This window comes from Paenibacillus sp. BR1-192 (assembly GCF_029542445.1).
Taxonomy (GTDB): domain Bacteria; phylum Bacillota; class Bacilli; order Paenibacillales; family Paenibacillaceae; genus Paenibacillus_AQ; species Paenibacillus_AQ lautus_A.
Map to the genome: position 1 here is coordinate 5650975 of NZ_CP120718.1, position 461373 is coordinate 6112347.

The 461373-nt window shown below is 50.9% G+C and carries 484 protein-coding genes, 8 tRNA genes, 10 pseudogenes, 4 riboswitches and 1 other annotated feature (2 of these 507 cut by a window edge); of the genes and pseudogenes, 97 read left to right on the top strand and 405 right to left on the bottom strand.

The window, feature by feature from the left end; all coding sequences use genetic code 11:
• Window positions 1-476, top strand: the final stretch of a protein-coding gene (locus P0X86_RS25500) for a cation diffusion facilitator family transporter (protein ID WP_015737096.1). 508 nt of this gene lie to the left of the window's left edge; 476 of the gene's 984 nt are visible here — the last part of the coding sequence; its start codon lies beyond the left edge, outside the window; its stop codon occupies window positions 474-476.
• A 61-nt stretch (window positions 477-537) separates the two neighbouring features.
• Here the strand turns inward: P0X86_RS25500 and P0X86_RS25505 are convergent, their stop codons facing one another.
• The gene (locus P0X86_RS25505) at window positions 538-2334 is read right to left on the bottom strand and encodes a S9 family peptidase (RefSeq protein WP_096776396.1); all 1797 of its coding nucleotides are present in this window, start codon (window positions 2332-2334) and stop codon (window positions 538-540) included.
• A gap of 273 nt (window positions 2335-2607) precedes the next feature.
• Between P0X86_RS25505 and P0X86_RS25510 the strand changes: the two genes are divergently transcribed.
• On the top strand, window positions 2608-3999 hold the full coding sequence (locus P0X86_RS25510) for a SpoVR family protein (RefSeq protein ID WP_277746778.1): 1392 nt from the start codon (window positions 2608-2610) through the stop codon (window positions 3997-3999).
• A 127-nt stretch (window positions 4000-4126) separates the two neighbouring features.
• Here the strand turns inward: P0X86_RS25510 and P0X86_RS25515 are convergent, their stop codons facing one another.
• A complete protein-coding gene (locus tag P0X86_RS25515; protein WP_192570769.1) occupies window positions 4127-5188 on the bottom strand; it encodes a globin-coupled sensor protein in 1062 nt (353 codons plus the stop codon).
• Between the two features lie 217 nt (window positions 5189-5405).
• Window positions 5406-7301: a PrkA family serine protein kinase gene (locus tag P0X86_RS25520; protein WP_096776399.1), complete on the bottom strand. Its 1896-nt coding sequence runs from the start codon at window positions 7299-7301 to the stop codon at window positions 5406-5408.
• A 264-nt stretch (window positions 7302-7565) separates the two neighbouring features.
• On the opposite strand from P0X86_RS25520, the gene P0X86_RS25525 reads away from it, so the two are divergent.
• On the top strand, window positions 7566-8345 hold the full coding sequence (locus tag P0X86_RS25525; protein ID WP_277746779.1) for a DUF2161 family putative PD-(D/E)XK-type phosphodiesterase: 780 nt from the start codon (window positions 7566-7568) through the stop codon (window positions 8343-8345).
• Between the two features lie 135 nt (window positions 8346-8480).
• Here the strand turns inward: P0X86_RS25525 and P0X86_RS25530 are convergent, their stop codons facing one another.
• Window positions 8481-9695 (bottom strand): aminotransferase-like domain-containing protein, encoded by a 1215-nt coding sequence (locus P0X86_RS25530; RefSeq protein WP_277746780.1) that lies wholly within the window; start codon window positions 9693-9695, stop codon window positions 8481-8483.
• Between the two features lie 111 nt (window positions 9696-9806).
• A complete protein-coding gene (locus tag P0X86_RS25535) occupies window positions 9807-10463 on the bottom strand; it encodes a DNA-binding response regulator (protein WP_009595829.1) in 657 nt (218 codons plus the stop codon).
• A gap of 380 nt (window positions 10464-10843) precedes the next feature.
• Here P0X86_RS25535 and P0X86_RS25540 point away from each other — a divergent pair, with 380 nt between their 5' ends.
• A complete protein-coding gene (locus P0X86_RS25540) occupies window positions 10844-11251 on the top strand; it encodes a hypothetical protein (RefSeq protein ID WP_009595774.1) in 408 nt (135 codons plus the stop codon).
• Complete coding sequence (locus P0X86_RS25545) at window positions 11248-12333, top strand: phosphodiester glycosidase family protein (RefSeq protein WP_277746781.1); 1086 nt, start codon at window positions 11248-11250, stop codon at window positions 12331-12333. Before P0X86_RS25540 ends, P0X86_RS25545 begins: the two co-directional genes overlap by 4 nt.
• 288 nt (window positions 12334-12621) lie before the next feature.
• On the opposite strand, the gene P0X86_RS25550 is transcribed toward P0X86_RS25545, so the two are convergent.
• From P0X86_RS25550 to P0X86_RS25585, 8 genes are all read right to left on the bottom strand, one after another.
• Window positions 12622-12876: an AbrB/MazE/SpoVT family DNA-binding domain-containing protein gene (locus P0X86_RS25550; RefSeq protein ID WP_009595823.1), complete on the bottom strand. Its 255-nt coding sequence runs from the start codon at window positions 12874-12876 to the stop codon at window positions 12622-12624.
• Between the two features lie 198 nt (window positions 12877-13074).
• Window positions 13075-13539 carry a tRNA (uridine(34)/cytosine(34)/5-carboxymethylaminomethyluridine(34)-2'-O)-methyltransferase TrmL gene (gene trmL, locus P0X86_RS25555; RefSeq protein ID WP_036659940.1) on the bottom strand — a complete coding sequence of 155 codons (465 nt, stop codon included), beginning with the start codon at window positions 13537-13539 and terminating at the stop codon, window positions 13075-13077.
• Between the two features lie 132 nt (window positions 13540-13671).
• On the bottom strand, window positions 13672-14760 hold the full coding sequence (gene serC / locus P0X86_RS25560; RefSeq protein WP_277746782.1) for a 3-phosphoserine/phosphohydroxythreonine transaminase: 1089 nt from the start codon (window positions 14758-14760) through the stop codon (window positions 13672-13674).
• Window positions 14761-14862: 102 nt separating this feature from the next.
• Window positions 14863-15747: a hypothetical protein gene (locus P0X86_RS25565; RefSeq protein ID WP_277746783.1), complete on the bottom strand. Its 885-nt coding sequence runs from the start codon at window positions 15745-15747 to the stop codon at window positions 14863-14865.
• Window positions 15748-15825: 78 nt separating this feature from the next.
• The gene (locus tag P0X86_RS25570; RefSeq protein ID WP_277746784.1) at window positions 15826-18552 is read right to left on the bottom strand and encodes a GH36-type glycosyl hydrolase domain-containing protein; all 2727 of its coding nucleotides are present in this window, start codon (window positions 18550-18552) and stop codon (window positions 15826-15828) included.
• Between the two features lie 25 nt (window positions 18553-18577).
• Complete coding sequence (locus tag P0X86_RS25575) at window positions 18578-19414, bottom strand: carbohydrate ABC transporter permease (protein WP_009595751.1); 837 nt, start codon at window positions 19412-19414, stop codon at window positions 18578-18580.
• Window positions 19414-20307: a carbohydrate ABC transporter permease gene (locus tag P0X86_RS25580; RefSeq protein WP_277746785.1), complete on the bottom strand. Its 894-nt coding sequence runs from the start codon at window positions 20305-20307 to the stop codon at window positions 19414-19416. Before P0X86_RS25580 ends, P0X86_RS25575 begins: the two co-directional genes overlap by 1 nt.
• A 106-nt stretch (window positions 20308-20413) precedes the next feature.
• Window positions 20414-21754, bottom strand: a complete 1341-nt coding sequence (locus P0X86_RS25585; protein WP_009595768.1) for an ABC transporter substrate-binding protein — start codon at window positions 21752-21754, stop codon at window positions 20414-20416.
• Window positions 21755-22333: 579 nt separating this feature from the next.
• On the opposite strand from P0X86_RS25585, the gene P0X86_RS25590 reads away from it, so the two are divergent.
• On the top strand, window positions 22334-23374 hold the full coding sequence (locus P0X86_RS25590) for a LacI family DNA-binding transcriptional regulator (protein ID WP_009595772.1): 1041 nt from the start codon (window positions 22334-22336) through the stop codon (window positions 23372-23374).
• 149 nt (window positions 23375-23523) lie between these two features.
• Here the strand turns inward: P0X86_RS25590 and glnA are convergent, their stop codons facing one another.
• The 22 genes and pseudogenes from glnA to metA form a co-directional block, all read right to left on the bottom strand.
• On the bottom strand, window positions 23524-24948 hold the full coding sequence (gene glnA, locus P0X86_RS25595) for a type I glutamate--ammonia ligase (RefSeq protein WP_009595727.1): 1425 nt from the start codon (window positions 24946-24948) through the stop codon (window positions 23524-23526).
• 297 nt (window positions 24949-25245) lie between these two features.
• On the bottom strand, window positions 25246-26301 hold the full coding sequence (gene aroF / locus P0X86_RS25600) for a 3-deoxy-7-phosphoheptulonate synthase (RefSeq protein WP_213579613.1): 1056 nt from the start codon (window positions 26299-26301) through the stop codon (window positions 25246-25248).
• Window positions 26302-26486: 185 nt separating this feature from the next.
• A complete protein-coding gene (locus P0X86_RS25605) occupies window positions 26487-28277 on the bottom strand; it encodes a sensor histidine kinase (RefSeq protein ID WP_096776406.1) in 1791 nt (596 codons plus the stop codon).
• A gap of 38 nt (window positions 28278-28315) precedes the next feature.
• A complete protein-coding gene (locus P0X86_RS25610) occupies window positions 28316-29890 on the bottom strand; it encodes a helix-turn-helix domain-containing protein (protein WP_277746786.1) in 1575 nt (524 codons plus the stop codon).
• 79 nt (window positions 29891-29969) lie between these two features.
• Window positions 29970-31641, bottom strand: a pseudogene (locus tag P0X86_RS25615) (extracellular solute-binding protein).
• A gap of 79 nt (window positions 31642-31720) precedes the next feature.
• Window positions 31721-32617: a carbohydrate ABC transporter permease gene (locus tag P0X86_RS25620; RefSeq protein ID WP_009594306.1), complete on the bottom strand. Its 897-nt coding sequence runs from the start codon at window positions 32615-32617 to the stop codon at window positions 31721-31723.
• A gap of 31 nt (window positions 32618-32648) precedes the next feature.
• Window positions 32649-33605 carry an ABC transporter permease gene (locus tag P0X86_RS25625; RefSeq protein WP_009594311.1) on the bottom strand — a complete coding sequence of 319 codons (957 nt, stop codon included), beginning with the start codon at window positions 33603-33605 and terminating at the stop codon, window positions 32649-32651.
• 249 nt (window positions 33606-33854) lie between these two features.
• A complete protein-coding gene (locus P0X86_RS25630; RefSeq protein WP_096776699.1) occupies window positions 33855-34805 on the bottom strand; it encodes a 4-hydroxy-3-methylbut-2-enyl diphosphate reductase in 951 nt (316 codons plus the stop codon).
• A gap of 52 nt (window positions 34806-34857) precedes the next feature.
• Window positions 34858-36315: a sensor histidine kinase gene (locus tag P0X86_RS25635; RefSeq protein ID WP_096776408.1), complete on the bottom strand. Its 1458-nt coding sequence runs from the start codon at window positions 36313-36315 to the stop codon at window positions 34858-34860.
• 1 nt (window position 36316) lies between these two features.
• Window positions 36317-37003, bottom strand: coding sequence for a response regulator transcription factor (locus P0X86_RS25640; RefSeq protein ID WP_009594308.1), 687 nt, complete (start codon window positions 37001-37003; stop codon window positions 36317-36319).
• Between the two features lie 130 nt (window positions 37004-37133).
• Entirely contained in the window at window positions 37134-38792 is a 1659-nt protein-coding gene (locus tag P0X86_RS25645) for a S1C family serine protease (protein WP_277746787.1), read from the bottom strand.
• Window positions 38793-38954: 162 nt separating this feature from the next.
• Complete coding sequence (locus P0X86_RS25650) at window positions 38955-39608, bottom strand: response regulator (RefSeq protein ID WP_009594299.1); 654 nt, start codon at window positions 39606-39608, stop codon at window positions 38955-38957.
• A 19-nt stretch (window positions 39609-39627) separates the two neighbouring features.
• Window positions 39628-40710, bottom strand: coding sequence for a sensor histidine kinase (locus P0X86_RS25655; RefSeq protein WP_009594296.1), 1083 nt, complete (start codon window positions 40708-40710; stop codon window positions 39628-39630).
• A 5-nt stretch (window positions 40711-40715) separates the two neighbouring features.
• A complete protein-coding gene (gene liaF, locus P0X86_RS25660) occupies window positions 40716-41822 on the bottom strand; it encodes a cell wall-active antibiotics response protein LiaF (protein WP_096776410.1) in 1107 nt (368 codons plus the stop codon).
• A gap of 199 nt (window positions 41823-42021) precedes the next feature.
• Window positions 42022-42222 (bottom strand): hypothetical protein, encoded by a 201-nt coding sequence (locus P0X86_RS25665; protein ID WP_009594314.1) that lies wholly within the window; start codon window positions 42220-42222, stop codon window positions 42022-42024.
• A 132-nt stretch (window positions 42223-42354) separates the two neighbouring features.
• A complete protein-coding gene (locus P0X86_RS25670; RefSeq protein ID WP_009594309.1) occupies window positions 42355-43101 on the bottom strand; it encodes a 3D domain-containing protein in 747 nt (248 codons plus the stop codon).
• A gap of 105 nt (window positions 43102-43206) precedes the next feature.
• Complete coding sequence (gene thrS, locus P0X86_RS25675) at window positions 43207-45144, bottom strand: threonine--tRNA ligase (RefSeq protein ID WP_036659961.1); 1938 nt, start codon at window positions 45142-45144, stop codon at window positions 43207-43209.
• Between the two features lie 463 nt (window positions 45145-45607).
• A complete protein-coding gene (locus tag P0X86_RS25680; RefSeq protein ID WP_096776413.1) occupies window positions 45608-46513 on the bottom strand; it encodes a putative sporulation protein YtxC in 906 nt (301 codons plus the stop codon).
• 264 nt (window positions 46514-46777) lie between these two features.
• Window positions 46778-47911 (bottom strand): cyclic dehypoxanthinyl futalosine synthase, encoded by a 1134-nt coding sequence (gene mqnC / locus P0X86_RS25685; protein ID WP_015737124.1) that lies wholly within the window; start codon window positions 47909-47911, stop codon window positions 46778-46780.
• Between the two features lie 165 nt (window positions 47912-48076).
• Complete coding sequence (locus P0X86_RS25690) at window positions 48077-49297, bottom strand: aminotransferase class I/II-fold pyridoxal phosphate-dependent enzyme (protein WP_255250641.1); 1221 nt, start codon at window positions 49295-49297, stop codon at window positions 48077-48079.
• Window positions 49294-50478 carry a PLP-dependent transferase gene (locus tag P0X86_RS25695; protein ID WP_277746788.1) on the bottom strand — a complete coding sequence of 395 codons (1185 nt, stop codon included), beginning with the start codon at window positions 50476-50478 and terminating at the stop codon, window positions 49294-49296. The genes P0X86_RS25690 and P0X86_RS25695 overlap by 4 nt, the downstream gene beginning before the upstream one ends.
• Before the next feature lie 24 nt (window positions 50479-50502).
• Window positions 50503-51420 carry a homoserine O-acetyltransferase MetA gene (gene metA / locus P0X86_RS25700; protein WP_015737127.1) on the bottom strand — a complete coding sequence of 306 codons (918 nt, stop codon included), beginning with the start codon at window positions 51418-51420 and terminating at the stop codon, window positions 50503-50505.
• A 131-nt stretch (window positions 51421-51551) separates the two neighbouring features.
• A riboswitch (SAM riboswitch) is annotated at window positions 51552-51680 on the bottom strand.
• 442 nt (window positions 51681-52122) lie between these two features.
• Here metA and corA point away from each other — a divergent pair.
• Window positions 52123-53058 (top strand): magnesium/cobalt transporter CorA, encoded by a 936-nt coding sequence (corA, locus tag P0X86_RS25705; protein ID WP_009594304.1) that lies wholly within the window; start codon window positions 52123-52125, stop codon window positions 53056-53058.
• A gap of 152 nt (window positions 53059-53210) precedes the next feature.
• Here corA and P0X86_RS25710 read toward each other — a convergent pair whose 3' ends face one another.
• The 13 genes and pseudogenes from P0X86_RS25710 to P0X86_RS25770 form a co-directional block, all read right to left on the bottom strand.
• Window positions 53211-54236: an HRDC domain-containing protein gene (locus P0X86_RS25710; RefSeq protein WP_277746789.1), complete on the bottom strand. Its 1026-nt coding sequence runs from the start codon at window positions 54234-54236 to the stop codon at window positions 53211-53213.
• 185 nt (window positions 54237-54421) lie between these two features.
• Window positions 54422-55318: an ROK family protein gene (locus tag P0X86_RS25715; RefSeq protein WP_096776417.1), complete on the bottom strand. Its 897-nt coding sequence runs from the start codon at window positions 55316-55318 to the stop codon at window positions 54422-54424.
• Between the two features lie 177 nt (window positions 55319-55495).
• Window positions 55496-55625 (bottom strand): annotated as a pseudogene (locus P0X86_RS25720) (molybdate ABC transporter permease subunit); the annotation flags it as partial.
• On the bottom strand, window positions 55613-56011 hold the full coding sequence (locus P0X86_RS25725) for a hypothetical protein (protein ID WP_277746790.1): 399 nt from the start codon (window positions 56009-56011) through the stop codon (window positions 55613-55615). The pseudogene P0X86_RS25720 and the gene P0X86_RS25725, both read right to left, overlap by 13 nt.
• 15 nt (window positions 56012-56026) lie before the next feature.
• On the bottom strand, window positions 56027-56923 hold the full coding sequence (locus tag P0X86_RS25730; protein WP_015737130.1) for a 5'-3' exonuclease: 897 nt from the start codon (window positions 56921-56923) through the stop codon (window positions 56027-56029).
• 298 nt (window positions 56924-57221) lie between these two features.
• Window positions 57222-57584 (bottom strand): arsenate reductase family protein, encoded by a 363-nt coding sequence (locus P0X86_RS25735; protein WP_213579622.1) that lies wholly within the window; start codon window positions 57582-57584, stop codon window positions 57222-57224.
• Window positions 57581-58645 (bottom strand): RluA family pseudouridine synthase, encoded by a 1065-nt coding sequence (locus P0X86_RS25740; RefSeq protein WP_277746791.1) that lies wholly within the window; start codon window positions 58643-58645, stop codon window positions 57581-57583. Before P0X86_RS25740 ends, P0X86_RS25735 begins: the two co-directional genes overlap by 4 nt.
• Window positions 58646-58648: 3 nt before the next feature.
• Window positions 58649-59209 (bottom strand): cob(I)yrinic acid a,c-diamide adenosyltransferase, encoded by a 561-nt coding sequence (locus tag P0X86_RS25745; protein WP_015737133.1) that lies wholly within the window; start codon window positions 59207-59209, stop codon window positions 58649-58651.
• 225 nt (window positions 59210-59434) lie between these two features.
• A complete protein-coding gene (locus tag P0X86_RS25750) occupies window positions 59435-59698 on the bottom strand; it encodes an aspartyl-phosphate phosphatase Spo0E family protein (RefSeq protein ID WP_009590300.1) in 264 nt (87 codons plus the stop codon).
• A 118-nt stretch (window positions 59699-59816) separates the two neighbouring features.
• On the bottom strand, window positions 59817-61022 hold the full coding sequence (locus P0X86_RS25755) for an aminotransferase class I/II-fold pyridoxal phosphate-dependent enzyme (protein ID WP_015737134.1): 1206 nt from the start codon (window positions 61020-61022) through the stop codon (window positions 59817-59819).
• A 14-nt stretch (window positions 61023-61036) separates the two neighbouring features.
• A complete protein-coding gene (locus tag P0X86_RS25760; RefSeq protein ID WP_009590307.1) occupies window positions 61037-61537 on the bottom strand; it encodes an Lrp/AsnC family transcriptional regulator in 501 nt (166 codons plus the stop codon).
• Window positions 61538-61727: 190 nt separating this feature from the next.
• Window positions 61728-62114, bottom strand: a complete 387-nt coding sequence (locus P0X86_RS25765) for a spore coat protein (RefSeq protein ID WP_015737135.1) — start codon at window positions 62112-62114, stop codon at window positions 61728-61730.
• Window positions 62115-62154: 40 nt separating this feature from the next.
• Entirely contained in the window at window positions 62155-62391 is a 237-nt protein-coding gene (locus P0X86_RS25770) for a hypothetical protein (protein ID WP_009590298.1), read from the bottom strand.
• A 139-nt stretch (window positions 62392-62530) separates the two neighbouring features.
• On the opposite strand from P0X86_RS25770, the gene P0X86_RS25775 reads away from it, so the two are divergent.
• Both P0X86_RS25775 and P0X86_RS25780 read left to right on the top strand, forming a co-directional pair.
• Entirely contained in the window at window positions 62531-62788 is a 258-nt protein-coding gene (locus P0X86_RS25775) for an FAD-dependent oxidoreductase (RefSeq protein ID WP_277746792.1), read from the top strand.
• A 38-nt stretch (window positions 62789-62826) separates the two neighbouring features.
• The gene (locus P0X86_RS25780; RefSeq protein WP_277746793.1) at window positions 62827-63756 is read left to right on the top strand and encodes an NAD(P)/FAD-dependent oxidoreductase; all 930 of its coding nucleotides are present in this window, start codon (window positions 62827-62829) and stop codon (window positions 63754-63756) included.
• A gap of 171 nt (window positions 63757-63927) precedes the next feature.
• Here P0X86_RS25780 and P0X86_RS25785 read toward each other — a convergent pair whose 3' ends face one another.
• The 4 genes from P0X86_RS25785 to P0X86_RS25800 form a co-directional block, all read right to left on the bottom strand.
• Window positions 63928-65136 carry an MFS transporter gene (locus P0X86_RS25785; RefSeq protein WP_347177563.1) on the bottom strand — a complete coding sequence of 403 codons (1209 nt, stop codon included), beginning with the start codon at window positions 65134-65136 and terminating at the stop codon, window positions 63928-63930.
• 138 nt (window positions 65137-65274) lie between these two features.
• Window positions 65275-65838, bottom strand: coding sequence for a hypothetical protein (locus tag P0X86_RS25790; protein WP_192570751.1), 564 nt, complete (start codon window positions 65836-65838; stop codon window positions 65275-65277).
• 161 nt (window positions 65839-65999) lie between these two features.
• A complete protein-coding gene (locus P0X86_RS25795) occupies window positions 66000-66419 on the bottom strand; it encodes a DUF350 domain-containing protein (protein ID WP_009590305.1) in 420 nt (139 codons plus the stop codon).
• A 110-nt stretch (window positions 66420-66529) separates the two neighbouring features.
• Window positions 66530-68899, bottom strand: coding sequence for an endonuclease MutS2 (locus tag P0X86_RS25800; protein WP_096776424.1), 2370 nt, complete (start codon window positions 68897-68899; stop codon window positions 66530-66532).
• 156 nt (window positions 68900-69055) lie between these two features.
• Here P0X86_RS25800 and P0X86_RS25805 point away from each other — a divergent pair, with 156 nt between their 5' ends.
• Together P0X86_RS25805 and P0X86_RS25810 are read left to right on the top strand one after the other, a co-directional pair.
• Entirely contained in the window at window positions 69056-69415 is a 360-nt protein-coding gene (locus P0X86_RS25805) for a phage holin family protein (protein ID WP_015737141.1), read from the top strand.
• 320 nt (window positions 69416-69735) lie between these two features.
• Window positions 69736-70122, top strand: coding sequence for a cupredoxin domain-containing protein (locus P0X86_RS25810; RefSeq protein WP_009593061.1), 387 nt, complete (start codon window positions 69736-69738; stop codon window positions 70120-70122).
• Window positions 70123-70215: 93 nt separating this feature from the next.
• Here P0X86_RS25810 and zapA read toward each other — a convergent pair whose 3' ends face one another.
• The 12 genes from zapA to leuB all read right to left on the bottom strand — a co-directional run bounded on the left by zapA (window position 70216) and on the right by leuB (window position 85912).
• Window positions 70216-72246, bottom strand: a complete 2031-nt coding sequence (gene zapA, locus P0X86_RS25815) for a cell division protein ZapA (protein WP_277746794.1) — start codon at window positions 72244-72246, stop codon at window positions 70216-70218.
• Window positions 72247-72505: 259 nt separating this feature from the next.
• Window positions 72506-74956: a phenylalanine--tRNA ligase subunit beta gene (pheT, locus tag P0X86_RS25820; RefSeq protein WP_277746795.1), complete on the bottom strand. Its 2451-nt coding sequence runs from the start codon at window positions 74954-74956 to the stop codon at window positions 72506-72508.
• 29 nt (window positions 74957-74985) lie between these two features.
• On the bottom strand, window positions 74986-76020 hold the full coding sequence (pheS, locus tag P0X86_RS25825; protein WP_009593059.1) for a phenylalanine--tRNA ligase subunit alpha: 1035 nt from the start codon (window positions 76018-76020) through the stop codon (window positions 74986-74988).
• 451 nt (window positions 76021-76471) lie between these two features.
• Entirely contained in the window at window positions 76472-78340 is a 1869-nt protein-coding gene (gene abc-f / locus P0X86_RS25830; protein ID WP_277746796.1) for a ribosomal protection-like ABC-F family protein, read from the bottom strand.
• A gap of 603 nt (window positions 78341-78943) precedes the next feature.
• A tRNA-Gly gene (locus P0X86_RS25835) sits at window positions 78944-79014 on the bottom strand.
• 78 nt (window positions 79015-79092) lie between these two features.
• A tRNA-Pro gene (locus P0X86_RS25840) sits at window positions 79093-79166 on the bottom strand.
• Between the two features lie 181 nt (window positions 79167-79347).
• Entirely contained in the window at window positions 79348-80313 is a 966-nt protein-coding gene (locus P0X86_RS25845) for an aldolase catalytic domain-containing protein (RefSeq protein ID WP_009593056.1), read from the bottom strand.
• Between the two features lie 78 nt (window positions 80314-80391).
• Complete coding sequence (locus P0X86_RS25850; protein ID WP_277746797.1) at window positions 80392-81909, bottom strand: leucyl aminopeptidase; 1518 nt, start codon at window positions 81907-81909, stop codon at window positions 80392-80394.
• A gap of 78 nt (window positions 81910-81987) precedes the next feature.
• Window positions 81988-83112 (bottom strand): ATP-binding protein, encoded by a 1125-nt coding sequence (locus P0X86_RS25855; protein ID WP_192570746.1) that lies wholly within the window; start codon window positions 83110-83112, stop codon window positions 81988-81990.
• A gap of 326 nt (window positions 83113-83438) precedes the next feature.
• A complete protein-coding gene (locus P0X86_RS25860; RefSeq protein ID WP_015737147.1) occupies window positions 83439-83846 on the bottom strand; it encodes a hypothetical protein in 408 nt (135 codons plus the stop codon).
• A gap of 276 nt (window positions 83847-84122) precedes the next feature.
• On the bottom strand, window positions 84123-84662 hold the full coding sequence (locus tag P0X86_RS25865; protein WP_009593058.1) for a peroxiredoxin: 540 nt from the start codon (window positions 84660-84662) through the stop codon (window positions 84123-84125).
• A gap of 173 nt (window positions 84663-84835) precedes the next feature.
• Window positions 84836-85912, bottom strand: a complete 1077-nt coding sequence (leuB, locus tag P0X86_RS25870; RefSeq protein WP_015737148.1) for a 3-isopropylmalate dehydrogenase — start codon at window positions 85910-85912, stop codon at window positions 84836-84838.
• A gap of 203 nt (window positions 85913-86115) precedes the next feature.
• Here leuB and P0X86_RS25875 point away from each other — a divergent pair, with 203 nt between their 5' ends.
• Window positions 86116-86379, top strand: a complete 264-nt coding sequence (locus tag P0X86_RS25875) for a hypothetical protein (RefSeq protein ID WP_277746798.1) — start codon at window positions 86116-86118, stop codon at window positions 86377-86379.
• Window positions 86380-86597: 218 nt separating this feature from the next.
• On the opposite strand, the gene P0X86_RS25880 is transcribed toward P0X86_RS25875, so the two are convergent.
• Window positions 86598-86879 carry a hypothetical protein gene (locus tag P0X86_RS25880; protein WP_277746799.1) on the bottom strand — a complete coding sequence of 94 codons (282 nt, stop codon included), beginning with the start codon at window positions 86877-86879 and terminating at the stop codon, window positions 86598-86600.
• 246 nt (window positions 86880-87125) lie between these two features.
• On the opposite strand from P0X86_RS25880, the gene P0X86_RS25885 reads away from it, so the two are divergent.
• The gene (locus tag P0X86_RS25885) at window positions 87126-88106 is read left to right on the top strand and encodes an aldo/keto reductase (RefSeq protein ID WP_009589355.1); all 981 of its coding nucleotides are present in this window, start codon (window positions 87126-87128) and stop codon (window positions 88104-88106) included.
• A 257-nt stretch (window positions 88107-88363) separates the two neighbouring features.
• Here the strand turns inward: P0X86_RS25885 and P0X86_RS25890 are convergent, their stop codons facing one another.
• The 4 genes from P0X86_RS25890 to ilvB all read right to left on the bottom strand — a co-directional run bounded on the left by P0X86_RS25890 (window position 88364) and on the right by ilvB (window position 93454).
• The gene (locus P0X86_RS25890) at window positions 88364-89902 is read right to left on the bottom strand and encodes a 2-isopropylmalate synthase (protein ID WP_009589363.1); all 1539 of its coding nucleotides are present in this window, start codon (window positions 89900-89902) and stop codon (window positions 88364-88366) included.
• A gap of 164 nt (window positions 89903-90066) precedes the next feature.
• Complete coding sequence (ilvC, locus tag P0X86_RS25895) at window positions 90067-91059, bottom strand: ketol-acid reductoisomerase (protein ID WP_009589347.1); 993 nt, start codon at window positions 91057-91059, stop codon at window positions 90067-90069.
• A gap of 165 nt (window positions 91060-91224) precedes the next feature.
• Entirely contained in the window at window positions 91225-91710 is a 486-nt protein-coding gene (gene ilvN / locus P0X86_RS25900; RefSeq protein WP_009589349.1) for an acetolactate synthase small subunit, read from the bottom strand.
• Window position 91711: 1 nt separating this feature from the next.
• Window positions 91712-93454 carry a biosynthetic-type acetolactate synthase large subunit gene (gene ilvB, locus P0X86_RS25905; protein ID WP_096776434.1) on the bottom strand — a complete coding sequence of 581 codons (1743 nt, stop codon included), beginning with the start codon at window positions 93452-93454 and terminating at the stop codon, window positions 91712-91714.
• A gap of 609 nt (window positions 93455-94063) precedes the next feature.
• Between ilvB and P0X86_RS25910 the strand changes: the two genes are divergently transcribed.
• A complete protein-coding gene (locus P0X86_RS25910) occupies window positions 94064-94513 on the top strand; it encodes a GNAT family N-acetyltransferase (RefSeq protein ID WP_015737151.1) in 450 nt (149 codons plus the stop codon).
• On the opposite strand, the gene P0X86_RS25915 is transcribed toward P0X86_RS25910, so the two are convergent.
• The 6 genes from P0X86_RS25915 to P0X86_RS25940 all read right to left on the bottom strand — a co-directional run bounded on the left by P0X86_RS25915 (window position 94514) and on the right by P0X86_RS25940 (window position 98127).
• Window positions 94514-94858, bottom strand: a complete 345-nt coding sequence (locus P0X86_RS25915) for a hypothetical protein (protein ID WP_096776435.1) — start codon at window positions 94856-94858, stop codon at window positions 94514-94516.
• Window positions 94859-95062: 204 nt separating this feature from the next.
• Window positions 95063-95422, bottom strand: a complete 360-nt coding sequence (gene rplT / locus P0X86_RS25920) for a 50S ribosomal protein L20 (protein ID WP_006212255.1) — start codon at window positions 95420-95422, stop codon at window positions 95063-95065.
• A gap of 30 nt (window positions 95423-95452) precedes the next feature.
• A complete protein-coding gene (gene rpmI / locus P0X86_RS25925) occupies window positions 95453-95653 on the bottom strand; it encodes a 50S ribosomal protein L35 (protein WP_007127239.1) in 201 nt (66 codons plus the stop codon).
• Window positions 95654-95679: 26 nt separating this feature from the next.
• Complete coding sequence (gene infC, locus P0X86_RS25930; RefSeq protein ID WP_009589332.1) at window positions 95680-96174, bottom strand: translation initiation factor IF-3; 495 nt, start codon at window positions 96172-96174, stop codon at window positions 95680-95682.
• Between the two features lie 278 nt (window positions 96175-96452).
• Window positions 96453-97691: a glycosyltransferase family 2 protein gene (locus tag P0X86_RS25935; protein ID WP_009589322.1), complete on the bottom strand. Its 1239-nt coding sequence runs from the start codon at window positions 97689-97691 to the stop codon at window positions 96453-96455.
• Between the two features lie 304 nt (window positions 97692-97995).
• Window positions 97996-98127, bottom strand: coding sequence for a hypothetical protein (locus P0X86_RS25940; RefSeq protein ID WP_277746800.1), 132 nt, complete (start codon window positions 98125-98127; stop codon window positions 97996-97998).
• Between the two features lie 230 nt (window positions 98128-98357).
• On the opposite strand from P0X86_RS25940, the gene P0X86_RS25945 reads away from it, so the two are divergent.
• Complete coding sequence (locus P0X86_RS25945) at window positions 98358-99485, top strand: MGDG synthase family glycosyltransferase (RefSeq protein WP_277746801.1); 1128 nt, start codon at window positions 98358-98360, stop codon at window positions 99483-99485.
• 118 nt (window positions 99486-99603) lie between these two features.
• Here the strand turns inward: P0X86_RS25945 and trmB are convergent, their stop codons facing one another.
• Both trmB and P0X86_RS25955 read right to left on the bottom strand, forming a co-directional pair.
• Window positions 99604-100317: a tRNA (guanosine(46)-N7)-methyltransferase TrmB gene (gene trmB / locus P0X86_RS25950; RefSeq protein ID WP_009589338.1), complete on the bottom strand. Its 714-nt coding sequence runs from the start codon at window positions 100315-100317 to the stop codon at window positions 99604-99606.
• A 191-nt stretch (window positions 100318-100508) separates the two neighbouring features.
• A complete protein-coding gene (locus tag P0X86_RS25955) occupies window positions 100509-100691 on the bottom strand; it encodes a hypothetical protein (RefSeq protein ID WP_015737155.1) in 183 nt (60 codons plus the stop codon).
• Window positions 100692-101001: 310 nt separating this feature from the next.
• On the opposite strand from P0X86_RS25955, the gene mnmL reads away from it, so the two are divergent.
• From mnmL to P0X86_RS25975, 4 genes are all read left to right on the top strand, one after another.
• The gene (mnmL, locus tag P0X86_RS25960; RefSeq protein ID WP_009589327.1) at window positions 101002-101955 is read left to right on the top strand and encodes a tRNA modification radical SAM protein MnmL/YtqA; all 954 of its coding nucleotides are present in this window, start codon (window positions 101002-101004) and stop codon (window positions 101953-101955) included.
• Entirely contained in the window at window positions 101955-102545 is a 591-nt protein-coding gene (mnmM, locus tag P0X86_RS25965) for a tRNA 5-(aminomethyl)-2-thiouridylate-methyltransferase MnmM (protein WP_192572561.1), read from the top strand. Before mnmL ends, mnmM begins: the two co-directional genes overlap by 1 nt.
• A gap of 74 nt (window positions 102546-102619) precedes the next feature.
• The gene (locus P0X86_RS25970) at window positions 102620-103588 is read left to right on the top strand and encodes a type I phosphomannose isomerase catalytic subunit (RefSeq protein ID WP_192570743.1); all 969 of its coding nucleotides are present in this window, start codon (window positions 102620-102622) and stop codon (window positions 103586-103588) included.
• A 55-nt stretch (window positions 103589-103643) separates the two neighbouring features.
• The gene (locus tag P0X86_RS25975; protein ID WP_192570742.1) at window positions 103644-104609 is read left to right on the top strand and encodes an alpha/beta hydrolase; all 966 of its coding nucleotides are present in this window, start codon (window positions 103644-103646) and stop codon (window positions 104607-104609) included.
• 142 nt (window positions 104610-104751) lie between these two features.
• Here the strand turns inward: P0X86_RS25975 and P0X86_RS25980 are convergent, their stop codons facing one another.
• The 3 genes from P0X86_RS25980 to recQ form a co-directional block, all read right to left on the bottom strand.
• Window positions 104752-104928 carry a hypothetical protein gene (locus P0X86_RS25980; protein ID WP_192570741.1) on the bottom strand — a complete coding sequence of 59 codons (177 nt, stop codon included), beginning with the start codon at window positions 104926-104928 and terminating at the stop codon, window positions 104752-104754.
• 215 nt (window positions 104929-105143) lie between these two features.
• Window positions 105144-106916, bottom strand: a complete 1773-nt coding sequence (locus P0X86_RS25985) for a B12-binding domain-containing radical SAM protein (protein WP_192570740.1) — start codon at window positions 106914-106916, stop codon at window positions 105144-105146.
• A gap of 104 nt (window positions 106917-107020) precedes the next feature.
• Complete coding sequence (recQ, locus tag P0X86_RS25990; protein WP_192570739.1) at window positions 107021-108904, bottom strand: DNA helicase RecQ; 1884 nt, start codon at window positions 108902-108904, stop codon at window positions 107021-107023.
• Between the two features lie 188 nt (window positions 108905-109092).
• Between recQ and P0X86_RS25995 the strand changes: the two genes are divergently transcribed.
• From P0X86_RS25995 to P0X86_RS26015, 5 genes are all read left to right on the top strand, one after another.
• Window positions 109093-109878 (top strand): AraC family transcriptional regulator, encoded by a 786-nt coding sequence (locus tag P0X86_RS25995; protein ID WP_015737161.1) that lies wholly within the window; start codon window positions 109093-109095, stop codon window positions 109876-109878.
• Window positions 109879-109966: 88 nt separating this feature from the next.
• Window positions 109967-110425 (top strand): SRPBCC family protein, encoded by a 459-nt coding sequence (locus tag P0X86_RS26000; RefSeq protein WP_096776442.1) that lies wholly within the window; start codon window positions 109967-109969, stop codon window positions 110423-110425.
• A 30-nt stretch (window positions 110426-110455) separates the two neighbouring features.
• On the top strand, window positions 110456-110818 hold the full coding sequence (locus tag P0X86_RS26005) for a VOC family protein (protein WP_090909045.1): 363 nt from the start codon (window positions 110456-110458) through the stop codon (window positions 110816-110818).
• 318 nt (window positions 110819-111136) lie between these two features.
• On the top strand, window positions 111137-111952 hold the full coding sequence (gene speD / locus P0X86_RS26010) for an adenosylmethionine decarboxylase (protein WP_009589344.1): 816 nt from the start codon (window positions 111137-111139) through the stop codon (window positions 111950-111952).
• A gap of 327 nt (window positions 111953-112279) precedes the next feature.
• Window positions 112280-114856: a rhamnogalacturonan lyase gene (locus P0X86_RS26015; protein WP_277746802.1), complete on the top strand. Its 2577-nt coding sequence runs from the start codon at window positions 112280-112282 to the stop codon at window positions 114854-114856.
• An 89-nt stretch (window positions 114857-114945) separates the two neighbouring features.
• On the opposite strand, the gene P0X86_RS26020 is transcribed toward P0X86_RS26015, so the two are convergent.
• Together P0X86_RS26020 and P0X86_RS26025 are read right to left on the bottom strand one after the other, a co-directional pair.
• A complete protein-coding gene (locus P0X86_RS26020; protein WP_277746803.1) occupies window positions 114946-115752 on the bottom strand; it encodes an MBL fold metallo-hydrolase in 807 nt (268 codons plus the stop codon).
• 23 nt (window positions 115753-115775) lie between these two features.
• Entirely contained in the window at window positions 115776-116381 is a 606-nt protein-coding gene (locus P0X86_RS26025; RefSeq protein ID WP_277749094.1) for a winged helix-turn-helix domain-containing protein, read from the bottom strand.
• A gap of 206 nt (window positions 116382-116587) precedes the next feature.
• Here P0X86_RS26025 and P0X86_RS26030 point away from each other — a divergent pair.
• A pseudogene (locus P0X86_RS26030) lies at window positions 116588-117104 on the top strand (hypothetical protein).
• A 99-nt stretch (window positions 117105-117203) separates the two neighbouring features.
• Here P0X86_RS26030 and P0X86_RS26035 read toward each other — a convergent pair.
• From P0X86_RS26035 to P0X86_RS26065, 7 genes are all read right to left on the bottom strand, one after another.
• A complete protein-coding gene (locus P0X86_RS26035) occupies window positions 117204-118058 on the bottom strand; it encodes a VOC family protein (RefSeq protein ID WP_277746804.1) in 855 nt (284 codons plus the stop codon).
• 236 nt (window positions 118059-118294) lie between these two features.
• Entirely contained in the window at window positions 118295-118738 is a 444-nt protein-coding gene (locus P0X86_RS26040) for an Rrf2 family transcriptional regulator (protein ID WP_096776447.1), read from the bottom strand.
• A 222-nt stretch (window positions 118739-118960) separates the two neighbouring features.
• Window positions 118961-119125, bottom strand: a complete 165-nt coding sequence (locus tag P0X86_RS26045; protein ID WP_009589346.1) for a hypothetical protein — start codon at window positions 119123-119125, stop codon at window positions 118961-118963.
• Between the two features lie 111 nt (window positions 119126-119236).
• The gene (locus P0X86_RS26050) at window positions 119237-120160 is read right to left on the bottom strand and encodes an AEC family transporter (RefSeq protein ID WP_277746805.1); all 924 of its coding nucleotides are present in this window, start codon (window positions 120158-120160) and stop codon (window positions 119237-119239) included.
• Between the two features lie 111 nt (window positions 120161-120271).
• Window positions 120272-123421 carry an ATP-binding protein gene (locus tag P0X86_RS26055; protein WP_277746806.1) on the bottom strand — a complete coding sequence of 1050 codons (3150 nt, stop codon included), beginning with the start codon at window positions 123419-123421 and terminating at the stop codon, window positions 120272-120274.
• A 135-nt stretch (window positions 123422-123556) separates the two neighbouring features.
• A complete protein-coding gene (locus tag P0X86_RS26060) occupies window positions 123557-124048 on the bottom strand; it encodes a hypothetical protein (protein WP_015737173.1) in 492 nt (163 codons plus the stop codon).
• Between the two features lie 174 nt (window positions 124049-124222).
• Window positions 124223-125380 (bottom strand): response regulator, encoded by a 1158-nt coding sequence (locus tag P0X86_RS26065; protein WP_036662794.1) that lies wholly within the window; start codon window positions 125378-125380, stop codon window positions 124223-124225.
• Window positions 125381-125566: 186 nt separating this feature from the next.
• Here P0X86_RS26065 and P0X86_RS26070 point away from each other — a divergent pair, with 186 nt between their 5' ends.
• The gene (locus P0X86_RS26070) at window positions 125567-125911 is read left to right on the top strand and encodes a hypothetical protein (RefSeq protein WP_277746807.1); all 345 of its coding nucleotides are present in this window, start codon (window positions 125567-125569) and stop codon (window positions 125909-125911) included.
• Between the two features lie 60 nt (window positions 125912-125971).
• Here the strand turns inward: P0X86_RS26070 and P0X86_RS26075 are convergent, their stop codons facing one another.
• Window positions 125972-126448, bottom strand: a complete 477-nt coding sequence (locus tag P0X86_RS26075; protein ID WP_277746808.1) for a GNAT family N-acetyltransferase — start codon at window positions 126446-126448, stop codon at window positions 125972-125974.
• Between the two features lie 150 nt (window positions 126449-126598).
• A complete protein-coding gene (locus P0X86_RS26080) occupies window positions 126599-127099 on the bottom strand; it encodes a GNAT family N-acetyltransferase (RefSeq protein WP_009589361.1) in 501 nt (166 codons plus the stop codon).
• A gap of 184 nt (window positions 127100-127283) precedes the next feature.
• Here P0X86_RS26080 and P0X86_RS26085 point away from each other — a divergent pair, with 184 nt between their 5' ends.
• Complete coding sequence (locus P0X86_RS26085) at window positions 127284-128372, top strand: M24 family metallopeptidase (RefSeq protein ID WP_277746809.1); 1089 nt, start codon at window positions 127284-127286, stop codon at window positions 128370-128372.
• Window positions 128373-128504: 132 nt separating this feature from the next.
• On the opposite strand, the gene P0X86_RS26090 is transcribed toward P0X86_RS26085, so the two are convergent.
• From P0X86_RS26090 to cobD, 11 genes are all read right to left on the bottom strand, one after another.
• Window positions 128505-129899: an L-cystine transporter gene (locus P0X86_RS26090; protein ID WP_096776453.1), complete on the bottom strand. Its 1395-nt coding sequence runs from the start codon at window positions 129897-129899 to the stop codon at window positions 128505-128507.
• A 212-nt stretch (window positions 129900-130111) separates the two neighbouring features.
• Window positions 130112-130933 carry an adenosylcobinamide-GDP ribazoletransferase gene (gene cobS, locus P0X86_RS26095; RefSeq protein WP_277746810.1) on the bottom strand — a complete coding sequence of 274 codons (822 nt, stop codon included), beginning with the start codon at window positions 130931-130933 and terminating at the stop codon, window positions 130112-130114.
• The gene (gene cobU / locus P0X86_RS26100; RefSeq protein ID WP_277746811.1) at window positions 130930-131508 is read right to left on the bottom strand and encodes a bifunctional adenosylcobinamide kinase/adenosylcobinamide-phosphate guanylyltransferase; all 579 of its coding nucleotides are present in this window, start codon (window positions 131506-131508) and stop codon (window positions 130930-130932) included. The genes cobS and cobU overlap by 4 nt, the downstream gene beginning before the upstream one ends.
• Window positions 131505-132575, bottom strand: coding sequence for a nicotinate-nucleotide--dimethylbenzimidazole phosphoribosyltransferase (gene cobT / locus P0X86_RS26105; RefSeq protein WP_277746812.1), 1071 nt, complete (start codon window positions 132573-132575; stop codon window positions 131505-131507). Before cobT ends, cobU begins: the two co-directional genes overlap by 4 nt.
• A gap of 65 nt (window positions 132576-132640) precedes the next feature.
• Complete coding sequence (locus P0X86_RS26110) at window positions 132641-133426, bottom strand: ABC transporter ATP-binding protein (RefSeq protein WP_277746813.1); 786 nt, start codon at window positions 133424-133426, stop codon at window positions 132641-132643.
• Window positions 133423-134469: a FecCD family ABC transporter permease gene (locus P0X86_RS26115; protein WP_096776458.1), complete on the bottom strand. Its 1047-nt coding sequence runs from the start codon at window positions 134467-134469 to the stop codon at window positions 133423-133425. The genes P0X86_RS26110 and P0X86_RS26115 overlap by 4 nt, the downstream gene beginning before the upstream one ends.
• The gene (locus tag P0X86_RS26120) at window positions 134466-135470 is read right to left on the bottom strand and encodes an ABC transporter substrate-binding protein (RefSeq protein WP_277746814.1); all 1005 of its coding nucleotides are present in this window, start codon (window positions 135468-135470) and stop codon (window positions 134466-134468) included. Before P0X86_RS26120 ends, P0X86_RS26115 begins: the two co-directional genes overlap by 4 nt.
• Window positions 135471-135726: 256 nt before the next feature.
• Window positions 135727-135928: riboswitch (cobalamin riboswitch) on the bottom strand.
• 152 nt (window positions 135929-136080) lie between these two features.
• Window positions 136081-136815 carry a histidine phosphatase family protein gene (locus P0X86_RS26125; protein WP_277746815.1) on the bottom strand — a complete coding sequence of 245 codons (735 nt, stop codon included), beginning with the start codon at window positions 136813-136815 and terminating at the stop codon, window positions 136081-136083.
• Entirely contained in the window at window positions 136806-137783 is a 978-nt protein-coding gene (gene cbiB / locus P0X86_RS26130; RefSeq protein ID WP_277746816.1) for an adenosylcobinamide-phosphate synthase CbiB, read from the bottom strand. The genes P0X86_RS26125 and cbiB overlap by 10 nt, the downstream gene beginning before the upstream one ends.
• Window positions 137780-138514, bottom strand: a complete 735-nt coding sequence (locus P0X86_RS26135; RefSeq protein ID WP_277746817.1) for an adenosylcobinamide amidohydrolase — start codon at window positions 138512-138514, stop codon at window positions 137780-137782. The genes cbiB and P0X86_RS26135 overlap by 4 nt, the downstream gene beginning before the upstream one ends.
• A gap of 82 nt (window positions 138515-138596) precedes the next feature.
• Window positions 138597-139721: a threonine-phosphate decarboxylase CobD gene (gene cobD / locus P0X86_RS26140; protein WP_213579648.1), complete on the bottom strand. Its 1125-nt coding sequence runs from the start codon at window positions 139719-139721 to the stop codon at window positions 138597-138599.
• Window positions 139722-139896: 175 nt separating this feature from the next.
• On the opposite strand from cobD, the gene lplA reads away from it, so the two are divergent.
• On the top strand, window positions 139897-140898 hold the full coding sequence (lplA, locus tag P0X86_RS26145; RefSeq protein ID WP_015737189.1) for a lipoate--protein ligase: 1002 nt from the start codon (window positions 139897-139899) through the stop codon (window positions 140896-140898).
• A gap of 89 nt (window positions 140899-140987) precedes the next feature.
• Here lplA and P0X86_RS26150 read toward each other — a convergent pair whose 3' ends face one another.
• A complete protein-coding gene (locus P0X86_RS26150; protein WP_015737190.1) occupies window positions 140988-141698 on the bottom strand; it encodes a metal-dependent hydrolase in 711 nt (236 codons plus the stop codon).
• Between the two features lie 287 nt (window positions 141699-141985).
• On the opposite strand from P0X86_RS26150, the gene P0X86_RS26155 reads away from it, so the two are divergent.
• Together P0X86_RS26155 and P0X86_RS26160 are read left to right on the top strand one after the other, a co-directional pair.
• Entirely contained in the window at window positions 141986-142888 is a 903-nt protein-coding gene (locus P0X86_RS26155; RefSeq protein WP_277746818.1) for a DMT family transporter, read from the top strand.
• 39 nt (window positions 142889-142927) lie between these two features.
• Window positions 142928-143734, top strand: a complete 807-nt coding sequence (locus P0X86_RS26160) for a Cof-type HAD-IIB family hydrolase (RefSeq protein WP_009589265.1) — start codon at window positions 142928-142930, stop codon at window positions 143732-143734.
• 130 nt (window positions 143735-143864) lie between these two features.
• On the opposite strand, the gene P0X86_RS26165 is transcribed toward P0X86_RS26160, so the two are convergent.
• Window positions 143865-144626, bottom strand: coding sequence for a TioE family transcriptional regulator (locus tag P0X86_RS26165; RefSeq protein ID WP_277746819.1), 762 nt, complete (start codon window positions 144624-144626; stop codon window positions 143865-143867).
• 221 nt (window positions 144627-144847) lie between these two features.
• Between P0X86_RS26165 and P0X86_RS26170 the strand changes: the two genes are divergently transcribed.
• Window positions 144848-145258, top strand: a complete 411-nt coding sequence (locus P0X86_RS26170) for a GNAT family protein (protein WP_277746820.1) — start codon at window positions 144848-144850, stop codon at window positions 145256-145258.
• Window positions 145259-145371: 113 nt separating this feature from the next.
• Here the strand turns inward: P0X86_RS26170 and P0X86_RS26175 are convergent, their stop codons facing one another.
• The 4 genes from P0X86_RS26175 to P0X86_RS26190 all read right to left on the bottom strand — a co-directional run bounded on the left by P0X86_RS26175 (window position 145372) and on the right by P0X86_RS26190 (window position 148927).
• Window positions 145372-146157, bottom strand: coding sequence for an MBL fold metallo-hydrolase (locus P0X86_RS26175; RefSeq protein ID WP_277746821.1), 786 nt, complete (start codon window positions 146155-146157; stop codon window positions 145372-145374).
• A gap of 151 nt (window positions 146158-146308) precedes the next feature.
• The gene (locus tag P0X86_RS26180) at window positions 146309-146545 is read right to left on the bottom strand and encodes a hypothetical protein (RefSeq protein WP_009589256.1); all 237 of its coding nucleotides are present in this window, start codon (window positions 146543-146545) and stop codon (window positions 146309-146311) included.
• Complete coding sequence (locus P0X86_RS26185; protein ID WP_015737196.1) at window positions 146542-147570, bottom strand: TIR domain-containing protein; 1029 nt, start codon at window positions 147568-147570, stop codon at window positions 146542-146544. Before P0X86_RS26185 ends, P0X86_RS26180 begins: the two co-directional genes overlap by 4 nt.
• Before the next feature lie 112 nt (window positions 147571-147682).
• Window positions 147683-148927, bottom strand: coding sequence for a serpin family protein (locus P0X86_RS26190; protein ID WP_277746822.1), 1245 nt, complete (start codon window positions 148925-148927; stop codon window positions 147683-147685).
• Window positions 148928-149149: 222 nt separating this feature from the next.
• On the opposite strand from P0X86_RS26190, the gene P0X86_RS26195 reads away from it, so the two are divergent.
• Window positions 149150-149716, top strand: coding sequence for a GNAT family N-acetyltransferase (locus tag P0X86_RS26195; protein WP_192570719.1), 567 nt, complete (start codon window positions 149150-149152; stop codon window positions 149714-149716).
• A gap of 229 nt (window positions 149717-149945) precedes the next feature.
• Here the strand turns inward: P0X86_RS26195 and P0X86_RS26200 are convergent, their stop codons facing one another.
• From P0X86_RS26200 to cysT, 4 genes are read right to left on the bottom strand one after another with little or no spacing between them, the layout of a single operon-like run.
• Window positions 149946-151004 (bottom strand): sulfate ABC transporter substrate-binding protein, encoded by a 1059-nt coding sequence (locus tag P0X86_RS26200; protein WP_096776469.1) that lies wholly within the window; start codon window positions 151002-151004, stop codon window positions 149946-149948.
• A gap of 30 nt (window positions 151005-151034) precedes the next feature.
• Entirely contained in the window at window positions 151035-152099 is a 1065-nt protein-coding gene (locus P0X86_RS26205; RefSeq protein WP_015737200.1) for a sulfate/molybdate ABC transporter ATP-binding protein, read from the bottom strand.
• A 1-nt stretch (window position 152100) separates the two neighbouring features.
• Window positions 152101-152898: a sulfate ABC transporter permease subunit gene (locus tag P0X86_RS26210; RefSeq protein WP_096776470.1), complete on the bottom strand. Its 798-nt coding sequence runs from the start codon at window positions 152896-152898 to the stop codon at window positions 152101-152103.
• Entirely contained in the window at window positions 152895-153710 is an 816-nt protein-coding gene (gene cysT, locus P0X86_RS26215) for a sulfate ABC transporter permease subunit CysT (RefSeq protein ID WP_036662786.1), read from the bottom strand. Before cysT ends, P0X86_RS26210 begins: the two co-directional genes overlap by 4 nt.
• Window positions 153711-153899: 189 nt before the next feature.
• Between cysT and P0X86_RS26220 the strand changes: the two genes are divergently transcribed.
• Window positions 153900-154301, top strand: coding sequence for a secondary thiamine-phosphate synthase enzyme YjbQ (locus tag P0X86_RS26220; protein WP_015737203.1), 402 nt, complete (start codon window positions 153900-153902; stop codon window positions 154299-154301).
• Window positions 154302-154479: 178 nt separating this feature from the next.
• On the opposite strand, the gene P0X86_RS26225 is transcribed toward P0X86_RS26220, so the two are convergent.
• From P0X86_RS26225 to P0X86_RS26235, 3 genes are all read right to left on the bottom strand, one after another.
• Window positions 154480-155073 carry a TetR/AcrR family transcriptional regulator gene (locus P0X86_RS26225; RefSeq protein ID WP_015737204.1) on the bottom strand — a complete coding sequence of 198 codons (594 nt, stop codon included), beginning with the start codon at window positions 155071-155073 and terminating at the stop codon, window positions 154480-154482.
• A 6-nt stretch (window positions 155074-155079) separates the two neighbouring features.
• Entirely contained in the window at window positions 155080-155712 is a 633-nt protein-coding gene (locus P0X86_RS26230) for a YigZ family protein (RefSeq protein WP_009589243.1), read from the bottom strand.
• Window positions 155713-155818: 106 nt separating this feature from the next.
• Window positions 155819-157174 (bottom strand): glucose-6-phosphate isomerase, encoded by a 1356-nt coding sequence (locus P0X86_RS26235; RefSeq protein ID WP_009589268.1) that lies wholly within the window; start codon window positions 157172-157174, stop codon window positions 155819-155821.
• 197 nt (window positions 157175-157371) lie between these two features.
• Here P0X86_RS26235 and P0X86_RS26240 point away from each other — a divergent pair, with 197 nt between their 5' ends.
• Together P0X86_RS26240 and P0X86_RS26245 are read left to right on the top strand one after the other, a co-directional pair.
• Window positions 157372-158268, top strand: a complete 897-nt coding sequence (locus P0X86_RS26240; RefSeq protein WP_277746823.1) for an NAD(P)-dependent oxidoreductase — start codon at window positions 157372-157374, stop codon at window positions 158266-158268.
• Window positions 158269-158431: 163 nt separating this feature from the next.
• Complete coding sequence (locus P0X86_RS26245; protein ID WP_277746824.1) at window positions 158432-159358, top strand: copper amine oxidase N-terminal domain-containing protein; 927 nt, start codon at window positions 158432-158434, stop codon at window positions 159356-159358.
• Window positions 159359-159479: 121 nt separating this feature from the next.
• On the opposite strand, the gene ppnP is transcribed toward P0X86_RS26245, so the two are convergent.
• The 12 genes from ppnP to P0X86_RS26305 form a co-directional block, all read right to left on the bottom strand.
• A complete protein-coding gene (gene ppnP / locus P0X86_RS26250) occupies window positions 159480-159797 on the bottom strand; it encodes a pyrimidine/purine nucleoside phosphorylase (protein ID WP_015737208.1) in 318 nt (105 codons plus the stop codon).
• 101 nt (window positions 159798-159898) lie between these two features.
• Entirely contained in the window at window positions 159899-161920 is a 2022-nt protein-coding gene (gene tkt, locus P0X86_RS26255; protein WP_090909014.1) for a transketolase, read from the bottom strand.
• A 365-nt stretch (window positions 161921-162285) separates the two neighbouring features.
• Window positions 162286-165309, bottom strand: a complete 3024-nt coding sequence (locus P0X86_RS26260; protein ID WP_277746825.1) for a VWA domain-containing protein — start codon at window positions 165307-165309, stop codon at window positions 162286-162288.
• The gene (locus tag P0X86_RS26265; RefSeq protein ID WP_277746826.1) at window positions 165293-167299 is read right to left on the bottom strand and encodes a vWA domain-containing protein; all 2007 of its coding nucleotides are present in this window, start codon (window positions 167297-167299) and stop codon (window positions 165293-165295) included. Before P0X86_RS26265 ends, P0X86_RS26260 begins: the two co-directional genes overlap by 17 nt.
• Window positions 167300-167559: 260 nt before the next feature.
• Entirely contained in the window at window positions 167560-168507 is a 948-nt protein-coding gene (locus P0X86_RS26270) for a DUF58 domain-containing protein (RefSeq protein ID WP_277746827.1), read from the bottom strand.
• Window positions 168504-169493 (bottom strand): AAA family ATPase, encoded by a 990-nt coding sequence (locus P0X86_RS26275; protein WP_090909010.1) that lies wholly within the window; start codon window positions 169491-169493, stop codon window positions 168504-168506. Before P0X86_RS26275 ends, P0X86_RS26270 begins: the two co-directional genes overlap by 4 nt.
• Window positions 169494-169564: 71 nt before the next feature.
• A complete protein-coding gene (locus P0X86_RS26280) occupies window positions 169565-171250 on the bottom strand; it encodes a phage tail tape measure protein (protein ID WP_277746828.1) in 1686 nt (561 codons plus the stop codon).
• Window positions 171251-171284: 34 nt separating this feature from the next.
• Window positions 171285-172232 carry an ABC transporter permease gene (locus tag P0X86_RS26285; RefSeq protein ID WP_277746829.1) on the bottom strand — a complete coding sequence of 316 codons (948 nt, stop codon included), beginning with the start codon at window positions 172230-172232 and terminating at the stop codon, window positions 171285-171287.
• On the bottom strand, window positions 172229-173158 hold the full coding sequence (locus P0X86_RS26290) for an ABC transporter ATP-binding protein (RefSeq protein WP_015737216.1): 930 nt from the start codon (window positions 173156-173158) through the stop codon (window positions 172229-172231). The genes P0X86_RS26285 and P0X86_RS26290 overlap by 4 nt, the downstream gene beginning before the upstream one ends.
• Window positions 173155-175512, bottom strand: coding sequence for a DUF7408 domain-containing protein (locus tag P0X86_RS26295; protein ID WP_277746830.1), 2358 nt, complete (start codon window positions 175510-175512; stop codon window positions 173155-173157). The genes P0X86_RS26290 and P0X86_RS26295 overlap by 4 nt, the downstream gene beginning before the upstream one ends.
• A gap of 326 nt (window positions 175513-175838) precedes the next feature.
• Window positions 175839-176738: a formyltetrahydrofolate deformylase gene (gene purU, locus P0X86_RS26300; RefSeq protein WP_090909006.1), complete on the bottom strand. Its 900-nt coding sequence runs from the start codon at window positions 176736-176738 to the stop codon at window positions 175839-175841.
• A 132-nt stretch (window positions 176739-176870) separates the two neighbouring features.
• Window positions 176871-177992, bottom strand: coding sequence for a deoxyribonuclease IV (locus P0X86_RS26305; RefSeq protein WP_192570709.1), 1122 nt, complete (start codon window positions 177990-177992; stop codon window positions 176871-176873).
• Between the two features lie 125 nt (window positions 177993-178117).
• Here P0X86_RS26305 and P0X86_RS26310 point away from each other — a divergent pair, with 125 nt between their 5' ends.
• Window positions 178118-178591 (top strand): DUF2621 domain-containing protein, encoded by a 474-nt coding sequence (locus P0X86_RS26310; protein WP_009594427.1) that lies wholly within the window; start codon window positions 178118-178120, stop codon window positions 178589-178591.
• 87 nt (window positions 178592-178678) lie between these two features.
• Here the strand turns inward: P0X86_RS26310 and P0X86_RS26315 are convergent, their stop codons facing one another.
• The 14 genes and pseudogenes from P0X86_RS26315 to P0X86_RS33345 all read right to left on the bottom strand — a co-directional run bounded on the left by P0X86_RS26315 (window position 178679) and on the right by P0X86_RS33345 (window position 190858).
• Window positions 178679-179854: a copper amine oxidase N-terminal domain-containing protein gene (locus P0X86_RS26315; protein WP_277746831.1), complete on the bottom strand. Its 1176-nt coding sequence runs from the start codon at window positions 179852-179854 to the stop codon at window positions 178679-178681.
• An 86-nt stretch (window positions 179855-179940) separates the two neighbouring features.
• A complete protein-coding gene (locus P0X86_RS26320; protein WP_192570707.1) occupies window positions 179941-180384 on the bottom strand; it encodes an AAA family ATPase in 444 nt (147 codons plus the stop codon).
• Complete coding sequence (locus P0X86_RS26325; RefSeq protein WP_192570706.1) at window positions 180384-181124, bottom strand: tRNA(His) guanylyltransferase Thg1 family protein; 741 nt, start codon at window positions 181122-181124, stop codon at window positions 180384-180386. The genes P0X86_RS26320 and P0X86_RS26325 overlap by 1 nt, the downstream gene beginning before the upstream one ends.
• Window positions 181125-181168: 44 nt before the next feature.
• Entirely contained in the window at window positions 181169-181573 is a 405-nt protein-coding gene (locus P0X86_RS26330; RefSeq protein ID WP_277746832.1) for a hypothetical protein, read from the bottom strand.
• A gap of 236 nt (window positions 181574-181809) precedes the next feature.
• Window positions 181810-183669: a DUF6382 domain-containing protein gene (locus P0X86_RS26335; protein ID WP_277746833.1), complete on the bottom strand. Its 1860-nt coding sequence runs from the start codon at window positions 183667-183669 to the stop codon at window positions 181810-181812.
• Between the two features lie 12 nt (window positions 183670-183681).
• Window positions 183682-184194, bottom strand: coding sequence for an A24 family peptidase (locus tag P0X86_RS26340; protein WP_277746834.1), 513 nt, complete (start codon window positions 184192-184194; stop codon window positions 183682-183684).
• 148 nt (window positions 184195-184342) lie between these two features.
• Entirely contained in the window at window positions 184343-185266 is a 924-nt protein-coding gene (locus P0X86_RS26345; protein WP_213579881.1) for a TadE/TadG family type IV pilus assembly protein, read from the bottom strand.
• Between the two features lie 83 nt (window positions 185267-185349).
• Window positions 185350-187536, bottom strand: a complete 2187-nt coding sequence (locus P0X86_RS26350; RefSeq protein ID WP_249732779.1) for an SNF7 family protein — start codon at window positions 187534-187536, stop codon at window positions 185350-185352.
• Window positions 187537-187583: 47 nt separating this feature from the next.
• The gene (locus P0X86_RS26355; protein WP_213579666.1) at window positions 187584-188261 is read right to left on the bottom strand and encodes a TadE family protein; all 678 of its coding nucleotides are present in this window, start codon (window positions 188259-188261) and stop codon (window positions 187584-187586) included.
• Complete coding sequence (locus tag P0X86_RS26360; RefSeq protein WP_015737227.1) at window positions 188254-188445, bottom strand: Flp1 family type IVb pilin; 192 nt, start codon at window positions 188443-188445, stop codon at window positions 188254-188256. The genes P0X86_RS26355 and P0X86_RS26360 overlap by 8 nt, the downstream gene beginning before the upstream one ends.
• Before the next feature lie 20 nt (window positions 188446-188465).
• A complete protein-coding gene (locus tag P0X86_RS26365; RefSeq protein WP_277746835.1) occupies window positions 188466-189338 on the bottom strand; it encodes a type II secretion system F family protein in 873 nt (290 codons plus the stop codon).
• A 15-nt stretch (window positions 189339-189353) separates the two neighbouring features.
• Window positions 189354-190211: a type II secretion system F family protein gene (locus P0X86_RS26370; protein ID WP_277746836.1), complete on the bottom strand. Its 858-nt coding sequence runs from the start codon at window positions 190209-190211 to the stop codon at window positions 189354-189356.
• Window positions 190212-190589: pseudogene (locus tag P0X86_RS26375) on the bottom strand (CpaF family protein); the annotation flags it as partial.
• Window positions 190590-190627: 38 nt separating this feature from the next.
• The gene (locus tag P0X86_RS33345) at window positions 190628-190858 is read right to left on the bottom strand and encodes a helix-turn-helix domain-containing protein (RefSeq protein WP_481858178.1); all 231 of its coding nucleotides are present in this window, start codon (window positions 190856-190858) and stop codon (window positions 190628-190630) included.
• 103 nt (window positions 190859-190961) lie between these two features.
• Here P0X86_RS33345 and P0X86_RS26380 point away from each other — a divergent pair, with 103 nt between their 5' ends.
• Both P0X86_RS26380 and P0X86_RS26385 read left to right on the top strand, forming a co-directional pair.
• Window positions 190962-191153 (top strand): helix-turn-helix domain-containing protein, encoded by a 192-nt coding sequence (locus P0X86_RS26380; RefSeq protein WP_256719806.1) that lies wholly within the window; start codon window positions 190962-190964, stop codon window positions 191151-191153.
• Window positions 191154-191735: 582 nt separating this feature from the next.
• Entirely contained in the window at window positions 191736-192299 is a 564-nt protein-coding gene (locus P0X86_RS26385) for a hypothetical protein (RefSeq protein WP_277746837.1), read from the top strand.
• Window positions 192300-192341: 42 nt separating this feature from the next.
• On the opposite strand, the gene P0X86_RS26390 is transcribed toward P0X86_RS26385, so the two are convergent.
• The 54 genes from P0X86_RS26390 to P0X86_RS26655 form a co-directional block, all read right to left on the bottom strand.
• Window positions 192342-192584 carry a phage holin gene (locus P0X86_RS26390; RefSeq protein ID WP_277746838.1) on the bottom strand — a complete coding sequence of 81 codons (243 nt, stop codon included), beginning with the start codon at window positions 192582-192584 and terminating at the stop codon, window positions 192342-192344.
• Window position 192585: 1 nt separating this feature from the next.
• Complete coding sequence (locus P0X86_RS26395) at window positions 192586-193329, bottom strand: M15 family metallopeptidase (RefSeq protein ID WP_277746839.1); 744 nt, start codon at window positions 193327-193329, stop codon at window positions 192586-192588.
• Complete coding sequence (locus P0X86_RS26400; RefSeq protein WP_277746840.1) at window positions 193283-193744, bottom strand: phage holin family protein; 462 nt, start codon at window positions 193742-193744, stop codon at window positions 193283-193285. The genes P0X86_RS26395 and P0X86_RS26400 overlap by 47 nt, the downstream gene beginning before the upstream one ends.
• A 42-nt stretch (window positions 193745-193786) precedes the next feature.
• Window positions 193787-193966, bottom strand: a complete 180-nt coding sequence (locus tag P0X86_RS26405) for a hypothetical protein (RefSeq protein ID WP_277746841.1) — start codon at window positions 193964-193966, stop codon at window positions 193787-193789.
• A gap of 55 nt (window positions 193967-194021) precedes the next feature.
• Window positions 194022-194555, bottom strand: coding sequence for a stalk domain-containing protein (locus P0X86_RS26410; protein ID WP_277746842.1), 534 nt, complete (start codon window positions 194553-194555; stop codon window positions 194022-194024).
• 68 nt (window positions 194556-194623) lie between these two features.
• The gene (locus P0X86_RS26415) at window positions 194624-196129 is read right to left on the bottom strand and encodes a phage tail protein (protein ID WP_277746843.1); all 1506 of its coding nucleotides are present in this window, start codon (window positions 196127-196129) and stop codon (window positions 194624-194626) included.
• Window positions 196130-196154: 25 nt separating this feature from the next.
• The gene (locus tag P0X86_RS26420) at window positions 196155-197741 is read right to left on the bottom strand and encodes an SGNH/GDSL hydrolase family protein (RefSeq protein WP_277746844.1); all 1587 of its coding nucleotides are present in this window, start codon (window positions 197739-197741) and stop codon (window positions 196155-196157) included.
• A 12-nt stretch (window positions 197742-197753) separates the two neighbouring features.
• Entirely contained in the window at window positions 197754-198560 is an 807-nt protein-coding gene (locus tag P0X86_RS26425; protein WP_277746845.1) for a distal tail protein Dit, read from the bottom strand.
• Entirely contained in the window at window positions 198557-201532 is a 2976-nt protein-coding gene (locus P0X86_RS26430; protein WP_277746846.1) for a phage tail tape measure protein, read from the bottom strand. Before P0X86_RS26430 ends, P0X86_RS26425 begins: the two co-directional genes overlap by 4 nt.
• Before the next feature lie 203 nt (window positions 201533-201735).
• Window positions 201736-202077 carry a hypothetical protein gene (locus P0X86_RS26435; protein WP_277746847.1) on the bottom strand — a complete coding sequence of 114 codons (342 nt, stop codon included), beginning with the start codon at window positions 202075-202077 and terminating at the stop codon, window positions 201736-201738.
• 10 nt (window positions 202078-202087) lie between these two features.
• Window positions 202088-202675: a major tail protein gene (locus P0X86_RS26440; protein ID WP_277746848.1), complete on the bottom strand. Its 588-nt coding sequence runs from the start codon at window positions 202673-202675 to the stop codon at window positions 202088-202090.
• 327 nt (window positions 202676-203002) lie between these two features.
• Complete coding sequence (locus tag P0X86_RS26445; protein ID WP_213577655.1) at window positions 203003-203383, bottom strand: HK97 gp10 family phage protein; 381 nt, start codon at window positions 203381-203383, stop codon at window positions 203003-203005.
• Window positions 203376-203687, bottom strand: a complete 312-nt coding sequence (locus P0X86_RS26450; RefSeq protein ID WP_277746849.1) for a phage head closure protein — start codon at window positions 203685-203687, stop codon at window positions 203376-203378. The genes P0X86_RS26445 and P0X86_RS26450 overlap by 8 nt, the downstream gene beginning before the upstream one ends.
• 298 nt (window positions 203688-203985) lie before the next feature.
• Window positions 203986-204231: a Rho termination factor N-terminal domain-containing protein gene (locus P0X86_RS26455; RefSeq protein ID WP_277746850.1), complete on the bottom strand. Its 246-nt coding sequence runs from the start codon at window positions 204229-204231 to the stop codon at window positions 203986-203988.
• Window positions 204232-204277: 46 nt separating this feature from the next.
• Entirely contained in the window at window positions 204278-205585 is a 1308-nt protein-coding gene (locus P0X86_RS26460) for a phage major capsid protein (RefSeq protein ID WP_277746851.1), read from the bottom strand.
• Entirely contained in the window at window positions 205585-206157 is a 573-nt protein-coding gene (locus P0X86_RS26465) for an HK97 family phage prohead protease (protein ID WP_277746852.1), read from the bottom strand. Before P0X86_RS26465 ends, P0X86_RS26460 begins: the two co-directional genes overlap by 1 nt.
• Window positions 206150-207364: a phage portal protein gene (locus tag P0X86_RS26470; RefSeq protein ID WP_277746853.1), complete on the bottom strand. Its 1215-nt coding sequence runs from the start codon at window positions 207362-207364 to the stop codon at window positions 206150-206152. Before P0X86_RS26470 ends, P0X86_RS26465 begins: the two co-directional genes overlap by 8 nt.
• Complete coding sequence (locus P0X86_RS26475; protein ID WP_277746854.1) at window positions 207364-209085, bottom strand: terminase large subunit; 1722 nt, start codon at window positions 209083-209085, stop codon at window positions 207364-207366. Before P0X86_RS26475 ends, P0X86_RS26470 begins: the two co-directional genes overlap by 1 nt.
• A complete protein-coding gene (locus P0X86_RS26480; protein ID WP_277746855.1) occupies window positions 209082-209438 on the bottom strand; it encodes a P27 family phage terminase small subunit in 357 nt (118 codons plus the stop codon). Before P0X86_RS26480 ends, P0X86_RS26475 begins: the two co-directional genes overlap by 4 nt.
• An 81-nt stretch (window positions 209439-209519) precedes the next feature.
• Entirely contained in the window at window positions 209520-209888 is a 369-nt protein-coding gene (locus P0X86_RS26485; protein ID WP_277746856.1) for a hypothetical protein, read from the bottom strand.
• Window positions 209889-210084: 196 nt separating this feature from the next.
• Window positions 210085-210258 carry a hypothetical protein gene (locus tag P0X86_RS26490; RefSeq protein WP_162939190.1) on the bottom strand — a complete coding sequence of 58 codons (174 nt, stop codon included), beginning with the start codon at window positions 210256-210258 and terminating at the stop codon, window positions 210085-210087.
• A 297-nt stretch (window positions 210259-210555) separates the two neighbouring features.
• Window positions 210556-210834, bottom strand: a complete 279-nt coding sequence (locus P0X86_RS26495; RefSeq protein WP_277746857.1) for a hypothetical protein — start codon at window positions 210832-210834, stop codon at window positions 210556-210558.
• Between the two features lie 254 nt (window positions 210835-211088).
• Complete coding sequence (locus P0X86_RS26500) at window positions 211089-211247, bottom strand: hypothetical protein (RefSeq protein WP_277746858.1); 159 nt, start codon at window positions 211245-211247, stop codon at window positions 211089-211091.
• 248 nt (window positions 211248-211495) lie between these two features.
• Entirely contained in the window at window positions 211496-211972 is a 477-nt protein-coding gene (locus P0X86_RS26505; RefSeq protein ID WP_119850631.1) for a sigma-70 family RNA polymerase sigma factor, read from the bottom strand.
• Between the two features lie 233 nt (window positions 211973-212205).
• The gene (locus tag P0X86_RS26510; RefSeq protein ID WP_277746859.1) at window positions 212206-212403 is read right to left on the bottom strand and encodes a hypothetical protein; all 198 of its coding nucleotides are present in this window, start codon (window positions 212401-212403) and stop codon (window positions 212206-212208) included.
• Complete coding sequence (locus P0X86_RS26515; protein ID WP_277746860.1) at window positions 212400-212666, bottom strand: hypothetical protein; 267 nt, start codon at window positions 212664-212666, stop codon at window positions 212400-212402. Before P0X86_RS26515 ends, P0X86_RS26510 begins: the two co-directional genes overlap by 4 nt.
• The gene (locus P0X86_RS26520; RefSeq protein ID WP_277746861.1) at window positions 212663-212986 is read right to left on the bottom strand and encodes a BC1872 family protein; all 324 of its coding nucleotides are present in this window, start codon (window positions 212984-212986) and stop codon (window positions 212663-212665) included. The genes P0X86_RS26515 and P0X86_RS26520 overlap by 4 nt, the downstream gene beginning before the upstream one ends.
• Complete coding sequence (locus P0X86_RS26525) at window positions 212983-213348, bottom strand: hypothetical protein (protein ID WP_277746862.1); 366 nt, start codon at window positions 213346-213348, stop codon at window positions 212983-212985. The genes P0X86_RS26520 and P0X86_RS26525 overlap by 4 nt, the downstream gene beginning before the upstream one ends.
• The gene (locus tag P0X86_RS26530) at window positions 213345-213509 is read right to left on the bottom strand and encodes a hypothetical protein (RefSeq protein ID WP_277746863.1); all 165 of its coding nucleotides are present in this window, start codon (window positions 213507-213509) and stop codon (window positions 213345-213347) included. The genes P0X86_RS26525 and P0X86_RS26530 overlap by 4 nt, the downstream gene beginning before the upstream one ends.
• Window positions 213506-213862: a hypothetical protein gene (locus P0X86_RS26535; protein WP_277746864.1), complete on the bottom strand. Its 357-nt coding sequence runs from the start codon at window positions 213860-213862 to the stop codon at window positions 213506-213508. Before P0X86_RS26535 ends, P0X86_RS26530 begins: the two co-directional genes overlap by 4 nt.
• Window positions 213859-214188, bottom strand: a complete 330-nt coding sequence (locus P0X86_RS26540) for a hypothetical protein (protein WP_277746865.1) — start codon at window positions 214186-214188, stop codon at window positions 213859-213861. The genes P0X86_RS26535 and P0X86_RS26540 overlap by 4 nt, the downstream gene beginning before the upstream one ends.
• Window positions 214189-214193: 5 nt before the next feature.
• Window positions 214194-214637, bottom strand: a complete 444-nt coding sequence (locus P0X86_RS26545) for a YopX family protein (RefSeq protein WP_277746866.1) — start codon at window positions 214635-214637, stop codon at window positions 214194-214196.
• Between the two features lie 97 nt (window positions 214638-214734).
• The gene (locus P0X86_RS26550; protein WP_277746867.1) at window positions 214735-214857 is read right to left on the bottom strand and encodes a hypothetical protein; all 123 of its coding nucleotides are present in this window, start codon (window positions 214855-214857) and stop codon (window positions 214735-214737) included.
• An 82-nt stretch (window positions 214858-214939) separates the two neighbouring features.
• The gene (locus tag P0X86_RS26555) at window positions 214940-215179 is read right to left on the bottom strand and encodes a hypothetical protein (RefSeq protein ID WP_277746868.1); all 240 of its coding nucleotides are present in this window, start codon (window positions 215177-215179) and stop codon (window positions 214940-214942) included.
• A gap of 22 nt (window positions 215180-215201) precedes the next feature.
• Window positions 215202-215837, bottom strand: a complete 636-nt coding sequence (locus tag P0X86_RS26560; RefSeq protein ID WP_277746869.1) for a hypothetical protein — start codon at window positions 215835-215837, stop codon at window positions 215202-215204.
• 98 nt (window positions 215838-215935) lie between these two features.
• On the bottom strand, window positions 215936-216613 hold the full coding sequence (locus P0X86_RS26565; RefSeq protein ID WP_277746870.1) for a DNA-methyltransferase: 678 nt from the start codon (window positions 216611-216613) through the stop codon (window positions 215936-215938).
• Window positions 216614-216646: 33 nt separating this feature from the next.
• A complete protein-coding gene (locus tag P0X86_RS26570) occupies window positions 216647-216802 on the bottom strand; it encodes a hypothetical protein (protein WP_277746871.1) in 156 nt (51 codons plus the stop codon).
• A gap of 15 nt (window positions 216803-216817) precedes the next feature.
• A complete protein-coding gene (locus P0X86_RS26575) occupies window positions 216818-216985 on the bottom strand; it encodes a hypothetical protein (RefSeq protein WP_277746872.1) in 168 nt (55 codons plus the stop codon).
• A 21-nt stretch (window positions 216986-217006) separates the two neighbouring features.
• A complete protein-coding gene (locus tag P0X86_RS26580; RefSeq protein WP_277746873.1) occupies window positions 217007-217585 on the bottom strand; it encodes a dUTP diphosphatase in 579 nt (192 codons plus the stop codon).
• A gap of 86 nt (window positions 217586-217671) precedes the next feature.
• Window positions 217672-218187 (bottom strand): crossover junction endodeoxyribonuclease RuvC, encoded by a 516-nt coding sequence (locus P0X86_RS26585; RefSeq protein WP_277746874.1) that lies wholly within the window; start codon window positions 218185-218187, stop codon window positions 217672-217674.
• Between the two features lies 1 nt (window position 218188).
• Window positions 218189-218926, bottom strand: a complete 738-nt coding sequence (locus P0X86_RS26590) for a sigma-70 family RNA polymerase sigma factor (RefSeq protein WP_277746875.1) — start codon at window positions 218924-218926, stop codon at window positions 218189-218191.
• Entirely contained in the window at window positions 218899-219051 is a 153-nt protein-coding gene (locus P0X86_RS26595; protein ID WP_277746876.1) for a hypothetical protein, read from the bottom strand. The genes P0X86_RS26590 and P0X86_RS26595 overlap by 28 nt, the downstream gene beginning before the upstream one ends.
• A 13-nt stretch (window positions 219052-219064) precedes the next feature.
• Entirely contained in the window at window positions 219065-220357 is a 1293-nt protein-coding gene (dnaB, locus tag P0X86_RS26600) for a replicative DNA helicase (RefSeq protein WP_277746877.1), read from the bottom strand.
• Window positions 220354-220716: a hypothetical protein gene (locus tag P0X86_RS26605; protein WP_277746878.1), complete on the bottom strand. Its 363-nt coding sequence runs from the start codon at window positions 220714-220716 to the stop codon at window positions 220354-220356. Before P0X86_RS26605 ends, dnaB (P0X86_RS26600) begins: the two co-directional genes overlap by 4 nt.
• Before the next feature lie 14 nt (window positions 220717-220730).
• Window positions 220731-221474 carry a hypothetical protein gene (locus P0X86_RS26610; protein WP_277746879.1) on the bottom strand — a complete coding sequence of 248 codons (744 nt, stop codon included), beginning with the start codon at window positions 221472-221474 and terminating at the stop codon, window positions 220731-220733.
• A 12-nt stretch (window positions 221475-221486) separates the two neighbouring features.
• Window positions 221487-221888, bottom strand: a complete 402-nt coding sequence (locus P0X86_RS26615) for a hypothetical protein (protein ID WP_277746880.1) — start codon at window positions 221886-221888, stop codon at window positions 221487-221489.
• An 11-nt stretch (window positions 221889-221899) separates the two neighbouring features.
• Window positions 221900-222292 carry a single-stranded DNA-binding protein gene (locus P0X86_RS26620; protein WP_277746881.1) on the bottom strand — a complete coding sequence of 131 codons (393 nt, stop codon included), beginning with the start codon at window positions 222290-222292 and terminating at the stop codon, window positions 221900-221902.
• 11 nt (window positions 222293-222303) lie between these two features.
• Entirely contained in the window at window positions 222304-223119 is an 816-nt protein-coding gene (locus P0X86_RS26625) for a PD-(D/E)XK nuclease-like domain-containing protein (protein ID WP_277746882.1), read from the bottom strand.
• A complete protein-coding gene (locus tag P0X86_RS26630; RefSeq protein ID WP_277746883.1) occupies window positions 223100-223870 on the bottom strand; it encodes a RecT family recombinase in 771 nt (256 codons plus the stop codon). Before P0X86_RS26630 ends, P0X86_RS26625 begins: the two co-directional genes overlap by 20 nt.
• A 59-nt stretch (window positions 223871-223929) precedes the next feature.
• On the bottom strand, window positions 223930-224286 hold the full coding sequence (locus P0X86_RS26635) for a hypothetical protein (RefSeq protein ID WP_277746884.1): 357 nt from the start codon (window positions 224284-224286) through the stop codon (window positions 223930-223932).
• 500 nt (window positions 224287-224786) lie between these two features.
• On the bottom strand, window positions 224787-225062 hold the full coding sequence (locus P0X86_RS26640; protein WP_277746885.1) for a DUF7667 family protein: 276 nt from the start codon (window positions 225060-225062) through the stop codon (window positions 224787-224789).
• 24 nt (window positions 225063-225086) lie between these two features.
• A complete protein-coding gene (locus tag P0X86_RS26645) occupies window positions 225087-225866 on the bottom strand; it encodes an ORF6N domain-containing protein (protein WP_277746886.1) in 780 nt (259 codons plus the stop codon).
• A 19-nt stretch (window positions 225867-225885) separates the two neighbouring features.
• Window positions 225886-226053 carry a hypothetical protein gene (locus tag P0X86_RS26650; RefSeq protein ID WP_277746887.1) on the bottom strand — a complete coding sequence of 56 codons (168 nt, stop codon included), beginning with the start codon at window positions 226051-226053 and terminating at the stop codon, window positions 225886-225888.
• A gap of 20 nt (window positions 226054-226073) precedes the next feature.
• Window positions 226074-226292, bottom strand: coding sequence for a helix-turn-helix domain-containing protein (locus P0X86_RS26655; protein WP_277746888.1), 219 nt, complete (start codon window positions 226290-226292; stop codon window positions 226074-226076).
• 172 nt (window positions 226293-226464) lie between these two features.
• Here P0X86_RS26655 and P0X86_RS26660 point away from each other — a divergent pair, with 172 nt between their 5' ends.
• Both P0X86_RS26660 and P0X86_RS26665 read left to right on the top strand, forming a co-directional pair.
• Window positions 226465-227103, top strand: a complete 639-nt coding sequence (locus P0X86_RS26660) for a LexA family protein (protein ID WP_277746889.1) — start codon at window positions 226465-226467, stop codon at window positions 227101-227103.
• Between the two features lie 12 nt (window positions 227104-227115).
• Window positions 227116-228594, top strand: coding sequence for a recombinase family protein (locus tag P0X86_RS26665; RefSeq protein WP_277746890.1), 1479 nt, complete (start codon window positions 227116-227118; stop codon window positions 228592-228594).
• A gap of 41 nt (window positions 228595-228635) precedes the next feature.
• Here the strand turns inward: P0X86_RS26665 and P0X86_RS26670 are convergent.
• Both P0X86_RS26670 and P0X86_RS26675 read right to left on the bottom strand, forming a co-directional pair.
• Window positions 228636-229518: pseudogene (locus tag P0X86_RS26670) on the bottom strand (TadA family conjugal transfer-associated ATPase); the annotation flags it as partial.
• Entirely contained in the window at window positions 229518-230675 is a 1158-nt protein-coding gene (locus tag P0X86_RS26675) for a P-loop NTPase family protein (protein ID WP_277746891.1), read from the bottom strand. The gene P0X86_RS26675 and the pseudogene P0X86_RS26670, both read right to left, overlap by 1 nt.
• Window positions 230676-230983: 308 nt before the next feature.
• Between P0X86_RS26675 and P0X86_RS26680 the strand changes: the two genes are divergently transcribed.
• The 3 genes from P0X86_RS26680 to P0X86_RS26690 all read left to right on the top strand — a co-directional run bounded on the left by P0X86_RS26680 (window position 230984) and on the right by P0X86_RS26690 (window position 233857).
• The gene (locus P0X86_RS26680; protein WP_277746892.1) at window positions 230984-231844 is read left to right on the top strand and encodes a thermonuclease family protein; all 861 of its coding nucleotides are present in this window, start codon (window positions 230984-230986) and stop codon (window positions 231842-231844) included.
• 83 nt (window positions 231845-231927) lie between these two features.
• On the top strand, window positions 231928-233340 hold the full coding sequence (locus P0X86_RS26685; protein ID WP_277746893.1) for a PepSY-associated TM helix domain-containing protein: 1413 nt from the start codon (window positions 231928-231930) through the stop codon (window positions 233338-233340).
• A 40-nt stretch (window positions 233341-233380) separates the two neighbouring features.
• Window positions 233381-233857: a FixH family protein gene (locus P0X86_RS26690; protein ID WP_009594424.1), complete on the top strand. Its 477-nt coding sequence runs from the start codon at window positions 233381-233383 to the stop codon at window positions 233855-233857.
• 11 nt (window positions 233858-233868) lie between these two features.
• Here the strand turns inward: P0X86_RS26690 and P0X86_RS26695 are convergent, their stop codons facing one another.
• The 6 genes from P0X86_RS26695 to P0X86_RS26720 all read right to left on the bottom strand — a co-directional run bounded on the left by P0X86_RS26695 (window position 233869) and on the right by P0X86_RS26720 (window position 236276).
• Window positions 233869-234294 carry a thiol-disulfide oxidoreductase DCC family protein gene (locus P0X86_RS26695; protein WP_277746894.1) on the bottom strand — a complete coding sequence of 142 codons (426 nt, stop codon included), beginning with the start codon at window positions 234292-234294 and terminating at the stop codon, window positions 233869-233871.
• 85 nt (window positions 234295-234379) lie between these two features.
• Window positions 234380-234655 (bottom strand): hypothetical protein, encoded by a 276-nt coding sequence (locus P0X86_RS26700; protein WP_009594434.1) that lies wholly within the window; start codon window positions 234653-234655, stop codon window positions 234380-234382.
• Between the two features lie 89 nt (window positions 234656-234744).
• The gene (locus tag P0X86_RS26705) at window positions 234745-234987 is read right to left on the bottom strand and encodes a zinc ribbon domain-containing protein (protein WP_006212369.1); all 243 of its coding nucleotides are present in this window, start codon (window positions 234985-234987) and stop codon (window positions 234745-234747) included.
• Window positions 234988-235118: 131 nt separating this feature from the next.
• Window positions 235119-235538 (bottom strand): organic hydroperoxide resistance protein, encoded by a 420-nt coding sequence (locus P0X86_RS26710; RefSeq protein WP_277746895.1) that lies wholly within the window; start codon window positions 235536-235538, stop codon window positions 235119-235121.
• A 186-nt stretch (window positions 235539-235724) separates the two neighbouring features.
• Window positions 235725-235807, bottom strand: a tRNA-Leu gene (locus tag P0X86_RS26715).
• 103 nt (window positions 235808-235910) lie between these two features.
• Complete coding sequence (locus tag P0X86_RS26720) at window positions 235911-236276, bottom strand: helix-turn-helix domain-containing protein (RefSeq protein WP_015737237.1); 366 nt, start codon at window positions 236274-236276, stop codon at window positions 235911-235913.
• A gap of 178 nt (window positions 236277-236454) precedes the next feature.
• Between P0X86_RS26720 and P0X86_RS26725 the strand changes: the two genes are divergently transcribed.
• Entirely contained in the window at window positions 236455-237096 is a 642-nt protein-coding gene (locus tag P0X86_RS26725) for a PAS domain-containing protein (protein ID WP_096776505.1), read from the top strand.
• A gap of 98 nt (window positions 237097-237194) precedes the next feature.
• Here the strand turns inward: P0X86_RS26725 and P0X86_RS26730 are convergent, their stop codons facing one another.
• From P0X86_RS26730 to P0X86_RS26790, 13 genes are all read right to left on the bottom strand, one after another.
• Window positions 237195-238811, bottom strand: coding sequence for an alpha/beta hydrolase (locus P0X86_RS26730; RefSeq protein WP_277746896.1), 1617 nt, complete (start codon window positions 238809-238811; stop codon window positions 237195-237197).
• Window positions 238812-238833: 22 nt separating this feature from the next.
• Window positions 238834-239826 (bottom strand): FecCD family ABC transporter permease, encoded by a 993-nt coding sequence (locus P0X86_RS26735; protein ID WP_277749095.1) that lies wholly within the window; start codon window positions 239824-239826, stop codon window positions 238834-238836.
• A gap of 19 nt (window positions 239827-239845) precedes the next feature.
• Window positions 239846-240853 carry a FecCD family ABC transporter permease gene (locus P0X86_RS26740; protein WP_009594414.1) on the bottom strand — a complete coding sequence of 336 codons (1008 nt, stop codon included), beginning with the start codon at window positions 240851-240853 and terminating at the stop codon, window positions 239846-239848.
• Between the two features lie 40 nt (window positions 240854-240893).
• On the bottom strand, window positions 240894-241910 hold the full coding sequence (locus P0X86_RS26745) for an ABC transporter substrate-binding protein (protein WP_277746897.1): 1017 nt from the start codon (window positions 241908-241910) through the stop codon (window positions 240894-240896).
• A gap of 117 nt (window positions 241911-242027) precedes the next feature.
• A complete protein-coding gene (locus tag P0X86_RS26750) occupies window positions 242028-243695 on the bottom strand; it encodes an AraC family transcriptional regulator (RefSeq protein WP_277746898.1) in 1668 nt (555 codons plus the stop codon).
• Window positions 243696-243949: 254 nt separating this feature from the next.
• Window positions 243950-244414, bottom strand: coding sequence for a KGG domain-containing protein (locus tag P0X86_RS26755; RefSeq protein WP_015737244.1), 465 nt, complete (start codon window positions 244412-244414; stop codon window positions 243950-243952).
• 199 nt (window positions 244415-244613) lie between these two features.
• A tRNA-Leu gene (locus tag P0X86_RS26760) sits at window positions 244614-244696 on the bottom strand.
• A 38-nt stretch (window positions 244697-244734) separates the two neighbouring features.
• Window positions 244735-244810, bottom strand: a tRNA-Lys gene (locus P0X86_RS26765).
• 367 nt (window positions 244811-245177) lie between these two features.
• Window positions 245178-245252: transfer RNA gene (locus P0X86_RS26770), tRNA-Glu, on the bottom strand.
• A gap of 117 nt (window positions 245253-245369) precedes the next feature.
• Complete coding sequence (locus tag P0X86_RS26775; protein WP_277746899.1) at window positions 245370-246065, bottom strand: Type 1 glutamine amidotransferase-like domain-containing protein; 696 nt, start codon at window positions 246063-246065, stop codon at window positions 245370-245372.
• 462 nt (window positions 246066-246527) lie between these two features.
• Window positions 246528-246616: transfer RNA gene (locus tag P0X86_RS26780), tRNA-Ser, on the bottom strand.
• Window positions 246617-246619: 3 nt separating this feature from the next.
• Window positions 246620-246695 (bottom strand) — tRNA-Asn (locus tag P0X86_RS26785).
• Window positions 246696-246721: 26 nt separating this feature from the next.
• Window positions 246722-247228, bottom strand: a complete 507-nt coding sequence (locus tag P0X86_RS26790) for a SprT family protein (RefSeq protein ID WP_277746900.1) — start codon at window positions 247226-247228, stop codon at window positions 246722-246724.
• Window positions 247229-247326: 98 nt separating this feature from the next.
• Between P0X86_RS26790 and P0X86_RS26795 the strand changes: the two genes are divergently transcribed.
• Window positions 247327-247677 carry a hypothetical protein gene (locus P0X86_RS26795; protein WP_009594449.1) on the top strand — a complete coding sequence of 117 codons (351 nt, stop codon included), beginning with the start codon at window positions 247327-247329 and terminating at the stop codon, window positions 247675-247677.
• Window positions 247678-247757: 80 nt separating this feature from the next.
• Window positions 247758-247889: a cortex morphogenetic protein CmpA gene (gene cmpA, locus P0X86_RS26800; protein WP_015737250.1), complete on the top strand. Its 132-nt coding sequence runs from the start codon at window positions 247758-247760 to the stop codon at window positions 247887-247889.
• Window positions 247890-247986: 97 nt separating this feature from the next.
• On the opposite strand, the gene P0X86_RS26805 is transcribed toward cmpA, so the two are convergent.
• Complete coding sequence (locus tag P0X86_RS26805; protein ID WP_213579677.1) at window positions 247987-248457, bottom strand: DinB family protein; 471 nt, start codon at window positions 248455-248457, stop codon at window positions 247987-247989.
• 144 nt (window positions 248458-248601) lie between these two features.
• Here P0X86_RS26805 and P0X86_RS26810 point away from each other — a divergent pair, with 144 nt between their 5' ends.
• Window positions 248602-249162 carry a CGNR zinc finger domain-containing protein gene (locus tag P0X86_RS26810; protein WP_277746901.1) on the top strand — a complete coding sequence of 187 codons (561 nt, stop codon included), beginning with the start codon at window positions 248602-248604 and terminating at the stop codon, window positions 249160-249162.
• Between the two features lie 204 nt (window positions 249163-249366).
• On the opposite strand, the gene P0X86_RS26815 is transcribed toward P0X86_RS26810, so the two are convergent.
• The 10 genes from P0X86_RS26815 to P0X86_RS26860 form a co-directional block, all read right to left on the bottom strand.
• Entirely contained in the window at window positions 249367-251583 is a 2217-nt protein-coding gene (locus tag P0X86_RS26815) for a Tex family protein (RefSeq protein ID WP_277746902.1), read from the bottom strand.
• Between the two features lie 422 nt (window positions 251584-252005).
• Window positions 252006-252356, bottom strand: a complete 351-nt coding sequence (locus P0X86_RS26820) for a type II toxin-antitoxin system PemK/MazF family toxin (RefSeq protein WP_006212388.1) — start codon at window positions 252354-252356, stop codon at window positions 252006-252008.
• Window positions 252357-252359: 3 nt separating this feature from the next.
• Entirely contained in the window at window positions 252360-252641 is a 282-nt protein-coding gene (locus P0X86_RS26825; protein WP_028406492.1) for a CopG family ribbon-helix-helix protein, read from the bottom strand.
• Window positions 252642-252867: 226 nt separating this feature from the next.
• Window positions 252868-254055, bottom strand: a complete 1188-nt coding sequence (alr, locus tag P0X86_RS26830) for an alanine racemase (RefSeq protein ID WP_213579679.1) — start codon at window positions 254053-254055, stop codon at window positions 252868-252870.
• A 272-nt stretch (window positions 254056-254327) separates the two neighbouring features.
• Window positions 254328-255440, bottom strand: a complete 1113-nt coding sequence (locus tag P0X86_RS26835; RefSeq protein WP_096776514.1) for an outer membrane lipoprotein-sorting protein — start codon at window positions 255438-255440, stop codon at window positions 254328-254330.
• Between the two features lie 263 nt (window positions 255441-255703).
• Window positions 255704-257032, bottom strand: coding sequence for an MFS transporter (locus tag P0X86_RS26840; protein WP_192570688.1), 1329 nt, complete (start codon window positions 257030-257032; stop codon window positions 255704-255706).
• A 62-nt stretch (window positions 257033-257094) separates the two neighbouring features.
• Window positions 257095-257595: a winged helix-turn-helix domain-containing protein gene (locus P0X86_RS26845; protein ID WP_277746903.1), complete on the bottom strand. Its 501-nt coding sequence runs from the start codon at window positions 257593-257595 to the stop codon at window positions 257095-257097.
• Window positions 257596-257764: 169 nt separating this feature from the next.
• A complete protein-coding gene (locus P0X86_RS26850) occupies window positions 257765-258325 on the bottom strand; it encodes a GNAT family N-acetyltransferase (RefSeq protein ID WP_213579681.1) in 561 nt (186 codons plus the stop codon).
• Between the two features lie 32 nt (window positions 258326-258357).
• Window positions 258358-259686, bottom strand: a complete 1329-nt coding sequence (locus P0X86_RS26855; protein ID WP_213579682.1) for an alpha/beta hydrolase — start codon at window positions 259684-259686, stop codon at window positions 258358-258360.
• A gap of 172 nt (window positions 259687-259858) precedes the next feature.
• Window positions 259859-260428, bottom strand: a complete 570-nt coding sequence (locus P0X86_RS26860; RefSeq protein WP_015737261.1) for a GbsR/MarR family transcriptional regulator — start codon at window positions 260426-260428, stop codon at window positions 259859-259861.
• Between the two features lie 370 nt (window positions 260429-260798).
• Between P0X86_RS26860 and P0X86_RS26865 the strand changes: the two genes are divergently transcribed.
• Genes P0X86_RS26865 through P0X86_RS26875 form a run of 3 tightly spaced genes read left to right on the top strand, consistent with a single transcriptional unit; the run spans window position 260799 to window position 263749 of the window.
• Window positions 260799-262001 carry a quaternary amine ABC transporter ATP-binding protein gene (locus P0X86_RS26865; protein ID WP_096776518.1) on the top strand — a complete coding sequence of 401 codons (1203 nt, stop codon included), beginning with the start codon at window positions 260799-260801 and terminating at the stop codon, window positions 261999-262001.
• Complete coding sequence (locus P0X86_RS26870; RefSeq protein WP_015737263.1) at window positions 261994-262827, top strand: ABC transporter permease; 834 nt, start codon at window positions 261994-261996, stop codon at window positions 262825-262827. The genes P0X86_RS26865 and P0X86_RS26870 overlap by 8 nt, the downstream gene beginning before the upstream one ends.
• A 1-nt stretch (window position 262828) precedes the next feature.
• The gene (locus P0X86_RS26875; protein ID WP_009594437.1) at window positions 262829-263749 is read left to right on the top strand and encodes a glycine betaine ABC transporter substrate-binding protein; all 921 of its coding nucleotides are present in this window, start codon (window positions 262829-262831) and stop codon (window positions 263747-263749) included.
• Between the two features lie 37 nt (window positions 263750-263786).
• On the opposite strand, the gene P0X86_RS26880 is transcribed toward P0X86_RS26875, so the two are convergent.
• The 4 genes from P0X86_RS26880 to P0X86_RS26895 form a co-directional block, all read right to left on the bottom strand.
• The gene (locus P0X86_RS26880; protein WP_277746904.1) at window positions 263787-264077 is read right to left on the bottom strand and encodes a hypothetical protein; all 291 of its coding nucleotides are present in this window, start codon (window positions 264075-264077) and stop codon (window positions 263787-263789) included.
• A gap of 142 nt (window positions 264078-264219) precedes the next feature.
• On the bottom strand, window positions 264220-264951 hold the full coding sequence (locus P0X86_RS26885) for a DUF6081 family protein (RefSeq protein WP_096776521.1): 732 nt from the start codon (window positions 264949-264951) through the stop codon (window positions 264220-264222).
• A gap of 17 nt (window positions 264952-264968) precedes the next feature.
• On the bottom strand, window positions 264969-265895 hold the full coding sequence (locus P0X86_RS26890) for a prenyltransferase (RefSeq protein ID WP_119846568.1): 927 nt from the start codon (window positions 265893-265895) through the stop codon (window positions 264969-264971).
• Between the two features lie 155 nt (window positions 265896-266050).
• Complete coding sequence (locus P0X86_RS26895; RefSeq protein ID WP_096776708.1) at window positions 266051-267028, bottom strand: LacI family DNA-binding transcriptional regulator; 978 nt, start codon at window positions 267026-267028, stop codon at window positions 266051-266053.
• Between the two features lie 171 nt (window positions 267029-267199).
• Between P0X86_RS26895 and P0X86_RS26900 the strand changes: the two genes are divergently transcribed.
• Window positions 267200-267517 (top strand): hypothetical protein, encoded by a 318-nt coding sequence (locus P0X86_RS26900; protein ID WP_009593992.1) that lies wholly within the window; start codon window positions 267200-267202, stop codon window positions 267515-267517.
• 183 nt (window positions 267518-267700) lie between these two features.
• Entirely contained in the window at window positions 267701-267877 is a 177-nt protein-coding gene (locus P0X86_RS26905; RefSeq protein WP_009593964.1) for a hypothetical protein, read from the top strand.
• Window positions 267878-268059: 182 nt separating this feature from the next.
• On the opposite strand, the gene P0X86_RS26910 is transcribed toward P0X86_RS26905, so the two are convergent.
• From P0X86_RS26910 to P0X86_RS26935, 6 genes are all read right to left on the bottom strand, one after another.
• A complete protein-coding gene (locus P0X86_RS26910; RefSeq protein ID WP_096776523.1) occupies window positions 268060-268890 on the bottom strand; it encodes a phosphoenolpyruvate hydrolase family protein in 831 nt (276 codons plus the stop codon).
• A gap of 49 nt (window positions 268891-268939) precedes the next feature.
• The gene (locus P0X86_RS26915) at window positions 268940-270151 is read right to left on the bottom strand and encodes a Tm-1-like ATP-binding domain-containing protein (RefSeq protein ID WP_277746905.1); all 1212 of its coding nucleotides are present in this window, start codon (window positions 270149-270151) and stop codon (window positions 268940-268942) included.
• A 129-nt stretch (window positions 270152-270280) separates the two neighbouring features.
• Window positions 270281-271486 carry a phosphoenolpyruvate hydrolase family protein gene (locus P0X86_RS26920; RefSeq protein ID WP_277746906.1) on the bottom strand — a complete coding sequence of 402 codons (1206 nt, stop codon included), beginning with the start codon at window positions 271484-271486 and terminating at the stop codon, window positions 270281-270283.
• Between the two features lie 80 nt (window positions 271487-271566).
• Window positions 271567-272202, bottom strand: coding sequence for a pyridoxamine 5'-phosphate oxidase family protein (locus P0X86_RS26925; protein WP_277746907.1), 636 nt, complete (start codon window positions 272200-272202; stop codon window positions 271567-271569).
• A gap of 139 nt (window positions 272203-272341) precedes the next feature.
• Window positions 272342-273154, bottom strand: a complete 813-nt coding sequence (locus P0X86_RS26930; RefSeq protein ID WP_015737273.1) for an undecaprenyl-diphosphate phosphatase — start codon at window positions 273152-273154, stop codon at window positions 272342-272344.
• Window positions 273155-273568: 414 nt separating this feature from the next.
• A complete protein-coding gene (locus P0X86_RS26935; RefSeq protein ID WP_009593971.1) occupies window positions 273569-273733 on the bottom strand; it encodes a sporulation protein Cse60 in 165 nt (54 codons plus the stop codon).
• Window positions 273734-273943: 210 nt separating this feature from the next.
• On the opposite strand from P0X86_RS26935, the gene P0X86_RS26940 reads away from it, so the two are divergent.
• The 3 genes from P0X86_RS26940 (at window position 273944) to P0X86_RS26950 (ending at window position 275662) form a co-directional block, all read left to right on the top strand.
• Window positions 273944-274636 carry a hypothetical protein gene (locus P0X86_RS26940; RefSeq protein ID WP_277746908.1) on the top strand — a complete coding sequence of 231 codons (693 nt, stop codon included), beginning with the start codon at window positions 273944-273946 and terminating at the stop codon, window positions 274634-274636.
• A gap of 161 nt (window positions 274637-274797) precedes the next feature.
• Window positions 274798-275037, top strand: a complete 240-nt coding sequence (locus tag P0X86_RS26945; protein WP_015737275.1) for a WGxxGxxG family protein — start codon at window positions 274798-274800, stop codon at window positions 275035-275037.
• A gap of 175 nt (window positions 275038-275212) precedes the next feature.
• On the top strand, window positions 275213-275662 hold the full coding sequence (locus tag P0X86_RS26950; protein ID WP_096776528.1) for a DUF6199 family natural product biosynthesis protein: 450 nt from the start codon (window positions 275213-275215) through the stop codon (window positions 275660-275662).
• Between the two features lie 120 nt (window positions 275663-275782).
• Here P0X86_RS26950 and P0X86_RS26955 read toward each other — a convergent pair whose 3' ends face one another.
• The 8 genes from P0X86_RS26955 to P0X86_RS26990 all read right to left on the bottom strand — a co-directional run bounded on the left by P0X86_RS26955 (window position 275783) and on the right by P0X86_RS26990 (window position 281419).
• A complete protein-coding gene (locus P0X86_RS26955) occupies window positions 275783-276172 on the bottom strand; it encodes a YmaF family protein (protein ID WP_096776529.1) in 390 nt (129 codons plus the stop codon).
• A gap of 20 nt (window positions 276173-276192) precedes the next feature.
• A complete protein-coding gene (locus P0X86_RS26960; RefSeq protein WP_277749096.1) occupies window positions 276193-276954 on the bottom strand; it encodes a DUF2935 domain-containing protein in 762 nt (253 codons plus the stop codon).
• A 588-nt stretch (window positions 276955-277542) separates the two neighbouring features.
• Window positions 277543-277983 (bottom strand): NucA/NucB deoxyribonuclease domain-containing protein, encoded by a 441-nt coding sequence (locus P0X86_RS26965; RefSeq protein ID WP_192570673.1) that lies wholly within the window; start codon window positions 277981-277983, stop codon window positions 277543-277545.
• 411 nt (window positions 277984-278394) lie between these two features.
• Complete coding sequence (locus tag P0X86_RS26970) at window positions 278395-278649, bottom strand: hypothetical protein (protein ID WP_277746909.1); 255 nt, start codon at window positions 278647-278649, stop codon at window positions 278395-278397.
• Between the two features lie 607 nt (window positions 278650-279256).
• Window positions 279257-279802 (bottom strand): dihydrofolate reductase family protein, encoded by a 546-nt coding sequence (locus P0X86_RS26975; protein WP_127589995.1) that lies wholly within the window; start codon window positions 279800-279802, stop codon window positions 279257-279259.
• A gap of 24 nt (window positions 279803-279826) precedes the next feature.
• The gene (locus tag P0X86_RS26980) at window positions 279827-279958 is read right to left on the bottom strand and encodes a hypothetical protein (protein ID WP_277746910.1); all 132 of its coding nucleotides are present in this window, start codon (window positions 279956-279958) and stop codon (window positions 279827-279829) included.
• Window positions 279959-280896: 938 nt separating this feature from the next.
• A complete protein-coding gene (locus P0X86_RS26985) occupies window positions 280897-281112 on the bottom strand; it encodes a hypothetical protein (protein ID WP_277746911.1) in 216 nt (71 codons plus the stop codon).
• 85 nt (window positions 281113-281197) lie between these two features.
• Window positions 281198-281419 carry a helix-turn-helix domain-containing protein gene (locus P0X86_RS26990; protein WP_277746912.1) on the bottom strand — a complete coding sequence of 74 codons (222 nt, stop codon included), beginning with the start codon at window positions 281417-281419 and terminating at the stop codon, window positions 281198-281200.
• Window positions 281420-282542: 1123 nt separating this feature from the next.
• On the opposite strand from P0X86_RS26990, the gene P0X86_RS26995 reads away from it, so the two are divergent.
• Window positions 282543-283660, top strand: a protein-coding gene (locus P0X86_RS26995; protein ID WP_277745861.1) for an IS3 family transposase whose coding sequence is annotated in 2 segments (ribosomal slippage) — window positions 282543-282789 and window positions 282789-283660 — 1119 coding nt in all. Because the reading frame shifts where the segments join, the coding sequence is not laid out codon by codon here.
• On the opposite strand, the gene P0X86_RS27000 is transcribed toward P0X86_RS26995, so the two are convergent.
• The 4 genes from P0X86_RS27000 to P0X86_RS27015 form a co-directional block, all read right to left on the bottom strand.
• Window positions 283624-284136 carry a hypothetical protein gene (locus tag P0X86_RS27000; protein WP_277746913.1) on the bottom strand — a complete coding sequence of 171 codons (513 nt, stop codon included), beginning with the start codon at window positions 284134-284136 and terminating at the stop codon, window positions 283624-283626. The genes P0X86_RS26995 and P0X86_RS27000 overlap by 37 nt on opposite strands.
• 191 nt (window positions 284137-284327) lie before the next feature.
• Window positions 284328-284615 carry a hypothetical protein gene (locus P0X86_RS27005; protein WP_277746914.1) on the bottom strand — a complete coding sequence of 96 codons (288 nt, stop codon included), beginning with the start codon at window positions 284613-284615 and terminating at the stop codon, window positions 284328-284330.
• A 277-nt stretch (window positions 284616-284892) separates the two neighbouring features.
• Entirely contained in the window at window positions 284893-285420 is a 528-nt protein-coding gene (locus tag P0X86_RS27010) for a hypothetical protein (RefSeq protein ID WP_277746915.1), read from the bottom strand.
• Between the two features lie 166 nt (window positions 285421-285586).
• Window positions 285587-285874, bottom strand: a complete 288-nt coding sequence (locus P0X86_RS27015) for a hypothetical protein (protein ID WP_277746916.1) — start codon at window positions 285872-285874, stop codon at window positions 285587-285589.
• A gap of 182 nt (window positions 285875-286056) precedes the next feature.
• On the opposite strand from P0X86_RS27015, the gene P0X86_RS27020 reads away from it, so the two are divergent.
• Window positions 286057-286266: a hypothetical protein gene (locus P0X86_RS27020; protein WP_277746917.1), complete on the top strand. Its 210-nt coding sequence runs from the start codon at window positions 286057-286059 to the stop codon at window positions 286264-286266.
• 19 nt (window positions 286267-286285) lie between these two features.
• Here the strand turns inward: P0X86_RS27020 and P0X86_RS27025 are convergent, their stop codons facing one another.
• The 70 genes and pseudogenes from P0X86_RS27025 to P0X86_RS27365 form a co-directional block, all read right to left on the bottom strand.
• A complete protein-coding gene (locus P0X86_RS27025; RefSeq protein WP_277746918.1) occupies window positions 286286-286741 on the bottom strand; it encodes a hypothetical protein in 456 nt (151 codons plus the stop codon).
• Between the two features lie 2 nt (window positions 286742-286743).
• Window positions 286744-287328 (bottom strand): hypothetical protein, encoded by a 585-nt coding sequence (locus P0X86_RS27030; protein WP_277746919.1) that lies wholly within the window; start codon window positions 287326-287328, stop codon window positions 286744-286746.
• Between the two features lie 360 nt (window positions 287329-287688).
• Window positions 287689-287934, bottom strand: a complete 246-nt coding sequence (locus P0X86_RS27035; RefSeq protein ID WP_277746920.1) for a phage holin — start codon at window positions 287932-287934, stop codon at window positions 287689-287691.
• Window positions 287935-287936: 2 nt separating this feature from the next.
• Entirely contained in the window at window positions 287937-288737 is an 801-nt protein-coding gene (locus tag P0X86_RS27040; RefSeq protein ID WP_277746921.1) for a peptidoglycan recognition protein family protein, read from the bottom strand.
• The gene (locus P0X86_RS27045; RefSeq protein WP_277746922.1) at window positions 288682-289149 is read right to left on the bottom strand and encodes a phage holin family protein; all 468 of its coding nucleotides are present in this window, start codon (window positions 289147-289149) and stop codon (window positions 288682-288684) included. Before P0X86_RS27045 ends, P0X86_RS27040 begins: the two co-directional genes overlap by 56 nt.
• A gap of 81 nt (window positions 289150-289230) precedes the next feature.
• A complete protein-coding gene (locus P0X86_RS27050) occupies window positions 289231-289371 on the bottom strand; it encodes an XkdX family protein (RefSeq protein ID WP_277746923.1) in 141 nt (46 codons plus the stop codon).
• Window positions 289372-289824: a hypothetical protein gene (locus P0X86_RS27055; RefSeq protein WP_277746924.1), complete on the bottom strand. Its 453-nt coding sequence runs from the start codon at window positions 289822-289824 to the stop codon at window positions 289372-289374.
• A 15-nt stretch (window positions 289825-289839) separates the two neighbouring features.
• Window positions 289840-291258: a phage tail protein gene (locus tag P0X86_RS27060; protein WP_277746925.1), complete on the bottom strand. Its 1419-nt coding sequence runs from the start codon at window positions 291256-291258 to the stop codon at window positions 289840-289842.
• The gene (locus P0X86_RS27065) at window positions 291251-291571 is read right to left on the bottom strand and encodes a hypothetical protein (RefSeq protein ID WP_277746926.1); all 321 of its coding nucleotides are present in this window, start codon (window positions 291569-291571) and stop codon (window positions 291251-291253) included. Before P0X86_RS27065 ends, P0X86_RS27060 begins: the two co-directional genes overlap by 8 nt.
• Window positions 291571-292224, bottom strand: coding sequence for a putative phage tail protein (locus P0X86_RS27070; RefSeq protein WP_277746927.1), 654 nt, complete (start codon window positions 292222-292224; stop codon window positions 291571-291573). Before P0X86_RS27070 ends, P0X86_RS27065 begins: the two co-directional genes overlap by 1 nt.
• A complete protein-coding gene (locus P0X86_RS27075) occupies window positions 292221-293045 on the bottom strand; it encodes a baseplate J/gp47 family protein (protein ID WP_277746928.1) in 825 nt (274 codons plus the stop codon). Before P0X86_RS27075 ends, P0X86_RS27070 begins: the two co-directional genes overlap by 4 nt.
• Window positions 293042-293485, bottom strand: coding sequence for a DUF2634 domain-containing protein (locus P0X86_RS27080; protein ID WP_277746929.1), 444 nt, complete (start codon window positions 293483-293485; stop codon window positions 293042-293044). Before P0X86_RS27080 ends, P0X86_RS27075 begins: the two co-directional genes overlap by 4 nt.
• 6 nt (window positions 293486-293491) lie before the next feature.
• Window positions 293492-293812 carry a DUF2577 family protein gene (locus tag P0X86_RS27085; protein ID WP_277746930.1) on the bottom strand — a complete coding sequence of 107 codons (321 nt, stop codon included), beginning with the start codon at window positions 293810-293812 and terminating at the stop codon, window positions 293492-293494.
• Window positions 293812-294792: an XkdQ/YqbQ family protein gene (locus P0X86_RS27090; protein WP_277746931.1), complete on the bottom strand. Its 981-nt coding sequence runs from the start codon at window positions 294790-294792 to the stop codon at window positions 293812-293814. The genes P0X86_RS27085 and P0X86_RS27090 overlap by 1 nt, the downstream gene beginning before the upstream one ends.
• 11 nt (window positions 294793-294803) lie before the next feature.
• Complete coding sequence (locus tag P0X86_RS27095) at window positions 294804-295454, bottom strand: hypothetical protein (protein ID WP_277746932.1); 651 nt, start codon at window positions 295452-295454, stop codon at window positions 294804-294806.
• A gap of 3 nt (window positions 295455-295457) precedes the next feature.
• A complete protein-coding gene (locus P0X86_RS27100; RefSeq protein ID WP_277746933.1) occupies window positions 295458-298745 on the bottom strand; it encodes a tail tape measure protein in 3288 nt (1095 codons plus the stop codon).
• Window positions 298746-298899: 154 nt separating this feature from the next.
• The gene (locus P0X86_RS27105; protein WP_277746934.1) at window positions 298900-299310 is read right to left on the bottom strand and encodes a hypothetical protein; all 411 of its coding nucleotides are present in this window, start codon (window positions 299308-299310) and stop codon (window positions 298900-298902) included.
• Window positions 299311-299375: 65 nt separating this feature from the next.
• Window positions 299376-299819: a phage tail tube protein gene (locus P0X86_RS27110; protein ID WP_277746935.1), complete on the bottom strand. Its 444-nt coding sequence runs from the start codon at window positions 299817-299819 to the stop codon at window positions 299376-299378.
• 3 nt (window positions 299820-299822) lie between these two features.
• Window positions 299823-301175: a phage tail sheath subtilisin-like domain-containing protein gene (locus tag P0X86_RS27115; protein ID WP_277746936.1), complete on the bottom strand. Its 1353-nt coding sequence runs from the start codon at window positions 301173-301175 to the stop codon at window positions 299823-299825.
• Window positions 301156-301407, bottom strand: a complete 252-nt coding sequence (locus tag P0X86_RS27120) for a hypothetical protein (RefSeq protein ID WP_277746937.1) — start codon at window positions 301405-301407, stop codon at window positions 301156-301158. The genes P0X86_RS27115 and P0X86_RS27120 overlap by 20 nt, the downstream gene beginning before the upstream one ends.
• Complete coding sequence (locus tag P0X86_RS27125) at window positions 301404-301871, bottom strand: hypothetical protein (RefSeq protein WP_277746938.1); 468 nt, start codon at window positions 301869-301871, stop codon at window positions 301404-301406. The genes P0X86_RS27120 and P0X86_RS27125 overlap by 4 nt, the downstream gene beginning before the upstream one ends.
• Window positions 301871-302395 (bottom strand): HK97 gp10 family phage protein, encoded by a 525-nt coding sequence (locus tag P0X86_RS27130; RefSeq protein WP_277746939.1) that lies wholly within the window; start codon window positions 302393-302395, stop codon window positions 301871-301873. Before P0X86_RS27130 ends, P0X86_RS27125 begins: the two co-directional genes overlap by 1 nt.
• Entirely contained in the window at window positions 302385-302708 is a 324-nt protein-coding gene (locus tag P0X86_RS27135; protein ID WP_277746940.1) for a hypothetical protein, read from the bottom strand. Before P0X86_RS27135 ends, P0X86_RS27130 begins: the two co-directional genes overlap by 11 nt.
• The gene (locus tag P0X86_RS27140; RefSeq protein ID WP_277746941.1) at window positions 302705-303091 is read right to left on the bottom strand and encodes a head-tail connector protein; all 387 of its coding nucleotides are present in this window, start codon (window positions 303089-303091) and stop codon (window positions 302705-302707) included. The genes P0X86_RS27135 and P0X86_RS27140 overlap by 4 nt, the downstream gene beginning before the upstream one ends.
• Window positions 303060-303422, bottom strand: a complete 363-nt coding sequence (locus P0X86_RS27145) for a Rho termination factor N-terminal domain-containing protein (RefSeq protein ID WP_277746942.1) — start codon at window positions 303420-303422, stop codon at window positions 303060-303062. The genes P0X86_RS27140 and P0X86_RS27145 overlap by 32 nt, the downstream gene beginning before the upstream one ends.
• Window positions 303422-304357: a phage major capsid family protein gene (locus P0X86_RS27150; RefSeq protein WP_277746943.1), complete on the bottom strand. Its 936-nt coding sequence runs from the start codon at window positions 304355-304357 to the stop codon at window positions 303422-303424. The genes P0X86_RS27145 and P0X86_RS27150 overlap by 1 nt, the downstream gene beginning before the upstream one ends.
• 34 nt (window positions 304358-304391) lie before the next feature.
• Window positions 304392-305606: an XkdF-like putative serine protease domain-containing protein gene (locus tag P0X86_RS27155; RefSeq protein ID WP_277746944.1), complete on the bottom strand. Its 1215-nt coding sequence runs from the start codon at window positions 305604-305606 to the stop codon at window positions 304392-304394.
• Between the two features lie 107 nt (window positions 305607-305713).
• Window positions 305714-306544 carry a phage head morphogenesis protein gene (locus tag P0X86_RS27160; protein ID WP_277746945.1) on the bottom strand — a complete coding sequence of 277 codons (831 nt, stop codon included), beginning with the start codon at window positions 306542-306544 and terminating at the stop codon, window positions 305714-305716.
• Window positions 306537-308021: a phage portal protein gene (locus P0X86_RS27165; protein ID WP_277746946.1), complete on the bottom strand. Its 1485-nt coding sequence runs from the start codon at window positions 308019-308021 to the stop codon at window positions 306537-306539. Before P0X86_RS27165 ends, P0X86_RS27160 begins: the two co-directional genes overlap by 8 nt.
• Window positions 308022-309707: a terminase large subunit gene (locus tag P0X86_RS27170; protein WP_277746947.1), complete on the bottom strand. Its 1686-nt coding sequence runs from the start codon at window positions 309705-309707 to the stop codon at window positions 308022-308024.
• On the bottom strand, window positions 309701-310585 hold the full coding sequence (locus tag P0X86_RS27175) for a phage terminase small subunit-related protein (protein ID WP_277746948.1): 885 nt from the start codon (window positions 310583-310585) through the stop codon (window positions 309701-309703). The genes P0X86_RS27170 and P0X86_RS27175 overlap by 7 nt, the downstream gene beginning before the upstream one ends.
• A 39-nt stretch (window positions 310586-310624) precedes the next feature.
• The gene (locus P0X86_RS27180; protein ID WP_277746949.1) at window positions 310625-310840 is read right to left on the bottom strand and encodes a hypothetical protein; all 216 of its coding nucleotides are present in this window, start codon (window positions 310838-310840) and stop codon (window positions 310625-310627) included.
• Window positions 310841-311031: 191 nt separating this feature from the next.
• Complete coding sequence (locus tag P0X86_RS27185) at window positions 311032-311493, bottom strand: NUDIX hydrolase (protein ID WP_277746950.1); 462 nt, start codon at window positions 311491-311493, stop codon at window positions 311032-311034.
• A gap of 95 nt (window positions 311494-311588) precedes the next feature.
• Window positions 311589-312566, bottom strand: a complete 978-nt coding sequence (locus P0X86_RS27190; RefSeq protein WP_347177519.1) for a DNA-methyltransferase — start codon at window positions 312564-312566, stop codon at window positions 311589-311591.
• A gap of 19 nt (window positions 312567-312585) precedes the next feature.
• A complete protein-coding gene (locus tag P0X86_RS33210; protein ID WP_347177520.1) occupies window positions 312586-312882 on the bottom strand; it encodes a ParB N-terminal domain-containing protein in 297 nt (98 codons plus the stop codon).
• A 200-nt stretch (window positions 312883-313082) separates the two neighbouring features.
• Complete coding sequence (locus P0X86_RS27195; protein WP_277746951.1) at window positions 313083-313400, bottom strand: hypothetical protein; 318 nt, start codon at window positions 313398-313400, stop codon at window positions 313083-313085.
• 50 nt (window positions 313401-313450) lie between these two features.
• Window positions 313451-313768 carry a hypothetical protein gene (locus tag P0X86_RS27200; RefSeq protein WP_277746952.1) on the bottom strand — a complete coding sequence of 106 codons (318 nt, stop codon included), beginning with the start codon at window positions 313766-313768 and terminating at the stop codon, window positions 313451-313453.
• A gap of 610 nt (window positions 313769-314378) precedes the next feature.
• Window positions 314379-314870, bottom strand: a complete 492-nt coding sequence (locus P0X86_RS27205; RefSeq protein WP_277746953.1) for a hypothetical protein — start codon at window positions 314868-314870, stop codon at window positions 314379-314381.
• Window positions 314871-314968: 98 nt separating this feature from the next.
• On the bottom strand, window positions 314969-315142 hold the full coding sequence (locus tag P0X86_RS27210; protein ID WP_277746954.1) for a hypothetical protein: 174 nt from the start codon (window positions 315140-315142) through the stop codon (window positions 314969-314971).
• Window positions 315120-315683: a hypothetical protein gene (locus tag P0X86_RS27215; protein ID WP_277746955.1), complete on the bottom strand. Its 564-nt coding sequence runs from the start codon at window positions 315681-315683 to the stop codon at window positions 315120-315122. The genes P0X86_RS27210 and P0X86_RS27215 overlap by 23 nt, the downstream gene beginning before the upstream one ends.
• Window positions 315680-316084: a YopX family protein gene (locus tag P0X86_RS27220; RefSeq protein ID WP_277746956.1), complete on the bottom strand. Its 405-nt coding sequence runs from the start codon at window positions 316082-316084 to the stop codon at window positions 315680-315682. The genes P0X86_RS27215 and P0X86_RS27220 overlap by 4 nt, the downstream gene beginning before the upstream one ends.
• A complete protein-coding gene (locus tag P0X86_RS27225; protein ID WP_277746957.1) occupies window positions 316081-316512 on the bottom strand; it encodes a hypothetical protein in 432 nt (143 codons plus the stop codon). The genes P0X86_RS27220 and P0X86_RS27225 overlap by 4 nt, the downstream gene beginning before the upstream one ends.
• A complete protein-coding gene (locus P0X86_RS27230) occupies window positions 316509-316961 on the bottom strand; it encodes an ASCH domain-containing protein (protein ID WP_277746958.1) in 453 nt (150 codons plus the stop codon). The genes P0X86_RS27225 and P0X86_RS27230 overlap by 4 nt, the downstream gene beginning before the upstream one ends.
• 180 nt (window positions 316962-317141) lie before the next feature.
• Window positions 317142-317378 (bottom strand): hypothetical protein, encoded by a 237-nt coding sequence (locus P0X86_RS27235; protein WP_277746959.1) that lies wholly within the window; start codon window positions 317376-317378, stop codon window positions 317142-317144.
• Between the two features lie 13 nt (window positions 317379-317391).
• Entirely contained in the window at window positions 317392-318168 is a 777-nt protein-coding gene (locus P0X86_RS27240; protein WP_277746960.1) for a hypothetical protein, read from the bottom strand.
• 2 nt (window positions 318169-318170) lie between these two features.
• The gene (locus P0X86_RS27245) at window positions 318171-318437 is read right to left on the bottom strand and encodes a hypothetical protein (protein ID WP_277746961.1); all 267 of its coding nucleotides are present in this window, start codon (window positions 318435-318437) and stop codon (window positions 318171-318173) included.
• Between the two features lie 2 nt (window positions 318438-318439).
• Entirely contained in the window at window positions 318440-318967 is a 528-nt protein-coding gene (locus P0X86_RS27250) for a hypothetical protein (RefSeq protein ID WP_277746962.1), read from the bottom strand.
• Window positions 318968-319060: 93 nt separating this feature from the next.
• Window positions 319061-319912, bottom strand: coding sequence for a hypothetical protein (locus P0X86_RS27255; protein WP_277746963.1), 852 nt, complete (start codon window positions 319910-319912; stop codon window positions 319061-319063).
• Window positions 319913-319917: 5 nt separating this feature from the next.
• Window positions 319918-320460, bottom strand: coding sequence for a hypothetical protein (locus P0X86_RS27260; RefSeq protein ID WP_210094665.1), 543 nt, complete (start codon window positions 320458-320460; stop codon window positions 319918-319920).
• Complete coding sequence (locus P0X86_RS27265; RefSeq protein WP_276824937.1) at window positions 320457-320585, bottom strand: hypothetical protein; 129 nt, start codon at window positions 320583-320585, stop codon at window positions 320457-320459. Before P0X86_RS27265 ends, P0X86_RS27260 begins: the two co-directional genes overlap by 4 nt.
• A 134-nt stretch (window positions 320586-320719) precedes the next feature.
• Entirely contained in the window at window positions 320720-320902 is a 183-nt protein-coding gene (locus tag P0X86_RS27270) for a hypothetical protein (RefSeq protein WP_277746964.1), read from the bottom strand.
• Window positions 320902-321060 carry a DUF6906 family protein gene (locus tag P0X86_RS27275; protein WP_007132791.1) on the bottom strand — a complete coding sequence of 53 codons (159 nt, stop codon included), beginning with the start codon at window positions 321058-321060 and terminating at the stop codon, window positions 320902-320904. Before P0X86_RS27275 ends, P0X86_RS27270 begins: the two co-directional genes overlap by 1 nt.
• A 21-nt stretch (window positions 321061-321081) precedes the next feature.
• The gene (gene dnaB, locus P0X86_RS27280) at window positions 321082-322506 is read right to left on the bottom strand and encodes a replicative DNA helicase (RefSeq protein WP_277746965.1); all 1425 of its coding nucleotides are present in this window, start codon (window positions 322504-322506) and stop codon (window positions 321082-321084) included.
• Window positions 322484-322819: a hypothetical protein gene (locus P0X86_RS27285; protein WP_007132789.1), complete on the bottom strand. Its 336-nt coding sequence runs from the start codon at window positions 322817-322819 to the stop codon at window positions 322484-322486. Before P0X86_RS27285 ends, dnaB (P0X86_RS27280) begins: the two co-directional genes overlap by 23 nt.
• On the bottom strand, window positions 322806-323684 hold the full coding sequence (locus tag P0X86_RS27290; protein WP_277746966.1) for a hypothetical protein: 879 nt from the start codon (window positions 323682-323684) through the stop codon (window positions 322806-322808). Before P0X86_RS27290 ends, P0X86_RS27285 begins: the two co-directional genes overlap by 14 nt.
• 22 nt (window positions 323685-323706) lie before the next feature.
• Window positions 323707-323997, bottom strand: a complete 291-nt coding sequence (locus tag P0X86_RS27295) for a hypothetical protein (RefSeq protein WP_277746967.1) — start codon at window positions 323995-323997, stop codon at window positions 323707-323709.
• The gene (locus P0X86_RS27300; RefSeq protein ID WP_277746968.1) at window positions 323994-324197 is read right to left on the bottom strand and encodes a hypothetical protein; all 204 of its coding nucleotides are present in this window, start codon (window positions 324195-324197) and stop codon (window positions 323994-323996) included. The genes P0X86_RS27295 and P0X86_RS27300 overlap by 4 nt, the downstream gene beginning before the upstream one ends.
• Complete coding sequence (locus P0X86_RS27305; protein ID WP_277746969.1) at window positions 324194-324382, bottom strand: hypothetical protein; 189 nt, start codon at window positions 324380-324382, stop codon at window positions 324194-324196. The genes P0X86_RS27300 and P0X86_RS27305 overlap by 4 nt, the downstream gene beginning before the upstream one ends.
• Window positions 324379-325087 (bottom strand): annotated as a pseudogene (locus tag P0X86_RS27310) (MBL fold metallo-hydrolase). The gene P0X86_RS27305 and the pseudogene P0X86_RS27310 overlap by 4 nt, the downstream one beginning before the upstream one ends.
• On the bottom strand, window positions 325087-326151 hold the full coding sequence (locus tag P0X86_RS27315) for a recombinase RecT (RefSeq protein WP_277746970.1): 1065 nt from the start codon (window positions 326149-326151) through the stop codon (window positions 325087-325089). Before P0X86_RS27315 ends, P0X86_RS27310 begins: the two are co-directional and overlap by 1 nt.
• Window positions 326152-328152: an AAA family ATPase gene (locus tag P0X86_RS27320; protein WP_277746971.1), complete on the bottom strand. Its 2001-nt coding sequence runs from the start codon at window positions 328150-328152 to the stop codon at window positions 326152-326154.
• Window positions 328149-328406 carry a hypothetical protein gene (locus P0X86_RS27325; protein ID WP_277746972.1) on the bottom strand — a complete coding sequence of 86 codons (258 nt, stop codon included), beginning with the start codon at window positions 328404-328406 and terminating at the stop codon, window positions 328149-328151. The genes P0X86_RS27320 and P0X86_RS27325 overlap by 4 nt, the downstream gene beginning before the upstream one ends.
• Window positions 328407-328465: 59 nt before the next feature.
• A complete protein-coding gene (locus P0X86_RS27330; protein WP_277746973.1) occupies window positions 328466-328729 on the bottom strand; it encodes a hypothetical protein in 264 nt (87 codons plus the stop codon).
• Window positions 328729-329034, bottom strand: a complete 306-nt coding sequence (locus P0X86_RS27335; RefSeq protein WP_277746974.1) for a hypothetical protein — start codon at window positions 329032-329034, stop codon at window positions 328729-328731. Before P0X86_RS27335 ends, P0X86_RS27330 begins: the two co-directional genes overlap by 1 nt.
• 114 nt (window positions 329035-329148) lie before the next feature.
• The gene (locus P0X86_RS27340) at window positions 329149-329391 is read right to left on the bottom strand and encodes a hypothetical protein (protein WP_277746975.1); all 243 of its coding nucleotides are present in this window, start codon (window positions 329389-329391) and stop codon (window positions 329149-329151) included.
• Window positions 329388-329666, bottom strand: coding sequence for a hypothetical protein (locus P0X86_RS27345; RefSeq protein WP_144866190.1), 279 nt, complete (start codon window positions 329664-329666; stop codon window positions 329388-329390). Before P0X86_RS27345 ends, P0X86_RS27340 begins: the two co-directional genes overlap by 4 nt.
• 9 nt (window positions 329667-329675) lie before the next feature.
• Entirely contained in the window at window positions 329676-330191 is a 516-nt protein-coding gene (locus P0X86_RS27350; RefSeq protein WP_277746976.1) for an XRE family transcriptional regulator, read from the bottom strand.
• Window positions 330192-330529: 338 nt separating this feature from the next.
• Complete coding sequence (locus tag P0X86_RS27355; protein ID WP_277746977.1) at window positions 330530-330859, bottom strand: DNA-binding protein; 330 nt, start codon at window positions 330857-330859, stop codon at window positions 330530-330532.
• Between the two features lie 20 nt (window positions 330860-330879).
• Entirely contained in the window at window positions 330880-331023 is a 144-nt protein-coding gene (locus P0X86_RS27360; RefSeq protein WP_277746978.1) for a hypothetical protein, read from the bottom strand.
• A 15-nt stretch (window positions 331024-331038) separates the two neighbouring features.
• A complete protein-coding gene (locus P0X86_RS27365) occupies window positions 331039-331275 on the bottom strand; it encodes a helix-turn-helix domain-containing protein (protein WP_277746979.1) in 237 nt (78 codons plus the stop codon).
• 151 nt (window positions 331276-331426) lie between these two features.
• On the opposite strand from P0X86_RS27365, the gene P0X86_RS27370 reads away from it, so the two are divergent.
• The 5 genes from P0X86_RS27370 to P0X86_RS27390 all read left to right on the top strand — a co-directional run bounded on the left by P0X86_RS27370 (window position 331427) and on the right by P0X86_RS27390 (window position 335924).
• On the top strand, window positions 331427-331834 hold the full coding sequence (locus tag P0X86_RS27370) for a helix-turn-helix domain-containing protein (protein WP_277746980.1): 408 nt from the start codon (window positions 331427-331429) through the stop codon (window positions 331832-331834).
• A gap of 31 nt (window positions 331835-331865) precedes the next feature.
• Complete coding sequence (locus P0X86_RS27375; protein WP_277746981.1) at window positions 331866-332222, top strand: hypothetical protein; 357 nt, start codon at window positions 331866-331868, stop codon at window positions 332220-332222.
• Window positions 332223-332317: 95 nt separating this feature from the next.
• Window positions 332318-333679, top strand: coding sequence for an SNIPE associated domain-containing protein (locus P0X86_RS27380; RefSeq protein WP_277746982.1), 1362 nt, complete (start codon window positions 332318-332320; stop codon window positions 333677-333679).
• A gap of 115 nt (window positions 333680-333794) precedes the next feature.
• Window positions 333795-334679 carry an ImmA/IrrE family metallo-endopeptidase gene (locus tag P0X86_RS27385; RefSeq protein ID WP_277746983.1) on the top strand — a complete coding sequence of 295 codons (885 nt, stop codon included), beginning with the start codon at window positions 333795-333797 and terminating at the stop codon, window positions 334677-334679.
• A 15-nt stretch (window positions 334680-334694) separates the two neighbouring features.
• Window positions 334695-335924 carry a tyrosine-type recombinase/integrase gene (locus P0X86_RS27390; protein ID WP_277746984.1) on the top strand — a complete coding sequence of 410 codons (1230 nt, stop codon included), beginning with the start codon at window positions 334695-334697 and terminating at the stop codon, window positions 335922-335924.
• A gap of 102 nt (window positions 335925-336026) precedes the next feature.
• On the opposite strand, the gene groL is transcribed toward P0X86_RS27390, so the two are convergent.
• The 3 genes from groL to P0X86_RS27405 all read right to left on the bottom strand — a co-directional run bounded on the left by groL (window position 336027) and on the right by P0X86_RS27405 (window position 339185).
• Window positions 336027-337655, bottom strand: a complete 1629-nt coding sequence (gene groL, locus P0X86_RS27395) for a chaperonin GroEL (protein ID WP_009593977.1) — start codon at window positions 337653-337655, stop codon at window positions 336027-336029.
• Between the two features lie 61 nt (window positions 337656-337716).
• Window positions 337717-337998: a co-chaperone GroES gene (gene groES / locus P0X86_RS27400; protein WP_006212454.1), complete on the bottom strand. Its 282-nt coding sequence runs from the start codon at window positions 337996-337998 to the stop codon at window positions 337717-337719.
• 389 nt (window positions 337999-338387) lie between these two features.
• Window positions 338388-339185, bottom strand: a complete 798-nt coding sequence (locus P0X86_RS27405) for a nucleotidyltransferase domain-containing protein (protein ID WP_096776532.1) — start codon at window positions 339183-339185, stop codon at window positions 338388-338390.
• 204 nt (window positions 339186-339389) lie between these two features.
• Between P0X86_RS27405 and P0X86_RS27410 the strand changes: the two genes are divergently transcribed.
• A complete protein-coding gene (locus P0X86_RS27410; RefSeq protein ID WP_096776533.1) occupies window positions 339390-340721 on the top strand; it encodes a helix-turn-helix transcriptional regulator in 1332 nt (443 codons plus the stop codon).
• Window positions 340690-341505: a WYL domain-containing protein gene (locus P0X86_RS27415; protein ID WP_192570669.1), complete on the top strand. Its 816-nt coding sequence runs from the start codon at window positions 340690-340692 to the stop codon at window positions 341503-341505. Before P0X86_RS27410 ends, P0X86_RS27415 begins: the two co-directional genes overlap by 32 nt.
• A 173-nt stretch (window positions 341506-341678) precedes the next feature.
• Here the strand turns inward: P0X86_RS27415 and tatC are convergent, their stop codons facing one another.
• The 5 genes from tatC to P0X86_RS27440 all read right to left on the bottom strand — a co-directional run bounded on the left by tatC (window position 341679) and on the right by P0X86_RS27440 (window position 344650).
• Complete coding sequence (tatC, locus tag P0X86_RS27420) at window positions 341679-342452, bottom strand: twin-arginine translocase subunit TatC (protein ID WP_015737287.1); 774 nt, start codon at window positions 342450-342452, stop codon at window positions 341679-341681.
• 78 nt (window positions 342453-342530) lie between these two features.
• Window positions 342531-342767: a twin-arginine translocase TatA/TatE family subunit gene (locus P0X86_RS27425; RefSeq protein ID WP_096776535.1), complete on the bottom strand. Its 237-nt coding sequence runs from the start codon at window positions 342765-342767 to the stop codon at window positions 342531-342533.
• 219 nt (window positions 342768-342986) lie between these two features.
• On the bottom strand, window positions 342987-343478 hold the full coding sequence (locus P0X86_RS27430; protein ID WP_009593970.1) for a MogA/MoaB family molybdenum cofactor biosynthesis protein: 492 nt from the start codon (window positions 343476-343478) through the stop codon (window positions 342987-342989).
• Window positions 343479-343522: 44 nt separating this feature from the next.
• Entirely contained in the window at window positions 343523-343999 is a 477-nt protein-coding gene (gene moaC, locus P0X86_RS27435; protein WP_096776536.1) for a cyclic pyranopterin monophosphate synthase MoaC, read from the bottom strand.
• 3 nt (window positions 344000-344002) lie between these two features.
• Window positions 344003-344650: a 5-formyltetrahydrofolate cyclo-ligase gene (locus tag P0X86_RS27440; protein WP_096776537.1), complete on the bottom strand. Its 648-nt coding sequence runs from the start codon at window positions 344648-344650 to the stop codon at window positions 344003-344005.
• A 286-nt stretch (window positions 344651-344936) separates the two neighbouring features.
• Between P0X86_RS27440 and P0X86_RS27445 the strand changes: the two genes are divergently transcribed.
• Window positions 344937-346889, top strand: coding sequence for an ABC-F family ATP-binding cassette domain-containing protein (locus P0X86_RS27445; protein ID WP_096776538.1), 1953 nt, complete (start codon window positions 344937-344939; stop codon window positions 346887-346889).
• 453 nt (window positions 346890-347342) lie between these two features.
• On the opposite strand, the gene P0X86_RS27450 is transcribed toward P0X86_RS27445, so the two are convergent.
• From P0X86_RS27450 to tsaE, 5 genes are all read right to left on the bottom strand, one after another.
• Entirely contained in the window at window positions 347343-348866 is a 1524-nt protein-coding gene (locus P0X86_RS27450; RefSeq protein WP_277746985.1) for a 2-isopropylmalate synthase, read from the bottom strand.
• Window positions 348867-349030: 164 nt separating this feature from the next.
• Window positions 349031-349369 (bottom strand) — a binding site (T-box leader).
• A gap of 521 nt (window positions 349370-349890) precedes the next feature.
• Window positions 349891-350934 (bottom strand): tRNA (adenosine(37)-N6)-threonylcarbamoyltransferase complex transferase subunit TsaD, encoded by a 1044-nt coding sequence (gene tsaD, locus P0X86_RS27455; protein ID WP_277746986.1) that lies wholly within the window; start codon window positions 350932-350934, stop codon window positions 349891-349893.
• Window positions 350931-351455 (bottom strand): ribosomal protein S18-alanine N-acetyltransferase, encoded by a 525-nt coding sequence (rimI, locus tag P0X86_RS27460; protein ID WP_096776542.1) that lies wholly within the window; start codon window positions 351453-351455, stop codon window positions 350931-350933. The genes tsaD and rimI overlap by 4 nt, the downstream gene beginning before the upstream one ends.
• 19 nt (window positions 351456-351474) lie before the next feature.
• Window positions 351475-352266 (bottom strand): tRNA (adenosine(37)-N6)-threonylcarbamoyltransferase complex dimerization subunit type 1 TsaB, encoded by a 792-nt coding sequence (tsaB, locus tag P0X86_RS27465; protein ID WP_277746987.1) that lies wholly within the window; start codon window positions 352264-352266, stop codon window positions 351475-351477.
• Entirely contained in the window at window positions 352253-352723 is a 471-nt protein-coding gene (tsaE, locus tag P0X86_RS27470; RefSeq protein WP_277749097.1) for a tRNA (adenosine(37)-N6)-threonylcarbamoyltransferase complex ATPase subunit type 1 TsaE, read from the bottom strand. The genes tsaB and tsaE overlap by 14 nt, the downstream gene beginning before the upstream one ends.
• Before the next feature lie 260 nt (window positions 352724-352983).
• Here tsaE and P0X86_RS27475 point away from each other — a divergent pair, with 260 nt between their 5' ends.
• Window positions 352984-354165 carry an epoxide hydrolase family protein gene (locus tag P0X86_RS27475; RefSeq protein WP_277746988.1) on the top strand — a complete coding sequence of 394 codons (1182 nt, stop codon included), beginning with the start codon at window positions 352984-352986 and terminating at the stop codon, window positions 354163-354165.
• Window positions 354166-354292: 127 nt separating this feature from the next.
• On the opposite strand, the gene P0X86_RS27480 is transcribed toward P0X86_RS27475, so the two are convergent.
• Window positions 354293-354475, bottom strand: coding sequence for an H-type small acid-soluble spore protein (locus P0X86_RS27480; protein ID WP_015737296.1), 183 nt, complete (start codon window positions 354473-354475; stop codon window positions 354293-354295).
• 3 nt (window positions 354476-354478) lie between these two features.
• Complete coding sequence (locus P0X86_RS27485) at window positions 354479-354769, bottom strand: hypothetical protein (protein WP_213579701.1); 291 nt, start codon at window positions 354767-354769, stop codon at window positions 354479-354481.
• A 208-nt stretch (window positions 354770-354977) separates the two neighbouring features.
• Here P0X86_RS27485 and ku point away from each other — a divergent pair, with 208 nt between their 5' ends.
• Genes ku through ligD form a run of 3 tightly spaced genes read left to right on the top strand, consistent with a single transcriptional unit; the run spans window position 354978 to window position 357742 of the window.
• Window positions 354978-355907, top strand: a complete 930-nt coding sequence (gene ku / locus P0X86_RS27490) for a non-homologous end joining protein Ku (protein ID WP_036665180.1) — start codon at window positions 354978-354980, stop codon at window positions 355905-355907.
• A gap of 6 nt (window positions 355908-355913) precedes the next feature.
• Window positions 355914-356819, top strand: a complete 906-nt coding sequence (locus P0X86_RS27495) for an ATP-dependent DNA ligase (RefSeq protein ID WP_192570665.1) — start codon at window positions 355914-355916, stop codon at window positions 356817-356819.
• Between the two features lie 5 nt (window positions 356820-356824).
• Window positions 356825-357742: a non-homologous end-joining DNA ligase gene (gene ligD / locus P0X86_RS27500; RefSeq protein WP_015737300.1), complete on the top strand. Its 918-nt coding sequence runs from the start codon at window positions 356825-356827 to the stop codon at window positions 357740-357742.
• Here the strand turns inward: ligD and P0X86_RS27505 are convergent.
• The gene (locus P0X86_RS27505) at window positions 357725-358798 is read right to left on the bottom strand and encodes an SPL family radical SAM protein (protein WP_277746989.1); all 1074 of its coding nucleotides are present in this window, start codon (window positions 358796-358798) and stop codon (window positions 357725-357727) included. The genes ligD and P0X86_RS27505 overlap by 18 nt on opposite strands.
• 228 nt (window positions 358799-359026) lie before the next feature.
• Here P0X86_RS27505 and P0X86_RS27510 point away from each other — a divergent pair, with 228 nt between their 5' ends.
• Together P0X86_RS27510 and P0X86_RS27515 are read left to right on the top strand one after the other, a co-directional pair.
• The gene (locus P0X86_RS27510) at window positions 359027-359608 is read left to right on the top strand and encodes a TetR/AcrR family transcriptional regulator (protein WP_277746990.1); all 582 of its coding nucleotides are present in this window, start codon (window positions 359027-359029) and stop codon (window positions 359606-359608) included.
• Between the two features lie 44 nt (window positions 359609-359652).
• Window positions 359653-360723, top strand: a complete 1071-nt coding sequence (locus P0X86_RS27515) for a serine hydrolase domain-containing protein (protein WP_277746991.1) — start codon at window positions 359653-359655, stop codon at window positions 360721-360723.
• Between the two features lie 59 nt (window positions 360724-360782).
• Here P0X86_RS27515 and P0X86_RS27520 read toward each other — a convergent pair whose 3' ends face one another.
• Both P0X86_RS27520 and cls read right to left on the bottom strand, forming a co-directional pair.
• Complete coding sequence (locus tag P0X86_RS27520) at window positions 360783-361700, bottom strand: YitT family protein (protein WP_015737304.1); 918 nt, start codon at window positions 361698-361700, stop codon at window positions 360783-360785.
• Window positions 361701-361867: 167 nt separating this feature from the next.
• On the bottom strand, window positions 361868-363298 hold the full coding sequence (gene cls / locus P0X86_RS27525; RefSeq protein WP_015737305.1) for a cardiolipin synthase: 1431 nt from the start codon (window positions 363296-363298) through the stop codon (window positions 361868-361870).
• Between the two features lie 270 nt (window positions 363299-363568).
• Between cls and P0X86_RS27530 the strand changes: the two genes are divergently transcribed.
• Complete coding sequence (locus P0X86_RS27530) at window positions 363569-364540, top strand: M23 family metallopeptidase (RefSeq protein ID WP_009590895.1); 972 nt, start codon at window positions 363569-363571, stop codon at window positions 364538-364540.
• 35 nt (window positions 364541-364575) lie between these two features.
• Window positions 364576-364995: a bactofilin family protein gene (locus tag P0X86_RS27535; protein WP_036665172.1), complete on the top strand. Its 420-nt coding sequence runs from the start codon at window positions 364576-364578 to the stop codon at window positions 364993-364995.
• A 136-nt stretch (window positions 364996-365131) separates the two neighbouring features.
• On the opposite strand, the gene P0X86_RS27540 is transcribed toward P0X86_RS27535, so the two are convergent.
• Both P0X86_RS27540 and P0X86_RS27545 read right to left on the bottom strand, forming a co-directional pair.
• Window positions 365132-365905: an ABC transporter permease gene (locus tag P0X86_RS27540; RefSeq protein ID WP_277746992.1), complete on the bottom strand. Its 774-nt coding sequence runs from the start codon at window positions 365903-365905 to the stop codon at window positions 365132-365134.
• The gene (locus P0X86_RS27545) at window positions 365898-366815 is read right to left on the bottom strand and encodes an ABC transporter ATP-binding protein (RefSeq protein WP_277746993.1); all 918 of its coding nucleotides are present in this window, start codon (window positions 366813-366815) and stop codon (window positions 365898-365900) included. Before P0X86_RS27545 ends, P0X86_RS27540 begins: the two co-directional genes overlap by 8 nt.
• A 563-nt stretch (window positions 366816-367378) precedes the next feature.
• Here P0X86_RS27545 and P0X86_RS27550 point away from each other — a divergent pair.
• A pseudogene (locus P0X86_RS27550) lies at window positions 367379-367570 on the top strand (helix-turn-helix domain-containing protein); the annotation flags it as partial.
• Between the two features lie 112 nt (window positions 367571-367682).
• Here the strand turns inward: P0X86_RS27550 and P0X86_RS27555 are convergent.
• Window positions 367683-368615: an LCP family glycopolymer transferase gene (locus P0X86_RS27555; protein WP_277746994.1), complete on the bottom strand. Its 933-nt coding sequence runs from the start codon at window positions 368613-368615 to the stop codon at window positions 367683-367685.
• A 1080-nt stretch (window positions 368616-369695) separates the two neighbouring features.
• Here P0X86_RS27555 and P0X86_RS27560 point away from each other — a divergent pair.
• Window positions 369696-370064, top strand: a complete 369-nt coding sequence (locus P0X86_RS27560) for a helix-turn-helix domain-containing protein (protein ID WP_145040635.1) — start codon at window positions 369696-369698, stop codon at window positions 370062-370064.
• A 91-nt stretch (window positions 370065-370155) separates the two neighbouring features.
• Here the strand turns inward: P0X86_RS27560 and P0X86_RS27565 are convergent, their stop codons facing one another.
• From P0X86_RS27565 to P0X86_RS27580, 4 genes are all read right to left on the bottom strand, one after another.
• On the bottom strand, window positions 370156-370302 hold the full coding sequence (locus P0X86_RS27565) for a hypothetical protein (RefSeq protein ID WP_162939086.1): 147 nt from the start codon (window positions 370300-370302) through the stop codon (window positions 370156-370158).
• 317 nt (window positions 370303-370619) lie between these two features.
• Window positions 370620-375215, bottom strand: coding sequence for a glutamate synthase large subunit (gene gltB, locus P0X86_RS27570; protein WP_277746995.1), 4596 nt, complete (start codon window positions 375213-375215; stop codon window positions 370620-370622).
• A gap of 630 nt (window positions 375216-375845) precedes the next feature.
• Window positions 375846-378113, bottom strand: coding sequence for a YhgE/Pip domain-containing protein (locus P0X86_RS27575; protein ID WP_277746996.1), 2268 nt, complete (start codon window positions 378111-378113; stop codon window positions 375846-375848).
• A gap of 213 nt (window positions 378114-378326) precedes the next feature.
• Window positions 378327-378908 carry a TetR/AcrR family transcriptional regulator gene (locus P0X86_RS27580; RefSeq protein WP_015737333.1) on the bottom strand — a complete coding sequence of 194 codons (582 nt, stop codon included), beginning with the start codon at window positions 378906-378908 and terminating at the stop codon, window positions 378327-378329.
• 326 nt (window positions 378909-379234) lie between these two features.
• Here P0X86_RS27580 and P0X86_RS27585 point away from each other — a divergent pair, with 326 nt between their 5' ends.
• Complete coding sequence (locus P0X86_RS27585) at window positions 379235-380410, top strand: UDP-N-acetylglucosamine--LPS N-acetylglucosamine transferase (protein ID WP_015737334.1); 1176 nt, start codon at window positions 379235-379237, stop codon at window positions 380408-380410.
• A 98-nt stretch (window positions 380411-380508) separates the two neighbouring features.
• On the opposite strand, the gene P0X86_RS27590 is transcribed toward P0X86_RS27585, so the two are convergent.
• From P0X86_RS27590 to thpR, 3 genes are all read right to left on the bottom strand, one after another.
• A complete protein-coding gene (locus tag P0X86_RS27590; RefSeq protein WP_015737335.1) occupies window positions 380509-381192 on the bottom strand; it encodes a metal-dependent hydrolase in 684 nt (227 codons plus the stop codon).
• 42 nt (window positions 381193-381234) lie between these two features.
• On the bottom strand, window positions 381235-382131 hold the full coding sequence (locus P0X86_RS27595) for a cell wall hydrolase (protein ID WP_009590448.1): 897 nt from the start codon (window positions 382129-382131) through the stop codon (window positions 381235-381237).
• A gap of 97 nt (window positions 382132-382228) precedes the next feature.
• A complete protein-coding gene (gene thpR, locus P0X86_RS27600) occupies window positions 382229-382810 on the bottom strand; it encodes an RNA 2',3'-cyclic phosphodiesterase (protein ID WP_213579720.1) in 582 nt (193 codons plus the stop codon).
• A gap of 298 nt (window positions 382811-383108) precedes the next feature.
• Between thpR and P0X86_RS27605 the strand changes: the two genes are divergently transcribed.
• Both P0X86_RS27605 and P0X86_RS27610 read left to right on the top strand, forming a co-directional pair.
• On the top strand, window positions 383109-384062 hold the full coding sequence (locus P0X86_RS27605) for a D-2-hydroxyacid dehydrogenase (RefSeq protein ID WP_213579721.1): 954 nt from the start codon (window positions 383109-383111) through the stop codon (window positions 384060-384062).
• 149 nt (window positions 384063-384211) lie between these two features.
• The gene (locus P0X86_RS27610) at window positions 384212-384523 is read left to right on the top strand and encodes an MGMT family protein (protein ID WP_015737339.1); all 312 of its coding nucleotides are present in this window, start codon (window positions 384212-384214) and stop codon (window positions 384521-384523) included.
• A 13-nt stretch (window positions 384524-384536) separates the two neighbouring features.
• Here P0X86_RS27610 and P0X86_RS27615 read toward each other — a convergent pair whose 3' ends face one another.
• From P0X86_RS27615 to P0X86_RS27625, 3 genes are read right to left on the bottom strand one after another with little or no spacing between them, the layout of a single operon-like run.
• Window positions 384537-385517, bottom strand: coding sequence for a TRM11 family SAM-dependent methyltransferase (locus tag P0X86_RS27615; RefSeq protein WP_277746997.1), 981 nt, complete (start codon window positions 385515-385517; stop codon window positions 384537-384539).
• Between the two features lie 49 nt (window positions 385518-385566).
• A complete protein-coding gene (locus tag P0X86_RS27620; protein ID WP_096776572.1) occupies window positions 385567-386508 on the bottom strand; it encodes an LLM class flavin-dependent oxidoreductase in 942 nt (313 codons plus the stop codon).
• A 24-nt stretch (window positions 386509-386532) separates the two neighbouring features.
• Window positions 386533-387948: a deoxyguanosinetriphosphate triphosphohydrolase family protein gene (locus tag P0X86_RS27625; protein WP_096776573.1), complete on the bottom strand. Its 1416-nt coding sequence runs from the start codon at window positions 387946-387948 to the stop codon at window positions 386533-386535.
• Window positions 387949-388365: 417 nt separating this feature from the next.
• Here P0X86_RS27625 and P0X86_RS27630 point away from each other — a divergent pair, with 417 nt between their 5' ends.
• The 3 genes from P0X86_RS27630 to P0X86_RS27640 all read left to right on the top strand — a co-directional run bounded on the left by P0X86_RS27630 (window position 388366) and on the right by P0X86_RS27640 (window position 394748).
• Window positions 388366-389439 (top strand): polysaccharide lyase family 7 protein, encoded by a 1074-nt coding sequence (locus P0X86_RS27630; protein WP_277746998.1) that lies wholly within the window; start codon window positions 388366-388368, stop codon window positions 389437-389439.
• Between the two features lie 56 nt (window positions 389440-389495).
• Window positions 389496-389684, top strand: a complete 189-nt coding sequence (locus tag P0X86_RS27635; RefSeq protein WP_277746999.1) for a polysaccharide lyase family 7 protein — start codon at window positions 389496-389498, stop codon at window positions 389682-389684.
• Window positions 389685-389783: 99 nt separating this feature from the next.
• Window positions 389784-394748: a CBM96 family carbohydrate-binding protein gene (locus P0X86_RS27640; RefSeq protein ID WP_277747000.1), complete on the top strand. Its 4965-nt coding sequence runs from the start codon at window positions 389784-389786 to the stop codon at window positions 394746-394748.
• 290 nt (window positions 394749-395038) lie between these two features.
• On the opposite strand, the gene P0X86_RS27645 is transcribed toward P0X86_RS27640, so the two are convergent.
• The 24 genes from P0X86_RS27645 to P0X86_RS27760 all read right to left on the bottom strand — a co-directional run bounded on the left by P0X86_RS27645 (window position 395039) and on the right by P0X86_RS27760 (window position 413220).
• Window positions 395039-395305, bottom strand: coding sequence for a hypothetical protein (locus P0X86_RS27645; protein WP_251498508.1), 267 nt, complete (start codon window positions 395303-395305; stop codon window positions 395039-395041).
• Window positions 395306-395510: 205 nt separating this feature from the next.
• A complete protein-coding gene (locus P0X86_RS27650) occupies window positions 395511-396296 on the bottom strand; it encodes a glycoside hydrolase family 73 protein (protein WP_277747001.1) in 786 nt (261 codons plus the stop codon).
• Entirely contained in the window at window positions 396283-396735 is a 453-nt protein-coding gene (locus P0X86_RS27655; protein ID WP_277747002.1) for a phage holin family protein, read from the bottom strand. Before P0X86_RS27655 ends, P0X86_RS27650 begins: the two co-directional genes overlap by 14 nt.
• A 290-nt stretch (window positions 396736-397025) precedes the next feature.
• On the bottom strand, window positions 397026-397163 hold the full coding sequence (locus tag P0X86_RS27660; RefSeq protein ID WP_096776579.1) for an XkdX family protein: 138 nt from the start codon (window positions 397161-397163) through the stop codon (window positions 397026-397028).
• A 334-nt stretch (window positions 397164-397497) separates the two neighbouring features.
• Window positions 397498-397971: an IS200/IS605 family transposase gene (gene tnpA, locus P0X86_RS27665; RefSeq protein WP_277747003.1), complete on the bottom strand. Its 474-nt coding sequence runs from the start codon at window positions 397969-397971 to the stop codon at window positions 397498-397500.
• A gap of 1085 nt (window positions 397972-399056) precedes the next feature.
• Window positions 399057-399263 (bottom strand): hypothetical protein, encoded by a 207-nt coding sequence (locus tag P0X86_RS27670; protein WP_277747004.1) that lies wholly within the window; start codon window positions 399261-399263, stop codon window positions 399057-399059.
• 12 nt (window positions 399264-399275) lie between these two features.
• On the bottom strand, window positions 399276-400304 hold the full coding sequence (locus P0X86_RS27675) for a hypothetical protein (RefSeq protein ID WP_277747005.1): 1029 nt from the start codon (window positions 400302-400304) through the stop codon (window positions 399276-399278).
• A 71-nt stretch (window positions 400305-400375) separates the two neighbouring features.
• The gene (locus P0X86_RS27680; protein WP_277747006.1) at window positions 400376-400513 is read right to left on the bottom strand and encodes an XkdX family protein; all 138 of its coding nucleotides are present in this window, start codon (window positions 400511-400513) and stop codon (window positions 400376-400378) included.
• 2 nt (window positions 400514-400515) lie between these two features.
• On the bottom strand, window positions 400516-400728 hold the full coding sequence (locus tag P0X86_RS27685) for a hypothetical protein (protein ID WP_277747007.1): 213 nt from the start codon (window positions 400726-400728) through the stop codon (window positions 400516-400518).
• Between the two features lie 181 nt (window positions 400729-400909).
• On the bottom strand, window positions 400910-402484 hold the full coding sequence (locus tag P0X86_RS27690) for a phage tail protein (RefSeq protein ID WP_277747008.1): 1575 nt from the start codon (window positions 402482-402484) through the stop codon (window positions 400910-400912).
• Window position 402485: 1 nt separating this feature from the next.
• Window positions 402486-403052 (bottom strand): YmfQ family protein, encoded by a 567-nt coding sequence (locus tag P0X86_RS27695; protein ID WP_277747009.1) that lies wholly within the window; start codon window positions 403050-403052, stop codon window positions 402486-402488.
• Window positions 403045-404199: a baseplate J/gp47 family protein gene (locus P0X86_RS27700; RefSeq protein WP_277747010.1), complete on the bottom strand. Its 1155-nt coding sequence runs from the start codon at window positions 404197-404199 to the stop codon at window positions 403045-403047. Before P0X86_RS27700 ends, P0X86_RS27695 begins: the two co-directional genes overlap by 8 nt.
• Window positions 404199-404657: a DUF2634 domain-containing protein gene (locus tag P0X86_RS27705; protein WP_277747011.1), complete on the bottom strand. Its 459-nt coding sequence runs from the start codon at window positions 404655-404657 to the stop codon at window positions 404199-404201. The genes P0X86_RS27700 and P0X86_RS27705 overlap by 1 nt, the downstream gene beginning before the upstream one ends.
• Window positions 404650-405039, bottom strand: a complete 390-nt coding sequence (locus P0X86_RS27710) for a hypothetical protein (RefSeq protein ID WP_277747012.1) — start codon at window positions 405037-405039, stop codon at window positions 404650-404652. Before P0X86_RS27710 ends, P0X86_RS27705 begins: the two co-directional genes overlap by 8 nt.
• Window positions 405032-406009 carry an XkdQ/YqbQ family protein gene (locus P0X86_RS27715; RefSeq protein ID WP_277747013.1) on the bottom strand — a complete coding sequence of 326 codons (978 nt, stop codon included), beginning with the start codon at window positions 406007-406009 and terminating at the stop codon, window positions 405032-405034. Before P0X86_RS27715 ends, P0X86_RS27710 begins: the two co-directional genes overlap by 8 nt.
• Entirely contained in the window at window positions 406006-406650 is a 645-nt protein-coding gene (locus P0X86_RS27720) for a LysM peptidoglycan-binding domain-containing protein (protein ID WP_277747014.1), read from the bottom strand. The genes P0X86_RS27715 and P0X86_RS27720 overlap by 4 nt, the downstream gene beginning before the upstream one ends.
• Before the next feature lie 65 nt (window positions 406651-406715).
• Window positions 406716-408488: a hypothetical protein gene (locus P0X86_RS27725; protein WP_277747015.1), complete on the bottom strand. Its 1773-nt coding sequence runs from the start codon at window positions 408486-408488 to the stop codon at window positions 406716-406718.
• 17 nt (window positions 408489-408505) lie between these two features.
• Window positions 408506-408640, bottom strand: a complete 135-nt coding sequence (locus P0X86_RS27730) for a hypothetical protein (RefSeq protein WP_015737373.1) — start codon at window positions 408638-408640, stop codon at window positions 408506-408508.
• Between the two features lie 23 nt (window positions 408641-408663).
• Entirely contained in the window at window positions 408664-409098 is a 435-nt protein-coding gene (locus tag P0X86_RS27735; RefSeq protein WP_277747016.1) for a phage tail assembly chaperone, read from the bottom strand.
• A gap of 136 nt (window positions 409099-409234) precedes the next feature.
• Window positions 409235-409642, bottom strand: a complete 408-nt coding sequence (locus P0X86_RS27740) for a phage tail tube protein (protein WP_006212545.1) — start codon at window positions 409640-409642, stop codon at window positions 409235-409237.
• A 108-nt stretch (window positions 409643-409750) separates the two neighbouring features.
• Window positions 409751-411217, bottom strand: coding sequence for a phage tail sheath family protein (locus P0X86_RS27745; protein ID WP_213579744.1), 1467 nt, complete (start codon window positions 411215-411217; stop codon window positions 409751-409753).
• A gap of 2 nt (window positions 411218-411219) precedes the next feature.
• A complete protein-coding gene (locus tag P0X86_RS27750; protein ID WP_192570616.1) occupies window positions 411220-411429 on the bottom strand; it encodes a YqzN/YkzM domain-containing protein in 210 nt (69 codons plus the stop codon).
• 10 nt (window positions 411430-411439) lie between these two features.
• The gene (locus tag P0X86_RS27755; RefSeq protein ID WP_213579745.1) at window positions 411440-412279 is read right to left on the bottom strand and encodes a hypothetical protein; all 840 of its coding nucleotides are present in this window, start codon (window positions 412277-412279) and stop codon (window positions 411440-411442) included.
• A gap of 464 nt (window positions 412280-412743) precedes the next feature.
• Window positions 412744-413220 (bottom strand): ArpU family phage packaging/lysis transcriptional regulator, encoded by a 477-nt coding sequence (locus tag P0X86_RS27760; protein ID WP_015737378.1) that lies wholly within the window; start codon window positions 413218-413220, stop codon window positions 412744-412746.
• Between the two features lie 298 nt (window positions 413221-413518).
• Between P0X86_RS27760 and P0X86_RS27765 the strand changes: the two genes are divergently transcribed.
• On the top strand, window positions 413519-413938 hold the full coding sequence (locus tag P0X86_RS27765) for a helix-turn-helix domain-containing protein (RefSeq protein ID WP_213579746.1): 420 nt from the start codon (window positions 413519-413521) through the stop codon (window positions 413936-413938).
• Window positions 413939-414009: 71 nt separating this feature from the next.
• Window positions 414010-414435: an ImmA/IrrE family metallo-endopeptidase gene (locus tag P0X86_RS27770; RefSeq protein WP_096776604.1), complete on the top strand. Its 426-nt coding sequence runs from the start codon at window positions 414010-414012 to the stop codon at window positions 414433-414435.
• A gap of 188 nt (window positions 414436-414623) precedes the next feature.
• Here P0X86_RS27770 and P0X86_RS27775 read toward each other — a convergent pair whose 3' ends face one another.
• The 8 genes from P0X86_RS27775 to P0X86_RS27810 form a co-directional block, all read right to left on the bottom strand.
• Window positions 414624-415361 (bottom strand): hypothetical protein, encoded by a 738-nt coding sequence (locus P0X86_RS27775; RefSeq protein ID WP_213579747.1) that lies wholly within the window; start codon window positions 415359-415361, stop codon window positions 414624-414626.
• A gap of 235 nt (window positions 415362-415596) precedes the next feature.
• On the bottom strand, window positions 415597-416376 hold the full coding sequence (locus P0X86_RS27780) for an AraC family transcriptional regulator (protein ID WP_213579748.1): 780 nt from the start codon (window positions 416374-416376) through the stop codon (window positions 415597-415599).
• Between the two features lie 6 nt (window positions 416377-416382).
• Window positions 416383-416979, bottom strand: coding sequence for a LysE family translocator (locus tag P0X86_RS27785; protein WP_145040708.1), 597 nt, complete (start codon window positions 416977-416979; stop codon window positions 416383-416385).
• A gap of 137 nt (window positions 416980-417116) precedes the next feature.
• Window positions 417117-417476 (bottom strand): DMT family transporter, encoded by a 360-nt coding sequence (locus P0X86_RS27790; protein ID WP_145040710.1) that lies wholly within the window; start codon window positions 417474-417476, stop codon window positions 417117-417119.
• A 4-nt stretch (window positions 417477-417480) separates the two neighbouring features.
• Window positions 417481-418050, bottom strand: a complete 570-nt coding sequence (locus tag P0X86_RS27795; protein ID WP_277747017.1) for a TetR/AcrR family transcriptional regulator — start codon at window positions 418048-418050, stop codon at window positions 417481-417483.
• 156 nt (window positions 418051-418206) lie between these two features.
• A complete protein-coding gene (locus P0X86_RS27800; protein ID WP_096776616.1) occupies window positions 418207-419013 on the bottom strand; it encodes an energy-coupling factor transporter transmembrane component T family protein in 807 nt (268 codons plus the stop codon).
• On the bottom strand, window positions 419010-420686 hold the full coding sequence (locus tag P0X86_RS27805; RefSeq protein WP_277747018.1) for an ABC transporter ATP-binding protein: 1677 nt from the start codon (window positions 420684-420686) through the stop codon (window positions 419010-419012). Before P0X86_RS27805 ends, P0X86_RS27800 begins: the two co-directional genes overlap by 4 nt.
• Window positions 420679-421308, bottom strand: coding sequence for an ECF transporter S component (locus tag P0X86_RS27810; protein ID WP_277747019.1), 630 nt, complete (start codon window positions 421306-421308; stop codon window positions 420679-420681). Before P0X86_RS27810 ends, P0X86_RS27805 begins: the two co-directional genes overlap by 8 nt.
• A 91-nt stretch (window positions 421309-421399) precedes the next feature.
• Window positions 421400-421512: riboswitch (TPP riboswitch) on the bottom strand.
• A 165-nt stretch (window positions 421513-421677) separates the two neighbouring features.
• On the opposite strand from P0X86_RS27810, the gene asd reads away from it, so the two are divergent.
• Entirely contained in the window at window positions 421678-422481 is an 804-nt protein-coding gene (asd, locus tag P0X86_RS27815; protein WP_015737385.1) for an archaetidylserine decarboxylase, read from the top strand.
• A gap of 63 nt (window positions 422482-422544) precedes the next feature.
• On the opposite strand, the gene P0X86_RS27820 is transcribed toward asd, so the two are convergent.
• The 3 genes from P0X86_RS27820 to pdxR all read right to left on the bottom strand — a co-directional run bounded on the left by P0X86_RS27820 (window position 422545) and on the right by pdxR (window position 426324).
• Window positions 422545-423399, bottom strand: coding sequence for an SDR family oxidoreductase (locus P0X86_RS27820; protein ID WP_192570609.1), 855 nt, complete (start codon window positions 423397-423399; stop codon window positions 422545-422547).
• A gap of 613 nt (window positions 423400-424012) precedes the next feature.
• Window positions 424013-424798: a helix-turn-helix domain-containing protein gene (locus P0X86_RS27825; protein ID WP_009594561.1), complete on the bottom strand. Its 786-nt coding sequence runs from the start codon at window positions 424796-424798 to the stop codon at window positions 424013-424015.
• Between the two features lie 59 nt (window positions 424799-424857).
• Window positions 424858-426324 carry a MocR-like pyridoxine biosynthesis transcription factor PdxR gene (gene pdxR / locus P0X86_RS27830; RefSeq protein WP_277747020.1) on the bottom strand — a complete coding sequence of 489 codons (1467 nt, stop codon included), beginning with the start codon at window positions 426322-426324 and terminating at the stop codon, window positions 424858-424860.
• A 127-nt stretch (window positions 426325-426451) separates the two neighbouring features.
• Here pdxR and P0X86_RS27835 point away from each other — a divergent pair, with 127 nt between their 5' ends.
• The 3 genes from P0X86_RS27835 to P0X86_RS27845 all read left to right on the top strand — a co-directional run bounded on the left by P0X86_RS27835 (window position 426452) and on the right by P0X86_RS27845 (window position 428781).
• Window positions 426452-427066, top strand: coding sequence for a pyridoxamine 5'-phosphate oxidase family protein (locus P0X86_RS27835; protein ID WP_096776619.1), 615 nt, complete (start codon window positions 426452-426454; stop codon window positions 427064-427066).
• A 125-nt stretch (window positions 427067-427191) separates the two neighbouring features.
• Window positions 427192-428490 carry an aminotransferase class I/II-fold pyridoxal phosphate-dependent enzyme gene (locus P0X86_RS27840; protein ID WP_009592117.1) on the top strand — a complete coding sequence of 433 codons (1299 nt, stop codon included), beginning with the start codon at window positions 427192-427194 and terminating at the stop codon, window positions 428488-428490.
• A gap of 168 nt (window positions 428491-428658) precedes the next feature.
• Window positions 428659-428781 (top strand): hypothetical protein, encoded by a 123-nt coding sequence (locus P0X86_RS27845; RefSeq protein ID WP_009592125.1) that lies wholly within the window; start codon window positions 428659-428661, stop codon window positions 428779-428781.
• A 139-nt stretch (window positions 428782-428920) separates the two neighbouring features.
• Here the strand turns inward: P0X86_RS27845 and P0X86_RS27850 are convergent, their stop codons facing one another.
• From P0X86_RS27850 to P0X86_RS27865, 4 genes are all read right to left on the bottom strand, one after another.
• The gene (locus P0X86_RS27850; protein WP_277747021.1) at window positions 428921-430141 is read right to left on the bottom strand and encodes an ABC transporter permease; all 1221 of its coding nucleotides are present in this window, start codon (window positions 430139-430141) and stop codon (window positions 428921-428923) included.
• On the bottom strand, window positions 430138-430890 hold the full coding sequence (locus P0X86_RS27855) for an ABC transporter ATP-binding protein (RefSeq protein WP_015737390.1): 753 nt from the start codon (window positions 430888-430890) through the stop codon (window positions 430138-430140). Before P0X86_RS27855 ends, P0X86_RS27850 begins: the two co-directional genes overlap by 4 nt.
• Window positions 430891-431017: 127 nt before the next feature.
• Window positions 431018-432367: a DEAD/DEAH box helicase gene (locus tag P0X86_RS27860; RefSeq protein ID WP_277747022.1), complete on the bottom strand. Its 1350-nt coding sequence runs from the start codon at window positions 432365-432367 to the stop codon at window positions 431018-431020.
• A 254-nt stretch (window positions 432368-432621) separates the two neighbouring features.
• Window positions 432622-433506 carry a LysR family transcriptional regulator gene (locus P0X86_RS27865; protein WP_277749098.1) on the bottom strand — a complete coding sequence of 295 codons (885 nt, stop codon included), beginning with the start codon at window positions 433504-433506 and terminating at the stop codon, window positions 432622-432624.
• A 217-nt stretch (window positions 433507-433723) separates the two neighbouring features.
• Between P0X86_RS27865 and P0X86_RS27870 the strand changes: the two genes are divergently transcribed.
• On the top strand, window positions 433724-435004 hold the full coding sequence (locus P0X86_RS27870) for an adenylosuccinate synthase (protein WP_277747023.1): 1281 nt from the start codon (window positions 433724-433726) through the stop codon (window positions 435002-435004).
• On the opposite strand, the gene P0X86_RS27875 is transcribed toward P0X86_RS27870, so the two are convergent.
• Window positions 434991-435752 (bottom strand): alpha/beta fold hydrolase, encoded by a 762-nt coding sequence (locus P0X86_RS27875; RefSeq protein ID WP_192570606.1) that lies wholly within the window; start codon window positions 435750-435752, stop codon window positions 434991-434993. The two genes, P0X86_RS27870 and P0X86_RS27875, sit on opposite strands and share 14 nt — an antisense overlap.
• 147 nt (window positions 435753-435899) lie before the next feature.
• Here P0X86_RS27875 and P0X86_RS27880 point away from each other — a divergent pair, with 147 nt between their 5' ends.
• Complete coding sequence (locus P0X86_RS27880; RefSeq protein ID WP_277747024.1) at window positions 435900-436841, top strand: helix-turn-helix transcriptional regulator; 942 nt, start codon at window positions 435900-435902, stop codon at window positions 436839-436841.
• A gap of 44 nt (window positions 436842-436885) precedes the next feature.
• Entirely contained in the window at window positions 436886-437719 is an 834-nt protein-coding gene (locus P0X86_RS27885) for a nucleotidyltransferase domain-containing protein (protein ID WP_192570604.1), read from the top strand.
• 13 nt (window positions 437720-437732) lie between these two features.
• On the opposite strand, the gene P0X86_RS27890 is transcribed toward P0X86_RS27885, so the two are convergent.
• Window positions 437733-438506, bottom strand: a complete 774-nt coding sequence (locus tag P0X86_RS27890) for an SDR family NAD(P)-dependent oxidoreductase (RefSeq protein ID WP_302621997.1) — start codon at window positions 438504-438506, stop codon at window positions 437733-437735.
• Window positions 438507-438600: 94 nt separating this feature from the next.
• The gene (locus P0X86_RS27895; RefSeq protein ID WP_009593072.1) at window positions 438601-439059 is read right to left on the bottom strand and encodes a chemotaxis protein CheX; all 459 of its coding nucleotides are present in this window, start codon (window positions 439057-439059) and stop codon (window positions 438601-438603) included.
• A gap of 419 nt (window positions 439060-439478) precedes the next feature.
• On the opposite strand from P0X86_RS27895, the gene P0X86_RS27900 reads away from it, so the two are divergent.
• Together P0X86_RS27900 and P0X86_RS27905 are read left to right on the top strand one after the other, a co-directional pair.
• Window positions 439479-440381, top strand: a complete 903-nt coding sequence (locus P0X86_RS27900; RefSeq protein ID WP_009593067.1) for a LysR family transcriptional regulator — start codon at window positions 439479-439481, stop codon at window positions 440379-440381.
• A 53-nt stretch (window positions 440382-440434) separates the two neighbouring features.
• Window positions 440435-441244: a histidinol-phosphatase gene (locus tag P0X86_RS27905; RefSeq protein WP_090908850.1), complete on the top strand. Its 810-nt coding sequence runs from the start codon at window positions 440435-440437 to the stop codon at window positions 441242-441244.
• A 243-nt stretch (window positions 441245-441487) separates the two neighbouring features.
• Here P0X86_RS27905 and P0X86_RS27910 read toward each other — a convergent pair whose 3' ends face one another.
• Window positions 441488-442396, bottom strand: a complete 909-nt coding sequence (locus tag P0X86_RS27910; RefSeq protein WP_192570603.1) for a metallophosphoesterase — start codon at window positions 442394-442396, stop codon at window positions 441488-441490.
• Window positions 442397-442493: 97 nt separating this feature from the next.
• Here P0X86_RS27910 and P0X86_RS27915 point away from each other — a divergent pair, with 97 nt between their 5' ends.
• Window positions 442494-443873 (top strand): aldehyde dehydrogenase, encoded by a 1380-nt coding sequence (locus tag P0X86_RS27915; RefSeq protein ID WP_277747025.1) that lies wholly within the window; start codon window positions 442494-442496, stop codon window positions 443871-443873.
• A 74-nt stretch (window positions 443874-443947) separates the two neighbouring features.
• Here P0X86_RS27915 and P0X86_RS27920 read toward each other — a convergent pair whose 3' ends face one another.
• The 5 genes from P0X86_RS27920 to P0X86_RS27940 all read right to left on the bottom strand — a co-directional run bounded on the left by P0X86_RS27920 (window position 443948) and on the right by P0X86_RS27940 (window position 448990).
• Complete coding sequence (locus P0X86_RS27920; protein ID WP_277747026.1) at window positions 443948-444634, bottom strand: potassium channel family protein; 687 nt, start codon at window positions 444632-444634, stop codon at window positions 443948-443950.
• Between the two features lie 211 nt (window positions 444635-444845).
• Entirely contained in the window at window positions 444846-445646 is an 801-nt protein-coding gene (locus P0X86_RS27925) for an AAC(3) family N-acetyltransferase (RefSeq protein WP_277747027.1), read from the bottom strand.
• Between the two features lie 131 nt (window positions 445647-445777).
• A complete protein-coding gene (gene sdhB / locus P0X86_RS27930; protein WP_076324823.1) occupies window positions 445778-446542 on the bottom strand; it encodes a succinate dehydrogenase iron-sulfur subunit in 765 nt (254 codons plus the stop codon).
• A gap of 19 nt (window positions 446543-446561) precedes the next feature.
• Window positions 446562-448304, bottom strand: coding sequence for a succinate dehydrogenase flavoprotein subunit (sdhA, locus tag P0X86_RS27935; protein ID WP_015737404.1), 1743 nt, complete (start codon window positions 448302-448304; stop codon window positions 446562-446564).
• Window positions 448305-448321: 17 nt separating this feature from the next.
• Window positions 448322-448990: a succinate dehydrogenase cytochrome b558 subunit gene (locus P0X86_RS27940; protein ID WP_015737405.1), complete on the bottom strand. Its 669-nt coding sequence runs from the start codon at window positions 448988-448990 to the stop codon at window positions 448322-448324.
• A gap of 275 nt (window positions 448991-449265) precedes the next feature.
• Here P0X86_RS27940 and P0X86_RS27945 point away from each other — a divergent pair, with 275 nt between their 5' ends.
• Window positions 449266-450183: a LysR family transcriptional regulator gene (locus P0X86_RS27945; RefSeq protein ID WP_015737406.1), complete on the top strand. Its 918-nt coding sequence runs from the start codon at window positions 449266-449268 to the stop codon at window positions 450181-450183.
• A gap of 36 nt (window positions 450184-450219) precedes the next feature.
• Here the strand turns inward: P0X86_RS27945 and P0X86_RS27950 are convergent, their stop codons facing one another.
• Together P0X86_RS27950 and P0X86_RS27955 are read right to left on the bottom strand one after the other, a co-directional pair.
• Window positions 450220-450894: a potassium channel family protein gene (locus P0X86_RS27950; protein WP_009592874.1), complete on the bottom strand. Its 675-nt coding sequence runs from the start codon at window positions 450892-450894 to the stop codon at window positions 450220-450222.
• Between the two features lie 16 nt (window positions 450895-450910).
• Window positions 450911-452252 (bottom strand): annotated as a pseudogene (locus P0X86_RS27955) (TrkH family potassium uptake protein).
• 63 nt (window positions 452253-452315) lie between these two features.
• A riboswitch (cyclic di-AMP (ydaO/yuaA leader) is annotated at window positions 452316-452460 on the bottom strand.
• Window positions 452461-452750: 290 nt separating this feature from the next.
• Between P0X86_RS27955 and P0X86_RS27960 the strand changes: the two are divergent.
• Window positions 452751-454439, top strand: a complete 1689-nt coding sequence (locus P0X86_RS27960; RefSeq protein ID WP_277747028.1) for a CPBP family intramembrane glutamic endopeptidase — start codon at window positions 452751-452753, stop codon at window positions 454437-454439.
• Here the strand turns inward: P0X86_RS27960 and uvrC are convergent.
• Window positions 454411-456413: pseudogene (gene uvrC / locus P0X86_RS27970) on the bottom strand (excinuclease ABC subunit UvrC). The gene P0X86_RS27960 and the pseudogene uvrC overlap by 29 nt on opposite strands.
• A gap of 137 nt (window positions 456414-456550) precedes the next feature.
• Entirely contained in the window at window positions 456551-456868 is a 318-nt protein-coding gene (gene trxA / locus P0X86_RS27975) for a thioredoxin (protein ID WP_009592891.1), read from the bottom strand.
• A gap of 253 nt (window positions 456869-457121) precedes the next feature.
• Between trxA and P0X86_RS27980 the strand changes: the two genes are divergently transcribed.
• Entirely contained in the window at window positions 457122-457277 is a 156-nt protein-coding gene (locus tag P0X86_RS27980) for a hypothetical protein (RefSeq protein WP_006212594.1), read from the top strand.
• A 126-nt stretch (window positions 457278-457403) separates the two neighbouring features.
• Here P0X86_RS27980 and dnaI read toward each other — a convergent pair.
• From dnaI to P0X86_RS27995, 3 genes and pseudogenes are all read right to left on the bottom strand, one after another.
• A pseudogene (gene dnaI, locus P0X86_RS27985) lies at window positions 457404-458356 on the bottom strand (primosomal protein DnaI).
• 34 nt (window positions 458357-458390) lie between these two features.
• A complete protein-coding gene (locus tag P0X86_RS27990; RefSeq protein WP_192570598.1) occupies window positions 458391-459896 on the bottom strand; it encodes a replication initiation and membrane attachment family protein in 1506 nt (501 codons plus the stop codon).
• A 200-nt stretch (window positions 459897-460096) separates the two neighbouring features.
• Window positions 460097-460396, bottom strand: coding sequence for a YuiB family protein (locus P0X86_RS27995; protein ID WP_015737411.1), 300 nt, complete (start codon window positions 460394-460396; stop codon window positions 460097-460099).
• 250 nt (window positions 460397-460646) lie between these two features.
• On the opposite strand from P0X86_RS27995, the gene hemQ reads away from it, so the two are divergent.
• Window positions 460647-461373: the 5' portion of a hydrogen peroxide-dependent heme synthase gene (hemQ, locus tag P0X86_RS28000; RefSeq protein ID WP_015737412.1), read on the top strand. 23 nt of this gene lie beyond the right edge of the window; only the first 727 of its 750 coding nucleotides appear in the window; it begins with the start codon at window positions 460647-460649; the stop codon falls past the right edge of the window.

The window sequence follows — 461373 nt, forward strand, 5'->3', positions numbered from 1 at the left end:
GGCTTGTGTTCTATGAAGATATTGTTGCAACGCTTGGCGCCCTCTTCGCGCTGATCGCCATCGTGTTCGCGCATTTCTTCAATTTCCTCATCCTGGACGGAATCGCCACGATCCTGATCGGCTGTCTGATGGTGGGCGTAGCCTTTAAGGTCGGATATGACAACATGGTCGGTTTAATCGGGGTGGCCGCTCCGAAGGACGTGGAAGAGAAAATCTCCGGAATCATTCTTGCCGATCCGGATGTTCGTGACATCAATCGTCTGCGTATTCTGCAGGAAGGCCGTAATTATCATGTGGAAGCCTACATCGAGCTGAAAAAAGGGATGACCCTGGCCGAGGCCGGGCAATCCAAAATGAGAATCAACGCCCTGTTGACCCAGGATCCGAACATCTCGGACGTGACCTTGGGCATACTGGAGGACGACGGAATCAAGCTCTGGAATCCAAGAGAGGATCTGGATCATCCGGGTCAATAAGGAAGAGGCATGCCTCAGAGTCCGTTTGGACCTCGGGCATGCCTCTTTTTTTATGCGATGCTTAATGATTGCGCTTCAGGAATTCGACCATCCGTGCATAAGCGATCTTTTCGTTGGCCTTCTTCGTAATCCCATGCCCCTCGTCTTCGAACACAAGATACTCCACGTCACGGCCCTTGGCTCTCAAGGCCTCGACGATTTGGTCGGACTCCTCTTTAACGACGCGCGGATCGTTGGCTCCCTGGATGATGAGCATCGGGTTCACCATATCATCCAGATACGTAATCGGCGAATCCTTGATGAAGCGTTCTTTATCCCGCTCCGGATCGCCTATCCAGCGCTCCATAATCGGTTTCCAGTGTTCCGGCACCGAATCGTAGAAGGTAAACAGGTTGCTGACCCCGACGATGTCGATGGCCGCCTTGAAATAATCCGGATTCCGGCCCGCCAGCAGCAGGGTCATATAACCGCCGTAGCTTCCGCCCATCACGAAGAGCTTCTCGCGGCTCGAAATCCCTTGCTCGAACAGCCAATCCATGCCTGCCAAGCAGTCCTTGCGCGGTCCCTCGCCCCAATCCTGCTCCACCAATTTCACGAAGGAGCTGCCGTAACCGGTGCTTCCCCGGAAGTTCGGGCAGAAGATGTGATACCCTTTGGCCAGGATATACTGGAACATGGAGCGGAACTGCTTGCGCTCCGAGGCTTGAGGGCCGCCATGCGGCCAAAACACCGTATAACCGTTGGCCACGTTGTCTTTGGCGCGGAACAGGAGAGCCTCGATCTCCATCCCGTCAAAAGATGGATACGTCACGACATCCGGCGTCACCAAGTCCTCATCGGTCAACCCTGTCAGCACGTTCTTTGTGATCGGGCTCCATGAGCCGCCTGCATAACGGTAAATGTTAAGCGGCTTCACCGCACCCCGGGCGAGCAGGTACAGATTGCCGGACTTCGTGACGTTCAGCTGCTCCACGATGTCCGATGGAAGAGGAATGGGGGTTAACTCACCGCCGTCGAGCGAATAGGCATATAGTCGATCCTCTACCCCTTTTTCCGTAACGATGTACAGGGTTCGTGAATCCTTATGGAAGCGCAAGAGCTGGATGCTCTCCCGGTCGATGCGGCACAGGGGTTCAAACTTCCGCTGCGGGATGTCGTAACGGGCCACGTAAGAAAATTCGGATTCATAGTCTGTTGCAAAAATGACCTGGTCATTGCTGACAAACAGCACATCCCCCGAAATATGCACCTGTTCAGGCGTAGGCGTCAAGCACAGCGGCTCTTCGCCCTCTCGCTTCACGTAACTAACATAGTAGGTGTTGGCATACATTTTCGTATACGCGATGGTTTTCTCGTCGGGGCTCACGGCACACATTTCGGTCGATGTCGCCTCGCCCTCATGCAGCAAATGATCCTCCTTGGTGTCCAGATGATACACGCGCGAATTCAGGAAGGACGGATTCCCCTTCGACGTGACATAATACAGTCGCTTGCCGTCCTCTGACAGATGCACGAAATAATGTTTGTCCTCCGCATCCGCCCCTTCGAACAAAGGCATCGGCTCGCCGCCGTTCCAGCGCAGCGCATGAAACTGATAATTCTCATTCCCGTCGCGGTCAAACGCCGTCAAGATATGCCGCCCTTCCGGGTCCAGCTTAATGAAGCTTGCGATCTGGTCATTGTATGTAAGCGGATAAGGGTAGGACGTCTCCCCTTCTAACTCCATGGCCCATAAATTGAACTTTCCGTTTAGACTGCTGCTGAATACAAGCCGTGACTCGTCTGCACTGATTCCGAAGGTACGAATGCCATACGTTTGAAAAAATTGCTCCACATCGGGCTTAGGAAAATCGATCATTCATTTGCCTCCCTGACCTCATCTTATTATCCATCGGTTAATAAATGGGTAACTCTTCCAAACCGCTGGATTATTCCCATTATAACGCAAAGCATTCTGGGGGTCACCGTTACATAGTCGGGCAGGTTACTAAGTCTGCAGACCGAGATGATGCACAAATTTTGACAGAGGCCTGTATATATTCCCGGCGCCCCCTCTTCTGCCCGCATATCTGCTGCAGGATTCCATATAAATGATAAGAACCATGTTTTTAATGACGAAGGGGGGATTCTCGTGCACCAAGACGAGATCGCGGAACTGGAACGTTCCATTGCGGAGATTACCGAGATCGCTACAGGCTTCGGCCTTGATTTTTACCCTATGCGATATGAGATCTGCCCGGCAGACATCATATACACCTTCGGCGCCTACGGCATGCCTACCCGGTTCAGCCACTGGAGCTTCGGTAAAACCTTCAATAAAATGAAGATGCAGTACGACTTCGGCCTAAGCAAAATCTACGAGCTCGTGATCAACTCCAATCCGTGTTATGCGTTTCTCCTGGACGGCAACTCCCTGATCCAGAATAAACTCATTGTCGCCCACGTCCTTGCACACTGCGATTTTTTCAAAAACAACGCCCGCTTCTCCGTCTCCAACCGCAATATGGTCGAGAGCATGTCCGCCACGGCGGAGCGCATCTCCCGCTATGAGATCGAACACGGCACGGAGGCGGTTGAGCAGTTCATCGACGCCGTGCTGGCGATTCAGGAGCATGTGGATCCCCATATCGTGAGGCCCGATAAACTCGATAAACAGCGCTACACGGCACGGCGGATGCAGGAGCAGAAGGAGGAAGCCAAGCGGCAGAAGCCTCCCGGCCGGTATGACGATTTATGGGAAATGGACGAAGACGGCGACAAACAAACCGATAAATCGCCGGCGGCGCCCAAGCGCTTCCCGCCCGAGCCGGAAAAAGACATCATGTGGTTCATTCAGGAGCACTCCGACATTCTGGAGGATTGGCAGCGGGACATTATGAGCATGCTGCGCGAGGAGATGCTGTACTTCTGGCCGCAGATGGAAACCAAAATCATGAACGAGGGCTGGGCTTCGTATTGGCATCAGCGCATCCTGCGGGAAATGGACCTGACCAGCGAGGAAACGGTGGAGTTCGCCAAGCTCAACGCCTCGGTCGTGCAGCCGTCGCGCCACAGCCTGAATCCCTACTACCTCGGACTGAAAATCTTCGAGGATATCGAGCGCCGCTGGGATCGGGAGAAGATGTTTGATGTACGCGAATACGATTCCGATATTTCCTTCCTGCGCAACTATTTAACAAAGGAACTCGTGGAGGACCTGGACCTCTATGTCTTCGAGAAAAAAGGCCCGGAGTGGAAAATCACCGACAAGGCATGGGAGAACATCCGCGATCAGCTGGTCGTCTCCCGCGTAAACGGCGGCTCGCCGTTCCTCGTCGTGACCGACGGCGATCATCTCCGTTCCGGCGAGCTGATGATCAAGCATCTGTACGAGGGCATTGAGCTCGACCTGAAGTATATGGAGCGCACCATCCCTTATGTTTACCAGCTCTGGGGCAAACCCGTGCATCTGCACAGCATCATCGAAGGCAAACCGATTCTGTTCTCCTATGACGGCAAGAAGCTGCATCGACGGTTTATTTAACGGCGGTTGAAGCAGCAAAACAACGGTATAATCACAGCAGCACCCGCGATGAGTAGGATTGCTCCATTCGCGGGTGCTGCTGTTCGTTTACATATAGGCACATCAACCGTTCGCTTCTTGACCCCTGTTATACGCTGACCTTCTCGGATGAGGTTTCGATCTCGATATCGTGCTTCCGAATATCATATTCGTGTTGAAGCGATTCCAAATCATCGGCCAGCTTCTCCATCATTTTCACGAAGGCGGCCAATTCCTGCGAGCTTGCTGCCTGATTACGCGCGTTCATGGACGTTTTCTCCGATTCCTGCTCCACGAGCCCCAGCTTGCGAATAATGCCGCTGACCTTGTCCTGAATCTCATCCATCGCCTTCTTGGAGTTGGTGGCCAGCTTCCGCACTTCGCCGGCTACCACCTCGAAGCCTCTGCCTAACTCCCCGGCATGGGCAGCCTCGATCGCCGCGTTCAGGCCAAGCAGGTGGCTCTGATCCGAAATTTCCCGTATCAAACTTCCCATCTGCTCGATATGCAAAATTTCTTCGCCCAGCTCGGAAGTCAGCGTATGCGCCTTATCCTGCGCCTCCGCCGTTTTCATGGCGTTGTCGGCCATCAGCGCCGCACTCTGATCCAGTTCCACGATCATGGCCGTCAATTCTTGAACCGCGGTTGTAATCGCTTCCAACATTTTTTGCTGATCCGAAGCCAGGTTGCTGATTTTCTCTTTCTCTTTCATTTCGTAAGCTTCCAATACGAGCTGGGAATCCAGGTTAAACATTTTGCTCAGGGCATGCACCACTTGAATCCATTGATCCGGTACGAGCTTCTTCAATAAATCGGCGGCAATATCCAAATAAACCATGTAGCTTCCAAGGTAATAGTCCGTGGTCAGGCCGATTCTGGAGTGAACTTGTCCGATCTTAATCCGTTCGGCAATATAAGCATCGTCCACTCTTCCTGAAGCAAGCGACATCCAATACACCCGCTGGGTCTCCTTAAGCCGTTCCACGGTCGAGGTGCGTCCGATAATCTGCATCAGCTGCGGTTGCGTTCCGATCTGCGCGTAAAACCGGTCCACGACCTCTTCAACCACCTTCGCAAATACCTCACGATGATTTGCGAGAAGCTCCAATCCCTGCTCGTCCAATCCGATATACTCCAACTGCTGGCGTCTTTTCGGGGAAACATCAATCATTTCGAAAAATCCACTCCTAAATAGGTGATCCATATCACAGGTTCAAGTACTTAGGGTCCATTATAGCCTATATTTACCACCTCGGCATAATCCCAAAGTCCTAATTGTGTGTAGATTTGCACATACAATCGGGCAATCCCCTCCAAACGAGGAGAAGCCACCCGGTTCCACGGGCGGCTTCTTCAGACATTCCGCTTCTGCTATTCCTTATTCGGTCTTACCGGTTTAACAGGCTGCCCACGTAACGCAGCAGCTCATTGGCGCATACCGGGCAGTACCCGTGCTCCTCGATCAGCCTGGAGCTTACCTCGTTGATCCGTTTCAGCTGCACGGCATCCGGCGTTTTGGTCGAGGTCGTAATTTTGACGATGTCCTTGAGGTCCGTGAACAGCTTCTTCTCAATCGCTTCCCGAAGGCGCTCATGATTATGGTACTCGAACTTTTTGCCCTTGCGGGAATAAGCCGAGATACGAATCATGATTTCCTCCCGGAACGCCTTCTTTGCGTTCTCCGAGACGCCGATCTGCTCCTCGATCGAGCGCATTAATCTTTCGTCCGGATCCATCTCCTCGTCGGTCAACGGATCGCGGATTTTCGTCCAGTTGCAGAACGCTTCGATGTTATCCAAATAATTCTCGAACAGCGTCTTGGCGGACTCCTCGAAGGAATACACAAAAGCCTTCTGGACTTCCTTCTTGGCCAGATCGTCATACTCCTTGCGAGCGGCGGCAATGAAATTCAGGTAGCGTTCCCGTTCCTCCTTGGCAATGGACGCATGCTGATCCAGCCCATCCTTGATCGCCCGCAGCATATCCAGCGCGTTAATGCACTGAAGATCCTGCTTAATCAAAGCACTGGATATCCGGTTGATGACATAACGCGGATCGATGCCGGACATGCCTTCCTCCAGATATTCGTTCTGCATCTCCTTCAGGTCCGCTTCCTTATACCCTTCAACCTCCACCCCGTCGTACATGCGCATCTTCTTGATCAGATCCATGCCCTGCTTCTTCGTTTCCTTCAGACGCGTCAAGACGGAGAATATCGCGGCAGATCGAAGCGCGTGCGGCGCGATGTGGATATGCTTCATGTCGCTTTGGCCGATCAGCTTCGAGTAAATCTTCTCCTCGTCGCTGACTCGCAGATTATACGGGATCGGCATGACGATCATCCGGGATTGCAGGGCCTCGTTTTTCTTATTGGCAATGAACGCCTTATACTCGGATTCGTTGGTATGGGCCACGATCAGCTCATCCGCGCTTATCAGCGCGAACCGGCCCGCCTTAAAGTTCCCTTCCTGGGTCAGGGAGAGCAAGTTCCATAGAAATTTTTCGTCGCATTTCAGCATCTCTTGGAATTCCATCAAACCGCGGTTCGCTTTGTTTAACTCGCCGTCGAACCGGTAGGCGCGCGGATCCGATTCGGAGCCGTATTCCGTGATGGTGGAGAAATCGATGCTGCCGGTCAAATCGGCAATATCCTGCGACTTGGGATCCGACGGACTGAACGTGCCGATGCCGACCCGGTTCTCCTCGGAGATTAATATCCGCTCGACTTCAACCTTTTCGATATCGCCGCCGTACTCGGTTTTAAGACGAAGCTGGCAGGCCGGGCACAAATTCCCCTCGATTCGGACGCCGAGCTCCTTCTCGATCTCCGGTCTTAGCTCCATCGGAATCAAATGCAGCGGCTCTTCCTGCATCGGGCAGCCGGCGATCGCGTATACCGCTCCCCGGTCGGTGCGGGAATGCTTCTCGAGGCCGCGCTTTAGCATCGTGACAAGCGTGGATTTGCCGCCGCTGACAGGTCCCATAAGCAGCAGTATGCGTTTGCGCACATCGAGCCTGCGGGCTGCAGAATGGAAGTACTCCTCCACGAGTTTCTCGACAGCCCGGTCGAGGCCGAAGATTTCCTGTTCAAAAAACTTATATTTTTTCTGGCCCCCGCTCTCTTCGAAACCGTAGGATTCGATCATGTCATATACACGGGCATGGGCCGTCATGGCTGGAGAGGGATCCTTCTTAAGTATTTCAATGTATTCCCTGAATGTGCCGCTCCACGCCAAACGGTCGCCTTCTGCCCGATACGATGCTATGCGTTCGAAAATATCCATATCGCTACCTCCTATGAGTCTGTTTATGGGGATTGGCTTCCATTCCACAGCGTCATTAGAAAACATTCCATTATCGAAAAAGTGTATTACATACCTATGCGGCTTGCTTGGAATAGTTGACCTTATTTTCGAAGTCACGCGTATGCTTTTTTATCTAACCACCGGTTCATTCTACACTCGGGTACGCCGCGAAAGCAGTACCCATGCTATACTGAAATTACATTGACGTAACATTAGCAACTTTCGATTAAAAGGAGAGTCATCATGGCGATAAAGCATGAAGCCGAGCTGTACGCTCCCCTGAAGGCCTTTTTTGAATTAAACGGATATGAAGTCAAAGGCGAGGTACGAAATTGCGATCTGGTCGGCATGAAAGACGGCGCCGATGAACCGCTGATCGTGGAGCTGAAAAAAACGTTCAATCTGGCCCTGCTGCTCCAAGGCATTGAGCGGCTGAAGCTGACCCCGTACGTATACCTGGCCGTCGAGAAGAGCCGGGCGAAGAAAGGAGCGGTCAACCAGCGCTGGTCCGAGCTGACGGGGCTTTGCGGACGACTGGGATTGGGGCTCATCACGGTCACCTTCTACAAAACCAAGGCGCCCTTCGTCGAGGTGCTCTGCGAGCCGGAGATGGCCGTGCAGAAGGGCCGCACCGCCATTAGGCGCAAGGAACGCCTGCTGTACGAGTTTCGGGAGCGCAGCGGCGATTACAACACGGGCGGAGTGACGAGGGCCAAGCTGGTCACGGCTTACCGTGAGAAAACGCTGCGCGTTGCTGCTGCCATGAATGCAGCGGAAGCGGAGCAGCGCAGCATGCACGAAGCGGCCCTCGATGGGCGTGAGCTCCAAGAAAAAGCTGTCCCTGCAGTGCCGCCCGGCATTTCTCCCGCGGCTGTGCGGGATCGGAGCGGCGTGGGTTCGGCGGCAGACATTCTGCAGCGCAACTACTACGGCTGGTTCCGTCGGGTGAGCCGCGGACGCTACGTGCTGACGCCGGCAGGCGTGCAGGCCTTGGCAGACTATGCCACCGTATTGAAATCATAATGATTGAATATAGACCGGATCTTGAAACCCATACAAATCCGCCAACGAAAAAAAGCTGCGGATTGAGCCTATCAGCCTGGCTCGATCCGCAGCTTTGCTATGTTCAACGCGTTCGTAAAAGGAAATCTTCCATGTCTAATTCCGGGCCGTAAATTCCATCACGGCTTCGCTGATGAGATTCATGCCGAGCAGCAGCTCATCCCGCCCGGGATGCGTAAAATTCAGCCGGATGCACTCCCTGGTTCGATCTGCCGCCGAGCACATCGAGCCCGGAAGGAATGCCGCTCCCTTCAGCAAGGCCGCCCTTAGGAGCGCATCCCCGTCCAATCCTGGGGGCAGCTGCACCCAGAGAAACATCCCGCCGGGCGGTACCGCGTACCTCGAATCCTTCCATGCGCTGCGTTTCAGCAGCTCCACCATCAGCTTGAGCCTCGTTGCGTACTCCCGGTTGAGCATGTCGATATGATCCTCCAGCTTAAAATGCTTCGATTCCAGCAGATGGTGCAGCATCCGCTGGTTGAGCATGCTGGATTGCCAGTCGGCCATCTGCTTCACGGCCGTCATCATCTCGATCAATCGCCGGCTCCCGGCGGCCCATCCCGTTCGAAGCGCGGGGGCTACGGTTTTGCTGAAAGAGCCTACATACAGAACATGTCCTCCCTGCGGCTCTTCGAGCGAGAAGATGGAAGGAATGCGGGGCTTCGCATTCTTGGCATCCGCGAAATGAAGGTCGCCGTATGAATCATCCTCCACGACAAGAAGCCCATGCGAGACGCATAGCTTCAGCACCTGCTGACGCCGCTCCAAACTCCACATGACGCCGGTCGGATTGGTAAAATTAGGCGCGGCCATAAGCAGCTTCGGCTTATGCTGCCGGATCATGGCCTCCAGATTCTCGGGCAGCATCCCGTCATGATCTCCCTCCACTGGAACGATGACGGCACCTTGAAGACGCAGCACCTGAAGCAGTCCGGGGGAGGTCGGGTTCTCCACCAGCACCGGGTCCCCAGGATCCACGTACACCCTGACCAGCAAATCGATGGCCTGCTGGGTGCCTGTCGTCAGCAAAATATGCTGGGGCTGGACGCTCAGGCCTTTCCGCCGGGAGAAGTCCTCGCTCAGCCACTCGCGGAGCGGCCCATAGCCTTCCGCCTCACCGTACTGCAGGGCCAGCGGGTCCTCGGACAGCACCGATGTCGCCGCCTCCGCCAGAGAATGCAAAGGGAATAACTCTTCGGCCGGCAGCTCTTCCGCCAAGGAAATAAAAGAATCCCGCTTCGCAAGTTCCCTGATATCGCGCAGCGGGGATGACAAAAGGGTCTGTGCACGGGAAGCAAAGGAATACTGCATGGAAGTCCCCCCTCTAACCGTTATCAAAACCTCGGTTTTGTATTCAGGAGCCTCTTATATAACCTCTAAAAGGTATTCCTGATATTTATATATTATAACCTTAATCCTGCATTAGGCATAAATTTGCCTGCCTTGGCGGGTGTACAGGGCATACTTCTCGATGGCCTGCGCACGGGTGGAAACCCCGAGCTTCACGTATATTTTGCGAAGGTAGTTGTCGATCGAGCGGCGGCTTACCTGAATTTCCATGGCGATTTTGTCGTACGTAATGCCCTGGACGATCCGTTCCATTATAAAAGCCTCCGTCTCGGAGAGCTGGAGCCCGCCTTCGTTCATCGCAGAGGCCGTCAGCGGCCAGATGCCTTGCCTTACCCAGTCGAGCGGCAGCGAGGCAACGCCCTCCCGTAGTCCGGTAATCATATGTATGAGCTGGAAAGTGGATGCCTGCTTGGACAACAGGCCGCTCGCGCCGCGACTGATCAAAGACTGGAGCAAGGGAAGCCCGTCATTATCGGTCATAATGACGACATGGGTCTTCGGTGACAGCAGCTTCATCTGCTCCAACACCGCTTCGGACGTATGATCCGACAAATGATAATCCAATAGTACCAAGTCAGGAAGCAAATCCTCGACCATTCGAAGCCCTTCCGAACCCGAGGATGTCATTCCCTCTACGAGCAGATCCTGCTGCTCTTCCAAAATCAATTTCGTTCCCAGCATGCTTGTAGGTTGACTTCCGACGATAACTACCCGCCAAACCTGATTCATTTTCTAATAGACCTCCTGTATCAACAAACTTGGCTCTCTAGCATCTCTATTAAGTAAGCGCCGTCAATTCCTTGCGTTACCGTCATGCGAATTCCCGTTGTTTGCAGATATGGACAGACGCAAATTCCAGCCGTTATTCGCATAGAAAAAAGGTTAATTAATCCTATAGGCGCAGGGATTATGACGGCATGCATGGCGAATGTCTTATATGTATCCTAATTGATAATCAAATCTATACAGATTGTATCCCACTCTAACTTTCTAAGCAATCTCTTTTTCATAAAAACAAGTGCTATTGGTTCGTCTTTGCGAAAGTAATCCTGACATGATAGAATGATACCTGGAAAAAATGATAGATTTTGAGGGGTGATGAAATGCCAATGTTGGAGCCGGAAAACAATACCCCCTATAAATCCCGTGAGGAAGTGCATCAAAAGGGGCCATCCGCCAAATGGTTCTGGGTATTTTGGATTGTGCTGATCGGGCTGGGTACCACCGCAGCCTACCTATATAGCAATCATTTGAAAGAGCAAGTCGTGGTGCAGCTGCAGCAGGATACGCGCCAGGAGATGGCGGCATTCAAAGCGGAGTACGATCAAAGGTTTAACGAGCTGGTTCAGGAAATGGACGAGATGCAGAGCAAGGTTCAGTCGTTTAATGAGCTTCTGACCTTTACCAAGGATCAGGCTAGCGGCAAGACGGACAACAGCAACAAGCTGTACAGCCAATTAAGCCAAGTCGAGAAACAGCTGAAAGAGCTGGAACGCAAGATGGAGCTGCTGAAGTGAGAAAACTGAAGTATATCCGTCCTAAACAGTTAAACCGCACGTTTATGCTTGCCATTGCACCATTTATCGGGATGCTGCTGTGCATGTGGTTAATTACCGAGCCGCCGCGCCTGTCGCACGAAACCGCGGAGTACATACCGTCGGGCAGCATATCGGAACAATCCGCCGTGATCAAGCAGGATTTGGATCAAGCTGCAGTCTCTGCAGAACAGACGATATCCTCCATTGAAAAAACGGCCAAGCTCTATCGGCAGACGACCGCTACGGTAGGAACCATTCTGCAAACAGCGGAATCACAGGCCGCGCGGCCGGAGCAAATCTATAATCGCCGGATTACAGCCAAACTGGGTGTCCCGATCGAAACGGTCAACAGCGACCGGATTCGAATCGAATTGTACAAGATCAATCCGGGCACCTATCATGGCTATGCGATGAAGGTCAAACTGAAGGATCCTTCCGCAATGAAGATGTCGCTCGGCAGCGAAAGCGGCAGACCCGGATCCGTCGAAACCACGATGCGCGCCGTAAGCCGGCATGGCGCCGTTGCGGGGATTAATGCCGGCGGATACGCTGACGGGAACGGGGGCAGACATCCGCTGAGCACGACCTTTTACGACGGCAAATACGTCTCGGGATTTCAACCGAGCTTTAAGGATCTGGCCTTTGTCGGCCTAAGCAAATCCGGCAAGCTGATCGGCGGCAAGTTCTACAGCCAGAGCGACCTTGACCGGCTCGATCCGATGTTCGGGGCCACCTTTGTGCCGGTGCTGCTCCAAAACGGCAGAAAAACGACGATCCCGGACAAATGGAAAACGACTTCCGGCCGGGCACCACGCACGGTCATCGGCAATTACAAGGACGATCAGCTGCTCATCCTCGTTACCGAAGGATATGATGAGAAGGGGAAATCGGGAGCCACGCTGCAAGAGCTGCAAACCAAACTGAAAAAAATGGGCGTGATCGACGCCTATAACCTGGATGGCGGCGGTTCCGCATCCCTTGTTCTGAACGGACGCGTCGTGAACAAGCCGTCGGACGGCAGTCTGCGGCCGGTACCCACGCACTTCTTGTTTTTCAAATGATAGAGTCGGCACTCATATTCTCGTTTATTTTTTGGCCCAAGGTGGTTATAATAAAGTTAGCTTAGCAGGAGGTGGCATGAATGTCGTTCTCATTAACATTTTGGATCGTCATGCTCGTATTCGCCCTTTATATGGTTGGCATTTGGACCGCGGCATACAACGATGACAAAACCAAAGGCCTGTAAGGCGACTCCCTCGTATATCGGGGGAGTTTTATTTTTTCGGACAAAAAAGGCACCGCTCATCAGCGATGCTCAAAAGGAATTTCATCGTTCACATATAAGGACATTAGGCATGTTTAGGAAGCTGCTGCATTTCGGACATGCATTGCGAACAGATATAGCGCTCCTTAAACTCGCTTACGCCGTCCATGGAGCCACAGAAGACGCATTTCGGGCGATAGCGCTCCAATATAATATGGTCCCCCTGTACAAGGATTTCTACGGGATCCCCCTCGTTCATTTGATATCTCTTGCGCAGAGACTTAGGCAGAACGATTCTTCCCAGCTGATCAACTTTACGGACAACACCAGCAGGTTTCATAACGATTGTACACCTCTTTCATTTTCAACAAGTGATTTCTGACACCACAGTTCCAGAACTGATAACAAGGGCCTAGTATAATAGTTCGATAAAAAGTTGTCGAATCCTGCTGGATGTTAAGAATTTCTTAGTTTTTTTCAACATCAACTAGGTATACTGGATGATTTTCCCCAAAAATGCGCGATTTTTCAGCTGTTCTTATTCCATACCCGGGAAATCCAGCTGGCGTAGTGCCTCATATACCATAATCGCCGCGGAGTTGGACAGATTCAACGATCGGACCTTATCCGTCATCGGCATGCGGATGCAATGCTCGGCATTTGCGGCCAGCAGTTCCGGAGGCAATCCCTTGGTTTCTTTGCCGAACACCAAAAAATCCCCATCCTGATATTCGATGTCCATGTAACGCTTGGTAGCCTTCGTCGTAGCGTAGAAATAACGCCCTTCCGGATAGAGCGCCTGCAATTCCTCAAAGGAATCGTGATATTCAATATGTACGGCGTACCAGTAATCCAGTCCGGCCCGTTTCAATGTCTTGTCGTCTGTATTAAAGCCGAGCGGACGGACCAGGTGCAGATGCGTGCCCGTGGCGGCACAGGTTCTGGCGATATTGCCCGTATTCGCTGGAATTTCCGGTTCGACTAGTACGATGTGTAATGCCATGTTGATAAGTCCACCTTTTCTTCTGTTTTATTTTATTCTTATTATAACCGATTCCATTCCGAATTCCCGGGATATCCAGAAATAACCTTCCGCCAGCTTGGCAGAAGGTTATCGTCGTCTGATCTCATGAAATTAGCTGTGGCTGTTCTTGAACTCCTGCATGAATTCCACGAGGGCCTGAGCGCTCTCGTAAGGAACGGCATTATACGCGGAAGCCCGCAAACCGCCGACGCTGCGGTGGCCCTTGAGGCCTACAAAGCCTGCTTGCTCCGAAGCCTTCACGAATTCCTTCTCCAGCTCCTCGGAGGCAAGACGGAACGTAATGTTCATATCGGAACGCACCTCTGCGTTCACGCAGCCGCGGTAGAAGCCTTCGCTGCTGTCGATGGCATCATAGATCAGACCCGCTTTCTTGCGATTCAACGCTTGAACACCTTGGAGGCCGCCCTTCTCCTCAATCCACTTCAGCACTTCGTTGATCATGTAAATGCCGAAAGAAGGCGGCGTGTTGTACAGCGAGTTATTTTTCAAATACGTATTGTAGCGAAGCATAGTCGGCAGATGTTTAGGAGAATCTGTAATCATGTCCTCTCTGACGATCACGACCGCCACGCCGGATGGTCCAAGGTTCTTCTGCGCACCCGCATACACCATCGCGAACTGGTTCATATCGAATGGACGGCTGAGAATATCGCTTGACATATCACCGATGAGCGGAACGGAACCGGTATCCGGGAATTCCTTAAACTGGGTGCCTTCAATGGTTTCATTGGAAGTCAGATGGAGATAAGCTGCATTGTCCGACAGCTTAATGTCTTGAATGCGGGGCAGAGTCATGTATTTGCTCTCTTCGGAAGATCCCGCCACATGGGTATCGCCGATCAGCTTGGCTTCTTTAATAGCCTTGTCCGCCCAGCTTCCCGTCATCACGTAGTTCGCAACCTGGCCTTGACCCAGGAAGTTCATCGGAATCATGGCGAATTGCGTGCTTGCGCCGCCCTGGATGAACAATACCTTGTAACCGGATGGATTCCCCAGCAGGGACAGCAGGCGCTCCTGCGCTTCGTTATGAACGGCTTCATAAACGGCGCCGCGATGAGACATTTCCATAATCGACATGCCGGTATTTCCGTAATTGACGAATTCGGCCTGGGCGCGCTCCAACACTTCAAGCGGCAATGCAGCAGGTCCTGCGTTAAAATTGTATGCTCTCTTGCTCAAAAGACTCTCCACCCTTTCTCTACTATGAATGCTGATTAACGCTAATCATAGCAACAATCCCATAGACCTTCAAGTGTAATTATTCACATTAAATTGTTCCGGTTACCAGCAGAAGAATTGGTACTTTCTGCTCCAAGATCTCTTTTCTCCGGGCGCCAGGCTTAATCGAACAAACACTTCCGGCGAAATAACGTGTCCGGTCCCCCACAGGGCCATATGCGCAACCGGAAAATCGCTGATCTCCCTTACCCCCGCCCTCCGGGCACTGTGCGTCAGCTCCCAGGAATACGGATAATCGCCGCCGTTGAAGCCTTTCATTCTTCCATAAAAGGGCTTATGCGGTCTGGCGGTCCAGCCTATCTCGTTATCCTGGACAGACAGCAAGTCCGAGGTATAGTCAGATTCGACCTCCGTAAACCGGACAGGAACCGGCAGCTTCAGCTTATACTCGGGTCCTACCGCTTCCTCGTTGATCCCTATGAAATTGTGGACATACTCCTCCGTATCGATCCTTCGGCTTCCTTCGTTAATAAGCTCGTAATCTATCGTTAATACGGTATCTTCAATCGAGATCTTCTTCACCAATCTTGCTGCATAGCCGTTTATGCTCCTGGAACGAACCGTATAGGAGATGTTCGAGTCACCCGAAATGACATCCACATCGAAAGGCTCCGCCGGATACGCATGCTGAAAGTTATACGGGGCCTCGCTGACCCGTTTAAGAAGGCCCACCCCTAATTTAGGAAACCAATCTCCAACTTCGGCCTCAGCGTACCCCATCCCTTCATGGAGTCCGAACTCGTTGCATAACCCGGACCCGGCCTGCGGGTTAAACCCTTCCGCAAACTCATGAACACAGAAGGTATGGCCGCTCTCGGTCAATTTCACCTGGGTGATGAAACCCGTGCGGTCAAAACGCGTGCCTTGATAACGTCCGACTTTCGCTATTTCGACTTCCAATCGTCCGTTCGCTAGTTGATGTCCCACAAACCATCGCTCCATTCATGATGAAGAAGCCCCGGCCGACTTGTCTGCCAGGGCTTCCGAAATTTTTATAAGTGCGGATCAGGCAAGCTCGACGTGTATCAAAGCACGTTCGCTGTCGGATAACGAGGACAGCATGCTGCGATCCAGGTCGACTGCCCCGGGATCTTGACTGCGCAGCTGTATCTTTTCACCGTTCAGCGTAACCGATTGAATCGCATAGCTTCCGTAATCCAACCGGTTTGGATTGCCGTATACGATTTGAAGCTGTTTTCCGGCAAACCCGGTAGTGACCGTGGCGTGGCCGTCGGCATTGAATTGAGCAGACCTTAGTTTCGGTTCCAGGCGAAGATGTCCACGGTTCCCTTTCACTCCAAACACCTCGGTCAGCATGGTGAGCAGCAGCCAGCTTGCCGACCCGGTTAGGTAGGGATACATCCCCCTTCCCTTCTCGTTAATGTACTCGGGAATGCCCGGATACATGCGGCTGCGTTCAAAATCCTGGCTCAGATCATAAATCGAACGCAATACCTCGTAGCCCTCTTGGACAAAACCTCTCTTATAAAGCGCATTGGCGTACATGACGCTCATATGGCTAAACATGGCCCCATTCTCTTTATGTCCGAACGCGAAGCCGAATGCCCGCCCGAGGTTTTGTTGGATCTCGCCAAAGTTCGAATTGAGGCGGTAACCGATGCTAGGGTCTTTTAAGTAACGGTCAACCGATTTCGTGATGTGCCCTACCTGTTCATCGTCCGCAATTCCGCCCATGACGGCAAAGACCTGGCCTGTTAGCGTCATGCGCACGCCCAGGGGATGATCGCCTTCCACGCGGGCGCCGTCATTATTGTAATACCCGTTAAACCAGGAGTACCCTTCTTGGCTCGTGATCCATTCGTTGCAGCGCAAATGCTGAATGAGCCAATCCGCCTTCAGCTTCAAATCCTGCACAACGTCCGCAATGCTGAATTTCCGTTTGTTCCCGGTCACGGACGCCTTGACGGCCTCATAATAGCTATCCAGCAAATTCAGCTTGCCCTGTACGTCCTCGTACGAGACGGGAGCCGTCACCGAATCGAGAAGCACCGCCATTTCCTCCGCTATTTCCACATGCTCGACGCCTTCCGTATCCTGCCACGCCAGCAGCAGATCGCCAAGCTGCATCAAATTGCTGGCATAAAACGCCGTGAAGGCCACGCTCTCCCCTCTGCCGGGAGCAAGGTCCAGACCGTCGTTCCAGTCGGCTCCCTCGAGTTTGATGTTGTTGTGTTCGCCGACGTTAAAGAACGGCACCAGATTTTGAAGCAGCATATGCTCCAGGACCGTACCTTCGTATACCTCGCCGCTGACGGTCAAGAGTCGATTCCCGTGCTCAGGCAGCCACCCGGCGTCCTTCTCCTGGCAGCGTTTTACGAATACGTCGCGGAAATAGGTCTGCGGCTGCTTCAGGAAATCCATATCCCCGCTCTGATCGATGTAAAGCAGCGTGGTCATGAAAGGCCAAGCGCCGTGATCCATCCATACGCGCGGAATGTTGTTCCGATCAGCAACGAATTCGCCCGGCTTCGTGCCGATGATCGTAGCATTGCTTCCGTCAATCCGGACGCCCGCATAGTTATTGAGCAGCAGATACCGAACCTCGGCAGGCTCCATAATCATCAAGGCCAGGCAATCCTGCCACAGGTCGCGCCATCCGCGGCCACCTCGGCCGTAATCATGATAAGGAAGAAAGGAATTCCCGTATAAACGGCGCAGGATCGGCTGCAGGGTAACCCATTTCATCCATAGATCCTGCTGCGGATCACCGGTCTGGAAGAATACCGTATTCAATTTCTCATTCCAATAGGCTTCGTTCTGCGCAAGCAGCTCATCAAACCGCTTCTCCGATAAATACGTTTCGGACAGCCTTTCGATGTCTGCGCGATCCTTCGCTATGACCATTGCCATAACATAGGCTTTGGATTCACCGGGCCGCAGCTCCGCCTCCGCGAACCGCAGGCCGCCAAGGGCCTCGTACCCTTCCATGGAGTCTCCGGCCTGCGCATATGCCGGCTTATTGGCAATGACGGCCTCAGGCCAATCGAGAGCTCCGCCCTCCCCGATGTATTCCTCGAGCACCGGGAAATGACCGATTGGGGCTGAGCCGTCCCCCTCCGCACCCAGCACGCTGTAGGATACGCGATTGATACGGTGACCCCGTTCGTCAAACGAGAGCACGGGCTGCACTTCGACCCCTTCCCGATGGACGTAAATCCGATGCAGCAGGGATGTCACATGACGATGGTCCCGCAGATCATCCGCCGAACGGCCATACAGCGGAACAGCCGCGGTAGGGGTCAGTTTAAGCGTCTGCTGGCCTACATTGGTCAGCGTTACTTTCATTAACTCGATCTGGTCATCCGTCACCGGCACGAAGCTGGTAACTTCCGTTTGCAGCCCGGCCTCCCCGTTCATCCGCTTCAGCTTGTGCCATAGGAACCCGGCTTCCAATTGGCCCTCTTCTTCCTGATGCATGAACCGGTTCGCATTCTGCTTGGCGGAGTTTCCGGATACGGACCATGCGCCATGCCCGTCGATGTGCACCCAAAAGTTGCGCGCGGACTTGGAATTATGAAGATCCTCCACCGATACCGGCGACATCAAAAACGTATTGTGGCTGCTGGTCATTTCGCCGTGAAGATTCGGCGTGATGGCCGACATCATGCCCGCCTCGTTGACCAAAGGAAAATATAAATAGTTATGAAGTTCAGGATGACGCAGCGTAAAGACTCCCTGATCCCCCTCGAACTTCCATCCCGTTGATTTCATATCGCTTTTTCTTCCCCTCTATGCCTTAGGATTTGACGGCTCCCGCCAGGGCACCGTCCACCAGATACTTCTGTATGAACGTATACAGAATGATCAATGGTGCGGCCACGATCGTAATTCCGCATGCAAGCAGCGGCCAGTTATTCCCGTACTGCCCTCTGAATTCTTTCAGGCCGAACGTAATGGGATAGTTGGACGGACTCGGCAGGTACATGATCGGCCCGACAAAATCGTTCCAGATTCCGATCGCGGTCAGAATGACGCCCGTTGCGATCACCGGCTTCATCAGCGGCAGAATGATCTGGAACAAGTAACGGATATAGCCGGAGCCATCCATGCCTGCCGCCTCATCCAAATCGCGGCTGATCGACTTGATGTAACCGACGAACATCATGAACACCACGCCCGTCCCCGTCGTTTTCAGCAGGATATAGCCGAGCTTGGTATCATACCCGAAGAACGAAACGCTTTCCTTGAAGGACAGCATCAATTTATACTGCGCAACCATCGGGTTCGGAAGGAACTGGGACAGCAAAAAGAACATGTAGATAAAACCGCTCCACATCACGTAACCGCGTGCGACCGGAAACGCCGCAAACAACGATACGATGATGGTCAGCACCGTCGCCGTCACCGTATAGATCAGGCTGTTCGCAAAATAACCCGCGAAATTGCCTTCGGACCATGCCTGGGAATAGTTGCCCCATTCGATGTTCTTCACGATTCCGATCGGGTTGAGCAAGTATTCGTTGAAGGATTTGAGCGATACATTGAAGACGAGCAGAAGCGGAACGACGTACAGAATCAGCAGCAAACCTATGACGGCATAAGAAAGAATTTGCGTGGTTTTGGAATTTCGCATCAATATTCCACCTCTCTCTTACGCGTCTGCTTGACGGCTACGACGACAAACAGGAGAATAATCAGGAACTGGATCACGGACAGTGCCGAAGGAAGGCCCATTTCCAAGCTTCCCCGGAACGTTTCCTTGTACACGTCGTAAGCCATCGTCCTAGTATTGAAACGACCGTCCGTTGTCGCCAATATGATATCGAACGTCGACATGGCGCCGATAATGGATAACAGCATATTCACCGTGAAGGACGGAGCGATCAGGGGGAAGGTGATATGGCGGAAAGACTGCCACTTGTTGGTGCCGTCAATATGACCCGCCTCGTATAAATCCTTCGGAACCGATTGGAGGCCAGCCAGAAAGATCAGCATGGAGTAGCCCATGTACATCCAGATCTGAACGAAAATAATATAACCGAACGCATGGGTAAAGCTGCCGAAGAACATGTCCTGATAGCCGAAAAGAGCGTCATAAAGGCGGTTGACCGGTCCGTTCAACGGATCGAACATCATGCCCCAGATCAGCGCAACCACGGCTACGCCGAGTACGACCGGCAGGAAGAATACCGCGCGGTAGAAGTAATCGCCTTTCAGCCGCTGGTTAATGATAACGGCGATAAACAGGGCGACCCCGTTTTGCACAATCGTCACGACGAACATGAAGATCAGGGTGTTTACGATCGAGCGCCACCGCTCGCCCGAGTTCCCTGAGAAGAAGAGCTCCCTGTAATTATCAAGCCCGACGAATTGATAGGTGCTGCCCGGCAGGTTCTTCACATCGGTAAAGGAATAGATGACCGTCAGGATCGAAGGTCCGAAATAAAAAACGATGTATAACGCCATCGGTATCAATAGCAGCAATAACGGTATGAAGCGGTTAAACCCTTTTCCAAATGGATACATCTCTCTCACCTCGCAAATCCATTTCAATGCATGTCGGGGCCTGCTGCACAGACCCCGATTACAGTATGGTTCTTTCTATACAAGTCTCTTTATAATAGAAGAAGTTTTATTTCGGAGCGGCTGCTTCCCATTCTTTTTGCTGAATGTCAGCCAGCTCTTTTGCCGTTTTATAAGGTCCGCCCGGTGCCAGGAATTCCGTGTGAACGCCTTCTGCAGCCAGATGCTCGCCGATATTCTGGCGGTTGATCATCATGATTTCGTACGCCAATTCGAACTCGCCGAGATAAGGAGTCAGTTCATTGTCAATGAAGTCGCTTTCCGTCTGAATGTTGTCCTGCGTCGGAATGAATCCGGCTGCCTTCACGAATGTCGTGTAATTTTCCGGCTCCGAGAAGAATTCAAGCCACTTCAGGGCTCCTTCTTTGTTCGGACCTTTCTCGGCCGCGTACCATGTTACGTCATACTTGCCGACAAAGGAGGCGTTCTTCGCTGCATCCTCGGTGGCCGGAAGCGGGAAGTAACCGAATTTCAACTCTGGATTAGCTGCCGCAACGGTTGGGGCATCCCAAGAGCCGTCAGCCAGCATCGCAGCTTTTCCTGTTGCAAAATAGGAAGGCGCCGTTGCATAATCGATCCCCATGAAGCCGTCGATCATGTAATTGTCTTGAAGCGTCTTCATTTTTTCCAAAACCTCGATGGCTTCTTCATCGTTATAAGCCGTCTCGCCTTTCCACACGCCCTCGATCCATTTCTGCTGGTCTCCGCCGCCCAGGATTTTGGCCTGCAGGGCGAACACTGGAAGTTTCAAAGGCCATACGTCTTTACCTGCTACAACAATCGGTGTGATGCCTTTGGCTTTCAAGTCATCGTTCAGCTTCATGAACTCCGACCACGTTTTCGGAACGCTTAAGCCGTTCTGCTCGAAGATTTCTTTATTGTAGAAGAGACCGGACATCGCAACCTTGCCTGTAGGAACGGCATATACTTTATCGTTATAAGTTCCGGCTTTTTCGATATCGTTTGCGTTATAATTCTTAATGAAGGCTTGGTCGGATAAATCCGCAATCAATCCGGTATCGATCCATTGCTGCCAATCGGGTACTTTAGCGCCCGGCGTCCATTCCTGCGGGGAGAGTCTCATTCCTGACAAATCGGCCAGGACGTCCACGTCATTGGCGGTGATTCTTGCTCTCTGCGCCTGCTTGTATTCGTCATCCGGACCCGTAGTGGTATACTCTACCGTATACTCGGGATACTTCTCTTCAAATTTCTTATTGATCTCTTCAATCGCTTTATTGATGTTATCTTGTTTCCAGTGTAAAATTTTGATGACCTTTTTATCGCCTTTGGCAGGTGCGCCTTGATCGGCTGAATCGCTGCTTCCGCAAGCTGCCAGCGAGAAGGTTAGAGCGCCAGCCAAAAGTAATGCTGATAACTTCTTAATCATTTGTTCGTTACCCCCTGAAATTAAATTGCAATTCATTATGAAACCGGATTCATGTTTCCGCTTTTTCTTGGCCTGTACAATCTTGATGCTACGAAACTATAATTATTAATTTTCGTAATTGAGCGAATTATACCGAAAGCGGTTTCGTAAGGCCTATTATTACGCATAATAATTTGTTTGTCAAAGCTTTTTTTATCGTTCCCGATACTTTTTTCTCACCGAACAGAGACAACCCTTTTTTCTTGATATGACAAGCCTTATGCCTGTTCTCTTTCATTGACTTACCTCGCTAAAGCAGATACACTGATTTACGAAACTGTTTCGAATCCGTGTGGTATAACATGGCAGCCGGATGGTACACCTTGGCTTGGACAAGCCCTTATGCATAGGTGAACCGTCATCATTTCATTGGATCATGGGAAATTCGTTCAAAACACACTCCTTAGTTAGACAGAAAACACGTATCTCATAACTTTTCTGTCCCTAAACATTACGCATAAAGGAAATTCATGATAAACATTAGCGAAAATTAACGAAAATAATGAAATGACATTATAAACAGAATAAGGGGCGTTTCGCATGGCGTTAAACATCAAAACAATCGCTAAAATGGCAGGGGTCTCCGTATCGACCGTCTCCAAAATTATCAACAACTACAGTGATGTATCCGATGAGACCAAAGCTCGCGTGTTGGAAATTATGAGAGAAACGGGATATACTCCTTCCAATTCCGCAAAAACGTTAGCAACCAAAAAATCCAATCTAATCGGCGTCATCTTTGCGGGAAAGCTGAACGTTGATTTTACCCACCCGTTTTTTGTTGAGGTGCTGAATTCTTTTAAGAAGCAGATGGGCGTTCTCGGCTATGATCTGCTGTTTTTTTCGAACGAGAAATTCCAAGGGGAGGATGCCGACTATCTCGGACGGTGCCGCCATTATCAGGTAGACGGCTGCGTCATTATATCCGGAGAAGAAATCGAGCCCTCGATTAAGGAGCTGGATGAAAGCGATATACCCTGCATCGGGGTCGATATTGAGCTGTTCGGCGAAATGTCGGGTCATATCATGTCCGACAATTACAAGATGTCCTCGAAGGTCGTGGAGCATTTTTATCTCCAGGGCTTCCGAGACTTGGGCTTCATTGGCGGCAGCAAGGAGTCCGAAATCTCCAATATGCGAGAGGCGGGTTATCGCAACGCCATGGAAAGCTTCGGCCTTCCGGCCCGCGCGGAGTGGTTCCTGAACGGGGATGATTTCTATGAGGCCAGCGGATATAAAGCGATGACACGGCTGATTAAGGCAGGATCCCTCCCCCGCGCCATTTTTGCGGCCTCGGATCAGATTGCCATCGGCGCCATCCAAGCGCTTCAAGAACATGGTCTGAATGTCCCTGACGACATGTCGATCATCGGCTGCGACGATATCGAGGCTTGCAAGTACACAACGCCTAAACTAACGACGATTCGGCAAAACAAAGAGAAAATCGGCCGCTTGGCGGCACTCATGCTCTACGACCTCATCCATAAACAGTCCCCCGTCAGTTCCTTTGTCGTCGAGCCCGAGCTCATCGTCCGCGAATCTTGCGGGAGCAACACGCATCACTACGGGTATTTCGGATAAACATCCGGGCAAAGGGGCAGCCAGGGCACTAGGCTCTTAATGAGCCCCTTGCCTTTCAGAGCCATCTTAGGATTGGTTCCAATCACGAGTGTATACCGTCAAAAAGAGCCTGGGGCATGATGCCCCAGGCTCTTTTATAATCCTGTTTATTAGATATCGTAGTACAGGGAGTACTCGTGCGGATGAACGCGGATGTTAACCGCTTTGGCTTCGGCACGCTTGAAGTCGATGAAGTTCTCGAGGAATTCTTGCGTGAATACGCCGCCCTCTGTCAAGAACTCATAGTCTGCTTGAAGTGCATCCAATGCCTCGTCCAGGGAGCCCGGTACGCTGCGGATTTCCTTCTTCTCGGCGTCGGACAATTCGTAAATGTTTTTATCGAATGGCCCGTAACCGAGTGCGGTAGGATCGATTTTGCGCTTGATCCCGTCCAGACCGGCCATCAGCATAGCAGAGAATGCAAGGTAAGGGTTCGCAGTGGAGTCCGGTGTGCGGAACTCGATGCGGCAGCCTTTAGGCGTTACGGCAGCAACCGGAATCCGTACTGCGGCAGAACGGTTGCCCTTGGAGAATACGAGGTTAACCGGTGCTTCATAGCCTGGTACCAGACGTTTGAAGGAGTTGGTGCTCGGATTCGTCAAAGCGATCAAGGCAGGCGCATGGTACAGAATACCGCCGATGTAGTGCAGCGCCGTTTCACTCAGGTTCGCATAAGCGCCTTTTTCGTAGAACAGCGGAGTGTCGCCGTCGAAAATGGATTGGTGAACGTGCATGCCGCTACCGTTATCCCCGAACAATGGCTTCGGCATGAACGTAGCCGTTTTGCCGTATTGGCGGGCTGTGTTATGCACGATATATTTATAGATCAACAAATTGTCAGCTGTTTTCTTCAATGTATCGAAACGGAAATTGATTTCGGCCTGGCCGGCAGTTGCCACCTCATGGTGGTGACGCTCAACGCGAAGACCTGCTTCGTCGAGGAGACGGCACATTTCGCTGCGGATATCCTGTTGAGTATCCACTGGCGCTACAGGAACATATCCGCCCTTAACCCCTACTTTGAAACCCAGGTTGCCGCCTTCTTCCTTGCGGTTCGTATTCCACTGGGCTTCCTCGGAGTCTACGAAGTAGCTGGAGCTGTTCATGGAGCTTTCATAGCGGACTTCATCGAACAGAAAGAACTCGGATTCCGGTGCGAAGAAGGCTGCCGTTCCGATGCCGGCTTCTTGAAGGTATTGCTCGGCACGAGCCGCGATTCCGCGCGGGTCACGCTCATAAGCATCGCCTTCCGGAGTATAGATGTTGCTCATAATGTTAAGTGTAGGGTGTGCAGTAAACGGATCAATATAGCAAGACTCCGGATCAGGCATCATGACCATATCCGATTCTTCAATGCCGCGGAATCCTGGAATAGAAGATCCATCAAACGCTACCCCGTTCACGAAAGTTTCTTCGTCTACTTCTGAAGCCGGCAAGCTAATGTGATGCACCCGTCCCGACAAGTCTACAAAACGAAAATCGACCCACTCAATATTGTTCTCTTTAATGGTTTGCAATACTTTCTCTACCGACATGTCTCTTCCTCCCAATTTCCGAACATTAAGACTTAAACAGCTTAACAATGTTCATAATCTTTCGATTTCTTTTCGTCATTATATGCCGGGAGATAACCTGACGTCAATACCTATGTAAGGTATTTTTTAAAACGGTGTCATGTTATCTGACATGAAAAACCAATTAAAGTAAATGCAGCAAAAAGACACCTGTGGTAAAAATACAGGTGCCTTCTACTATAAATTAGGGGATGGCGAAGCCATTCATTGTGTTCTTGCCGCTATGCTCGAATATATCATTATAGCATGTAACACGTGTTATACGCGCGCGAATTCAGAAGCAGGCGCTTTGGCCGTGGCAAAGCTCTTCCCTACCAATGGAGCCAGCTTCTCCAAGTCTTTAAGCAGTGCGGCGAATTGGTCCGGGAACAGGGATTGGACCCCGTCGCCTGTCATCGAGTTGTCCGGATCCGTATGCATTTCAATGATAAGACCGTCGGCTCCGGCCGCGACGGATGCCTTGGACATCGGTTCGACCAGCTCGCGCCGGCCCGTTCCGTGACTCGGGTCAGAGATGACCGGAAGGTGGCTCAATCCTTGCAAAACAGGAATGGCAGATAAATCCAGCGTATTCCGGGTATAAGTTTCGAATGTTCGGATTCCGCGTTCGCAGAGCATGACATTCGGATTGCCGCCGGCCAGGATGTATTCCGCTGCGTTCAGGAATTCGTCATAAGTTGCACTGAAACCTCTTTTCAGCAAAACCGGTTTGCCGCAGGTGCCAAGTTTCCGAAGCAGATCGAAATTTTGCATGTTGCGGGTGCCCACTTGCAGAATATCGGCGTACTCCGCGCAGATATCGACGTATTCGGGCGTCATCACCTCTGTAATGGTCAACAGGCCATGCTTTTGCCCGGCTTCCGCCATCATGATCAGACCTTCGACGCCAACGCCCTGAAAGCTGTATGGACCCGTACGAGGCTTAAATGCGCCCCCTCTTAGCACTTGTCCGCCTGCTGCTTTCACCAGCTGCGCAATTTCATCAATCTGCTGCGCGGATTCGACGGCACATGGGCCGCCCATGACAACCAGATTGCCGCCGCCAATCTTGGTTCCCTTAATATCGATCACCGTATCATCCGGATGGAAATCACGGCTGGCAAGCTTGTAGGACTTGGAGATCTTAACTACATTCTCTACGCCCTTCATTTGGCGAAGATGCTCCGCAAGCTTCGGGTTCACGCTGCCAATCAGGCCGATCACCGTGCGATCCGCCCCCTTCGATACGTGAGCCTGGAGCCCTTCCTTCTCAATTTCGGTAACGATATGCTGAACTTGTTCCTCTGATATTTGATTGGATGTAATGACGATCATAAATAAACCTTCTTTCTGAATGAATTCCAATTTCGATGTTGATTTCAATCCATGGATAATCACTTTCGCACTTGTTCGCTTTTAAGCTTTTATGCTTTTAATCGATAAAGTAAATATACAGAAAAAATCTCCCCTCGTCAAGCCCATTCTTCAGGCCATCACGATCGGGAGATATTCCTCGCCTGTTACATCAGCGTTTTGTTGCGTCCTTCCGCTACGGTTCGCTTCACCAGCGGTATGACAATTCTTACCGTTGTCCCGATGCCGGCGCGGCTGAATAACGTGACCCCATACTCGCTGCCGTAGTGAAGCTTGATCCGTTGATCTACGTTTCGTATGCCGTAACCCGCATTGGTCAGATCCTGTCCCCCTGTATTATCCAGCACGCGGCCGGGCGGGAAACCGACGCCATTATCGATGATTTTGAATTCCAAAGCATCTTCCAGCAATCTGGCCGTTATCCGGATATGAATATAGTCTCCGGTCCACGCATGCTCGAGCACATTCTCGATAAACGGCTGCAAAATCAATTTCACGGTTTCATACCGGACCACCTCGGGCTCAAAATCATAAGTAACCTGCATCCGGTCGTCGTATTTAATCTTTTGAATGTCCACGTAAGCTTGGGCCTGTTCCAATTCATTCTTCACGGATATGATGTTCCGGCCGTCGTTGAGCGACAAACGATAAAACTTCGCCAGGTCCATTACCATGCGCTGCAGTTTATCCAGCATCCCGAACCGCGCGAGGCGGCTGATGGAGGATAGGGTATTGTATAAGAAATGCGGATTAATCTGCGCGTGCAGCGACTCCAGTTCTGCTTCCTTTTTCTGCAGGTCGGCCAGATACACCTCATTGATCAGTTTGCCGATGTTGCTGCCCATATCGTTCAAGGCTGAGGAAATATGCGTAAATTCATCATTCCCCTTAAAGGATACCCGTTTATGGAATTCGCCTTCCTGGAACGAGTCCAGCACGGATACGATTTTGGACACCCGGCGGCTGAAATATCTGGAGACCACGATGCTGACCACGAAGAAGATACCGATGCAGATCAGACAGATCAGATAGGTTAGATTACGTATTTTGACCGTGTCTTTTTCCACGATTTGAGCAGGCACGACGGCAATCAAATCCCAGCCGAGCTGGGGAATGGGCTTCCGAATCAGAAGGTCCCCGTTCTTGCGAAGTTCCTTCTCCTTGAAAACGTTTGTGGATTTTCCCCCTGATGAAAGAACGACCCGGCCCTGTGCATCCGATAAATACAATGCGGTCCCGTCACCGATCTTCTTGTAATCCATGCTTTCAAACAGGTCCGTCATACTGACGTTCATCCGCATGAACCCGATCTCCTGCGGTTTGATGGTCGAACTGATATCCACAAGCCGCCGCAGCAAGGATATGCGTCCGTTGCTCACATCGTCCTCAATCTGCTTCCACTGCAGGGTTACGCCGTAATTTTCTTCCTTCGGATATAATTTATACCAGGACCGTTCCTCCAGCCTGTCATATTGATAAATATCAAACAGACGTTTGTTGGAGTCCAGCGGGTCCGTATACGTATAACTGTCATAGATCTCCCTAAGGTCGTCGTTGCGCAGGTAGATCGATAACCAGATCCTTCGGTTCGCCGTGCTTACCGCGGTCTCCAGCTTCGGAATCAGCACGTTGATCGTGGTGTCATAGCTTATCCAAGCGCTTTCGGTAAAACGCAGACGGCTGTTAAAGGTCGTATCAAAATAAAGCATATCCGATATCCGGATCATGTCCTCCATCTTATACGATATGTTCTCGCTCATCTGATGAAGCGTGCCCTGAATGTTGTTATACGTCTGCTCTCGGGTGGACTTCACGAAGACCTGATTCGCAATCTGACCGACAAGCAGCACCGGTATAATGATAAATACGCAGTACGAAAACATTAACTTGTATCCGAAAGGTATCTTGACCCGTATTCGTTCGAATTTCCCCGCCATAGCCTGTTTGACCCCATATCTAATCTGAATTTTGCTAGTTACGAGTGCTTGCGCCGGTATTCCAGAGGCGTCATTCCATACATTTCCTTAAACTGCCTGCTGAAATAAGGCAGATACTGATAACCTGTCTGTGATGCAATTTCATATATTTTGAGCTTGGTCGTCTTGAGGAGATCCCTGGCGCGCTCCATCCGGAGCTTGATTACATAATCGCTAAAGTTGTGCCCGGTTTCTTCCTTGAAGAGCACCCCGAGATAATTCGGTGAAAAAGAAAACCGGTTCGCCATATCCCGCAGCGTAATATTCTCGTGCATGCGAGCCTGGATATTCTCTATAATCTCTTCGACCAGCCTGCCATTCTTGGTTGATTTGCGGTTCTTGAGCATTTCCGAAATTTCCATTGCCTTCATGCGGAGCCATGAGAAAATATCATCCATCGTTTCGAATTGAAGCAGAATATCCAGGTTTTTGAGCTCCAGTCCTGCCATACGATATAACTCTTCGTTCATCGCTTGCAGATGTCCTTCCAGCTTCACCATGATATACACGGCCAAATTGCGTATGGTGAACTTGGATCGGATGCTGGATGCCAGCAGTTGAATCGCTTCCAGTTCGTCATAGATACGAACGATATCATACTCCGTCATGGCTGTAAATAAAGCATCCAGACGGATGTCGAGGCTTTTTACGTCTTCCCGGTCCTCGGTCGGCACCTCGCTGTACAGGATCCATTTGCCCTTGCCCCGGAACATCTTATAATCCAGCGCGTCCAAAGCCTCCATGTACGACGTGTGAAGCTGCTCCAGCTGATGGACGGCCCTGCCTTCCCCGACCGTCATCGAATAGTTATATTCCCGTTTTAATTCCTCCAGCAGGGCTTGAATCTCTTCCTTGCCCCGGCCCCCGTTAAGGAGTACGGCCGTTCGCTGATCGGTTACCTTGCATATATATTCAAAGCCGCGCTGTTCAAGCCGTTTATGCAGTCTCGTGAAATACTCCTCTATGGCACTCAGCTTTTCCTCGGAATCGAGCGAGCCGGTTCGCCAGGTGCTCACATTATCAAGCTCCAGCAGAATGACGCAGACCGGCCAATGAAGCTCTGTCAGCCGGTACTCCCGCTTGATAATGTCCAGGATGGCTCCGTCATAGGGCCGCAGAAGGATTTGCAGGAGATACTGATTTTTGAGGATGGGGATCATCTGCTGGTAAGCTTCCTCCGTCTCCTTGCGTTCATGAAGACGATCCAGCTCCATTCTAACCTTCGTTAATGCATCGATCAGCTCCTGGTCCTCCATTGGCTTTAACACATAACTGCATGCGTTCAAAGCAATCGCCTGCTTCACGTAACCAAAGTCCTGGTAACCGCTTACGAAGATAATCCGGAGCTCCTCCTGCAATTTCAGTGCCCGCTGAGCTAGCTCAAGCCCGGTCATGTTCGGCATGCGTACATCGGTAACGAGGATGTCGACCTTCTCACTTTCGAGCACCTCACAAGCAGCAAAGCCGTTATTGACCGAATCGATCACTTTCATTCCGAGATCTTCCCATGGAATAAAGCTTTTCATGCCCTCTAGGTCCAGTATTTCGTCGTCTGCCAGCAGCACTTTATACACGGGTATCATCTCCCCCATAAATTCCGATAAGGGTATACTGCATAAGCAGCATACCCTTCTTGGTTTAAGCAAAAATTAATTATTGGCCTTTCATTTTAGCAACGTTCTCTTGCCATTTCGTTGTTTTGAATGCAAGCAGCTTATCGTATCCTGCAGCTTGAGCATCGGCTTCAGCCTTGTCGAGGATTGCCAATACTTCGGCATCATCCTTCGCATACAGGGCTTTCGCTCTGGATTCCGTAAAAATATCTTCTACGCGTTGACGAATAATTCCTTCCTCGCTGTCCGGAGCCGGATCGAGGTTAATGTACTCCGTAGCATTGGCTTGAGTTTTCCAAGTGACTTCATATTGCCAGCGAGTGGACCAGTTGCGCTGCTCTTCCGGCAACGTGCTCTCGTATTTCGCTTTCGCTGTATCAACAAACACGGTGTTACCATTCCAGTGAAGATTCGTTGTGATGGCTTGCAGCTTGCCGAGACCGGCAGCATCCGTTACATATTTCTCGGTAAACTTCGGTGTTACGCCATCCTCTTCAAATCCGTCCCAATATCCTCCTGGAGGCCCCCACATGAGAACGCTTTGGCCTTCAGGACCAGTGTACCAATCCAAGAATGCGAAAATCGCTTCGGGATCTTTAGCGGATTTCGTAATGACACTTACGTTCCAACCCAATTGCGTATAAGTACCAGGGAAGATCTTGTTCTTGTCCAGGCCTTCCTTGTGAATCGGCCAGATCATGAAGTAACCGGCTTCCGGATCCTTCGCCGTCAATTCAGCGTGGGCGTTCATTGCATTTTCCGTCGGGCTCGAAGCGGCATACACAGCAACGCGTCCCGTGTTCACTTTTTCTTTTACTTGGTCAGCCGTTTGGGTCATGGCATCCTGAGAAATCAATTTCTCGCGGAACAGCTTCGCGGAATACTGCATCGACTCGCGGAAAATCGGATCCGTAAAGATCGAAGTCAGCTTATCGCCGTTAGGCACACCGCGGATGCTGATCCAACGAGTCAGAGCGTTTTTCTGCGAATGCAGAGTACAGCACCTCGATACCTTGACCTTGTACGTGCGGCTCATAAGGAACCACTTGATCGCCGTATTTCGCTTTGACGGCTTTCAGGTATTCATACAGATCATCCGTCGTTTCCAGCTTCGGCTCGCCAAGCTCTTTGTAGATCTTCTTGTTTACAACATAACCTGCATTACCGTTCGGTTGGTTCGTATACCAGTTCGGGAACTGATACAGCTTGCCGTCCGGAGAGCGAAGCATGTTCAGACCTTCGTCGCCCATCCACTCTTTCAGGTTAGGATATTTATCAAGATATTCATCGAAAGGTACGAGCATATCGGCTTGACGCAGCTTCTCTACGTCCGGACCACGGTCCATCCACATCACATCCGGAAGCTCCGTGGATGCGATCATGGTATTGAATTTTTGCTGGGCGTTACCTTGCGAATGGATCGCGTTGACGGTTACCTTCTTGTTCTCTTTAATCCATTTCGAAGATTCGTCTTGTCCCCATGGCGGCATGGTGTACTCGTTATAATGGCCGTAGAAACTGAACTCAAGCGGTGTTTCGCCAAGCACAAACTTGTCGGATGCCTCCGTTGGAGGCGTGCTGGTTCCGTTTTCGCCTGCAGGCGCCGGATCCGCAGTCTTGTTTCCACCGCCGCCGCCGCATGCAGAAAGCATCAGCGCTGCCGCAAGCAAAGCCGTCATGGACGTGGTCAGCGATTTCTTTCTCAACCTCATTCTCTAATTTCCCCTTTCGTTTTTACACTTGATATTTATGTCTAAAGCTTAAGGCTTCAAACAACACGCTTTGTTTTCCCTACTCTTTCAGGGAACCTACCAGAACACCTTTAACGAAGTGCTTCTGTACGAATGGATACACCATAATAATCGGAAGCGTTGCCACCATCATGGTTGCCATGGACAACGACTTGGAGGTTACGCTTTGCATCCGGGAGAGCACCGCCTGCGAAGCGGAATCCAGGTTGCTCATCTGTTCAGACATAATATTGGAGTTCAATATTTGACGAAGCATGGTCTGAATCGGAAGCAAGTTCTCGTTATTGATGTAGATACTCGGCAAGAACCATTCATTCCAATGGGAAACCGCCGTAAACAACGATAATGTTGCGATGACCGGACCGGACAGAGGCAGAATGATCTTAAAGAAAATGCCCCAGTTGCCGCAGCCGTCGATTTTGGCGGACTCTTCAAGACCGCTTGGGAGGCCGTTGAAGAATGTCCGGAAGATGATCATATTCCACACGCTTACCAAACTCGGGATAATGAACACCCAGAAGGAATCCATCAGACCCAAACCGCGAACGAGCATGAACGTCGGGATCAAGCCGCCGCCGAAATACATCGTAACGATACACATAATCATGTAGTATTTGCGGCCGATCAGCTCCCGCTTGGTCATCCCGTAAGCGAAAATGGAGGTTACCAGTATGGAGGAAATCGTTCCGATCACGGTACGAAGCACCGAAATCTTGAAACCATTCAGCAACCGGTTATCCTGAAACACGATGCCGTAATTCTCAAGCGTAAAATCACGGGGCCAGAAGGTAACGCCCCCCATTGCCGTATCTGAACCTGAGTTAAATGAAATGACTAGTCCGTTCCAAAACGGATAAAACGTTACAAAGGCCAAGAATGCCAAGAAGATATAAATGATGACCATCATCACTTTGTCGCCAAATGCTAGACGTACCACTATTACCCGCTCCCTTCCTCATAATGATCTCTTACCATAAGCTGTTTCCTGATTTGCGTGCAATCAAGTTGGCAATCGTCAGAAGCATGACGCTGATCACCGCTTTAAACAAGCCTACGGCCGTTGCATATGAGAATCGGGAGTTTTCGATACCTATTCGATAGACATATGTGTCGATAACGTCGGATACCTCTCGCAATACCGGATTCTTAGCCAAGAGCAAGATGTCTTCGAAGCCTGCGGTCAGCAAGTTACCAATGGCAAGAATCATGAAAATAACGACGACCGGCATGATCGATGGAAGCGTAATCGTGAAGATCTGCCTGAATTTGCTTGCGCCATCCATGTCAGCCGCTTCATACATGTGCGGGTCAACCCCGGCAACCGCCGCCAAGTATACGATGGAGGAAAATCCAATCTCTTTCCATACCCCTGTCGTTACGAGAATTCCCCAGAAATATTCCGGTAGCGACAGGAAGTTGATCGGCTCTTCGATCAAATTCAGCTTCTGCAGCAAAATGTTCACGCTGCCGTTATCCGTTGACAAGAGCGAAATCGCAAAGCCTGAGACAATAACCCAGGACAGAAAGTGCGGAAGATAACTGACCGTTTGCACCAGTCTCTTGAAGAACATATGCCGAACTTCGTTCAGCATAAGCGCCAGCAGAATCGGTGCCGGAAATCCAATAAGAAACTTGAGCAAACTGATGACGATCGTGTTTCTCATGACCGTCATGAATTCCGGCGATTCAAAAAACATTTCGAAATGCTTGAATCCGGCCCACGGGCTGTCGCCCATCCCCTTGAAAATGTTAAAGTCTTGGAAAGCCATTAAAATACCGTACATCGGTATGTAGCTAAACACAAAAACGAGTGCCAGTGCAGGAAGCACCATTAACTGTATATCCCATTGTTTAGCAAAGCGAAGCAATAAGCTTTCCTTCTTCCGTTTCGGAACAGGTTCCTGTTCTACGGATATTTGCGCCATGTCCAACCCCCCGTGTGTTCTATGCCATGAAGTTTACCTGATGTCTAACATTGTAGAATAAACGATCGAATATAAACATTTGCCTATTCAACGAAAAATGATAGTATTCAATCGAGAATGAAACGCTTACACGGCATGGAATGTTTGCGAGGGTGAAACGCTGGGTGCGATTCTTTTCCATAAACGTAAAAAGACCCACCGCAAACATCATTGCGATGGGTCTGAAAAATAAGCTTGTGATGGCATTAACTATGATTTGCTCTTCACCCGAACAGGCGGAAGCAATTTACTCATATTCACCGTACGCTTGATCTCCCAAGTTTCCGGCTGATCATGTTCATACTGTTCCAAATAGGCGATGACTTCCTTCGTGATCGGAGTCGGTGTTGATGCCCCTGATGTAACTGCCACTTTGCCTACTCCTTCAAGCCATTCGCGTTTGAGTTCCGTCACATCGCCAATACGGTGGGCCGGTACTCCTGCTATCTCTTCGGATACCTGAGCAAGACGGTTCGAGTTATTGCTGCGAGGATCTCCTACCACGATCACTAAATCCGCCTGACCGGCTTGTTCGGCTACCGCTTCCTGACGCACCTGCGTTGCAAGACAAATTTCATTATGAATCTCCGCTCCCGGGAATTTATCGAGCAAGCTCTTCATGATATGCTTGATGTCCCATTGACTCATCGTGGTCTGGTTCGTGATGATGATTCGGGATGTTTTTACCTGAAGCTGTTCAATTTCTTCTTCCTTCTCGATCAGATGCACGTGTTCCGGTGCGATCCCGATCGCCCCTTCCGGCTCGGGATGCCCCTTCTTCCCGATGTAAATGATCTCATATCCGTCGGCTGCCTTATCCCGGATCAGATCATGGGTTTTCGTCACATCCGGGCAAGTGGCGTCGAGCGTGGTCAGCCCTTTATCCCGCGCAAGCTTGCGTACTTCGGGAGAGACCCCGTGTGCGGTAAAAATAACGGTCCCGCTCTCCACCTGGCTCAGGATTTCCATCCGATTCGGACCGTCCAGGGTAATGATGCCTTCGTCCTCAAAGGATTGCGTGACATGGCTGTTATGCACAATCATGCCCAATATATAAATAGGCCGAGGAAGGTCCAGATTCTGCGCCGCCTGACGCGCCAAGACCATGGCGTCGACGACACCGTAACAATAACCTCTCGGTGATATTTTCAAGACTTCGATGATCCCCACCTGCTTTCCGTAGTAATACATAAGCGATCTAGTCTATTATACCCTATTCCAGGGGAGGAGCAAAGACGACGGGGAGCCAGACGATAAAGGTGCTGCCTTCCCCTCTTCGGGTAACGACCTCGACAGAGCCCTTATGCTCATCGATGATCCATTTGGCGATGGACAGCCCGAGTCCGGTTCCGCTCGTGATGCCTCTCGACTGATCCGCGCGGTAGAATCGTTCGAATATGAACGGAACCTCATCCTTATCCATACCGATTCCCGTATCCGAAATCCGCAAGCCTACCTGACCTTTGTATAGAACAACATCCAGACTAACCTCACCCTCAGGCGTGTACTTGAACGCATTCTCGATAAAAATGAACAGCATCTGCTGTAAATAATCCTTATTTCCTTCCACATAAACACCGTTCAGGACAGACAGCTCTCCGACATGCCATTCTGCGGTTTTCTCCAGGAAATGAGCGCGCCGTGCAACCTCTTCAACCAACGGCTGGAGCGGCACCGGGTCCAACTCAAACGTCTGGCCGGTATCGGCCCGCGCCAGGGACAGCATATCGTTCACCAGCCGGCTCATCCGCTTCGCTTCATCGGATATATCGCCTACCGCTTCGACCGAGATCTGTTTGATCATTTCCTCGTCCATATCCGCTCTCTCGCCGGGAGCTACCGTCCACATTTTCTGCAGAAGATCCACATTCCCCCGAATGGTGGTCAGCGGGGTCCGAAGTTCATGGGAAGCGTCCGATACGAAGCGCCGCTGCGCCGCATAGGCATCCTCAAGCTCTTTATAGAAGCTCTCCGTCCTCTCAAGCATCCCGTTAAACGTGCCGATTAACTGACCGATCTCGTCCTGAGGCCCGTCGTATTCGATCCGTACGCTAAGGTCGGTGCCTTTTTGGATCTGCTCCGCTGCCTCCGTGACCTTGCCGATCGGTTTCATGGATTTCCGGGCTAAGAATAATCCTAGGGTTGAAGCGATCACGAGTGTCGCTGCAGAGCCCATGATGAGGATGGATTGAAGCCGGTCTAAGGTTTGCTCGATGGTGCGTGTACTTACACCAATTTGAAGCCATCCGAATAATTTCCTTGAGTTGGTTTCAACTACAGGAGATTCGTATACAAGAAAGGAGGCCCCATTAAACGAAAATCGTTTAAACTCTCCGGACTTGGTCATACTTAATGCTCTTTCAACAGTCGGACTCTCAAATTGCAAGCCGCTAAACTCCATGTTGCCTGACCGCCAAATGGATCCGTTATAGAACGTATAGAGCTGTACATATAAATCAGCTGCCTCCGCATTAATCGCCGAGGAGCGATCCGGTAGTAGGGCAACAGACGATGACGTGTAACCAATCTTATTGGCTTCCTGCACCAACCGCTGCTTTAACTCTTCATACGTATACAAATGGACAAAGCCATACACCGCCGAGCTGAATATCAGCAGTGTCACGAATAAAATGCCGGTATACCATGCTGTCAGTCTTAACCGAATGGACATGCTAGTTATCTCCTCTTAAAATATAGCCGGCTCCGCGGATCGTCTGGATCAGCCGTTTACCTCCATGTTCCTCGGTCTTCTGCCGGAGCATGGCGATATAAACCTCCAGCACGTTCGACTCCCCGCTGTAGTCATAGCCCCATATTTTATCCATAATCAAATCGCGGGACAGCACCCGCTTCGGGTTTTGCATAAACAGGTGCAGCAGTTCGAATTCCTTGGCCGTGAGCTCCAGTCTCTGCCCGCCGCGAATGACCTCCCTCGCATCGGTATCCATCACGAGATCCTCGAAGGTCAGTCGGTGGTTCGAGGTATCATCCCCGGTTTTACGGCGAAGCAAAGCCCGGACGCGGGCTAGCAGCTCCTCCAGCGCAAAGGGTTTGACCAGATAATCATCCGCTCCGGTATCCAGCCCCTTTACCCGGTTCTCCACCTCATCCTTTGCCGTCAGCATCAGCACCGGTATCGTGCTTCCGCCCTCCCGGAGTCTGCGCAGCGCTTCAAATCCATCGACCTGAGGCATCATTACGTCCAGAACGACGACATCCGGGTCCTCACTCAATATCACTTTCAATCCTTCTGCTCCGTTGGATGCGGTCAGGACGTCATAGCCCTCAAACGCAAGCCCTCTGCGCAGCATGGAAATAATCTTCTCATCATCATCTACAATCAAAATCCGGGATCGCATAGCGGCATCTCCTCTATCTTCTTAGCGTTATATTTAGTACGACGTTACAATCCCATTATATCGGTCGCTTCAAGGACAAGACAAGCGGAAGGGAACGGTCCCTTCCGCTTGTTGTCACGCCTATCCAGGGTTACGGCTGCTGTTGCCGTTGTTGCTGCTGTTGGGTTAGATCAAAATCGTTCTTGTCGCCGATCGTCAGCGGCAGGTCCATGTTCTTGCCGTTTCGAACCACATTCAGCGTAATTTTATCTCCAACCTTCTTCGATTTAATGAATTCAACCAGATCTTGCGAAGTCGGATATTTATTGCCGTCCACGCCCACAATGATGTCATATTGGCGCAGGTCCGCTTCATAAGCCGGCGAACGGAACACGACGCTGTCAACGTAAGAGCCTTCCGTTACATCGGTGCCCAGGGACTGGGCAATTTGCGGAGTGACCGTTCCCAGATTTGCCCCGATAAATGGAACCGGCTCTTTCGGCACTTCCTGATTATTCTTCAGGTATTCCACGACTTCCTTGATCGTATTGGATGGAATCGCAAACCCGATCCCTTGCGCTTCCGCGCTGACGGCTACGTTCATCCCGATAACCTCGCCCTTCAGATTGAGGAGCGGTCCGCCGGAGTTGCCCGGATTAATCGAAGCATCGGTTTGCAGAAGATGCTCGTAATTACGCTCAGCTTCGCCGTTCGTGCCTTGAATATCGATCTCGCGTTCCTTCGAGCTAAGTACACCAGCGGTTACCGTGTGTTCAAAACCGTGCGGGTTGCCGATGGCAACAAGCCATTCACCAACCTTCAGCGAGTCGGAGTCACCTAGCTGTACTGATGGGAAATCCGCCCCTTCGATTTTCAAAACGGCTAAATCGAGCTCATAGCTGGAACCGAGCAGCTTCGCTTCATAAGGCTTTTTGGTACCCTGTACCGTCACTTGGATCACATCTGCGCCATGGATTACATGCTCATTCGTCAAGATGTATCCCGACTTCTCAAAGATGAAACCCGAGCCGATGCCTGAAGGCTGAAGCTGGGATTCCTGACCTCCGTTGTTGCTGCTTCCACCGTTTCCGCTGTTTCCGCCATTGCCTTCCTGGCTGGATTGACCGCCGCCGAAGAAGTACCAGAACGGATCGTTCATGTTCGGATTCGTGCTTTGTCTATTGCTGCTGTTTACAAGCGTCTCGATCAGCACGACGGCCGGACTCGCCTGATCCACCACTGCCGATACGTCGCCAGGATTCGATGGAATCATCGCTGATGCGGTAGTAGCTCCGCCGTTATCTCCGCCGTTATCTTGGACGTTAGCCGAAGTTTCTTGGGCTGGCTCCGATGAGTACGCCGCATCCGGCGTAAACAGATTCGTTCGGTCAGCGGCAAACATCAGGCTCGAAATGACGAGGACGCCTGCCAAGAAAGACAATAGCACGGTCTTGACGGAATTTTTGGGCTTCTGGCTGTAGTTCCACTCTTTGTTTCTTTTCATGGAATCCACAGGCCCGCCGCCACCCTGGCTTCCGGAGGAATGGGCCTGCGAGAAGCCGGAAGATGGAATCGGTTTAACCGGCTGCGGAGCGGTAACCTCCACTTCCTGGGGTTCCCGGCTCTGGTAAGGCCGTTCCGTTTTCTCATCGTCGCGGTTATTCGATATGGACTGGAACGGTCCGTAAGAATAGTAATAAGAAGAATTCTCCGTGGATGCTTCCTCACGTCTCGTTGCTTCATTGTTATTCGCTTCGCTGTTCATTCCCTCATCATCCGGATACCCGTAACGCTTTCTTTGGTCGTCCATTGGTCTACCTCCTATTAAAATCACTTGCTTCCAAGTGGTCTAATTGATTAACTGTTCTTATTGTGTACTATAAACCTTAATAGTACCTTAAAAACAATTAAAAGGCAGATAAAAAGAAAACCGGGACGCTTCCCGGTCATACCTCACCAAAAGAACATATTGCTATATTTTGACCCAGCCCTTCCGGTGAGCATAAATCGCCAATTGCGTACGGTCCTCCAGCTCGCACTTCATCAGCAGATTGCTGACATGGGTTTTGACCGTCTTGATGCTGATATGCAGCTCTTCGCCGATCTCTTTGTTGCTCTTGCCTTCGGCAATCAGGAGCAGCACTTCCTTCTCCCGCTCGGTAAGCCCGGATTCATCCCCGTTCACCATATGCCGGCGGATTCCCCTGGTGAGTGCTTCCGAGACGTCTTTGGTCATGACCGGCATGCCCCGGAACGCTCCCTGAAGGGCGTAAATGAGCTCGTCAGCCGAAACCGTCTTAAGCACGTAGCTGACTGCCCCCGCTTCAATGCACTCGACCACAAGCTCGTCTTCGAGAAAGCTGGTCAGAATCACGATCTTCTGATCCGGGAATTCGGACATAACCGCGCGCGTGGTCTCCGCCCCGTTCATCACCGGCATCATCAGGTCCATTAGAATGAGATCCGGCCGGTCGGCCTCCTCCCCGTTTCTCAGCATATCGACGACCTCTTGGCCATTCGCTGCTTCTCCGATCACTTCAAACCCCGGATCCAACGATAAATATGTTTTTAACCCCATGCGAACCATATCATGATCATCAGCCAGCAATATCCGAATCGTACCCATAATGATTGTTGTCCCCTCTCTATTCCACTGGCTCAGCCAGCACTTCCTCATCCTTGTTCTCTTCCTCCGCCGCTCCGGTATTGCCCTCGGCCTCAAATAACGGGATATTTACTCGCACCGTCGTTCCCGCGCCCTTCTTGCTTATAATATCGACCTGTCCGCCAAGCTTTTCGGCCCGTTCGCGCATCGTCGACAGCCCGTACGATCCCTGCTTGCCTGCCACCTCGTCAAAGCCGACACCGTCGTCGCTGATGCTTAAAATCACGCGTTTCTGGTCCTCGCGAAGCGACATGCTGACAAGGCCTGCACCGGCATGCTTCACGATATTAGCCACCGCTTCCTGGATGATCAGGAAGAGCTGATGCTCAATGGCATCCGACACCCCGCCGTAGAGCTCGACATCCTTCATGCCCTTCAGGCCGTTTTGGCGGCAGTAATCCGGAAACCACCGTTCCAGTGCTTCTTCAAGGGTTCTGCCTTCCAGCTCCACGGGCCGAAGCTGCGCAATCAGCGCCCGCATCTGCTTCTGCGCCACATGGGACATTTCGATCAACTGGCCGAGCACTTTGTCCCCATGCTCCGGATTCCGCTTCAGTACCGCCGGGAGGGATGAAGCCGACATGTGGATCGCGAACAGCTGCTGACTGACCGTATCGTGCAGATCCCTTGCCATCCGGCGCCGTTCCTCGAGGACCGCGGCTTCCGCGGCAATCTCCTTCTCAATGACATCCTGCTCGCCGAGGCGCTGCAGCAGCTTCATTTTCTTCTCCAGCGCTTCCGTCATCCCGTTAAACTCATCGTATACTCTGGCAAAAGACCCGTCTTCCATGGCAGGCAGCCGCACGTTCAGATTTCCTTTGGCAACCTGCAGCATGTTCAGATGAAGCAGATCCAGCGGCCGCTGGATGCGCTGTCCCGCGATGTATCCCGCAATCCCCGTAAACAGAAGTACACCGACCGTGTAATACACCCACAGCCGGTTATCTTCAATATGTATGTAGCCGGATTGGTTTGCTGTGTACAGGAAAACAGCAACTCCGGCTCCGATCAACAGAAAATAAAACAATATCACCCATTTGGTATTTTTCAATATCCCCATCATAACGATTAACCTACCCTATTCACTTTGACGTCACCGATAAATACGCTCACGGTAATTCGAATTTTCTTGCCCGCTTCCCTGTAATGCGGGCTTTCCAGGCCGGCATTGCTCATAAAGCCGCTTCGGGACTCCTCCAGCACCTTCATATCGCCGATGAAGGAATTGGTCGTGACATGAATGCCGACGTCCGAATCGTTCGGAACGAACACCTTGACATCCCCGATAAACGCCGAGATGTTGATTTTCGTTTCGCCGTAAGGGATTTGAGCTTTGGTCAGGTCCAATACCGTATCACCGATGAACTGCGAAATATTCGTCGGCTTCAGCTGGAAATAATCCTTCCCCATGTGCACGTCCCCGATAAAAGAGGACTTGTTCACCGTATCATGGCTATGCCAAGATTGGTGATGATGATGTTGATGATGGTGGTGTTCATCCTTATATTCCGATCCGTCGCCGTAGCTTTTGCCGTTATCGTCAAAATCCACATGAACTCTGAACTTGCTGCGATCCGGACGTTCCTGGCGCGGGCGCTCATGCTGCTGTCCCTGCCAGCGGTACCCTTTGCTTGAATCGTGCGAGTCTCTTGATTCGAACTCCGGCTCTTCATAAGCCTTGTCAGCCTTGTCTGGCTTGCCGAATCTTCGCTCGAATTCTTCGTCCAGGGAGGATTCCAGCGGACGCGCTTCAGGCGGCTCCGGGATATCGTAATCGTCCCGACGATGCGAGCCGAAATCATCCGGACTTGGCGGTGATGGCGGCGGCGTATGATCCTTCGGTTTGAAAATAACCTGCAATCCGTACCCGATCAGGATGATCGGAATCGCGTATTTGATCAAATCGCCGAAAGAGAAATGGACCATGTCCAGATTTCTTCCGAGAAAGTACGATCCGATCACGATCGGTACGATCGAGCCCCACAATGCTCCGCCACGGGCATAAATCAAGCTTTGCAGCCCGAACCAGATGATGAACACCGGCCAAAATGTCGAGAATATATAACCAAGGTCCACATGTATAATATCGAGCTGATTGAGAAGAAACACCACACCAATGCCGATGAGCAGCAATCCGTTGCTAAGCTGGCTCCATCCTTTTCTACTCATGGTCATCCCCTAGCCTTCCAGTTCTATTTTTTCTTAATTACAGTGTACAACATATTGCGATGAACGGGTTAGCGGCGGTGGAATGAAGTTGATCTCGGTCTCGAGACCGAGTCCCTGGATATAAATGGATATGATTCCACAATAAAAGACCTCCGCTTTAAGCGGAGGTCTTATTGCTGCACGAACGGGCGTTGACATCTACACCTTAACGGTTTGCAGAATGGTCCCCTGGTGTGTTCAGATCGCCAAACTCAGCGTCAAACTTCTCGTTCGGTTTTTTGTAGTTCTCCTGTACTTTGGAGTTACCTTTTGGGTTGCTGGCGATGCTGGTCTCTTCAGCAAACTCAGCGTTAAACTTTTCGTTAGGTGTTTTAAAGTTCTCTTGCACCTTGTTCTTTTTAGCCACAATATTCACCTCCCTGTTCATTTGCGATACCATCATCCTCTTCAGGGGTTTGGCCCCCGAAAAGTAGTATGTGATGAACAGGGTGTCATTATTCTTAAATGTTTACTGCCAAAGACGCGCAGCAAAATTACCCTAAATGGCTTCCTCCAGCACGGATGAAGGCAGGAAACGATAGGTCTCAATCGCGTCCTCCAAGGTTCTCAGCATGGCTTCCGTGCATTTGCCGCTTCCGGTTTTAATGACCTGCACCTCAACGTCCTTTTTCCCCCACTCCTTAAACACCTGCTTGGTGGTGGAGAAATAGAGGTCAATCTTCTGGCCCTTGATGGCTGACCCGATATCCGCTACGATTCCATAACCATAGCCGGGGATATAGAGAATGCTGCCGAGCGGAAATACATCAGGATCCGCGGCAATCGTAGACAGCGTATTTCGATCCCGCTTGACCTTCACCCCGGAGTAGGTGATTCCATACTGGGGATGTCCCGGCTTCTTCCCGGTCGACTCGTAACCTGCCGTGTATCCCGTAGCGGTTACCTTCACCGTATGCAGCACCTGGTCCTCCCTCGGGGCAAGCACCGGCATGGACTCGCGTTTCTTGCCGGGCTCGCTGGTCTTCGGCCCCGTACTTGGAACCTCCAAATATCTATTCATATCACTAAAACCTACCACGCGCAGCGCATAGAAGCGAGACATTTCAACGTAATCGGAGCCATGTATTTCCTCTGATGGATCATACACATTTCGGGTGTCCGTCGATTCGTAGGATTCGCTTAGAATCAAATTGCGGGCCTCTACTGCCGTAGAGCCTGCGCTGAACAAGATGGCTGATAAAATAAAACCAGCAAAAAACCTCTGCCATGTTTTCCATTGGATCATGTGAATACCTCCCCCTTACTAGCGAGGGTTCCCACTTCCCGAATAGAATATACGTCATGGCAGAGGTCTGCATGTTTCCTCGGTTACTTATCTTTTACGGCTAAACTAAACCACATGGGTGTTAATTTCTTCACGCAGCTTGAGGATGATTTCGTCCAGCGGCTGGGCCCCGATGTCCCCTTCGCCGCGCTTGCGGACGGAAACCGCTCCGGCATTTTTCTCGTTCTCGCCAACGATGAACATGTATGGAATCTTCTCGAGCTGTGCTTCGCGAATCTTGTAGCCCAGCTTCTCGTTGCGAAGATCCGGCTCTACGGAAATACCGGCGAATTGAAGCTTCTCGGCCACTTCCTTCGCGTAGTCTTCAAAGGCGTTGGATACCGGAATGACTTTGACCTGTACCGGGGAAAGCCACAACGGCAGCGCCCCTGCAAAATTCTCAAGCAAGAATGCCGTAAAGCGTTCCATGGTGCCCAGAATCCCGCGGTGGATTACGACAGGACGGTGCTTCTGGCCATCGTCGCCGACATATTCCAGCTCAAAGCGCTCAGGCAGCAGGAAGTCGAGCTGGACCGTGGACAGCGTTTCTTCCTTGCCCAGTGCCGTGCGGATCTGAACGTCAAGCTTCGGTCCGTAGAAGGCAGCTTCGCCTTCCGCTTCATAGAACGGCATGTCCAGGCTCTCCACTACTTCACGCAGCATGCGCTGGGACATTTCCCACATTTCGTCGTTCTGGAAGTACTTCTCGGTATCCTGCGGATCCCGGTAAGACAGACGGAAGCGATAGTCGTGAATGCCGAAGTCCTTGTAGACCGTCATGATCAGCTGAATGACCCGGGCAAACTCTTCCTTGATCTGATCCGGACGGCAGAAAATATGCGAGTCGTTCAGCGTCATCGCGCGCACGCGATGCAGGCCGGTCAGCGCGCCGGACATCTCGTAGCGGTGCTGCATGCCAAGCTCCGCAATGCGGATCGGCAGATCCCGGTAGCTGTGCATATCGCTCTTATATACCATCATATGGTGAGGGCAGTTCATCGGACGCAGAACAAGCTCCTCGTTGTCCATTTCCATTTTCGGGAACATGTCCTCCTGATAGTGCTCCCAGTGACCGGAGGTTTTGTACAGCTCCACGTTTCCGAGTACAGGGGTGTACACGTGCTGGTAACCCAGGCGTTCCTCCATGTCCACGATATAACGCTCCAGGGTACGGCGCAGCTTAGCTCCGTTAGGCAGCCAGATCGGCAAGCCTTGTCCAACGAGCTGAGAGAACGTAAACATTTGCAATTCCTTGCCCAGTTTGCGATGGTCGCGCTTTTTGGCTTCCTCCAGCAGGCGAAGATGCTCGTCGAGCTGCGCTTTTTTCACAAACGCCGTACCGTAAACACGCTGAAGCATTTTGTTCTTGCTGTCGCCGCGCCAGTATGCGCCTGCCACGTTCATCAGCTTGAACACCTTGATTTTGCCAGTTGAAGGGACGTGCGGTCCACGGCAAAGGTCGAAGAATTCGCCCTGCTCGTAAATCGTAATGATGCTGTCCTCCGGCAGGGCGTTGATCAGCTCCAGTTTGTATGGATCGCCAAGCTCGCCGAAAATGCGCAGCGCTTCCGCACGGCTCACTTCCTTGCGGACGATCGGCAGATTCTCGCCGATGATGCGTTCCATTTCCTTCTCGATCTTCTGCAGATCCTCCGGATTCAAAGGCTCTTCCAGGTCCATGTCGTAATAGAAGCCGTCTTCGATGACCGGCCCCACGCCAAGCTTGACTTCTTTCTGTCCATACAAACGCTTGGTTGCCTGAGCCAGCAAATGCGCTGTACTGTGGCGCATCACCTCAAGCCCTTCGGGCGTATCCTGCGTAACGATTTCGATCAGCGCTCCGTCCTGAAGCGGAGTGGATAAATCCACGACGATCCCGTCCATTTTTCCCGCAACGGCATTCTTTCTCAGTCCGCTGCTGATCGACGCAGCCACATCCTCGATATTGCTGCCGGCCTCATACTCCCGTACGGAGCCGTCAGGCAGTTTAATGCTAATAGCCACCTTGTATTCCTCCCCAAAAAAGTTTTCACGTTTCTTCCATATATGAAGGACGCGTTAGTCTCCCCGTGAAGCAAGGCCTTGGGCTGTTCACAAGCCCGCCTGGACTTCAGCGAAGGATACCGGAACATGCAAAAAACACCCGTCCCGCGAAGGGACGAGTGTTATACCCGTGGTTCCACCCTAATTCGATCTCTCCATCCTCTTATGTACCCGGTACATAATCGATTAAGATCCTTCATCAGCATTGAGTAACGGTCATGAACCGGTGAAGCCTACTCATCCGCATTCTTGATGACTTGCGGGTTCGACGACACAGCTACAAAGGGGTAAATCAATGGCGAACCGGAGGAAATTGCAGCCGAGGTTTCCTCTCTCTGAGCGGTCGGATCCGGATTGATTCATGTCTTTGTCAGAGCTTTTACGTGAATTTATCAGTAATTATAATCCTGACCGCTTCGGTGCGTCAAGTCATCATTCGTCCGCTTCCCAGAAGCGCGCTGCATTCCGGACAGCTGCAGCATACTTCGGCTCGGTTATCAAAGATATGGGCCAATGTTGCGATGACGGGAAGCTCCGGCTGTCTCGTGTGGATAATCATGCGGGCCGGAGATACCGAAATCAGCGTGCTGACGACCATATCCTCAATCTCCATCTCCTGGTCCAGCCTTTCCATAACCAGTCCGTCGTCACGAGGGCGTTCGATCGGGCGAAGATTGCCGTCCAGCAGCAAAAAGTCCTCTTCCCCTTTATGAATGACGTGAACCAGCGGCATTTTGGGCTCCTGAAAATAAACGAAATATTTCAGCAGGCTTACGAACTCCTCATACTGCTGATCAAGCATGAACTCATCCACCGCGTACTCGGCCATCTCGCGAAGCTCCTGTTCATAGGACTGGAGCCTGAAGGTCATGAAACCGTCCAGATTGAGCTCCGGCGCCTCGTTAAGGCATTGATATATGCCTTCGGACAGCTTGCGCTTGCGGCTCTGCCAGAAATCCCCGGACGGGCCTTCTTCTTTTTGCAGGAGCATCAAAAACCACTGCAAAATCCGCCCTGCTTCTTCCTCATCATCAAACTCGAATTCCGAGAACATTAACCGTGCAGCAATCTCCTGCTCCTTCTCCTCCAGAATGTAAGCCGTGACCGCTTCGGCAGCAAGCCGGCGCAGCGTGTCGGCCGATGCGGTCCACGAAGACAGCGGAAGCTTGCCGGAGCACGTCCAAATCACGCGGTCATTCGAAGCGCTGAATGTGAATTTGAGCGGCTTGCACTGTTTATGTAGCTCTTTCTGCTTGTCTGACAATATGCGGTGGAACGCCTTTTTCTCGTCTTCCGTCCGCGTACCGACAGAAATGCTGAACAGTTCCATGGAATCACTCCTTTCGAGTTCCCTTTTCAGTATATGGGGACCCGCTCGGGTATATACGGAACTCCTGCTTGGAAAAACAAGCAAGTCCCGGCGCGCATATTAAAAATGTTTATCAACGCACGTTCCATGAAGGGCCTGCCCCTCTGAATAGTAATTTTTTAATGCGATATCAGGAAGGTTCATGCTTTTTGAATGTATACTTTCTGATATCTAAATAAAAAAACGGGCCGAGTCGGCCCGTCTTGCGGATTATAAGTTATGCGATTAGTTCTGCATTACGAAGTCGCGCTCCACGGTGCTGTTATCCTCGAACACGCGAAGGATATCATACCGGGTGTTGCGCTGAGCCGGAATGTTGCCGGTCTCGCGGATTAATTGAATAATCGATTCAATGTTGACCTTGTACACGGCGCCTGCGGAAGACACCACGTTCTCCTCCATCATCGTGCTGCCGAAGTCGTTGCAGCCGTAACTGAGCGACAGCTTGCCGATCTCAGGCCCCATCGTTACCCAGGACGATTGCAGGTTCGGCACGTTGTCGATCGCAAGCCGGCCGATGGCTACCGTCTTCAGGTACGCTTCCGGCGTTTCGCGCTCGCGCTTGAGGTTCGTGTTGTCCGGCTGGAAGGTAAACGGAATGAAGGCAAGGAAGCCTTTGGAATCATAACCGTTCTGGATGCATTCATCCTGCGCATCACGCACGCGAAGCATATGTAGCGCACGCTCTTCCATCGTTTCGCCCAGACCGATCACCATGGTAGCCGTCGTGTTCATGCCGACCTTATGGGCCGTCTGCATGACATCCATCCATTGCCGCCATGTACCTTTCAAACGGCTGACTTTTTTGCGGATGCGATCATCCAGAATCTCCGCGCCGCCGCCAGGCAGCGAATCCAGACCGGCGCTGTGAAGCTCGCGCATCACCTCTTCGAGTGTGAGCCCGGAGATCTCCACCATCTTCATGATTTCCGCCGGGGAGAAGGAATGCATCGTAATGTTAGGGAACCGCTTCTTAATATTGCGAAGCAGATCCGTATAATAATTGAAAGGCAAATCCGGATTGACTCCGCCCTGCATCAAAATTTCAGTACCGTTAACGTCCTCGGTTTCCTGAATCTTCTGGAAGATCGTCTCATCCGGCAGAACATAGCCCTCGGAAGAGCCGGGTCTGCGATAAAAAGCACAGAAACGGCAGAATACATCACATATGTTGGTGTAGTTGATATTCCGGCCGATAACAAACGTCGTGATGGGATCCGGATGCAGGCGCTTGGTCATCACATCCGCCGCATGGCCAATCTTCTCGATCTCATCACTCTCAAAAAGGGTCACGGTATCTTCCAAATTTAAACGCTCACCGCGTAAAGCTTTATCCAATATACGGTTTACCGCACTCATTCTTGCAGCCTCCCTACTTAAAACAAAATACAAATCACCAGTAAAACTTCATCTATCCCATCCTACCACATTCCGCCATTAAAAACGACATCCCGTCCGTGACAGGATGCCGAATTCTATGATTTGGCAAATCTTCAAATGAGGTTCATTGCTTCTAAAAAATCTTTAATTGCTGGCAGAAAAGGCCTGGTCCAAATCGGCAATCAGGTCATCCACATCCTCCAGTCCGACCGAGAAGCGGAGCAAACCGTCGGTAATGCCGCGCTCATGCCGAACCTTCTCGCCCATGGCCGCATGGGACATCATCGCCGGATACGACAGGATGCTTTCCACTGCTCCCAGGCTGACGGCTACCAGCGGCAGCTTCACGCGGTTCAGCACCTGCTTCGCACGCTCGCCTGAGCCGACGTCAAAGGAGATGACCGCGCCGTAACCGCTCGATTGCTTCTCATGGACTTCCCGTCCCGGATGATTCAAGAGGCCGGGGTAATACACTTGCTCAATATCGCTTCTTCCCTGCAGCCAGGCCGCCAGCTTGGCCGCGCTTTGCTCGGAGTGGGCCATCCGAGTGCCGAGCGTCTTCATGCCCCGCATAAGGAGCCAGGAATCCTGCACTCCAAGCACCGTGCCCAAACCATTTTGCAGCTGTTTCAACTGGTCTCCCAGCTCCTGGGTTCTGGCTACGGCGAGACCTGCCAGCACATCGCTGTGTCCGCCAAGGAATTTGGTTGCGCTGTGGATGACGATATCCACGCCGAACTCGATCGGGCGCTGATAGAACGGCGTCATGAACGTATTGTCCAGCAGGGTAAGCAGGCCTTGCTCCTTCGCCCAATCCGTGACGGCGCCGATGTCGGTAATTTTCAAGGTCGGGTTCGAAGGGGTTTCCATATAAACCGCTTTTGTATTCGGTTTGAGGGCCGCCTTCACCTGCTCCAGATCGGTCATGTCGACGAAGGTGCTCTCGATGCCCATACGGCTCAGTATGCTGGTCAGCAGGCGGTAGGTTCCGCCGTATACGTCCTCCGTCACGATCATGTGATCGCCCGCGGACAGCAGCATGAACGAGCTGGAGATCGCCGCCATGCCGGATGCATAAGCGAAGCCGCGCACGCCTCCTTCCAAGAGGGCGATATAATCTTCCAGCGCTTGCCGCGTCGGATTGCCGGAACGGCTGTAATCGTGCAGCGGCGGGTTAAAGACGTCTTCATGATGAAACGTCGAGGCTTGATAGATCGGAACGCTTGAGGCGCCGGTTGCCCGGTCGATTTCCCCGCCGAAATGCAATAGTTTCGTCTCGAAACGAAGTTCTTCTTGGTGTCCCTGTTTTACTGATACCTGCTTGGTTTCCGTTCCCAAGCCGGATAGACCTTTATCGATGCTCATGCTCCCGTGCTCCCTTCCACTTCTGCCATAGCCGCGCCCAGCGCAGCATCCAAATCCTCGATCAGGTCATCCGCATGCTCGATGCCGACCGAGAACCGAAGCAAGCGGTCGTCCACGCCGATCGCTTCCCGAATCTTAAGCGGGATGTCCGCATGGGTCTGGACCGCCGGGTATGTCATCAGGGACTCGACGCCTCCAAGGCTTTCTGCGAATGCAATCAGTTTGATGTGCCGCAGCACCGGCTCGACATAGCGGGCGTCCTTCACCTTGAAGGAGAAGATGCCCGTGTTGCCGCTGGATTGGCGATTCTGGATCTCATGCCCCGGATGATCCGGCAGAGCAGGGTAATACACCTCGCCGATCGCCGGGTGGGTTGTCAAAAAGGTTGCCACCGCGGTTGCATTCGATTCGTGCCGGTCCATGCGAAGCGCGAGTGTCTTCATTCCCCTCATTAACTGATAGGAATCGGAAGGACTCAGCACCGCCCCGATGGAGTTATGAAGGAAGGCCATCTCCTCGGATAATTCCTTGCCCTTCGTCACGATGATGCCTGCCAGCACATCGTTATGCCCTCCCAGATACTTGGTGGCGCTATGTATGACGATATCCGCCCCAAGCTCGATGGGTCTCTGGAAATACGGGGTTAGCAGCGTATTATCCACGATGCTGATCAATTGATGGCGTCTTGCCCACGTACAGACGGCTTCGATATCCGTAACCATCATGAGCGGATTGGTCGGCGTTTCGATAAATACGGCCTTCGTGTTCGGTCGTCTGGATCCTTCCAGCGCATCCAAGTCGTTCGTATCCACGTAGGTTGCCGTTACCCCGAACTTGGACATGATCCGCTCCAGCAGCCGATACGTCCCTCCGTACAGATCGAGCGACACAATCAGGTGATCGCCTTGACCGAACAGCGCAAAAATCGTCTGAAGGGCCGCCATGCCCGAGCTGCAGGCAAAGCCGGCGTCACCGGATTCCAGCTCGGCGCAAGCATCCTCGAGTACCGAACGGGTCGGATTCTTGGTGCGGGCATAATCAAACCCCGTGCTCTGGCCTAATTTAGGATGGCGGTATGCCGTAGCCTGATAAATCGGAAAATTCACTGCTCCCGTTACCGGCTCCTGCACCGATCCGATCTGTGCCAGCCGGCTCTCTATATTCAAAGGTTTCTTCTCCATCACAAACTCTCCTCCCGTACGCTGTTAAATTTGCGGACCGATATCATATGGCGTTTCCTGATATACATAGTAATTGAGCCAATTAGTGAATAATAAGTTTGCATGCGCGCGCCATATGGACGGAGGCGTTCTTGTTGGATCGTCGTTCGGGTAATAGTTGCGCGGCAGCGCGATGTCCATGCCTTTGGCAACGTCCCGGTCATACTCCCATTTCAGGGAGTCCGCATCATACTCGGAATGCCCTGTGGCAAAAATCTGCTTGCCGTCCCGGCTGGATACCAAATAAATCCCTGCTTCCTCGGACTCGGACAGGATGACCAAATCATCCACGCCTGTTATGTCTTCGCGCCGAACTTCCGTATGACGGGAATGCGGAACAAAGAACATTTCGTCAAATCCGCGGAGCAGCTTGGTACACGCTTCATTGATCGTATGCGGAAATACGCCAAAGCACTTTTCCTCGAGGCTGTATTTCGGCACGCCGTAATGATAATAAAGCCCGGCTTGCGACGCCCAGCAGATATGGAGCGTGGAGGTTACATGGGTCTTGGTCCATTCAAAAATTTCAGTAAGCTCATCCCAGTAATTCACTTCTTCGAACTCCAGCTGCTCGACCGGAGCTCCTGTAATGATCATGCCGTCAAAACGACGGTTCTTCACTTCTTCAAAGGTTTTGTAAAATGATTTCAAATGCTCGGCCGACGTATTCTTCGATACGTGGGAACTCGGGTGAAGAAGGACGACATCCACCTGGAGCGGGGAGTTGCCGATCAATCGCAGCAGCTGGGTCTCCGTCGTTTCCTTGGTTGGCATCAAATTCAGGATCGCAATCCGCAGCGGGCGGATATCCTGATGAAACGCGTGACTCTCATCCATGACAAAAATGTTTTCTCCAGCCAGAACTTCCTTTGCCGGCAGGGCATCCGGAATTTTAATTGGCATCTCGGCTCACTCCTTCGAAATATGAAATGATACATCCATAAAGCTGTGAGAAAGAGCGTTAGACTGTATAAACGCAAGAAGACCTTTCTCGAAGTAGAGAAAGGTCATCATATACGTATCACAATGCGCCTCTCTCATCTGTCAGGCTATACAACGGCTTATACAATCGTCGTATCTCCTGCAAGAATTAGCACCGTGCGATGTTGCCGCCGGTTGCCGGGTTTCATAGGGCTAGTCCCTCCACCTGCTCTTGATAAGATTTCGCTTTATTCAGTTGTTTGGAATTGTTTCGTAATTGATACCTACTTTAAATCATCCTCAATTTTTCGTCAAGAACCTTTTCATGAGTTTGTCACACTTCACCAAAGGTTTCCATACCCTATATCATGGCCCTTGGACTGCTCCGGATTTCACTTGAAAGGTCCTACACCCGGCGTTATACTAGACAAGTGCTGTTTAAAACCGAGTATGAAAGAGGTGACATGGAAGATGGACGGTGACCCGAGCCAGAAACTGGATGCACAAGACGCACAACCGCATAGGATCAAGATCAGCTTACCGGCAGAGGGCAGCGTTATTTTTCATGCGCTTTTTATCGTATTCTAACCTTCCTCGATTTATGCCCGTACACCGGTGGGCTGATATCCTGTGCCTTAACTGCTTGACTTAAGCAGCTTGGATTAGACAAAGGAGTGATATCAGATGAAAATCCGGTTGGTCGATTCGGGCGTATTTACCCCTGTTGATGACATCGAAATGACGCTGACAGCTCCGGCCAGCGGCTTCTACTGGCTGGATGCGGACGTGGATGATTTAGCCGAACTGCAGCCCCTCTTCTCCCTGCATGATCTTGCCGTTGAGGATTGCCTCAGCGAAGAGGAGCAGCGTCCCAAAATTGAAATATACGAGAACCACTATTTTATCGTCGTGAACAGCATCCGGTTTGACGACGAAGAGATTTTCCTTCGGGCATTGAATGTTTTCCTGGGCAGGCATTTTATTATTACGGTGACCAAGCAAAAGATCCATGAGCTCCGCACCGTCAAACCGCTACTCTGGGAGGATGAAGTCAGCACGCCCGACCGCTTCCTCTATCTCTTGATCGACCTCGTCACGGACAACTACTTCTCCGTAGGGGACCGAATTGAAGCGCGGATTGAAAAGCTGGAGGAAGACATTCTGATGCATACCAAAAAATCCCATCTCAGCGAGATCATCGGTCTGCGAAGCGAGATTCTTTGGTTGAAGAAGGTGCTTGGACCTCAGAAGGAAGTTATCAATACGCTCAACAAAAAAGATCTTCGGCTGATCGATGACCAGCTGCAGAAATACTTCAGCGATATCTATGAAAATGCCGTTAAAATTTCCGAAACGTTCGAGACCTATCGGGATCTCATGGGGAACCTTCGGGAAGCTTACCAATCCAGTATCGCCAATCGGGCCAATGAAATCATGCGCGTGTTTACCGCTATTACAACGATCTTTATTCCATTGACGCTGATTACGGGCATCTACGGCATGAACTTTGAGTATATGCCGGAACTTCATTGGAGATATTCCTATTATGTGGTTATCGGCATCATGGTTTTTGCCGGCGCGCTCATGTTTTACCTGTTCCGTAAAAAAGATTGGATATGAGGCACCCTGGTCAAAGGGGAGAGTACTGGCCGGATCACAACGGTTCATACGAACGGCCGCAATTCAAACTCAATCTACAAGCACGGCGAATTAGCATCAGGACGGATCTCCCTGCAACCGGGAGAATCCGTCCTGACTTCGTTTAAGGCAGATTAACCGGCATTCGCTTTGCCGGGCTGATCGCGCCGAAAGCGGATCCGTATGAGACGAAGCCGCTCATACAGCCTCTCCGTTCCGCCCAGCTCTTCTGCTTCTGCGTTCTCCGCTTGTCCCTGTCCGTATACCCGCTGTAACACAGGTTTAAGAAACGTATCGCCCAACTCTTCAAACGCCTTCCATACGTTTTCCTGCTCCGCAGCCGTCATCGTGTTCAATTCGACCTGGAGCAGCTGCTCCGTATCATAGCCTTCCTTCTCAAGCCCTTCCAATTCCTCGACCAAATCCCGGCGCGACAGCGAGGTACGCGCTTCAAGCTCGGTCAGCGAAGCGCCCTCGGCTATGCCAATCAGCATCGCACGGCGGGTTCGGAAGCGTTCAAGCTCCTGCTGATATCTCTGTTCCTTCTGTTTATACAGCCAGGACAAGAACTCCTCTTCCGGCAGCTGCGTATACACCCAATCCAGTGGAAACGTGGTGGTTCGCTCGGTTTTCGTCGTAATCTCCAGCCATTCCACCCCGTGCTCCGAAGCCTTGCTAACCCCGATTCCCGGAAGCTGCAGCAGCTCTTCCTCACTCTGGGGAACAAAAGCGCTGATCATACGCAGCACCCGGTTGCTGGCAATGAAATAGGGCGCTTTTCTTCCGGATGCTGCCTTTCTCCTGCGCCAGGCGCACAGCTCCGTGTACAGCTCCTCCGATCCGTACAGCTCGCTGTAACACTGCAGCTTCTGAGTGCCGAGATTCTTGCTCCCGGTCTCCCCAGGTTCATGGAATACCCCTTCGATTAGCGGGCGGAAGCCTTCTCCGAGCTTCTTCGCAAGCTGGTGCCGATACACGCATAGCAGCTCATTCCATGAGTTGCCTTCATACCATTCGTCATCGGAAACTTCACCGTCCGGTTCCATATTCCGCCAGCCGAGTCGCCATCCTCCTTCTTCCTCGCCGATCCATACTTGGGCCGAACGGAGATGACCTGACTCATCCGCTCCGCTCATCCGATTCATGAACACAATTTGCATCCCTCGATAACCTCCCGTTTACGCAATCAGCATAAAGGCGGAACAACGCAAAAAAGCACCTCTCCTCCGCGCAGCGGCAAGAAAGGTGCTTCCTTCGTTCCATACATTATACTGTTGAAACTATAATACCATAATCTGTAATAGAATCCAATCCATTTTGAACTTGCCCTATATAAGAAATCAGGCTAAGCTTGAATGCTCTTGGCTTCATCCACTGCCAGCTTGGCCAATGCCAATGCGCCGCAGAGACCCGCATTATCGCCGAGCATCGGCGGAACGATGAATTGATCGATCCCGTCATGAAGGCTTGGATGCTGAACATATCCTGCCAGCAGCTCTTGAAGCTTCGTGCGGATCAGCGGGAACAGCTGCTCCTGCTTCATCACGCCTCCACCCATCACGATCCGCTGAGGGGACAAGATGAGGACATAATTCATCAGCGCTTGAGCGAGATAATAAGCTTCCATCTCCCAAGCCGGATGATCCGGCGTCAATTCCACGCCGGGAACACCCCAGCGTTTGCCAAGAGACGGTCCCGCAGCAAGCCCCTCCAAACAGTCTGCATGATAAGGACAGGTCCCCTCATATTTGTCTTCCGGATGACGGCGGACGTAAATATGCCCCATCTCCGGATGGGACAGGCCGTGAATCAGTTCGCCGGATACCACGGCGCCTGCTCCCACTCCCGTTCCGATGGTGATATAAAGACAGCTGTCCAGTCCCTGGGCCGCCCCCCACGTATATTCTCCAAGAGCAGCTCCGTTTACATCCGTATCAAATCCGATCGGAACGTCAAAACGCTCTTCCAATGCTTTGACGATATTGTAATTGCTCCAATGCGGCTTCGGCGTCGTTGTAATGCAGCCGTAGGTCGGGCTGCCTTTCACCGGGTCAATCGGTCCGAACGAACCGACTCCGATCGCCTCTATATCCTTATCCGCAAAAAAGTTAAAGACGTTTGCCATGGTTTCTTCAGGGGTTGTCGTCGGAAAGCTCACTCGCTCCACAACCGTTCCATCCTCCGTACCCACGCCGCAAACGAACTTGGTTCCTCCTGCTTCAATTGCTCCAAGTAAACTCATGCTTCTTCCATCCTCTCCACGATGTGCTGTGCCTTGTTCTCTATATGGTTGCTAACAAGCTCTATTCGAAGCATATGTAAACATTGTGCTCCCGTCAAGTCTGCCTGCCTCTTTCTCTGCCTCTGCCCGTTCCGAGCCGCGGGAGTAACAGCCATGGGAACAAAATCATAACCGTCGCCACGCCCATGCCAGCCCGCTTTGGCCATTGCTAACCGCAACGTAAATCGCCGTGGGCAGCGTTTGCGTGACGCACGGTATATTGCCTGCAACCCATCCAGGTTGCCTCAAATTCGCCTAAACCTCCGGCAAAAGCCAGAAAGAACGCCGATACGCCTGCCTCGCGGACCTGCGGCAGCTCGGATCCATCTGTTTCCGCTCAGTACCATTAGCGGACGGAAAGCCTACCACCATTGGCAGAAGCATCAGCTGCGTTTCGCCGGCCGTTCTGCCGACAAACGCGCGCCGGGACATCCAGCGTGCCGCCGCTGATTCCAGTATAAAGGCACTGATGCTGGACCGCAGTGATGTTTTTATCGACTGCCATTCCGGCAACCCGAGCCGAGCATTTTCGTCATGGTCACGACGACGGCTCCACAAACACAATCCAGCCACCATGTAGACGCCGCTGATTTCAGGCTTCCTGGTGAATTGAAGAAGTGCCCCGGCCTGCTGCGGATGTCTCCGGTACGACACCTTCGACCGAAGCGGCTAGGAAACCACCGCCACCCCAAAAAGATGGCCAAGACTCTTCATTTCCAGCTCCTCCAGTTTGGTTAACGCACGTTCGTGATCCACGCTCAGGCGGCACAAATCGAGCTCGCATTCCATTGGAACCTCGCAATGAATTTCGGCCAGGGCCCGGGACAGATGCAGCATCTCCAAATCCGCTTCGATCTTGGTGCGAACCCCTTTGGTCAATGAATCCAGATTGGCAAGGATGCCTTCCACGGATTCATATTCCTGGATCAGCTTGACAGCCGTCTTCTCGCCGATCCCGCGTACGCCCGGATAATTGTCGCTCGTATCTCCCATCAGGCCTTTTACATCGATTACCTGTCTTGGAGAAAGACCCTTTTCGGCATAAAGCGTCTCCGGTGTATAGTGCATATAATTGCCATGCCCCTTTTTCATAATGATGACCGAAGTCGAATCGTTCACGAGCTGAAGCAAATCGTGGTCGCCCGACAGGATCATGACGTTCATGCTATCTCCGAACCGTCTGGCAAGCGTACCGATGCAGTCATCGGCCTCATAACCCACAACGCCCAGATTCGGGATCCCGAGGCATTCCGTCACGTCGCGAACCAGCGAGAACTGCGGAACCAAGTCATCCGGCGCTTCCGGACGATTGCCTTTATACGAGGCGAATTGCTCCGTACGGAATGTTTTTGAGCCCATATCCCAGCAGCAAGCCACATGGGTAGGCTGAAATTTATCGATGGCATCCCACATATACCGCAGGAAACCGTAAATCGCGTTGGTCGGCACACCCGCTTTGGTACGACGGATATAACCGCTGGACGCGGTTGCATAATAAGCACGAAATAATAAAGCCATCCCGTCGACGAGCATTAAGGATGGTTGTGGATTGGGTATCACGGTCATGATCGCTCCTAACTTTAACTTCTCTGGTATAACCTTAAGATATACCTTGTCATTATACCATATCCTTATATGGACTTGGGCTTGTCACAGGGTATTTCTTTGAATTTCCTATCGCGGGCTGCTCACAAAAAAAAAGAACATTCCGATGGTCGAAAGACCATGGAATGCTCTGCCTTCATCAGCAGGACGACATCGTTACCGGCGAATGGCTGCCCTTCGGCAAACCGATTCCGCGACTCTTGTAATCAATCACTGCCGCAGTTTGTCTTTTGTGTCTGTCATATCCCAAAAACGACCGTTACTTCTGCCATGCCTCCTGATATTGCTCCGCTTTGAAGCCGACGGTTACTTTGCTGCCGTCGGTCACGATCGGACGCTTGATCAATCTTCCGTTGGAAGACAACAGTTCGATCTTCTCCTCATCGGAAAGGCCGGGCAGCTTGTCTTTCAGGTTCATTTCCTTGTATACCTCGCCGCTCGTATTGAAAAATTTCTTTAGCTCCAGTCCGCTCTTGGCGATCAGGCCGGCTAACTCATCCTTCTTTGGCGGTTGTTCGAAAATATGTTGAAGCTCCAGCTCATGTCCTTCGTTCTGCAGCCATTTCACGGCGTTGCGGCAAGTCCCGCATTTCGGATATTGATATACTTTCAGTTTGCTCATTCAATAGGTTCTCCCTCTAATGTTGTAGTGTTACATAATGAAGTGACAGCTTCTTGCGCGAGCGCTAATCTCAATGATTTCATGTCCTCAGGTAGCGGGGCCGTGAATACCATCGTCTTCCCCTCTATCGGATGCATCAGCGTCAGGCTTGCCGCATGCAGCGCCTGCCTGTCCATATAGCCGTCCAGCCTCATGATCGTTGCGGCTAACGGATCCAATGACCCGACGGCCCCATGGGAATCCTCATCCCTCTCCGGCGCATTCGATAACAATTCCTGATCGCTGTATACGGGATGCCTGTACATCTGATCTCCGATCAATGGACAACCGATGCTTAGCATATGCACCCGAATTTGATGCGTCCGGCCTGTTTCGAGCTTCAATTCAATCAAGGATGCGGAGGGGTATGTTTCGCATACCCTATACCGCGTAAGCGAAGGATATCCTTCCGGGGTTACGATGCGCCGGTGGGGCTCCAACGGATCCCGATCAATCGGACCGTCAATATCGCCTGTCTGCGAAGAAGGTCTTCCATGCACAAAAGCGACATACCTCTTATCGACGGTGCCGGCAATCATTTGTTCGGAAACATGCTGATGAATATACGCATTCTTCGCGATTACCAGTACGCCGGAAGTCTCCTGATCGAGCCGGTGAACCGCTCTGAACCGGTAATTCCAGCCCTTCTCCTGCCAATAATGAACGACCCCGTTGGCCAGCGTGTCGGTGTAATGCCCATGCGTGGGATGCACGATGACCCCTGCCGGCTTGTTCAAGACAAGCAGATGCTCATCCTCGTACAGAATATGAAGTTCCATGGGCTGGGGCAGCATATCGTTGGAACGTTCCTGCTCCATCCGAATTTCGACCAAATCGCCCGCTTGCACTTTAACGCTAATATATACGCGGGTCCCGTTCAGCATAATGCCCTGCTCCGTCAATTTGAGGCGGGAGAGCAGCTTGCGGGATACCCCCATTCTTTTTTGCAAAATGGTCTTAAGCAGCATGCCGTCTTCGTGTGAAGGCACGACATAGCGGATTGGCGGATAGTACAGACTCATCTATTACCGGAACACCTTTCCGCTTCGCTCATATTCAACATCAGGTATCCCGGCATGCACATTGGCTGCCCGTGCGACAACAAAGAAATAATCGGACAACCGGTTCAAGTACCGGCGGACCTCCGGATTGATCTCGGTGGTTCGCTGCAGCGTAACGGTCAACCTTTCTGCGCGGCGGCATACGGTCCGGCATACATGCAGCGAAGAAGACAAGGCGCTTCCGCCCGGCAGAATAAAGCGCTCAAGCGGAGGGTTCTTCTCTTCGAATGCATCCAGCCACGCCTCCAGACGATCCACAAGCTCGGCACCGACCTTGAGTTTATCCTCCCGCGGCCTCGCATAAGCCAGATCCGAGCCGCAATCGAACAGTTCATGCTGGATTTGAACGAGCTGAAGATACAGCTCCTCAAAATCGGCTTCCTTGGCCAAGCACACGGCCTGACCGACAAAGCTGTTCAATTCATCGATCGTGCCGTACGCTTCGATGCGCGGATCATCCTTGGGCACGCGACCGCCAATAATCGAAGTCTCCCCCGCATCTCCCGTTCTTGTATATACCTTCATCACATCTTCCTCCATTTCATATCTTGAACGAACACCATAACATCTTATTATGCTCACTATAGCATAATTTCGGATCACGTTCCCGCTGCGGCCGAATAAACCCAAGGCCGATAACGCCTAGAGGGAAGTGCTTTAGGTTGGCGTTTGGTTTTAAACACAAACAAGGCTGATCCACGAGTATTCTCACTCTAGGAACAGCCTTGCATTATTTAATGGTGAAATATTTTAGAGTTTCTTTTTGGGATGGGCCTTCATATATTCGTTGATCTTCAGATCCAGCAAACTGCTGATCTCGATCACAATTTCCGACGTGAAGGACTGCTCTTCCAAAAATATTTGCTCCATCTTCCGGCGGAGCATGTGAATTTCGTCTTCCAAGGTAATTTCCTGAGGAGTGGATTTGGCTGATTTAATTGACCATTTACCGTGATTATTGTCTTCAGCCGTATAATCACCACGGTAGTTTGACAATTCATAATCACAAAACACTGGTGATCCCTCCTTGGAAAGTAAAATTCTGCCCCCAAAATAAAATTATAACATAATTTTCGTCAATGAAAAGTGAATCTTTTGTTAATTCAAGGAAAAAGTTCAACGAATTCCTTGCCTACTTTATTTTTTCAACAAAATTGCCCATTCGCTCCAATGCCTCATTCAGTTGAGCAATGGATGTAGCATAAGAACAGCGAATGAAACCTTCCCCGCCAAGCCCGAAGGCAGTGCCCGGCACTGCGGCCACTTTGGCTTCGGTCAGCAATCGCTGAGCGAATTCTTCCGAGCCGAGTCCCGTTCCCTTGATGCTTGGGAAGGCGTAGAACGCTCCCTGGGGTTCGTGGCAATCCAGACCGATCTCCCGCAGACCCTGCACAACGAGTCTGCGCCGCTGGTTATAGGATTCAACCATTCGGTCCTTCTCCCCCATGCCGTTACGCAATGCTTCAAGCGCTGCGACTTGCCCCATGGCCGGTGCACACATGACCGTATACTGATGAATTTTCAGCATGGCGGCAATGAGATCCGTATGGGCGCACACATATCCCATACGCCAGCCGGTCATAGCAAACGCCTTCGAAAAGCCGCTCACCAGTATGGTGCGGTCCATCATGCCGGGCATCGAGGCAAAGCTGACATGCTTGCCTTCATACGTGAGCTCGGCATAAATTTCATCGGATATCACAATCAGATCGTGCTTTTCCACCACTTCCGCAATCGGAAGCCAATCCTCGTAGGTCATGATCGCCCCTGTCGGATTGCTCGGATAGCAGAGAATCAGAATCTTTGATTTGGGCGTGATTTGCGCTTCCAGCGCCTCGGCCGTCAGTTTGAAATGATGCTCCGCCGTCGTTTCGATGCCGACGGGCACGCCGCCGCCGATTGAAGCGATCGGCGAGTACGAAATGTAACACGGTTCCGGAATCAGAATTTCATCTCCGGGAACAATCAAGGCCCGCAGCGCCAGATCAATCGCTTCACTGCCGCCCACGGTTACGATGATTTCATTCGCAGGATTATAGGTCACATGGAAGCTGTCGTTCAAATATTCCGCGATCGCTTCCCTCAGCTCCGGCATGCCGGCATTGGACGTATAGCCCGTAAACCCGCGTTCCAATGAATATACGCACGCTTCTCGTACATGCCACGGCGTAACGAAATCAGGCTCCCCGACGCCTAGCGTGATAATATCCTTGTTTCCGCTGACGAGATCGAAAAATTTCCGGATTCCGGAGGGTTGAATATCCCTGACTCTAGGCGCCAAATAAGAGCTCATCGATTTCCTGTTATTTTCTGCAAGCTGCTGTTCGTTCAAAATCATAGCACACGCTTCCTTTACGGCGAGATCAGGAGACGATTGTCTTCTTGACGTTCTTCAAAAATAATCCCGTCTTGTTTATATTTTTTCAAAATGAAATTCGTTTTGGTCGATAATACAGAATCAATAGGCGACAGTTTCTCGGAAACAAAATTGGCCACCTCACGCAGGTTACCGCCTTCCACTTCGACCAGCAGGTCGTAGGCGCCTGACATCAAATAAACCGACTTCACCTGCGGGAACAAATAAATCCGTTCCGCGATTCCTTCAAAGCCTCTTCCGCGCTCAGGCGTTATCTGAACCTCGATCAGCGCCGTAACCTTCTCGTCCTCCACCTTGCCCCAATTGACAACGGTGGCGTACTTGACAATGACGTGATCTCGTTCAAGCTCCGCAATGGAGGTCTTTACTTCTTCCTCTTCTACACCGAGTAGAGTAGAGAGTAGAGCCGGCGATCTTCTCGCGTCCTCTTTCAGCAGGTCAAGCACCTTCAGTTTCAATTCGCTTAGCTCTTCCATGTACGTATCCTCCAGCACTTATTCCGAATAACCGCTCGTGACACACGGTTTTGTCGGAACAGAGATTAATACTTATATTACAATAACTTACACGGGATGTGCAAAAGAAAAAAACCGATGCATGCCCGCAGCGAATGCTGGAGGTGTCATCGGCGAAATCGTTGCGTTAACCATAGATGGTTGGGTTACATTACATATAAGAAGCAGGGGATACATTGGTTGCATGGGGCTCAACGTTCGGATTGTGCGCATACGCGCCCATGCTTGAAGTTTTTTGATTTATCGTTTCCCGAGTTTTTTGTACGGACTGCTGCGCTTGTTTATGCTGCTTGTCCACGTCGTATTTCAGCGCATGCGTGCCTGCGGTGTACATGTTCTGCTGCTTCATCATATTAAAGAATTCGCCTTGCAGACTCAGCGTATCCGTGGTCAAATTGGTAAACATTTGACGCACGTCAGGGCAAGTGGCTTCCGTCGTGGCTGTCGTATATTCTCGAACGGCCCGTTTCAGCTCTCCCAGTATCGGGCTGAGCAAATCCTCTTCGGGCAGGAATGAAGATCCGTTAGGGGTTGCCATCGTAGTTCCTCCTTTGGGTTGTTGGTTATGCACTGTCTGCTTACTGCGGCTGGTTGGGCGCAACGCTGCTGTGGGTCTGAAGGGAGTTCACCAACATATCAAGATGCTGCTCATGTCGCTTCACGAATCCGAGCAGTGCCTGCTGAATGGCAGGGTTCTGACTGGCTGCAGCCGTGGCGGCGCAATGCTTGGCCAGCATGGTCTCGTTGGAGATGCAGTCCACGATATAATCCAGCTCTTTTGAAGTGAGAGGCTGTAATTGCTGATTGGGTGTCATACGGTTCGTTGTTCCCCTTTCCATTTAGGTTGACAGGACCTAGTATGCCACCGTTGTACAAATCTATGTCGCAAGATGTCATGAAATGCGGAAGGAACGACCAAACTAATTGCGATGTGACGATGGGAGGGGATGGATCATGTTACTGACCGGCGGAACAACGCCCTGGAAATATTTAAACACCGAACCGGTAAAAAAATATCCCGTGCTCTCGGACCGGCTTAGCTGCGACGTGCTGGTCGTCGGAGGCGGTATCAGCGGTGCCCTGATGGCCTATGTCCTGAGCGTGCAAGGCGTCGACGCCATTCTCCTGGAGAAAAGTCGAGTATGCGAGGGCAGCACTTCCGCCAATACGGGACTGCTGCAAATCTCCAACGACTGTCCCCTTTCGAATTGATTCAACATTTTGGCGAGGACCGGGGTACCGCCTTCTACATGATGTGCAGAAATGCCATACGTCGGCTCACTGAAATCGCGAATACGTTGTCAAGGGATTCCGGGTTGATCTCTCGAAGCAGCCTCTACTATGCCAGCAACCCTCAAGATATCGGCTTGATTCGTCATGAGTATGACCTCCTCAAACGCAAGGGCTTCGACGTGCAGTACTGGAACCGCGATGATGTGAAGGCTAAATTTCCGTTCTCAAAGGAAGCCGCCATCTATACCCGCGGCGATGCCGAAGTCAATCCCTACCGTCTCGGACATCATCTTCTTCAGGATGCCGGCGATCAGGGGCTGCGAATTTATGAAAACAGCGAAGTGAAAGAAACCAGGTATACACACAACGATGTCACCGTCATGACGGATCAGGGAAGCGTTTCAGCCAAACACGTGATCTGGGCTACCGGGTACAGCACCCAAGAATGGAAGCCGGATTATCAAGTGGATCTCCTCAATACCTATGCCATTATGACCGAGCCTGTTCACGATCTGTCTTCGTGGTATGAGCGGGCTCTCATATGGGAGACCGACCGTCCATATCTCTATTTCCGGACAACGCCGGACCGGCGGATCATGGCCGGTGGACTGGATGAGCCGCTGCCTCCTTCAGGCAAACCGGAGGAATACGCCGAGCCAAGAAGCCAGAGACTGCTGAATGAAATTCATAAGCTGTTCCCTACGATGACGGACGTGAAAATGGCGTGCAGCTGGGCTGGCGTGTTTGCCTCCACCAAAGACGGCATCCCGCTGATCGGCAGACATCCGCAGTATCCGCACAGCTACTTCATCGAGGTTTATGGCGGAAACGGTATGGTTTACAGCATGATCGCCGCCGACCTCCTGGCCGAGACGATTGCCGGCAGAGAGCCCGAAGAACTGAAATGGTTCTCGCTGAGGCGTCCGATCGACCTGAACTTCACATAAATTAAGAAGGTATCCCCTAACAGGCCCTGCGGCCTTGGAGATACCTTCTTTGCGTTTGTACGATTTGCCTCCGCGTCGCGGCCTTCTATTTTAAAAAAAACGTCGCTGACCTGCGTTATCCAACTTTCGCTCATTGCATGATCTCCATGTCTCACATCGATGCCATCAGGCTCAGGCGGCTTGTCCTTTGCTAGGAAACAGCTTTCGTATGAACAGCCAAGATCCGATGGGGGATGCCCCCAGAAACAGCAGCAGCAATGTTATCGTTAACGTATCCTGCCTGAATGACAGTACAAGAATGAAAACAAGCAAGCCCGTAATTCGGCCTATCGTCAGACTGAGTTCCCGGAGCACGACCAGTTCCACCCGCTTCTCCACGTTTTCCTGATTCACGCCCATGAGATCGAAGCTGGCCGATATAGCCGGCATCATGTACAGCGGAATGAAGAGCGACGTCCCGATTCCCAGCACCAGCAGCGTAGTGTAGTTGACCGTAAATAGCAGCGGCATGATGACAAGCAGCATCAATACGGAACCAACCAGCATGCCGGTTTTACGGAATTTGGGCTTGAACCATTTCCCGCAGGCCCAGTAGCTGACCAGTGAAACGGCCGAAGTAATCAACGCGAATTGCCCCAGCTTGGACTCCTGATCCGTCGCCACGAAAACAAGCAGCGTGATGAGAAAGGAGAACACGCCCTCCCGGATTCCCTGAACAGCCAAGCCTAATACCGCGTATTTCCAAACGCCGCCCTCCTTGAGGCGGCTTACCCCTTCCAGCCAGTGATAATCGCTTTGAACCGGCCTTTTGCGCAGAAAAAAGCTCATGACCACCGTTACGGCGAAGATGGCCATCGACACGGTAAAAATAAACCGATAGCCCTGATCCCCATGCATCAGCGTAATGATCCAGCCTGCCAGCCATGGACCGATAATCCCCGTTATGGAGCCCAAGAGCCCGATCCAGCCATTAAACCAGTCCCGGTTCTCCGCACTCGACACCTCGAAGTAAACCACATTAAAGGCCAACCAGAACAATCCTAAAGACACACCGAACAGCAGGCCGAGCGGCCAAATGTAATGGACGGCGTCCCTCCCTGCCCACAGCACGCATAGATAAAACAAGCCGGACACGGCAATTCCCAGGCGAAGCGCATTCATTTTGTTATGCTCCTTCACCCATTTGCCGGCGGCCCAGAACGTCAGGCCAAGCGCCACCTGCTGCGCAATCGTGAACCAGCCGAGCATGGTGTAATCTTGGCGGCTTTTCCATAAGTATACGTTGAGGAACGTACCCGACAATGCGCTCGATAGAATAAACAACCCATGAACCGATAACAGAAGCATAGCCTGGGGGTCCTTTGTCAACTTCATATACAGTTCCTCCCTTGCCCTTTCACTTGAAGTCCAAGGTATTTTACCCCTTCGCGCTCCACTTCATGAACAAAAAAAAGGAAACCGCCGCCGGCAGTTTCCTTAAGTCATCCGCGGGATCGGCAACAGCGCCGCTCCGCAACTCTATTCCTTTTTATGGATAAAACTCTTGATCATCCGAAGCCGGTCGTTCTCTGCCAAATTGTACTGCACATGGAAGCATCCGGGACATACATAAACGTTCAGATCATACGGAGGCTGCAGAATGGGAGCTTGGATCAAGGGTGCGTGAACCGGCTGGAAGCCTTCTCCGCTCACGCGCTGCGTTCCTGCATGGAGCATATACTCTCGGCAATGCAGACACTCGGGCACTTCCTCTTGTTGGTCCAGGATCCCCTCCACCGTCTCCTCGAATGCAAAAAGATCGTGATCTTCCCCGTACTTATCCACGGTGCGAAGCGATGACAGCGATTCATGGTCGGAGCCCCAGATGCGATGAAGATCGCGCGCCTCCTCGTCGGAAGGCTCATAAGCCTCTTCATATTCCTCCCCGCCGTCCTCTTCATCTTCATCTTCATCTTGCAATGCGATATTCAATGTGCGGTAGCCTTTAAGCTCATTCGCGCAGTGAGGACAGGTATCCTCGGGACCTATCTCCTCATCCCATACAATCTCACTTTGGCACCATGGGCAAACCGTCGGTTCCATCGGTCATTCATCCCTTTCTTTATTCAAACGGCCATGAATGGCCCTGTTTACGTTATTTTTATTGAGACATTAAGTATACAATACCCGCCACGAAAAAAATCATGGCTGCCGCAAACAATATCCGCGGTAAATATTTCATCGTTCTTTTCCTCCCGAAGCCCTTAAGTAATGCTCGCTCCAATAATGTAAGACAAAGATACGGTGATAAGAAGCACGATCAGGCCCACTGCCCGATTATCCTTGCCAATCTCTTCATCGACCGAAAACACAGGCGTCAAGAATTCAAGCAGCCAATAAGCCAATAAAAGCAGTATAAACCCGAAGAACGACCATTTAATCATGCCGTAAATGGACGTATTCGCCGTGATGCTATACCGCATCACGTTACAAATGCCAAAGACCTTGCCGCCGGTCGCCATGGCCGCGGCAACATTTCCTTTGCGTATTTCATCCCAGCAATTGTACTTGGTAACCAATTCAAAGCAATACAAGTAAACAATAAGTGCAAGTATCGCAACCGAGAAATAGCCGACGAGCACCCCAAGCGGATGGGTCAGCAAATGATCAATCGCTTCCGTCATTCCCTTATTTCCTCCCTGATAAACGGGATGCGGCACCTTTCGCATCCCGTCGTTCTGAACCCTATTGATGATATGTTATACGATTGAAGGAGAAAACGGTTCCTGATTTCTTATTTCAACTCGGCAATCGTAACGCCATTGCCGCCTTCGCCGTAATTGCCTAAACGATGGCTTTTGACATGTTTGTGCTTGCGCAAATAATCCTGAATGCCGGTTCGCAAAATGCCGGTTCCCTTGCCGTGAATGATGTAGATCTGTCCCAGATTCCCCAAAAACGCCTCATCAATGAACCGGTCCACCTCGATCAAGGCTTCTTCCAGGTTCGCTCCCCTTAAATCCAGCTCATTCCGGATGTTGGCATCGCGGGTCCGCTTCAGGACGGTGGCATGCTGTTTCGGTGCCTGCTTGGCATTGGCGGCTTGATTCGACAGCAGCTCCAAATCGTCCAGCGCGACCTTCATCTTCATAATGCCAAGCTGAACGACGGCTTCCTTCGAGCCGGACATCTCCACGACATGCCCCTTCTGATTCAGGCTGTATACCCGAACCTCATCCCCGGGCTCGATGCTGCGCTGCTGCTTCGCAGAACGCTGGCCGCCCGTTTTCTTGCCCTGCTGCGGCTCGGCGTCATCCAGGCGCTTTCTGGCCGCGATCAGCTTGTGCTCCTTAACGGAAGCCCCTTCCTCCTGGGCAATCTTGCGCAGGTCCGCAATGATCTCCTCGGCTTCGCTCCGCGCCTTGTCCACGATCTGTCTTGCTTCCGCCCGAGCCTTATCAACGAGTTTGTCTTTCTGCTCCTCGAGCTTCTGAAGCTCCTGCTGGTGACGTTGACGCAGTTCCTCCATTTCCTTCCGAACCTGTTCCGCCTTCTCACGCTCCACTTCAGCGGTATGCCGGTTCTCCTCGAGGGACGCAATCATATGCTCCACCCGCTGATCCTCTTCCTTCACTTCCCCGCGGGCGAATTCCAGAATGGATCCTGGCAATCCCAGACGTTCTGCAATAGCAAACGCGTTACTTCGTCCAGGAACGCCCACCAGCAGCCGATAAGTCGGACTTAGGGTATTGATATCGAACTCCATGCTGGCATTGATCACGCCTTTGCGTTCATAGGCGTATGCCTTCAATTCGGAATAGTGCGTCGTCGCGATCATGCGGCAGCCCATGCGGTGGATATGCTCCAGAATGGAAATCGCCAGAGCCGAACCTTCCGCCGGGTCGGTCCCCGCCCCCACTTCATCGAGCAGGACCAGGCTCTTCGGCGTCATCTGGCTTAAAATGCGAATGATGTTGGTCATATGGCTGGAGAAGGTACTCAGGCTCTGCTCAATGCTTTGCTCATCGCCAATATCCGCGTAGATCGCATCGAACACGCACATCTGGCTGCCTTCTTCGGCCGGAATAAACAGTCCGGACATCGCCATCAGGTTTAATAAACCGATCGTTTTGAGCGTAACCGTCTTACCGCCGGTATTCGGGCCCGTGACGATGATGGAGGTATAGGAATTGCCCAATTCCACGTCCAGCGGCACGACCTGGTCCGTCGGTATGAGCGGATGTCTGCCTCTGCGCAGCTTAATATATCCTCTGTCGTTCATCCGCGGGAGCGAAGCCTTCATCACATGAGCTAAACGGGCTTTGGCAAAAATAAAATCGAGCTGCCCGATCAGATCGACGTCGATGGACAGCAGTTCAGCCTGTTCGCCGACCTGGGCGGTCAGCTTCTGCAGAATCACTTCAATCTCCCGTTCTTCCCGCATCCGGGTCTCGCGCAGCTTGTTGTTCATCGCCACGATGGACTCCGGTTCGATGAACAGTGTCGCGCCCGAGCCGGACTGGTCGTGTACGATACCGCCAAAGTGGGAGCGATACTCCGCTTTGACGGGAATGACGAATCGGTCGCCGCGAATCGTAATCAGCTGGTCCTGCAGCATTTTCGCCACCGATTGCGAACGGATCATGGATTCCAGCTTCTCGCGGATGCGTACCTCTCCGCCTCGCAGCTCCCTCCGAATTTGCGACAGCTCCGCGCTTGCGGAGTCCAGCACCTCGGCCGTTTCATCGATGCAGAGCCGAATGGCATCCTCCAGCGGCTTCTGCTCCGAAATAAGATCGCTTAAATTAAAGAGAATATCAATCTTCTCATCCTCATGAATCGCAGCGATAAACCGTTTGATTCGTCGCGACCCGTGAATCGTGTTCGACGTGGCAAGCAATTCATGCGGATTCAGCGTGCCTCCGATTCGAGCCCGCTTCAAAGCATCGTTGATGTCGGTAATGCCGCGGAAGGACGGGTTGCCCTTAAGCCGGTCTACGGTGTAAGCCTGGTCGGTGGCCGCGAGCAGATCCTTCACGGCTTCGAGGTCGGTCTCTGGCATTAACCTTTCAGCCCTCAAACTTCCCATGGAGGTTTGGGTATATTGCGTCAATGTATTTAAAATTTTCCGGTATTCTAAAGTGTGCAAAATCTTGTCGTTCAAGAAGTTCACAACTCCTCTCAATCAATGCCTATATTATATCGAACGCCATGCGAAATCGCCATGGAATCCAAAATCCTTCCACACATAACCTAACGTCCGATTGAACAAAATAAATTCTGCGTAACATTCCAGTCTTATTCTAAGGAGGCAGGTACCATGCAATTTCTCGGGCATGTCGTTCGATTTATCGTAGCGGCTCTCGTCCTTATGGTCGTCGGATGGATCGTCCCTCAATTCTCCGTCGGCGGATTCGGAAGCGCCCTGCTGCTTGCACTCGTCATCGCCCTGTTTGGCTGGGCTATCGAGGGCATCTTCGGCAAAAAAGTCACGCCGTTTGGACGCGGCATCGTGGGCTTCATTGTGAGCGCGCTTGTCATTTACCTGGCCCAGTTCATCGTCGGAGGCGTTAGCGTCTCCATTCTGGGTGCTCTGCTTGCTGCACTGGTCATCGGGATCATCGATCTGTTCATTCCGATCTCCACCCCGTTTGAAGCAGGCAAAAACCGCAAAGAATAAGACAGAAGGCCGCCCGCTTCTGTCAAAGGATCCTGACGGAGCTCTTCCTGAACGATCCCGGTTCGCGGTTAAATCCATCGATGCATTCCCCACAACTGCCCCCTGTTGCTATATGACAGGGGGTTGTCCGTGTTCGAGCAAGTTCCCGTCCTCTTTGACTATGTTTCCCCTACATTATAACGTAAATCCATAAAATTCGTTGCAAACGCTTCACGTTCACCAATTTTTCATAACAGGCATGTGCGTCGACTCCCGTTCTGAGCTATCATAAAGATTGGAAATTAATTTTCACAATTATTTCATAGTCAGGAGAGATTATAGTGAAAAAAGGCATAGCACTACTTGTTTCATGTATGCTCCTTTTTGTATTGGCGGCCTGCGGCGGAAACCAACAAGAGTCCGAGGGCAATTCGGGGATCACGGATACCGGCGTGGCACCGGAAGCAGAACTCGTGATTAAAGGCTCCAACTTCCAATTTGACCAAGCCGAATATCACCTCAAAAAAGGGGTGCCCGTCAAGATTACTTACGAGAACGAAGACGGCAACCACGGCGTTATGATTCCTGCGCTTGGCCTGCAGCTGGACCGAAAGAACAACTCAACCGTCGTTACGCCTGACAAGGCAGGAGAATTCGAGGTTTCGTGTTCCATTATGTGCGGAGCCGGTCACAGCAAAATGATATCCAAACTGATCGTCGAAGAATAGCAGGGCCTGCTATGCAAAATGAAAACCTCCGGATCGCCAGAGTTTCCTCTCTCTGATCCGGAGGTTTTTTCAGGTTCACATCTTCGTCATGGCCTAACGCTGATCCTGCTCAATCAACTCGATCCATTCATTATATTCAACTTGGAGCTTCGCATACTCTTCCTTCAGCTTGCGGTGTTCTTCTTCAAGCTGCGCGGCTTGCTCCGCCTTCAATTCCTGTTCTGCCTGCAGCAGCCGATACTGGTGCATAACCAGCTCGTACTGTTCGCCAAGCTCGGAATACTGCTGTGCCGCTTCGCTTTTCTCGCCTTCCAGACGGTCGCAGACCTGACGCGCGGAAGCAATCTCCTGCTGCCAGGACTGAAGCTCTTCTTCCAGCGCAAGCTTGGTTCGTTTCCACTCATCGCGCTCTGCGGCGAGCTTCTCGCTGTCTGCAGCCAGCTGTTCCCGTTCCGCCATCCATTGCTGGTATTGGTCCTGCCAATGAACGGCGCGCTCTTCGGACTCCCTCAGCTGCTCGGCAAGTTCGCTTGCACGCTCTTCGCTGGCGGTCGCCTTCTTGCGAAGCTCATCGAGCTGATTCGACACCGTATCGTATTCTTCTTCCAGCATGGCGTAGAGTTTGCCGGTCTCTTCCTCGCGGATTCCCGCGTCCTGGGTGAGTTTCTCCAGCTCTTCGTTGCGGAGCTGGAGCTCCTTCAATTCCTCCTGGGCGCTTCGCCGCTCGGAAAGGATCCGGTCCGCTTCGTCTTTCATCACATGGATTTCATCCTGAAGCCCCTTCATTCCCTCTTCCAGGCTTTCGTTCAATTCCATCAGCTCGACGATTCTCATCTCGAGCTCGCCGGTCTCCTCCTTGCGCTGATCCGCCAGCGTCCGCCAGGATTGCAGCTCGCTGCTTAGACGCTGCAGCTCTTCCTGCTGCTTGCGGGAGGTCTGATTCGCATCCACCACAAGCTTCTGCAGACGTCTGCGCTCTTCCTCCGACTTGCCGGATTCCTGCTTCAGGGCCTCGAGTTCCTTCGCCAGCCCTTCCGCCTTCGTACGGAAGGAACGCAATTCCTGCGAGGAAGCTTCAGCTTGCTGCTTGGACGAATGGAGCTCTTCCTTCAGCTTGTCCGATTCCGCTTTTACCGTGTTCAGTTCCTTCTCCGCGGTCGTTAACCGCGAGTGCAGCTGGCCGCCGCGATTGCGCTGCTCGGCGAGCTGTTTCTCCAGATCCTGCACGGTCTTCGAGTTCTGCTGCTCCAAATCCTGCAAGGTTTTCGAGTGCTCCAGCTTCAGATCCTGCACCGTCTTCGTGTACTTCTGCTCCAGATCTTGCACCGTCTTCGTGTACTTCTGCTCCAGATCCTGCACCGTCTTCGAATTCTGCTGCTTCAGATCCTGCACGGTCTTCGAGTGCTGCTGTTCTTTCAGAAGCGCCTCTTGTTTATAAGTGCTTTCCTGTTTCTTCAACTGCTCCGCCAGCTTCTCTTCAGCCTGCTTTGCTGAAGTCCGCAAACTCTGTTCCAGCTTCTCGACGGCCTGCTTATGCGTGAGCGCCGACTGTGAAATCTGCCCTTCATAACGGCGTTTCATATCTTCCATCGCCTGCTTGTGGCCGCTCTCCAGCTTCTCGCGCTGCTCCTTAAGACGCACCTCAAGCTGCTGCTTCTCCTTCAGAAGTTCCGCCACCCGGTCCGATTCCTTCTGGAGCAGCTCCTTCGTACGCTCCGACTCCGCCGTCAGGTTCTCCTTGGATTTCCTGTATTCTTCAGCCAGCGTTGTCTGCTCCGCCAGCTTGCGCTCCAGCTGCTCCAGCTGCTGACGATGTCTCTCCTGCTGCTCGATTTGAAGTCCCTGCACCTTGGCCAGTTCCGTTCTCAGCTCATTCCGCTCGGCCGTCATCTGCTTGGCCTCGTTCTGATACTCCAGCTTCTGCAAAGCTTCTTCAGCCATATGTACCGCGGCAAGGACGGCAATGCGCGGGGTATCCAATCGGGAGTGCGCCTTGGAGATGGTACGCATGCGATCATCCACGTAATTGGCTACCTGTCTGGTATAATCACTGCTGTTTCCAACGAGTTTATAGGAAGTTCCGTAGATGTCTACGGTAACGCTTTTACGGTCAGATGTAGTCAAAATTGTGCCCTCCTTCTATTATGTGTAAATTCTATGATGTCTGAAATGGTCTATCCTCTGCATCCATTATATATGAGATAACATCTACAGACGAACCTCTAGAGTACAGACCGAAGTGTGGTATATGATAACACAGTTTTGTGCTTATAATTATGAACCCTGCGGGCCTTCCGATGCAAATCCCAGTTCAATTTAGAGCAAAAAAGCCCGCATCGAATCTCTGATGTAATGGATTCGATGCGGACGTTCACAATTCCTGCTATTTTCTTAATTCTGCGCCAAAAGTTTGCTGAAGGGCGGCGACTGCTTTTTCCGTAACCCCGGCAACCTCTTCATCGGTCAGCGTCCGCTCCTGATGGCGGTACGTCAAGGAGATCGCAACACTCTTCTTGCCTTCTCCCAGCTTGCTGCCCGTGAAGACGTCAAACACCTGAATCTGCTGCAGAAGCTCTCCGGCGTTCTCTCTGATGACTTGCATCAGAGAACCGGCTTCTACTTCCTCATTCACCACGATGGCAAGATCGCGCTCCATGCCCGGGAATCTAGGCAGATCGCGGTAAGCGACGCGGGCATTGGTCAGATCATAGAGCGGCTCAAGCAGGATCTCGGCGGCATAGGTATCTTCCAAATCCAGCTCATGCTGCGTCTTTGGATGAATTTGTCCGAGCACGCCGAGCAGATGTTTGTTCTCGCCCTGACCTACGTAAACGGAAGCGGAACGTCCCGGATGGAAGCCTGCCGGCCCGTTCGCTTCGTAAGAAATGTCGTCAGCGCGAACGCCGAGATAATCGAGCACCGTTTCAAGCGCACCTTTCAAATCGAAGAAATCCACTTTGGCCGGCTGGACGTTCCACTGCTTGCTGCCTTTGCGTCCTGACAGCAGCAGACCGAGAACCGGACGCTCCTGCGGCTGCTTTGTCAACGTCTCCTCCTGCGTGTGGAACAGGTTCCCTATTTCAAACAGGGCCAGGTCCGGCTGCTTGCGGTTATGGTTATACACCGCGATATCCAGCAGCTGGGGCAGCAAGCTGGTACGCAGCACGCTGCGGTCCTCGCTCATCGGCATCGCCAGCTTAACCGCCTTCCCGCCTTCCGATAGGGAAGTGAACACTTCCGCTTGCTGCGGATGAATGAAGGAGTAACCCAGAACCTCCTGGAATCCGCTGTGCGTCAACAGACGGCGAAGCGAGCGGCGGATGGCCTGCGCTTCCGTCAACGACCCCGGCGTCGTAGGTCCTTCAATCGCCGTGGTCGGAATGTTGTCATAGCCATACAGGCGGGCAACCTCTTCGATCAGGTCTACATCGAGCGTAATATCGCCGCGGCGGGAAGGCACTTGGATATCCACCAATCCCTGGCCCGCATCCCCGCTAGGGAAATGCAGTCGGGAGAAGATCGTTTTGACCTCAAGCAAAGACAGCTCCGTGCCCAGATAACGATTGAGCTTCTCCAGCGACAACGTAATCACGGACGGCTCGGTTTGCGCACTTCCTGCTTCGACGATTCCTTGATGCACGGACCCGCCGGCATATTTCGCCATCAGTGCAGCCGCTCGGTTCAAAGCAGGGATCACTGCGGCCGGATCCACTTCCTTCTCGAAGCGGGAGCTTGCCTCTGAGCGAAGTCCCAGCTGACGGGAGGTTTTGCGGACGGTGCCGCCATCGAATTTAGCCGACTCCAGGAAAATATTCACCGTTCCGTCCGTTACTTCGGAGTCCAGACCGCCCATAACGCCAGCCAAGGCCACCGGCTTGCCGCCTGCCGTAATTACCAGCATATGCGGCTCCAGACGCCGCTCCGCGCCATCCAGCGTCACCATCGTCTCGCCGGCCTCAGCCAAGCGTACGTGAACCGCCCCGTCTTTCAGCTGATCCGCATCAAAAGCATGCAGCGGCTGGCCGTATTCCAGCATCACATAATTGGTAATATCCACAATGTTATTGATCGGACGCACGCCGGCTGCCATCAACCGGTTCTGCATCCACAGCGGGGAAGGAGCGATCGTTACCCCCGTGATATAGCGTGCAGCATAATGGCTGCACTGCTCATCCGCGCCGATCGTAACCGAGATATGATCGGCTGCTGCATCATGAACCTCCAGCATTTCCTTCTCCGGGTTCGGCAGGCTCAGCTCGCGGCCGAGGATGGCGCTCACTTCGTAAGCCGTGCCCAGCATGCTGAGGCAGTCGGAACGGTTCGGCGTCAGGTCCAGCTCCAGAATTTCATCGTTCAGGTCCAGCACATCCACAATCGGTTTCCCGATCTCCGTGTCAGCCGGGAGCACCAAAATCCCCTCCTGCAGTTCTTTGGGCAGCAGTTTGTCATTCATGCCCAGTTCCTTGGCTGAGCAAATCATGCCTTGGGACAGCACGCCGCGCAGCTTGGCTTTCTTGATATCCAGCCCGCCCGGCAGCTTCGCGCCCACAAGCGCTACCGGCACCTTCTGGCCAGCATCCACGTTTTTTGCTCCGCATACGATCTGGAGATCTTCTTCCTGGCCTGCATCGACGACGCACACGTTCAGCTTATCGGCATCGGGATGCTTCTCCTTGCTCTTGACGTAGCCTACGACCACGTTGTTAATGCCTTGATTCCGTTTCTCGATCACATCGATTTCAATGCCGGCCGATGTAATGCGGCTAGCCAAATCCTCTGAGGTTACGCCTTCGAGCGAAATATAATCGGACAACCAATCGGTTGAAACTCTCATTGTCTATTCACTTCCCTTTATCGTTAAAATTAGATCCGCGTGAACTGATTCAAGAATGCCGTATCGTTGTTGAAGAAGTGGCGGATGTCATCCACGCCGTATTTCAGCATGGCAATCCGCTCAACCCCCATACCGAAAGCAAATCCGCTGTACTTCTCAGGGTCATAGCCGCCCATTTCGAGCACCTTCGGATGAACCATGCCGCAACCTAAAATCTCTAGCCAGCCCGTTTGCTTGCATACGCGGCAGCCGCTGCCGCCGCATTTGACGCAGGATACGTCCACTTCCGCGCTGGGCTCCGTGAATGGGAAGAAGCTTGGACGCAGACGGATCTGTGTGTTATCGCCGAACATTTCCTGAACGAATTGCAGCAACGTCCCTTTCAAATCGCTCATGCGAATGTTCTCGCCGATCACGAGGCCCTCGATTTGATGGAACTGGAACGAATGGGTCGCGTCGTCGTCGTCCCGGCGGAATACGCGTCCGGGACAGATGATTTTGACCGGAGCTTTTCCTTGCATCGACAGCATCGTCCTGGCTTGCACCGGGGAAGTCTGGGTCCGCATCAGCAGATCTTCCGTCAAATAGAAGGAATCCTGCATGTCGCGTGCCGGGTGGTTCTTCGGCAGATTGAGCGCCTCGAAATTGAAATAGTCCGTCTCCACCTCGGGTCCTTCCGCTACGCGGTATCCCATCCCGATGAAAATATCCTCGATATCCTGGATCACCTTGCTGAGCGGATGCACCGCACCTTGGCTGAGCTTGCGACCCGGAAGGGTCACGTCCACTTTCTCTGCGCGCAGACGCTCTTCGGTTTCCTGCTGCAGGAACGCTTCCTGCTTGCCGGAAATGACTTCCTCGATCGCGCCGCGAACGTCATTGGCCACCTGGCCGATCACGGGACGCTCCTCTGCGCTGAGTGCTCCCATGCCGCGCAGGATTTCCGTCAGGGCCCCTTTTTTGCCAAGGTATTTCACCCGCAAATCATTCAGCTGCTGCGGATCGGTAACATCCTGCAATTGCGCCAATGCTTCCTGCTTTAAAGCTTCCAATTTTTCCTTCATGGCTATTCGCACACCCCTTTGTAAACTCCATCATTGTTCTGAAAACAAAAAAGGCCTCTCCTCCCGAAAAGGGACGAAGAGACCGTGGTACCACCCTTGTTAACATGCATCATACCCTAACCAAGACGGTAAAAGCCTTGGGCACGAGTATGCCTCATCATGCTCACTTGACCGACGTAACGAATCGGACCCGTTATCCCCTACTCAACCGGCGGGCTGCCGTGTTCAGGGAACTGCTCCGGAGCGAACTTCACCAGCCTGATTCTTTGAGGGACACTCTCAATCCACGGCATCCCTTCCCTGTAAAGAGGCACTGGCTACTTTTCTCCATCCATGCATTTAGAACTTATGCAAATATATAGGGTTTATTATATGCAACCTTTCGGCATATGGCAAGTTTCATTTCCCCATTTTAACCTCATCGGACCGATTTTAATCGGGATCCTTGGGCTCAATCCGACAAAAGCCCGGCAAGCTCGGCCCGCAGCTCCCTAATTTCGGCAAGCCAGCTCGCCTCGTCCCCGGCCTCAAGTCCATCAGCGGATAACCCCAGCAATTCCTGAATCCGGTACTCAAGCGCCATTCGGCGATTGTCCTTCTCGGTATCTCCCTTGATCACCCCGGTTCGCGCAGCCTGTTCCTCCTCCTCGCCAACGCTTCCCTCGAACCATGCGGGAGCTTCCCCGGGCTTCAGCGTAAGCAGCCGGTTCGCGATTTTGCGCACCAGGTACCGGTCATGCGATACAAGCGCGATTGCCCCCGGAAAGCTTACGAGCACCTGTTCAATCACCTCTCGGGTGTCCACGTCCAGGTAATTCGAGGGTTCATCCAATACGAGGAGATGCGCCCCGCTGAAATACAGCTTGAGAAAAGCCGTTCTGCACTTCTCCCCCATGCTGAGCTGTCCCATCTTCTTAAACACGTCGTCTCTCCTGAAGAGAAACGAGCCCAGCAGGGTACGCGCACGGCTCTCCGTCATGCCGGGAATGACAAGAAGGCTGTCCAGCAGCGTGGTTTCCGGTTCAAGCCCCTCAAGCTCCTGCGAAAAATAGCCGATCTTGACGGAAGGATTCCGGGTAATCCGGCCCTCCTGTGGATCGATCTCCCCCAGCAGCAGCTTGAGCAGCGTCGTTTTTCCGCTTCCGTTGGGGCCTCTTACGGCCAGCCGGTCGCCGCGGTTCAAATAGAAGGTGAGCTTATTAAAAAGCTGTTGATCTCCGTATCCAAAACAGATGTCCTTCACTTGGACCAGGGTTCGGCCGCCGAATGCCTCCCCTTCCAGCTCCATGTTCAGCTTGGGCCCGCTGCGCGGCTTATCCACCCGCTCGGCTTCCAGCCGTTCCAGCGCTTTTTCCTTGGCATGGTATCTGGAGATGTTCTTCTTCGCTTTGGCCTTGTAGAAACTGGCGGTGATCTTGACTTCATTCACGTCCCCGGCCGCGTTATGCGCTTTATGGAACCATTCCGCGTATCTTCGGATCGACTCCTCAAGCGCCTTGCGGGCCAGCTCCTGCTTGCGATAAAGCGTCTCCTGCTCGCGCAGCTCGCGTTCCTTTTCGCGCCGGTAATCCGTGTATCCTCCCCGGTAACGCCGGAGTTCCTCCGACGTCAGCTCACAGACGGCGGTCGCCACCCGATCAATGAATTCCCGATCATGGGATACAAACAGCACCGTTCCTTTATAGGTCGACACCAGCCACTGCTCCAGCCAGACCAGGCTTTCACTGTCCAGATGGTTCGTCGGCTCGTCAAGCAGCAGAAATTTCGGGGCCGACACCAGGAGCGCAGACAGCATCACCTTCGTCTTTTGGCCTCCGCTCAGCTCGCGATAGGACACCGGCCACACCTCCGGCCCGATGCCCAGCATCGTCATCGCTTTCTCCACCTCGGTCTCCCACTGGAAACCGTTCCGGGATTCATAACGCTCCAGCAGATTGCCATATAACTCAAGCAGCTGCTCCATTTCCGCAGCGCTGCCGCCGTTCATTCGCTGCTCGACTCCCGCAAGCCGAAGCTTCAGCTCCCATAACGTTGGATGACTGCGGCTGCGCACCGTATCGATCGCACTCATATCGCCTTCCTCCGGTTCATCCTGCTGTCTCAACCAACCCCAGCGCTCTCTTGGAAGGATCGCCTCCACAACGCCGGAGGTCGGCTCAAGCTCACCGGCCAGGATGGAGAGGAGCGTTGTTTTGCCGGTACCGTTACGCCCATACAGCGCGATCCGCTCTCCTTCGGCCACTTCCAGCTGAATGCCTTCAAACAGCGGCTTTCCTTGAAGTTCCATGCTTATATCCTTCGCTTTTAGAATCATTGTCATATCGCCTCATCCTCTCTCTGTGAAAAACATCAAAAACCGCAGGCGATGGCCTGCGGCGGTTGTTATGAGAGAGGATTCGCTTGGATCTGAATAACGGGACGAATGCGCGCCACTGCTCAATTCTTCGGCTGTTCATTCCAGGCCAGCCCTGACGGGTATTGAGATGAAAGGTCCTTACCTTGCCCGTCAACAAAAGCAGCAATCCGTTCCGTATATGTGATTGGTATTGGTTCAGAGTACCGTTTCAGACATAACAAAAAGAGGCACCCCAGTCACATTGTTCAGACACGCCAAATCTCTCCCTCTACCGCCGTAGAGAAACGCCTGCAAAACTACATGCAGTTGTTTTAGAGAAAAGGGTGTCTTACTTCATTGGACTAGGTTACCTCGCATTCTTGGAATGAAATTATGGCCATTATAACAGATATTTCTAAAATGTAAAAGGACTATCTGCGGAGCCTGCATCCTATAACAGCCAGAGATCCTTCATATCTCCAGGATTTACTACTTTGCCCCGTCTAAGATAACAAGCAGCTTCTGCAGCCAGTTATGCAATGAAGCAACAAAAAAACCCTTGGTACCAAGGGTTCCCGTCTAACTATAAGCGGGTGATGGGAATCGAACCCACGCTACCAGCTTGGAAGGCTGGAGTTCTACCATTGAACTACACCCGCATATCCACCTACAAAAGTGACGCTATGCTTTGGAGCATATGCCGATTACTATTTGCGAGGTCCTAAATCATAAGCGAATCGGGACGACACGATTTGAACATGCGACCCCCTGGTCCCAAACCAGGTGCTCTACCAAGCTGAGCTACGTCCCGATAATCAACATATTGTCTTTTGAAGACAAAAATAAATATACCATGCGTGACACGCAATTTCAACATGTATTTTATGGAAAATGTATCTTAGGCACTAGAAAGCAAGCAGCACCCTTCCGAATGGGGAAAGATGCTGCTCTTTCATACACTGATATAAGATGCAAGGACGCCCTAGCCATCCTTACTTCTTTTTGTCGAACGTCACTTCCGGCGTCGTCAATTTATCGTAAAAATCCACTATTTTGTCTTTATCGTCCGAAGCGCGAAGTGCCATTGCGGAGCGCGGATGTTCGTCCAGGGTGCCTGTAATCATGTAGGGCATGATGTAACCCCACTCCTCTTTTTCGCGAAGAGGGATCATGAAGCGCTCAATAATGTCCAGTACCGGGCGCAGCTCGTACTTCGTGCCTTTCAAGTGGGTAACCAAAAGCTCGGTCGGACAGTTGCCGGCCGCGCGGCCCATGCCGTACACGGACGCATCCAGAAGCTCAACGCCGAGGTCGGCGGCTACCAGCGTGTTGGAGAACGCCAGCTGCATATTGTTATGGGTATGAACGCCAAGACGTTTGTTCGGCAGATGCGTCTTGAACTTATTTACCAGGTATTCCATGTCTTTATGATCCAGGCTTCCGTAAGAATCGACGATGTACACCACATCCACGACGCTCTCCCTGATCATCTCAAAGGCTTCCAGCAGCTCATTCTCCATCACGTTGGAGAGGGCCATAATGTTCAGCGTCGTCTCGTAACCGCGATCATGGAAGGTCTGAACCAGCGCAAGCGCCTTATCCACGTCTTTGATGTAACATGCAACCCGGATGAGATCCAGCAGGCTCTCCTCGCGCGGCAAAATATCATCCTCATCCACCCGGCCGATATCGACCAGTGCGGACAGTTTGGTTTTACCTTTATGGGGAATAACTTCTCGAAGGAATTCATCATCCAAAAAACGCCAAGGGCCGGCTTGATCAGCGCCTTTTAGCAGCTTAGGCGAATTTTTATAACCGATTTCCATATAGTCCACGCCAGCCTCATTCAGGCCTGCATATAAATTTTGCACGAATTCTACGCTAAAATCCCAGTTGTTCACCAGTCCGCCATCGCGAATGGTACAGTCTACAATCTTTGTCTGACTACTCTTAATCATTCTAAGCTAAACTCCTCTCGGCAATTTTCTCTTCATCATACTTGAATGCCGGTTGAAAAGTAAAGCATAACATGTGCATCAATCCTTGACGGCCTCGGCCTCTCGGAGTATCCAGTCGCTGATGGTTCGGACGAGCACGCCGGTTGCCCCTCTGGGATCCACGCCCCGCTCCTTGGACAAGTAAGCCGTACCTGCAATGTCGAAATGAACCCAAGGCAGCCCGTCAGCAAACGTGCCTACAAAAAGACCGCCCGTGATCGTCCCGCCTTCTCGCCCGGTTTGATTTCGCAAATCAGCCACCTCGCTCTTCAATTTATCCCAAAACTCCGGATAGGATGGGAGCGGCCATATTTTTTCGCCGGCCCTACGGGAAGAAGCGATAAGCTCCTGCAAAAAGGTTTCGTCATTGGTTACGGCCCCGGTGGCGATATCCCCAAGCGCCGAAACGACGGCCCCGGTCAACGTGGCCACATCAATCAGGCGCGAAGCGCCGAGCTGTTTGGCATGGGTTAATCCATCCGCGAGCACGATGCGGCCCTCGGCATCCGTGTTCAGCACTTCGACGGTACGGCCGCTCATCGTCGTCACGATATCGCCTGGTTTAAAGGCGCCGCCGCTCATCACGTTCTCCGCAGACGGGATCACCATCACGACATTCGCCTTGGGGCGAATACGCCCGAGAGCCTCCATAACGCCCAGCACTGTAGCCGCCCCGCCCATATCGCTGATCATATCCTCCATCCCGGCTGCCCTCTTCAGCGAAACGCCGCCGGTATCAAACGTGATTCCCTTGCCGACCAGGCCGATCACATCGTCCCATGTCTCCCGTCCCTGATAACGGATCGTAATCATGCGCGGCGGATGTATGCTGCCTTTCCCTACGGCCAAGAGACCGCCCATTCCTTTCTCGACCATGGCTTCCTCATCCAGGACCTGTGCTTCGAAGCCGTACCGCTTCGCCAGCTGAAGCGCCTTCTGGGCCAAGTCTTCCGGTAACAGTTTATTGCCGGGAAGGTTCGTCAAATCTCGTGCCAGGCAGGTTGCTTCTCCAATCGCTTGGCCCAGCGACATGCCTTCCTTCCACGCGGCTTCAAATTCCGCTTCCGCATTTCCTTCTATATAATAGAGGATTTCTTCTAAATCCGTATGTTCGGAAGCATCTCGTTTATAATGCGGTTTCCGGTAACTTCCCAGGATAAAACCTTCGGTTAAAGCCTGAGCCGCGTCGCGGGGCGTCTGTTCGGCGGTGAAGCTGACCATCGTACGCGGAATTTGAATGGCCGCGCTGCGTATTCCCGATTTTACGGCCGCCTTCGCCGCTTGAGCTGCAACCAAACGCAGCTGCTCGGATGTCAGGATACCTTCGGGACGGCCTACCCACATTAACAGGCGCGATCCGCTCGAAATGCTCTCCGGCCATACGAATGACCGGTTGGCGGTGCCGTCGAACAGCCGGTTCTCCGCTAACTGCTTTAATAACGGGTCCCAGGCCGCGGAAATGCCGCCCTCCTTCGCTTGTTTTTTAGTAACGGGAACGATGATGGCATCCGCTTGTACTTGCCCGGCTGTTAAATTGCTTTCAAATGTCCATTTCATGTCTCTTCTCCTCCTAAAAAAGAAAAAGCCATTCCATTGGAACAGCTGCTCTTGTATTCAAATCGGTTGCATATCCTCTTAGACTTCCGACACGTCCAGCTTGGGAAACGTGATCACAAACTCGGTCCCGGCCCCAATCTGGCTATCCACGGCAATGGTGCCGCCATGGTTTCGGATGATGCTGTAGCTCACGGACAAACCAAGTCCCGTCCCGCTCTCTTTCGTCGTAAAAAAGGGATTAAAGAGGTGGTTCAGCGTATTCTGATCCATGCCGCCCCCGTTATCCGAAATGCAAATGTTAATATGTTTCCCCGTGTCACGGGCTGAAATATCAATCATCCCGGTAATGTTCTCGTCATGATGCTCATTTATGGCGTCGAGGGCATTTTTAATAATATTCAGAATCACCTGTTTGATCTGCTTGACATCAACGGAAATAAACGCAGGTGGGGTCTTATCGGTATGCAGATTGATCTGGCATCCCTTCATCAAGGCTTCGCTCTCTGTTAATAGAACAACTTCCTTCAATAATGAGGATACGGATACAATCTTGGTCTCTGGAGCCGAGGGTTTGGAGGAATTGAGAAATTCGTATATAATATCGTTTGCGCGATCGATCTCCGTTAGTATGATTCTGGCATACTCGTCCTTTCCCAAACTTACGAGATGCGGACGCAGCAACTGGATAAAGCCTCGAATGGATGTCAGCGGGTTTCGGATTTCATGGGCAATGGAAGCCGAGATTTTTCCCAGCATGGCCAGTTTATCGTTCTGATAAGCGGTTTGCTCAATTCGTTTGAAATCCGATACATCCTTCACGCTGATCAGGAAGTCGCCTTCCATTTGGTCCCCATACGTCATCGTGATCAGCCACGATCTGCCGAATTCATCAACCAATTCATGGAATCTTCGGCGATGGAATACCGTTTCCCGAAAAATGCGAAGTATTTTTTTCTTCTTGAATCTGGAGAGCTGGGGATGACGCAATAGCTGGGTCAGCGTACAGCCTGTCAGCGATTTACGGGATACGCCTAACAGTTTTGCCATCTGCACGTTAACAAATGCCAACACTCCATCACTATCAAAGAGGATAATCCCGCTGTCGAGATTCTCCAGTATGTTCTCATACTTGTTTCTAATAAGCTGACTGGAATGAAATGAACGAATTGCCTGCAGCTCAGATTCACGGATTTGACTCAACAAGATGGCTCCCCCTTTTCTTGAAAAGTTGAACTCACCAAACCGACAAAAAACATGCGAAAAAAATGAGCTTGTCCGCCTCTGAATCAGAAGCAGCCCGAATCTGCTTCCTTCCATGATAGTCATCGAAACAAAGAAACGTCAATCAGAAATCCTGTCGAAAAATGGACAATTGCATAAAAATACCATTGTCATTACTTATGTATTGGGGTTTATGCAATTGATATGACACCCGTCATTGCACAGCTAATGCAAATGATTACCCAAACCCGCTTGATTTGAAACATTAAAAAAGCCCCGGGCATTCACGAGGCTTTATTAATCCCTAATTAAGGCTGCTTCTGGAGTCGGAGCCTGCGCTGGCTCATCACGGCAAGCCGTCTTTTCAGTTCGCCCTGCCACTTCTCGTCCTCCATCCATTTGGCAACCACCAGGAGATCCAGCGACATATCAATCTGACTCTGAACAACCGTGAGCGGATCCTCCGACTCCCGATTGACCACATTCTCAAAAATGGCATCCTCATCTTCCATCACGTAATCCTGAAAATCCACCTGGGATGCACCGTCACCATGGGCATATTCAGCCAATATCTCATACTCATTCTCAACCCGATGATGAACCTCGACGCGATGGCAGACCGGACAAGACAGTAGGGGAACATTATGTACTTGAGTGCGATAATGCTTCAGTGTACCCTTTGTACCCATCATACTAGCCCCACAGCAAAAACTCATATCGTTCACCCTCCTTGTGTGGATTCTCAATCGTTTCAATATTGTATTCGCTTTCAGGCAGGCTAATTCCTTCATGAAAAAAAGCTTGATTTAAAATTTTGGCATGATTTCCTAATCATAAGCCGGCCAACCTATTTATTTAATTATATATTAACGCAAGCGCGGTTTCCTAAACAAAAGTCTTCCCCTATTTCATCCAATAAAATCAAGAGTGAAAAAACCCCCATTACCTGGACGTAATGTCAGGTAATGAGGGTTGCTATTCATGAAATGGAATTACAGGTTGCTATCGCCTGGCTTCCAGTTCATTGCGCACAATCCGCCGGATTGCAGTGCTTGAAGAACGCGAAGCGTCTCTTCTACGCTGCGGCCAACGTCGTTATGGTTAACAACTTGATATTTCAATTCGCCTTCTGGATCGATGATGTACAGGCCGCGCAGAGCAACGCCTTCTTCTTCGATCAGAACGCCGTAGTCTCTAGCTACGTTCTTGGTGATGTCGGAAGCCAGCGGGAAGTTCAATGCTCCCAGACCGTTAGCTTCTTTAGCTGTGTTGATCCAAGCTTTGTGGCTGTGAATCGAGTCAACGCTCACACCCAGGATTTCCGTATCCAATGCTTTGAATTGATCGTAAGCATCGCTGAGAGCCGTGATTTCAGTTGGGCATACAAAAGTGAAATCCAGCGGATAGAAGAAGAATACGAGCCATTTGCCGCGGTAGTCGGACAGGCTGACTTTGCCAAAATCTTTACCGTCACCTGATACAGTTTCCATCGTGAAATCAGGAGCCGCTTTACCAACCAAACGTTCTGCCATGATTGAATTCCTCCTTAACATATGTAAGAAAATACGTGTATTTTCTACATGGTATGTTCTATGAACATTTAATAGAAATGTTATCATCGAGGCTAATCAAAGTCAAGATTGTAGACGTTACTTTATTATAATTATTATAAATAAGAAGTTTTCTTGAACGTACGCTTCTTCTATTAACGGATAGCCGCGGCAATCAAATCGCCCATCTCCGTGGTGCTGAGCGCCTTGCTCTTATCAACGGCAATGTCTGCCGTCCGGTGTCCGGCATCAAGCACCTCGGCAACTGCGCGTTCAATGGCGTCAGCCGCATCCTCGTATCCGAACGTGAGGCGATACATAAGCGCTACGGAAAGAATCGTTGCGATCGGGTTCGCCAAGCCTTGGCCGGCAATGTCCGGAGCCGAACCGTGTACCGGCTCGTACAGACCGAAAGCTCCTTCGCCCATGGATGCGGATGCCAGCATGCCGATGGATCCTGTCAGCATGGCTGCTTCGTCGCTCAGAATGTCACCGAACATATTCTCGGTTACGATGACATCAAAGCTGGACGGGCGGCGCAGAAGCTGCATCGCGCAGTTGTCTACCAGCACGTGCTCCAGCTCGACGTCCGGGTATTCAGGGGCGATGCGGTTTACGGTTTCGCGCCACAAGCGGGACGTTTCCAGCACGTTCGCTTTATCGACGGAAGCCAGCTTCTTCCGGCGCTTCTGTGCAATCTCGAAGGCTTGATGCACGATGCGCTCTACCTCGGCGGTATTGTATACGCAGGTATCTACCGCTTCTTCTCCGCCTGCACCTTCGCGTCTGAACTTCTCGCCGAAGTATATGCCTCCCGTCAGTTCACGAACAACCATCAAGTCGGTTCCTTCCAGAACCTCGGGCTTCAGTGTGGATGCATCCTTCAAGCAGTCAAAAATGACGGCCGGACGCAGGTTCGAGAACAGGCCAAGCTCTTTGCGGATGCCGAGCAATCCGGTTTCCGGGCGAAGCTCCTTCGCGTTGTTGTCCCATTTCGGTCCGCCTACCGCACCAAGCAATACCGCATCGGCGCTTTTGCATACGCTCAGCGTTTCTTCCGGGAGCGGCGTTCCTTTCTCGTCGATCGCAATGCCGCCAAACAACGCATGTTCCGTCGTGAATGAAAGTCCGAATACCTCTTCGGTACGTTTAATGATTTTCTCCGCTTCCGCCACTACCTCAGGACCGATGCCGTCTCCCGCGATTACCGCGATTTTTTTCGTTTCTGCCATCCTTCGTCACTCCTTATTTATATATACACTGGTCGTATTTAATCATCTAGTTACTGTTGTAACATACTTCCCCCTCGATTGACCAAGATATAGAAACTATGAACTTAATTCATTTTGCCTATAAGTAGGGGGAATGTGATCAGGGAGACGGCGTCAAAGAAGTTGTGCAGAAGGTCGAAGAGCTAATTTCGCGAGGGCAGTTCATGCGAGAGCAGTTTATGCGAGGGCTTCGAAGAGTTAATGTGGGAAGCTCCAAGTACGTATCGTTCCTCCAATCGCTGTTGTCGCCGAATTTCTGGATTGTATGTCAGGGGATGAAATTCGGCTCCAAAGGCGACCGCTCCGCTTTTCGGAATCGATTCGTCCTCTCCGCTGCTTCGATGCTAATGAATTGCCAGGTCACCGGAGAAGAGCACATCTCCCTGACCACAAGGGTGATGGGAGATGAAGAGCCGCCCTATGCATAAAAATAGGGCGGCTCTTGCTTTTGTAGGTAACACTTGAATGTAACGACTTGAAGAGATTCTTGGTTGTTCCTGGTCTTGCGCTTTTTGCTTCTTGCTTCGGCTTCTTGCTTCTGCTTCTTACTTCCGCTTCCTGCTTCGGCTTCTTGCTTCGGCTTCCTGCTTCTGCTTCTGCTTCTGCTTCTGCTTCTGCTTCTGCTTCTGCTTCTTGCTTCTGCTTCTTACTTCCGCTTCTTGCTTCGGCTTCGGCTTCTTGCTTCCGCTTCTTGCTTCGGCTTCTTTCTTCTTGCTTCGGCTTCCTGCTTCTGCTTCCTGCTTCTGCTTCTGCTTCCTGCTTCGGCTTCTTGCTTCTTGCTTCTTGCTTCTGCTTCTTGCTTCTGCTCTTGCTTCTTGCTTCGGCTTCTTACTTCTGCTTCTTGCTTCCGCTTCTTGTCTTTGTTTCGGCTTCTTGCTTCTGCTCTTGCTTCTTGCTTCTGCTTCTTGGCTTCTTGCTTCAACTTCATACTTCAGTTACTTACGCCGTTATCCCAATTACTTGCTTCTGCTACTTGGTACTACTCCCTACTTTCTGCTCCCTGCTCTTGCTCTTTAAATTTGGCGAATAACGTGAACAGATGAACCGGCAAGTCGGCTTTCAGTGCAACCATACTAACGTTTCCGAACGCCGTTAGTTACATTTTTCTGCCAATACGCTACAATAGGGGTGAATTTGCCTTATACCCTAAACGACCAAGGAGTGATCATCGATTATGAAGTACGCAGCTCTAGGTAAATCCGGCATGAAAGTAAGTCGTCTGTGTTTGGGGACGATGAATTTCGGTCCTGCCACGGATGAAAAGGAAGCCTTCCGCATCATGGATGCAGCGCTTGATGCCGGCGTCAATTTCTTTGATACGGCGAACATCTACGGCTGGGGCGAGAATTCGGGCCTGACCGAAACCATCATCGGACGCTGGTTTAACCAAGGCGGGGGCCGCCGCGAAAAAGTCGTTTTGGCTACTAAATTCTACGGTTCCATGAGTGATCCTCTGGATGGCCCCAACAATGAAGCCGGGCTGTCGAGCTATAAACTTCGCCGTCATCTCGAAGGGTCGCTGAAACGTCTGCAGACCGACCATATCGAGCTGTACCAAATGCATCACGTCGATCCTTCCGTCACTTGGGACGAGCTGTGGGGCGCTTTTGAGGTTGCGGTTCATCAAGGAAAAATCGGATATGTCGGATCCAGCAACTTTGCCGGCTGGCAGATTGCGGTTGCGCAGGCCGCGGCCCAGAGCCGTCACTTCCTCGGTCTCGTTTCCGAGCAGCACAAATACAGCCTGACCTGCCGATTGCCGGAACTCGAAGTACTCCCCGCTTCGCAGCAGCTGGGTCTCGGCGTGATTCCATGGAGTCCGCTGGACGGGGGACTGCTGGGACGCAATGCCCTTAAAAAAATCGAAGGCTCGCGCAGCGGAGGCAATGCGGAGCGCGTAGAGAAGCACCGCGCGCAGCTGGAACAGTTTGCCGCTCTCTGCCAAGAGCTGGGCGAACCGCAGGATAACGTCGCTCTTGCCTGGGTGCTGAAGAACCCGGCCGTTACCGGACCGATTATTGGGCCGCGCACGCTGGAGCAATTCGAAAGCTCCTTGCGCTCGCTTGAGATCGAACTCGATGAATCCGTGATGAAGCGCTTGGATGAAATATTCCCGGGTCCGGGCGGCGCCGCCCCGCAGGCCTACGCCTGGTAAGATCCGGGCTCCGCATCGATGCCTTAACGAAACCCTTTCTTATCTCGTTGATCAGCTGCATCAATCCGGTATCGGCCCTCTGCTATGAGGCCGTTTAAGGCTCGATGCTAGTGTCTTGATACCTGCATTCCACGTCTGGCCAACCGTTTAATAAAGCAAATAAAAGAGGAGCCGCTTCAATGGCGGCCCCTCTTTTTTATGGCATTCACCTTCAGCGCTCATGCGGAGAGCAGATCTCCCGCCACGCCAAGTATGGATTACAGCGTAGCGCGCTCGCGCCGGCTAAACGTTTTGCGTTTCTCGATCAGGACGTTCACCGCATCGACGTAGGCACGTGCGCTCGCTTCCAGAATGTCGGTGCTCAAGCCGCGGCCTTGCGCGGCCACGTCGTTTTGCGACAGCACGACATGTACTTCACCTTGGGCATCCTTGCCGTGCGTTACCGACTTGATGGAATAATCCGCAAGCGTAACCTCTTCTCCGGTCACCTTGTCGATCGCGTTATAGATCGCGTCCACGGAACCGTTGCCCTCGGCCTCTTCTTCAATCGTCTGATCTTCTGTTGCAATGCGCACCCGCGCCGTCGGCGTTGATTCGTTGCCGTAAGCAACAAAGATCGTTTCCAGCTTGAAGACCTCCGGCGTATCGATCAGTTTCTCCTCCAGCAGAGCCAGCAGATCCTCATCGGATACTTCCTTCTTCTTGTCGGCCAGCACTTTGAATTTGGCGAATGCGTCATTCACCTGTTCTTCGGTCAGCTCATAACCCAGATCCAGCAGCTTCTCCCGGAAAGCATGGCGGCCGGAATGTTTGCCTAATACCAGCTTGCTTTCTTTGAGTCCGATGGACTCGGGGGTCATAATTTCGTAGGTTGTCTTCTCCTTCAGCATACCGTCTTGGTGAATGCCGGATTCATGGGCGAACGCGTTCGCGCCGACAATCGCTTTGTTGCCTGGCACGACCATGCCGGTCAGCTTGCTCACAAGGCGGCTCGTGCGGGCGATTTCGGTTAAGGCCAGCCCCGTCTTCGCTCCAAAGAATTCGGAACGCGTCTCGAGCGCCATCGCAATTTCCTCGATCGCGGTATTGCCTGCACGTTCACCGATTCCGTTGATCGTGCCTTCGATCTGATCGGCCCCGTTCAGAATGGCGGCAAGGGTGTTCGCCGTGGCCATGCCCAGATCGTTATGGCAGTGCGCACTCAGCTGAACCTTCTCGATATCCGGAACATTTTCCTTCAAGTATTTGAAGATGGCCCCGTATTCCGAAGGGTTCAAATATCCCACGGTATCCGGAATGTTCACGACATTGGCGCCTTCACGCACTGCCATGGCGACGACCTCGGCCATGAAATCAAGCTCGGTCCGGCCCGCATCCTCCAGGGAAAATTCCACTTTGGAAAAGTACTTCTTGGCGTAACGGATCGAAGCCTGCGCCGTTTCCAGCACCTGCTGCTTCTCCATCCGCAGCTTGAACTTGCGGTGAATCGGCGAAGTGGCCAGGAACACGTGAATGCACGGGTCCTGGGCGCCTTGAAGCGCTTCGCGAACCGCATCGATGTCATTTTCTCTGGAGCGTGACAATCCAATGACCGTAACGTCCTTAACCGCGCGTGCCACTGCATTCACAGCTGCAAGGTCACCGGGTGACGCCGCTGGAAACCCTGCTTCCATGCGGTCGATTTTCAACTTTTCGAGCTGAAGGGCGATTTCCACCTTTTCCCGAGTGTTCAAATTCACGCCAGGAGACTGTTCACCATCTCTCAGCGTTGTATCAAAGACATAAATCTTTCGCATGTCGGCACCTCCTTGAAGTTTATCTCATGACGTAAACATCCGGCGGCAGTTGATAGAATCCCCTGCCGCCGGCTGCTTAATCTGACGGGTCCGGGCAGCAGCATCATCATCTCATGCCGGACTGCCCCAAACCCCGAAGAATTCCTTATGAATTCTATATATTCTTATTTTTTGATCCAATGCATCATTTCGCGAAGCTCTGCACCCACCACTTCGATCGGATGCTCGGACTCGTTGCGGCGAGTAGCTGTCAGGAAAGCGCGTCCCGATTGGTTCTCAAGGATAAAGTCGCGGGCGAATTTACCTTGTTGAATATCAGACAGGACTTCTTTCATTGCCTTCTTGGTATCTTCGGTTACCACGCGAGGGCCTGTTACATAGTCGCCATACTCCGCCGTGTTGCTGATGGAGTCGCGCATGCTTGCAAGACCGCCTTCATAGATCATGTCCACGATCAGCTTCAGTTCATGCAGGCACTCGAAGTATGCCATTTCCGGCGCATATCCAGCCTCGGTCAACGTTTCGAAACCTGCTTTGACCAATGCGGATACACCGCCGCACAATACCGCTTGCTCACCGAACAAGTCTGTTTCGGTTTCTTCGCGGAAGGAAGTCTCGATAACGCCTGCGCGAGTACAGCCGATGCCTTTTGCATAAGCAAGACCGATCGCCTTAGCTTGTCCAGTCGCGTCTTTCTCGATTGCGATCAATCCAGGTACGCCAAAGCCTTCAACGTACGTACGGCGAACCATGTGACCCGGGGATTTAGGAGCAACCAGAAGAACGTCGTTGTCCTTAGGAGCTACGATTTGACCGAAATGAACGTTGAAACCGTGGGAGAACATCAGTGCCGCGCCTTTTTTCAGGTTTGGCTCGATATCGTTTTTGTACACCGCTGCTTGCGTTTCGTCCGGCATCAGGATTTGTACTACATCCGCACGGCTAACGGCTTCCGCTACAGGGAGTACTTCGAAACCGTCGTTTTTCGCTTTGTCGAACGATTTGCCTTCACGAAGACCAATGACAACCTGAAGTCCGCTGTCGCGCAGGTTTTGCGCTTGGGCATGACCTTGGCTTCCGTAGCCGATAACCGCGATTGTTTTGTCTTTCAGCACGCTGAGTTCTGCATCTTGTTCATAATAAGTAGTAATTGCCATTTGTATAAGTCCTCCTTTGATTTTAAAGACCCTTCATGATGAGCGGGTATCTCAATAGACCGCTGCTTACCCGATCTGCTGAGACACCCGCTCATGCCATGCAGGTGTCTAACGCTTATATTGCAATAACTTTGTCATCCGGATAAAAAGAATAATGTTACATCATTACGCGTTACCGCGAATCATCGCGGTAACCCCGGTACGGGAAAGCTCCTGGATGCCATAAGGCTTAAGCAGCTCGATCATCGCATCGATTTTGACGGTATCGCCGACAACCTGAACCATCAGGTTGGTCGTGCCGATATCCACGACGGATGCGCGGAAGGTCTCGACAACGCCCATAATTTCCGGTCTTGCCGACGGCTCGGCTTTTACTTTGATCAGGGCGAGCTCCCGGGCAACCATCGGCTTCGAGCTCAGATTGATGACTTTAATAACATCGATCAGCTTGTAAAGCTGCTTCTCTACCTGCTCCAGCGTCGTTTCGTCTCCAGTGGTTACGATAACCATCCGGGACAAGCCTATTTCCTCCGACTGCCCCACGGTAATGCTCTCGATGTTAAAGCCCCGGCGTCCGAATAATCCGGATACGCGCTGCAGGACACCCGGCTGGTCGTTCACTAGTACGGCAATGGTATGTTTTGTACTCATCTTACGCATCCCCCATCAGCATTTGATCGATTGTCGACCCTTGCGTCACCATCGGATACACGTTCTCGCCCTTCTCAACAACGAATTCAACGAGGACGGGTCCCGGCGTTTCCATCGCTTCGGCCCAAGCACGCTGAGCTTCTTCTTTCGTCGTGGCGCGAAGTCCTTTGACACCGTAAGCTTCGGCCAGCTTGACGAAATCAGGGCTGCCTGCCAGATCGATGTGGCTGTAACGGTTATCGTAAATCAGCTCCTGCCATTGACGAACCATGCCGAGCACTTGGTTGTTGATGACAACGATCTTCACCGGAATGTTGTTGATGGCGCAGATGGCCAGTTCTTGCGAACACATCTGCATGCCGCCGTCTCCGTTGATCGAAATGACCAGGCGATCCGGATGCGCCATCTGTGCCCCGATCGCGGACGGGAATCCGAAGCCCATCGTTCCGAGTCCGCCGGAGGTGATCCAGGAACGCGGCTGGTTGAACTTGTAATACTGCGCGGCCCACATTTGGTGCTGACCAACGTCAGTCGTTACAATGGCTTCGCCCTTCGTGGTATCGTTCAGCATTTCGATAACCCATTGCGGCTTCAGCACCGTATCCGAATCGACGTAACGGAACGGATACTCGGCTTTCCATTTGCGGATCTGGTCTCTCCACGCATCGGCTTTCGCAGCGTACGAAACGATCGGGTTCAGCATCTCAAGCACCGTCTTCACGTCACCGACAATCGGAATATCGGTCGGCACGTTCTTGCCGATCTCGGCCGGGTCAATGTCGATATGAACGATCTTCGCGTGAGGCGCGAATCCGTCAAGCTTGCCGGTAACCCTGTCATCGAATCTTGCCCCGATGTTGATCAGCAGATCCGACTGCTGAATACCATGGTTCGATGTGTAGGTTCCGTGCATGCCCGGCATTCCTGTCCACAAATCGTTACCTGTCGGGAAGGCGCCAAGGCCGAGAAGCGTTGTCGTGATCGGAATCCCGGTTTTGTTCACGAATTCGTGCAGTCCTTCGTGGGCACCGGAGTAAATCACGCCGCCGCCGGCAAGAATCATCGGACGCTCGGCCTCCTCGATCGCGCGGGCCAGTTTATCCAACTGAAGTTTGTTCGGCACCGTCCGAGGATTATATCCTCTCAGTTGGATTCGCTCTTCCGGCTGGAACAGCGTGGTTGCCGCGGATACATCCTTCGGAATGTCGATCAGCACCGGTCCTTTGCGACCGGTTGAGGCGATATGGAAGGCCTCATGAATCACCCTTGGCAGATCCTTAACGTCCCTTACCAGATAGCTGTGTTTCGTAATCGGCATCGTGATGCCTGTAATATCCGCTTCCTGGAAAGCATCCGTACCGATCAGGGTTGTTGCAACGTTACCGGTAATAACAACGAGCGGAACGGAATCCATGTAAGCTGTTGCGATACCGGTCACAAGGTTCGTTGCCCCCGGTCCTGAAGTTGCTATGCATACGCCGACTTTGCCGCTTGCGCGGGCGTAACCGTCAGCGGCATGAATGGCACCTTGCTCGTGTCGGGTCAAGACATGGTTGAAATCCTTAAAACCATACATCGCATCGTAGATATACAGGACGGCTCCGCCCGGATATCCGAAGACGCACTCGACACCTTCGAGCAGAAGACTCCGAAGCAAGATTTCCGAACCGGTAATCACTTCAGGCTTCAACCATTTCTCTCGTAATTGTTCTGTAGACCGCACTTCTGGAGTTTGCGCGCTCATCAGTCATCCTCCTCTCAAATATTGGCACTCTTCTCTTTCATCCATGATTCAAGCAACAAAAAAACCTTCCGTCGCCACACCCGGAGTATCTCCGTGTGAGGGACGAAAGGTTTAGCTTCCGTGGTACCACCCATATTTGCCCTACACCTCGCAGTGCAGAGCCTCAGCAGGTATGAAGAACGCATGAACACAGCTCTTCAATATCTGCAGTCCGTAACGCGGACTAAGACGATTCCCCCTAATAAACGCTGTTACGACTTAATGCGATAAAGTCATAGCGTAGCATCTTTCAGGGAAACAGCTCCGAGGTGAGCTCGTATAAAAGGGGTTTTGGTGGTGGTTTCAGCTGATCCATCCACTCTCTGAGCAAAAGAGCCCTTTAAACTTCGTCCTCATCATTGCCGATTGGATATATTCGTTAAAATGTTTAGAAACATTATATGATTCATTCAATCCAGAAGTCAACACATTTATTTTACTTCCGATGAAAGGTTTTCATTCACAATGGGCGCAATTCCTCCGCCGCCTTGAAGCAAAACACCCTATGAAACCCTGCTACATATGATAAATGGAGCAGACTTAACCGCGGTGAAGGGAGGAAACAACACGATGATCCGTTACCGAAAACCGGACCAGGATGATCCGATGATTCTGCAGCTCATCGAGTCCCAACTCGTCCCGCTTTCCCATATGACCAAAAAAGAGCTGGACCTCATCCGCAAGGATATTCCCTCTCGTTTACGGCGCGGCGTGACCCTTGTCGCTTCGCCTCAGGATAACGAAAAAATCGTTGCTTTTATCCATTTCATGATGCACGGCGAGCTGCTGTATATCGATATGCTGGCCGTCGCATCCACCGCACAGCGAAAACGGTGGGGTGTCCGTTTGATGGAACATGCCGAACGTTTCGCTGTATCCCGCGGATGCAAACGTGCCAAAGTCATGGTGGACATCGGCAACCACACCGGCCTTCATTTTTACCGAAAGCTTGGCTATACGGTGACCAGAATGATCGAACCCAGCCGATGTTATGAGTTGGAAAAGATTTGGTTCCTCTAATTACCAGAAGAAGCCTGGCCCGAATCCTGGTCCAAAACCCGGTCCAAAGCCTGGTCCAAAGCCCGGCCCGAAGCCGCCGTAACCCGGTCCAAAACCGCCAGGGTAGCCTCCAAACCCGCCGCCATATGCATAAGGTGCCGTACCAATGGCAAGAAGATCAAACAATGCGAGCGGAATAATCGCCTTGGTTTTCACCTTTTTCCCCTTGGTTGCCGGTTCCACATAAAGGCGGTTGCCGGAGACGCGTACCAGCTTGCCCGTCACCATAGTTCCGTTTTTCTTATACGCCACGATCTCTTTGCCCACGTATGATTTCACTTTCGCCTTGCTGACAGGCTTGTGCATAAGATCCCTCCTCAGGTAATATACATTTCAATTTATTCCGGAAGGAGTTCCCTTGCTTGTTTCAATGCCCTTACGATAGCAAAAGATAGGCGACTCTCTCCATGAGCCGAGCACCCGTGCCGCCGAAATGATGCATGATAGCGCGGGGACGCAAAATAAAAAAAACCGCCGTAATATTACGGCGGTTTTTTCATACACGTATAATTAAGCGTTCACTTTTTCTTTAGCTACAGTAGCCAAGGAATTGAACGCGTTCAAGTCGTTCACAGCCAGATCAGCCAGCATTTTGCGGTTGATGTCCACGCCAGCAAGCTTCAGTCCATGCATCAATTTGCTGTAGGACAGACCGTTTTGACGAGCAGCCGCGTTGATACGAACGATCCACAATTTGCGGAAGTTACGCTTCGTATTGCGACGATCGCGGTATGCATAAACGAGGGATTTCATAACCTGCTCGTTCGCTGTTTTAAAAATGCGGTGTTTGGAACCGAAATAACCTTTCGCAAGCTTCAATACTTTTTTATGTCGACGACGAACGACAAATCCGCCTTTAACTCGTGCCATATCAAAAGACCTCCCAATAATTGTTGTTTACTATTTCAAGTTAGCCAGACCTTGCTTCAAACGTTTAACATCTCCAGGCGCCATGACAGGGCTATTGGACAATACGCGCTTCGCACGCTTGGATTTGTGGGAAAGCAAGTGGTTTTTGTAAGCTTTATAACGTTTAACTTTACCAGTACCAGTAATTTTGAAGCGGCCTTTCAGGCTGCTATGTGTTTTCATTTTAGGCATTGTAGTACTTCCTCCTCTAATTTCTCTTAGGCTTTTGGAGCCAAAATCATAATCATGCTGCGGCCTTCCAATTTCGGTTGACGCTCAATGACGCAGAGATCCGCCACTTCCGTTTTCACGCGCTCCAAAATCTTCTGACCGATGTTAGCATGGGTGATTTCACGGCCGCGGAAACGCACGGAGCATTTCACTTTATCGCCGTCTTTCAAAAACTTAACGACATTGCGAAGCTTGGTTTGATAATCATGCTCCTCAATGTTGGCTCGGAACCATACTTCTTTGATGTCCACAATTTTCTGGTTCTTCCGTGCTTCCTTCTCTTTTTTCTGCTGCTCATAGCGGAATTTACCGTAGTCCATGATGCGGCATACCGGCGGTTTCGCCTGAGGGGCCACGTTCACCAGATCCAGATTGAGATCAATTGCCATTTGCAGTGCTTCACGAATCGGCTTGATCCCGATTTGCTCACCTTCGGCACCAACCAAACGTACTTCTTTGGCCCGAATCTCGTCATTGATCATATGTTCCTTACTGATAGTCCTCCACCTCCAAATTACTTGTTGTTCCTGTTTGCAAAAAATAAAGGGATGACGGGTTAACCACCGACATCCCTATTTGATACTCATCTCACAAATGAAGTTGAATCCATTCATTGATTTCGTGATCAAACCAGCCAACGCATGTCGGTCAGGTGAGAAGCGGCGCTTCTGCTTGCAATCAGATATTCTGTTTAACAGACTAGGATAGTATAACAGGTCATCCTAACATCTGTCAACACAAATGGCATAAAAACTTTGGATTAGCCTTGTTTGCTCTGAACTTCTTCAAGGCGCACAACCCGGGTATGCTCCGTATGGCTCCACTGCTTGTTGTTCTGCGTGAAGAACGCGTATACCGTGATGGGATACCACGACAGCAGATAAATCGGAAACAGCACCAGATACATATATACCTTCTTGTACTTCACCTTCTCCAGAATCATCGCAATCATGAACGTGAACACATTCGCCGCAATCGCCGTAAAGCTCAGCCACAGCGGTAAATAACCGTACAGGTTCGCGATGTTCGGACCATTGAAGAACGAGCTGTCAACCCAGATGATGGCCGTCAACAAGAAAGTCAGCAGCACGATGTAGACGTTGACTCCGTAAAGGGCCAAGTCCAGCTTAACAAGGCTGCGCTCCTTAATGGCACGCCACAACAGCGGGAAGAAATAACGGCGGGCAACCGTAAAGTGACCCTGCATCCAGCGCAGACGTTGTCTGGCGGAAGCCTTAAACGTAAGCGGCTTTTCGTCGAATACCTTCGCGTCGTAATTGAACTTCGGATACACGCCGCGCATGACGCTGCGCATGGTGAACTCCAAGTCCTCCACCAGACTGGTTGCGCCCCAGCCGATCTCCTTCAAGAGATTGGTCTCGAAGCACATTCCCGTTCCGCCGAGGAAGTTGGCCATGTTCAGATTGCTGCGGGACAGCTGCCACAAGCGGTTGATATACCAGTAGGAAACCCCGTAAGAGGCGGTGATCCAAGAATCCTCTGGGTTCTTGGTATCGATATATCCCTGGATAACTCTTGCTCCAGAGCAAAGATCGTTGTTCATTTCATTCAAGAAATTCGGATCCGCCAGATTATCCGCATCAAACATAACGACCGCGTCATACTGGCGCGGCATCGCCCAGAGCTCTTTCAGCATCCATTCGATGGCATAGCCTTTGCCTCGAAGATTCTGATTCGTGCGCACGCAGGCGTTCATCCCGTGGGCACGGACGATCTCTGCTGTACGGTCTGTACAGTTGTCGCAAATGACAAATACGTCGTACAGATGTTTCGGATAATTAAGCTGTTTCAGGTTCTCCATTAATGCCCCGACAACCTGCTCTTCGTTATGCGCAGCAACTAACACTGCAAATGATTTATTGGGTTCAAACTGTTGTTTCTTTTTTCTTTTGACCAGACCAAACAAAGAGAATACGAACTGGTACACACCCACCGCGGCCAAGAATAGTTGGAGCGCGATAAAGATGGCGTCTGTCATGATTCTCCGTTACCCCCTTTTTTATAACCCGAGAATGTTTGTTGTTTTTTTCTCTCTAAGTTCTTCGCATTTTTGTTGTTGCTATGACCCTGTGACTTGTGTCTGTCCTTCTAGTAGCCTCGGTGCCGCGGGGCAACTTCGCACGTCATACACGATTTTCCACACTTTTGAATCTTTTGTCAAAACCGTGGAATGCTCTAATTTACGGAAAAACTTCGTAAAAGAGCTCAGCTTGCATTCCAGTTTGCCAGCAAGCTTCGTTTCAAACGGCTTTAGTTCTTATTTTCATCCGTTTTCTTGCTTTTTATTTCTGTTGGCTGCCCATTTTTTCTTTTTCGACTTGTCCGCCAATAAATAAACGCAACAGACAACCAAAAAGTTTTCGTTTTTTCAGTGCTCTTTCTCTAATAAACTTTTTGACGTCCGTTTGAATCATTGTAGCGGCATCTCCTACTCAAGTCAAAAGACCACGGACCCTGATTTTCTACAAAATGCGCGCTGCTGGCTAACTCCTTAAGTAGCAAGGGAACAGCGAGAAGCTCGCCGAATCAATTGGCCGTTTCCGGGACCAAAGTCCCTTACGTATAAGGGGGAAGTGGTTGATTTCTCTTCCCAAAGTCGATATGTTAAAGTTAAAGAATAACGCTGCAGAACGGGTGAAAAGTAGTGGCTAAAAAAAGAGTCTTGCTGTTATCTGAAGGGTTCGGCGCAGGCCATACGCAGGCCGCTCATGCACTCTCCAGCAGCCTGCGCCAGTTGTCCCCTAGCGTACAGACCAAAGTTCTCGAGCTCGGGAGCTTCTTGAACCCTAAAATCGCTCCACTGATCATTTCGGCCTACAGAAAGACCATTACGACTCGCCCAAGACTGGTCGGGTACATGTACCGCCATCAAAAATCCTTTAACCGTTTTACCGCTCTAGCGCTTCACCGAATGTTCTATACAAGCACCAAGAACGTGGTCAGGCAGCTCCGGCCCGACATCATTGTGTGCACCCATTTCATACCAAGTGCGGTTATCTCGCGTTTGAAACGGCTGGGCACGAACGTGCCCCTGTGTACCGTTATAACCGATTATGATGCTCACGATACATGGATCAGCCCTGAGGTCGACCGATATTTCGTGTCCACGCCGGAAGTGAAGCGAAAGCTGCTCAATCGCGGGGTTTCCCAAGCCAAAATTCAGGTCACCGGCATTCCGATCCATCCCGACTTCTGGACGCATCCGAGCAAGGAGGAAATCCGGAAGCGGTTTAACCTGTCCGATATGCCTACCGTGCTGGTGATGGGCGGAGGCTGGGGCATCATGAATGACGAAGTTGTGCATGAATTTCTGACCCGATGGCGAGAAGATGTCCAGATCATATTTTGCCTCGGCAATAATGACAAGGGACGCGAGGAGATGGAGAGCAATTCCAGGTTCCAGCATCCGAACATCCGGATATTGGGCTTTACGCGGGAGATCGACAAGCTGATGGAGGTGTCGGATCTGCTCGTTACGAAGCCCGGCGGCATGACATGTACCGAAGGGCTGGCCAAAGGAATTCCGATGCTGTTCCATCAGCCCCTTCCGGGACAGGAAGAAGAAAACTGCCAGTACTTCACGGCACAGGGATTGGGAGAGCCCATCCATTCGCTGGAGGTTCTGGGCAAATGGATGAACAAGCTGCTTCATCAATATGACCTGATCCAAGAACAACGGGCGCAAAATTTGCAGGACATCGAACGCTTTCATCCCATGCAAAGCGCCCGCAGCATCATCGACATGCTGGAAAACGAAAAGGTGTACTCCTGATTAAGGAGCACACCTTTTTTGCTGCGTTTTATCGCTAGCAAATCACCCGATTGGATAGATTTTCTTCTATTATAATAGTTGTAAACGCTATCACAGAGAGAAACTATCAATTTTGATGTTATTTTCCGTATTTTTCAAGGCGATTCTGATGGTATGAAGCAAGGGCTTCCTTGCCTACAATCGCCTCGCAGCGATGAATTTGCATGCCTTGGCCGACGAATTTCGTTTCGTATTCTGTCATGACGTGCTCTTCGTTCAACCCGTCGCGATGCAGATCCAGCGAAATGTTCGTCATTTGCAGACCATAATCGGCAAAAGCATTCAGGGAGAATTCGAAGAGCGTGACCGAATCGGTCTTAAAATGAATCTCCCCCCGCTCGTTCAAGATCCGGGAATACTTGTCCAGAAAGCGCGGATGCGTCAGACGACGGCGTGCATGCTTTGTTTTTGGCCACGGATCGCTGAAGTTCAGATATAACCGTTCAATTTCGCCGGGCTCAAAAACCTCCTCGACATTCTCGATATTAAACAGCGCCAGCTTCAGATTCGGCGGGGTATCGACTCCCTCCTGGGCCCAGACGTTGCGCCCCTTCTCGCTTGCGCGGCGAATCAGCTCGTCGTACATGTCGACGCCGATGAAATTCACTTGCTGATGCTTGTAACTCATCTGGCTTATAAATTGGCCCTTGCCCATGCCGAATTCGACATGGATGGGAAGGTCGTTGCCAAATAACGAAGCCCACTTCCCTCTATATTGACCGGGGTCCAAAACGACCAGGTCTTCCTGCTGCTCCAGATTTTCCCGTATACCTTTTCTTCCGCGTAAACGCATGTCATACCTCCGAAACTTCCCAAGTAAATTTAGAATGATATCCCGATACTGCATTTATTGTGACGAAGTTGATCCCAAAAGTAAAGAGCCCCATAGAAAAAGGAACCTACGCTCTGCTCAACGCAGAGGCTTTAGGTTCCTTTTTCTTATATTTGGAATTGGGGTTCCGCGATAGTTAAACTGTGAATAGTCTACCTTTCTTCCGACGTAAAATCAAACGTCTTCTCAAAGGCGGCCCGAATCTTGCGACGTGCCGAAGCCTTGACTCCCTGGTCGGAGTTAAACTCCACGCCGGTAAGGGCTAGGGCTTCATTCGGGGTAAGCTCCACAGCGATTTTGTCTTTACTGTCATTCTTTACTGTCGATGAATTCATTCGTAATCACCTCACGGTATTATTGTATCCATGACGTCACACAAATATGAATCCTATCCGTTATATACCCATGCCAAAATTGCTTGAATCATCTTTTTATTTTTCTATTTTAAATATACCAATTATATGCAATCCATTCAAGTAACAACGTCTTAATTAGGCTTGAAGACCTGTATATAACGCAATCCTTTATTTTTTGTTACAATGGACGTAGCTGTTTCATTCAAGTAAAAGGCCAGTAAATTATGGGTTGCCAGGGCCTTGGCTGAACCTGTCTCAATTCAACTTAAGCGGCTATAAAGGAGCAAACATGAGCACACCACTTATACCCGCCCCGACCTTATGGGGCGACAAACGTTTTCATACATGGAATTACGAGATGCGCGGCCAGTTCCAGGAGAAGGTATTCAAGGTTATGCTGGATGCCGGCTTTACGTGTCCGAACCGTGACGGCACGATTGCCAAGGGCGGATGCACCTTTTGCAGCGCCCGCGGCTCCGGCGATTTCGCGGGAAGGCGGCGGGATGATCTCGTTACCCAGTTCAACACCATCCGTGACCGGCAGCACCAGAAATGGCCGAACGCCAAATATATCGGCTATTTCCAAGCCTATACCAACACGTATGCTCCGGTCGAAGAACTTCGCGAATATTATGAAGTCATTCTGCAGCAGCCGGGGGTTGTCGGATTGTCGATCGCCACACGTCCCGATTGCCTGCCTGACGATGTCGTGGAATACTTGGCGGAGCTGAACGAGCGAACCTATCTGTGGGTGGAAATGGGGCTGCAAACGATCCATGATTCCACTTCGGAGCTGATCAACCGGGCCCATGATACCGAATGTTATTTGGAAGCCGTCGAGAAGCTGCGCAAACATAATATCCGGGTCTGCACACATATTATTTACGGGCTTCCGCAAGAGGATCATGACATGATGCTCGCCACCGGCCGAGCGGTCTCCAAGATGGATGTGCAGGGAATCAAAATCCATCTGCTGCACCTTATGCGCAAGACGCCGATGGTGAAACAATACGAAGCCGGGCTGCTGCGATTCCTGGAGCAGGACGAATACATCAGCCTTATCGTGGATAGCCTGGAGTTTTTACCTCCGGAAATGATCGTCCATCGCCTTACCGGAGATGCTCCCCGGGATCTCTTGATCGGACCGACGTGGAGTCTCAAAAAATGGGAAGTGCTTAACGGCATCGACGCCGAGCTCAAGCGCCGGGATACGTGGCAGGGTAAATTGTGGGGGGTATCCTGATGGGCTTCCTCTCGGTTTTAAGTTTTGCCCACAAACTGGTGTCCGAAAGGCTCCGTCCCGGAGACATCGCGCTGGATGCAACCGCCGGAACCGGAGCCGATACGCTGTATTTAGCCAAATGCACAGGCTCAAAGGGCAAAGTGTATGCCTTCGATATTCAAGAGCAGGCGCTGCAGCTGACTCGGGAAAGGCTGGACAAGGAGCAGCCCGGCACCCTTGCGGAGGTTAGCCTTGTTCTTCAGAGCCATTCGCTTATGAGGGAGTGCGTACCTGAGATTGAGCACGGCCGCATGGGTGCGATCATGTTCAATCTCGGCTACCTTCCGGCGGATTCATCGGATAAACGGATCATGACGGAGACCGCCAGTACGCTCACGGCCCTGGAGGCTGCGATCGAGCTGCTCCGCCCCGGGGGCATTATCACCATCGTGCTGTATCCAGGCCACAAAGGCGGCGATGCCGAGGCGGACGCGGTCCAGGCTTGGGCGGGGGAATTGCCCCAGCACAAAGTGCAAACGATTTTGTATCGCGGCCTTCAGCGCTCCGAAGCGCCATATCTCATTGCACTGGAACGAAAGAAGCCGATATGATATAAGTTCTAGGAGAGGTACCGCACTTCACATCCATAGAATATTCCAAACATGATGAAAGGTAGATGATTACAATGACAAAACCATATCCATTGTTGTTCCAGCCTGAATTTAAAGAACGCGTGTGGGGAGGCCGGGCACTAGAGCAGTTCGGCTTGGATATTCCTGAAGGACATATCGGGGAAGGCTGGATGATCGCCGACCATCCGAACGGCACGACCAGCATCGTGAACGGCGAGCTTGCCGGACGCGGCCTGGATGAGGTCCGGGAGCAATTCGGGCGGGAATGGTTCGGAAGCAAAGGATTCTCCGAGGTTAACGGACGTTTTCCGCTCCTGATCAAGCTGCTTGACTGCAATGACAACCTCTCCGTTCAGGTCCATCCGACCGATGACTACGAAGGGCTTCCGAAGGGAGAGCTTGGCAAGACCGAAATGTGGTATGTGCTGGATGCTAAGCCGGACGCCAAAATCATATACGGCCTGAAAGAAGGCGTGAACCGGGAAACCTTGAAGGAAGCCATGGAAAACGGCACCGTTATGGACCAGCTTCAAGAAGTGTCCGTAAAGGCCGGAGATACGTTCTACATACCTGCGGGAACCGTGCATGCGCTCTGCGCGGGCGTTGTGGTGGCGGAAATCCAGCAAAACTCGGATACGACCTACCGGATTTTCGATTATAATCGACCGGGTCTTGACGGTAAGCCGCGCGAGCTCCATATCGAAGACTCCTTGAATGTGACGGCCTATGAAGGATCGGGAGCAACCACCATGAGCACGGAAGGAACGGTGCCGGGAGAATGGCTTGAGCTTGCCAAATCCCCGTATTTCGTCGTGGAAAAAGGCGTCGTGAGCGGAGCATGGTCCTTGTCCACTTCCGCGGAAAGCTTCACGATCGTCGTTGTATGCGACGGCCAAGGAACCCTCAGCTGGGATAACGGCTCCATCGATTACACGTCAGGACAGTGCTTCCTGCTGCCTGCGAATCTGGGTGCCTATACATTGGACGGGCAATCCACGGTTCTGCGTTCATATTTGCCTTAAACAGGGTATAAATAAATGATATAAACCATTCGTTCTTGCGGAGGTGCCAGCCCTAATGATGCAAACCGACACGTTTACGATGCTGAATACGCAGGGTATGCATGTTTTTGTATATGAATGGCTGCCCGGCCCGGATGACCCCATTCGTGCCATTGTGCAAATCGCGCATGGCATGTGCGAAACCGGCAAGCGCTACGAGGAGCTTGCCGAATTGCTCACGGAGCACGGCTATGCCGTATACTGCAACGACCATCGAGGCCATGGGCTAACGGCCGGGCTTACGCATCTCGGCGATGCCGGGGAAGACGGCTTTGAAGGAATGATCGAAGACCAGCTTCTTCTTGCTTCCGAGCTCAAGAAGCGCCATGCGAGCGTTCCGCATTATTTGATGGGGCACAGCATGGGATCCTTTTTGACGCAAAAAATCATCTGTTCGGACGGTGAATTATTCGACGGATTCATCCTGTCAGGCACCAACGGTCCCCAGGGACTACTGACGTTCGGCATGAGCTTGGCGGCCGCGCAAATGCGCCTGCAAGGAAACACGCACCGGAGCCTGATGCTGAACGCCCTGGTGTTCGGTCCTTACAACAAAGGATTCGGTCCTATTCGCACGCCGTTCGATTGGCTATCCCGGGATGAAGCCGAAGTGGATAAGTATATCAACGACCCATACTGCGGCAAGGTGTGCACCGCCCGCTTCTTTCGCGATTTCTTCAAGCTGCTGTCACAGATCCACCAGCCTCAATTGATGAAATGTCTTCCGAAGGATAAGCCTGTCTATATTTTCTCGGGCGAGGATGATCCGGTCGGACACCGCGGCAAAGGCGTGCGGCGGTTGATCGAATTGTATCGGAAGCATGGCGTCCAGGACCTCGAATACCGTTTGTATCCGGGCGGCCGCCACGAAATGCTGCACGAGACCAACCGTGCCGAAGTGGCAGCCGATGTGCTCGACTGGCTCGAACGGCACACAACCGGCTCGGACAACGTACCGCAAGAATCGATACGAGTGATGTAACAAAGCGTGATGCCAAGACACATAAAAAGGGATGCCCCGGGTTTCTGAAATCCAGGGCATCCCTCTTATTATGCTGCTAAGCAGTTCGTTAGTGTATACAGAACCTTTGAAATTGGCAGCGTTAAGGCTCAATCGAAGCACCTTACTCATCATCGCTCGGCGTGCGATCGACGATCAATTGCGTGACCTGGGTGTACTCTCCTTGCGCTACCTCGTCCTCGGTAGCCTCTTCGCGCAGATCGTCATTGGTTTCCATGCCCGGTGCGATGGTCGGCTCGTCAGACGAAAGCTGTTCTTGCCCCTTCCGATTGTCGTTCATAACATCCCCTCCTCATCGGTTGATGCCAATTAGAATACCGATGCCAGGGCTGTTTTATTCCTGAAACGCCTTTAGATAGGGCTCGTTATGATCGCAAAAGGGTCGCTAAAGAGCGGGGCCGCCGGTTCCTGGCAGCCGAAATTAAGCAATTACGCCAAAACAACCAGTCCGTGTCACAACCAATCTGGGAAAAGGCTTGTCCCTCGTTTCCCCTATTATGCCTGCGTCGCCAACTCCAAAGGCATCGTGTAGTACTGGGGCTGCCCTGTTTCGTTCTGCTGGTACAATACCAGCAGCATCGTTGCGCGTACCGCATGGTCCGGATAGCCCGTACCACCTTGAATGGCATCGTCGAGGTTGAATGGCAGCACCTCGATCATCGCATGCTTCTGAAGATCACGCTCCGTGATCCCAAGATCGGCGAAATCGGCGGATAGTGCCGCGGGGTCTTCCACGATTTTACGAACATTGGCGTTCCACTGCGCTTTGTCTTGGGCATGATCCCACCATATTTTGCGCGGCTTGTATTTATGGCCCAGGAAATAATCAAACTTCATCAGACCGGAAACCACGTTCATGTTCGGCGTGTTCCGAAACTCCAGGAAGGCCGTTAACCGCGTAAACAGGTCCTCGAGCTGATGGCCGATTTTTTGCCAGCCCTGTCCTTCCCAGTAGTCGCCAAATTCTTGGAAGAAATCAAACGGCGACGTAAATTCATGCTTCATCAAATAATTGAGGGTGTGGTCCATTCGGTGTGCATTCCAATACTTCTCCAGCACATCCTCCAGTCTCTTCAAACGGACGATATCCGAGAACGGAAGCACGTCGCTGCCAAGGATCTCATACGGAGCATGGTCCATGTAGGTGTAGTTATACTTGTCCGCATCGATCCTCAGCCCGGTTCCCCGCAGCATCTTCAGGAAGCCTAACTGCAGCTCCTCCGGTCCAAGGGCAAACACGTCGTTAAACGTTTTGCGGAACGTATTGTAATCCTCCTCCGGAAGCCCTGCGATCAAATCCAAATGCTGGTCGATCTTGCGGCTCTCCTTGATCATCGTCACCGTGCGTGACAGCTTGGTGAAATTCTGGCGGCGCTTCACCAGCTCGTTGGTCGGATCATTCGTGGACTGCACGCCGATTTCAAACCGGAAAATGCCGGGAGGCGCATGGTTCGCCAAATATTCCAGCACCTCGGGACGCATGATATCCGCCGTAATCTCAAACTGGAACACGCAGCCGCCATGATTTTCAATCAGGAACTCAAACATTTCAAGCGCGTAATCGCGCTTAATATTAAAGGTGCGGTCTACGAACTTGATCAATTTCGCTCCGTTCTCGATCAGGTAGAGGATATCCGCCTTGGTCCGTTCAATATCGTAGTAGCGAACTCCCACCTCAATGCTCGACAGGCAGAACTGGCAGCTGAAGGGACAGCCCCGGCTGGTCTCAAAATAGACGACCCGCTTCCCGAGATGCGGAATATCCTCCGGAAAACGATGCGGGGAAGGCAGCTCGGCCAGGATGCTTTTCGGTCTTCCCGGGTTCACGATAATTTCGTCCTGCTTGCGGTATGCCACGCCATACACGAAATGGAATTTCCTGTCCCCTTCGATCGTTTGCAGCAAGTGATGGAAGGTCTCCTCGCCTTCGCCCATGACGATAAAGTCGACATTGTGCAGCCGTTTCATCCAATACTCCGTATCGTAGGATACTTCAGGTCCACCCAGTATGATCGTGACCTCCGGCATAATCTTCTTCACGATATCGATCACTTTAATCGTTTCTTCAATATTCCATATATAACAGGAGAATCCGATCACATCCGGCTTGCGCTGGAACAGGTCGGAGACGATATTCATCACGGGGTCCTTAATCGTGTACTCCGTCAATTCGATATCGAAATCCTTCTCGCTGTATGCCTTCAGGCAGCGAATGGCCAAGGAGGTGTGAATGTACTTGGCATTCAAGGTTGATAGTATGACTTTCATGGTAGGGTCCACTTTCCTTCTACATAATGTTAATTTATTCACCGAACGGTTTATCCTGAGTGATGAAACGGGAAAAAGCCATGATTTCCGCCTGTCATGCAAGACTATTCTTCATAGTCATACAAATCGTCCCCGTCATTCGACGCGCTCTGACCATTCAGGAAGAATTCCAGGAACGGACGTCCGTATTTACGGAATTTCACTTCGCCGACCCCTTTGACGTTCAGCATCTCATCCTCGCTCTGCGGGCAGACCACGCTCATCTCGCGCAGCGTTGCATCGTTAAAAATGATGTAGGACGGCACATGCTCCTTGCTTGCCAGCTCGCGCCGAATCAAACGCAGCTGCTCGAACACCGTCTCGTTAACGGCAGACGGCGAGTAGTCGCGGCGGCTGCCGCTGCGTTGGCTGCCTGCAGCCTTGGAAGGCCGCGGAACGCGCTGCATCACTTCGCGCTGGCCCTTTAACACGTCGGCCGCCTCGCTTTGAAGTTTCACGACGGGATATTGGCCTTCGGTCAGCGCCAGGAACCCTTCCGAGATGAGCACATTGATCGTCTCGGATATTTCCTTCTCCGTCCGGTTCGACATGACGCCATAGGTTGGAAGCCGGTCAAAGCCGTATTCCAGCACCTTTTTCGCCCGCGAGCCCTTCAGCACGGAGGCGATCATCGACACGCCAAAGCGCTCGCGCATCCGGTGAATGCAGGAGAAGATTTTCTGGGCATCCACCGTGATATCCACCAGCTCCCGGTCGTCCGTGCAGGAGCTGCACGTACCGCAGGGCTTGTCTTCGTGTTCTTCCCCGAAATAATCCAGCATTGCGCTGCGCAGACACCTTGTGGTGTAGCAGTAATCGATCATCTGCTGCAGCTTTCGGTAGTCGTTCTGCTTCCGCTCGCCCTCCTGGGGGTTCTGTTCGATCAGAAATTTCTGCGTCATGATATCCTGGGCGCTGAACAGCAGGATGCACTGGCTGGGCTCTCCGTCCCGCCCGGCACGGCCGGCTTCCTGGACGTAAGACTCCATATTTTTCGGCATATTGTAGTGGATGACGTACCGAACGTTGGATTTATCGATCCCCATGCCGAACGCGTTCGTTGCAACTATGACGCGAATATCGTCATACAGAAAGGCCTCCTGGCTGTCCGCTCGCTCCGCATCGCTCATGCCGGCATGATAACGTCCGGCAAGTAGCCCCTTCGCCTGCAGGCGCTGGCATAAATCATCCACCTCTTTCCGGGTGGCAGCATAGATGATGCCCGGCTGGTGGGTATGCGAGGCCGCATAATCCAGCACGAACTCCCGCTTGTTTTCCCCGCGAAGCACCGACATTTCCAGATTGTCCCGCCCAAGTCCCGTCACGAACACCTGCGGCTGCTCCAGTCGAAGCAGTCGCTGCATGTCCTCCATAACCTCCGGCGTAGCCGTCGCCGTAAAGGCCGCGACAATCGGGCGGTTCGGCAGCCCTTTTACGAAAGGAGCGACGGAAAGATAGCTGGTCCGAAAATCATGACCCCACTGGGATACGCAGTGCGCTTCGTCGACAGCAACGATCGAAATGTCGAGGCCTGCCATCTCCTCACGGAACCAGTCCAGCTCAAGCCGTTCCGGGGCGACATATAACAGCTTCAAGTCACCGCGCTTGGCCGCGCGTATGCGCTCGTTCACTTCCTTGCCGCTGAGCGTGCTGTTGATATATGCCGCCGCCACGCCCGCCGTCGTAAGTGCATCCACCTGATCCTTCATCAGGGAGATCAGAGGCGATACGACCAACGTCAGGCCCGGGCTGAGGAGTGCCGGGATCTGATAACAGATGGATTTGCCCCCGCCCGTCGGCATAATCCCGAGCGTATCCTGGCCGGTTAGCAGGCTCGCGACGATTTTCTTCTGTCCGTCCCGAAAATCGGGATAGCCGTAATATTTTTGCAGGTATTCCCGCGCTGTGTCCATATTCATCGATTCTCTATCATTTGTTTCCACATTCATGGATATAAACTCCTTATTTCACCTTGGTTTTCCGTTTTAGAAAGCCCTCATCCTTTAAGTTTAACGGCCTTTCCATGAATGGGCAACCGAATCGGGGAAGGAAATTGCATTCGACGAGCAGAATTTCATAAATGTGGAAATACGTCTCCTATCATGTAGAGCCATTAAAACGAAGTTGGTGATCCCTAATGAACGATGAACATGCCGAAGCCGTGCGGCAAACCATTCAATATATGAAGGAGCATCTGGACGAGCCGATGACAACCGAGCTGCTCGCCGATCTCGCGGGGTACAGCCCCTACCATTTCTCCAGGATATTCAAACGGGTAACCGGCATTTCCGTCAGGCAGTACCTGTCCGCCCTCCGGGTCGAATCGGGCAAAACCGAGCTCCTTCAAAGCCCCTCCCTGCTTGTGAAAATCGGAATGAACATCGGTTTGGTAAGTCCGGGCACCTTCAACACCCGTTTTAAGCAGCTTGTCGGCCTGTCTCCGAAGAGGTTCCGCTCCACCACCGAGTCCCTTCATCGTTATGTGAATCAATATGAGCATAAGCCGTTAGCCTGGGCAGGGGAAGAATCGCAGGCTTTGCCCCGGATTCGCTGCCGGATCGAAGCTCCCGAGGCGTTCCGCGGCATGATTTATGTCGGTCTGTTCCCAAGACCCGTGCCCGATCAGAAGCCCGTAACCGGTACGGCCGTCAACCTCAAGAATCGGACCTGCACCTTAACCGGCATGCCGGCCGGCACGTATTACGTGCTGGCCGCGGGCATCCCCTGGAGCCTCAATCCAAAGGATTATTTTCTGCTGGGCAAATCCCTGCGCGGCAAACTGGAGGAGCCTGTCCATATCGACAGGGGAACCGATCTTGACGTGAAGATTGCCTTACGGGAGCCTCTGCCCCATGACCCGCCGATTGTGGTTAACCTGCCGCTGCTCTTGTTTGAGAAGGATCGGAATAACAGCGCAAGGTAGAAGAATTTTTGATGTACTTGTCCATTTATAATGGAACTGCAAGAAGAGTTGTCTGGAACAATCAGCGCTATATGATGGAGGAATATACATGACCATTATTCAAGAAACCGTAATTCAGGCCGATGTGCAGCTCCTGTGGAGAGCATGGACCGAGTCCGCAAGGATAACCGAGTGGTTTGCGCCGGCTGCGGAAATCGAGCCGAGAGCGGGCGGAAAATTCGAGCTGTATTTTAACCCCGCCGATCGCGAATCGATGTGCACCGCAGGGTGTACCATTTTGCGGTATGACGAGCCACGCGTGCTTGTTTTTGAGTGGAAAGGACCCGATCCCTTCGCGGAAACGATGAATCAAGGCGAGCTGACGGCGGTTAAGGTTGCCTTTTCCCCTGAGGCGGACGGCACGAGAATTACCCTGGAGCATACAGGCTGGAAGGATTCCGAAGCGTCCCGGCAAGCCCGGGAGTGGCATATCGATGCGTGGAAGGGGATGCTGGCCAGCTTGAAATCCAATATCGAATCCGGGAACGGGATTCTGTGCTGCAAGTAAAACAAACCATGAGCGGAGGAGTGCGAGCATATGCCAAACCTATGCGTTCTATCGATCAATGTAAGCGATATACAGCAAGCCAAACAGTTTTACTGCGACATTCTGGGATTCGAAATCTCGAGGGTTTATGATGATCAGATCGTCAGCTTGAAGCATGAGGGCATGTCCCTCGTTCTGCAGAAATGCGACCGTCCAACGAATACGGAATACCCGCATGAGGCACAGGTGATCATCGGAATCGAGACCCCGGATGTAAACGAAGCCATTGCGAACTACAAATCGAAGGGCGTCGACGTCATCTTCGATACGCCCAAGCCGTGCCCTCCCGGGCTGTACAGCGCCATCCGCGACCCGTTTGGCAATGTGATCGAGCTGCTGGAATTTACGGAGTAATCCATCCGTTCGGCAGCATCAAAGTTAAAAGCATATGAAGTGAATCCATATAAACGCCAGAGGGATAAAGCTGCATGCAGCAGGTGTCGTTCTGATAGATAAGGCCAGCCGGAGAAATCCGGTGTGGTCTTTTTGGAGTTTGGGAGCCGCCGCTGCTTCCCTCTGGCATTCCTCCGCCTCTGTTAACGTTGAACCCGATCCGGGTAAGAACATAGTAATGCTGCTTCAAAGGCGGAGCATGGGCAGATTAGGAATCGACGGTTTCGGAAATAATAGGTACTCGAACTGATATATTAACTACACAAGGGGAAATTTCATATGGATATGACACCAGAACAACGCGTGACCCTGCATGGGTTCAACAACTTGACGAAATCGCTCAGCTTTAATATGTATGACGTCTGCTATACGAAGACCCGGGAGGAACGGGAAGCGTACCTTGAATATATTGATGAGCAGTACAACGCGGATCGGCTGACAAAAATATTGAGCCATGTGGCCGAAATCATCGGCGCGCATGTCCTGAACATTGCCAAGCAGGATTATATCCCGCAGGGCGCCAGCGTGACGGTGCTAGTCTCCGAGGGCCCCGTCGTGGAGGTGCCGGAGGAATCCTATGACGAATCGCCGGGTCCGCTGCCGGATAACGTGGTGCTCCAGCTCGACAAGAGCCATATTACCGTCCATACGTATCCGGAATTCCATCCGGACGAGGGCATCAGCACCTTCCGGGCCGATATCGACGTGTCGACCTGCGGGGAAATCTCACCGCTCAAAGCCCTGAACTACCTGATCCACTCCTTCGATACGGATATTATGACGATAGACTATAAAATCCGGGGATTCACGAGGGATATTCACGGACACAAGCTGTTTATCGACCATGAGATCAGCTCCATCCAGAACTATATTCCGGACGAAGCCAAGGAGCTGTTCGATATGATCGACGTCAACGTATACCAGGAGAACATCTTTCATACCAAGTGCAAGCTGAAGCAGTTCGACCTGGACAACTATCTGTTCGGTTACACGAAGGATAAGCTGTCCGAGGCCGAACAGCAGGAAATCACCGAACGCATCAAACTGGAGATGGACGAGATTTATTACGGCAAGAACATGGACCGGAGTTACTGAATGGCTTGCTACCCTGCGGCGGCTATTCTTTTCTTGCATGTCCTTCATGCGAGCAAGCAAACAGGCCGGGCTCCCAGGAGCCCGGCCTGTTTGCTGCTTCTATGGCTTCACCCTAGAAATCGACTTTAGGAATTAGAATTCACTCTGTTTTTTAAATCAAATGGCCTGTTTTTTATATGTTGTCATTCTCCCAGGTTCCATACAATGAAAGTGATTTACTTATTACCCCATTCCAACCAGAAAGGAGGAGCCGCTCTACCATTTGTGAAAGCGCATACGGAATGCTGCGCACCAGCATCCGAACCATAAGGAGAAAGGTGGCTGAACATGAAGCATGGAAGTAAACTCCGCTTGCATCGCAAGCTGTTGGCAGCGGCTCTTACCCTCCCCATGATCATCACGGGGAGCATCGAGTCGTTAGCGGCGCCCCCGCATCAAGCGGCAAGCAGCACGCAGCAAGGTGCCACAAAAACCAGCCGGATTCAGCTGGAGTATTTGGATAGGGGGATCGTATCGGCCTCCACTTCAGAGGGCAACTTTCTGAGCTGGCGATTGCTTGCCGGAGAAGTAACCGGTTATGACGACCAAGGGCTTACCGGTCCGACCTTTCATGTCTATCGGGACGGCAACCTAATTGCCGTCGTCGAGAACAGCACCAATTACCTGGACCGATCCGGCACGTCATCATCCTCCTATTACGTATCTGCCGTCGTGAATGGGAAAGAGGTCGACCAGAGCCTCACCTCCACTCCCTGGTCCTCCCCCTATTACGATCTGAAGCTAAACAAGCCGGATGGCGGAGTCACCCCGGCTGGGGAGCCTTATACTTACTCTGCCAATGACGCCAGCGTCGGCGATGTGGACGGCGATGGGCAGTACGAGCTTTTTGTCAAATGGGACCCTTCCAACTCCAAGGACGTTTCCCAAATCGGGTATACCGGCAACACGTACATTGACTGTTATACACTGGAGGGCATCCTGCTGTACCGGATCGACCTCGGCGTCAACATCCGTTCCGGCGCCCACTATACGCAGTTCATGGTGTATGACTTTGACGGGGACGGCAAAGCGGAAATGATGCTCAAAACGGCACCGGGCACCAAGATTCTTCGCTATGATCCAGCCGGCAACATGATCTCCCAGAGATACATCACGCTGCTGCCCGAGGATAGGAAGGCCGGATATTCCAATCAGGACGATTACCGGCTGAGCAAAACCGGCTACTACGAGCACATGGTAAACCTGTTCATGAACTGGCATCAGCATGAAGAGGTCGTAAGCGGCCGCTGGCCGGCCACGCTCGAAGAAAGCTTCGGCATCGATAAGAAGTACCATTATCCGTTATCCCGTACCGATGCCGAAAGCCTGGTCGATCACTTCATGGACACCTATGCGCCGCAGCGAAGCGCCCGCAACAATCTCCGGGCATTCGAAGGGTTCATCTTGGATGGTCCGGAATATCTCAGCGTATTTGAAGGCGCGTCCGGCAAAGAGCTCGAGACGATCCGGTATAAACCCGGCAGGCATGACGACGGTCTCATGTGGGGCGATTATGCCATGGCCCGGATCGAACCCGGCAATCGCGTGGATCGCTTCCTTGCCGCCGTTGCTTACCTTGACGGGGAACAGCCCTATGCCGTATTCGCCCGCGGTTATTACACCCGATCCACACTCGTATCCTACAAGTGGGATGGCCGGCACTTAAGCGAGCATTGGGCTGTGGACAGCGGCTGGACCCCGATGACCAATCCGTTTAACGACAGTCCGCATGGCCGGGACGGGAGCGATGCCGCATTCGGTACGTTAACGACGCAAGGGGCCCACTCGTTAAGCGCGGCTGACGTCGACGGCGACGGCAAACAGGAAATCGTCTACGGTTCGGCAACGATTGACCATGACGGTACGCTGCTGTACAGTTCCATGGATGTGCTCCCTCCTCAAAGCGCGGATCCGGGAGCGATGGCACGCCTTGGTCATGGGGACGCCATGCACGTCACCGACATCGATCCGGATCGGCCGGGTCTTGAGATCTTCATGGTTCATGAAGGCGGTGCCTACGCCCCTTACGGCTATTCCCTCCGTGATGCGGCAACAGGCGGGCTCCTCTACGGCGGCTATACCGGAAAAGACACCGGACGCGGCATGATCGGCGATATCGATCCCGATCAGCGGGGACTCGAAACATGGGCCGTCGGCACGTGGTCTGCAGATGGAGAACAGCTCTCTACGACCATGCCGGGCACGAACATGAACATCAAATGGTCTGCGGATATGACCACCCAGATCGTGAATGGTAACTTGGATCAGACACCGGTCATCGAAAGCTGGCGCAGCGGGACGCTGCTAACTGCAGAAGGCACGCGCACCAATAACGGGACGAAGGGAAATCCTGCCCTCGTCGCCGATCTCTTCGGGGATTGGAGAGAGGAACTGGTGGTCCGGACCACGGACAGCTCGGCCCTCCGGATTTACCTGAGCACCGAGGTCACCGACCGTAAGCTCTATACGCTCATGCATGATCCGCAGTATCGGGTCGAGGTTGCCAGACAAAATACAACGTATAACCAGCCCTCTTACACCAGCTTTTATTTCGCATCCGATACGGATTTCTCGGAGGTTCCTATCCCCGTTTATCAATCCCCGGGCATGCTGAACGTGCTGGATCAATTGGTGAGCGAGTATGCCCGCGCAGGGGAACTGGCTAACCCGCTGCTGTCCCGGTTGAGCAATGCCTTGAAGCAGGCAGAGCATCACATAAGCAAGGGCTCCAGGGAACAGGCGCTCCAATTTTTAAATACATTCGTTTCTCAGCTGGAGGAGCATAAGAAACCCGGTGCGATATCGGATAGAGCCCGGATGAACTTGTCCTATCAGGCATGGACGCTCATCATCATGTGGAAATAGCTTAATTCCCTAAAAACAATCGCTAGCCTAAAAAGCCGCCTTCCGGATGCCGATTGCTGATCCGGAGGCGGCTTTGCTTCATGACGATATTAGAATTGAACCGAAAATCCGTTGAACCGGTGAATGCCCGTTCCAAATCGGACAAGATCTTTTTCCCGGAGCTCCTGCACGGCTTCTTTTACTAAGTCCAGCCATGCCGGGTCCAATCCAAGCGTATTATGAGAACCGAAGATCCGATTTACGCCTTCGATATTCGCGATCCGCTCCAACGAGTTAACGAGATCCCCGGGACTCGTCGTCGGGTAGAAGGCATATACCGGCGTCTCATCATACAGCAAATCGCCAGTGAACAAGTACCCGCGGTTGGGTTCAAATACCGCAATATGTCCGGGCGAATGGCCCGGCGTATGGTAGATGACCAGGCTTCGCCCGCCAAGCTCGATGACGTCCCCATCCCGAAGCAGGCCGGTCGGCTGCCCCCGATAAGGGGTGTACGCTGCCGGATCGAAGGAATCCGGTACGGGTCTCGTAATATCGCGTGATATATCCTTGCGGATTTGCTCAATCGAAAGCTTTTTAATGCCGCTGACCAGCCAATCCTCTTCGGCCTCATGCACATAAATCTCCCCGTACTGCCCGTGACTGCCGATATGATCTGCGTGAACATGCGTGGTCAGTACCATGATAGGCAAATCCGTCAGCTGATCGGTTATCCGCCTCATGTCGTCGATGCCAAGGCCCGTATCGATCAATGCGGCACGCTCGTCCCCTATCAACAGAAACGAATGCACCTTCTCCCAATGCCCGTACTCACTGATGGCAAACGTGCCTTCATCCAGCTGCGATACCGTAAACCACGCATCATCGATCACGATGGTATATTGATTATTGTCCATATGTATGTATCCCCCGTCCAGGATTATCGAATGGTGATATTCTCATGATCATCTTGGAATGCTATCAACGACATATAATAGCTCTTCTCCTCCTCGGAAAGCGAGCTTCTGCCGGATTCGGCACCTTCCATCGTGAAGTGTTTATCCAGAAGCCCCCTGAATTCTTCTACAAAAGCATGGAAGCTTTCCTGCGTTGCACGAAAGCGGTAGGTTCCCGCAAGATTTTTCCTGTGGTGCTCACTCGTACTGTCCAGTGCAAAAGAAGAAGCCGGGGCGGTCTCGATTTTGTCCCGCGTTACATCAAGCGTCTCCATGAATACCTGTCTTGAGGTTTCCACCAAATCCAGGCTTGGCAGCAAATGATCCTCCGGGATGAAGCGGCTTGCAACGGCGCGATAGTATTTCTGCACGATACCGTTCTTCTCTTCCTTCCTGACCACATGGATGATGCCATGCTTCTCCAGCTCCTTGAGATGAAAGTAAATATTGTTCCGCGTGATGCCGAGCATCTCGGCCAGCTGCTGTCCGGTGTAGGCATCCTTCACCAGATTCATCAGCATTTTGGTGCGGAGAGGATCCGCGATCGCTTTGAGCTGCTCATGGGTTTGAATTTTATAGACACCAGTCATTTTCATTTTAACACCTCCTTACATTTTACCGGTAAATTAATTTTTACTGTTGATTGGATTTCATCCTACCATGACTTTGATCTATCGGTCAATCCTGACGCAGGTCTCCGGCTTATCAGACGAGCCATTCCCCTTCGCCTGGCGGTTGTGATATAGTATCCACGATCGTCTATTACGACATTATGTTCATCAAAGGATGTGCCTCCATGTTTGACCCGACTATATTCGAAAATCTAAAGGTTGGCATCGAGAATGCGGTTTATGACCTCGACAATCTCGATGAAATCATCCGCGTTTCCGATCGGAAGGACCTTCTGGATATGGCGACCTTGTCCAGAAGTTTTAGCCTCCGGTTCGAGCTGGTTCAGCAATCCGCGGCTTCAGCCGAAATTTGCCTGGAGACCGGGCTGCGGGATTTGGCGGCCGAGATTTTGGAAATTCCGGAAGAGCAGCCGGGCTGCGTGCTGAAGCTCCGCTTTCATAAAAACATTGCCGATCCTGCCTACTCGTGCCCGGTTATCGCGCAGATTGTTAAGGAGATATGGAATCCCGAGCTCCCGCCGGTGCAGACGATACGCTACACCTACGGCGACGATGCGGTCCCCATCCATAACACGATCGAGCTTCGCTTTCCCCCGCAAAATCAACGAAGATCAGATGGGAGACATTCCGAATATCACGGAGTTCATGCTCCGTACGCTGGTTGAATTAAACCGGATCTAGCTTGCCTGCTTTCTGTCTAGCTGATCATCCTAACGGTGATGTTTCATTAAAAAAAGCCTGCCGCTAATATAGCGGACAGGCTTCTTCGTTCGTATGATATTAAGCAACAACCAACCGGATCCAGATGTCCGAAGGATCTTTAACGGCCCAGACGCCGTCCCGCTGTTCCAGGTGCAGCCCCGCTTCGCGAATGCGGCCGGTTACCGCCTCAAGCGCCTCATGGCTCGGAAGCTCGATCGTATAATTCTCCATTCCCGCAGCGTTCGGAGGCGTATTCGGTACCCCGAGTCCCGCCCAAACATTGAGCCCGATATGGTGATGGTACCCTCCTGCGGATATAAACAACGCTGCTCCCCCATAATGGGCGGTCAGCTCAAAACCCAGCACATCGCAATAAAATGCGCGGGCATCCTGCAGGTTGGACACATGGAAATGCACGTGCCCGATGACGGTCCCTTCCGGAAGTCCAAGCCATTCCTTCTCTTTGGAGAGAGCCAGCAGTCCTTCAACATCGACCGGGTCGGTGGCCATCACATATTCCCCTTTGGCATCGCGCTTCCAGGTATCCCGTGGCCGGTCGGCATAAATCTCGATGCCGTTTCCGTCCGGATCATTAATGTACAGCGCTTCGCTGACCAGATGATCGCCTTGGCCGACCGGCATGTTATGGGCGATCAGATTGGCAAGCGCGAGCCCGAGCGATTCCCGATCCGGTACCAGGATCGCAAAGTGGTACAGGCCTGCCGTCCGGGTCTGCGGCCTTGTCAGGTCCGAAACCTCCTCAATGATCAGCAGCGGCTGCTTGCCGTCCGCCGTCAATTCGGCCACCCGGCCATGCTGGCGCAGCATTTTTAATCCAACGACTTCCGTGTAAAAGCGTACCGATTGTGCCAGATTGCTAATCCGAAGAGAGACGGGTCCGAGCTTTGTGGATGGATGTATAATGGCTGTCATATTCTCACTCCTTGAATGTTGTTGTTTGATTTTTTCAAAAAATATATTCAGGTCTGCGACAGGCTTAACTTGTAATCGAAACAGTTACATCTTACTTGTAATCATTATAGTTACAGGACCATCCCGTTGTCAAACCCTGTAATTAACATATGAACAAAGGCACACCAACCAGGCCCAAAAGAAAACGCCCATCCTGCAAGGATTGAGCGTATCATGTATCATGTATCATATATCATCTATTCGCTGGATGTTCCGTTAGCAGATGCATGGATTTTCCGAACGATTTGCTCCAAATTCACCTCATGCAGCGTATCCTCCATGGCCTTCTGGGCGGCCGAGAACACCGGAACGATCGCCGTTTGAATATGTTTGCCAACAGGACATTTCGCGTCCGAATTCTCGTGAATACCGAACAGGGAACCCTCCTGCACGACATGAACGGCATGATAAATATCCAGCAGCGTAATACCGGACGGAGGCTTAGCCAGCTTCGCTCCCGCTACGCCGGGTTTCACCTCGACCAGGCCCGCTTTGCTGAGCATGCCGACAATCCGCCGGATGACCACCGGATTCGTGTTCACACTCTCCGCAATATAATCTGAAGTGCTGACGCCAGCCTTATTCATCTCCAGCACGGAAAGAATATGAATGGCCACTGCAAATCGGCTGCTTATGTTCATGCGATCCCTCCTGACGGTCCAAATCTTCAGATGACTAGCATGTAACCATCATAGTTACATTAGACTCCAAAGTCAACGCTTCCGCCGTGTCCATGGAATGATAGGAAAAACTTGCTCATCCATTACGGCACATTGCGATCCTTCCCTAGCTTCATGAAAAAAAGCCTCCATCCCGCTTGTGGCTAAGGAGAGGCTTTCTCACCGACGTAACCCGGCCTGAACTTAGAACATCGGGAATACGTATTTGATCAGGAAGTACAAGAAACCAAAAAAGATGATCAGATAAGCAACATACTTGATCAACGTAGAAGCTACCCTGCTGGAGTCGTTACGCTCCTCGATATTGCGGGTCTCGATCTCCACGTCTCGGTCACGCGGTCTGCTCATAGTTTCCACCTCCATCCGATTCGGATTCGCAGATGATGGTTATCTCTTGACGCTTACTACTCTTTACACGCTAGTCCAAGAGTTGAACCAATCTTCCGGAGGCGAGAAAACTTAAAGAAAGCCAATCATGGCAGGCAGAACGATAAAAGAAGCCAGCGTAGTCCACAGAATACACCTGGATACAAGCTTGGGCGCGGCATCGTACTCTTCGGCAAGGATGACCGCATTCACGGCTGCAGGCATCGCCGACAGTATCAGAATGACTGCAAACAAGGTACCCTCAATGGATAACATCGCGAGCAATCCCCAAGCCACCAACGGGCCCACCAGCATTCGCATCGCCATGCCCGACCAGAATCCGCGCTTTGAGACGGCGAGCGACGCTCCACCCTCCCGAACCCCAACCATCTGGGCTCCCAGTATGACAAGAGCCAGCGGGGCATAGGCGGCGGACAGCATGGAAACGCCGGTATTCAACCCTTCGGGGAGCTGGAAATCCGTCAACCGGAAGAGCACGGCAAGCGCCGCGGCGTAAACCGAAGGAAGTGTAAATACGGTCTTGATCGCTTTTACGGCCGAAAAATGAGACCGCGCTGCCAAATACACGCCTAATGTATTCATGATGATGATCTGCACGATGACATACACGGAAGCCTTATCCAGCCCTGCCTGCCCGAATGCAAGCAGCACGAGGGGAAGCCCGTAATTCACGCTGTTGGTAAAAATGGTGGTCAAGGCGAGGCCCGATTTCTCCGTCTGGGACAAGCCCAGCATTTTACCTGCAAAGGTGCTGAGCGCCCAGAGGATGATCACGTTCAACAGGCAAAAGGCAACCGTCACCGTCACCTCGTTCGAGGTGATCGAAGCCTTTTCCAGCGTCTCGAAGATCAGTGCCGGGCTCAGCACATATAAAGACAGGGCCGAGAGCCCCTTGGTTTCAATTCCTTTAAATCGCTTAAGCAGCGCTCCGCCGATGACGGGCAGCGATATCGGAAGGAATACGCTGTAAATCGTAGCCAAAAAAGAAGAGATCATGAAAGTCCACCCTTATACGAAGTAAAATATCATCATCTCTACATCCTAACCTAAACCTGCGGCATTCGTCCAAGATTCAAAGACTATAGGTCTAATAGGCTCAGGCTTTGATTATGCCATCTTCTTGATGACAAATGACACCGTGGTTCCTCTGTCCCTTGAGCTGTCGATCATGAGGCCCTGCCCATAAATCTGCTTCAAACGGCGGTCCGTGTTCATAAGCCCGACTCCCTTGGTGGCGCGATGTCCGCTTCCCAGCATCCTTCGGAGCTTCTCGGGATCCATCCCCGCGCCGTCATCCGCGATGATCACCTTGGCAGATTCAGCCTCTCGTACGATGCGGATGGTTACGGTCCCTCCCTGGGTCCGTGCCAATACCCCGTGAACGACCGCATTCTCCACGATGGTCTGCATCGTCAAGGGAGGAAGCTTCCATTGCTGCACGGCAACCTCGTCGGAGATATGCCAACGGACACGCAGCCGTTCCCCGAACCGCTCCCCCTCGATATACAGGTAAGAGCGAACCAAGCCAAGCTCCTGCTCCAACGGTATGAAACGGTCCAGGTTGCTGATATCATAGCTGGCTCTCAGATAATGGCTGAATTCTGCGATGAGCGCAATCATCCGGGAAGGATCCACCTCGCTTAGCGAAGCGATCGAATTTAAGGTGTTGTGCAGGAAATGCGGCTGGATTTGGGCCTGGAGCCAAGCCGCTTCCATATGCAGCCTCTCCTTAATGGACTGCTTCAGCTCCAGCAAGGCGCGTACCCTCGTTTTTAATTCCAGGTGATCCACCGGTTTTATCAAGTAATCGTTAGCTCCCGAGATGAACCCCATATGTATGTCCTCCGGCCGGTTTCTGGCGGTCAGCAGCAGGATGGGAAGCTCCGATAGCATATACCTCTGCCGAATCGTCCTGGACAGTTCATACCCCGACATCTGGGGCATCATCACGTCGGAAATGATAAGATCCCATTCTCCCTGCTCCAACAGCTGAAGAGCTTCCTCGGCGCGGGTAACGGTCACGATCCGATACCCCTCGTCTGCAAGCAAATGATGGATGACCTTCAGATTAACCGGATCGTCGTCAACGATAAGCAGCCTGCCGTCGCTTGGACGGGCAAGCGCCAGAGCCTCCGATTCGGCGTCATCCTGTTCGTGCATATCTGACATATTCGATTGCGTCTCCTTCTCTTTCTCTGGATTTGAAGCCGGGGAATCCGCGATAAACTCCTGTTTATCCGCGTTCTCCTGCTTCATCATATCGTCCACTTTCAGCGTGAACGTAAAGTCGCTCCCCTGACTCGGAGCGGATGTTACGGAAATATCCCCTCCATGGAGCTCAACCAGCTGCTTGCTGATGCCCAGTCCAAGCCCCAAACCGCCTCCCGAAGCGGCAAAACCGGAATCTCCCTGCTCGTAGGGGAGGAATATTCGGCTTAACGTCTTTTCGTCCATACCGATCCCCGTGTCGCGAACGTGGACATAAGCCCTTCCTTCAATGACCTCGGCAGCCACCGTGATACGTCCCGCCTCCGTATATTTGATGGCGTTGTGAATCAGATTGAACATGATTTGAACCAAGCGGCTTTCATCTGCCCATACCTTGGGGCCATCCTCCGCGATCTCGCATACGAGCTCGATTCGCTTGCCTTCCGCCATCGGACGGAGCATGTCCAGCACGCCTTGAACAGCCGAACCGAGGTGAACGCTCTGCACATTCAACCGAACGCGGTTGTCCTTCAATAACGAAACATCCAACAAGTCGTCCAGGAGCAGTGACATCCGTCTGCCGATGCCGGTGATCAGCTCCAGCTGATTGCGATCCTCTTGCTCCAATACGCCCCCTTTGCGTTCCAGCAGCGTTTGCGCCATGTTGATGATGCCGTGCAGCGGATTTCGCAGCTCATGGGACGTATTCGCCAGAAACTCATCCTTCATCTTGTCCGCTCGCTGCAGCTGCTCGGCCTGTTCCCTAAGCATGACGCTGTTTCTGGTAAACCGGATAAACCAGAAGGAAGCAAACCCGAGAAACGCAACGATCAGGTCGATCGGGTAAAAAGGCAGTTCCTTGAAATACCGGAATCTTAAAATTCCGCTTATCATAATGTTGCAGGAAACCGCAACCGCCGACAGCAGGATGAAGATCGCAGCTTCCTTACGCTCGCTGACCGCCTTTCTGGCTAGCGAAGGCACGAACAGCACGGCGCTTATCAATACCACCGACAAATATTTAGAGAGATGGACCATCAGATGAAACGGAAGCAGCAAATAGACTGCGGCATACGAAACCACAAACAACGTGTAAGCCCGGTAAAAGCCCTCCTTGATCCTCGGCTTTAGCAAATGCTTGGTGCACAGAATCAAGCATAAAGATATCGCGACATAAGCAATAACCTTAAGCTTCACCGCCCATTCGAAAGGGATGCCGGGCAGCCAAACCAACAGAAGCTTATCATCGTCGCTCAGCGTAGCCAGCAGCGTAAACAGAATAAGCCCGGCAAAATAAAAAAGCCCTCTGCTTCGATAGCCGATCAAGTACAAAATAAAAACATAGATGACATGGAGCAATAGCACGATGCACACCAGCAGCTGCATGTTCTCGGAGAAGGCCTTTCCCCTCATCACCGCTTCCGCCGTTCCGAATTGGATCGGCAGCCGGATCCCGCCTGAATCGGCATACTGATAGTTGCTCACTTCCACGATGATATCCAGCTCATCACCGCCAGTCGGGGGGATGAGCTCCATATGGGGGATGATCCTGGCCACGTGGGTCTCTGGCAGATCGGACGGATGTCCTGATTCGTGTAATAATTCCCCGTTTACATACAAACGATAGGCTGTACGGATATCGCTGATCCAGATGCCGTAAGTTTTGTTCCGATCCGGTACGAGCAGCTTGAGGCGGTAAGTCCCGTAGCCGATTTGGTTTCCGTTCTCGTTCACGCCCTCCCAGGGCCCCGGAACCTGTATCCAGCGCGGGTCGGCGGCAGCCGGCTCTCCTTGGGACGCTCCATCCGGGCCCTTCCATTGATTCGGATAAAAGGCCCACTCCCCGTTCAGGGCGACCCTGCTCCGGTCATCCGCCGGCCAAGCCCGAAGATCCAGCACGCCTTGCCGGAACGGACGTTCCTCGGGTACCGTAATGGTGTTGAACCAGACCAAGCGCACGGAAAGTAAAATCACGATAAACAGAAAAGTAATCCCCAGCAACCTTCTGCCGGAGACGGGCTTCGATTTGATATTGGAATAGATCGACAATATTAACAGTCCTTTATATAACGTATTGTAAGAATCAATAACACTACATAACTGTCCATTATTTTACATCGTTGCGATGCAATTGTCTGTCCCATTCCCTAAAGTTCACATGAAACCACGGGTTCGTCCGGCCGCCTAAACAATCGAAAGCGTTTTGCCCGAACGCTGAAGAGGCTGATGCGGGCATAATTCGTCAGCGGATACATGCTTCACCGTATAGTAGGAGTAGAATCTTTTTCTCCCGGAAGCTTCATAAATCCACGAAAAAAAGTCGAATATCGAATCATCCACCCATCTTCCGTTATATTCGATTAACGACCGCAAATATGGAATCTGAAGCTTCACGCCTCCATTCCACATGAAGATAAACGTATTAAACTCGGCATTTTTTTGCAGCAAAAAATGAACGGTACGCTCATCCAGCAAAAACTTCTCCTGATCACACAGAAATACCGGTCCCTCGTCCGTAGCAACGATGCCAATCCGCTTGCCGTTGAAGTAAACATAGAAGCCTCGGCAATGCTGGACATCCTTAGTTGCATCCAGCTCGATCTCCCGAAACGTACCAAGCTCCAGCCCCATGGCTTTATGCAGCGAAGATTCCTTAAATTTCCGAATGAATTTCATAACCGAATATTGTACCTCCCGATTCTTATGGTTCACACTCTACAGTATAAGAGGCGGTCCTCTACAATTTCTGAACAGGAACCAACAAGAACAGACCTTCGGTTGACGCATACAAAAAAATCACCGGTCATAGCGGCCGGTGATTCCTATCTTATGATTGCTTGACTAGGTCATTTATTGTATATGGGTGATTTGGATTCCATCGCTCCACTCGTCATACCATTTCTTGATGTAAGGGCTTGGCTCCTCACCCATCTCATCCTCCAGCACTTGACGCAGCAGGCTGAATTGACGGTGTACCTGGGCCGGGTTCCCCTGCAAGCCGTATATTTTCATCAATGAAAAATAGGCCTTCTCTTCCAAGGGATGCAGCCTCTGGATCGAGGCGAAGCACAGTACGGCCTCTTCGAAGCGTTCCTGATCCACATACCATTCCGCCATGGATAACGATACGCTGAGCCACAGCTCCTTCAGTCTTTGACGCTCGCCTTCCGCCCACCAATAATCATATTCCTGCAGATAATCGCCCGTATACAGCTTCATCATTTCAAGATGGCCGTCTATCGAATCGGCCGACACCGAGGGGTTCGCCATGAACCAGTTCTCCCACTCCTCGATGTCCAGCTGGACGTCTTCCACATTCAGCACATAGCCTTCCGTCGTGTTGGTGATTTGAAATCGGGTATCATAAGGCTCCAATGTTTTTCGGATATGATAAATGGCGGTATACAGCTGGGGATAGGCCTTATCCATGTCGAACTCCGGCCATAGCATATCGATCAGTGCCGACTTGCGCACCAGCTGCCCCCGATGCTGCAGCAAGTAAATGAATATTTCCTGGGCCCGGGTTGTCCGCCAATGAAGCATGGCGAATTGCCCCTGCTCGTTCGGCTGTTCGATCATAACCTGGCGGAACATCGTCATCCGAATTTTACGATTGGGGTTTAGGACCTCTTCCGGTCTGGACGCAATGCGACTTCGCAACCGCTCCATCGTTTTGGCTACTCGATCGATCTGGACCGGTTTGACGATATAATCGACGGCATTCAATTCAAATGCGGTAACTGCATATTCGTGATATCCCGTCACAAATACAATGCAGAGATGGGGCTTCTGCTCCAGCAGCTGCTCCGCCAGCTCGATCCCGTTCAATTCCGGCAAGCTGATATCCAAAAACACGATATCCACGTCCCTTGCAAGAATTTCCTTTCGCCCCTCAAAAGGATTCGTATACGTACCGATTACATCTATAGGCATGGTATCCAGTTTTAACAGCTGACGTTCTAAATACTTCAAGGCCAACGGTTCGTCATCTACGAGAATTACCTTCATTCATATAACTCCTTGGATTGGAAAAATACGGTCCTATGTAAACTATATTGATTCCTGCGCACGGTTGCAACAATCGAAAGCATGTTTATGACAATATTCTCTTATTTTTTCACTTGAAAAACTCATAATTCCAAGTATAATACTTGGTATAAACAGGTTTATACGTTTGCTAAGGGGGCATTCAACATGGAACATGGCGATACAGAACCGACATCTCTGTCCCTTGATGATTATCTGGATCTTCTCAATTTGGCGATTCGCTTGGAAGATCGGAAGTGGCAAGCAGACATCATTCGTACGCTTCACCACATGCAGGAATCGCTGGGCGAGGAACAAGCGAAGTCGGAGGAATGCACGGAACAGGAGCTGTGGCAATGCGTGGATCAAATCAATGAACGGATGTCTGCCCTGTATCATGAATTGAAAGCAACAGACGATAAAGATATACAGCGGAAGCTGCTGGACCAAATGTGGGAGCTGAAAATTACCCGGGTTGAGGTTTTTCGAAAAATACGCTCGATTTATCAATAAAGAACAAAGACGATAACTCCTTAGGGGTATCGTCTTTGTTTGTTATGGATGCCCTCTGCGTCAGGATAAACCCAAATGGTAATGCACAAATTCATCGTCCCGCTTATATCCTGCGGATTCGTACAGACGTTGAGCGGCCGTGTTGAGAAGCTGCGTCGAGAGGGTCAAGCCTTTGGCCTTGGTCTGAACGGCGTGCGCACGGGCTTGATGAAGCAGCTCCCTTCCAATGCCAAACCCGCGATATTCGGAATCCACGTACAGATCATTCAGAATCCACAACCTGGACATGGATAGCGACGAGAAGGATGGATATAATTGTAGAAAGCCTGGCGTGGCCAGGGATTCACAGCGGGTGCAGTCCGCTAAATATATGACGGAATCGCCATGGGTCAGCCTTTCCCTGATATATTCCCGGGCCCCGTCCAGATCATCTTCCCGCTCATAAAATTGCCGATACTGATTCAACAGCGCGGCCGCTTTGTCCAGATCCTTCAGCTCTGCTTGATATATGCGAATCTCTGCCTTCACATCCTCCACACCCTTTTCGTCCCTTGTTTTCCCCAAGTGTACTGGATATTGGTTAAGGTTTGGAATGCAGAATACCATGAAGGGTTTGCACGTATCTTCATCTTCTCGCTGCGATGACTTCTCTTATGGACCTAAAATTTATTCTTTGCGTATCGGTACTTAGATCGCACGTCCTACAATAACCAGATCCCGCTTGACTCCGTCAAGCTCCGCAACCGCTGGGAGAAGCCCCCACTGGTCGAAGCCGAACTTCTTCAACAGCTTGAGGCTTGGTTCATTATGACCGAATACGAATCCGACGAGATTGCTGACGCGAAGACGCGGGCACTCCTCGATGGCCTTCTGGATCAATAGGCTGCCGGCACCAACGCCGCGATATTTCTCGTTAACGTAGATACTGATTTCAGCTGTCCCGTTATAGGCGGGACGGCCATAGAAGGATTGAAAGCTCATCCACGCAACCAGCCCGTCATCAGATCGCATGACCCAAAGGGGGCGAAAATCGTTGCTATGCTCTTCAAACCAGCGTATGCGGCTCTCCACCGTGACCGGCTCCAGATCGGCCGTTACTTTTCTGCTTGAAATCGTTGAATTGTAAATGTCCACAATGGCCGGCAAATCCTCTTTGACGGCATAATCGATACGGTATGGATGCGTCACGATGTTCTACCTCCGAATAGATGTCTTTATTACGAGATCTATTGTACAAGAGGTAACGGAAAAACGCTTCTATTTTCTCAAGCCGCGATTCATTCACGTGGAAAACTTTACTTACGCGATGGAACGCGATACCCTTACATTAACGGCATGATGAACGTTTTGAGTAAAGAAAGGAATGAACAGGATGAACGAACGACTGCAAAGTTTGCTGTTATCCATGAAGGATCAGGGCTGGGATCATGTCCTGGTGACAGACCCCAAGCATGTTTATTATTTGACCGGCTTTGCGAGCGATCCCCATGAGCGCTTTCTCGGCCTGCTCCTCTCCTCCGCCAATGATCCGGTGCTGATCGTGCCGGCATTGGACGCGAACGCGGCCGAGGCCGCTTCAACCGTGAAGAACATTGTCACGCATCAGGATACCGATAACCCTTACCTTTTGCTTAAGGAACAGATTCAAGGCACCGCCGGAACGCTGGCGCTGGAGAAAGATCAGCTGACCGTCTCTCGCTATGAACAACTGCGGCAGCATGTGAACGCGGACCGCATCGAAGATGTCGGCCTTGCGCTGCGGGATCTTCGGATTCGAAAGTCTGCCGAGGAAGTGAAGATCATCAAGAATGCGGTGAGGCTGGTCGAAGAAGTTCTGACGCAAGGCCTGGCCCAGGTAAAAATCGGCGTCAGCGAGCTGGAGCTTGTCGCGGAACTGGAATACTTGATGAAAAAGCTTGGCGCGGACGCGCCCTCCTTCGCCACGATGGTATTATCCGGCCCCAACACCGCCCTGCCTCATGGCGTTCCGGGTGCGCGCCGAATCGAAGCAGGGGATCTGCTCATGTTCGATTTGGGAGTATACGCCGGCGGTTATGCGTCGGATATTACCCGTACCTTTGCGGTAGGCGATCTGAAACCGGAAGCCGTTAACATCTATGAGACGGTTCTTGCTGCGAATCTGGCCGGGATTCAGGCCGTCAAACCCGGCGTGACCTATGGCTCGATCGACCAAGCGGCACGCAAAGTGATTGACGGCGCAGGTTACGGCCATGCCTTCGTACATCGCCTGGGTCACGGGCTTGGCATGGATGTCCACGAATATCCGTCCATTCACGGGTTGAATCAGGACATATTGCAGCCTGGGGCGGTCTTCACCATCGAGCCCGGCATTTACCTGCAGGGCGTCGGCGGCGTGCGAATCGAGGACGATGTCATCGTGACCGGCGATGGCGTCGAGGTGCTGACCTCCTTCCCGAAAGAACTGACCGTCATCGGATAAAGCATGTTCAGCATGAAAAAAAGCCCGAATCACCGTTTCGCTTACGGTATTCGGGCTTTCTCTATTCACGCAGAAGAGCCAATCTTGAAGGCAGAAACACTGCCTGCAAGATGGCTCCCCTGGATGCGTTCATTATGCCTGAACCATATCCAGTTCAATATTGTCGTCGTTATACACGTCTTTATCCACTTCATTCATGACTTTCCCGGTAATCACGCCGGCCGTCATGGAGTCATTCACGTTCAGTGCCGTCCGTCCCATATCGATCAGCGGCTCGACGGAAATCAACAGGCCTGCCAAGGCAACCGGCAGGTTCATCGTGGAGAGCACGATGAGCGATGCGAAGGTAGCTCCGCCTCCGACACCCGCCACGCCGAAGGAACTGATCATAACGACCACGATCAAGGTCAGGATGAACGACCACGACGTCGGATCCACGCCGGCCGTCGGGGCAATCATGACGGCCAGCATGGCAGGATAAATGCCCGCGCAGCCGTTCTGCCCGATCGTGGCGCCAAACGATGCCGAAAGGTTCGCGATGCCTTCCGAGACGCCCAGCTTTTTGTTCTGGGTCTGCACGTTAAGCGGGATCGTAGCCGCGCTGGAACGCGACGTAAAGGCAAAGGTCAGCGTCGGGAACACCTTCTTGACGTACTTGAACGGATTGAACCCGAATATCGCCAGCAGCACCAGATGGATAATGAACATGGCGATCAAGGCCACGTATGAAGCCAGAACGAAATCGATCAGATTCATGATCACCGCAAGATCGGTCGTGGCGATCGTTTTGGCCATCAGCGCCAGAATCCCGTAAGGCGTCAGACGAAGCACCAGCGTCACGATACGCATGACCACGCCGTATACGGCGGAGATCATGTTGCGGAAGGTCTCCGCCTGCTCCTTGTTTTTACGGTCCAACCCGAGCACGGCGATCCCGATGAATGCCGAGAATATGACGACCGCAATCGTCGAAGTTCTTCGTGCTCCCGTCATGTCGGCAAACGGATTGCTCGGAATGAAATCCAGAATCTGCTGCGGCAGCGTACGACCCTCGACATCTCCGAGCCGTTCTTGCAGCAGCGCGCCCTGCTGCTCCTCGGCAGCGCCGCCCTGAATATTGACGGCGGACAAATCGAACGCCAGCGCGGTCGTAATTCCGACAGCGGCGGCTACCGCCGTCGTCAGAAGCAGCACCGTAATGATCATTCCGCTCATTTTGCCCAGGTTTTTTCCGCCCTTCAGCTTCATGATGGCCGATATGATCGACACCATGATCAGCGGAATGACCATCATCTGCAGCAGTCTGACATAACCGTAGCCAACCAGATTAAACCAATCGGTGGATTTCACCACCACATCGGAGGTCGAAGTGTAGATGAGCTGCAGTGCCACTCCGAACAACACACCCAGTCCAAGTCCGGCAAACACGCGTTTGGTAAACGAGTAATGCTTTCTCTGCATCCAGTACAAAATACCGACCAGCAGAATCAGAACAAGGACATTGATGATAACCCAAAGCGTTTCCATCCTAATGATTCCTCCCATTCTATAAATAAGGATATACTGCGTCATCCTCATGTCATAAGTGCGCTAGTATGTATTCATATCCATTTCATAGCCCACTCTAAACATATCATTACCCGTTTGAGAAAATTCCTGTCAAAAACGTTATTTTTCTGTTGACGTGAATTATGTCGACTATGTTGATCGGAATACCACCGCATTGCTCTACTATCATATCATGTAAACTTCAAAAGGAGAACTACCAAAATTAACACAATCGTTTCAATCCATTCATTCAACGCCCCATAGGTATCTCCCGTCAATCCCCCGAGTCTTCGGCTCATCCGTTCGGCCGTCAAACTTCCAACGGCCCAGGCTGCCAACGGGATGACGAGGATTCCTCCGATTCCGATCGCCGCAAGATCCAGTGTGCTTGTCGTGCACCAGAGAAGGCCTATGACGACCAGCGTTAACAGGATCGCGACTATGCCTGCCAGCGACCTCCTTCTAACGGACAGTCCGTGAAACAAAGCTGCCAGCCCCTCGCTTCCCCGTGCCATCGGCCATCGATACATGGCGTGGACCATAAACCAGCGGCTCCAGACCGGAGCGAGCACCAGCAGCCACGCTTCTTGCTTCCATACCCCCTCAGACAAATCCCAAACGGACATGATTAAGGAAGCTTTCAGAAGGAGCAGCAGCATGCAGGCCATGACCCCCATCGCGCCTACCCGGCTATCCTTCATAATTTCAAGCATTCGTTCGCGCGACCGATGGCTCAGCAGCGCATCCGCGCTGTCCATCCAGCCATCGAGATGAAGCCCTCCGGTTAACGCTACCCATGCAGCCAGCAGGATGACGGCAGCAGGAAAGGAAGGCAGCACAAAGCTTAAGCCCAGTCCCAATACGGCAACGATAACACCTATGACTGCCCCTACGAAAGGATAAAAAACGACGCTCCGCTGTTGAACTTCGGGTGTAAAGGGAATTTCCCTCCGCACGGGAAGCCTCGATAAAAATTGAAAAGCGGCCGCAGCCGCTTCGATCATCTTGCTCATATCCGATACTCCCTGCTCTTGATTTCCATTGGAATTCCCGCGGTCACCAGAAATACCTCGTCACAGACCTGGGCCAGTCGTTGATTCATGATCCCTGCCCAGTCGCGATAAATCCGGCCCAGCGGATATTCGGGCACAATCCCTGAACCCACTTCGTTTGTTACCAATATAACCATGCCCGGGTATACCTGAACCGCTCTTGCCAGCCTGCCGATTTGAAGCCCCAGCCGCTCTTCCATGACGGCCGTGCCTTCAGGTTCGGCCTGCAGCAGCACGTTCGTAAGCCACAGCGTCAGGCAATCCACTACCACCGCAGGGGCGTCCGAGGCAGACTGGCCGAGCGTTTCCAGCAATTCGGGCAGAGCGACAGGCTCCTCCACCGTCTGCCAACCATAGGCTCTATCCTGCCTGCGGTCTTGATGAATACGGATCCGTTCCCGCATCTCATCGTCATAGGCTTGCGCAGTCGCTATATATGTACCGGAATCGGCGCGCTTCATGCACAGCTTCTCCGCGAACGAGCTCTTCCCGCTCCTCGCTCCGCCCGTAACCAACACGCTTCCACGATGACTCATACGGCTCCTCCGCTGATGCCGGCGCTCTCAAACGTCGCCATCTCGTTCACGATCCTGCACGCCGCCTCGACCAGATGAAGGCACAGCACACCGCCCGTCCCCTCGCCAAGACGCATGTCCATTTGAAGCATCGGCTGGAGTCCCAGCTCTTTCAGCAGAAGAACATGCGCCTGTTCATGCGAAACATGGGAAGCAATCATATAAGGAAGGGCATCCGGGCAGATCGATTTGGCAACCAACGCCGCGGCACTGGATATGAATCCGTCAATGATGACAGGACATCCATGAGCAGCCGCCACCAGAATCAATCCGGCCAATCCGCCGATTTCGAAGCCCCCGACTTTGGCCAGCACGTCGAGCGGGTCGGCGGCATGAGGCGCATTGACTTGTATCGCCCGTTCCACAACCCGAATCTTATGGTTCAGCCGTTCATCCGTCACGCCGGTTCCTCGTCCCACAACCTCGGATGGCTGCTTGCCGGACAGAACCGAGAAAATAGCCGCGCTTGGTGTCGTGTTCCCGATGCCCATCTCTCCGGTTACGAACATCTGCGTGCCTTGTTTAACCAGCTCTGCCGCCACCTCAGCTCCGGTCACTACGGATTGCAGCGCTTCTTCCCTTGTCATTGCGGGTCCTTTGGCCATATTGGCGGTTCCTCTGCCAATGTTCCGGGACAGGAGCCTCTCATGGGTCAGCTCGGTCGCTACGCCGATATCCACGCAATGAACGTCTGCCCCCGCTTGACGGGCCAGCACGTTAACGGCCGCCCCTCCATTCAGGAAGTTCATCACCATTTGGGGCGTCACCTCGGCCGGAAATGCGCTGATTCCTTCATCACACACCCCATGATCGCCAGCCATGACAACCACGGATGTTTTGGTAAACGAGGGCTTCATTTTCCCCGTGATTCCCGCTAATTGGATCGCCAGCGACTCCAGCTTGCCCAAACTGCCCGGAGGTTTCGTCAACGTATCCAAATAGGCGGCGGTTTCCGCCTGCGCTTCGGCATCCAGCGGTTTAATGTTAGCGGTAATTCCCTTCAAACGACTTGTGAGTGTATCCGTCAATGAAACGGCCTCCTTCCTCTTGCTCCTAAATCTTACAACGCGGCTAAACCTGCGGCAACACCGCTTTAGGACCAGGTGCTGTTCGCCGTTAACAGCACCTGCGGAGCCCCATTCTCGGGATGGATCACGATGGAGGGCTCCACCCGGAAAATCCGTCGGATATACGCTGCCGTCAGCACGTCCTCCGGCTTGCCCGCCCCTGCGATCCGTCCCTGATCCAGAACCAGCAGCTTATCGCAGAATTGAGCCGCCAGATTGAGGTCATGCAGTACGCTGATCACCGTTATGCCGGACGAGTTCCGCCACTCCGCCACCATATCCATGAACTGAAGCTGATAGCGGATATCCAGATAGGTCGTCGGTTCGTCCAGCATCAGCAGCGAAGGCTCCTGGACCATCACCTTGCCCAAAGCGACACGCTGGCGCTGTCCTCCGCTTAACTCGGTAAGCCGGCGCTCCTCCAGGCCGTTCAGATCCAGCTTTCGAATAACGGCCTCGATAAGCGGGGCCGCATCCTTATCCTCACGGCCAAGCCAGTTCAAGAACGGGAATCGCCCCATCTCCAGCACGTCCCGGACGGTAAAATCGGTAGGGTCGAGTCCCTCCTGCTGCAGCACCGCCACGATTCGGGCCAGTGCCTTCCGGTTATAGCGTCCAAGCTCCTTGCCCAGAAGCGTCACGCTTCCTTCCGTAGGACTCTCCACGCCGGATAACAGCTGCATGAGGGTGGACTTGCCGCTGCCGTTCGGTCCGATGATCCCCCACCATTCCCCTTCGGCAATGTGAAGGTCCACCCCGGATAGAATCGACGCCTTGCCATAGGCTTTGCCAAGCCCTTGGGCCGTAATCATGATAACCCCTCCCTGCGCCGTTTTTTGTTCCGGTACAGCAGATAAGCAAAGAACGGAGCGCCTATGAATGCCGTGACCACCCCGAGCGGGATTTCCGTCGGCGCCAAGACAGAGCGTGCTGCCGTATCGCACCAAACCATGAAAATCGCGCCGCCCAGCGCCGACAGGGGAACAATCACGCGGTAATCGGAGCCGGTGATCAGCCGAATCATATGCGGCACTACAAGCCCGACGAACCCGATCACGCCGGAAACCGATACGGCTGCCGCGGCAAGCAGGGTAGCGACGATCAGCACGCTGGTCTTCAGACGATCGACATTCAATCCCATATGAGCGGCCTGCCGTTCCCCGAGCGACAAAATGTTAAGCGCCCGCGACCTGCTCCATAGATATACGAAACCCGCTGCAAAATACGGGAAAAGGATGGCCGTATACGACCATCCGCGCATGCTCAGGCTTCCCATCGTCCAGTACAGGATTTGGTTCACCGTATCTTTGGACATCACCGTCAGAAACGAAACGACGGCGCCCAGAAACGACTGCATCACCACCCCGGACAGGATGAGCCCATGGATCGGCAGTTTTCCTTGATCCCTTGCCAGCAGCAAAACGGCCCATAGGGTGCCTGCTCCGGTCAGAAACGCTACAACCGGCAGTGTATAACCTCCGGCAAAGGAATATTCCATTCCGAAAAAAATCAGGGATGCCGCGCCAAGCGCAGCACCCGAGGACACACCGAGCGTAAACGGATCCGCCAGCGGATTGCGAAGCACGCCTTGAAAGGCGGCTCCGGCCACCGCCAGGGAGGCTCCAACAAGCATCCCGAGCAGGATCCGCGGCAATCTCACCTTCATCAGGATTTGCTCGGAGGAAGCTTCCCAGCCTGGAACGATGGAATCGCCGATTCCCGGCAGCCGGTGCAGCAGCATCGCTCCAATCTCTCTCACAGGCAGGTGAACGGAGCCGATTCCGAGACTGACAACCAAGGTCAGCAGTAAAAGGATCAGGCCGGCCGCACCGAATCCTGCAAGTTTTTTACTCATGGATTCATCAATTCCGGATAAACGGCCTTCGCCACTTCCATCAGTCCTTGCGTCACGCGCGGGCCCGGACGGCTGAGCAGATTGGCATCCACGGAAATGACCTGATCGTTCTTGATGGCTTCGATCTGATCCCAGCCGCCGCGCTCCTTGATCAGCTGATCCAATGTTTTCTTGGTGGCTTCGTCCACCACATCGTCCGTGTACAGAATAACGTCCGGGTTCGCGGCGATGATGTTCTCCTCGCTGATTTCGAACCAGCCTTCCGCATCGCCGGCTGCATTGACGCCGCCAGCTGCGGTAATGATCTCATCCATGAACTCGCCTTTGCCGACGGTCCATCCCGGAGAGAACTCCACGTACACTTTCTTCTTGTCTTCATCCTTCACGGATTTCACGGCTTCCGTAACGGCAGCCAATTCCTGCTTCATCTGATCGACGACCGCTTTCGCCTCGGCTTGACGGTCCGTAATTTGACCGATCAGCTCGATGTTCTCCATCACCGCATCGATGGTTTTCGAATCGTTGACGAACAGCGTAACGCCAAGCTCGCGCAATTTCTCGGCATTCTGGGCATTCATCGAAGCCGCGAATACCACATCGGCGTCGGCTGCGATGATCGCCTCTTCATTCACCTGGAACCCGCCCAGTTTAGGCTTGGATTTGGCCGCTTCGGGGTAATCGTCGTTATCGGATACGCCAACGATCTCCTCATCCAGTCCCAATGCAAACAGTTTTTCCGTCTCGGACGGAGTCAGGGACGCAATCTTGGTCGGCGCTTTCTCAAACGTCATTTCCACGCCCGTTGTATCCTTGACGGTCAGCGGATACGTGGTCTTAAGCTCTTCCGCCGATTCCGCCGGCGCTTCGTTATTCTGCTCTTGCTGCTGTGCCGGCGGCGTCGCATCCTTCGGTGCTGCTTCTTCGCCGCCGCAGCCGATCAAGGCCAGGGCCATCAGTATGGCTACCAGAAGTACGGACCATGTTTTGTTTAATGCTTTCATCTCTTGGAATCCCCCTAAACATAATTGAGAACCTGGCGCAGGCGTGTCTAAATTCCTTTGACCGATCCTTAACTGGTAAGAAACGTTCAATCTTCATACCCTAAGAAGCAAAAATCCCCGACTCCTCGATGACAAGGACTCAGGGATTACGTTTGTATCATAAGGACGCCGGGATAACCGTTCAACGATGGCGCCTTAAACTTCCGTCCGCATGGCTCCATGCGTCCGGTAAACGTAATCCTCTCCTCGAAGGACCGTCTTTCATTCGCTGAGGGCAGGTCTCCTGACTTGCAGGTTGTAACGACTTCTCCGCCTTCCCAAGCGCTAAGGCTCAGTGGCATATGGAAAAGTCCCTGCTTCACAGTGGCGGGACCGTGCCGGACTTGCACCGGCTTCCCTATTAACCCGGCAGAAAACAATAACGCCCTCTGTCCGGGACCCTCGCAAATCATATGAATTTATGGATGATAGGCCAAGCATGGTTTCTCTGCACAAGATTATAGGCGATAAACCATCCCCTTACAACTGAAAGTTTCAGGCGTTTCGATTGCGTCATGACACCGATTTAGCCCGTTATCGCCTATTCCGACCGAAATCATACGTTTTCGTTTTATTCGCTTAACCGTACGCCCCGCCAGCTCGCTCCGTCCCATGTCAGCTGCAGCTTGAGAACCTCGCCCGGCATAACCGACGTCGCCCAGAATTCCGTATCCGGCACGGTAGCCGCTGCCATCTCCCGAATAACGCCGCCGTGGGTGACCACAAGCACGTCAACTCCTTCAGCGAGCGTTCCTCGGCCATCATCACCACGCCTGGCCTCTGCCTCTGCCTCTGCCTGCGAAAGGGGATCCGGAGCTTCCTCCATATGCAATAATTCCTTCACATCCAAATGCAATCCCGACAAAAAGGCCTGGACGCGGGAACCGAAAGCTTCCCAGCTCTCCCCGCTGGGCGGCGTAACTTCCGCAGGGTTATCGATCCAGCGCCGGTAGAGGGAATCCGTCTTCAACTCCTCGTAGGTCTTTCCTTCCCAATCCCCGAAATCCAGTTCGCGCAGCCGCGGGTCATATCGTACGCCCGGCATAAACTGGCCCAATATGTCATCATCAGGAACAGCACCCCTTTTTGAATCCGATAAGATCACATTGAGCGTCTGCCGGCAGCGGAGGAGATCGCTGCAATAGATCCGGACAAAATGCCTGCAGCGAAGTTCCTCCCGCAGCGGGAGGAGCTGTTCCCTTCCCTCAGCCAGAATTCCCTGATCCTCATGGCCGAGATAACGGCGCTCCTCGTTCCACAACGTGCGGCCGTGACGCACCAGATGCAGGCTGATCCTCATATCCATAGGCTTCCTCCTGCCGCGGCAGCAAGTCCGATCACCGCGGTGCCCAGCATCGTAAACAAAACCGATACGCCCACAAGCAGACGGTTTGTCACCCGGATATCCTCCGCTTCGAGCGGTCGGTCGGGGTCCCCCATGTAAGCCCGGAACGAGATCACGCCTTGGTACGAATTTTCGCCTCCCAGGCGAATCCCCAGGGCACCGGCTACGGCCGATTCCGGGAAGCCGCTGTTCGGACTGGGATGCTTACGCGCATCTCGTTTAACCATCTTGATCGCTTGTTTCCACTGCAGCGAGAACATCGCCGCCGCGATGGTCAACAGCCCGGCGGTCAGGCGTGCCGGTATCCAATTGGCGAGATCGTCGAGCCGGGCGGAGGCCCAGCCTACATGCAGGTACTTCTCGTTTTTATAACCGACCATGGAATCCAGCGTATTCACGGCGCGGTAGGCCAACGCAAGCGGCGCCCCTCCGATCAGGGCAAAAAACAGCGGAGCGATGACCGCGTCCACGATATTTTCCGCAACCGTCTCCACCGTCCCCCGCACAATTTCCCGCTCATCCAGATGAGCGGTGTCCCTCCCGACCACCATGCTGAGCGCTTGCCTGGCCTCGGCGATATTCCCGGAACGAAGATGGCCGTAGACCTCCAATCCTGCCTCGCGCAGCCCCTTGATCGCAATCGTAGTCGCAATGAGGACGATCTCCGCACCCCAGGCAAGCCAAGGATGAATCGCTTGGCACAGCTCCAGCAGCAGCCATGCCAGCACGAAGGAGCCGCCGGCCACGATCACCGGCAGCAATATCCCCGCCCGCTTCAGTCCCTGAGCGGAAGTCGTCCGCTGGCGAATCCATCCTTCGACCCGGCGGATCGCCTTCCCCATGCCGATAACGGGATGCGGCAGCCATCTCGGATCTCCGATCAGCAGGTCCAGCGCCACCGCCGCCCATATGACCCATACGGCGGTCATATCCGATCTTCTCTTTCGGCGGCGATGCTCTCCGTGACGCTGTCGTAGACAAGACGTCCGATCATGCCGCCCAGATCGGTCGCGGTTCCGGCATAATGATGGTTCACGCCAAAGGCTGTATTGCCGCTGACCGCAAGGACCATCGCATCCGTCGTCGTCCCCGTGGCGGCGGCTCCGGTTTCATGATCCTTCACCCCCAGGTCATGCAGCGCCGCGGCTTTCGCTTCGGCTGCCGTCAGCATGGCGTTCACCATGCAAGCCGGCGTCAGCCTTCCGTCCACCACCAGCACGACATTAATCGTGCCAGGCTGGTAAGCCGCGAAGGTCGTGCGTCTCGACCCGGCGCGGGCAGCATTGCCCACGCCCGCGGTAGTACAGCATAGAACGGAAGCTTGCTCGCCCCGAGCCTCCCGAATGGAGGCATATTTCAGTTTTACCGCCGTCATCAATCCTGCCGTGGAATCGGCCGGATAGCCGTGCCCAGCCATAAAGCTAACCATATCGTTTATCGGATCGCTGCAATCGTAATGCTTGTCGACATAACGGTTCACGATATGGTCCAAATGCAGAAAACCGCCACCGTATATGGCGCTGCTTATGGACGCAGCCGGACTCGGAAGCGAGATCCGAATATGCGGATGCTGCTGCTCCGAATCCAAGGACACGATGGCTCCTGGCCATGCATCCGAGTTATATGGACGATTGCTGCCTTTCAGAAAAGGTACTGCCATGTTTTTTTCTCTCCCTGCTCCTTAAATATCTGAACCAACTGTACCTGTAGCGTTCTTCATATGGATCTGCTGCTAGAAATCCCTAAGTCGCGTCAGCAGAAGGATTTCCAAGGACCTCCGCGGTTATCGCCAGCAGTCTGTCGTTAGATCCGGCATCCTTAACGGCTAACCGGATGTGGCGCTCACCGAGGCCCGGGTACATGGCGCAGCTGCGGACGAGCACGCCCCGCCTGCCCATTTCCTGCTGGAACGTCCCTGCATTCCAAGGCCGCGGAAGCTCCATCAGCAGAAAATTGGCCTCCCCCGGCGTAACGTCAAGCCCCAGCGCTCGTAAACCATGTATCAGCTTCTCGCGTTCCACGCGAATCAATTGCAGCGTGTCCAGTTCATATTCCCTGCCGCTGCCAAGACAAGCCTCTCCCGCAAGCAGCGCCAGTCCATTGACGCTCCACGTCACCTGTTTGCCTGCCATGGCGCGTATCACGTCGGGGTGGGCAACCGTAAACCCGAGCCGCAGGCCCGGTATCGCATAAAACTTGGTCATCGACCGGACAATGATCGTCCGCGGATAGTCCTGCAGTTCCGGCATCAACGTCTGTCTGTCCTCCGGCGGAATGAAATCGATGAAGGCCTCATCCAGCACCAGCCAGGTCCCTTCTTGCTCAGCGCATGCCGCCAGCTCGCGAATATCCTCCAGGCTGTACTGAACCCCGTTCGGATTGTTCGGCTGTCCCACAAATACGAGATCCGTGCAGGCGATCAGCTCCATCATATCCGCCTTGTCCGCACGCCAATCCCGCTCCGGCTCCCCGCACACGGAGCGGATGTCCGAACCAAATTTCAAGGACAATTCCCGGTATTCGGAAAAACAAGGATCGACCACGCCGACCGTTCGGGGCTGCAGGCCCAGCAGCAGCAGTGCCATGCATTCTGCAGCTCCATTTCCGACAAGAATGCACCGGGCATCGGTGTCCAATTCCTCTGCAAGCAGCCTCTTGAATTCGCGGTGCCCCGGATCCGGATAACGAATCACCGCGCTCATCCCTTCCTCTAACGCTGCCATGACCCCTTGGGGCGGTCCTAGCGGGTTAATATTCGCGCTGTAATCCAGAAAAGCCGAGGCTGCCCTTCCATATGCAGCCGCCGCCGTCTCCACGTCCCCGCCGTGTCCGTACACCTCGATCAAAGGTTGGTTATTATCGCTCATAAGGGTTCCTCCCGTTCCATGCCCATGGCTCTTGCAAGCCCTGCCGTTATGTAATGCCATCATTATGTCGCTACCGTCCCTGACTCGTCAACATGGAATGCTTTGTCTCTGCCTTCAAATTGGTTTACAATAGTCTGGAAGCACCACATTTTGAATTGTGACGACGGAGGATGCTATGCTATTTATCGATAATCAGGGGATTCACGACCCATCCATCAACCTAGCAATTGAAGAATATGCGCTTAAGCACTTGTCCATGGACGAGAGCTACCTTCTCTTTTATATCAACAAGCCTTCCATCATCATCGGAAAGCATCAGAATACGATCGAAGAGATCAACCAGGAATACGTTCGCGACAACAACATCCAGGTTGTGCGCCGGCTGTCCGGCGGCGGAGCCGTGTACCACGATCTCGGCAACCTGAATTTCAGCTTCATTACGAAGGACGACGGCCAGTCGTTCCACAACTTCCTGAAGTTCACGCAGCCGGTCATCGACTTCCTGCAAAAGATGGGCGTGCCAGCCGAGCTCAGCGGCCGGAATGACCTGCAGGTCGGCGAGAAGAAAATTTCGGGGAACGCTCAGTTCTCGACGCGGGGACGCATGTTCAGCCACGGCACGCTCATGTTCGATCTGAATCTGGATGACGTGCAGGCCTCGCTGAATGCCAATCCGGAAAAGTTCAAATCCAAGAGCACCAAGTCCGTGCGCAGCCGCGTAGCGAACATCAAGGAGCTGCTTGGCACCGACATGACCATTGAACAGTTCCGCGCGGAGCTGCTTCGCTCGATCTTCGGGATGGAACCGGATCAAGTACCGCAATACGTGCTTCAGGAGAAGGATTGGGAGATCATCAACCAGATTTCGAAGGAACGCTACCAGAATTGGGATTGGAACTACGGGCTGTCCCCTGAGAGCAACGTAAAGCATGCGAGGAAGTTCCCGGTGGGCATCATCGATATCCGCATGGATATCCGTGAAGGGCATATCGGAGAGATTAAAATTTACGGCGATTTCTTCGGCGTCGGCGATGTTGCGGATATCGAGAATCTGCTTCGCGGCAAACGGTACGAAGAAACGGCGGTGCGCACCGCGCTATCCGGCATCGACGTCAAGCATTACTTCGGCAACCTCGAGCTCGACGATCTGATCGGCCTCATCTTTCTTGAGGAATAGATCCGGCTGAAATCTAAATAAGCCTCTCGCCCCGTATGCATTGCATAAGGGCGGGAGGCTTTTTCATTGTAAAACTGCATATCCCGGATTTAAGAAGCCATAAACACGTACCAAACAAGGGCCAGCGTCAGCACAATGCAGGCATTCTCTACCGTGCGTCCCCATTTGCTTCCGGTGCTCATGATCTTCAGCTTGATTCTCCATTTGAACGGAGGAAGCGGACGGATTCCGCGGTTGGTCAGCGCATCTGCGAGCAAATGAATCGAGTAGGATAAACCGCCGGCAAACCATAGGCTTTCCCCGCCGATCTTGCCCTGTGACGCAAAATACAGCAAGCCCGTCCATCCGGCTGCGGCATAGACGGTATGGGTTAACCCCCGATGGGTCACCAAGGAGCCTGCAATCAGCACGCTGCCTGCGATCGTATTCCATGGGCTGAAGCCCTGCCCGAAGGAAATCAGTCCCAAGCCGATCAGGAACATGACGACATGGCGCAGCGTCCGGCTCGGCAGGTACGAAACAACCCCGATCAGCCCGGCCAGGGCGATATTCCAAGGCGCATACTCCTTGCCGTAGAATACGACGAATATGGCGGCGCCAATCATCGCCAGCTGTAGAATTCGCAGCAGCCCGGAAGGAATCGCCTTGCGCACCAGCAGGGAGTTGGGCTCGTCGATGTCGGGAAGCAGCGAGCTGACCAAAGCCACTGCCGCGGCAGGCAGCGTGACAGGCACTCCGCTCATGCCCATGACGGATAACGTGACCCCTGTGCTGATAATCAAATGAGCTCTGCCCATCATGATGACATTCTTCCTTTCTAAGCTCAATGCTGACTATGGAATCGATGGATCGCTTGCCGATCTCCACGTCCGATAGCCCAGGGTCATGAGAATATACGTTCGGTTCATTAGTATAGCAAAATCATCCTCTTTTTGTCTACCCCTTCCACTTTTGCAGGCTTAAAAATGGTTGTCCGATCCGCTCATATGGGATACAATTTGATCACTTGCCCATGGCTTACGCCCGGGGACGAAAGTACGGGAAGCTGCAATTTGAGTTTCGCATCATCGGAAAGGATGACTACCTAGTGAATCGCTCACGTATCGCCGACATCAGCCTGCTTCTGGTGGCCATGATGTGGGGCTCCACGTTCCTCATCGTTCAGTATGCGGTGCGCGTCCTCCCGCCTATGGCCTTTAATTCGGCCCGCTTTCTGGGAGCGGCCCTGCTCCTCGCATTGATCATCACCCTCTTTTACCGGAATCAGTGGAAGCTAATATCCGGCAGGATGCTGCTGCATGCTTGCCTGCTCGGTCTTTTTTTGTTTATCGGCTATGCCTTTCAAACGGTGGGCCTTCTGTACACGACCACGTCCAATGCAGGTTTCATTACCGGCTTGTCCGTCGTGCTGGTGCCTTTCATATCGTACGCGCTGTTAAAGCACTCCATCTCCAGATTCACTTGGATCAGCGCCTTGCTTGCTGCAGCGGGCCTGTACCTGCTCACCTTCGCCGGATCCGGCATGAGCCTGAACAAGGGCGATGTGCTCGTATTCGTTTGCGCCATCGGTTTTGCGCTCCATATCGGTTATACGGGCGTTTATGCCGGCCGATATCCCTCCCTGCTGCTGGCAGCGCTCCAGATGGCCGTCGTTGGGGTATTCAGCCTGATAGCTTCCGCTTTAACCGAACATGTGGGCCATGCAGCGGATCTGATGGAGAAGCTGACCGAGCCGAACGTGCTGTGGGCGCTCGCTGTATCCATCGGCCCTACCAGCGCATTCGCCTTCTGGATCCAAACCGTCTGCCAAAAATACACGACGCCGTCCAGGGTAGCCATCATCTATGCAACGGAGCCCGTATTCGCGGCACTGACGGGAATTCTGTTTGCCGGAGAACGGCTTACGCTTTTCGGCGGCATCGGTTGCCTGTGCATTTTGGCGGGAATGGTGATTGCGGAATTGAAGTCTGCGCCACAGAAGGTACAATAGAGTTAAAGACAGAGACAGAATCAAAAAGGAGAGATACCCATGACAACTTACAAATTGATGGCCATCGACATTGACGACACCCTGATCAATGACGATAAGGAAGTAACCCCAGGCGTCCAGCAGGCGCTTGAGCAAGCGGTCGCCCACGGCGTCGTCGTGACGCTGGCAACCGGACGTGCCTATGCGTCAGCCCAGGCGATTGCCCGTCAAACCGGACTCAACGTTCCCATCATCACCTACCAAGGTGCCTTGATCAAAAACCTGCTCGACGAAAAGGTTCTCTACGAACGCTTCGTTCCCGTCGACGCTGCCGTAAAGCTGTTTGAATACTGCGTGGAGCACAATCTGCATCTGCAAACCTACATCGATGACAAGCTGTATGCCCGCGAAGAGAATCAGAAGCTGATCGATTACTGCGCCCTGAACCGGACGCCTTATTATATCGAGCCTGATTTTATGACGATGGTTCGGAAACCGACACCGAAAATGCTCATTATTGACGATCCCGACTATCTCGATGAACTGATCCCTATATTCCGCGAGCTGCTCGGCGATGAAGTGCATATTACCAAATCCAAGCCGCATTTTCTGGAGTTCATGCATAAGGAAGGCACGAAGGGACATGCGCTGACCTTCCTGGCCGATCATTTTGGCTGCGACCTCAAGGAAACCATCGCTGTCGGCGACTCCTGGAACGACCACGAAATGCTGGAGGCAGCCGGACTTGGCGTCGCTATGGGCAATTCGATCGAGCCGCTTAAGGCGATTGCCGATTACGTTACGTTGGGGAATAACGAAGACGGCGTGAAGCATGTCATTGATAAATTCGTGCTCAACCAAGGTTAATACGAAAAATAACTAGCTGCGCAAACAAGCCTCCATGATATCCATGGGGGCTTGTTCCTGTCCATAAACCGGGCCAATGCGGCGCCCAAACCGTTTCCTTGGGAAGCGCAAGGCCGCCGCGACCTGTCGATCATTCCCGATCCGGGTTAAATGTTAGAATCGGCTTCAGAAGAGCCGCATCGTCGAACTCCAGCAAGCCTACCTCCATGCACAGCTCCATCAGCTTATGAATGCCGTTGAATTGCTGCAGATTTCGTTGATGAATGACCGACAACGCTTCGCGGACCAATTTTTTGGCCTGCTCAATGCTCTGATGCTCCACGGCCTGAATAATCTCCTTGATGCTCTCCAGGTAATATACGGTCCGTCTCAGCGAGCGAATCAGCAAAATCTGCCGGACATGCGAGGGGCTGTACAGCCGATATCCATTCTCGGGGTTGCGATCGGGAGTGATCAAGCCTTCCTTCTCCCAGTGACGAATGGCGGACGACTCCACGTTGGTCAATTCGGCAGCTTCGCCGATTGTCATATGCGCCTTCAGCTTTTTATCCCTGATGCTGTCAAGCCCGGGATTCTCAAGCAGGGCAAGCGTTTCGTCCGCAATGGTCTTTTCCTGCTGCAGTTTGACCTGCTCCCCGTTCACGAGCCAGAGGGCTTCATCCATCTCCCTCTTCTGGATATGGCGAATCACATCATAGGTTACGGCATAACCGAACCCGGGGAACATGGCCCGCAGACACCGGAAGTAGGCGAGATGCATCTTCGTGTATAGACGGTACCCCTTCTCGTTCCGCTCAGGTGAGGGCACCACTCCCCAAGATTCGTAATGCCTTAAAGCACTCGTACTGATATGCAGCTCTTTGGCGATGTCTTGCGGCTTGTAGTAATGCATGCCGTCCCCTCCCCGACCACGATTGAGAACCTACTTTACCAGAATCGCGGGCCATTGGCAAACCTTAAATTAAAACATTAAAGTGCTCAGATAAGGTTTGTGCAGCATCAACAAGAGTGCTGGCGAATTCGCCGCCCGGCAGCTTCCCACTTGCATCAATGTAGTATATTGGTTGGTGTAGAGGCAAGTTGAACGTATTCTTAACAGCGGGAGGCTGATCAATGATGAATATGCACATAACCGAGGAAGTTCCACAGCTTAAGGAATATATCGATCTCCGATTCGATGCAGGGCTGCCTGAGGTCGAGGAATCGATCGCAGAGACGGCTCTCAACCGCAGCCTGCTCTCCGTCCTTGTCCGGGACGGCAATGACCGGCTGATCGGTATGGGAAGGGTGATCGGCGACGGCGCTTTGTATTTTCAACTGGTAGATGTTATGGCCACGGCATCCTATCGGGATCAAGGGCTTGAAGAAACGATCGTGTCCGAACTGCTCGCCCGCCTAAAAAAAATAGCGCCAAGCGGAGCCGAGGTCACCGTCATCACGGACGTTCCCGGAATCAAGCTGTATCAACACGCCGGCTTCAAGCTGCTGTACCCTGAACGATACGGTATGGCCGGAGCTGTGTGAGAGATATCCCAGCAAGCGGCTTAAAACGGCAATCCTGCCGCATCTTCACGTTAAAGGTCTCCGCACGGGGGCCGTCGGTCCGCACACATGGCTGGATTAACTACTCCATATTTTCATTTATTTAATCTCACCGTCATCCCTGCCACCGCCACACGGACTCCCTCCGGCAGAGGCAGCTCTTTCCGAACGTCGACGTCATGCGACATATGGGTATACACCGTTTGGCGAGGTTTCACCTCGGCGAGCAGCTCTGCCGCTTCCTTCATGTCATAGACGGAGCGGGTCTCGAATTGGGCGGTTTCATGAACAAAGCTGGTTCCCAGCACCAGGAGATCCACGCCTTTCAGCGGCTCCTTTTCCTTCGGGCTGAGATCAATCGAATCCGAATTGTACACCCAGGTGTACCCGTCCTTCTGGAACCGGTAGGCGTAGGAGTACCCGTTTTTGCCATGGTTTACTTTCCAGCACGAAATCTCCCAGCCAGCCAATGTAAATCCATCATCGACTGGCGTCATCTCCATCTGCCGCGGAAGCCACGGATACTGGCGGACAATCTGGTCCAGCACCTCGGCTGGGGCGTATAGCTGGCCTTTTTCCCTCTGCCATCTGCAGGCATCGCTCCATTCCGGAAGGCCTCCGATATGATCAAAGTGGGCGTGCGTAATCAGCATGTCGCTCATTTTCCGAATTCCGAGCCCCTCCATCATGCCGCGCCAATCCGGACCGCAGTCGATCATAAAGGACGTTTCGCCGCACTCCACCATCGCCGAGGAGCGCAATCGCCGGTTCACGCCCGTACTCCTCGCTTCCGTGCATACCCCGCAATCGCAATATACCCGCGGGACGCCCATCGCATCCCCGGTTCCCAGAAAAGTTAATGTATCTCCGCTCACACGCATCCCCCATTTTTATGTATTGATTCCTTCACGGTTAAGCAAACCTTGTCCCTTTATTGTATTAGCGCACGAAGAAAAAAACAAAGACCGCCGGGCTCATCCCGGACGGTCTTTCGTCATTCCTGCCATACGATACGTTTATGATAGCAATTCATTAAGCAAACGAGGGCTTATTATCGTCAACAGCTCCGCTGATGACCTTGACGTACTTCTTATCCACGCCTTCCACGGAAGGACCGACATATACACTGCTCTTGCTTGAGCGTCTGACCGAGCGCTTCCGGGATTTCAGCGTACTCATCATCGGTACGGGCCCCCGAACCACCCAGCTGCTGCCATTGGCGGACCCCTGCGGATGACCTGACGTTCTCTTCTTCTCATTCCTGCTCACGACGAATCCCCTCCAACTAAATGCCTGATGGTACGAAGCAGCTCACGATTCTGTTCCACAACCTCCGCGAGATCTTCATCCGTAAGAATCTCATGTCCCGTAAAATGCACGGACAATACATGATTTACACCTAAAGGATAGCAGAACACATACACCTGCGCAACTTCCTCTTCGTGATAAAATGCCCATTTTCCACTATTATAGACATCAATCACGTAAATCGACTGGTTGCTTGGCGAATGATCCTTTTTCCCATCGAACGGGAAATACCGTCCTTTACCTACATTACCCCCAATTTGGGCAATGCCTTCATCCCTTCGTCCCCAAAAGGCTGCGCCGGTCACCCGGAAATCCCCTGCAGCCGGCGGGAGCAAGGAGTTTCGGACGGCTTCACTCAGTGCATGATATTTTTCCGCTTCATCGCTCACATGCACGTTTCGGTTATATTCCCAGAAAAAATGCAGCACGCTTTGCTTGCGTCTCAGCTCCGCATCCTTCTGTTCAATCAATGTACTCGGGTTGTTATAGAATCCTTCGGTTTCGATCGCGCTCAGAATATGTCCGCAGGCGACATCGACGGCAGATTTGTAATCATCGTCGCTTCGAAGCTCGTATTCGAGCAGCGTAATGCCCTGCAGGTCGGAGAGTAGGTGATAATCCTTAACGATCACGTCTTGAACTGAACTGCTGTCTGCCTCTACCTGATCCGGAATGATGCAGTATACCCTTCGCCGTCCGAGCCTTCCCCAGTACAGCCCCATCTCAAACAACGTGTTGTCGCGGGTAACAAATACATGTTTGCCTCGAATGAGCGCCACATCATCCGGAGAAAAGACGAACACACCAAAATCACTGGACGCCAGCTGCTTCTCCAAAGCTTCCATCGTATACATATTCGCTCCGAACGTACCTCCGTACCAAGGCGTCACTTGGGCGGAGCGTTTGATCTGTTCGTGGATCGCCCTTGCATACTTGATGGCCTCTCTGGAAGAACCTATGAATAAATTCGGCTTCGGTATGGTCATAGGCACATCCTATTCTCCCTTTGTTATACATTTTAGTCTTATTCGACCATTATAACAAAGTTGCCTATTTTTGGGTGAAAATTATGGCAGGCGCATGTTGGTATAGTATATGCTACGGTTTCAAAACAGACCCCATAAATAACCATGCACCCGTGTCCCGATCTTCAATGGCAAAGAAAAAAGGGCGGTTGATCTTCATGGCGATCGGCTCGGTAGGCTCGGCGCTTTCCGTTATTCCCACCGCTGTCACAGCTGCGGCCTTTGTCCCTTTTTCGCTGACATCGACTATCGTCTGGTGTGTGACATGATCGATCCAAAATCCATCTCCTTGTTCGGCCATTTTGCTAAAATCAGCCTCGGCGGCGTCGAATGCCTTGACCATGCCAAGGCTCTTAAGGGCATCCGGAAGCTCGAAGCTCTGCTCCGCCTTAAACTTGGGCAGACTGAGCTGAACCGTTTCGAACGAGTAATCGCCTTTCCAGACGGACGCATCCTTCCACAGCTGCCGATGCAGCTTATCGATCGTGGAGGATTCCTTCGGCAGGATGACCAGCATGTGCATGCGGCCATCTCCATATGGAATGCGGATGGCCTGCCAGGACTCTCCTTCTTTATAGCTGTATCTATCTTCCCTCTTCATCATCGGAACTTGTTGAGTGGTGCCGTCAGATAGCGTAAATTCTTCATCCACGGTATTTGCCGGATCAAATTCATCCGTCCACCCGCCGTTGAAATATATGGCATTGATCAGGACCGCAACGCCGCCTGGCGGCTCATGATATATCTTAGGGATCATGCCGCTGGTTTTGTCTTTCACCCATTGGTTAATTGCATGCATCGCGTCCTCCTGCTGAAGGTCCGTCTCCCTGACCTCCGCGCCGTAACTGTCCTTTACGGCTTCCGCATAAGCCTCCTTCAGCTTAAGACCTGGCCGGTGCCAAACGGAATTGGCCACGTTCAGCACGACGCCGCCTCCGTTCTCCAGCAAGGAGCGCAGCTGGCGGTTGCCTTCATTGATGCCTGCATCTTTCATGCCCCTCCAGCCCAGCATATCGGCCATCTCGGCAGCCGTATCGCCCGCGGTCCCGTTATAAGCCAGTGCCAAGGCCTGCGTGATGCTGTATGGAGAAATAATCAGGTTATCGCTCGTGTACTCAGGGTTATCCGATAACGCCTGGTGCAACCGTAAACCAAAATCATTCTGCGCTTTCACCATGCCGGCATCCACCTTGCCTAATACCTCTTTGCGTTCCTGCGCCGACAATTCCTTCACATTGGTCTGCTTATGCGCAATGCCCTGCGATTCCCCCGGCTGGATCCCGCTGTCCTGAGCGCAGGCGGTAAGCCCAACAAGCAAGCATAGGCCTGTGAGTATCTTTTTTTCCGCATCACCCTTGTCCCCCTTCAATGCCAGATTTTTGATCTATCTGCTATTGACGGAATCGACACTCCTAATGTTTCATATAAAGGATCATTTATCCAAATTCAGTTGGCAATCCACTTCATCACCGCTACAATGAATAGATGAGTTCCAGCAACATACCTAAAAGACATGCAGAGCGAAAGGAATTTTCTACATATGCAAAAAATCCGTCTTGAAGGCAGCAAAGTGACGCTGCGATCCAGGAAACCCGAGGATACCCCTGTTCTATATAATCTGATCTATGGCACGAAGAACCCGGAATGGAAAAAATACGACGCCCCTTATTTCCCGCTCAAGCAGATTTCCTACGAAATTTTTGAAACGCAGTGGAATGCCGACTTCGAAACCGATCAATTTCCGAGCGATCTGCTCATCGAAGCCGAGGGCACAACGATTGGCATCGTCACGTTCTATTGGGAGCATGAGGCCTCGCGCTGGCTGGAAGCCGGCATCCTGATTTATGACCCGGGCCGTTGGAGCGGCGGGTACGGTACGGAAGCACTGTCGTTGTGGGTGGATTGCCTGTTCCAAAACCTCACCATCGCCCGTGTCGGCATTACGACCTGGTCCGGCAATCCGCGAATGATGCGCTGTGCGGAAAAGGTGGGCATGCAGCTCGAAGGCCGTATGCGAAAGTGCCGGTATTACGACGGCGTCTATTACGACTCCATTCGCATGGGCATTCTGCGAGAAGAATGGGAAGCGCGCAAAGCAACCGTATAGAGCAAGATGGTACGGAATAATCCGTATACGTGGCATATTTGCAAAAATAGGAGGCGTCATTCAGACGAATGCTAATGTTCGTTCTGTACGTACAAATAAGCGAGCCGTTCAGGATATCCTGAACGGCTCGCTTTATCTTTTTTTGTCGCCGACGGGCCATGGATGATACGCAACTCAGCACGCGACGACCCCTCATGAACCTATCAATCGCTCCATATACCACCGAGCATCACAGCCCTGCCAGCACCTGATACCAAACCCCTCGCTTCGAATACAGCGTCTCGCGCACCTGGTCCCATCCGCCCAGATACTCGATGTCGAACAGCCCCGGCGGGTTGGCAAACCGCTCCTTCGTCTGTTCATGCACCGATTCCTCGACGGGACGGAAGCCATGCTTCACGAAGATGTTCTGCGCCTCCGGCGTACGCAAGTACTCCACAAAAGCCGCCGATACATCCTCAGTGCCGTGTTTCTTCGCAAACCGCTCCACGACTGCGGCTGGATTCTCGATCAGCATCGTATGCTGCGGTACAACAATGTCATACTGGACGCCTTGGGCAATCCGGGCTAGCAGCTCGTTCTCATACGTAACGATCACATCCCCGACCCCATATTCAAAAGCCGCCATCGAAGCCCGCCCGCTTTTATCGAGCGACTCCACATTGCGGTGAACCGCTTCAAGGAAGGCTTTCGCTTCGGCAGGATCACGCTTTCCATTCTCTTCCGATTGTTTCAGGCCGGCGCCGTAAATCGCGTTGATGTCCCACTGCGCCCCGCCCGAGGTCTTCGGATTCGGATACAGCACCTTGACGTCCGATCGGGTCAGATCGTCAAAATCCCGTATCCCTTTCGGGTTACCTGCGCGGGTACCGAGAACGACAATCGAGCGTGTCACCATGCCGTTATAAGGCTGGGATTTCCACTCCTTGTCGACGAGCCCTGCCCTGACGAGTTTATCGACATCCCCTTCCATGGCAAGCAGCGTGACGTCAGCCTCAAACCCGCCCGTAATGGCGCGCGCCTGTGTTCCGGAAGCCTCGTAGGATTCCTGAAAACGAATGGTTTCACCCGTCTGTGCCTTCCACTCGGCTTGAAAAGCGGGGATAATCTCGGACAAGGCATCCCTAGCTACGCTGTACGCGCCCAGCACGATCGTTCGCTCGCCCGGCTGCGACATCGCATCTTCATTGACGGGCTGATCATCGGCACATCCTGCGATAAGCAAACTGAAGAGAAGCGCCATGCCCACTTGCAGGAATGAGGTTCGTTTCATATTCAAGATCCGCATGAATCCACTTCCCTTCGTTATTTAGAATCATCAGATCATAATCGGCATCGGATCGACCTTCAGGCGATTTTCCTCGATCCAGCTGTGCTCGTCGTTAAAGAGGTATGCCCGGTGAACGAGGACGCGGACCTCTTGGCCCGGCTGCAGCGTTTCCTTCTCCAGCGACCGGTAAGTGATCAGTTTATGTCCCTTGACCTCCACCTCCACGAGCCACTCGCTGCCGCGGAAATGCAGATGGCGGACGATCCCCGTCTCCGTGGCGGACAGCACGCTGAAATCATGCTCGCTTCCAATCTCGATATATTCCGGGCGAATTAATGCGCGCGTCGCATTCTTGTTAGCCGCTGCCTCAAATCCCTTCAGTTCGGCAGCGCTTGAAATCACGGTGGACTCGCCTATGAAGGAAGCGACAAACGGCGTCTTCGGCTCCTTGTAAATATCCCACGGCGTTCCCTTCTGCTCGACGCGCCCCTGATTAATGATCATGATTTCGTCCGCGACTTCAATCGCCTCATCCTGGTCATGCGTAACAAAAATCGACGTGATGCCGACCCGCTCGATCAGCTCGCGAAGCCAGGAGCGCAGCTCTTGGCGGATCTTCGCATCGATGGCGGCGAACGGTTCATCCAATAAGAGCAGCTGCGGCTCGGGCGCAAGCGCTCTGGCAAAGGCTACGCGCTGGCGCTGTCCGCCCGATAACTGGTGCGGATAACGGCTCTCGAAGCCTTTCAAGCCCGTCAGTTCCACCAGCTCCATCACCCGGTCTTTGATTTTGGCCTTAGCGGCCTTCTTCACCTTCAAGCCGAAAGCGATGTTGTCAAACACGGTCATATGCTTAAACAAGGCATAGTTCTGGAACACAAAGCCGATGCCGCGCTCCTGCGGCGGCAGGTCATTGACCACTTGGCCATGAAAGGAGATTTGTCCGGAATCCGGATTCTCAAGCCCGGCCAGCATGCGCAGGATGGAGGTTTTACCGCCTCCGCTGGGCCCCAGAAGCCCGATCAGATGTCCCTTTTCAATCTCGAAGCTGACATTCTTGACGGCGTGAAACGTACCGAAATGCTTGTTCAGATCGCGAACTTCCACATGCATATCAATGCACATCCTTTCTTTTTTTGGCCCATTCCATCAGCAGCAAGAGACCTACGGAGAAGGCGGCCAGTACCAGCGCCACTCCATTCGCCGCAGCCACGTTGAAATTCTCCACGTCCTGATACACAAGCGTCGTCGCCGTCTGGGTTTTGTTCATGATGTTGCCGGAGACCACCAGCACGGCGCCGAACTCGCCCAATGAACGGGCTACCGTGAGCACCAGGCCGTATACGACGGCCCACCGGATGGAAGGCCACGTTACTTTCACGAACGTGGTCCACCCGTAAGCCCCAAGCGTCGCGGCCGCCTGCTCCTGATCGTTTCCGATCTCCTGCAGGACGGGCATGACCTCGCGAACCATCAGCGGGAACGTGACGAAGAGCGTCGCAATCACCATGCCGGGGAACGCATACACCACCTTAAACCCGATCCCTTCAAAAAAACCGCCGATGATGCTGTCGGGTCCCAGCAGCAGCACAATCATCAAACCGCCGATGACCGGCGAAACAGCGTAAGGCAGGTCGACAATGCTGTTCAGAATGCCCTTGAGCTTTCGGCTGAGCCAATTTGCCCGCACCAGATACAGCGCCATCATGATGCCAAACAACGCATTCAAAAAAGTAACGAATACCACAATCAGACCCGTCATCATCAGGGCATGCAGGGCTTCCGGCCTGAGCAGCCCCTCCGCAAACCCGTCCAGCCCCTTATCGAACGCACCGATCGCAATTCGGGACAGGGGAATGATCAGCAGGATGATAAATACGGCATACGTAAGTCCGATCCATAATCGTTTCAAGCTCGTCTCCCCCTCTGCTGCACGGCATTGATCACCCAGAGGATCATGAAGGAGAGCGTAAGAAGCAGAATCGATACGGCAGCCGCTCCGGCCGGATTATCGCTCTCCACCTCGCCAAAAATAAATACCGATGCGATCAGCGTCCTGCCCGGAATGTTGCCGGCAACCAGGACGACGGCGCCGAATTCAGCCAATGCCCTAGAGAAGGCCAGCATCCCTCCGCTGATGATTCCCGGCAGCATCGACGGCAGGATGACTTTAAAAAAGGTTCTCGTTCTGGAAGCGCCCATCGTATATGCGGCCTCTTCCTCCAGCGGATCCAGCTCTTCCAGCAGCGGCTGAACCGCCCGGATTACAAACGGGAACGTGACAAACAGCATGGCGACCACGATCGCCGGCTGATGGAACACGATTTCAAAGCCGAGCTTCTCCGCCAGGCCTCCAAGCAAGCTCCCCGGCCCAAGCAGCAGCAAAATCATCAAGCCGCCAACGGCCGTCGGCAGCGCAAAAGGCAGATCCACCAGACTGTTCAGCAGCGTCCTTCCCGGAAATCGATACCGTATGAGCACCCAAGCAATCATCGTTCCGATAAGCACGTTGATGAAAGTAGAGATTAGGCCCAGTTTAATGGTAAGCAGCACGGCCTTCCAGGCGATCGGATCCATTACGCTTTCCGCAAAATGGCCCCATCCCGCAGAGAATGATTGCACATACACCCCAAAGATCGGCAGTACGATCAAGGCAAGAAAATAAAGCAGTACGGTGCTTCGAAAACCCCAAGTCCAACCTTTATGACGAATCCATGTTGTCATCTCGTATCCCTCCCGCCTCCGGATGGCATTCCGGTCGACTCCTCCACAAACCATCTTTATATTTCCTATTTGTATACTTGGTTTTACTTTACACATACTTTACCAAAAGCTGAATCCGATCGTCAATCCATCTTTTGCACTTTATCGGGTAAAATAAAAGAAATGGAAAAAGTTGAGGAGGTTATTGAAATGCTGTATACCGGTGAATTGGCTACGCAAGGACGCGATGAGATGAGGGATATTACAAGGGAGATTCACTCTTTCGTGAAACAAAGCGGAGTCCAGCAAGGAACGGTCCTGATTTATTGTCCGCATACGACGGCGGGAATCGCCATCAACGAAAACGCCGATCCCGATGTGAAACGGGACGTGCTGATGTCTTTGGATGAGGTCTATCCATGGAATCATCCCAAGTATCGCCATGCGGAGGGCAACACGGCCTCCCACCTTAAATCGATCACCTGCGGCCCTTCGCAGACCGTGATCATTCAGAACGGGCACCTGCTTCTTGGACGTTGGCAGGGGATTTACTTCTGCGAATTCGACGGACCGAGGCAGCGACAATATCATGTGAAGATCATGGAAGGATAAAACCGGGAACGGATGCCGACAGTCAAGCGAATGAAATGAAAGCACAAAAAGCAGACAGGTGCATGCAAGGGAGCGCGGACCTGTCTGTTTTATGGTTCATTAGGTGATTGACGTTTCAACGCTAGGCCGTTGTAACGGATTGAAGTGCCAAGCTGCGCGTCTTGGCAGCATGTAAACATCAGACCCTGCTGTACAGACTCCGGCATAACACTTTGATATGGGTAAGAGCGGCTGGTTTAATCTCATCAAAACCGATTCTGTCCTGAATATAATACGATATAAATCCATGCAGCGACAAAAACAAAGTCAGCGGAACGGTTCGCCGTTCTTCCTCACTGTAGTTCTCCTCCAGCAAATACTGACGGACCAGCATAGCAAACATTTCAAAACAGCGTCCCTGCTCAGAGCGACAGTAGGACAGCAGCTCTTCGTCCCGAATCATGAACATGATTTCGTACTGGTAAGGATTATCCAGACCGAAACGAACGAATTCCAGCATCAGCTGCTCCAGCTTCGATACCCCGTCACAGGGAGGCTTTACCGAGACCTCCAACAGCAAATCATTTAGATCATTAAAGTCCTTCATGACAATGGCGTAGAATAGCTCCGCCTTTTCCTTAAAGTGATAATACAAGGAGCCGTGGCTATAACCCAAATGCTGCCCGATGCTTCGCATCGAAATGGCCCTGTATCCTTTGGTTATGAACAAATGCCTGGCTGCTTCCAGTATCCGCTCTCTCGACAACTCGCGTTCGACTGCTCTTCTTGCCATATTATTTTATTCCCCTTCAATAAAATAAAGCCGCTCTCCCTCCGTGATCAAGGACTGCCCCTGTGTCAAATCCACCATCCAAGTCATAAAGCTCTCCGCATCACCATCGAGCGGCAAGCAGGTCAAAGTCACCGTGTCGGCAAAGTTTGTCTCTCCCATGCGTACGTTCCGGTTACGAAGCTCGTTCTCCACCTTACCCAGCCAGGTATAATCCAGCTCCACGAAAATCTCCCGGTGAAGAACCCTTGTAATCGGTTCGCCTGACTCGATCGCAGCCACGGCTCCGTCGGTGTACGCCCGGATTAATCCGCCCGCACCCAGCATAATGCCGCCAAAATAACGCGTGACCACGATAGCTACATTCTTCCGCCCCTGATTGCGGATCACTTCGAGAATCGGCTTGCCGGCCGTTCCGCTCGGTTCCCCGTCATCCGATTGCTTCTGAATCTCATCCCGCTCGCCAATCATGTAAGCGGAACAATTGTGCGTAGCATTCCAATGTTTTTTCTTGATCTCTTCAATAAAAGCGACGGCTTCCTCTTCGGTCTCTACCGGCATCACATGCCCGATGAAACGCGATTTCTTGATGACGATCTCCTTGGAGCCCGCCTGACGTACCGTTTTGTAACGATCCAGCATGAAACAACAACCACCTCTATATTGCCAAGAAAGCAGTCCACGGCAATGATATGCCAGCGGACTGCTTCCTTCAGCGTCTTACGTCTAATCCAATGAAAGTGTCGGGTTATTCGGAAAGTCTAGCTTCCAATTCGGCCTTCTCTTTCTCGTACCCAGGTTTGCCGAGCAGCGCGAACATATTTTTCTTGTACGCCTCTACGCCCGGTTGGTCAAACGGGTTGACACCCAACAGATAGCCGCTGATACCGCAGGCCTTTTCGAAAAAGTATACCAGATATCCGAACGAATAGGGAGTGAAATCTGGAATTGTCACAATCAAATTCGGAACTTGTCCGTCTGTATGGGCCAGCATCGTGCCTTGGAACGCCTTTTTGTTGACAAAATCCAATGTTTTCCCGGTCAGGAAGTTCAACCCGTCCAGATCGTCCGGATCCGATTCGATCGTAATATGCTCGGATACGTTCTCCACCTGAATGACGGTTTCGAAGATGTTGCGGCTGCCTTCCTGGATGAACTGACCCATGGAGTGCAGATCGGTAGAGAAATCGACGGATGCCGGGTAGATCCCCTTGTAATCCTTCCCTTCGCTCTCGCCGTACAGCTGCTTCCACCACTCCGATACAAAATGCAGGGAAGGCTCGTAGTTCACCAGGATCTCGATGCCTTTGCCTTTACGGTAAAGCGCGTTGCGAACCGCTGCGTATTGGTAAGCTTCGTTCTCGGCAACGTTCGGGCTGCTGTACTCCTTGGAGGCGTCAGCCGCGCCCTGCATCATCTCTTCGATGTTGATGCCTGCCGTCGCGATCGGAAGCAGACCTACTGCAGTCAGCACGGAATAACGTCCGCCCACGTCGTCAGGAATGATAAAGGACTCGTAGCCTTCCTCGGTTGCCAGCTTCTTGAGGGCGCCCTTCGCTTGATCCGTCGTAGCGTAAATGCGTTTGCGCGCTTCTTCCTTGCCGTATTTCTTCTCCAGCTCCGCACGGAAAATACGGAAAGCGATAGCCGGCTCCGTCGTTGTGCCGGATTTGGAGATGACGTTGACGGAGAAGTCTTTGCCTTCGATCAATTGAAGCAGATGCGAGACATACGTGGAGCTGATGTTGTTGCCCGCAAAGTAAATTTCCGGCGTCTTGCGCTGGTCCTTCGACAGCTCGTTATAGAACGAATGCGACAGCATTTCGATGGCCGCGCGCGCGCCCAGGTAGGAGCCTCCGATTCCGATTACGATCAGAACGTCCGAGTCGCTTTGGATTTTGGCGGCCGCTTTCTGGATGCGGGAGAATTCCTCTTTATCGTACTGAGTCGGCAGGTCGATCCAGCCCAAATAATCGGAGCCGGCTCCCGTACCGTTATGTAACTGTTCATGAGCTGTGCGGATCGGCTCAGCGAAATAATCAACTTCGTGCTGATTGACAAAGGTCAGTGCTTTACTGTAATCAAACTTGATTTTTTTAGACATGCCTTAAACCTCCTGTGAATTTAGAAATAGGATACTTTAATTTAATAAAGACCGCAAGTTTCACGGGCCAACTGTCATCTATTCTTCATGCGCGGGACTCCTTCCCGCTTCCATTCCCTGCAAAGACTGGCTTCGTTTCGGGAACCCGTGCTAAGATAGAGTGGATCAGGAATCCATAATCGAAGGTGATATAGACTATGAAAAAAATCGGGTTTATCGGACTGGGCACCATGGGAGCTCCCATGGCCTCCAATCTGCTGAAGCAGGATTACGATGTGACGGTATATAACCGCACCCACGAGAAATGCCGTCCGCTCGCCGAACAGGGAGCCTCCATCGCGGAGACGCCTCGGGAAGCGGCCGAAGGGCAAGATCTTGTCATTACGATGGTAAGCAACGACCAATCCATCCGGGATGTATTCTACGGAGAGAACGGCCTGCTTGGCTCCCTGACGAGCGGGATGACCGTCATTGACTGCAGCACGGTCTCCGAAAGCCTGGTTAAGGAAATTGCCTCCGCCGTTTCCGGCCTCGGCGCTTCCTTCCTGGATGCCCCGGTAACCGGCAGCAAGCCTGCAGCGATTGATGGCACCTTGGTCTTCATGGTTGGCGGTGATGCCGCCGTCATCGAAGCGCAAGCCGACGTTTTTGACACCTTGGGCAAAAAGGTCATTCACATGGGGCCTAACGGAAGCGGCGCCGTGGCCAAGCTCGCGCACAATACGATTGTGGGCATTAACAACCTGGCGCTGGCCGAAGGCTTCGCCATCGCCGCGAAATCAGGCATACCGGCAGACAACTTCCTGGAGCTCGTGCAGCTGGGATCGGCCGGCAGCAAAGCGGCGGAGCTGAAGGGACGCAAAATCATCGAAGGCGATTTCAGCAACCAGTTCTCGCTGGCGCTCATGCTCAAAGATCTGAAGTTGGCCTCTTCGCTCACCGATGGCATCGGGATGCCGTCGCCTATGCTGAACCTGGCCAAGAGCCTGTTTCAAGCCGGTGCCAGCGAAGGCTATGGCGATGAGGATCTCTCCGCCGTCGTGAAGTGCTATGAGGCTTGGATCGGCCAGAAGATCGGCGGCCAGCAGCCATAATACCAGACAAGCCATGCATCTATAACGGCTCCTTCTTTTTAGTTTTCGGTTCATCCGGACTAGGAGGAAGGAGCTATTTTTTTGGCCATTCCATCATTTTCCCCTCGGCAAGAAACTTTTTGCGTTTCACTTCCGTCTACTATGCAAAGGGAGGAATTACAACATGAAATGGACCAAACGATTAAGAGCAATGGCAGCCGCTGTCGTACTAACCGCTGTTCTGGCCCCTGCAATAGCCGTTTCGCCAGCTTCTGCAGCAGTTAAACCATCCGCGACCATTAACAACGTAACCGCAAGCGGCGACGTGCTGATCAGGCAGGGCACCACCTTTGTTACCCTTACCGATCTCAAGCCTCTGGGGAACTACGTCATGAAGTACGACAACCAGAAGAAACAGGTGACCATTCAAGGCGATAACCGAACGGTGATTCTCGCGGCCGGAAGCACCAGCATGGAAGTGAACGGCGTTAAGAAGGCGCTCCCTGCAGCCCCGCTGCTGCATAACGGCAAGACCTTGATTCCCCTAAGGGCCGTAGCCCAAGCCTTCGATGCCAGCGTCTATTGGAACGGCTCTTTAAAAACAGCCCATATCAATAAGGCAGATCCCGATATCATCGCAGACTTAAAGAGCTCCGATCTGGCCACCGCCAGGAACGCTGCAGCCAAGCTTCCTTATACATCCGAATTGAAGAAACCTGAGCTGGACATGCTGCCCGTGGAAATGCAGGGCGTGGACTATTATTTTCCCAAAGGCCAATCCCAACGCTTTTTCCTGGTAGATAACGATATCGCCAGCTATTTCGAAATCCGCGGCGGCGTCAAATATTTGAAATGGCAGGGCAAGCTGGATTATTCCGCCAAGGCACCGGCAAACCAAAAGCTGTTCTTCCTGCCTGCGTTGAAAGCGGAGATCGGCGAACAGCCGGATACCGGCAATTGGACCCTTGCCAACTTCGTATTCCGCTACCCTTCCGGCGTCACCAGCTACCGCCTGCTCGATCGCGGCCAAGAATGGGGCGAAGGATACGTAGAGCTTGACAACCGGGCTCCCGGATATAAAGGCGAGATCGTGACGATCCCCGAGGAATAAGTCCATTATATCAACCGCCGTTAACGGCCTGCGTTGACATCCGGCATTGACAGTAAAGGCTCAGAGCCATCGGCTTTGAGCCTTTTTGGCATATTCACTGCTTTAGGCGCCGCTTGTCCTGCTACATCGTCGGATAAGAGCAGCAATAATCCGTCACGGTGCGGATTTCCAGCTTGAAGCTTGAATTGCCCGGCACGTTAAAGGTCGCGGGCTCTTGAATCTCCAACCACTCTTGCTCCCCGGGCAGCAGAACACGCAAATCGCCGGACAGGATTTCCATAATTTCAGGGCCATCCGTGCCGAATTCATAGCTTCCCGGCAGCATGATGCCGAGCGTGACCTTTTCCCCATTCTCCAGCAGCACCGTGCGGCTGGTTACCTTCCCCTCATAGTACACATTGGCTGCTTTCGTGACGGTCGCATTCTTGAATTGAGACATCGACAACTCTCCTCCTCCAAAATATGTATGGCTTGATATATGGACGGCACCCGCATGATGCGGGTGCCGGAAAATCAATATGGAGTTAAATCAGGGTGTTGTTACAGCAAACCTTTTACGCGGCTAACCACGTTCTCAACGGTAAATCCGTACTCGGCAATGACGCGGTCGCCAGGAGCGGAAGCGCCAAACGTGTTGATGCCGAGAATGTCGCCTTTGTCGCCCACGTAACGCTCCCATCCGAACGGATGAGCCATTTCAATGGCAAGACGGGCTTTAACGTCAGGAAGCAACACGGAATCTTTGTAAGCCTGATCCTGGCTGTCGAACAGATCCCAGCTTGGCATGCTGATGACGCGTACGGCAATGCCTTCTTCAGCCAATGCCGCTTGTGCTTTAACGGCAAGCTGAACCTCGGAACCCGTTGCAATGATTTGAGCCTGCACGTTTCCGTCTTTCGCGTCGGAAACAACATAAGCTCCGCGTTTGATGCCTTCACGCGCATGGTCCGCCGTGCCAGCGAGGATCGGCAGATTTTGACGAGTCAGCACCAAGGCTACCGGACGATCCGTGTTCTCAACCGCATAAGCCCATGCAGCGGAAGTCTCATTCGCATCTGCCGGACGGATAACGGTCACGCCTGGAATGATGCGCAGGGAAGCCAATTGCTCGATCGGCTCATGCGTAGGGCCGTCTTCGCCGACAGCGATGCTGTCGTGTGTCAGCACATACGTAACCGGCAGCTTCATGATCGCAGCCAGACGAATGGCCGGACGCAGATAATCGGTAAATACGAAGAACGTACCGCCGAAAATTTTCAATCCGCCATGGAGAGCGATACCGTTCATCGCGCCAGCCATCGCAAATTCGCGAACGCCATAATACACGTTGCGGCCTTCATAGCTCTCCGCGGTGAAAGATGCCAGGTCGTTCAAGTGAGTCATGGTGGAGCTTTCCAGGTCAGCCGATCCGCCAAGCAGCTGCGGTACGCCTGCCGTCAAACCGTTCAGCGCTTTACCGGAAGCCACGCGAGTGGAAACCGCTTTGTCGTCCGCGCTGTATTTCGGAAGGTCTTTGTCCCATCCTTCAGCCAATTCGCCGGATTCGCCGCGCTCGAATTGCGCAGCCAGCTCTGGGTAAGCCTCTTTGTATTTCGCGAACTGGTCCACCCACGCTTGATATGCAGCAATGCCGCGTTCTTTCACTTTGCCGAAATGCTCGCGCACTTCCTCCGGCACGTAGAAGTCCTCTTCATATACCCATTTATAGAATTCCTTGGTCAGCTTCGCTTCGTCGGCTCCGAGCGGAGAACCGTGCGTACCGCCATGGCCGCCTTTACCTTGTTTGTTCGGGCTGCCGTAACCGATGACCGTCTTCACTTCGATCAGCGTCGGGCGGTTCGAATCGCCTTTCGCTTCCTCGATCGCTTTCTCGATCGCAGGCAGATCGTTGCCGTCTTCTACGCGCAGCACTTGCCAGCCATATGCTTCAAAACGCTTCGCCACGTTCTCGGAGAAGGCCAGGTTCAGCTCGCCGTCAAGGGAGATATCGTTGGAATCGTACAGCATGATCAATTTGCCAAGCTTCAGGTGACCTGCCAGGGAAGCCGCCTCGGAAGCCACGCCCTCCATCATGTCGCCGTCGCCGCAAATCGCGTACGTATAGTGATCCACCACGTTGAAGCCGTCTTTATTGTAAGTCGCGCCCAAGTGAGCCTCGGCCATTGCCATACCTACAGCCATGGCCACGCCTTGTCCGAGCGGACCTGTCGTTGCATCAACGCCGGCCGTGTGGCCGAATTCCGGGTGCCCCGGGGTTTTGCTTCCCCATTGACGGAACTGTTTCAGGTCCTCAATGGACAAGTCATAGCCGCTCAGGTGGAGCAGACTGTAGAGCAGCATGGAGCCATGTCCTGCAGACAAGACGAAACGGTCGCGGTTAATCCACGCCGGCTGGTCCGGGTTATGATTCATCGTCTTCGCGAACAGCTGGTAGCCCATAGGCGCGGATCCCATCGGCATGCCCGGATGACCGGAGTTGGCTTTTTCGATCGCGTCGATCGCCAATGTCCGGATCGTTGCGATGGACAGGTTGTCGATCGTTTGGTTATGTTCAGTTGTCATGATTCGTCCTCCTCAAATCTTTTCCATAGTAAGCTTCGAAAATGAAGGCTTCTTACGTCCCTCCAGCCCCGATTCGCTTGGTATCAGAGCAGTTAGGAATGTTGAGAATATCATTTTGACTCTTATTGTATCACCACACGTCTTTCATTTCCATAACGTAATTGTCAATGTTGTGTAAAAGTCGTCAGGACTGCCGACATCCCTCTTGCATTATTTCCCTTATTAGTCCGGTTATAACCGGATTCGACATCCGTTAAACGATTTTGAGGACATCGGCGGCATGGAAAAAGTTACTGCATTCGGGCAAAGAAAAAGCTTCGGCCTAAGCTGCACATCGACAGCCGGACCGAAGCTTGCGGGGCACATCAGCGCGTGCCGCGTTTTTTGGCTTTGAGGAGGCGATCCATGGAGGAGCCTCCTTCCGGAGCCGGCCCGGTCTCCCCGGGCCGGCCGCTGCCGTCCCCCTGCGCCTTCGGCGGCGGGGGTGGCGACGTGGGCGCGCTTCCCTTGCGCGCGCCCTGGCTTGCGGCCGGCTTCGCCTGCGCCGGCCGCTCCTCCCGCAGCGGGGCATTCGCCCGCTGCGTATCCCGCGCCTCCGGCGGGGCCTTGCGGCCCCCTGCCGGAGCTGCGCCGGGTGCCGGGGCAGGGCTTCCGCCCCCGGCACCGTGGCCCGCGCCGCTGCGCTCGCGCGCGGGCGGGGCCTGCGGCGGCGGCTGCGCGGAGCTGCCGCCGTAGAACTGGGCGGCGCGGGCTTTGCGCGCCGCCAGCCGCTCGAGGCCGGCGTCAGGCGCGGCCTCGCCGGCAGGGGCCGGCCGCCTGCGGAGCAGGGCGGCCATCCGTGCGCCGATGGCGCCCCATGGCAGAGCCAGGCGCCGCACGGCGATGTCGGCGACCCACAGCAGCAGGGCCGCCGCCAGCAGCGGGTAGCTCCAATCATGGAGCTGCATCCGCGAGGTCGCCTCCCGGTCGAACACTTCGGCCGGGTCATCCCAGGATAACACGCGGCCCCCGGTCGCTTCGGCCAGCCGTTTCATCGCTTCCTCGCCGCTGCCGGAAGATAGCCGGTATTCCGGCGAATACGGCACAACGAAGCCGGTGCCCGGCGCAGCTTGCAGCGGCTCTTCCCCGCTCGCGTCCTCAAGGGACATGAGGAAGGCTCCCGGCTTGGAGACGTTGACGAGTCCGGTATAACGGCCGGGCGCCTCCTGAATGAGCTCCACCGTCTGCTCGCCGGCCTCGTCATCCCCGATCACCGCAATCAGTTTCTCCGGCGGATTCTCCCCATTGGCGATGACCTGCAGCTTAACCTGGTTGCCGGCCGTCTCGGTAGTGACTTCATAGGGCGACGACGTAAACTGCGGGAACGTCCACTTCACGATTTCGGTCAACGTATCGGCGAACCCGGACCATGACACCCACTCCTTGGACCACTTCCCGCTTAAATCGCTCGTCCATGCCACCGTCCGGCCGGATCCGTACTGCCATCGCGACAGGATCGGGTCCGGCTCCGGACTGGACAGAACCGTCTGGGCGGAAGACTTCGGCGTTGCCGCGACATAACCATACAGCCCCGGAACGCCCTGCTGGAACAAACTCGCCCAATCGCCCGGGTTCTGAACGGCCGGGACAAAGGGTTTATCCACGATATAGGATTTGGCCAGCATCACGGCCTCCCGGCTGAATACCGCCGGCAGCGTGGTTTCATCCTCAACGAAATAATAACGGCCCTTGGCCGCATCCGCCAAGGATTGAAGCAGGTTGGTGTCCGCATCCATCCCGACCGCCACGGAAGACATCGTGATTTTGTTCTCCACCATCGTATCGGTCAGATCCTGATATCCGGAATTCATCGCGGACTGACCGTCGGTCATGAGAATGATATGCCTGCGCTGGGCGTCAATCTTCAGCATTTCCTCCAGCGCCGAGGAAACGGCAGGATAGATGTTGGTCCCTCCGGCACTCGGAATCGACTGGATGCTGCTGAGCACCTCTTCCTTATCGCCGAGCTTCTGCGGCGGTACGACCCACCACGGCTGATCGTCAAAGGCGACGACGCCGACCGTGTCCTTGGCTCTCATCAACTCCACCGTGCGCATGGCCGATTCTTTGGCCAATTCGATCTTGTTGCCGTCCATGCTGCCCGAACGGTCGATGACCAGTATGAGGCCAAGCGATGGAATCTCCCGCTTGCCTTCCAGCTCCATCGAGACCGGCAGCGCCTTTTCGATCGGGGTTTTAAAATATCCGCCCATCCCGAAGCTGTCCTCGCCGCCCGCCATCATGAACCCGATGCCCAAGCTACGGACAGCCTGCTCGATCAGCTCCATCTGTTTGCCGCCGACGTCGCTGCCGGAAACGTTATTAAAGATGATGCTGTCGTACACGGCATACTTGGCCGCTTCCAGCGGGAGCAGCTCCGGCGGAATCACTTCGGTGCCGATCATGCCGGACTCGAGCGCTGCCGTGATATTGCCCGACGTGCCCGGAGTTCCCTCCACGATCAGCACGTTGGGCGGACCTTCCACCCGGGTAAAATCGAATGCCGCATTATTGGCCGAGGCTTCATCCCCGTCCATGAAGATTTCGGCACGGTAACGGTGGAGTCCCGGGTTCTTGGCCAGGCCCTTCACGGCGTACCGGTTCTCGCCTGGTGTTACATCCACGCGTTCCCGGCCGATCTCGCGGTTATCCTCGTAAATGCGCAGTTCGCCGGAGGTCTTGAACGTGCTGCGAACCATGACCTCCACATAGAACGACTCCGCCTGATACAGCTTGTCCGGAACCTTCAGCTCCTCCACGGCAGCATCCTGGACGGCCTGCTTCGGAGTCGGAAGCACGTCAACGGCTATCCCCCGATCCTTCAGAAGCCTTCCCGCCGCCGCCATGCTGCCCACATTCTCCTCCCCGTCGGAGATCAACACGATTCGGGAATCGCTCCTGCCCTCGAACAGGCTGCCGGCCAGCTGAAGACCGGATTCCAGCCCGGTAAACCGCTGCTCCAGGAGCGCGTTCAAGGAAGCGCCCGCATTGTCCGCAGGGGATAGACGCCGTTCCACGGCGCCTTCAAGACCCGTAGAAACAACGGCGGTGCCATCCTTTTCGCCTTTTGCCGCAAGGGAATCGTTGATCCAGCTCGTGATCCGGGCCGAATCCCCCATGCTGTCGGAACGGTCAGCCAGATACACGACCTGTTTATCCCTGAGGACGGTAAAGCCATGCAAACCCGAAATCATAAGGATTAATAACAGAATGACGCAGGTTCTAAAGAATAAGGCCAGTTTTTTGCGAAAACCGCTTAATCGGAAATCCGATTTGTAGGCATAGTAGAGAAATAAACCTGCCGGAATCAGCAGCAGCAACAGCCATGGTTGGCTAAATTGAACGCCCACGCTGGTACACCCCCCATTCTGCCGCGATCACAGCCAGTGCCAAAGCGGCCAGCCATGGCATTAACGAGCCGGCACGGTTCGTCGTTTCGTTACTCCCGGATGTGCCGGAATCAGCTCCCGCTTCAGGCTCACCCGCGTTCGTTGCCGCTTGACTTACCGCCGGGCCTTGATCGCTGCTCCAATCCGCCTCGTACGGGTCTGCAGTTACAGCAAGCCAATAATTAAGCTTCTCGCCCGCTTCATTCCGCTGTTCAAAAGCGTACAGCCCCGGATATTCCGGCACGAGCTGTACCGGCGATATCCCTTGCTCATTCCGGAGGACTTCCGCAGCAGGGAGGCCGTCAGCCAGAGCAAGACCGCTCTTGGGGATCCATTTGGCCGCTACCGTATCCGCTGCAATCGGGATATCCGCTTGCGCGCCGGCCATATATCGGCCAAGCCCGCTTCCCTTGCTTGAGGTCATCCACTCCAGCGCATTGCTGACCATGACCGGAAATTCCGGCGATAACGGAAGGTCGCTATCCTGAAGCAGGAAATTGAAGGATAATCGAGGCCGTCCGTTTTCGCTCCCCGCATAGACGATCGGTTGATCCCCCAGCTTGATGACGGGTTCCCCCCAAGCAGGGGCCTGATCCACCAGCGTACCGAAATAGACCCCGGACAAGGTGACATAGGCAGTCACCGGATGCTTGGCAAGCACGGAGCGTCCTCCTTGGTTGCCGACTTTGGCACCTTCTCCGCCAATCGTCCATAACGGAGTCTTGGCCATCAGATCCGCCCACTTCCCTTGCCGGAACCCTTCCGGCACGTTCCCGTCGATGACAAGCAGATCAAATTCGCCTTCGGGCGCGGGCGGCACATCCGCAGCTGCGCTGCCCTTACCCGCCTCCTTATCCGCACTGCCGTTGTCCTCGGCGGTCTTAGCTTTGGACTCGTCCAAAGCTACCCGGGTGACTTCGGCACCGCTCAGCTGAAGCGCCTTCTCCAAGAACAGATTGCCTGAAGTCAGCAGCAGGACGCGCGAAGATCCGTGCCCCAAACCGAACGCAAAGGAATGATTGTCTGCCGTATACCCGTCATCCTGAGATAACTCAAGTCGGTACACTTCAGCAAACGGCAGATTTGTAAAGGATTCGGTTAATCTCTTCCCCGGCTCCAATACAAGCATTCTGCTGGTCAGCAGCTCTTCATCTCCGTAAAGATTTACTTCGGCCGATACAGATGCCTCGGCATTCGTGCTGAGGACGGCGACCGCCGCATAAGATGAATCCGCATTATCTCTAGGTGAAATGCCGAATTGATCAATGGACACGTTATGCGGGAGCTCGCCCTGCACCTTCTCAACGGAAACCGGAACCTGAAACGCTATGGGGGCCGTGTCCGGCTTCCAGTAGCTGTCCGTAAAAATAACGACCTCTGCATCATGCTCTTCCCGCGTCAGCGCCGAAGCGAGCGATAAGGTTTCCCTGTAGGACGCCTGTCCGTAATAGGGACGTAAACCATCCACGGCCTTATCGATGACGGCACGGTCGCTTTCATGGGATACAAGCGTCATGGGACTTGCTCCTACGGACAGCAGGGTGATCTCGCTCCGTCGCCCTCGGTCCTTCACATATTCCTTAATCCGTTGCTGCATCCATTCCAGCCTGGTTGCGGCTCCGCCTTCAGCGGACGGCTGCATCTGCGCGCTCATGCTGCCCGAGGTATCGGCAACGATGACCACATGGGCGCTGCCTCCGCCGGACACCTGCATAAAGGGCTGCATCAGTGCGAAGACCATCAATGCCGCAGCAAGCAGCTGGAGCCACAGCAGAAGCCGATTCTGCAGCTTCTGCCACGGCCTGTTGGCCTCCAGGTTCCGGAGCACCCGCTCCCACAGCAAGTGGCTGGGAACGGTTGTATCCACATATTTCCGCTTGAACATATACATGAGCACGATGGCCGGCAGCGTTAAACCGAACCATAGACTCAGCCAAGATTGAATCCCCAACGTGTCCCCTCCTTACTCCCATGGACCCTGACTAACGAGACATGCCTGTACTTTCCCCGAGCATCGGATGAAGGCCTATCCATCTCTTCCTATTTTTCGAACAAGATTTCAACTTGTTCGTTTCTTGAGATCGCAGACAGGTCCTGGTGAAGCCTGTTAAGCAATCGCTTGTGTATCATCTCTGTTTCCTGTCGCCAAACCTCCGAAAGCATGAGGAATGCTGCAGATGCATGGACAGCACCTCTATAGGAGGTCCCGCTCTATCCAGTAACCAGACCAGCTCCCGCAAGCACCCCGAACATCGCGTCCGTAAGCGGCATATCCGCCGGAATGAGCACGTAAGACATGCCCCGTTCCGCGCAAACGCGGGACAGCATCGTCCGGTATCGCTCCAGCTCCTCCTTGTAAGCATCCAGCACTTTGCCCGTCACTGCCACTTCCTTGCCGCTCATCGTTTCGCTGTCCACCAGCCGCAGATCGCCGGATAATTTAGGCTCCAGCTCCTCCCGCGACAATACATGCACCAGCACCACTTCCTGTCCGGTACCGGACAACAGGGAAAGCGACCTGAACAATTCCTCCTCGCCGCCCTCCAGCCAAAAATCGGAGAACACCCAGGTCATTCCCGGCTGCCGGGGTAGTGCGCCAGGAACCGCAAGCGCTGCGCCCAAGCTGCCCTCGCCTCCCGTTTCTGCCCCTTGCAGGAACGAAAACAGGCGATGAGCCGAGCCCTTTCCTCTCATGATCGGAAGACGGGCGTTAATCGAACCGCTGTAACAGGCAACCTGCAGCCTGTCGTAAGACGACAACGCAATGTAGCCGATGCTTGCGGCGAGTTGACGCGCTAGCAGCCATTTAGGGCTGCCCTTCGTTCCCTCCGGGTCGGCGGTGCTTGGTTCCGTAGGCGATGACATGACGGCCCCCATCGATGCGGAGCAATCCACGAATAGGCTCACGGTCAGCTCCTGCTCGTCCATGAATTGACGAACGAAAGCTTTTCCCGTACGGGAATAGACGCCCCAGTCAAACCTGCGGACATCATCCCCGGGCGAATACACGCGGTAATCGGCGAATTCGAGGGACGAGCCGAGCCGGCGGGATCGCCTCTTTCCCTGCAGCGTTCCGGCGACCCGGCGTTTGGCATCCAGGCTCAAGCGCTCCAGACGGGGAAGCCATTCCGGAGGAAGCAGGTGCGCGCCCCCGCTCACGCGGATGCCTCCAGCGCTTGCAGAACCTCCCGAATGACATGGTCCGTGGTAATGCCGAGCGCCTGCCCCTCGAAATTCAGGAACAAGCGGTGTCGCAGCGCTGATAAAGCCACGGCGCGAATATCGCCCGTGGATACATGCATCCGCCCGCTGCACAAGGCCCGGACTTTGCTTACCGAAATGATGGACTGAATGCCGCGCGGTCCGGAACCGAACTGGACGTATTTACGTACAGCCTCCGGTGCGGCCGCCTCCTCCGGATGCGTCATCATCAGCAGACGAACCGCATAATCCAGAATCTCTTCGGCAACCAACACTTCCTTCGCCCCGCGCTGGATTTCCAGCAGCTCGTCCCCGGTCATTTGCCGTTCCACCTGGAATTCGTGTGAGGACGTCGTCCGCTTTACGATTTCCTTCAATTCGTCCGCGCTGGGATACGATACTTCGATCTTCAGCAGAAAGCGGTCAAGCTGGGCCTCCGGCAATGGATACGTCCCCTCGTTCTCCAAGGGATTTTGCGTGGCCAGAACGAAAAAAGGTTTTGGCAGCTGATGGGTTACGCCCCCCACGGTGACGGTCTTCTCCTGCATCGCCTCGAGCAAGGCGCTCTGGGTTTTGGGCGTGGCGCGGTTAATCTCATCGGCCAGCACGATGCTGCTGAACAGCGGACCCTTTTGAAAGGTCATCCCGGTGTCCCCATGCTGCCCGAACGACAGGATATTGGTGCCCGTTATATCGCTCGGCATCAAATCCGGCGTAAACTGTATGCGGGAAAAGGACAGGTCCAACGCCTCCGACACGGTGCGGACGAGCATCGTTTTGCCGAGACCCGGAATCCCTTCCAGGAGGGCATGGCCCCCCGCAAAGATACACCAAAGCATCTGCTCCACAACATCCTGCTGTCCGACAATCACCTTGCCGATATGTTCGCGCAGGCCTGATATTTTCTCCATCCATTCCTGTGGTCTCACTGCAATATCCGACATGGACGAAACCTCCATCTTCTTGGTAAAGTTCAAGTTCTCATTCTAGCTTCGGCGCTCGGCTCTTCGATCCCTTACGGGTTCGGATTGATCTGTATGAAATATTCCTCAACCAACCCTTGCATCTGGTCCGGCAGCTGATTGCGGTCTAACGTTTTGCGCGCTTCGGTCTCATAATCGCGGTACACTTCCTCATAAGGCCTGGACATGCCCGGAACCGTCGGCGATACGCCGCCCTTCTGTATATCTCCGCCGCTGCCCTTGATCTCGCCGGAATCGTTCTGCACATTGCCGCTGCCCTTATAGTCCCTAGGGATGGTCACGAGCTCACGGCCGCCTGATCCAAGACCGGCTCCGCTGCCTGTGCCGCTTCCCGATCCGCCGCTGCCGCCCGAGCCGGAGCCTGCTCCTGAGCCCGAGCCGCTTCCCGATCCGGAACCGCTGCCTGTGCCGGAGCCTTGACCTTGGCCTGTACCGGAGCCGCCTTCACCTGGGGCTCCCTCCGAGCCCTCTCCTTGTTCGCCCGAGCCTGCACCGGAGCCGGCCTGAGCCAAGGCCTCGGCACTGCCGCCGTTACTCCAGGCATCGGATACCGACATCCCTGCAGCCGCCATCTGATCGGCCAAGCTCAATCCTTGCGAAGCAAGGGAGGACGCCAGCGAGGACGCGGACTGCGACTGGCTGTCCGACGCGGCTTTGGCTTGCGCTGCTTTCGCCAGCTCCTCGGCCAGCTGCTGGAGCGCTTCTTCCAGCTCCTTCGGCAGCTTGCCCTCCTTCAGCGCATCGGCCGCTTTTTTGAGTTCCTGCTCCAGCTTCCCGTCTTCCATCTGCTTGGCAGCTTCCTCAGCCAGCTTTTTCAAAGCATCGGACAGCTCGTTCTTCTCTTCCTGGGACATCTTCTTGACCTGCTCGGTGAGTTTCTTCATTTCCTGCTTCAGCTCATCGGCCATGCCCTCGGCAAGCTTTTTCCCCACCTGGGACAGCGCCTTCTCCTGCTGCATTTGCTTAGCCAGCTCCGACAGCGCCTTCGCTTTTTCCTCCTGCTGTTTCGCCAGTTTCTCCAGCTCTCTCATGGCTTCTTCCAGCTTCTCCAGCGCTTGCTCAGGATGCTTCTCCTGCTCCAGCGCTTTTTTCAGGGCATCCAGCTTTTCCTGGAGCTTTTTTCGATCGGCAGGATCCAGCGTTTCCTTCTGGAGCTCCTCCGCCAGCTGTTCGGTTTTGGCTGCCTGCTCCTTCATCCAGCTCTGCGCCTCTTTGGCAGCCTCCACCTTCTTATCCATCGGGTTCGGAACGAACACCAGGATGAGTACGGCAGCAAGCGAGGCACCGCAGATTAGAAGCTGTTTTTTTCGGTTAGGGGAAGGCAGGCGCTCCGGTAACCGTTCCGCAAAACGCGCACCGTAACGCTCCGCCTGCTCGCGCTGCCATTTGGCGGCTAACGATTCTTCCTCCTTGAACGACAGCGCCGTCACCATCATATCGCTTCGCTCCGCTCCGTCCGGAACATGGTCCATCGCTGAAGCCGCTTCTTCGATCGGCACCCGGTGCAGCCATCCCCATAACAAGCCTATGAACCCCGCCCCCACGGGAACGGCCACGGATGCGACTGGAAGCCAGGCTATAGGCACGAATCTCCCAAGGACCAGGAGCAGCAGCAGCACGGCCAATCCTGCCATAAGCCCGTATAATGCATACGTGATGACGCGGAACCGCTGCAGCCGCCGTCTTGCGGCTTCGATAAAACGCATGATGTTGTCCATTGCTCTCCCTCCTTACCGTACTCCTTGCATGATGTTACGCTTCGTTCCCCGCCGTTTCCGGCTCCTTCGGCAGCTGGGTTTCGTTCTTATCCTTGCGTTTGCGCCTTGCGACAGGACGGATATTCCGTACGGCAACCCACAGGGCAAGAACGATCACCACCGAATAGACGATGAAAAATTCCAGCCACAATTCGATCGGAGCTTTGCTGTTCAGGTTTCCTCCTCGCAGCAAGAACGCGTCCTCCGAAAAAGACGGGTTGAACAAACTCATCATCGCCCCGGCCGGGTTCAGGCCCAGCACATAACCGACCCAAGAATAGCTGCCCGGTACGATCGGCTGCCCGCTTTGATACATATTCCGCTGTTCGATTCCCATGAAGAACAAGTACAGCAGGCCGGTAACAAGGAATATGATCAGTCCGGCCCCGTAAGTGACGATTATTGCGACGATGGTTCTTTTGAATAACGTGGAGAACATTACGCCGAGCGAACCGAGCAGCAGCATCACGAATAAATAAAAGGCAAACACGGAAACGAGCTGCTTCGGCGAAATCCCGCCGTACAGGAACACAATGCTGTAGATCGGCAGCGTAGCCAGCACGATCAGCGTCATGAAGCTGAGTGCCGATACCAGCTTGCTCAGCACGATCGTAGCCGAGCTCTGCTGCGTCGTCAGCAGCATGCTCAGCGTTTGCTTCTCCCGCTCGCTGCTGATGACGCCCGCCGTAAGCGCGGGGGCCATGAACGCGATAAGGACAAGCTGGGCAAAACTCAGGACATAGAACATCATCTGGCTCATCTGCGGATCGAATCGCTGAGGCCCCTGCTGTCCCAAATATAAGAAGAGATAAATGAAGCCCATGGCTATGGCGCCTAGCGCCAATACATAAAACAACACCGACAGCATGGAACGCGTAGAACGCATCCGTAGCCGGAATTCCTTGTCGATGACCGGATTGATCAGCTTTCTGCTCCAATTCATTCGCGGGGCCCTCCTTTGGTAATTTCGAGGAATACATCCTCCAGATTGCTCTGCGCTTCCTGAAACGAGACAATCGGAATTTCCCAGGAAACCACCTGCCGAAGCAGGGCGCTTTGCTGCGCGTCATCCCCGCCGTAATGAACATGGACGCCGGTGTTATCCGTTAATACCGACGTGACGAACGGTTCGTCCCGCAGTTTCTCGGCCAGCTCCTCTTCACGCTCCAGCGTGCGGATATGAATGACTTTTTTCACGCGAAGACGGCTCTGAATATCGGCCACCTTGCCTTGGGCAACCATCTCGCCGTGCTCAATTACCCCAATCTCATCCACCATCTCGGCCAGCTCAGGCAAAATATGCGATGAAATGATGATGGTCTTGCCCATGAGCTTCAGTTCCTTCAATATTTCGCGCATCTCGATCCGCGCCCGCGGATCCAGCCCCGAGGCCGGCTCATCCAGGATCAATACCTCCGGATCATGCACCAGGCACCGGGCCAGGCATAAACGCTGCTTCATCCCCCGCGAGAGACTGTCAACGTACGTATCCGCCTTGTCGCTCAGGTTGACAAGCTCCAGCAGCTGCGGAATAAGCTGCTCCCGCTCGGCGCGCGGGATGCCGTAACTTGCCCCGTAGAAATGCAGATATTCTGTAGACTTCAGCTGATCGTACACGCCGAAGAAATCGGGCATATAACCGATCCGCTTGCGGACCTCCTTGGGATGCTGGGTCACGTCATAGCCGCCGACTTTGGCAACGCCCGAGGTAGGAAGCATCAGGGTAGCCAATATGGACATCGTCGTGGATTTGCCTGCTCCGTTCGGACCGACAAATCCGAATACCGTCCCTTTTTCGATATGAAGACTGATATCTTTCAGCGCATGGAACGCTCCGTATCTTTTGCTCAGATTTCTAATCTCGATCATTGAGTGGCCTCCCCTTTCACAGACAGCTCCGGCATCATAAAGTTGGTCTGATCCTTGGCGGTGATCATGAATCGGATGCGATTCCCCACGATATACTGCTCCGGATTCTGGTTAATGGTATGCACATTGTTCGCGTCTGTAACAGGCTCCCATTCGCTCTTCTTCGAGTTCCAGATCTCCATCGTGACGTTGTTGTTGAATTTGGTGCCTTTGATGGACAATTCGGAATACTTCACTTGGCCTTCGGATATGAGCGGGAATTCGGCGATCAGATTGCCTTGTCCCATTTCAACCCCGTGCGGATAAACCCCGAACATCGGCGAATTCACCTGCGATATCTCCGGAGACAGGAAGCCGTAAGGAATGTTGATTTCCCCGTTCAGTCCCCAATCCATTTCCACCGGCTGTATCCAGAAATTGAGCTGATCACTGTCCACCTCGGCGCCTTTCAGCGTATAATTCGTCAAATGGTCTTTGCTCCATCCCAGAATGTAAGCATCCTTGTTGACCATTCCCTTCGAGTATCCGTAGTTGGACAAAATGTCGCGCTCCCGCTGTTTCGGATCATTCTGCGAGTATGGGTACAGCATCCCGGACAAGTCACCGCCCGTAAATTTGATGATTTGTTTCGGATCCTGAGGAATGGCAGCCGCCTCGCCCTTCTTGATATCTCCCAGCTTATAGGCACTGCCTCCGACAACCAGCACCACCTCAGTTAAATCGTTAATGGTGTCATTGGTGATCTTGCCGTTTAATCCCCCTTTGGCATCCAGCTTTAAATCCATGGCAAGACGTCCCATCTCCTCCGTACCCTGATGGTCCACCCATACCTTGGCCAACGACCATTGGGACATGTCCCGAAGCTCCAGCGTCGTGGACTCCTGCCCTACCCGGACAAAACTTTTGTTTTCGGCGGTTCCTCCAAACGAGTTCCGGGACTGCCCCGTTTTCAAATACGTATTCTCCCCAAATTCCAAGGCATAGTTCCCGCTTCGAGGCGTGAAGAATGCAGAAGCGGTCGATTTCACCGCATCTCCCTGGCCATTTAGTTCAATCAGATTGATGGTATGCGCGAGCTCGCGCGTCTTGTCCGACGAGCCGACCGCATAGACGGAGGCGCTCGCGATGACGGCAATGATCGGAATCAAGAACCACGCCCATTCCCGCTTGTCCGCCTTCTTCAATATATAGTAGAGCAGCGGTGCGACGACGACCGCATAAATAATGAGCATCCACAGCAGCAGCGTGAAGGAAGGCATCTTCAGCGACGGGAAATACTCCAGAACATAATTCAAATTGTCCATGAGCGAATTGTAATACATGCTATTCTGCGAATTCATCATCGGCAGGTTATTGCGCAGTACCGATGCCCACGCGTCCGGATGGCCTGCCCAAGAGCTTACCGGCTCCATCGCCAGATCGTAAGCGGCATATTGAACGCTACCCTGGCCGTAAGCCTTCGAGGCAAACAAAGGTTGTCCGTCCGCGGCAATCCCGATTTGGGCGCCTTCCACGGCTTTCGCCGTAGAAATGGTAAATGGCCCATCCAGTTTCAGCGGTTTCCCGCCAAGCTTCTCCAGTTCATCCAGCGAGTTCACGGTCGCGGTGCCATTCGCAGCGACCGGCGATATGTCGGCAAACGGCGCCGCCGTTTTGGCATACCCCGCGCCCCCGGCCAGAACCAGGGTGCCGCCGCCATTGACCCAATCCGTAATCGCCTTTTGTTGAGGCTCAGACAGCGTATCGGATGCATAATTGTTCATTACGATGACGTCCAGCCCGTTCAGCAGCATCGCATCCGTAGGAACGTTAGCGTCTTTAAGCGGGAACACGTTCACGCTGCTGCCTTTGCCGTTCAGGACGTTCATGAAATTCATCGTGTCCGGATCATCGGACAAGACGGCCATGAGCGCGCCTTGATACGGAGAAGCCTGCACGTAATTTTTGCCTGTGGCAAACGGTACCTGCTTCCCCTTCGTATAAGAACCTTCATAGAAAAGGATTTGGTTATTGTCTTTATTCAGTACGGCTCCCGGAATGCCGATCACGACTTCCTTCGGCGTATCCTTCGGCAGGTCCACCTGCTGAACATAAGAAGTCTGATACCCGAAGCCGTTGTAGTTCTGAATCTGCACGACCACATCGCCGGATATATCCCGGTCGCTCGTTAGGGTCAGTTTGAGCGGGTTCCATTTCTCATGTTTGATTTTGCCTTGGTAGCCCATTTCGGATTGAATGCCAATCTTCGCTCCGTCGGCGTAGACGTTTCCTGCCGGAATCGACAGAGATAACGTTGCCACAATCAGCAGCGCCACCATCGGCAGCATCCACGTTTTCTTTGTATAAAACGACAACTGATGATTCCCCTCTCCAAATATAAATTGCTGTTCAAAGACAAACGATGCATAGGTTTTAGAAGATGTATGTAAAGACTCTCTTCACAAGCTCAACTATATTGACGAGTCGAATTTATAAAAAGTTTGACGTTTACTTCCATAAAAAGCTCCAAGGAACCATTTTTTCAGCTTTTGGCAAGAAATTCGTGTTATTGCTTAAGTCAAATATAAAATAAAATCCCGCTCCAAGAAGAGGAGCGGGATCAAGGGGTAATCCATTGCAGCGTTAAAGTGTCAGGCTGCTCCATTATACTCTCTATGATGAATCGTCGGAATGTCCGGGACTAGCTGAATACAACCGTTTTATTGTTATGGACCAGAATCCGATCCTCGACATGCCATTTGACGGCTCTTGCCAGTACCACGCGTTCAATGGTACGTCCGATGCGCTTCAGCTCATTGACGTCGTCACGGTGGCTTACGCGCTGCACGTCCTGCTCGATAATCGGTCCGCCATCGAGCTCTTCCGTTACGTAGTGGGCGGTTGCCCCGATAATCTTGACGCCGCGGTTATATGCTTGCGCATAAGGCTTGCCGCCGACGAAGGCCGGGAGGAAGGAATGGTGGATATTGATAATCCGGTTCCGGTAATGATCGATAAAGGTTGGCGAAATAATCTGCATGTAACGCGCAAGGATGATCACGTCGATATCATCGCCGATCACGTCCAACTGACGCTGCTCCGCTTGAGGCTTCGTATCCGCCGTAACCGGAATGTGGTGATACGGGATACCGAAGGATTCCACGTATTCCTTCATATCCAGATGGTTGCTGACCACCAATGCGATATCCGCATCCAGGTCGCCAGCCTGCCATTGCCACAACAACTCTACAAGGCAGTGATCCTCTTTCGAAACAAAAATCGCCAGGCGTTTCTTGCGGGCGGCATGATAGATATTCCATTCCATGCGGAATTGATCGGCTACTTCCCGGAAGGATTCCTCCAGCTGGGGAAGCTTCGTGTTCAAGTCCTCCAGATCGAACTCAACCCGCATAAAAAACATGCCGCCGGCCGGGTCCATCGTATATTGGTCAGACTGAACGATATTCGCGCCATGCTGGTACAGGAACTGGGATACTGCTGCCACGATTCCCGGTCCATCCGGACAGGAGATCAGCATGCGGGCACGATTAGGGTACTGACCTGCCGCAGACGGCAGATCCTTCTTGATGTGAATTTCCATGAGACTCGGTGATCCTCCTTTTAAATCTGCAATGAACATGAACGGCATCTCTCAAGAAAAACAATCCGCAGCATGCGGACGTTTTCTTGAGAATGCCTCAGTTTCTTACTAATATGCCATTTCTAATGAAGCTTAGGATGTCAGGGAAACACCAGACAACCAAGCGATCAGGCGCTGATTGATCTGCTCCTCCGACAGGTCGGACAGCAGGCCGGCCGCCATGACCATATCGTACAGGCGCTCCATCGGTTCGCGCGGATCGGCCTTTTTGGCTTTGGCATCATTCTTCAGCAGCGTCCAGGTATCCAGTACAAATGAACGGGACTCGATGCCTTCCTTGGCAAAGAAAGCACCCAGCTCTTCCACTTGCTGCGTGAAAGCTTGGCCGAAACGGCCTTCCACATCCCCGCGCAGAAGCGCAATCTCGATCTCGTACATCGGACGCTGGGTTTTTGGATCTTTACCGATCCATGGCGTTTCGAGAATGAACGGTCTGCCCTGGAGTTTCTCGTGATGAACCACTCTCTGAATGGCTTCATACCCGATCCATCCGGTTCCAATCGGCGTATGACGGTCTTTGCCCGCTCCGCGCGGGTTCTTGCTATCGTTCACGTGGACGACCGTTAAACGGTCGAGCCCGATTAGCTTGTCGAACTGCTCCAGCACGCCGTCCAGATCATTCACGATGTCATATCCCGCGTCATGAATATGGCAGGTGTCCAGGCAAATGGCTAAACGGTCGTTGTACTTCACCTTATCAATAATGGAAGCAATTTCTTCAAAGCTGCGTCCCATTTCAGTACCTTTGCCGGCCATCGTCTCAAGCGCAATCTTCACTTCGGTCTCATCCGTACCGCCGAGCACTTCATTAAGACCTTCCGCAATTCGGTCGATGCCGTATTCCGCATCCTTGTCGGTATATGCGCCGGGATGGAGAACGATGTTCTTCACGCCGACCGCATGCGTGCGGCGAATCTCCTCCTGCAGAAAGCTCACCGCCAGCTCAAACGTATTCGGCTTGTACGATCCGAGGTTGATAATGTACGGCGCGTGGACCACGATTTCTTCAATCCCGCTTTCCTGCATGGCGGCTTTGCCTTCTTCGATAAACATGGAGTCGATCGGCTTGCGGCGCGTATTTTGCGGCGCACCGGTATATATCATGAACGAGCTTGAGCCGTAAGACGTGGCTTCAGCCGTCGCAGTCAGCAATCCCTTGTCCGAAAACGACACGTGGGAACCAATTTTCAACATGCTGCATCCCCCTTTTTTAACACACAATTACACCTATTTTAGCTTGTATATCGAAATAAATCTAGAAATGCGTTATAATTCTCATGAAAGTGTCATGTGACAATAATCATTGAGGTGATATACAGATGAAGAGCACAGGGGCCGTCATGGGCTATTTGTCGTCCAGTGCGCCGCCGTCATGGTTCATGAACTCCATTGCCTTCTGGGGATGGGTCATGCTCGGGCTGATGGGCATCGGCGGATTTTTCATGTTCCGCAAGTTTCTGAAAGTGCTTCCCAAGGCCGACGGCAAATCGAAGCTCGATTGGCAAAATTACTGGGTAGAGCGAAGCCGCCCGCTCTGGACGGATGAATCCAAAGCATTTCTGGACGAGCTGGTGCAGCCTGTTCCGGGACCGTTCCGGGATATCGCCAAACACTCCATTGCAGCCGAAATCGGCAAAATCGCCGTCGAATCCGGCGCAACCGAAGTCACCCGGGATCACTGCATCAAAGGTTACATCGTGGCTACGCCGAAGCGGGATTACAAATTCCTGATGAACTTCCTCCAGAAGAAGGAAATCGACTACAAGCCTTATCAGCATTTGATCAATAAGTAATGAACACCCTAATACGGAATGGCGGTACTCGTCTTAAATGAACGGCCAAGCCGTTTGGTCATTTCCCCCAAGTCCTCTTATAGAGGATTAGGGGGATTCGTTTTTTAAGTCTGCTAAATTGAAGGGATACAAATCAACTTGGCCTGTTGTTTTGCTCTTATATAGGAACAAAAGCGTATTCTCCTCTTGTTTATTGAAGCGAATGATAAGCTCACGGTCCGGTTCATTATTTCTGTCCAAGGCAACTTCCTCGAGGAATTTTTTCTCTGATAGAGGAAGCGATAGCATCTCATGAACATAGGCGGTGATTTCACGCATTCGATGATAGAGTATCAGATGCTGCGTACCATATTCCCGCAAGATCATGTACGAATCCGTAACGTATTCGATCATATAGACCTCGTCTTTTTTTCCAGTAAGCTCCCTTAGATCGAATGAAGCCACCACTTCTCCTTCATGATTCAGAAACTCTGCATGCTTGCCATCCGTGAACAATACTTTTCCTTGCAGATCGTACAGGCTATACGTGTTGGTATCCGGATAATATCCCATGAATCCAAAGTGCGATTCCTTTATGATCTGTCCGTCCTTCACAAAAACCTGGCCGGATTTCTTACCTAATGCGGACATCCCTACTGCCTCATATAATCGAATGTACGAACTATGGTCAGACAGTCTTTCCACCTGGAGATGTCTCAGCTCCTCTACCAGGATGTCCAATTTTCCAATGAGCGACGGCGTCCTGTTTCCGATGGCTTGATAGAATTCACCATTCTTCCGGTTAAGCCAAAATGTAATGCCCTTATCTGTCCCCATAGCGTAACTGCTGCCAACAGACAACGTCTTCGTATCGGATTTCCACCTCACTTCCTCACTCGCGGTCTCGGCAACAAACCGAAGAGGAATGTACAGCTTTCCGTTGATGATTTCCGCAGAAGTCTGGAGTTTTTTCTTTTCATTGTTCACGTAAGCAGCATCGGATCCTGGCTGCAGGGTCATTTCAAGATTTACGCCATACAGACTCGCCCTTTGCTGTCCTTGATTCCAATGTACCTTCAAACCCAATATATCGCCGACCTCCCGCAGAGGAAACAACACTCTTCCATCCTTCATCATTACCGGGTCTTTCAAAGAGAAGGGCGATTTGAATGGCCCATATTCCACGTTTGCTTTTACAAATAAAGTGGCGGCATGGGATGGGCTCGGAAGCAGTAACCATAACACCACAAACAAGGGTGACCATAATAAGGCTTTTTTTATCACATTGATCATTCTCCTTCATCTCCAGAAATTAAATCCTATGTAATAAACCTTTATCTATGGGGGATATATTCAAAAAGTTGAAAGACTCATTTCATTTTCATTTCTTCGACTTCAAATCCTTCATTAAGTGACCGCACCAAATACAATTCATCAAAACCCTCATCATAGTAAGGAGTTTGCAACATCTTCAGTGTACTTTTGATTCCAACCTCAGGAATCTTATCTTTTCCTTGTCTCTGTTCGTTACGTGCATAAGATAAATCATAATTCGGTTCAAAGTAATAACCCACGATCTTATACCTATGTTTTTTACCTAATTCGATATATTTTTTTCGTTCATCCATTGTTGGATTCGTATTATCAATTACAAACGGCAGACTAGTACTGATTGATGCTTCAAGAAAAACATTCTCACGATGCCTTGTCCGCAACATATCAAGGTTTATTCTCATATGAGTTTTGAAAAACTTTTCTTTATAAAATGTTGATTTTCCAGAAGCTTGAATCCCAATGAAAATGACACACTCCATTATTTTTCATCCTTTGATAAATAAACGTACTGATTTATGTACTCTCTATTCTGACTAAAAATCGGTGTATTAAAATCAACATCCCACTTGCTCCGAAGCGCCTCTCCTTTTTTATAGTACTGCTTTGTAATGCACGCTCCGCGTTTTTGCCAAATAGGCAGATCGTTCCAATTTACACCTTTTTCGAGAAATAACTTGTCCTGAAGTTTCTTTCCATCTAATCCCTGTAACTCCTTATGTGGAAAGCTTGCCTGAGCAACCATCGAAATGCTGTTTTTGGTTGCGTCCTGCTGTCTCCAAAGAAAATAGTTCGCTACCTCATCATGAGGCAGTACCCAAGCTCTGCTATCAAATGTGGCGAGCGGCTTGTCGGGAAAGGCTTTTTGTATAACCTCATTGAACTTTGCAGTAGCCATTGAAGCAGACACTGAAACCATTTTTTGTAGATTATTTTCAAACCAAGACTGCGTTGTTAACTTATCATAATTGGTCAGCAGAATAGATATTTCATCACTTTGATGGTAGATCAACTTACAACCCATAATATTTTGCGCTAAGTATTTACACGTCTCCCAAAAAGCCTGAATTAATACCTCATCAAACGGTTTTATCATTCCACGAGTAAATGTATGGAAATGTGAACCATCTATACGAATAATCACTGGAAGTCTCTGAGGAAGCGTTTGTCTAAAAATGTTTTCGTAACCCTTCATTCGGTTGCCAAAGTCGTCCTTTTTCATGTTTACTCCTTTTAATGATTGATAAAAGAATTGCAATACTGGATTTAATTTGAGTTATCGTTCACTTGATTTTTTAATTCCATGCCTCTAGTAAAAAATACAACCCCAATCGCAGCAAAAGTCACGTAATTGCTTATTCTCGTTATGACTGCTTCATCGTCCTCATAATTAATCCAGTACAAGAGGGCAAATGGCGAAATTATCATGAATGCTTTCATAACTAACATAAAAACATACTGGGTTCTTTGCTTGCGTGAATCCCCTTCTGTAGCAGCTATTTTTAGGCCAACCTTAGATGAGTCATAGATTGTTATAAATAATGCGATGATACTTGTATATGCTGTAATTTTTGCGTCAATCTGAATCCATGGAATAAATGCTACTATTGCAATACCTAGATATATTCCTGCAGCCAAGTAAAAAAAGTTGCTTTTAATTTTCCTATGCAAAATCCTCTTGTCCTCTCATTAAAGTATTATTATCTCGCCTTAAAATTATAGTTAATCGGTACATTTTACCATAATCATCATACCAGATGTTTTTTATAGATCTAGTAAAAATAAAAAACCAAAGGCCCCTCTAAAAATTAGGGTACACCTTTGGTTTTCTGCAATAATCTGAATTCCCTCTAAACTTCATAGAATAATGGCTTCGCAAATCTTACTTCTACTATAATAATCCCGTTTTAATATACCCCCCTGCGCAGGGTAAACGTCCATCCGGCAATAATAAAGGCATCCCCTTCCATCAAAGGGTATTCTTTATAAGGCACCATGGATTCTCCCTTCAACATCGTTCCGTTTCTGGAACCCAGATCCTTCAGGACGTATCCACCGCTTTCGCGAGAGAGCTCGACATGTGCCCGTGAAGTCCCCACACCTTCAGCTACGAATTGGGCGACGTCGGGAGAGCGGCCGATGATGAAATGGGGCTGATGCAATTCAATTCGCTTCGGGACGGCTGCATTCGGTTCGGTAAGCTCAAGATAGTCCCTGGCCGAATGGTGTCCGGGCGGACGAACGGCGGTCTCTGGACTTAACAGCACGGTAGCTCCCCCACCACCAGAGGACGAAAGCACCTCCGTCCGTTGGGACAGCTGGGCATAATAATCCCCTTCTTCCCTATAAGAATCTCCTGCCCCTGCGTTAGGCGAACGCGAAAAAGCCTGGTCCCGCAAAGACTGTACGGAAGATCCCGCTGAAGGCTGATCCCGCTCAAGGTTAAATGGAGATTTAGGAACCTGCCATCTCCAATGCTCATTCCCCTCACCAAGCTCTGCTTCTGCCGCTTTCCCTGAGTCCGCTGCCTGTCTTCCCGTAAGAAGACCTGATAAGGGATCTGCCTCAAAACGCGGGACGGACTTCCACTTGGCATGCTCTTGCGGACTCAGCTCTGTGGATTCAAACACGGGCAATGAACCGGACCAATCCTCCACTCTCCGTGAGAGCAGCCGGAGTTTGCCCGTGTAGCCGAGCCAAGCGATCACGGCAAGCAGAATCGTAATCCCTACCGATAGCCCCAACATCAGCGGACCCGGTTGATTCATGTACAACATTCTCCAAGCTCCCGCTGCGGCGAGCAAACATCCTAGCAAAATATAAGTCCGAACCGGCGAAGACCTGCCATGCTCCGCTTCATCAAGACTTGAATCATCTGTGCCAGATGACCACGCAGGAAGACCTGATGGGGTGCGACCGGCGTGAGGATTACCTTCTTCGTTTCGGCCGCTTTTCCCAAACATCTCGTTGGTACGTTCAGTCAGGCTTCGAATTAAACTCTGTTTATCCGTGTTGCCGTCATTCTCCGTCTGCAATGCCGCACTCCGGCTGTGAGCCGGCTCTGCAAATGAGAAGGCAGGCCTGGAGACGCTGCTGTTTGAGGGATTATCGGTATAGGGCAATCTTTCATTCACATGTGCAGGCACTGCCATCTTCGCTTGCGTTCCTGCTTGATCGCTTTCACCATCTTCTCCTGCAAGCAGTTCAATGACAAGCCGCTTAAGTCCCGGCAAACTGAAGCTCTGTTCACTGCAGAAGGTCATCAATGCTTGTATCCCTCCTCCTTTCAGCTCCGAGACCGATAAGAGAAGCCTTGTCATAAGTTCCTTAAGCGTTACAGGGAGACGGTTACTGCTTGTCTCATTAACGGCAAGGGGAACATAGGTTAAATATAATGTGCCAAGATGCAGGGAGCCTTCAACAAACAGAAAATCCTCATGAAGTATGTAATTCTCGGGTTGAAGCATATACAGCCTGCTGTCCTCCAATGCGGTAGCGATCTGCAGCAGCAGCCCATAGTACTCGGTCAACGTCATGCGCTCGCTCTTCAATGCCTGAGACAGCATCTTTTTGCCGGTGATATCATATTCCAAGGTTACTTTGTAATCGACTTCTTTCATATGCAGCTTCAAAAAGTGCGGGATTCTCGAAGAACGGATCATGCCCAGCTGCACATGATTCAGTTCTGCTGACTGGATCCCTTCATCCCGGTCCAGCACCATGATCGTTCCGCCGTTCTGCATAAAATCCGCCTTTAATCCGAACATAAGCGCCGCCTCCTACATGTGCAGTACTAGATACGTGCTGATCATGCCAGGAAGGACAGCCATCATAAAGGGAAATCGCAAGTGCTCCTCCTGGCTGTTGCGCCACGGCAACCAGCTCTTCATGACAAAAACTCCGGCGATACTGCCAACGACATGGCGAACTCTCTTCATCGTCTCCCGCCGCCAGAGCAGAATGAGCAAACCGATGGCACCGGCAAAAAGGACAGAATACATAATGCCCTGCAAGGTAAACCACAAGCCGGTCCAGGCGCCGATCCCACCGAACAGCTTAACGTCGCCCGCTCCTACAGCCCCTATAAAATACATGATCAACAAGATGAGAAACCCTGCTCCAAGACCCTTCAAAGAAAAGAGCAGGCCTTCCCATCCGTCCAGAGCGCCATGAAAGATCGGACCGGACAGCATTGCCGATACGGTTAGAGCATTCGGTATCTTCATGGAACGAAGGTCTGTAATAAAGGCCACAATCAGATAAACGGCACAAATACCAAAGGCAACGGCCACACCCATCAACCTCCCCTGCGCGACTATTCTAAGGAATAGTCTGAATAGAACTTTAACTATTGACGCACAACGAATTGCTTTTATTGGAAAGACTTTTATTGGATATTACTTTAGAACCCTATATTTCATAACCTTGCTCTTGAACCTCTCATGAGCCCGACCGCGCTACCACCGTAAACGGCACCTCGATCCGCTGCCCGTCGGCCGTCTCAACCACGAACAGCCAAGTCCCCGGCGTTGTATTAAATCCCACGTTCCATTCCCAATCGATATAGCCGTTATCATCCGCGGTCTTCCAACCCAAATATTTAGCCGTGCTCTGGCCGCTCTTATAATAGACTGATAATTGAGCGCTGGCCCCTGGCTCTACTTTCACCTTTACCTTAGCCTGCTTGCTTGCGACGGCCGGATTCGGCTTCTCCAACAGCTCAATGGCTCCGTTCTCTGAGCCGTCCCCGTTCCCCGAATCGCCCCCGCCTTCTCCGGTGTCTCCAATCCACAGCCTCTCCTTGGCCTTCGCTTGCAGCACGATGCGTTTGTTCAAGAAAGGAACCCGGATTGGAAGGGCATAATTCACCTCAATGCCAAAATAAGGACTCGTGCCGCTCTTCAAATTGGGTATGTGAACATTCGACACATGGATTCGGTCATAATCCAGAAGGCGGTCAGGCATGAACGGCTTCATCATCGGCTTAACCACGGGGTCGAGTACGGCTTCCACGGTTTGGTTCTTAAGCTGCTGCAGAGGCTCCTCACCTGAAGCGACGGCTTCCGTGATCCACTCCTTAGCAGGAGAAGGAAGCGAGTCGCTATAATTCGAAACCCAATCGGACAGCGACAATTTGGGTATTTCCCAATGGGACGTGCTGGGCGTGCCTTCGCTTGTTCCGTTACCGCCTGCATTCGCCTGCACGGCTAGAGAAACAGGATACATATGGGCCGCTACGGTTTTGACGGTATCGGAAACGGTGCTTTGGAGCGCCGTCGATATCAACGTCATCTGCACGATATATATGAGAAAAATGACAAAAAACATAAACATCGGCAGCAACAGCGCAGCTTCCACGACCATGCTTCCTTGCTCCGCCGACGCTCTGCTCTTACGCAAAGGCTTTCGTAATACCGATAAACATTTCATTCAAGTAACCCCTAATCCTAATAGGAAAAATCCGCCTTGCGCTTGACCAAGTACCGACTTCCTTGAACTTCATCCCCGTCGCTTCCGAATGCAACGCCGATCGACTTCGTCACTCCCGGAAGAAACCATAAACGCATGGCCGTCCTAACTTCCCCTGAAGCGTAAGTAAATCGCTCCGCAGGATTGATGCCGGTGTTTAATCGTATCAGCGCCAGCATGCGTGATAACTTCTTCTCGTTATTGCTGTGAATAAACAAAAATATTCGTAAATGATCCCTGTAGGTAAGCTCAACGGGTACATACTTGGAAAGCTGAACGCTTCCCTTCTGACACAGCTGGATCATATCCTCGATAGCCTTCTCGATCCCATACAGGATGGCTGCCGCCAAAACCGCCAACGGATTTCCTAATTTGCTGTTGACGACGAATCCTTCCATCGTCCAAATCGCGAGCCTGGAAGCGAAGATTTCTGCATAAGCCGCCGAAATATTCCCGGCGGGGTTGTGGAATCCGTACAGAATATATTCCACTTCCTGATTCCCGATAGCGAACTCCTGCACTATCTCCTCTCCCGTGCTGGACCCGTCAACGATTCCGGATAAGTTCCCGACATCGAAATGCTGATAATAATGAACGGCGTACTCATTCTGAAACAGTTCGTCCCTAACACCGCCAAGCACGTTCCCCATAAATCCAAACATGCCGTCCATATTATCCATTGCTTGTTTGCCGGCATCATACGGATCGTCGTCCAGCGGCTTTCCCTTACTCATGCTGTCTACTTCCGCATTAAATTGAAGGCTTTCGTCATAGTACTGCTGGAGTTCACGAAACTCATCCATAATGGCTTGATTCTGCCCATTCAGCCCGTTGATCGCCTCGATGGCTTTGGATGCCTGCTTCAGCTTCTGATTGGCCAGCTTCTCCATCGCCTTCCGTTCCTTATCCGATGTGCGAAGCTGCTCCAATGCCGCCTGCTGCCGATCCATGATATTTCCGCTGCCTGATACCCCATAATTAGAAATGTAATTCTGCAATTCGCGGCTAGCTCCGATCACGGCCCCCTTCATCCCCTCCCCGCCCAATGAAGACTGTAGCGCGGCCACAGCTCGGACAACCTGTTGATAACGACGCTCCTGGTTGTCAATTTCTTGCCGAAAGCCGTTTAAGAAGACATCGCCATGAATTAACTTGTCCGCTTGCTTCCGAATGGATTGGATCATCTCCGCTTCCGACCCGGAGGAATCGGCTGACCCCGGCGTTATGTCATTCGTCACTTGGTCATACCCCGCATTAGATGAACGGTTCTCGGATTCCTTGATGACCTGCTTCATCTCCTCGTTCAAACTCCTGGCTTCCTCCCATAATTGCTGCGCGTCCGCTAGGAGCTTGTCATTCTCGCGCTGAAACCGTTCGGCCTCTCTCGAAATCTGCGAGCCGATGGAAGACATTCCGCTCCGGTAAGCCATGAGCAGAAGCGTATACTGTTTCTCTTTGGGGGGCCTGTCCGCGTCCTCCTGTTGTTTATCTTTATAATCCTCATACTGCGATGCCCCGTCAGCAGCGGTTTGGATGCTGCCCCCGAGCGAAGTATCGTTGATCGGTTGTCCAGGCGGATCCATGACCAGCTTCGATAGCCGGATCGCATGCTCTCCTGCCTTGCGCTGCTTTGCCAGCATCTCATCCAGCGCCGCTTCCCGCTTGTCATACAGCCTGCGCAGCTTCTTAAGCACATCGACCGTATTGGAAGCTTCCTTCATGGACTGCGATAAAGGTTTGAACTTGCCCACTAATTCCAAAGTGAAATCGATCGGCGCTTTATACTTCATGTCCTCGATGATCTGCCGGTTGAAGATGTCATAAGTGCCCAATGGACGCTGCAATTCAAGCCCCGAGCTATCGAGTTCCATCGCCATTAACCGGAACGCATCGCTGCGGTCTCCCGGGTTCAAGCTGTCATTCAGCACGTTGCCCATAATGAGATCCCCGCTGGTGCCCCCATGGGCATACAGTCCGTATTCCTTCTGCAGCTGCGGATCGTAGGATGACATCACGGAGCGTACGGCTGCTCTTGTCAGCCTCTCGCTTTGCACCTTCATGGCCGCGATACGCGAGAAATCAATGAATATGGCTACAAACATAAATACGGCTGCCAGGGCGATAATCAAAAAAACAGATACAGATCCATCGGACGATCGGCCCACCTCTCTCCTTCTCCAACTAGACCGCGCTTTCCCATGCTTCGTCATGACTATCGCGAACCTCCGAACTTTTGTAGAACTTCCCCTGCGGCTGCCTTATCCGTTCCGTTTCTCCCGCCTTGAAACTTCGATCCGTAATATCGCATCAAATCCATCGTGCGGATAAATTCAACGGGATCAACCACAATCGATTGTGAGTTGACCTCGATCTGGCCGCCATCGTCCAGCATTCGGCTGATTGGCGTCAGAGAGACCTGCTCGTTTAACGACGTCGTTACTTTTCGTATGAGCAGCTGATTCGTATAACGAATCTCTCCAACCATGCTGGAAGGCACGGCCGTGCCGCCCTTGGACATCTTAAGCTCGGGCAATTTCCCTGCGCTCTCAGCCTCCCCTTGCGGCAGTGTAATCGACCTCGTACTGTCTCCCCCCGCCAAACCGAATAAGGTCCCGACAACGTTATCGTCGGTTAACCGCCAATATAACGCATCATGGCGTCCCTGTTCCACGGATCCCGAGGCAGCGATCTTATGGCTGTTGTCCCAGATATACGCGGTCCTTTCGGAAGCCGCGGCCGATGCCTGAACCAGCATGGACTGCTGATAGATATACAAGCATAGGAACAGAAGCAAAACCGTCACCATCAGCACGATGGGAAGAACCAGGGAGGCTTCAACCGTGAAGCTCCCCGTATCGTCCTTCCATCTTTTCTGGAGCTTATTATTCAAGGAACTCTTTGCTCTTGTTGTTCACGTTTTTAAACAAGTTGTTCACCAAGGCCGTAATCTGATCTTTAAATATAAGCGCGATAATCAAAATAACGACGAGGATCAGGATCATCTCAAGCGTTCCGATCCCTTTCTCATCCTTCCAAAAAGCTTTCATACCATTCTTCGCCATGTTTAACATCATATTTCGTACACCGGTCCCTTCTACATGTTCATCATCATAAATGCAGGCGCTCCGAGCAAAACAATCACGATCATGAAGATGACCACCATTGGCAGCACCAGCTTCGAGGAGGCCTGCTCGCCCCTTGTTCTTGCAATGGCCTTGCGCTTCTCCCACAGCACGCGGGACAAATCCCGCAGTGCCAGGACAAAGTCGTTCCCGCCGCGCCTAAAATTAAGCAGGACGGCTGTTGTAAATATCGATACTTCCTGAACGCCGCACCGTTTATTGAACTGCTCGAAGGCTTGCTGGAACGGATGGCCTCCCTCCCATTCAAGCACCATTCTCTTCAGCTCAGCATACAGGGGATGGCTCTCGTCCTTGTTCCGTTCCACGCAATGAATGATCGCCCGTTGCACCGTCTCGCCGGCGCCGACAAGCAGCACAATCTTGTTCAGAAGCTCCGGCAGCTCCATCACGATATCCTGCTCACGCAGCGTGACCTTTTTATGAAGATCCTTCACCAAAGCGACGGGCAGCAATGCCCCCAATCCGAATCCAGCCAGAAGTCCGATTACTTCCCCGGACAGCAACGACCACAAGCAGCCGCCGATCAAAATAAGCCATGTATACGCAAGGGCCTCGGCCATAAATAACAACGTCATTTCCGCGCTGTGCCGCAGACCATGGATCTTCTGAACGGAGCCCTGCATCCGGTAGAATACAATCGGGAAGCGCATCGGAACCTTCCCCCGCTCCAGCAGGAACAACACAGGCGGCGCTAACCGCTGCAGCCTGAGCCCATCCATGGACAATCTGCCAAGACGATGGTATCGTTCGCCGCACGTTCGATTCAGCACCACCCAACCACCCACAAGCAGAACCGTCAGCGCGCCGGACATCCATGTCAGCATCCCCGCCTCACCTCCTTACACCTTGATATCCATCATTTTGGTGATCCATAAGAAACAGCCTCCTAAAGCCGCAAGTGCAAGAGTAGAGATCATGATCCCCGATCCGCTGTACATGGGCTCCATATAATCGGGGGATGTCATATTCATGAACAGCAGCAGGAGGAACGGGGCGGCAAGAAGCGCCTTGGATTCGAACCGCTTCTGTGCAATCATCACGGATATCTCCTGCTGGATATCCAGCTTCTCCCCGATGACGGAGGAGGTTCTGCGCACGACTTCGACCAAATCGCCGCCTGTGCGTTTGCAAGTCGAGAAGACATCCGCAAAATTCGTTAGATCCTCCATCCCCGCCCTTCTTGCAAAATCCTGCAGTGCCACTTCGATAGGCTCGCCGTACTCCAAACGGGACACAATGACCTTGAGTTCGAAGATCAGATCGCTGCTGCCTCCGGGATCCAGCAGCAGCAAGTCCTGAACGGCATCCCTGAACCCGTTCTCCACGGAGCGGCCGGCCGACAGGGACGAGGACAAGGAATAGAGAGCTTGCTTGAAGTGAAGATTCAGCGTCCTGCGTCTGCGTTCCAGCATAAACCGCCGCCATAATTTAGGGATCATCAGCCCTCCCGCTCCCAGCAGCAGCGACAATATCAGATTGTGATAAAACAGATAACCGATGAAGCAAAACAAAAGGCCGCCAAGGATCACACATGCCGTTCTGTGACTCATCGAGAGATGATAGACACTGTAATCCGGAAGGGCGTGGGTTCGGGCCGCGGCTGCATGCTCGGGTTTACCGGCGATTTTGCTCCTCTTGATCACTCGGCCGCCTTGGCCCTCTTTGGGCATCCAGGCAGAACTGCCGGAGCGTTTCATTTATGTCACCTCCATCATCTTCTGCAGCGGCCAAGCCGTAATCCCGCCCATATGAAGCTTGTCCGCCGATTGAAGCGGATTGCCGCAAGGCTCCAGGCGCCCAATCACCCGGCCGCCCGATTCGCCCGTTTCACGGAACCGGTACAGCGGGTTCAGCACCACCTCGCCGTCGCTCATTCCAATCACTTCGCTAATCTCCGTTACGCGTCGCGATCGATCCCTTAACCGGGATAAATGCACAAATATATCAATCGCCGAGCTAATCTGCTGGCGGACCACGCTGATCGGAAGATCCGCACCGCTCAGTACCATCGTCTCCAAACGGCTGATCATGTCCTGCGTGCTGTTGGCGTGCCCCGTCGACAAACTTCCGTCATGTATAATATGCACAATATTTAATCATATAAAAAAAGCCCTTATAAACAGGGCTTTTTCTTGTTTCCAATACTTTCTAAGGGGATATTATAGATTCTCATAAGTCTTACCGTTATGTGAATGGGCGTCTTTCCGGGCGACGTCTCGTATTTCGAAAGTGTCCTTGGAGAAACATTAACCTCATCGGATATTTGCTCAAGACTCAAGCCTCTTTCTAAACGTGCCTTTTTCAAATCAGGTAACATGTAGCGTGACCCCTCCTTAACCTTCATGATGTTTACTCTCGAAACTCTACATGGTACAATTTACCTATGGATAATCACCTACTTCTGAGAGGAGTAATCATAGTTGGCATTCTCCCAAGGGAGATGTCTATTGAAGCAACGTCTTGCCGAAAGACGCATGACCCAATCAGAGTTGGCGAGAAAAACAGGTTACTCCCGCCATCTCATATCTCATTACGCTAACAACCGCAACTACATGTCTCCTAGCGCAATGAAAACGATTTCGTATGTACTTAGATGCAATATGGAAGATTTGTATGATTGGGTATGGAGCGATCAATAGGCTTCTTCCCTGGTCAATGTATAGCCGGGCTATACAATATACTATAAAGCCGAAATCCATAATTCACCAATGGTAATTTTTTACTGGAAAACCCCTGTCATTCACCCCTCATCTACACTGAAAATAGCCTCATTCTATTTTTAGACACACCTCCCCTCTTAATCCTTTAACCAATTCACTTATTAAAGAAAACCGAGAAATAGGGATCTAAAATAGATATTTTATTTTCCATCATATTACTACGAACACACGTTCTTAACAAGTATTGATTTAACATTTGCTTGGGTATACTATAGTACATATGTTCGCGTTTGGAGGTGGTAAAATGAGTTTTTTAGAAGCAATAACAGATGAAGATCGTCTATATGTCAAACAAGTGTCGGGGATATCAGTCAGACATGGAACTGCAATGGGAGTTTCTAACGGCCCAGGCATCCATTCTAATGCGAAAGTATCTTGGGTTAGATATAAGTATTTATGAGGACAAAAACAATAAGAGTGGGATTACAATGGGATATTAATATAGAAAATATTACCTCGTTCTGTTAGACTGAAACCGAAAATTAATTAGGGGGTACAGAATTGAAAAAGCCAATATATAAAAAATGGTGGTTTTGGGTTGCGCTTGTGCTGGTCATCGGATTTATAGGTAACATTATTGATCCCGTGGAAGAAAAAGAGGTAGTACCCGTTGTAAAAGATGATCCAACACCTAAAGAAGAACCCAAAAAGGAAGATGTTGTTGAAGATGGGGAACAGGAAGAAGATTTAAAGACGATTACAGAACGTCAGGCAAAAAAACAACTTGATAATATTGAACTTATCAAATTCAATGAGGACAATGGATATCTTTTAATCAAAGGCAAAGGAAAAGAAAACATAACCAATGACTACACTGTAAAAGGGTTTAAAATGTCTATATTTAATATTATGAAGAACATTCATGAACAGAAGGATATTGAAACCCTAGCATTTAACATCACTTATCCCTTAGTAGATAAATACGGAAACTCAAGTGATCAGATTGTATTAAAAGTGGAATTTACTAGATCAACATTAGATAAAATCAATTACGAAAATTTCGACTTCAATAATATTGGAGATGTGGCAGATTCATATTGGGAGCACCAAGCCATAAAGGAATAAAACTACGACCCTACCAGCATATAAGCCGATAGGGTCTTTTTACTATAAAAACTTTGTTTTGTCGTTTTTTGTTTCGTTTTTATCCGTGTACCCCGTGCCTTCTTTAGGGTTAGAGATGATACCTAGGATCACCAGCAGACCGAGGATCGCCACCGCCAACCCCGTAATATTGGTGCTCAACTCCTCGGAAATTTCAAACCCGAACACCTTTCCAGCTGCCGAAAGAATAAGCAGCACTGCCGCCACTAACGATGTCCACATTCCATAGTTACGCCATTTACTCATGTTATTTTTCCTCCTTTGTGATATGCACTGTTAAGTTCTCTTTATCCCATCTGACGGACGCTCCTAGAGCTTCTGCAACCTCCCTAGAAGGCGTGTATGTGGATCCGCCATCTAAGTATCCATCTGCAACCTTCTTGCCGTTTACAAGGACCTTTACTTTTTGTTGTTCCACTTTCTTCACACCTGCCTTCTTCAGTGAATTGATTTTATTCAGTTCTGCATCCACTTTTGATTGCGCCGGTTTAACACCAACCCGAAGTTGAGACAAACTCAGACCAAAGGTCATTTCGAAATGAGGATAGTCTTTAAATGACTTCCAGTCGCCACCCCAGGCAAATCCAATCTTCTTAGCTTCTTCTACAACCTCAAGCCAATCAAACGTTTTGTCAAAGTCTCCATCCCGGCGCATGTCCCAGCTAACGTTTTTGCCATCTGGCATTAACAGAGCAAAGTCTATTGCTAAACCAAAGTTGTGATAACTGGTTCCGCCAATAGCATTTGTTACAATCGCTCCCGGCCTAGGGCTTACATGTGACAACCCAACCGAATTGAGCTGCGTTTGCGTTCTTCCCTGAGCATATAAGGCGTTCTGTTCTTCGATAGATCGCAGCCCCTGGGTGATTACAATTGGAACGCCTCGATCATACGATCGTTCAATGAGAAGTTCTGCCGCTTGCTTTACGACTGAATGTAATCCGTTAAGACGTGCGGCGGACTTCTTCTTCACCTGCTCCAGTGTCAGCATTGTCTTCCTTTTCCCCTTCCCCACTCTTCTTATTGAATACTTTCACCGCGCCTCGTAATACTTGAGGAATCGGCACTCCCATGCGTCCCACATTTTCGATGATCGATAGCAATTCGTTAGCCAAATAAAAAAAGATCACAGCATTTTGGAAATACTGTAATCCTCCTAAGGCCATATCTATGAAGTGCGAAACCATTATCAATAGGAATATCGCGACCTTTCGGGCTATCCCATAATATCCAACTCTACTTCTAAGCTCTCCATTGATCCAAGCAGCAGCCCAGCCGGTCAACCAATCAATGATGACAAAAACCAATAATATGTGTATCAACAGGCTCCAACCTCCAAACATATAACCCGTCAGCGCCCCCAAGGCTGTGGATATGGTTTTAATTACAGTAGACCATTCCCCCATGACCCTACTCCCCCATTCTCTCTATATAGACCACTAAGAGGATTAATCACCCCCTTTAGGTTGTTTCAGTTCCTCCAAACGCTTTTCTATGCATGCCTTGATCGCTTCTAGATACTTATCTTCTTGACCTTGGTGGAAAGCTCCAGCATGCGAAATAACTTCGCATACATCCTGTACGGTTGGATATAGTTCAACCATTAATTTGTTACGGACAATAGCCATACGATCACCTCTTTGGAAAAAATAAAAAGCCCTACCGTTTGGTAGGACTTCGTGTTTATTCGAATGCTTTGAGTGCCTCGTTTACCTGGGCAAGTTCATTTTGCTTTTCTTCAATACTTTTGTTATAAGCATTTATTGCTTGCATAAGAACTGCCCCGCCTTCTTTTTCTCCAGTCTTAGGAATAATGCTCAATTGATCATACTTTGCCTGAGTTTCATCTCTATCTTTTATCAAAATAGACAATCCGTGTTCTAATTTTGTTTTTTGTTGAAGCAGTTTTTCCTTCTCTGCCGATGTATTGTCAACCTCGTCTGTTATGTTTTCCGTTGTTATCTCGATTACCTTTTTCGAGTTATCCACCTTTAAATCAGCCCCTAAGGATTCAGACAAAGCACGGACTGGAGCGCTGGTTCTTCCCGAAATAACAGCCCCTTTGTCTTCGAGTTTTTGACCATTTATAATTACTGTATATTCACCCGTTACCTTTTGCCCTACCAAGCTTTTCACTTGAGCATATACAGAATCTATTGACGTAGCGACGAATACACCTAATATGAACGCACTAACAACATACAACCATTTTTTCATGTTTACCCCTCCAAAGTTTTAGGATATGGTAAGTATATCCTACGACTGTGAAAGGGTAAAGTTTCATATTAAAGACCAATTACATTGGCTTGCGAGAAATCAACAGTGCCTTGAAACCTAACAATACCATTCGTACTTGGGTATAATACATCGCCTTGAATGTAGGTCACTCCAAAACTAGCTCCTAGTCTCAAGTTATCATTACCTATCACATGCAATTCTCCTGGTATGGCATAAACAAGCCCTTGTGATTGACTTGATGAATCATAATAGGTATGCCCTGAGATGTTTGCTTGTGGGTTTGTTCCTAATTCAACCCTCCTAGCACCGAAATCATCATAGAACCGGAAGCCGAACGGATCCAACTCAATGCGTTCCCCGTTATTCGCCGTTCTTATTGTACTACCTAAGATTTCTGCACCTTCGATGTATGAACCGTAAATGTCCGAACCTCGTATTTCACCTTCGAATTCAGCGCTTAATGCCTTCATATGTCCTGTTTCGTCAACACTGAAGTTGTTACCTATCTCGATTCTTCCACCGATGAATTGACCAGCTCTTACGATGCCTACGAACTCGTATTCCTGGTTGATCGGATCAAAGTAAAGTGAATCGGTGTAACTGCCGTTACCGTTACCCTTCTGCATGCGGAATTCATCAGCATTCCAGATAGAACGAGCCATCTTATCATAACGTTCGATGACAATCCCTTCATCTGGTCCGATCTTTACGCCGTACATCCATCTATCTTTACCAACTGTGGTCGTCTGAATTCGGTAAATGGTGTCCTGGATGCCTTCAATGTAATTGGCTATGGTGACTTTGGAATTGATACGGCGTTTAGGCGAATAGGAATATTCAATGATGCGCTGCTGTTCGTTAATGCCTAATTCCTCGTCAATGATGTCCACGGTATCACCAAGTTCGAAATATTCTAGCCCTTCGAATTCTGGCAAGGTGTTCAGTTCCACCACATCGATTTCATAAGCCGTTAACACCTCGCCCGATTGCCCGTTTACGTCCTTTACAATGCCTTTGAGGTTCTTGCCCAATCGAAACTGTACGCCGCGATCCTGACCCCTTCTAGACATTAATGACACGGTGTATTTGTCGAAGTACAGTTCACAACCAGTTTGAGCTGCTATTTCCATCAGGACACCGCGAGCGTTAACGCCTTCCTTCAGGTCAACACTCACGTATTGGTCATACTGGACAAATCCGACCATGAACCCTGTTCCCTCAAGTGCCATGTTCATTAATACCCAAGGTGTATTTGTATGGATGAATCCACCTTCAAACAAATGAAAAAGCAGATCATATGAGACCTGCTCGCATTCAATAGCTATGGCAACTTCGTTACTTTCGGATCGTGTTCGCCTGTGCTTGACTATGTTGAAATACTGTCCTTCTACCTCAGCGATATTACCAACTTGGATGTATTGACTTTTCTCGTCATCCAACAAAACTGAAAAATTGAATGTATATGCGCCATTGACTTGTTCGTTTATGTCGTCATTAAAATAGTCATCCAGCACTGTCAGCGGCTGCTGTGACTGGTTTAGGATGGTTATCAAGGTATCACCTCTGATCAGATTAAATCTAAAGCGTATTAATAAATGCTAATATTTTGTCTGCTAATATCATGTGCCCGTTATCGTTAGGATGCAATCCGTCAGGGAGTGCGAATGCCTGATATTCAGTGTTCCAAGCATAAACATTCCCCTCCCTGTACAAGTCCAGCGCAGGAACACTATAGCGATTTGCAACCTTGATAACTGCATCTGCGATTTGTTCCATGGTTGTCCCGTAACTTTCCGCCCAAGGATCGGGTCCTCGTGGTATTGGCGTAAATACCGCAATTGTCTTTGTTGGGTACTTATTAATCAATTGTCTGATGGTGTAATCCAGTGCACCATAAAAACTAGTTGCAGGATCTGTATCGCCGAAGGTACCCATTACAAACGGAACTCCAACCTCGGCCCAATCGTTAGTCCCCCCAAAGACTGTGATGAGATCCGCGTTTGCGGCGAACGTATCCATCCTCTGGTAAAATGCATCTGAACCTCCAGAGGTTGACGGAGTTCTCCAGCCTGTACCGCTCAAGCCATAGTTATTGACTATACAATCTATCTTATCTTTGATGTAATCCTGATAGTTTTTTTCGGTTCTTGCATTATGTTCCGTTATGGAGTCCCCGATCACATTCCATATTTTATTTGTCCATTTAGATGTGACATTCACACTTTTATTAATCGCCTCTTTTAGTCCAGGGTCAACGATATCAACCACATAGGAACCGTAAGGCAGGTATTGCGAAGGTAGATTGTCTTTTGAAACCATTGCTGTATCAAGATCAGTTTCTTGAAATGTAATTCGAACATATACAGCATTGCTCGGTGGTGTGAGTGTAGCAGGCCCAAGCGGATTTTCAACACCTGAAACGAACACTTTGCTAGCGTTGTAATAAGCATAGTCAGCGCATGGAGTTGTTTTATAAGTACTTCCAACCGACACCGCAATATAGTCGCTAGCATACCAGCTACTGTTTGGGATTATGGATCCGTCTGAAGAGTTAACAATACCAGGAGTAGCCTTTGATTTGTCGAAAATATTAGTTTCTGATTTAAAAAAAGTTGTTTTGTCGTAGTTAATACTGTTATCTGCAGGAACTGCATGAATTGGGGCATTACCGGAAATTTGTTGTAGTAACTCATCGGTCAGATATGTCTGATCAATAAGCCCTCCGTTTTTGCTAATTTGAGGAACAATGATAGTGCCGTCTTTATCCAATTTATTATTTTTCAAAGCCGTAATCTCTGAATTAACAGCACTCAAATCACTTAAACTCGCTTTATCTGCTACTCGATTATCAGACGCATTAAGTCTATCTCCTAATACAGTATATCCCCCACGAGCGTCAGCAACTTCTGGATCACTGTTGCCACTTTCCAATATCAAATTATCAATACGCTTATCTAAACCGTCTACAGCTTGTTTGACGTTATTTCCGGTTGCTTCACCGGTATAAATAATATCTTCTGCTTTATGGGCTGTGGTTGAACCGATGTGTCCGATTAATTCCGTGTTGACCTTCTGAAAGTTACGATTTATTTTCGGATACATTTCCCTTAACGAATCAGGAGGATTGCCGTTGTCTGCACCTTTAATGATTTCGATTTCTGCCATTTAATTCACCCCTTATGCATATTTCTGTCGGAATTTAATTGTCATATTGAAGTTCAATCCGGTTCCGTCAACCTGGATGTTGGATATGCCAACCGGTAACTTTCCGAATCTTGCATTTGTGTTCTGTAACACATTTTGCGTCCCGATCCGTGCTGTTTTACGTTGAAAATCTAGAGTAAGTGTTCCAGACATCGGAACTGTATATATAAATTCAACACCGCCAACCATTAGAGACAAATAAGAAAACGCCCCGTTTATCTCGATGATTGGTTGGGCGTTTTGATTTCCTGTGTTATATGTTGGAATGGTTTGTGGACCATTAATGGAAAATTCATACGCTGTATCAACGTATATATCGCTATCAACGAATACAAGGCTGTCCACGTTTATTTCATGTGACCAATACGTGCTATAGGCGAATGGATCAAACGCTGTAAACGGTAATGTGAATGTTCCAAGACCGCTTATACGATCAATTTGCAAATCCCCCAAGTAACGCACCATATACTGCCTATCCGGTTGATTAGCGAATATGATAGGCATTGTCCTTGGTCTACCATCACCATCCAACAAAAAAGCAGCAAGCGCCGAAACACGTTGCTGCAATTCTATGTGGTTCTTAGAGAAGAATGCACATTCCAGTTCAAACTGTTTCGGCCCCATGGTTGCCCCGAAGTCATATGCTCCGTGCATTCCTGGGACCGTTACAATGGTATCCACCGTAGAAGATAGGATTGGGCGCTGAGTCCTGCGAAACACGCCCATGCCTAACGACTTCGGTGTAACACCGTCTAGGGTTAATACAGAATCGTGACTCAAGTCGCCACACCTCCTAATCCTCTTGAATTCCCAGTGATATAACTTCCAATACCTTGACTCAATTTCCTGATATCTTCATCGTTGCGAACATTGAAGTTAGCTCCCTTGAACATCCCTTCCATGTTGTATTGATTAACCACACCACCTGTTGGTGCGCTTCCTTGCGCTCCTGACATCGCGCTAGATGCCGCGACCGATAATCCTACCGGATCGACAGACATGGCCTTAGAAACGGCACCTGATAGGTTCTCAGCCGACTTAACAGCCAACCTACCAGCATCAGCAATACCGATAGCCAAGCCTTCTGAAATGTATTCCCCGTATCCCATCATAAGCCGGGATGGTGATTTGATCCCGAAGAAGTCTTTGAATCCGTTCTTAATCTTAGCTGCAACGTCTTTGGCGCTGTTCCATACAGCGTCAGCCATATCCTTAATACCATTGATAAGACCTTGCATGATGTCCTTACCGATGGTCTTCATGGTTGCTCCAACATTGGAGAACATGTTTTTAATGCCGTTCCATATGGATTCAGCTATGCCTCTTACAGCATCCCACGCACCTTTCCAATCGCCTTTAAGGACTGCTAGGAAAGCTTTGATTACACCGGATATAACGCCTATTACCGTTTCAATGGTTATCTTGATGGAATTCCAAGTGCCAGAAAATAACGTTTTGATGACGTTTAGGGCAGTGGTGAACAAACCTTTGATTGTTGTACCCCATGTATCCCAAAAGGATTTGATTCCGTTGAATATAGTTTTTACAACTGCTGATATTGCATCGAAAGCAGCTTTAAAGGCAATTTTGAGGATTTCGAAGACGTTTTTGAACGCCTCAGTAATGGTGCCGCCCCATTTATCCCAAAACGCTTTAAGGCCATCGAATATTTTCTTAACTACTTGCGAGATTGCTTCGAATACAGTTTTGAAGACCGTCTTGGTTATCTCCCAATTGTTTTTGAAGAAAGCCACAATGTCGGCTCCCCATTTGTTCCAAAAGGATTTAATCCCGTTGAACACATTGGTTGCTGCCGTTTTCAAGAATTCCCAGGCTGCATTTAGTCCATTTCTGACAGTCTCGTTATTGTTATACAGATACGTAAGCCCAGCGGCTAGAGCGGCAACAGCAGCAATTACAATGCCAATCGGTCCAGTCACAACCGATATAGCCGGTCCTAACATCGTGAAACCTGCTGCTATCTGAGGTAGAAACCCGACTAGCAATGTTAATGGTCCAATGATTAACGCCAACACCGCTGTAATCGCACCAGCTATGGCAATAAACGATTGAACTGAAGGTGATAGCGAGTTAAACCCGTCGACCAATCCTTGAACGAGATTCGCCAAGACATCAAGGGCCGGGAGCAATGCTGTACCTAATGAAATCTGAGCAGTTTCAATTGAACCACCCAACTCTTCCATAGCGCCTTTGAATGTGTTCAGTTTCTGAGCCGCTACATCTGCTGCCGATATCTTACCCATGGCTTCAGCCATTGAGTTTACGCCTTCAGCACCCTCTTTAAAGAGGATGTTAGCGCCGCGGATCGCATCAGATCCGAACATAGTATTTAAGGCTACAATTCGTTGTTCACTGTTTAATCCTGACAATGCATCCTGCAAAATATCGCTGATATCTGCCATGGACTTCAAATCGCCGTTAGCATCATAGAACGCTGAAGACAGAGCGCCAACATCAAAAGCCATTTCTCTAAATGCTTTGTTCGCCTTGTCAGTACCTACTTTTACCCCTGCTTGCTCAGCAGAATAAGTCATCATAGCATCCACAACATCTTTAGTCGCGGTAGAGGCTGGTTTAACACCGTTTTTAGTAAGGTATTCTAATGCATCAGCGGTTTGGAATGTGATTAAACCCAACTCGTTAAACGTCTCATAAGCATCTGTAGTTGTTGGTGTAAGACGCATGAGCATGGTTTTTAGAGATGTACCAGCATCCGAACCTTTAAGACCGTTTTGAGCGAATACAGCTAGTGCAGTAGTTGTATCCTCAAAACTCAACCCCACACCTGAAGCGACAGATGATACAGCGGATAAAGAAAACTTCAATTCGCTAACACTTGTTGCAGAAGCATTAGCGGCACCTGCCAGAATATCGGCTGCATCATTAACTGAGATAGCATCAGCTTTAAATGCGTTTAGTGCCGTTGAAGCAATCTCTGCCGCATCAGCTAGTTCAAGTTCCCCGGCTGTTGCCAAGGACAATGCCCCATCTAGCCCGCCGCCTAAAACATCCTGAACACTCACACCGGCTTTAATCAATTCTTCGATGCCTTGCGCGGCTTCTGTGGCGCTATACTTCGTGTCGGCCCCCATTGTGATTGCCAACTTTTCAAGTTCATCTCTGAACTCTGTGACTTCTTCAGGAGCCATAACAGAGAATGCGTTTGCCATGCCTTGTTCGAAATCTGCTGCCTTACTTACAGCCACACCCAAACCGGCTGCAATACCAGCACCAACAGCCGTGACCCCGGCACCGACTTTCTTCATCTGCTCGAAACTGTTACCCAACGATTGCTGGGCCTGTTCGAATGACTCTTGATAGTCCTTACCGAGCTGAGAAACCACCACGCCTTGTTCTTTAAGCGATTTCGTGGTTTCGTCAAGTTGGCCATCCATGCGTTTTAGCTCTTGCTCAGTCTTCGTTAGTTCGCGCTGGAATGCTCGATACTGGCCTTCGCTTATCTCACCACGGGCAAACTGTTCGTTTACCTGCTGTTGTGCCGTTCTCAAGGTGTTAAGCTTCTGGCTTGTGTTGGTTATTGCATCAGATAGAAGCTTTTGCTTTTGTGCAAGCAGCTCCGTGTTTCCCGGATCCAGTTTCAGCAATCGCTCAACTTGCTTCAACTCGGATTGTATGTCCCTACTTCGTTTGTTAACGTCTGATAGGGCTTTCGATAGCCCCGTTGTTTCGGCTCCTATTTGGACGTTAATACCACGTATTGTCTCTGCCATCTACTCACCTCTATCTGCCGTAAAATGCATCGATATCGTCTTGTGTAGCGTCTTTTGGTTTGTCGTCTTCCGCACCAGAATAGAACTTCGCGAATGCTATAAGATCCGCTGATCTCAATTCGTTAATCTCTGCGAAACTTAGTCCCGACCGTTTACCAAGTGCCAATAACCTGATTTCGATGTCGTCATCGTTACCGTTACTGCTACTTTTGGACTGCCCCTTTGACTCCGGTACGAAAAAATCCGTCTGCGGCTTCCTCCATAGCAGCGGTCATGAAACTTGCATCAGAGAAGTCGATGTTTTCAAAGGACCCAAGCCAATTTTCAAATGAAGGGAACTGTTTCCCGTATGAGTCCGCTTTTGCCATGGCCCATATCAGTTGAAGCACTGACAAGACTTCCAGTTTTGAAGGATCCTCTGCAACCTGTCCCATTTTCATCAGATCACCGAGCAAATCACTTTTAAATTCCTGCTTATAAAACAAAAGAGCCAGAGTGGTTGCTCTGACTCTCACGACTTGATTGCCGATGTTTATCTCTCTCATAATGGCCTCCTTATGGCGTTGGAACTGCGAACGTCGGCAGGTAAACCGCGGTGAAGAAACTATTGAAGGCTGTAGCGTTTGTTTCACTCAGTTCCAGATCACCTTTAACGACCATTCGGTTATCGATTTCGATAGGGGAAACACTCATGTTAAACACATCAGTGTTCGGTTCCACACTTTCGCCTTTGGTTGTGAGTTCTTTCGCCGGTCTATCCGCTTGGCAATCATAGTAAACAAAGCGCCGGTTACGTTTATCTCCTTGAACTTCGCCCATGAGCGCGAATTTCTTCGGTCTTGCATCGGAAATTTCTAGAAGCATGCCGTTGTCGTCAACTTCCCACCCCAGCATTTTGGCTTTCACATCATCAGGAACGTTAGCCATTTCCAGTTCGCAAGTATATCCGTTATTAGAAGTGATAACGAAATAAGAAGTGTTGTCTGCATAGAACGTGCTGGATTCGCCTTGTGCTTCAGGTGTCAAACGTACAGCACCGGGAACAGCAACAGGTGTTTCCCATGCTGGCAAATCTGTCGCGGTATCATCCACGAAAGCAATATGAACACGGCTTAGACCGAAAGTAACTTTGTTTTGACTCATTAATATCAACCTCCAATTAGTTGAACTTCATATATGACTTGAATTAGCTTTTCACTGTCTAACCAAGCTTCGTTTTTTCGATATGGCATAAAACGTGACTTGAACAAGTCTTGAACCTTCTTTTCGGATTCAAGGTCCTTAATTTTGGTGTACAACTCCACCTGAAAATTACTGATTTCTGTGAAGTTGTAACCATCTGCCATAAAGTCATCATCATAAGCAAACTGATATGTGATGAAAGGGGGGTAGGAGACGTTGTGAACGACGAATAAGCCACTGGAAACCCGAGTGACTTCAAAGCAGTATATAGTTCGGCTTGTGTCATACCTAACCCCCATTCCTGATGATTTGACGGATCTTCTCCATCATTTGCGGCTCGATTCGGTCATAGGCCAATCGTAAGTGCGGTTTTCCAGCTACACGCCCACCGCCAACCTTGGCATGTCCAAATTCCAGCAAGTGAACAATACGGGAGTATTTTTTATTCCAAATAATCCGTCTTGTTGTACCCATGCTGTCGCGGTTGGTCTTTTTAAATCCCTTTGCGTAATCGCCTGTCCTTTTGGGAGCATTAGCGCGAGTATCTCGCAATACATCGTCTGCTGCATCATCAACAGCTTTATCAATTGATCTAGACACATCATCGTTGTATTCAGATACCGCCTTAACGATTTCTGACGCCAACCTATCAATGGAGATGTTAGCCATCGGCTGCCACCTTCTCACATGTCAATTCAATCTCTTCGAAGCTGGCAGCGTACGTCCTTAGGACACGATACTTTTCACCTTCGAATTCAACCAATTGTTCGCCGTTGTACTCGTATGCGTGAATGACAAATATAAACTCGGGCCGTAACCCTGTTACAGCAGCGTTATAAAACTCATTCCGCCCAACCGAACGTAATTGGCAATATACTGGCGTTCTAACTGGATCAATCGGTATCTGATTGCCTATATCGTCTTCAATGATTCCACCAGGGGTTATGAGTATCAATTCATGATCGTAACTCATGACTGCTTACTTCCTACATGCAGCAATAGGTTGTGCAACCGGTATTGAAGATGTCTCGGCATTGATACAGGCGATCCAGTGAATGAAGTTTCATTATTCGTAGCGCTTTGATAACGCCAAGTAGCGAAATCTACCACAAACATTAAATGATAGGCGTTAGTAGGCTCTAGTTCCAAGCCGTGCTCGTCCTGTAGCTCTTTTAACACACCCTGTACAATCGCAGTTAGGTATGAGTCTCTAACCGCTGTACGGATGCCTAAGCGCTCTTTGACGAGCAGTAGGATTTGTGTTTCGTCCATCACGGCACCGCCTTGATTGTCTCCAGGATGTCTGCTTTCTTCATGGTAGCATTCACGCCGCCGATTTCTTTAGCCTTGGCATAGTCAAGCAGTTCTTCCTTGGTCATGTCTTCAAGATCCACTTCAACATAACCCAGGTTTTGCAGGTGCTTTAGATAATCCTCGTTCGTCACATCGTAATCATTGTCGGCTCTATAAATTTTTCGGGTATGTCTATCCCGGAAATCCTTTAACACCTTTGGCATTTAAACCATCTCCTTTCAAAGATAAAGAGCGGCATAAGCCGCCCTATTATGGAGTAGGAACAACAGGTTCAAGAGTGATAACAACAAAGTAATCGTTGTAAATCGGCTTGCCATCGTAACGTGCTGTACCTTTGAAGACTGTTTGATCTTCGATGAAACGGACATCAGTCGAAACGGCAAGCTGCACACCACGGCGTTCGCCAAGAAGGTATTTCTTGAAATCACCCATAACAATCACGTTGTCTGGTGCATATTGGCTGAATACTACACGTGTTCCATCTGGGAGGCGTGGTGACTGTGCAGTTTGTACGACAAGACGACCATCAGATGTTGGCAGGAACGTTTGTGGAGCAAGTCGAGCATAATATGTCGAACGCTTCATTACTGCGATAACTTCACCAACTGGAACACCATCTTCCCCATCATCGATCAAAGCCATGTTGCCCACGATATCGGAAAGCGAACCATCACTGGTTACATTCCGTGTGGCGTCACCTGTCAAGGCTGGAATAATGCCCAGTGGTTGTTTAGCTGCTGCGCCTGTACCTGTCAGAATCGCCTTATCCAACGCTTTAGCAATAGCCATTGACAGACGACCTTCAATGTAATTTGCCAGGTTGATCATGGAATCTTCAAGGATGGCGTTACATACTGGGATAAACCCGCCTACTTTCCAACCATCCAATTCTGTTTGACTAAATGCAGATGCAAGTTCTTGAACAGGATCACACATTTCAGTCCAGATAGCTTCCGGAATTGCTCCGTCCATAATCACCCGAGCCGTACCAGTCAGTGATTCAACGGTTACTTCACGGTAAAGAGTGGAATAATCACCAAGTCTTTGTTGAATCATGCTAATGACTTGTTCAGGGATTACAATGTCCGTATTAGCAATTGCTCGTTTGTCTAGTGCTGCCTTAGATACAGTTGCGTAAAATTCCCGTACTTCTTGCTGGTTCAAACGGTCTAGCATTTGTGCACGTGTTTCGAATTTGTTTTCTCTCATTCTCGTTTCGCCCCCTTGGGATTGTGTTTGTTTTTGTCTTTGTTCGCCACCATCAGCAGGAGGCGTATTCTTTGGTTCTTTGTTGTTCAGTTCTTCCAATTCGCCTTCCAGATCAGCAATTTCACCTTCAAGCGTTGTCTTCTTGCCTTCCAGTTCCGTCTTGTCTGCCTCGTACTTCTCGACCTCTTCAGTCACAGCAGCTTCTTCTTCCACCGTCTGTGCCTCTTCAATCGCCTGTTCCAGTTCTTGTGCTCTTGTTTCCAACGTTTTCTCTTGCTCGATCAGCTCAGCAAGAGACGCCTTCCGCTGTTCGATTTTCTTCGTCAGCATGATTTGTCTAAGTGCCATTATTTCAACCTCGCTTTCAGTTTTTGTTTACGTTGTTGCATCTGTCGCTCTTTGTGCTGCTCAACTTCCGCTTTCCGAGCTTGTACGCCGGTAGCAGCATAGGCCGGGAATGTACAAACGGAAACCTCATGGAGATCAACCTTTCTAATCGTCCATTTCACCGTGCCATCATCCCGAAACTGTGTATCTTCCTGTAGGATGTTAAAACCAAAGCTGCACTGGTCCACATCGCCACGTTTAACACGCTCGTACATGTTCACCGCATCAGAATCGTTTGGGTTGATTTTGACGCGTCCCCAAAGTCCGTGTGAGTCCGCTTTAAGCTCCAAGGAACCTGATTTATTCCTACCCAATACCAATGTTGTGTCGTGGTTAATCAAGGCCCTCACATCGTTTCCTAGCGTCTCGTTGAACGCTTCAGGCGCTAACTCTTCGAATGCTCCAGGCCACAACTCCGTTTGTTGGTTGAACACGGCAAAATAGCCCTCAATAAACATTTCCGAGTTGTCTTGTTCGGCCCGGGTTTTCAGTTCCGAATGTACACTCCGGGTTACTTTCTGATCCCTATCCATCGTCCTCACCTCCTTTGGGATTCAGTTTGCTTTGATTAGCTATCATTTCAGCCGGGATAAAGTTTTCAAGGATAACCAGTTGGTCAAGTCCTTCAAGTGGCGAATCGCCTAGCCAATTGCGGATCTCGTTGCCTGAATATAGACCGCGAATGTAAAGGTTGCTTCCTACTTCAGCAAGTTCTTTCATGTCGTAGGCGTACAAGCTGCGTGGATTAAATTTGAAATACAACTCAGGAGCAAACAGCAATTTCCTTGTCAGTTCCTGCACAATCCCTTGTGCCATTGGCAAGATGCGCGTATTGATAAAGGCGTTGTATTCATCCTTTTTGAAATCACCGACACCAACGAAAAAAGCTGGTACTCCAATGAGTCCAGCTACTGTTCTTTTATCCAGTTGTACCGCATCATTAATGGCAAGATCATTCAGTGATAAAGGTTTAACCTGCTCAACTTCGATCATTTCAGCCGGTACAATCCAAGGTTGACCTGCTTCAGACCGTTTAAGGTACATATCATATACCTTGTCGCGCCCTTCCACGCTCGATAACTCAGCAGTGTTGGCATCCACTTTCACTATCAAGCTAGGCATATACTTGCCGCCCATAAACCCTTTCTTAGTGGCTGTTGCCTGTTTCAGATTATCTACGATGTCTTTCAACACCACACGATAACCGGTACCAATCCACGGCCTCTCGGGATCAGGGTTCATCACGAAGTGAAGGATTTCATTATGATCATATGTTCTGCCTTGATACATGACTTGGTATGCGTTGGTTGTATCCTGGTATGTGACTCCACTTGGTTTAAAGGGAATCAATTCATCAATCAAACCCTCGCGCATTTGCGGGAACACAACACTGTTACCCTCGCCTGGAAGCAACATGGTATAAACGATGTTGTACATCCAGTTTTTCCGAGTCATTAGGCTGTATGGATTGATATCAATCTTCCGGGATAGTTCATTCTGGACCCGGACATCTCCATTAGCGGTATTCCGCATTAAATGGATCGTCATGGAGCTGATCAAGTCCGCGATTTTATGAACGGCCATTTTTACTTCCGGATTATCTGACAACCTCGTGTATCCCGGCACACACAACGTATCGTAGGCATCGGTTGTTAAAAACCATCCTAGATTGCTTTGCGGTTCGGCTCTTGTATTCTTAGCGTTTTGGTTTCGGTTACGCTTCTTTTTGCTCAGTTTCATCACCCCCCATTCAGCCATTTACTCGCGGTACCGGCGCGCTCGATGTTCTCAAGCATTCGGACAGCAGCAAAAACAGCGGCATCAAATATATCAATCCGCTGTTCAGGCATTACCTTTTCAAATTGGATCATGTCGTCAGTCTTCTCAATGGCATGGACGTTTTGCACACAGTATTCGAAAGCCTGGGAATGAAGGTAATAGAGATTGCCGTCTTTGGCTTGCTTCTCGATCCTACGGAAGCCCTCAGACTTTTTGTAAAAGTATTGCGGCTGATCCACAATAGAGAAGCCTTTGCGCTTCATACCCAAGAAGAATTCCCGTCCAAACTTACGGTCAAAGCCAATCTGTTTGATCTTGAATCCCTTTTGTTTCATCTCAACAAACCAATTAATAATGTTGGTGTAGTTGACTGTTGCTGTATTACACATATCTAGCCATCCGTCTTCTTTCCATCCGAATAGAGGAATGTTATCCTCTTCTGCCTTCCTCGTTGCCGCCACAATCGGGAACCATGCATGAGGTATGATGATATCCACACCTTTATAATTCCCATACAAAGCTGCCGCCGTAAGGTCATGAAGCTTAGAAAGGTCAGCGCCGCCGTACCAATCAATCGGCAATTTCGCTAATTCCTCAAGTGTCCATTTATATTTTCTGTCCGAGGCTCTAAACTCGTCCAGGTTGAAGTAGGCTCTCATTGCAGATGTATATACATTTAAGGACTTAGCAAAGAAGTCTTTACGCTGCTGAGGATCGTTCTGTGCCTGAAGCGCATCGTTCATAATGTCTTCCGGACGGATTGTGATCCCATAGTTCGGATTAGCCTTCTCATGCTGGATTGCATTTGTGTAATCCACGTCTCCATTTTCGTCCTCGTCCGCTTTGGCGACAAAAACAAAATAAGCCTCGTCATTGACGGACTTATCAAGGATCTTTTTACAGTATTGTAGGCGTTGGTAACAGAACGATGTCATGTTGTCACCGGCTGTGGTGATACCGATCATCAATTTATTACTGTAGGCTTTCATCGCCTCTTTGATGATGTTGTACTGCTTCGGTGTGCGGTAAGCGTGAACTTCGTCCGCAATCCCGATGTTACAGTTCAAGGAATCTTGCCGGTCTGGATTCGCCGCCAGCGCCTTAATATAGATTGAACCGTCACCCAAATCACCGCCTATGCTGTGTTCTTGGTTATTGTCCAGGATCCTAAAGTTTTCTTCCTCGCCCATTTGCTTCAGGTTGAACAGGATGAAATTGAATGACTGTAACGATTGCTCGAGAGCTGCACCAACAATATATATCTTGGAACCAGAACGCCTCTCCAGAAGCGATAAGGCCCAGGCTATGCCAGCTATAAAGCGCGACTTACCATTCTTACGAGGCAAGTATATAAACGCTTCTTTGTACCGCCTGAGTTTCGTCCCTTTGTGGTAGAAGCCTACAAGGTTGTAAATGATAAACTTCTGCCATGGTTCCAACAAAAAAGGCGTTCCCCTGAGCGGTGTCCCGTCCAGCTTCTCGCCTTGGTCATGCACAAATGTTTTTTCGATGATACCGATAACGAACTCGGCGTCTTTTGGATTGAATTCATATTCAGGGTTCTTTAGGTCGTCCAAGAAGCGCTGACCAGCTTGGACAATTTCTCTCCCTGCAACCTTACGACCACTTACAACATCCTCGGCATACTCCAATACCGAATTATAATTCTTATACATGCTCATGCCATTTCCCTGAGAGCCAACGCTAACGGTGATTTCGGCTTGCCGCCACCACTATCAGGGGTTACAGTTTCCAAAGATTTCGGGTTGAGACATAGCCTGTCGGAGTATGCCAGTATATCTTTTCTCAACGTCTCGAGCGTTGCAACGATTGGTGCCTTCTTTTTGCCGCCTTGATCAGTTTCAACCTCGTATTTGTATCCGCCCTCTTTGAATTCTTTCGTAATCTTGTTGTATTGGTCCACCAACTCGGCGTAAATTTCAATGATTCCTTCATATTCAGGCTTATATACGCCAAGTGCCTTCATGTCAGTCGTGGTGCGGTCTTTGATTGCTTTCTTGCCTATGTTCGCCATGCTCTCACCTCCCGAAAATTATTTTTGGAAACTCGCTCTATTGGAAAAAGCTACCCTGCCCGGTCCCGTGATAGGTTTAACCTATAAGTTAGGGTGGGCGGGGATAGATAACCTCTCGATTCCCAATGTTTTGACAGAGTTCTGGTCTTTATCAAAATGTTTGATATGAACCTTGTGACTACCTCTGTTAAATGCATCGCTGGTTTCCCACGAGTACGATACATCGATCTTACCTTCCACCTTCTCCCCTTTGTATCGCACAGTTGGTACCGACTCCATATCTTCAACCTCAATTATAAGCAATGGCTCATTCACCTGAGGTTCCTCTACAATTATCCCCTTAGCAACTACCCCATAGCAGTATCCGCATATCCCTAACTCCGTGCCATAGCAATTACGAACCTTACTAACTGCTTTTCCTTTACCGCATAAATTACAATCATATTTCATTCTCGTTCCCTCCCTCACTCGTTTCCCTTTCTATCCAAAGGTCCTTCTCAACACTTGCACAAACAGCGCTGTAACTATTCAAGACAGTCCCAATACTTTGATCATTCAATACGTCAGATGTCATCAGGAGTCTAAGTTCCTTTAAGTACTCAAGTTTCAATTCAGTTGCTTCCATGTTCCTTCGTCCACCTTTCATTCACGAATGCTTAATCACCTTACACAGATAAACAGGAATATCTTTTTCGCTTACCACCAATCTGTTGTATTCCTCGTTTGCTTCTGCCTCGTTCTCAAATATCTGTTGCATTGCATCCGGTCCATAATCAATGAACACGGCATACTGTTCGCCTTGCTTAATGTTTCTGTTCACGGATTGCCTTCCACCTTTCATAATGCTGCCTCACTCTCTCTTGCCACTCCAGCCCCAGTTCAGTCAGTTCATGTGTTACTCTGTCATGCATAGCATTGTGTTGCTTATCGCTTAGGCTTATCAGGTTCCAATCCTCTAATGCTAATTCCGGATAGTATTCAAGCTGATAGCAATGGTGGACTGTTGTAGCCGGTTCGGTCTTACCGTACCTTTTGCTTTGTTGACACATGTATTCGTCTCTTCGTAATATTTTGGCTCGTTTACGTTTCCATGCTTTTGATTTGTAGAATAATTGTGTCATTCTTCTGCCACCTTAATAGTTCCATGAGCATCGTAGAACGTTGCTTTAAATCCTTCGTCTTTAGATATCACCAATTCAACCTTTTTCGCGACTTCTTCAATAACCCATCTATCGAACCGTTCTGGGTTCTTTACCTTGCTCATCGAGAAACCAACCTGCTCATAATCCACTTCTACGGCGTTGATCTTTTTAATCGTGTATTCCTTTCCCAATCTATCCAGCGCATCAACAGCACTATGCAAATCCGATCTGCTGAATACAGTTTCCTTGTACATCCCTTACACCTCACAGTTTATTTAACTTATGTTCCAATGACCTCTTCGTCTTAGCCAACCTTTGCTTTGACATCGCCAATTCCACACATACTTCGTTTATATCTTTGCTTCTTTTGTTCCCTTGGTAGTATTTCAGTAGGTTGTATTCATGGTCAGTAAGTCTTAGCTTCTCTTTGGCTTCATCTGCAGATATGAATTTGATCTTTTGAGCAAGCATCGCACCACCCTTTCTTATGCAAATAAAAAAAGCCGCCCTATTGGCGACCTAATAGTTTATCTATTTTCTTATTAACCCATTCGGCTTTTGGTTCTAACCAATTAAGTATTGTGTACAGTTTGAACGCTTTAGCTAATTCATGAACGAATTCATTTTTAGCCTTTTCAAACTCTATGAAGTCTTTCCGTTCTTCCATATTTATCACCTCTCAATCAGATGATATCATAAACCGCTTTACTTAGGCAGCGGCAGCCCCCAGGATCGCACTCTTTAACCGCTCTGGTCACGGTAAAGGAGGATTACTATCAAGAGTGGAGTATTCGATATGTTAAGGTAGTTGTTCTAAAATTTAGGGATAACGAGACCGTGCCGTATAGTCATCTCGATATCCCCCACCCGTCTATATATAGGTGGCAAGTGTAAGGGTTATTTTGCCTTTTTCACTTATCCAACCAAGAAAAGACTGTTTTCTATGTTATTTTTTACTTTTTCTTCGGCTTTCTTTAAGTAGTCTTGGATTGTTCCTCTTTTCACATTTAATATATTCGCTATATCTCCAATGGAGTAACATTTACCGTATTTCATGATATAGCATTCACGTTCTCTCTCGCTTAGTGTAGATAAAGCGTCTTCGATTTGGTACCTTTCGTACTCACTCAACGTTGTAGGGCTTCCACAAGCTGCTGGTTGGGCGTATGACTGTATCTTGAGTGGATCTACAGGAATTGTTCGTTGGCCTCTGGAACGTCTGTTTATACCTCGTCTTGGATCGGGCTTATGTCCTCGATTCATCCAATCGATAGCATACTGTAAATCAGATATCATGCCGCTGATTAATTCCTTTTCTTCTTCGGGAGCGTTTATTTTGTATCCCATGAGTAAGGATCGTGTTTCCCGGTATTGTTTTAATAGTTCTTTCAACTTGTTCACCCCTTTATATAATCAAATAAGTCCGTTTGCCCTTCCTTAACCACTTCGGTTGAATCACATATTAGACCGTCTTCTAGCCATCTTGCAGGAGCTTCCTTCTCATAGTGAGGCCAAACCCTTTCACCTGCTCTATGACGCTTAGGATCTTCTTCCTCGGCCTTCCGCGTCCATGTCCAGTAGGTTTGTGCTGTTACGGTGTTAGGTGTCACTGTTATACCCTCCGATCATCCTGCTCTACCTGTTCCTTTGCATGCCTCACACTTGACCTTTTTATCTTTATATCTAATACTCCCAACGTCATAAGTAACAGCACTTTGCATGGCTAGCTGCTCACCGCTACCTAAACATCGAGTGCATAATTTCGGCAATTGAATTTCTATAGGTATAGATGCTTTTGGTAAAGATACTTCGATAGAGTTCATTCTTCTGTTTCCTCCCCTGGAAGGTTGATAGAGTGTGCGTTCAGTATCTTAGCGTGCAATTTAACCACTTCATCCGCACTGTCCAATACAGCGTATTCCACTGCTATCTGATCACCATCCCACAAGAACGTTTCCCATCCCCATTTTTCAAAATGAGCATTTGCAAATTTTCTGAAGCAGCTAGAGATCCTTTTCTTGTCATTGATTCTGGTGTGGATCGTTGTTCTATCTGGTTTATTGGATAAATCTATACCGATGATCATTTTGTTTCTCCCTCCTCTAATACAGCTAGTAGAGCGGCTTTACAGATGGCATACGGTAGTCTTGGATGGGCTATTGTTTCTGTTTGCACATGTTCTTCTTGAAACGGTGGTATCTGTACCCATACCTCGTAAAAATCGGCGCATGTCCTGATGTCCGTGTAAAGGTGTGACTCCCTCAGCTTCTCTACTACTTCCCATGCTGCGGATATGTCGGAAGAGTATGGGACATGTGCAATCATCTCTACCCCGAATATTTCTCGTGATACGATTTCGTCAAGTTCTTCTCCCGGCTTCATAGCCAATATCTCTTCCCGTTTCATTTGGTTTCCTCCTTTGGATAAAGGATAGATAGTATGTTGTTCATGTAATCGACCATCAGCGTTCCTGCAATCTCTTTGGAATCCCATTGAGGGAATTCCCTAATACAGTGTTCCAGGGCTTCTTTTAGCTTCTGTTCCCTCCGTGTTGTCTCTTCCAACTCTCTACGCTGTACCACAAACCTTTGCTTATCTGCATAATAGTCGCAGTTGATCTTGGCTAGTTCTTCTTTGGTGGCTGCGTATTGTTGGAGCCAGTGGATGCCTATCTCAGGAAGGATAGAAAGGAATGTAAGTCCGTCTGAAAATCCGTTCGCTTTTGATTGCTCGCATATCCTCATATCCTTTTTCCAGTCTCTACTCATTCCCCAAGCCCCCTATCCGGTCTGCATCCCTTGCACCAGATTTCGTCATCTGGAATGGTGACTACTCCGCATCGTGCGCAGCGGTTGGATTCAAGCCAGCGTCTGAGCGCTTTCTCTGCGTCAGTTGGTGCATGGACGATGATGATCTTGTCTCTACTCATTCCACTACCTCCAACTCGCAAAAGTCGTACAAATCATCCGCGTCATATCCTGCGAAAGTCACGTATGCCTTTCTGCCTCTGATTTTCTGTACTTCCCCAATCCCAAACCAATTTAATTTGTGCTTAACTTTATCTCCCGGCTTAATGGTGGGTACGGTGTCGGGCTTATATGCGCCAGCCATAATTGCGTCAACAAACAACTGTAAGAGTTCAATCTTGTTAGAAATCTCAGCCGCCCAACTTTCTTCTCCTTCATGCATCGCATAGTTCATATCGTTATTTAGTGAGTCGATATGTCTCATTAGATCGCTTAATATCTTATTCCTGTCTATTAGCTTTACTTGGTTATTCATATCCACCCCTCCATTTCATTGATTCTGCTCTCGTAATGATTCCAATCATCCTCGTCAAAACACTTTTTATAACTGGATAAGTAGTGTCCGTACAGCTCAATAAGATCATTAATCTCAATGCATACATCATTACTGCATAACGCCACTTCCATGGGACCTTCCGCAAAATGCTCCTCGCCCACAATTTCTACGAATGTTGCCAAGTCCGAAAAATCAACACGCACAAAGGCGAATACTGTTTTATTCCGTTCGAAGTCTTTTGTGTAAAGGCCCATTTCACGTTCACGGAGGAATTCATATAAATCTGCGTCAACTTCTCTACTCATATCTTCTACCCCTCCAATAGATCGGGATTGTCCCAGCGGTTGCCGATGACTTCTGCTTCATCAATCGCTTCCCAAAAATCTTCATTGTCGATAGATTCACGGTTAGTCACATAAAATTGAGCCTGATCATCATCCCATTTGATTTCACCAACACATGTGACTTCATCCCAATCACCATCTACACCATTCATGTAAGCGTCAGGGTATCGCACAATATCCCCTTCATATATCTCTTTACCGTTACGGTCTTTTAGTCCGGAGTCTTGACCTACTGTTTCGGGATCGACTTCATAAAAATTACCTCTAGCATCGAAAATATAATGCACTCTAGGTGGTACATCATCATATCCTTGTGAGTTGTAACAAATATCAAACGTATACATGTAGTATCCGTAGACAAACCTTTCAGTTTTGGTTCGCTTACCTCTAAATTTGATTTCACGTTTCATCTTCTCTTCTTCCTCTCTAAAGGGATAAAGGGCTTATACGGCCCCCGGCTTCGCCTGAGATTATTCGGTCGTTGTCGGAGGCCTTTCGGCCAATCAGTTAAACGTAGCGCACTTCATGGAACTTTCCGGTTTCTTGATAGGCGAATTGCGCCGCATAGTATGCTTCTCCGGGTGTAGAAAACTTCTCCATAAGCTGACCATCTAAATAAACACCGTACATTTTCATTCCTCCATTGGTTTTGCGGCTTGCCGCCATCGACCGACAGAATATGCTCAGCCTTTAGGCGGCGGCCGTATATGGTTTAATCCTTTTCCTTCAATGCTTCTGCAATAATAAATCCTGCTGCATTAGGCTGGACATTGCATATACGATCTAGGGCTTCTTTCATAGCCTTTCGTAGTCTATCTACCTCAGACCATGCAACACGCTCAGAATCCAACGCTTTCTCCACATTATCGTCAAGTATCGGGACCCCTTGGGCATTGTAGAATATATGAAATTCTCTAATTTCTTGACGCTCAGTTTCCGTCAACCTCTTCATTCCGTCTTATCCCTCCTTGGGTTTATAGGGCTTCCCTGGCTGTTAGCCAATCGCAATATTTCTGTATTTCTTCCTTGTCTGCAAAATAAGTCCACGAAGTTACCGCTGCGTAGTCAGTTCCGTCTTTATACATGTGATATGAACCGACCCTTTCTTCACGTTGTTCATCGTAATATCCGACATTGATACCATGATCGGGCGAATAATGCTCAATGTACGATGCTTCAACTTCTCTGATTTCGTGTTTAAATGTATATGTCTTACAAGAGCAATCCTCTTTAGCTGTTCTTCCTAACGGGGTCTTATACTCAACCTGTCTGTTGTCATCGCAATGATCACATTTAGGCTTATAGATTCGGTTGGAATCAACGGTATAAATCACTGCCTTGTAGTCTTTCAGCAATTCAGCTAAACGCATTTTCTTTGCTTCCCTAAAAGCATCTAGCTTCGCGCGTTCCAAATCATTCTTTTCGCGAGTTCGTTCGAATTCGATTTCTCGCATTCGTTCCTTGACCGGCTTTAATTCAGCGTTTTCTTTCCGGAGTCGTTCCATCTCTGCTTTGTATTCATCCTTGACCGAGGCCATAAGCGATGACTTGAATTCTTCAATCTGCATTTCGAAATCGCTTGGTTCGTAGAAATCATCATATTCGTACATTTGTTATCTCTCCTTATATGGGGTATGGGGGTTAAAATAGGGTTAATTGCATTTGTTCGATTCGCTGTTGTCCACCGGTTGCATATTTCGGATCTTTTTCAATCACAATGTAATTCCGGTTGCTCCGTGCTGCAGCTACTTGCAGTCGTGCAACTTCCTCCGCAGTTATCAAGCACCGTTTCCCCTTCATTCGTATAAGTGCGTATTAGGTATTCACACAGCTCTACAGGCTTCTGATTAGGGTGTATTCGCTCCGGGTCATCGTTGTTCACCACAGGGTAATAAAGCACGCTGCGTGGGTAACGTTCGGTTTTTCCTGCCTCGTTGGACCAAGGAATGCCATTGCCATAGACCGATGACTTATGATTGTTGGTCGCTGCATTCATTGGCTTGTGCCCTTGTGACATCTGAGCGTTATACGTTGGTGTGCTCTTATAAAAAACCAGAATGTTTTCATGAGCCTGCAGAGGCATCGACCCTTTGTTTAAGTGGCCTGTCGCCTTGTTCTTTTCCCAAATCCATTCATACCGGAACAATCGCATATTGCTGGCAGCTAGAGCTTTATCAAATGGAGCCTTTGCAAATAGCACTATCGCTCCGTTATCCTTGATAATTCGTTCATATTCGGACCACAATCTTTCAAAGGGAAGTACGGAATCCCATGGGCTTCTCGTGGTCCCGTATGGCAGATCGCAAAATATCATATCTACGCTGCCGGTCGGTATTTCCGGGAACACATCGAAGCAGTCAGCGTTGATGATTTGATTAAGAAGCATCCTTTATCGCTCCTTTGTTATGGGGTATGGGGGTTAAATCAGGTCCACAATTGACCGATTATCTGGCTTTTCCTTAATCCGGTCGTAGTACCGATATGCTTCCTCGATTTCTTTTATGGTGATCCCTTTTGCCTGAAGCAATCGAATCGCCGCTTTTACTTTTGGGTCTTGCATCCGGTTAAGCTTCATAGTGTTTTTGCTCCTTTACTCGCTCCAGATATATAAAACAGGGTCTAAATAGTCGTAATGTTTAACATCATTAATTGGGTATGTTTCCTCCGCCTCACATGTTTCTGGATTCCATATTCCGAACTTAACTTCGATTTCATCATCGTATCCACTCAAACGTTCAATGAGTTCTTTAACATTCATCCTTTATCGCTCCTTTGGGGGTTAATATCCGGTGCTTTGACGGTTATGATTGACTTCGTTCTTTGCTATATAGGCTGCTTCGATTTGTTCCCAGGTGAAGCCGAGCATCTTTCCAAGTCCGAAGAAAAATTCAAGCAACATTTGATATTCATAAGTATCGAAGTCTTCTGAAACATCAACAACAGCCATAAACACACGGTTATAAGCTTGGGTTATGTTCTCACTGGTCACTGGATCAAACGCGCCAATATACGTGTATAAATCGTCAATCAGACCAATCGACAATATGAAGTGCAAGCAATCAATGTATTCTTCTAGGAGTGGGTTGGATTTGACCTCATACCCTTCACCCTCACACCGATGGCATTCCATTCCGATATCCTCGCCGTTACATTCGAAACACGGCTGAGTGAATTCTGTTCTTGGCTTTTGGTTCTTGCTCCAGAACTTGAACCCTCGCCATTCATTCGCGCATTCTCCGAGTTCAACTTGAAGCGCTAGTATCTTTCGAGGAAGGAGATATTCATTCTCCAATCCCTTTTCTTTTACGATCCGTCTATCCAATTCACGTTGCATTTCAAACAGCTTAGTAAGGTTCATATTTACCTCCATAATTTGTATTCACTGGAACACCAGTTTGGTTTATAGGGTGTAACGGGGTGCGGAATAATTGCTTATCCCTATGCTTAACTGCTCATCTTTTCTGCGGCTTCTAGAATCGCTTCTACAACGTCTTTCTGGTACTCTGTCACGAATACACCAGATTGTACTGAACGCGCCACCTGAGCAAGCACAAATGCGTCTCGCACGTTGTTGGAATCATGTTCGAAGTTCCAATGTCTCATGATCGGTAGAATCATGTTTTCTTTCTTGGTTGTTCCCTTACCAGTTGCGAACTTCTTAACCTGGGTTGGAGACACTTCAATCCATTTCATATTCTGCCGGTACAGCTCAAGCCTGATTGCGTGACCAAGACCGAATTGAAAGTCAATCCCTTTACCCTTAGAACCGAAACTGAATCCTTCAATTGCTATCACGTCACCAAGTTCCAAGTTGTCGAATATGGTTTCTACGATCTCGCATATCTTGACTGTCTTGTCAGATGTGTCTGGTGCAATTTCGAAGCCGTCCAGGTAATTCCCGTTCCGATCCAGCAGCGCCATACCTGTTTCTCCGCTTGGGTCGATTCCTATAAAACGCATATTACGCACCTCCTGCTAATGCTCTTGATCCCCAAAAGTATAAGGATGCATTCTTTCGAATATCTTTTATCTTCATGCCGACTAACGTATGAGACACGCCAATTTCTTTGCCGATCTCTCGGAATGTCATATCGAAGTATCGATATCTCACTATTCTCCGTTCTGTTTCGTTTAGCGAATCCATAAAATCGTTGACAAAGATTTGACTGTAGTCTTCATAAGTCTTGAACACATCGACTTGTTCGATCTCCGCATCAGGTGAGATGAAATTGTGAATGAGTCGGGTTTCGATCAGGTCAAGATGTTCTAATGCTTTTTTAATCGTCTTCAAAGGATACCCAAGGATTTTAGAGATTTCTTCTGGGGGTGATTTTTTTAAATCTCGATTGACTATTTTCCCAATCACTTCATAGTAATATCTTGATGGTTTGATAGTTCGTGTATGATCCCGAATGTATAGGAACATATATTTCTTGATATAGTAGTGGGCGAAAGTAGAAAACTTGGCTTCTCCCGGTGTGTATCTTTGATATGCTTTCATCAATCCCATGATCCCTTCTTGCATGAGATCGTCCATGTCTAATTCTCTCTTTGTTCGTGCTTGCCAATTTAGCGCTACACTTGACACCAATCCCATATTTTCATTTATCACTTCTTCTATATCTCCCAGATGTGGGTTATAAACTTGACCTTCGTTTATTGAATTGTCCATTACAAGATCACTGTTTTGACGACCCACGGAGCACTCACCCCCAACCGTTTAATGACTTCCATCGCTGCATGTTTCCTATAATCCATGTCCAGTTCACAATCCATGATGATTTCGATTAACTCGTTGTTGCTCTTGGTCCCCATGACATCCATGGCCTTTCCCCCTTTATGCATATCTCGTTTCTAAATCCACGAACTTTCCATACTCCCGCATATTCACCATCTCTGCCGTTCCTACCGATCCTTCCCGGTTTTTGGCAACAATGCATTCGATGATATTTTTCTTCTCGGTTTCTTGGTTGTAATAGTCATCTCGATAAAGAAATGTGATTGTGTCCGCATCCTGTTCGATGTTTCCAGACTCTCGAAGGTCTGACATCATCGGTCGTTTGTCCTGGCGTTGTTCCACACCTCGGCTAAGCTGTGCCAGTGCGATCACCGGGCAATCATTTTCCCGAGCCATTTGTTTAAGGGAGCTGCTGACATATCCAACCTCTTCATTTCGGCCGCCAGCGAATTTCTTGCCGCCGTGGATCAGTTGCAGATAATCGATGAGTACAATCAGTTCTGGATGCTTTTTTCTAAGTTTCCGCACCGCCGACCGTATTTCTTGGATGGTGCGCCCCGGCTTGTCGTCAATGTATATTTCCATCTCAGCTAGAGTGGATAGCCCCACGGTGTATTTGGTCCATTCATCGTCTGATAGTTTCCCATCTCGAATGTTCTCACCGATGATCCGACATTCTGCCGCTATCATACGGTCAAGCAACTGTACCTCGGGTTGTTCCAAGCTAAATATCGCAACAGTCATGCCTTCTTTTCCTGCCGCAACCGCGTTATTAAGCATAAAGGCCGTTTTACCCACCGAAGGTCGTGCGGCTATGATGTTCAAAGTCTGCTTCTTCCAACGTCCTGTGATCTTGTCTAAGGCCGTTCCCACTGTTTTGGCTCCTGATGCCAGCCCATGTTCTTTCTTGTGCTCTAGTTGGTCTACGTGGTCCATGAGGCCGTCTTTGATGTGTCGGAAGCCGCCTTCTGTCCTGACTTGATCTCCAATCGATTCGGCAAGGCTCATTAATTCAGCTGCCAATTCCCTTGGATTGTCTGGCAATTCGCTGTATAGCTTTTTAATCGCCAGCATGCCGGTACGCATAAGGTACTTTTCTTTTATGATCTGCTCGTGATTTGCGAACTGATCGGTCATCGGAAAAGATGTGCTCAGTTGTGAGAGGTACTGGACACCGCCGATATCTTGCACAGCGGCACCCAGTCTTGCTACCAATGAGACGATTTCAATCTTTTCCTGCTTCTCGCGCATCTGCATCATCTGTTCAAATATCAGTTGGTGACCCTCGTGATAAAAGTGTTCTGGTGTCAGGACCGATTCATAAATCAATTCCGACTCAATCAAGATAGATCCGAGTACCGCCTGTTCTGTTTCTATACTATGGAAACTCATTGCTGTTTCCCCTTGGCCTTCGCCATCTCTCGCAAGATCCACATCTTCTTCTCAATGCCTTCAACTTCCCAAGGCAATGGAGCTGCGTTTTTGTCCCGTTCCTCCCGTTCTTTGAGGTATTGCCGGGTACGTTCGATTTCTCTCTGAGCCATGACATTGGAATTCGGCTTCACGATGTCGGCAATGGTAGGAGCGAACTTACTTTCTCTGATGTGCTCCTTGGCATTAGCCCAAGCATGTTCAGCGTCCGCCTCTTCTAATTCCTCGATCCATATTTCCGCGATACCTTTATCAACTTTCCAATTCGGATAGCTGGCGGCAAGTTTCCTGAATAACTTCTTTGCATCTTCTCTTTCCAATCGATTCGCCACCTTTACAAATCATTTAAAAAGTCGAGTCTTCCTTCATTTCGTTGCCCTTGATTAAACCGTTCGTTAATTGCATTTGTATAAAACGAGAATCCGTTCACGGTTCCGCCTTCTTGAATCTTTTTGGCATGTTTCTCTTCCATGACTTCAATGATCAAGTCAGCAGCAATACCTTTTTCTAAAAGCTTATTGACTAAAGGCCAATCAACCGGTTTAAGTCCCATCGTCTTATGAATGGTTGCATATGCCCTTTCGACTCTTGTGAAATTGTCCGTAGTATCTATTTCTTTTTCATTCTTATCATTCTTTACATTCTTGTTTGTGGTCATTTGTTGGTCATTTGATGGTCTTTTGTTGGTCATTTGTTGGTCAATTTGTTGGTCATTGCTCGTCTCGTCACCTTGATAAAAGCCCCAATTATCAATGCTTACAATACTGAATTTGTTGGTCTTTTTGATGGTCAGAAAACCACCTTTTTCTAAGGTTTCAAGCCACCTAAAAACCGTTTTTTCTCCGGTCACTTTTTCCTTGAGTTTAAGCCCTTGATTGTACAGTTCCTGAATATCAAATCGTCCAGTTACAAACTCCCCAGGCATCAAATGAACCGTCTGTTTCCCTATAATCTGGTCACGTTCTTTATGTGTTGCTTCGGTCAGGCATATGAGCCATAACCGAAGCAATTGATGATCATTGAAAATTGGATTATCTCGAATTTTGCGGTGAAGTTTTATCCACCCTTTCCCGGCCATTTCACCACCTGCTTATTTTGCTTTATCTCGTAATTTCGTAAGAATGTGTGAAGTATCCTCACCTTGTTTCTTCTTAACCAAATAGTCCAGAAGCAACGGCATCCATGTTCTCTTGCTGGAATGTACTAATGTGTGCATCTCATTTGAAAGTAGGACACAGTTCCATACCTCATATTTTCCGTTACCGCCACCCATGCCGCTATACACTACCCGATGGAGATGAAGTCCAGGACCGGGCTTACCGCTAAGTAAGCACCAGTTCCCGTCTCGTTTCTTGACTTCTTCTCTTACCTGTTCTTTGGTTAAATCAACGCCCTTTGGTTTCCTCTTACGTTGAGACGTTTGAACCTTGTTGCGCCGTTCCTTTACCTTCTTCTCCGGCTTAGGTGCTGGGTGATGTCCGAAATCAATCATACTGACACCTCCTAGAAAGGAAGATCATCGTCTGTTTTATCGTAAGCATTAGGATCTGAATTAAACGGGTCCTTATTTTGATTGTTGTTGTCTTCATGTCTGTTTCCACTGTCCAAGAATCGCACATTATCAGCGATCAGGTCATTGGTGTAAACCTTCTTGCCCTCATTGGTTTCATAACTCCCCGTCTGCCATCTACCTTCAACTCCAACCAGTCTGCCTTTATTTAGATTGTTCGCGCACGCTTCGGCTGTTTTCTTGAACACCGTTACTGGTATGAAGTCAGCTCCGTCACCATATCGGTCACAGGCTACAGTAAACTTGGTTACAGCCGTTCCGTTCGGCGCGTACCTCAGTTCAGGATCACGGGTTAATCGGCCCACAACTATCACACGGTTTATCAATGTAATTCCTCCTAATACAAGCTCAGTTCGCTAAAATGTTTGATTCGATTAATCTTCTTGGTTAACCGGCAGTAATCGCACTTCTCACAACGAGCCGGTTCAACCTCGCCTGATTTAACGGACTTAACACGCTCTATATGCTTGCCTACGATGTGTAAGCTCTGTTCTATTACGTCATAATCAAAATAGATAATTTCGTGGTCTGGTGGGTCCTGTTTAGTCACTACGACCATATGCGGCAGCAACCAATCCTTACGGCCTGTTACTCGCTTCTCAATCTCGGCATATACTGCCATTTGGATCGTATAACCGTAATGGTCCAGGAAGTTGTCATAAGCCTGAGCTTCCTTGTTCCACCACTTACCGTCTATGTCTTTCATGGTCTTTAGGTCAGCAAAAATACCTGTAACATCAGGATTATAGCTGTCCAGCATGATCTTCCATGGGATCCCGAACAGTTCAGCAGTCATGATGACTTCTTTCTGTCCTGCCAAGGCTTGCATGACAAGAGGATCATTTTCCAAAACCTCGATCATCTTGTTACAGTGTTTGAACTCAGATTTCAGTTGACCTTTTGTCGGCCCTCTGCTGCTATACAATTCGGGATGGTTTTCTCTGAATTCATCCAGAACCCCCTCATTCCAGGCATGTAGATAGTGACCTTCCATGAATGCATCAATGGCGTAAGGCTTGAACTCGCCGTTGATTGTAGCCATTGCCTGAGCCTCACAGCCCCCATATGAGGGCAGGAAGCTCTTGAACTGGCTTACAGACATATAGTAACGACCGGCTTCATCACTGAAATAATTATTCTTGTTCAGTTCCATTGGCTTGTTCCTCTGTGATCTCTTCAAACTCGGCTTCAATGATCGTAGGATTCAAAGGGCTTTGCTGTGATGGTTTAGGTTCTTTACTCATATCGAAGTCGCTTGCATCTTCGAATGTTCTGGCCTGTTCAATAGTGTCAAAGTTCAATTCAATGTTTTTGCACAAGCGCCGAAGAACTGTCTTTTTATACATTTCGCCCTTGCTTTTAGTCCAAGCCTGACCGTTGGCCTGTTTCGAGTAATTTTTGCGCGTTGTCTCAATTTCTTCGGATGACATTACCTCATACGCCATGCCGCCATCCTGGTATAGAACCACCGCAAAGGCTCCGAGTATTTCGCCGTTATTAAAAGGTTTAGGGACGAATTGAATAGTCTGCTGCCCATCCTTGATTTCTTCTCGGAAGTCATCATGTTCACGTACAAGCTTTGCGTAAATATCCTGAACTTTCCGAACGCTGTACTGCTTTGCAAGCTTCTTTTCGCCTTTGTAATCGGTTTGGAACTGTACGCTACCGTTGTAAACAATGGCATAGCACTCCTTGTTAAAGAAGTCCAAACCAAGGAAAGCACCTTTAAGCATGGTTCTGGCTACACTGGTAGCGTCACACTGTTCAATTCCTTTGGTATCCTGCAATACTGTCATGCAGTTTTGGAGAAAGCGTGTTTTGTTAAAGCTGGTTGGCATAGCTTCCCGTTTGGTGTCCAGCAAGGTATCAAGGTTCTTATGAATGACCTTTAATTTATCTGACACTTTACAACCTCCTAAAAAATGTGATATTGTGACCGTAAGAAAAATTTTAAAATGACTACTCAAAGATCATGGTTGCAGCCATGGTCTTTTTTCATGTCTAAATCAATTTGAATCTGCTTCAAACCTTCAGTGACAGGACCCAGGTCGGTATTTAAAAGGTGCTGAGCATCTACCACACCAAACCTTGTTGGTCGCTTCTGGCACTCCTGCAATTCCTCAAGAAACGTTATAGCTGCTTGCAATTGCCTCAAGGCTTTCCCCTCCCCTGATGCGTCTTCTGATTTCGTCATATCGTTCATACTGCACGTCATTGCTAAAAATGAATTTTGGATAAGGACCGTCTGATTTTCTTCCACCAACGAACGCCAAAGCTTGGATGTCGGCGTATTCTTCGCTTGCTTTGATTCGGTAACCAAGGTTCATCTTCTATCCACCTCACTTGTGTCCAACATCGGCTTTCAACAGCTTCCAACATGTGTTGTAAACAATGCGGTTCCTCATGTTCATGGACAAGGTATTGAGCCGGCCTTTCGCATTCTAATCCTTCACATTTGATCATGTCTGTCACCTCGCATATATAAAGCAACCGGGAGCCAGATGTTAAACAGCAACCATGCGATTAGTAGGTAAATCATTTATTCCAGACCGGCTTCTTCTTGTTTTCAGATACCACATACTGAAGGACAGCCATCTTTTCTCCTGTAGTCAGTGCGTTCCAATCTCTCGCAACAATGTTCATTCACTTCAACCCCCTAAATTTGTTTTTGAAGCTCATCAATGACCTGGAGCATTTCAGCATTTCCCGTCCATTGACTACGCGCTCTGTCAAGGAAACTGTTTAACTGTTCGTTGGTGCATCTTCGATTGATGCAATTTTGGAAAGCAGCTCTTAATGATTCGTTTGGTGTTGGCATGTTCACCATCCTTTCTTGGTTAAAGTTTCGTCTTTCAGGAATTCAATGGCTTCGCAAATGTTATGCAACCATTCCATATCACCAGCCGTATAAGCTACCATAGACAACTCGTGAAGCTCGTCATATTGACGGATTAACATGTAATTCTGCAATAAGAGCAATTCAATCAATCGTGCTGGGATGTTCTCAACCTTGATGCGGCCTGTTTCATGGTTCATATGCATATATGCTGCTTCAGCTAATCTGCGATGGATGTTATGGATAGCTAGGTCTTTCATGGGACCACTCTCCATTCCTGAGATTTAAACTAAAGTGCCAATGGACAATTCCTTTACGATGGTTGTATAGATTTCCTTGAGTCGTGGATCCGACTCGATAACGTCTAGCCGGTTAGCGTCATTGATCTTGGTTTTAGTTGCCCCTGACTCTGCAAGCCGTTCCTTGAGATTTGCCACCCTTATGTTAAGGTTGCAACGTCCACGCTCTTCCAGAAGCCTGTAGCTCTCTGTACGTACCTCCCTGAATCCTCCAAGCCTGGAAGCAGCCCTATTAAGTAGTCGTGTGATATCCTGCCGCCAATTATCATCACGTTGTAAGAACGTTTCTTTGATGGTTGAAACCGTAGTCTGCAACCCGATTAACTCTTGTTTTGTCTGCGCTGCCTCTAGCTGGACTTTAGCCACCGCATCAAAAGTTAATTTGAACATCTGCATTTCAGGAGTAAGCAATGATAAGTCAATCTGCATTTCTTTAACTCGGTAGTAATCATCAACCAAAGTTTCATAAGCTTCCCAAGCCTGATCGGTATTAAGTGATTTTGCTTGCAACCAAGCCCCTTTTTCAGTCCACAGAATCAATGAAGGTGCAAACTTAAGGTTCTCCGCAATTTGCGGGTAAGCTTCTTTAAAGGATTTAAGCTCATCTCCATGAACAAAGAAAAAGTGTTTACCGACTTTGTATCGTTCTTTGTTGCGGTTGTAGTTCTCGGATATCCGTCTTTCGTCCGTTCCATAAGATTGGGCAAGTTGCGATGTCATCAGAACTCTTTGACCGGAATAATCAACAATTGGCAATTGATTCATTTCATTTCTCCTTCCACGATTAATTTGCAACTGAGGACGATCTTTTTGTTCTTTTTCGTGGCAATGCTGTTGGTTGATCATCCTCAATTGCATAACCTGAATATTTAATGGAGAGTCGAGCAATTAAACTGTGTAGGTTTTTCCACGCCTCTTCACTTAAACCTGGGTTATACGGTTTTTCAGTCATCTCGGATCCCTCCATTAATATCAAGCTGTATTATGTGTCTTTTTGCGACACTGTGTTTCAAAAAAATTTTGCACTGGAACTCCTAACAAACGACTGAGCACAACAATTTCATCAGCATAAATCCTAATTTCTCCATTTTCCTTACGCTGATAAGTTCTTTTGGCTATTCCTAGATGATTTGCCACCTCCTGAGGGGATAATCCTTTATTCACACGCGCAGCTTTTACCGTGATGATCATGCTATCACCTCCCCTGCTGCTGTATCGTGTCTTATGAAGACACCTCAAGGTTAACACGAGTTTCGGAGGGAGTCAACCACAAAAAGACACGAAAATAAAATACATGTTGAATAACGTGTCTTTTTATGGTTATAATGTATTCATAAAATAATATTAGTGAGGTAAATATAAAATGGTTAATTCTGGTTCTAAGCTTTTTTATTGGGCTGTGGGAGAAAACATTAAAAAATATAGAACAACTAGAAATTTAAGTTTACAACTACTTGGCGAAAAAGTAGGGTTAACCAAGAAAACTATTCAAAGATATGAGAACGGCGAAATAAAAATAGATATGGATCGTTTAGCTGATATTGCAGATGCATTGAATGTAGAAGTTATTCAACTTCTCGATGGAGCTGAATCTTTCTTCGGACTTGAAACAGATAACATTGGTGTTGTATCTGTTCCATTGGTAGGAAGAGTGTGTTGCGGTAATGGAACTCTGGCTTATGAGAATATTGAGGAATACATACCAGTGTCCAAAGAATTTGCTAAGGGTGGAGAACACTTCTTTTTAAAAGCAAAAGGCGATTCGATGAATGGTGCCAGAATTGAAGAAGGCGACCTTCTTTTAATCAGAAAACAATCAAGTGTAGAAAATGGAGAAATAGCTGCTGTCCTGATTGACGATGAAGCAGTATTGAAGAAAGTATATATCAGAGAAGGACAAGTTATTTTGCAATCTGCAAACCCAGCGTATGACCCTATTGTCTGTAAAGCTGAGGATTTAAAAATAATTGGTAAATTGAAATGGAACATGATCAGTTATTAAGAGGTGATGTAGGTGAAGGTAGCAATTTACATACGTGTCAGTACAGAGGATCAAGCGAGAGAAGGTTACTCAATAAGAGGACAAAAAAAGGACCTCACGGATTATTGTAGATCCAATAGTTTAGAAGTAGCTAATATTTACATAGATGATGGTTATTCAGCGAAAGATACCAACAGACCAAAGCTGAAAGAGATGCTTAAAGCTGCGGCTAACAATGAGTTTAAGGCTATTTTGGTGTATAAATTAGATCGTTTCACTAGATCCGTTCGAGACCTGTATGATCTACTTGAAAAGTTGAACAAATTTGGCGTTGGGTTTATATCTAAACAAGAAAAGTTTGATACTACCACTGCAATGGGCAGGGCTATGATAGGTATATTGGGAGTATTCGCACAATTCGAAAGAGAAACAACAGCGGAACGAGTAAGAATGGGTATGGTTCAAAAGGCTTTAGAAGGGAAGAAACCAGGCGGCAAATACCCTTATGGTTATGATGAACAAGGAAGTTCTCTTCCAAAAGAGTTTAGCGTGTTAAGACAACTTAGGGCTTTGTACATGGAAGGGCTTAGTTATCAATCAATAGCAGCTCACTTCACTCGTTTAGGAATAAAAAGAAGAAGATATAATTGGACCGCAAACACAGTAGCCTTAACTTTAGAAAACCCCTTTTATGCCGGCATAATAAGATTCGGAAGCAAACTCCCCAACGGAAAGTACCCCCAACGAAAAAGAGAAGAACGCGTGGATGTTGTTGAAGCAGAAGGATCTCACGAGGCTGTTTGGACTATAGAAGAGTTCAACGAACATATTGAGTTGATGCGCAGAAGATCTACTGGAGGTTTTGGAAGGATAAACACTTACTGGTTTAACGGCGTACTCCGGTGCGGAAGATGTGGTTCAGCAATGTATGGACGGCTAACTACGAAAAGAAGCTTAAAAGATGGAACCGCAATAAGAAGTGCTTATTATTGGTGTAGTCGCAGGAAGGAAAATAAGTCGTGTGACATGCCTATGTTTAGACAGACACATGTTGAACATCTTATTTTTGAACATGTAAAAAAGATCATTACCGACAATGAATTAATTGATTCAGATAAAAAGAAGTTCGCAGCAGTTGAACAGAAAAGACAAGATTCTATAAAGTCCTTAGAACAAGACATAAAGAAGGTCAATGCACGTATCGATAAATGGCAATATGCATTCGCTGAGGAAATCATTTCCCTCGATGACCTGAAGAAGAGAATGGATGAAGAGAAGAAGTCTCTCGACATACTTAATGCTAAACTTGATAAAATAAAGGATAGTAACAAACCGCAAATCAATGACACAATATTCAACTTACCTTCTCTATGGAAAATGACGAACGATGAGGAAAAGCAAGATATAGTGTGTGCAATATTTAAAAAAATCACCCTTCACACTGAAGAACGTAACGTAAAAGGTAAAAAGAATACTTTCTTTCCAGCAACGGCTGAGATTGAGTACCGTTGATTTTTTTTAACTTATTATCTTGTACATTTTATATTATAATGACTTCCGTCATGCCCTGTATTCATGGCCTGCAGCATATCCAGCGCCTCGCTGCCCCGCACCTCGCCCACCACGATCCGATTGGGACGCATCCGCAGCGAGGAACGGATCAGATCGCGCATCGCGATCTCCCCCCCGGCCTTCCGTGTTGGCATTCCGGGTCTCCAGCGACACGAGGTTCGGGACCGTCACGATCTTCAGCTCCGCCGAGTCCTCGATCGTAATGACACGTTCATCAGGCGGAATATATTGCGACAGCGCATTCAGGAAAGTCGTCTTCCCCGACCCCGTCCCGCCGCCTATAAAAATGTTATACTTGCCCTTGACCAATATCCGAAGCTGCTCTGCCGCCTCCTCCGTCAGCGCTCCCCTTCCAACCAAATCATCCATCGTCATCGGCGATTCCGGAAACTTGCGGATCGTCATGGTCGGCCCCTTCAGCGCGATGGGCGGGAGCACGATATTCACCCGGGAGCCGTCCTTCAATCTCGCGTCAACGATGGGCGTCGATTCATTCACCACCCGGTTTACCGTACCCACAATGCTCTGAATGATATCCTCCAGCCGGCTCTGGGACTCGAATTGGAGCGGCAGCTTCTTGACCTCGCCGTCCTGCTCGATGAATATATCCTGGTGGCTGTTTATCATAATTTCCGTAATCCGGGGGTCGTCCACCAGAGGCTGAAGCACATCCAGCCCGCGAAAAGAATCGAATACCCTCCGCACCAGCCTCCGCTTCTCGGCTGCGGTCAACTCCATGAGCTCGCGTCTTCTCCACACCACTTCCTCGATGCGGGCCATCAATTCCGAATTGTTAACGCTCGCACTCATATCAAGCTCGGACCGAACCTGATCCCGAACCGATTTAAACGGATCCTCCATCATCACTTCCCACCGCCTGCATGAACCGGCATGATACCCGAGCCCTCCAGCAGCTGCTGGCAGAGCTTCAATACCTCCCTTTGATAGATCGGCGAGGACAACAGCAGATCTTCCCGATGGAGCTGCTTCCATGAAGGTATATAAGGCAGCACGCCGTCTACGCTCATATCCTTGCGGGGAAGCCCGTTAACAAGCTGACCCGTGTACCGGTTGACGATGAAGCGGCTCCGTTTCCTCACGCTTCCGAACTGGGCGGGGCTCTTAAGCTCCAATTGATCCAGCCATACGCCGCTCTTATGCATGCTGATCAAATCATCCATCAGCACCCAGATCAGCAGTCCGGCCTGTTCGAGAACCGCCTGCAATCGTTCCCCCGAGTCCCCCTCGGTATCCACCACAATGGCATCGTAATGATGGCATGATATCAGGGAGGTCAACAGCAGGGATGTATCGTCCACGGTCATTTCCGATATTTCCTTAACGTTGAAGCTGGGCTCAAAGGAATCGCACTTCAAGCCATGATGCCTGATGATATAGGGAGCTATCGACAGCTCCGTCTCGGAAGCCGATTCTTGGGAGGCCTTAACGTCATACAGTAATCGCGAAAAGCTCCCCTCCATGCCGACGGATCCGGACGGAAACAACGCACTGCTGTTCACGCTCTCCAAATTGAGATAGAAAACTCTCAAACCGAGCACGCCAAGCTGCTTCGCCATGTTCATGGCGATCGTTGATTTCCCGCTCCCTCCCAGGGAAGAGACGATGCCGAGCACCGGTGTTGATCCCGAATTCCATTTATCCAGCGTTCCCCCGCTTCGCCTGCAGCGGGTTATCATGATGTCCAGCAGCTGAGGCAGCGGCTGGTATTTGGGGGTGCTGTCGCAGCCCTCCATAAGAGAAAGCGCCGAATGGCCTTCGCTTAGGAGCAGCCATGGAACCGATGCCTCCCTCTGGCTGAGCCAGTTCTCCAGCATATCCGCATCCCCCACGACCAAATTCGGCTTCTCCCCCGAGTCCATATAATGAAGGAATGATTCTACGCGGGTGAATGCGGTCACCTGCAGGGCCGATCCGTAGGAGCTTCCATGCACATAATTCAACAGCGGTTCGACATACCGGGAATCCTGCACTGCCAGCACTAGTCGGGCCGGTATCATCATGCCAATCCCTCTCTTCTGTAACAACGCAAAAAAAGCACCGTCAAAGCCGCGAAAATCGCGGACAATGAACGGTGCTTCCGTTGTCTGTTATAATTTGACATTAGAATATCACAGTTGCAGGATAACGGCAAGATTTTATTTTTTATGTAGATATAGCCCTTAATCACTATTGTCAAAACAAGGATAAATGTCCTACTATATAGGCTTAGAACGAGTGTTCTCTATATAGAAACTTCTTATATAGAATTAACATATATAAACTCCTAAACCATCTAAACCAATACTTCCAAGCTTGGAGAGTGACACCCATGAACAAACGTATACTAGCCGCTTTTCTAACCGCCCTGCTGTTATTATCCGGCTGCAGCCAGCCGCTGATGTCCCCTGCGACGTCGAACGAAGAAACCCCAGCGACCCGTACATCCGAAGCCAAGACAGACGCCGGCACAACGAATGCCAAGCAGACGACCTATCCCACCGATGATCTGAACCTGCCGCGGGTTGCCGTGGAATTGGTCAAAGCCGTTGACGGCGACACCATCAGCGTCATGTTCGAGGGCAAAAAAGAGAATGTTCGCATGCTGCTGGTCGACACGCCCGAGACAAGCCATCCGAAACTGGGCGTCCAGCCGCTCGGGCCCGAGGCCAAGGCTTTTACGAAGGAGCTCGTGGAACAAGCCGATCGGCTTGAATTGGAGTTCGATATCGGTCCGAACCGGGATAAATATTCCAGGCTGCTCGCTTACGTGTATGCCGACGGGAAAATGGTCCAGGAATCGCTGCTTGAAGAAGGACTGGCCCGCGTCGCCTACATCTATCCGCCCAACACGCGCTATGTGGACAAATTCGATGATTTGCAGCGGATCAGCCGGGACAAGGGGCTCGGCATATGGAGCGTAGAGAACTACGCCCAGGAAGACGGATTCCATCCCGAGGAACAGGACGATACGAATAAGAGCAACAACCATGACACCACAGCAACCCAAGCGCCTACCGAGAAACCCCAACCGTCCAAGCAAGCCTGCGACATTAAAGGCAACATCAACTCCAAGGGCGAGAAAATCTATCATACGCCTGAATCCCCGTACTATGAGCGCACGAAGCAGGAGCAGTGGTTCTGCAGCGAGGAAGAAGCCGAGCAAGCCGGTTTCCGGGCACCGCTTAAGTAGCTATGAACCTGATTGCATATGAAATGAACGCATATGTTCATCTTATATAAATTTTAGCCGTATTTGAAAAGGAGCCACGAGCCATGGGGAAAAAGAAAACACCGGCAGCCAAACCCAATGAAAATCAAACAGCAAATCCAAGCTCTGCCGCATTATACAAAACCGTCTGGAGATGGCATTTCTATGCCGGCATCATTTTCGCTCCTTTTCTGATCATCCTGGCTGTAACCGGCTCCGTTTACTTATTTAAGCCCCAAATTGAACAAGCGTTATATCGGGACTACTACACGGTAACCCCTCAAGTCGAACGGGTAACGCCCAGCAAGCTGGTCGGACAAGTGAAAGAGCTCTACCCTGACGCTACCATCACGAAATACCGCCCCGGCGAGTCGGATTCCCGCTCCACGGAAATCAGTCTTACCTCGGGCAGCGAATCCATGACCGTCTTCATGGACCCCTATACGGGAGAAAAGATAGGCGAGCTGAAAGACAAAGACCGGATCATGGACAAAATCGAGGAGTTCCACGGCGAGCTGATGGTCGGGACCATCGGGGACCGGATCGTGGAGCTTGCCGCCTGCTGGGCGATCGTGCTCATCATCACCGGATTGTTTTTATGGTTCCCGAAAAATAAAAACAAAAGCAAAAAGAAAAGAAGCCTTGCAGGCATCCTGTATCCGAGGCTCGGCAAGGGCAAGCAGATTCTTCGCCGGGACCTGCACGCCGTTCCCGCATTCTGGATCGCGGCTGGCATGCTGTTTCTCGTCATGACCGGATTACCCTGGTCAGGCCTGTGGGGCAGCAATTTCCAAACCGTGGCAACCAATACCGGTGTCGGTTATCCTCCTTCCATCTGGTCGGGCAGTGCGCCATCCTCTCATGTGCTGCAGACGAAGGAAGTGGCTGAGGTGCCTTGGGCGGCCGAAAATCTGGAGGTTCCCAACTCCACCATCTCCGACTTTATGCCGCTTCCGATTGAAGATGTCATGTACGTAGCCCGAAGCGAGGGAATGCATCCGAGTTACACCATCAGCATCCCGCAGCAAGCGGACGGGGTGTATACGTTGTCGGCCTATCCGCCGAAAGCGCAGGACGAAGCCACCATGCATATCGACCAGTACAGCGGCGCGGTGTTGGCGGATTATCGCTATGATCATTACGGATTCGTCGGCAAAGCCGTTGCCCTGGGCATTACGCTGCACAAAGGAACCCAATTCGGCATCGTCAACCAGATTTTCAGTTTGCTGATATGCCTAGGCATCATTCTCATAGCGGTAAGCGGTTTGTACTTGTGGTGGAAACGAAAGCCGGATCACGGACTGGGGGCTCCGAAAGCGCCCGAGGCAGGCGCCAAGCGCATGAGGCTGTTCCTGCTGCTGTTTATCGCTTTGGGGATTCTGTTCCCGCTTGTGGGCTTGTCTCTCATCATCGTGTGGATCATCGATTCTGTCATTGTGCGGAAGATACCGGCGATCAAGGCTTTCCTGAACGCCTGATTCGCTTAGGACTCAATCAAAAATAAGGGGTGGCGGTTTCATGATCGTAAAAGGCCGTATTATTATAACCGTACTGCTATCGGTTCTGCTGCTGAGCGCTTGTTCGGCCAGTCCCGAGGCAGCCGACCGGTATGAAAAAGAAATCCCGTTGATGGCCGAGGTGAACATTCCGGATGCATTATCCGTCCAACAGCCGGAGACCATCGAGATTATCCTTACCCAAGACGGCAAAAGAGTGCCCGGTGCGGATTTTGTCCACTACGAGCTGTGGAGCCATGACGGTTCCTTACGGGATCCCATGACGGATGCGGTCGAGGTGGGCGATGGCGTGTATACGGTAACCAAAACCTTCGATAAAGAGGGGCTGTATTTCATCAAGCTGCACAGCGGCAACAACGGCTCCATCATCATTCCCCAGAAACCGTTCGCCGTCGGCAAACTGTCCGAGGCCGAGCTTGCCTACCTGGAGGCGGGAACTCCGACATTCCAAGAAGGCACGGCAGAGCATCATCATTAAAACAGGCGGAATCAGGATAAAAACCGGCGCCGAATGTCCGGCGTCGGGACCATGCATTCACTGGATTGCCCGAACCACCGGTAACGGTTCTTCGCCACCCAGCGGTACACCAGGTTCCGTAAGAAAGGGGGAATCAGGATCAGGACATACGACAGCGGCCAAGGAAAACAAAGACGCCGCGCAATCCGAAGAGCTCCCGTCGATCTGGTGTAATATCTCCCCTGTTCAATCAGCACCATCGTCTCCGGCGAATCTCCATCGAGCCCTCCCTGCCTCAACAGCTCCTGACCGATATCGGATTGCAGCGAAGCGAACCGGAAAACACCCGCGGGATCTCGCTTGATAATGAATTGAGTCAGCCCCTGACACAAATGGCACACGCCATCAATCAGCACAATTGCATATTCCTCATGATTTTCGGTTGCACGATCCTTCATATTTTCTTCGCTCCCTTCACACCATAAAAAAAGAAAAAACGCAGGAGCCCTCTCCTACGCTTGATCAAGTACGCTTATTGGTTTATTACTCAGCAGCTTTGTTCAGCCACTCGCCGTCTCTCATCTGCTGGTCGAATTCGTTCGAGAATTTCTCCATGCATTTGCATATGAAATCCTTACGACAAACCGGGCAAGGTACTTTCCCAAGTCGGCTAAGCGCAGTCAGTTTCCATTCCGGGAAGCGGTTATAGAATACGCGAATATCCGTTCCGTCGGCCGTGTGGATAATGAATTCGTAAAGCCCTTCCTTTTCATTGCTTCCAGCTGTGGTCACATTTGCAATCTGCGGTCTGTATGGCATGTTCATCACCCGTTTATTTTATTTAAATTCCTTATGACTGGTTTGTACTTTCTGGTACTTAGTCATATTAAAGAATTTTAGGGGTGATGTCAACCGAAGAACACATCCAGGATCGAGCCCAGCTGCCCCCTCTTTTTACCTTCCAATATATCCGGGTTGAAGACTTCCACATATCCGCAGTTCGTGCAGGAAACAAATAGGAAATGATTGTGCTGAATATCAAACATTTTGCTCAAGCCTGCCCCCGACATCGAGACCTCTTTCGTCTGGCAGTGGTTCCCTCCGCATTTGCTGCATACAAACCGTTCCTCTATCATTTGTTCTATTCGCATTCCAAGCGCCCCTTTCAATGCATAGCTTTAACTGAAGTACGGCGTATCATGTAAAAAGTTTCATATTGAGCGTCTTTAGCCGACAAAAAAGGATGACCCCCATTTTAGAGAGCCATCCGAATCCTCCATCGTCAGCTTACGCTTAACTCCACGTCGATGTTGCCCCGGGTTGCTTTGGAATACGGGCAAAACGCGTGCGCTTTCTTCGCGAGATCCTCCGCCTGGCTTCGTTCGATGCCGGGCATTTCGATCTTCAGCTTCACTGCCAGCTTAAAGCCGTCAGCGCCTTCGTCTTTTCCGATCGACACCTGGGAGTGGATCACGACATCCTTCAGCTCGACGCCCTCCTTGCGGGCGATGTTGGCCAGGGCGCATTCATAGCAGGCGCCATAACCGGCCGCGAACAGCTGCTCCGGATTGGTTCCGGCTCCGCCCGGACCTCCGAGCTCTTTCGGCATGCTTAATTTGTGATTGAGAACGCCATCGGTAGATTCAACGGAGCCTTCCCGCCCTCCGACGACTTTAACATCTGCTGTGTATAATGGTTTCATGCTCGTTCATCTCCTTCATGCCCTATTATGGTCTCTACATGTACTCTTTAAACTTTCAGGGCAATTTGAAACGATAAATAAGGCATTTCACCATAGATGAGCATTATCCCGGCACGCGAAGAACATAACAAAAAAAGCCGCTTATCAAAGGGAATTCCACTTGATAAACAGCTTCTTTATGAAGTATGCGGTAGAGAGGACTCGAACCTCCACGGGTATACACCCACTACCCCCTCAAGATAGCGTGTCTGCCATTCCACCACTACCGCATGTATAAGGGATGTTCTGCAGCGAACATTCCCTATTATACTGCCCTCTTGCTCAAATGTAAAGCGCCAAAATCTGGGCCTTAGGCCCGGGCTTTTGCATCAGCTAGCTCTTATCGCTGCGCTTGTCCTTCCGATAGGCCGAAAACTCGATGTATTCGCGTATAAATTCCTTCTCATGCTCTGCCAGACCGGACATTAAGGCAGGATCCAAAGATTCCGGATCTACTTCATATTCCCCGCGGGCTTCCTTGACACGGCTGGTCGGACTGCCTCTTCCTATAATCAGCCAATCCAGGCTGACGGAAAAAAATGCTGCAATCTCAATCAATTTATTCGTGCTCGGCGTTGTTTTTCCCCTCTTCCAGTCACCAAAATTTCCTGTGCTGATCCCGAGGGTTTCACAAAACGCCTTCTTGGTCATACCCCGGCTTTCTATGAGATGTTCGATTCGTTGGTAAATAGACTGCATCAAACAACCGCCTTCCTATTTCTCTTTAAAAGAAAAATATCTTATGTACGTATTTTTTTTCTTGCATAATGACTTAATTACGTGTATAATCTAGATATATTGCCTAAATTATACCATAGTACTCATGGATCGTCGTATCTTTTACTCATGAGTCTATTCCGTACGAGGAGCGAGTAAATTGCCCTACGATACCATGACCACATCCTGGAATAATGCGGTGCACTCCTTGAATAAGGGGCTGATGGTCATTACCCCGGATGGCATCATAGACAAAATCAACGATCCGCTCATTGCCATGGCCGAAAAATACGGTGTCCCTCCTGACTTTAGGTGGCATGGAGCATCTTTTTTCGATATGACTTTCAGGCACTTTGGTTCTGTATTCGATCCATTTTCCCATGAGATGGATTTGCCCTCCGTAAAGGAAGTGATGCTGGGCAAGCTGCCTGATTATTCTTTTGAATATGCCGTGGAATGGAATGACCGGCAGAACTGGGTTCTGTGCGAGGTGCTGCCGCTGATGATGAACAAGGACGGCCGTGTTCACGGAGCCATGATATCGTTCACGGATATTACGAAGTTCAAGCACAAGGAACTGCTGCTGGAACAAGCGCTGGCTCACAGCTTCCCTCTTCCAGGACATATTCCTATCTGTGCCGTATGCAAATATGTTCGACAAGCGGATGAATGGGAGCCTGTGGAGAGCTATTTGGAGAGCCGCCTCCCCATTGAGTTTACCCATGATATTTGTCCGGATTGCATTCGCAGATTATACCCGAAATATTCTTCCATTCTCGATGATCCGGAATTGCCCGATTAACGACCCGTCTGCATACAACACAGAATAAGCAGCTTCGATATCCCGATGATCACTGGATTCGAAGCTGCTTATTTATGCTTGAGGCATTCTTTGGTTGATTACGCGTTCACAAAACGAAGCAGGGGGCTTATGAGGGTCGGCAGTACCGAAACATGCCCTTCACCCTCAATTTCGTCGAACGTCGTCTCCAGCACCTCTTCATGCCCTCTGAGAAAGGCATAGAGTTCCCTGGCATCCTTCACCATGGACGGCTTCTCCTCGGCCCCCACGTACAGGCGGAGCGACTTGCGCTCCCCGCTCTGTCGTAAGCGGTTCTTCCCCTCTTCCCATCGCTGGTACAGCGCGTAGTTCTTCCACCACACCGAGGGACATGCCGCAATATACCGCGAAAAGGCATCCGGTCTGGTGAATAAGGTATACAAGGTGAAAAATCCACCGAGCGAGTGTCCGAACAGCGCCTGCTTCGATCGGTTCACGGCATACCGCCGCTCCACGGCCGGCTTCAGCTGCTGCTCGATGAAGGTAAGGAACGCCTCCACGCCGCCCGTCTCCGGCCAATCCATGCCGTTTGGCCGGACTGGCAGTTCAGCGGGATCGGCATATTCCGTAAAGTTATAGAAGCGTTCGCTGCTTACGATAGGGCTGTCGCTGTCAAAGCCGATGCCGACAATGAGCGCAGAGGGAATGCCCCGAGGCGTACGGGATTGCAGGCGGATGGCTTCGGCCAGCGTGCCGAAGGTGGCATTGGCATCCAGCGAATATAACACGGGATAACCTCCCTCAGGAGGCGGTCCCATCGGCTCGGCGATGAAAATGCGGTATTCGCGTCCCGTCACGTCGGACTGCATGGACCAGGTCAGCGTTCCCGGTACGGAAAACAAAGTGGCCTTTACTTGGTTTACTTGATTATTATGCGATTCGTGCTTTTCCTGATAATCCGGATCCTCATGTTGAGCTCGCCCCTTCGCCTGCTCCTCTGCTTCTACGACGAACAGCCACCGCAGCGCATCCGGAAATCTTCTGGACATAAAGATAGGATCATGGGTTCCGTCAGGATCTACCGCCAGCTGCAGCCGCTCAGGGCTCACCCCTTGCTCAAGCCAGAACCGATGGGCCTCCACGTTGTTCACAAACATGTTTTTCTGCGCATTTTGCTTATACGCCCCTTCAAGCTGCCCGACGGACATATACACCCGCTGTTCAGCTGGCCATTTTCCCTGCTTCCGGATGTAGTCCATCACCCCATCGTACCATAACGAAGCCGATAGCATGCCGATCCGTCCGAAGGTATCGGGACGCCAATATCCCGCGAACATCGAGATCAAACCGCCAAAGGAACCTCCGATGATGGCCGTATGCTCAGGCGCTGGAAGCGTTCGGTACCGATGGTCCATGTATGCTTTGATGACATCCGCTACCTCATCCACATAAGCTCTCCCCTCCCCGCCGAAAGGAGGGTTGCTCTCCAGCAAAGGCTCAGCCGGCCAAGGCGTATACTCACGATTCCGGTTCGTTGTCGAGATTCCGACCAGGATGACCTCTTCCAGCCGGCCTGCCGCAAACAAATGATTCAAATAGTTCAGGCAGTCCGTGAACATATCTCCTTCATCTTGAACGTAGGCAACAGGATAGGAACGGTCAGACTCCAGATAGGAAGGAGGCAGATACAGTGTAAGCTCTCTGCCTTCAACTGCCAGCTGCTTGTAACGATTCATGTGATCCTCCCGAAAGCTGCTTTTATTTTCTCATGCGAATTAATAGATAGATAAAATACGGAACCCCGATCACGGATACCACAATGCCTGCAGCAAGCTCGGCCGGAGCGAATATCGTTCTGCCGATGAAGTCGCCTATGACAACAATCGCCATGCCCGCTATGCCGCTGATCGGGATGATATGCCTGTGCCGCAGTCCGACAAGCTGCCTGGCCATATGCGGAGCAATCAGGCCGACAAACCCGATGCTGCCGGATACGGCTACGCTGGCACTTACCAGGCCGATGCTGCAGAGAAGCAGTCTATTTTTCTCGCGCTCGACGGATACCCCGACGCTCTTCGCGCTTTCCTCGCTCAGCTGGAACAAGTCGAGCACTTGAGAGCGAAGCCAGATGACAGGCGGCAAAATAACGAGCCACGGCAGCATGGTCACCACAAACTTCCAATTGGCGCTATGAAGGCTGCCGGCAAGCCAGGCAACCGCCATCTCATAATCTTTCGGGTTCATTTTAAGCGAAACATACATGGTAACGGCTCCAAAGCCGGATGCGATCGCAATGCCCACAAGTATGAGCCGCTGGGGATCCAGCTTTCCGTTTTCTCTCGCAAACATGTATATGGCCGTGGTCGCCGCCAAACCGCCCGCGATGCCGAACATGGGCATCATCATTACCCCGAGCCAGCCGGTCATCGTGATCTGCCCTTGCAGCAGGAACATAAACAGTACGACCGCCATGCCGGCGCCTGCATTGATGCCGAGGATGCCCGGATCCGCAAGCCCGTTGCGGGTAACCCCTTGGATGACGGCACCGGCCATACCGAGCGCAAACCCGACAAGGGCGCCAAGCACGATTCGGGGGAGCCTGAATTCAAACACGACAAGATCAAAGTCCGCATTGGGCTTCATCCGAAAGAGCGTCTGGAATACTTCCTTGATGGACATGTCAAACGTTCCGTTGGTCAGACTGAAATAAACGGCTGCCAATACGACCGCTATCCCGCCTGCCAGCACCATCGGGAACCGATAAGATGTGTTACGCACGCTGAGCCCCTCCCCTCGTCTTGATCAGATAGAGGAAGAACGGCACGCCGATCAGCGAAGTGATGACACCGACCGGCGTCTCGAAAGGGCTGTTCACGAACCGGGCGAGAATGTCGCACAGCGCCAGGAACATGCCGCCAAGCACGCCCGACACCGGTACGATCCATCGGTAATCGGAGCCCGATAAGTACCGGGCAATATGAGGGACAATCAAGCCTACAAAGGCAACCTTCCCTGCCAGCGCCACCGATACGCCCGTCAAGATCACGACCGCCAGCATCGCAAGGCCTTTCACCAGCCATGTTTTGACGCCAAGCCCCTTGGCCGTCTCGTCCCCGAGGGAGAGCAGCGTGATCGATTTGGACAAAACCACGGCGAGGCACAAACCGACGATCGCAAACGGAATGCTCAGCTTGATCAGCTCGGGATCCATGGCATGCAGCCGGGCATTGTACCAAAAACTGATGCTTTGGGAAATCTGAAAATAAGCTGCCAAAGCTTCGGCCGTTCCGCTAAGAAACGTCCCGATCACGGTTCCGAGTATAGCCAGCCGAACCGGACTGAGCCCCCCTGGAATTAGCCATGCTAATCCGAACACGACGGCTGCACCGATCGCGGAACCAACCAATGAACTGACAATGTACATATTGGAGCTGGCATTCGGAATGAATACCATGAACAAGGTCACCGCGAACACCGAACCGTCCGATACCCCCATAATGGAGGGGGAGGCTAGATAGTTTCTTGTCATCCCCTGCATAAGAGCTCCCGAAACCGCCAGAAAAGCACCGATCAGCATAGCCCCGACGACTCGGGGCAGCCGGGAACTCATAATGATCTGATGGTCGATGCTCTCCGGGTCAAAAGCGAAGATGGAGTCCCAGACGGTATCCATCGAAATATTCTTGGCTCCATACAGGATGGAGGCCGCTATGAGCAATAAGCAGACTGCCGGGGCCATCACAAGGATGACAGCCGGCAGCGATTTTTTGAACCCCATGAACAACACGCCTTATACGTTTATACTGGAATCAATGATATTATTTCGTAAGATTTTCGACGGCAGCTTTCAGAAACTCGATTTTACTGTACGCGGTACCGCCTTGAGCAAGCGGGTCAACCACGTTGACAAAAGCCGTTCCGTTCTTGAACGTGTTCAGGTTTTTCATGATAGGATCATTCTGCAGCTCTTCCAGTGCGTTCGGCGTATCCTTGTTCTCGTCCGGAGAGAATTGGACAAACACGTAATCCGGATTCATCTCAGCCATTTTCTCTTTGGAGACCAGCTCCTGCGCTTGCGCGGCTTCTACCTCAGCCGGTACGGCGATTCCCAGATCCTCGTACAATACCGGATTAAAGAACACCCCAGCCGGGTAAATGTACATCTCCCCCGCACGAACCCTTAGCGCCAAAACCTTCTTGTCCTTCAGGCTGTCTCCGATGGTTGCCTTTGCGGCTTCCAGATCCTCTTTATATTTAGCGATCTCTTGCTCAGCCTGTTCCCGCTTGCCGCTCAACTCGCCCAGCAATCTCAAATTGCTCTCCCAGTTGGTGGATACATGAGAATAAGGTATCGTCGGGGCAATTTTATTCAATTGTTCCACGACCTCCGGCTTGAACTTGGAAGATCCCAAAATCACGTCCGGTTTAAGCGAGAGGATCGTTTCGAAATTCGGCTCGGTTTTCTCGCCTACCGACTGGGCATCCTTCGTAATCGACTCAAACAATGGAGGGAAAGAGCCCGAGAAACTGATCGCTCCGACCGGATTCACTTCCAGCACAATAGAGTCCTCCATGGCTTCGACGGCACCCGTGATAACGATCCGCTCCGTTTTGGCAGGAAGCGTGTATTCCTGATCAAGATATTTCACAACTTTGGTTTCGCCCGCAGCGGGTGTTTCTTCGTTCGAAGCTTTATTCTCCTCAGCGGTGTTCGTGCTTCCTGCATTACTCGTGCTTGCTCCGTCTGTATCTTTAGCCTCGTTACCTCCGCCACAAGCAGATAGTACCAAAGCAAATACCAGCAATAACCCCAAGACCATTTTCATCCGTTTCATCTCTCTCCAGTTACCCCTTCCATGATCCATGATCATTTAATAATTGATAATGATTATCATTATTGATCATACTATCGGATTTGTTCTTTTTGCACCATGGACAAATAACCGGATTCCTCATGGACATTTTCCGGAAAACAACCGGATGGCCTCCTCCGCCATCTGCTCCATTGCAATGGGCGAATACTCACGCCAAGGATAAGAGGATATTTGATGGAACGTTCCCTCTCTCACCGCGGAGATGGTCATCCACTCCGGCGTCGCCTGCAGTCTCCTCCAATAGGCAAGCGTTTCGGAATCTTGACGGATCAGAAGAAGCAGATGGTTTGCACGGCTCTCCCTGATCTGCTCCATCGTTAAACACCCCTCATTAAGCTGATCCATAGGCAGGGCCGGCTGAAAACCGAAATCATCGAATAGTATTTCCTTCATGCCCGGATGGCTGTATGCCCGAAGTTCATCCTGATGCAGGCGCGCGGTCAAAAGCGTGCGGGCTTCCCTATTGCTAGAGGGGAGCTTCTCCCGGTAAGCCGATATCTTGTGATGAAACGCTTCAATCCACTGCTCTGCTTCAGGCAACCTGTCCAGCATTTTGGCGAGACTGAGCAGATTGAACCGCCATCCTTCCTGCTCTCCCGGCATTTCATAGAGAGGGGCGATCTGCCGAAGCTGCTCCTTCTCCCACTCCTCGACCCCCTGCGCGCACACGATGAGCTCCGGACGTGCCGTGGCCAGCTTTTCCAGATTCGCATATTTGTTATGGTTCTGGCGGTATGCATCCAGATGGACCGGAATATCCGGGCCGAGATGGTTATAGTAATGTTGTGACCACTTCGGATGAAGCGGAGCCGCATACGGCGTGAAATCCAGCGGCATGGCGTAACCCAATAGGCTCGTTGAGCCGTACATCGCCAGTTTATTTTTCCTTGTCTTCATATAGGCGGAGGGCGAGAACCCGAAAGCTTTCTTAAATTTGCGGCTGAAATAAAATTCATCCTTATACCCCACCATATGGGCAACCTCACGCAGCAAGGAATCCGAACCCAGCATCAATTGTTTGGCCTTGTTCAAACGGACGCTCGCCAAATAATCCATCGCGCTGTGCCCATAGGCCTTCTTATATACCTCTACAAAATACTTGGGGCTCAGTTCGGAGAGATTCGCCAGCTGCTCGATCGTTAAATCTTCATCGTAATGCTCTTCGATATACTCCTTCACCCGGTCCAGCGCTTGCCGTTTATCATTCTTGGCATATGGGCTGCATTCGGCCATCATCGTGTACAACAGCTCCTGAAAATCCAGCTGAGCCCTCCACTGCTTCATGGGCTCCATGCTGTGAAAATCCTTATACATCGCCCGGCAGACGAGATTCAAGCGGTCCGGGGAGCTGATGACAAAGATGCCGTCATAGGGCATGAATGCGGCGCCGTCCACTTCATGCAACCGACCGCAGCCCGACATCCCTTCATAGAAGCCAAAATGAAGAATCGCCACCGCTGTCTGTTCCTGTTCCTCGGAACTCCAGTACTCGCCGCTCGTAATACCAAAAGTAGATCCAGCCGCGCAAAAATAAACGCACCCCTTATTCATGCGTGTCACTTGCTCTGCCTGCTGCAAACAGGTCTCTCCGCTAAGCGGGACGATCAAGGCCGGCTGCACGGCCAACTGTTGTTCCAAGGACATCCCTTGCCCATGAACAATATCCATATTCCATAAACGGGCCATGAACCCGCTGTATTCTCTTGGCTCTCCCTTGCTGGTATTCATCGATAGGTTTAACATCATTGCAGACCCCAACCTTAAATGAGAATGGTTATCATTATCATATAATTATCATACACCGTATCAAATGTCCAGTACGTTCTTCGTCTTTTCCATAATGCGCCATGATAGTCAGGCTAAAAAAGAAAGCAGCCATGTCTCCCTAAAAGGAGTCATGGCTGCTGCTATTTACAAGTGTGTCTGAAGGCGGATCTTTTGAATGAAAGAGTTTCAACCCCCTCCAACGGGAGTCTCTTCTTACATCCGCTGAATTTTCATTAATTTCCCCGTTGGCGCTGCCGGGCTCTAGCCTCGCCGCCTTTGCGGCCCGCTTCTTCACGGCTCATCTTGCCATCCCCGTTGCTGCCGCTGCCGTTTCTGGCTTCGCCGCCCTGCTGTCCAATTTCTTGGTAGAACTCGCGACCATGGGAATCCGAGGTAGCCTCGCCGCCTTTGCGGCCGATTTCCTCATAGAACTCCCTGCCATGGGAGTCGGAAGTCGCTTCGCCGCCCTTCTGGCCAATCTCTTGATAAAACTCCTTATCATGGGAGTTTGACGTGGAGTCTCCGCCTTTTTTGCCGATTTCCTGATAAAATTCTTTGTCATGGGAGCGGGACGTCGCTTCGCCGCCCTTCCGTCCGATCTCTTGGTAAAACTCTTTATCATGGTTGTTCGCTGTTGCTTCTCCACCTAAACGTCCTGCTTCTTCACGGCTCATCTTTCCATTATTGTTATTAGCCATTCTGAATCACTCCTTATAGGTATTTGGAAGTTGTTGCTCGTCCACGATATGATATTAACCTCTTGACCAGAGATGAAACACCGGTTTTGCATAAACGCGCAATGAAAAATATCTAAAATATGGATAATCTCTATGGAAATCCTGATATATAAATAAAAAAGCTCCACGCTATGCGTGAAGCTTCTTATTCAACATGGTATGCGGTAGAGAGGACTCGAACCTCCACGGGTATACACCCACTACCCCCTCAAGATAGCGTGTCTGCCATTCCACCACTACCGCATAATATAAGGGATACATCTTTTCGTGCTAAGTAAAAATGGTGAGCCATGAAGGACTCGAACCTTCGACACCCTGATTAAAAGTCAGGTGCTCTACCAACTGAGCTAATGGCTCTCGATGACAATCGTGCGGCTGCCATATAGAAAGTGGTGACCCGTAGGGGATACTCTCACTTCGTTCGAGACTGCGAAGTTTATCCTAACGATGGTTATGCTTCGACGAACCGACGGGGTTCTCATCCCGAAGTTATATAGAAAGTGGTGACCCGTAGGGGATACTCTCACTTCGTTCGAGACTGCGAAGCTTATCCTAACGATGGTTATGCTTCGACGAACCGACGGGGTTCTCATCCCGAAGTTATATAGAAAGTGGTGACCCGTAGGGGATACTCTCACTTCGTTCGAGACTGCGAAGTTTATCCTAAACGATGGTTATGCTTCGACGAACCCACGGGGTTCTCATCCCGAAGTTATATAGAAAGTGGTGACCCGTAGGGGATTCGAACCCCTGTTACCTCCGTGAAAGGGAGGTGTCTTAACCCCTTGACCAACGGGCCACTTTAACCACGTCGCCGTGACGACAAGATTGAGTATAGCACAATTTCAAAAATGCTGGCAAGCTTTTTTTTTCGCAAATTTTTAAATTTATTTACGGAGCTTATTCGGCCCATAAATCAGCCTAAAAAATCCGGTGTCAACTTCCCTTCTTGAACGCTATTTGCTTCACGCTTCACATGGTATGCATGTGCATTTTCCCTTGAGCTTACGATTCGATGCAACCGTCCGTCCATGAAATGCAATGCAACCCCATCATCAGCAGCATATCCTGCTTTTGCTTCACCTTGAAGCACGAGTTTGTAATAGGCGGGCCTTCTTTTGCTCTCACCATCATAATGCGGGCAATGACTGCCTTGTAATATACCCAAACCCTCAAGTTCGTACAAAGGCCCGTTCAACGGGTCCGTCACCCCTTGCTCAAACCAGCAAATGGAGCCAGCGCTTAACCCGGTTAAAATGACACCCTGTTCATACGCCTCTTTGAGTATCTGATCCAGGCCCCATTCCTTCCACAAGACCAGCATATTCCGGGTATTGCCCCCGCCAACATAAATGATATCCTTCTCGAGTACAAAAGATCGAAGATCGGCAAAGTTCGGCTGGAACAGCGACAGATGACTTGGAATACACGGCAGTGTCCGGAAAGCCTGATAGAAACGTTCAACATACCCATCCGCATCCCCGCTTGCCGTCGGAACAAAACACACGTCAGGCAATTCTTTCGATACTTGTGCCAAAACATAGCGATCAAGCAGCAAATTATCAGGCTCCATCGAGAAACCGCCGCCACCCATTGCAATAATCTGTTTCATCGGGCTTTATTCCCCCATTCATGGGATACTCTCCCTTCGGTCGAGACTGCGAAGTATCCCTTACGCTGATTATGCTCCGACGAACCTTATCAGGGTTCTCATCCCTATGCAAAAAAAGCTCCCGATCACTTGGTGATGGGAGCTTTCTTCGATGTCATGCTAAAGCGAAAGAGAGAGGGATACTCTCCCTTCGGTCGAGACTGCGAAGTATCCCTAACGCTGATTATGCTCCGACGAACCCTATCAGGGTTCTCATCCCTATGCAAAAAAAAGCTCCCGATCGGAGCTTTCTTCGATGTCATGCTAAAGCGAAAGAAAGAGGGATACTCTCCCTTCGGTCGAGACTGCGGAGTATCCTTAACGCTGATTATGCTCCGACGAACCCTATCAGGGTTCTCATCCCTATGCAAAAAAAGCTCCCGATCACTTGGTGATGGGAGCTTTCTTCGATGTAATGCTCAACGGAGAGAGAGGGATTCGAACCCTCGCACCGCTTACGCAGTCTAACCCCTTAGCAGAGGGTCCCCTTATAGCCACTTGGGTATCTCTCCATATGGCTCCCCGAACAGGACTCGAACCTGTGACAACTCGATTAACAGTCGAGTGCTCTACCAACTGAGCTATCAGGGAACGTGAAGTTGAATACTAATAATTTATCATGACTTCTTAGGGGAGTCAAGCTTCAGAAGCGTTAGACGCCCGCCGCACTTTCCGCACCGATACCGGGCCGGATCCATCTTCCGTTTACGCAGGTATTCCGTCCCGCAGTCGCCGCAGCGAAGCATGTATCGGTACGGTTCCGGTTGACGTCGGCCCGCCGCCTTGCCCTTCGGCAACGATTTGCAGAAACGGCTTCCACCAACGGCCTGCAGCAGTTTCTTGAAATCGGCATCGCGATGGCGATATCCCCTGCCCGCAATGTGGAGATGATAATGGCACAGCTCATGCTTGATGATCTTCTCCACCTCTTCCCTGCCGTGCGTGGCCAGCTGATGCGGATTGATCTCGATATGATGGCTTTTCATGAAATAGCGGCCGCCGGTCGAGGACAATCGCCGGTTAAACGTAGCCTGATGCCTGAACGGAATCCGAAAGCTCTCCAGCGAGATTTTCTCGACCCAGGCCTGCAGCTCCTCATTACTCATCTCGTTCGTTGTCACCATGTCTGATCCTTCCTTTGCCCTGATAAATGCTACTTGAATTTTAACTTCTCTCTGGGCTACACTGTCAAGTAGAAAGTATGGAGGGAGAACCTGCAATCATGCCGAACATGCGCTACGTTATTTTAAAGGGTCAGGACGAGCTGTTCTTTGTCGAAATGCCCAGTGACTATGCTTACCAGCTCAGTGCCCTGAATTTACGCCTGAACAAGGAAATCGATAAACTCACCGCAGCAGGCAAACCTCAGCTGCCTCTTGCCGTAGCCGAATGCGACCATTTGGATTTGCTGCAGGAATCGCTGAGCATTCAGGGTGGTCTTGAATACATAAATGAGCTTGAGCAGGCCTTTGCTTCCCTGAACGAAAAGGAATATCCGCTCATCTCGCTGCTTACCGAAATTCGGGCCCTTCAAGCTCAGCTCGAGCAATGGTACGAGGAAGAAGCGCAATAATCGAGGTAGACCTGCACGCTTTGGGCATTTTCCCCATATGCTATCCATACAGATGGAAATAGCAAGAGGAGGAGATACCCTTGCCGCAATGGCTCTGCAATCAGTTGACACGCGCTTTCCGCAAGAAGGACAGACGTCAGATCAAGCTGCTGAACGAATGCTGGTACTTTTACCGGAATTCCCCAGGTGAAGAAAATTCGAATGCCCGTTAGGGCCTGCAATCGATCCATAAGGTTGACAATAAGCCGGACGCTCTGTCCGGCTTATTTTTGCATTGTAATAGGTGGACTGCATCCGTCGAATCCGCTCCTATAATTCGCTTCGTCTAGCTGGCCAGGAGCCCTGAAGCTTCCGAATAAAAACGATTTGCCCCGTATGATAGGCGTCATGCATGATTAAGCTGAGTATCCGCTGCGGCGATTCTTCGATCTCGGCTTCCGTCATCGCCTCGAACTTCTGTCTTAACGTTGCATGAACCTTCTGAAGCTGATTCCGGGCCGTATTCCAGGCCTCCTCACTGATGTCATGGATCAGAAACGTCTCGTCGTTCCCTATCCCTTCATTATGAAGCGGTCTCCCTTCCAATCTGCCGAGCAAACGCTGCTTATAATACAGCAAATGCTGCACGTTCTCCCAAATGGAATTCGCCGCCTCCCCTTCCGGCTTCCACAATGCCTGCTCGAGCGTAACCTCCTTCAGCGCCGGTAGAATCGGAGGATACCAATCCTCCTGATCCATCGCATAATCCCAGTTTTGCAGCAGCAATTCCTTCATGTTCATGTCCATCGCCTCCGCTTTGAATGTAACTACCATAAATAAAATAGAGCGTTACATAAAAACTAACACACTTCAGATCCCAATACAAGTAACTAGCAACATATATATTTACTTGTTACAATGATGAGACAAGAAAGGATGAGCTTCATGTTATGGGATGATTTTATAAACAGCGAATGGCATGACTGGAGAGGCAGCGGCCGATCCGAGGACCGGCTCGCCCGGGAGGATTGGCTCACTGAATTTATTAGCGAGCATGAGCTCCACGTCGTCGTTCCGCTGACTGCGGATGAACTGGAACTTCTCCGGCAGCTCCGATCCTTCCTGCGATTATGCGTTCAGCGCATCGTTGCAGGTACCCTCCCTTCCCGCCAGCAAGTAGAGGAATTGAACCGCTGGATGGCGACAGGGCCGGTCATTCGGCAGCTCAAGATCGAAGAGGATCAAAAAGGGGTACTTTCTTATATACCGCAAAATCCAGGCCTGCAAGCAGCCGCTGCCGAGATCGCCGGCTCCTTTGCGCAAGCCATCGAGCAAGGCGAGTTGACTCGATTTCGCATCTGCACCAATCCGGATTGTCTCTGGGTGTATTACGATGACACGCGGAACCGCTCCAAACGTTATTGCGATGATAAAATGTGCGGAAATCTGATGAAGGTCAGACGTTTTCGGGCGAAGAAAAAGCAGCAGTCAGAGCCTGAGAAATAGGCCGATCGTTTAAGCTGGCGCAGTATATCGCAACATACATGCTTACGATAAAAACGTCCTGCTTCTAAAGCTGAGTCATGACTAAACCTTCCTCCAGAATAAACTCTATTCGCAGTCGATCCAGCCCATGATGAAAAAGAACCCAAAAAAAGAGCCGTTTCTCCCAGAAGGAGAATACGGCTCTTTTTTTAGCTCATTTTAGTTCTATCCTTGGTCTTTCGGTTTGCGCATCGTCAATCCGACGCGTCCCTTCTTCAAATCCACGTTCAGCACCCAGACGGTCACGTTATCCCCCACGGAGACGACATCCATCGGATGTTTAACAAATCCATCGCTCAGCTGGGAGATATGCACCAGGCCGTCGCTCTTGATGCCGATATCGACAAAGGCGCCGAAATCGATGACATTGCGTACCGTTCCCTGAAGCTCCATTCCCGGCACAAGATCCTCGATCTTCAGCACGTCCTGGCGGAAAATCGGCAGCGGCAGTTCCTCCCGCGGATCGCGTCCCGGACGCTGCAGGCTGTCCAGAATATCGCGAAGCGTCGGCACGCCCACCTCAAGCTTCACGGCCAGGCTCTCCGGCTGCTGGGCGTCCAGCAGCTCAGCCAGCTCCTTGCTTCCCAGCTTGTCCAGGCCAACCTGGAGCTCTTGGAACAAACGGTCAACCACTGCATAGGATTCCGGGTGAATCGGAGTACGATCCAGGATGTTCTCGCCTTCCGAAATCCGCATGAAGCCCACGCACTGCTCATAGGTCTTGGCACCGAGACGCGGAACCTTCTGGAGCTGCTTCCGGCTGACAAACTTCCCGTTCTCTTCCCGGTACTTCACGATATTTTTCGCAATGGTGGCATTGATGCCGGCCACATAAGAGAGCAGCGATGGCGATGCCGTATTCACGTCCACCCCGACATGGTTAACCGCGGACTCCACGACGGCCTTCAAGCTTTCCTCCAGATGCTTCTGGGTAACGTCATGCTGATATTGGCCCACGCCGATCGACTTCGGATCGATCTTCACCAGTTCGGCCAGCGGATCCTGCACGCGGCGCGCAATCGAGGCTGCGCTGCGCTCGGCCACATCCAGATCCGGGAACTCTTCCTGCGCCAGCTTCGAAGCCGAATACACGCTTGCCCCGGCTTCGTTTACGATGAGGTAAGCAAGCTCTGGGTCGGCGAGCTCCGCAATGACTTCTTCCGCTACGAACTGCTCCGTTTCGCGGGATGCCGTACCGTTCCCGATGACAATGAGCTTGATTCCGTATTTCGCAATCAGCTCCTTGAACTTCGCGGCAGCCTCCCGCTTCTTGTTGGCCGGCGGCGTCGGATACGTGACGGCTACCTCGAGCAGCTTGCCCGTGTCATCGACTACAGCAAGCTTACATCCGGTACGGTAAGCCGGATCGACGCCCAGCACGCGGCGCCCCTTCACCGGCGGCTGCAGCAGCAAGCTGCGCAGATTCCCCGCAAAGATGGAGATCGCCTGGTTCTCCCCTTTTTCCGTCAACTCCCCGCGCACCTCGCGCTCTATCGATGGGGCTATGAGACGTTTGTAGGAGTCCTCGATCACCGCCGTCAGAATGTCCGAAACGGCCGACGGCCCTTTAAGCACCTGCTTTCCGATATACCCGTGTATGGATTCGGAAGGAACCTCCAGCCCCACCTTCAATATGTTCTCGCGCTCGCCCCGGTTAATGGCCAGTATCCGATGCGGCGGCATTTTCTTCGCCAATTCCCGGTAATTGTAATAGTTCTCGTACACGGATTCCGCTTCGGTATCCTTTGCCTCCGACGTCAAAATGCCATGATCCAGGCTGAACCGGCGTACCCAGGAACGAACGGCTGCATCATCGGCGATGTTCTCCGCCAATATATCCATCGCGCCTTGGAGGGCCTCTTCCGCCGAAGCCACGCCTTTCTCCTCATCGATATATTTCGCAGCCTCCACCATCGCATCGGCCTGCTTCGGCTGCGACCATATCCACTCCGACAGCGGCTCGAGTCCCTTTTCCTTGGCGACGCTCGCCCGCGTCTTGCGTTTTTGCTTATACGGACGGTAGAGATCCTCCACCTCCTGCAGCTTCACAGCCGCCGTAATCGATGCTTTCAGCTCTTCCGTCAGCTTGCCTTGCTCTTCTATGATGCGGATGACTTCCCGCTTACGGACCTCCAAATTGCGCAAATAGCCTGTCCGCTCTTCGATATCACGCAATTGGTTCTCATCCAGTTCGCCTGTCATTTCTTTACGGTAACGCGCAATAAACGGTATGGTATTGCCCTCATCCAGAAGTTCAACGGTCGTGCGCACCTGTTTCTCGGACAATTGAAGCTCCTTCGCGATCTGCTTCACGATCCGTTTCGATTCTTCCTTGCGAATCTGTTCTTCATTTACTTCCACAACAGCTTCTAATTCAGACAATGATATCCCTCTTTCTTCAATGAAACTATATTTGCTATTATCCCAAACTTAAGCGCTCATTTCCACTACATCGCTCACTTCGCAAGGCTTTAAGCTGCATTTAATGTCAATTTCATCTGATTTTAAGTTTCGGCTTATATTCTGTTACTACGAACATGCTGCTGCCGGATATCCACACTCCATAACGATCGGGAGGTCCCTTCGATGAATGACAAACATGCGATTGCCTGGTCTGTTGTCTGCCTACTGTTCATTGCAGCAGCGGTCACGACGGCATACGTGCTCATACCTACAAACGCGTAATCGATCGTCCCTAAGGGATAAACGCGCCTCGCCGCCACATAAAAACCCTCAAGGAATACTCCTTGAGGGTTTTTTTGGCCGTAACCGTTCTATGTGGAACATGCAACGCTTGGATTGAATCAAAAATCAATCAAGCCCAGACTTATTTGCAGGGAATCATCCACCTTGCTCATCATTTCATCATCAAGATGGGTGATTTTGTCGGTTAGCCGCTGCTTATCAATCGTCCGGATCTGCTCTAGCAAAATGACGGAATCCCGGTCAAATCCATGCGACGCCGCGTCGATTTCGACGTGAGTCGGCAGCTTGGCTTTTTGAATCTGTGCCGTAATGGCTGCAACAATCACAGTCGGACTAAACCGGTTGCCGATATCGTTCTGAATGACAAGGACCGGTCTCACGCCGCCTTGCTCAGAACCGACAACAGGTGATAAATCCGCAAAAAATACGTCGCCCCGTTTAACGATCACTGTCTACACCCCGCTTACTAAGCGGTCTAGAGTGTTGTCTGCATCTTCCTCCGCGTGAAACGCCTCAGAAGCCATGGTCAGGTTAATTTTGGCCATTTCCATATAACCCCGCTGCATGGATTCACGAATGTAACGTTTCTTCCGTTCATTCAGGTACAACTTCATGGCCTGCCTAATAAGCTCACTGCGGTTGGAATTTTCCAGCTGAGCGATCCCGTCCACTTCCTGCAAAAGATGATCCGGTAAACTGATCATGATTCGTTTGGTGTTCTGCATATTGGCCACCTTCTATTACACCCCCACAACCTTCTCCCCTGTGCACCAGTATTACATTATTCAAGGAAAATTATACAAAAGAATATATATGCCGAAGGTATATCAAGTATGCTGCATATCATTATAAACTACAATCGACACTTTCGTACAGACTTAAACGACATATTCCTAATTCGGGAAGATCTGTACGTATTCCTTCTTTCCTGAATAAATAACTTATGGCGACATGCTTTTTTTAAAGGTTGTTCCAGAGCGCGTTTACGGTCTTTACCGGTATATCATCGCGTATATAAAGACGCGGTACCCGGTGGGCAATCATGCAGACGACCTCATAGTGGATCGTCCCCAGCTTGGCTGCCAGCTCATCTGCCGTAATGCATTCGCCAGATTGCTGGCCGATGAGTACAACCTCTTCACCAGCTTTGATTTGTTCCGCCTCCTCGGCGAAAGATTTGAGCGATACCATACATTGGTCCATACAGATATTTCCGACTACAGGGACGCGGCGGCCGCGTATCAGCACTTCCGCTTTACCGCTCAGCATACGAGAGAAGCCATCGGCATAACCGATGGGAAGGGTTCCAATTCGTTCTTCCTGCTCCGTTACATACTTCGTCCCATAGCTGATGCCGGAATGCGGAGGTAAATTTTTGACGTAGACAAGCTTTGTCTTTAGCGTCATGACAGGGCGGAGGCTCACTGTCTTTCGATTCACCTCGTCCGAAGGATATAGTCCGTACAAGCCGATGCCGACACGAACCATATTATAGGATAGCTCAGGTGTATCGATCGCAGCAGCGCTGTTGCCCGTATGTATGATCGGGATATGGCAACCCTTATCCCGAAGAGCGTCCGCAACGCCCTGAAAACGGCGATACTGTCCCAACGTATAGTCTTTGTTCTCTTCATCCGCTCTTGCAAAATGGGTAAACATTCCTTCGACCACAACCTGCGGCAGCGATAACGCTTCTTCTATAAAAGAAATCGCATCTTCGCCGGGAAGCAGGCCCAAACGACCCATTCCGCTGTCAATCTTGATGTGTACCTTAAGCGGCTTCTCCGGCTTGACCGGCAGTGCCTTTATCGCTTGGAGCACTTCCGAACTGAACAGGGTTATGGTTACATCATACTCGTAAGCGATCTCTACAGCTTCCGGTGGGGTATAACCGAGCACCAGGATCGGGCCAGAGATGCCGCCTTGCCGAAGCTCAAGCGCTTCATCAAGGAAAGCCACGCTTAAGTATGCCGCACCCAGTTGCTGAAGTTCGCGTGCCACTTCTACGGCTCCGTGACCATAAGCGTTCGCCTTCACACAAGCAAGCAATTTCATGTGATCCGGCAGCGCCTCACGAAAAGCGTTATAGTTGGCGCGCAGATGGTCCAGGTTGATTTCCGCCAGGGTAGGTCGATATATCGCTTGCAATTCCAGTCACCTTCTTACCATTTTGAAAAAAGCATTATGCTTTACAATAGATTAATGGTAATGTTCCCGGGAGCAACTGTCAATTGAGACAAACTGCTTATTTATGGAGCTCGTGGTTCCATCCGGACGGCGAAACTTGGTGAAACGTCGGAATATCTGCAAAATATCGATGAAGTCCCCTGCCCAAATTCCTTTATTTGGAGAAAATAGGCGAATGGCCTCATTGTCGGAAGATTGCCCTCCTTCAATGCTTGGTATCCGCCTACTTCGTATTATTTACCCGATTCTCCCTGCATGGAAGCAGCGACTTTCTTCATTTCTTCGACTGGCAGATTAGCGCTCGTGATCCGGTATTCCACGCCTTCCGAACTCCAAGTCAGCGTTCTTTGCTGATCGCCGGTGAGCAGGCCGACCGTCGTGAAATCAATATACACCGCTTCGCCCGGAACGAGTGAAACCGCACGATCCGACGGTCTGGATTCCATGATCGTGTATTGGTATACGCCGTCGTACTTCAGAATAACCGCATGGTCCTTGCTCTCCGGAACTTCCATGGTGTCCTTGTTCGTAACCCCTGCAGGCACATATTCCGGATAGATGATGCCGAAGGATCCCATGTCGCCGCCGGCAGCCGTTTCCGTCAAGCCCTCGGTTCCCTGAGCGCCGTTCCCCTCCGTAGTGGAAGCCACCGGTACCCCGTTCTCGTCTACTTCCGCAATCGTCCCCTTCGCATCGTTCATGGCACTCAGATTCTTGTTGGTATCAAACGAATCCTTGGTTAGGTTCGTATCGAATGTAAAGGTATTGAACTTCACTTCAACGACGACATTGGCTTCCGAGTCCGATACTTGTACCTGTTTCGGCGTGTAGTTGTCCTTGGCGAGCCAGATCTTTTGACGAATCAAGGAATGACTGTGGTAGTTGGCGGCTACATCAAACACGTAGCTGTCCTTGTCCTCGGCAAACTGGCGCGTATTGTCGCTCAGAATGCTGCTAAGCAGCGTTTGATACAGATATACCTGCCCCTGATTATCCGGCCAGTCGCTCTTGAAGCGGAAGCTCTTATTTAAGCTTGGCGTCAGTACGAACACGCCGTCATCGTTGCGAAGCACGATTTGCGTAATATCCTTTTGCCCGTTGGTTAAGCTGATCCGATAGTAAGATGGAGATTGGTACCATACCTCAACCTGATACTCCTGCGGCGCCGAACCGGTATGTATGGTCATAACGCCCGCTCCCTGGTAAGCGCCCTTGGCACTTTCCAGCTTATCAGCCACCTTGCCCAGATCCTTCACAACGCTGTCTGCATTTTTCTTCCCGCATCCCGCCAGTATTGTTGTTAAGCATAATACTACCGCGAGCAGCACCCATGAAATCCGGCGCATGTCATCATCCCCTTCAACACTTGTTTTGACTTGATTGATACATGTCTATGAGGGACTTGGTCACATTATGCAGACTAGCCTGACAAGCATGATTACAGCGGACTGCGGCATGGGCTTAAGATCGCTCACGGCGTAAAAAACGAGCCAGGATGAATCCATTCGATCGCCGATTCATCCGGGGCTCGTTATTAAAATTGCGGCATGGGTTTCCCAATCCGAGACTTATTCTTCAACAAGCATCAACCTCATTCAAGTCAGCCATCTTAATGGGCAGCATGCAGCGAGACGGACTTCTCAGGCGTTGCATTCGTGTAAGGCGCGAACCATTCCTCATCCACTTGGTCAGGTGACGGAAGGCTGCGGGTGGTCGAGTCGAAGACCCAGAAGATCCCTACGCAGAACACGGCGATTCCGCATCCCGCGATAACGGAGGAGCTTGCCGCAACCACGCCAAGGGCACCTCCAATCAGGCTGCCAAGCGGCATGGCAATTCCGCTGAGTCCGCTTGCTGCCGCGAACACCGTGCCCAATCTTTTCTCGGGTATCGCCTTCTGAATGACCGAATTGATGATCACGTTCGTAATGCCTCCCGGAAACCATGCCAGGCCGTACACCAGAACGACAAGCCAGGTCCAAGGGGTGAACACGCTGAGACACCAGGCAGCACCCGACAAACAAAACGCTCCGGCAAAAAGATATCCAAGCGGCAGGCGCTCCAGCTTCAAATACGGAGCCAGGATCGCTCCCAGCAAACTTCCGCAAGCCTGGGCCATGAGCAAGATCCCGTACACGCCGGCTCCGCCGAGGCTGTCGGCGAACGCAGGCATAACCGTGAAGGTAGCGCCGCCTGCGGCATTGATGACGATAATCCCCATCTGTACCCGAGCGAGCGGAGTTGCCAGGATGTAACGGAGACCTTCTTTCATGTCGGTCCAATAATCGCTGAGAGCCTTTTGCATCGTTTTTGAAGTAACGGACGCTTTCGCCGTTGTTTTATTCTCGTTGTTATCGGAAGTCTTGATGGACTTCTTGATTTTCAATTGCGCAAACAACAAAGCTCCGACGAAAAATCCAATGGAATTCCATAAGTAAAGGGATACTGCGCCCAGCACGACAATCAATACGCCGGATATGGCATTGCAAGCGACATCGATGCCTTGGTAGGCCAGGGAGAACAGCGAGTTGCCTTGCGTCAGCTGCTTCTTTTCGAGAATTTTAGGAAGGGCCGACATTTGGGCCGGATATACCCACATATTCAACGTCGATAGAATCGGTGTAATCGCCAGTACAAGGCCGACCGTCAGAAAGTCGAAATAAAATGCAAGCGGAACGATCAACAGAAGAAGCGCTTGAATGAACTGGGTGTACACCAGAAGCCCCCGTATGGGAACGCGGTCGATCATCGGGCCGGATAACAATTGAATGATCCGGGGGAGAATCGAGAGAAGGCCGGCAAGCCCTGTATACAGCGTCGAACCTCCCAGATCGTATACCAGCCACATGGCCGCTACAGCATACAGGCTGTCACCGATATTCGTAAGGATTCGGCCAATGAACAATAGCAGAAAATTGCGATTCTTTAAAATCTCCACAGAGAAACACTCCCTTATTTTTCAATTTTATCGTTTAGGAGAAGAGGCTGTGAGGCCCCTTCCTATTTGGACGTTTCCGTCGAAACCACATTGATCCCAACGGCATAATCCTTGCTGTCTTCCCCTTTGGTCGCGATGGTCTTGTTCACCCATTTTTCGAGCAGTTCCTTGAACTCCGTTGTCATCTCCTCATATTGGTCGGCGTTCAGCTGCAGCCTCAAGCTAATTCGGGTTCGGGTCGCCGCGTCGTAATCTTCGGCAAGAACCGGGTCCATCGTTTGCGTTCCCTTGGTGTTAAACCACTTCGCTTTGGATTTATAATATTTCTCCACGATGCCGCCGACCGTCCGGGTCTCCACCAAATCTATCAGCCCGCCGTCATATAACTTCTGGATATGATAGTGGATGCTTCCCGGCGAATCTCCCAATTCATCCGCGACTTGCTTGGAGGTTTTGGCCGTATCCAGCATGGTTCCTAGAATTTTCACCCGCTGGGCGCTGCCTAGCAGCTTCGCTTGTTCCACCGATATTTCAATGCTTTGATTTTGATCTTGATCCATCATGCAGCTCTCCATTCTAATTGAATTATTCATTCTAAACTTGTTATTCATACGATTATTTTCGTTTGATCTAATTTAGTTTATCAATCTAATTTTTTAGATCGTTATGTCACAATAATAAACCACCTATTACCATTTGTAAATAGGCGGTTTATAAATTGTTTATTTTTTTCTACACGGGCTTGACCATATGATGATAAACATGCCCGTTAATCATGATGTCCTTATCCGTTTTATATCCTTTTCGGTCGTACAAGGAATGGGCACGATGATTGTCCGTCACCACGGCGAGGGCAATTTTATGGTACTTAAGCTCCTTTGCCCGGTTCTCCGCATGAAGTATGAGCGCCGAGCCGATCCCCTTGCCTCCAAACTGCGGGGAAACGGATAACGTATCGATATAGTATTCATCTTCATCCGCTTCTTGATCCAGCGTTACGGTAGGGTCGTTCTTCAGCTTCCGCAGTCGATCCAAGATGGGACGGTCCAATTCGGCCGCTTGATCGCCGCCGTAAGCAACGATGATGCCGGCCACCTCGCCGTCGATCTCCTTCACGGCAGACTGACGGTAACTGAGCCTGCCCTCGTCCGCCCGAAAATATTGCTCCAGCACTTCAAGCGCTTTCTCTTCGCTGTCTTCCCCCGTTAACCGATGAGCTACATCGTGCAGTGCGTCATACAGCAGCCTGGCTGCCGCGCCCGCATCCTGTGGCCTTGCTGATCTGATGGTCATGCTGATTCAACCTCCAATTGCCAATCCATCTTTTAAACATCCCAGTCCTCAACCTCGTAAAACAGCTCCAAGTCGGACGTTGCCGTAAACGAACGCCGTTTCACTTTGGGATCCCCGATCTTCTCATGCAATCCAAACCCTCGCGATACCTTGAACGTAAAAGACAAACCATGCGGTACCATCGCGCTTCCCCTGTAAACGCCCTCTCCGCTGTACGGAATCTCAAATCCGGCATAGATCATGGGAGAAACGGGCGTTGCAGGAGGTACCTTCACCTCAATCGCGACTTTCACGAATTCCGGAAGTTCTTCAACGATCGTAATCTCTTTATCCGCGCTTAAGCTTCCCATTTGCAGCGTAATCCGGGTGCTGCCGGGAGTTCGAGGCTTCAGCGTTCCGTCCGGCAGTATCGTGAGCAATTCCGGAGACTCAACATGATATGTTCCATTCATCAACGTTTGAACAAATCCGCTGTCGTATGTAATGACCGGATTCAGTTGCTTGACGGGCCCGTTTACCCCTGCGACGCCGTCGCCATCCAGCTTGATCGAGACCGGTTCACCAATGTTTCCGAAAAAATACAGCAGCGGTGCGTGCGCTCTGCCTGCCCAGTCGCTTTGGCTGTGAGCTGCTCCCGGATCCAGGAACAGCATGAGATCATCCCCCGGCACAAAACCGTCCTGAACCAAGCGTTCCGCTTCCTCCCGGGCGTATTTTTCCATGAAAACACCTTCCGCACCGCCCATATCCAGCCAAACCCGAAGATTCGGGTGCGTACCGTATCTTTCATAAAAGGGATGTTCCTTCAGTTCGCCCCGTTCATCGAATTGGGCTCTGACAAAATAAGGCGACATGACCGCAATGCTGCCGAACACATCCGGCCTCCGGAAACCGATGTTGTAGGTGACGATCCCGCCCGCGGACGAGCCCATCATAGCCGTATGCTCCGGGCCTCTCAACGTTCGAAAATTCTGGTTGATATAAGGCATCACTTCTTCAATGATAAAGGTTTCGTACCGTTCGCCGGCAAACGGCGGATCGAACACCTGATGCATCCGTGGGTTGTCATGGAAATACTCATTCAGCCTTTGATGGGGAACCGTGGCGATGCCGACGATGATAATTTCCTCCATCCGCCCCTCGGAAACCAGCCGATCTGCGGTGACATGCATATCCCACGAACCGCCTCGCTCATCCGCCGAAAATACGTGCTGCCCGTCATGCATATAGAGTACGGCATAATGCTTCTCCGTATTCTCGTGATAACTGGGTGGAAGATATACATACAAACTCCGGGTATTGCTTAAGCTAACCGATGGAAAATCTGCGATCTCTACCATTCTTGAGGACATACTGACCATTCTAACCCCTCCTGATTATTTTTGCACCACATGTGCGGTTAACATGCGGTTTATTGGCTTAAGGCAGCGCCATATAACAAAAAAAGGCACAACCCGATAAAATCAGGTTGTACCTCTTAGGTAAGCATTGCCTTACTTCACATTATACTGGGGAATTTCCCCATATTCAAGATCAGGATTTGCCCTCAGGCGGCTCTTTCGGCACATAGTTGAAGATTTCGCCATCCACGAAAGTATCAATCAATCGCTCCAGCCATTTATAGTAAGCAACAGCCTCACGCATCTTCGCCTGATCCTCTTGCAGCACCGCTACCAGCTCTTCGTCATCCTCATGCGCTTTGCGGAGCTTCTCCGTTTCGTCAAGCGCTTTGCGGAGAACCAGAATGTTGCTTTCCACCGATTTACGCCATTTAATATCGAAAAAATCGAAGAAGGTCTGGTACCAGTCGTACTCCACTTCATACAAATCCTTGCGGGAGCCCTTCTCCCATACTTTGTTGACCATTTTATAATCGAGCAGCGTCCGCACGCCTGTACTCATGCTGGTCTTGCTCATCTTCATTTCCTGTCCCATTTCATCCAGGTTCATCGGTTTATCTGCAAAATAAAGTAATCCGTATAAATGTCCCGTTGAGTGTGGAATGCCATACAAGTCCATATTCCGTCCAATATTTTCAATGACACGCTTACGAATCTTCTGCACGGCTGCCTGCCGTTCATCATCTAAATGGTACAAGCCCATGCTTGCAGCCTCCTCTATACTGTAGCCATCCAAGAAGTCATGTCAACATAACAAAACTAGGTGGACTCGAAGTGTAGTGTGAACGATCTCCATGAAATCTAAACAAGCCGAATCCACACACATTCTCTGATCTATTGTAGGGAAAGCTATTTTAAAAGTAAAGAAGATCGCTTTGGAGGATATCGGAGCATATGAGAGCATTTCAAAGGATAACTTTGTACAGTTTTTACTGTACGTACTTTATGTACGGATATAACGTTTGATACTTTACGTATCGGTTGTTACAATGGGTGACATGGGTTTACGAGACGACATCGGCAAAGACTCGGACAAATGGACGCGTCTCTATACAATAAAAGGAGGAGTACTTTTGGCTATTCTGCAAGTTAACAAAGTCAGCAAATTGTTCGGCGCGAACCCGGAACAAGGGCTTCAATTGCTTGAGCAAGGCTGGAGTAAAGCGCGAATTGCAAAAGAGAAAAATATAACGGTTGGCGTTAACCGTGTCAGCTTCGATATTCAGGAAGGCGAGATCTTCGTGATTATGGGGCTATCGGGCAGCGGGAAGTCTACGCTCGTCCGTTTGCTAAATCGGTTGATTGAACCGACATCGGGCGAAATCCTGATACACGGCAAGGACCTGCGAAAGATGAACAAGGAACAGCTGCGGGACGTACGCCGCAAAAAAATCAGCATGGTGTTCCAGAAGTTCGCCTTGTTCCCCCATCGCACGGTTGTGGACAATGTGGAATACGGTTTGGAGATTCAGAAGGTAGACAAGAGCAAACGCCGCGAAGCGGCCATGAAGTCGCTTGAGCTTGTAGGCTTGAAGGGCTGGGAGGAAAAAATGCCCGATCAGCTCAGCGGCGGCATGCAGCAGCGCGTCGGGCTGGCCCGTGCGCTTGCCAACGATCCGGAGATTCTGCTGATGGACGAAGCCTTCAGCGCACTGGATCCGCTCATTCGCAGAGACATGCAGGACGAATTGATCGAGCTTCAGGACAAAATGAAAAAAACCATCGTGTTCATTACCCACGACCTGGACGAAGCTCTTCGGATCGGCGACCGCATTGCCTTGATGAAGGATGGCTCGATCGTGCAGATCGGCACGCCGGAGGAAATCTTGACCCAGCCTGCCAATGACTACGTCGAACGGTTCGTGGAAGACGTGGATCTGTCCAAGGTGCTTACCGCTTCACGGGTTATGCGCCGTCCGGAAACCATCACGATGGATCGCGGGCCTCGGGTTGCGCTGGAGCTTATGCGTGAACGCGGCATCTCGAACCTGTTCGTGATCGACCGTTCGAAGAAGCTGCTCGGCGTCATTACGGCGGAAGATGCATCGGATGCCATGAAGAATAACCGCAAGCTTGCGGATATTCTCATCACGGACGGACCGAGCGTCGGACCCGACACGCTGCTAAATGAATTGTTTGAAATTACGAGCATGTCCAAAGTGCCATTGGCCGTTGTGGATGATACCGGCCGACTGATGGGCGTTATCGTCCGCGGTGCCGTCCTTGGTGCCTTGGCCGGAGAAACCAAGAGCGAGGAGGTGACGCAAGATGCCTAAGATCCCTCTTGCCAGCTGGGTTGATTCCTTGGTCGATTGGATGGGAGACGTGTTCTCCGGATTCTTTGACGCCATCTCTTTCATTATCGAGAACGTTGTGCAGTTGTTTACGGATTTGTTCATGCTGCCTCATCCGTATCTGTTCATCGTCATCCTGGCCGTCATTGCCTACCTGCTGGGCCGTCTGCCGTTAACCTTGTTCACGGCCATCGGTTTCCTGCTGATCGACAACTTGGGCTACTGGTCACAGACGATGAGCACGCTCAGTCTGGTCATCACGGCAGCATTGATCTCCGTCATTCTGGGTGTTCCGCTAGGGATATGGGCGGCCTATAGCAAGTCCGCATCCCGCGTGATCATACCGGTTCTGGACTTTATGCAGACCATGCCGGCATTTGTATACTTGCTGCCTGCCGTCACATTCTTCAGTCTGGGCGTGGTTCCGGGAGTTATCGCTTCGGTTATCTTCGCGATTCCGCCGACGATTCGCCTGACCCGCCTCGGCATTATGCAAGTATCCGGCGAATTGACTGAAGCTGCGGATGCATTCGGTTCGACTTCCGGGCAGAAATTGTTCAAGGTTCAGCTGCCGCTGGCCATGCCAACCTTGATGGCCGGCATTAACCAGACCATCATGCTGTCGTTGTCGATGGTGGTTATCGCTTCGATGATCGGCGCCCAAGGTATCGGTGCCGAGGTATATCGTGCAGTAACGCAGCTGCAAATCGGTAAAGGGTTTGAAGCCGGCTTGGCTGTCGTCATTTTGGCGATTGTCCTCGACCGCTTTACACAAAATATATTTAAATCGAAAAAAAGGGGTGCTTAATTTGAAGAAACAGAAGTTTTGGTTGCTGCTGAGCTTGGCCGCTATTCTGGTCCTGTCCGCTTGCGGTCAGGGCGGAAACGGCGGCGCGAATGGAACGACGGACAACGGGGCTGATGGCGGTTCCACCGCTTCCCTCGGCGATCAAGTCAAACATGAAATCATCGGTATTGATCCTGGCGCGGGTATTATGAAAGCAACGGCTGCTGCGATTGAGGAATATGGATTGACCGACTGGAAACTGATCGAAGGTTCCGGCGCGGCCATGACGGCAACTCTCGATAAAGCCATCAAGAACGAAGATCCGATCATTATTACCGGTTGGACTCCGCACTGGATGTTCGCCAAATACGATCTGAAGTATCTGGAAGATCCGAAGAAAGTCTACGGTGAAGCGGAAGAGATCCACACCGTTGCCCGCCTTGGACTTCAGGAAGATCATCCGGAAGCCTATAAGTTCCTGAGCAATTTCAAGTGGACGTCCGACGATATGGGTCAGATTATGACCGCGATCCAAGAAGGCCAAGACCCTGAGGCTGCCGCTAAAGAATGGGCGGACAGCAACGCTGAGAAAGTCGATGCTTGGCTCGAAGGCGTTCAACCGGTTGACGGCAAAAGCTTCAAATTCAGTTATGTGGCTTGGGATTCCGAAATTGCCAGCACCAACCTGCTGAAAGTGATCATGGAAGAAAAGCTGGGTTACAAAGTTGAGGCCCTTCAAGTAGAAGCAGGCCCTATGTGGACCGGCGTTGCCAACGGCGACGTGGACGCCACCGTGGCTGCTTGGCTACCGCTGACGCATGCGGACTACTGGGATAAATTCAAGGACCAAGTGGAAGACCTTGGCGCCAACATGGAAGGCGTAAAAACCGGACTGGTGGTTCCGTCTTACGTGGAAGCCAATTCGATTGAAGATCTGAAATAAGGGTAAACGCCATCCCATGGTTTGTGGGATGGCTTTCTTATTTTGGGTGATCAAGATTAGTCGGCCTGGTCTGGGGAGGATGCATCCGTTCCGGTCGCTGTTGAAACCAGGAAAACAGGATGATATTTTTGCAGTATTTTCCCGGTTTCAAAGGCGAACGCCAGGTCTCCTCCACGGATACATCCTCTTTTCTTGGGCCCGGCCTCCAATCTTTCCCGCAAAGAGAGCCATCCCTTTTCTCAGGGATGGCTTTTTGGGGGTTGGGCGGGGAAGGGGTAGTGCTGACCAGTTCGACACGGTCAGCTTTGCCTGATTTATAGCCGGACATGCTGTGAATCCCCTTGGGACTCACAGGCTTGCCGGCTCGGCTTCTTCGGCCTTTCGGGGGCTTACAGCCTCCCCGATTCGGCCTTAGACAAAAAAGATCATGCCCAACAGATGGGCATGATCTTTTTTAAAATTATATAAGTCTACTCTTTTATCGTGACCGTCACGGGAGAGTATTCCGCAATGACGGTTTGTCCGTGCACGGATACGCTGCCCTCCGGCGTCAGGTCTTTTTCGGTCATGATGCCAAGCGCGATGGTGAATTTGTTGAACTTGACCGGGATGTTTTTCTCCCGGCGGATCTCTTCGCCGTTCACGTAGAAGATAGCCTCGTCCTCAGCACGGTTATACGTGATTTTGTACGTGTTGAATTCCCGCGGCGTAAAGTGCGTATCTTCCTCTTTGAAAATGCAGAAGTAACGGGTCTTGTCCGATTCCGGCACCTGCACGCCTGGGAACGGCAGGACCGCATACACGCTGGCGTATTTGTCGTTCGAAGCAAAAAAGTCCAGTGCCGCGCCGGTGCTGAAATCAAGCAGATTCAAAGATACGTAGCCGTCATACAAGTCGCCGGGAACCGTTCCTTGGGTGCGGGCCCGAATTTGCAGCTCGAAGGTCACCTCGCCGGATTCCGGCACGTCCACTTCTTCGTTGGAATAATACATATGCTTGGCGTTATCGAGAATTTGGATCTGGTTATTCTGGCGGCTCAGCGGTGCGCGTACGTACAGAATTCCATTGCGGACGATAACGACCGCATTCGGCTCGCGATATTCCCAGAATGAACCGTCCGGCAGCGGGAACCCGCCGATCTTCCAAGTCCCGCTCTCGGACAGGATGGAGTGAAAATCACCAAAAACGCGTTGTTGTTCCATCTATTTCCCCTTCTTCCTTACAAAGTCTGAATGATTCCCTGAATGATCAATGACAGGATCAGCACGCCGCCGCAGCGCATGGTGGTCATCGTTGACGCGCCCATCAGCGGTAAATATGCCTCCGAACGGTTGCTGTCCTTCAGCCTTCCATAGACAAGATACAACGGAATGATCGTAAGCAGCGCAATCAGTGCGTAAGGCGGGAGCGCTCCGGCCAATACGCAGGCTATCAAGGAGAGGCAGGCCAGCAGCAGCAGAACTCGTGAGAAGTTCAGCGCTCTCTTTTCGCCCCATACCACGACCAGGGTCTTCTTCCCGGCCTGACGGTCTGCCTGCCAATGCAAAAAGTGATGGTTGAACAAAATCAACGTTGTCAGCAGCCCGATGGGCAGTGACAGCAGCAAGGCCCGAACATCCATATGTGAGGTTTGAACGTAGTATGCGCCCATCACCGGCAAAATACCAAAGGACAGCAAAATCGCAATTTCACTGTAGCCCTTGCCGCGATAACCGAATCGAATCGGCGGTGCGACGTAAAAGTAAGCGATCAACCCGCCGAGTCCGCCAAAGACGAAAGCCCACCAGCCGCTGATCAAGCTGAGGATGATGCCGCTCAGCGCCGCGATCCCGAACAGCGTCCAGGTGACGATCTCGAACTTACGGAGCGACCAGACCCCTTTGGTCAAAAACCCGGAGTTGGTGGAGATTGCATCTACATGCTCCTGCGCTTCTGTGTCCGTTCCGTTCTTATAGTCCCATAAATCGTTCACCATATTGGAGAACAAATGGGCAGCGCCGCTCCCAATCAAGGTCAATAAAAAAAGGCCTATATGAAATGTACCCGTCCATACGTAAGCCCCGAGCGCTCCCAAAGCGACCGGAATCAGCATGACGGGAATCACTTTGATTCGGGAAGCTTTTTTAAACTGTGTAAGGGCATCCACGTTTGATATGCTCCTTTCCCTTCTATGATACAGAATAGAACGCCTGCAAATCGCTTGCAGACGTTTAGCGTTGTGAAACAAAGCACTTGCATAGATAAGAATATCACAATTGTCGAACTTTGTAATCCGTTTGTTATAACTTGGTTTTGCAGCCATTAGACCGACGAACGTTCAATCAGCTCGAAAGCAAGCTCCTTCCGAATCGGCTCCTTCTGCTCCCCTTGAATATGTGCATAGAGTATCCTGAACGCCTCCGTACCCATATCAAACAGGCGGTTATCGATCGTAGTAAGGCCCAGCATTTTGCCGATCGGCTGGTTGTCGAATCCGATGACGGCCAGCTCTTGCGGGATGGACAACCCTCTTTTCTCCGCTTCATAGATTAACCCGGCGGCCACATGGTCACCCGTCACCAATATGGCGCTGGGACGTTCCTCCATGCCCGACAGCCGATCCATAATCGCTGCACCGTCCTCGAGATCAATACAACCGTCCAGGATCCATTCCTCGCGGTAAGGCTCTCCGATTTCTTGAAGCACTTCTTCATAGGCCGCTTGGCGCGCTCTCGTACTCGGACTGTCCAGTCTTCCTACGGTGAAGCCGATGCGGCGATGTCCCCGCCTTATCAAATAACGCATGGCACTGCGAAATGCCTCAGCATGGTTTATATATATAGAAGAAAATAAGCGTTCCCCTGCATCCTGACAGCATACAATCGGTCCGTAAGCGCAATAGGCTTCGATCTGTTTCGGCGTCACGGCCGACGATAGAATAATGATGCCGTCAATCTCGCGGTTGCGCAGCATCTCCAGCACTTCCACTTCCTTATCCGGCGCATACCCGGTTTGGCACAGGATGAGGCGATAGCTAGCGGCAAGCGCTTCTTGGCCGGCTCCTTCCATCAGCAAGGAGAAGTAGGCATGATTAATATACGGAAGCATGATGGCAATATTCATCGTTTTCCCTGTAATCAGATGGACCGCATTCATATTCCGGGCGTATTTCAGCTGCTTCATCGTTTCCAGCACGCGTGCCCGCTTCTCTTCTCTGACATAAGGGTGGTTATTCAGCACCCGGGATACAGTTGATACCGACACGCCTGCAAGCTTGGCTATCTCTTTAATATTGGCCACAATCGATATGCCCCCTTCATCCACTGGTTCATCCCCTGATACTATCATGATTGCTTCCTCTATTCAAAATTAAGCCTCCAGCAGTTGAGGTTTCTGCGTTCGTATTGCGCCATATCCATGACTTACTTTTTTTGGTACGATTGATGATATCATCCCTATGGAGGTCTCGGCATGTCGAAACTGTTCAAGACGCTTGGCGCTGTATGGTTCATCGGCGGTTTTATCGGAGGAGTCATCATTCATATCATCATGGAGGGCAATTGGCTGACAGGCATCGCTTGGCTTATTGGCGGCGCAATCTTGGGCGCCTTATTCTATACGGTGGGCGAAATTCATGAAATCGTGTGGGAGAATCATGCCCTGCTTCGGGAAGTGCTTCACCGTCTGCCTCCGGAACCAGGCGACAAAAAGCCGCCGCTTGGAAATTCCCGGGCCAATCTTAGCGCTTTGAAGGATTATAAAATGAACGCAAAAGATGAACAGCGATAAAAAATTTGATCTTGATCTGGTATGCTTTTCATACTTTACACTGTGATTGGGTGGAAACCTTCATACATTGTCAGCGTGACCGGAAAGGGCGTGATGGCAAGGGCAAGGCTTCTGCCTTTTTGCCATGTTTTGCGAAACCTGCGACTTGTCCATTACGTTATCCTTCTCAAAAGGAGATGATGGATGATGGAGACGTTCGGCAGAGGCTGCCTGTACTTGATCATTGGCATGGTGGTATTGCTGCTGCTTGCCCTGCTATTGGGGACCACGATTACGATCCCATGGTTTATCTTCATTCCGCTTGTCGTTATTGCCTTTGCCGTGGCTGCATCCAAGAGCAAACGCAAGGATGATGATTGATCCGGGCAACAGGCAAGCCGCCGCCGGGCGCGAAAGAGGATGTCCATTTCATACGCCGTTTTCGATTCGCTTGCAGGCCTTGTCGCTTCAGTCCAACGGACAATAGAACACCAAGAAGACTCCCTGACGGGAGTCTTCTGCGTTCCTTAGGATCATAACCATGCTTTTTCCAGCTTACGGCTTCATTTCGAAATATTCTTGAATGCCTCTGTCTGCTGCTTGATGCCAACCTCGGTGGCAAAACGCTCGATGCTGGATGCTCCGAAGAATCCTTCCACCCCATGGGTTCTGGACAATACATACGCCGCGTCCTCAGGCTCCGCAATCGGACCGCCATGGCACAGAATCATAATGTCCGGGTTGACGGCCTTTCCGGCATCGCAGATCGCTTGAATCTTGTCCACGCAGTCGTCGAGCGTCAGCGCCGTTTTTGCGCCTATGGTGCCTTTCGTGGTAAGACCCATATGAGCAACCAGGACATCGGCTCCGGCTTCGGCCATCTTCTTCGCCTGATCGACGTCAAACACATACGGCGTGGTTACCAAATCCAGCTCATGCGCCTTCCGGATCATCTCGACCTCAAGATCATAGCCCATGCCCGTCTCTTCCAGATTCGCCCGGAATACGCCGTCAATCAAGCCCACCGTCGGAAAGTTCTGCACGCCCGCAAACCCTTGCTCCTTCAGCTGCTTCAGAAAAATATCCATGATCCGGAACGGGTCCGTGCCGCAAACTCCCGCCAACACCGGCGTATGCTTCACGACCGGCAGCACCTCATTCCCCATGTCCACCACGATCTGATTGGCATCCCCGTACGCCATCAGTCCAGCGAGAGATCCCCGCCCGGCCATCCGGTAACGGCCCGAGTTATAAATAATGATTAAGTCTACGCCGCCCGCTTCGGCGCTCTTGGCAGAAATCCCTGTCCCTGCTCCAGCTCCCAATAACACCTTACCCGCTGCAACCTCTGATTTTAGTTTCGCTAATACTTCTGCTCTTGTTTGCATGGCCATGATATGTTCCTCCTTCAGTTTGAATGCTTGGCCCTGTGGCTTCCCCTTCTCATTGCCGCTTCATCAATTCCATCAGCTTATCGGCCGCGGCCACCGCAAAAGCTTGATCGTTAATATCGGTATTCATCTCGATCAGCTCAACGGTCTCACGGTCTATCCGTTGTCTTAATGTGTCGAACAGCATCTTATCCTCTTCCGTTCCATGGAATGCTTCGCCTTCCACATCGAGCATCGATACGCCTTTCAGCGGCAGCATCAACACCGTAGGACCTTGCGACGAATTCAGTTTATCCGCAAGGATCCCGCCAAGCTGCCGGTTCTCCTCCACCGTGGTCCGCATCAGCGTAACCGAAGGGTTATGCTTGTACAGGTTTCGTCCCCGGAATGCCTCCGGCACGGTATCATACGGACCGAAGTTGACCATATCGAGCGCCCCGGTCGATACGACCTGCGGTACCTTACAGCGTCCGGCTGCTTCCAGCCGATTCGGCCCTGCCGCCAAAACGCCGCCAACCAGCTCATCGCACCATTCCGTTGTCGTCAAATCCAATACACCGTCAATGAATCCGGCCTCAATGAGGCTTTCCATCGTTCGCCCGCCCGTGCCGGTTGCATGGAACACCAGCACTTCGTACCCATGCGATTCCAGATGCTCTCTGGCATAATCGATGCAGGGGGTCGTTACCCCGAACATCGTCGCTGCAATCAGCGGCTTTTTATCCATCGGCGCAGCCGATTCGAACTTAACCATGCCGGCTATCGCGTGTGCCGCGTTCGTGAATATTTTGGTGGAAAACGAGTTCAGGCCGGATACATCCACGATGGACGGAAACATGATAATGTCGCTTGTCCCTACATAAGGCGCCGTATTGCCGGAAGCGACGGTGGAGACCATCAATTTTGGTACGCCGATCGGCAATGCTCGCATGCCGGCGGTGACGATGGAAGTTCCCCCCGTACCGCCGAATGACAGCATGGCGTCGAATTTGCCCTCTGCATACAGCTTCGGCACGATTTGCTCCATCCCTTGAGCCAATACTGCAGTCCCTGCCGACCGGTCCTTCCGGGCCGCGATTTCGCGCAGATCCGCATCTGCCGCCCCTGCAACCTCGATATTGGTTACATCCGGCGTGAACATCGGCTCAAACACGCCGCTATGAATCGTAAACGTTTGTAACCCCAAGCTCTCGATCACCGATTTAACGTATAAAAACTCAGCACCCTTCGTATCAAACGTCCCCGCAATGGCTATGGTTTTCACCGTGAAGACCTCCCCATGTCTCTTCTCAGGATCGCTTGCCCCGTTCTGACTGACAGGTCCGGCATGTGATCCCTGTAAGACCATAATACAGCGCTTTCAAATAAAAAGGATCGTATCCATGTACGATCTTTATGTATATTTGTCTTTCATATGCTGACGATAGGCTTGGGGAGACATGCCCGCGTATTTCTTGAAGGTCTTGCTGAAATGAACATAGTCCGGGTAACCGACCAGCTCCGCTATTCTACCCAGGGACAGCTTGCTGTGCTTCATGATATCCTGCGCCTTGTGAATACGGTATTTGGCTATATATTCGGGAAAGCTACACCCCACTTCCCTGTTAAAAAGCGCGCTAAGATGCGTTCTTGAAACGTGGATCCGTTCGGCCAGCTCCGTCATTGAAATCGGGTTTGCATAATGCTCGGCTACGTATTCTTTCACAAAGGCAACATAATCCATCGGTTCATCCAGCTGCGTCAGCTTGTCCATCAGCTGCCGGTCCTGCTCCAGATGGCCCGTTGCCTTAAAACGATGCGTCGCCTCCACGATGGCTTCTTCCGTCGGCGTTCGCTCAAAGCTCGAGCCGCCCACGTACCCCATGGCGGACGTGTTGTCGTACATGTACTGGACATCGATGGGCGTATGGACCGGACCGCCATATACGAGCTTGATCGGCTGCTTGCCCGAGTCGTCACAGACGGCAAAAATTTCTCTGGCGATTTCGGCGCCCTTCTCCAGCGACCATGCTTTCGAGGTCCCCATCATCCCGCCTGCCGTAACGCCCAGATGGGCGCAGATGATATCCGCTCCCGCATCCAGCATCCATGTCGTCTGCTCCGGATTGAATACGAAGGCCATCGTAAACATATCGCGCTCATGGGCAATCCGGATGGCTTCCACCTCCTGCAGATACGTGATGCCTTCTTCCTCCAAGGCTTCGCGGAACAGTCCGTCAATCATTCCCACCGTCGGGTAGTTGATGATGCCGGCAAAACCGCTTCCGCGAATGGCATCCAAGTATCCCGGCAGCTGAACGGTTGGATCCGTTCCGCATAAACCGAATATCACCGGTGCGTCGCGGACCACGGAAAGAATTTCGCGCGAGCCGAAATCCATCACCATTTCATTGCAGTTCGCATAGGGCATGAAGCCAGCCAAGGAGCCCAGCCCCATCTGCCGAAAACGGCCCGAATTCAAGGCTAGTATCAGATCGGCGCCGCCTTTGACCGCATATTTTGCCGATATTCCTGCTCCTGCCGCTACCCCGATCAATCGCTCCTGGGTCTGTATCCCCCTATGTAATCGATCCAATACCTGTTCTCTGGTCGTTATCAAAGTTATTGGTCCCCTTATCTTCAATCTGACCGTCATATCTCATCGTTTCCTTATATCGCTATACCTATTATAAATGAAAATCAATAGAGGCGATTCGTGTAGCTGTTCTGCATTCCCCGGGCAACGGATTCCTCCGTCACGTGAGCTTGATTCACATGATCCGCGATGATCTTGGACGGATTCGGCATCTGTTCGCTGGGTATCCAGGAATCGGGATCCCATGCTTGCGAACGCATGAAAGCTTTTGCACAGTGCATATAGCATTCCTCGACCGATACCGCAATGCCAAGCCATGGGCGTTTGCCTTGTACGCTAAGCCGATCCAGGATTTCTTCGTCCCTTACCAAGACGGCGCTGCCGTTGATTCGCAAGGTCTCCTTCAAACCCGGTATGACAAACACGATCCCGACTCTCGGGTTGGACAGGATATTCCGCAGCGAATCAAACCGTCGATTGCCCGGACGCTCCGGAATGACCAAGCAGGACTCCTCGATCACATGCACGAATCCCGCCGCATCTCCCCGGGGCGAAACGTCGCAGGCTCCGGATGCGTCGGAAGTAGCCATAAACAACAAGGGGCTCTTCGAAATAAAGTCTTTGCAATGATGGTCCAATCGATGAATGGTTTTATGTTTGACCACGTGATTGCAATCGCCGAACAAGTTTCGAAGCTCCTCCTCCGATGAAACGACCGATTGAAACGGAATTTTTGACATCACAACCACCCTCCTATTACTACATCTTATACCTTTCTTATATCCGATACTACGCAATGATCGCCTTGCTTCCTTTCCACAGTATGAAAAAAAGCTCCTCACAAGTTCAAGGAACCTTATGAGAAGCCTTCCCTCATTCTTATAAGAAGACAAGCAGCAAAATGCCGACAACAAAGCAATAATAAGCGAAATATTTCAGATTCCCGCGCGCCATGATATTCATGAACCATTTCATCGCAAAATAGGTGCAGATGAGCGTCGCGATAAATGCGATCAAATAGGGAATGAACAGCGGAGCAAAATCGGGATCCGATGCCATATCCGACACGCCTAGCACCATGCCGCCGAGGCTTATCGGAATGTACAGCATAAAGGAAAACCGCAGGGCCGTCTCCTGCTTCATCCCCACGGCGATCGACGTAATGACGGTCGAGCCGGATCGGCTGATCCCCGGAATCAGCGCCACCGCCTGTGCCAAGCCTACGATAAGCGCGTCCTTGAACGACAAGTCATTATCCAGCTTGCGGCCGCGAAGGTTCCGAATCAGCCAAAGGGCCACTCCCGTAAATAGCAGCGCGACGCCTACCGTGCGAACCGAAGCGAATATTTCCTCAATCTGGTCTTTGAACAACAGTCCGATGATGACAGCCGGAATCGTACCCACAATAATATACAGAATGAACATGAAGTCGGATTTAAACTCCGGTCGTCGTGTCCGAACATAACTTAGGCCGTTCACAATCAATCTCTGCAAATCCTTGCGAAAGATGAACACGATCGCAATCAATGAGGCCGTATTGGTCAGTATTTCGAACGACAGCCCGTTCTGCTCCATGCCCATCAGCCTTTGGGCGACAATCAAATGACCGCTGGAGGATACCGGAATCGGCTCCGTAACCCCCTGCACAATTCCCAGCAGCAGATACTTCAACCACAAGATGAAATCTTCCATTACTCTCCTACTTTCTTTGCAACATGGCTATAGCTTATAAAAATACTAGTCTATCATATCTCATAAAAACAGGAAGAATCAAACCACGAGCAGAGTCATCGTTGGCTGCATGGAGCTGCCGGAAAGACGATAACCTCCCGTTGTTCCATTGCGCAAAAAAGATATGTAAACAAGAGAAGCCCCTCTAACCACGGAATTAGAGGGGCTCCTAATCTATTGTTAAGAGGTGATTCCATCATAAGATGCGTAGCTTAATGGAACCTTAAAGCTTCATTAGGGGGACATAAAAAGTGATGTACCTAACTTTTTGTCCTTGGGCTGTCTGGACGGCAATGTTATATGCAAAGTGGTCTTACCTTTTGAAATTATTAATAAGCAAGATCAAGAGAAAAGCACCTTTAAGGTGCTTTTTCTCTATTCTTTATATATGACCAAAATATCATACGTTCCGTCTGCCGATGAAAGCTTAATATCCTTCACATCGTCAGGATGAATGTTATACAGGAATTCATTCACCTGATCCTGCAAATCGTCCAGATTGGAATCGCTAAAGAGCTCGACCTTCAATGTTTTTAGCATATAAGCACCCCCTAATTTCAAACTTCGACATAAAACGGGAGTTCCCTGCTGGAATCGAGTAAACGACACGTTTCATCTATACCTTACACTGGCCTTTTATCTGTTTTCCACACGCACTGCTAAATAACACCCCAAATTATGGTATATTGGTGGAGTTGTTGTTCGATTTTCAGAAATGATTATTAGAAATGTTATGGTGGTGGACGCATTATGCCAGTTAAACATAAACGAATCATCAGGCTTGCTGCCAAACTGATATTACTTTCGGCCGTTCTCTTCTACGCCTTCATCTATATGATGGAACGCCCTGGCGGATTAACGGATCGTCGCATGTCGCGAGCGCTGGGGCAGGACAGTATCCTTCATATCCCGCTCGGGAAGACTCCGGATACCGCGGTTGAACAGTTTAGAGGCCCATCCTCCATGCATGTCATTCACCGTGAACCCGTGAGCGGAGGCACTCTTTTATTTATGAAACGACCTTACCAAGCGGGAAGCCATAATCTGCAAGTAGAATATGTACGAAAAACTCGGATCGGTTGGAAATGGGCTTGGGGCGGCGGATATGGAATCGGCGAATCTTCACAATCCATATCAGCGTTAAATTACATGGGCATGCCTGAATTAGACCATCTCTCTACCCCATTTCCCATGGTGTTCGGGGATATTCTGGATCCCTCGATCAAAAAAGTAAGCGTCAAAATCAAAGGCAAAGGTAGTTATAACGCTAAGCTGACTGCTGTGGAAGCCGGAAAAATGATCTGGTTCGTATTTCTGCCGTCGCCCGCTTCCACACCTTTTGATATCGAAGGTTGGGATGGTGAGGGGAATCTCATCGCCCGCAAAACAATAACCGATCCGCGCGACAGCGGCTCGGTCCATTTCGAAATGGATCGACATTAATCCGGTGAAATAGCGGATAAAAGGATAAATTAGCACAGTCTCACTACTCGGAAGGCAGAAGTACACTCGTTTGGTAAAGAATCGTTAAAGATTATTTGGGGCAATATAATTTTGGTACCTGCCCATGCATTTCAGACGAACAGAGAAAGGAGGTCCTTAACATGAAGAAAATCTGCATGTCTTTTCTCGCGGCTATGAGCATTGCTTGCATGTTGGTTGTCCCTGTTTCCGCCGAAAACAACAACAGGAATGCAAACGACATGAATACAAACAACGTTAACGCTAGAAGTTATAACACCAACGCAGCCACCAATGATAACGATACAGACTGGGGTTGGCTTGGATTAATTGGTCTTGCCGGTCTTGCCGGGTTAAGACGCCGTACCCCGGAGCGCCATTAATTTTTGCGATAAGCTTAGGGAACAGAAGTAAAATCCTGCTCACATAAGAGCAGGATTTTTTCTTTTCAGGTACCCTTTAATTTGTAACTTTAAATCTCCATTCTTCATGTCTTACTTCACTTTACCGGAACTTCCATTTTGTTACTCCGTATGAATCCTCAAGGGGTTGATTTCAATGTTATGGATGTTATTTGGCGTCGTTATCATTCTAAATTGCCGTTATACCTTCATGAATCCGGATTCGGATTGGATACGATGGAACAAAAGGTTGCCGGAAGACTACGAGCAGGACGATCATGATTTGTTAAAAACCCAGGTCGGTGCGGCAATAGGCGGATTTATTGGCGGTGTATTGGTCTTAATCGGGTTAGCGACGCTTGTTCGACCTGGCGGTACCCCTATGTCATGGGGGGCACTTTTCGGGTTTGCTGTGATCCTCATAGGTATAGGGCTCCTTGCCAGAAGGTATCCGACATTCGGCTGGAGCAGGGATGAAGGCTGGCAAGTCAAAGGAGATTCGGAACGAAGCGATACTTACATGGATTTAGTAAAATTCGGCGGATTGGTTTCCATATGCCTCGGATCCGCTTTTTTTGTACTTGGCCTAATCATCTTATTGGTTTGACATGTGGACTGAGGAGAAATCATGTGGTCACTAACAAGAAGGCTCCCACTCGGCAGCCCTCTTATAAAGCTGTATTCATAATTTATAAAAACAAAAAGGTACAGTGGGCGAAACTATTATTTACCCTTGTTCATCACCTGTGTTCCCGCTATAACGATGAGCATGTGGGATCCTGCCATCTACGGTGGTATAACCTTCAAAATAATGATAGTGCCCGCCGCCTGCCAATGGAATGGCGGGTCCGGTTGTTCCTCTAATCATGTGCTTGTGCTGGTCATTAAATGATGTTTGGGCATGGTAATTATGGACGTGCGGCACGCCGCTTGGAGCTGGTTCAGTTATACCCACGTAATGATGGAAATGTCCAACGTCAAAAGAGGTATCTCCTTGAAAGGGATGGACATGTACATTAACCGGTCTTCCATCCCAAGATGTTAGAAATAGTTGGTGGGAATGACTGGGATCAGAGTTATCGGAATGAACAACAAAGCCCGTTATTTGTATTTCCATCCAATAGTGCCTCCCTTATATTAATGCATGATTTCTTTCTTGTTTACCTTCATGCCAGATAATGACCGATCGAACATGTCTAGGATAAATAAGAATCGTTCAGCTTCACGAAAAACATGATCTGCTAATAAAGGATGAATGATGCTTTTGATTCGGCACTCTTCAATTAAGTCGCGCGCAGTTTTCTTAAAATCGCGCAATGATTTGACTGAAACTCGGTTTTCATCAACAAATTGACTTAGTAATGGATGGGTTTGCGATTCTGGACGCATGGAACTTAGGTCAATGGCTTGAAACATCAACGTATCAAAGTCTTGGCTAAACTCCCTTGCTTGTTCCACTAATTTTCGCTCCGATGGATCAAGCAGATGACCTATAAATTTTGCATGGTCAGCCATGATTTTTAGGAAAAAGACATTTTCATCGATAATCGCATCGGGTAATGGCTCAAGTCTCCCGTTATTGAGTTCCTCTAACCGATTTCTAAAGTAATTTGCTTCTCGGCTAACATGATCTACAAGCAACGGGAAATTTGTCCCCCCAGGGAGCTGGCACCTAAGTATAAGTCCAAGTACCTTCCTCTTAAATGCCCAAATGTGTGCAGCGGCATTGTGAACTTCTGAATTAAACTGTCGAATCGTTTGTGGATCGGTATCTGCTTGATATGCATGTGATCTTCTTTCAATATCCTCAAAGATGGCATGAAATTGATTAGCCTCATTGATTAACTGCGTATCTTCACATCTAAATCCTAATCGAAGAAAAAAGGAATGTTCTTTCATAATGCGCGACCAAAAACGTATTTCGTCTAATGACCTGACTACAAAAGGATCCGACAACCCTACCCCACCTTTCGGCACACGAAATAAGACAACCATTTATTGTGTCTCGATACAATGTATATGGGGATGGCATGTTTCAATATGCTATGTTAGAAAATTATGTAGAAAAAACAATTAGGCGTTAAAACGTATAGGATATTCCTAGTTGGCTTAATAGTATGGGCTGTTAGTCTTGCAGCTACATTTCTAGGCGTAATGGAAATTGCAACTGCCGCGTGTTCAATGTATTGTAGTAAATTTTACCTACCTCTGATATACTGGCATTATTACTATTGTCATGGGTGCGTGATCAATCAGATGTGGAATAAAGAACTAAAAATAGCCATTCGAGAGAAGCAAAGCGTAACCGTATACCTTACCAATGGCGAAGTATTACAAGGCATACCGGATTCTTGTACAGATCGCTTAAAGATGCGGAGTGTTTATGGGCCAGTCTGGGTGCCATTAGATGAAGTAAAGCATGTGAGTCGATTAATACGGCTAAACATAAAAAAAGAACCTACTGGCATTAGCTAGTAGGCTTTTTTGCTATCTAAAAATGAAATGTACCTGGGTACCGTCCGGGTATCCCTCCAAATAGTTGCCTACCCAGCTGCCAGCTCCTCGATTGTCGGATGGATCTATGTATTCGACACTTGCACCGTCTCCTCCTTCGGCACACATGGCCATCGGCCACTCATCCCGATCATACCCTTTTTTCGTAGGGATTCCCTTTAGTGAAGAACTCCTGTTATCCTCTGCACCAGTTCGATCAATGGTACAAACATCGGAATGGCCGGATTCAATGGCCTTTTTTATGTGATCCGCCGTCTCAGGATATTTATCCGCTGGAAACTCTAATTCGACAACGGTACCCCGTATTGGTGGGTATACATCACCGTCATCTAACTCCGGAAAATAATTAAGGACCAACCAAACCAATAACAAAGATAAGACCACTGTTCCAAATTTCAAGAATAACTTTTTCATACAAATTGCTCCCCCATTCAAACAAAAAAATCCCTGCGAGCATAGGTCAGCAGGAATTTTCTTACCGATGCCTTCAGTTTACTTTTTTAGTATAGGCAAGTTGGCATATATTTGTAAATCACGAAGAGGAGCGCCTCAGAGCCTGTCAAGAGTGGAGTGAGATATACATATGAAGCAAAGATGTTCTTGGATTGAGGCAGATCCCCCTAACCTAACCTTTGAGAGATAATATTTGATCAGTTCGTTTTTATGTACAATGGACTTAATTGAAAACGGGGACGGGAGTTCCGCCCCTTTTTTCCGAAAGGTGCTAATCGAATCAAGTTAGAAAAAGTGAGTGGTGAAGCTCTGTTAATTGCTCATTATTTTAATACTTATATGGATCGCCCAATTTATTTAGGTCAAGTGTCACTATTCATTCGTACACATAATATGCACTATCTCATGATGAAAGGGAGAAGACCAAAATGAATCAACAAAGCCATAGCATTCAAGGTAATCAACAAAGGGAACCACAGCCTTATCATTACGGCCATGAGCATGACCATCACCCACATTTTCATCCATATAGCCACCCGTCAGGACATCATATGATCCATCATCACCACCATCATCATCACCACTTTCACCACCACTACCAAATGAGGAGAGAAGAAGATTAATCATAGAATAAGATAACAATAAGGCGAGAAGAGTTACGCCCTCGTGCTGCCGAGCGTGTCATTCTCGCCTTTATCTATGGGGGTAGCCCCACACATATTAGTATGCTCGCGTGATTTTATAATAAAAGGCTCCCTCTCGGGAGCCTTTTAAATAGCGGTATTATAAGGCTTTTAAGCCCGTTTTACATCATGCCGCCCATGCTTTTGGGCGGTTTCCTGTTTCCCCACATTGTTAAAAAGTTCGGTGTATCAAGGTTTTTGGTCTGTTGATTCCATGGAATATTATCGAGTAAAAATGACTATGTGGGGAAATGTGTGGGGGATGTGGGGTGAGGCTACTGGCATTTAATTATCTCAACCATCGGAATCATCTCCTATAGGGAGATTGTATAAGCTGCCTTTGTTAAAATGCCCGTTAGATGAACAAAAAAACAGCCGTTTCGGATATCCTCCAAACTCAAAAGGAAAGTCAGGGCAAACTTCCCTGACGGTTTTCATGACCTACGCAGTTCAAGTCAGTAACTGGTCATTAGTTTTCAGTCCGTCAGCATCACGCCATGTTGCCGAAAGACGGTTTTCCCGCAAGCTCGTAGTTGTTTTCCTGATCAATCTTATCTTGCCGGAAGATAAGTCAGAACAACGACACCTGAACCGAATGTCTTTGTTTCCGCCAGTTTCAGCACTTTCTTATCGATCCCTTCTCCAAAGAGACGTTTTCCGTTTCCAAGCACAACTGGGAAAACCATGAGCCGATATTCGTCGATGAGGTCAAGCTGCATCAGCGTTTGAACGAGCGCGCAGCTGCCAAATACCAAGATATCCTTACCAGGCTGCTGCTTCAGCTTGGATATTTCCTCCGTGATATTGCCCTTGATCAGCGAAGAATTGTTCCATTCCACTTTTTCCAGGGTTGTTGAAATCACGTGCTTGGGGTAACCGTTCATCATCCGGCCATATTCCCCTTCCTGCTCGATCAAATTAGGCCAAGCCGCTGCAAAATTAACATACGTTTCGCGTCCAAGCAGAAGAGCGTCGCTTGCTTTCAGTTCATCGAACTTGAATTGCTTTGTTTCCTCACTACGGAATTGGATCGTCCACTGCGGATTCTCCATGACGCCATCCAGCGATACAAACTCAGATACAACTACTTTTCTCATTTTCATTCTCCTTTTTTTTCAATATTATCCGTCTGTCTGATTGTACGATAGCGAGAGTAATACTGGCATGTACCAGGTATTGTCGACGGACGCAATAAACAGGCCCAGCATCAGTCCCGCGAAGATAAGTCCCAAATTATTTTTCTTTATTTCCACGACTTGGTTAATCCTTCCGCACTTGCATTTTTCGTTGTTCACGAACTATATTTTAGCTTGAGACATGTGAACAGATTTCTCATGGATTGCTATTCCCAAATATTTGGATACGTTATGGAACGTCTTGGACATAAGGACGATGACACCACTCGTAATGTCTATACGCACGTAACAAAGACCATGAAAAAAGAAGCTTCCCACAAGTTCAGTGAACTCATGAGAAGCCTCTAATCATGTTACCTTATGTGGGGAAAATGTGGGGAAATGGCCTTCCCCATATTCATAAACCCTTATAAATCAAGGGATCATACCCCGTCTTACATCATGCCGCCCATCTTTCACACTACTTCATCCTTATTCGCTGTTGAACATTAATGTCGATAAAATCGCTTTGCATCTGTATTCCATTAATTAATTAATCGTGAATATTCATCGGTAACCGCCGATTTCGTGATTTTTTTGTGATTTTTTTGTGATCAAATCGTAGGGGAAAAGTATCGTAATAAAACGCCATAACCAACACTATTCTTGATCAGAATCAAACGATGACCCCCCACGTAAGACGAGTTTAAAGGGGATAACTCATCCATTAACTCCGTACAATCTGATATTAGCATATATGAAGCAATCATACTTCGCAACAGCTCCGTTGATCCGCGTAGGAATAGAACACAATTCACCAAGTCCAATAAGCAGTATTGTTCTTGGTCGGCGCCGTCGGCTTCTCAATCGTTTCCTGTTTAAGCACTTGAATTCCTCGAGTTGTGGATTTATCTGGCCAAACGATATATCCGTGATCCTCAAGGTATTGGAGCCCTCTCAGTATATCCGGCCGCCCGCGTCCAGTCATCCTCTCTAACCGTCTAATGTCAGGCATACGGGTCCCGTGAACAGGGCTAGGGTAATTGATTAGTATCCGCAGCAATTTACGTTCGGGATCAGGAAGCATTCTTTCCCGCCCCCTTTGCCGGCCCCTTTGCCGGCCCCCAAGATAAGACATTATCCATTCTGAAAACCCTTGGCTGATTGGTTTTCAGACATGTTGCACGAATCAAGTTATTTCGGATCCCCTGCAGCCTTATCTTACGTTGTGTGATCTGCCCTTTGCGATCCACGTAGATGAGCTCAATAACCTCGCCGATGTACTTCTTCACCCAAGTTCGCCTCCACAACAAGAACATTTGTTTGTATTATATGCGAACATTAGTTCCTTTATCAATGTAAAAAAACCACCGGGCTTTACTCCTTGGCGGCTTTTTCGTCCACATATTCGATCAATGCAGTAACGTCCGTCAATCCAAAATACTGCATCAGGGTGTTCAAGTGCTCAGGGGGCCAGTGCTTTGCTGTCCCTTTCTCCATGTCGTTTAAGGTGTTCCATCGTATTCCTGTTTCCTCGCTAAGCTGGCGAACACTAATCGCCTTCTCTTCACGCAATTCCTTAATTTTAAGCCTTAGCATAGCCTTATCACCTCAAAAATAATATACCATTACTTAGGCCGAAATTCAACGTTTTTCGTTGACATTCAACGTTTTTCGTTGTATAATTAAATCAGAAAGGAGGTGAGACAAGGATGAGAAAAACAAGGAGAGAAGAACGACGCGATGAACGGACAGCAAAGATCATGCTTATGACGGCAATCATTAGCATGATAGTCTCGATCATCACCCTCATCACCGCTCTGGTTCGCTAATCAGACAACCCTGGAAGGATGCCCCGCAAGGGGCTTCCCGAAAGGGTGGTGAAATATAACGAGGTCGCTCTTCTCTCCTTATTATATCACAGGGGAGCTGATCGAATGAATATTACCAAGATGTACAAGGCCACCATGACGATAAGCGCCGCATCTATTGTAATCAGTTTGGTTACGTTAAGTATCCTGATTGCTAAGTGGTGATCTCCGTATATGGGACCCAAGAAAAGGACCCACCCGGCTTTGTTGCCGGAAGGGTCTTTTTTTGAAGCATCCACTGTATAAAATGTTTATATTCCGTCCATAATAAAGCCTAGTTTCGTACAAAATCGTTGCAAATACCTTAAAAAGGGTATATATTTAGTGTAGCGAAAGCCCTGTCTTCTCCGAACGCTTAAGTTCCACTTAGGCCAATTATGTAGGAGAGACGGGGCTCTTTTTTTTTACATACTCAGGTGAAATTCTATGTTCACTTGGAATGAATAGCCAGTGCCTATAAGGATGATTCCATCTATCTTGGATATCTGTGTAGCCGGTTGATACTCCGATATTAAAGTTAGGGTATATCTCCCGTATCCTATTATTTATGTGTTTGTAGACTTTTTCTTTTGCTACCGTCCTCTTTCCTCTTCTTTTCTCGCCCTCAGGAATAATCTTATGCAGGTTGTTCAACCTAAAATACATCGATCCGAGCACGACATCCATAAACTGAAGCAAAACATGATTATGTGATTTCACTTCAGTAATGTCCTCTTTTTTGATTTTTATTTTTGCTTCCACGAACTCTTTAGTTGACTGGATTTTTTCAATATTGGATCGGCTACACTGGGTTGGACAATAAAAATAAGGGCTAGTAGAATGAAGAGAATAATACTAGGAGCGGATCTACTATGCCAAAACAAAGACGTACATTTACAGCAGATTTTAAAAGACAAATGGTCCAATTATATGAAAATGGAAAGCCAAGGGCAGCGATTGCCAGAGAGTATGAACTTAGTCCGTCTGCCCTCGATCGCTGGATTAAGCAAGCGCAAACGTCAGGCTCGTTTTCTGAAAAAGATAACCGAACTGCTGAAGAGAATGAACTCATCGCTCTTCGTAAGCGAGTTCAGCGGCTTGAAATGGAGAATGACATTTTAAAGCAGGCCGCGCTGATCATGGGACGAAAGTAAAGATCATTAAGCAAAACAGTGATAAATACTCGGTATCAGCATTGTGCGAAGTCCTGCAAATCTCCAGAAGTACCTTCTACTATGAAACGAGAGCAAAAGACAACGATGACGAAATAACGACGGCTATCGTAGAGATCTTTCATGCCAACCGAAAAGCGTATGGAACGCGCAAATTGAAGGTCAAACTTCAGGAACAAGGCTACACGGTTTCAAGACGCCGAATCGGACGGATTATGAAAGAGCAGGGTTTGGTGTCGACGTACACCATAGCGCAATATAAGCCGCACAAGACTGCTTGTAACGAAGCTACAACAGCGAATGAATTAAAACGTGAGTTTGATCAAACTGAATCTAAACGATTTGTAGTCAGCGATCTCACTTATGTCAAAGTCCAGCATAAGTGGCATTACATTTGCGTGCTGATTGATTTATTTAACCGAGAAATCATTGGTCACAGTGCAGGTCCACACAAGGACGCTGCTCTGATTTCCCGTGCCTTTGCCACAGTAGAAGGCGATTTAAGCGACATTCAGTGGTTTCATACGGATCGCGGAAGCGAGTTTAGGAATCAAACCATGGACGATCTATTAGAGACGTTCAAGATTGGTCGCTCCCTGAGTATGAAAGGCTGCCCCTATGACAACGCCGTTGCTGAAGCTACTTACAAAGTGATGAAAACAGAATTCATCAACCAGATGAATTTCCAGAGTCTTCATCATCTAAAACTAGAATTATATGATTATGTGAACTGGTTTAATAAGCATCGCGTTCATGGCACATTAGGCTACATGACGCCAGTTCAGTACAAAGCAGAGGCCCTTAAAAAAGTTGTCTGATTTACTGTTGACAGTCCAATATAATCCTTAAACTCTGATGCGTCTTTAGGCGATACAGGTAGCTCGTCAAAATAAATACGCAGCGAAAGATCATCTCTTCCTGTAGGGTTCGAATACCTCAATCCAAAAGCATGCTTAAAAAATTGATAATAAAGCATTTGATATTCTTTGGCCCTCTGTTCCACTGACAAATTTATGGGTTCATGTAAGTTCTGAGTAAACATAATTCTGATTTTAACTATATCTTCTTTTATCAGATCAAATAGAGTATCCATCATTGCAATATATTTATCTACATATGGCAGTGTAACCCTCTGCCATTTAATCTCTCCATTTATATTAAGCTCAAGCTTTTTCTTTTCGAGTATTTCAGTAACGCGTTGATAATCTTGTGAACGTACAAGCGCACCGCCGTAAAAATTACCAAATGAAGGCCCTTCATCATTTGATTCATCCATATATATAATATACTGCAACTCAGCTTCCTCCTAATCTCTCAACATCATCAGACGTATTATATTATACCTTAAAGCTGGTAGTTTATAACAAACAAAAAAAGAACCCCACCAGCCTAAGCCAGTGGGGTTCTTTTTTACCGATGCCATCGGTTTTGTTTATTGCAATCCATTTGGTATTACTTTGTAAACAATAAAAGAGGGGACTACCTTCACTTATTTTTGTAAAACGATTCAACAAAATCTATCCCATGTGCTGTAATAAATACAGATAATTTTTCTGGTTTACTACCAGAAGAAGAAATATGAATTAGATCTTTGCTCATAAGATAGTGGAACGCCTTGTGATGCTCATTGTCTTTATATAATTCTTCTTTTGTACCTACTAAAGCTTCTGAGGTTGTAAAAGGTTTCTCCGCAGAGTGAAATATTTCATAACATTTTTCCAATATATCCCGTCGTAATTTTTGCCGTTCGATAATTTTTTCAGGACTTATCATTAAAATCACTCCTATCAATGCAAAAGTGGATATAATTACATTGTATATCAATTATACGATGTACCGTCCACTTTTGTATTTTTCACTTATATTAAATGTAATGTGAAAGAACGCCTAGGGACCAGTCTCATATAAAACTACATTTAAAAACTCTTTGAAGCTGATACTCTATTTGAAACTGCTGAGCCACCATTTGTACAAGTTACGTTGTACGAATCAATAAAAAAAGAACCTCACCAGCCTAAGCCAGCGAGGTTCTTGGTCAATTGAAAAGCCGTTATTTATCAACTGTAAACGTTGCAGGATTGCTAGCACTGGCCGCAAAAGTACCATCCTTTTGGGTTATAATGGTGCCACCGAGTTTGGCACGATAAAATCCATTGACTAACAAGCTGATACCAGCCTGGTCTTCAATTACAGATTTTGATGGATTAATCTCATAGTCAAATCTTGATACCCCTACGTGCTTCCATGTAAATGTTTTCGAATCCCATTTCTCCCATGTAACCGTCACATGCGAATATACAATTTTCTTTAATCCGGCTGCTACTCTCCAGTCACACAGGGCTCCACCGAATTCATGAGCTACACAATCTATTCTGCCCATAGGATTAGCAAGGATCCCTACCTCATCCCCCGAAGAATCACTAGAAGCCGCTTGTACCTCTTGTTCCGGTACAAAAATTGTTTGCCCAACACTATCACTTTCGACACCAGGGTCTGCTGACACAACCGATACTGAGAATATTGTTAGAATGAGTAATAGAGTAGTTAGTAGCGATAATTTCTTCTTAATTTTAATCAAACCCCTTCAAATTTTTTGATAGATGGCCAAACTATCGTAAGTTTAGGGTTTATTAAGCTTAATAATTTCTCCCTACAGACACCCTAACACACAACCATTCCTTATTTTGTCGATATTTGTAAAGCATAAAGTATTATTTTGGAAAAAAAGGTTTCCTATTGGTGAATTATATATTTAGTTCGTCTGGATTAGATATTTTATTATCAATAATCGACGGCAATTGCTGTTCAATTCTTGAAATTATGTACTGCTCATCAATACCGAACTCTTGAAGATGTCTTACCTCTTCAAAATCGCCTATTTTATGTATTTTGTTTTCAAGTAAATCAAAATAGAGTGTAGCTATTACCTTACCTTCATGTTTAATATCTGTGGTTATCTTCTGCCTAATTAAATCTACATCAATGAATACAGCCTTTAAATTAATGGAAGTGAATTCTGTAAACCCCGTCATTATCACCCATCCTTTCATTTTATACTAAATATTGTAATATAATTATTTTAGAGTGATTATACCATAATTTTCTACAAGGATAAGACAACAGTTTTTGATCGACTTATGCGGAAGTATCTGAAGTTGGATATAAGCAACTATGAGGTAAAATACGTGTAAACATGCATAGAAGGGTCGAAAAGATGGAAGAGGTTCGGATCACCACGTATAACGCATATGGGGATTTTTGTTTTTATGTTACAGAGGAGCTATTAAGAGAGTTTTTAGATGGTCACCAAATGATTATCAGTATAGAATTCTTCAAGAATTTCTACACTCCACAACAATCACGAGCGCTATACGATTGGCTAAAAAAACGTAATAAAGATAAAAAAGGCCCTGCCAGCACATAGCCGGTAGGGCCTTTCATACTTATACTCTATGGATAATAAGTTTTGTGATGTCGAAATCTTTTAAGAAGAAATCATAGAAAGCATCTTCCTTCTTAACCTTTATCTTTGCTGTTTTCTTATTTTCGTATGCAATCGAAGATTTAATATAAGAGTCTAAGAGTATCCGAGGAAACCTAAGAACAGCAGTAATTAGAAATAGCGTTAGTTTCCATTTACTATTAAGAAGTTCCTCCAATTTAGCAACGAATTCCTCATTTTCCTCAGTTTTTTTGACTTCGTATATTAATCGCCGTTTCTTCTTATATATTTCAGAGATCAATAAAATGAAAGCGATGGGAAGGAAGGCAAATCGGAAAATGGAAAGTACGGCTACTTTAAAGCTCGCTCCTTCTGATAAGAAACGCAAGAAAAAACCGGCGATTAACGCAAGAAACATGACGAAAATTATGCTCGGCAATAAGCTAAAAATGTACATTACTATCCACCTCCATTAGCAGATCTTGAAACCTTAGCCCCGTCTAGAGTGATACCGCCTTTAGTATCCTTTGTTTCGGGAAGAACTGTTGGTTCTTTATGTTTATGATCCTTGATGCTCTTGGGTTCCTTTTGATTGTGAACTTTTAGGTCGGCTTTTGATTTATCCGCCATCTTATCTCTATTATACCTATTGACGAAAGGAATTAAAAGTTCCAGTGCGGCTGCGGCCATTGTTAAACACGCTACATAAAAAAAATAACTGTCTATATCCCAGCTGAAATTAGGAAAGAGCCTAAAAGTTTCTGCACTCACAATATAATATGACGACTCAGCCTGACTAAGCACAAAATTTCTACTCATTCCCAAAGAATTAAACGCAATAACAGCAAGTGAGAAGACTAAGCCCCCTAAACCTAAATAGCGCTCAAAAGGGCTGACTCCCTTCATCCACATTCGAGCATAGTCCAGTCCAAACATTATGTAAAAAGCAAAGAAGCTCCTAAACAACATAGTCCCATCATCGCTCGGGATTTCACAGCATATTGCTAACCCAATAAATATGCAGAACAAACGTAAAAGACCCACAAAACCACCCTTAGTAATTGTTTAGGCTAAAGTCGGGAAAGTCTCCGACAAAATTAACCATTTACTAATGATACGGTTCTTATCACATTTCCGCAATACTATTTAGAATAATTTGTTATTATGTAGATTACCCAAAAAAACTAAGTTTAATAATGCTTGTTGGAAGAAAAACATCATTCAAAATGAAGATTGACGTTTAAGAAATGATGTATGTACACTCCATAAACGATAAAAAGAGCTCAGCGGCTATGGTGCCAACTGAGCTCTTTTTGCTGCGTTACTGATTGCTCCATAACCTGGCCGGTGTATGGGCTCAATCAGTATAGATGATTAGGATTGTACTGTAAATACACTTACCGATCAAAGAAAGCTCCGTTTGTCGGATTTATTATCCTTGTCGGTATATCCATTTCCCTCTTTGGGATTGGAGATAATCCCGAGGATCACTAGCAGACCCAGGATCGCCACCGCTAACCCAGTAATGTTAGTACTTAATTCCTCGGAAATTTCAAACCCAAACACCTTACCAGCTGCTGATAAAATAAGCAATGCCGCCGCCACCAACGACGTCCACATCCCATAATTTCTCCATTTGTTGTTTTTCATTGTTAAACATCCCCTCTCTTAATGATCATCCCGCCGCGCTGAAGGACCGTCAGCAATCGATAAAAGTCATAACTTCCGCTGCTAGGTGAGCTAATCAAGCCAGCTGCCATCGCTTCATTCACAGCTGTCTTCGCCCAAGCTGGGACTTCCTCCATGTAATGCAGCCGCTCAAACTCTGCAATGCGAGCTGACTGCTTTTTGATGGTTGAACCTTGCTCTTGTAGACCCTTCTTCAAAACCTTATTACTATTCTCCAAACTTGAAACTTTAGATTTCAAGGAATCGAATTCTGCCTTTTCGGCTGCATTCATGCTATCATCCCTCTCGATTATTTTCCCATCAACATCATCCCGGAACTTATCCATATCAATGACGGGGCATGCCTTCCAGCTGTACCCTGGGTATTCGCTGTGCCCTTTGATCTGCTGAGCGGAAGGAATGACCTTCCGGAGCTGCCGGACCAGTTCAAGCGTCGCCTGGTACTGCTCTGGTGTTGGCTGCTGCGTCCGGAAGTCTCCGACCATACAAATTCCAAGAGCGTGCTTATTGCTGTTTCCCACATGATAAGTGACTTTATCAGGATCCCAACACTTGTACACGGTACCGTCACGCTGGACCACAAAAGCATAAGCAACTCCCGGCCATCCATTGGTGTTTACGTGATAAGTCGCGAAAGCCTCAGGCGATCCTGTGAAGGTCAGCGAATGATGGATGGCTATCGATCGGATATCGGTAAGCTTCCGGGTACTATACCGCTTTGTCTTGTGGATCGGGAGCTTCCCCCGAAGATCGATCAACTTCATTACCGTCACCCTTCTCCCCACTTATTTCATTGAATTCCTCAATTGCTCTCCGGAAGACCTTCGGTACCGGCACACCCATTCGTCCAACATTCTCGATTATTGATAGCAACTCATTCGCTAAATAAAAAAAGACCACAGCATTCTGAAAATACTGTTGTCCTCCTAAGATGACATCAATGAAATGTGAGATTACAACGAGTCCGAAGATCGCAACCTTACGTGCAATGCCATGATATCCCTTTCTGCTTTTGAGTTCTCCCTTTATCCATGCGGCCGCCCAACCGGTTAACCAATCGAGGACGACAAGCCATAGAAGTAAGTTCATTAACATGTTCCAACCTCCAAACATATACCCGGCCAGTGCCCCCAAAGCTGTGGATATGGTTTTAATTATTGAAGACCATTCCCCCATTCGACCCTTCCTCCTGTCTTTGTCTCTCTATTAAAAGAAGCCCCTGGACCACCCAGGGGCAAAATAAAACGCCTCACGGCGTTATGCTACATATTCGACTCCAGTGATCTGTTGATACTCGTCCGCTGTGATCATCTTGGCGGCTACAAAGGTTTTTAGACTGTCATCGTTGTATAAAGGATGCTGGTTATCGTAATAACGCTTGATGATCGGATACCACATTTACACTGCACCTCCTTTCAGCGCAGCCACTTCGAGCAACAGGCTCCCTACGGTATCCTCAAGGGAGGCTATTGTTGCCTTATCGTTGGCACTCTCCAGCAGCAGGGTTCCCATGGTTGTGTTTAGCTCATCAACCTCAACCGATAATGGTTTTCGAGGCTCTTGTGGTACTTCAGGATTAGCCGGATCAAGGTAAACAAATTCAAGTCCCAATGTGTCCGGGTTTACTCGGGCAAGATAACCCTCGTCAAAGTCTTGCTCAAGCTCTCTTGGCTTAAGTTTAATTATTCCGACACTGCTGGGATCGCGATCCATAAGCTTTTCAGCATAGCTGAATGGATCTCGTTTATTTTCATAATCGGGGTCGGTGTGCTGAGTGATACCGGTATTATGAAGGATCTCCCCAGTGACCTTGTCAAAGTAGATCCACCGACCGAACTCAAATAATTCCATCCTTCACATCTCCTTTTAGCCCCAGGCTTGCCAGATTACGTTTTGAACATATCGGTCCGCATTATTGGCGCGTACGGTCATGACTTGCTGCATCGTTCGGGTCACGATATAGATATAGGTCCCACCATAAGCATCGGTTCTATCTATTCCGTCAGCGGTCTGGTATATATAGGTCGATGCTCGACTGTCAAAACCTTGAACTAGACCACTCACGACAAACACTTTTGGAACAAACCCGCAATCGATGGGTTGACTATTTTGAGCATAGATGATTCCGATGGTACCTGTGGCATATTTAACGCCTTCCTGCAAGGTCCCATCTACACCTGAAGCATTCACCCCGGCTCTAATGTTATTGGGAACGAGCCAAGGCACCGGTGCCGTCACCCAGGATTCCCCATCAAAGAACCCGCGCGGGGGTTTAATAAAGAATCGATCACCGGCCCACACCGTAGCCTCAAGCCCCGGCATGTGATGGTTCTCCGCGCTCCGGTTGGGCATCTGACCTGCTTTTTTAACCCCGTCATCGTATCCCGAATATCCAACGACAAGCATGTTCGGATCAAGAACCGCGTCCGCTGTTGCGTTTGGGAGAATCGTCTTCACGCCCGCTGCCAACTCGTCAAATGTTGGTATGCCGTCCCCGTCCGCGTCCTCAACAGTCCCTTTTTCGCCAATGATCGCGGTGCGGACCTTACCTTTACCGTCATTGGCTTGCGTAAAAGCCGCATCCGCCCTCGCTTGTGCCGCAGCTGCAGCGTTAATTCCTGCACTTCCCCGATCGTATGCATCCTTGACTGCCTTCTCGGTTGCGGCCACATTCTCCCGCGTGCCGTTCGTAGCATTGGAGAGCTGCACGATACCTTTTTCGGTAAGGGATGCTTCCGGAACATCAATATTCTCAAGCTTCATCAGAATCTCTTCAAGGCTAATATTCACTCGCTGATCCGTCGATGAGATAACTCCACTGCTATCCGTCGCTACATAAAAAAGCAACACCCCTGCTTTGGCTGTTGCCTGAGATGTTGTCTTTTTGACGATCCCATCTGTGTCTACATACAAATACTGCCCTTGAGTTGGATTGAGAGGCATATTGCCGGCAGATACTTCAAACCGTCGGCCGCCGACATAAGCCACCCCAGCGGTCCAAGTGACCGTCAGTCCTTGCGCACTACACTGCAGTCCCATAACCCCATTGATTACGGCAACAAAATTGCCGCCCAACTCCTTGGCTAGCTGTTCGACCAACGTATGAGCCGCTTCGATTCCGCCTTCCATCGTATTAAGGCGAGTGGACGTAATTCGAGTTCCTTCCTGAACAAGTTCAAACAACGGCCGGCCCGTCTGCGGATCCGTCTTCTGTTTCCCCGATCCGTCTAAGATAGGGCGAGCAAGATCCGGAATCTCATCTTTCCACACCTGTTTGTTATACAATTGGTTTCACCTCCAGTTTCACGGTAAATTCAAATCCGATAAGGAACCCCCGATTATTTTTCACGATGTTCATGCTTTGGTTAGCAAGTGTTCTACCTTGATCATCCATCAAAGACGCTCCAAGGATCTGCTTTCCAATCAGATCTGTGTCACTTAAGAATACGTATTTCCGGACGCTTCTCCCTGAAATAACAGTATTGTGGATCGGGTATCGAACAAGTTGTCCGCTCACGTTGACCAACGCGTGATCAAAGTGCGAATCTACATCGTTGACCACGTAATCTAGCAGTAGTGGTTGAATTATATCTGCCATCACGGCATCCCTCCTTGCATAGGTATTTCAAAACCAGTGATCGGGCTGTCGATGCTGGCACGTGTCGTCGCCGCACCAATGGTTATGTGCTGGGCTGCTATTGTACCGCTCGTCCCTGGCTCCATAGGCATCTCTAGGCCGCAGATCGGAAAATCGATGTTGTACTTGTAAGCCTTGGCACTCAATGTGATCGTTGATGCAGGCGCCTTGGCAATAGGGACTGCTCGATTGATGTGGACCGGGCGGATATATTCGAAATCACCAAATAGCCCCTCGAGGCTGATCGGGGAGCTGGTATCATATTCAAAGTGAATCTCCTTGTCCAGAAATTTTTCTTTCACATCTAGTAGTTTTCCGTATTGAGCACCCAACTGCCGGAGAATCGACAATTTGAATGGCTTCTTGGCCAACCGTTTCCGGCGGATTGCCTCCCGCCTCTGCTCAATCGTACCAACCTGTTCCGCACGAAAGTAGATCCACTCCCAAAGCCCAAGCCCCCATGTCGCACGCTTCAACAAGAACTGGTCGACCAGATCATCCATCTTCTTTTCACGCGAATCGATCTCTTCCTCCATAACGCAAAAGTGCCACCCCGCCACCTCGTTTTCATACCAATAGGGCGGCAACACTTCCCGGTATCGAATAGGAATCATGAAAGGATCACCTCAACCTGCAGAATCGATACCGGAGGGATGTCCACATCCTGATGGCCATCATTGAGCGTAAAGGCGCTGTAGTTCTCGACGCCCGGCACCAGTAGGAGAGCAGCAATATAGTTATATAACAGCTTACTGCGGCCGTTTGCGTAACTGATCACACGCTGCCGGATCAACTCAGCCAACTTTTGAAGGTCCTCAGCTGTTTCCAGCGTAGCTTTCACGCTGACAACAAATACCGGTGCCGGATGCACGGCCAGATCATGCCCGGCAATGCGGTAATCCTCCCACATCAGCTCCTTGACCTGCTCAGCAAACTCTGGTGTAATCGGCTGACCGGACATATCCGTCAAGTATAGATCGATTGAATTGTCATGACGTTCCTTTTCACGGGCAACGGCATTGCCCACGCCCTGAATCTCTTTGGCCCAGTTCTCGTAATCTTTGCGGCGACCGCTCCCCTCTTCGCTAAACGCTCGATCTAGAATCCGCAGCCGATAATCATCGTTCGATTCCCCTTCTTTGCGCGGGATCCCGTCAGCCCACCCGTGAGCGTCCAAAAACTCATCATCTGCCCAGATGGGTGTGGCCTGCAGCACGCCATACCCCCATAACTCTTGCTGCTCGGCAAGCTCCTGAGCGATTGGGTACCACATGTCATAAAAAAACTCCCCTTCCCCTACTGGCGGCGGCGGTAAGCCGCGCTCATTAGCCAGCGCAATCACACGATTGACCCAACGTTGATAGATCATATCGGGTGTTTCTTCGAGTACGGGCATACTCGGGAATTTCGGCAAATCATTAATCGTTAGGCTCATAACTCGATCACCTCATTTAGTTCAGCACTGCCAACCAGACCAGTGATGAGGACAGTTAATTCCATTCCACGATCAACGCGGGTCATCGATTTTACCTCGGCCTCCTCGATCTCAGGATGAGCCGTTAGTGCCTCTTCGATGTCACGGATGATTTCGTGATCTTCCCAACCTGGCCATTCTGATTTTTCGACACCTATATCCGCACCATAAACCACATACTGAAACCGTTCAGTACTAAGGATCTTCATCGCCGTCTCTACAAGGAACTCCTCATAGCTTTCGGTACGTACAGGTCGCCCGAACTCGTCCAGTACAGCCCTGCGGGTGCGGTAGTCTATTTTATAGGTCCATTTGGTTCCGGAAGGAATGGAGTCCACCAAATCGGTCACATCGACTTCATCCAGCTCCATATCAGGGAAAATTGTCTCTTCCTCGTCCATCCGCTATCACTCCTTTCCGAGAACGTAATACCGCTGCCCGGTCATCCGGGAAACAATTAGTCGATCGCCAGCCTTCAGAGGGCTGGGAATCAGTAATTTCCCTTTCATCGTCGAAGTCTCTGGCTCCGTTACCTCAAAGGTAACTTCTATTTCACGCTCCTGCAGGTAATCCGCAAAAACCAGGCTCCCAGCTTCATAAGGATAGGGATCGCCGTCAACTTCGATCTTTGCAGCAGGCCAGCTCAGGAGCGTTGCTCGCTCCGTATCACGGGCATCGATGCGATCCCTCGTCTTATTCTGTAACAGCTTAATTGCATCCAGCAGCATCAAGCTTCCCTTCTTTCCAAGACCAACTTGACGGTGAATATCCCGTTTCGCCAGCTGCTATCGGCACTCACCACGATCCATTTGGTGACCACCGTGGTCTTAATTAATACAAGCCACCCAGCACGCAGCCCCGCCAGTGTGTAGTCATTATGACGCACCGTGATTTTCTTGGTCTGCTTCGCAGATGACATGGCTTTAACCCTCTGCGTAGCTATTGTGGTCGGATTCTCACCTTCTTCCACTTCGATGATTTCTTCCATTCGACCAAACGTTTTGAGTGCATCGGCATTTGTTTTTGTAACAGAAGAAACGATCTTGTCATCCTTATATTTCTGCGCGGTGACCACCGTGTACGTATCTTCCAAGTCGTATCCAGCGGTACTGGCTTCCATTTGTTCAGGTACAAAAATAGGCACGCGCTCGTTCGTACCCTCTCGAACCACCTGCAGATAAAAGTGTTTATCCGTACGGATCGCATCCACATGATAACGGTAGCCGCTACGCTCATATGCTTTTTGCAGCACATCCAAGATGACTTCGGAATGAGCCATCGTCCCGTACCTCTCGTCCAGGTTAAACCCCAGATTGGGGCAGCGGAAGTCTACGCCCGTAGTTTTAATGTAGCGCTGCAGTTCAGCTCCTGCCTCACCCTTCAAATACGGCCGAGTCCCTTTATTCTTGGCCAAGTACCAACCAATTTCACGAGCATCGATTTCCCAAACTCCCGAGAATTCATCCTTTTCATATTTGATGATTGGACCGTGGAAGAATTGGTTTTTGTGATGAAGGAGATCCTTGCCTACCCTATGAGAAAAGCACATCAGCATACCGGCCACACTGACCGTTGGAATATCACGCAGTCGTACGGTCATGCTTCGAGCAATTTCATCCCTTTGAGATGACCAAGACACGTCTGTTACCGCAGGAGTCAGGGCCGATCTGGCATCGTTTTTGCCATAAATGACTGCGAACTTGTCCATGATCCCCCTCCTTACATCGGCTTGGCCAATGCCGATGAAATTTTGTTCCTTTGTGCTGTATAGTCAAATGCTCCTTTTGCATTATCAGCGTTTTCCTTGGCTGCCTTGCTTTTTTTCTTCGCTTCGGCTTTCTTCTTTTTTTCACTTGACTTCTTTTTATTCTTTTTGTCTGATTTGGCTGTTGTGTTCGGTCTGCTTTTTGAAGCTTTGGTGATGATTACACCAGGCTTCAGGAGCTGCTTAGTATTGCTGTAGGTTACGATTTTTACAGGCTTATGCTCGACCAGAGTCATCGTAATGTGAATATTGCCCTGGCCATCCTTATATACGATGTCCATGCTTTCAATCAACATAGTCTGAGAAAACAATTCTTCAAAGTTCAGCACAACGGGCTTCGGTTTCCACTTTTCTAGCAGCTGCCATGTCGTCTCTGGTCGTTTATAAGTGACCGTTTGCTTCTTGTCTGTCTCCCACAATTCACGCCATCCTCGTGGCAGAATCGTCGAAAAAGAAACCCTCTGCAGCTTGGCAGAGGGTTTCCCTGTTCGTTCCTGACCTGTGATTACACTGAACGTATCAACATTGTTGCCGGTTGTGATCTGGATCTCGGCCGGGGTGATTGGGAAAGTTAGCCGGATCGCTCCTTGAAACATAGCCAGCATGTTTTAACCCCCTGTCTCCAGTACTTTGTACAATTCCTCGCCGAATACTTGCCGGATGAGCGCGCGGCCTTCAGGGCTGGTCAGAGCCTTAGCAAACGATTGGAAATCGGTAATGCCTGCTCCAAGACCGCTAAAGTCCATCGTTATATTCCCGATAGTCACCGTTTTAGAACCGGTTGCCCCTTGCTCTGCTAGTGGGGTTGTCCGCAGCGGAATGCTGCTTCCGGACATACCCGGTCCCTCAATTCCATCAACGCCTTCTTGCATGGTCCCGGCGATTAGGTTCATTCGCTCGCGTATCCTTGCAGGGTTCAGGCCATCAGCAAACATGTTCACAAAGTTTACGGCCCATTTGTCCGAATTACTGGCCGGCCCTTCTTTGGTCGGTGAACTGAATCCCAGATAGTTTTTAATGACCCCCGCGGCTTGAGAAACAACAGATGTCAGGGACGGGAATTTATTGCGCATGCCGGCGGCCATCATAGATATTAAATTGCTTCCCCAGCTGCTGCCCTGACTGACTACATTTTGGATTGACATCAGATGTTGCCTAGTCTGTGATGCTGCATTGCCAGCAGAAGAACTTACACCGGAAAAACTCTGGCTCGCGTCTTTTGCTCCAGATACAATTTCTTGGGTGCTGCTCTTTGAAGTTTGGGCAAGGTTCTTGGTTTTCTCTCCCGCCTTTTGCGCCTCAACTCCAACTCCCTTAATTTCTTCCTGCGCTGCCTTAGCTTTTGAACGTTCCCAAATGTCCGAGAATGAGGACTTGAGGCCGTCCATAGCCGTCTTCACGCCAGACTGATCCACCACATTCGTAATGGCTTCTTTCATCCCTTTTTGACCCACGTCTTGATAGAAGCTCCTCAAAGCAGCTTCTACCTTGACTTGGTTCTCGGCAGTTCCGGTAAAGGTGAGTTTCGATTCAGGCCGCGGTTCTTCAGGCGGCTCTTTCTTCTTAATTCCCAACCATTCAGCCGCTGTGTTTGTCCAAGATCCCACGGTTTCTTTAATGGTATCGGCAGTATTGCTGGCCCATGTAGATACGTTTGAGCTAATGTCCGAGAAGGTATCCACCACTTTCCTGGTGATACCCGAGTCATCAAACCAATTCCCGACCTTCTCACCCACAAAATTACCCACCGACGCACCAAGCATTGATCCGATTGGACCAGCTAAGGAGCCAACAACGCCACCTATCGCTCCCCCAGCAACACCACCTACAACAGATCCGCCGCGGGTAGCGACGGCTTCTTTAAATCCTTCCTCCTTGGCTACCGTGTATAGATCATAGGCGCCGATAGCTGTTCCTCCAACAGCACCAAGAATACCACCCGCCCGCATTAATCCCTTGGCGCTACCGCCCAACGAGATTCCGCGAGGAGTCCGTCCTTTTGCCGGCTTGACATCATTTGATTGTCTAGGTAGTGGACGATCGATGTCTGGCATGGAGCCAGTCCGATTCCTTCCCCGACGGCGATTTCTCCCTCTTCTTCTACGACTTCCATCGTCGCCACCGACATTGCCAGTAATATAAACGCGACCAGCGTTAACATTCATCGTTGTCACGGATTGGAGCTCAGGTCCTTCGATTGAAGGGGAACCGCCTCCGCCAAATTTACGTTTGGTAGGAAGCTTGTTCCATACCCACTTACCTCCAGTGGATGTCATACTCCAAATCCGTTTTCCCGCCCCAACCAAGTCTCTGTTTAGCTGCATAATTCCTTTAGTGAAGGAGGTAATCGCCTTGGTGACCAGAACACCGGCCAATCCCAATAGTGCAGTATTAATAGCTCCAGTATGATCTTTATAGAAACCTATTACATTTTCGATCCCTGTTGCAATTCCGGATCCAAACGCCTCAATACTGTCCTTATTTTCAACCAGCAGCGAGTTGAACTCTTGCATAGCAGGAATTGATGCCTGCATAATTGTGCCGCCGATGTCTTGAAGTTGCGCCTTCATCTGATTTTGGGTTTGTCTGTATTCGACCAACGGATCTGCAGCTTGTTGTTGTTCGAGCAGTCGGTTAGTGGTACCTGTCATATCGGGTGCCTTTTCGAATGCCGCTCCGTACGTTTTAAGAATAGCATCGGAGTTATCTTCCGCTGTCGCTGACCCCAGTAACACGAGGGATTGTTTCAGGTCGTTTCTATTCTGGCTTGCCAGATCGGCCAGCAATGCTGCAACAGCCCCCTGTGCCTGTTGACTATTACCAGAGTTAATATCTGCAGTAAAAGCTTCGGCTTGGCGCTGCGCATCATTTTTTCCTGAACCTCGACTGATAAAGTAGTTAACCATATCGTCCTTGTTCAATGCTTTGACACCAAAGACTTCTTTGAAAAAGTCGCCTGGCTTATCAAAGTTAAATGCCCCTTCTTGGACCGTTTTAGTCAAGAAATTAGACATTTGCGCTGAACTGGTTCCCGAACTAGCAAAGTACGGACTGTATTCCCAAAAAGTATCAAACAAGTCTTGCTGTCGATCGCCAACATTCTTATAAGCATACATCATACTATCCGCAATTTGAGTTGGCGCCTCTTTAAAAGCATTACTAGCTTGAACCAAGGCGCGGTTTATTTCTTCTGAACTCGAATCAGGACGGATATATTGAATCTTTGCCGACGATGACAAGGCATCACCAATCTGTGATTTATCAGAAACCATTGGTGCTAAATCGGCAAGGCTTCTGGCTCCTGTAGCACGATCCGGAATGATCGCTTGTGCATATAGTTCATCATTAACAACAAGCGCTCGATCCCTCTCTTGTGCTGACAGGTAAGGGGCAGCTCGAGCAGCTTCAGTGTAATAATCCCCTACTCCTCCAAAGAGGGAATCCGAGACCCCGCCGCCTAACACCATCCCCCCGCCCAACGCTGCTAAGGCAGAGATTTTGGCGGATATGTTGTCAATGAGAGGACTGATTTGATCGTCAGCCCTGAGCGTTACATGGGCATCGCTCATAGAGCGTACTTCACTGTCGGCACGGGATACCGACCGCCGGAAGTTTTCTGCACTCGCCCGCGCACGGCTGAACAAATCGCCGATCGCTGTTCTCCCCATTTGACGGGCTTCATTGGTAGCTCTGCCGATCTGCGCCCCAAGATCGCGGGCTGATTCACTCGCACGGCGGGCGCTGGTAATAAAGTCTTGACCCAACTCCCCCGCTGCTCGCCGCAACCTTGAAACATCATCTTGCGTCGATTGAAATCCTCGCTGCATGCGGCGCAGCGTACCGGACACCAAATCCTGCGCTTCAATGGGCACCGTTATGCGTTTCGCCGTTGCCATGTCGTTCACCCCCTCCCCCGGCTTCTATTGAGTTTCTTTAACTCTTCCTCGGCCAACATGGATGCAGCCAAGCAAAAGTGATACTGTCGATTCAGATCCACATCATAAGGCAAGACTTCGGCAGGCAGTTTTTTCTGGTTGATCCAAAAGGACGCTACCCAGCTTGCTTCTCCGTCTCGCCGGATGAGTTTTTTGCTTCTTTTAACAGTTCTTCCTTCGTTTCTTTGAAATTTCGGACTGCTTTACTCAGCTTACCGTACTCATCCGGATCCGAAAGAAGCCGCGGGGGCAGCTCAAATTTTTCAACACAATTGAATGCCTTCAGCAGCTCGATATTGTTCCAGTCAAAATCATGCTCGGTTGCCTTCACAATCATGACGTCAAGGTCATTGTAGGTCTCTTTGGCCGTGCCATCATCGTTGTAAGCCAACTCATATGCCCGACGCACATCCACAGTCGTCAGCTTACGAACAGACCATTGTTCTCCATCAGCTTCCACTGTGATGGTTTCTGGTTTACTGTTCCCTTTGCCCCGTGCCAAGTATTTCTGCAATTTGTCGCTCATCGTATGTGCCTCCATTAATTAAAATTAATTTTTGGTGAAAAGGAAAAAGGACGGTTGCCCGTCCCTTAAGCCATATAATCCGGAAATTCTTCAACAAATTCAAAGTCAGAGGCGGTACCTTCTAAAGTGATATCAATACCGCTGTTGCTATCGATCTGAGCCACGATAATATCCATGTTTCCATGAATATGGATGCCGGTGATTAGAACTCGCTCGACGTTACCCGTTTGCATATCCTCAAGCGCACCAGTGATGCGATCCAAGAACATCGTCTTGCCCGCCTTGAAATCGGCCAACAAGCGATAGCGCAGGCGTGATTCCAACTTAGACATGACCAGTTTGACCGGGATTTCGTAACCCACGATCTGTTTCGTCTTTGCCATTTTTCGGGCACGCACCACATCCAGTGTTTCAGGTTGCAAGATGACCTCGATCTCTTTAATCGTTTGGATCGGATCACCGTTGTCATCCTGGACGGATAGATTCCGGCCAATCAGTTCGCGTTCCATCGATTACGCCACCTCCCATGTGATATAGAATGCTTCGATCGCATCAAGCGGTTTGGCGTACAGCTTAAAGTAAGCATAGTCAAAGTCGCTCACTTGATCAGGGTCTTCCGTGAAAGTATACTCCGATGCGATGGCCTTCTGAGCAGCGCGAATTGACAAATACTCCAACACAGAAGCAATGAACATCCCCCGGCCATCTTTGTCATTGTCGAGTTTCGCCTTTTGCTTTTTAGCCGCACCATAAATGTCGTTGAGGATCTGGTCGATCGTCATCGATACACGAATCTTGCCGAAGTCCTCCCGCTCGCCGGCTCCCATAGTGGTCAACGTATTGACTGCCGACTCAATGATGTAGTCATACCCGTCACGCGTGGCCATGAGTGTTCCTTCGGCCAGCCCCTTCATAACTTCGCTATGACTCCAATCGATGGCTGCCAATGTCATCGGCACCTTAACACCTGTGAAGGACTTGTTCGCAGGCGTGCCGGCCAACAGACCTGCGACCCACGCAGCCCATTGCACGGAATTATAGGTTTTCCCGTTGGTATGTGTACCAGCCAAGGAACAATTGACAATGTAACGGGCATTCATTGCACGGCTGCGAGCGTTATGCTTTTCAATGTCCGTATCATCAGCAGCAGGGCCAGCGACAACCATCTGAGCCAGTCTGCGGGCCTTAGTCCGTCGATCGAGCAACCACTGTTTCGCAGCTGCTTGAACGGCTGGATCGGTTGCGGACAGATAAAACACATCAAATGTTAGGCCATCCACCCGGTTAAATATACGGCTCCAGTCGGAAGCTGTGATGGTTCCAGTACCAGAAACACCCCCGGTCAGCGGCGTATAATCTACGTCAGCCATATCTAAAGCGCCCAATGCCTTGAAACGGACCATGTTGGATTTCTTCAGCGCTTCTTCCGCGGATGGTTTATCAGCCACCAAGAATGTCTCCGTGTCATAGATTCCTTTGGTATCCCGTACAACGATCTCTTTTTTGGTCGCATCGACCAGGCTCGTCCGGATCATGTACTCAAAATCGTTTCCGCGTAACCCAGGGTAACGCGCCTCAATCGTGTAACTGTCGGCCACAGTCGCTGCAGCCGCTTTTTCCTGGTCGTTGGTCACCCGGTATCCGACCACCGTTGCTCCTGTTTCGGCGGCAAGCTCCAGCACATCAACCTGCAGGCCGCTCTCTTTCAGGCGCTCGGAAGTGTCAGCCATATCTACAGCAAAATTAGCCGCCCCCCATTCGGCCTGGTACGGGACCAGCACCCGACCCATCGACGGCGCAACCCTGGCCTTGGCCAGAGCAATCAACTCGACATACGCACCTGGTCTAACTCTCTGAATTGACATTCAGCGTTTCCTCCTTCTTTGCCGCCGGACGCAGGTAGGCATCCAGTCGGCTTTGTACATCTTGCTGAGATAGAAGTTCATCTGGTTTGCAATTAAAAAGGGCGCCTGCCACCTCAAAGCGTTCGTGCTTCAAGGCGGCTGCGCCCTCAATCCATTCTTGCTTGGTCCGCTTGTTTAAATCCAAATGGACCGAAGCAGCGGAATCATCTTTTTCTTTTCGTTTTGTACTCAAGGTGTACGCTCCTTTCCATATGCAATGTAGAATTCATTGATCTTCGGGACCGGATCCTTTGGAACCGCAAGCAGATACGAATATCGGAAGGTGACCTCGATCCGGTCTTTTTCCGGTCGAGTGCGAGGCGGCTCGATAACCAAGGCGACGCCGAAACGTTGGGACGAATAACAGAACCTTCGCTTTCGCAGAAAGGTGAAGAACGGGGTCAGATCAAAGGGAATCGGCTCACCCTCGTCTTCCTCGGTCATACGTTCCTTGTCAAAGTGGAACACCAGCCCCACATCCTCAATGATCCGGTCTGCCCGCGGCGTATGGACCTTGTCGGACACCAGATCCGTCTCAATAAACACCGATGGCCGCTCGAAACTTCCAGCAAGCCACTGTGTCCGGTCACGCAGGATCGGAAGATCAGGGTATACCTGCCGCACAATTTCAGCCCATGCTTTCAAACCAGCGTCCATTAGCGCAGCACCCTTTCCAGTTCAATTTCCAAACGTTTAATAATCAATTGATTCATCCCGCCTTCAAACTCTGCAACCGCCAAATCAAAGTACCTCCTGCCGATGAAGGATCGCGGTTTGGCCATAAATCCACCCTTCGCATTGCGGTCATATACAAACGAACCGCCGCTGTTCCAATATCCCGGCACGAAATGTGCCTTATGGATCGTATATCCCTCGTTAATCAGTCGTGGATAGCCCCAGACATTTTGATCCGTTGAATCCGCACCAAGATTGGATCCTACTTCAAGCGTAATCGCGTTCCGATCAACATCCCATTCCCATACGTTCCCTTCTCCACCTCGAGTAAATGAGTTCCACATCAGGCCCGTGTCAATCAGGCCTTGACGATCGATCTCGTCAATGACGTGGTTCAACAAAGCTTCACCCAAGGCTTCTGCGATATTCGTAAGGACTTGTTTCATGCCCTTGTCGGCAAGCTGACGGAAACGGCGGGCCAGTCCATCAAAATCATTAACGATCATTGCCTTTCACCTCGCATGTGACCAGTAATTCACGCCAGTAACGACGCGGGATCGAGTCAATGACCAGATAACGACGACCTAGCAGGACCACCTCGTCACCAAGCTGGATGTCGGACGCCTTCGGTACGCCGATGGTCTTTTTGACAATGTACAGCACTGGTTTGGAGTCGGTTTTTTCAGATGTCTCTGTCTTGATTACAAAACACTTCAGATCCGCAACCTTTCCCGACTTGCGATCACTGAATAGATCATCGCCATCCCGCTTGCTGCCCACCCGGTACACAGCAAGCGGCGTTTTAAAGCGGTGGTTCACAGCAAATAAGCCGTGATGTTACCTTCATCCGGCCCTTCCTGCTGCTTCTTGACCCAGAGGAAAAGGATAGCATCCACGTCCGGGTTCCCCGTGGTTTTGCCTGCGATCGCCTGCCGAGTATAGGTCCAAGCCCCGTCACTCTCAGAAGCATAGTTCCGAGCGACAGCGGCCAGGTATTCCTCGCTATCCTGTAAGGCAAGCCCCTCAGCTAATTTAACCCAGGCAAGCATGAGCTGCCGATCCACGACTTCCGGGAAAGGCATTGGCAGATACAGTTCAATGCGCACCTGGGCGTCATCAATATATTGTTTCAGTTGTTCCGCTGTGGCTTCCTGGATCGGAGCTACACGACTACGTTGTTGGAGGATTGTTGCTGTCAGCATTCGTACCGTCAGCTCCCTCTTTGGTGCCCAGGCCGTTGACAGGCGGATCGTTATCGACCGGGGCGAATTCCCCTTTCAAAGCTTTAATCAACTCGGGCTTCTTCATGTCTGCAAAACCTTCAATCCCCGCCAGCTTCGCTTTGTCTTTGAGTTGAGACACGGTCAAATCCTCCAAAGGTATGACCTTTTCCTCGTTGATTTCAAAATCAGGTCGTTCACGAAGCTTTTTCACAATCGATTCATTCTCGACCATTACCGGCACTTTGGCAGGAAACCGGATGCCATAAAGCATCAAGGACGTATTATCCCCCCGATAAGTAATGAATGGCATCAGAATGTCACCCCTTCCGAATAGCTGACAGCTCCCGGCTCTTCGAAAATAGAATCATAGTCCGAATGGATCGCATAGAAGCGTTTGTCCGCATAAATTGCCTCTTTACCTTCCGTGGTCTTCCGGATCTGCATGTCGTAGGTGTTCACCAGTACAAAATTCTGATGATAAGTGAACAATACAGCACCTTCTGGCATGTGAGGCACTTCTTCAACATCGTAAGAGTTTATTTTCTTCACACCACCGGTGATTTGCAATTGGATGGATGCGCTGGTATCCTTCTCTGCCAGCTTCTGCAGGCGCTCGCTGAAAGTGTTCGGGTGCATAAAATACTTAAATTCACCGCTAGCACGCAAGCGTGTTGGGATGGCTCTCTCCAGTTCGAAGAAGATTCCCACCTTCTTTTCAGCCGGGAGCGTGGCCCAGTCGATAAAGTTCCCCTTAGACTTCGCTTTCTTCAGCCATCCGTCATTGATCTTCAAGAAATCATAGTCAGGGTCAGTGTTGGGTGTAGCTGTATCCCCGTTGAATCCGAGATCCTGCATGTTTTCGCCGAAGTTCCTTGTCATGGCAGCCATGATGATATCCTCAGCGTTTTGACCGCGGACACGCTGCGTCTGACGGATGAACTCTTCCGTGATTTCAAATGGCAGCACGACAGGGGCTACAGCGTAAGGCACTTGCGGGAAAGTAGGAGCAGCCGTATTCGTCGCCCCCACATTCTCAACCTTGCTTCGAAGATTACGACCGGTTACACCGATCTTATCGATGGTCCCCTTTGCACTGGTACGAGTCACCGTGCGGATCCCTTTCAAAAAGCTTGTCGATTCGTAAGCCATTTCCGTGAATTTGTCTACCTGCTCATAATTGAGGGCAGTCTGATCCATCGGTGTAACGATGGTCGATTTCTGAATGATTTGTCCGTTGGTTTTCATATACTTATTTATCTCCCTTCAAATTTGGACTGATTTAAAGCAAACCGCTGAAGCTTACGCCTCCATTGGCAGACTTCTTAATGTCGTCTTCAGGCTCTCCCTGTGCAGATCCGCCGCGACTGTTTTTAACAAGCTGCACATCAGCGGCCAGTGTGGTCATTTGCTCTTGTAGTGGGGCTAGCGCCTTTGCAATAGCGTCCGCCAAAACATCAGGCTGCGCTTCGTTCCCACCCTCCGTGCTCCCTGCAGGTTCGGCTCCTTCGCCTTCCTGCTTCTTCAGTTCCGTCACATCGGCAGCCAATCCTTCAACCTGCTTAACGATCGGCTGGATGGCAGCCTGCACAGCTTTTGCAATTTCTTCTGGTTTCAAATCGTTATCCTCCTCGGGCTCTTCTACAGGAGCCGTCTTATTTTTCAGTTCGGTCAATGTAGCAATGGCGTCATCAATATGCTTCAAGTTGCTTGCGGAAATTTTCTTTCCAGCCTTGGTGATTTGCTCCGGCGGCTTGCCGATGGCCTTCACAATGTCTTCCTGCACCAATACCTCCTGGGCGATTTCAACGAAATCCTGCAAGGCTTCGCGGATGATTTCCGGGTCTGTTTCCATCCCAGATTCCCATGAATCCCAACGAAAAAGAACCGCGTTCAGAGCGTCTTGAGCAGCCCAGAATTCACGGTTCTTTCGGTTTTTATTGTATTTGTCAGCGACAGCGCCTTTTTCAATCAGTCCAAGAGCTTTTGCAATGCGATTTAGCAGGCCCTTGGATACCTGTTCTTCCTCCTGGATCTCTTCACGCTTGCCCACGCCCCACATCGAAAACCCGGTGATCTCTCCTTTCTGGATGGATTCCCATGTCTCATCGTCCGTCACCTTAACACCAGCGACCCATGACCCTTTGACAATCACCTGATCACCGATCTCCATATCACACGGGGCAATATAGGATTCGACGACATAACCTTTGTCAGCTTCCAAATCATGTTGCTTATCGATGTTGTAAGTATGCTGGTTTTCCATGAACAAATGAGCCGCCTTTTCAATTTCATCTGCAGTCATCTGATCATCATGAGCATCCGGCGTGTCCGGTTGATACACAACCCCGATCACGATCCGTTTAGTATCGTCCACTTTGGCAATCTGCACTTGTTTTTGAATCGCGTTTTCCCCTGCATTCTTGATAATGGCGAACGGAACCCCGTTCGCGCCTTTATCGACGAGCGATAGGTGCGTAATTTTGGCGTCTTTCAATTTGAATGGCATTTTTTTTCTCACCTCCTCTCAGGAATAATCCAATGACAAACAGGCATGACAACAGAAGCACCATACCTACTTTCCTCATATTCAGTTCACCTCGCTTAATCCATAACCAGCTGCATCGTGCAGCGGCAATTTACAATTTCTTTTGCCTCACCTGCCGGATCTCCCGGATACATCAGCTTGCTGGATCCGACCTTAAACGGCTTGTCCAATGCAACTACTTGGCCATTTGCTTTGCGGTGAGATTTCCGAGTCCGTGAGCCGGCAGCAGAGCGCCATTTCTTACCCTTGGCTACCTCAGATTGCTTCCAGCCTTCCAGCTTACCACCGTTGGCCGCAGCTGTGCTCATGGTGCGCGAGATGCGTTGTGCCCGTTGCATAGAAAACGGTCCTTCATCTCCGTCAGCCGCCTGGGCGCTGATCTCCTGAACCAGCATGGCACGTTCTGAAGGCGTATTCCCTTCATCGATCGCTTTTTCAAAGCTGCGCAGCAGGGTATCTGTGGAGGCTGTGTTCATATCCGGCACCAATTCGCGGATCTCTTTCACGAAATCCCTTGCCGCCTTGTTCTTGGTGCTCCAGATCTTTGCGTCGTCCAAAGCAACCAGCTCTGACTCTCCGGCCAAATGAAACAATGGCTCGAAGGCTTCCTGTATGGCCTGCTCAAACATATCCGAGAACACTTCCGAGGTATGAAGTGAGATAAGCACCTTTGCCAGCTCGCCGATGTCACCCAGGGATTCCTCACTCAGTTCCGCAATCGCATCCTGCAGGGCCTCACCCTGAAGCTCCAATATCTCCATGATTCGTTCTTCGCCCTGCTTGTACAACTGTTCCAGGACCTTACGCTCCACATAGGTCAGCTCGAGGCTATCCAGAAACTCATCGTTATCGGCCTTGGCGATCAGTGTCCAGCATGCTTCACACATGTACGCCCACCTCGGCCCCACCCTTACGAAGCAAACGCTTGGCGATCGTAACAACCCGCTCCTGCAGGTTATCCGTGTCGCTGTATTTCTCTGGATCGAGCAGCTCTGGCTGGCTGCCAGCAAGCTGAGCAATCGGCGTATCAAGATATTCAGGACTGTATTTATTTTCATCGATCGTCGTTCCTAGAACGTCCTCTGCAATCGGGATCAGGTCACGAACCAGCATAATGCCACGGTCAGCGATAAAGTCCAGCATCGACTTCCGGTCTTCCGGATCAATGATGTTTGGACCACGCAATACCGCCCGCACCCGGAAAATTCCCATAGCAGGGAACAGCCGCTTATTGAACAGCTCGTTCATGATCCATTTGCGGTAGGGTTCAAAGACTTGTTCCTCCGCGAATTGAAGCGCAGCCTGTGCTGTTGCACGATTATAATCCGAGCTCTGGCCGACCAAGATCGGCGGCAGCCTGAAGGCAGACAGGATATCAGATTTCTTCTCCTTGCCGTATTCGAGGAAAAGGGCATCTTGCTGCAGAAGGTCGTTCAGCTTGTCCAGCTTTATAGCGACTTTCTCGACCTTCTCATCCATCGGACCACCTGTTTCTTCGCCCTTTGCTTCAAGGTACAGGATACCACCCTGTGATTGTGAACCCTTGACATTCTTCAGCAATTCCATAGACTGCTTTGTCAGTTTCCCATTCGTTACGGTCAGGATCATGGACAACATGCGGCCATTGCTGAAATAAGAAACGTTCAACTCCTCAGCTTCGCGAGCCCCTACTACGCCAGGCGCATTCCCGAACCACCGTGGTTCCCCATATGCGCCATCGTTGCCGATGCGCAAAGGGATGATTTGATTATTGGTACCTTCGGTTCCGAATAACCTGAACCAAACCACGGATGTCCCCCGCTTCATGGCATAGCGTCGGGCATAGATTTCCTGCGAAAACTCTTCGATCTTCTTGGTTGAACTTATTCTCCGTTTCCGCTTGATCGTTGTCAGTTTGCTCTCCCTGGTATACCGAACGTATTTCGGGTCCATTCGGAAGATCGTTGGGAACTCAGTGCCAGAAATCCAAGCAACCTCAAGATTGGCCATTCCGGTGCTTTCGAGATCTTCAATCAACTGACTCACAATTTCGTCCGGAGAGTCTTCCAAATTACAGGTCTCCAGGAATCGCTCAGCCCGGTCCCATTCTTCCTTGGCCGTGCTGTCATCTTCACCCGGCAAATACTCTAGTGCGATGCCATAACCAGCAATATTACGCTTGTATGCTTCGATGCATTGCGGAATGATATTGCTGTTTTTGACAAGCTGCCTGCAGCTGGCAGGATCATTGCCTGGTTCAAAGGGTAGCAGACCATGGTGATCATAGAGCTTATCGAATACATCGGGCAGCTGAGCGCTGGACGGGATGTGTCGTTCCCCATCTTCCTTGGCGATCGGGATCCAAGCAGCATTGCCTTCACTCATCTATATCCACCCCACTTTTTCCTCATTTTCATTCTGTTCATCCCGCTTCTGTTGCTTCTTTTTGAACCATTCAAACCACTTATCTGCTACCTGCCGCACCTGCAGAGCGATGGAATAGGCCATGACTCGGTCATCGTTACAACCGCTATCGGCCTCGGCTTTTCCATTCTTGTCTATCAACGTCATACACTCGCCGTATAACGCAGGACAATATATCTCAAAGAGTTGATCCCTGATCGCTTCCTTAAAGTCGCTTATCATGACAGGGCGGGTAGCTTGGTTGGTGTTCCATCCCATAGTTCCCTTCTTGTGCATAAAGAGCAACGGATAATGGCAGGTATTGAACAATGTATTCAGCACCGATTCCCCGGTATTGTTGTTCTCTACGGCCAACAGTGCAGTATTGTAATACAAGCCGAGCGTGTTCAGTTTCTTACCGTACAAGTCGGTGTCCCACTTCCCATGGAGAGCCGCACACATTTCGCCTGTGCGCGTCTCAATCACATAAGCCGCATCGTAGTCGCCGTCTTCCTTCCCCTTGGCTGTATCCGCCGCCAGAACGTACCGTTTGCCTGGTTCCGGTTTTCTGTAGATGACCAGTTCGCCCGAAAGCGTAGGGATGATCTTGTTTTTGACAAAATCGATCTCGTGATGGCTGCCGAACAAGCTGATCGCATCCCGAAGACGTTTTATGAACTTGTTGTCAAAGATGCCCTCGCCTGACAACAAGAAGGCATCGTCCGGTTCGGACGGATACTCCTGGTCAAACTGCCTCGGATCGCCGCCGCAATCATTCCGGATGGTGTACCGGCGCCATTGCAATTGCTCATCGTCCAGCGCATATTTTTCCTTGAGCTCCTGTTCTTCTTCGGTTAGTTCAAAGCCCGGTGGAACTGGCTTGCGATAATCCGGCATTTCGAACCATGCAAAAAAGAGCGGAGCAAAGTCACTCTCGCCCTTCACGGCTGCGTCCCACATTTGCTTAAACTCTTCCATGCCGTTGGCCGTGGATTCGATAACCCCGATGCTACCCGGTTCCTTGGACAGTGCGGCCAAGAGCGACAGCAGATGCCGTTTCTTCTTCTTGGCAGGCCAGAAGGCTACCTCTGAAGCATGCAGGTAATGAATCGTATCCGAACGGGCAAGCACCCGACTTTCGGCAGTCTGAACAGTAATCTTTGATTTAAGACCCGGATTCTTTCGGCGGTCTGCCGTCCGGATCGCTGGATTTTCGAAAGTCAGCTTCTTGGCGTTGTTCTTCCGGCTCATCGGTTGGATGATTGCCGGCACACGCTCGTAGTAGAGCTGGAACATATCATACAGGTTGTTCGAAGCATCGGAAGATTGCGCAACGATAAAGGCGTTCTTTGCCTCTTGCAAAGAAGTGAAATAGTAGATCAAGGCTTCCGTCACCGTCGAAAAGCCCATCTGCCGGGCTTTCAGGATAATAATTCGGACGGGCTTCCCTGCTGCTATATCCTCGAGCACTTTGGCAGCATATCGCCGCTGGGCGTCGTTGAGAACTAACGGGACCATTTCCCCGGACTTGTTCTTGATCTTCAGCATCCGGAAACAGAATTGTTCGAAGTCGGATAGAATCACCCTCAATTCTTCCAGCTTCTCCGGCCTCTGCTGCAGCTTCCGTTTGATCCGCCGGCGGTGCTCTTTCGCGAGCGATATTACCATCCTAAATCATCTCCATCATCGTCTTCATCGTCGTCATCCCCTTCCCCTTCGCCGTAACCCAGCGCCTTAAATTTATCCAGCTCAAGCCGTTCCCGAGCGAGCGCGAGCTTTTCTTTCTCCTGCTCAATGGCCGCAATTTGAGCTAGGACGCGAATCTTCTTATCTCGCACCTTGGTGAGGTGGTCTTCCTGCTTGAGGATTTTGTCCAGTTTGGATGTTATGACTGTAGTGATCTCGGTGACCTTCATGCCCTCTGTCGCAACGGATAAATTAATCTGCTTGCCCGTTCGTGGGCTGACATAAGGAACTTTGTCCTTACGTTGACAGAGTTCCTCCTTGATCTTCTTTTCCTCATCAGTTAACCCTGAATCAAGTTCCTTGATGCGATGCATAGTTCTTCTCTCTTGAAGAATTAGTGTCTTCAATGTCGTTTTTAATTGCTCAAGGGTATCAACCTCAATACAGTCAAAAAGGGCTTGTTCCTGTTCGTCTAGCGTATCGAGGAAGATCGTCTCATACATGCCATGCTTCAGTGCCTTCTTATTGCGGTACGGGCCGCCAGAGCCACCGCTGTTCCCCAGGGCGTTTTTATTGCCGGGAGGGGCCCCGCCTTTGTTACCGGCAGCATTCCTATTCCCTTTGGGCGCTCCCCTTGATTTCGGAACGCTCCCATTCGTTCCATTTGAAACGCTCCCTTTGGAAGCACCCTCAGCGCTCCCATTCAATTCGTCTTGCCAACGATCTACAGCCTTCCATTTTCGGACTCTGGATTCAGGAACAGAAAGAGCAGCAGCGATGTCTTTAAGCTTCATGGTCCCGCCGCTCTCCAACCACATCTGTCTTGCCTTATCCCGTTCCGGACTTCTCTCTCTGGCCATGTTACACAATCACCACCCCCAACAAAAAAGACGAGCCCATTACAGGTCGTCTTTTTGCAATTCGATATCTATTTCAATCAGTTTTTTCAGGTCGTCCACTGTCTTAATCTCGATGCGGCCATCTTGAAAGTCCTTCACCCACTTGGCTATGCCGGCTTTGACGATCTTTCGGTATTGTTCCTTGCTCTCGAGGATACCTTCCATGACTTGAAGCTCATGCTGCATAAGCAAATCTTTGTTCTCAGGTGTTCCCATTGTCGTTCCCCTCAGCTTTCCGTTATGATGGAATGCGAGATAGCGGATGTCCGAAAAAGCCACGCGTGGCGCGCCGCTATCTCAGCCGGGGGATACCCTGGTCGATTAGGAGGACGTTACAGCGTCCTCCTTTTAATTTCTGACCAAAAGAAAAACCGCCCGATTCGGCGGAAAAGTTAAACAAAATCATGCTATTTAGTCATAAATTTATTAATAAAGTCGCTAATAATTGGCTTATGGCTTTTGGCGAGATTATCAGGAATATCATTTAAATCAATGAACTCGAAATCTAATGATTCTGAACGATTAATAATCATTTCCCCTGCAAAATGCTCAGTATAGAAGGCATTAACAACAACATAAAACTCATCGCCATTAGGTTGCTTAATATAATTATCTCGACCCGAGTAGACATTAATGAGTTGTAAATTATCAATAGATAAATTGGTCTCCTCTTTAATTTCTCTTTTTGCTGTTTCCTCGACTGACTCGCCTAATTCCATCAATCCGCCAGGTATTGCCCACGAGCCAGCAGGGTACTTCCTTTTTTGAAGTAGAACCTGATTGCAATTGTTCTTAATTAACACGACTGATCCCACAAAAATCAAAGGCCTTGTTCCGACAGCAGCTCTTAGTTCTTCAACATATCCCAATTTATATCTCCTCCTATTGAAACAACCTTCTAATATCTTCTTCAGTTAATCGCATTCCCCTTCCAGTCACTACCATTATCGAACCAATAATACATTTAGGTTCCGGGATCTAGATGGCCAATCAATACAGGTTTAATACCAGTCGCTTCCTGATACCTCCGTTTAATGACATCACAGAACACCGGATCCAATTCCAGCGTTCGGCAAACACGGCCGAGCTGGTCACATGTCATCAAGGTGCTACCGGATCCACCGAAGAAATCAACCACCATGTCTCCCTTTTGGCTACTGTTTCCGATCGGGATGGCTAGTAGTTCCAACGGCTTCTGGGTTGGATGGACGTACTTGCCGACATCCCCTCGGGATACCTCCCAAACTGAGGATGGGTTAGGTTCTTCCACGGGCAGGCCGGCGCGCCATACCGTCGATTGGCGGCGGTCGCCATACCAAGCAGGAGCCTTGCCCCGCAGATGGGCATAAAAGACCGGCTCATGCTGCCAGCGATACTGCGACCAGCCAAACGAAGCGGCATTCTTGACCCAAACGCACTGGCTGCGAACGACAATACCGGCAGCGTTCATTGCATCCTCGAACTCGCGCTGGTACGAAGACGGGTGAAAGACATAAATAGCCGCCGTCGCCTCCATAATCGACGAGTACCGTTCAAAGACAGCATGCAAAAAGCCCGCAAATTCCTCTGTGGGCATATCGTCGTTCATTATGCTGCTTCGGCCGTCAGCGGCCAGGCGCTCCGAATCGCTCTCTACGGCCACATTGTACGGCGGATCAGTGACAACAAGGGCAGCCTTGGCTCCTTCCATCAATCGTGCAACGTCAGCCGGATCCGTAGCATCTCCACAGACTAACCGATGTGGGCCGAGCTGCCAGACATCACCCCGCTGCGTCTCTGGTTCTTTGATGTCATCCAATGCCTTCTCTACGTCGAAATCATCCTCGACGACCGGATCTTCAATATCTGGGACTTCGGGCAGAGCGCTGACAAGGTCCTCGATCTCCTCCCGGTCGAATCCGGACAAATAGAGATCCGCGCCTGACTCCTGCAGTTCGTCCAATAGCCTGGCCAGCGCTTCCTCATCTTCCAGATACCTTATTCAGCGCCAAATTTAGCAACCGTTCCTGCTGATCGTCCAGGTCAACGACGGAAACCTCCAGCTCCGTGTGGCCCAGTTCATGAACCATGATCTTATAACGTTGATGTCCGCCGACCATGTTGCCGGTACGCTCGTTCCAAACGATTGGCTCGACATATCCAAACTCCTCGATGCTACTCTTCAGCTTTTCATATTCTGGATCCCCCGGCTGGAGATCGATCCTAGGGTTGTACGCAGCTGCGTTAATCTGATCAATCGGGATGACTCTGATGTCCATGCCTTCACCATCCTATTTGAGTTGAGTTGGTTTCACATATACACGCACACAAAATAGGGACACACGCCAACGCTATGCCCCTTCTCTGCCGTTTTCCGATCCCGTGCCGGCATTCGCCTGCATCATATAAAAGGCCCCTTAAATCGGCGTATATTTCGGCCCCTTAATCCAAAAGAAAAAGCACCCGAAGGTGCTGATCCCTATTTCGCTTCAACCCAACGAGCTCCTTCATCATCGTTCTTAAAGAATGACAACAACTGGCTCATTGCGCTTTCCAAGGCTTGCTCGATTGTATCTTCACTATTACGTGATGAAATGTACGGGCCTGCTTGATTAGAGCCTTGGTAATAATGGCTTGTAGAGTAATGATACTTTCCATCACTGCCAAGATCAATTCTTATAGTGATCTCTGTGCTGCCAATGTGGTCGTGATGAATCCATACCCTCCATTCACCAACGTTCTCATAAGACTCTACAACCTGCTTGTACGACTGAAGTATATCCAAGTGTTTCGACATTCTATCACCTCCTCGACATCACAATTCGACATCAAGGAGGATTTCCCTGCCTATCTGAAACCAATAATAGCCCATACAATCAACGCCCACAACGGTAATGAAATCAGCATACCATTGAATATCCCTCTGAATACACCGAGGTGTTTATACTCCTCTTCGTTCATGTTCACGGCCCCTTTCACATCGCTGTTTGCTGCAGAACTGCTTCGTCCCAGTCCACTCACCCCATACGCATCGTTTACACTGATCCGGCTGCTTCGGCTTATAAAGTGGTCGCTGCAGCTTATTACGTTTTCCGGCCATGTCGTCGTCCCTCTCGATTTCGTGGTGAGCTGCCTGCTGTCACTCTGATCAACCATTGAATCCATTTCATAAACCGTCACGCTCCTATTTGGAAATAAAAAAGCCGTTCCGGGAAGGAACGACTTCGGAATATATATTCAGTTCATATCTGCAAAGAGATCCGTGAGAGCAGTGGCGACCGTACCGTCCGCCGCAAAAACGCTGTGCTCTTTGCTATTAAAAGCATACGTACTTTGTAACTAGATACGTATGACAAGACCATTTTAACGAGCTGCCGAAAACCGAGTCAAAATATCAAAATGCCATATTCGCGAATTAACTCCGCTTAATCCCGAATGATCTTCAAGTTGCTCACTCTTTTGATATTCTTCTCAGAAAGGTTTATTCTGGAAGAAATAAAAGAACAGGGGGAAGTATAGAATGCATATTTTTGAACACCTTTGGAATGATCTCATATTAAAAAGAGCATTCCCTGTGTTTGTAGCTTTGGGAATTCTTGCACTAGTTGCTAAATCTGTTTCATAACAAGAAAAGGCGAGAAGAGGTACGCCCCGGTAACATTGCCGCATTCATGCGACTCGTGCGTGTCATTCTCGCCTTTTTCTATGCTCCTATCGTAACACGGTAGATTCATCATGTGGTCTTCAAGATTCCCCGATTTTCCCCACTTTGTCGTCAAAATTCTTTGCTTATTACTTCGAAGAATCCCATCGTCTTCAATACATTGGCCATTGTTCTAATGCCCTCTTTAATCCGACGATCGACCGTGCTATGTGCAACGCCCCACTTTATGAACAACATGGTTTCCTTCCGGCTGTATCCTTGAAGAAATCGAATGTCGATTACTTGTTTGACCTCTTCATCAAGAATCTGACTGTGAGCACGCAGGAGCATCGTCGAAATTGTTTTATACTGGGCGTAAACCCATTTCTGTTTCTCGATCATAATCACAGCGTTAGCCGTCTTGTCTGCGTGGAGATCCTCCTGATCAATTCGGCGAGTTGCTTCCCCATCGATCGCAACCTGAGCCATTTCTTTCTGATAATTTTCGAAATCGCTCATGAATATCTGCATGGATTTGAATTTGCTGAGGTAGAATTCCGTCTGCTGGATCTCTGCCTTTGAAGCGTTGCTGAAAAGCTCCCCCTGTACCCATGCTATCGCCATTCCCCTCAATCCCCTTTATGCTATAATTATTGAGAGGAATATATTACCGATTGACCCCCGCACCGGCCAAGGATTAGGGGGTCTTTCATTTATAAGCCTTAATACTCGCCTCCACGCTTTAGATACTTGTTCCGGTACCCCTTCCGCGGCGCGGTGATTTCATATTTCAATCCGATGTTTCTGGGTTCAGGCGGCTTGTCTGCTCCAATCGCTTTGAGGTGTGCTGCAAGCTTTTCCGGCGGCCAGAACTCACTTTTCGCTTTGCCCAGCATCTGACCCACCTCCATCCTCAAGTGTGGGGTCAGACGATATCCTATTCTTGATCAGCATATCAACACTTACCTTGTATTCTTCAGCATAAAGGTCGTCACCGTTCGCCGTATCCTCCATGTCCGTAAACATAGCTTGGGAGAGGTCGTAGAACAATTCAAATTTACCCAATCCTTCACGCTTGTAAATTTTGATTCTATTCTTGTACTTGTAAATTTCTTTGATACCGGCATCAGACCACATTCTTAAAAGCGCAAGCTCCAAGTCTATAAATTTGGCTTGATTACTCACTGGAGCCGGCTGCCGCATGCCGTCAGCGAGTGAGCGACGGAACCGTTCGTTATCACCCGTACAACTTAGCACGATCCCATTCAAGTGATTGTTCTCTGCTTGTAGGCGCTCGATTTCTTCTATCGATTCGGTTGCTACGGTATCTACCAGGCGATACATGTTGTAAAGAATCGAGCCTATTATATTTCGCTCTAAGAGTTGTCCCATATATTCGCGATTCTTTTTCAGCTGTTCGGCTATTTCCTCCGTCATGTATGTTGCACCTCCAGCAGATCCGGGTTCTCATAGATATTCCCAACCACCGTGATGTAAGGGAGCATGCGATGTAGGAGCCAGCTGCCGCAGCATAGTTCCATCCGATCGTTATATCCGACCTCGTAAATGCCATCTACCTTAATAGCGCCCTCGAACGGGTGTCCCTTGATCTCTACCAGGTCTCGATCGAATATGTTTTTCCTTTCAACGTCATCGAGGCCACTGTATTGCATCAAAACATATTCTGAATCTTCGCCGCCGCTGCCGCATCCATTTTGAAGGTTGTAATAAAAAGCCGTTCCGTCTTCATCAAAGGAAAAAGAGTCATGGATATCCTCGCCGCAGACATGCATTTTGTGCAACTCCTTATCCCATACGCGAAATTTGTACTGTCTCATACCTTCTCAACCTCCAATAGATCAGAATTGTCCCAGCGGTTTCCGAGCTTAATATAGTTGGGCAAGTCGTTGTACAGAGGAATCGAGGAGTGCATTCTTACTAACTTCCCCTCGTCGTTATGTCCGAACATCGTTTTGAAGTAAAACCCACACCACGAATCGTGCCACGCGATAATACCTATAGACCCCCTTGGGCTCTTTGCGATGTCACCAGCGTAAAAGTCTCCCTGTCCGGTGTATTGACCTACTGTTTCGGGATCAACCTCATGCATTACCACCATGAGACCCAGATGGCCTTCAACATTCACAGCGTTTGAAAATGGCTTGATGAAGAACTTGTCTTTACTGCGTATCAGATCGCCGTAAATGAATTTGCCGTTCATTTCTCCTGGATCTATACATTTGCCTCGGAACTTGTACTCTCTCATGCCGGCAGTCCCTCCCAATTCCATAGCCCTTGCTGCCCCTTCGCTGGGATCGGCTCCGGTAGACGATTCACATCGGACATTTCCCAAGCATATCGGCCAGGGTAGTAAAAGCCGAACTTTTCCTCTTTTAGACTGACACGCTTGTCTTGCCCGTCTGTTCCGTTGTAAAGCAGCGACATTCCACTTTGATAGTCCGTTCCTATGGACCAGCATTCTGTCAGATTTCCAATAGCAACGATAGCTCCGATCGGCAAGCTATCCGCCGTGTAGCCGTGCCGCATTAATGCTGTCTTGATTTCTGGCACCTCGCATACTTCGCGGTCGATCTTTTTGCCGGCATGGATCGCCAGCTCGCCGCGGTGTTTGGTGAACCAACTGCGCGTTTCAAACTGCTTTTCCCCAAGGGCGATCAGCGTCGCCCAGGGCTGGATGATCGTTATGGCTTTCATATCCGATCACCCTCATCTCCTGACACCTTCGTACACTCGTCGCATACAGGTTCATAATCAAAGTGATCTGTATAAAATTCTGCACCGCATTTAGTACAGTGCTCTGGTCTTTGATCCAAAGGCAGGTTTTTATAATCATCTTGCATCGTTATCTCTCCTTAAGGGGCTGCAGCCCCTGTATTATCGAACCCAATTGAATCCTCTGTAATGATCCTCAATAAGGTATGCCCGGCCGCGCGGGACAAAGCTGTTAGTCTCAACTTTCAGCACGCCGGCTTTCGTTCGAACATATCCCCGATCGGCAATCTCAGCACCTGCAGCAACAACCATTTTGATTTGATCAATGCGACAACCTGATTCGATCAGCGGATCCAACGCCTGGTCAATCAACTGAATTGCTTTATGGGATATGGCCATTTCAGCATCTCCTTTACCTTGCTTCTTCACGTAATCTGCGACGTTTGAAATCAAAGCCCATGCGCTCCAATTTTCCTCGAACACCAAGGGCGCTTTTTCCCAGCGTCGAGCCGATCGTTTCATAGCTATAACCTTCCTGAGCCATACGTAGAAGCGTCTGAACCTCGTCCGGTGTGTATTTAATCAGGTTGTTCAAGCGCACCGGTCGCATTTTGAGGTTAAGATCAAGAATCCGTCGTTTTATGGACGCTTCTGATCGGTTAAACATACGGGCTAAATCTGGGTAGGTGATTTCGGTTTTCAGGATTTGGGCGAGTCTCTGGTCCTCTGCAGGCGTCCAGTCAACAGATTGCCATGTTTTCTGAGATCGCAATTGATCGGCTTTGCGTTTTATCTTTGCCCATTCAGGTTCCGGACCAATTGTCCCAGGCTCCATTTTTGCTAGATTCAGCAATTCCTTATGTTCCTCCGCCCATTTCCAAAAGTCTGCGTAGGAGATAACCCAGACTCTCGCACTTTGAGCAAACAGCTTCTTTCTAGCAGGCATTCCATAACGATTGATCCAGTTTTTCACGATAGTATATTCTCGACCAAGGGCTTTCCCTAGTTGGCAGACTGTAATACCGTCAAAGTTCATCCGCGGATCAGACAAGCCCATACGCTGAGCTTTAAGCTTTACGGCATTGATGCTTTTACCCAGCCGGGTTGATATCTCCTTTATGCTGGTTACTCCCCATTGATCCTGAAGGTAATCAATCTCCTCTTTCGTCCAATTAGGCGCTCTCCCCACTCTCACACCCCCAACGACTGGAACTCTGCACCCTCGGTATCGTCAATCGTGATCGTAGACATCCCGTCCCATTTCTCACGGATCTCCTTGGCTTTTGATTTAACCGCGGCTGCTTGTTTCGGCTGCAGAACAATCCCCATCGCTTCTTCGTAATGCTGCGCTGCCTTTGCATATGCTCTGCTATGCATGTAATTCATCCAGTTCCAGAATTTATGATTACTGAAGGTTTTCACCTTCTGAAATACTCGTCTGCGAGTCTGTTCATCCATCGTTAATTCCTCCCCGAGAGTTTCTTCTGATAAACGTGTGCGAATATATTGCCGTGCTTTCTTCTGACGGCGCGCGCCCCTTTTGATGCGCGTTCTGTAGGCGTGTAAAGCGGTCTTGTCTTTGCTTCCTCTACTGTCCACCCGCAATCCCTGACTCTCTTTCGGAAAGTCTCGTACGAGATACCGTTGCGAGCGGCTTCCTGGATGTCGTTGGGTTCAAAAAGCTTGATTCTGTAGTTGTCTAGATTTTTGATAATTTCCTTCGTGCTCATAATTGGTTTCGTCGCTGCGTCTTGCTTTGACCAGCCGCGGTAAACTCTTTTGAAATACAACCTTTTAGATATCCCGTTCTTTGCAGCAATCTCCAACCATTTACGATGGAAGGTCGTCTTCCGCGGCGAGGTGAAGACCGCTCTATCCTTGTCCCATCCGAGAGCGCGGATCCGATGATTCACAAGTTCTCTCGAAACTCCATTTTGGGCGGCCAGTTCATATTCAGCCGGCGTAATGTAGTAGTCATAAACCTTCACAGATTCTCCCCCATTCTAGGAACTGACGTTCTGCAAGAAGCATGTATTTAGGTACCCCGGTCTGCTTCGACCGGGGCTTGCTTGCATCTATCTTTAGGCCACGCCGTGGCTCATCATTACCTTTTTGACCTCTTCTTTGTATTTGGAGATCTTGCCGCTCAATTGCCCAGAGGTCATGCCCACTTCCTTAGCGATCTCCCTCCAGGTCACTCCATCCTTCCGTTTACGCTCGAACAACATCGGGAAGTCGAGCTGAAGATCCGGGAAAGATGGACGTTGGGAAAGGATATATTGCTCCAATTCTTCCGGAGTGATCTCGACGTCGCCAGCAGTTTGGGTTTCCTCGGCGTCAGCTGCAGCGCCATCCTCACCCGATTTCTGATCAGTATCCTCGAAGCTCATTTCCCGATCGCTTGGGGGCTGTTCGCCTTCCGGTTCCTTCATCCATTCCGGAAGATCGGATCCTTCCTGAGCTGTTCCCTCACCCATAATTCCCTTCTCATAGTCACTCAGCTCGTCGCCATCTTCTGCCGGAGTGTCTCCTGCCGGCGGCTCCCCTACTGAAGTGTCCCCTGCAGGTTCCCCTGTTTGGCCTGGACTGCTATCCGGCTCCCCTTGTTTACCCGGTTCGTCAAGCGGCAACTCTGCCTGATTCTCATCCTTTTCAGGCTGCTCGACCGATGTCACCACGCCGGAAGCATCCGCCGTCACACGGCGGCCGCCCGTGTATAGCTTGTACGCGTCGTCATCCTCCTCATCAAAATCGAATGACATTTGTGGATCCCCAAGGAATACGTTAAGCTCTTCCCCTTGGTTGTTACTTAAGAAGACCAAATGCGGTAATGCTGCTTTAAGCGGGAAGGTCAGTTTAATCTCGATAGACGATTCCCCAATTTTGATGCCCTTCGCTAATTCTCCAGTAAGCTTCGCAAAATCTTTCCCCATATCGATCACTTTCCTCTCTTCTTTTTCTTATTCGCTGGCTTCTTTGCCGGCGGATTTATAATGTTATGAATGACTTCCTGCTGCGGCTTGGTAAGCTCTACAGGCTCATGAATTGCTCTTATAACTTGCGCCAGGACGAAAGCATCCCGGACGTTATCGCTTGGGTGTTCAAACCCCCAGCGTTTGAATATAGGCAAGATCAAATCGTCTTTTGATCCTTTCCCTACTCCAGTTGCAAATTTTTTGAGCTGGGTAGGAGCTACCTCGATGTATTTCTGTTTTCGCACATGCAGTCCAATGCGGATTGCCCAGCCTATTGCGTACTGTTGTCCCACAAACGAACCTGTCGACCCATGAGAGAATCCTTCAATGGCCACTTTGTCGGTTGGCTGTATTAACCGGAGTGTCCGGACAACGACATCGTTAATCCGACCAGCATCTAACGCACCATCCGCTTGAATCTCGATCCTTTTCAAGACATTCCCGTCCGGGTCCAATATAGCGACCCCTGTTTTGGTTGAGTGGTCAACACCGACGTATCTGTTCATATCCCCACCTTCTTCAGCTCTTCGGCGGCGTACCGATAAGCTGCTGCAGCTGCCTCGTCATCTACGACCTCCGCCTTCGTTTCAAGATCGTCAATAACCCTTTTGATTTCTTCTCGTACTTCCACGTTTCTTGGCCCTCCTTTTTCTTTTGGACTTCGACCAGCCACGAAGCACGAAAACCTCTCCTATCTGCTTGCCGTTATGATCGTATATGATTTCCCATGGTATCTCTTGAAAAAACGGGTCAATCGAGGCCTCGCTATGCATATAACCGACCCCCGATCGACATGACCAAATTGAATTCCTTGACTCCTTCTTCAATGACTGCAGGATCCATTTCAGAAAATTCGGCGAGCAGTTCCTGTTGATCCGGTACCTGACCGGTATGAATAAACCGCTGTCGGATGTACTCATAAACGTGCCAGTGACTCCACCTACTCATCACGCACCCCGCCGGATCGTCCGCGAGCTGCCAGTGTACCGATGAATCAGGACCATAGCTGCAGGTGTATCTCGCTCTACGAGCCAGTTTTCGGGGTTGAGTCCCCGATCTTTGATTTCAATTCTCTGCCGCCTCGTTGGCCGCTTTCCATTCTTCATCTCCTATTAGCCTCCTTTGGCTTACGCGTATTGGCGCTTCTCCATATTGACCACCTTGTGCTGACGCGGTGGCTGTGGACCAGGATCCATGTGAACCCGGTCGTAATTGACGAATTTATTAAACTGCTTCAGGAAGACCAGCTCGACGGTTCCTACTGGACCGTTCCGCTGCTTCGCAATGATGATCTCGATGATGTTCTTCTTCTCGGATTCCTTGTCGTAGTAGTCATCCCTGTACAGGAAAGCCACGATATCCGCGTCCTGCTCAATCGATCCGGACTCCCGAAGGTCGCTCATCATCGGGCGCTTGTCCTGACGCTGCTCCACGCCGCGGCTGAGCTGGGAAAGTGCGATGATCGGAACATCCATTTCCCGGGCCAAGTGCTTCAGCGTCCGGGAGATCTCCGATACCTCCTGCTGCCGGTTCTCCGCCCCTCTGCCCTTACTGACGCTTGCGATCAGCTGCAGGTAATCGATCACGATCAGACCGAGTCCCTCCTGTTTCTTGAGGCGTCGACATTTCGAGCGGATATCATGGACCGTAATGCCTGGTGAGTCGTCGATTACGATATTGGTGCCGCCGAGGACGCCGGCAGCATTCGCCATCTTTGTCCAATCCTCAGCCCCCATATCCCCGATCCGGAGTTTGCTCGCCTCGAGTATGCCCTCAGCACTGACCATCCGAGTGACTAACTGCTCAGCGGACATTTCCAGACTGAAAATAGCAACTGGCTCCTGGACACGAGTGGCCACGTTCTGAGCGATATTGAGCGCGAATGCCGTTTTCCCGACCGATGGCCGCGCCGCGACAATGATCAGATCGCTGTTCTGCAGGCCGCCAAGGATGGCGTCCAGGTCCGTGTATCCTGTCTCGATGCCCGTGACCTTACCTGTTTTGTACACTTCGGCCTTGTTCTCGGTCGATTCGATCACGTCAACCAAAACATTGCTGATCCGCTTAAAATCCTGCTTAGGAGCCGCTTGATCTGCCAGGGTTGTCGCAACCTGTTGGGCTGATGTAACCAGGCGCTGTATATCCTCACCCGCCATAGCAGCCTGTATCCCGGCCATACTGGATCGGATAAACTCCCTCGTCATGAACTTGTTGTGTACGGATGCGACGTAGGATTCTATATTCGCTGTCGTTGGGACCGAGTGGGCCAGTTTTGACAAGTAGCTTACGCCGCCAATATCCTCTAGCTCTTTATGGTCCTGCAGGCGGGAAGCTAAAGTCACCAGGTCGATCGGCTGCCCTTCCTCGGCCAGCTCCAACATTCGGTTAAAGATGAGCTGATGCTCTGCACGATAAAATGCGTTCGGAACCAGTGCCTCAACGTACTCGTACACTTCCGGGTTGATTAGAATAGCGCCCAGAACCGAGCACTCAGCAGCCAAATCATGCGGCATTTCGGGCAAAATCATGTCAGGCGCGGCCCAGTTTTGCATAGATGGACTCCTTCCAGCCTGGCGGCGGCGGGCACGCTTCCTGTTTGGCGCGGGCTCTCTCGGCGAAATATTCCTCGGTCAATGACTTCATGCGGTCACGCTCGATCTGTTCCCCCAGGCTCCCCCGGATCTCCGCAATGTTGGGCGGATACTTGCTCGTCCGAATATGCTCGTCCACATTTTCTTGAGCTACCTCAAAGGGGAAGTCTTGGAGATATTTATGGTCTGCCTTTACTCGATCTACCGAAGCGTCAAAGGCTGGATAGTATTTCGCTATGTGTTTATAAAGCTGGGCAACCTCAACGATTTCCACGCTTCTTCTCCTCCTCGATAAAGCGGTCTAGTTCGTCCATTTGTGCTTGTTTTTTATTTCGATAGCCCCGTTGTGGAGAGTGTCCAAGGGCGACTGGCACGTGCGGCACCGCACCAGTTATGGAGTCATCCACTTGCATTTTTGCCCACTCGTCAAGGCAGCGAGGGATGCAGTAGGCCATGTTTCGAATCTTGTCCCAAGCATGTTTTGGCTTGTACTCAGCAAATGATTTGTCAATGCTTTGCTTCACGATATCTAACGGGATCCCCGTAGCAACCATCTTTTTGATTTCTTCAAAGTCGGTAGTGCTTACGCTAAGCCCCTGCCCCCTTCGCATGCAGAAGTGTCTTTCGACTTCAGAGGCAAGTTTTAAAATGGTTTCAGGATCAGTAATAACAGCAACAGCATTGTGTATCTCTGTAATATCTTTATTAGATCGGAAGTTTTCTTCCGGGTGATCGGAAGATTCCTGCCGATCTCTATCATCCAGATCGGAAGAATGTTGCCGATCTCCTGAGTCAGAGTGGAAACTTTCTTCCGGTCTGTTTTTGAATTTTTTGGAGTTTCGGACCGTAAAAACGAGTCCGTATGGCGCTCTGGTGACTTTTATGTATTGGTTATCTTCGAGCGTCTTGATCCACGACCGGATCGTCCGGTCCGATACCCCAAATTCATTTTCAAGGTCGCTAATTTTAACTGGCTTGTTCCCAAGGACGATTCCCCAGACAATTCCGTCCCTTTCGACTTCCTTCGTCGTGGAGCTGATGCACCAAAGGAACAGCCAAATTGCTGATCCTATTTTTTTGTAATGTCTATGTTCCAACAATCCGGAGTACATCGGAAAAGGGTAACTGCCTTCGGGCATTCGCTCATCCCCTAACTAGGATTCAATCTCTTACGACTTTGATGAAGGTTCCTTTTACACCCTTGCCCTGGGCGCCTGTCTGCAGCCCATCCGTAAGGGAATCAAGCATAGTTCCTAGCATGGGTCCGTACCCTTTAGGATTAAAGTCAAATCCGATCAAAGAGCCGAGTGTAAAGGCAACAGAAGTATAGAAATGGCCGTGCTGCTCAATCCCCGCCTTCTTCGCCTCCTCGTTCTTTTCGGTAAGAAAATCTACGATCTCCTTCGTTAGCTGCTGAAGCTCCTCTTTTGTCATTTCATTCATTTGGTTCATATCGCACGCTCCTTCTTGATTCTCTCTTTCCACTCTTTGTCGCCCAAGCATTGGCCGTACGTTATCTCAAAGTACCGGCGCCCGCAGACGAAGGAGACAAACTTCCCAGTCGCCCGTTCGTAATACATTCCGTTTAAGGCCGGCTGATCGGACATTTCCTCGTAATCCCCGAAGAGATCTAACTGTATGGGCTCGCTCAACCTTGACGCCCCCTTTCGTCCCGAAGGTATACGATCGGGTATTTAACTTTTACTACAGTCCATCCGGGGTATCCCCTGGCGAAGTAGGCCCGAGTCTCTCGCTTGAACTCATCCGGATCGGATGACATCAGCCTCCAGATCCGCTCGCCCATCATGCTGCGCATTAAAGGTTTGCCGTCAATCATCGCCCGGCCACCCGGACCATCTTTCCGGTCACTTCCTGAATCTCTCGTTTGAAACGTTCCTCATCGCTATTACCATCCGATAAGTGCAACAGCCAAATCTCTTGGACTTTGCGGGTATCATTGGCTTTCAAGAAATCTTTTACATGTTCCAGACCAAAGTGCGACTTCAGCAGTCGTTTCATTTGTCCTGGATGCAGGTGGCCGGACGCCACCCGTTCCCTTACGATGTCCATCGAATAATTGCATTCCACCATGATGTGGGTTAGATCCCGGAAGCGATGTCGGCAATAATAGGTGTCCGTCAGGAAGACTAGCTTGTCTCCGGCTGTATTGGCCAGCAGGAACCCAAGTGGCTCCTCGACGTCGTGCTGTATGTCAAAGGGGAGAATCGACCAGGTGCCAACTCGAAACGGCTCCAATGCCTTGATGACCTTCAGACGATGCCCGGAGAGCCCTCTGGCATCCGCTGTTCCCTGGCTGGTATAAACGTCCACTCCGGCCTTCATGATGTCCTTAGCGGCCTTACTATGGTCCATGTGTTCATGGGTGATAAGGCAGCCGGCAATCTCAGTCATACGAAACTTCAACGCTCGCTGCAAGGGATTTGAAAGGAAAGCCGGCCTCCAGCAGGAGAGCGGTATGCCCGTCCGAGATCCGGTAGGCATTACCCGCGCTGCTGGAGCCGAGGCATTGAATGTCGATCATCAGAAATCAGGCCCCTCAGTGCCGAACGGAGGAATATCGTCCGGATGGATTTCGAAATCCATTTCTCCTTGTCCAGCTGGCTCTACATTGCTCTTTGATGAGTGAGCCGTTTCCTTTGGCTGTTCCGGATCCGGTTGGGGCTCAGCAGCGGTAGGAGGCGTAATGTCGATGACGTTCTTATTGGCATTGGCTCTGATCTCCTCATTAACCTCAGACTCGGCGAAGTCACTCTCCATTTGCTTCAGTCGGAGATAATCATCATCAATCTTTTGGCTATCGATGGTGATATCACTATGGGCGGCCCGATATACCGTCTTCCAGCACATTTTCTCGTACCAGCCTTCGACCTTTTCCTTGCCGACCTTCTGGCCATTTTCCCATTTGTCTTTCTCGCCACCCCAGAATTCTGGGCTGGCATGGTCCGGCTTCCTCTTCTCAATATCAGCAATGGTCATCATGACCAATTTGTTTTTCTCCGGGGTCTTGGTATACGAATGGAAGTAAAAGCCCCCTACGATCTTCCCGCGATCAAAAGCATTCTTAATTTCAAATTCGTACCCTTCATGTGGATGATTGGCATCCTTCTTAATTGGCCTGAAATAATCGTTGGAATAAACGAGCTCAACTGTTACGTGATCAGGAACGTCCAGCCCATACTTCACAGCTTTGAGCTCCAACCCTCGATACCCCTCAATGAATCCAATGTCGTACTTGCCTGTATTGTTGTTCTTGAATGGAACCAGACTGATATGATTAGGCTGTGAGGGATCAAACCCGATTCTGGCGTAGGCAACAACATCCCGCGCAAGTTTTTCCATATTGACATTGTTCCAGGTGACCGGAAGCGGATCCCGATATCGTTCCGATTTCTTCAGCCGTTTCTCTTCAGTAGACTTTAGAACCGCGTCCAAAGCGACAAAGTAGTTCTGAGCAAGTCGTTTTTGAAAATTCGTCAGGGCAACTTCACCGACGTTGGAACCGAACTCAGCAATAACCTTGGTCATAAACCGCTCGGACTGAGTTGGCTCTTTCTTGGTGACAGCCGCTTGGTTATTTGTGGTCAATTAGATCGCCTCCTGCATGTTGTTGTGGGTTACGACGCGCAGCTTCTTATCCTTCTCGGATACGACCAAACGGATCAGCTGTGCCTCGGTATCGATCAGCTGCGTAACCGATTCAGCGTTGTCGATAAATATTGGAGCCGAGAATCCGTAATGCTCGCTGAGAGCGTTAATAATGTCAAGCCCGACGTTGATCCGAGCCGCGTTGTTCAGCCCCCCGTCATAAGGTACGCCGTTATAAAGCGTCTTGCAGACATCGTTCAGGCCGCCATTGAGTTGTTCTTCAAACAGCCGGAACCGGGCGTATTTGAATTTGCTGTTGATTTTGGACTCGAGTGCGGAAACCTTGGTCCGCGTAAACTCCTCCGTCAAGTAGAGTTCATGCTGCAGCCGCTCGTATTCGACAGCCAGCTTACGCTCCTGTTCAGTCAATTCGGCAATTCGTTTTTCAATCGCGGCTGCTGCTGCGATTTTTAACTTATCCGATTCGAGCTCGCTGACTTGATCCCTTAGCAATCTGATTTCGGCTTGAACCTTGCTTGCAGTGTCGGATGCGGAGGACCGAAGCTGCTCAATTTCTGAGCGTATGGTCTCAGCCTCTTTTTGTTTGGCCAGGTACTCTGGATCGTCGGCCGGATCGGAAACGGACGCCTGCAGGTCGACTAGCTTTGCTTCAGCTGCAGATACTTCCTCTTGCTTCACCGAAAGTTTCTCCTCTAATGCGGACACGCTCTCTTCCAGATCAAACATGGAATGCTTGAGTTTTCTAACCTCTTCTGCAATGGCCTTGCCTTCGGCAGAAATACGTTCAAGTCGCTGAGATTTGGAAGCATTGAAGTCGGCCAGTGCCTTGTCCTTCGCAGCCTGTACTTGATCAGCTGGGAGAGCTTGTCCGCATGTCGGGCAATTATCGTCATGCTGATGTTCATGGGCGGGGAACTCCAACCCGTTAGCAGCATGCCATTCCTCCCGCAGCCGTTCCGCTTGGCTTTCAGCTCTTGTAATTTGCCGCTTGTACTGTTCAATCTCACGCTGCCCGGCAGAAATTCGCGCTTGCAACTCGGATGCTTCGCCGCGGAGTTGCATCAATCGCTCCCGTTGCTCGCTCACGGCTTGCAAGCTATCTGCTTGGACCCGGTGTTTGATGTCCGTCAGCTCGGCGTTGATCTCACGAAGAAGGAGCTCCTTGGCCGACAGCTCGCCCCCAGACTGGATGCGCTGCAGCTCCGCAGTCTTGGCGTCTATCCTGCCGCGTAAGGTGTCGATGTCTTCCTGTAGCAGTTCAGCGTCCAAATCGGAGACATCCGGCTTGTCACGGTATTTTTCATCGATCCTTGTCGGGATCTCTTTTATTTCCTTATTGATCTCCGCAAGCGATGATTTAATCGACTGCTTGTGCTTTTCAACGGTTCGCTCTTCCAAGATCGCTGCCAATGGAGTTAGCTCCTTGTTGCTGGCGATAATCTCCGCATCCGTCATATCTCCGCAGACCTCTAGCAGTACTTTTCGGCGGGCTTCCGGCTTCAGCACCTCGTTAAAATAAGAAGGGCTGGTAAGAAGCTTGAAAACATCCTCGCTGATCAACGCATCAACTTCGGCCCTGTACTCTTTTTCCTTAACAGGAACCCCGTCCACGAAATAATTGGTTGTATGGCCGTCGAATACAGATGTGGCTGATCCCCGTTTCTGTGTCCATTTTTCACTGAACACTCTCCGGAATGTTCGGCGTCGCTGGTTAACCAGAAGGACTCCCTCAACTTCATGATCAAGGCCGTGCCGCACAACTTTGCCGGCCTTGTCCAGCTCCTTTATTTCAAACTTCTGTTCGGACCGATTGGCACTATCCTTTCCGAACAAAAGCCAAGTGAAGCCATCAAACAATGTCGTTTTGCCAGTTGCATTATCACCAAAGGCATCCACATTCCCGCCGTTGGCGTCGAGAACGAATTCACGGAATCCCTTAAAATTACGGAACGTCAGACGCTCCAGGACAATCTTCTTCAAGCGATTTCCTCCTTAACGGAATACTCGAGACCGACGTCTTGGACCGTTGGCTCGGGCTTCTCCGGATATTTCATATTTTCGAAATGCTGGCGGATCGCATATTCGATCTCCGCCAGCTGCTCATCGTTACAATGAATCTCAACTGTGCCGCTTTTCCCCCGTACCGACAGGATCGTCGGCGTATACACCCTCTGGGGCTGCACCACGGTTTCAATGCGTTCGCCAGTAATATCAAGCGACATCGCTGCTCCCATTGCTGATCACTCCCTCTTGTGTGATTCGCCCCCATCTGGTAATATGGGGGCATCAAAGTTTAAAGTTTGGCACCAGATATGACCCGTTGCTGCGGGTCATTTTCTGTTTGGTCATGTATAGAAATAGTTCTCCAATCTACGATGACCGGACAGTTCTCAATGCTCGCGATCAGGTGATCGTTTTCGTCGATCACCCAGAACTCGGAAATGTTGTCATCACCCACCTGCTTGATCTCAATGACTTCACGACCGTTCACCTCTGTTCCGACTTCAAAAATTCTTGTCGGGTTACTGACCACCATCAGCCTTTGGATAATCTGCATTAATGATCCGCCCTCCTTTCCCTGGCCTTGATCCTTTCAGCCTGTTCGGTTATTACCAAATCGGGCTCAAAGGTGTCTCGATTGAGATAAACGGTTTTGATAACCACTCCTTGGAAGTAGATGTCGCCTCGGATAAAAACACCAGATGGCCACATGTCCTCCAAATAAACCTCTACGAATAAAGTCCCGCGTAAAACGACATAACCTCGGCCATTACTCATTTCAGCCATTCCAGCTGCCGATCCGATCAGCGTCTTCAAGGCGCGTTCGGCGTGTGCTTTCGGCAATTTAGGTAATTTGGCCATTCCATTTCTCCTTTCCTATATATTTGATGCGTCAGCCGCATCTCTCGACGCCAGACAGGAGTAAGGTTATGATACTGTCCGACGCCGGGAGACAGGGCCGAAGCTCTGTCAGTCTTACCCGAGCACTGCCTCGATCTGGTCTATTGCATTCGCCAACTCGGAAGTTGGCAGGTTCTTCAACATGGAAGCAGCATTGAACCAATTCTGGTAGGCTTTCTCCCGCTGTCTCTGGAGCTCATTCAATCGCTGAAAGTTCTCCGGGTCCGCCTGGATGAATTGTGAAATAGATTCTGTGCTTGCTCTAAGTGCTCGAGTAGTGGCAATGTACGCTTCTGCAGGTGATTGGGAGGCTGTCATAGCTCAACCCCCTTGCGCTTCTGACGTTCAACGATTAAAATAGACGACAAGAGACTCATTAGTCGTGATCTCAACCGAGACTGCCCTGGCCGGCGGTCTTTTTTCATTTCCAGTTCTTTCTCCGCGAATCTAATCATGTTGTTTAGATAGGCGATTCCATTCACGAGTTTGTTGGAGTCGATCATCTTGTCCGGATTGCGAACGATGACCTGCAGGTTATGTTCCGCGTTTCTTCCAGCCTCCAGAGCTTGTTTTACTAAATCACTTCTCAACATCCCAAAACCTCATTTCATATATTTTTTTGCCTTCAAATCAGCTCGATGCTCTTTCCATGTGGCGAGCCAGCTGAATGAATACTCCTTACAGAGAACTGCTGCAAAGTGCGTTAACGCAGTGATCGCTTCGACTGTTTCCATCAGAAGCCGTTTCAATATCTGCCTATCTGATTCAGTCAGCTGATCAGCAGTTTTACTGATCGGCGCCTCGGATGTTAGCACCAAAACTTCCTTCATTTCCTCGACCGTTTTGAAAAGCACCGATGCTCTATGTAAATCCACATTGTTGAGCCAGGGGGCGAAGGCGCCACCGGTGACCTCCCCAGCTGCAGCAATGTAGAGCTGGCCATCATCGTAATGTGTTGCAGTGCTTCGCATGATATCTTTCGGCGCCTTCCGAGAACCTTTGATGATCTTGCCGAGCGTCGAGTTATCTATTTTGGCCACTTGTGCAGCCTGGATTTTTGTTTGGCCTTTACGTTTGAGGACTTCCTCAAGCGCGCTGCCGAATTGTCCAATCGCCATAATAATCTGATCTCCTTTGCCCAATTATTGGGATGATATTGGACAAGGAACTGTTGTAATATTTATCTGTGAGCAAAACCTTCCCCAATCGTCATCCCCTTCGCCGCCGGCAGCCGGTACCGCTCCGGCGGCTTTCTTCTATCCTCTTCAAGCTTTCCGTTGCTTCTTTCAAAACTCGCTTTCGTTCAAGTTTTGGTAAGCTTTCTGGGTTTACTGCGTAATTCGGAAGTGACATATCCAAGGCGACTTCAACATCTATGTTTTTCAGCAAGCTTCTTGTTACTGTCGCTGAAACACAGGCAATTCTGGAGGTTTGACGCATCCAGCGAAAACGCATTTCATGCCACCCTTCCCTTCCCTTTCACCTTCGATTTTTCACCAGCGTTGTCCCGGATCCACTCGGTATGCTCGTCGATCCAAGTCATAAGCGAGTGAGTCGGTACCCTTGGATGGCCAAACTCTCGAATGACCGGGAAATCATTTCTATTCAAAAGCTCTGACGCTTTCGTAGCTCCAATATCCAGCAAGTCCATAAGCTGCTGTTTTGTCAAAATAGGCGGCAAAGATGACTTTAACGCGTGTCTTTCAATGGCCTGGTCTACCGCCTCATTAATGGCGTCTTGCAGTTGGCCGAAATCAACCTGGACTTTAAAAATTCCTGCTTCCATTTGAACCCCCCCGCCTCCCTTTAGAATTTAATAAGTACATAACGTGTTTTATTTGAATCGGGCCACATGCTGTGCAATGTCCATCCTTCGGACAACATTTCATTTACTTCTATACAATCAAATGTTTCTTTGACAGCTATGGCTTCAGATAACTGATGTTCCATCTAACCTGCCTCCTTTCAAGCAGTGTCTTTTCCGGAAAATGACCGTTGTGCATTTTTTGCACTATTTGATTCAAAAAAAATCGGCCACTCAAACTGAAGCACCTCTGCAATTCTTTTAGCAACCCTAACACTTGGCACAGTCCCATTTTCAATCTTGGTATAATAAGACCTTTCGATTCCAGCCAACTCGGCAACTTTTTCTTGGGTTAGGCTCAACTGAGTTCGTTTGTCGATTAAAAATTGAGTGTCCACCGCTCCACCTCCTTGTGAAGTTTCTACACATATTATAATGTGCATTAAATTCACAGTCAACTATTAATGTGTAATTTTATCACATTTATTTTTTTGTGAATTTTTTTCACTTATAATATTCAATAAATATAATGGTAAATGAGGTATATAGATGACTTCATTCAATGAAAGACTTAGGGAGTTACGGTCACGAAAGAAAATATCTCAACAAGAATTATCTGATCGTCTTGGGTTTAATCGTGCAACATATGCACGATACGAAACCGGTAATACACAACCTGATTTTGATACACTTAAAAAATTGGCCGATTTCTTTGAAGTGAGCACTGACTACTTATTGGGGCGAACTGATAAACCACGTTCTTCTATTCAATCAGATGGTTTTGACGAGAAAGAACAAGCCGAATTCGAAGCATTTATTAATAATCCAGAGCACGGAATTTTTTTCAAAGATTATCTGGACGCCCCAGAAGAACGTCGTGAGGAAATGAGGATCATTTTTAAAGCGTTGATGGAAAAGGAAAGAGACCGGAAACCGGGACAAAGACAAGGTGAATAAGCAAATACCTCAGCCGATGAGGATTTAATTAATGGTGATTATTTTGAATCATGAAGAGATCAGAAAAGGGGTAACCCAATCTCGCGAGAGTGAATCTGGAGTAAACTGGTTGTTCGGAGAGATAATTATTATTGCAGTGATATCAGGTATATACTTTTCTTCATGGTGGGTTTTCGGAGGAGTTTTTCTAGGTTCGATTATTCTTATGAACATTAAACCAGTGCGATATTTGTTATTTATAATTCTTTCTTTGGGATGTGGAGTTGTAGGCTGGATTATCGGGCAGTGGTTCGACAGCCTAGGCGCTTCAGTTGTCATCTCTGTTATTGCTACCTTAGCTTCTGGAGGAGCGCATATCTATGCTAATAAATGGTTGAATGATATCTAATACCCTGATCTGATGCCAGTCATCTCAACAACAAGGGGAGTAAATCCTGAAGCAAGTACCCCAGCCGATGGGGATTACACGGTGGAATTAATAAAATGAGCATACTTGATATTTTTAGAATAAAGAAAATAAAAACTGAGCTTGAAAATGTTCGTGCTGATTATGAGAATTTAAAAAAAATCATGACACCTGAACATCAAGAAGCATTCGATTTAACGATAGCAATATCTAAGTTATCCCATGAAAAAAACTTGTTGTTAGATGAGATTCAATTACAAAAAAATAAATTAGATGTGTTGTACTCACAGTATGAAACCAAATCGAAGGAGCTTCTGGATCTGGATGAACAAATTAGCTTAGAATCCTTTTCTCTTTATAAACCCAAGTTTGAATTTGCAAATAGCACTATCTTTAAACAAAAGCTTGATACACTACGAGATGCACAAAAGTTAATGATCAAGGAAGGCACAGCCTGTGTAGGCAGCCAAAGCTGGACCGTGAACAACAATAAGGCAGAAGGAAGAAAAATGGTCAATGACATGATTAAGCTTTCGCTTAGGTCATTTAATAACGAATGCGACGTTTGCGTTGCGAATGTCAAGTTTAATAATATAGCCACTTATGAAAAAAGGATAATCAAATCATATGAAACTCTGAATAAGCTGGGCAAGATAATGCAAGTTTATATTACCGAGGAATATTTACAACTAAAATTGACAGAGCTATATCTCGCATATGAATATTCAGTAAAAAAACAAGAGGAGAAAGAAGAACAACGCCAGATCCGTGAACAAATGCGTGAAGAAGCCCGTCTCCAGCGTGAAATTGATGAGGCAAGAAAAACTATCGAAAAAGAAAAACGCCATTATACAAATGCTTTAGAGAAAGCAATGAAACAGTTGGAGCAGTGCAAGTCAGAGGAAGAACGGTTACTTATTAGTGACAAAATAGCCGAGCTACAAAAAAATCTGCAGGAAATTGAAGTAAGCCTTCAAGAAGTTGACTATCGTGAAGCCAACCAAAGGGCCGGTTATGTGTATGTAATATCTAATATAGGTTCATTTGGAGAAGGTGTGTTCAAAATCGGTATGACTCGAAGACTCGATCCTTATGATCGCGTATACGAACTTGGTGATGCCTCAGTGCCGTTTAATTTTGATGTCCATGCTATGATTTTTTCAGACGATGCTCCAACTCTAGAGGCAAAATTACATAAAACATTTGAAAATAAACGTTTAAATTATGTTAATAAACGCAGAGAGTATTTTAAAGTATCAATAGATGAAATTGAGCAGGTAATAAAAAACAACCATGATAAATCAGTTGAATTTATTCGAACATCTGCTGCAGAAGAATATCGTGAATCAATTTTATTAAGAAATCAGCAAGAGATCGTTGATTCAGAACAACAACATGCTTGGCAAGAGGTCGCAGTTGGAAATCAACATAAAAATTAGAAGTCAATAAATTAAAGAATCGATAACTGTTATCTCCGCTATAGAAACAGCCAGTCACTGGCTTTTCTTTTTAAGCACAAACCGAACATACATTCCCAAAAGTGGAGGTTGCAACATGTTTAGATATTATGAAACCACTCCATTAGAACAATTTGTTGAAAGGACTTATGCACGCCACGGAATACATACACCTCAACAGCTGACCGTCGAAGAACTGTCCAATCATTTAAATATTTGGATTCATTATCACAGAGTCCGAAGTCGTGCGGTAGAAACTTTGCCGGGAAAATATAGCATTTTTCTAGACAACAGATTAACACCTGAAAAACAATGGGTTGAATTTTTGCATGAACTCTGTCATTTACTCCGACACGCCGGCAATCAAATGGTGTTACCTAAATCATTCACGAAAGCTCAGGAAATAGAAGCAGACCACTTTGTGCTCTACGCTGCCATGCCAATTTCTATGATATCCAAGCTTTCATTACCGGATAATCAGGCTGATGCCATTCGTTTCTTAGCGTCCACTTTTAGAGTTCCGACCTATGTCGCGAAGCAAAGACTAGAGCAAATCCAGCGAAGGGTATATCAAGGGAAGTTGTTGAGCGAAACCTCAAAGCTCATGGAGATCAGGAATCGAATAAATTATGAAGATATTCCTAGCCAGAGTGAAACGACCTTCTATGCTTATTTCGACCCAAGTGGTGATTACATCGAGCCTTCTCAAATCATTATTCAGGTAGATAAAAATACCCTTCTTACTCAAGAGGAACTTACCTTCTCGCTGGACGGTCCATTCAAACGTATCGAGGAAAGCCAGCTGGAGGCATTTGTCGACTGTAAACCTATAAAGTTTAATGATTTGGATTACACCAGAGATGGGAAGATCAGTCTGAAGCTGAGCCACCTGGCCAGCAGGTATTATAATTCCGCCTTCAAGTTCATCGTTCAGCGGAAAGATATAGAGCAAGTATTAAATTTTTATGGAGCAGATTTCTGAGGAGGGCGATGGAAAGTGGCGAGTTATACAAAAGTCCCCGCCAAGAATAAGCAAGGATATAAATGGATCTGCACATTAGAGGGGCCGCCTGATCCAGTTACGGGAAAACGTAAGCAAATTCCTCGCCGAGGCGATACAAAAAAAGAAGCACTGGATCGTGCACAAAAAGTTTTAGACCAGTTAACGAAACACGGAGTTGATGCGAAGAAGGTAAAAAAGCTCCCATTTGAGGAGGTCGCTTGGGAATGGTTAAAAACATATTCTAAAGGAAAAGTAAAGCCCGGGACAATTCGAATAAGAGAAAAGGAAATCAAAATCCTTTTGCGTTATATTGCGAAAATGAACATAGACAAAATTACACACAGGCAGTACCAGAATATTCTTAATGAACTTGATGATAAGGAATATGCAAGAACTACTATCGAGGGAGTTCATGTTACAGCCAACATGATCATGAAATATGCAATAAAAAGTAAAATGAGGATTGACAACCCTTGCACAGGTGCAATCATACCTGAGAAGATCCTTACAGTCGAAGAAATCGAAAACACATCCATCGAGGATGAATTTTTAGAGAGGAACGAACTAACGGAATTTCTAGAAGCAGCTTTCCTTCATGGTATGCCTATGGATCTAGAAAGGTTTTACCTATTAGCATTCTCCGGTATGCGCTCCGGCGAGTTATGCGCATTGAAATGGACGGACATATATTTCGAATCAAATCAAATTCGTATTACAAAGACACTTTATAACGAAAACAATAACATGAAAGAATATCAACTTGTCCCCCCCAAAACCAAAGGATCGATCCGCACGGTAGACATTGATGAGAGCGTAATGAATCTGCTAAAGTCTTACAAGGATGCTCAGCAGAAAATCATGCTCAAAAATAAAGAGACTAATCCAGAATTTCATGATGCTAATTTTGTATTTTGTCGGGATAATGGATACCCGTTTATTCAAAAAACCGTATTAAATCGAATGGAAAGACTTCTCAAGAAAACATCCATAAAAAAAGCAGCAACACCTCATATCTTCAGGCATACACACATTAGTATGCTTGCTGAAGCTGGAGTGGATTTGAAAACAATTATGCAGCGGGTCGGTCACGATGATCCAGAGACCACATTAAGAATCTATACCCACGTAACTGAGAAAATGAGAAAAAATGCGAACGAGAGAATCCGAATACACTTCGCCGATATTTTGAACTTCAAATTCAACACTAATCGACACCTCGCCTGATCCAGTTTTGCAAGGAATGTGATTTTTTCGTGATTTTATATCAAAAGGCTCCCTCTCGGGAGCCTTTCATTATGCGGTATTACAGGGTTTTTGACCCCTTTGTTACATCATGCCGCCCATTCCACCCATGCCGCCCATGTCAGGCATAGCTGGTTTTTCTGGTTCTGGCTTGTCAGCGATAACCGCTTCGGTTGTCAGGAACATGGCCGCAACGGATGCAGCGTTTTGAAGAGCGGAACGCGTTACTTTGGCAGGGTCAACGATACCTGCTTCGAACATGTTCACCCAAGTATCGGTAGCCGCGTTGTAGCCGATGCCGATCTCTTCTTTTTTCAGACGCTCTACGATGACGGAACCTTCTTGGCCAGCGTTAGCTGCAATCGTGCGGATCGGCTCTTCCAGAGCGCGCAGAACGATGTTCACGCCTGTTTTCTCGTCGCCTTCAACTTGAACTGCAGCAACAGCGTTGTATACGTTAACGAGCGCTGTACCACCACCGGATACCATACCTTCTTCAACCGCAGCGCGAGTTGCGTTCAGGGCATCTTCGATGCGCAGTTTGCGTTCTTTCAATTCCGTCTCAGTAGCCGCACCGACTTTGATAACCGCTACGCCGCCAGCCAATTTAGCCAGACGCTCTTGCAGTTTCTCTTTGTCGAAATCGGAAGTCGTTTCTTCCAATTGGTTGCGGATTTGCTTCACGCGAGCATCGATATCTTCCTTGTTGCCAGCGCCATCCACGATGATCGTGTTCTCTTTGGTTACGCGCACTTGACGAGCGGTACCCAATTGATCGATGGAAGCCGTTTTCAGGTCGAGGCCGAGCTCTTCCGTAATCACTTGACCGCCAGTCAATGCAGCGATATCTTGCAGCATGGCTTTGCGACGGTCGCCGAAGCCAGGAGCTTTAACAGCAACAGCGTTGAACGTTCCGCGCAGTTTGTTCACGATCAGCATCGCTTGCGCTTCGCCTTCGATGTCTTCCGCGATCAGTACGAGCGGTTTGCCTTGCTGTACGATTTTTTCAAGGATCGGCAGGATCTCTTGCGTGTTGGTTACTTTTTTATCGGTGATCAGGATGTATGGATTCTCAAGAACGGCTTCCATTTTATCCGTATCGGTGATCATGTATGGAGAGATGTAGCCGCGGTCGAATTGCATACCTTCTACTACTTCAAGCTCCGTCAAGAAGCCGCGGGATTCTTCAACGGTGATAACGCCGTCTTTACCCACTTTGTCCATTGCTTCTGCAATCAGTTGACCTACTTCTTCGTCAGCTGCGGATACGGAAGCGACTTGAGCGATCTCCTGATGGTTTTTCACTTCTTTCGCGATATTCGCAAGCTCGGTTACGGCTGCTTTAACCGCTTTGTCGATACCCTTGCGGATGATCATTGGGTTTGCGCCAGCTGTAACGTTCTTCAGACCTTCACGGATCATGGCTTGTGCCAGAACCGTTGCCGTTGTTGTACCGTCACCGGCAACATCGTTGGTTTTGGTAGCTACTTCTTTAACTAGCTGAGCACCCATGTTCTCGAATGCATCTTCCAGCTCGATTTCTTTAGCGATGGTTACGCCGTCATTCGTGATGAGCGGGCTTCCGAATTTTTTCTCAAGAACCACGTTACGGCCTTTCGGTCCGAGCGTTACTTTAACTGCATTTGCCAAAGCATCTACACCGCGAAGCATGGAGCGACGGGCGTCTTCACTGAACTTAATGTCTTTTGCCATGGTATTACATACCTCCCTAGTGGATTATGGAATGGTAAAACAGGATATATTCAGGCATTCATTAGCCTAAGATCGCGTGGATGTCGCTTTCTTTCATAATCAAATATTCTTTACCTTCGTATTTGATTTCTGTTCCAGCGTATTTGGAGAAAATAACTCGGTCGCCTTCTTTAACTTCCAAAGGTACACGTGCGCCGTCTTTCAGTGAGCCGCTGCCTACAGCAATAACTTTACCTTCTTGCGGCTTTTCTTTAGCAGAGTCAGGAAGTACAATCCCGAATGCCGTTGTTTCTTCTTGTTCGATCGGTTCTACCAATACGCGTTCACCTAAAGGTCTGATCATGAAAAAATAGCCTCCTTTAAATATGTTGTGATGCTTTTTCCAAAGCCTTATGTATTAGCACTCGACAACCCTCAGTGCTAACAACCAATTTTATGATACTCAAGTTGTCTTAAAATTTCAAGTCCTTTGCATGAATTTTTGATCATTTTTTTGCAATCCGGACTTAGGGAGAGGTTGTCCCTAAACCCCCTTCACCATTGTATCCATGACCAGCCAAAATATGCCTGAGGCTTTAGGAACACTACACGAATGGAACCATAGATCTAGTCATCATTCGGCAGAACAAAACAGCCCGGAGCATGCCCTTCCGCAGAAAGATTTCATCTTTCATAAAACTGCGGATTCGTTGATGTGAGCTGAATAATTGCCAAATTGGCCTATAACTGCCGTCAGCCGGTTCCCCATGCTTCAACCAGCGCGTTCCGAAACAAATCATCCAGCATTTGATCCAGATCCATGTCTTGATGTTTCTGATTCTTGGCCAGCTGCTCATATTCGTTCAATTTATCTTCAATGAATGCGTTAATGATAGGAAGCTTCGGTTCAATATTCATCTCTTCACCCGAACGTTTGCGAAGAAGCAATTGATCAATCTCCTGTTTCAGCGCACTTCCTTGATCTAATAAGCGATCCGTAAGCAGCTCGAATTCCATGGGAGGCATCTCGTTGTAGGTTTGAATCCAGTCGCATGCCAGGATCGGACGCAGTACATAGAAATATTTTTTGATCTTAACGTCTCCCCCTTGCAAATACATCCGGTAATTGCCTTTGGCCATGTTCAGGTAGTGGTGCATGCAAGATTTAGGCGAGAAGGCAAGCGGAGATATGCTTCGGATTTGCTGTGCGATGCCAAGCGTCTCCTTATACTTGATGGGGGACTCCAGCCATTCAAGCAGGGGCGGATTCGACTTGCGAAAAAGCCCCAATGCTTTTTTCAAATCCCAACCGCTCATATCCAGCCTGTCGTTGATTGGCCGTTCAATCACATCCCGCTTGTCGAAGATCGATAAATACCACTCCACGGGTCTGATATAGATAAACCTTACGTCGTAATCGCTGTCCGTCGACGGGAAACCCCAGGCCCTGCTGCCTGATTCGCAGGCATACAGGATTAGGACCCCTTCCTCCTTCTCAATCCGCTCAAGTTCTTGTTGAATCGTCGATTTCATTTCCTGCGTTATATTCATATCCGGAATCTCTCCTTCTGTAGTTGCCGTGTAAATTTCCGATATCCTTATTGTCCTCCATGCGTTCCTATTTCAACAGGGCAAAAGTATGGCGATAACAAATTGATATTACAATATCCTTCCTTTATGCGGTTCCCTATCCTTGCTACAATAGTTACAGACTGGATCGCGTACAATCTAATATATGATTTGAAGGAGGGCGCCATGGCTCGGGAAAGCTTCGATAAAGAAATCCAATTTCTTCGTATTCTGGCGCTGGCCGGCGGCGCATACAACCGGCAACAACTGGCCGATCGCCTTGGCATTTCAGTACATACCTATGACAAAACGCTCCGAAATTTAAAAAATAAAATTGAATCGCTTCAGCCGCAGCTCTCCGAAGAACAAAGTCTTACCCTCTCCGAAGGTCTGCGCTATTCATACTATGAAACCGCTGATCCGCTCCTGCTGCTGCTGTTCCGCGGCAAATCGCTCAAAGCATCGGAAAGCTTGAGGCTATCCATGATCCTCACCCAGCTGCAGCATCAGCAGTTAACCGCGAAGGAACTCATCGAACGCTGCGGCGATCAATTCCCGGACGGAGAAACACTGCCCGATGAGAAGACGATACGCGGGGATCTCAAATACCTGGAAGAAGTCGGAGTCATCGTGAGGACAGGCGCAGAACGGCCGTACCGTTACAGGGGCGCCCGTGACCTCATCGATTCGTTGTCGGATGACGAGCTTCTTGATCTCTACGATTATGTGGACGTCATGTCGAACACGCAGCTCCCCTCTGTTCAGGGGTATATGCTTCGAGACAATTTAAAGAGGGCCCTGCGTAATCGTGACATCGCCGCACACTCGGACCCGGCCTATATTTATAAGTATCATTACCATTCACGCATATTGGATGAGGCGCATCTGCACACCATTTTTCAGGCGATCACCAAAAGGGCGAGGCTTCGTTTCCTGTATTTATCGCCAAAAAGCTCTTCACGCTATGCTTCCCGAAACACGAATCCGCTGTTCCATAGGGAATCCAAAGGGCTTCGGGAAACGGTGCTGCCGCTGCGCGTGATCTATGACCATCAATACGGCCGTTGGTACCTGATCGGTCATAACGGCAGACAGGGCCTCATGAAGTTTCGCATGGAAGGATTGACTCAAATCGAAGAAGGCGAAGTGGTTGAAGAAGAAGTATTCCAACAGCGACTCATGGAAACGCTGGCCGAATTCGAGCACAGCTGGGTTACCGATACCCGTAATCCCACCAAGGTCGTGGCCAGATTCTTTAACCCGGAGGGCAGCAAAGTGAATTTCGTGCTGAACCGGGTCAAGGCGCAAGGGCAATGGGGGACCGTTACCATGGAATCCGAGAGCTCGTTCTTATACGAAATTGAAGTGAACGGCACCAGCGAAATTAAGCCTTGGCTCCGCAGCTTCGGCTCCAGCTGCGAGGTGCTCCAGCCACGCTCCCTTCGGCAGGAGTTCATTAAGGAATGGAAGGAGATTGCCGCTTATTATGAGCCAGAATCCATTCGAGAAGATATTTAACTACCAGATCATAACAAGGCTTGAGGAAACCGACTCGATTGCCATTACCGCTCAGGAACGGGGATGGCTGAAAATGATGCTGGTGCACCCCGAGGCGGCAAACGCCTTTACGCCCGGCACCTTGGACCGGCTCAAGGAGCTCCTCCACATGGAGCATAGCGGTGCCGAGATGAAAGGGATCATTCTGGAGAAAGCCAAGGGACAGGAACGAAGCGTTTACCATCCGCATCTTCGAACCTTGCGCAGAATGATCATGCAGGATCAGGGCTTTCGCCTAAGCTACCGCACGAAGCATGGAGAAGCGCGCAGCAATCAGTCCGGTTTCCCGTACAAACTGGAGTACTCCATGATCAAACGGGAATGGATGCTGATCTGGTACAGCAAAAGCCGAAGAGGACTCATGTACACGAAACTCGATCATATTTTATATATACAAGGGACTTCGCTCCCCTCCTTCCGGATCGATCGCATAAAGGAACGGCTGCAGAAGCTGATGGAAAAACAGAAAAAGCAAGCGATCATTGAGATCCACCGGCGGTACAACGGGGAATTGTCGCGGATCCTTTACGCCTTTTCCTGCTTTGACAAAACGGTGCATTATGATGAAGCTTCCGATACCTACCGCATTCAGGTCTGCTATTTGGAGGATGAGTGCGAATTTCTGCTCTCGCGCATTCGCTTTCTCGGCCTGAGGGTGAAAGTCGTGGAAGGAAGCACGCTGCAGGCCCGAATGCAAGAAACCGCTGCGCTGGCTCTGGCGAGATATGCGCAAGATGAAGGTTAGGACGCCGCCATGACATGATTCCCATAAAGAAGACTGAGGCAATGATGAACACTAATTTCTAATCCATCATTCATTGGACAAAAAAACAACCCGCAAACCATACTCCCGAGGAGTGAAGTTTGCGGGTTATTTTTATTCTTAAAGGATCTCTTGTTTTGCAAAAAACAATACGGTCAGTCCTCTTCGTCTGCCCTTACGTAGCGGCTGTCCCGTTCCATGTCCGCCTCTAATTGCTTGCGATAGATCACGGAAGACAGAAACACGCTGAATTCGTATAGAAGCAGCAGCGGAATCGTGACCAGGAAATCCGATATAAAGTCCGGCGGCGTGATGACGACCGCGATAAAGACCAGCGCGAAATACGCGACCTTGCGCATCTTGCGAAGCCGCAGCGGATTCAGAATGCGAATTCTCGTCAAGAACATCACCACAAGCGGAAGCTCAAACAGCAAGGCAAGCGGCAATACGAGATTGAACATAAAATTCAAGTAATTGGTAATGCCGTAGGTTTCCTGAAGCCCCATGCCCTGCGTGATCGCCGTGGTAAACGACAGCGTCATCGGAAATACGATGTAATAACCAAACGTGATCCCGACGATGAACAGAACAAACGCATACGGCACGTAACGTATGGCCGCTTTCTGTTCTTCTTTGCGCAGCCCCGGCTTAACGAACGCCCAGAGCTGATAGAAGATCAGCGGAACGGAAATGACGAGCGAGAAAATGGCGGCGATTTTCATGTAGATTCCGATGCCATCCCAAAAAGAGAAGGCATGCAGCTCAAAGTTCTTGGCTTCTTCGGCCGCCGTCAAATAATGATAGATCGGGTCCGCAACGAAAAGCCCCCCGACCAGTCCTGCTACGAATACCACGAGCACGATTATAATTCGTTTGCGAAGCTCGCCCAAATGCTCCACAAGCGCCATATCTTTCACTTGCTCCGACAAGTTAACCACCACCCTGTATGTGACCCTGACAAAACAAAATCCCTCCCGAAGGAAGGGACTTCAAGCCTTGCTTTAATTCTATTCCGGAAGACGCTTGTCTTCAATCTTGGCTGGCTCAGCGGCAACGGCTTGCTGGGGAGCCTCTTCTTTCTTCTTCGCCGGTGCTTCGTCAGCGATAATCTCCCGCGCACCGTCCTTAAACTCACGGAATGTTCTTCCGACCGCACGTCCCAGTTCAGGAAGTTTGTTCGGTCCGAACAAGAGCAGCGCCAAAATAACGAGCAAAATAATGCCCGGCACTCCAATTGTACTCATATCTGTTCTCCTCCTCGTCCTGCTTAATGCCTTCAAAAGGACTTCAGGATGACATTAATCCATCATGCCTTGCAGCTGCAACAGGTTTTTAACTAAAGAAAATCATCCGACTCCAGCAGTGAAACAAGCTCATATACCGCCATCATACCATAATGTAAATCACATATACAGTCCAGAAACGTGACAGTTTATTTACATAATTATCTAATAAGGTACTCGTTAGAGCTGCTCGCGATACTGGCCCGTTACCATCAACAGTGCCTCCGGAAGCTGATCCATGACCGCGGCCAGATTCTCGTGCACGCCTTTGGGAGAGCCCGGGAGATTGACAATCAAGGTACGGCCGCGGACGCCGCATACGCCACGAAACAGCATCGCGCTCCGATTCTTCTGCATAACGGTAGCACGCATCGCTTCCGCAATGCCGGGCACTTCGCGTTCGATGACCCGCTTGGTCGCCTCGGGCGTAACATCCCGCACCGCCAGCTCCGTACCGCCTGTCGTGAGGACAAGGTCCACTTGATAATAATCCGTAAGCTCGATCAATGCCGCGATAATTTCGTCCTGCTCGTCCGGTACGATCCGGTATTCGATGATTTCACCGCTCAGCTCTTCCTCCACCAATTCCCGGATCACTTGAGCGCTCGTATCCTCGCGTTCCCCCCGCGAGCCTTTATCGCTCGCCGTCAGGATCGCCGTTTTCCACACCATCTGCCCTCTCTCCTTCCCACTCGTCCGAATCTCCTGTATCTATGCTATGTCGTTTTTTGTATGTAATCCCCGCTCTTGCCGCCGGTTTTGCTTACCAGCAGGGTCGGGCCGATGATCATGTCTTTCTGCAGGGCCTTGCACATGTCATAGACCGTAAGCGCAGCGGCTGAAGCAGCTGTCAAAGCTTCCATTTCAACACCGGTTTTGCCTGTGGTTTTCACGGTCGTTTCTATATATAACTCGTCTTTGGCGTTATCGCTGAACGCCACGTTCACGCCGGTCAACGGCAGCGGATGACACATCGGAATCCAGTTCGACGTGTTCTTGGCCGCCATAATGGCCGCAACCTGTGCCACGGCAAGCACATCTCCCTTGCCGATCTTCCCCTCCTGGATGCGGGCCAGCGTATCCGGATGCATACGGACCGTTGTCTTCGCTACCGCTGTCCGGGCGGTTACATCCTTATCACTGACATCCACCATTCGTGCTCTGCCTTGGTCATTAAAATGACTCAGTTCCATCTCTTATCCCTCCGCTGCAGGTCTGGTCTTCACGTTATGCCCCTGTTCCGTAACCAAACCGTCCAATACCCTATCATGTTCTTCCATAGGAACTTGTTCCAAGACCTGAACCTCGTAACCGATCCCCACCCACAAGGGCTTCTTGATCCGACGAGCGTTGGCTTGTGCTCCCTGGTTAAGCCTGTCCGACAGCCGGTCATAATAACCGCCTCCGTATCCAAGCCTTCCGCCCATTCTGTCAAACGCAAGCCCGGGGACCCAGACGATATCCGGTCCCGGATGATTCCATTTTTGCGACCGCAACGGATCAGGCTCCGAAATGCCGTAAGCGCCGGAAACCAGCTCGTCCCATGCCTGAAGCTTATACAATTCCATCGAACGGTCTTGGGTCAAGCTCCGTGGAACGATAACCTGGATCCCCTGCTTCCATGCCCATTCGATAAGAGGCCGGGAATCCAGCTCGGAGCGAAAGGGAACATAAATCATCATGCTCTGAAGATGGAGACGGTCCATGACCTCCGCAGCAAACGCGCAGGCTTGCTTCGACCGCTTGGCCCGCTCTTCCTCTGATAACTCGTCCCTTCGCAATGCCATCGTTTTGCGCAGGGCGGCTTTTGCGGATGCCCGCTTCAAATCTTCCTCAGGGTTCACACGTGATCTTTCCTCTCACGCTTATAATTAAGTTTAGTTTACCACTGTTCCTTCCTTTAGCCAAGAATGACGGAAGTCGCCAATCATGGTCGATTGTTCGGTCATTTTCATGTACACTTAATTTAAGATAGAAGAAACGCATAAACTCCAAAGCACGCGATCATTCAGATTGCCATAAAACAGCGTCTACGCGCGTTCTGTCGGAGCATGTACGTCGGAAGTCGTTTTTTCTTATAATGAAGAATTATTGGAAGAATCATATAGAAAGATGGAGGTTTCACATAACATGCTGCTGCAAGCCAATGGCATTACGAAATTATATGGCGTTACGCCCGTCCTGGACGGGATCAATCTGCAAGTCCTTGAACGCGAAAGAATCGGCCTCGTCGGAGTCAATGGAGCCGGGAAATCGACGCTGCTTAAAATTTTGGCCGGCGAGATGTCCTATGATGGCGGACAAATCTTCAAAGCCAAGGAAACCACCGTCGGTTATCTTGCCCAGAACAGCGGGCTTCAGTCCGATTCCTCCATATGGAACGAGATGCTGGATGTCTTTACTCCCCTGCTGGAGATGGAGCGTGAGCTTCGTCAGATGGAGGAGCAGATCGCCGACCCCAAGTCGAGCGAAGATCCGAAGAAATACCAGGAGCTTCTGGATCGTTATGCGGTCCGCTCGGACTGGTTCAAGGATCAAGGCGGATATGAGATCGAAACACGCATACGCAGCGTGCTGCACGGCATGGGATTCGGCAGCTTTTCACCGGATACGTCCATTGCCACGTTAAGCGGCGGGCAGAAGACAAGGCTGGCCCTTGCAAAAATACTGCTGCAGGCACCCGACCTGCTGATGCTGGACGAACCGACCAACCATCTGGATATCGCAACCCTCACCTGGCTGGAGGATTATTTGCGCGGTTATTCCGGCTCGCTGCTCGTCGTTTCCCATGACCGGTATTTCCTGGATCGGCTCGTGACCACCATCGTGGAGATCGAACGCCGCCATTCCAAAAAATATACCGGCAACTACAGCCGGTACATTGAGCTGAAAGCAGCCGAATACGAATCCCAGCTGAAGCAATACGAGAAGCAGCAGGATGAGATCTCCCGCATGGAGAACTTCATTCAGCGAAACCTGGTACGGGCCTCTACGACCAAGCGTGCGCAGAGCCGCCGCAAAGCGCTGGATAAAATGGAGCGGCTCGACAAACCGCTGGGCGATCTCAAGAAAGCTCATTTTTCTTTTGAAGCCGAGTATATGTCAGGGAAAGACGTCCTTCACGTACGTGATCTGTCGCTTGCGTTCGAGCAGGACAAACCGCTGTTTCGGCAAGTTTCCTTTGATCTCAGCCGCGGGGAAACCGTAGCTTTGATCGGACCCAACGGGGTGGGCAAATCGACGCTTCTGAAATGCTTGATCGGTACCATGAAGCCGACGGCGGGGTCGCTGCAATGGGGTACAAAAGTGAAGATCGGCTATTACGATCAGGAGCAATCCGAGCTGAACCCAAGCAACACCGTCCTGGAAGAGCTGTGGGGCACCTATCCGCATATGGAGGAAGCCCGCATTCGTACCGTTCTGGGCAATTTCCTCTTCAGCGGCGAAGATGTCCTCAAGAAGATCAGCTCCTTAAGCGGCGGGGAAAAAGCACGCGTCTCGCTTGCCAAGCTCATGCTTCTGGAAGCCAACATGCTCATCTTGGACGAACCGACGAACCATCTTGACTTGTTTGCGAAAGAGGTGCTGGAATCGGCACTCATGGATTACGAGGGCACTTTATTGTTCATATCCCATGACCGTTACTTCCTTAATAAAATGGCGGAACGCATCATCGAGCTTCATCCGGACGGCATTCAACATTTCCTGGGTAATTATGACGACTATACGGAGAAAAAGCAGGAAATTCTTGATATGGACAACGAGCCATCCGAGCCGTTTGCCCGCCACACCCTGAAACAGGAAGGGAAAGCCGAGGCTCTGCCTGAGAAGCAAGGGGCCGTTTCCTTCGAAGCCGAGAAGCAGGCGAAACGGGAGGAACGAAACCGTCAGCGCAGGCTTGCCAGCTTGGAGGAGCAAATTCATGTCCTGGAATCGGACATTACCCAATTGGAAACCGAAATGACCTTGCCGGAGATCTATCAGGATTATATGGCGCTCCAAGAACGGCAACAGTCGTTAGAGGAGAAAAAGAGTCAGCTTGAGCAAATATTTGCCGAATGGGAGTCATTGCTGGAAGCCTAAAAAAATTCACAAAAGTGTTTCAAATGAAGATTTACGATTATACACAAACTTATCCCCAGGAATGGTGCATAAGTTTATCATGAAAATGGCCGAAATGGCCATTTTTTTGTTGTTATACGCGGATCCCCGGTCCTATATCCAGCTTTATCCACTAAGTTATTCACATTATCCACAGTTTCCACCGGGGAATTTGAAAATCCTGTCCCCTCTTTTCAGCGTCTTGCAAAAGACCGATTTATCGACATTTTTCTCGGTTATGCACATTTTTTGGCGAATATGTGGATAACGTTGTTCACAACTTGACAGTGTTTGATGTTCTATATATTTAGCTCCTATATAGGGCCTACCTTTTATTATTTTGGAAAAAAGCGACCTTCCCCGTTCCGGGTTGAAGGTCGCTTGTGCCAATCTAAGTAAATGTAAGCAGCTGAGGTCCCTTAATCGCTTCGATGCCTAAACCGACATTAACGCCGAGTTGCATGCCGCAACGTATGCCAAGCCTGCGGCCATGACGATATCCTGGTGCACGGCCGTGCCGCGGAAGATCTTGCCGGCCTTCTCCACCGTTACCGCCGCTTCGGCATGCGCGTCCTCGCCGCTGCTTAAAGAATGCAGCTCCAGATCGCCAAACCGGATGTCGCTGCTGATTCCTTGGCTGATCGCCGATATGACGGCTTGCACGGGACCGTCCGCCACGCTGGAGTAGGTGGCTTCCGTCTGCTCGCTCAATTGGCGCAGCGTAACCGCGGCAACCCTGCTGCTTCCCGTGCCGGAAATGACCTGCGCCTCGGACAGTTCGTACACCTGAGCCGGCTTGCCCAATGTGCGGCTGACCATCTGCAGCAGCTGATCATCGCTGACCACCTTTTGACGGTCAGCCGTTTCCTTGAAGGTATCGTACAGGGATTCCATCTCGGCTCCCTCGAGCCGGACACCGTAACGGGCCAAGCGGTCCTTCAGGGCATGGCGGCCGGAGTGCTTGCCCAGTACGATCATGCTTCGCGGAATGCCCAGCTTCTCCGGATCCATAATCTCGTAGGTGCTACGATCCTTCAGAAGACCGTCCTGGTGAATGCCGGATTCATGCTGGAAGGCGTTCCGGCCGACCACGGGCTTATTGAAGGCGATCGGAAAATGCATCGCACCGCTGACGAGGCGGGATACCTCGTACAGCTTCTCGGCCGTAATGCCCGTCTCTGCCCGCAGCATGTCACCCCGGGTAGATAGAGCCATGACAAGCTCTTCCAGCGCGCAGTTGCCTGCACGTTCGCCCACCCCGTTCACGGTGACCTCAATTTGACTCGCGCCGTTCTCGATCGCGGCCAGGCTGTTGGCCACGGCTAAACCGAGATCGTTATGGCAGTGGGCACTGTAGGCGACCCTCTTCCCGCCTCGGGCGCCTTCCCGCACCCGCCGGAACATCTCGCCGTATTCGTTCGGAAGCGCATATCCGACCGTATCCGGCAGATTGATGATCGTGGCTCCCTCTTCGATAACGGCCTCCACCATTTCGATCAGGTCGTCGATGACCGTTCGGGAAGCATCCATCGCCGTGAATTCCACCACATCGCTGAATTGCCTCGCATAAGCCGTCATTTCACGCGCCCTTGCCACGACTTCCGGACGGCTCATGCGCAACTGGTGGCGAAGATGGATGTCGGAAGAGGAAATAAACAGGTGAATCCGCCTTCTCGCCGCATCCTGGGTTGCCTTGACGGCCGCATCAATATCCCCTTTTACCGCTCGCGCGAACCCGCAAATCTCCACCTGCTGCAGCTGCCTTGAAATGGCCTGCACAGCGGCGAACTCTCCGGGACTGGACACCGGAAACCCGGGCTCCATCACGTCAACGCCCAATTCCGCCAGCTTTCCGGCCAGCACCATCTTCTGCTCGGGCTGGAGACTTGCCCCTGGTGCCTGTTCTCCGTCCCGCAATGTCGTATCGAAAATTCGGATCGTTCTCTTGGATTCATTCATCTTCCGATATTCCTCCTTCGTTAGGGTACAACCCTGATTTTCATTCGATTGGATTCCGTTGTTCTATCCAACTGGTTATGTTCAATGCACGTCCGCACGTCGACTTGCGTCCGCCTCCCACCCTGCTGCTGCCGGCAGCAAAAAAGCCCGCCATCTCTTATATCATAAGAGACGACGGGCTAAAGACCCTCCGTGGTACCACTCTAATTGACACGCCATGCTGTTCAGCGATGCTGACGCACGCACGTGTCCACTCACCGTCCACGATCTCCTCATGCCGGCCGGGTCATGAAGAGAATGGACTTCCCGATGACGGAGGAACGCCGTAAGAGAGTCCTATCTGCATTCTTGGCATTCGATCCGGATCGATCAAATCATCCGACCTGCAGACGTTCCCTCTTCCGCTCCCGGGCGAGATTCGAAGCTTGCTGCCGCTGCGTTGCACCAAAACCGCAGCTCTCTGTAGACAGCTCCCTTCTACTGCTCCCGTTCATCGCGTTTATACGATATGCTGTTATGCAAAAGCTTCCTGATATCCGGCTCCCTTTACCGGGTATCTTTAACTCTTTAAGCGCTTCTTCGTTGTTATACGCCTTCTGCCTGATCCGAGTTCCCGCTGCCTCACCATGCAAAAAAGCCTGCCATCTCTTATGCAAGAGACGACAGGCTATCCTATCGCGGTACCACTCTTGTTGACTCTAAATCCTAGGTCATTGCAAACCCGGACCTTAAAGCCCCCTCCATCGCCAAATCACAAAGGATTTGTGCGCAGCCGTTCTCACGGAGGCCATCCCGTAGCAAGGTCAAGCTCCGCAATGTCATCTCTGCCTTAGAGGCATTTCATTGCGCGAGGTTCCCCTGCTCCGCTCCCAGGTGAGTTCAGGCTCCTGTCGTCTGCGTTGCACCGTCCCGCAGCTCTCTTCATCCAAGGTTCACCTTACTGGTCCTGTTCTTTGCGTTTCAACATTCTGGAATTTGATCATGATTATACGTTCTGGACAGAGACGTGTCAAGAAGCTTTAGCTTAATGTTCAGCCCAAAATTCCAGCGACATTTGCGGATCAGCCTTCATATCCAGCGGCGTAAAGCTCTCCCGCTTCCATTTCAAATGCGCCGCGGCCGCAATCATCGCTCCGTTATCGGTGCAATATTGAAATGGCGGGATCGTCTGCGGGATTCCTTCCTGCCCGCACCGCTCGGACAATGCTTGACGAAGTCCGCGATTGGCGGCTACGCCCCCGCACAGCAGCAGCTGTTTGGCATCGTATGCTTTGACCGCGCGAACCGCCTTCTCCACAAGCACCTCCACGACGGATTCCTGAAAGCCCCGGGCTATCGCTTCCGTCCGAACGTCCTCTCCACGCATTTTGCTCTGATTGACGACATTTAATACAGCCGATTTCAAACCGCTGAAGCTAAAGTCATAAGAATCCGGCTCCAGCCATACGCGGGGAAGATCCACGACTTCCTCGGCTTCCAAGGCCATTCGGTCGACATGTGGGCCTCCCGGATACGGGAATCCAAGCGCCCTTGCCACCTTGTCGTACGCTTCGCCAACCGCGTCATCCCGCGTCCTGCCGATTAACTCAAAGCTGCCCTCGTCTTTCATGTAGACCAGCTCGGTATGGCCGCCTGAAACAACCAGCGCCATGCAAGGATAGGCGATGTCGCCCACAAAGCGGTTTGCGTAAATATGACCCGCAATATGATGCGTGCCGATCAGCGGCTTGCCCAGCGCAAAGGCCAGGCTTTTGGCCGCCATGACGCCCACGAGAAGCGCTCCGACCAAACCGGGACCCTGCGTGACGGCGATCGCCGACAAATCCTTCATTTCGATCCCGGCCTCGGCTACGGCCTGCTCAATAATTAACGTAATGCTCTCCACATGCTTACGGGAGGCCACCTCGGGCACCACCCCGCCGAATGCTTTATGCGTTTCAATCTGGCTGGCAATGACGCTGGACAATACCTCGCAGCCATCCTTTACGACGGCAACCGAGGTTTCATCGCAGCTCGTTTCTATCGCCAAAATGCAGCTGTGCTGCCGGTCTATTTTTTCATCCTTCATGATAGCCTTTGACTTCCTTCCTCGCCATCGTCCTCCCGATAAGGGGGCAGATCTGCCCACATGATGAGTGCGTCTTCCTGGTTATCGGAATAATACCCCTTCCGGACACCGGCTGGTTTAAACCCTTTTTTGATATATAAACGCTGGGCAACGTGATTGGACACCCGGACCTCGAGCGTCATTTTCTCCATCCCCATATAGGCAGCGGTCTTCATCAGTTCGGTCAGCAGCCGATCGCCCCACTTGCGTCCGCGATACTGCTCCAGCAGGGCAATATTCGTGACGTGCGCTTCATCCACGATTGTCCACATGCCGGCATACCCTACGGTTCGGCCTTCGTATTCCATAATCATATAACGCGCAAAATGATTCAGTTTCAGCTCATTATGAAAAGCTTCCTCGGTCCAGGGCACGGTAAACGCTTCGCGCTCCACCTTGAGAACCTCCGGTATATCCTCCAGGGTCATCAGCCGGAAGGACAAACCTTCTTCACCGTCCGCCGGCTTCTTCTGCTCGTCCATTACGAATCCTACGCTCCCTTCACCGCTTGCGCAGCAGGTTCGCTTCCGCTTCGGAAAGCTGTGTATAATTGGGCACCAAGGTATGCACATCATCCGCTTCCCCGGCGAGTAATCTGGCTGCTCCCAGATACCCCATCCAGCGGCCCTCCAGCGAGTACGGATGAATCCGGAGCCTGTCTCCAAACCACGGCTCCAGACCTCGAGCGGCCTCCGCATGAAGCTCCACTTCCCCGATAAACCATATGCAGACCGGGCGCTCCCCTTCAGGCAGCTTGCCGATTCGTTCCTCTATGGCTTCCACCCAGGACTGCATCAGGCGGATGCCGTCCGTCTCCATACGTACCGGCGCTTCCGCTTGGCGTTTTGAATCGGCAGCGAATAATGCCGTATACACTTGTCCCCGTCTGGCATCCAGCAGCGGAACGACCCAGTGGACTCCCATTTCTGCCGCCGTCTCGCTCCATCCGGATTTCAAGCCCCCCCATGCCAAAGCATGCAGGCTGGATACCCCGACGACCGGAAGCTGATTGGCCCATGCCAATGTTTTGGCTGCGGTCACCGCTATGCGGATGCCCGTATAGGAACCCGGTCCCACTCCTACGGCAATGCCGTCTACCTGGTCCATGCCGATGCCGGCTTCCGCCAGCGCCTGCTCCATCACGGGGTGCAGGTGCACCGAGTGGTTGCGGTCCGCATTCGTGTTAACCTCCGACAGCAGCTTGTCCTGCTCCATCACGGATACCGCCAGCGAAGCCGTCGACGTATCCAGCGCCAAAAACCGCTGCTGCGGCTTTTTGTCATTGTTGTTCATTCGTGCTACCCCATTTTTCATTCAAATCCCGGCACCACTCGCCATAAGGCCCGCCCTGGCTTGAAAGTGTGATGATCCGGTTCGTTTCGCCCGTCGTTTCTAGCTGGATATGAAGATACTGCTCAGGCATAAGCTCGGTGATCAGGCTGCTCCATTCCACGAGACAAACCCCGTCACCATAAAAATATTCGTCCAGCCCAAGCTCATCCGCCTCATCGACCGACAAACGGTATACATCCATATGGTAGAGCGGCAGACGCCCCTCATATTCTTTAATAATGGTAAACGTCGGACTATTCACAACCCCGTTCACCCCAAGGTGCCGTGCAAATTGTTGGGAGAATGCCGTTTTTCCTGCTCCAAGATCCCCGTCCAGACCGATGACGGTCCCCGGCTCCGCTCTCGCGGCCAGCCAAGCAGCAAGCTGCTCCGTCTCCTCCAGACTGCTTGAAGTCATTCGAAACCGGCCCTCCGTACGGCCATTATTCACTGATAACCCACCCTTTATTTAGTTTGCCCATATCTCAAAATACTTGATCTTCATTATATCGGTCCTCCCAATCCGCTGCAAGAACATGCGTTTTTCTGGATTGGCAGAGATGAAAAAAGAAAGGGTTACACGAATTTCAAACACTGACACGATGCAGTCAAAGTTCAAGCACTATAGTAAAACCAGCACCCGGAGGAACCATGATAAAAAACCATAGGAGGATGACAATGAACGGAACAAATCAACCGAATGTAATCTCTTTTTCAGAAACGACCATAACTCCCTTTCGCATTCAAATTCCGGAGGCGGACCTGATGGATCTAAAGGAACGTTTGGGCCGTACCCGCTGGCCTGATGATCTGGAGGATAACCAATGGGATTATGGCATGCCGCTTCCTTACTTGAAGAAGCTGTCCGCCTATTGGAAGGATTCGTACGATTGGCGTAAATATGAAACCATGTTGAATCAATTCCCACAATTTACGACCACGATCGATGGACAAAACATTCACTTCCTGCATGTTCGCTCACCTGAACCCGATGCGCTGCCTCTAATCGTTACCCATGGCTGGCCGGGATCGGTCGTGGAGTTTATGCATATGCTTGAACCGCTCACCAACCCAAGCAAGTACGGCGGAAATCCGTCCGACGCTTTCCATCTCGTTATTCCCTCCCTCCCGGGTTTCGGCTTCTCCGGGCACACAAAGGAACGGGGATGGAATATCGAGCGCGTGGCAAAAGCATGGGATGAACTTATGCTTCGACTAGGGTATGAACGTTATGGAGCTCAAGGAGGGGATACGGGATGTATGGTTTCAGCTGAGCTTGGCCGGATTGCCGCAGAGCGTATCGTTGGCGTTCATTGCAATGGTTTGTCGGTGTTTCCGAGCGGCGATCCGGCTGAAACCGAGAACCTCACCGCTGCAGAGCAGCTGCGCTATGATGAATTAGCCGGAGGCGGCTTTGACGGGTCCGGCTATGCCATTTTGCAAGCGACCAGACCCCAGACACTATCCTACAGCTTAACGGATTCCCCGGTTGGGCAGCTAGCATGGATTGTAGAGAAGTTTAAGGAGTGGACCGATCCAACCGCAGGTCTTCCTGAAGAGGCGGTAGACCTTGATCTCCTTCTTACGAATGTCTCGATCTACTGGCTGACGGCAACAGCAGGCTCATCTGCAAGAATCTATAAAGAAAGCGCCGGCAATTGGGGAGCGCCGGCACCGTATTCCTCGGTACCTACCGGCGTCGCGGTTTTCCCTAAGGACCTCTCGATCCGCAGTATGGTCAAGCGCCAATACAACATCGTGCACTGGTCGGAGTTCGACCGGGGCGGCCATTTCGCCGCATTAGAAGCTCCTGATCTGCTGATGGATGATATCCAATTATTTTTCAGAGGGCTGCGTTAACGGCAAATTATACGCAAACCAAACACACCTTATCCGGTTTCCGACAGTACGGAACCCCGAACAAGGTGTGTTTTCATGCCATTGCCATTTCAAGCTTCTGCAAGGAAGCTAAGCCCCTTTAATCAGGCTATTCGCCTTCCTTCAGCCGGTCCACATTCACCGTCAGCGTGTTGGTCGGACGGGAACCAACCTGAACGGTAGCCATCCCGTTCTGCGGATCGATCTGCTCGATCCAGACTGGCTCCCCTTCCAGGTTCACCTTGTAAGTATCCTTGGAGTTAAAAATCTCCACGGCGCGCTGCATCTCCATACGTTATGATCCTCCTTCTTCCGGTTCTCTTGGCGATTCGTCCACGACCTCCATCGTGTCGGTGGTGGATGAGCCGATCAGTCCGTTATCCATCGTGACATTGCCTCCGCCAAGGCCTTCGTTAATCATCCGGTCAATATCGAACATGGTAGATTCCCGAGAGATCTCGCTCTCCTCCGAGGTCAGGCTGTTCCAATCCACCATGTCGCCGTTCACCGGTTCGGATGCGGAATGGTCCGAGGCTCTGTCCTTCTGTATCTCTTCCGACGTTTCGGTTTCTCTAGACTCCATCATGAGAAGATTACCTCCTTTTACAGGCAGCGTTCATCGTCAATATGCCACAAACAGGTTCTAATTATGCAATCCTGAGCTATAACTCATACTAGAGTCTTTTTTTGGGCACACTAATAGAGGTAGTTCAAAAATTTATAGTCGTCGTTTATTGCGTTTACTACACGGTCATACCCAAAACATATTAGAACTTGATAGGAGGTTTCATAGAATGCATACGGTTTGGAAGGGCGCGATCAGCTTTGGTCTGGTGCACGTGCCGGTGAAGATGTTCTCGGCTACGGAAGACAAGGATATTTCGATGCGGTACATTCACAAGGAGTGCGGCAGCCCGCTCTCCTACATCCGCAAATGTCCGGTATGTGAAGAGGAGGTTGCCTGGGAGGAGATTACGAAGGGCTATGAGTACGAGAAGGGGAAATTCGTGTTGTTCGAAAAAGAAGAGCTGGAGCAGCTCGCCGAAGCGAACAGCAAAAACATCACCATTCTGGACTTTGTCGATCTGACCGAGATCGATCCGATCTACTTCCAGAAGACCTACTATCTCTCGCCGGATCAAGCAGGTGCAAATGCATACCGGCTGCTGCTGGAAGCGATGAAGCAGTCCGGCAAAATCGGCATCGCCAAAATTGCCATTCGCTCCAAGAGCAGTTTGGCTGCGATTCGCGTGCTGGATGAATGCCTGTCGATCGAGACGATTTTCTACCCGGATGAAATCCGACCGATTTCGCAGGTCCCGAATTTGCCTGAGCGAACCGAGGTCAACGCCAAAGAGCTGGATATGGCCAAACTGCTGATTGACCAGTTGTCGACTCCCTTTGACCCTGAAAAATATACGGATGATTATCGCGAACGCCTGCTGGACCTGATCAACAGCAAAGTGTCCGGCGAAGAGATCAAGATTGCCCCTGCCCGTCAGGAGACCAACGTTGTGGATCTGATGGCGGCCCTTCAGGCCAGCATCGAGGCCGTTAAGCCGATCGGAACGGACCCGGGCACCAAGCCGAAGCCGCGTAAAACGACCCGGAAGACCGCTGCCAAAGAGCCTGCAGCCAAGGTCAGCGGCGGGGAAGCTGACGCGGATGCACCGAAGCCGAAACGCCGGACGACCAAATCCAAGAAATCCGATTCTCCATCCTAAAGCCGCATGGGACAGTTGCAAAATTTGCTGCCGAAAGAGCCGATGGCTCCGATCTCGACGGATCAGATTACGACGGGCGAAGATTGGGGTTATCAGCTGAAATGGGATGGCGTACGCATTCTGGCCGGGCTTGACCAGAACCGCGTATCCCTGTATTCCCGCAAGCTGCTCGACAAAACATCCCTGTACCCCGAAGTCGTTCAGGCATTATCCGTCCTGCAGGATCGGCGTCTTCTCCTGGATGGCGAGGTCGTGTATTTTCATCCGGAGCTTGGCCGCCCCGTCTTTCAGAAGGTTCTTCAGCGGGAGCGTTCACGTACGGTCAGTACGAGCGCTCCTCTGTTTACTTATGTGCTGTTCGATATCTTGGTGGATGGCGACGAGGACTTGCGCAAGCTGCCTTATCTGGAACGTCATCATCGTCTCAAGGAGACGGTTTCCGACATTCCGGGCCTGCTGACCGCCGATCTGTTTCTTGAAGGCGAACCGTTATGGGACTGGGCGGAACAGCGCGGTTGGGAGGGCATTGTCATGAAGCGCCTCTCCTCGCCATACCGTGAGGGCAAAAAGCATCGGGATTGGTACAAAAAGAAAATTGCCGTGAACATGGCAGCCTCCGCCGTCGCCATGATCATCAGGGAAGGTCGCGTAGCCAGCCTCGTCATCGCAGACGACGATGGGAACTACATCGGCCGGGCTTCCCTGGGGCTCAATGAGCAAACGAAGAAGAAACTGCTGCAATATGCCGAAAGCCATCGTGCTGACGCGGTATGGAGAACGCTCCATACCGACCTGAAGAAAGAACAGCTGGCCTGGCTTAGCCAGCCTTTATCAGTCCAGGTCACATTTCTCGAGTGGAGCCAGGATGGCATGATGCGCCATCCCAAACTCGTATCGATTGAGGGGGTGTAAACCATATGGCTCGTACCGTTAAAGGCACCCTGACGATCGAGGGGCAAGAGATTCAAATTACGAATCCCGACAAACCGCTGTGGCCGGAGGTCGGCATTACCAAGGCAATGTATTTGCAAAAGCTTGCGGCCATCTCGCCTTTCTTGCTCCGGTACTGCCGGGGCAGGCTGCTCACGACCATCCGGTATCCGCACGGAGCCCAAGGCGAATCCTTCTACCAGAAAAATGCACCCGAGCCGCTGCCGCCCTTTGTTCAGACTTATGTGCACGAAAATATTAACTACGTGCTGCTCAACGGGCTGCCTGAGCTGCTCTGGCTGGGGAATCTGGCTGCGCTTGAGTTTCACCCTTCCCTGCATCTGGCAGGCAGCCATCTGCCCTGCGAATGGATGATCGATTTGGATCCCACGCTCCCGGAGGAGCCCCGGATTATGGAGGCGACGGCTATTGTAGGGGACGTGCTGAGCTCCCTGGGCCTGTCCTCCGTCCCGAAAACCTCGGGAGCGACCGGAGTGCAGATCATCGTTCCGATTCCGGAAGGCGTAACGTTCGATGAACTTCGAACGGTTGGCCAATTCGTGGGCCAATACGTGACGGAGAAGTTCCCGAAGCTGTTCACCATCGAGCGGCTGAAGAAGAACCGCGGCGATAAAATCTACTTCGATTATCTTCAGCACTACAGCGGGAGGACGCTCGCCGCTCCTTATACCCCTCGGGCCCGGCGGCTCGGGACCGTCTCCACGCCGCTCACGTGGGACGAAGTCCGCCAGGACGTTTCTCCCACGGAGTTTCACCTGCTGAACATCGAAGAACGGCTGAGGGAAAAGGGCGACCTGCTGCAGACCCTGCCGCCCCAACCGATCGAGAATGTCATCCGGCATCTGAAGCCAAAGGGTAAGGCAGCGTCAAAAAGGAAAGGATAGCTGCTCAACAGCGGGAGTAAGCTCCTCTCCGGAAACCGGGGCCGCCGGTTGAGGAAGCTTCCTTGGACGTACAGGAGCAGCCCATTCCCTCGCAGGGTGATCGTTGGCCCCTTCATCCGATGTATCGTTCTCCGAGGCTGCAACCGGTCCGGACCGGTTGACGGCAGCAGGTGCCCTCATGGTCAATCCGCTCAGCCCATATTCGTTCAACAGCCTGGACGCCATCGACTTGAAGGAACGAACGTAATGCTCTTCCGCATAAGCGCCTTGCCCATATAACTCGCGGTAGGATTGAACCACCTCCGGGAAGTGGTGTTTCAGCGTTTCGAGGTACCATTTCTTCACGTCGCGCGACAGTCTCAGCAAGGAGATCATCGCAAAGGAAACGCCTCTTTCCTTGGCCTGGGACAAGAGCTCCTTCAGTTCCGGCTCCTCGTCCGTCAAAAAGGGCAGCACAGGCGCCACAAACAAGCCTGTTCTAATGCCAGCAGCCGATAATCTGTGAATCGCATCAAGCCTGGCCTCCGGATGAGGCGATGCCGGCTCCAGCTTCCGGATGACGTCCCCGCTCAGCGTGTTGAGACTCATGTTGACGGACACGTTCTCCATCCGGGTCAAGATATCCAAATCCCTCAATACGAGCGGAGAACGCGTCGTAATGCTGGTAGAAATGCGGTATTTAGCGAGCAGCTTCAGACATTCCCGCGTAAGGGTCTCCTTGCCCTCGATCGGCTGGTACGGGTCGGTTGCCGTTCCGATCGTCACCTGTCCGATCGATCTCCGCATCGCTTCAATGTCATAGTTAAACTTCCTCACCGCGCTCGACAACTGCTTCTCCAACGCTTCAGCCGCATTCGACTTCATAAAAATGTGGTGCTGGAACTCGTCTTCCGCTCCCATCCCGATAAACGATTGAAATGCGCGGGCGTAGCAAAAGCTGCAGCCATGTCCGCAACCTCGATACGGATTGATGGACCAGTCGAAGGGCATCCGCTCTTCCTTCACTCGGTTTAATGTTTGCTTGGTGGTTATGCGTTCATATTGCGTACGAGCCATTCCGCTTCCTCCTCCCTGGACCTGCCATGCTCTATGTCATTATTCTTTATTTTAACAAACATATGTTCTTATTATAAGTGGGTTTTACTGGATTTACAAACCATGATTCCATGAACGCTTCATGAGAATCGGATTGAAATCGGTCCAATTACTCATTATAATCAATATATATCAAGTGATATATATTGATCGTTCTACATATGTATAACCTAAGGAGCTGTAGACATCATGGCACCAAAAACGAAGTTTACCAAACAAGATATCGTGCTAGCCGCATTCGACATTGCCAAAACGGATGGCATCGAGTCCATTACGATCCGAAAAGTAGCCGAACGTCTCGGCAGCTCCATCGCGCCGATCTATGTCAATTTCAACGACGTCCAGGAACTGCTTCAGCAGGTCGTCGAAAGAGCCTTCCATGTGGCCAGAGGAATGATCATGGAGCAGCAATCCGGACAGCCGTTCCGGGATATCGGCATGGCAAGTCTCCGCTTTGCCAAGGAATATCCCGTGCTTTATCGGGACCTCATGATGAAGGACAATCCCCATATGAAGAATACGCCGGAACAACTGGGCGAAGTTATCGGATTGATGAGGCAGGATCAGGAGCTCGGCGGATTTTCGGATCAGGAGCTGCAATCTATTTTATTGAACATGCAGGTGTTTCAGACAGGTCTCTGCGTCATGGTGGCAAACGATCTGTTCACGAAGAACGTGGATGACGAGCAGATGATGAATATGATGGACGAAGCCGCTGAAGCGTTCATACGTGCTGCGCATGCCCGGAAACATGAGGGAAACGGAATCTAAACTGAAGGAAAGAAAAATTACGATTCATGGGAGGTAGAACGGCAATGGGAACAATCCTGAAGCAAGCGGTTCTGGATGCATGTGTGACTCAAATCGCCAATAAAAGAAATGTGTTTAGCACAGTGATGTGCGTCGAGGACCAGGAGCGGTCATTGTCCATAGTCGGCAGCGGAGGTGATATGCAGCCTGACGACCGCTATTTCATTGCCAGCGTGACCAAGTTGTACGTGACTGCCGTACTCTTGAAATTACGCGCCGAGCGGCGGCTGGAGCTCCATGATCCCATTGGCAAGCACCTGCCCGAAGAGATTATGACCGGGCTCCACAGGTTTAAGAACCGGGATTACGGCGAAGAAATCACCGTTCAGCATTTGATGTCCAATACGTCCGGCATCCCGGACTATTTCTCGGAAACCGTCTTCTCGAATCTGATCGCCGGGAAGGATCGAGCTTGGAGCCTGGACCAAGTCCTGGCCGCGGCCAAAAGGAAAACGCCTAAATTCAAACCGGGACAGCAGAAAAAAGCCCAATATTCCGACACCAACTATCGGCTGCTTGGCCAAATCATCGAGAATATCAAGGGCGAATCCATTCAGGCCGTATTCCAGGAATACATCTTCGACAAGCTCAAGCTGACGCAAACCTATTTTTATCATGACCCGGAGGATGCGTCCCCCGTTCCGTTCCATTACAAGCAGAAGCGACTGGACCTTCCCTTGTATATGGCATCAGTCGGTGCGGAGGGCGGGATCGTCTCCACGGCAAGGGAAACGATGACGTTTTTGCGATCCTTTTTTAACGGGGATTTGTTTCCGCTGGGTGATTTGGGGGAGCTCCAGAGGCAGTGGAACTTCCTGTTTGCTCCCGGCCCCTTCTTCTATGGCATCGGCATTTCAAGACAGCCGCTATCTCCCTTCAGTCTGGGACGCGGACTCATCGGCCACTGGGGCCAATCCGGGGCATTTGCCTTCCATCACCCGGAGTCGGGCCTCTATTTCACCGGAACCGTGAACCAGGCCGTCGGTCAAACCGCCGCCGTGCAGGCCATGTCGCGAATCATTCGTCATTATGTGCGCGAGAAGAAGGCGCTGCGCCTGCAAGCCGATACTCTTTAAACAAAAAATGGCTCCGCCCGCGCTAACTCTCGCACCGGGTGGAGCCTGAAATGATTGTATTAATGGATTGCCTTTTTCTTAAAGCGGCCGCCCTTCACATCATGGATGTTGCCGACGGCTACGAAGGCCTGGGAGTCCCAGTCTTCCACAATGGATTTGAGCTTTGCTTCTTCCAGGCGAGTGATAACCACAAAGATAACCTTCTTGCTGTCTCCGGAATAAGCGCCCTCGCCTTCGAGGTAGGTTACGCCGCGTCCCAAACGCTGGGTCAGCGCATCACCGATCTCCTTATGCTTATCACTGATAATCCAAACCGATTTGGATTGATCAATGCCTTCAATGGTAATATCGATCAATTTAAACGCAAGGTAATACGCAATCAGCGAGTACATGGCATGGTCCCAGCCGAAAATGAAACCTGCGCTGCCTAGAATGAATACGTTGATGAACATCACGATTTCGCCGACGGAGAACGGCGTTCTCTTGTTGATCAGAATGGCCACGATTTCCGTGCCGTCCAAGGAACCGCCGGACCGGATAACAAGGCCGACCCCGATTCCGAGAAGCACGCCGCCGAACACGGCCGCAAGCAGCGGATCGATCGTGATCGGATCGACGGGATGCAGGAAATAAGTGCCGACGGACATGACCAATACGGCGAACAGCGTGGATAATGCGAAGGTTTTTCCGATCTGTTTATATCCCATAAACAAAAACGGAAGGTTGAACAAAGTCAGGAATACACCCAGCGGAATATCGGTGATATGGGAAACCATAATCGAGATTCCGGTAATCCCTCCGTCAATAATCTTGTTCGGCACCAGAAAGATTTCCAGCCCTACTGCCATCAAAATCGCGCCGAAAGTTAAGAACACCAGACGGCGGAGAAGCTTCAAGGTCGCTGAGCCTGCCTTGGGATTCTCCGGCTTCTGCTGCTCCGCTTTCACTTGCGCCAGAATCTTCACATCACTTGACATAAATCTCCCCCGTTCAACTTTATGAAACCAAGCTAATATATATTTATAAGTGGATCCTATATAAATATTCTATCATATAAATAAAAGCGGGACATAGATTTTTCGCAGTTTATCCTGCTTTTTACTCGGATTTCCGTCATTCTCACATCTCATGTAAAATATTACTTTTACAACAATGGCGACAGCATCCTGCACATAATTTCGGCCGCTTTCTGCCATCTTCCGCGCTGACGGAACACCTCCGCATCAATAAGCCTGCTATGTTGCAGATCTTCCTTAAAATCCGAAACCAACCGCTCAATAGGCAGCCGATCGAACAGCACGGCCGTCAGCTCGAAGTTACAGAAGAAACTCCGCATATCCATATTCGCCGTACCGACCGAACCGAGAAGCTCGTCCACAATGAGCACCTTGGCATGGATGAACCCTTTTTCATACTCGTAGAACTTGACTCCCGCTGCCAGCAGCTCTTCCACGTAGGACAAGCTTGCCATCTTGACGAGGCGGGAATCGGCGTGATCCGGAATAATGATCCGTACGTCCACGCCGCTCACCGCTGCCGTCTTCAGGGCTTCATAAATACCTTCATCGGGAATGAAATACGGCGTGGTGATCCATATCCGTTCTTTGGCCACGGAAATCGCCCCGAAGCACATTTCCTGAATGGCATTCCAGTTCAGATCCGGTCCGCTGCTCAATATCTGCACTTGCTCCTCCCCGGTGCATTGATGCTCCGGAAACAGCCCGAAATCCGCAATGCGTTCTCCGGACGCAAGCTTCCAATCGTGCAGAAACACATTTTGCAGAAAATATACCGCATCCCCCTTTACTTCCAGATGCGTGTCGCGCCAGTAGCCCATATTCGGATATTCGCCAAGATAGTCGTCCCCGACGTTAATGCCGCCCAGAAAACCGATCGTGCCGTCCACGACGACAATTTTGCGGTGGTTCCGGTAATTGATTCTGCGGCTGAACATCGAGACCATTGCGGGCAGGAAGAAATAGAACTCCACTCCCGATTCTTTGAAGCGTTGAATGAATGTTTTCTTGAGTTTATAACTGCCCAGCCCGTCACAAACCAGGCGCACCTTGACGCCTTCCTGCGCTTTTCGAATCATGACGTCCTGAAACTTCGTGCCGATCCGGTCATGGCGAAAGATGTAAAACTCCACGTGAATGTGATCCTTGGCCTCCTCCATGGCGTTCAGCATGGCCTCATACGTCTCTTCCCCATCGGTCAACACCCGGCTTTGATTACAGCCCGTGATGGGACTCTCCGACAAGTGATTGAGCAGATTGAACAAACGGTCATTATGATGAAAGCCGGGATTGTTCATATCTCCTTTTCTTCGGACGACCGCCGCCCGATCCCACAAATGCGCCCTGATTTCCTGAAACAAACGGGAACCCCGCTTGCGAATCTTCAATCGCTTCTGGTAATCCTGCGCCACAAAGAAATAGAGTACAAACCCGATAAAGGGGAGGCAAAATAAAATAAACAGCCATGCCACGGCCTTGGACGGATTTCGAAACTCAAGCAGCAGCACCGCAACCATCTGCAAAATAAAAGTAATAAGTGCAACCAGAAGCCACACCATATCGGCAGCCTCCTCACGATGAATAATATATTGAGCAGCCCTTTGTCAAAACGTTTGAAATGAAAGACAAGCAATTAACTACACTACATCATTGACCAATTCCATATGTATTTATTCAATTACCCAATGCGGCGCCATACTGAATAAGTTCTCTTATCTAATAATTTTTGACATGTTCTTCGAAAGAATAGAATACATACTAGATAAGGAGTTGGCCAAGTCTAGCGGGTGCCCTTGTAAACCATAAATAATGCATGGAAGGGAGATGCCATGAAAACCGCACACCGTAAACAACGCTTAACCTTGCTGGTGCTTCGGGATGCCCAGCATTCAGTCAAACAGGTCCATCTGTCCAAACCTTTGATGATAGCGGTGCCCGCGGCCGCTATTTTGTCCATCGCCGGACTGATCGTTTCCCTCCAGATCCAGTCGGCTCAGACCATCTCGGGGCTGGAGCAGCAGCTGACGCTGAAAAGCCTGGAAGCCTTAAAGATGGAAGTGACGGTCACCGATAAGGATGAAGCCATCGAACGCCTAAATAAAGCCATCATTCAGCTATCGGGTGAAGCAGAGCAAACAAAGGTCCAGATGGAGCGCGTTCAGCAGCTGGAGCAGGAGCTTCAGCAGTTTATTGAGAAGCACGGCAGCCTGTCCGGCCAGACCTCCTCCATCGCTGACGAGGATAAGCAGCATGTCGGCGGTGAATTCATTGCCGTTCATGAGAATGAAATGTTAAACCTCGCCAGGGAGACCCAGGATGATTTCGAGAACATGCAGCAGCTGATTTCACGCATGGAGCAGCATATTCCGCGTACGCTGGATCAGGCCCAGGAAACCCAGGAAAGGCGTGAGGGCACGCCTTCATTATGGCCGACCACCTCCAAGCGGCTCACCTCGAATTTTGGTTATCGTAGCGATCCTTTTACCGGCCGCTCGGCCTATCATGCCGGCATCGATATTGCCGGGAAAACCGGCGATCCTATCTATGCCGCAGGTGCCGGCGAGGTGACGGCAGCGGAACGCAGCGGAGCGCGGGGGCTGTATATCGTCATCAGGCATCCGAATGGTCTGGAGACGTGGTACATGCATCTGGACAGCCTGGACGTGTCGGCAGGCGATCATGTCGAGCAGGGCGAAACGATTGGCAAGCTGGGCTCCTCCGGGCGAAGCACGGGCCCTCACCTTCATTTCCAGGTCGTCAAAAACAATCAGACGATTGACCCTTTGCCTTATCTGCAATAAGCACACCATCCATTTTCGAATAGGAGGCATGACAGATGAAGAAGAAAAACAAGAAAAAACGGGCTTCAGAGCGGACCGATACGCTGATCGGGCCAGGAAGCGAAGTGGAGGGCGTCCTGCAATGCGAGGATGACCTGAGGATCGACGGCCGCTTTAACGGCTCCATCGAAAGCCAAGGCTGCGTCACCATAGGCGAAGCCGCGATTGCCCGCTCCAATATTTCCGCTCGGGAAGTCATCGTGGCCGGCAAGGTCTATGGGGACGTGACGGCGGAAAATAAACTGACGATTACGACAACGGGGCAAATGTACGGGGATGTTCACGCAGCTTCCCTTATCGTTATGGAGGGCGGGCTTCTTCACGGGGCAAGCCGGATGGACCAGCAGACCTCTTCTCAGGAAGCCTCGGAATCGACTAACACCACACTGCCCCTTCAGCGTCCGGAAGCAGGTTAAGCCGGCGTATGGACGACCACCCGAATTCGAACACGATATCCGCTTCGGCCGGATCCTACAGCCGACACAATCAAAGAGCCCCTTCTCATCCATGTGACCCACACGGCGGAAGGAGCTCTTTTCTCATCGTTATGAATTATGCTGCTACGTCTCTCTTGGTGAAGGCCAGCCACGAGACCAGCATGAACAGTAAGCAATAGACGGCCAAAATCGCTACGGAAAAGCCCAGCCCCACGCCTCCCGGCCCGACAGACGAGCTGATGTACCCGCTCAGATCGGTGTGAAGAAAGAGCAAATACTTCGCCCATACAAACCGCTCCGGGTTAAAGATAAAACCGAAGATATCCTTGGTGAACAGGACCAGCAGCGATAATCCAATCGCAAGGCCGCCTGAACGGAATACCGTGGAGAGCATAAATGCAATCAGCGAAATGACAAACACCTGGATCGTATCCGTCAGCAGGAGCAAGAGGGAATTGCTCATGGGCGATCCATCAAATCCGTCCGAGAATCCGGCATTGCCGGAGAACAGCAGCATCGAGACAGCGATGCCCACCACCATGGTGACTCCCGCACAGAGCAGCCCGAACAGACACAAGGCGGCGAATTTGGATAACAGAATCTTCCCCCGGCTCCACGGCCGGATCAGCAGCAATTTGATGGTGCCCCCGCTAAATTCCCCGGCCACGATATCCGCGGCGATGACAACCGTGAAGATCGCGCTGAGGTATATGGTGAAACTCTCCGTCCAAGTGAACACGGTCCAGACATCCATCGGCGCATCCGTCAAGTACAGCATGACAGGCATGGCCGCATTAAATAAGACAAGTATGCCCAGCATGACCCATGTCCGCACGCGGTAGTAAATTTTCATATTCTCATTGGCAACAAGACGGGTAAAGTTATTCAACAAGAGATCCCCCTCCCGTCATTTCCAAAAATTGATCCTCCAGCGACCGGGTAACCGGCTGTATGGCATATACGCGTATGCCCGCTTCGACCAATGCCGCATTGATGTCCGCAATCATATCCCGGTTACCGCGAACAAGGACGCGATGCTCCCGGGCTGTCGCCTGGTAGTCCTGGAGGAGCGCTGCGGCGGCATCCGCGTCGCTGACGGTAAATGCCGTCTCTTCAAACATCCGCTCTCCCCCGTCCGTGCGAAGCTGCCGAATATCGACCAGCTTGCCGTGACGGATGATGCCGACGGTATCGCACATCAGCTCCATTTCCGACAGCAGATGGCTGGATACGAATACGGTGGTCCCTTCCTCCTGCGTCAATCGCCGCAAATAATCACGCAGCTCCCGAATGCCCTGCGGGTCCAAGCCGTTCGTAGGCTCGTCCAGGATCAGAAGTTTGGGCCGGTGCAGCAGCGCCTGTGCCACTCCGAGCCGTTGGCGCATCCCCAGCGAATAGGTCTGCACCTTCTCATGGATCCGGTTCCCGAGCCCGACGAGTTCCACCACTTCGTCGATACGCTCCTTCGTAATCCCCTGCATCATGCGTGCAAAATGCTTTAAATTATTGTAACCGGATAGAAACTTGTACATTTCCGGATTCTCGACGATCGCCCCGATCTGGGCAGCAGCCTGCTCATAATTTTTCCGAATGCTGTATCCCCCGATGGTTATATCCCCTTGGGTAATGGACATCAGCCCGACCATCATGCGGATGGTTGTCGTCTTGCCTGCCCCGTTCGGCCCAAGGAATCCGAAGATTTGTCCAGGTGCGATATCAAAGGTCACATCATCTACCAGAACCTTCGACGATATTTTTTTCGTAACCCCGAGCAGTCTTACCAGCGGTTCCTCCTTCATGTGAATTCTCCTTTGCCCCTGTATCGTCCCAATCTCCACAATTATACAATACTTGAGCAAAGGACAACATTGTTTACGCTCATGACCCCTTAGCCGTTTTAATACAGCCGATTACTTGTGTTGCACCAACAAAGCCAATCGACATTCCTTACAGATACCTGCCGGAACATTATGTTTATAGAATCCGGTTTTGTACAAGCTGTGACTTTGTGTAATGGGAAGCATCCGACAACAACTGACGCAATACATCATCACTTCTTTCATCCCGTCATCTCCTCTTTCGGGATTGATGCGTTTATTCTATGCTTGGGTGATACAAAATGTATCCACTCAAAAATTCTATATAAATTGCTACTCTTTGTCAAACGTAAAATAAATTGAACAATGACAGACAGAAATACAATACATAAGACACGATAAGATACATATTTTTCTAAATTTTTAACAAATGCTACAATATGTATTGACGATCTGTGAAATTTAAGATACATTTTGTATCATGCGAACTATTTCATTTACAACGTTTTCTCTAATTAACGGAACTTTTAGAGAGGTGAGTATGGATGTCATATGGATCTCGCATTGCAAAATTGCGGGAGCAGAAAGGTTGGACTCAAGAAGAGTTATCAGAGCTTATTGGTATCAGTCGCGCTTCGTTATCTCATTATGAAAAAGATCGAAGAGAACCAAATCTGGAAACGCTAACAAGATTGGCCGACGTATTTCAAACCACGATAGATCAAATCATTGGAAGATAGCCTGTTTTCCCCAATTCCAAATCATGATCATAACCCTACACTGCGTGAATAGGTTCTTCACGAACACAAAAACCCCCTTAATTGTAAAAGGGGGTTTTTGTGTTAGAAGTCACTCCATATACGCTCTTAAAGTGGAGGTTATGTCTACTCTTTCTTTTTCATCGACAATATAATACCAAATTCCATTGATTTTTTGTCCATGACCAGCGATTTCTACTTGCTCTACGTTTTTCAGTTTTTGACGGTACTCTGTAACAAACACCTTCATCTCTTCAAATGAAATATCCGTTCTGACACTGTTCCCAATGTTATCTAGAAGCGATTCCAATTTAAAGACTGTCGTAACCCTCAGCAGCTTATGTAAGATCCCCTTCAGGACCTCTCTTTGCCTAGTATTCCTCCCTAAGTCGCCCTTAGGATCTTCAAACCGCATGCGCGAAAATGCCAATGCTTCGTCACCATTTAAGTCCAATATTCCCTGATCAAAGTTATAACCTGCATATTCGAACCGCATATTGTTGTTGACGGTGACGCCACCCAAAGAATCCACAATGCTGGAGAAACCTTCCATGTCTACTTTAATGTAGTAATCGATAGGAAACTGCAAAAAGTTCTCAACGCTGCTGACGGACATCTCCACGCCTCCAAAGGCATAGGCATGGTTGATTTTATCCACCGTTCCACGTCCTACAATATCGGTACGCGTATCACGTGGAATATTAAAAAGCAGTACTGATCCCTTTTGGGGATTTACTGCCATTAATATCATGACATCGGATCGACCCCGATCATAGGGCCTTTGGTCTACGCCCAAAACCAGTACAGTAAACGGATCGGCTTCATTTATATTTTTGTTATTATCTCCAACCTGAATGGTCTTCCGGTCTTGCACAAAAGTTGGAAGCACCGGCGAGGGTTTCCGTTCTTCATAGATCTGATCTGCTGTCGACTTAATGGATTGATACGTATACAGTAGATAAGCTGAAGGCAACAGTATAAGAAAAGCCAGCAGCCACAAGATCCATTTCCTTTTCATTTTCATCCAGTGATGTCCTCCATTGCATAGACCTTATACTGTCCCGTTAAAGAACAGCCATGTTATGAGTAAACTATCAACCATCCCAACTTGAAATATGAGCAACGTTCTTTCAGGCAACGCCTTCGAAATGCAAATACGTCGTTGAACCGATTTGGATTAGTGAATAAGGTATAGAGAAAGGAAATGAGTAGAATTACATATCGAGGATGTAGGATGATCACACTGAACTAAACATACAGCTACAGAAAACACATTAATAAACCAGATCAGTAATTTATTAATGAAGACTCATGAATAGACGGAGAATACCAACTTACTTTTTAACATATCCCGCATCATGCACACGGATTTAAGGTAAAAGAACTAATGACCAAGCAACATAAATATAGTAGAATATCAATAAACCATTATAATGATTTTGGTGATTACCTGTTCGCTGCAGGTAATCTATTATTTATTGATTCAGTTATAGAGACTAATCTTATTAGAGTCGTTATGACCGAACATCATTCGATTCAGCATGCCTACGATCCGGGTCTTTTTATCGCCATCCGTATAAAATTCAGTATGATACAGTTGGCGCCCATAAAAGAGTCCCCTTGATTCAATTCGGCCCGAAAGCAGAATATGGTCTACATTATCATCGATTTCATAACCCAATACCACATTGGAATGAATCGGTATTTCCCATGGACAGAGGAATACAAGGCCACTGGGCAGCAGTTCTAGCGGCGTAACGGAATGACTTTTACCGTGAATGATTAATTCCCCGATCTTCATGACTCTTATACTTACCGTGATTTGGTGTTGCCGTTCCTGTAACATCTGAGGTAACCCATCCGCTCCTTATTATAATTTTATGGTATGGGACATTTCAGCCCTGGATAAAATGATACTAACTGTACCCAAACCTTTACATTCGAGATACATTATGTATCTTGTTACTGTTTATAATACGATACAGAATGTATCTAGTCAATAAAAACCGGTCTTTTTATATGTATTATAAATCAACGATTTCCACTTACAGATCTATCCAACTAGCTTCTATAGATACATAGCTATTCGAAAGGGGGATCATGCGTGAACTACGGAGAACGAATATCAGAATTACGTGAACAGCATGGATGGACTCAGGAAGAACTCGCTACCTCTGTCGGTATTACACGTGCTGCACTATCCCATTATGAAAAAAATCGGCGCAAGCCCGATTTCGAGACATTAACCCGCCTAGCAGATCTATTTGACGTTTCCATAGATTATTTAATCGGGAGAACAACACAAGAAAAAACGGTGCTGGATGCCGAGGTTCGATCGTTTGTTGACGGACTTGAATTATCCGACGAGGATTTATTGGAACGCTTTAACCTAACGGTGGACGGTCGAAAGCTAACCGAAGATGAGGCTAAACGATTTATTGCATTTGTTCGCATGGAACGGTCCATGAAATAACGTTTTTTCACCCATAACTATAAAATCCCCGCCGTGTAGGATGCCTTCATCACTACATGCCGGGGATTTTTTTGTCGCTATGAAATCGTAACTAATCTTCTCGTAATTCCTCCATTTGCAGCCATTTATCAGGATGGATTCCCAATTGAGTCATGAGCTTATTGATGTCGATGTTCGTCTTCTGCTGGTCAAGCCGCTGCTCGGTGCTTCCGGAGCCTCTCTCCTTGTCCACACTCATTTCCACAACTACCTCGCTTATCTATAGTTTCCTCTCCATCCCAGCTGCTTTTTACACGTTGTAATTACCTTTTTAACATCAAAACTTCTAAACAACTTACTTACCAATATTATAACCAAGGAATCCACATGATGCTGTCGTCTTATGGAACCATTGTCCTATGCTTCCGGTTCTAATTTTGTCGAATTTTCTTTTGATTAATCCTGTCATCTTCATAGAATGATTAATGATCCCTCGTAACTTACTTATATATGAAGAAAAACCACATTGCATTCATTAAAGAATACAATGTGGTTTCCCGTCATACGTTTTGGATTCTAGTTCCCTGTACGTGCCAGCTCTTTCATATTCGCCTCGAAGGCGGCGAGGAGCGCTGCTTCCCCCGTCAGGCCTTGATCCTGTACCTTCTCGATATGCAGCAGCATGCGTTTGTAATCCTTCGGAATGATACGGACAAAGCGGCTGAGCGCTTGATCCCAGTCTCCCAGAATTTGCTGTGCCGGCACGCTGCCGGTATAGTGCTCATGCTGCCGGACAAGACGATGGAGGGCTTCCGCTTCCGTTCCATCCTCGACGCGTTCCAGAAGCACCATCTCCAGATTGCAGCGATCCACGAAGGTTCCCTCAGGATCATAGACGTAGGCTATGCCGCCGGACATCCCGGCCGCGAAGTTGCGTCCGGTTTCCCCGAGAACGACCACCCGGCCGCCGGTCATGTATTCGCAACCATGATCGCCGACGCCTTCGACGACGATGTTCGCGCCCGAATTACGTACGGCAAAACGCTCGCCGGCAATGCCTCTTACATAGGCTTCTCCGCCTGTAGCCCCATAGAATGCGGTATTCCCCGCAATAATGTTCTCCTCGGCTTTGAAGGTTGCTTTAGGTGAAGGTTTCACGATCAGCTTGCCGCCGGAAAGGCCTTTGCCGATATAGTCGTTGGCATCCCCTTCAACAGTCAGCGTCATCCCTTTCGGCACAAATGCGCCGAAGCTCTGCCCTGCGGAACCCACGAAGTCGAATTGAATGGCGTCTTCCGGCAATCCGGCAGCACCATACTTGCGCGTGACTTCGCTTCCCAGGATGGTTCCCACGGCACGGTCCACGTTCGTGATCGGGAAGGTGCCCTTCACCGCAGCTCCCGATTCCAATGCCGGCGCGGCGGTGCCCAGCAGCGAACGCATATCCAGCGTCTGTTCCAGACCATGATTCTGGCGTTGGGTACGGTAGCGCGTGCTGCCCTCCGGCAGCTCCGGCGTATACAGCAATGCCGAAATATCCACGCCTTTCTTCTTCCAATGATGTTCCGCTTTGACGGCATCCAGGCAATCCGTACGACCAATCATTTCGTTAATGGTACGGAAGCCAAGCTCTGCCATCAGCTCGCGCATGTCTTGAGCGACAAAGCGCATAAAGTTGGCGACATGCTCCGGATCTCCCGTAAAGTTCTTGCGCAGCTCCGGATTCTGCGTAGCCACGCCGACCGGACAGGTGTCCATTTGGCAGACGCGCATCATAATGCATCCGACGGCAATCAATGGTGCCGTTGAGAATCCATACTCTTCGGCTCCGAGCAGAGCCGCCACCACCAAATCGCGCCCGTTCAGCATTTTGCCGTCGGTCTCCAGCACCACGCGGTCACGCAGATTGTTCATGATGAGGGTTTGATGGGTCTCGGCAAGCCCAAGCTCCCAAGGCATGCCGGCATGACGGATGGAGCCTTGCGGCGAAGCACCCGTGCCGCCATCGTAACCGCTGATCAGGATGATGTCCGCGCGGCCCTTCGCAACGCCTGCGGCAATCGTGCCTACGCCCACTTCGGATACGAGCTTCACGTTGATATCCGCACGTGGATTGGAATTTTTCAGGTCATAGATCAGCTCCGCCAAATCCTCGATGGAGTAAATATCATGATGCGGCGGCGGCGAGATCAGCCCTACGCCCGGCGTCGAACCGCGGACTTCGGCCACCCAAGGGTATACCTTGCGGCCCGGCAGCTGTCCGCCTTCACCCGGCTTCGCTCCCTGCGCCATCTTGATCTGGATTTCGTCCGCGTTCACCAGGTAATTGGAAGTGACGCCGAAACGTCCCGACGCCACCTGCTTGATGGCACTTCGGCGGGAATCGCCGTTGGCATCCGGAATGAAGCGGGCCGGATCCTCTCCGCCTTCACCCGTATTGCTCTTGCCGCCGATGCGGTTCATCCCGATCGCGAGGCTTTCATGCGCTTCCTTGCTGATGGAGCCGAAGGACATCGCGCCCGTTTTGAATCGGCGCATGATGGACTCCGCGGATTCAACCTCATCGAGCGGCACCGGTTTGCCGGCCGGCTTGATTTTGAGCAGTGCGCGAAGCGTCAGATGCTGCTCATTCTCACCCTGCACGAGCTCGGCGTATTTCTTGTAAGTTGCGTAGTCATTGGTCCGGACGGCCTGCTGCAGCAAATGGATGGTTCTCGGATTGAACAAATGCTCTTCCCCGTCCGCTCTCCATTGGTATTCGCCGGCTGAATCCAGCGCTTTATCGTTGCCGTCCTTGTCGGTAAAAGCACGCTCGTGATGGGCCAGCGTTTCCCTGGCCACTTCCTCCAGGCCGATGCCGCCGATGCGGGACGGCGTCCGCGTGAAGTAGCTCTCCACGAAATCTTCCTTCAGGCCGACGGCTTCAAAGATTTGTGCGCCGCGATAGGACTGAATCGTGGAAATCCCCATCTTCGACAACACTTTCACGACGCTTTTGCTTGCCGCTTTAATGTAATTTTTCACAGCCTTCTCATGCGAGATGCCGCGAAGCATGCCTTCCTGTATCATGTCGTCCAGCGTTTCGAACGCAAGATACGGGTTGACCGCGCTCACGCCGTAACCGAGCAGCAGGGCGTAATGATGGACTTCGCGAGGCTCGCCCGATTCCAGCAGGATCGCCACCTTGGTCCGGGTTCCCTGACGAATCAGGTGATGATGGAGCGACGAAACGGCTAGCAGCGAAGGAATCGCCGCATTGTCCTTATCCACGCCGCGGTCGGACAGGATCAAGATGTTATGCCCCTTGGCAATGACTCGGTCTGCGGCTTCGCAGAGGGTGTCGATAGCCTTGCGAAGCCCTTCGGCTCCTTCGGCCGCCGGGAAGAAAATCGGAATCGTCATGGACTTGAAGCCCGGACGGCGGACATGGCGCAGCTTCGCAAACTCTTCGTTGGACAGCACCGGCGAATCCAGGCGGATGTGGCGGCAGCTTTCCGGTTCCGGCTTCAGCAGATTGCGCTCCGGGCCGATCGTCGTCGCCGTCGAAGTGACCAGTTCCTCGCGGATCGCATCGATCGGCGGATTCGTCACTTGGGCGAACATCTGCTTGAAGTAGTTGAACAGCCGCTGCGGGCGGTCGGACAGCACTGCAAGCGGTGCGTCATATCCCATGGAAGCGATCGCTTCCGCGCCCGTGATCGCCATCGGCTCGATCACTTTGCGCAGTTCCTCGTACGTGTAGCCGAACGCTTGTTGGAGCTGACGCACATTCTCATGCTTCGGATCCGGAAGTTCCGGCGCATCGGGAAGATCATGCAGCTCTACCAGATGCTCATCCAGCCATTCGGAATATGGAAGCTCCGCCGCGATGCTGGCTTTGACTTCCTCGTCGGAAATGATGCGGCCTTCCTTCGTGTCGACAAGCAGCATGCGTCCAGGACGCAAGCGATCCTTGTACAGCACATTTTCCGGCGCAACGTCCAGAACGCCCGCTTCGGAGGACAGGATGATCAGATCATCCTTCGTCACGTAATAACGGGATGGGCGCAGCCCGTTCCGGTCCAGGGTGGCGCCGATCTGAACGCCGTCCGTGAATGCCATCGCCGCTGGTCCGTCCCATGGCTCCATCAGCGTGCTGTGGTATTCGTAGAATGCTTTTTTGGTCTTATCCATGCTCTCATGGTTGCTCCACGGCTCGGGAACCATCATCATGGCCACGTGCGGCAGGGAACGACCGCTGAGGTACAGGAATTCAAATGTATTATCGAACATCCCGGTATCGGATCCGTCCGGGTTGATGACAGGTTTCACCTTCTCCAAATCGCTTCCGAACAGCTCATGCTCGAACATGGACTGGCGCGCGTGCATCCAGTTCACATTTCCGCGCAGCGTATTGATTTCGCCGTTGTGAATCATGAAACGGTACGGATGCGCACGTTCCCAGCTCGGGAACGTATTCGTGCTGAAACGGGAGTGAATGAGCGCTATCGCCGATTCCAAGCCCTCATCCTGCAGGTCCAGGTAAAATTCCCCCACCTGCTCCGTCGTCAACATGCCTTTATATACGATTTTTCGGCAAGAGAGGCTGGATACGTAGAAGCTGTCGCCTTCGGGCTTGCCGCTGTAACGGATCGCCAGCTCGGCGCGGCGGCGGATGACATACAGCTTGCGCTCGAACGAGAGATCATCCTGAATGTCGGCGCTGCGGCCGATGAACACTTGGCGGACATACGGCTTTGCCGCTTTTGCGGACTTGCCCAGCATTTCATCATGGGTAGGCACATCGCGGAAGCCAAGCAGGGTCTGGCCTTCTTCGGCAATAATCGAAGCCAACTGCTCCTCATGTGCCGAACGGACGGCAGGATCATGGGAAAGGAACAGCATGCCTGCACCGTAATGTCCGGCTTCGGGAAGCTCAAAGCCCAGTTTCGCCGCTTCGGCAGCAAAGAAGGAATGAGGAATCTGCAACATGATCCCCGCACCGTCGCCGGAGTTCGGCTCGCTGCCCTGACCGCCGCGATGCTCCATATTCGCAAGCATGGTCAGCGCGCTGCTGACGATTTCATGGGATGGCTTACCCTTGATATGAGCAACGAAACCCATACCGCAAGCATCTTTTTCGAACTGCGGATCATAGAGGCCCTGTTTCTGGGGAAAATCAGTATGTTTCATAAGATGCAACCTTTCTTTTTATAGAATAAAATGCTGCTGATCAATAACAGAAAAACGTAAAGGTTGGACATCAATCCTCTCCTGCAGTGGACACACTGTCTTGAGGCGATGCAGTATTGTGCAAAAGCGACAAGGGTTAACATTTACCTAACACGTAAGATTAATTAGTTCTATATATTTTATCACCGTCATACAATGCAGGCAATTCAAAGTTTTTATGAATTTGATAAGAATTGTTTTTGTGAGAGTAATCACAAAAGTTAGTTAAATATTATGTAGAATAGTGCAAAAAAACATGCAAATAGAACATTCCGAACAAGCGGTTTTCATCACTTTTTTCGTAATTCGTTATCATATCGCTCCGCTTTGGCCGCTCACTCCTCTCTCCGGCAGTGAAGCCGTGATCATCCTGACCATCCATCCTATATAAAATGAAGCTCCTTCATGATCGGTTCTCGGGAGTATTTCCAGCAGCAGGTTGAGGGGGGCCGATGAACCTTGACGCAACCATACCCGGTATCGCGTCGATGATCGACACGTTATATCGGCTCATCAAAAAAAGGACCTCCCCTGGATCTGTTCGATCCCCCGGGGAAGTCCTTTTCCTTACATATTATATAGAAGTTCTTCTTACGCAGTCACCGCTGTATCGGCGTCTGCTGCTTGCTTGTTGTTTCGGATTGCCAGGAAGTACACCGCGGTCAACACTAGGAACACCAGACCGAATCCGGCCAGTACGCCCACGTTGGCCCACATACCGTCGAAGCTTCCCGTGGAAATGACGTCTTTGTAGCCTTTTACGCTGTAGGTCATCGGCAGCAGCGGATTCAAAGCCTTCATCCAGTTCGGAATCAGCTCTACCGGGAACGTGCCCGCGCTCGTTGTCAATTGAAGGATCAGGATTACGATGACGACGAAGCGTCCAGGCTGATCCAGCCATGTGACGAACATTTGCACCAGGAACATGAACGACAAGCTGGTAATGATGGAGAAGAGATAGAAGAGCGGAACGCTCTGAACCTCTAGCTTCAATCCGTACAGCATGACAACCGAAGCCAGCAGCGCTTGAATCAATCCCATGCCGGCAAAGGACAGCGTACGGCTGACAAACCGGTTCCAGCCCGATGCGTTCGGTACCGATGCCTCGCGGATCGGCAGAATAATCGTGCAGAGCAGGGCTCCGACAAACAAGCCGAGCGACAGGAAGTATGGCGCGAATCCGGTACCGTAGTTCGGTACTTCGTTCACTTTATGCTCATCTACCTGAACCGGTCCGGCAAACATCGTGACCGTTTCGTCGGTGGTTTGGATACCGCCAGTCTTGTCGGCAGCCTCGTTCAGCTTGCCTGCAAGCTCCCCGCTGCCTTCCTTCAATTCGTTCATTCCGTTGACCAGCTCGCCAGCCCCGGAATCCAGCTGTTTCGAGCCGTCGGCGAGGGTCGTTACGCCGCTTCCCAGCTTGCCGGCTCCGCCTGCCAGCTGCTTCGTGCCTTGCGATAGGGCGGCCGCGCCGCTGGCAAGCTCCTTGCCGCCGGCTGCCGCTTCGCTCAGCTTCGTGTCGAACAGCTTCATGCCGTCGGCCAATTGGTTTTGGCCGGCGTTCAGCTGTTTGGCGCCGGCCAGCAGCTCTTGGCCGCCCGCGGCGAGCTGTTTGCCGCCGTCAGCGAGCTGGTTCGCGCCGGCGCTCAGCTTGCCTGCGCCTTCCTGCAGCTGCTGCGTGCCTTGATTCAGCTCCGCTGCGCCTTGCGCCAGCTGCTTCTGACCGGCATTCAGCTCACTCGTGCCGGAGGCGACGGACTGGCTCGCGGCCAGCAGCTGCTGCACCTCCGGACTTTGCGCCAGCTCCGGATTGCCTTCGGCCAGCTGCTTCAGGCCGTCCGCGACAGCCTTTGCGCCTTGCTCCAGCGCAGCCGTGGCTTCCAGCGATTGATTCAGGCCCGCCTTCAGGCTGCCGCTGCCATCATGAGCGCTCTTCGCTCCCGCGGCAAGCTGGGCTGCCCCTGCCTGGTTGGCTTGCAGGCCTTCATTCAAGGCCGTGCTGCCGGCTGCGGCCGATTCAATGCCCGCCTGCAGCTTGGCACCGCCCTTGCCGGCCTCTTCTGCCCCTGCTTGCAGCTGGCTGTGAGCCGCCTTAAGCTGATCCAGGCCGGAGGCGAGGGAGCCCGCTCCCGTGTTCAGCTTGCCGGCACCGTTATTCAGCTCCTGCACGCCCTGCGTCAATGGCGCGATGCCGTCTTGCAGCTCCTGCGTGCCGCTGACGAGTTTAGCCAAGTTCTCTTTGAGCTTCACCGCGCCGTCGTCCAGCTTCACGGCACCTTCGGACAGCTTCGTGGCGCCGTCCCCCGCTTCGCTTAGGCCGTCAGATACTTTGGCCACTTGGTCGAACAGGGTTTCCGTGTAGGCTTCAGTCACTTTCGCCGACACCTTGGACTGAATCTGCTTCACGGCAGATCCGCCGATCTGTGCCGCAAGGAAGTTGTAGCCTTCGTTCGGCTCGAAGACGATTTGCGCAGGCTGCGGATGTTCATCCATTAACGTTGTCGCCTGCTGCGAGAAATTTTCCGGAATGCTGATGGTCATGTAGTATTTGTTATCCTGCATGCCCTGTTCAGCTTCGCTCCGGTTAACGAACTGCCAATTAAAATCTTTTCCCTTCTTCAGCTCGGCCACCAAATCCTCGCCGGCGTGAAGCGTCTTTCCTTCAAAAACGGCGCCCTGGTCGTTATTGACGACCGCTACGGGCAAATCCTCCATCTTTCCGTACGGGTCCCAGAAGGCCCCGAGGAACATACCGCTGTACATGACCGGTATGAACAGCACCGCGATGATCGGAATCAATATTTTTTTATTCCGAACGGCGGCACCAAGATCTTTGGCAAACACAGATAATGACTTCATCCAGTCTCTCTCCTTTTTTTTCTATAGATACAGCAGTTAACCAGCCGACATGAATCTGCTCTTACGGCAAATCACATCTTCATTCCAGTACACAATGACCAATATGCTCATTCGGTCAGTTTAGACCAAAAAAAACGATCCCTGGCAAGGAAGGCGATCCCTCAAGCCAAGAGAGTCCGCCTTCCTCATCACGAAGGAGATTGCATCTTCCTCTTACGAGGAGGCTTTGAGCCCGTCAGCCAAGAACACCATCATATATTCCTTGATCTGTTCCTTGCTGAGCGGCTTGTGAAGCTGATTGAAGTCGGTCGTGAGCGCAACGTACAGCTTCAGCATCACAAAGGATACCACCTGAGCATCCAGCGGCTTGATCTCACCGATCGAAATGGCATTCTCCACGATTCCCTTGAGATACCCGACGATTCCGTTCTCCACTTTCGTCAATCCCTCATGCGCCTTAGGCGTGCCGATGTCCCGAACTTCCTGAGACAGCTTGATGAACAGCTCATGCTCGCTTCGGAATTCAAGCAGCGCATCCAGCACCCGGTAGAGATTGTCAAAGAAATCCCTGTCCTTCCGTATCTCCCGTTCGGCCAGACGTTTCATCTCCATGATGGCCGATAGCAGGATCTCGTCGAACAGCTCATCCTTATTCGTGAAAAACGTGTAGATCGTGCCTTTCCCAACATTTGCAATCTTCGCCACCTGTTCCATCGTCGTCGCTTTGTATCCGAACAAAGCAAACGACTTGGAGGCAGCATCTAGCACCTGCTTCCGTCGGTCCACAGCTGGCATGCTTACCCCTCCTTCTACGATCTTCTTTTGATTGGCCTTTTCTTTCGAAACTGACCAAAATACAATTATGGTCATTCGGTCAAAAATCACTTTACCAGATTATCGGATGCGTTGCAATATCTTTCGTTAAATTTTTTTGAAAATGCGGATGCAGGGTTCAAATCTTATCATAACGTCTAATGAAAGAAAAAGTCCGCCGGTAAAATAAATTGAAATGCTTTTCCCTTTTGCGCGTATACTTAGGATGCATACTCTTTTTTTCGCGCCGCTCTTCAAAAAATGATTCCTGTTTTGTAAGATAGAGGGAGAAAGAAGTAGGTGAAACCATGCGATATACAAGAGTGCTCCTCTTCTCAGAGGGTTTCGGCACAGGACATACGCAAGCGGCGTATGCGCTGGCTGAAGGTATACAGCGGATGAATCCCCGCATCCACTGCCGCGTCATTGAACTTGGCAATTTTTTGAATCCCACCGTGGGGCCGTTGATTTTGTCCGCTTATCGAAAAACCGTCAGCACCCGGCCGCGCCTTGTCGGCATGCTGTACCGTTCGCAATATAAGAAATCGTTAAACCGTCTGACGCGGCTCGCGCTGCATCGGATTTTCTATGCGCAGGCCCAGCGCGTCATCGAGGAGCTGAAACCGGATCTGATCATATGCACCCACCCGTTTCCCAACGCCGTGGTCTCCCGCCTGAAGCGCCAGGGGCTTGATGTTCCGCTCTATACGCTGATTACCGACTATGATGCGCACGGCACCTGGGTCAATCCGGAGGTTGATGAATATCTCGTATCGACGCCTCATGTGAAAAAGATGCTCATGCTGCGGGAGATTGAGCCGGAATTCATCCATGTGACCGGCATTCCGGTGCATCCGAAGTTCTGGGAAAGAGGCAGCCGGGTTGCGCTGCAGGCCGAGCTTGAATTAAAGAACATGCCCACCGTGCTGATCATGGGGGGCGGATGGGGCCTCGTATTCAACAAGGAGCTGCTCAGCAAGCTGGCCGGCAGGGCCGATGATATCCAGCTGGTCTTCTGTATGGGACAGAACGATAAGCTGGTTGCCAGCATGCGCGAAGATCCGATCTTCCAGCATCCCAACATTCATGTTCTCGGTTATCGGGACGATATACATAAACTGATGGACGTGTCCGATCTTCTCATCACGAAGCCCGGCGGGATGACATGCACGGAAGGAGCCGCCAAGGGAATTCCGATGCTGTTCTATGAGCCTATCCCGGGACAGGAAGAAGTGAATTCCCACTTCTTTGTCAGCGAAGGCTACGGGGAAATTCTCGACTCCCCTGCCGTGATCGACAAGTGGTTGAACCTGCTGTCCGATCATTATGACCAGGTGGAGAAGAAGCGTAACGGAGCGGGCCGGCAGCGCACGCCTCATCTGGAGCCCGACCACTGCGCCGGCCAGGTGATGGGATTGCTGACCGAAGGACGCATACCCGTTTATCCCGAAGATGCCGTCAAAATATTGGCGGACCAGCCCTAATATGCATCCTGTTCCCAGAACGCGCTTATGCACTTATCCTCTACCAAAAAGCTTCCCTGTCCTATGTGACAGGGAAGCTTTTTTAAGTATAAATCGATCTATATTTCCAGCGTTTCTCCTGCTTTCAACGGATGACCCTGAATGCCCGTTTGGGCCAGTTCGTCGCAGAAGGCCCTTGCATCCTGTTTAATGCCCGGGAACGTGTCATAGTGCACCGGGATGACATGCTTCGCACGAATCCACTGTGCGGCCAGCAGGGCGTCCTGCGGGCCCATCGTCAACATATCCCCGATCGGCAGCGCGGCTGCATCGATGTTGTTCATCTCTCCGATCAGGCGCATATCGCCAAACAAACTTGTGTCGCCAGCATGATAGAACGTTTTTCCGCCCATGGTCAGAATGACGCCTCCAGGCTGCCCCGCATAGATCCAGGTATCCCCCACCGAGATGGAGGAAGAATGGAAGGCCGGGGTAAACTTCACCTTAAAACCGTCGAACTGCGCGCTTCCGCCGATATTCATTCCATGGGATTTGGCTCCCTGCTGGCCGCAATACACGGCGAGTTCGTACACCGCGATAATCGGACAATCATTCTGTTTCGCGATTTCGATGCAGTCGCCAAAGTGGTCGGAGTGCCCATGCGTCAGAACCACTGCATCCACTTTCACGTCACTGGGTTCGATGCCGGAACCGGGATTACCGGACAGCAACGGGTCGATGATGACACGAACGCCGCCTTCCTCCACCAATATGCTGGAATGGCCATAATACGTAATATTCATGGTTAAACACACCTCCTACATCCTAGTTTACCCTTATGGGCACTACTTGTAAAAAGAGTGATTTCCTATTTTTTTAACAAAAGTCCTGGAATGATGCACCGTGAGATCCTGAGCCAGCTTCAAAGACAGGAAGAAGTACGTATCGTCCTTCACCTCTTTTTGACCATGAAGCGCCGCATTCACGGACTTAATCGTCTCTTCGTTCGGCTGGACACGTTTAAGACGCCCGTTCGCTACAGGACTAAATTGATGCTTTTGATAGATGACATCGGTTATCGTATCGGGAAAATTGGCTGACCGCAGCCGGTTTAAGACAACGTTGGCAACTGCCACCTTGCCTTCGTACGGTTCGCCTTCCGCCTCTGCCATGACAATCTTCTGGAGCAGAAGCAGTTCTTCAGCTGACAAATCATAGGTCCAGGTCGCTTTGTCTTTTTGGTCCTGGGTTAACGTATTTGTTCTTGTGAAGAATAAAGTTGTGGGGGGTGATAGGCTTTCCGCCTTGGATTTGACGACATGAGTCCCCTTTTGTTTTGCCGGTTTCCCGTCCGCAGCCTGAGATTTGGTTGCTTTCTTCTTCTCATCTGCAGTCTTCAATGATGCTTTCGAGTCGATCTTCCCGGAGGCTAAACCAATGCCTTTTGCGTTTGAAAAAGCATGAACCTTGCTCCCCGGCTTATTCCACTCTTGGAAAACAATTGAAGACAAAATGTTGACAGGTTCCCTATCCTGCTGCCTACTCTCAGCTTTAACGTAGTGATCAGGGTCGCCTTCCGGAACCGGAGCAGCCGTTACAAATTTGGGCATGTCCTGCTTTGGCTCTTTCCCTTCCGTCGTTTTCGATTGCATTCCAAGCAAACTTATAAGAGACAAACTCACAAAGAGCGCTCCGATGAGCAGCGCAACCCAGCGATTTTGCCGTAGCACTTTCATAACCATATTTTTCCTCCTATGATGTCGGCACATTTCTACACTATGTAACCACATTTTTAGGCGTTGAAAACATGGTAATTTTATGAACATTCTATTTTCAATTTCAAAAAATGGTCGAAAGCCGCGCCACACCTACGGTTTCGTACATCGGGCTCGCCTGTAAATTTGTTCGAAAAAGAACCATTTCTAGCACGTCCCACTGGATAGGTTCGGGTCCTTTTCCGATAACATCCAAAGAAAATGTTTGATTTCCTTGAAATTTCCGGCCAACCGTAATATGCGGTCGAAAGGGACGCTCCTCCGGTACGAATCCGAAAGATTCCATCCGCGACACGACCGATTGCTGCAGCTCAGCGAGCGCATTCAGATCCCCGCCGACCCCAGCCCATAGAATCCTTGGGGAGCCGCTTGCCCCGAACACGCCGGCATCATAAAGACTGAGCTTGAAGGGCTTGCGTTCCTTGGCTACCTCCTGGAGCGCTTCGGCGAGCTCCGCTATGCGATGAGAGGGCGTATCGCCCAGAAACTGTAAGGTAATGTGGTAATCCTGCGGATGAACCCATTTTTTGAAATTGGCTTGCTTCCTCAATGTTTCCGTCCAATCCTGTATCCGGGAGGAAACCTCCGAAGGCAGACGCACGGCAACAAACAAACGATCCATAGCTCCCTCAGCCGAATGGCTCAACTACGACACTTCCTTCCAATCATCTTTTATCGCTAGCAGTCTAAGCACTGCCACCATGTTTTCCTGGTTCGTTTATAGTTTGAGCAAGAACATCTGAAAATAGTATGAGGGGTACATCAAATTCGCCTAAAAATATGATGAAGCTTCAATTTACCATAAATCGGACAATAATTCATGTACAAATTTACCAATCGCGTCCGTTCGTTCATGCGCAAAGCGATGATTTCTGATAATATGTTCCCTAAGAGATTTTCGCTATGATTCTGGTTGAACATCATATTCCTTAGGAGGTAGTACCATGCCGAACATCGTGGCCATACACGACTTAACCGCCGAGCAGCAGCAAAAAATCAAGGAGATTGCCCCCGACTATGACCTGTTGGTGACAAAAGCGAAAGAGCTGACGGGAAGCATCGTTCGGAATGCCGAGATCATGATCGGCTGGTCACGCTCCATGCAGGACGAGGTATTGTCCGCCGACAGTAAGCTCAAATGGATTCAAGCCTGGTCGGCCGGGGTGGATAAAATGCCGCTCCGTGAACTAGAGGAAAAAGGCATTCAGTTGACCAACGCCAGCGGCGTACATAGCGTTCCGATCACGGAGCATATTTTTGCGATGATCCTGGCCTTCAACCGCAACCTTCATCTCGCGATCCGTCAGCAGTCGAACAACAAGTGGGATACATCCGGCACGTTCACGGAATTGGCCGGCAAAACCATCGTCATCGTCGGCGTCGGCCAAATCGGCAGCCATACGGCACGGGTCGCCCAGGCGTTCGGCATGCGGACCGTCGGGGTCCGCAACTCCGGCAAGTCCGATCCTAACGTGGAATCGATGTATAAGGTCGATCAGCTCGATGAAGCACTGGCGCAAGGCGATTACATCGTCAATATCCTGCCGCTGACCGATGAAACCCGCGGATTGTTCAATACGGCAAGGTTCTCGGCGATGAAGGACTCCGCCTTCTTCGTGAACGTAGGCCGCGGCCAGACCGTGGTCACGGACGACATGGTCCAAGCGCTGCAATCCGGAGCTTTGGCAGGCGCGGGTCTGGATGTCTTCGAGGAAGAGCCTCTTCCTGCGGACCATCCGCTGTGGAACCTGGACAACGTCATCATGACGCCTCACATGGCAGGCGATACGGATCGATACGGCGAGCGTGCCGTGGATATTTTCCTGGAGAATTTAAAGCACTACGTAAACGGAGAGCCGTTATCCCGCAATGTGATCGATTACAGCAAGTCGTACTAAGACCAGGCAACAAGTCGTGAAGCACCGTTTCGTATCTAGATCCACGCGTTGGTTTAAGGAGCTTGTCAAAAAAAGGAACGTCCCGAGGTTTTCCATGCCTGTCGGGACGCCCTTTTTATTTATATGGAAAATGGAGTGAGCACACATAAATGCAGCCGTTTACAAAACGCGTCATTGAAGTGATTCAGAGCATTCCGGAAGGATACGTGATGACTTATGGACAGGTGGCCAGACTGGCCGGCAGCCCCAGGGGCGCCCGGCAGGTCGTCAGAATACTTCACACCCTCAGTCATATTCACAAGCTGCCGTGGCATCGGGTCATCAACGCCAAAGGAGAAATCGCGATCCAAGACGATGAGTCCAGGCTCATGCAGGAGCTGTATCTGCAGGACGAAGGTGTTGCCGTCAATCACAAAGGCATCATTGATTTGGAGAAGTATCGATATGATCCTGCCGAATAAATCGGGGAGCCGTTTATTCGCACAGCCAAATATCCCTTACAAAGCTCCCCTTGCGGGTCGTGCAATGAGAAAGCACCTTCCACCCCGTGTCCGTCAGCTGCTCTCTTAGCGGCTCCGTACTTACGATGACAGCACGATCTGACAAGCGGCGTAAGCTTTTCAGCATCCGCAACTGCTCATCCTCTGGAAAGACGGAGCACAGATTATACGGCAAATCCAGTACAGCGGCATCATAATGTCCATGCAGCGTGTTCATGTCCTGGACGGCAACTTTATTGTCATCATAACCGTAGTGCCGGAGATTCACCCTCGCTCCCCGAACCGCGAGCGGATTGATGTCACGGCCCTCGGCCGGGATTCCCATCGAGAATGCCTCGATCAATACATTTCCCATTCCGCAGCAGGGATCCATGAGCGTGGCACCGTTTATCCGAGGCACGGCCAGATTGACCAGCGCCCTGGCCACCCTCGAGCTGAGCCCTGTCGAATAATTTTGCGGCTTCCGCTTATGCTCCAGCCAGGCACGTTCAGGCTCGTGCAATACCCCCAATCGCCAGATTCCGTTTAGGGATATCAGGCCGAGCGTGACATCCGGAGATTTCATCTGCGCCGTTCCTTCGATTCGGCCACCTACCATCCGTTCGAAACCGCGCAATTGATCATAGCTGAAACGATCGCCCGCCTTAAGGCAGACGACTTTGAAGGTCGTTTGGTTAAGTCGAATGCGGCCTGCTTGCTCGGCGATGCTTTCGATGGAATCTCCAGTCATCTTGACGTCAAGGCTGGCCGATAGGAACGGGCTGCGATCCGGATCGACCCGCCGCTCGCTTTCCAGCCAGTCCGCACCGTCAGGCCCCTGACCGAACAGCTCCGTCAGCTCCATCAAGCATAGCGCCCGCTCGGTTTCATGACAGGCATACGTATACAGATAAGATGATTTATCGCTCATGGAGGACGGACCGAAGGTCATGTCATAGTCGTTCGTATTCTTCATGTATTTCGTCTCTCTTCTATTATATATGTGCAGCAGTGTGCAGCAGTCGCTACTGCCCCATTAACAGCCGATACGATTCCAGCCGCGCATCGTAATCGCTCACGGGGGTAACGACCAGGAACTCGTCGCACCGGTATTTTTCCGCCATCATCTGCAGCTTATCTCGCACGCTTGCAGGCGTGCCGATGATTAGCCTCCGGGATGGACCGGAAGAATCGGAATCCGTCGGTTCCGAAGGAAGGTCGCTCTCCCCAGGCCGTGGAATTAACGCGGCCAGCTTTCTTGCTTGCTCCTCCGTCTCCGCGCAAATCACGCTCACCGCCACCATCGCACGCGGTTCTCTCAGATCAGCGCTTGGCTGAAAGCCTTCCCTGTAAGAACGGAGAATCTCCGCCCCGTCCGTATCGCTCATAAACTGTCCGAATACATAGCCCGTCCCGAATTCGGCTGCATACCCGGCACCTTTCGTATTCGTGCCCAGCATCCACATCACCGGCTGCGCCGCAGGTACCGGTTTGGCTGCCACCGGCACATCGTCGTAGCGATACCGGTCCTCCAGCAGTTCGGTCAAAGCCCGAATCCGCTGCGGCAAATCCGCCACATGCCCCAGGAAATTCCCGCTAAGCGCCATGCTCGTATGGGCCGAACCTCCCGGCGCCCGCCCGATCCCGAGATCGATGCGACCGGGATACAGCGCCGCCAGCATGCGAAAATTCTCCGCCACCTTCAGCGGGCTGTAATGGGGCAGCAGCACGGCCCCGGAACCAAGCCGGATGCGCGTTGTTCGGGCGCCGATATGGGACAGCAGGATCTCGGGCGACGCACAGGACAGGTGCTCCAGATCATGATGCTCCGCTGCCCAGTATCGCCCGTAGCCCCATTGTTCCGCAGACTGCGCCAGTATCACCGCTTGCTGCAAGGCTTCTTCGAACGAGCTCTCTCCCCATCGCGGAACCAGATCAAGCACGCTCAGTTTCAATTGGCTATTCATGCAATCCCCCTTGTATCGCCGTTACTAATCCAAATCATAGATCGAACCTACCTTGAGTCCGTACAACTCGTTATAGATTTTCTCGGCAAAAGCGTCCGTCATCCCTGCGATATAATCAATCACCATATGCTCCCACGTCCAGATCGGATTCGCCCGCTTCTGGTCCGCTTCGTATCGCTGGAGCCAGTCGGATGGAATGATCGCCGTTGAAGCGACAGGATCCAGAAAGGCATCCCACAAGCGCTTGATGATCCATTCGCTGCGCTTCTGCAGGCGCTGAACCCGCAGGTCGCGAATCATGGTCACCCAGGCGAAACTTTTCAGGACGCTGACCGTTCGCAGCATATCCTCGTCTTCCACGCCGTCTTTGACAAACGTGACCTTTTTCCAATCCCCGTTCGCGATCACGCCAAGGCTGCCCACAAACAGGCTGACCCAGTAGGCCTTGACCTCGCGCCGGGTGCGTGAATAATCATTCTCGCAGGTCGGCATTTTTTCGTTCCATATTTTCAAAAACTCGTCCAGCACCAAATCCACCTTCGGCTGGATCTGCTCCTTGGTCCATCCCTTCCACACCTCGTCTTCCAGCGTCATGATCTTCTGCACGATCAACTTGTTGAGATGGCTGTCCCGCAAAAAGTGCTCGTGCACCTCAATCTTCCCGGCTTTGATGCCATCCTCCAGATCGTGCGCGGAATACGCGATGTCATCGCACAGATCCATAAGCTGCGCTTCCAGCGTTCTGTGCGTTCCGGGTATTTGCCACTCATTCCGGATATGGGAGATGTATTCCCATTCATGCCGGTACATCCCCTTGGGATTATCCAGGCCGGAGAACGGATATTTGTTGATGCCAAGCAGCACCGCATCCGACAGGTTGAGGCCGTTTACGTTCTCTCTTTTCTCCAAAAACATGATCAGCCGGAAATTGTGCGCGTTCCCTTCAAAATGCTCATATTTGCGCCGCATGGCCTGCTGCACCTCGGCCGCCTGCTCCGGTGTCGGCGTACCGGGCTGGCGCGTCAGCTCCTTCTCGGTCCTGCGGTCAATGAGCTTCTCCAGAATGCCCTGCAGCACCTCTTCGCCCTTATGGCCGAACGGAGGATGCCCGAAATCATGGGCGATCGCCGCGCATTCCACCACCTCGGGATCAATCATCAGCCCTGCGTTCTCGGCCTGCTCCGGCAGCACTTCGGGATAAAGACGCGTCAGGCTACGTGCCGCTTCTCTCGCAATCTGCGCCACCTCAAGCGAATGCGTTAAGCGCGTCCGGTAGTAATCGCCGGTGCCGGCGCCGAATACCTGCGATTTTCCTTGCAGCCTGCGAAACGTCGGCGAATGGATCAGGCGCGAATAATCCCGCTCGTATACCGCGCGCGAAGCATCCGACTTCGTTTGCTCCGGATATTGGCGATGCTCTCTAAGCTCCTTCAGTGTCATTTGTCCCACTCCTGTTTTTTTATCTATTTAAGGTCGATTCGGAATCGTTCGTTCTTTAGATTATATGCCATACGGCATCCGAAGAAAAAATGTTATTCCCTTTCCGCCTGTTCCCTCATTGTATACCCGGCTCATCCTATCCGTTATCGCCAAGCAAGATATTTTCCTGTCTGAGTCAGGTATGACGAAATCCAAATACGTAATGCTTCACCGTCCAGGAAAGCTGCGGGAGGGCAGAAGGCGCAATAAATCCTCCCATTATGCAAAAATACCAAGTACTTATAGGATTAACACAAGACCTGTGCGCACATTCTTGCTACGTTTTAGGTAAGCGCTGTCATACAGTCTGAAGCGCACCGCAGAAAGGAGGGAAATGATATTTATTAACGATTACATCAACCTACGGGAGGGATCGCCGTGAAACGAAGGTTTGCTTTATCCAAAAAAATGGCTTTCTGCCTGATCAGTGCAGCCATGCTGCTTGCTGGTCTATTTGAAGGACAGAGTGTCGCAGCTAATGAGAGCAAGTACCCGGCTTCCGCATCGGCCAGCAGCTACGACACCCGCTGTGCTTGCGATGCATCGAAAGCGGTGGACGGCAGTCTTAGCACACGCTGGTCCGGCGAAGGCGACGGCACTTGGCTGAGGCTGGATCTTGGGTCCGCCCAACCGGTTTCACTGGTCAAGATCGCGTTTTACAACGGAGACACGCGCACATTCACCTTCGATATTCAAACCTCATCGGATGGCTCCAACTGGCTTCAAGCACGGAACGCTGTCACTAGCGCTCAAAACAACCAACTGCAATCTTTCTCCATCCCCGTCGCTGAAGCCCGGTATGTACGCATTGTGGGCTACGGCAACACCTCAAATGACTGGAACAGTTACACAGAGGTCGAAATTTGGGGAGGTACTACGGATGGAGGAAGCGGAAACCTTGACCCGGCTAAACCCCCTTCGGGCAATTTTGACCTAACCAAGTGGAAAATCACCCTGCCTGACGCGTCCGAGATTCCAGCTAGCGCACTCGCCGGCGGCTATGAGCATCCGGATTGGTTCTATACCGATCCCGTCACCGGCGGCATGGTATTCACATCCCCTAATATCGGCGAGACCACCACGAACAGCACCTACACCCGCTCCGAGCTTCGGGAAATGCTGAATCCGTCGACGAACAGCGCCTCCTCATGGGCCAATAATTGGGTAACCTCTACCTCCTCCCCATCCATAAAGTCGCAGGCCGGCGGCGTGGATGGAACGATGAAGGCTACCTTACGCGTGGATCGTGTATCCGTCAGCGGTAACGAAGCCGATAAAATCGGCCGCGTCGTGGTCGGGCAAATCCATGGCCCCAGCACCGAGCCGATACGGCTTTATTACCACAAGCGTCCTTCGGACAGCAGGGGTGCGGTTTATTTTGGGACCGATGATCTGGACAACAACAACACCTGGGTGAACATACTCGGCGGACCGAACCAGCTTAACCCTTAAACGGCATTGCCCTCGGCCAGACATGGAGCTATGAAATCAAGGTGACCGGACTGCTCATGACGGTAAAAGTAATCCCGGAGGGCGGATCGGCCACCACCGTGAACCATACCCTCCCAAGCGGTTACAACGATAAATATCTTTACTTCAAAGCAGGCGTCTATAACCAGAACAAATCCGATACCACCTCCGATCAATCCGACCATGTCAAAGCCACTTTCTTCTCACTAACGCACATGCATCCGTAGCTTCCACTTGTCCATCCGATGCCCGGGACAGTCCAGCGCCTGCTCCCGGGCGTTCTTAAACACGCTTCAACTACCAATCGAAAAGCGAGGGATGAAACGTTGAAGAAGAAACTTTACCGGTTCTCATGCCTAGTCCTCTGCCTGCTCATAACCATGAGCGTCATGGCATCCCCAGGGCAGCTTCCTGTTATATCTGCACAATCTGTTGCAGAATTCGATCTTGCGGCAGAATCTGTTGCCTCAGCTTCCGATCCCCTACCGGAACCAGAAGGTCCGGATGTTCTATTCTTCTCCGATAACTTCGATTCCGAGCGATATGGCACCACCGGAGGAGTCGTCGTTCCCCTGCCCTGGGTTCAAACCGGGGAAGGCGGAAGCAAAGCCAAGACCTCCGTATCCGGCAGCGCGCCGTCCACGCCGAACCTCATGAAAATCGACGTGACCGATTCCGTCTATCTGCCCGTCAATACGACGGGTTACGGCAACATCAAGCTGAGTTATTATACGAGAGCTTCTTCTTATGTCAGCGGAAGCATCGTGGCAGAGTGGTCCGGCGACGAAGGCGCGACCTGGAGCCTGCTGGAGGATTTCAAGCTGGCCCCGGGAACTCCTGAAGCGCCGCGCAGCGAATCCAACACGTTAAAAACCTGGACGCTGCCGCCGGAAGCGAACAGCAATCCGAACGTGCGAATCCAGTTCCGGGTAGGTGATCCGATGAACGCCAATATGTATATCGACAGCGTCTCGCTGTCCGGTCAGGCCATCCCGGGCGTTCCGCCTGCGATCGATCCCGTGCCTGAACCCCCGCCGGCCGAAACCGGCCCATACCCTGCTCCGGAAGGCGTAACCCTCTATGAGGACGTTTTGATCGGCAAAGCCGGCGACCGGGACCTCTATACGTCCATCGCCGTTCCGAGCACTCCCCCGGCCGAGCCCATGCCGGTCATGATCTACATTCACGGCGGGGGCTGGAACAAGGGCGACCGCAAAAACGCCCTGGGCAGCATCTGCAACTATGTCCTTAAACGCGGGTACATCGGCGTTTCCTTAAGCTACCGTCTAACTCCCGAAGCGCCTTACCCGGCCCAAATTCAAGACGTAAAGCTGGCCATCCGTTATTTGCGCGCCCACGCCGAGCAATACCACATCGATCCGAGCCGAATCGGCGTCTGGGGCACTTCGGCGGGAGGGCATCTCGCTTCCCTGCTCGGAACGACGGGAGACCTGACCTTGGAGGATACGGTTACGCTGGATACCGGCGATTCGGTGCATCTTCCCGATATCGAAGGCGCCGGCGGCTGGCCGGAATACTCCACCAAGGTGCAGGCCGTGGTGGACTGGTACGGACCTGCCGATTTCACGACCGATTTTGCCGACCGGTACAGTTCGGTCACGAAGCTGCTCGGCGGGCATAACGCCCTGTCCGTCCCGATTGAAGCACGGCTTGCCATGCCCGGAACGTACGCCACTCCCGATGATCCGCCGTTCTGGATTCGGCATGGAGACGCGGACGCCACCATCCCTTATACCGACAGCGTCACCTTCGCCAATCAATTGACGGCCGCCGGCGTTCCTGTGGTCGATTTCGAAATCGTTCCCGGCCAAGGCCACGGCTTTACCGGAGAAGCCAAAACAACCGCGGAAGCGGAAGCTTGGGCCTTCATGGAGCAGCACGTGAAGAATCGGGAGGTCACGACGCCGATTCTCTACAAAGACGGCTACACGCCTCCTGATCCGACCGATCCGACCGATCCCACCGACCCGACTGATCCTTCAACGGGCATCCCCGTTGAGGTTGGCCGTTTGGAGCCCTCGGACGATGCGTTGATCGACAGCTCCAAACCGGACGCCAATATCAATTCCGCTACAGGCACAAGCGTCGGTTTGTTTAGCGTTTCATCCGGTACAACCAACAAAAGGTATGTCTATTTCAAATTCGATGCTTCCACCCTGAGCGATCCCGATTACCGGTACGAATTCCAGGTCGCCGCGAAAAAAGGCACCAGCAACACGGATCTTGAGCTCTCCCTCTACGGGATCGAGGATACAGCCTGGAGCGAAAGCCAACTGACTTGGAACAATGCACCCGTGAACGTTCTCGATCCAAATGCTTATATCGGATCGTTTACCGTACAGGCCGAGAATGGCGGCCGGCCGGAGGTATACAGCGTCGATGTGACGGACTATGTCCGCAGTCACCTCACAGATGGCAGCGTATCGTTTCTCCTGGCGGATGCGGCCCATACCGGTGTCAGCGTCAATATCTATACCAAGGAAGCCAATGGCTCCAGCAATCCGAGACCTGCCATGGTCGTGAGCGAATGGGTGGATTCCAGTCAGGATACGACGCCGCCGTCCTGGCCGGACGGAAGCCGCCTGTCCATCGGCAGCATTGGCGAAGATTATGTGCTTTTGTCATGGCCGACGGCGGAAGACAACAAGATCGTCGCGAAGTACAACGTTTATCAAAACGGCGTCAAAGTCATGGAGCTGGGCTCCGACATCACCCGCCATGAAGCGGAGGGACTATCACCGCACACGGAGTACAGCTATAAGGTCGAGGCCGTGGATGCGGCCGGAAACGTCAGTCCGGTTCCGCTGACGCTCCAGGTTACGACGCTTAGCGCTCCCTTAGCCCCTTGGCCTGTGGCCTCGGTCACGGCAAGCGGCAGCGACGGCAACATCGAGGATAATACCCTGGACCAGAATCTATACACCCGCTGGTCTGCCGCCGGCGACGGTCCGTGGATCATGTACGATCTCGGCGAGGCCCGGGACATCGGTTATCTGGGTATCGCCTTCTATAAAGGGGACGCTCGCGCTACGGAGATCGATATCGAAGCCTCCGATGACGGCGTGACCTGGTCTTCCCTCTTCAACGGTTCGAGCAGCGGAACCACCACCGCAATGCAGGCTTTTGACGTTCCAGATACGAACGCCCGCTACGTGAGGCTGACCGGGCGCGGAAATTCGGACGGCAGTGCCTATACGAGCCTAACGGAAGTTCATATCTATCCGCCTTTCGCTAACGGGGATACGCCCGTGGCGATCATTCCGGATTTTGTGCCGCAGCCGCCGGAGGGTACCGTTCCTTTTACCGCCCCAGGCATGAAGAATGCGGACGGCAGCGACCATCCGGTGCATCAGGCTTTTGCCGCTACCGGAAGGACGCTGAACGTGGTCGATTACGGGGCTGATCCTGCAGACAATGCAACGGACGATCGACCGGCGATCCAACGAGCGATGGATGAAGCGCTCCCGGGCGACGAGGTGTTTTTCCCGAATGGGGTTTACAACTTAAACAGCACGCCCGATGGACTGACCAATCTGATGCTGAAATCCGAGGTCAATTTACGCGGGGAAAGCCAGAACGGCGCGATTCTGAAGACCTCGCTGAACAAGGTCCGCAACAGCACGATGCTGAGATCCGCCAAACAGCATGACCTTACCATCTCCAACCTGACGCTGACATCTGCCTGGGATGGCCAGTACACGACGGATCACAGAATCAACAACCCGGATGCCGGCGGCCCCGACATGATGATCATTGCCGCCAATTATGGCGAGGCGCCATCGTACAACATCACGATCGACGGCGTAACGATCGAGAAATTCAGCCGCATGGGCGTCCGCATCGAGAACAGCCATGACATCGTCGTCCGCAACACGACGTTCCGAAATGCCACGGATCTCGGTCCGGGCGGTGCCGGGTACGGCGTATCCATTCAGGGCGTGCCGAAGGTCGACCGCAACGGGTTTGCCAACGATACCAGGTGGAATCTGGTCGAGGACTCCTCCTTCGAGGGGCCTTACCTGCGACACGGCGCACTCATTCAATATGTGGCCCATAACAATGTGATCCGGCACAGCGAATTCCACCAGGTCCGGCTGGATGCGATTGATCTGCACGGGGAGCTGGAGTATTTTAACGAGATCCACGATAACCTGATCACCGACATGCCGTACGGCGGCGGCATCGGCATCGGGAATACCGGGGGGACCGCTCCGACCAATCACAGCAAATCCGGCCCGCAAAACTATATCCACGACAACACGATCCGCAATGCCCGGGAAGGCATCGTCGTATCGATGGGCTCGCCGGATACCATCATCGAGAACAACTGCATCGAGAATACCGTCGATATTCCTAACGCGGCAGGCATCAATATTTTGAACGGGCCGGGCACGATCATCAAAGGCAACACGATCCGTCAGAACACCGCCGAGCATTATTGGGGCATCCTGCTCGAGCACGACAACGGGGACACCAACGCGGGCGGCATCGGAGCCGGAGACCCGGAGAACGTGCAGATTCTGGACAACGTCATCACCGGCAACAGCAACGGAATTCAGCTCCAGGCAGGCAAGAATATCAAGCTAAGCGGCAATACGCTGGACAATATCGGGGAGAACTTCACGGCGGCACCTGACGTCACGTATACCGATCTCACCGTGGGCCTGGAGTACAGCACGACGGCCCCAACGAATGGGGACGTTGTAGCAGCCTTGGTGTCGGAGAGTCCGATTACCGTTACGAATAACGGCGGATCTCCAACTTACAGGTTTACGGAGAACGGTTCGTTTACCTTCGAATATGCGGATGAGGACGGCAACGAAGGCACCCTAACGGCAACCGTGTCGAACATCGATAAAATCGCCCCGGTTCTTACGGTTACGCTCTCGCCTTCCGTATTGAAGGCGCCGAATCGCAAAATGGTCGATATTCGCGCCAGCCTCGAATCCAGCGATGAAGGCTCGGGCGTCGCGTCCATCGTGCTAACCTCAATCACCATGGAGAGTGCAGGCGGCAAGGGGGATAGCCGGGATATCCAGGGGATTTCCATTGAGAAAGTTAAGGACGCGAGTAACAGCGAAAGCAAAGGCAAGGGAGGTGATCGAGGACCGGATGTTCAGGATGCCGAATTCGGTACCCATGACACTCATTTCCGGCTGCGAGCGGAGAAATCGGCACGCGGTCAAAGCCGAATCTACACGGTGACCTATACCGTTACGGATCATGCGGGGAATCAAGCATATGCGGTGGGGACGGTGAGGGTGAAGTGAGGTAAGGTATAATACGCGAAAAACGTAATGGGGAGGCACGTTAATCTGCCTTTTACGTCGAGAAATTAGTTGGTTTCCCAGTTGGTTAAACATATTGACTGATAAATATTACATTATGGCAACCCGGAGTAGAAAAATCATCGAAAACTGCATCGCTGCTTTATTTTAGTCGCCGCTAGGCGACTTTTCTTTTTTCAGGCTATTCATGCTTGGTTAAACATATAGACCGATAAATGATTACATATAAGCGGTAATTTATATCGCGCCTACCGCCAATGCGCCAGCTCCTTCTACAACGGGGCAATAATCCAGCGAATATGCCGGGCGGGGATCGTATTCTGCACAAAAGTCAGCAGTCCCAGCGTGACGGAATCACCGAAGCGGTCCTTCTGACCGTCGGCGTAGACATACTTTCCGTTCACACCGCTAGTCAAGGGAATGGTACGGATATACAATGCCTTTGATTCCATGTAAGCATGAATATCCCCATCGAATTCCTCCACACCCGGATAAGCCTTCTCCCCTTCTACATGCGTTAACAGATACTTTGCCATCATGATGGTTCTCCTTCTGGTTTATATGATCAGGGATTTTCCCTGTAAAACCCGTGCCAAATAAAAAGGCCGCCTATTGGCGACCAAGCGGTTTCTTATTTTTTTCCATATACTTCAAGTTCAAGGGAAGCTGTATCCAAAGTCATTCAAAAGAATAAACCCCTGCCATGTTAATTAGATGAACCGTCTCTTACAGAAAACTCAGCTTTCACTTACTCTCTTTATGGATAATCCCCAGACGATAAAGCACGGTCATGATCCGGTAAAAATCGAAGCTGCCCTCAGGGTCATGAAGTACTCCTGCCTGTTTTGCAGCTTGTACCGCCGGGTCCGCCCAAGACGGAACCTTCGCAGGCTTCTCCGTCTCCGCCGCCTTAAGCCTGGCATTCATCTGCTTGATGGCATGGTCCTGCTCGGTTAGCAGTTTCATTGCCGAAGCATACTGCTCGTTAAGCTGCCGAACTTGGTCCTGCGTTTTTTGCAGTTCTGCCGTTAATTGTTCGATTTTCATGCGTTCCTCCTCCTCCGGACTAGGCACATCATATTGATGGAGCGAATGCTGCTCTATGATGGAAATGAGCTTTTTGGGATAATTGGGGTCTGTGGCATAGCCACCTCTCCAAATCTCCGTTGCCGCCGTTTTATAATTCGCCCATAACACGCCATGGTAGCGCTGCGGCTTGTCACGCGTACCGTTCAGGATCAGCCGGGTATGATCGGCAACCGATTCATGCCAATGGTTGTATTTTCGAAATGAAGCTTGGGTCGTATAGGGCGTCTGTCCCCGGTATTCCGTTGTCTGCATGGTCACGCTGCCCGCTGGGCCGGTTCCTTTGATGCCGAACAGATTGTTCGCCTTGTGCGTCAGGCCGCTCGTTCCCCAGTTGGATTCCAGGATTGCCTGGGCAAGCGTAAGCGAAGCGGGTACCCCGTACTGACGCATGTCCTGAGCAGCTATGGGTGCCAGCTTGGCTATAAATTCAGAGGGCTTCATCCTTTTTCTCCTCCTTTCGTGCGGTTGGCTTATTCCCTTCTTCGGATTTGATCTGGAATACCTGTACCACATTACGCAGGGACTGGGGGATCGGTACCCCCATTCTTCCTACGTTCTCAATAATAGACAGCAGCTCATTCGCGAGATAGAAGAAGATCACCGTATTCTGAAAATAATTCATCTCCCCCAGCAACCGGTCCACCAGATGCATCAGGGCGATGATGAGAAAAATGGTCATTTTGCGTGCAATTCCAGTATAACCAATACGGCTGCGCAGCTCGCCGTTCATCCAGGCCGCGCCCCACCCGGTCAACCAATCGATCACCACGAACCACAACAACAGATGCAGCGGCAGCGACCATCCGCCCCAGACGTACCCGGTCACGGCCCCCGTCCCCGCCACCAGCATCTTAAAAAACTGACCGATGTGCTCATACATAATTCTTCCTCCTTTTATATGGTTTTGAAGGTGTGGAAAAGCCCTCGGGGGAGCCGAGGGCTTGGATTGAAGTTATTCATAGTTGTTTTAACAGAAATACACAGATACACCTTTTAAGCAGTACATCACTTCGCATGCGGATCATGCTTCCGATCGCTGTTGCCCCCAGATTTTCTTGTAACTTTATGGATAGGGTTAAAATCCGTGGACAAAGGCGACCGCTCCGCTTCTCCAGCATGATTCCGCCTTCTCCGTTGAAGCCCTTCATGTTAGGCCTTTCAAAGCAGCGTTTAATATGCCTCGCCAGTGATGACTTCATATTCATCCGAGGTGATTACGCCAAACGAAACATACTGTCTCAATTGAGACTTCTGTGCCCACTTTTTTTCATAGTAATACTTCAATCGTTCAAAATCGTTCTCGAACATCGTCTCCCGCTCCTTTCGATGTATTCATTCCAGGCTGCGAGATCAAAGCGTGGACGGAACAAGCCGGGAGTCACCGGGATGCCGATGATGTAGCCGGAGATGGTAGATTCTGGTTCATTGGATGCTTCGCCTTCTGGTTGAGTTACGTTTTCTGCTGTCGTTAGCACATCTAATATTCCTTGTTGCATGTTGGAATCATGACCACCCGTCCAACGGGTGGTTTGCTCTTGGGGTATAACCCCTTGTTGCCAAACTGCGCCTAAAGACGCTAGCCTGACCACAAATCCGTTCAGGCTCAGTGTTTTTGTCACTTTCACTTACCAGTTAAACTGGTTTATTTCTTCTTGCTCCTGTTGCTACTGAACGGATCTTCGTACTCTTTTACACTCAGCTTATCTACCGCTTGGTCATGTGCTTCTTGTTCACGAATGTACTTTCTTACCGTTGCTTCATTTAATCCTACCGTACTCACATAATATCCTTCTGCCCAGAATTTTCGATTCCCGTATTTATATTTGAGCTGGGCATGCTTCTCAAAGATCATTAGGGAACTTTTTCCTTTTAGATATCCCATGAACGATGAGACTGCAATTTTCGGTGGGATCGCTACCACCATGTGTACAGGATCCGGCATCATATGACCTTCTATGATCTCTACACCTTTGTACTTGCATAAGCGCTTGAAAATTTCAATCAGATCTCTTCTCACTTGATTATAAATCTCTTTCCGTCTATACTTCGGGGTGAATACAATGTGGTATTTGCACATCCACTTTGTGTGAGCTAGGCTGTAGCTCTTGGTTGCCATCTAAGACCATTCCTTTCTTTGAGCCTGAACATCTCAAGTTTATCGGAATGGTCTTAGTGGTCAAACCCTCAATCCCTCCACCCGCATAGCGGGTGGTTTTTTGTTTCGCGCGTTTCACGCACTCAACTGGCTAAAGCCATCAATAAAAAGGGACGACACCAGAAAAGGTATCGTCCACAAGCGTGTCCTCTAAATAGAGGCCGTTTGTATTTACTTTAGGTACGGCTTTCATGTGGTGCCTCCTTTATTGTTCGGCTTGGAATGAAATCCCGTCCAACTGAAACTATGCGGTCCCTGCATCTCCAGAAATATAAATAACACCATCACCCCGTAATTCCAAAATGGTCACAACATGTTCAGCATTCTTATTTTCCCGTATGTTATCCGGTCCCCTACACAGTTCAATTCCAAAGCAATCCTTGTATTCTCCAGATTCTCAGGCTACCAAAGTTTTAGCATATTTTCTTCCTAGTCCTTAGCTATCCAAACGAATGCTGGTTAGTTCGCTTAATCGACGAGTGTTTATCCTTTAATGAGATTGATTGATACGTGGGTGGATGCGCATGAAAGTCTATAAATTCGTCTTCCGGATACCTCGGATATAGCAATGCGATCCGCTGTGACCTCCTATACAACCTCAGCTTTAAAAGCCATTTTCTTGCCGACCCAACCAAGCACAATACCGCTATGGCAGCAGTTACAGAAATGATTGCTGTGTACACTCTCCAGTCTACCCTTCCCCCCCCTATCTATAAAAAAGAAGCCCCCCGGACCACCCAGGGGCATAAAAAATACGCCTTTCGGCGCTCTACGAGACATATTCAATACCGGTTCTTTTGCATCGCCTTGGCTGCCTGTGGACCGATTTTGCCAATGAATGCTTGGTTATTCAATGAGCTCTCACCTCCCGACTCCTGACAGGTATTGGTCAATCCCGTCCTTTAAATCCGGACGCGGGGAAATCACATAGGCATACGTGAACATATTACCTATGATGCGGGTTGCCATATATTCAACCATTACATGATCCCTCCTAAAATCAGCTCATCTACTGCTTTTTGTAGCGCTGATATTTGGGTTTCAATTTACTCGTGGGTAATGTAATCGAAATATAGTTTTTCCTGAACGAGATCGATCCGGAGTGCTGGATAGAAGCCTTGGATTTCTAACGGTTGTGGGATGTCTCCGGTTAGGTTGATCCCGTGGGCTTCGATTTGTTCAAGAGTCGGGTTATGGATGATGGCTTTGACCTCACCCACTTGATCTGTTATTGGGTTATACATGACATACATCGCTATCACTCCTTAACTGTAAAGTAGGACCGTATTCCACCGAGTAAGGTAGAAGTCATTTCCTTGAGGGCTTACTGTTTGGTAGATACGTCTCTCGACAATAGTCATAGGACCTTGGTTGTTGAATGAGGGAATCGTGGGTTTGATGTCGGTTTCAATATCCAGCAAATAATTACTATGCTTTTCTTCGGGGTAGTTATGGGGGGCGCCGCGTCTATAACTGAACCACTTGGTAAATACATTACCTTGATTATCTTTCAGTACATACCAGGCTTCCATATAGTCTGAGGCGTAGTTGTTATCCATTCTGGAGCCGAAGGATGGGGCGTTTACAGCTAAGATATACCGCACTCCTGCTGGAATGGTGATAACGTTGTTTTCAATGGTTTGACCTATCTGGTTTCGTAAAGTACTGAAATGAGCAATAATGTAGTGGTTAAGTTGAGCAGTACCTGCAACGCTTGGAGCCATGACCCCGTCAATATTGCCAACCCTAGCACCTCGCTTGATATTTTCAGCAACTAGTTGAGGTTCGGGTGCTGTCACCCATGATGCACCATCGTAGAACCCCGGTGGGGGTTTTATAAAATATCGGTCTCCAGTCCAAGCTGTTTTATCAAGCCCTGGCATATGTTGATTTTCCGCGCTCCGGTTTGGCATAGCCCCCAGGACAAGTCCGTTGTCAGTCCCTATGGTTTTACCAACCAGTACATCTGCAGCTGTTGCTGTTCCATACTCCCCCCCTTCACCCTGTAAGATAAAAGCCGATCCATCCCGGAACAGTGTATAGACACTAGCAAATAACTTTGCGTTATTGCCATTTGCATTTTTAATTGGTAGTGCTGTATCGTCATTGATTTTGAGTGTCGGTGCTGTAGAACTTGCGACGTTGAACTTTATTGTAAACTTTTGATTCGAGCTGATAGGCGTGTTGGATGTAACGCTGTATGAATTGCCGCTATTAGTCGTTGTGCCAAGATGTGGGACAAGGCCCGATGCTGTCGTAGCATCCAACTCCTGTGATGTGATACCTTTTGCCATATATTTCATCTCCTTGTTATGGTGTAGCCCCTAGACTAGCCAGGGGCATAAAAAATACGCCTCTCAGCGCGTTAAGCTGCATAATCAACGTTTGTGATTTGCTTGTATTCTTCTGGAGTGATCATCTTTACTACAACAAAGGTCTTTAAACTGTCCTCATTGTATAAGGATGCTGGTTGTCGTAATAACGCTTGACAATCGGATACCACATCTATGCTGCACCTCCTTTTAGGGCGGCCACTTCAAAGAGCAGCGTACCGACTGTTTCCTCCAGAGATGAAATTGTGGCTTTGTCGTTGGCACTCTCCAAGATAAGATTCCCGATGGTCAGGTTCAGTTCAGTATTCACCTGTCGTAAATCAGATACCTTGGTTTCAAATGTTTCTGGGGCGTAATAATCGTAATGCAGTTCATTTTCCTCCAAGTCCACCATCAATCTCGGTATCAAATTTGGGATGATCTCGGGATAAATCATTGGCGCGTCAATTTCTATGCCCTCCCGGTTTTTATCTGTCGGAGTGGGTATAAAAATGACTTCCTAAACCTGCCCTGTCTTATCAGATATCCTTTGGTATATTACGTACATATCCATATCCTCCTTTGTTTTAAGTTGTTACGACCACTAAGTCTCTGGCATATGACCTCCCTATAGGTCTAATATCACTTCCTGAGTACATATGAGCCGCACAGAATCGCAACTGTCCTAGAAGATTAAAGTTTGCAGGAATCTGAGGTATTGGCGTAACGTCAGGATCAACGCCTGAGCCCCAAGGCCTGCTATACATGATTCCCGTTCGCCCTTTTCTGTCGATTTGAAAACCTGTAAGATTTCTACTGACATCAGCCCCGCCTGATGAGACTGTTACTAGCGTGTGCATTACTCCGGCTTCATCAATAAGGACCAAGGCGGCGGTTTTTGTTGTGCTATAGTTGTCTGTTGTGGTATACACTTCTATTTTGTTGACTGTGTTACCTTTTGTTGTGAAGACGTCCACATAGCTACCGCTAGACGGGATTACAAACAGGTCCGTAATCAACCAAGTGTTCTGCGAAGGAATGTTCTTTTCTGGAGGGTTATTGTTTACAATGGCGCGGCCTCCAGGCGAAAGCGTTCCATCAACCCCGTAAATCTTCTTTCCTCTCAGGATGTTCCCGGGAGATAGATTCGGTTCGGCTGTCTGTAATTGTGCTGTTGTGACTTTAATTTCTCCATCACCAGGTCCACCTTTTTGATAACCCTTTTCAGGGTATACGGCTAGTGATCCATCTGGCCATTGTGAGGTTCCTGTCGCCGCCCTATTTCCGGTAAGGTGCGGCATTGTACCCGTTATTGGCCCATTTACATTAGATGCAGTTTTCCCCGCAAGGATGTCAGCCGCGGTTGCATTTCCCGTCGCCCGGATAACTGGCGCTATTTTGGGTATGAGCTGCGCCCATGTCTCACCAGTGGTTGCCGGTACACCGATGGCAACAAGCGCGGCAACCACTTCCGCTTTCCGCTCATTGCCAGCTTGAAAAGCCTCTCTTAATTGATCTTGCAACCCATTTACCCGATTGATGGGGATGCTATCAACCGCCAGCACTGCACCATTGATCGCTCCGTCTTCACCGAGAGGGACGTTTTTCAGGACGACCATGGCCAGCTCAGACGTTGAGGTCACGCCGGAAAGAAGCGTAATCTTCGCCCTCTGCGTGACTTCCCCGGCTTCGTTCCGGGCTGTGTTGGTCACGGTGTATTGTGTTGGATCCAGAGCAGCCCGGTTAATTGCTACTAGCAAGGTGTCGGTGTTGGCGTCGAAAAGATCAAGCGGGATCTCGAATACCCTCTGATTGTCGGCTGTGGCCGTCACCAATAGCGGGTAGCTGACCAGTTTCGGGATGCCTGTTTCCGTGACCAGGCTAATCTGTTGGTCGGTGTATGACTTCGCCTGAAGAGCAGCATCCTTTACGGCCTTCTCCGTCGCAGCCACATTCTCCCGAGTTCCGTCCGTAGCATTCGACAGCTGCACAATCCCTTTCTGAGTTGTACTCGAATCAGGAATCTCCACCTGAACATTCCCCACAGCCTCATCAATCTTATCCCAGTTCTCATTCAGCATCGTCTCGATGTTAAAGGTTTCATTGCCATCCACCATAGGGTCTTTCTTTAACAGTCCTAAATTCGGTGTGTTACTGGACAACTCAAACACCTCCTGCAAATTTGTTTAACGGCGTCTGCCCCAGCTCGCCCAAAGTCATCACTTCATGAATATCGCGTATGAGCAAGTAGTTGAACGCATACGCCACCGCCAGATGCGCCGGCTTGATCTCCTCGATCGCTGACTTCAAGTCCTCCAGATTCGGCGGGATGCCGAGCGTATCCACGAATTTAACCGTGAAGCCCCATTCCTCGGGCTGAAAAGATACCTCGACCGTGCCGCCGTCGTAAGCCTCCGCCACATTTTTCACGAGTGCTCCGGAGAAGGTTCCCGCTCCGCGCAGCTTGGACTCCAGCACCGCCCGCCGCTGCTCGGTCGGCTTGTTCCGGTCGGTGGGAATGCCAAGCTCCATCTCCCAGCGTTCCAGACCCCAGGTTGCTGTTCGGACAAAGAACTGGTCTGCGGCTGAGTTCAGCGCCTGGTAGAGTGCATCCAGTTCGCTGCCCTTGGCATCCATATCGAATTGCATGACGCGAGAGGTCTCGTAATAAGCCGGAAGATATGAAAACAGCTCCCGACCGCGCAAGCTGTTCATTCGGACATTATTCACTTACGCTCACCGTCCCCAGCACCGCGACCTGACCGGAGCCAATTTCGATGTTTTGCTGCTCGGTATGGCCATTAATCGTCAAATCCGAGTAGTCGACGATAATCGGAATATCCAGCAGTACGGCGGCAATACGAGTGTATCTTACCAACGGATCTTTCCTGTTAAAAGCAATCTGCTGTAAATACGTCCGAACGCCGTCCTCGATCAGCTTCCGAATTTCGTCCATCGTCGAAGGCTGCTCCTGCGTACGCTGCACTTTGACGGAGATATCAATCGGAACCTCCGCCGCTGGCATCACGGTAATAACGGGACCCGCCGGGGCTACGCCTTCTCCCTGTCCATCCTGCGACGGGTCAATATGCTGCTGAACGGCATCCACGATATCCGGGCTTGCCGCACGCTTGTCCGTATCCAGAAGATACAGCCCAACGGTGCCGGGCCCTTTCCACAACGGCGCCACTTCCACGCCGCCAACGCCCGCAATCTCATTGGCCCACTGCATGTACTGCGCTTTGTTGCCGCTCGTTCCCTGACTGCGGACTTTCGCGTAAAAGCGCTCCAGGAGCGACTGATCGCTTTCGGTATCCGTCCCGCTCCGCGTGGGTTCCGGGTTGGTAACCGATGTTACGCCGCTGACCGACGTCATCATGAGCTGAATGACATCTGCGGGAACATTCCCGCTGCTGCCTGGTGTAACCGCGCGGATTGTCGCCGTGCCGATACCCATGTCATTCAGCGTTACGCCTGACGTGGTCACATACTCCACGGAGGATTCCCCGGAGCCCTCATCGGCTGGCGTAGCGACATAGGTTCCGGCAGGCACGGTCGTCCCCGGCTTCCCCGTAAACACAACGATGCCGGACGATGCGACCGCTTCACGCCGGGTAATCCCATGCTCTGCCGTCCTTAGATCGAGTTCGGCAGACCGGATATCGGGATGATCGCTTGCCACGGTGCTCGCAAAGCCCCGACGCAGCAGCTCCTGCGCCCACAAGGCAGCCTCAGACAGCATAAACGCAACCGGCGCCTGCGCATCCCAAATAAAAGAGCCCTCCGACTTGTCGATGTCCGAGGGCACTTTGTTCAGCATGCGGTTCATAATGTTCTCTTCCGTCTGATCCAACAAATATAACGGCAAATCTGCCATCAGATCACCACGCTTTCTATGATTTCCGTCTCATCCCGGACGCTCGTAATGCGGCAGCTGAAGCGGCAGGCATCTCCTTCCCATTCAAAAACAAATTGATCCACGCTCTCCGTCCGTGCGTCCGCCAGCAGCGTCTCGGTTACCATGCGCTGAATTTCGCTCTCTTGCAGAGATCGGTCGTAGCCTTTGCCGACCAGTTCCTCCAGCTCGCTGCCGTAATCGCGCGTATAGATCAAATGGCGGTATCGCGGCGTACGGATCGCTTTTTCGCACCAGATGACCCAAGCTTCCTTGTCGTCCGCAACCGGAATCTTCCGGGTGGGAGTCATCACGAACTCGCCGGCTTCAAAATCATACCGCCAGCTTCGTCCAAAAACAGCTCCTTCACCCTCCAGTACCTCCGGATCCGTCGCATCCGTCCAAACCATGTCCTCGTTTTCGGGAAACAAATTAGCCACCGCTGCTCACCACCTTGCATACAACCACCACGTCATTGCCGCTGTTGACCCGAACGGCCAGCACGCGGTCCCCCGGTTTCAAGCCTTTTCCCAGCTCAAAAAGGGTATCTTCGACTTCATTTTCTTCCACATCAAATGACATTTCCTGCGGCTGTCCTCCCAAAGTGGCGGTACCAGCAGCCGTATAACGGGGCAAGGACAGCATTCCTGGCAGCTCCGCCACCATATAGTCCTGCAGCTCATGCTTGAAATCATCCAGCTTAAGTCCCGTCGAGGTTATCGTGCCGAGCACGGCCCCTACGCCGCCCATGGCTTGACGGGTTTGCTTGTTCAATGAGGCATATAGGGAGGACGCCAATTGTCCATAGGGGTCTTTATTCAAGGTAAAACCTCCTTTTTACATCGTCATAACTCCCCAGCTCCAGCATCATGCTCCCGGGGTTTCCCAGCTCCCGGCTGACGGAAATCACGAGCAGCTTCATCGAGCCCAGCATGACCGCATCTCCGGCACGGATCGTATTGACATCAGGTGCATTCAGGGAGATCGTCTCCCGAATCCCCCTCAGTTTGCTTCGGGCCAGCTGGCGGGCAGCCGCAGGCGACTTCACTTCATCATCCTGAATAATCGCTTGGAGTTGGCCGTATTTGGCGATATCCTTCTCCTCGATGGCCATTACCTTGGAAGGAACCTCTTGCCCGGTCTCGCTGGCGGCTGTCGCCAGCACCTTGACCTTGGTCGCCGCGCCCTCCAAAGTCCGCGATTGCGTGGTATCCGTGATAGCCTCCAAGATGTAGACTTCTTTGTTCGTTCCCAACTCATACAGCTCAAGACCTGAAGAGATCATCCGCGGATGATACAGCTTGCCGCCGGCTTTGGCCGTCTCCCGCAAATCAGCGAACATGCTGGCATAAATCGACTGCGTCCGATAAACGGAACGCCCCAGCTGCTTCTCGGTATCGGGCAAAACGGCTATTTTCAGGTTCCAGTCCGCCGCATACTTTTTGAACCGCTGGGTGGCGGTCTGCTTCGCCGGAAACAGATATTCATCCTCCGACTTGTCGAGGTATACCGTCCGATCGTACAGCGTGAGGGTCATTCGCTTCACCCCATTGTTGGAGGTTTCCACTTCCCACACGACAGCCGGGTGCAGCAGGGGGACATAATCTTTTTTACCGTATGGAATTCCGCTGATCCGGATCGCCATTCCCGGCGAAATCGGCGGCATATCCGGCGTGACGACCAGATTGACGGTTCCCTGGTAAGCGACTTGTTCAAGCGAATCCCGCAGGTTGATAGCTTCCACCAACGGAGACAGATCGTATTGATCCTGCAAAATCACTTTGTAACTCATGACAGCACCAGCTTCTGGCCGGGTTTGATGGCGTTCGGGTCTTTGCCGATCGTCTTCTGGTTCAGCTTGTAGATCTGGTTCCATTTCGAGCTGTCCCCGAGCTCCAGCTTGGCGATTTTGGAAAGGGAGTCTCCTGCCTTCACGATATACGTCTTGTTCTTGTCCTTCATGTCGGCCCGGGGCTTTTTATTGGTTCCTGCTGCCCCGCTGCCGCCTGCCGTTTTGGCCACCTTCATGTCGCTCCATGTCCGGAGCGTGATGTCAAAATATACGTCTCCAACCTCCCCGCCCCGGAACGTGGACTGGTGGGAAGCGACGTACACCGGCACATTCACCGCCGTCTTGGTAATGACAAATTGCAGCGGCGTTTTATATGCCAGAAACTCGTTTAGTTTATTCATCGCGGTTTGCGGTTTAATATGATCTCTCTCATGGCCTTTACAAAAAGCTGCATCATACTCTTGCGGGAAAAAGGAAGAGAACGATATCTCTTTAATCCGATTCCCTTGCGGAAAATCAAACTCTCCATAGTTGAGAATCGTGGCCGTTTCCAGTCCCTTTTGCCTTGAAATGGTTACCTCTTCCGGATTAACCGGGAATCGGAATGTCATGCCTTTGCCGTTCTTCAAAATAAACTCCACCTTGGGCCCCTCCTTTCTGTATGGATGCCTTCGGACCGACTTCATAATGCCGTTAACCATCATCTTCAATAGGCCATCGGAGTCGGCTTCCGGTTCTGGGCTGCTTTGCTGAATTCGGCTCTCAGCCGCTGCCCGATCAGAAGGATCAATCCTTCTACATCGATCGGGTGCTCCTCATGCACCGTTACCTGCACCGCGCCTGAAGGTAGATTGTAATTCACGGTTGTCTCCGTTTTGAAATCCATCAGCAGGCCGGATATCGTGCTCATCTGCTCCGGGCTGATCTGAACGGATTGCGGAGACGTCGGCTTCCCTGCAAAAGCTTGGTTTTGCGCTGCACTCACGGGTGGACCTAAAGTACTCATGCTTGTAGCATGGGTAGGCGGCATATACGGGCCGTATGTCGGGTTCAATGTTGGATTCGGCAGCAGCGGCTTGCTGAAATCAGTCGGCGCTGGTTTCGGGATGATGGGAGCCGGAAGGGCAGCGGCACTCGAAGGGGGTTCCTTCGGTTGAGCAGCTTCCTTGTCTTTTTTCCCGAAGGAAAACGTTTTGGAGAACCATTTCGACACCGTCTCCTTAGCCTCGTTGAATTTATCACCGATACCGGTAATGGCGCCGCCCACCTTCTCGCCAATAAAGCTTCCTACGGTGCCGCCGAGCGTTGAGCCGATCATCGTGCCTGCAACCGGGATCACGGAGCCGACGAGGCCGCCGATCGTGCTTCCGATGCCGCCGCCGACGGTAGAGCCTATCGCTTGGTTTCGTTCCTTCCCAGGCTTAGCGGTAGCGATTGCGGTCGCATCGGCTATATAACTTAATGGGCCAAGGGCGCGTTTGCCAAGCCCCTTCATTAAGCCGGAGCCTAGGCCGCTTTTGCCGGCATTTTTCACTGCATTTGCTCCAGTGCTACCGTCAGCTGCCTGTTTTACTGCATCTGATCCTGCACCCGTCTTGGCAACGCTCGCCGCGCCTCCGGATACGATGCCGCTGGAAGCGCCGCCGCCAAACATTCCTTTTGTGATACCCACGGCATCCTTGAGTAATTGCACAGCTCCCTTCCCCGTGTTGCCTAAAGTTTCTATAAAATCTCCCGCTGTTTCCGCTTTGTTAAACGCCTTGCCCCACTTCGTTAGAGGCTTATTGGCTGGTTCCGACTTGGGAGCAGCCGTCGTGCTTTGATTGGAGTTGGATCCACGGCCGCCTCCCCTTCTGACCCCATTGGGCCTAGGCGCCGTCCTGGGGGCAGGTTCAGGGCCCGGTTTATCTTTACCCCATGCTTCGCGCATCTTTGTTCCTTTTCCATATAGTTGGCCCCCATTTTTCATGGTGGCGCCTACGGTGATAACACCGCCTAAAATGCCTAGAGCAGTATCCCATCCCGATTTTTTACCGCTCCCGCCGCCTCCAAGCTGAAGCGATCCAAGCGCATCCGTAAGCTTATCCACCGCAATCGTATTCGCATTCAGCGCAGCGATCATCGGAGAAAAATCAAGCCCTGCCGCCCGCAAATCCACCTGAACACTCGCCTCGATCTGCTTCTGCACGCTCAGGTTTAGATTCGTATCAATCTGCTTCTGCACATTCAGCTTCACATTCGCCGAGGCTTGGATGACTTGCGACTTCACCCGCTGCATTTTGGCGAGCAGGTTGTCCAGCCCCTTCGAGGCGCTGTCCTTCAGCACGATTTCAGGCGCCATGCGGGTTCGTCCGATTCGCATGACGCGTCCCTGGATCCGCTCAAAATAACGTTCCATCGCCCGCAGCTCGCGGTTGGCCTTGATCACGTTTTTCGGATCGATGACCAGATTCATGCGGTAGTTCATGGCTTCAGCCATTTCGTTTCACCTCCTGTTCACTTCAAACTCTGACCGGCCATGCCCTCGATCTCCTCCTGGGAGAAAGCGAGCAGCAGCAGGCGCTCGCCTCGCGGGAGCCGCCAAAAATCTCCGGGACGAAGGTGATGCCGGACCCACAGATGATACAGCATCGTCGTCATTCCCCCGGAGCCGATCAGTTTTTTAGGTCAGCAATCTCAACTCCGAAGCCGGACAGCTCCAGCACTTTATCGCCTACGGCATCCAGCTCTCCGGCCAGCAGCATGCGGCGGACCGCCTGCTCACCGCCCGACAGCTTCAAGCGGCTCGTAATCCGCGGATCGCCCCAGCCGCTAAGCGTCAAGCCCTTCACCGACAGACTGCTCGTCGCTTCGGAGATGAGCAGCGCATTAAAGGTTTCGGTATCCACCTTTTCATCCACCGCGCCCTTTACCGTACGGCGAACCGTGCAGCGCTCGCGGATGCTGTCCACCTTGCTTGAAGTCAACCCTTGCAGCACCATCTGCATATTCAGGCGCTTAATCCGTACCGTTTCCTCCGGAAGCTTCTCGGCTGCTTCAAACAGACTGTCTAAAATTTGCTCTTCGCTCATGTTCTCGTGCAAGCTCATGCGTATATCTCCTTTGCTCATAAAATAATAGATTTCATCTTCCTATTGCAGCGGGCGACGCTCGCCCGAATCAGGCATTCCTTACCGGGCGAACCCATGCTTTACGCCGCACTTGACCTTGATAATAAGAAACCTTTTAATCCCCCTGAATCGGATCCAACAGCTCGTACCCCTCAAAGGTAAACGAGGTTTCCTCCTGCACTTCCTCGCCCGCCGTCCAGTTGGCCAGCTGGATTTTATCCGGCATGCAGCGGATCAGGCGAACGCGCTCATGGCCGTAGGATTCGGGATCGTCCAGCTTGGAGATGATATCGAATTTGGTGAAGCCGCGGGAGATCATATCGGAAGTAACCTTGTAACCAGTCATCGTGCCGGTTCCTTTTTTGCTGCCGTTTTTGTGCACCGTCCAGTCGTTGCCGACCAGCTTCAGCTCGCGCTTCTCCAATTCCACGCTGGCTTCCAGCTTATTAATGTGCGTCTGCCAGACCCCGTCAATATATGCCTGGCCGTATGTCCCCATAATGACTCTTGAAGCATCCAACATATTAAGTTCCTCCTCGATTTCGATAAGTTTATAAGAAAAACGTTTATGGACATGCATCCACAGAAGACAGTCCGGTTCTCATCTTAAATGTACTGATCGCTCTTCTCGTTATTGCACGTAAAACGTGCCGAACAGCTGCTCCATCACGTCGGTCAGTTTCACGTTCCACTGCAGGAAGACCTGGTCCGGCTCCGGCGCGTTCACGGCGGAATCGCCGTAGTAGGCCGGATCGAGAATGACGTCATAACCGTCCGGCTCGATGACATTGCTCAGCGACAACGAAGCGAGATATTCCTTCACGGCGCCGATCAGCGCGAGTCGGCCTTCCTCGGTGTTGTTCACCTTGCCGATGTAGGTCTGTTCCGCGGCCAGCTGCAAATCGGCATGGATCGCATCCATTACGCGGATGGAACGGATTTTTTTCCAGGCATTGTTTTGGCCTTCCGCCGGATTCACCAGCGTGTTGATGCCGCGCAGCGCCTTCACCTGACGACCGTCGTAGAACAGGACGAATACGCCATTGCGTACGGCCTGCTCCTGCTCGGAGCGCGTCCAGCGGCGTGTCACGTCCTCGAATGGCGTTACCGCGTATGTAGCGGATTGGTTCAAGCGCTGACCGGCAATAAGCCCGGCCACGTAAGCAGCCGTCTGCGCGGAACTGTAGTTCACGCCGGACAGACGCACGCCCGTACCCACATTGATGATCCCTTCATGGTTCAATGCAAGCGACCGGTCTGCGGCCAGCTTGGCTGCATCCTTGGAGATGTCGTCCGCCGCGCTTCCGCCGAATACGGCCATCACGCCGCGTCCTTCTTGACGGAGACGCTTTACCCAGGCCGCAAAGCTCTGCAGCAGAGCCATATCCGCAGCATAATCCAGGGCCAGTACGTTAAATTCCTGGCCTTCGACCGCATCCAACATCTCGATATAATCCGCATTCGTTAGGCCGCCGTTGCCGCTCTTGCCTCCAGACAGCGCGGCTCCGTTCACGTCAGCGGGAACGCCGGACGCTTCCAATGCGGTTGCCGTCACCCAGAGGTTCTCGGCATCTTCATTGATCTGAGCCGCCATCGATGCAGCGGATCCGTCCTGGCTGGAAAAGGTGCCAAGCAGCTTGGCGCCTTCATAGAGGCGAAGCTCGCGTGCGGCCGGGTCGATCAGCGACGGCTGCACCGTTACGGAGAAGCCGTTGCCACGGCTGCCCGGGTATTTGGCCTCAAGCTTCAGCACGTCCGAAGGCGTAGCTTCCGCATTTTGAAGCGTCACGCTAGCCGCTGCCGCCGTATTGTCCACCAAACGATAAGCCAGCAGCTTTTTCGGACCGCCGAGCAAGGCCAGATAAAGCGTCTCGTAAGCGGTAGCGCCATTCTGGCTATCCGCGGAATACAGTTCGGAAATCGCGAACTCGCTTCCGATCTCCACGAACTCCCGCACCGGTCCCCAATTGGCTTTGACCGGCACGACGACCGTACCGCGACTGCCGCCCTGAACAGCCGACGCGGCTGCTGCCTTGAAATTCATATACAAACCCGGCAGTACCGGTTTATTCGTGCTTTCCCATGTTCCACCTGCCATGATTAGACCACCTTCGCTTTCATGAATTGTTGGATTCTTTCTTTGACCTCGGTTACCGTGAACTGCTCTCCATCTGCCCCATACATGGCACCCGCAAGCACTTCCGCCCGAACCTGGAACAGTTCATGGGCGTGTGCTTCAAGTTCCGCCAAGGCATATCGGGGAGCGCTGCTCCCGGGAGCTTCGGATTTGAGTGTTTTTTTCACAGCCATATTGGCCACCTCACTTTAAGATAGGATGAATGTTAACGCGCCTGATCAAGGCGGCTTCCTCCGGCGAACGGTTCTTCCGCTGGGCCAGGGTCAGCTTAATCTGACCGTCCAGAATGGGATCGGCCTGCATATCGGAGGAAATTTCCGCAACGGATAAATAACGGCGTTCCTGTAAGTCCAGAACCAGCTGGACCTGGGTGCCAAGCTCCTCCACCAGCCTTGCAGCCGTGAGCTGCTCGTCCGCGGAATCCAGGGAGGCGATATGCCCGATAAAGGTTTTGCGGACCTCGAACATCGAAGCTCCCGCCATTCGGGTCTCGCAGCCGGTCATCCGCCATAATACGGCGTGATCCTCCCGCCCCGCAGGCCATGCCGTATGGTAGATGCGCCAAGGACCACCCAGCATATCTCCTGTCCAGGCTGTCAGCGTATCCAGCCATTCATCCGGCTGACCGACGGAGCCTGCCCCGGATGCCTGCGGCATATAGATCCCGAATCGCAAGACCCGGATCATGCTGCCTGAAACAGGATCAAGCTTGTCGGCCTCCGGAACACCCAAATAATGAAGCTTGAATGCATTTCCGTCGGCTCCGGCAACCCGCTTGCGGTGAAGTCCCTGAATGAGTAGATCCGCCCATCGATCCAATTGCGGCAGATCGGAACGATCCCCATGCAGCTTCAATCGCACCACCTGCCGGTACCCGGCCCATGAGGATTTCCAGACGTCCTCGCCGAGCGTGATCACGGCATACAGCAGTTCGCTTACCCCGTCCGGCGGATGCACGTCATATACATGGCCGTCAAGCTCCGGAATGAGGAATGCAACGGCCTGTTTGACCGCCCCTCTCATTCCGCGGTTTGCCGGACGCTCTCCGGTCGGCCATAGGACAGCCAGCTGCTCACGACGATCACATGCCTGTGCAATATGACCCCCTCCTTTCTTTTCGTATAAAGAATCGGAAATGAGACGCTCCAGGCATCAACCGCAGCAAAAAACCGGTCCTTCTCAAGGCCGGCTCACATCGACTGTGTGCGTGTTCGGTACGCTCTGTTTTGCTTCATTTCCGATAATACAATCTTACACCCCTAAATCGGATGCGCTGACGCCTTATGGGACGGTTCATGCTGAACTTTAAGCGGAATGTCGCCGGAAAATAGTACGAATCTATGTTCGTGTTTATAATTGATTTCCCAGTCTTAACTTGTTTTTCCCGTGAAATGCTGCCTTCTAAATTAGAAATAAAAAAAACCGGAGGACGTCCATAATGGAGGTCCTCCGGTTTTGCTTGATGTGATGATCCATGCTCGCGCTTGTCAGCTCATTTTGCTCTTGGCGGCTTTCTCTAATTCCTGCAGCTTCAGCAGTCCTCTGTCCGCCAAAGCCAAGGCCAATTTATAAAAAGCACGGGTGCGGATCTTCGTATACGTATCCTTGCTGACCGGCGGCTCGAGGATATGGTTGTACACTTTGTAATCGAATACGTCGTCCTGTTTCATGTACCGTTCCCGAATCAGGGTTTGCTCCCGCTCGCCAAGCCGTTCCACGATCGATTCGATCGTTTCGCAATACTGCTTCCTGGCCGCCGGCATATCTACATTATATATGGCAACCGCTGCCGTCTGGTCCGAGGTGACGTTGGTCGGTCCGTGGAACCTCTCCGTGTAGGATGCGGTCACGCTCATCTCCCTGACTTCGAATGTAATGGTTTTATAGATGCGATATTTTTCGAATATCGCTTCAACGGCGCTTTGGGTCTTTCTGCGATCCAATTCCGGTAACAATGGATTCATTCGGAAACACTCCCCTTTTATTGTCATGGTCAAGCTTACAATTTGCCATTTGGCAGAAGTCGGTTCTTCATCTTATGTTCGCATATTGTTCGTATTTTTCATTAATATACCACTATTTGGAGACCGGCGTAAACCTTCAAATGGACGAACTATATGGAGGAATATGGGACATCCCTCTCATTTTCTTGCCTTTTGGCAATAATCCTCTCTTTTATTTTTACCTGTTGGCAAAGGATGGGAATGCGTTTATACTATATGTAGATGTTTCAGATGGACTATGGTGAGGAGTGGCCGGAACGTGGAACGCATATTTGGATCGTACTTGAAAGAGATGAGGGAGAACAAAGGCTGGAGCATCAATCAGTTGGCCCAGGCCGCCGACATCAGCGGATCGCAGATCTCGCGGATCGAGAATGGGCTGCGGGGCGTACCCAAGCCGCAAACACTGCGCAAAATGGCGGAAGCGCTCGAGGTTCCCTATGAAGAGCTGATGAACAAAGCAGGTTATCTGCAGCAGGATGCCGCCAAGCACGAAGAGATACCGGCTCCCGCTTGGGCAACTTCCAGGGATAAACGGGATTTCAAGAAAATGCTCGAGGATGACGGCGAGCTCATGTTTGACGGGGTCCCTCTGAGCGGGGAGGACAAGCAGCGCATCAAGGACGTCTTGACCGGACTGTTCTGGGAAGCCAAGCAGATGAACAAACGCAAGAAATAAATCCACATGCATAAGGAGATACATAACGATTCTTACGATTCAACCAAAACCAATATTGCAGGTGAACTGCCATGGATGATCATTTACAACCTTTAATCCGTCAGCTGATCAAAAAACATCACACCAACTGCCCCTTTGAAATAGCGGCTTCCTTGGGCATACATATTCGGTTCGCGGATTTAGGCCAGACGACCAAAGGACTGTATTTCCGTAAACTAAGACGGAGATTCATCGTCATCCACAATCAGCTGCCGCCGCCGTGGCAGCGCTTCGTATGCGCGCATGAGCTGGGGCATGACCGTCTTCATAAGGGAATCAGCCGTTTTTTTCTGGAGGAGCATTCCTATTTCAGCCCGGGCAAGCTGGAGCGGCAAGCGAACCGCTTTGCCATTGCCCTGTTGACCGCAGGTCTCGCGCCCGGACCCGGAGAGTCCCTGCACGAATTCTATCTGAGAGCCGGCATTCCGCAAGAAATGCTATATTTTTTTAGATTTTAAACGAACATACGTTCCTGATTAGCATCCATTCTTTACTTTCATTCAACCACCGATGGGCAAAAAAGAACCCGCCTTTGGCTTGTCGCCAAAAGCGGGCTGCTGGGGAAGCCAATGCTTCCATTGGATAAGAAATTATCCGTGAGGAAGGCAGAGAGACTTCATCTATTATTGGGTCCGTTTAACTGCGCTCATAACGGTTCAAAGATAGCAACCTGCCGCTTGCCAATCTTCAGATGTTGAATTCTTTTAAACCGGTCATGCTTTAATTTCTGGCCTTTGTCGGATATGACGGCAACCACCGAACGGGCGGGATCCAGGATCGCATGTATGCCGTTAAAAAAATCCTCCACCGGCGCCTGGCTTCCGCCGCTCCAGCTAACCATGTCCCCGTAAGGGAGATCGGTCATGACGATCTGGGTCCCCTTGCAGGAGGCCAGGCTTTCCTGCGGTTGGGGCTGGGTAATATCGGCTTGAAAACAAACCGTTTCTTCCAAACGGGACATTCTTATCAGCTCCCGCAGTCGGTCAGCGCTTTCCAGCGCATCCTGATGGGATGGCTTATGATAGAGCGCCAACAGCTCTTTCAGCTGTTCGGTGCGTTGTTCCAGCCCCTCTTCACGGAGCAGCGACAGGTTCTTCCCGGCGATGCCGAGCACCTCCGCGTTAATGTCCGAGCCGATCACGCGGCGAATGCGCCGCCCGTGCAGCAGGCCCACCACCGTCAACAGATACGCCCCGCCGCAGCAGGGATCGTATAAGGTATAAGGCCCCTGTACGCCTTTTTCCTCTAATATATGAAAGCACCGCTGGGCAATCTCGCTGGCCAGCCTGACGGGAAACGACGTTGTTCCCTGCGCATTATACAGCACCCGGCCGCTCGCGAAATCCTCGTAGCTGCGCTGGGCTGATTCATAGATATATTCCATTCGAACGATTCCTTCCATCCGGCTAAAGCCTGAGTAGTTTCCAATGATTCCTCATACAGATTAACATCCCTTGGCCATATCTCAAAATCCGGTTGAGGCTCCCTGCTCACAGTTTCAACGAACGGCTTACCTTTCCCTTCGATAAGGCAGAAATGACGGTTCGGCATGCGTAAAACCGCAATAATGTCGCGGTGGAAGCATGATCACAGCTAACAGAAGCTTCAGCCTGCCGCCTCTATTTATCCAGATGGGACATATAATCAAACGCCGTCGTGCCGTACACGTTCTTGAAATGCCGGTTCAAGTGGGCAAGATCCGTGAAGCCGCATTGGGTCACGGCTTGATAAACATCCCGGCTGTCCTCGATCAGATGCTTGGCGCGCTCCACTTTGCAGTTCAAATAATACTGATAGGGCGACAGCCCCGTATTCGCTTTGAAGGTTCGGATGAACTGATACTTCGACATCCCGAACTCCCCGCTCAATTCGTCCAGACGGAGGACATGCTCCAGATGATCGTGCATCATGTCTTTCGCCTTCCGCGTAAATACGCTGTCCTTCCTGCCGTCCGGGTTCAGTATATCCTCGTTAAAATGCCCCGCCAAGCCCAGCAGCAGCTCGCTGCTCTTAGCCTCCGGCTGACCCGTGAAGATCGACCTCGTCACATCCAGAATGCTCTGCCGCAGTCCCGCATGATATACGATCGGAGATTGGAACCGCACGATATCCTGTTTCTGAGTCAATTCCAGAAAGAGCTCCGGATGAATATAGATCATCACATAGTCGATGCCCGTTCGTTCCTGGGACCAGCCATCATGATTCTGCTCCGGATGGAACAGCATGACCCCGCTTTGGTAAGAAGCCTGCTGGCTGCCGTCAAGGACGTACTTCTGTATGCCGCGAAGCGTAACGCCGAGGGCATACTCCTCGTGGTAATGCTTCTTGTATTTGAAATCCGTCAGGCTCGCGGACAATGCGGTAATGCCCACCGCTTTTTTATAAATAAACTGCTCCATCTTCCTTCACCCCTTTATGAGCTCCGGTATGCCGGATACGACGATGGCCGAATACAGCAAAAACAAAGCCAGGATCGTGTTGGTCGTCCTCCGATATTTTTGCATAATTCCTTGAAAAAGGCTACCGCACACGGCCCAGGTCATATACGCGGACAGCCCGATTAACGATACAGCGACCACAAACGCCGAAACGACAGGGCCTGCCGTATAATACGGCATCACGTAGCTGGGAATGACCGTCAGCGTGAACATTACCACCTTCGGATTGATAAACTGCATCAGAAATCCGGACGTAAAAGAAGCCGTTTGGTTAACGCCGGACTTGGATACGTCCATATTATACACTTGATACGCAAGATACAGCATGAACAGGCAGCCGGCTACCCGCATGATCGGCAGAATGATCGGCATGCCGGAGGACAGCAGCTGGCCTAATACGACCGAAGCGGCGATTAATAAGAAAAAAGCGATAGAGGCACCGGCGATGTAGCGTAAGGTCTTCTTCATGCCGGAGTTCTGGACCGAAGACAGAATGACGATATTGGACGGTCCCGGCGAGAAAGCCACGATAAAACAGTAAATAAAAAACGAAGACAGGTTCATGATGATAGCTCCTAACAAAGGAATTTCCTTTGTCATTATAGAGCCGGACGCGAAGCGGGGCATAGTACATTATTGCAGCAGAACAAGAGCCGTAACGAGTACGGCCCTTAAGCGAAAATCATTTCATGATACCGTCCTTAATGACCGGACTGGTGCATCTTCGGTTGCTCCTGCGCATGCGCGCTGCCGGATAAATTGAGCAGCACAACGCCTGCGATGATCAGCAGAATCGAGAATACCTTGAGCCCGTTGATCTGCTCCGCAAAGAACATGTAACCGATCAGCGTAATGATCATGATCCCGAGTCCCGACCAGATCGCGTAAGCCACGGATATTTCAATCTGCTTCAGGCTCAATGTCAGGAAGCTCAAGCTGCAAATATAGAACACGACCAGCAGCACGCTTGGCAGCGGTTTGCTGAATCCTTCCGATAGCTTCATGTTCAGCGTGCCCGCCACCTCGAACAGAATAGCCAAACTTAGATAGACCCAATGCATAATCTCAAGACCCCTTCCGTTTCTCAGCGGCAATGCCGAACAATAAAATATCCATGACGGACTGCAGCAGCTCCCCCAGCGGCAGTTGATGCTTCACCGTCGCCCTCGAATCGTAAATCTGATGGAGCGACCCGAGGTACAGGTCGATGAACAGCGGCATATGAATCCGCTTGATGCTGCCTTCAGCCATGCCCTGCTCCATCAGCTCGGTGACAATGTCCCATTCTTCCCGGAAAAAGGTGTCCAGCTTCTCCCACTGCGGATAATGCGACCGCTTCAGATCCGGCAGCATCCCCAAATCCATCTTCTCCGTCTCCTGAGGCAGGCAGATCAGGATCTGATGGATTTTCTCCAGAACGGTAAGCGTCTCGTCCGCCGCAATTTCGCGTTCGCGCAGCTGGATGTGACGAATCATTCCGTCAATGATATGCTCAACGATTTCTTCCTTGGATGAAAAATGCTCATATATCGTCCGTTTGCTAATCGCAAGGCCGCGGGCCAGATCACTGACCGTAAACGTAAACCCCTGCCGCTGAATCAAACGGATCGTTTCATTTAATATTCGCTCGCGCAAGTGACCAAACCCTCTTTCTGGTACTGAAAATACTTTATTGGTACCATTAGTATTATAACGCCTCAATCAGCATAAAATCCAGACCCTCTGGAGTTATCAACAAAAAAAGAGCCTGCTTACAAGCCGTAAGCAGGCCCTTGTCCGGAGAACAACGGTTTAATCAAACCGCACGTCGCCAATGCCGAACCAAGGAAAATATCCGGCCGCCATATAGGCGCAGCAGGCGGCGGCTGCCAGTAAACCGACGACCAGAAGATCGTAGCGGGAATATCGTGACGGGTAATAATACGTTCGGGCCTTCGCCCGGTCCCCGTCAAATTGCTTCGCCTCCATCGCAGCAGCCACCCGGTGTGCCCGGCGGATGCTTTGCGCCAGCAGCGGCACCACATACATGCCTGCACGGTTCACCATGCCGCGAACTCCCCGAATCGGGCGGACTCCCCGTACCTTCAAAGCCTGGCGGCGGATCACATATTCCTCCCAGACCATCGGCAACAGCCGGATCGAGGCCATGAAGCTGTACGCATACTTCGGCGCCAGCCTCAGCTTTTGCATCAGGCTGTAGAACAAATCCACCGAGGACGTTGTCGTCACGAGCAGCAGCCCTTCTGACGCAAAGGCAATCCCCTTAAAGCCCAGATGCAGTCCCCGATAGAAGCTTTCTTCCGATACCCGGAACAATCCCCATTCCCACCAGATCGTCTCCCCCTTACCGAACAGCATCATGGAAGAGGCGGACGATATGAAGGCAAGCAGGAACGGAATGAAAAACAGCAGCATCTTCCACGGCTTCACCCCGCTGAGCACCACGAGGCAAATCATAAAGATAAAGGCCTGATACATGACGAAATCAAGATCATGGGTCAGCACCGTCATAAAAAACAGCGCACAGATCAGTCCCAGCTTCACCACCGGATTCGCCCGGTGCAGCCAAGTGATCCGCACAGGATTCCATATATTCATGCGTTCACCCCCGTATGGAGATGACCGGATGCAGCCAGCGTATCCCGCGACGCATCGGTATGATTCGCTTTGCCCGTCTCCCGTCCGTATTCCGTCCCGCTACACCAGCGCGGGGAAGGCAAACTTGACGTCAACCGCCCTTCCCGAATCTCCCAGATGTGCGTGGCCGCCCGCTGCGCGATCTCCATTTCATGGGTCACCATGAGAATGGCGGTTCCGGCGCGGCGCAGCCGTTCGCACATCTCCAGAATCGCGAACGTGTTCCGCGCATCCTGTCCGAAGGTCGGTTCATCCAGGAGCAGGACGGCCGGCTGCCTTGCCATGGCCGTGGCAACGCTCAGCCGGCGCTTCTGGCCTGTCGACAGCTGGTACGGGTGCCTGTTATCCATGCCGTCCAGCCCAAAGCGTTCCAGGCAGCGGTCGGCCCGTGCCTTCGCTTCTTCCGGCGGCATATGGTCCACCAGCAGCGAGTACATCACCTCATCGCCGATACGTTCCGTCAGAAACTGAAGCTCCGGATTCTGAAACACGAATCCGATTTGGCGCAGCTGCCGCTCTCTCTTCTTCCGCACTTTCCTGCGCTTGCCCTGGATGACCTCCTCCCCGCAGAGCACATAGGTCCCTTCGGCGCGCAGGAGCCCCATCAAACTGAGCAGCAACGAGCTTTTGCCTGCGCCGTTGGGCCCGATCACCGCAATGAAATCTCCGGGATATACCTCAGCCGAAGGAAGAGAGACGACCGGTTTCTCCCATCGCAGTCCCCGGAAATCATCTAACCGAATGACAGGCTCCCCAAGGTGGGCAAACGATGAGTCTGCCTCAGGCAAGAGACTTCCCAGCTCATCGCCTGGCGCGTCTACCGGAGCAAACAGCTCCCGTCCTGCCCGAGACTCCGCATAATCCTCCCATACGCCGGGATACCAGATGCCATACGCCTGAAGCTCGCGCGCATACTCGGCGAATATCGCTGCCGGCGGACCATCGCCCAGAATGGCGCCATCCGGGGTGAACAGCACCACGCGGTCCACGTATTGGGCCATTTCTTCAATCCGGTGCTCCACGATAATCAGCGTACGCCCTTCCGATACGGCCTTCACCGCTGACCAGATTTGCTCCCTGCCTTCCGGGTCGAGCAGGGCGGACGGCTCATCGAGGAACAGCACCTCCGGCTCCAGCAGAAGGGCCGAAGCCAGCGCAAGCCTCTGCTTCATCCCCTGCGACAGATGACTGATCGGCATATGCAGCTCCTGAAGGTCAAGCCCAACCTCATGCAGGACGGCTTGCATTCGCTCCTTCATCTCGTCGCGGGGAACGCTGAGGTTCTCCAGCACGAAGGCCAGCTCTTCATCCACGTACGGCATGCAGAACTGGGTATCCGGATCTTGGAATACATATCCCCAAGAGCGAGGCACCAGCTGGGCTTCGCATTTCATCGGCACCTCCGTGGCGCGGGGAATCATCCCGCTAAGCACCTGAAGCAGCGTGGATTTGCCGCAGCCGCTCGGACCGAGCAGCAGCACCTTTTCCCCGCGGGCAGCCGAGAAGGACAAGTCCTTAAACATCAAACGCTCCTCGCCCGGATACTTCAGGCGCAATCCCTCCACATGCACGGCCTGCTCCGTAACCGCCTCCGCGGTTGAAGACGAAACCAAGCGGGCGGCGGTTTTAGACATGACGCGGATCATCCAGTGCTTCATAATCCTTCTTGGACGCAGGGCGCAGCAGGGATGTGACGCCCGTACGGTCCAACGCTTTGGCCAGCAGCAGCATGAGCAAGCCGGCAATGACGGCGCCGCTGAGAATCCGCATGCCATACTTGGCGAGGAACATCCAGGTCTGAAGATCATCGGTATAACTGTAATAGAAGTCCATCACCATCGAGCCGACCGCCGCGCCGGCCCCGGCAATCACCACCGTCCACGCCGAGGTGCTCCGGTAACGGAACGCCGCGAATACCAATTCCGCGCCCAGCCCTTGAATGAGACCGTACAGCAGCAGCGTCAGTCCCCAGCCGCTCCCGAACAGCACTTCCACGTGGGCCGCCGCCACCTCCGCGATGATGGCCACTCCCGGCTTGCGGATCAGCAGGTAAGCGAGCGTGGCCGCTGCGAACCACATGCCGTATAACAGTTCATCCGCTTCGAAGAACAGCGGTTTCAGCAGATTGTAAACCGATCCCCAGAAATGATAAATGACGCCAAGCACCAGCGATACCAGCACCGTCACCAAAATATCGCTTAAACGCAGCCCTTTTCTAGGCTGTACCCCCAATTTTTCCTGCACTGACGTTCCCATAACAACACATTCCCCTCTCCACCGCTATTTTTGTATAAACACAACAAAAAACCGTCTGGAAAAACGCGCAGACGGAAAAATAGGCCCTATGTAGGCAGGGTCGGATATTCTCTACGCTGGCATTACCCAGTTCAGATTAACGGTCAACAGCGGATAGCAGCTGCAATCTCAGCCTGATTCACTCAAGCCCCCGTATTCCCTATTCGGTTTCATGTTAATCTTAAAATACACATTCGTTCCCCAATTAGCAAGAACCTTTTTTCAAAAATGGCTATTTATTGATTTCCGGCTCATTCTATGTCAATATCAGAGTGATTGGCTTTTCCACCAACGTTTTATTGCCGACACCTATGCACAAAGGAGAATGACATGGCTAAACAATTGCTGCGTCTGATGACCGAGCTGTCCTCCCGCAAGTGGCTGTCCCGCATCATGGGGCATTGTTCCCACAGCCGGCTGAGCCGTCATCTAATACCTGCATTTATACGAATCTACCAAATCCCGGCGCATGAAGCGGAGAAGGAGATCCACGAATACCGTTCGTTGAACGAATTCTTTTCCCGCCGGTTAAAAATAGGCCTGCGCGCCATAGACGACACCGCCGATGCCATGGTAAGCCCCGTCGATGCCACGATTTCGGCGATGTGCGCCGTCAACGCCGGCACCATCCTCAGCGTCAAGGGACAGGATTATACCCTGAGCGAGCTGCTCGCCAAGTCACCGAGAATGGAGAATTATATCAACGGTTATGCATTCGTATTGTATTTAAGCCCGACCGACTATCATCGCATACATTCCCCGGTAACCGGCATTCAAGCGGAAAGCGAGCATTTGAAGGGCCGGGTATACCCCGTGAACGATTTTGCGATGACCCATATCCGAAACGTGCTCAGCCGCAACGAGCGCCTCATTACCTATATTGCCCATGAATTCGGCGAAGTTGCGGTCGTGAAGGTCGGAGCCATGAACGTAAGCAGCATCCGTTATGCCGACGAGAGCGTGAAGAAATACGACATTGGCGACGAACTTGCGTACTTTGAATTCGGCTCTACCGTCGTGCTCTTGACGGAGAACGGCACATTTACACCCCGCGGTGACTTGGAACCGGGCTCCAAGGTGAAGATGGGAGAACTGCTCGGTTTGCTGCACCCTTCCACAGCCCGAAAAGGGTAATTCCTTTCGCCTTCCAAGCATGCGCTATAAGCTAAGTCCATGAAACATTCGACGGATGAAGGATTACCGCCTGTTCAGCAGCCGGTAAATGATCCGCTGAAACAGCCGATCCGGCAGCAGTCCCTTGATCCGCGCGGTCAGCCGCGTGCCTCGGGGCAGCGTATAGCGGAACCTCGGTTTGGTCATGGACGATATGCTTGCCACAAGACGGGCTACCTCCTGCGGATCTCCGCTTTCCCTGGCCGTCCGCTCGGAATAGTCCAGCACGCCCTTCAGCAGACCGCTGTAGGGTGATCCTTCCTTGACCGCCAGCTCCCCAAAACTCTTATTCCAGATCGGCGTGCCGTAGGCACCGGGCTGGACCAGCACGACATCGATGCCAAAGGGCATCAACTCCATGGACAGGCTCTCGCCGAACCCCTCCAACGCAAATTTGGACGCCGCATAGGGACCATAACCCGGAAAGCCGACCCTGCCGCTAATGCTGCTCATGAGAACGATTTTGGACCGTCCGGTCTTGCGCAGCAGCGGGAGCATATGCTGCGTCACCGATACGGTCCCGAAGAAATTCGTCTCCATCTGCTTTCGCCAGCCCCCCAGCGGCACTTCCTCCACCATGCCGCCCACCGCCTCGCCGGCGTTGTTCACCAGCACGTCCAAGCGGCCGAACTTCTGCTCCAGCGCCGAAGCAGCAGCCTTGACCTGCTCCTCGGCACATATATCCAATCGGAAGATGTGAATACGCCCGGTAACATCTGCTTGTTCAGCCTGAGCCAACAGCTCTGCTGCCGCCTCAGGTCTGCGAAGACCCGCGGCCACGTCATAACCTGCTTTTGCCAGCTCCAGACTGATCAGCAGTCCGAACCCGCTCGACGCGCCCGTGACCAGCGCAACCTTCCCTGCTCCCGCCGTTACCACCGGATCACCGCCGGCTCCGTCGATGCCACTTTCTCCTTCACACCCGTCACCCTTCCTATATCCATAATGCCTAATCTGTTTCGAGCTTTGCTCTTAAGCGCTTTATGTATATTCCCAATATATCAAATGTTTGCAATGCAGTCCGAGTCCTGACCTATAAAATTAATCCCAATAAAAAAGGGAGCTTGTCAGCTCCCTTTTGCGTGTTTCCAGCGAAATGCGTATATGATAACGGGATTCAACGTCACCCGTATGTAGGCCAAGGTCCTTTAAAACCAAACGTCCTGATGATCCGGATTCGTTGTCTTCATGCGGCGCAAGCGATTTCTGAAAATACCGCAGCCGCCACGACTGAAGAAACGTCCACGCACCCGTCTTCTTGGGCTCATTCCCCTCTCCCCCTTCATAAGAAAAACGTCTATCGACGTACTTGCATAGAAGACAGACCGCATTTAACGGAAGTTTTTCTTGCGATATCAGGAAGGCTCTTGCTTCGAATTTATACTTTCTGATATCTTAAAATGAAACTGTACGTCGTTTTTACCCTAAATCGCTTGCTATGAAACCCATAGTCCCCTTCCACCAAGCAGGTAAGTTATGGAAGGGCGGGGAATCACCGAATTTCGGATGGGCTCTTGCCCGTATACTGCTTAAATTGTCGGCTGAAGAAGAAAATATCCCGATAACCCAGCGCGTCGGCCACTTCCGTTACGTTCATCCCTTGATGCAGCAGCAGATGCTGCGCCCGCTCGATCCGCATCTGAATGATATAGGATTGCACCGGCGTGCCGATCAGCTCCTTGAACTTGATCGAGAAGTAGCGGGGAGACAACCCCGCTCTGGCCGCCAAATCCTCGACCCGATGGGGAACCCCCGGGTGCTGGCGGACGTAATTCGCGATTTCATGGATCGCCTCGGACAGCTGATTGCTTGCTTTTTTGACCACCGGCGCATCCAGATCCGAGCGCAGCAGATGAATCATCAGCTGCTTCAGAATGAGCTGGCCCTCTTCCAGTGAACCATAGGGCTTGTCCAGATACAAACGCACATAGCGTGCAAGCAAATATTCGAAATCCATCGTTTCCGTCAGCTTGCGATAAGATGCCGGAATCTCTTCGACCGGGTCGGTCACGTCAAAATGGATATATGTCAATACGAGCGGCTTCTGCGGATTGTGCGTCGCGCTCGTATGATCTCCGGGTCGGAACAGGAAGCAGCTTCCCTTTCCCACGGTAAAGGGCTCGTCATTTAGCTCGACCGTGCCTTCGCCGCTCCATACATAGAACAAATCGTAGTTCTGCATGGGCCTTTCGCGTTTTTGCCATTTCCAGCCCGGCTCGCAAACGATTTTGGCAAGCGCAGGCATGATTATAAACGAAGACGGCGATGCATTCAGCATCTCGTCATAACCCCCTCATCTCATTCAAAAATTGACCTCTTTCCCATCATACCCGTTTTTTATGTTTTTTGCATGTCCCGCCATGCCAGCGCCATCCGGGCAACCCCTTCTTCGATGCTGGATATGCCGAGATGCGAGAAGCCGAAGCAGGCGGCAGGCGGCCCGGGCGTACGATGATAGGCCGCCGCATCCCGAAACATGACGCCGCGCTTGCGGGCAGCCTCCTGGAACAGGGCATACTCTTCCGCGGAGCGCAGCCAGTTCGCGTAAACGTGAAGGCCGGCATCGCCGGGGTGAAGGCGAAACAAGCCCGAGGCATGGGTTTCCATCCCATGGCGAAGCGCCTCATACCGCGCGCCGTACAGCCGGGTCATTCTTCTGAGATGCCTCCCGTAACCTCCCCTTACAATAAAGCGGGCCAAGGCGCGCTGCTCCAATACGGCTGGCGAGATCGGCTCGTACAGGGCCTTGGCCTGAACGACCGCCTCAACCAGGCTCGGGGGAAGCACGGCATAACCGATGCGGAGGCCGGTGAACATCGTTTTGGAGAATGAGCCGACAAAGATGACGCGTCCCTCGTCGTCCAGCATTTTCAGAGGTTCGATCGGCTTGCCGCCCCAGCGGAATTCGCTGTCGTAATCATCCTCGATAATAAAGGCCTGACGGCTTCGCGCCCAATTCAGCAGCGCCCTTCTTCGCTCCAGCGGCAGCACCGCGCCCGTCGGGTATTGACGGCTGGGGCTTACGACAAGCAGGCCGGCATCCCATTCGCACGGAATCAATCCGGCATCGTCGACAGGGGACGGCAGCGGAATTCCTCCGCTCAAGCTTATGCCCCGGTGGATTCCCTGATAACCCGGATCCTCCATCACCACGTGATCGCCGGGATCAACCAGCAGTTGGAATATCAGGACAAGCCCCTGCATGGAACCGCTGAAAACCACGATATGCTCGGGATCCGCCTGTATGCCCCGCGTGAACCGAAGGTGTCCGGCTATCGCCCGGCGCAGTTCGATATCCCCTTCCGGCGGCGCTCCGTTCTGCAGCTCGGCTCCCCCGCTTCCGCCTGCATAGGATAACGCGCTCCGCCACTCCGAATAAGGGAAATCCTCCATGGGCATCCTCGCATTCGCGAAAGAGGTCGTACCCGGGGGAGGCTCCTTCAGCAGCAGCTGTGCCGAGACATATTCCCCGCTTTGGCTCATCAGTCGCTGCCCCCAAGCGGAGAGCGCCGGCGCCCGCTCGGCCAATGGTGGCTGGCCTGCCGTGGCAGCGATTCCCTCGGCCACGTATGTTCCGCTGCCCTGCCGGGATACGACGTAGCCCTCGGCCATGAGCATGTCATAACACTGCGCGGCCGATCCCCTGGACACCCCGTAGAGCCTGGCCAGCTCGCGGGTTGCGGGAAGCCTCGTGCCTTCCGGCAGCTTGCCGCTATGAATCGCGGCGCGAATCGCGTGGTACAGAGCCAAATATTTATATCGATATTGTTCCACATAGGTCTCGAACGGCAATCCAAGCTCCATGGCGATGTCTCCTCTATTTTGGGATTACGATCAAATTGGACTATACAAATTACTCTAAATTGGCGCTTTTTCCTTGTCAATGAACATCGTATGCTGTTATTCAAAATGATAGGGGGAGCATGTAACCATGAGAAGAGACGAATTTGCGATGGAGGATCCCCAAGAGATCGAGGACTTCCTTCGCGGGATGAGTTTTGGTTTCCTTGGAACAGCCGATGAAGAGGGAATCCCGCGTGTAACGCCTTTGAATTTTGCCTATGTCAACGGAGCGTTCTATTTTCACGGCAGCCGGATGGGGGAGAAAATGGACCATCTCCGCCGGACGCCCGCCGTATGCTTCACCATTGCGGATGAGTATGCCCTCATCCCTTCCTATTTCTCCGACCCCGAGATGGCATGCCCGGCCACGGCCTATTTCAAAAGCGTAACCGCTATCGGCGAGGCCGTGATCGTGGACGATCTGGAGGAAAAGGCGCTTGCGATGGAGGCGCTGATGCAAAAGCTGCAGCCTGAAGGCGGATACCGCGCCATCGACGCGAATGACCGGGCTTACACCTCCAGGCTGAAAGGGGTAGCCGTCATCCGGCTGACTCCGCAGCGAATGAGCGCCAAGTTCAAGTTCGGCCAGAACCTGAAGCCCGATCGGCTCCAAGCCGTCGTCGAAGGCCTGGAATGCCGCGGCAAGAATCGGGACGAGGAGACGGCAGGACTGATTTGCAAGTATCACCCTGGACCGCGTTAAAGCATTACATTTATCCGTGACGGTTCCTGGGGTAGGTGGTATAATGTTAGGCAATGAAAACGTAAAGGCAACTTGTCACCTGCTCTTACCTTAACCAAAAGTATTCGGAAGGAAGGAATCAGTTCATGAACCCATTGGTTGGTCAATTGAATGGAAAAATGCAAGCTGGCAATCCGCATGTGTACGACATGCTCTCCACACTCGGCAGGGAAATCTACTTCCCGAAGGAAGGCATCCTGAGCCAATCCGCGGAAGCGACGAGCCATGCGAAAAAATATAACGCTACGATCGGCATTGCAACCGAGGGCGGAATCCCGATGCATCTGGGCGTCATCCAAGACAAACTTTCGGCATACCAGCCGAAGGATCTGTACCCGTATGCCCCTCCGGCCGGCAAGCCGGAGCTTCGCTCCGTATGGCGGAACAAGATGATTCAGGAGAATCCTTCGCTTGAAGGCAAGAGCTTCAGCAATCCGATCGTCACGAATGCGCTGACGCATGGACTTAGCATCGTAGCCGATTTGTTCGTGGATGAAGGGGATGCCGTCATTTATCCCGACAAAAACTGGGAAAATTACGAGCTGACCTTCGGCATTCGCCGCCATGGCATTCATGTAACCTATCCTCTCTTCACGGACGATATGAAATTTAACGCCGACGGACTTCGTCAGGCTCTGCTGAGCCAGAAGGATAAAGGCAAGGCCGTCGTTCTGCTGAACTTCCCGAACAACCCGACGGGTTACACGCCCGGCGCGGAGGAAGGTGCGGCCATCGTGTCCGCGATTCAGGAAGCTGCCGAGGCCGGCATGAACGTTGTCGTCGTAACGGATGATGCGTATTTCGGCTTGTTCTTTGAAGATTCGCTGAAGGAATCGCTCTTCGGACGCCTGGCGGGCCTTCATCCTCGCGTGCTTCCCGTGAAAGTCGACGGTGCTACGAAGGAAGAATTCGTATGGGGATTCCGGGTCGGCTTCATTACGTATGCGGCTGAAGACAAAGACGTGCTGGACGCTCTGGAGCAGAAAACGCTCGGCATTATCCGCGCAACGATATCCAGTGCCTCCCACCCTTCGCAGACCTTTGTTCTGGAGGCGCTGAAATCGCCGGAATTCCACGAGCAGAAGGAAGAGAAATTCGTCATCATGAAGGGCCGAGCCAACAAAGTGAAGTCCATCCTCGACAGCGGCAAATACGGCGATGTTTGGGAGTACTATCCGTTCAACTCCGGCTACTTCATGTGCCTTAAGCTGAACACGGTAAACGCCGAGGAGCTCCGCTCCCATCTCATTCATGAGTATGGCGTAGGAACCATCGCCCTTGGCGAGCATGATCTCCGGATCGCCTTCTCCTGTATTGACGAGGAGTATTTGGAGGATCTGTTCGACCTGGTCTACAAAGGGATTCAGGATCTGCAGAAGGCTTGATGATCCATGCATCCGAATATATAAACGTTTAGGTAAAATAAAGACCGGGAATTCTCCCCGGTCTTTATTTTTTCTTCTGCCATATCTAAACGCTCGCCCATACACATAGACCAATAGCTACATACAATACCGTGTACTATAAATCAACGAACCGAAAGGGGAATGAACATGGGTGCAGTTGAAGAAGTAAGACACGGTGGATACGGCGGATACGGCGGTGGATATGGAGTCGGAGCAATCCTGGTTCTCTTTATCCTGCTCGTTATCATCACTCGTTCTTTCTGGGTGTAATGACAACCAGATAACAGCTATACTAGAAATCGCAGGTCGCCACACGACGCACTGCGATTTCTGCAGCCAACCCTAACCCATACGATAATTACCGATAGAAGGCCGGGACGCTAACGTCCCGGCCTCTTCCCTTTTTATTCTATTCGTCGTCATCGTCTTCGCGCCGGCTCTTTCGGGCAGCGGCGCTTCGGAACAGGAACACAATCGCGATGCCTGCAGCCATCGTACCGAGTATCCGCCCTGGCGCGCTAAGGATGCCCGGAACGAGCGGAAGCCACAGCAGTACGGCCCAGAACAGCTGTACCTGGAAGATCAGCTTGCCTTCATTGTCGCGGCGAGTTCCTTCCGGAAGCGGATAGACGTGCAGCCAGAACGATTCCGGATGCAGCTTGCGCAGCGCAGACAATTGGAGCCCGACAATCATCAGGCTGATCAGATATACAAGCGCCGATACCAGGCTGTCCCGGGTGGCCCATACGATAAAGGCTCCAAGCAGTCCGACACGGATCAGAATGCCCAGAATATCGCTGCGTGTCAGGCTCTTGATAAGAAGAAAGCGATAGGCGCTCTCCTTCTTCCACGCCAATCCTTTCCCCCATCCGGACAGCCATATCCGCGCATGGACGCGCTGCTCCCGCTGAGGCACATTCACGAACCAGCTCAGCACCATCATAACCCGGCTTGCCTGCCGCTGCTCGACGGCGATTAATCGCTCCCAGGCGACCAAGTGTTTGACGGGAACGGATAACGCGGCAACATACGTGAGGCCGAGCAGCGCCATGAACAGGAGGGCACGGCCCGTTGGATGCCATAGCCAGGCAGCCAGGCTCAGTGCCGGAACGATCCAGCGGAGTGCCCGATAGGCCGCTGCCGCGTTCCGTGATACCATAAGCTGCTCCTTCCAGCTGCCATAGCTGGACAGCAGCTTGAACACGGTCAGGACGGCAAACGTAGCCAGCAGCGTCTTTGGCGAAGCATCGCTGCGTATGTATAGAGGCCATAGAATGAGCAGGACCAATCCCATGCCGATTATTTTATATATGACTCCGCTAAACCATGCTTTGCGGAAATAATCCTTCATTCGGGATTCCTGCGGAATGAGGAACACCGTATCCGCCGTGCGCAGATACGTGCGAATGCTGCTGTTGATCATGAGGGGCGCAAGGAAAATCAGCATGATCCAGCGTATCGGCAGATCTGGCGGAACTTGCTGCAGAAGTGCGGTATACCATGCCGCGAATGCAATCAGCAGGAACAGGAATACGACGGCGACGCCGCTCTGTATGACATAACCCAGATAGGGAAGGATTTCACCCCAGAACTGCCCGCGTCGTTTGACATACAGCTCACGCAGATTCATTCGCCCTTACCGTCCTGAATCAGCACATTGAACAGCTCTTCCAGGGACATGCCCGGTCTTCCCGCTTGATCCTGTATTTCCTTCAGCGTCCCCTGAGCAATGATGCTGCCGCGGTGCAGCACGATGAACCGGTCGCAATAATTCTCGATCGTCGAGAGAATATGGGAGCTTAGCAATACGGATGCGCCGGATGCTTTCAATTCCAGCATAAAGTCAAGCAGCGAGCGGATCCCGAGCGGATCAAGCCCAAGGAAGGGCTCGTCGATGATGTACAGCGACGGTCTCGCGACGAACGCGCACATGATCATCACTTTTTGGCGCATGCCCTTGGACAAATGCGTGGACAGGCTGTCCATCTTTTCTTCCATTCGGAACATCTTCGACAGCTGCGCCGAGCGCGTCTCATAATCCTCGCGGGACACGCCGTAGGAACGAGCCGTAAATTCCAAATGCTCGCGCACCGTCATCTCCTCATACAGCAGCGGGGATTCGGGAACGAAAGCCAAGGCGCTGTGATACGCTTCCGAATGCTCCGAGCGGCTCTTCCCCTGGACCTGGATGATCCCCTTTTGCGGATTCATCAGACCGAGGATATGCTTCATCGTCGTACTCTTGCCCGCGCCGTTCAGGCCGATCAAACCTACCATTTCCCCCGGTTCCACCTGAAAGGTTACGTCATGCAGAACCGGTCGGTTTATGCTATATCCGCCGCTTAATCCTTGAACAGACAATACCGGCTGTTCGCTCATTATCGATCACCTCTTATTCTGAAAAGAGTCCAATCCACACGGATGATGACCTTACCGAATCCGCATAAATCGGACCCAAAAAACAACATCATTGCTGCAAGCCCCTACGCTCGCGGTGGCCGCAGCTTTAGCCCCGTGGAGGCTTGTTCTTCAACCATTTCGGAGCGCCCTTGTTCTTGCGGTCGCGCTCCCGTTCACTTTGACGCTCGCCCGATGCCTTGCCGTTTCCGGACTTGCCATTGACGCTGATGGACGCGGGCTTTCGGGCAGGCTTGTCTTTTCGGGCAGCCCCCGCAGCCGACCCGCGGGGACCTTGACCCCGATCGGTCGGAGCGGAACGCGGGGTTCTTACCTTGCCGCCATACAGGGCGCGTTCTTCGATCGATATGCCCAGCTCGCGATTGAACTTGCGCATGATGAACGTTTGACGGTCCGTGACAAGCGTAATCGCCATGCCGCTCCGCCCCATGCGTCCCGTGCGGCCTGCGCGGTGCGTGTAATGCTCGGCATCAATCGGCGGATCGTAATTGATCACCATGCCGAGCCCTTCGATATCGAGCCCCCGGGCGGCGACATCGCTAGCCACCAGAAGCTTGGTGCGCCCTTCTCTAAACGCGTTCAAAACCCGGCTCCGGGTCATCTTGTCGGCGTCCCCGTAAAGGGCAGCTGCGTTTAATCCAAGGTAATTCAGCTTCGCCTCCACCTCTGCCAAATCCTCGGTGGCATTGACGAACACGATCGCACGGTCGGGATTGTAATGCCGAACCACGCGGCGCAGCATGTCCAGCTTGTCGCGCTCTTCCGAGACGAAATAATAATGCTCCAGCGCGGACGGCGTCCGACGCTCCGGATCGATCCCGATTTCAACGGGCTGATCCATCTCCTTCTTCACGAGCTCGGCCGTCTCCGGACTCACCGTTGCGGATAAGAAGACCAATTGACGGTCGCGCAAGGCACTGCGCAGGATGCGATCCACATCGCCGGCGCCGCCCAGATTAAACACCTGGTCCACCTCGTCCACCACGATCGTGGTCACTTGGTGCATTTTCAGCTTCCGGATTTCGATCAGTTCCCGCACGCGTCCCGGCGTTCCCACGATCAGCTGCGGATGCAGCCGCAGCTTCTCAATCTGACGCTTGGCCGCGGCACCGCCGATCAGGCCGAGCACGCCGATTCCGCGGGCTTCCCCGTAGCGCTCGCTCTCTCTCACAATCTGAACGGCGAGCTCCTGCGTTGGAGCGAGAATCAGTTTCTGGGCTCCCTTGATCTCCGGATCGATGCCCTGAAGAACGGGCAGCAAATAAGCAAGCGTCTTTCCCGTGCCCGTCTGGGAAGTCGCCAGCACGTCCTTGCCTTCGAGTATGGGAGGAATCGCCTCAGCCTGAACGGGAGAAGGCGTGACAATGCCGAACTCCGCCAATCGGGAGGACAAATCCTCCGCTATTCCTAATGTATGAAATGTAGTAGTTCCAGTCATATGTTAGTCCATCCTTTTTTTAGATATCAGAAGTCTATGGTTCCAAAGCGCGTGCTGCCTGATATCGCTGGAGAAACTTCCGTTACGTGCAGTTTGTTTGCTTTATTGAAAGTACAGCAGGCGTTTTTTCGAACGAGTCTTGTTCACTCTTTCTCATTATATGCCAAAACAGGAGTTGCCACCAAATCAATCATGGGAAACGGCCATGCTCTGCGTTTCATGCAGGTTATTTCATCTATGCTTGATGGTCATGCCTAGGGCAGTAGAGCGAGAAACGACTTGGCCGCCGCAGATAGCGGAATGCCTCGAAGCGTTGCAAATCCAATGCTGCGCTCGGGAATCGGCGGATCGAGCGGCACCTCGATCAGCTGGCCTGTTTGCAATTCGTCGTTGGCATAGTCGCGAATGACAAAAGCCAGTCCGAAGCCGCTTCGGGCAAACTGTACCAGCAGCTCGATGCTGCCAAGCTCGAACTCCGGTTTTAACTTCACGCCTTGGCGTTCGGCGAATTGATCCACGTACCTCCTCGTGCTTCCGCCGGTCTCCAGCATAAGCAGCGGGTAGTTCCCGATATCGTGAAGGGACAACGGGTGCGGTAATCCGGCCCGCTCCGCATACGATTTGCCGGCCACTAAACAATCATGGATCGGCGAGCTTGGGCGAAAGTCGATTTGTTTATCGGAAGCCGGTAAATGAACGATGCCGAAATCAATCTTCCCTTCCTTAAGAAGCGACAGCGTTTCCGGGGTGGTTCGGTTGGTGATGCGGATGCGAATATCCGGATAAGCGGCGTGGAAATACTCCAAATGCGGCAGCAGGTAATACTTGCATAGCGTATCGCTTGCCCCGATATTGATTTCGCCGCTGTGCAAATTATGCATGTCCGCTATCGCCTTCTCGCCGATTTCGATCAAACCGAAGGCTTGCTCGATATAGCGAAACAGCACATCGCCCTCGGACGTGAGTTTCACTCCCTTGGTGGTCCGAAAGAACAGCGGACCTCCGATCGTTTCCTCCAAATGCTTAACGGTATGGCTGACGGCTGGCTGGGTGATATGCAGATGATCCGCTGCCCTCGATAAACTGCCGAGCCGCGCAGTCCAATAAAAGACGCGATACCATTCCATATTGATTTCCATCATGATGACCTCGATTTTATCAAATGATAACAGGAACCTTGGATTGGAATTCGAGAGTTCATCTTCGAATTGCACCGTTCCCCGTATTCTTCTCTAAAGAATCGTATAACATAAGCCAAACTAATGTCCACTATTACTAATATCAATTTTATTTATAATCAAGCGGCTCATATAATGAGCCATGTACAAGAAAATGATCGTAGGAGGCGAACACGTTTTGACAGTCACAGCCATTGTAGGAGCCAATTGGGGAGATGAAGGCAAAGGTAAAATGACGGATGTTCTTGCGGCGCAATCGTCGTATGTCGTTCGATTTCAGGGAGGGAGTAACGCGGGGCATACCATTATCAACGATTACGGGAAATTTTCGCTGCATATGCTGCCATCGGGTGTATTCTATCCAAACGTAACGAATATCATCGGTCCGGGAACGGCTTTGGATATGGAGGTTTTGATCGGGGAGCTTCAGGAACTGGAAGCCAGAAACGTTCCCGCTCCGAAGCTGTTTATATCCGAGCGCGCCCAGGTCGTGCTTCCCATTCATCGGCTGCTGGATGAACTCGAGGAAGAACGGCTCGGCGCCCGGGGATTCGGTTCCACGAAACGCGGAATCGCGCCCTTCTACGCGGATAAATATGCCAAGCTGGGCATTCAGGTCGCTGATCTGTTACACCCCGAAGGACTTCGTGAACGGCTCGAGCAGATGCTTGACATCAAGAATGTGCAGCTGCAGCATCTTTACGGAAGGGACCCGCTGAGCGTTGATGAGATGGTCAAGCAGCTATTGGAGCCCTTCCAGTTCCTGTCCCCGTATATTCAGGATACGACCACGCTGCTGCAGCAAGCTTATATGAAAGGCGATCCGATTCTTGTGGAGGGCCAGTTAGGAGCCCTGCGCGACCCGGATCACGGGATATACCCGTTTTCCACCTCCTCCTCCACGCTGGCAGGCTATGCACCGGTCGGAGCAGGACTTCCGCCGTACGCTATCAGCCAAGTCATTGCCGTTGTTAAAGCATACTCAAGCTGCGTCGGCGCAGGCCCCTTCGTGACCGAACTGCATGGGGATGAAGCGGATGAACTCAGACGACTTGGCGGCGATGCAGGCGAATACGGAGTTACGACCGGCCGGCCAAGACGAATGGGATGGTTTGATACGGTAGCCACCCGTTACGGCTGCATGATTCAGGGAGCTACCGAAGCCGTTCTCACCAACCTTGACGTACTGGGGTATCTGGATGACATTCCGGTATGCGTCGGCTATGAATTAGAGAATGGAAGCATCATTGACCATTTTCCGGTAACGGCCGATCTGCGGTCCGCAAAGCCTGTCCTGCGAACGCTGAAGGGCTGGAAATGCGACCTGTCGCATATCCGTTCCTTCGACGAGCTCCCGGAAGCGGCGCAGCAATACGTGCAGTTTATTGAATCGTCCATTGGCGTACCCGTCAAGACGATCTCCGTCGGCCCGAGACGGGATCAGATTATGATGAGATAGCTGATATATGGCTTGTTTTCACTTGGCCAACGAAGCCTTCCAGAATGCGCCGGACACCAAGGGGATCGCTCAGCATCGGCAGATGACCGGTGCTGAGGCTCTCCACCCTGTCCGCCGACAAATTGGCTGCCATACGCTCTTGCAAGGATTCTCCGAACTCCTTGTCTTGGGTGAGCTTCACGTAAAGCTTAGGCACTTGGGGTGCGGATGCTTGAACGCGGTCCGTATAGACCCTACGGGATTCCGGGATGAACTCTGCTGCGATGCGGGAGGCCTGCTCCTCCGGCAAATCGCTGCACAGCCCCTTGCGGATCACGGATTCAGGCGGCTTCGTTCCGGCCATTTTTAATAAAACCGGCATGATGATCCTCTGGGGAAACGGAAGCGCCGAAATAAACGAACCGCCGCTCTTAGGTATGGCGGCACCGATGGCAACGAATCCGGCTACCCGTTCGGCTAACCTGGCAGCCAGCTCCATGGCCAACACCCCGCCCAGGGAATGCGCCACAAGGACGAACTTGTCCGTATCCCATCTTCTCACCTGCTCCGCCATATGGGTTACATAATCCTCCAGCGTCAAATGATGCCCGGGCATCCCTGCAGCCTCTTCCCGCGACGGGTAATCAACCTTCAAACACGGATAGCCCAGTCCTTCCGCAACGATATCCCACACGCCTCCGTTCATTCCGGCTCCATGTAAAAAAACAAACCCCAGTTCTTCCTGCATCATTTTTTGTTGTTTAGTCATGCATATTCCCCTTCCATAATGTACCTTTGTTCCAAGGATTCAATGGAACCCTTGCTGCTTGAGAACATCATATCCGTTAAATAAGACAAATGTTGTCTTATTTAGAGAATAAGATAAAATAAATAATCAAGAGACTGGGGGTTCATAATGCAGAAATCGCAGCGCCTGATTCAATTAATGATGATGATCAATGCAAAAAAGTCGTTTACCGTAAGAGAGCTGGCCGACGAATTCGGACTCTCCGTTCGAACGATATCAAGAGATCTGGATGAGCTGAGCGGGCTCGGCGTCCCCATTTACTCTGTGCAAGGACGAGGCGGCGGCTACAGATTGCTGCAGGAACGGATGCTGCCACCGATCAGTTTCACGGAAAGCGAAGCGATTGCCATCTTTTTTGCCTGCCAATCCCTGAGCTACTTCAGTACGCTGCCCTTCGGTGAGGGAGCCGCCACGGCGCTCCATAAGTTCTATCATTACTTGCCGGCAGATATTAAGGAGCAGATCGACCGTCTTAAGGATCGCGTCATGATTCACAGCCCGTTCCGTCCGATGTCGGCCGATATTTTACAAACGTTAATGCAAGCCGTCATGGTCCGGCAAGCGGTCACGATCTCCTATCGTTCTTCCGCCGGAAGCAGCCAGCGGCATATCCAGCCGATCGGGCTGTATGCAAGCTCGGGGTACTGGTATTGTCCCGCCTACTGTTTTACGCAAGAGGACATCAGGCAATTCAGGGTAGACCGGATGACGGCGGCCAGCCCCAATGAATCCTTACCGATCCGTGAAGATATCGCGAGCCAAACGCTGCAGGACATGCCCGAGATCGGGGATGTCGAGATGAAGCTTTTTGAGGTAGAATTAACTTCCAAAGGGGTCTGGCTGCTTGAGACGGATACACGGCTCGGTCCCCATATCCATCGGAACACGGACGGCAGCGGCGTCGTTCGGCTTGAAATACCGGCAACCGACGTCAACTTTTATTCGGACTATGTGTGGCGTCTCGGAGAGGAGGCAGTCATCACCTCGCCAGCCGAAGCGGTTCAATGGACCCGGGAGAAAATTGAATCCATGAGATTAAGGTATACATAAGGACAACTCAATCCCAGTTGGGAGAAATGAAGGAGAGAATATGCATGACTTCACAAGTGGATCGCTTAATTGAGCGGATAACGGAAGAGCTTCGCGGGGTACCCGGCGTTACAGGAGTCGTTCTCGGGGGATCCAGGGCCAAAGGAACCGCCAGACCGGATTCCGATATCGATATCGGCATTTACTATGATGAAGCCCAAGGTTTCAAGGTGGAGGACATCGCCAAAATCGCGAAGAAATTAGATGACGAGCATCGGGACGGGATTATCACTTCATTGGGCGAATGGGGAGCCTGGGTTAACGGGGGCGGATGGTTAGTGATCGAGGGGTATCATGTGGATTTCTTATTCCGGGATGTGCACCGCGTGTCCGGCATCATCGACGACTGTTCGGCAGGAAAGGTGTCCGCGCATTACCAAACCGGACATCCGCATGCCTATCTGAATGTAATGTACATGGGGGAAATTGCGATCTGCCGCATATTATGGGACTCGGATAACCGCATACAGACTCTGAAAGCCAAAACGTCTCCCTATCCGAAGCCTCTGCAGGATGCAATGATCGGCTATTTCACTTTCGAGGCATCCTTCTCTTTGATGTTGGCGAATAAAACGGCTTCCAGCGATGACGTCACTTATGTTACAGGTCACTGCTTCCGCTCCATTTCGTGCTTGAACCAAGTGCTCTTTGCCAAAAATGAAATGTACTGTATCAATGAGAAGCGTGCGGTGGCCATGATCGAGACCTTCTCCCGCAAACCGGCGAATTACAAGGAACGCCTGGACCAAGTGATCACGCTGCTCTCATCGGATACAGAAAAAACAAAACAAGCCACTGCGCTGCTTCAGGACCTTATAGCCGAAACGGAAGCTTTGTAGGCGCGCATAGCCCTCATTTCTTATTCATCCATTTGTAAGACACACGGTCTGCAAACCGCGGAAACAGCTGATACAGCCTTATGCCAAAGGAGGCCAGTCTCGGAAGATTCAGTTCTTCCTTGCGTTTATGAACCAGCTTTACTACCTGATCCGCAACATAATCCGCCTTCATCATGAACCAGCTTACATTCTTGACATACCCGCCGGTCGGATCGGCCAAGGAAAAGAACGGAGTATCGATCGGCCCGGGGTTTACGGTCGATACGGTTATGCCCGTGTTCCGCAGCTCCTGGCGGAGTGAATTGCTGAACCCTAGAACGGCATGCTTGGTAGCCGAATAAGCCGTGGATTTGGCCGTTCCGATCTTCCCCGCCATGGATGCGATGTTGACGATTTGACCGTCCCCTTGCTTCAGCATGCCCGGCAGCACCGCTTGCGTACAGCGTACAATGCCCATATAGTTGACGTCCATCATATCCTGAAACTCTTCCTGTGGCATGTCCATAATACTTTCAAACTTGCCGTATCCGGCGTTGTTAATCAGCACATCGATTCTACCGTGCCGCTGAAATACGGCCTCCATGACGGACGACACCTGCTCAGAGTTCTGAACATCCATGGTTGCCAGCTCGTGGGGACCGGATAAACGCGCACCCACCTCCTGCAGACGATCGGCCGAACGGGCGCACAGAACAACGTAAGCTCCCTGAGCGGAGAGCTTCTCCGCGATCAAGGCACCGATTCCGCTGGATGCTCCCGTAACAACTACAACTTTATGATTCAGCATGATTTCATTATCCCTTTCCTCACCGGCGCAGCCCTCCATTCTAAAATATCCATGGAGCAGCTTTACGCACGGACTTGGGTTCATTACTCCTATTTTATGAAATCATGACTTGAATATCCAGCTCTCCGATTCCTTCCATTCGAAGCGGAATACAAAGCGCCTTCTTCTGAATAAGACTGGAGGTGCTATCCGACTTCATTACCTTGGGAGGTGTGATATCCACGCTGACGCCCTGGTTCGACAAAATGGTGCTGGCATTGCCGCTGATCATGTTGCCGAGCTCTGAAATCGCGCTTTGCCCCATCTCATCCATTTCGGTAATGACATAGCCGCCCATCATCACCGATACCATCTGCAGCGCTACCTGCTCCTGAATTCCAAATACGATGTCACCGTTCATTTGGCCTGTCATGCCGATTTGGATCCAGATATGATTCTCCATATATCCGATCTCTTTGACCCCAAGATTCCCCGTGGAGGGTGAAACCTGTATGACTTGTTCGATAACGTGTCGTGCGGACTCTAAAAAAGGATTGATGACTTCCGCTTTCATTCCTCATTACGCCCCTTTCACTGGGTTGTTGGTCAGGGTCCCAAAGTCCCACCTATATATTTAAACATTATAATGGATACCTTGTAATAAATCATCACAAAATAGCGACAGCCCTCATTCCGACCACTGTCTTACGATGTCAGCTATCGCTTGGAACGCTTTAGTACGAAGATATTCCTTTCGCTTAAACGGGCCTTAGGTCTTACCTTTTTTCTATGTCTACTTTACTATTATCGGATGGTTTCCCCATCTTTTAATAATAATTAAAATGAAAATAAAAATGTTTTTCATCTTTTTCGGCCGAAAACCATCCGGTTTGCTCCCTTCGTTGCTCCACCGGGGAGAATAACCTATAATTTAAAACATACAGGTTGCACGCGATAGATGAGCGGAAGAATATATCAAGAAGGAGGAAGGCTATGAACATCAGCCAATTGGAAACGCTTATTACCATCTCCAAAACGATGAGCTTTCGCAAAGCGGGAGAGCTTCTTAATCTGACACAACCGGCGGTATCCGCCCAGATCAAGAGCTTGGAGGAAGAATTTAAAACGGTGCTGGTGGACCGGAGCCAGCCCGTGACGTTAACGGACCGGGGCCAGGTCTTCGTGGACCATGCCGAGCAGATCCTCGGCATCGTGGATGAGCTGAAGCAGCGGCTGTCGGACCTTGATCAAACCCCCCAGGGTCATATCCAGCTGGGCACAACCACTTCCATTGCGATTCAGATCCTGCCGCGGGTACTTTCCTACTTCCAGGATCAATTCCCTCACATAAAAACAACCATTCAATCCATGGCCTCTTCCCAAATCTACCACAGCGTGGAGAACGGGCTCATCGACATCGGGATCGGCTATCTGATCGAGCGCAATCCCAACTTAAGCACATCCGTTCTGTATTACGATACCTTTGAGCTGGTCGTATCACCTCAGCATCCGCTGGCCAAGCTTTCCACGGCCAACATGGATGTGCTGGCCGGAACCCCCCTTATTCTGCTAACGCGCGACACCGTCGGCCGCCGCTTCGCCGATGAAGTCATGAAGAAGCACGGCGTCGATCCTCAGGTGGTCATGGAACTGTCCAGCAGCGAAGAAATCAAGCGGATGGTCGAGATCAATCTAGGCGCAGCGATCATATCGAAGCAATCCGTCGCGACGGAGCTGCGCAACGGCACCCTGCAGATCGTTCCCCTAAGCGAGCTTGAAGTCAGCCACCCTGTCGGCGTAATCTATAAGAGCGGGCGTTATGTCAGCTCGGCCATGCGCCAATTCCTTAGCGATCTGAAGGGCATGCCCGAGACCCAATTCATCAGCAGTGAATAATGCCGACCGCCCCATAGAACCATAACCAATCAAGCGACATGAAGGAGGTCAATATGAAATTCGATCTGCATACCCATCACTTTCGCTGCGGCCACGCCGACGGCAATATCCGGGATTACATCGAGGCTGCGATCGCAGCAGATTTAAAGGTCATCGGGATCTCCGACCATACGCCATACTTCGGAAGCCCGGAAGAGCAGCCCTTCCCGGCCATCTCCATGGCAAAAGCGGACTTTGCGGCCTACGTGCAAGAGGTTCTGGACTTAAAACGGGAATATGAGGGGAAAATCAAGGTCCTGCTGGGCATCGAATCCGATTATTTCCCGAACCATGCCCAGGTTTACCAGCAGGCGTTATCGGCCTATCCTTTTGACTACATCATCGGCTCCATCCATCACGTCAGGGATGTCAGCATCTTCAACAAGAACCGCTGGAAGAAGCTCACGCCTCAGCAGCAGGTTGCGGATAAAGAGGAATACTTCAATCTGATCCGCCAATCCGCCCGAAGCGGAATGTTCCAGATCATTGCCCATATGGATGCGATGAAGGGCAATTATCCGCTGTTCTCCGAGATCAAGGCCGATGAAGCGATCGAGGAAACGCTGAAAGTCATCGCGGAATCGGGCCTTGCCATCGAAATCAACACATCCGGCAAAACCAAGCTGTGCGGCGGCTGGTATCCGTCGAACGCCATCTTGGAAGTAGCGCACCATCACGGCGTCGAGGTCACCTTCGGCTCCGATGCCCACAAACCGTCCCGGGTCGGAGATGAATTTGACGAAGTGGCCAAGGTGCTTAAGGAAATCGGATACACGGAATGGGTCTATTTCGAACAAAAACAGAAGGTGCCCGTACCTCTTTAACGGGGTACTCCTTCTGTTTTTTTGCATTTACATGGGTATTGGCGGCAAAATGGGCAAAAAAAGTGGACCCGTTACCGGGTCCGAAACATAATATATATTCTCAAAAGGGGGTCATGTGATAAGTTTAACCCGCGGCTGTTAGAGTTTGATAACAGGTATATTTCAATTGTGTAACAAATTCCAAGTGATCCTTTCAACTTGAAATTTTCAGATTACATATCAGATTACATATCCCGCTTTCGCTTAAACCATGGACCGCAGCGTAAGCACGGTAAGCTCCGGCTTGCATAGGAAACGAAAAGGCAGATGCGTCGTGCCGATTCCCCTGTTTACATAGAGCTGCATGCCTTGGGAACCCACGGTGTACAGGCCCTGCACGTAACGTTTGGCTCCAGGCGGCGTGATCACCTCGCCCATCCAAGGCAGGCGGATCTGTCCTCCGTGGCTGTGTCCGGATAGCTGAAGATGAAAGGGATAGACTGCCGCAGTATCTGCATAATCCGGCTCGTGCATCAGCAGCAGCTTGAACATGCCTTCAGGCAGATCCCGAATGGCAGCTTCCGGATCCGGCGTTCCCCAGATGCCATCGTCCAAGCCCGCAACGGCGAAGACGGCACCCTCCCGCCTAATCTTCACGGCGTCGTTGCGCAGCACCTGAAACCCGGCCTCCTCCTCCAGAGCAATCAGCTTCTTCACGTCCCCGTAATCATGGTTGCCTAATATAGAGAATAAGCCTAACGGTGCTTTCAGCTGAGCGAGCGGTTGAATGGCAGCCCTCATATCTTCCGCATTACCGTCCACCATATCTCCCGTAAAACAGATCATATCCGGTTTTTCATGATGAATGGCTTGCACCACGCGGGCCGCGTTGTCCGCCCCTGCATGAAAGCCCAGGTGCAAATCGCTAAACTGGACGATCTTCATGCCATCAAAAGCCTTGGGCAGCGAAGGAAACGTTAGCGTGTGTCTCGCAATATCCAATTGACGAGGCTCCCATAACGACGCATAAGCACCGCCAGCAAGGCCAGCTCCGGCCAAGACGGAAACGCCGATCTTCAGAAATCGGCGGCGCGACATCCTCTTCTGTTTAAGTTCTCGCTTCGCCTCGCCGCCGGCTGTACCCTGGGGCATCTCCGAGGATAGATTTCTCATAGGGGGACATCCTCCTATATAATAATGAAAGAATTCAAGTATTAACGCTCTTATGTTTATTCATATACATGAAATAACAAGAGAAAGGGGTTTATGTATGACTGTTAACGATTCGATCGCAGCCATAGTTTCGGCACAGCGGCATTTTTTTCATAAAGACATCACCAAGGAAGTGGATTTCCGTCTCCAGCAGCTGACCAAGCTGCGCCAAATCCTGATTGCCAGAGAGAACGATATCATGGAGGCGCTGCGCAGGGACCTGAACAAGAGTGAACAGGAAGCCTTCACGACCGAGATCGGAATCGTCTACAAAGAACTCTCCTTTATCATAAAGAATTTGAAGCGCTGGTCCAAGCCGCAGCGCGTCAAAACCGCGCTGACGCATGTGGGCAGCAAGGGAATGGTCTATCCCGAGCCCTATGGGACGGTTCTGATTATCGCTCCCTGGAATTATCCTTGGCAGCTGGCCATCTCTCCGCTGATCGGAGCCTTGGCCGCCGGAAACACGGCCATTGTGAAGCCATCGGAACTGACGCCTAACGTATCCGCACTCATTACGGCCATCATGAAAGAGACGTTTGAGCCGGAATACGTGGTTTCTGTAGAGGGAGGCCCCGAGGTTAGCACGAGCCTGCTGGAGCAGCCTTTGGATTATGTCTTTTTTACCGGCAGCACCCACGTCGGCAAAATCGTCATGGAAGCCGCCGCCAAGCAGCTGACACCGGTAACGCTGGAGCTCGGGGGCAAGAGCCCTTGCATCGTCCACGAGGATGCGCCCCTTGCCCTGGCGGCTTCGCGTATCGCATTCGGCAAGTTTACGAATGCAGGCCAAACGTGCGTCGCTCCCGATTATGTGCTCGTGCACAGCAAGGTGAAAGAGAAGTTCATCGCGCATCTGAAAGACGCCATCACTTCATTCTACGGCGAGACCCCGCTAACCAATCCCGATTATGGGCGCATCGTTTCGGAGAAGCATTTTGACAGGCTTTCCAACTTTCTGGACAACGGAACCCTCCGCCACGGCGGGGGCACGTCGCGGGATAAATTGCTCATCGAGCCCGCCGTGCTGGACGATATCACCTGGGATATGCCGATCATGGAGGAAGAAATCTTCGGCCCGCTGTGTCCGATCTTGACCTATGAGGATCTGCACGAGGCGGTCCAAGCGATTCAAGCCCGTCCCAAGCCGCTCGCGCTTTACCTGTTTACCGAGAATGAAGATGTACAGGATTACGTGCTCTCCTCGGTTTCTTTTGGCGGGGGATGCGTCAACGACACGCTGATGCACCTGGCAACCCCCTTTCTTCCGTTCGGAGGCGTCGGCGAGAGCGGGATCGGCTCGTATCACGGGGAATACAGCTTCCACACGTTCTCCCATAGAAAAAGCGTGCTTAAGCAAACCAACCGGTTTGATTTTAAATTCCGTTATCCTTCCAAGAACGGGCTGGGCATTTTAAAAAAGCTGATGAAGCCTTAGCTTTCATCCAGCTTTCGCTTTCCTGCCCCGTTAGCTATAACTAATAAAGGCGCACCGTTGTCGGCGCGCCTGTTTCACTTGGATGAATGTTTTCTGCGATGCGGCATATTGCCCTTTGTCTTCACTTCGCCGCCCTCCGTCTCCAGTCCGTCGTCGCCGGGCTTAAAGATCCGGCGCAGCGTCCCCAGCATGGACAGCGCATAAGCAACGGTAACGAAGCTGAAGGCAATCTCCAGCACCACGACAAGCCGGGACGTATTATCGACAGGGGCTACATCGCCATACCCGACCGTGACAAACGTCGCCATGCTGAAATACAGGAAGGTAATGAACTGGCTCAGCAAATCCTGACCGAGGTTTTCGCCTTCGAAGGAAACGCCTCCGAACAGCTTATAGATCGACATATACACCACCGTGAAATATAGAATGCACATCCCCGCCGCCATGCTGATCCGAACCAGGGTCGTTTTCATATCGACATGCTGATGGACAGAGTCTGCAATCTTATCGAAGATATACAGCACATAGAAAATAACGGAACATAATGAAAACAGCAGGATCAAGGCTCGCATGCCGCCTTCGCCGGGCACGACATGCATGAGATCAATCCAGCCGAGCAAATCCTCGACCGATATCAGGACATAAATAAGCAGCGGCGCCAGCAGCAAAGGCCTGCTGGACCACTTCTTGTCCATGCTGTAAAACATATAGATCAACGACAGCAAGCCCGCCAAATTGAGCAGCCACATCCACCAAGACATCTCTAGTCCCTCCTTGAGGCCCGCAACCCGCAGGCCGTGCCATTACGTCCTATTACCCTCGAAACGGCACCTCTGCACCTGGAGGTCATTGGCAGCTTGGCAGCTGGCAAGAGCTGACTTTAGTCCTGGTCGAAGTCTGGATATCTTGTGCTGCGTCGCTCAACACTCGCCTGCGGTAATTCCGAAAGCTTGTGCGATGCGCCGCTAACATTTAACGGTTCTTCTCCATCCACGACACGGCATAATCCACCATGGCCCGCTGTTCAGCCAATATGCAGTCGGCTTTTCCTACGCGTCCATGGATATACGCATCGGGGCACTGCGCTTCGAACGAAGCCCCTAACGCCTCGAAGTCGTCCGAATGATAGTTGATATCCTGAAACGCCTCCCACACTGTCACTCCCTGCACCCTGCGGACTGGCGCGTGGGCGGTGACCGCCTCCTTGCCCTTCCAATTCGCGCGGTATTCACTGAGGTGGAACGACGTATTGTTGCCATAACCGCTGCCCAGCATTAGCACGAACGCGCCCGCCTCATACAATCGTGCCAGCGGAGAAGCTTCGCCTAAGCTATGGTCCAGCGGATGGGATTGCATTAGGTCCCTGGCCTCCCTGCCGCGTGCCGCAAACGAAACATGCGGATGAGCGCTTCGGATAACCCCTTCTTGTTTACGGAACACTTCCGGAATGATCCCCATCCCCGAAGTGACCGTCAGATCCGGATCATAGGGCGGCATGCCCTCGCGAATCAGATTCCACCATTTTGGATCGGCCGGCGGATTTCCCCATGTCTTTGGATCGGTTAAGTTCGCGGATTGGGTCGGCATCACCAGCGTCCCTTCTTCCCCCAGCACGTCTTCGAGTGCCAGTATGACGGCCTCCGGACCGCCGACGATCCACCCGCCCACACTCTTGAGCGAAGAATGGACGAGCAAGGTCATGCCCTTCCGGACGCCCAAAGCGGCCAAATCATCGCTAATATCCTTTATCGTAATCGGTCTTTCTATGATCAAGTGACTCACCTCAGATTCAATTCGAAGATTTCCTATCCTATGAAAAAACACATAAATTATAGCACACAACAAAAAGCGCCTGTACCGAAGCCCATGCCCCGGTCAGACGCCTTGGTATTGAAGTTAACCGATTAAACGCCAAGCCAGCGCTTAAACAGGTGTTTGGTCGTATCCTTGTTCATTTCCGCAATGGACGTTGTCAGCGGAATGCCCTTCGGACAAGAACGCACGCAGTTCTGCGAGTTGCCGCAGCCCTCGATGCCTCCATCCTGCATCAGCGCTTCCAAACGCTCCTCCTTGTTCATCTCGCCTGTCGGGTGAGCATTGAACAAGCGAACCTGGGAGATCGCGGCCGGTCCGATAAAGTCCGTTTTTTCGTTGACGTTCGGACAAGCCTCCAGGCAAACGCCGCAGGTCATGCACTTGGACAGCTCGTAAGCCCACTGACGCTTCTTCTCCGCCATTTTGGGGCCGGGACCAAGGTCATAGGTGCCGTCGATCGGAATCCACGCTTTCACGCGCTTGAGGGCCGTGAACATGCGGCTGCGGTCGATCACCAAGTCTCTCACGACCGGGAACGTCTTCATCGGCTGAATCCGAATCGGCTGCTCCAGCTTATCGATCAAGGCCGCGCATGCTTGGCGCGGCTTCCCGTTGATGACCATGGAGCAAGCTCCGCACACTTCTTCCAGGCAGTTGGAGTCCCAGCATACGGGTGCGGTGGTTTGGCCCTGCGCATTTTTGGGATTGCGCTGAATTTCCATCAGCGCACTAATGACGTTCATGCCGGGACGGTACGGAATTTCGAATTCCTCGGTATAGGACTTCGTCTCCGGATTGTCCTGACGTGTAATGATAAATTTAACGCTCTTTGAGGCAGCTGCCGTTTGAGACATCGTAAATCCCCCTTCCTTCTTACTTGTCTTTCGAATAGTCGCGAATCCGCGGCGGGATTAAGGAAACATCCACTTCTTCATATGAAATCTGTGGTCCATCCGGCGTCCAGGTTGCTTTGGTTGTCTTGAGGAAGTCTTCATCGTTACGATCCGGGAATTCCGGCTTGTAGTGAGCGCCCCGGCTTTCGTTCCGGAGAAGCGCACCCAGCGTCATGGCCTCGGACAGCTCCAGCATGTTCCACAGCTGACGCGTGAACGCCACGCCCTGGTTGTTCCAGCGGGAGGTATCCGTCATATTGATATTGCGGTAACGCTGCTTCAATTCCTTGATTTTGCCGATGGTTGCTTCGAGCTTGTCATTGTAACGAACAACCGTCATGTTGTTGGTCATCCATTCACCGAGCTCTTTATGGATCACGTAAGCATTCTCGGTTCCTTCCATCTTGAGCAGGCCTTCGTACTTGGTGGTTTGCTCTTTCGCTGCGCGGTCAAATACCGTGGAGGAAACATCCTCTGCGGATTTCTTCAGGCCTTTGACGTATTCGATCGCTTTCGGTCCGGCCACCATGCCGCCGTAAATGGCGGATACCAGGGAGTTGGCTCCCAAACGGTTCGCGCCGTGATATTGATACTCGCATTCGCCGGCTGCGAACAGCCCTGGAATGTTGGTCATTTGGTTGTAATCGACCCACATGCCGCCCATGGAGTAATGGACTGCCGGGAAGATTTTCATCGGGATTTTGCGCGGATCGTCGCCCATGAATTTCTCATAGATTTCAATGATGCCGCCGAGCTTGACGTCCAGCTCTTTCGGATCCTTATGGGAGAGGTCCAGGTAAACCATGTTCTCGCCGTTGATGCCGAGTCCCATATCAACGCAGACGGAGAAGATTTCGCGCGTAGCGATATCGCGCGGCACCAGGTTTCCGTAAGCAGGGTATTTCTCTTCGAGGAAATACCAAGGCTTGCCGTCTTTATAGGTCCAAATCCGTCCGCCTTCGCCGCGTGCCGACTCGGACATCAAGCGGAGCTTGTCGTCGCCCGGAATGGCCGTCGGGTGAATCTGGATGAACTCGCCGTTCGCATAATGAACGCCTTGCTGATACACCGCACTGGCCGCTGTTCCCGTATTGATAACCGAGTTGGTTGTTTTTCCGAAAATAATGCCGGGACCGCCGCTGGCGAGAATGACGGCTTCAGCCTTGAACGACTTGATCTCCATCGAGCGCAGATCCTGGGCGGCAATACCGCGGCATACGCCTTCGTCGTCGATGACCGCATTCAGGAACTCCCAGTTCTCGTATTTGGTCACAAGCCCCGCGGTTTCCCAGCGGCGAACCTGCTCGTCAAGCGCGTACAGCAGCTGCTGGCCGGTGGTCGCGCCGGCAAACGCCGTACGATGGCGCTTCGTTCCGCCGAAACGGCGGAAATCGAGCAGGCCTTCCGGCGTGCGGTTAAACATAACGCCCATGCGGTCCATCAAGTGGATGATGCCCGGCGCCGCCTCGCACATCGCTTTGACCGGAGGCTGATTCGCAAGGAAGTCGCCGCCGTAAACGGTATCGTCAAAATGCTCCCAAGGAGAGTCACCTTCACCTTTCGTATTTACGGCTCCATTGATGCCGCCTTGCGCGCACACGGAGTGAGAGCGTTTAACGGGTACAAGCGAGAATAGATGAACGTGAGCGCCTGCTTCCGCCGCTTTGATGGTTGCCATCAGCCCGGCGAGGCCGCCGCCCACTACGATAATATTAGATGCCATTTTTCGTTCACTCCCCTTTAACTTAAGACTGTCTTAACTACGTCGATCGCTGCCGTCGCCGCCTGGAATTCGGAACCGCGGAATGCTGTCATGGCAAGAACGAACAGCACGCTCATCAATACGAACAAGCCCATGCAGATGTAAGTGGATACCTTCTGCGCGCGCGGACCGACGGTGATGCCCCAGCTGACGAGGAACGCCCACAGGCCGTTAGCGAAGTGGAAGGTAGCGGAAACAACGCCGATGACGTACAGAATAAACAGAACCGGATTGTTCATGATGCCGTGCATCGTCGCGCCCAAATCGTCATGCGTGATTTTGCCGATCATGATTTGGAAGCGCGTATCGTACATATGCCAGATGACAAAAACGAACGTAATAACGCCGGTGATCCGTTGGATGGTGAAGCGGATGTTCCGTTCATAGTTGTAGTTGCCCACGTTGTTATTCGCCTGGTAAGCGATGTATAACCCGTAGACGCCGTGATATAGCAATGGCAGCCAGATCAGGAACAGCTCGAGGAAAAAAATCAGCGGCATGCTGTTCAAAAAATGCACCGCGCTCGCGAAGCCTTCCTTCCCACCCTCGAAAGCCTTAAAGTTGGAAATCATATGGCTGAGCAAAAATGCCCCAAGCGGTATGACACCGAGCAAAGAATGCAGCTTTCTGGAATAATACCCTTTCATCAGTTGACGTTCCCCTTTCCAATGTACAGCGTTTTCATTTTCAATCTTTCCTATTTTCAGAACAATTACACTTCCCCTGCCCTAAAAGAGGTTGTTCAAAAAGCCTTGCAACGACAAAAAGTTGCCTATTTCAGCAATCGTGTGAACAACTTGTGTCATGTTTCATGTTACTCCTTTTTTTCTTATAATGGAATTGCAATATAATTATTAATCGTTATAATCTATACGCATAAGCAACGTTTTGCACGCATGTCTATTTTAATAGGAGGATTTCCATGTTCGAAGAACTGGACGTGTTCGCCGTCGTCGTGGAGCAATCCAGCATCAATCAAGCCTCCAAGCTGCTCAACCTGTCACAGCCGGCCCTGTCCCGAAAAATAGCCAAACTGGAGGACCAGCTCGGACTGCAGCTGTTCAACCGCCGCGGCAAAAGGCTGGAGCTTACCTCAATTGGGCAGATTGTGTATACCTTCGCCCTGGAGCAGCGCCAGCAGCAGATCAAATTCTTGCAGACCTTGGCCCATTACCGGGAAGGGGACCAAATCTCGATTAACCTGGGCGCCAGTCTGACCACGCTGCAGACCACCCTGCCCCCGCTGGTCAATGCCTTCATGGAGCGTCATCCGTCAGCCGAAATCAAGCTCATCACCGGCAAGACCCATGAAATCGTGTCTTATGTAAGGGATAAACGGGTCGATGTCGGCATTGTTGCTTCATCCATCAACCAGCCGGGCTTGAACTGCATCCCGCTGTTCGATGACCATCTGGAGCTTGTCATCCCGTCTTCACATCCGCTGGCGGAAATCGAGGATGTGGGCATCGAACAGCTTCAAGGCTTGCCAATGATCATATTTTCGACCGGAACCTGGTACCGCAAGCTGACGGACGATCTGTTTCACCGCTGGGGCATCATGCCCGATATCCGGATGGAGATCGACTCCTTCGAAGCGATCGTCAGGCTGATCCCGACCTGCAAGGCGGCCGCGCTGCTGCCCAAATCCTATCTGAGGCCGCAGCTGCTGTCTGATAACGGGCTCGTCGACATTCATATTCCGGCACTCATCGAAACCCGGCGAACGACTTCGCTGATCTACGGTCAAGCCTCGGAGCTGAGCAAGGCGGCCAGCCGCTGGATCGAAGAAACGGAGATCCTGTTCCGCAAGCTGGAGGAAGATAAATCGAAAAAAAACTGACGATATTTCGCAATCGTCAGTTTTTTTCTACTATATTTATTTTTCGAGCATATTCACGACTTCGGACTCAAAGCGGTCCACGTTGTCATTGGAGCCGATGACGACCATAATGTCGCCGGAATTCACGACGTCCATGGCCGTCGGAGCAACGATAATGCCGGACTGTTTATTCAGCGCCACCACGCTGACGCCGTACCGGACCCTCGTATTAAGCTCGCTCAGCGTTTTTCCGTCCATGCAGTCCGTGACCGTCATCTCCACAATCAGATAATCCTTGGATAATTCGATATAATCAAGCAGGTTTGGCGTCACGAGCTGGTGCGCTACCCGGATCCCCATATCCCGTTCGGGAAAGATGACCCGGTCCACGCCAAGCTTCTCCAGCGCCCGGCCGTGCAGCACCGATATCGCCTTGGCAACGACCATCGCGACACCCAGCTCTTTCAACAGGATGGCGGAGAGGATGCTCATCTGAATGTCGTTCCCGATCGCAACGATCCCGCAGTCGAAGTTGCGGATGCCAAGCGATTTAAGCACTTCCTCATCCGTCGCGTCCGCCACCACCGTATGCGTCAGCAGCTCGCTCATGTCCTCGACGACCTCTTCGTTCCGGTCGATGCCGAGCACCTCATATCCCTGTTCCATCAGCTCCAGCGCCAGACTGGCGCCAAATCGCCCCAAACCGATGATTGCAAATTGCTTTGGTTTCATGTCTCTCCTATACCCCTTATCCAATTATCATTTTGCCTTCCGGATGACGATATAATTCTTTACCCTTTTTCGGCCCCAGTGCATAAGCAAGCGTCAACGGCCCCAATCGACCCGCAAACATCGTAAGGCTGATCAGGATCTTGCCGAACACGGTCAAATCGGGCGTTAAGCCCATGGAGAGACCTACCGTACCGAAGGCGGATGTCGTTTCGAATAGAATCTCCAGGAAGTCCCCTTCCTCTGTCGTCGACAGAATCATCGAGACGGTTAGAACGAGCAGCAGGGCCAGCAAGGCAATGGTCAGTGCCTTCAGCACCCGCTCCTGGGCCAGGCGATAACGGAACATGACGATGTCTTCCCGCCCGCGCATCATCGCGATGACCGCCCCTACCATAATGGTAAAGGTCGTGGTTTTGATGCCGCCGCCGGTTGACCCTGGAGATGCTCCGATAAACATCAGGATGACGATAAAAAATTGCGTTGCCTGTCTGAGCCCCGTAATATCTATAGTATTCGCGCCCGCCGTACGCGGCGTTACGGATTGGAATAACGCGCCGAAGAATTTTCCGCCCCAGTTCAGGGAACCCAGCGTTCTCGGATTGGTAAATTCAAATATGAGAATGACGATAAATCCGACCGCAAGCAAGGCAGCCGTCATCGTGAGCACCACCTTGGAGTGCAGGGAGAGCCTCCGCTGTTTTCGATAATCGATCAGATCGGACAGCACAATAAATCCAATGCCCCCGGAAACAATCAAGAACATCACGACGAAGTTGACTACCGGATCGTATACATACCCGGTCAAACTCCGAAAATCGCCAAACAAATCGAAGCCGGCGTTGTTAAACATCGTCACCGCATGAAAAACACCGTAATAGATCGCCCGGCCCAGCGGCATATCAAACGCCCAACGAATCGATAAAATGACTGCGCCGCAGGCCTCGATGACGAGGGAGTACAGCAATACTCTGCGTATCAGCCTTACGATGCCTTCCATCGAGGACTGATTCATCGCTTCCTGTAAGATTAGACGGTCTTTGAGCGATATGCGTCTTTTTCAGAACCAAGGCGAATAAAGTAGCCATCGTCATGAATCCGAGCCCGCCGATTTGAATCAGCAGCATGATCACGACTTCTCCGAAGGAACTGAATGTCGTTCCCGTATCCACCACGACCAGGCCCGTTACGCACGTTGCCGAGGTCGAAGTGAACAAGGCGTCAGTAAATCCAAGCGGTTCGCCCGTCGTCGTCGAGATTGGCAGCATTAACAGCCCGGTCCCGATGAAGATGATGGCCGCAAAACCAAGCACGAGAATTTGAGGCGGAGACAATGTAAGCCAGTTTAATTTAGCGTTCAATCGGACACCTTCTTTAAAAAAATCAACGAAAAAAGACACTGGAAAACGCAGTGCCTTTCGGTCTGGTTCCTGTGCAACAGCCTACGAGGTTAGCTGACGGATTCGGGCATTTCCACAGGTCGCCCTATTCATTATTCCGGGAATAATGAAATTCACCCCAATTACATGGTTCCCCCATTTTCATTACGAAATTCGGCTGGAATATTCGGTTCCTTCAAGCATGATGTGATTATAACTCAATCCGTTACGTAACCCAATGCCGTTTTTCGCCCGAAATATCTTTAAAAGAGCGCGAATTGGGCATATTCAAGAATACAAGCGTAGGGTTCTCTAACGTTTTCGAAACCTTTCATTCATTTTCATCGATTTATTTCAATATTCCGATAATTGGGATAAGCTGCTTATGGCTTTCATACTATGTTATATTGACTCTATGCGTTCTTAATCAGGCATATCGAATACCAGTGGGAGTATCAACTTTCTTAGAGGAGGAATTTCATGAATCGTGCAAGAGAGCCCTTGAAGCTGAAGCCCAATCTGAAGCAGCTCATCGCGCCTGCCGCAGTCGGCCTGATTCTGTTCCTATTATTTCAGGTATTTCCGTGGGCGAATCCGGACGATGCCGAGATGGCCTCACCGGATATCATTTCCAAGGAGCAGGCTCGGCAGGCAGCTTCAAGGTTTGCTCAGGAGCATCTGCAGTTTGCGGCTGCGGACACGGACGAAGCCTTGGTTACATATCAATCCAAATCGGAACTTTACGGATATCTGGCGAAGGAGAAGAGGCTTTCGGAATATAACAAAACCTATGAAGCCAAATATCCCTATGACGTATACCGCGTTCGCTTCAGCGAGCCTGGAGGCGATGCCCTCAATGTGGACGTGCACATGCAGAATTCCGGCATCGTCGGATTCTCGTATGATTATGCCCGTTCCAGCTTTGACCGGATCAAGCTGAACAAGGGCGAGATTCAGAGGCAGATGCTGCTCGTCGTTGAGGACGGCATGACATTGGCCGAGAAGCAGGCGCTGGCGGAGCCATGGCTTCAACGGGCGGGTTATGACCTGTCGAATCTGGAGCTGGTTACGAAGGAAGGGGAGCCCCGTCTCAAATATGTGGACCCTGAATCCAGGATCGGGGACTCCAGGCTGGAGCACCGCTTCACCTTCGAGCAGGGGAAATTGCGCTCTTATGAGCCCTCCTTCTCGGTGCCAGCCGCCCACTCTGCTTATGTCAACAAGCAGACGCAGGATGCCACCCTGCTGACGCTCGCAGGGTACGGCCTGTTCACCCTAATCCTGGGCATTCTTGCGATTGTGTACAGCGTGAAGACCAGGGCCTACACCTCGTTTAAGCGCGGCCTGTTCTTATCCGCGCTGCTGTTCGTCATTCAAATGCTGAATACGTATAACCTGATTCCCGTTTTCAAATCGGAAGGCATGTCGCAAACCGGCGTGCTCGGGATGATGATTTTCTATGCCGTCTATTCGCTCGTCTTCTCCGCCCTGCTCTATTTTTCCCTTGTCGGCGGCAGCGGGCTGTGGCATAAAGAAGACGGGCTCAATCCATGGCCGCGTGCCAAAGAACCCGGATACGGGCATTACGTGCTGGACAGCATGAAGCTGGGGTATATGTGGGCCTTCATCCTGCTTGGCGTCCAATCCGTCATCTTTATCGGTCTTGGTCTGACCCTGAATACATGGTCCACCACGGATGCGACGCAATCGCCTTACAACATGCTGTATCCTTGGCTGTTTCCGTTGATGGCCTGGCTGGCCGGCATATCCGAGGAGGCCGTGTACCGGCTGTTCGGCATCAAGATGGTGAAAAAGATCGTCCGCAACACCTTTGTCGCAAGCTTGATCACCTCGCTTATCTGGGCACTGGGACATACGCTCTATCCGATATACCCCGTGATCTCCCGGCCGATTGAGCTGGTCATCATCGGTTTGCTGTTCAGCTACATCTTCTTGAAATACGGGTATTTGGCGGCGATGTTCTCCCATGTCATCTTCAACAGCATCCTGATGGGCATCAGCCTGATCATGCTCAAGGATGCAGCCAACCTGCTGACCGGCGCTTTTTACATGGTGCTTCCGGCGATTGTCGCCTATGCGATTTACCGTTTCAACCCGACAAAAAAAGAGAAGCCGTATGTCACGACTCCTCCTCACGAAGTGCATTAAGAATTTCCGTTGCTAATTTTTCACCGATGGAAAGGGGCTTGAAGTCTTCGACTGAAGCCTCTTTTATTTTTTTGACCGAGCCAAAATGCTTCAGCAGCATTTTGCGGCGCTTCTCCCCGATGCCTGGGATCGAATCCAGCTTGGACGTCACCATCGATTTCCCGCGCTGCTCGCGGTGGAAGGAAATCGCGAAACGGTGAACCTCATCCTGAATGCGCTGGAGCAAATAGAACTCCTGACTGTCCCGAGGCAGCGACACCGGCTCCGGCGGGTCTCCGACCATCAGCTGCGCCGTTTTATGCTTGGCATCCTTCACAAGCCCGCAGACCGGGACGAACAGCCCCAGTTCATTCTCCAGCACGTCGATGGCTGCTGAGATCTGTCCCTTCCCCCATCGACGACAATGAGGTCCGGAAGCGGCAGATTCTCCTTCAATACACGCTCGTACCGCCGCCGGATCACTTCACGCATCGTATCGTAATCGTCCGGCCCCTGCACGGTACGGATCTTATATTTGCGATATTCCTTCTTATCCGGTTTCCCGTTGGTGAATACGACCATGGCCGATACCGGATTTGCGCCCTGGATGTTCGAGTTATCAAACGCCTCGATCCGGTTCAGCGACTGGAGGCCGATCACCTCGCCCAGATTAGCCGCTGCAACCGAAGTCCGTTCTTCATCGCGCTCAATCAAGCGGAATTTCTCGTCCAGCGACACCTTCGCGTTATCCGACGCCATGCCGACCATCTGTTTCTTCAAGCCCCGCTGCGGCACGTGAACCTTAACGCCCAGCCATTCCTGCAAGGCGGCAGCGCCCCCGGCAGCATCCACGAGGCCAGCGGCCTCCGCCTGCTCAGCTTGGGCTTGGACAAGGACTTCCTGCTGTTCTTCGGATGTATCCGCGGTCAGCTTCTTCTCCGTTTCCGCGGCTTCGTCTGCGTTCCGGGCACCCTGATCCCCGGCGCTATCAGTGGCCGTCTCGGAGCCGGTCTCCTCTGCCAACAGCGGCCCAGGCAGCAGAATTTCCTGCGGCAATGCAGGATTATCGCTGTAATACTGGGCTATGAACGACATGAAATCACTGTGCGCATCCCCGTAGAACGGAAAAACGGACTTGTTGCGCTGCACCATTTTGCCTTGGCGCATGTACAGAATCTGCACGCACATCCAGCCTTTGTCCACGGCATAACCGAACACGTCGCGATCCCGGGTATCCGTTGTCGTGATCTTCTGCTTCTCCATCAAGGTATCGATATGGATGATTTGGTCCCGCAGCTCCTTGGCACGCTCGAAATACAAATCCTCCGCGGCCTCCTGCATCTTTCGCTGCAGTTCCTTCTTGATCTCTTCGTGCCCGCCGCTCAGGAAGGAAGTAATCTCTCCCGTAATCTGTTCATAGGCGGATTTCGGCACTTCCTTCACGCATGGAGCCAAGCATTGTCCCATATGGTAATACAAGCAGACCTCTTTCGGCATCACGCCGCATTTGCGCAGTGGATACATCCGGTCCAGCAGCTTTTTGGTCTGCTGCGCCGCATACGCGTTCGGATAAGGACCGAAGTATTTGGCTTTATCTTTAAGCACCCTCCTGGTCACTTCCAGGCGAGGATGCTCTTCATTCGTTATTTTAAGGTAGGGATAGGTTTTATCGTCCTTCAGCAGCACATTGAATCTCGGCTGATGGGTTTTGATCAGATTGCACTCCAGAATTAACGCTTCCATGTTGCTGCCCGTCACGATGTATTCGAAATCGCGGATTTCCGAAACGAGCATCTGGGTCTTCCCGTTATGGCTCCCGGTAAAATACGAACGCACCCGGTTCTTCAGCACTTTGGCCTTGCCCACGTATATAATCGTGCCTTCATGGTTCTTCATCAGGTAGCAGCCCGGCTGATCCGGCAGCAATGCCAGCTTGTGGCGAATATTCTCCTGCGCCTTCTCCTGCTCCTGAAGCCGTTTGGCAGAATCGTCCATGCTATTCCTCCTCTCCAAGGAGATTGTATGATATTAACAATATTAATATAAACCATGATAATGAACCACACAAAGCGCCTCCGGGTTACACCGAAGGCGCTGTATGAAAGCGGATTGCAGTCTATGGCAAATCCTGCTTATTGATGTTTTGCAATAATGCCCTTCAAGGCTTCTTTGGAGTTCAGACCTACGACTTTATCGACAGGCTGGCCGTCTTTAAAGAAGATCATGGTCGGAATGCTCATGACGCCGAAGCGTGCAGCGGATTCCGGATTCTCATCCACGTTCACCTTTGCAATTTTTACATCATCGCCGAGTTCTGAAGACAATTCGTCCAGAATCGGAGCAAGCATTTTACAAGGGCCGCACCATGGCGCCCAGAAATCAACTACAACCGTGCCTTGTCCTTCTACTTCATTGACGAAGGTTTGGTCGGTAACATTGACGATAGCCATTGTATTCTCCTCCTCACAGGATAAGATCGGGTAAAGTGCGAATCATAATTGTCGAATGGGTCGACGAATTTAGTATACCACAATCGGCCGGAAAAAGTGAAATATACTCACCTAAAGAAAGAGGTTTTCACGGGATTTTTATGCAATCTTTACAAATGATTTGCGCATTGGGTATACTACTAGTAACAAGTCGGGTGACTGTCAAGTTTTTCGTGTTCGCACGGCATGTTCACCTTTTGAGGAGGCAAGCACCATGGATGTAAACGTACGCGTTAACGATCCACGGGAGCACATCAATGAAGAACCACGCAATGACTTTGGCGATTTGATGATGGGCTTCGTGGGGATGTTCGGTTTCATGACCATCATCTTTTTCGGATTCGTCATTATCAAGTTCTTGGTCGGTTAATCTTTGATGATTCCTTGTGCACAGATAAAAAGTCTGATCCTGCGGCGCTCCATGCGCAAGCGGGATCAGACTTTTTACGCTTCAAGGGACGTTTGTCCACTCTGTTCATGTGCTCGTTGCAAACGTCTAGAACTTCCCTCTCTGGTTCTCTCCGAACAAATGAACGACATCCACGAAAGGCGCGATCCGGTTCATCAACCGCTGCCCTTTGTGAAGCTCCTCGCCGTCCTTGCTCGTGAAGCTGAGATGCTGCTCCAGCCCGTCGAGCGGATAGTTCGACGTATAGAAAGTCGGCAGCCGGTTCATCCGGAAATTCAGGATGGAACCGAGGACATGATCTCGTACCCACGGATTCAAATTCTCCGCTCCAATGTCGTCAAAGATCAGCAGGTCGCAATGCTTCATCGTCTCGACCATGTCCTTCAGCTTCTGGCCGTCCTGCATCATGGTTTTCAGATCTTCCACGAAATCGGGCATATAGACGATCACGCCGGAGTGGCCCGCTTTCGCAAGCTCATGCATTAAGTAACCCATCAGGTACGTTTTCCCGGTACCGAACGAACCGGTCAGATACAAGCCGCGCGGGGACAGGCCGTTCTCCTTCGTATCCCGGATATATTTGAAGACCTGGTGCACCGCAGGTGCCCGCAAGCGGTCCTTCGCCATAATCTCCATATTGTCGTACCCTTCGCTCAAGGCATGCTCGTCAACATAAAAGCTGCGAATCCGCTTTTTGATCTGATCCTCATTGGTTTTTGCAATCTGCAGGAGCACGGCGCCTTCCGTTCATAGATCTCCACCGTGCCGTTCATCCGCTGGATATCCAGCTTGCTGAAATGTCCCTGGAAATCATTCGGACACCGGTCCAGACCCGGGCATGCCTGGCAGTGGGCCTGGTCTCCCGCATATTGATACAGCTTGCTTAAATTCAATCGTATGACCCGGTCATCGATCTCCGGATATTCGCTTCGCAGTGCTTGAATCAGAGGATTCCTGAGCAAATCCTCCGTAATCTGCTCGGTTCTGCGCAGGAGCGCAGTACTTTTCATGCTTTCCAGCAGTTCACCAAGGGACTCCATCACCTGTTCCCTCCTCTCTTAAGCGGGATATTCCTTATCCGCCCTTCTTGTTGCCAGCCTGCATTTCTGCCGCAAACCGCATCATTTCTTCGAACTCCTCATCCGATACGGCCTCCGCCTGATCGGTCTCCAAAGCCACTGGAATTTCCGGCTTCGCCTTTCCGCCTTTAGCGTATGTACGCGTGCGCTGCGAGGCTGCCTTCTGCTTGCCTTTCATCTTGGCTTGATCCCGTATATACTGAACGGCTTTCTCATAGCTGTTTACTTGCTTCAGCAGCATGTTGGAAGCGATGGCCTCCACAAAGTTGCGGTTGATCCGCTGCTCGCCGCCTGCGGCAATGAGCGACATCAAATAATGAATGAGCACGTTGATGACTTCGCCCGGCAGCTTGTAGCTCAGGTCGATCTTTTCGAAGATGTCCAGAAACTGCGCGGGAACCGAGCCCGGGAAGAACGTCTGCAGGAGCCGTGTATAAGGCTCGTTGCGAAGCATCATATTATATTGGTGAATATCGCATTTGGACTGGAACTGGGCCGGAACCTCGACGTAATATTCCATCTGTACGGCATGCTCCTGCGCAGGCTCGTCCGGATCGGCCGTCATCTCCTGATGCAGGGCTACCACCTTGCCCGCCGTAATCTGCCGCTTCTCCTGCATCTTCATGCCCTGCCTAAAGTGAAGGCTGGCTTTGTGCTGCAAATCGTCCAGGACTACCTCGCCGTGCTCGGTAAAGATGCCGTCCTCGTCAAGCAGGCGGCACAAATCCTGCGTGCTGAGATCGTACTTGCGTACGACGTAATTCACGATGCCCATCTGCTCATGGTCGTAGCGAAGACGCTCCACAAAGACGCGATTGCGGGATTCGCGCGGGAATCGCAGAATAATGTCCGCGTAGTTCAGGCCTTCTCCCTGCGGATTCGGCGGCAGCACCGGCTTCCTTGATACCGCGACCTCTTCCAGCGCCTGCTCCAGTTCATAATCAATGACATGCGTGTTCAACTCGAAAATATCGTAAAAGGGAACCGAGATGTTCTCCTTGTTCAGGGAAATGCCGGACCATTCCAAGGGTTCCTTGCTCCAAAGCTCTTCCCTCAGCGACAGGACGGCGAATTTCCCCACCTTGTCGCGAAGCAGCAGCGTCAGATGCTGGGTATTGAAGAACTCCGCCGGACTGAGCGGCGCCTGCAGCTCATATTCATAAACATGGTCGTCCGTTTCCGGGACGAACATCCGGCTGGTCTGCAGCAATCCTACCGCTTCCAGCTTGGAGGTTTGCTCAATGAGATAGCGGCGTCCTTTTTCGCTGGGCTCAAGCCCTAATGTCAAGAATAATCTTCGCTGCTGTTCAATGGCCGAATAACCCACCTTCTCCAGCGGCACATGCGATACGAGAAGACGGTACAGGCTGACCGCAAACGCGCCGACCATCGGTTGATATATCGAACCAAGCATTTTGTCGTCCAGGCCGCTTAAGCAGAAGTCACGGTATACGCAGTAACGGTGATTCTCTGTAAAATGTAAAAAATTAGTCATGCGCATCGTTTATGCTCCCCCTGTCGCCCAAAAATAGACTTCCTCTATTCTATCATAAATCCGATGCTCCGAAGTCGGTTCTTTCGCATCAAAAATTATGGAATTCTCGCGTCTGCCTTTTGGCAGAGCTTCCATAAATATAAATGACGGCCCCCAGGTATCGAAGAGCCGCCATTAACATTCCATTCAATTTGCGCCAAGCGCGATTAAAACATTCTAAACCCTTTAATACGCAATGTCTTAATGGTCCATCCGCTCATGTAAGCCCCGATCAGACCCGCAACTCCCGTTAAGTAATCCACCAACTGGAACGATCCGACGTGAGTCCAGAACGACATTTGGCCCCGATCCCACAAGCTGTATACAACGACCGGCAGAATGACAATCACGAACAGAAAGCACGGAAACCAGGTCGTCTTCATCAACATATTTAGGATAAAACCGATACCGAACATCATGACAAAAAACAAAATCATCAGCACGAGCACAGGAATAAATTGAAGCATGATCGCTGTTTTCACCTCTTCTTTATCACCTACGCATAGCAGCTATCCTACTTTATTGCAGCAAGAAACAGCACACCAAGCTTTAGCTAATAGCTAGTTTACTAAAAATCATGTCACAGATCAACGAACAATCGTGAATACATTGTGTCGGGGTTTGCCCTTCCGACTGCGCTTACAGTACAATATAGGAAGTTAATGCAAGCGGCCATCCGCTTCAATTATAACGAACATAATGTTTAGGAGTGATCACATGAACGAAGCTGCAATGACGCTCGAGGGCTGGTATGCGCTGCATGATTTCCGCACCATCAATTGGCCGGCCTGGAAAGCTGCAGACGAAGAAGTACGCGCTTTTGCGCTGGACGAGCTGAATGCGTTCCTTGCGGAATGGGATGCCGTCGAGACCGCCAAGCAAGGCAGCACCGCCGTATATACCATCGTCGGCCAGAAAGCCGATTTTGTTTTCATGCATTTGCGCGAGACGCTGGAAGAGCTGAACGCGATCGAGAACGCTTTTAACAAAACGACGTTCGCCCAGTTCACCACCAAGGCTTATTCCTATGTCAGCATCGTCGAGCTGAGCAATTACTTGGCCGGCTCCTCCGATGAGGATCCGATGCAGAACCCGCATGTCATTGCCCGTCTGAAGCCGGTCCTGCCAAAATCGAAGCATATCTGCTTCTACCCGATGAACAAAAAGCGGGATTTGGCGGACAACTGGTACATGCTGAGCATGGATGACCGCAAATCCATGATGAAGAGCCACGGGATGATCGGCCGCGGTTATGCCGGCAAGGTCAAGCAGATCATCACCGGTTCCGTCGGCTTCGACGATTGGGAATGGGGCGTTACCTTGTTCAGCGACGATGCGCTTCAATTCAAAAAGCTCGTGTACGAAATGAGATTTGACGAAGTGAGCGCGCGCTTCGGCGAATTCGGTCCTTTCTATGTCGGCAACCTGCTCGACCAAGCTTCTT

What these genes read in the sequence shown, in the direction of transcription:
- P0X86_RS25505 (WP_096776396.1), bottom strand. Translation starts at nt 2,334, where the DNA reads ATGATCGATTTTCCTAAGCCCGATGTGGAGCAATTTTTTCAAACGTAT.
- P0X86_RS25515 (WP_192570769.1), bottom strand. Translation starts at nt 5,188, where the DNA reads ATGATTGATGTTTCCCCGAAAAGACGCCAGCAGTTGGAGTATATCGGA.
- P0X86_RS25520 (WP_096776399.1), bottom strand. Translation starts at nt 7,301, where the DNA reads ATGGATATTTTCGAACGCATAGCATCGTATCGGGCAGAAGGCGACCGT.
- P0X86_RS25525 (WP_277746779.1), top strand. Translation starts at nt 7,566, where the DNA reads ATGGCGATAAAGCATGAAGCCGAGCTGTACGCTCCCCTGAAGGCCTTT.
- P0X86_RS25530 (WP_277746780.1), bottom strand. Translation starts at nt 9,695, where the DNA reads ATGCAGTATTCCTTTGCTTCCCGTGCACAGACCCTTTTGTCATCCCCG.
- P0X86_RS25535 (WP_009595829.1), bottom strand. Translation starts at nt 10,463, where the DNA reads ATGAATCAGGTTTGGCGGGTAGTTATCGTCGGAAGTCAACCTACAAGC.
- P0X86_RS25540 (WP_009595774.1), top strand. Translation starts at nt 10,844, where the DNA reads ATGTTGGAGCCGGAAAACAATACCCCCTATAAATCCCGTGAGGAAGTG.
- P0X86_RS25550 (WP_009595823.1), bottom strand. Translation starts at nt 12,876, where the DNA reads ATGAAACCTGCTGGTGTTGTCCGTAAAGTTGATCAGCTGGGAAGAATC.
- trmL (WP_036659940.1), bottom strand. Translation starts at nt 13,539, where the DNA reads ATGGCATTACACATCGTACTAGTCGAACCGGAAATTCCAGCGAATACG.
- P0X86_RS25570 (WP_277746784.1), bottom strand. Translation starts at nt 18,552, where the DNA reads ATGAAATCAACGGGATGGAAGTTCGAGGGGGATCAGGGAGTCTTTACG.
- P0X86_RS25575 (WP_009595751.1), bottom strand. Translation starts at nt 19,414, where the DNA reads ATGCGAAATTCCAAAACCACGCAAATTCTTTCTTATGCCGTCATAGGT.
- P0X86_RS25580 (WP_277746785.1), bottom strand. Translation starts at nt 20,307, where the DNA reads ATGTATCCATTTGGAAAAGGGTTTAACCGCTTCATACCGTTATTGCTG.
- P0X86_RS25585 (WP_009595768.1), bottom strand. Translation starts at nt 21,754, where the DNA reads ATGATTAAGAAGTTATCAGCATTACTTTTGGCTGGCGCTCTAACCTTC.
- P0X86_RS25590 (WP_009595772.1), top strand. Translation starts at nt 22,334, where the DNA reads ATGGCGTTAAACATCAAAACAATCGCTAAAATGGCAGGGGTCTCCGTA.
- glnA (WP_009595727.1), bottom strand. Translation starts at nt 24,948, where the DNA reads ATGTCGGTAGAGAAAGTATTGCAAACCATTAAAGAGAACAATATTGAG.
- aroF (WP_213579613.1), bottom strand. Translation starts at nt 26,301, where the DNA reads ATGATCGTCATTACATCCAATCAAATATCAGAGGAACAAGTTCAGCAT.
- P0X86_RS25605 (WP_096776406.1), bottom strand. Translation starts at nt 28,277, where the DNA reads ATGGCGGGGAAATTCGAACGAATACGGGTCAAGATACCTTTCGGATAC.
- P0X86_RS25625 (WP_009594311.1), bottom strand. Translation starts at nt 33,605, where the DNA reads ATGGCGCAAATATCCGTAGAACAGGAACCTGTTCCGAAACGGAAGAAG.
- P0X86_RS25635 (WP_096776408.1), bottom strand. Translation starts at nt 36,315, where the DNA reads ATGTCCATTCGGTTAAGACTGACAGCATGGTATACCGGCATTTTATTC.
- P0X86_RS25640 (WP_009594308.1), bottom strand. Translation starts at nt 37,003, where the DNA reads ATGCGATCCCGGATTTTGATTGTAGATGATGATGAGAAGATTATTTCC.
- P0X86_RS25645 (WP_277746787.1), bottom strand. Translation starts at nt 38,792, where the DNA reads ATGGACGACCAAAGAAAGCGTTACGGGTATCCGGATGATGAGGGAATG.
- P0X86_RS25650 (WP_009594299.1), bottom strand. Translation starts at nt 39,608, where the DNA reads ATGGGTACGATTCGGATATTGCTGGCTGATGATCATGATATGGTTCGC.
- P0X86_RS25655 (WP_009594296.1), bottom strand. Translation starts at nt 40,710, where the DNA reads ATGATGGGGATATTGAAAAATACCAAATGGGTGATATTGTTTTATTTT.
- liaF (WP_096776410.1), bottom strand. Translation starts at nt 41,822, where the DNA reads ATGACCATGAGTAGAAAAGGATGGAGCCAGCTTAGCAACGGATTGCTG.
- P0X86_RS25670 (WP_009594309.1), bottom strand. Translation starts at nt 43,101, where the DNA reads ATGATCCAATGGAAAACATGGCAGAGGTTTTTTGCTGGTTTTATTTTA.
- P0X86_RS25680 (WP_096776413.1), bottom strand. Translation starts at nt 46,513, where the DNA reads ATGGAACTGTTCAGCATTTCTGTCGGTACGCGGACGGAAGACGAGAAA.
- mqnC (WP_015737124.1), bottom strand. Translation starts at nt 47,911, where the DNA reads ATGAGTGCGGTAAACCGTATATTGGATAAAGCTTTACGCGGTGAGCGT.
- P0X86_RS25690 (WP_255250641.1), bottom strand. Translation starts at nt 49,297, where the DNA reads ATGAGCATCGATAAAGGTCTATCCGGCTTGGGAACGGAAACCAAGCAG.
- P0X86_RS25695 (WP_277746788.1), bottom strand. Translation starts at nt 50,478, where the DNA reads ATGGAGAAGAAACCTTTGAATATAGAGAGCCGGCTGGCACAGATCGGA.
- metA (WP_015737127.1), bottom strand. Translation starts at nt 51,420, where the DNA reads ATGCCAATTAAAATTCCGGATGCCCTGCCGGCAAAGGAAGTTCTGGCT.
- corA (WP_009594304.1), top strand. Translation starts at nt 52,123, where the DNA reads ATGAAAATCCGGTTGGTCGATTCGGGCGTATTTACCCCTGTTGATGAC.
- P0X86_RS25710 (WP_277746789.1), bottom strand. Translation starts at nt 54,236, where the DNA reads ATGCAAATTGTGTTCATGAATCGGATGAGCGGAGCGGATGAGTCAGGT.
- P0X86_RS25715 (WP_096776417.1), bottom strand. Translation starts at nt 55,318, where the DNA reads ATGAGTTTACTTGGAGCAATTGAAGCAGGAGGAACCAAGTTCGTTTGC.
- P0X86_RS25730 (WP_015737130.1), bottom strand. Translation starts at nt 56,923, where the DNA reads ATGACCGTGATACCCAATCCACAACCATCCTTAATGCTCGTCGACGGG.
- P0X86_RS25735 (WP_213579622.1), bottom strand. Translation starts at nt 57,584, where the DNA reads ATGAGCAAACTGAAAGTATATCAATATCCGAAATGCGGGACTTGCCGC.
- P0X86_RS25740 (WP_277746791.1), bottom strand. Translation starts at nt 58,645, where the DNA reads ATGAGTCTGTACTATCCGCCAATCCGCTATGTCGTGCCTTCACACGAA.
- P0X86_RS25745 (WP_015737133.1), bottom strand. Translation starts at nt 59,209, where the DNA reads ATGAAGGTATATACAAGAACGGGAGATGCGGGGGAGACTTCGATTATT.
- P0X86_RS25755 (WP_015737134.1), bottom strand. Translation starts at nt 61,022, where the DNA reads ATGATTTTGAACGAACAGCAGCTTGCAGAAAATAACAGGAAATCGATG.
- P0X86_RS25760 (WP_009590307.1), bottom strand. Translation starts at nt 61,537, where the DNA reads ATGGAAGAGCTAAGCGAATTGAAACTGAAGGTGCTTGACCTGCTGAAA.
- P0X86_RS25765 (WP_015737135.1), bottom strand. Translation starts at nt 62,114, where the DNA reads ATGGCAACCCCTAACGGATCTTCATTCCTGCCCGAAGAGGATTTGCTC.
- P0X86_RS25770 (WP_009590298.1), bottom strand. Translation starts at nt 62,391, where the DNA reads ATGACACCCAATCAGCAATTACAGCCTCTCACTTCAAAAGAGCTGGAT.
- P0X86_RS25775 (WP_277746792.1), top strand. Translation starts at nt 62,531, where the DNA reads ATGTTACTGACCGGCGGAACAACGCCCTGGAAATATTTAAACACCGAA.
- P0X86_RS25780 (WP_277746793.1), top strand. Translation starts at nt 62,827, where the DNA reads ATGATGTGCAGAAATGCCATACGTCGGCTCACTGAAATCGCGAATACG.
- P0X86_RS25790 (WP_192570751.1), bottom strand. Translation starts at nt 65,838, where the DNA reads ATGGAACCGACGGTTTGCCCATGGTGCCAAAGTGAGATTGTATGGGAT.
- P0X86_RS25795 (WP_009590305.1), bottom strand. Translation starts at nt 66,419, where the DNA reads ATGACGGAAGCGATTGATCATTTGCTGACCCATCCGCTTGGGGTGCTC.
- P0X86_RS25805 (WP_015737141.1), top strand. Translation starts at nt 69,056, where the DNA reads ATGCAATTTCTCGGGCATGTCGTTCGATTTATCGTAGCGGCTCTCGTC.
- pheT (WP_277746795.1), bottom strand. Translation starts at nt 74,956, where the DNA reads ATGAGAGTTTCAACCGATTGGTTGTCCGATTATATTTCGCTCGAAGGC.
- pheS (WP_009593059.1), bottom strand. Translation starts at nt 76,020, where the DNA reads ATGAAGGAAAAATTGGAAGCTTTAAAGCAGGAAGCATTGGCGCAATTG.
- abc-f (WP_277746796.1), bottom strand. Translation starts at nt 78,340, where the DNA reads ATGACAATGATTCTAAAAGCGAAGGATATAAGCATGGAACTTCAAGGA.
- P0X86_RS25845 (WP_009593056.1), bottom strand. Translation starts at nt 80,313, where the DNA reads ATGATTAAGAGTAGTCAGACAAAGATTGTAGACTGTACCATTCGCGAT.
- P0X86_RS25850 (WP_277746797.1), bottom strand. Translation starts at nt 81,909, where the DNA reads ATGAAATGGACATTTGAAAGCAATTTAACAGCCGGGCAAGTACAAGCG.
- P0X86_RS25860 (WP_015737147.1), bottom strand. Translation starts at nt 83,846, where the DNA reads ATGAGTTTTTGCTGTGGGGCTAGTATGATGGGTACAAAGGGTACACTG.
- P0X86_RS25865 (WP_009593058.1), bottom strand. Translation starts at nt 84,662, where the DNA reads ATGGCAGAACGTTTGGTTGGTAAAGCGGCTCCTGATTTCACGATGGAA.
- leuB (WP_015737148.1), bottom strand. Translation starts at nt 85,912, where the DNA reads ATGGCAGAAACGAAAAAAATCGCGGTAATCGCGGGAGACGGCATCGGT.
- P0X86_RS25875 (WP_277746798.1), top strand. Translation starts at nt 86,116, where the DNA reads ATGCGAGAGCAGTTTATGCGAGGGCTTCGAAGAGTTAATGTGGGAAGC.
- P0X86_RS25880 (WP_277746799.1), bottom strand. Translation starts at nt 86,879, where the DNA reads ATGAAGTTGAAGCAAGAAGCCAAGAAGCAGAAGCAAGAAGCAAGAGCA.
- P0X86_RS25885 (WP_009589355.1), top strand. Translation starts at nt 87,126, where the DNA reads ATGAAGTACGCAGCTCTAGGTAAATCCGGCATGAAAGTAAGTCGTCTG.
- P0X86_RS25890 (WP_009589363.1), bottom strand. Translation starts at nt 89,902, where the DNA reads ATGCGAAAGATTTATGTCTTTGATACAACGCTGAGAGATGGTGAACAG.
- ilvC (WP_009589347.1), bottom strand. Translation starts at nt 91,059, where the DNA reads ATGGCAATTACTACTTATTATGAACAAGATGCAGAACTCAGCGTGCTG.
- ilvN (WP_009589349.1), bottom strand. Translation starts at nt 91,710, where the DNA reads ATGAGTACAAAACATACCATTGCCGTACTAGTGAACGACCAGCCGGGT.
- ilvB (WP_096776434.1), bottom strand. Translation starts at nt 93,454, where the DNA reads ATGAGCGCGCAAACTCCAGAAGTGCGGTCTACAGAACAATTACGAGAG.
- P0X86_RS25910 (WP_015737151.1), top strand. Translation starts at nt 94,064, where the DNA reads ATGATCCGTTACCGAAAACCGGACCAGGATGATCCGATGATTCTGCAG.
- P0X86_RS25915 (WP_096776435.1), bottom strand. Translation starts at nt 94,858, where the DNA reads ATGCACAAGCCTGTCAGCAAGGCGAAAGTGAAATCATACGTGGGCAAA.
- rplT (WP_006212255.1), bottom strand. Translation starts at nt 95,422, where the DNA reads ATGGCACGAGTTAAAGGCGGATTTGTCGTTCGTCGTCGACATAAAAAA.
- rpmI (WP_007127239.1), bottom strand. Translation starts at nt 95,653, where the DNA reads ATGCCTAAAATGAAAACACATAGCAGCCTGAAAGGCCGCTTCAAAATT.
- infC (WP_009589332.1), bottom strand. Translation starts at nt 96,174, where the DNA reads ATGATCAATGACGAGATTCGGGCCAAAGAAGTACGTTTGGTTGGTGCC.
- P0X86_RS25935 (WP_009589322.1), bottom strand. Translation starts at nt 97,691, where the DNA reads ATGACAGACGCCATCTTTATCGCGCTCCAACTATTCTTGGCCGCGGTG.
- P0X86_RS25940 (WP_277746800.1), bottom strand. Translation starts at nt 98,127, where the DNA reads ATGATTCAAACGGACGTCAAAAAGTTTATTAGAGAAAGAGCACTGAAA.
- trmB (WP_009589338.1), bottom strand. Translation starts at nt 100,317, where the DNA reads ATGCGTTTACGCGGAAGAAAAGGTATACGGGAAAATCTGGAGCAGCAG.
- P0X86_RS25955 (WP_015737155.1), bottom strand. Translation starts at nt 100,691, where the DNA reads ATGAATTCATCGACAGTAAAGAATGACAGTAAAGACAAAATCGCTGTG.
- mnmL (WP_009589327.1), top strand. Translation starts at nt 101,002, where the DNA reads ATGAGCACACCACTTATACCCGCCCCGACCTTATGGGGCGACAAACGT.
- mnmM (WP_192572561.1), top strand. Translation starts at nt 101,955, where the DNA reads ATGGGCTTCCTCTCGGTTTTAAGTTTTGCCCACAAACTGGTGTCCGAA.
- P0X86_RS25970 (WP_192570743.1), top strand. Translation starts at nt 102,620, where the DNA reads ATGACAAAACCATATCCATTGTTGTTCCAGCCTGAATTTAAAGAACGC.
- P0X86_RS25975 (WP_192570742.1), top strand. Translation starts at nt 103,644, where the DNA reads ATGATGCAAACCGACACGTTTACGATGCTGAATACGCAGGGTATGCAT.
- P0X86_RS25980 (WP_192570741.1), bottom strand. Translation starts at nt 104,928, where the DNA reads ATGAACGACAATCGGAAGGGGCAAGAACAGCTTTCGTCTGACGAGCCG.
- P0X86_RS25985 (WP_192570740.1), bottom strand. Translation starts at nt 106,916, where the DNA reads ATGAAAGTCATACTATCAACCTTGAATGCCAAGTACATTCACACCTCC.
- recQ (WP_192570739.1), bottom strand. Translation starts at nt 108,904, where the DNA reads ATGAATGTGGAAACAAATGATAGAGAATCGATGAATATGGACACAGCG.
- P0X86_RS25995 (WP_015737161.1), top strand. Translation starts at nt 109,093, where the DNA reads ATGAACGATGAACATGCCGAAGCCGTGCGGCAAACCATTCAATATATG.
- P0X86_RS26000 (WP_096776442.1), top strand. Translation starts at nt 109,967, where the DNA reads ATGACCATTATTCAAGAAACCGTAATTCAGGCCGATGTGCAGCTCCTG.
- P0X86_RS26005 (WP_090909045.1), top strand. Translation starts at nt 110,456, where the DNA reads ATGCCAAACCTATGCGTTCTATCGATCAATGTAAGCGATATACAGCAA.
- speD (WP_009589344.1), top strand. Translation starts at nt 111,137, where the DNA reads ATGGATATGACACCAGAACAACGCGTGACCCTGCATGGGTTCAACAAC.
- P0X86_RS26015 (WP_277746802.1), top strand. Translation starts at nt 112,280, where the DNA reads ATGAAGCATGGAAGTAAACTCCGCTTGCATCGCAAGCTGTTGGCAGCG.
- P0X86_RS26020 (WP_277746803.1), bottom strand. Translation starts at nt 115,752, where the DNA reads ATGGACAATAATCAATATACCATCGTGATCGATGATGCGTGGTTTACG.
- P0X86_RS26025 (WP_277749094.1), bottom strand. Translation starts at nt 116,381, where the DNA reads ATGACTGGTGTCTATAAAATTCAAACCCATGAGCAGCTCAAAGCGATC.
- P0X86_RS26035 (WP_277746804.1), bottom strand. Translation starts at nt 118,058, where the DNA reads ATGACAGCCATTATACATCCATCCACAAAGCTCGGACCCGTCTCTCTT.
- P0X86_RS26040 (WP_096776447.1), bottom strand. Translation starts at nt 118,738, where the DNA reads ATGAACATAAGCAGCCGATTTGCAGTGGCCATTCATATTCTTTCCGTG.
- P0X86_RS26045 (WP_009589346.1), bottom strand. Translation starts at nt 119,125, where the DNA reads ATGAGCAGACCGCGTGACCGAGACGTGGAGATCGAGACCCGCAATATC.
- P0X86_RS26050 (WP_277746805.1), bottom strand. Translation starts at nt 120,160, where the DNA reads ATGATCTCTTCTTTTTTGGCTACGATTTACAGCGTATTCCTTCCGATA.
- P0X86_RS26060 (WP_015737173.1), bottom strand. Translation starts at nt 124,048, where the DNA reads ATGAAATTCATTCGGAAATTTAAGGAATCTTCGCTGCATAAAGCCATG.
- P0X86_RS26065 (WP_036662794.1), bottom strand. Translation starts at nt 125,380, where the DNA reads ATGAAGGTAATTCTCGTAGATGACGAACCGTTGGCCTTGAAGTATTTA.
- P0X86_RS26070 (WP_277746807.1), top strand. Translation starts at nt 125,567, where the DNA reads ATGGAACATGGCGATACAGAACCGACATCTCTGTCCCTTGATGATTAT.
- P0X86_RS26085 (WP_277746809.1), top strand. Translation starts at nt 127,284, where the DNA reads ATGAACGAACGACTGCAAAGTTTGCTGTTATCCATGAAGGATCAGGGC.
- P0X86_RS26090 (WP_096776453.1), bottom strand. Translation starts at nt 129,899, where the DNA reads ATGGAAACGCTTTGGGTTATCATCAATGTCCTTGTTCTGATTCTGCTG.
- cobS (WP_277746810.1), bottom strand. Translation starts at nt 130,933, where the DNA reads ATGAGCAAGATGATCGAAGCGGCTGCGGCCGCTTTTCAATTTTTATCG.
- cobU (WP_277746811.1), bottom strand. Translation starts at nt 131,508, where the DNA reads ATGAGTCATCGTGGAAGCGTGTTGGTTACGGGCGGAGCGAGGAGCGGG.
- P0X86_RS26110 (WP_277746813.1), bottom strand. Translation starts at nt 133,426, where the DNA reads ATGATTACGGCCCAAGGGCTTGGCAAAGCCTATGGCAAGGCGTCGATT.
- P0X86_RS26115 (WP_096776458.1), bottom strand. Translation starts at nt 134,469, where the DNA reads ATGAGTAAAAAACTTGCAGGATTCGGTGCGGCCGGCCTGATCCTTTTA.
- P0X86_RS26120 (WP_277746814.1), bottom strand. Translation starts at nt 135,470, where the DNA reads ATGAAAGCATTAAACAAAACATGGTCCGTACTTCTGGTAGCCATACTG.
- P0X86_RS26125 (WP_277746815.1), bottom strand. Translation starts at nt 136,815, where the DNA reads ATGGATATGAGGATCAGCCTGCATCTGGTGCGTCACGGCCGCACGTTG.
- cbiB (WP_277746816.1), bottom strand. Translation starts at nt 137,783, where the DNA reads ATGACCGCCGTATGGGTCATATGGGCGGCGGTGGCGCTGGACCTGCTG.
- P0X86_RS26135 (WP_277746817.1), bottom strand. Translation starts at nt 138,514, where the DNA reads ATGGCAGTACCTTTTCTGAAAGGCAGCAATCGTCCATATAACTCGGAT.
- cobD (WP_213579648.1), bottom strand. Translation starts at nt 139,721, where the DNA reads ATGAGCGATAATAACCAACCTTTGATCGAGGTGTACGGACACGGCGGG.
- lplA (WP_015737189.1), top strand. Translation starts at nt 139,897, where the DNA reads ATGCTATTTATCGATAATCAGGGGATTCACGACCCATCCATCAACCTA.
- P0X86_RS26150 (WP_015737190.1), bottom strand. Translation starts at nt 141,698, where the DNA reads ATGATGGGCAGAGCTCATTTGATTATCAGCACAGGGGTCACGTTATCC.
- P0X86_RS26160 (WP_009589265.1), top strand. Translation starts at nt 142,928, where the DNA reads ATGACAACTTACAAATTGATGGCCATCGACATTGACGACACCCTGATC.
- P0X86_RS26165 (WP_277746819.1), bottom strand. Translation starts at nt 144,626, where the DNA reads ATGCATTACTACAAGCCGCAAGACATCGCCAAAGAGCTGCATATCAGT.
- P0X86_RS26170 (WP_277746820.1), top strand. Translation starts at nt 144,848, where the DNA reads ATGATGAATATGCACATAACCGAGGAAGTTCCACAGCTTAAGGAATAT.
- P0X86_RS26175 (WP_277746821.1), bottom strand. Translation starts at nt 146,157, where the DNA reads ATGCGTGTGAGCGGAGATACATTAACTTTTCTGGGAACCGGGGATGCG.
- P0X86_RS26185 (WP_015737196.1), bottom strand. Translation starts at nt 147,570, where the DNA reads ATGACCATACCGAAGCCGAATTTATTCATAGGTTCTTCCAGAGAGGCC.
- P0X86_RS26195 (WP_192570719.1), top strand. Translation starts at nt 149,150, where the DNA reads ATGCAAAAAATCCGTCTTGAAGGCAGCAAAGTGACGCTGCGATCCAGG.
- P0X86_RS26200 (WP_096776469.1), bottom strand. Translation starts at nt 151,004, where the DNA reads ATGCGGATCTTGAATATGAAACGAACCTCATTCCTGCAAGTGGGCATG.
- P0X86_RS26205 (WP_015737200.1), bottom strand. Translation starts at nt 152,099, where the DNA reads ATGCATGTGGAAGTTCGCGATCTGAACAAGCATTTCGGTACGTTTCAC.
- cysT (WP_036662786.1), bottom strand. Translation starts at nt 153,710, where the DNA reads ATGACAACATGGATTCGTCATAAAGGTTGGACTTGGGGTTTTCGAAGC.
- P0X86_RS26220 (WP_015737203.1), top strand. Translation starts at nt 153,900, where the DNA reads ATGCTGTATACCGGTGAATTGGCTACGCAAGGACGCGATGAGATGAGG.
- P0X86_RS26225 (WP_015737204.1), bottom strand. Translation starts at nt 155,073, where the DNA reads ATGGCAAGAAGAGCAGTCGAACGCGAGTTGTCGAGAGAGCGGATACTG.
- P0X86_RS26230 (WP_009589243.1), bottom strand. Translation starts at nt 155,712, where the DNA reads ATGCTGGATCGTTACAAAACGGTACGTCAGGCGGGCTCCAAGGAGATC.
- P0X86_RS26235 (WP_009589268.1), bottom strand. Translation starts at nt 157,174, where the DNA reads ATGTCTAAAAAAATCAAGTTTGATTACAGTAAAGCACTGACCTTTGTC.
- P0X86_RS26240 (WP_277746823.1), top strand. Translation starts at nt 157,372, where the DNA reads ATGAAAAAAATCGGGTTTATCGGACTGGGCACCATGGGAGCTCCCATG.
- P0X86_RS26245 (WP_277746824.1), top strand. Translation starts at nt 158,432, where the DNA reads ATGAAATGGACCAAACGATTAAGAGCAATGGCAGCCGCTGTCGTACTA.
- ppnP (WP_015737208.1), bottom strand. Translation starts at nt 159,797, where the DNA reads ATGTCTCAATTCAAGAATGCGACCGTCACGAAAGCAGCCAATGTGTAC.
- tkt (WP_090909014.1), bottom strand. Translation starts at nt 161,920, where the DNA reads ATGACAACTGAACATAACCAAACGATCGACAACCTGTCCATCGCAACG.
- P0X86_RS26275 (WP_090909010.1), bottom strand. Translation starts at nt 169,493, where the DNA reads ATGTCGGATATTGCAGTGAGACCACAGGAATGGATGGAGAAAATATCA.
- P0X86_RS26280 (WP_277746828.1), bottom strand. Translation starts at nt 171,250, where the DNA reads ATGGACAACATCATGCGTTTTATCGAAGCCGCAAGACGGCGGCTGCAG.
- P0X86_RS26285 (WP_277746829.1), bottom strand. Translation starts at nt 172,232, where the DNA reads ATGAATTGGAGCAGAAAGCTGATCAATCCGGTCATCGACAAGGAATTC.
- P0X86_RS26290 (WP_015737216.1), bottom strand. Translation starts at nt 173,158, where the DNA reads ATGATCGAGATTAGAAATCTGAGCAAAAGATACGGAGCGTTCCATGCG.
- purU (WP_090909006.1), bottom strand. Translation starts at nt 176,738, where the DNA reads ATGGAAATTCACATCAAGAAGGATCTGCCGTCTGCGGCAGGTCAGTAC.
- P0X86_RS26305 (WP_192570709.1), bottom strand. Translation starts at nt 177,992, where the DNA reads ATGTTGAAAATTGGTTCCCACGTGTCGTTTTCGGACAAGGGATTGCTG.
- P0X86_RS26310 (WP_009594427.1), top strand. Translation starts at nt 178,118, where the DNA reads ATGAAGAGCACAGGGGCCGTCATGGGCTATTTGTCGTCCAGTGCGCCG.
- P0X86_RS26320 (WP_192570707.1), bottom strand. Translation starts at nt 180,384, where the DNA reads ATGGAGTGTGTCATTTTCATTGGGATTCAAGCTTCTGGAAAATCAACA.
- P0X86_RS26325 (WP_192570706.1), bottom strand. Translation starts at nt 181,124, where the DNA reads ATGAAAAAGGACGACTTTGGCAACCGAATGAAGGGTTACGAAAACATT.
- P0X86_RS26335 (WP_277746833.1), bottom strand. Translation starts at nt 183,669, where the DNA reads ATGTTCGGATTAAAGGCGGATTTTATGCAGAACGGCGGAACGATCATG.
- P0X86_RS26345 (WP_213579881.1), bottom strand. Translation starts at nt 185,266, where the DNA reads ATGGTCGTGGAAGCTGCGCTGTTGCTGCCGATGTTTATGTTTTTTGTC.
- P0X86_RS26360 (WP_015737227.1), bottom strand. Translation starts at nt 188,445, where the DNA reads ATGATGTTAAACATGGCGAAGAATGGTATGAAAGCTTTTTGGAAGGAT.
- P0X86_RS26365 (WP_277746835.1), bottom strand. Translation starts at nt 189,338, where the DNA reads ATGCTGACATGGATGTCCGGCGCGCTGACGGTTCTGCTTGTGGGTGGT.
- P0X86_RS26370 (WP_277746836.1), bottom strand. Translation starts at nt 190,211, where the DNA reads ATGAAACGCTCCGGCAGTTCTGCCTGGATGCCCAAAGAGGGCCAAGGC.
- P0X86_RS33345 (WP_481858178.1), bottom strand. Translation starts at nt 190,858, where the DNA reads ATGAAGGTTAAGGAGGGGTCACGCTACATGTTACCTGATTTGAAAAAG.
- P0X86_RS26390 (WP_277746838.1), bottom strand. Translation starts at nt 192,584, where the DNA reads ATGAGTAAATGGCGTAACTATGGAATGTGGACATCGTTAGTGGCGGCA.
- P0X86_RS26395 (WP_277746839.1), bottom strand. Translation starts at nt 193,329, where the DNA reads ATGCTGACACTGGAGCAGGTGAAGAAGAAGTCCGCCGCACGTCTTAAC.
- P0X86_RS26400 (WP_277746840.1), bottom strand. Translation starts at nt 193,744, where the DNA reads ATGGGGGAATGGTCTACTGTAATTAAAACCATATCCACAGCCTTGGGG.
- P0X86_RS26405 (WP_277746841.1), bottom strand. Translation starts at nt 193,966, where the DNA reads ATGGCTATTGTCCGTAACAAATTAATGGTTGAACTATATCCAACCGTA.
- P0X86_RS26410 (WP_277746842.1), bottom strand. Translation starts at nt 194,555, where the DNA reads ATGAAAAAATGGTTGTATGTTGTTAGTGCGTTCATATTAGGTGTATTC.
- P0X86_RS26420 (WP_277746844.1), bottom strand. Translation starts at nt 197,741, where the DNA reads ATGGCAGAAATCGAAATCATTAAAGGTGCAGACAACGGCAATCCTCCT.
- P0X86_RS26430 (WP_277746846.1), bottom strand. Translation starts at nt 201,532, where the DNA reads ATGGCAGAGACAATACGTGGTATTAACGTCCAAATAGGAGCCGAAACA.
- P0X86_RS26435 (WP_277746847.1), bottom strand. Translation starts at nt 202,077, where the DNA reads ATGAGAGAGATAAACATCGGCAATCAAGTCGTGAGAGTCAGAGCAACC.
- P0X86_RS26440 (WP_277746848.1), bottom strand. Translation starts at nt 202,675, where the DNA reads ATGAGTCAAAACAAAGTTACTTTCGGTCTAAGCCGTGTTCATATTGCT.
- P0X86_RS26445 (WP_213577655.1), bottom strand. Translation starts at nt 203,383, where the DNA reads ATGGCTAACATCTCCATTGATAGGTTGGCGTCAGAAATCGTTAAGGCG.
- P0X86_RS26450 (WP_277746849.1), bottom strand. Translation starts at nt 203,687, where the DNA reads ATGAGTTACGATCATGAATTGATACTCATAACCCCTGGTGGAATCATT.
- P0X86_RS26455 (WP_277746850.1), bottom strand. Translation starts at nt 204,231, where the DNA reads ATGCCAAAGGTGTTAAAGGATTTCCGGGATAGACATACCCGAAAAATT.
- P0X86_RS26460 (WP_277746851.1), bottom strand. Translation starts at nt 205,585, where the DNA reads ATGGCACTTAGACAAATCATGCTGACGAAGAAAATCGAACAGCGGAAG.
- P0X86_RS26465 (WP_277746852.1), bottom strand. Translation starts at nt 206,157, where the DNA reads ATGGATAGGGATCAGAAAGTAACCCGGAGTGTACATTCGGAACTGAAA.
- P0X86_RS26470 (WP_277746853.1), bottom strand. Translation starts at nt 207,364, where the DNA reads ATGAAACTGAGCAAAAAGAAGCGTAACCGAAACCAAAACGCTAAGAAT.
- P0X86_RS26475 (WP_277746854.1), bottom strand. Translation starts at nt 209,085, where the DNA reads ATGAGCATGTATAAGAATTATAATTCGGTATTGGAGTATGCCGAGGAT.
- P0X86_RS26480 (WP_277746855.1), bottom strand. Translation starts at nt 209,438, where the DNA reads ATGGCGAACATAGGCAAGAAAGCAATCAAAGACCGCACCACGACTGAC.
- P0X86_RS26485 (WP_277746856.1), bottom strand. Translation starts at nt 209,888, where the DNA reads ATGAAATATGATTGTAATTTATGCGGTAAAGGAAAAGCAGTTAGTAAG.
- P0X86_RS26495 (WP_277746857.1), bottom strand. Translation starts at nt 210,834, where the DNA reads ATGTACAAGGAAACTGTATTCAGCAGATCGGATTTGCATAGTGCTGTT.
- P0X86_RS26500 (WP_277746858.1), bottom strand. Translation starts at nt 211,247, where the DNA reads ATGGAAGAACGGAAAGACTTCATAGAGTTTGAAAAGGCTAAAAATGAA.
- P0X86_RS26510 (WP_277746859.1), bottom strand. Translation starts at nt 212,403, where the DNA reads ATGAACTCTATCGAAGTATCTTTACCAAAAGCATCTATACCTATAGAA.
- P0X86_RS26515 (WP_277746860.1), bottom strand. Translation starts at nt 212,666, where the DNA reads ATGATCATCGGTATAGATTTATCCAATAAACCAGATAGAACAACGATC.
- P0X86_RS26520 (WP_277746861.1), bottom strand. Translation starts at nt 212,986, where the DNA reads ATGAAACGGGAAGAGATATTGGCTATGAAGCCGGGAGAAGAACTTGAC.
- P0X86_RS26525 (WP_277746862.1), bottom strand. Translation starts at nt 213,348, where the DNA reads ATGAGTAGAGACTGGAAAAAGGATATGAGGATATGCGAGCAATCAAAA.
- P0X86_RS26530 (WP_277746863.1), bottom strand. Translation starts at nt 213,509, where the DNA reads ATGAGTAGAGACAAGATCATCATCGTCCATGCACCAACTGACGCAGAG.
- P0X86_RS26535 (WP_277746864.1), bottom strand. Translation starts at nt 213,862, where the DNA reads ATGAATAACCAAGTAAAGCTAATAGACAGGAATAAGATATTAAGCGAT.
- P0X86_RS26540 (WP_277746865.1), bottom strand. Translation starts at nt 214,188, where the DNA reads ATGAGTAGAGAAGTTGACGCAGATTTATATGAATTCCTCCGTGAACGT.
- P0X86_RS26545 (WP_277746866.1), bottom strand. Translation starts at nt 214,637, where the DNA reads ATGAAACGTGAAATCAAATTTAGAGGTAAGCGAACCAAAACTGAAAGG.
- P0X86_RS26550 (WP_277746867.1), bottom strand. Translation starts at nt 214,857, where the DNA reads ATGTACGGTGTTTATTTAGATGGTCAGCTTATGGAGAAGTTTTCTACA.
- P0X86_RS26555 (WP_277746868.1), bottom strand. Translation starts at nt 215,179, where the DNA reads ATGAAGAGGTTGACGGAAACTGAGCGTCAAGAAATTAGAGAATTTCAT.
- P0X86_RS26560 (WP_277746869.1), bottom strand. Translation starts at nt 215,837, where the DNA reads ATGTACGAATATGATGATTTCTACGAACCAAGCGATTTCGAAATGCAG.
- P0X86_RS26565 (WP_277746870.1), bottom strand. Translation starts at nt 216,613, where the DNA reads ATGCTTCTTAATCAAATCATCAACGCTGACTGCTTCGATGTGTTCCCG.
- P0X86_RS26570 (WP_277746871.1), bottom strand. Translation starts at nt 216,802, where the DNA reads ATGAAGCTTAACCGGATGCAAGACCCAAAAGTAAAAGCGGCGATTCGA.
- P0X86_RS26575 (WP_277746872.1), bottom strand. Translation starts at nt 216,985, where the DNA reads ATGAATGTTAAAGAACTCATTGAACGTTTGAGTGGATACGATGATGAA.
- P0X86_RS26580 (WP_277746873.1), bottom strand. Translation starts at nt 217,585, where the DNA reads ATGAACCTTACTAAGCTGTTTGAAATGCAACGTGAATTGGATAGACGG.
- P0X86_RS26585 (WP_277746874.1), bottom strand. Translation starts at nt 218,187, where the DNA reads ATGCGTTTTATAGGAATCGACCCAAGCGGAGAAACAGGTATGGCGCTG.
- P0X86_RS26595 (WP_277746876.1), bottom strand. Translation starts at nt 219,051, where the DNA reads ATGGATGTCATGGGGACCAAGAGCAACAACGAGTTAATCGAAATCATC.
- dnaB (WP_277746877.1), bottom strand. Translation starts at nt 220,357, where the DNA reads ATGAGTTTCCATAGTATAGAAACAGAACAGGCGGTACTCGGATCTATC.
- P0X86_RS26610 (WP_277746879.1), bottom strand. Translation starts at nt 221,474, where the DNA reads ATGGCCGGGAAAGGGTGGATAAAACTTCACCGCAAAATTCGAGATAAT.
- P0X86_RS26615 (WP_277746880.1), bottom strand. Translation starts at nt 221,888, where the DNA reads ATGATTGATTTCGGACATCACCCAGCACCTAAGCCGGAGAAGAAGGTA.
- P0X86_RS26625 (WP_277746882.1), bottom strand. Translation starts at nt 223,119, where the DNA reads ATGGAACTGAACAAGAATAATTATTTCAGTGATGAAGCCGGTCGTTAC.
- P0X86_RS26640 (WP_277746885.1), bottom strand. Translation starts at nt 225,062, where the DNA reads ATGAAAGACCTAGCTATCCATAACATCCATCGCAGATTAGCTGAAGCA.
- P0X86_RS26645 (WP_277746886.1), bottom strand. Translation starts at nt 225,866, where the DNA reads ATGAATCAATTGCCAATTGTTGATTATTCCGGTCAAAGAGTTCTGATG.
- P0X86_RS26650 (WP_277746887.1), bottom strand. Translation starts at nt 226,053, where the DNA reads ATGACTGAAAAACCGTATAACCCAGGTTTAAGTGAAGAGGCGTGGAAA.
- P0X86_RS26655 (WP_277746888.1), bottom strand. Translation starts at nt 226,292, where the DNA reads ATGATCATCACGGTAAAAGCTGCGCGTGTGAATAAAGGATTATCCCCT.
- P0X86_RS26660 (WP_277746889.1), top strand. Translation starts at nt 226,465, where the DNA reads ATGGTTAATTCTGGTTCTAAGCTTTTTTATTGGGCTGTGGGAGAAAAC.
- P0X86_RS26675 (WP_277746891.1), bottom strand. Translation starts at nt 230,675, where the DNA reads ATGATGATACCGGCCCGACTAGTGCTGGCAGTGCAGGATTCCCGGTAT.
- P0X86_RS26680 (WP_277746892.1), top strand. Translation starts at nt 230,984, where the DNA reads ATGAACAAACGTATACTAGCCGCTTTTCTAACCGCCCTGCTGTTATTA.
- P0X86_RS26685 (WP_277746893.1), top strand. Translation starts at nt 231,928, where the DNA reads ATGGGGAAAAAGAAAACACCGGCAGCCAAACCCAATGAAAATCAAACA.
- P0X86_RS26690 (WP_009594424.1), top strand. Translation starts at nt 233,381, where the DNA reads ATGATCGTAAAAGGCCGTATTATTATAACCGTACTGCTATCGGTTCTG.
- P0X86_RS26695 (WP_277746894.1), bottom strand. Translation starts at nt 234,294, where the DNA reads ATGAAGGATCGTGCAACCGAAAATCATGAGGAATATGCAATTGTGCTG.
- P0X86_RS26700 (WP_009594434.1), bottom strand. Translation starts at nt 234,655, where the DNA reads ATGCCATACAGACCGCAGATTGCAAATGTGACCACAGCTGGAAGCAAT.
- P0X86_RS26705 (WP_006212369.1), bottom strand. Translation starts at nt 234,987, where the DNA reads ATGCGAATAGAACAAATGATAGAGGAACGGTTTGTATGCAGCAAATGC.
- P0X86_RS26710 (WP_277746895.1), bottom strand. Translation starts at nt 235,538, where the DNA reads ATGAAACCATTATACACAGCAGATGTTAAAGTCGTCGGAGGGCGGGAA.
- P0X86_RS26720 (WP_015737237.1), bottom strand. Translation starts at nt 236,276, where the DNA reads ATGCAGTCTATTTACCAACGAATCGAACATCTCATAGAAAGCCGGGGT.
- P0X86_RS26730 (WP_277746896.1), bottom strand. Translation starts at nt 238,811, where the DNA reads ATGAATCGTTACAAGCAGCTGGCAGTTGAAGGCAGAGAGCTTACACTG.
- P0X86_RS26735 (WP_277749095.1), bottom strand. Translation starts at nt 239,826, where the DNA reads ATGGTGCTGGCAGGCGGGATAGCGGTCGTATTGGCAGCCGTTTATTTC.
- P0X86_RS26740 (WP_009594414.1), bottom strand. Translation starts at nt 240,853, where the DNA reads ATGGGGTTCAAAAAATCGCTGCCGGCTGTCATCCTTGTGATGGCCCCG.
- P0X86_RS26745 (WP_277746897.1), bottom strand. Translation starts at nt 241,910, where the DNA reads ATGAAACGGATGAAAATGGTCTTGGGGTTATTGCTGGTATTTGCTTTG.
- P0X86_RS26750 (WP_277746898.1), bottom strand. Translation starts at nt 243,695, where the DNA reads ATGATGTTAAACCTATCGATGAATACCAGCAAGGGAGAGCCAAGAGAA.
- P0X86_RS26755 (WP_015737244.1), bottom strand. Translation starts at nt 244,414, where the DNA reads ATGGCTAATAACAATAATGGAAAGATGAGCCGTGAAGAAGCAGGACGT.
- P0X86_RS26775 (WP_277746899.1), bottom strand. Translation starts at nt 246,065, where the DNA reads ATGAAACAGATTATTGCAATGGGTGGCGGCGGTTTCTCGATGGAGCCT.
- P0X86_RS26790 (WP_277746900.1), bottom strand. Translation starts at nt 247,228, where the DNA reads ATGGTGACAACGAACGAGATGAGTAATGAGGAGCTGCAGGCCTGGGTC.
- P0X86_RS26795 (WP_009594449.1), top strand. Translation starts at nt 247,327, where the DNA reads ATGCCGAACATGCGCTACGTTATTTTAAAGGGTCAGGACGAGCTGTTC.
- P0X86_RS26805 (WP_213579677.1), bottom strand. Translation starts at nt 248,457, where the DNA reads ATGAACATGAAGGAATTGCTGCTGCAAAACTGGGATTATGCGATGGAT.
- P0X86_RS26810 (WP_277746901.1), top strand. Translation starts at nt 248,602, where the DNA reads ATGTTATGGGATGATTTTATAAACAGCGAATGGCATGACTGGAGAGGC.
- P0X86_RS26835 (WP_096776514.1), bottom strand. Translation starts at nt 255,440, where the DNA reads ATGCGCCGGATTTCATGGGTGCTGCTCGCGGTAGTATTATGCTTAACA.
- P0X86_RS26845 (WP_277746903.1), bottom strand. Translation starts at nt 257,595, where the DNA reads ATGATGGATCAAGATCAAAATCAAAGCATTGAAATATCGGTGGAACAA.
- P0X86_RS26850 (WP_213579681.1), bottom strand. Translation starts at nt 258,325, where the DNA reads ATGACCATCAGATCAGCAAGGCCACAGGATGCGGGCGCGGCAGCCAGG.
- P0X86_RS26855 (WP_213579682.1), bottom strand. Translation starts at nt 259,686, where the DNA reads ATGGTCAGTATGTCCTCAAGAATGGTAGAGATCGCAGATTTTCCATCG.
- P0X86_RS26860 (WP_015737261.1), bottom strand. Translation starts at nt 260,428, where the DNA reads ATGGGCTTGTACCATTTAGATGATGAACGGCAGGCAGCCGTGCAGAAG.
- P0X86_RS26870 (WP_015737263.1), top strand. Translation starts at nt 261,994, where the DNA reads ATGCCTAAGATCCCTCTTGCCAGCTGGGTTGATTCCTTGGTCGATTGG.
- P0X86_RS26880 (WP_277746904.1), bottom strand. Translation starts at nt 264,077, where the DNA reads ATGTCCGGCTATAAATCAGGCAAAGCTGACCGTGTCGAACTGGTCAGC.
- P0X86_RS26885 (WP_096776521.1), bottom strand. Translation starts at nt 264,951, where the DNA reads ATGGAACAACAACGCGTTTTTGGTGATTTTCACTCCATCCTGTCCGAG.
- P0X86_RS26900 (WP_009593992.1), top strand. Translation starts at nt 267,200, where the DNA reads ATGTCGAAACTGTTCAAGACGCTTGGCGCTGTATGGTTCATCGGCGGT.
- P0X86_RS26905 (WP_009593964.1), top strand. Translation starts at nt 267,701, where the DNA reads ATGATGGAGACGTTCGGCAGAGGCTGCCTGTACTTGATCATTGGCATG.
- P0X86_RS26910 (WP_096776523.1), bottom strand. Translation starts at nt 268,890, where the DNA reads ATGGCCATGCAAACAAGAGCAGAAGTATTAGCGAAACTAAAATCAGAG.
- P0X86_RS26925 (WP_277746907.1), bottom strand. Translation starts at nt 272,202, where the DNA reads ATGTCAAAAATTCCGTTTCAATCGGTCGTTTCATCGGAGGAGGAGCTT.
- P0X86_RS26930 (WP_015737273.1), bottom strand. Translation starts at nt 273,154, where the DNA reads ATGGAAGATTTCATCTTGTGGTTGAAGTATCTGCTGCTGGGAATTGTG.
- P0X86_RS26935 (WP_009593971.1), bottom strand. Translation starts at nt 273,733, where the DNA reads ATGCTAAAAACATTGAAGGTCGAGCTCTTTAGCGATTCCAATCTGGAC.
- P0X86_RS26940 (WP_277746908.1), top strand. Translation starts at nt 273,944, where the DNA reads ATGCCAGTTAAACATAAACGAATCATCAGGCTTGCTGCCAAACTGATA.
- P0X86_RS26945 (WP_015737275.1), top strand. Translation starts at nt 274,798, where the DNA reads ATGAAGAAAATCTGCATGTCTTTTCTCGCGGCTATGAGCATTGCTTGC.
- P0X86_RS26950 (WP_096776528.1), top strand. Translation starts at nt 275,213, where the DNA reads ATGTTATGGATGTTATTTGGCGTCGTTATCATTCTAAATTGCCGTTAT.
- P0X86_RS26955 (WP_096776529.1), bottom strand. Translation starts at nt 276,172, where the DNA reads ATGGAAATACAAATAACGGGCTTTGTTGTTCATTCCGATAACTCTGAT.
- P0X86_RS26960 (WP_277749096.1), bottom strand. Translation starts at nt 276,954, where the DNA reads ATGAAAGAACATTCCTTTTTTCTTCGATTAGGATTTAGATGTGAAGAT.
- P0X86_RS26965 (WP_192570673.1), bottom strand. Translation starts at nt 277,983, where the DNA reads ATGAAAAAGTTATTCTTGAAATTTGGAACAGTGGTCTTATCTTTGTTA.
- P0X86_RS26970 (WP_277746909.1), bottom strand. Translation starts at nt 278,649, where the DNA reads ATGATTAATCTTCTTCTCTCCTCATTTGGTAGTGGTGGTGAAAGTGGT.
- P0X86_RS26975 (WP_127589995.1), bottom strand. Translation starts at nt 279,802, where the DNA reads ATGAGAAAAGTAGTTGTATCTGAGTTTGTATCGCTGGATGGCGTCATG.
- P0X86_RS26990 (WP_277746912.1), bottom strand. Translation starts at nt 281,419, where the DNA reads ATGCTAAGGCTTAAAATTAAGGAATTGCGTGAAGAGAAGGCGATTAGT.
- P0X86_RS27005 (WP_277746914.1), bottom strand. Translation starts at nt 284,615, where the DNA reads ATGATAAGTCCTGAAAAAATTATCGAACGGCAAAAATTACGACGGGAT.
- P0X86_RS27015 (WP_277746916.1), bottom strand. Translation starts at nt 285,874, where the DNA reads ATGACGGGGTTTACAGAATTCACTTCCATTAATTTAAAGGCTGTATTC.
- P0X86_RS27020 (WP_277746917.1), top strand. Translation starts at nt 286,057, where the DNA reads ATGGAAGAGGTTCGGATCACCACGTATAACGCATATGGGGATTTTTGT.
- P0X86_RS27025 (WP_277746918.1), bottom strand. Translation starts at nt 286,741, where the DNA reads ATGTACATTTTTAGCTTATTGCCGAGCATAATTTTCGTCATGTTTCTT.
- P0X86_RS27035 (WP_277746920.1), bottom strand. Translation starts at nt 287,934, where the DNA reads ATGAAAAACAACAAATGGAGAAATTATGGGATGTGGACGTCGTTGGTG.
- P0X86_RS27040 (WP_277746921.1), bottom strand. Translation starts at nt 288,737, where the DNA reads ATGAAGTTGATCGATCTTCGGGGGAAGCTCCCGATCCACAAGACAAAG.
- P0X86_RS27045 (WP_277746922.1), bottom strand. Translation starts at nt 289,149, where the DNA reads ATGGGGGAATGGTCTTCAATAATTAAAACCATATCCACAGCTTTGGGG.
- P0X86_RS27050 (WP_277746923.1), bottom strand. Translation starts at nt 289,371, where the DNA reads ATGTGGTATCCGATCATCAAGCGTTATTACGATAACCAGCATCCTTTA.
- P0X86_RS27055 (WP_277746924.1), bottom strand. Translation starts at nt 289,824, where the DNA reads ATGGAATTATTTGAGTTCGGTCGGTGGATCTACTTTGACAAGGTCACT.
- P0X86_RS27065 (WP_277746926.1), bottom strand. Translation starts at nt 291,571, where the DNA reads ATGGCAGATATAATTCAACCACTACTGCTAGATTACGTGGTCAACGAT.
- P0X86_RS27070 (WP_277746927.1), bottom strand. Translation starts at nt 292,224, where the DNA reads ATGATTCCTATTCGATACCGGGAAGTGTTGCCGCCCTATTGGTATGAA.
- P0X86_RS27075 (WP_277746928.1), bottom strand. Translation starts at nt 293,045, where the DNA reads ATGAGCCTAACGATTAATGATTTGCCGAAATTCCCGAGTATGCCCGTA.
- P0X86_RS27080 (WP_277746929.1), bottom strand. Translation starts at nt 293,485, where the DNA reads ATGGACGAGGAAGAGACAATTTTCCCTGATATGGAGCTGGATGAAGTC.
- P0X86_RS27085 (WP_277746930.1), bottom strand. Translation starts at nt 293,812, where the DNA reads ATGCTGCTGGATGCAATTAAGCTGTTACAGAATAAGACGAGGGATCGC.
- P0X86_RS27090 (WP_277746931.1), bottom strand. Translation starts at nt 294,792, where the DNA reads ATGGACAAGTTCGCAGTCATTTATGGCAAAAACGATGCCAGATCGGCC.
- P0X86_RS27095 (WP_277746932.1), bottom strand. Translation starts at nt 295,454, where the DNA reads ATGCTGGCTATGTTTCAAGGAGCGATCCGGCTAACTTTCCCAATCACC.
- P0X86_RS27100 (WP_277746933.1), bottom strand. Translation starts at nt 298,745, where the DNA reads ATGGCAACGGCGAAACGCATAACGGTGCCCATTGAAGCGCAGGATTTG.
- P0X86_RS27105 (WP_277746934.1), bottom strand. Translation starts at nt 299,310, where the DNA reads ATGAGCGACAAATTGCAGAAATACTTGGCACGGGGCAAAGGGAACAGT.
- P0X86_RS27110 (WP_277746935.1), bottom strand. Translation starts at nt 299,819, where the DNA reads ATGGAACGCGAACTGATTGGCCGGAATCTATCCGTCCAGGATGACAAC.
- P0X86_RS27115 (WP_277746936.1), bottom strand. Translation starts at nt 301,175, where the DNA reads ATGTCAATTCAGAGAGTTAGACCAGGTGCGTATGTCGAGTTGATTGCT.
- P0X86_RS27125 (WP_277746938.1), bottom strand. Translation starts at nt 301,871, where the DNA reads ATGGACGCTGGTTTGAAAGCATGGGCTGAAATTGTGCGGCAGGTATAC.
- P0X86_RS27130 (WP_277746939.1), bottom strand. Translation starts at nt 302,395, where the DNA reads ATGATCGTTAATGATTTTGATGGACTGGCCCGCCGTTTCCGTCAGCTT.
- P0X86_RS27140 (WP_277746941.1), bottom strand. Translation starts at nt 303,091, where the DNA reads ATGCTGACAGCAACAATCCTCCAACAACGTAGTCGTGTAGCTCCGATC.
- P0X86_RS27145 (WP_277746942.1), bottom strand. Translation starts at nt 303,422, where the DNA reads ATGCCATTCATTACTTATCGGGGGGATAATACGTCCTTGATGCTTTAT.
- P0X86_RS27150 (WP_277746943.1), bottom strand. Translation starts at nt 304,357, where the DNA reads ATGAAAACCAACGGACAAATCATTCAGAAATCGACCATCGTTACACCG.
- P0X86_RS27160 (WP_277746945.1), bottom strand. Translation starts at nt 306,544, where the DNA reads ATGTGTGAAGCATGCTGGACACTGATCGCCAAGGCCGATAACGATGAG.
- P0X86_RS27165 (WP_277746946.1), bottom strand. Translation starts at nt 308,021, where the DNA reads ATGAGTGAAGGCAATGCTGCTTGGATCCCGATCGCCAAGGAAGATGGG.
- P0X86_RS27170 (WP_277746947.1), bottom strand. Translation starts at nt 309,707, where the DNA reads ATGGTAATATCGCTCGCGAAAGAGCACCGCCGGCGGATCAAACGGAAG.
- P0X86_RS27175 (WP_277746948.1), bottom strand. Translation starts at nt 310,585, where the DNA reads ATGGCCAGAGAGAGAAGTCCGGAACGGGATAAGGCAAGACAGATGTGG.
- P0X86_RS27180 (WP_277746949.1), bottom strand. Translation starts at nt 310,840, where the DNA reads ATGGGAACACCTGAGAACAAAGATTTGCTTATGCAGCATGAGCTTCAA.
- P0X86_RS33210 (WP_347177520.1), bottom strand. Translation starts at nt 312,882, where the DNA reads ATGGACATCAGAGTCATCCCGATTGATCAGATTAACGCAGCTGCGTAC.
- P0X86_RS27195 (WP_277746951.1), bottom strand. Translation starts at nt 313,400, where the DNA reads ATGTCGAAACACTTGGATATACTTCAGTCGTACAAGCAGGTTGTAGAG.
- P0X86_RS27200 (WP_277746952.1), bottom strand. Translation starts at nt 313,768, where the DNA reads ATGGATTCAATGGTTGATCAGAGTGACAGCAGGCAGCTCACCACGAAA.
- P0X86_RS27205 (WP_277746953.1), bottom strand. Translation starts at nt 314,870, where the DNA reads ATGGCGATAGCATGGGTACAGGGGGAGCTTTTCAGCAACGCTTCAAAG.
- P0X86_RS27210 (WP_277746954.1), bottom strand. Translation starts at nt 315,142, where the DNA reads ATGCTGGGCAAAGCGAAAAGTGAGTTCTGGCCGCCGGAAAAGCTTGCA.
- P0X86_RS27215 (WP_277746955.1), bottom strand. Translation starts at nt 315,683, where the DNA reads ATGACGGAGGAAATAGCCGAACAGCTGAAAAAGAATCGCGAATATATG.
- P0X86_RS27220 (WP_277746956.1), bottom strand. Translation starts at nt 316,084, where the DNA reads ATGAGACAGTACAAATTTCGCGTATGGGATAAGGAGTTGCACAAAATG.
- P0X86_RS27225 (WP_277746957.1), bottom strand. Translation starts at nt 316,512, where the DNA reads ATGAGAGAGTACAAGTTCCGAGGCAAATGTATAGATCCAGGAGAAATG.
- P0X86_RS27230 (WP_277746958.1), bottom strand. Translation starts at nt 316,961, where the DNA reads ATGAAAGCCATAACGATCATCCAGCCCTGGGCGACGCTGATCGCCCTT.
- P0X86_RS27235 (WP_277746959.1), bottom strand. Translation starts at nt 317,378, where the DNA reads ATGGCCATATCCCATAAAGCAATTCAGTTGATTGACCAGGCGTTGGAT.
- P0X86_RS27245 (WP_277746961.1), bottom strand. Translation starts at nt 318,437, where the DNA reads ATGGATGAACAGACTCGCAGACGAGTATTTCAGAAGGTGAAAACCTTC.
- P0X86_RS27255 (WP_277746963.1), bottom strand. Translation starts at nt 319,912, where the DNA reads ATGGGGAAAGATTTTGCGAAGCTTACTGGAGAATTAGCGAAGGGCATC.
- P0X86_RS27260 (WP_210094665.1), bottom strand. Translation starts at nt 320,460, where the DNA reads ATGAACAGATACGTCGGTGTTGACCACTCAACCAAAACAGGGGTCGCT.
- P0X86_RS27270 (WP_277746964.1), bottom strand. Translation starts at nt 320,902, where the DNA reads ATGAGTAGGTGGAGTCACTGGCACGTTTATGAGTACATCCGACAGCGG.
- P0X86_RS27275 (WP_007132791.1), bottom strand. Translation starts at nt 321,060, where the DNA reads ATGAAGAATGGAAAGCGGCCAACGAGGCGGCAGAGAATTGAAATCAAA.
- dnaB (WP_277746965.1), bottom strand. Translation starts at nt 322,506, where the DNA reads ATGCAAAACTGGGCCGCGCCTGACATGATTTTGCCCGAAATGCCGCAT.
- P0X86_RS27290 (WP_277746966.1), bottom strand. Translation starts at nt 323,684, where the DNA reads ATGCCCGAAGGCAGTTACCCTTTTCCGATGTACTCCGGATTGTTGGAA.
- P0X86_RS27295 (WP_277746967.1), bottom strand. Translation starts at nt 323,997, where the DNA reads ATGAACCAAATGAATGAAATGACAAAAGAGGAGCTTCAGCAGCTAACG.
- P0X86_RS27305 (WP_277746969.1), bottom strand. Translation starts at nt 324,382, where the DNA reads ATGATTGACGGCAAACCTTTAATGCGCAGCATGATGGGCGAGCGGATC.
- P0X86_RS27325 (WP_277746972.1), bottom strand. Translation starts at nt 328,406, where the DNA reads ATGGGAGCAGCGATGTCGCTTGATATTACTGGCGAACGCATTGAAACC.
- P0X86_RS27330 (WP_277746973.1), bottom strand. Translation starts at nt 328,729, where the DNA reads ATGCAGATTATCCAAAGGCTGATGGTGGTCAGTAACCCGACAAGAATT.
- P0X86_RS27335 (WP_277746974.1), bottom strand. Translation starts at nt 329,034, where the DNA reads ATGGCCAAATTACCTAAATTGCCGAAAGCACACGCCGAACGCGCCTTG.
- P0X86_RS27340 (WP_277746975.1), bottom strand. Translation starts at nt 329,391, where the DNA reads ATGACAGCCTCCCAATCACCTGCAGAAGCGTACATTGCCACTACTCGA.
- P0X86_RS27345 (WP_144866190.1), bottom strand. Translation starts at nt 329,666, where the DNA reads ATGTTGAGAAGTGATTTAGTAAAACAAGCTCTGGAGGCTGGAAGAAAC.
- P0X86_RS27350 (WP_277746976.1), bottom strand. Translation starts at nt 330,191, where the DNA reads ATGGCGATTGGACAATTCGGCAGCGCGCTTGAGGAAGTCCTCAAACGT.
- P0X86_RS27355 (WP_277746977.1), bottom strand. Translation starts at nt 330,859, where the DNA reads ATGGAAGCAGGAATTTTTAAAGTCCAGGTTGATTTCGGCCAACTGCAA.
- P0X86_RS27360 (WP_277746978.1), bottom strand. Translation starts at nt 331,023, where the DNA reads ATGGAACATCAGTTATCTGAAGCCATAGCTGTCAAAGAAACATTTGAT.
- P0X86_RS27370 (WP_277746980.1), top strand. Translation starts at nt 331,427, where the DNA reads ATGACTTCATTCAATGAAAGACTTAGGGAGTTACGGTCACGAAAGAAA.
- P0X86_RS27375 (WP_277746981.1), top strand. Translation starts at nt 331,866, where the DNA reads ATGGTGATTATTTTGAATCATGAAGAGATCAGAAAAGGGGTAACCCAA.
- P0X86_RS27380 (WP_277746982.1), top strand. Translation starts at nt 332,318, where the DNA reads ATGAGCATACTTGATATTTTTAGAATAAAGAAAATAAAAACTGAGCTT.
- P0X86_RS27385 (WP_277746983.1), top strand. Translation starts at nt 333,795, where the DNA reads ATGTTTAGATATTATGAAACCACTCCATTAGAACAATTTGTTGAAAGG.
- groL (WP_009593977.1), bottom strand. Translation starts at nt 337,655, where the DNA reads ATGGCAAAAGACATTAAGTTCAGTGAAGACGCCCGTCGCTCCATGCTT.
- groES (WP_006212454.1), bottom strand. Translation starts at nt 337,998, where the DNA reads ATGATCAGACCTTTAGGTGAACGCGTATTGGTAGAACCGATCGAACAA.
- P0X86_RS27405 (WP_096776532.1), bottom strand. Translation starts at nt 339,185, where the DNA reads ATGAATATAACGCAGGAAATGAAATCGACGATTCAACAAGAACTTGAG.
- P0X86_RS27410 (WP_096776533.1), top strand. Translation starts at nt 339,390, where the DNA reads ATGGCTCGGGAAAGCTTCGATAAAGAAATCCAATTTCTTCGTATTCTG.
- P0X86_RS27415 (WP_192570669.1), top strand. Translation starts at nt 340,690, where the DNA reads ATGAGCCAGAATCCATTCGAGAAGATATTTAACTACCAGATCATAACA.
- P0X86_RS27425 (WP_096776535.1), bottom strand. Translation starts at nt 342,767, where the DNA reads ATGAGTACAATTGGAGTGCCGGGCATTATTTTGCTCGTTATTTTGGCG.
- P0X86_RS27430 (WP_009593970.1), bottom strand. Translation starts at nt 343,478, where the DNA reads ATGGTGTGGAAAACGGCGATCCTGACGGCGAGCGATAAAGGCTCGCGG.
- moaC (WP_096776536.1), bottom strand. Translation starts at nt 343,999, where the DNA reads ATGGAACTGAGTCATTTTAATGACCAAGGCAGAGCACGAATGGTGGAT.
- P0X86_RS27445 (WP_096776538.1), top strand. Translation starts at nt 344,937, where the DNA reads ATGCTGCTGCAAGCCAATGGCATTACGAAATTATATGGCGTTACGCCC.
- P0X86_RS27450 (WP_277746985.1), bottom strand. Translation starts at nt 348,866, where the DNA reads ATGAATGAATCCAAGAGAACGATCCGAATTTTCGATACGACATTGCGG.
- tsaD (WP_277746986.1), bottom strand. Translation starts at nt 350,934, where the DNA reads ATGAAGGATGAAAAAATAGACCGGCAGCACAGCTGCATTTTGGCGATA.
- rimI (WP_096776542.1), bottom strand. Translation starts at nt 351,455, where the DNA reads ATGGACGAGCAGAAGAAGCCGGCGGACGGTGAAGAAGGTTTGTCCTTC.
- tsaB (WP_277746987.1), bottom strand. Translation starts at nt 352,266, where the DNA reads ATGAACAACAATGACAAAAAGCCGCAGCAGCGGTTTTTGGCGCTGGAT.
- tsaE (WP_277749097.1), bottom strand. Translation starts at nt 352,723, where the DNA reads ATGACTTCAAGCAGTCTGGAGGAGACGGAGCAGCTTGCTGCTTGGCTG.
- P0X86_RS27475 (WP_277746988.1), top strand. Translation starts at nt 352,984, where the DNA reads ATGAACGGAACAAATCAACCGAATGTAATCTCTTTTTCAGAAACGACC.
- P0X86_RS27480 (WP_015737296.1), bottom strand. Translation starts at nt 354,475, where the DNA reads ATGGAGATGCAGCGCGCCGTGGAGATTTTTAACTCCAAGGATACTTAC.
- P0X86_RS27485 (WP_213579701.1), bottom strand. Translation starts at nt 354,769, where the DNA reads ATGATGGAGTCTAGAGAAACCGAAACGTCGGAAGAGATACAGAAGGAC.
- ku (WP_036665180.1), top strand. Translation starts at nt 354,978, where the DNA reads ATGCATACGGTTTGGAAGGGCGCGATCAGCTTTGGTCTGGTGCACGTG.
- P0X86_RS27495 (WP_192570665.1), top strand. Translation starts at nt 355,914, where the DNA reads ATGGGACAGTTGCAAAATTTGCTGCCGAAAGAGCCGATGGCTCCGATC.
- ligD (WP_015737300.1), top strand. Translation starts at nt 356,825, where the DNA reads ATGGCTCGTACCGTTAAAGGCACCCTGACGATCGAGGGGCAAGAGATT.
- P0X86_RS27505 (WP_277746989.1), bottom strand. Translation starts at nt 358,798, where the DNA reads ATGGCTCGTACGCAATATGAACGCATAACCACCAAGCAAACATTAAAC.
- P0X86_RS27510 (WP_277746990.1), top strand. Translation starts at nt 359,027, where the DNA reads ATGGCACCAAAAACGAAGTTTACCAAACAAGATATCGTGCTAGCCGCA.
- P0X86_RS27515 (WP_277746991.1), top strand. Translation starts at nt 359,653, where the DNA reads ATGGGAACAATCCTGAAGCAAGCGGTTCTGGATGCATGTGTGACTCAA.
- P0X86_RS27520 (WP_015737304.1), bottom strand. Translation starts at nt 361,700, where the DNA reads ATGTCAAGTGATGTGAAGATTCTGGCGCAAGTGAAAGCGGAGCAGCAG.
- cls (WP_015737305.1), bottom strand. Translation starts at nt 363,298, where the DNA reads ATGGTGTGGCTTCTGGTTGCACTTATTACTTTTATTTTGCAGATGGTT.
- P0X86_RS27530 (WP_009590895.1), top strand. Translation starts at nt 363,569, where the DNA reads ATGAAAACCGCACACCGTAAACAACGCTTAACCTTGCTGGTGCTTCGG.
- P0X86_RS27535 (WP_036665172.1), top strand. Translation starts at nt 364,576, where the DNA reads ATGAAGAAGAAAAACAAGAAAAAACGGGCTTCAGAGCGGACCGATACG.
- P0X86_RS27545 (WP_277746993.1), bottom strand. Translation starts at nt 366,815, where the DNA reads ATGAAGGAGGAACCGCTGGTAAGACTGCTCGGGGTTACGAAAAAAATA.
- P0X86_RS27555 (WP_277746994.1), bottom strand. Translation starts at nt 368,615, where the DNA reads ATGAAAATGAAAAGGAAATGGATCTTGTGGCTGCTGGCTTTTCTTATA.
- P0X86_RS27565 (WP_162939086.1), bottom strand. Translation starts at nt 370,302, where the DNA reads ATGAGTGTGGACAAGGAGAGAGGCTCCGGAAGCACCGAGCAGCGGCTT.
- gltB (WP_277746995.1), bottom strand. Translation starts at nt 375,215, where the DNA reads ATGAAACATACTGATTTTCCCCAGAAACAGGGCCTCTATGATCCGCAG.
- P0X86_RS27575 (WP_277746996.1), bottom strand. Translation starts at nt 378,113, where the DNA reads ATGAAGTCATTATCTGTGTTTGCCAAAGATCTTGGTGCCGCCGTTCGG.
- P0X86_RS27580 (WP_015737333.1), bottom strand. Translation starts at nt 378,908, where the DNA reads ATGCCAGCTGTGGACCGACGGAAGCAGGTGCTAGATGCTGCCTCCAAG.
- P0X86_RS27585 (WP_015737334.1), top strand. Translation starts at nt 379,235, where the DNA reads ATGCGATATACAAGAGTGCTCCTCTTCTCAGAGGGTTTCGGCACAGGA.
- P0X86_RS27590 (WP_015737335.1), bottom strand. Translation starts at nt 381,192, where the DNA reads ATGAATATTACGTATTATGGCCATTCCAGCATATTGGTGGAGGAAGGC.
- P0X86_RS27595 (WP_009590448.1), bottom strand. Translation starts at nt 382,131, where the DNA reads ATGGTTATGAAAGTGCTACGGCAAAATCGCTGGGTTGCGCTGCTCATC.
- P0X86_RS27605 (WP_213579721.1), top strand. Translation starts at nt 383,109, where the DNA reads ATGCCGAACATCGTGGCCATACACGACTTAACCGCCGAGCAGCAGCAA.
- P0X86_RS27610 (WP_015737339.1), top strand. Translation starts at nt 384,212, where the DNA reads ATGCAGCCGTTTACAAAACGCGTCATTGAAGTGATTCAGAGCATTCCG.
- P0X86_RS27615 (WP_277746997.1), bottom strand. Translation starts at nt 385,517, where the DNA reads ATGAAGAATACGAACGACTATGACATGACCTTCGGTCCGTCCTCCATG.
- P0X86_RS27620 (WP_096776572.1), bottom strand. Translation starts at nt 386,508, where the DNA reads ATGAATAGCCAATTGAAACTGAGCGTGCTTGATCTGGTTCCGCGATGG.
- P0X86_RS27625 (WP_096776573.1), bottom strand. Translation starts at nt 387,948, where the DNA reads ATGACACTGAAGGAGCTTAGAGAGCATCGCCAATATCCGGAGCAAACG.
- P0X86_RS27635 (WP_277746999.1), top strand. Translation starts at nt 389,496, where the DNA reads ATGACGGTAAAAGTAATCCCGGAGGGCGGATCGGCCACCACCGTGAAC.
- P0X86_RS27645 (WP_251498508.1), bottom strand. Translation starts at nt 395,305, where the DNA reads ATGATGGCAAAGTATCTGTTAACGCATGTAGAAGGGGAGAAGGCTTAT.
- P0X86_RS27650 (WP_277747001.1), bottom strand. Translation starts at nt 396,296, where the DNA reads ATGAAGCCCTCTGAATTTATAGCCAAGCTGGCACCCATAGCTGCTCAG.
- P0X86_RS27655 (WP_277747002.1), bottom strand. Translation starts at nt 396,735, where the DNA reads ATGTATGAGCACATCGGTCAGTTTTTTAAGATGCTGGTGGCGGGGACG.
- P0X86_RS27660 (WP_096776579.1), bottom strand. Translation starts at nt 397,163, where the DNA reads ATGTTCGAGAACGATTTTGAACGATTGAAGTATTACTATGAAAAAAAG.
- tnpA (WP_277747003.1), bottom strand. Translation starts at nt 397,971, where the DNA reads ATGGCAACCAAGAGCTACAGCCTAGCTCACACAAAGTGGATGTGCAAA.
- P0X86_RS27670 (WP_277747004.1), bottom strand. Translation starts at nt 399,263, where the DNA reads ATGTATGTCATGTATAACCCAATAACAGATCAAGTGGGTGAGGTCAAA.
- P0X86_RS27675 (WP_277747005.1), bottom strand. Translation starts at nt 400,304, where the DNA reads ATGGCAAAAGGTATCACATCACAGGAGTTGGATGCTACGACAGCATCG.
- P0X86_RS27700 (WP_277747010.1), bottom strand. Translation starts at nt 404,199, where the DNA reads ATGGCAGATTTGCCGTTATATTTGTTGGATCAGACGGAAGAGAACATT.
- P0X86_RS27715 (WP_277747013.1), bottom strand. Translation starts at nt 406,009, where the DNA reads ATGAGTTACAAAGTGATTTTGCAGGATCAATACGATCTGTCTCCGTTG.
- P0X86_RS27725 (WP_277747015.1), bottom strand. Translation starts at nt 408,488, where the DNA reads ATGGCTGAAGCCATGAACTACCGCATGAATCTGGTCATCGATCCGAAA.
- P0X86_RS27730 (WP_015737373.1), bottom strand. Translation starts at nt 408,640, where the DNA reads ATGCTGTATCATCTGTGGGTCCGGCATCACCTTCGTCCCGGAGATTTT.
- P0X86_RS27735 (WP_277747016.1), bottom strand. Translation starts at nt 409,098, where the DNA reads ATGAGCTTGCACGAGAACATGAGCGAAGAGCAAATTTTAGACAGTCTG.
- P0X86_RS27740 (WP_006212545.1), bottom strand. Translation starts at nt 409,642, where the DNA reads ATGTTGGATGCTTCAAGAGTCATTATGGGGACATACGGCCAGGCATAT.
- P0X86_RS27745 (WP_213579744.1), bottom strand. Translation starts at nt 411,217, where the DNA reads ATGGCAGGTGGAACATGGGAAAGCACGAATAAACCGGTACTGCCGGGT.
- P0X86_RS27750 (WP_192570616.1), bottom strand. Translation starts at nt 411,429, where the DNA reads ATGGCTGTGAAAAAAACACTCAAATCCGAAGCTCCCGGGAGCAGCGCT.
- P0X86_RS27755 (WP_213579745.1), bottom strand. Translation starts at nt 412,279, where the DNA reads ATGAGAGGGGCGGTCAAACAGGCCGTTGCATTCCTCATTCCGGAGCTT.
- P0X86_RS27760 (WP_015737378.1), bottom strand. Translation starts at nt 413,220, where the DNA reads ATGAATCCATTGTTACCGGAATTGGATCGCAGAAAGACCCAAAGCGCC.
- P0X86_RS27770 (WP_096776604.1), top strand. Translation starts at nt 414,010, where the DNA reads ATGGATGATCATTTACAACCTTTAATCCGTCAGCTGATCAAAAAACAT.
- P0X86_RS27775 (WP_213579747.1), bottom strand. Translation starts at nt 415,361, where the DNA reads ATGGAATATATCTATGAATCAGCCCAGCGCAGCTACGAGGATTTCGCG.
- P0X86_RS27780 (WP_213579748.1), bottom strand. Translation starts at nt 416,376, where the DNA reads ATGGAGCAGTTTATTTATAAAAAAGCGGTGGGCATTACCGCATTGTCC.
- P0X86_RS27785 (WP_145040708.1), bottom strand. Translation starts at nt 416,979, where the DNA reads ATGAACCTGTCTTCGTTTTTTATTTACTGTTTTATCGTGGCTTTCTCG.
- P0X86_RS27790 (WP_145040710.1), bottom strand. Translation starts at nt 417,476, where the DNA reads ATGCATTGGGTCTATCTAAGTTTGGCTATTCTGTTCGAGGTGGCGGGC.
- P0X86_RS27800 (WP_096776616.1), bottom strand. Translation starts at nt 419,013, where the DNA reads ATGAATATATGGAATCCTGTGCGGATCACTTGGCTGCACCGGGCGAAT.
- P0X86_RS27805 (WP_277747018.1), bottom strand. Translation starts at nt 420,686, where the DNA reads ATGTCTAAAACCGCCGCCCGCTTGGTTTCGTCTTCAACCGCGGAGGCG.
- P0X86_RS27810 (WP_277747019.1), bottom strand. Translation starts at nt 421,308, where the DNA reads ATGGGAACGTCAGTGCAGGAAAAATTGGGGGTACAGCCTAGAAAAGGG.
- asd (WP_015737385.1), top strand. Translation starts at nt 421,678, where the DNA reads ATGGCTAAACAATTGCTGCGTCTGATGACCGAGCTGTCCTCCCGCAAG.
- P0X86_RS27825 (WP_009594561.1), bottom strand. Translation starts at nt 424,798, where the DNA reads ATGCTGAATGCATCGCCGTCTTCGTTTATAATCATGCCTGCGCTTGCC.
- pdxR (WP_277747020.1), bottom strand. Translation starts at nt 426,324, where the DNA reads ATGGAGCTTGGATTGCCGTTCGAGACCTATGTGGAACAATATCGATAT.
- P0X86_RS27835 (WP_096776619.1), top strand. Translation starts at nt 426,452, where the DNA reads ATGAGAAGAGACGAATTTGCGATGGAGGATCCCCAAGAGATCGAGGAC.
- P0X86_RS27840 (WP_009592117.1), top strand. Translation starts at nt 427,192, where the DNA reads ATGAACCCATTGGTTGGTCAATTGAATGGAAAAATGCAAGCTGGCAAT.
- P0X86_RS27845 (WP_009592125.1), top strand. Translation starts at nt 428,659, where the DNA reads ATGGGTGCAGTTGAAGAAGTAAGACACGGTGGATACGGCGGATACGGC.
- P0X86_RS27850 (WP_277747021.1), bottom strand. Translation starts at nt 430,141, where the DNA reads ATGAATCTGCGTGAGCTGTATGTCAAACGACGCGGGCAGTTCTGGGGT.
- P0X86_RS27855 (WP_015737390.1), bottom strand. Translation starts at nt 430,890, where the DNA reads ATGAGCGAACAGCCGGTATTGTCTGTTCAAGGATTAAGCGGCGGATAT.
- P0X86_RS27860 (WP_277747022.1), bottom strand. Translation starts at nt 432,367, where the DNA reads ATGACTGGAACTACTACATTTCATACATTAGGAATAGCGGAGGATTTG.
- P0X86_RS27865 (WP_277749098.1), bottom strand. Translation starts at nt 433,506, where the DNA reads ATGGAAATCAATATGGAATGGTATCGCGTCTTTTATTGGACTGCGCGG.
- P0X86_RS27875 (WP_192570606.1), bottom strand. Translation starts at nt 435,752, where the DNA reads ATGACTAAACAACAAAAAATGATGCAGGAAGAACTGGGGTTTGTTTTT.
- P0X86_RS27880 (WP_277747024.1), top strand. Translation starts at nt 435,900, where the DNA reads ATGCAGAAATCGCAGCGCCTGATTCAATTAATGATGATGATCAATGCA.
- P0X86_RS27885 (WP_192570604.1), top strand. Translation starts at nt 436,886, where the DNA reads ATGACTTCACAAGTGGATCGCTTAATTGAGCGGATAACGGAAGAGCTT.
- P0X86_RS27890 (WP_302621997.1), bottom strand. Translation starts at nt 438,506, where the DNA reads ATGCTGAATCATAAAGTTGTAGTTGTTACGGGAGCATCCAGCGGAATC.
- P0X86_RS27895 (WP_009593072.1), bottom strand. Translation starts at nt 439,059, where the DNA reads ATGAAAGCGGAAGTCATCAATCCTTTTTTAGAGTCCGCACGACACGTT.
- P0X86_RS27900 (WP_009593067.1), top strand. Translation starts at nt 439,479, where the DNA reads ATGAACATCAGCCAATTGGAAACGCTTATTACCATCTCCAAAACGATG.
- P0X86_RS27905 (WP_090908850.1), top strand. Translation starts at nt 440,435, where the DNA reads ATGAAATTCGATCTGCATACCCATCACTTTCGCTGCGGCCACGCCGAC.
- P0X86_RS27910 (WP_192570603.1), bottom strand. Translation starts at nt 442,396, where the DNA reads ATGAGAAATCTATCCTCGGAGATGCCCCAGGGTACAGCCGGCGGCGAG.
- P0X86_RS27915 (WP_277747025.1), top strand. Translation starts at nt 442,494, where the DNA reads ATGACTGTTAACGATTCGATCGCAGCCATAGTTTCGGCACAGCGGCAT.
- P0X86_RS27920 (WP_277747026.1), bottom strand. Translation starts at nt 444,634, where the DNA reads ATGTCTTGGTGGATGTGGCTGCTCAATTTGGCGGGCTTGCTGTCGTTG.
- sdhB (WP_076324823.1), bottom strand. Translation starts at nt 446,542, where the DNA reads ATGTCTCAAACGGCAGCTGCCTCAAAGAGCGTTAAATTTATCATTACA.
- sdhA (WP_015737404.1), bottom strand. Translation starts at nt 448,304, where the DNA reads ATGGCATCTAATATTATCGTAGTGGGCGGCGGCCTCGCCGGGCTGATG.
- P0X86_RS27940 (WP_015737405.1), bottom strand. Translation starts at nt 448,990, where the DNA reads ATGAAAGGGTATTATTCCAGAAAGCTGCATTCTTTGCTCGGTGTCATA.
- P0X86_RS27945 (WP_015737406.1), top strand. Translation starts at nt 449,266, where the DNA reads ATGTTCGAAGAACTGGACGTGTTCGCCGTCGTCGTGGAGCAATCCAGC.
- P0X86_RS27950 (WP_009592874.1), bottom strand. Translation starts at nt 450,894, where the DNA reads ATGAAACCAAAGCAATTTGCAATCATCGGTTTGGGGCGATTTGGCGCC.
- P0X86_RS27960 (WP_277747028.1), top strand. Translation starts at nt 452,751, where the DNA reads ATGAATCGTGCAAGAGAGCCCTTGAAGCTGAAGCCCAATCTGAAGCAG.
- trxA (WP_009592891.1), bottom strand. Translation starts at nt 456,868, where the DNA reads ATGGCTATCGTCAATGTTACCGACCAAACCTTCGTCAATGAAGTAGAA.
- P0X86_RS27980 (WP_006212594.1), top strand. Translation starts at nt 457,122, where the DNA reads ATGGATGTAAACGTACGCGTTAACGATCCACGGGAGCACATCAATGAA.
- P0X86_RS27990 (WP_192570598.1), bottom strand. Translation starts at nt 459,896, where the DNA reads ATGCGCATGACTAATTTTTTACATTTTACAGAGAATCACCGTTACTGC.
- P0X86_RS27995 (WP_015737411.1), bottom strand. Translation starts at nt 460,396, where the DNA reads ATGCTTCAATTTATTCCTGTGCTCGTGCTGATGATTTTGTTTTTTGTC.